The following is a 461,373-nucleotide window of genomic DNA, read 5'->3' on the forward strand; positions in this document are numbered from 1 at the left end:
TTAATTGAAAAACTTCCAAAGAACGTTCGTATTCATGAGTATGAACTTGCCTATGAACTATTATTAAACACTATTGGCGAATGTATTGGAGTTAAAACGAAAAATGAATCCGCTGAGAATGTATATTTTGCATCTTATGTCATTTTAGCTACTGGCGGTGCAGGTGCCATTTATTCTTGTACATCTAATTGTTCAGATAGTTATGGGGATGGAATAGCTCTAGCCTTTTTAGCAGGTGCAAAAATAGCAGATATGGAATTTATTCAATTCCACCCTAGTCTACTTTATATCGATGGCAAATCAAAGGGGCTTGTTTCAGAAGCAGTGCGCGGTGCTGGAGGTTATTTCGTAGATGAGAATGGCCGAAAAATTATGGAAGGTGTTCATCCTTTAGGTGATTTAGCACCAAGACATATTACAGCTTACGAAACGTATAAAGAACGAGCAAAAGGTAATGAAGTATACATCGACATATCACAAATTCGCGATTTTGCAAAAAAGTTCCCGACCATTACAAAATTATGTGAAGAAAACGGAATTTCAATCAATGATAATCGTATTCCTGTTGCACCTGGTAGCCACTTTTTAATGGGTGGTGTTGTAGCAGATCGCTTTGGACATACAAGTATTCCAAGACTATTAGCAGTTGGTGAAGTAGCATGTACTGGTGTTCATGGTGCAAATCGATTAGCAAGCAACTCCTTATTAGAAGGAATCACTTTCGGAAAATTAATGGCCGAAAACCTTTTGAAATATGGAAAGAAGCAAAAAAATTTCCAACAGTTTCAAGCAAGGAAAACTACAAACTATATAGAACTTTTACCAACTCATAAAGTTCAAAATGAAATGTTAGCACATGTAGGTATTTTACGAGATACAGAAGGTTTAAATAGATTAATTAATCTACTACCATCTTTTGAAGAGTATTTTTCAATTAATCTAAGTAGTTTATCCCGAGAAAAAATTGAACGACTCTTTATGCATATTAGTGCATCTCTAGTAGCGACCGCTGCTTTAACACGAAATGAATCCCGTGGAGCCCATATTCGAAAAGAATATCCAAATAAAGTAGACAATTGGCAGAATAAATGGGTCGTGTTTGAAAATGGAAAATTAAATGTGAAGGATGAGCTATATGAACAAAATCAAATTGCAATCGATGTTAAAGCAGTTTTTTAACGAAGATATTGGTGATGGAGATTTATCAAGTGAATTATTATTCTCACCTACAGAACAGGGATCCTTCACATTTTATGCAAAAGAAGAAGGTATTTTCTGTGGAGCCGAAATTATAGAAAATGGTTTTACTTTACTAGATTCATCATTAAAAACTACCATTCTAAAACAAGATGGTGAGAAATTAAATAAAGGTGATGAAATAGCAATTATTGAAGGGAACTTACGTAGTTTACTGACTGGTGAACGTGTCGTACTTAATTTAATCCAAAGAATGAGTGGAATTGCAACAAATGCTGCTAATGCTGTTTTATTAACAGAAGGAACAAACGCAAAAATTTGTGACACTCGTAAAACAATTCCTGGTCTTCGCATGCTTGATAAGTACGCAGTTCGATCTGGTGGTGCTTTCAATCATCGCAGTGGCCTATATGATTGCATAATGTTAAAAGATAACCATATTTCCTTTGCTGGTAGCATTACAAATGCAGTTAAAACTGCCAAAGCAAAAATTGGACATACCGTGAAAATAGAAGTAGAAATTGAAACGAAAGAACAACTATTAGAAGCCATTGAAGCCGGAGCAGATATTATTATGTTTGATAATCGCTCCCCTGAACAAATTGCTGAATGGTTGCCTCTCGTTCCATCCCATATTACAACGGAAGCGTCTGGTGGTATTACATTAGAGAACTTACGCAGTTATGCAGAGTCTGGTATTGAATGGATTTCTTTAGGAGCACTTACCCACTCCGTTAAAGCCTTAGATATTAGTGCATTAGTTAAATTGAAGGGGGCATTGTAAAGTGGCAATTGCAAATCTTTTAAACAATAAAGGAATGTTACCAGAAAAATATCGCACAATGGAACGTGCCGAAATGGAAAATCGTATTCGTGAAATAAAAGAGAAATTAGGAGAAAAGTTATTTATTCCTTGTCATCATTATCAAAAAGATGAAGTTGTACAATTTGCAGACAGTATTGGGGATTCCCTACAATTAGCACAAGTTGCAGCAGCTAACAAAAAAGCAGAACATATCGTTTTTTGCGGTGTTCACTTTATGGCAGAAACTGCAGATATGTTAACAACAGATGAGCAAGTGGTGTATTTACCCGATATGCGTGCAGGTTGTTCAATGGCGGATATGGCTGACATTTACCAAACAGAAGAAGCATGGGTTCAATTACAACAAATTTTTGGTGACACATTGATTCCACTAACTTATGTCAATTCAACTGCTGCGATTAAAGCATTCACAGGTCGAAACGGTGGCGCTTGTGTAACCTCTTCCAATGCTAAGAAAATGGTAAAATGGGCATTTACACAAAAAGAACGTTTATTTTTCTTACCAGATCAACATTTAGGACGAAACACAGCATTTGAACTAGGTATTCCATTAGAGCAAATGGCCGTGTGGAACCCAATTAGTGGCAAGCTTGAATTTGAAGGAAATGTGGAAGATATTAAAGTTGTTCTTTGGAAGGGCCATTGTTCTGTACACCAAGGTTTTACGGTAGAAAACGTGCGAGAAGTTCGTGAAAAATATCCTGAAATGACAATCATTGTTCATCCTGAGTGTTGTAGAGAAGTAGTCGAAGTTTCTGATATGAATGGTTCTACTAAATTTATTGTAGACACTATTAATGCTGCTCCTGCTGGATCAAGTTGGGCAATTGGTACCGAGATGAACTTAGTTAAACGAATCATTGCAGAACATCCAGATAAGAAGATTATTTCATTAAATGAAAACATGTGTCCGTGTTTAACAATGAATCGTATCGACTTACCACATCTTCTATGGGCTTTAGAAATTATTGAAAATGGTGAAGAAGGTAATGTCATTCAAGTTGATAAGGAAGTTACAAAAGAAGCCATTTTATCATTAGATAGAATGTTAACATTAGCTTAAGGTTTGAATTTGGAGGGAACTTTCCCTCCTTTTTATTTTGGCTTAATGTTATTGGGATTAAGTGTACCTTATTACGAAAAATTTCCATGCATCTCTATTAGAGTTTTTGGAGCTATACGAACGCGCTCCGCTTTTCTATGTTTTACTATGTATAGTTTCCTTTTATTACGGCACACTATTAAATGAGGAGGAGATTGTTATATGAACTTTCAAATTAGAGATGCAATAAAACAAAATGTCCAAGGTGATAGTGCTGCAGAATTTCGTGATACTGTGCAAGATGCAATTTCCCGTGGAGATGAACATTTACTTCCAGGATTGGGCGTATTTTTAGAGGCATGGTGGAAAGCTTCTTCTGAAGAAGAACATCAAGCCTTTACGGAAAAACTATCAAAAACTTTTATGAACTAAAATTCTGTACTGGCAATATGTCTGTCATATTGCCAGATATATTACATTCCCCATTCTTTCCCTAATAATTCTTTAAGTGTTTCGAATTGTTTTTCTCCAATATGATTAGAAATTTTCACTTCTAATTCTTTTTTTATGAAATTATATTTTTCTACACATCTTTCCCCTAGTTCTGTTAATTCAATACATTTATCTCGTTTATTATTTGCATTCAAAACATTGACTAATCCTTTTTCTTCAAGCTTCTTAATAAATTTATGAGTAGCTTGTCTTGTAATTTGGACAGATTTTGTAATAGACGATATGGTAGGTTGATTTTTATAAATTTTCGCCATAATATACCATTCTGAGTTCGATATGGAAACATCGCTCATTTCACTCCATCTTTCCCCAAGGACTTTTCGCACCATATTATGTCTTTCGCTAATTAGATCAAATAAATCTAAAGTACCGTATTCTAAACTCATAATTGTCACTCCAAGTTTTAAATGTGTCATCAAGTATACAAAAATCAGAATTATACGTCAACTAAGTTGACATTTTTAAGAATATAGGGTACTATTATAATAGTCAACTAAGTTGACAAATACAATTTGGGAGGCAAATAAATGTTCAAGATTGGTGATACGATTATTTATTCTTCACATGGTTTATGCCAGATTGATGATATAACAGAAAAAACCTTCTCAGGTGTTACAAAAACGTATTATGTCTTACATCCTGTCGACAATGTCCACTTACAAATCAATGCCCCGATAGATAATAAAACCATTTCCATGCTAGAAATAATGACAAAGGAACAAGCGGATGAAATCTTTACATTATTTACACTTCCTGGCATTGAATGGATTGAAAAAAACAATCAACGTACTCAAATTTATTCCTCAATTATAAAAAAAGGAAACCGCAAAGAAATTGCAAAACTCATTAATACACTAATGACAAAAAAATATGAGCTTGAGCAAGAAGGAAAAAAGTTCCCAGAATATGATCGAAAATTATTATTAGAAATTCAAAAGGTTTTATTTGCTGATTTAGCCATTTCTTTAAAAACTACTCCAAAAACCATTGAAAATAGAGTAGAAAAACTATTACAGATAAGTGATAAACAAACAACTTAAAAAAACAATAATAAAAAGCAACCTAGCGTCTCCCAGGTTGCTTTTCCTATGTAGCGATGAGTCTTTCCATCTTGAAATTGTCATCGCGTCGATCAATCCCAGCGAGTCCCCCGTTCATGATCTATATATTGTCTTGAGTCAAAGTACACGACCCGCATACTTTGCCAAGGTAAACACACAATCACTTCCCCTGAAGATTCCTGTGCATTTATTAATAAATTAAAATTTCCCTCTTCAATTAAGCCAGTAACGAAACTAATACTGCTTTATGTGCATGAAGTCTGTTTTCTGCTTGCACCTGCCGCTACGCTTTCGGTGCAGAGCATCTAGCGTCTAGCTCTCTCTTCTTACTAAGTAAGTAATGAAACTAGAACTGCTTTCTGAGCATGTAAACGATTTTCTGCTTGCACCTGTCGCGATGCTTTCGGTGCAGAGCATTTAGTTTTTGCTTCTTATTTATGCCAGTAACGAAACTAATACTGCTTTTTGTGCATGAAGTCTGTTTTCTGCTTGCACCTGTCGCGATGCTTTCGGTGCAGAGCATTTAGTTTTTGCTTCTTATTTATGCCAGTAACGAAACTAATACTGCTTTTTGTGCATGAAGTCTGTTTTCAGCTTGCACCTGCCGCTATGCTTTCGGTGCAGAGCATCTAGTCTTCATTTCTTACTAAGCAAGTAAAGAAACAAGTACCGCTTTTTGAGCATGTAGTCTATTCTCAGCTTGCTCAAAGATATAAGAATTTGGTCCATCGATAACAGATGATGATACTTCTTCTTCACGGTGAGCTGGTAAACAGTGTAAGAACATGTAATCAGATTTTGCATGTGCTACTAAGGCATCGTTAATTTGATATCCTTTGAAATCTTGAAGACGTTTAGCAGACTCTTCTTCTTGACCCATACTAGTCCATACATCTGCATAAACAACATCCGCATTTTTCACTGCCGCTACTGGATCAGTTGTCACTGTTACAATACTTCCGTTTGCTTTTGCAATCTCTTGTGCTTTTGCAATGATTTCTGGATCTGGTTCATACCCTTCAGGAGTTGCAACTGCAATGTCCATTCCCACATGAGCAGATGCTACAACTAATGAGTGAGCAACATTATTGCCATCACCAACGTAAGCTACTTTTAATCCTTTGAAATCGCCTTTATTTTCAGCAATTGTTTCAAGGTCAGCTAATGCTTGGCAAGGATGGTAAATATCCGTTAAACCATTAATCACAGGGATAGAAGCATGTTCAGCTAATTCTTTCACCATTTCATGAGAGTTTGCACGAATCATAATGGCATCTAAATAACCTGATAAAACGTGACCTGTATCTGAAATCGGTTCACCACGGCCAATTTGCATGTCTCGGGAATGCATATACATCGCTTTACCACCAAGTTGATTCATTCCAACTTCAAATGAAATACGTGTACGAGTCGAATTTTTTTCGAAAATCATACCTAAAGTTTTACCTTCTAGTAATTTTGGGCATCTACCGGCTTTTGTAATTGTTTTTAATTGTGTTGCTAATTTAATTAAGTCTTGAACTTCTTCACTTGTATAATCAAGTAGTGTCAGTAGATCTTTTCCTTTCAAACTTGACACTAGCTTTAACTGAACCTCTTCTAGTAATTTCATTAACTAACGCCCCTTATTTCGTTGATGATGAATTCATTATACATTTGTATATTTATTAAATCAAGTGCATTTTTATTATTTTATAAAACTTTCTCTAAACAAACAATATTCATTAAGTATCGAGCAAATTATGAAATCTACTCATAAATATTCGCATTTAAGATTAAAAATAAATCTTCATTAATACACCAATATTACTTATATGCAAGTTAGACTTAATTAGACATAAAAAAGGGAAGAAAATTTTTTCTCCCCCTCAAACTTTAAATATTAATCAAAAACAATTTTATTTACTGTCTCACGATCTAATCTTTTAATAACTTCTACAACTAATTTTACTGTATTTTCGTAGTCATCTCGATGAAGAATCGCTGCATGAGAATGAATATAACGTGTTGCGATTCCAATTGCCATTGCAGGAACACCATTTGCAGTTAAATGGATTGAGCCAGCGTCAGTTCCTCCACCTGGTGTAGAATCGAATTGATATGGGATATTATGTTCTTCAGCGATATCTACAACAAAGTCTCGAAGTCCTTTATGACCTACCATTGATGCATCATAGATAATAATTTGTGGCCCGTCCCCAAGTTTTGATGTGGATTCTTTTGCAGTAATCCCTGGAGTATCTCCAGCAACACCTACATCTAGCGCAAAACCAATATCCGGTTGAATTTTAAATGTAGATGTTTTGGCGCCACGTAAGCCAACTTCTTCTTGAACATTTCCTACGCCATAAACAATATTTGGATGATTGCTATCCTTTAATGCTTTGAATACATCAATTGCAATGGCACATCCAATACGATTATCCCATGCTTTTGCTAATAACATTTTTTCATTTTTCATCACATTAAATTCAAAATATGGAGTAATCATATCCCCCGGGCGAATTCCCCACTCTAGCGCTTCTTCTTTTGATGTTGCTCCGATATCAATGAATAATTCCTTCATATCAACAACTTTTTTACGCGCTTCCGCAGGTAAAATGTGAGGAGGTTTTGAGCCGATAACCCCAATAATTTCTTCACCTTTACGCGTTGTAATCGTAACGCGTTGGGATAGCATCACGTGACTCCACCATCCCCCAACTGTTTGAAACTTAATAAATCCTTTTTCATCAATTTTTGAAACCATAAATCCAACTTCATCAAGGTGTCCTGCAATCATAATCTTCGGACCATTTGGATCACCAATTTTTTTGGCAATCAAGCTACCGAGGTTATCGTATTCAATTTCGTCTGCCAATGGTTCGATATATTTTTTCATGACTTGTCTTGGTGCTCGTTCATTCCCTGGAATACCATTTGCATCTGTTAATTCTTTTAACATTTTTAACGTATCATCTAATTGAGCCATTTACTTGTCCTCCCAAATCCTAATAACCTGAACGCTGACGCTCATAGTTTTTTTCGTTCTTAGAAATATATGCTTCAATTATATCATCTAATGTGAACTTCAAATTATAAGCTAATACTCCATAACATTGCCAAACTTCACGGTAAGTATCCGCAGTTGGATGTTGAATAAATTGTAAAATGACTTCCTGTGTTTGTAAAAACCAATTTGTTAAATCTTCTTTCTTATTTATCTCTGGCCATGATTCCAACGATAATCCTTTTTCGTTTCCTAATGAAAGAAGAAAGTGAATTGAATCAACAAATTCCTCTAATATAACTTCCCTTTTTGAAGGTCCCTTTGTACTCCAAAATTTAAAACATCTTGTTTCATTAGCGAGTTCTGCCAGTTCAATCATTAATGCTAGTCCTTTTTCTTTAAACACATCTCGATCTATCTTTTGTGTTTGTTCAATAAAAGAATCTAGTTGTCGTTGCATTTCAAAAAGTTCTTTAAATTCCATAAAAAATTCCCTCAATTTCTTTATAAAAAATGAAACTTCATCCACTACTTAATCGTAAATGAAAGTATTACGTTTTTACAAGGGGGACTTTTATGGCTCTTCTAATTATTCGCTTTCTTATCATTGCACTTATCATTTATTTATTTTATAAAGGGGTACGTTTCTTAACTGACCCAAAACGAAAATTAGATGAAGCATATGAGAAGGGAGAATATTATTTTTACGATGATGTGAAAAACGTTCGCAAAAACTTTTTCATTTCCTACAAAGGTGCCTTATTTGAAGGTGAAAAGTATTTAGGAACAACAGAAAATGCTTTTGAAGTCGTTTCAATCTTCGTTTGGGTACACGATACAATGAAACTTCAAGGACTAACAAAAGAAGATTTTCTCTATTTAGAAAAGGAGATTCAATTGAACTACCCAAAAGCCAAAATTAATTGGAAAAATCCAATAGAACAATTAATGAAAAATGAGACTAGTAATGATTGAATACCCACATAAGGATTGTCTAACATTGCATGAACTATGCATGATAGACAATCCTTTTTAATTTATTAATATTTATATTTTTTCTTATAAAAATGGTTATTTGTACAAGGAACAATTAAAGGAAGTCATATAAATAGAGAGAAAGGAGGTGCTAATATGGGTTGTAGAAGAGACCGCGTTATGGGTGATTTTGATAGAAGACATCGCTCTTGTGGATGTAACCGTGTAATGGGTGACTATGATAGAAGACACCGTTCTTGTGGCTGTAATCGTGTTATGGGTGATTTCGATAGAGGCAGAAACAAAGGTCGTGATAGCGTAAGAAACATTAGAGATGACAAATGCCTAAAATGTACAATTGAAATTGTAAGTCCTGAGAGAAATCACGGGAAACATTGTAAGTGCTCGCGTTGTGGGAACAACAGAGGCTGGTAAAAATAATTTAGCTTAATTGCAATTTTGTTTATACAAACCTTCCTAATTTTAGGAACATGATGCGTGCCAATACAGCACGCATTTTTATTTTATACAATCGAAAATACTTTTACTATGAGAAAAATATGAACTGCTGCGAGTAATGGAAAACCAAATGCAAATGAATTATGTTTTGTTTTGTGTCGGAATAAATACATTCCTAACACACCACCACAAGCTCCACCTAAAATAGCTAATGTAAATAAGGATTTTTCTGATATACGCCACTCATGATTTTTGGCACGGGATTTGTCAATGTACATGAAAATACATAATATGATTGACATGACTGCTATATATGATATTAAAGCTAAATCCATAGTATCCCCCTATCTTTATCTCTATAATAGACAAAAAAGCTGATAGGTTCTCCTACCAGCTTTTTATTAAGTATTTATTATTTTGCACCTGTCGCTTTGCTTTCGGCGCAGAAATAATTTAATTTACTATGTAGATTAAATTATTTCGCTACAGCTTTTTTTGCTGCATCTGCTAATTGAGCAAATGCTTGTGCGTCAGTTACAGCTAAGTCAGCTAACATTTTACGGTTAACTTCGATACCAGCTACTTTTAAACCGTGCATTAAACGGCTGTAAGAAAGACCGTTGATGCGAGCAGCTGCGTTGATACGAGTGATCCATAATTTACGGAAATCACGTTTCTTTTGACGACGGTCACGGTATGCATATTGACCTGATTTCATTACTGCTTGGTTAGCAACTTTGTATAATGTATGTTTTGAACCAAAATAACCTTTTGCTAATTTTAATACTTTTTTACGACGCTTGCGCGTTACTGTTCCGCCTTTTACGCGTGGCATAACAATTACCTCCTGCAATTCTTTCGAATGTTTAATTTAATCACGTTCGTTCATCTATTACACAAAAATTATTTCATGTAAGTAAGTAAAGATCTGATGCGTTTGAAGTCACCTGAAGTAGCAACTTTTGCTTTACGTAAGTGACGTTTTTGTTTAGTAGATTTGTTAGCGAATAAGTGGCTACCGTATGCACGGTCAAATTTTAATTTTCCTTTGCCCGTTTTTTTGAAACGCTTCGCAGCGCCACGGTGAGTTTTCATTTTTGGCATTTCGAATTTCCTCCTAAATATTCGTCAATATTACTTTTTCTCGTTCTTCGGTTGAAGAACTAAGAACATACTTCTGCCTTCCATCTTCGGTTTTTGTTCAACCGTAGATACTTCAGCACAAGCTTCAGCAAAACGATCTAATACGCGTTGTCCAATTTCTTTATGTGTAATGGCACGTCCTTTAAAACGTAAAGAACATTTAACTTTATCGCCTTTTTCAAGGAATTTAATTGCATTACGTAATTTTGTTTGGAAATCATGTTCATCAATTGTTGGACTTAGACGAACTTCCTTCATGTTGATGACTTTTTGATTTTTGCGAATTTCACGATCTTTCTTTTGCTGTTCAAACTTAAACTTACCATAGTCCATAACACGAGCGACTGGTGGCTTAGCTTGAGGGGCCACAAGGACAAGATCCAAGTTTGCACGAGCGGCAAGTTCTAACGCTTCATTACGAGATTTAACTCCTAGCTGATCACCATTATGGTCGATTACACGAAGTTCACGTGCGCGAATGCCTTCGTTTACATACATGTCTTTGCTAATACGAATCCACCTCCAAGATTTGTCGCGAATACACGATTAAGGCTTAGCTAGCCCGGTTGAACGGTACACTTTCTAAGTATGTCCATAAAAAAAGGGACGGACATTATTCAGAAGATGTCCGCCCGCTATATATACATACGCGTCTAATCAGCGTAGTCAATTCAACGTGTCATACCTGTTAACTGCAAAATGCGTAATTCAGGTGAGAAGCGGGCAGCCTCTACTTCAACCACAAACTGTATTCATAACCTAAATAATCATAACACCACAAAGTTTTAATGTCAACTAACATTTATAAATTTCTTTTATTGAGTTAGTTAATTGCCTTTAGGGATATGTTATGTGCTATATATTATAACGAATTTGCCAAAATAGCAAAGTAAATTGCTTTACAACACTTATTTAGTTGCTTCGGCAGTAATTTTTTCAACAAATTCAGCAAGTGAAACTGTTTCTGAATCTTTAGATCCATAACGACGTACATTTACAGCTTCAGATTCTAATTCTTTATCACCTAATACAAGCATATAAGGAATTTTCTTCATTTGTGCTTCACGGATTTTGTAACCAAGTTTTTCTTCACGGTCATCCATTTCTACACGAATGCCTGCTGCACGAAGATCTGCTACAACTTTTTGTGCATATTCGTAATGTACTTCATTTGAAACAGGGATTACTTCTACTTGAACTGGTGCTAACCAAGTTGGGAAGGCACCTTTGTACTCTTCAATTAAGAAGGCAACGAAACGTTCCATTGTTGAAACGACACCACGGTGAATTACAACTGGACGATGTGGTTTACCATCTTCTCCAACATAAGTTAAGTCAAAACGTTCTGGTTGTAGGAAGTCAAGTTGAACTGTAGATAATGTTTCTTCTTTACCAATAGCAGTTTTCACTTGAACGTCTAATTTAGGACCATAGAATGCAGCTTCACCTTCTGCTTCAAAGTAATCAAGTCCCATATCATCCATCGCTTCTTTTAACATGCTTTGTGCTTTTTCCCACATTTCATCATCATCGAAATATTTTTCTTTATCAGCAGGGTCGCGATAAGATAAACGGAATTTATAATCTTTTAAATCGAAATCTTTATAAACATCTAAAATTAATTCCACAACATTTTTAAACTCTTGTTTAATTTGGTCTGGACGAACAAAAATATGAGAATCGTTTAAAGTCATTCCACGTACACGTTGTAAACCAGATAAACCGCCTGAACTTTCATAGCGGTGCATTGTACCAAGTTCAGCAATGCGAATTGGTAATTGACGATATGAGTGTAATGATGATTTATAAACCATCATATGGTGAGGACAGTTCATAGGACGTAAAACTAATGTTTCGTTATCCATTTCCATTGGTGGGAACATGTCTTCATGGTAATGACCCCAGTGACCTGAAGTTTCATATAATTTCTTAGAACCTAATACTGGTGTGTAAACATGTTGGTATCCAAGTTTTACTTCTTTATCTACAATGTAACGTTCGATAATACGGCGAATTGTCGCTCCATTTGGTAACCAAAGTGGTAAACCTTGACCAACAGTTTGTGATAAAGTGAATAATTCTAACTCTTTACCAATTTTACGATGATCACGTTCTTTTGCTTCTTCTAACATTTGAAGATGATGTTTTAATTCTTCTTTGTTAAAGAAGGCTGTACCGTAAATACGTTGAAGCATTTTGTTATCAGAGTTACCTCTCCAATATGCTCCCGCTAATGATAATAATTTAAATTCTTTTAATTTACCTGTTGATGGTACGTGAATTCCGCGGCAAAGGTCGAAAAATTCACCTTGATAATAAATTGATACTTGTTCGTCAGCTGGAATTGCTTCAAGTAATTCTAATTTATATTCATCACCGATTTCTTCGTAAATTTTTTGTGCTTCATCACGGCTTACATTTTTACGCTCGATTTCGATATTTTCGGCAATGATTTTTTTCATTTCTTTTTCAATTTTTGGTAAATCTTCTGCTGAGATTGGTGTTGGAGAATCGATATCGTAGTAGAATCCACCTTCGATTACAGGACCAATACCTAATTTCACACCTGGGAATAAACGTTTTACAGCTTGAGCTGTTAAGTGAGCTGTAGAGTGACGTAAAATTTCTAATGCTTCTTCAGATTTAGGTGTGATGATTTCAATTGCACCGTCTTCTTCGATTGGTGTTTTAAGGTCGATTTGTACACCATTTAATTTACCAGCTAATGCTTGTTTTTTAAGTCCTGGGCTAATAGAAGCTGCCACATCTTCTGTTGATGTCCCACGTGGAAACTCCTTCACAGCGCCATCTGGGAATGTAAGTTTAATTACTTCTGACATGATACTTTCTCCTTTTTCTTTGATTTAGTCGATGAAAACGCACATAAGTTCTCGAAACGCTCATAAACAGACAAATTTCGCTACTAGAGCAAAATAAAAAGCGCCATCCCTATGAAAGGGACGACGCGTATGCTCGTGGTTCCACCCTTCTTCCTTCCGAAACACAAAAGGTTTCAGACGAAGCTCTAGGTCGGTTAACGTACCGATAAACGTTAGCGGATTATCCCCGCTAAAGCTCAGAGGTAGTAAAGTTTGTGCCGGTACTAGGAAACTTACAGCCAAGGTTTCCCTCTCTAGAAGTCGTTTCACAAGCTTGTTGTCCTCATCAACGCAAGAGTATTTAAATTCTATCGATAGTATACGCTCGAATGAATTGAATTGCAACTAGCAACCAAAAATTTTATCCACGGCGATTTGTACCATCTAGTGGAACAGGGATAGTAAGGCTTTTAATTCGTTCCATCATCCGCGCTGCTTTAATTCTTTCATAATCCCCTTTTTGAGAATTAGCTAAATGATATTCCAATTCGTCATAGTTAAAATTCGATGAAATAAAAATCGGTTTTTTCTCTGACATTCGATAATTTAATATCGTGCTAAAAATCTCATCCCTTGCCCAACTTGTCATAGATTCAGCGCCAAAATCATCTAACATTAGAACAGGTGCTTTTTTAATATATTCAATTTTTTGTTTGATAGTAGAATCATCAATCGATTCTTTTAATTCTCTTAAAAATTCAGGTACATACATCAATACCGTTTGCACCTTCATTGCAGCTAACTCATTTGCAATAGCTCCAAGAATAAAAGATTTCCCTACACCAAACCCACCATGAATATATAATCCTTTTGATGGAATGGTTTGTTTTTCACGAATTTCATTAATAAAGTCCGCCACAAAGTCAGCAATTCTAATTCGACCTGGTGTGTTGATATCCATTGATTCGATATTTGCAGTAAGCGCATCTTTCGGCATATGGAAACTTCGAATCATCTTTTCGATTTCTCGTTGTTCTTCTTCAATTATTCTTTGAGAACATGGAATATAATCTACAACGATAATTTGATTGCCTAAACGTAATTTAGGAATGAAGCCATTTACATAGTTTGTACAAGTGGCTGTTCCACCACTTCCACAACATTTATGAGCTTGGTTCGTAAATTCTTGTAATGCTGGAAGACTGCGTTCAATAACATCCTCTGTTAATACATTTTCGTGGGTCTTTAGAAATTCTTGAACTTCTTGATTGGCTAAAATATTTCTTTTCACTTCTTCATAACGTTGTTGAAATGAAGGAACGTTGATTACTTTATTTAATGCATTTTTTATTGGTTCTATTGTTCTCACCTACTATTCTTTTCTGCCAAGCTTTTCAAGTATTCTTAACCGCTCTTTTTCAAAATCGATGGAATCCGTTTGCGGGTTATCATTTGTTGCCCCTTGATCATCGCGTTCTTTAAACCATTCTGGGATTTTTTCAACTCTTCCCCATTTACTTCTAGGGCGATTTTCTTGTTCCACTTGTCGTTTCGCATAATTTTCTTTTTCCATTGCGACATGTTCAGCAGCATCTTTAGCTGTTACGAAATTTTTACGACTCCAACTATCTGCAATCGTTTCAACATATGCTCTTGGTAATTTTCCATCTTTTATTTCTAATACATATTCTATTAATACATTCGCAACGCCTACTGGAAGCTTATAACGATGTACAAGCTTTTCAGCAAGTTGAATATTATTCGCATAAGGTTCTACACCATGGTTCATCTTTTTCAAGAATTCATATGGTGTTGTCATTTCATATTCTTTAAACTCTTCTTCAATCACTCGATTACCAATCATTTGTTGTATATCAATTTCGGATATAGTTGGAACATATCCAACATTGCGGAGCATTTCATTCGTTGTTTCTTTATTGTGTATTACAGCTTTAGCTTGTTGTACCGTTTGGATATTTTGATGCACCCAATTAGCTGCAATCGTTTCAACATACTTTTTAGGCAATTGACCTGATTTCAGATTGTATACATATTCAATCAAAACATTAGCGACACCAATCGATAAGCCACTATTTAAAACAAGGCTTTCTGCTAATTTCAAATTTGAAGCACTAGGTTCAAGTCCATTTGACAATTGTTTTAAAAATTCATAAGGAGTTTTAGAACTATAATGATCTACATCATTACCATTGCGTTGTATATGTTCCTGTGTTATTTGTGGAACATATCCGAGCTTGCTCTTCATCTCTAACTCTTCTTCTGTTTTTGATAAATATTCAAATGCTTCTTTTGCAGTCTGAATGCCAGCTTGTCTTAAAGTATTCGCAATTGTTTCCACATAACGCTTAGAAAACTTTCCATCCTGTCTAGATAGCACATACTCACTTAATACATTGACAACACCTAAAGGTAAATCATATTTATTAATCAGATCTTCTGCTATTTTAACATTTGTTGGGAAAGGTTCGCTGCCATTATTTAAATCTTTCATAAATTCGTAAGGTGGTGTAGATTCATAAAAATAATAAATACCATCCACTTCAGAAAAATCTTTTTTAATAGATTCTCTTGTGATAGATGGAATAAAACCGGTTGTCCTTAAGAATTCTTTATTTTTAATAGTTTTGTCAATTTGATTTAACGCTTCTTCCGCAGAATCAATTCCAATTTTCATCCAGTTACTTGCAATCGTTTCAACAAACCTTCGAGTAACTTTCCCCTCCGTTTGCTCAAAGGCATATTCCATTAATACATTCACGACACCAATTGGCATTGAATAGTTTTTAACTAGGCTTTCTGCTAATTCTATTGTATATGGGAAAGGCTCTCTACCATTATTTAATTGTTTTAAAAATTCATAAGGTATTGTTCGTTCATATTTTGCAAATCGATCATTAACAATAGGAACGTTTTGTTTTGCAAGTTCGGCTTCGCTTACTTGAGGAACATATTCTTTATTTTTCAATTTCTTAAATTTATCGTGTTCTGAGCGAGCGATTGCCATTGCTTCTTTGGCCGTTTTAATATTTTTACGATTCCAATGATCAGCAATTGTTTCAACAAAGTTTTTTGGAAGCTTTTTATCTGTTTGAAGCATAACATATTCAATTAATACGTTCACTACGCCAATATTCATTCCATGGTTAATAAACAGATTCGATACAAGATCCTTTGTATAATCTGTTGGTTCTTTTCCATTATTTAAATTACGTAAATGCTCAATTGGATTTGTTGATTCAAAATACTCGATCATCTCTTGTTCTTTTGATTTAACAGGATTCTCAACAATTCGATTTTCTTCAATCTCTGATGAAAAGAACTTTTGTAATTGAGGAGGTTCCTTTGAAATCGTTAATTTATAAACATCTGCTGCTGCTTTTTTTAATCGATCTCTCGTAAGATTCATTTGATCATCTAGTGCTAAAATGACAACCTTTTGCATTTCAATTGGGTTGAAACGATAAAGGTATGCTAATTTTGCAATAACCTCACGTATTTCTATCGTTAACGTTTTAGACGGCACTAACTGTTCGCTTAAACCACTTTTTAATAAATCAAAATCAAATTCTTCCATGTAAAATGGATAATCAGTTTTAACAGTTGGCTGATTATCCATTTGTTCCACATTAATTTTACTATGAACCGGTTTATAAACGTCCGTAAACGTTCTAGAAATATCCGTATAACCACTAGTAGAGATTGTGCTTACGAAACGTTTCCGTAATTTCCGATAGGCCTGTTCACCGATTTTTGAAAAAAGAAACATTGATAATAAAGGATCTTGGAAAAACGTATTGGCATCAAGAGGACGAATCAGTTCATAAATAAATGAGCGATTTTCTTCTTCCTGTTTGCGAAAGGTTCGAAGCAGTCCAATTGCTTCTAGGGCAATTCGTGCTTCAAAAATTTTTCCGATCGGCATGTTTAAAACACTCATTAAATAATAATGAGTCATACTATTAGTCAATGCATCTTCCGCTTCAGCCCATAATGTTAAATAAAGACTTATCGGTTCTGGCCCTGTTAATGGTTGGTAAAACAACGTTAAGAGTTGTCGCTCCTGCGTTGAAAGTGATTGAGGGAGACTGATTTCAAAATGATCCGCAGGCTGTAATTCCTTATATAAATGAACCATTTTTTACCCTCCTGAAATTTTATTTTTTTAAATCGGATTGACGGTGCAATAAATCTTTTAACTCCGATATAAAGACATTAATATCTTTAAACTGTCGATACACAGAAGCAAATCGAACATAGGCAACTTCATCTTCTTTTGCAAGTAAATCCATAACCATTTCTCCGATTTCCTCTGAACGCACCTCAGAGTTACCGATTCTTCTTAAGTTTTTTTCAATTGAAATTACAATGGATTCTAATGTTTCCAATGGTACAGGACGTTTTTCACATGCACGTATTAAACCACGCAAGACTTTTTCTCGGCTAAATTCTTCCCGAGATCCATCCTTTTTAACAACGATTAGTGGTGTTTCTTCAATTCGTTCAAAAGTTGTAAAACGATACCCGCAAGATTCACATTCTCTTCTTCTTCTAATTTCTTTATTATCGTCAACTGGTCTTGAATCAACTACCCGTGTACCATTATATTGACAAGCTGGACATCTCATATATATTCTCCGTTCAACTTAATTTCGTAATCATATTATAACAAATCTATTTGCGCTATAAAAATGCTCTATTTCTTTTTGCAAGTTAACATTTTAATACAATTTACAAAACATGAAAAGAGTACGAGATGTAGCAACAGTTTACAAAGAATATTAAAGGAGCACTAATACAAATTTGTACTTCCTAATTATTTCCTATACAAAGAAAAAAAGGCAGGAATGTATATCCTACCTTTGACTTAATTGATATTTATTTCACAAGGTTATGCAGTAACAGTTTCTAAAGCTTTAACAATTTTCTTCGTTAAATCTACAACACGTGCAGAATAACCCCACTCATTGTCATACCAAGCTAAAACTTTTACTTTTCTTGTACCCATTACCATTGTTAATAATCCATCAACAGTTGAAGAATAAGTTGTTGTATTGTAATCAGTTGATACTAATGGTTCTACTGAGAAGTTTAAGATTCCTTTTAATGGACCTTCTGCTGCAGCTTTAAACGCATTGTTTACTTCTTCAACAGTTACATCTTTTTGTAAGTCTACAACTAGGTCAACTAAAGATACGTTAGAAGTTGGAACACGTAAAGCCATACCATGTAGTTTACCTTGTAATTCTGGAAGTACTAATGCTAATGCTTTAGCAGCCCCAGTTGATGTTGGAATAATACTCTCCGCACATGCACGGGCACGGCGTAAATCTTTATGTGGATTATCAATATTTTTTTGGTCATTTGTATAGGCATGAACTGTAGTCATTAAACCATTTTCAATTCCAAATGTATCATTTAATACTTTTGCTACAGGAGCTAGACAGTTCGTTGTACATGATGCATTAGAAATAACATCGTGCTTAGAAATATCTAATAATTCATCATTTACACCCATAACAACTGTAACATCTTCGTTTTTACCAGGGGCAGTTAAAATTACTTTTTTAGCACCAGCTTCTAGGTGCATTGCTGCCTTACTACGTTCATTAAATTTACCAGTTGCTTCGATTACAATATCCACACCTAATTCTTTCCATGGTAATTGTAATGGATCACGTTCACTAATTAACTCTACTCGTTTACCGTTAACAATTAATGCGTTTTCAGCAGTTTCGACAGTACCCTCAAATCTACCGTGATTTGTGTCATACTTTATTAAATGAGCTAATGTTTCAGCTGGGTAGCTTGCATTAATAGCTACAATATTTAAATCTTCTTGTACAATTGCTTGGCGGAAAACCATGCGACCAATTCGGCCAAAACCATTTATTGCAATAGAAACTGTCATTATCTATAAAGCCTCCTGTAATATGCTCTTAATTATGTTATCTGTTCTCTCCAAATAGTATAGCACATTCGCAAAAAAGGTGAACATATTTCTTCAACAAAATAAAAATTCTTATATTCTGAATATAAAGAAAAGCGGAGGCGGGTCGCTCAGGCTCGACACGCACTGGAGACTCCGACAAGAAGGCGCTTTTTGCCTTTGTAGGAGGAGTCGAAGTGTCGCGAGAGCCTACCCGCCGCAGCTAGACAACTTAGAAATGTGGAAGCGCTCGCCCTGCTCTGACAACAACTGGAGGAATCGACAAAAGGGCGCTTTTTGCCCTTGAAGGCGATTCTGAAGTTGCCGAGGAGCTAACGCGCGGAGCTAGACAAATTAGAAAAGCGGAGAACGCTCGTTCAGCTCTTGAAGGCACTGGAGACTTCCGACAAGCGTGTTTACACGCGCCGGAGGAAGTTGAAGTGTCCGAAAGAGCTAGCGTTCGCAGCTAGACATCTTAGAAAAGCGGAGCGCGTTCGTTCAGCCTTGAAAGAAACTGGAGACTTCTGACAAGTGTGCTCGCACACGCAGGAAGAAGTCGAAGTTTCCGAACGGCTAACGCGCGGAGCTAGACATATCCGAAAAGCGGAGCGCGTTCGTTCAAGCGTAATACCCATAATAATACTTACTTTTAAATCCAATGATAATAAATCGAATTTCAAATCCATCAAAATAAAAAACCTCTACGCTTAGAGTAGAGGTTAAAGGATGTTATTATGCCTTGTAATTTCAAGGGGAATGTTATAACACATTCCATTTATTTAAAATATCTTCGAGTTGTTGTCTAGTTTCTTCAATCGACCCATTATTATTTATCACCGCATCTGCACCTTGTTCCTTGATTGAAAGAGGTAACTGTGAACTGATGCGTGCTTTTGCATCTTCTTCATTTAATCGATTGCGTTCAATCAATCGTTTCAATTGCGTCTCTTCATTTACTGAAACAACAAGTATTTTTTCAACGTAATGTTGCAGTTTACTTTCAAATAACAGAGGAATATCCATAATAACTGTTTTTGCCCCGTTTGCAACATGTTCATCCCGTTGACGCAACATTTCTGCTCTAATGGCTGGATGGATAATATCATTTAATACTTTACGTTTAGATTCGTCATGAAAAATGATGGAGCCGACTTTTGCTCGATCCATCGCTCCTTCAGGTGTTATTACTTCTGGACCAAAAACATCCGCTATTTTTTGTAATGTTTCACTTCCACGCTCTACTACTTGTCGAGCTACTAAATCCGCATCAACAATTGGAAAACCATATTCTTTTAACATATTAGCTACTGTACTTTTACCACTCGCAATACTACCAGTTAATCCAATAATCATTCCCAAATCCCACACCTTTTAATGTTGACATTGTGGGCAATAGACTGAAGTACGCCCACCAATGACCATCGATTTTGTATTTGATCCGCATTGAGGACAGATTTTCTTACCGTACATTTTAAGTCGGTGCTGCATTCCACCTGCTTCACCGTTAATGTTACGATAATCCGAAATTGTTGATCCGCCCATATCAATACTTTCTTGTAAAATGTTGCGGATAACTTCAAATAATTCAATCTTTCTCTGTTTACTTATACGGCTCGTTTTTCGACCAGGATGAATTCCCATCTTAAATAGTGATTCAGTTGCGTATATATTACCGCAACCGGAAATTACTTGTCCGTCCATAATGACTTCTTTAATCGGTTTATTTTGATATTTCGGTAACTCACTCTTTCTGAGGAAAAAATCACAAGCATCTTCTTCAAAAGGTTCTGGTGCCATTTGCAATAGCGGTGCATGTTCTTCTTCCTTCACAATAAAGCGCATTTCCCCAAATCGACGAATATCACTATAAACAAGCAGTTCCCCTGACGTTAAGTAAAAAACGCCATGGGTATGCTTCCTGAATTTTTCTTCTGTAATCTCATTTAAATCATTTACGACAAACCAAGCACCTGTCATACCTAAATGATTAACAAATAAATACTCATCATAATTTTTTTCTAAATGAAAATAGATATATTTGGAACGCCGTGTTATTTTCGAAAATGTCATTCCTTGCATTGCTTGTTCAAATAAGTTAGGTTCTATCGCTTTCACAATGCATTGCTTACCTTCTGCCCAAGAATTATAAATCGTTTGGGATAGTTCAACTTTTTCAATTGTCTTCCCTTCTACTTTAGGCACTAACGCCCGAACAACACCTTCTACTTCTGGTAATTCAGGCATCTCTACACTTCCTTACTTTGCATCGTACCAAGTACTACCATATGAGAAATCCACTTTTAAAGGAACTTTTAATTCTATAGCATTTTCCATTACTTCTGGTACAATTCGTTCTAAAATTTCAATTTCATCTCGTGGTGCTTCAAATATTAATTCATCATGCACCTGTAATAATAATTTCGATTTAAGCCCCTCTTCTTTTAATTTTGCATCCATATCAATCATTGCCTTTTTAATAATGTCAGCAGCACTTCCTTGAATTGGGGTGTTCATTGCAGTTCTTTCTGCAAAACTTCTTAAATTAAAGTTTCGATTTGTAATATCCGGTAAATATCGACGACGATTTAAAATCGTAGTGACATACCCTTTTAATTTAGCTTCCTGAACAATATTATCCATATACTCTTTTACACCAGGAAAACTTTGTAAATATTTATCAATAAACTCACCCGCTTCTTTACGAGTAATATCTAAATTCTGAGATAAACCGTAATCACTGATTCCATATACAATACCGAAGTTAACTGCTTTTGCAGCACGGCGCATGTTACTCGTTACTTCATCTTCTGAAACATGGAACACATCCATTGCAGTACGAGTATGAATATCCATTCCTTGATTAAAGGCATCTACTAAATTTTCGTCATTAGACATATGTGCAAGTACACGTAATTCAATTTGTGAATAATCCGCAGCAAACAAGACCCAATCTTCATTTGAAGGTACAAATGCTTGTCTTATTTTACGTCCTTCTTCTAAACGAATCGGGATATTTTGAAGATTTGGATCTGTAGAACTTAATCGACCCGTTGCTGTTAATGCTTGTTGGAAACGAGTATGCACTTTACTATCTTCACGGTGTACTTCCTTGATTAACCCTTCAATATACGTTGACTTCAATTTCGCCAACTGACGGTAATCTAAAATATATTTTACGATGGTATGTTCTGTTTGTAGTCTTTCTAACACATCAGCAGCAGTGGAATAACCTGTTTTCGTTTTCTTAATAACAGGTAAACCTAATTTTTCAAATAGAATCACACCAAGTTGTTTCGGTGAATTAATATTGAATGTTTCACCTGCTAATTCATAAATTTCTTTCTCTAAAGATGTGATTTTCTCTTCAAGTTCTACACCCATTTTTTCTAATGTTTCAATATTAACTTTAATCCCTTCACTTTCCATTTTGCCTAGGATGGTAGCTAAAGGTAGTTCAAGATCATAGTACAGATCAAATTGTTCATTTTCTCTTAATTTTTCTTCAAGCACTGGTTGTAATGTCCAAATAGCAAATGCCTTTCTTGCCACATGCTCAGCTAACACATTTTCATTAGGAACAGTCCATTTTGCACCTTTACCATATATCGTTTCATTCGCTTGAACATCACGATATCCGAATTCGGAGGCAAGTGTTGCAACATCATCACCAGAAATAGCTGGATTTACAATATAGGACGCAAGCAACATATCAAACTCTACTCCTCGCAAATCAATATTTATACGGTTTAAAATGGCTTGTGCAGCTTTGCTATCAGACATATATTTTTTCTTTGAATCATCTTCTAGCCAATTTTTTAGCGTTTCATTATTGCTTAAAGTATCAATGGAAACGAAAAAATTAGCTAGTCCATCTGAAAAACCAACACCTAAAATTTGGCAAGTGTGATAGTGTTCGTTTTCTATCTCTACATGGACAGCCATTGCGTCTTTTAACATATCAGGTGTCACTTCTTGAACAATTTCAAAATCTAATTCTGCCGTAACTTTCTCTTCAACTTGGAAATCACTTTTTTCAATTAACGATTTGAACGAAAGCTCCTGCCACACTTGTAAAACTTCTTCTTCATTTGGACCAGGGTAATCTAAATCTTCTAATGAAATGTCAATCGGTGCATCAGTAAAGATGGTTGCTAATTTTTTTGACATCTTCGCTTGTTCTTCGTTCGCTTCAAGCTTCTCTTTCATTTTCGATTTTTTCATACCATCAATTTGTTCGTATAGCGCTTCTACAGAACCATATTCCTTCAGCAGTTTTATCGCTGTTTTTTCACCTACGCCAGGTACCCCTGGAATATTATCGGATGGATCTCCCATTAACCCTTTCATATCAATAATTTGTTTAGGTGTTAAGCCATATTTTTCTTCAATATGACTAGGTGTGTATTTCTCAATATCTGTCATACCTTTTCGAGTAATATATACGCTCACTTGCTCTGTTGCTAGTTGAGTTAAATCTTTATCCCCCGAAACAATAATGACTTCCATATCTTTATTTTCAGCTTGTTTTGCTAAAGTACCAATTATATCATCTGCTTCATAGAGTTCTTTTTCGTATCGTTTAATTTGATACGCATCAATTAGTTTTCGTAAGTATGGAAATTGCTCCGACAATTCTGGTGGTGTTTTTTGACGTCCACCTTTATATTCATCAAAGGTTTCATGACGGAATGTAGTTTTTCCTGCATCAAAGGCTACTAGCATTTTTGTCGGTTTTTCTTCTTCTAAAATCTTTTGAAGCATCGTTGTAAATCCGTACACCGCATTTGTATGGATGCCACTTTCATTTGCAAGAAGCGGTAATGCAAAAAATGCTCGATAGGCCAAACTATTTCCGTCCAGTAATAATAATTTTTCTTTTGCCATCAAAATTCTCCTTTATTATGTAAATCAAAAACTTCACGAAGTATCTCTATTTAACTTTATCTTTATTAACGACTTTTTTCCATTATAAAACACGTATCCATCCATAAACGATCAATACGTGTTTTGTCATTAAATATTATTACCTTTTTAGCATACGTTTTTCTTTCGGATAAAAGATTTCTTCATAAATAACAGTGATTAAAAATGCATTTAAAAAGGAAATTACTAAATATAATGGCATTCCAGCTAATTTATAAGTCATAAATGAACGTGCAAAAACTTCAACAAAACCAACTTGTGCAAAATAAAAAATCATACCTACACCGACTTGCCAAATCGGGCGTTTGTCTTTACGCTTATCAAACTTGAAAACTTTTTTAAAACTATTTCGTACTTCTTCTGCAACAAATAATGTTAAAAAGAATATAGGAATAAATGTTATTGGTATATAGAAAATTTCAAATTTCGTCCAAGTATAAGGTGTCGGAGTAAATAAAGCTGTAATTGAACAAGTCATAATAAAAGCTAACAATACATTTTGAATCCATTTATTTAAGTTATTCAATCGCTTTACCTCTTTTCTATTAAAAAATTACTATTTTATTATAACAATAAATATACTAATATAAAGTAGTAAATTATGTGAATTGTATTTTGGAGATTTAAGAAGACGAAGAATATTCCATTTTGGAAGTATATGTCTAAAAAAGAAAGCGCGGCCTACCACTGTAAGCCGCGTACTATTTTAGAAATTTTAGTAGTAATGAAAAGACTGTGAGCGGACCTAACACAAGCACAAGGACAAGTCGTAAAGACAACTACAAGTTGGCTTTGCGGCTTGTGTGCTAAGTCCGCTCACATAACTTATATTTTTATTAGAATCTATATTCCGATGACTATCAAAAAACCACCTATCAGAATCGCTCTGATAGGTGGTGAAAAATTTTATTATTCTAGGTAGCCGGATAAAATTTTTGCATATGGTGAATCTGATGGTAGGATAATCATAGTATCATCATCAATTGTCTTTTTATACGATTCTAAAGTACGATACAATGAATAGAACTCTGGATCCTTAGAGAATTCTCTGTTATAAATTTTCGCAGCCTCTGATTCCCCTTCAGCTCGAATCAATGCAGCTTCTTTTTTAGCTGTTGCAATTAATTCTTGTACCTTTCGATCCGTTTGTGCCTCAATACGATTTTTCTCGGCGTCCCCTTCAGATAAATACTTTTGTGCAATAGATTCACGTTCAGAAATCATACGTGTATAAACGGATTGTTCATTTTCTTCTGGTAAGTCCGTACGACGAATACGAACATCCACTACTTCAATACCAAAATTCCCATCCGTTAATAATTCATTCACTCTTTCTGTCACTTTATCATTAATACTACCACGTGAAGAGTTTTCATCATTAATGATATCATCATAATTTAATTGTCCTAACTCAGTTCGAATAACCGAGTAAATATATTCTTCCATACGCGATTCTGCATTCACTAAGTTCCCCGCATTCGAAATCAATGCCTTTGGATCTGTAACGCGCCAAACTGCATAATTATCAATAATGATTCGCTTTTTATCTAACGTATTAATCTCTTCTTCTGTCATATCATACGTCATTAAATTTTTCGGTAATGTTGTCACACTTTGGATAAACGGCACTTTAAAATTAATACCCGGTTCATTTTCGTATTTTACAACTTCTCCAAATTGACGTACTACACGATATTCATTTTCTTTTACAATATAAATATTAGCAAGGATTATAACTATTACTGCAAACAAGGCTGTTAGAACGATAGCAGACTTGGCAAATTTACGACCATCAAAGGGCTTTTTATTCTTTTCTTTTATTACTTTTGCATCTTTAATATCAACAACGTTTTTATCCTTTTTATTTTTGCTAGCAAAAAGTGATTTAATGAATTTCTCTAAATCGCCATCAAAGTTGTTGTTACTCATTGTTTGTCGCCTCCTTCAGTAGATTCTTCAGTTTGTTTTGGAGAAGAACTAGCTGTCGGTTGAAGAGGTAAATATTTTAACGTTTCCCCTTCATCATTCATGATATAAATTTGAGCATTTGGAAGTACAGCCTCTAACGTTTCAACAATTAAACGTTGTCGGGTAATTTCTTTATTGCCCGCATATTGCTCATATAACTTTTTAAATACTGCAACTTCACCTTCTGCTTGTTGAATACGTGCAACTTTTTCACCTTCAGCACGGGAAATTATTGCATCTTTTTCCCCTTGAGCTTCACTTAGCTTTTGGTTTTCATATTTTTTTGCTTCGTTCGTTTTCGTATTTTTCGTTTCACGCGCATCCGTTACGGCTGTAAACGCTGCACGAACTTCAGCATTTGGTAATTCAACATCTTGTAGCTTAACCCCTAAAATACTAATTCCGATATCATATTTTTCAATTAAATTAACTAGTAAATCTCGGGTACTCGCTTCAATTTCAGCCTTTCCATCTGTTAAAGCTTCATCAATTGTTGAGCTACCAATGATAGAGCGAATCGCACTTGAAGTGGCATTATGTAGTATCTTTTTTGGATTTTCTGCATTGAATAAATATTTTTCAGGGTCTGTAATTTTCCATTGTACAATTAAATCGGTTAATACAATGTTTTCATCACCAGTAATCATCTTCGTTTCACTATCAAACGTTTCGACTACCCCTTCATCAGTCTGTTTATAGCCGAATTGTAAACTATATGTCTCTTTTGAAAGTACCTCAACCTTTTGGATTGGCCACGGTAACTTAAAGTGCAAACCTGAATCCGTAATGGTTTCATCTGCAGACCCAAATGTAATGACAACTGCTTGCTCTGATTCATCAACAGTGTACCAAGATGTAAAAACAGCTAATAATGCAATGATTGCTAGTACCGACATACCTGTGATGAGCAATGTTTTTTTTACACTCATTTTCATCCTCCTCGTTTTTTTGAATTACCTTATTTACGTAAAAATTTATAAAAAGTTTCATTAATTACAAAAATATTAACAATCAATAAATTGTTGCAAAAAGAAAATGCCTCACTTATGGTGAGACATTTACTTTATACTTTGCAATATTACTAAATCTGAAACAGGGGGTTTCTAGATTTAAGGTTAATCGATGAATATGAAGGGAACATAACAATAATGTAAAGAAATTGTTAATTCAAGTTTCTTTGCAAAGGAATTAATACTTTCATACAAGTCCCTTTCCCTACTGTACTTTCGACTTGAATTTTTCCTTGATGTGCTTCGATGATATGCTTAACAATGGCTAGACCAAGGCCCGTTCCACCTGAATTACGACTTCTTGCTTTATCTACCCGATAAAATCGTTCAAATATCCGGGCAATTTCATTTTTCGCAATGCCAATTCCTTGATCTTCTACTTCGATAATTCCGAATCTGTCGCTTTGTTTAATTCTTAAAGATATCGTTGTATTTTCCGGTGAATAGGTAATCGCATTTGTTATTAAATTCGTAAATACTTGTATTAAACGATTGAAATCACCAGCAATGATGACATCCTGTTCAGCGTCAATCTGAAACTGCATATTTTTTTCAACTAAACGCGGGATAGTTAGCTCCACTGCACGATTTAAAACATCTTGTAAACTTGTTGGCATAATTTTTACAGAAAAACCATGTTGCTCAATTCTAGATAATTCAAGTAAATCTTCTATCAACATTTGTAGTCGATTACTTTCCTGATAAATTATATCTAAAAATGAAATAAGCATTTGTTCATCTTTAAATGCACCATCCAACAAAGTTTCCGAAAATCCTTTAATGGACGTAATGGGTGTGCGCAATTCATGGGATACGTTCGCAACAAAATCTTTTCGAATTTGTTCGAGTCGAATTAGCTCTGAAATATCATGCATAACAATAACAACACCTAACCAACGCCCATGCTCTCCAACTACTGGGGCACCGTATACTTGTTTGTATTGAATTTCATGATTTACAACAATTTCAATTTGTTTACGATAAGGTAGCTCCGTTAAAAAAACATGATCAATAAACTTCTCTAATTTTTCTGGTAAACCTAAAGTTAAGAAATTTTTCCCTCGTACTTCATCTAACTGTAATTCAAAGCCATCTAAAAATTGACGATTAACTATCGAAACAGTAGCTTCGCGGTCAATCATAATTAGTGCGCTACCCATATTTTCAATTAACGTTTTCAATCGTTCATCTTCAATTTCTTTTAACTTTTCTATCTCTTGTAAGTTTCGAGCCAATAAATTTATCGAGTTTCTCAAGTCAACGATACTGGCAGGACCTGCAGCATATGCTCTCGCTCGATAATTTCCTTTTGTTAATTCCCTAGCTGTTTGTGTAATATTATCAATTGGGTCTAGTAAATTTCTTATTAACCTGCTCGTAACCAAACAGATAAAAATAAATGCAACAATTAAACATAAATTCATAACAAAGGCAAACTGTTTTTTGAAGTAATCCAATTGATAATCATCAATTTTTATATTGTTTTCGATAAAAAATTTTTCAATATAGAAAGGAAAAAGCTGGCCTAAGACAAAGCCAAGGACAGCTAAAATAGAGCCAGTTAATATGATGTAAAATAAAAAGAGTCTATTGCTATAAGCTTTCATACCATTTTCGGCTCCTCGAATTTATACCCGATTCCTCTAATCGTTTTAATGTATTTCGGTTTACGGCTATTCTCTTCAATTTTATCCCTTAAGTGACTGATATGAACATCTACAATTCGTGTATCACCTGCAAAATCATAGTTCCATACTGCACTCAACAATTGGTCACGTGTTAATACACGATTTTTATTTTCTAATAAATAAACAAGTAATTCAAATTCTTTCGGTGTAAAGTCTAATGGTTCCTCATTTAAGAAAGCTTCAAAACGTTCTGGATAAACTTGCAAGTTCCCAAATTGATAAAACGTTTTATCCATTTCTACCTCTTGTGATGGAGTCGTTGTGAATCGACGTAAAACTGCTTTTACCCTCGCCACTAATTCACGTGGACTAAATGGTTTTGTCATATAATCATCTGCACCAAGTTCTAGTCCAAGTACTTTATCAAACTCATCATCCCGCGCTGTTAACATAATAATTGGTATATTGAATTTTTGACTACGTATTTCCTTACAAACTTCCATACCATCCATCGTTGGTAACATTAAATCAAGAATAATTAAATCAGGTACATGAGTAATAGCAGTTTCTAGACCTGTTTTTCCATCATGAGCAAGCAAGACTTCATAACCCACTCGTTCTAAATTATATTTTAATAATGTTGCGATTGAAATTTCATCTTCTACAACTAAGATTGTTTTTGTCATCGTTAAACCTCCAATGTTGATTTGAAACCCCCATTTCAAATCATTTGCACGTCCTAATTGGGAGGTAATACTTTAATTATTCCTTCTATTACCTGTACATTCTTGTCTTTTATAGCACTTACATAGATATCAACTATATTTAAATTCAAATCAACTTGCTGTACTTCGAATAGTATTTCAATTGTTTCATAATGATAAACTGGTTCAAGGTATGTTAAATGTTGTTCACGAATATGAGAACCAGGTCCAGGCATATGTTTGGATATGGCAGAAGTAATAATGCCATTTAACATAATGACAGGAACGATTGGTTTTTTATATGATGTTTCAGCTGCATAATCATGCTGAATATATAGAGGGTTACTATCGTTCGTTAAACCTAAATAAAGTAATAAATCTTTATCCTCTATTTTTTCTGTTATTTGTAACCTTTCACCAACTACAAGCTCATTTATTTTTTTACCAATTTTCATACCCTTTCTCAACAGCAACTTCGCAACCCCTTTATATTTGAGATTACTCTCATAGTATCAACTTTTTCAGAAAATAACAATAATCTTAGAAGCTTAGATAAGTTACAGTAAAAAGAAAAAATCGAACAGGATACTTGCCCTGCTCGATTTACTCTAAAAACTATTCTAATACAGCCATTACATCACGTACTGCTTGTGCAGAAACGTCTAAAGCTGCTTTTTCACTATCTGTTAAGTCTAACTCAAAGATTTTTTCAACACCTTCTGCACCTAGAAGAGTTGGAACTCCAAGATAAATACCATCATATCCATATTCACCTTCTAAATATGCAATTGAAGGTAAAACGCGTTTTTGATCTTTGATAATTGCTTCAGCCATTTCGATAAGTGCTGCAGCAGGTGCATAATAAGCTGAACCGTTACCTAATAAGTTAACGATTTCGCCCCCACCAACACGAGTTCGTTGTACGATTTCTTCTAAACGTTCTGGTGAGATTAATTTTTCAAGTGGGATACCACCTGCATAAGAATAACGTGTAAGAGGAACCATTGTATCACCATGGCCACCAAGTACGAACCCTCTAATATCTTTTACTGAAATATTTAATTCTTCTGCGACAAAAGCACAGAAACGAGCTGTATCTAATACACCAGATTGACCAATGACACGATTTTTAGGGAAACCTGTTTCTTTATAAACCGTGTACGTCATAGCATCTACCGGATTTGTTAAAACAATAATTGTTGCATTTGGAGAGTATTTGGCTATTTGACCAGAAACAGATTTCATAACCTTTTGATTAATTTGAACTAAGTCATCACGGCTCATACCAGGCTTACGTGCAACACCAGCAGTAATAATCACTACATCAGAATCAGCAGTATCTTCATAATTTGAAGTACCTTTTACATATGAATCAAAACCTTGCACCGGAGCTGCTTCCCACATATCTAGCGCTTTTCCTTTAGTTGGGTTTTCTGCATCGGGAATATCTACTAATACAACATCACCAAGTTCTTTTTGAGCTGCTAAAAAGGCTGCAGTTGCACCAGTGAAGCCGGCACCAATTACTGAGATCTTTTTTCGTTTCAATGTCATTCAAATACGCTCCTTCAATATTTTATTATTTTACACAAAAAGGAGAGAATTCGAAAATCCTCTCCTTTTTTTGACAATATTATTTTGTCCTATTTCATTATTATTAGTCAACTAATAAGTAATGAATCAAAATAAATTATCTAAATTGATTAAATTTTAATATTAAAGGTTTTTAATTAATTCGTTAGCGAATTCAGAACATTTAACTTCAGTTGCACCTTCCATTAAACGAGCGAAGTCGTAAGTTACAACTTTAGAAGAAATTGTATTTTCTACAGATTTAGTAATTAAATCTGCAGCTTCTTGCCAACCTAAGTGTTCAAGCATTAACACACCAGAAAGTAATACTGATGATGGGTTAACTTTATCTTGACCAGCATATTTTGGAGCTGTACCGTGAGTAGCTTCGAAAATAGCATGTCCAGTTACATAGTTAATGTTAGCTCCTGGAGCGATACCAATACCACCAACTTGTGCAGCTAATGCATCAGAAATGTAGTCACCGTTTAAGTTCATAGTAGCTACTACATCGAACTCTTTTGGACGAGTTAAGATTTGTTGTAAGAAGATATCAGCGATTGAATCTTTTACGATGATTTTACCAGCAGCTTCAGCATCAGCTTGTGCTTTGTTAGCAGCTTCAACACCTTGTTCTGCTTTAATTCTGTCGTATTGATCCCAAGTGAATACTTTATCACCATATTCACGTTCAGCTAATGCATAACCCCAGTTTTTGAATCCACCTTCAGTGAATTTCATGATGTTACCTTTGTGAACTAATGTTACTGATGGACGGTTATGTTTAATAGCGTATTCGATTGCAGCACGTACTAAACGCTCAGTACCTTCAACTGATACTGGTTTAATACCGATACCTGAAGTTTCTGGGAAACGGATTTTGTTAACGCCCATTTCTTCTTTTAAGAAGTTGATTACTTTTTTAACTTCTTCAGTACCTTGAGCATACTCGATACCAGCATAAATATCTTCAGTGTTTTCACGGAAGATTACCATATCAACATCTTCTGGACGTTTTACTGGAGAAGGAACACCATCGAAGTGACGTACTGGACGTAAGCAAACATATAAGTCAAGTTCTTGACGTAATGCAACGTTTAGTGAACGGATACCGCCACCGATTGGAGTTGTAAGAGGACCTTTGATTGCGATTAAGTATTCGTTGATTTTATCTAAAGTTTCTTGTGGTAACCATTCACCAGTTTGGTTGAATGCTTTTTCACCAGCAAGTACTTCTAACCATTCAATTTTCTTTTCGCCGTTGTAAGCTTTTTCAACAGCTGCATCGATTACGCGTGATGCTGCAGCCCAAATATCAGGACCAATTCCGTCACCTTCGATAAATGGAATTGTTGGATTGTTTGGTACTTGAAGTACACCGTTTTCTACTACAATTTTACTCATTAAAGTTGCCTCCTAAAGTCATAAGTCTAGGACTGTGCCATTAATAAAACACAGTCCTTGACATTTTAACATAATTTTTAAAAATTATCGCTCGTTAATTGGAACATATTTTTGCATTCCAGGTCCCACATATTCTGCTCTAGGACGAATTAAGCGGTTATTAGCATATTGTTCTAGGATGTGTGCTACCCAACCTGATGTACGAGAAACAGCAAAGATTGGAGTAAATAAATCATGTTCAATTCCTAAAGAATCGTAAACAGACGCTGAGAAGAAGTCAACGTTTGCTGGAAGACCTTTTTGGCCTACGATCATATCATGAATTTTAACTGACATTTCAAATAATTCTGGTTTGCCAGTTAATTTAGTTAATTTTTCACTCATTGCACGTAAGTGTTTAGCACGTGGGTCGCCTTTACGATATACGCGGTGACCGAATCCCATGATTTTTTCTTTATTATCTAATTTACCTTGAATATAAGATTCAACGTTATCAATTGAACCAATTTCAGATAACATTTTCATTACTTGCTCGTTTGCTCCACCGTGTAGAGGACCTTTAAGAGCGCCAATTGCTGCAGTAACACCAGAGTATACATCAGAAAGTGTTGCTACACATACGCGAGCTGTAAATGTAGAAGCATTTAATTCATGGTCAGCATGTAAAACTAATGCTTTGTTGAATGCTTCAACTTCAATTGGTTGTGGCTCTTTACCATGTAACATATATAAGAAGTTTGCTGCATATCCTAATTCAGGTTTTGGTGCAACTGGTTCTAAACCTCTGCGGATACGAGAGAAACCAGTAACTACAGTAGCAATTTTAGCTTGTAAACGAATCGCTTTACGGTAGTTTGCTTCTGGAGACATGTCGTCAGCTTCTTCGTCATATACACCTAATAAAGATACAGCTGTACGTAGAGCTGCCATTGGGTGTACTGTGTCTAATGGGTATGTTTTAAATTGGTCAAAAATCGCTTGAGGTACACTAGCATTTTCTGCTAATTGTTTAGTTAACTCTGCTAATTCATCTTCTTTCGGTAGACGTGTATGCCAAAGTAAGTAAACTACCTCTTCGAATGTAGCGTTATCAGTTAGATCATCAATGTTATAACCTACATATGTAAGTGTGTCATCGATAATTGAACTGATTTTTGACTCTGCTGCTACGATACCTTCTAAACCGCGTGTTGCTGTCATAAAAAATCGCTCCCTCATAAATGAATTTAGATTGTAAGTGCTTTCTTTCTATCCCAAAAGAAGCACAAAGAAAGTGTTCTGCTCATATTGAACCTATAAGTAAATCGCTTACACAAGTTATTATAATAAATTTTGACGTCTTTGTGAATGAATTTAATAGAAATGAAGAAAAAATTGAATAGAATATAAAAAAAGAGTTTAAAAGAGAATAATTGGATATGAACGAGATTTGAATTACATAAAACAGAGGTGACAAATTTGCAATCAAACAAAATGAGTAATTTTCCTTCTAAAAAAGTTATTAAATACCTAATTTTAATGGTATATTTTATCATTTTGTGGCTTATTTTGCCAGTTTCCCTTGCTTTATTTGCTGCTTACTTTCTCTATCCCGTCATCAACTTTTGCCATAAAAGATTGAAGATACCCTATGTCATTAGTGCTATTCTTGTTTCAATCTGTATATTTTTAGCCACTTATTCATTATTCTATATTACCATACAAAGTATTATATCTATTTATCCCGAAGTTAAACTTCAAGTAGAGAAATTAAATATACTAAATTCTGGAGAGCATATCTTATTAGAAACAATTTTTAATAAATCATTATCTTTAATTGATACTGCTATTATGGGTTTAGCAAATTTTCTTCAAGATCTATTAGCATATGTTATTGAAGTGTTCATTTTCATCGTTGCATTCTTTTTCTCCATTTTTGAATCACGAAGAAATCGATATTGGTTCTTTATTTACGTTCCGAAGCAGTATCGTGATGAATGGAAAAGTTATTTCATGAAAGCAACAAATCTTTTTGGTTATTTTCTTTATGTTGAATTTCAATTGTTTATTATCACTTTTTTATTATTAAGTTGTGGACTTGCTTTATTAGGGTTTGAGCATCCAATTAATAAATCATTTTTAATTTCATTAGCAGATGCGCTCCCGTTTTTTGGAATCGGACTCTTTCTTATTCCATTAGCAATATATTTCTTTGCCATAGGTGAAAAGTTTTTATGCTTTGCAATCATACTCCTTTATATTTTTATCCAAATAACAAGGCAAATTGCAGAGAGTTTGTTATGGGCTTCCACCTTCCATTTACGAACAGTTCATACGTTCTTTATCAGCGCTGCTTCTATTTTATTATTTGGAGTTTACGGAATTTTATTAAGTCCATTTTTATTATTAATTGCTGTAAAACTAAAACATAATTCACTTTATAATAATTAAAAACTACAGGCAGTAGTTGGATGCTACTGCCTGTAGATATATACTTGACCATTTTTAAATTTTCTTCTTAACCAATTAAAAATTACAGGTTTAAACAATTTTCTTGTAAATGGAACAACCATTAAAAATCCAACAATATCCGTTAAAAATCCTGGAACCGCTAATAATAATCCTCCTAAGAAAATTAAAAATGTATCAATCATTGCAGGACCTGGTGGGATACCGTTTGAAAGACTTGATTGCATATTTTGAATGGAATCGATTCCTTGCTTTTTGGCAACTACAATCCCAACAATACTTGTTAGAACAATTAATAAAAGGGTATTAAATATTCCCATCGTTTTACCAACTAAAATAAATATCGCAATTTCTATTAACATAGTGGCGATGAGCCCTAGAAATATTTTTCTCAGTTCAGATCTCCCCCTCACATATTTCTCATAATTAAATACGGTTTTTCAAGTTAAAAGTTTCATTATGAAATAAAAAACGAGAACATTCTCATACAATGTGAGACGTTCCCGCGTTAAAACTAAAGTTTCTGATTAAAGTACACTTGCATGTCCTTTATAAATAACACCTGTTTCTGCATCCATCGTGATTTCTTGACCATGACGGATTAATGTTGTCGCCTCGTTTACTCCAACGATTACCGGAATTCCTAAGCTAAGGCCAACTACTGCAGCATGACTAGTTAGTCCGCCTTCCTCAGTAATAATTCCAGCACAATTCTCAATAATTGGCATCATTTCACGATCCGTGCTTACTGTAACTAAAATACATCCTTCTGTATCATATGCAGAAGCTTCCTCAGCATTTTTAGCTACAACCGCTTTTCCAACAACAGACAGTTTTCCAACACCTTGTCCTTTTGCTAGTAAATCACCAATTACATGTACTTTCATCAAGTTCGTTGTACCCGCTTCACCTACTGGAACACCCGCAGTGATAATTACTACATCACCATGGTCGACATATTGATGTTTTAATGCTTCATCAACAGATAGCTCTAAAATTTCATCCGTTGTCGTTACTTTTTGTGTAACAATTGGTATTACTCCCCAAACAAGGGTTAATTTTTGTGCAGTTGAATGCTCATTAGTAATGGCTATAATCGAAACGCCTGGGCGATATTTCGCAATCATTTTTGCAGTTGTTCCACTTGATGTAGGAGCAAGAACAGCTTTTACACCTAAATTAATTGATGTGTAAGCTACTGCTTGCGAAAGAGCTTCTGTCATTGTCGTTCCTTTTTCTCGACTTCGAATAGAAACAATTGAACGATAATCTAAAGAATTTTCCGTATGAACCGCAATCTTATTCATCGTTTGAACAGATTCTACAGGATAGTTACCTGCAGCAGTTTCGCCTGATAACATAATTGCATCTGTACCATCAATAATTGCATTCGCAACGTCTGATGCTTCTGCACGAGTTGGTCTAGGATTACGTTGCATAGAATCTAACATTTGTGTAGCCGTAATTACTGGTTTACCAACTTGATTACATTTTTTAATTAACGTTTTTTGTACAAGAGGTACTTCTTCTGCAGGAATTTCTACCCCTAGGTCACCACGGGCAACCATTAAACCATCAGATACTTGAATGATTTCATCAATATTATCTACGCCTTCTTGGTTTTCAATTTTTGGGATAATTTGTATATGACTACCGCCATTTTGTTCTAACAGTTCACGAATTTCTAATACATCTTTCGCTGTTCGAACAAATGATGCTGCAATGAAATCTACTCCTTGGTCAATACCAAATAAAATATCTTGAGCATCCTTTTCTGTAATTCCAGGTAATTTTACTGATACGCCTGGTACATTAACACCTTTTTTATTTTTTAATATTCCTGGATTTTCTACAATTGTAGTAATTAATCCTTTTTCTGTATCTTTTGCTAAAACACGAAGTTCAATTAAACCGTCATCAAGTAAGATTTTATCATTTTGATTCACATCATCGATTAGCTGGTCATACGTCACAGAAAAACAGCTTTCATTTCCAACGACTTCTGTCATCGAAATATCAATAACTTGTCCTTGAGAAAGATGTAATTCTCCATTTTCCATTGTGTGCGTACGAATTTCTGGACCTTTTGTATCTAATAAAATACCAACTGTTTTGTTTAACTTTTCTGCAACATCACGAATTGTTGCAATACGAACTGCGTGCTCTTCATGAGTTCCGTGGGAAAAGTTTAGTCGTGCAACATTCATTCCCGCGTTTATTAGTTTTTCTAACATTTCTGGCGATTCACTTGCCGGACCTATAGTACATACAATTTTTGTTTTTCTCATATTTTTCTCTCCGTAACTAAAGTTAAATTGAAAGTTCTTTTGATAATGTGTATAAGCTTAAATCTGCTTTATGTTTTTGCGTAAATGCTTCTTCTAAATCATAATCGATAACTTGGTGATTTTTTATTCCTACTGCACGGCCACCGCGACCTTCAAGTAAAACTTCAACTGCTTTTGCACCTAAACGTCCACCTAAAACGCGGTCACGTGCTGACGGTGAACCACCTCGTTGAATATGACCTAATACAGAAACTCGAGTAATAATATTCGCTTTCTCTTTTAGAATTTTTGCTAATTCACTACCAGACATAACACCCTCAGCGACAATGATAATACTATGTTTCTTACCGCGCGCTTCACCACGTCTAATGCGTGCAATAATTTCATCTATGTCATAAGCTTCTTCAGGAATTAAAACTGATTCAGCACCTGCTGCAAGTCCTGCCCATAATGCAATATCTCCAGCATCACGGCCCATTACCTCAACAATAAATGAATTTTCATGACTTGTTGCAGTATCACGGATTTTATCGATTGATTCAATCACTGTATTTAGTGCAGTATCAAATCCGATTGTATATTCAGTGCCTGGAATATCATTATCAATTGTTCCTGGAACACCAACACATGGAAAACCTTTTTTCGTTAATTCCAATGCGCCACGATATGATCCATCTCCACCGATAACGACAAGTCCTTCCACACCAGCAGCCTTCATTTTTTCAATACCTTGATATTGGTATTTATCTTCTTTAAATTGTGGACAACGCGAAGAAAATAATTTTGTACCCCCTCTTTGAATTATACCTCCAACAGAGCCTAAATCTAATAAGTCCATTCTACCTTCTATAAAGCCCTCGTATCCGTGATTTATCCCCATCACTTCAACACCATGAAAATTTGCTTTACGGACAACTGCTCGAATAGCAGCATTCATTCCAGGTGAATCTCCCCCACTTGTTAATACAGCTATTTTCTTCATCGTGTTTCCTCCTAAACTACCCTTACTATAAACATTAACATAAAATCCTAACAATGTAATAAATCCACTTTAAAACTAAACATTCTTTTACAAAAATAATATATATTCCATTTTATTAAAAAATAAATAATCGCGTTATTATTTTACCTTTAATAGAAAAAAACGACAAAGCTAAATTTAGAAGATAGGAAAATAAAAATTTTAAATACGTTATCTAACTATAATCCATACTTTCCTATACTCTAACAATTAATAAGTACCTTAAAAGAAATTCACCTCGGCAGATAAAAAAGCCGAGGTGTCTTTCATTTATAAATCTTCTAATTCTATATATTCACCAATTTTTCTAAATTTATCATAGCGATTTTCAATCAGTTCTCGCTCTGAAAGTGTTGATAATTCTTCTAGGGCTTTTTCAAGGAATGTTTTTAATGATTTAGATTGTACTTGAACATCTCGATGTGCACCACCAGCGACTTCAGGAATGATGTCATCGATAATGTCCATTAGTTTTAAATCACCTGCTGTAATTTTCATTGCCTCAGCTGCTTGTTTTGCAAGACTAGCATCTTTCCATAAAATAGATGCTGCGCCTTCTGGAGAGATAACGGAGTAAGTCGAATTTTCAAGCATATATAGCTTGTTCGCAACACCTAATGCTAACGCACCACCACTTCCACCTTCTCCAATAACAACGCTTATTACTGGTACTTTTAATCCAGCCATTTCAAACAAGTTTTTAGCGATAGCTTCGCTTTGACCGCGCTCTTCAGCTGCTTTACCAGGATAAGCTCCTTTTGTATCAATAAAGCAAATAATAGGTCGATTAAATTTTTCTGCTTGTTTCATTAAACGTAATGCTTTTCGATACCCTTCTGGATGAGGCATTCCAAAGTTACGGCGGATATTTTCTTTCGTAGTTTTCCCACGTTGATGACCAATGATTGTAATAGGTTGCCCTTCAAATAAAGCAATTCCCCCTACAATAGCCTCGTCATCACCGTAGTAACGATCACCATGAAGTTCTATAAAATCTGTAAATAATTCTTGAACATAATCTAATGTTGTCGGTCTATTTGGATGTCTTGCTACTTGCACTCGGTCCCAAGGCTCCATATTTGAATAAAGTTTCGATTCAAGTTGTTGTAATCTTGTTTCTAATGTTTCAATTTCATCAGACATATCAACATCTGCACTGCTCGCAATCTCTTTTAGCTCATCGATTTTTTCACGTAATTTTACAACTGGTTCTTCAAAGCCTAGTGTTTTAGACATGTACAACTCCTCCTTTACGGTGGATTTTCACGATTGCTGCAATTTTATCACGCATGTCTTTTCTGTGGAAAATTGCATCTAATTGACCGTGTGCCAGTAAAAATTCTGCAGTCTGGAAATCATCAGGTAATTTTTCACGTACAGTTTGTTCGATAACACGACGTCCTGCAAATCCAATTAAACTTTGTGGTTCTGCAATATTAATATCACCCAGCGATGCAAAACTAGCAGAAACACCACCTGTTGTAGGGTGAGTCATAATCGATATGAACAAAAGACCATGATCACTATGACGTTTAAGGGCTACACTTGTTTTTGCCATTTGCATTAATGAAATAACACCTTCTTGCATTCGTGCCCCGCCACTTGCTGTAAAAATAATAAATGGAAGTTCATATTCTGTTGCTCTTTCAATCGCTCTTGTTATCTTTTCACCTACAACAGAACCCATAGAACCCATGCGGAAGTGGGAGTCCATAATCGCAACGACTACCTGTTCACCTTTTAAGCTTCCCATACCTGTTAAAACCGCTTCATTTAAACCTGTCTTTTGAGAATCTACTTCAATTTTATCTAAGTAAGATGGGAATTTTAATGGATTTGAAGTTCGTAAATTTTCATCAAAGGATTCGAATGTACCCTCATCTAAGAAAATGTCTACTCGCTCCCAAGCAGTCATCTTATAATGATGGTCGCAATTCGGACATACTTTTAAATTACTTTCTAATTCTTTCGTTAAATATATTTTTTTACATTCAGGACATTTAGTCATTAAATCAGCCGGAAAGGAGTTTTCTTTATTACGATCTACAATGACACCTTTACTTTTCTTCTTGTTAATAGATAATAGATTTCTAATTGCCACTGTTTTTCCCCCTTTAATATTGGTCAAAAATCTGTGTTTTTTAAATACATCATCCATTTTTCATAGGCTTCGATTGTTTCAATTTCATTACCTTCTTGTAATGATGCTAATAGCTTTTGTATGATTATTTTCTCTTCTTCAGTAGTTAGCTTTTTCAATGATTTTGAACTATAAGCTGCTAATTGGAGCCAAATTTTTAGTGCCAGTCTATTCCCTGAAGCGATGAGTATTTCTCTTAAAATAAGGTCGCGTACAACTTCTTCATCATTTTCTAATCTAAAAATTAAGCTTTCCCAAACTGGGAGTCGTCTTAAAATCTCATTAGAACAAATTACTCGAAGTGCTTCCCTTTCATGCATTTTTCTTGTCGTATGAACATCTTCTATTGATTTATTTTCTTGTAAGATAAAAGAAGCTACTATTTCAACTAATTGATGGGATTGAAATGAGGCTAAGAAGGTACCTCCACCGTGTCTTGTTTCGATTAGTCCGAGCAATTCTAAACTACGTAATGCTTCCCGAACTGACGAGCGACCTACATTGAGCCTCTCTGATAAAACTCTTTCCGATGGGAGCTTATCTCCAGGTTGAATATTTTCATGCTTAATTAACTCTCTTAATTGTTGTACAATCTCTAAAAATATTTTTTTATTCTCCTGTTTTTTATCCATAAGCCCCCCTCAAATCAGAAATATCCCTTTACTTAATAATTTCTTCATCCAATCAGTTAATCCTTCATTCTATCGTGGTAAGAATTAGATATTTCGCTTCTAAAAAAATCAAATTGTCTCCAATATTGAATGTGTTCTCTTCAAACTCCAACTATGTCAAAAGTGGTCTGACCACTTTTATAAGCATACATAATGAATTTCTCTTTGTAAAGAAAAAACTGTGCATAAATGCACAGTTTTTTTTGATTAATTATTAACTTTTCTCGTTTACTAACTATTTCTCATTATTTTCACGATAATTTGCGGAGTTCCATTTCTTAATTCGAATATTCCTTCAATATAAACAATTCGGTCAACTTGAATCCATCCTAATACTTCGTTATATTGCTTAGGGAAAAGAGTAGTAGAAATCGATCCATACTCATCCTGAACTTGAATAAATGCCATGAGCTCCCCTTTTTTCGTCCGTATCTGGCGAATATCTTCTACCATTGCTACGAATTTAACATACGTGTTAGGTACACTATTTTTTATGGTTTTAATTGTAGAATGTATGTCTGTCCATTTCGTTCGTTCCAATGAAACTGGGTGTTCAGATAAGTAGAAGCCTAATACTTCTTTTTCAAATTGTAGCTTCATTTTATCTGGCATTGGGGAAGCTTCTATATATTTGGGTTTGCCAAATAAAAAACCTTCTGATGAAAATAAATCATTCTCTTCTGTAGGTCTGACAATTTCGGCATGTTTTTCAGCAGCTTCTAAAGTTGAAAGTAATGTTGCGCGATCCTTTTTAAAATCATCCAAAGCACCAGATTTAATTAATGGTTCCATTACCTTTCGATTAAAATGAATCGCACTTAAACTCACCGCCAAATCAAATAGATCCTCAAATGGTTGTGGCCTTGATTTTCGGATATCGATTATCTTTTGTAAAAAGGGCTGTGGCAATCTTCTAATAGCTGACAGGCTGAAACGAATGCCATCCTTTTCAACAGTAAAGACTCGATTGCTCTTAACGATAGAAGGTCTTAACACTTCAATTCCCTTATTTCTAGCTTCTAAAATAAGTTGGAACAGTTTTTCCTGATTTCCTATTGCATTCGTCATTAATGCTGCATAAAAGTTTGCTGGATAATTCGCCTTTAAATAAGCCATTTGATAAGAAATTAAACTATAAGCAACTGCATGACTTTTCGGGAAACCGTAGTCAGCAAATCGTACAATTAACGCGTACACTTCCTTTGCAACTTGTTCAGGAAAGCCTTTAGCAATTGCACCATTTACAAAAGCTAACTCTTGTTCCTCTAACACTTCTCTTTTCTTTTTACTAACTGCTCTCCTTAGTAAATCTGCTTGCCCAATTGTGAAACCTGCCATTACATTGGCAATTTGCATGATTTGTTCTTGATAAACAATAACACCATATGTTTCTTTCAAAATTGGTTCAAGGACAGGATGTGGCATAACAACTGGTTCTTTCTTCGCTTTTCGTTTCGCATAAACGGATATAAACTCCATTGGTCCTGGACGATAAAGAGCATTGACTGCTACGATATCTAAAAAATGTGTTGGGGCAATTTCTCTTAACGCATTTTTCATTCCGTCCGATTCTAATTGGAAAATACCATTCGTATCTCCTTGCCTTAAAAGTTCAAATGTTTTTTCATCATTCAACGGAATTTTATTAAAATCGATAACTTTTCGAGTAGTGTAATAAATGGATTTTCGAATATTTTCTAATATCGTTAAATTACGTAGACCGAGGAAATCCATCTTCAATAACCCTACTTGTTCCACCTCTTGCATAGACCATTGAGTTAAATAAATTCCGTCATGACCTTGTTCGATTGGAACAACTTCAACTAACGGTACAGGACTTAATACAACACCAGCAGCATGAGTAGAAGCGTTTTTAGGCAAACCTTCTAATTTTTTCGCTGCCATAAACCATTTCTTACGGATTTCTTCAGATTCAACCCATTTTCTAAATGGTTCTGATGTAATATAAGCTTCTTGCAATGTTATTCCGATTTTATTTGGTATTAACCTAGAAATCATGGATAGTGTTTCGCTTTCGAAGTTAAACATGCGAGCAACGTCACGAGCTACCGCTTTAGCAGACAAAGTTCCAAATGTAATAATTTGTGCTACATGTTGTTTACCATACTTTTCTGATACATATTGAATCACTTCTTGTCTTTTTGTATCAACAAAATCAATATCAATATCCGGCAGTGTAATACGATCCGGATTTAAAAACCGTTCAAACAGTAAACCATATTGTATTGGGTCAACTTGTGTAATATATAAACAGTAAGCAACAAGAGAACTTGCAGAAGATCCACGACCAGGTCCTGTTAGTATGTTTACCTTTCTAGCATAATTCATAAAGTCGGCTACAATTAAAAAATAGTCTGCATAGCCCATTGATTGAATAATATTTAACTCATACTTCAATCGATTTATATACACTTCACTTGGAGAATCGGTATTTAATCGTTCTTTTAAACCATGATAAGCAAGTTTCGCTAACTCTGTTTCTGCATTTTTATCATCTGGAAGCGGATATTTCGGCATGTAGTGGCCATGATTTGTGAGCTCTACTTGGCAGCTAAGCATGACCCTCTTACTTTCCTCAAGCAAATCAAGTTTATCTTGGAACCATGCTTCCCATTGATTTTTTGTAGGGGTAAAATGATTTTCTTGATAATTATGTATTCCTTCACTCAGTTTGACCCCTGTTTCAATGGCCCTCGCAACTTGATATGGAAAATACTCTTCAGGTTGTAAAAATAAACACTCTTGTATAGCCATACATTTAACATTGAAATGATCACTTAAATAAAAGACTTTATTTTCTTCCGGAGAAACCATTCCCCCACTACGAGATATACCAAAATAAACTTCTGCCTGAAATGCATCTTTAACTTGAGAAATGAACGGTACATTTTGTTCTCGTAACCAATTTCCGTTTTCCGAAATCACTGGAATAATAGCAATACACCCTTTAGAATATGCTGTGAGCCATCGCCAAGGGATTAATCGATCTTCACGGATTGAAATGCTACTACTTATTTTCAACAAATTTTTATATCCATCATTATTCTTTGCATAAATAATTAATGGCAAATTTAGTTCATTAGAAAATTGGACTCTTATATTTAATCCGATAACCGGATGAATGCCTGCTTGTTTTACACTATGCCAAAAAGGCAAAAGCCCGTACAATGTAGAATTTACCATTGCACAGCTTTTTGCCTCTTGTTTTTTTAGAAATGGAATGAGCTCTTCTATACGAATGGTACTTTTTAATAAATCCGCACTAGTTCGTATTTGTGGGTATACAACTGACAAAACTTCATCCCCAATCTTATTTATATTCTCGACAAAGTTCTATTAAATCTTCTATCGCACGATCTGCTTCTTCCCAAGAATAAACCGTTGCACCTGAAGCAAGTGGATGTCCGCCCCCATTATACTTTTTAGCTAGTTGATTAATAATTGGACCTTTCGAACGTAGTCTAACACGAATATGGTTTTCATCCTCAACAAAAATCAACCATGCTTTAACACCTTTAATATTACTTAAAGAACCAACTAGCAATGATGTATCAGTTGGTGTTACTTGAAATTTATTCAAGATTTCTTTCGTTAGCTTTATGTACACTGCCCCGTCTTTATCCATTTGGAAGTTCTCATAGATGTAACCTTGTAAATGTAGAAGATTAGGCTCTTTCTCATACATACTATTAAAAACTTCATTTCGGTCAAAATTGTAACGAATTAAATGACCCGCTATTTCAAATGTTTTTTCTGTAGTACTTGGATATAAAAATCTTCCAGTATCCCCTACAATACCTGCAAATAATGCACGAGCAGCTTCATCTGGTAAAACCCAACCTTTGTAACTTTTACCCTCTTCAAATAATTCATAAATCATTTCACTACAAGAACTTGCATCTGTATCTACCCATAACTTATCACCATATTGATCGTCATTTGGGTGATGATCAATTTTTATAAGAAATGAACCATTTGTGTATCTAGAATCATCAATTCTATCCGTATTAGCAGTATCTGTAACGACGACTAAAGCATTTGAATATGTTTCATCACTTACTGAATCTGGAGTAGCAATAAAAGTTAGATTGTGGTCATGGTCCCCAACTGCGTAAATGGATTTGTTTGGATAATTTGCTTCTAATATTTTTTTCAATCCAAACTGTGACCCATATGCATCAGGATCTGGACGTACGTGGCGATGAATAATGATTGTGTCATATTTTTCAATTGTGTCAATGATTTGTCGTTTCAAGTTGTTTTCCCCCTAAGGAATCTATTTTTTATTCTATCTGTTAGCATTTTTATATAAAAATCGTTACAATATTATCAGTGCTTTTTGGGAGGTCATAATAATGTTCAATATAATATTTGTCGCATTGATTATCTTATCTTTTGTTGCGTACTTTTATTTTAAAACAAAACAATTCCGTTCTGTTTTACCAATTCGAAAAAAATGGTATAAAGCCCAAGCTGGTGTAGCACTAGGTTGCTTTATCGTTTTCTTTGGTATCAATACATGCATTATCTATCCAACACTTGTAGGATTTTTAATAGGCGCTGTCTTTATACTTGTAGGATTATTGTATGCAAACGCTCAATATAAACGAGCTCGACACGAAGGACAATTTGTTAAAGAAGAATTTGAATTGAATAAATAATAATGATAAGGCTAGTCCAAAACATATTGGATTAGCCTTTTAGTTATTATCTCTCTAATAGCTGGAACGTCATCATTGCTTTCCCAACCAGAATCGATTCGTTGAAAATATCAAAGTCCATTTTTACGAATTTACGACTCATATCTAAAATATGTGGAACAACTGTTAAGACACTTTCCATTTGAATTGGCTTAATGAAGTAGATTGTCATGTTTTCAGCTACTGCATCTCCACGTTTTCTTCTTTTCAACGCAAATGCCCCAACCTCTGCTAGTAATGTCGTAAAAGCTCCATAGGAAATGGCACCATAATGGTTCGTCATCTGAGGAGTTACCTTAAATTCTACGACAACATCTTCTTCACCCATAACTTTCATTTCACTTTTTACTAAGTCATCGATTGTTTCACCGTGTTGCGGCTGTCTTTGTGCATGTTGTAAGGCTTTTAAAACATCTTGACGACTGATTACCCCTTTTAAGATACCATCATCATCAACAATTGGTAGTAAGTCAATCCCTTCCCAAATCATACGGTGCCCAGCAGATGCAACGCTCGTTTTCATCGTTCCAGAAATCGGATTTTTCGTCATTACTTTATCAATTGGCTCATTTTCCTCTTTACCGATTACGTCCTTTACTGTAATCATCCCTACTAATTTATTAGCTTTCGTAACAACTGGGAATGCTCCGTGTGAAGTTCGGATATTTAAGTTTTGGAAGTCAGCAATTGTATCTGTATTTTTTAATGTTGCAGTCTCTTCAATTGGAATATATATATCTTCAATTAATAAAATATCCTTTTTAATTAATTGGTCATAAATGGCACGATTAATCATCGTAGCTACAGTAAATGTATCATAGCTTGATGAGATAATTGGTAGTTCTAATTCATCAGCAAGCTGTTTATTTTCCTCTGTTGTATCAAATCCACCTGTAATTAATACTGCAGCACCTGCTGTTAAAGCATTCTGATGGGCTTTAACACGGTTCCCTACAATTAAGAGGCTTCCTGCATCTGTATAACGCATCATATCATCTAATTGCATGGCACCAATTACAAACTTCGTTAATGTTTTATGTAACCCGGCTTTTCCACCAAGAACTTGTCCATCGACAATGTTAACAATCTCAGCAAATGTTAAGCGTTCAATGTTTTCCTTTTTCTTTTTCTCTATTCGAATCGTACCAACTCGTTCGATGGAACTTACAAGTCTGCGATTTTCAGCTTCTTTAATTGCGCGATATGCAGTACCTTCACTAACTTGCATTTCTTTTGCAATTTGTCGAACTGAAATTTTATCGCCAACAGGTAATGATTCGATATACTGTAATATTTTCTCGTGCTTTGTTGACATGGCTATCACCTAATCCCATCTATCTTTCCTTGCCATTAGTGTAACATATTTCAATTATGTATAGATAATAAGCATATTTGCAATAAGAGAAAAAAATAAGAATGCTGTCTAAAAAGTCATTTTGAGTAGTTCCTTGTGACAAAGATGGTGGCATATTGATGCGACCATCAAAGGAGTTCTTGAGAGATATTTATCAAGTAAGAAAAGGGTGTCCAAAAAGGGTTTTCTTTTTGGACACCTCATTCTCTTGCTAATGTATTACAGACGAACTTTCTCACCAGCTTGTAAAATTTGTACTTCGCTATCCTTAACTAATTCAGCGAATACTGTAGGATCTTGCTTAATAATCGGGAAAGTATTGTAGTGTATTGGAACAACTACTTTTGGTTTTAATAATGAAACTGCATAGGCTGCATCTTCTGGTCCCATTGTGAAGTTATCTCCAATTGGTAGGAACGCGACATCAATATTATTTCTATCACCGATTAACTTCATATCTCCGAATAATGCTGTGTCACCAGCATGATAAATTGTTAAACCTTCAGCAGTGAATAAAATACCACCTGGGTTACCTGCATTAACCACTTCATCTTCTGTTTCATAAGTAGAACCGTGGAAAGCAAGTGTATATTTTACTTTACCAAATGGAAATTCGTATGCTCCACCAACTCCCATTGGATGTGCATTCACACCAACTTTTTGTAAATAAACTGCAAATTCATTAAGAGCAACAACAAAAGAATTATGCTTTTTCGCTAATTCAATTGTATCTCCAACATGGTCATTATGCCCGTGAGTTAATAAAATAACATCTGGCTTTTCTTCTTCTGCCTTTAAGTCTGTTGCAGGGTTACCAGTAATAAAAGGATCAATCAAAATTGTTTTTCCGTTTGTTACTATTTTTACTACTGAATGTCCGTGATATGATATTTCCATTTATTAATCCTCCTATAAACACACGTAATAATTTCTTAATTCTCTTTTTAAGGGTGTTTTTCCTTCTTTTTGCTATACTATTACAAGTACAAATCCATTTTTAATTTTCAGGAGGACTCTCTTATGACAGCAATTAATAAATTACAAAGCTATTTAAAAGCGAATGAAATTGATTTAGCTTTTATCACAACTCCAGATAATGTGTTCTATTTCTCAAATTTTAAAAGTAATCCGCATGAACGATTACTTGGGGTTGTCGTTTTTAAAGACCAAGATCCATTATTAATTTGTCCAAAGATGGAAGTTCCCGATGCGAAAGCTTCAGGTTGGAATTTTGAAACAATTGGACATTTAGATACTGATAATCCATGGCAAATTTTATCGAATGCAATTAATGCGCGAGGTGTAGCTTTATCAAACTTTGCAATTGAAAAAGCTCATTTAACTGTTGAGCGACTTGAAGCACTACAACAATTTTATCCTCAAGCAAATTTTGTCCGTCTCGATGATCAAATAAACAAGATGCGTGTAATTAAAGATGAAGTTGAATTAGAAAAAATGAGAGAAGCTGCAAAACTAGCAGATTATGCTGTAGAAGTTGGATGTAAAGAAATTGCTGAGGGCAAAACGGAAATGGAAATCTTAACTGCAATCGAAAATGCCGTTAAAGAAAAAGGTTACAATATGTCCTTTGAAACAATGGTGCTTTCCGGTCCAAAAACAGCTTCACCACATGGTACACCTGGTAATCGCAAAATCCAAAAGGGCGATATGATTTTATTTGATTTAGGTGTTATTTATGAAGGATATTGTTCAGACATTACTCGAACTGTTGCTTATGGAGAACCTACTGATGAGCAAAAATTAATTTATCAAACCGTTCTTGCGGCAAATGAAAATGCGATTAACACTGTTAAATCCGGTGTTCGTGCAATGGACTTAGATAAAATTGCAAGAGACACAATTGGAAATGCTGGTTATGGCGAATATTTTACACATAGACTTGGACATGGTTTAGGAATTTCAGTTCATGAATTCCCTTCGATTAACGGTTCAAATGAGATGGAGTTATTACCTGGTATGGTCTTTACAATTGAACCTGGTATTTATAAAGAGGGTGTGACAGGGGTTCGTATTGAGGATGATGTCGTTGTAACGGAAAACGGTGTAGAAGTACTAACTAAATTCCCTAAAGAATTAATGATTCTATAATATAAAAGCTGCTATTGGAAACAATCCAAAGCAGCTTTTTCTTTATTGTAATAACGTATCTACTGGAACATATTCACGGCCTTGATCTTCTGCCACTGCCTTATAAACAACATGCCCTTCTAAAGTATTGATACCTTTTTTCAATGCTTCATTTTCGATACAAGCTTGTTTATATCCTTTATTTGCAATTTGTAATGCATATGGAACTGTATTATTCGTTAATGCAATTGTAGAAGTACGTGGAACCGCACCTGGCATATTTGCAACAGCGTAATGAACAACACCATGTTTAATGTAAATTGGGTCATCATGAGTTGTAACTCGGTCTGTTGTTTCAAAGCTACCACCTTGGTCAATCGCAATGTCAACGATAACAGAACCAGGTCTCATTGATTTTACCATTTCTTCAGTTACAAGTTTTGGCGCCTTTGCACCAGGAATTAATACAGATCCGACTACTAAATCAGAATCTTTTACAGATTCCGCAATATTATAAGGGTTCGACATTAATGTTTGAACGGAATGACCAAAAATGTCATCGATTTGACGAAGACGTTCAGGACTTACATCTAAAATTGTTACATCCGCGCCCATGCCGATAGCAACACGAGCCGCATTTGTTCCTGCCATACCTCCACCAATAACCGTTACTTTTCCACGTTGAACACCTGATACTCCTCCTAAAAGGATACCCATACCGCCATTCATTTTTTCCAAATATTGTGCACCAATTTGCACGGACATTTTTCCTGCTACTTCACTCATTGGTGTTAAAAGTGGTAATGAACGATTAGGTAATTGAACCGTTTCATAGGCAATTCCTACAACTTTATTATCAAGTAATGCTTGTGTCAACTCAACTTCTGGAGCTAAATGCAAGTATGTGAATAAAATTAAACCTTCTTTAAAATATTTATATTCACTTTGAATTGGCTCTTTTACTTTCATAACCATTTCTTGATTCCATGCTTCACTTGCTGTTTCAACTATTTTTGCTCCAGCATTCAAATAGTCCTCATCCGTAAAAGAAGAACCTAATCCTGCACCAGTTTCAATAAAAACTTCATGGCCAGCACTTGTTAAAGTTACAACTCCCGCTGGTGTCATTGCTACACGGTATTCATTGTTTTTAATTTCCTTTGGTACTCCAATTTTCAACGTTGATCACTTTCCTTTGCTGTTTGTAGTTTTATTACCAAATTTTATACCATTATATCAATTAATGAGAAAATTGGAATCTATTATTTTTCACAAAACTAAAAATAAATTTTTTTAATTGGAAGGTTTTATCGAAATTTAAATAATTCACTTTTTCATCACTTTTGTAAGGAATTTTTGTGAACATTACATAATTTTGTAAATTATATATTTTCTTTATTTTGGTATTTGCTATAATGAAGGTATATTTTAAAGGGGGAATTTTAGATGACTCATTATAAAAGTATCGTAGTTGCAGTAGATGGTTCGAAAGAAGCTGAATACGCTTTCAAAAAATCTATTGAAGTAGCAAAAAGAAATCAAGATGCAAAATTAAACTTAGTAAATGTAATCGATACTAGATCATTCGCCGCTATTGAAGCTTACGATCGTTCTATCGCAGAACGTGCACAAAGTTTCTCTGAAGAATTATTAGCAGGCTATAAAAAACAAGCAGAAGAAGCTGGCGTAAAAGATGTAAACGTAATCATCGAATACGGTTCACCAAAAACGATCATTACAAAAGAACTTTCAAAACTTGTAGATGCAGATCTAATTGTCTGCGGTGCTACTGGTTTAAATGCTGTTGAACGTTTCCTAATCGGTTCTGTTTCTGAAGCAATTGTACGTTCTTCAAAATGTGACGTTCTTGTTGTTAGAACTCCTGATACTCCATAATTTAACAATGAATGTAATGCAAAAAGCCAAAGAATCCTCTTTGGTTTTTTTATTTTCTGTAAAATATATGATATCATGATAAATATTTTGTATAGAGATTCTTACTAAAATATGTTTTAGTTATAATGTGCGTTAGAAAAGAGACGATACAAAAATGAATAGAATTCCATATTTTGATAATGCTAGGGCAATATTAATTTACCTAGTCATCGTTGGGCATATTCTTTCAAAGTATATTGATGATAGTCATTTATTGGGCAGCATATATATGTTTATTTATACTTTTCATATGCCAGCATTTATTTTAATTTCCGGATTTTTTGCAAAAAAAATATACGAATCTGGCTATTTAACAAAGGTTATAAAAAAATTATTATTTCCCTATATACTTTTACAAATTTTCTATAGTGTTTACTATTATTATATTTTTGATGACTCAATTGAACTTAGTTTGTTTATTCCGAGATGGGCTTTATGGTTTTTACTAAGTTTAATATTATGGAACATATTATTATACTTTTTTGGAAAAATTAAGTATGGATTACCATTAGCTTTAGTTATTTCAATTCTTATTGGTTATGACGATTCGATTAATGAGGTATTAAGTCTTTCACGGACATTTTTCTTCTTTCCATTTTTCCTAGTAGGTTATTATTTAAAGACCGAACATTTATTAAAACTAAAATCACGCACGCATGTACTTAACGGAGTCCTACTAGCGATGATTGGTTTTATTACTATCTATTACTTTGTTCCAATCGAACAACATGTATGGTTATTAGGGAAACGTCCATATGATGAAATATCGACCGTTCCTATGCAATGGGCTTGGCTAGGTCGATTCGTTGCATATATCGTTATGTTTACTGCGACATATATGTTTTTAACTCTCGTATCAAATAAACGAAGATTTTATACATCCATCGGTTCAGTAACAATATCAATTTACTTATTACATATGGTTGTAATACGAATTTTTTACGATTCACCAATTAAAGAGTATATTCTAGAATCAAAACAATACTGGCTTATCTTTGTTTTTGCTGCTAGTATTTTATTTATTCTATCGAGAAAACCTGTTTACACTGTTGTTAACCAGATATGTACCCTCCCAACAAAGAAAAATATCCTAGGACATAAATGATTTTCTTTAAAGGTTGAGTATGATTCTGCATATAAAAAATCAACATTTCACATACGAAATGTTGATTTTTTGTTTTTAAAGTTTGTTTATTTATTTTGTTTCCAAATTTGAACTTTCTCAAAGAACATAGCAAGTGCTTGCTTGTTTGACATGTTTGGTACTTTTGCCAGCAGTACCTCACGTGGAGCTCTTTGCTCATCACTTTTCTTTTGTAAAATTAAAATGCTCTTCTCATGGGCTTTTGAAGCAAACAAGTTTTCAGGAAGTTGAATAACTGCTTGAATCCATGTGTGTTTCTTTAAATATTTATGTAGATCTTTAGCTTGTTCTGATTCAAAAAGATTAGCAGGAATTAAGAAAAATAAATATCCGCCATCTTTTGAATGATTTACGGATTGCTCAATTAATAAGTGATGAGCATAACTTAACCCTTCATGTGCACATAATTCATAATCAAGGGCAACATCTTCATTTGGATAATAACCAACAGGCAAATCACATACAACAGCATCAACTGGATCAACAAGCATTTTTTGTAAAGCATCTTGATGATAGAACATGACTGGTTGTTCAATTATTTCCGCTGTATCTGCTGCTAATCGTATTAACAATTCATCTACTTCAATACCTGTAGCAGAGCTTTTTCCATCAAGTAAATTCATTACAGTTAATAATAAATTTCCTGTTCCAACGGCTGGGTCTAAAATAGAAATTTGATTATTTTTAATATGTTCTTCAAAAAACTGCTCTACAAAATAACCAACAAGTAATCCAAGTGTATCTGGTGTCATTTGATGATTTGGTTGAGAAGTTTTTCTCATCCCTTTTAATATCGCAATTTGTATGGCTTTACGAATTTCTTCTTTTGATGCAGTACTACCTAACCATGAATCTTTTTCATCTAGGATATCTTCAAGAGCTTGTAAAACACCATCTAAAAATGTGATACTTTCTTTTTTCTCGTATTCTTCCGCTTTTTCATTAATATACGAAAATATTTGTTCAAACTTTTCCATCATAGACTCCTTTTGAAATGAACAACCCACTCAAAAATAGAGTGGGCGAACATTTAACGTATATTTTTCATCCTTGTTTATTCTATATTACAACAATTAAACAAGATACGAAAATAATTATTTCGCTAATGCTTCTTTCACAGCATTAATAGCAGCCTCATAATCTGGATGGCTTGTACCTTCTGAAACATACTCTACATAAGTAACAGTATCATTTCTATCAATTACAAACACCGCACGAGCAAGTAGACGGTTTTCTTTCATATATACCCCATAACTTTCTCCAAAAGAAAGATCACGATAATCTGATACAGTGTGAACACCATCAATACCTGCTGCTGCACACCAACGTTTTTGAGCAAAAGGTAAATCTACTGATACTGTGTAAAACGCAACATCTTCACCTAAACCTGCTACTTCCTCATTGAAACGACGCGTTTCTGCATCACATACCCCAGTATCTAATGACGGTACTGACGCAATTAAACGTACTTTTCCTGCTGAATCTTTTAATGTAACTGTTGACATATCATTTGCTAACACAGAAAAGTCAGGTGCTTTATCCCCTACTTTTACTTCATTACCTACTAATGTTACTGGTTTGTTAATAAATGTTACTTGTACCATAATCTCATCCTCCTTTTCTGAACTTATCTTACTAAAGGTAAAGTAAAATTTGCAAACAACTAAGCTTGAAAAATATAGCGTGAATCGTTACTGTGATCTTTAAGATTGAAGTGAAAAATAAAAACCATCTGTAAAACAATTACAGATGGTTCTCTTCCTAAGTTGCTGAGATTGATTGATCTGTTTCGTAATCTACTTTCTTTTGAACAATCACTTTATTTTTTGTATATACTTTTTCATGAACTACAATCGTATCGGCAATAACATCATTCAGCCCTTTATTTTTAGGCATAAAAGCAACAATAATATATAAAATTTTAATCGTATTATTAATAAATCGTCCTACAATCTCTCTGAATAAAACGGTCATCCAATCTAGCTTTTCCCCATTAACTCGTTTTACTTTTAATCCAAAAATCATTTTGCCGATTGTTTGATTCCAAATCTTCGTAGTTAAAACAAAGTAAGCATAATAAATTATCGCTGAAATAATCGTTATTGGTGCATACCAATTTGAGTCATTTAAACTCCAACCAAACAGACGAAAAACAGGATTTACTAAGATGCCAACAATTGCACTCACCAATAATGAATCAATGGCAAAAGCCCAAAATCTTACCCAAAAGCCCGCAGTTTTTTCTTCGTACTGTTCAATTTCTTCTACTGAATACTTATTAGGAGCAGGAACGATCTCATTGTTTGTATTAGACAAATTTGATTCGTTATTTCCAAATTCAGACATCTAATTCCCCTCCTTAAAATTCACCATATAAATACATCATACGTGGTGCATCATAACTAGACATAAGTTTTGTTAACATTCTCTCTTCAGGAGAAGGTCCAAAGAATGAGCTGATCTTCATACCAAGTAATGAAGTGAAATCACCAAAACCTGTTTCATATTCAAAAAGCTCTGCATCTTCTAAACCGTAGTCTGCTCGAAGTGAAGCAATTGCATCTTCTAGCCCGCCAAGCTCATCAACAAGACCTGCCTTCAATGCTTGTGAACCACCTAATACACGACCATCGGCAACTTTTTTCACTTGTGCTTCAGTCATTCCACGTCCTTGCTCAACTACATCTACAAATACCTCATAAGAATCGTTAATCATTTCTTGCAACATTGCTTTTTCTTCTTCTGTAGTTGGTCTTGTGCCACCGAACATATCTTTATGAGCACCAGACTTAATTGTTTCAAATTTAATACCAACTTTATCTGCTAGTTCCGAGAAATTATAACTTTGCATGATTACACCGATTGAACCAGTTAAAGTTTCACGATGTGCATAAATTTTATCTGCTGGTGCTGAAATATAATAACCACCAGAAGCAGCCATTGAGCCCATTGATACATAAATTGGAATTTCTCTTTTTTCTTTAATTTCTAATAATTTTTTGTGGATTTCAGCAGATTCAATGACACCACCACCTGGTGAATCAACAGCTAATACAACAGCTTGTACGCTATCGTCATTTAAAATTGCTTCTAGCTGTGCTAAAAAGTTTTGATGGTCATATTCTACTGTTGTCCAAGGTGTACTTGAACCCACATCTTGTATCGTCCCATCAACGGATAATAATGCAATGCGTTTATTAAAATCTCCTGGTTCCAATACAATTTCAGATACTTCTTGTTCAGTACTCATTAGACTATCAAAATTACTAAAGAAATCTGTTTTAAATAAAGCCATCACTGTGTTTAATCCAATAGAAAAAACTAATAATACTACTGCAGCTCCCAATGCGAGCCATCTTTTCATATTCATGTTATTGATTCCTCCTCACTCCATACATACGTATAAGATGTTCAATTGTTTCAAAAAATTTTGTTTCGCCTTTAAATTTACCAAAAAAAATGGAGATTCGAAATAAATACCATTTCAAATCTCCATAATGCGACACTATTCCCTAGGAAATAATATCTGCATTCCTATTTCACTGTTTGTTTATTCAGTTCTTTTTGACGTAATTCAATACGACGAATTTTTCCTGAAGATGTCTTCGGAAGTTCGTCGATAAATTCGATTGCACGAGGATATTTATATGGTGCTGTAATGTTCTTTACATGATCTTGAAGTTCTTTTATTAAATCTGGATTTGTTTTTAATTGTGGATCACGTAACACAACAAATGCTTTCACAATACTACCTCGAATTTCGTCAGGGCTTCCTACAACAGCACACTCTTTAACTGCTGGATGCTTAACTAGAGCATCCTCTACTTCGAATGGCCCTATAGTATAGCCAGAAGAAATGATAATGTCATCTCCTCGACCTTCGAACCAGAAGTAACCATCTTCATCCTTATATGCACGGTCACCAGTTAAGAACCATTCGCCTCGGAATTGCATTTGTGTTCTTTCTGGCTCTTTTAAATAACCTTTAAATAATGCTGGTGTTGATGAGTGAACTGCAATATCCCCTACTTCTCCAGGCTTTGTAGGTTCACCAAGATCATTAATAACATCTACAACATTTCCTGGAGTAGGTTTGCCCATCGAACCTGGTTTTGGTTGCATACCTAATAATGTTCCAACTAATAATGTATTCTCAGTTTGTCCATAACCGTCACGAACCTGTAGTGAAAATACGTCTAAGAATTTATTAATTACTTCACTATTTAACGGTTCTCCTGCAGAAACAGCACTTTTTACACTAGATAAATCATATTGTTCCAATTGATCTACTTTCGCCATTAAGCGATATTCAGTCGGAGTACAACATAAAACATTTATTTTATTATCTTGAAGAAGTTGTAAATATACTTTTGGATCAAATTGACCTTTGTGAACAAATGCAGTTGCTCCACTTCCTAGCACGGCTAAGAAGGGACTCCAAATCCATTTTTGCCAACCTGGAGCAGCAGTTGCCCAAACGATATCATTTTCTTTAACGCCTAGCCAATACTCTGCAGTTGTACGTAAGTGAGCATATCCCCAACCATGGGAATGAACAACACCTTTAGGGTTTCCTGTTGTACCACTTGTATAGGATAGAAATGCGATATCAGATTGTTTTGTTTTAATATCTTCAAAAGTATCTGATAAAACATCTAAGTTTTCATCAATCGAAATCCAGGATTCTGTTCCTTTACCATATACAAAAAGTTTTAATCCATCTAAATGTTTTACATCTTCAAATTGACTAATTTCATCTTCAAAAGCAATAATTGCTTTTGCTTGAGAGTGGGTAATGCGATAATCGATATCTTTTGCACGTAACATTTCAGAGCTTGGAATGATTGTTAGTCCTGCTTTTAATGCTCCGATGTATGTAGCATATGCTTCTACTGAGCGAGGGACCATAATGAGAACCACATCACCTTTGCCGAGTCCGTGATTAGCAAATAAATTAGCAACCTTATTTGCTTTTTTTATTAATTCTTTGTAAGAGACCTTTTCTAATTCCCCGTTTACATGATGAACGATTAAAGCTGTCTTTTCTTCATTTTGTGCATACTTTTCAATTTCATCAACAATGTTGTAATCTTCAGGAGCTAATAAATCTTCTCTTTTCATTTGTATCCCCCTTTTTTGCATCAAATGATACATTATACTAATTATAATAATACTCAATCGAAATTTCAAAATATTCCTCTATTTTGACTGAATTTAGGTAAAATCGTACTCTTATTATTTAAAAATCAATAATAATTTTCCGTTAAAACTAATAAATTTGGGATAAGATAATACAAATGAAAAAAGGCCAGTAGCATTTAGCTACCAGCCCTTTAATTTAATAATTATTGTTGGCCGCCACGTAATTGTGATTCAGCCATTTGCACAAGGCGTTTAGTAATTTCTCCTCCGACTGATCCGTTTGCACGAGAAGACGCTTCAGGTCCGAGTTGAACACCAAACTCTTGAGCGATTTCATATTTCATTTGGTCTAAAGCTTGTTCTGCACCAGGTACTACAAGCTTATTACGGTTACCGCTATTGTTGTTTGCCATGTCTCTCACCTCCTTGTGCATATAGAATGTGCGGTATCACATTTTTAATACACAAAAATTTAGAGGTAAGTATTTCCGGTTAATAGTTAAAAACTATAATAAATCAGCAAACTTATCTTTCGATTCATTTTTTTCAGGGAATCGATACACTTCACGATTTTTTACAGCACGTTCAATTAATTCATCAAACTCTGTGAAGCTTTCATAATATTTTATTTTATCAACTTTTGGTTTCGTTTTTGGATTAGCTGGCGTAAAGATTGTACAGCAATCCTCATATGGACGAATTGACGTTTCATAAGTACCAATTTGCTCAGCAATTTGTATAATCTCTAATTTGTCAAAAGCAATTAATGGTCTTAAAATCGGTGTATTCGTCACATCGTTAATAGCAGTTAAACTTTCTAACGTTTGACTAGCCACTTGTCCTAAACTTTCCCCCGTTACAATCCCAAGAGCACCAATTTCTTCTCGCACTTTATCTGCAATTCGCATCATTAATCTACGAGTAGTTGTCATCAATGTATTACTAGGAACACGATCACGAATTAATGTTTGAATTTCAGTAAAAGGAATAACATGTAAACGAATATTTGCACCAAATTTCGTTAATTCATTTGCTAAGTCTTTTACTTTTTGCAATGAATGATCACTTGTATATGGTGGGCTAAAGAAGTGAATTGCTTCTATACGTACACCGCGCTTCATTACTAAATATCCTGCTACAGGACTATCAATACCACCTGACAACATTAACAATGATTTTCCGTTTGAACCTACTGGCATGCCCCCAGCACCCGGTATTACTTGAGCCATCATATAAACTGCATCTTTTCGTATTTCAATGCGTAGTTCTACATCAGGTTTTCTTACTTGAACCGAAATATTTGGATTACTTCTTAATACATGACCACCGATTTCTCGTTGAATTTCATGGGATTCAAGTGGGAAAGTTTTATCGGAACGGCGAACTTCCACTTTAAATGTAATTTGTTGCTCCTTAAATTGTTCCATAATTAATAAAGAAAGGTTTTTCATTGATTCCATATCTTTCTCACAATAAGCAACTGGGCTGAATGATTGTATACCAAAAATCGTAGGCATTCTATCCATTAAGACTTCATATTGTTCTTCCGTTTCAATTTCAATGTGCATACGATCGCGTTCTGAGTGAATGTTTAATGGGGCAATATCATTAAAAGTATTTCTTATATTCGTACGTAATCGACTAATAAAATCCTTCTTATTTCGTCCTTTTGTAGACAGTTCACCGTAACGGATTAAAATTTCTTTCCAAATCATTTATTATTCTCCTTTTAATTCTTTCATCACTTCAGTGAAAGCTTTTTTAAATTGTTGAATATCTTCATCAGTAGTTAGCCCACCAAAACTTAGTCGGATTACACCATTTACAAAATTGGGTGGTGTTTTTAATGCTAAAACAACATGACTAGTCTTTTTCTGTTTTGAAGAACATGCACTAGATGTTGAAACAATAATTCCCCTTTTTTGTAATGCATTAATCAAAATTTCCCCTTTTAAATCTTTCACACTAAAGGACAAAATATGGGCCGCACCATTTGGAGTTGAAAGTATATGAATAACGCTACCAAAGCTTGTTAAAAATTCCATTAATTCATTATGCCATTTTCGGTATTTTTTCATAGACTGTTCTAGGTCTTCCACTGCCATTCTTGCAGCTTTCGCAAGGGCAACTGCTTGTGGAACAGCAACCGTACCACTACGCAATCCATATTCTTGTCCTCCACCTAAAAGAAGTGGAGCAATATTCATTTTTTTACGGAATGCGATTACGCCAGAACCTTTTAATCCATGAATTTTATGTCCTGAAATGGATATAATGTCTGGACCTGCATCATCTTTAAAGTAAATAGGCATCTTACCAAAACTTTGGACAGCATCTACATGAAAAGTTGCTCGACTGCTTTCATGAATAATTTTCGCAGCCTCTTCGATTGGTTGAATTGCTCCCATCTCATTATTAACATGCATAATACTTACTAAAACCGTATCTTTACGAAGTTTTTCTTGAAGTTCTTGTAGTGAAATAACGCCATTTGAATCTACTGATAAATAATCAATTTCATACCCATCTGCTTGCAGTACACGAATTGATTCTAAAACAGAAGCATGTTCAATTTCAGTAGTAATAATATGTTTTCCTTTATGTGTATTCGCTTTTGCGATACCGAAAATCGCAAAGTTATTTGACTCTGTTCCACCAGCTGTAAAAAGGACTTGGCGGTCATCTGTACCTAAAATTTTAGCCATTTGAGCTCTTGCACGATCGAGTAAAGTATTAGACTCAACACCTGCCTCATGAATTGAAGCTGGGTTTGCATAAAAAGATTCATTAACCTGAATAAATGTATTTAAAACCTCTTTATAAGGTTTAGTTGTAGCACTATTATCTAAATATATCATTTTATCCTACCTTCTTTTAAATGCTTTTCAATTTGCTAATGGCTGGATTATAGAAGACACTATAATATTTTAAAAATTTGCATAATGTCATATCCATAATAAAGGAATGTCTGAAAAGTCATTTTGAGACAGCCCTTTGCGACGAGGATGGTGTTAACCACCGCAGGAGCAATAATTCATAAGGGATATTTATCAAGAAAGAATAGAGGTGTCCAAAAAGATTTAACTTTTTGGACACCCTCTATTTCTTTATTTCATTATAACGCTTATGTCAATCCACGACTACCCATCTAATTTTTCGCATACATTTCTTCTTCTACAAGCTCTTCAATTCGTTTAATTGCACCAGGCTCAGCTAGTTCAACAGCTGCCGCTGCATCTTCTAATGCTTTTATGTACCGGTATTGCTTAAAGGCTTCTTCTGCCTCTAGTAAAAGTTGATGTACCTTTGGATTTGTCGCTCTATAACGATTGCCATATTGAATCATACGTTCAATTAACATTACATTTAAAATCATTTCATTTGCATGTTTATTTGCTTCTTGAATGCAATGGTTTGCATGTTGTAAATTGCTATGAACTTTTTGCATATTTAATGGAATCTCTTGAAGGCTTTGCATCACAATAAATAATTGTTCCTCCGCTTCTTCAAGGCGAGCATCCATTTCTTCTGGAATACCAGGGATATTAGCTTTATTCAACTGTCGATCTGTTTCTTGTAAAAGACGCTTTAATGATTCAAGTTGTGCTCGAGCTTTATTTTCATCAATTCGTAAATTTTTCAAACGATTTGAGAACTGTTCTTGTTCTTCTTTAATTCGTTCAATTTCATTACTGATATCGATTAGCTCTTCCTGTAAGCTTGAATAAGCTGACTTCTCCTCTTGAACACGAGTAACAAGTAATTCGTAACGCTTTTGAATGACTTCAAGCTGCTTCAATCCGATTTTCGGGATTTCTGCTTCTTTATCAGATAAATGATAACTACTTTGGACATAGATTGCTTCATTACCTACTTCTCTTGTTACAGTTAACACTTCATTTAATATACTGAAAGTTTTATCACAGTTTTTATCAACGTAATTTTTCGCAATAACTTCTTTTTCAAGTAGGTCATAATAGTTATCAATTGTATCGTTGATTTCTTCGATGCGTGGACCCACTATATCTATTTCTAGATTAGCAAGTTTTTCTTTTAAAGCATCGAGTTCGCCTTCAACACTTTCCAAATACTCCGTTAACTCTAGATGTCTTAAATAATAAGCTTGATCTTCCATTTCTCGTTGCCCGTTTTTTAAGTCATGGATAGCAGTTGGTATCTTTGTTTGAATTTCAGTTAGTAAACTTGGAACCTCATTTAACAACTTGAACAATTCTTGAGCCTCATTCGAAAGCTGAAGGACAATTTCTCTTGCTTGTAAATAATTCCCTTCTACTGTTAGCACATCGTATTCTTCAAATTTTGGTGTGAACTGCTCAACTCTTTTTTCAAGAGCTTGTAATGCTGGACCAAAAGAATATTGATGAGCTAAAAGCGTTTTACGAGCCGAACGATACTGTTCTTTTAATTGTTCAATCTCAATTCTATTTTTTTCTTCACTTCCAATTAACTCTTCTAATTCATTTAATATCTTTGTTTTATTTTCTTCGCACTTTGCGATATATTCTTCTATCTCACGTTCGATAATGGAAGCTTTTTTAAATTTAAACCGATCTATGTATTCTTCAGCATCAAAAAGCATAGAATCAATTTTAATGACATGGACATCTATTACTTCTGTCCACATGTTTCGCCAATGTTCAAACATTTCTTCTGTTTGACCATTCATGTTTAATGCTTTGACTTTTGTTAGCTCCTCAAATATTGGATAATGCTGAATTTGCATTTTTTCTTTTTCAAGTCGCTGTATAACAACATTATGTTTTCGCCTGATTAATAACCCAACGATAAATAATGCTAATAGTACGATGACGACAATGATGATATACTTCATCGTAAGCCCCCTATTCCAAAATCACTACGCCTGCTATTTTGTAACTATAATATACCATGTTTTTTGGGTTTTGTTTAAAAAAATAAAGGTTTTTGTTAAAGTAAACTTTAATAATGATATGGAGGTTCCGTTTATGAAGAAAGATGGTCACATACACTCACCATTTTGCCCCCACGGCACTAGTGATGCATTTGAATTATATATTGAAAAAGCAATAGAAAATCAATTTACACACATTACATTTACTGAACATGCACCACTGCCTACAAATTTCGTAGATCCAACACCAGATAAGGATTCTGGTATGAAGCCGAAAGATTTAACAACGTACATTGAAACTTTAAAAAAATTAAAAGAACATTATGCAAAAGATATAACTATTAATATAGGACTAGAAATTGATTATATAATTGGTTACGAAACTGAAACCCGTGCACTTCTTGACATTGTCGGTCCTTCATTAGATGACTCGATTTTATCGGTCCATTTTTTAAAATTCAATGATTCTTACACATGTATCGATTTTTCTGAAGAAGTTTATTTAGATTTCGCACAAAAAGTCGGTGGCATAAATGAAATGTACAACCTTTATTATGATACTGTAATAAAATCTATTGAAGCAAATTTAGGTAGATTTAAACCAAGAAGAATAGGTCATCCAACACTAATACATAAATTCCAACTAGCTCACGGTGAACAAATTGAAGATGGTGATCGCATTAAAGAAATTTTACAATTAATGAAGGATAAAAATTATGAATTAGATGTAAACAGTGCCGGTTTGAGTAAAACATTTTGTAAAGAACCTTATCCACCATTACCAATGATTGAATATGCACGTTCAATCGAGCTACCAATTGTGTTTGGTTCTGATGCGCATTGTGTAAAAGATTTACATCAACACTATCATTTACTTTTTAAGTAACAACATTTGGAGGTCTCTATGTTTTCAAAGATAAATTATGAAGGCTCTATTTCAGCACAGTATAATACTCTATCCCAACAGTTAAATGCACTTCTTGATGGAGAAAAGGATACTATTGCAAATTTAAGCAATGCATCTGCTTTATTAAATCAATTTTTGAATAATATAAATTGGGTTGGCTTCTATTTAATGAAAGAAGGGGAACTTGTATTAGGGCCATTCCAAGGTCTGCCAGCATGTGTAAGAATTGCAGTTGGTCGTGGTGTATGTGGTACGGCTGTTTCTAAAAAAGAAACAATCGTCGTTGAAGATGTCCATGCATTCCCCGGTCATATTGCCTGTGATGCTGCAACAAATTCAGAAATTGTAATACCATTAATTAAAAATAATGAAGTAATTGGTGTTTTAGATATTGATAGCCCAAATAAAGGTCGATTCAGCGATGAAGATCGTCAAGGCCTCGAGCAATTTGTTAACACCTTAATGAAGCATTTATAACCATCTGGAGGTGTCCAAAAAGTAATAATTTTTTGGACACCTCTTTTCTTTCTTGATAAATATCTCTTATGAATTATTGTTCCTGCGGTGGTTGTCACTATCCTCGTCGCAAAGCAGTTGTCTCAAAATGACTTTTCAGACAACTCCTTCTTACGATTAGTCAAGTATATTTAAGTTATTTCTTTTATTTTAATGAATTAGTTTTAGAAGGGAGGGGTACCCCTCCCTTCTAAAACTAATTTTTTCATGCCGAAAAAACCTAACGATTTTTATTTTTTTCGAAAGGTCTATATGATATAGTTGTATTACGTTTTATTACGATTTCTGAGCTGGTAGTGCGGACTCATAATCGTATAGGATTCCTCGTGTTAATAACTGAAAGGTCACTTTCAAAAATTTATTAACACAAGCTATCATCGCAACCTTATGAGGCTTTCTCTGAGGTTGCTTTTTTAATTTATAATAGTAATCCGCAAAATGATTGGGTTTTTCTTTTAACATAAGCATCCCTTGTATCATGAAATATAAAATTTTTCGCAAATGTTTATTCCCACGCTTATTGATTCGGTCCCGATATTGTGTGTTGCCAGATTGATAACGCATAATATCAATTCCTGCGTATGCATTTAATTGTTTCGCATTTTTAAAACGGCGAATATCACCGATTTCACCTATCAGACGACAAGCGGTTGAATCGCCCACACCAGGAATAGAACGTAATACAAGATATTCTTGACGTTCTTTTGATAACGTCTTCATCTGTTGGACAAGCGCTTCTTTTTTATCTTTCAATTCTGCAATCCGTATGGCGTAATCCTTTACTTGATCACATCGAACATCTGTCGGTTTAATGGCTGGATAACTATTTTGCGCTGCTTCGATTAGCTCAATTGCTTTTTTCTCTGCACGAGTAAGTGAAAGGTTCTTTTTTGTATTTGCCTTTAAATGATTTTTAATTACTGTTTTTGAATGGGCTAATACAAGTGCTGGATGTGGATACAGCTGCACGATATTTAAGAATAAAGCAGAACTTGGTGTAATGAGTTTTTCAAGCTCTGGGAAGCTCATATGCAAAATCGCATGCATCCGACTTTTAAGTAAAATTATTTCTTCATCCACTTCATCGTAATAACGTGTGAGAGCTCGCATCTGTTCATAATAATCCTCTTGAACGTATGTCGTTTCACGCTCCATTTTAAAGTGTGTTTTCGCTAATTCGTGTGCATCACTTACATCCGTCTTATGACGTCGCATTTTTGCCATTTGTAGGTTCGCTTCAAGCGGGTTCATCCGACTATATGTATAACCATGATTTTTTAAAAATGCTTCTACCGATTTCGAATAGACACCAGTTGCTTCAAAGACAATTTCAGGTGCTTGTCCATCAAACTTCGTTATTTCTTCAATACGATTATGTAATCGTTCAAAATCAACTCGGGTATGATTTAGTTCACCTTCATATTCACATTGTCGATATTGATTATACATAACTACCGAACTTTTCCCTTTACTCACATCTAACGCAATGACATGATTCATCATTCTATTCTCCTTTTTAGCCAATCATAGAAGTCCTCACATTGCCTTATCGATTCCACTTTCTTATACACGATCTCTTGGACCCAACATACTAAACTGATTCATATAAGGATGTGAAGTTAGCCGGTTTTTTTTACGGACTCTCATACGTCCCTGGAGCTGTTCGACTTTCCTTCACTTCTACTATAAAAAAATAGTAGCACAAACCATGGCCTTGGTTTGTACTACTAATGTTAGTATGTTTTTATAATACTTAATTCATATTTTTTCAAAACAAAAAAACTTACTATGTATGATGAGAATCACCTCATAAATCATAGTAAGTTTTTTATGATTGTAACAGCATTGAGTCATCATAAAGACAAACTTGATTTTTCCCATTATTTTTTGCAACATACAGTGCAGTATCTGCCTGTAAAAAGATTTTTTGATACTCAGCAGGTGCTTTCTTATTCCAAAATACTAATCCAGCAGAAATCGTTACAGATGGGTCTGTTGCTTTTGGAATTGAATCAACAATTTGCTGAGAAAGTTGGAGTGCTTCATTTTCATGGATGTTTGTTACATAAACAGCCATCTCTTCTCCACCCCATCTTGCACTTATTCCGCGATCGTCAATGATATTCATTAATAGTTCACCAATTTGAACTAATATCGTATCTCCAATTTGATGTCCATAAGTATCATTAATCCGTTTAAAATTGTCTATATCAATAAGTAAAAACATTCCGGAATCGTCATTCTGTAACGATTGCTCCACAAATTTATCTAAATAGTTTCTAGCATACAATTTTGTTAAATGATCATGATCCACCATTTCTTGCAATTGATTTCTTAAAATTGAGTTCGCAATGGCTAATGATGAATGATGTATTAAAGATTGCATTAACTTAAAGCTATCAAAGGAGAAGAAATAAGAATCACGATGTAATACAATACTAAAACCATTGATACGTTGTTCAACAATCATAGGAATTGCCATTACTGATTTATAACGAACATCTTTTGAAATTAGGCGACTAAAATCTGCAATAAACAATGGATCATGGCTTTTATTAAAATGATTACCTACATGATTAATATAGATAGCACCCTCATCCATTTGGAATAAGTCCGTTGAAGCTTCCGTTAGTTTATATTCATCATTCTCTTTTAAGACAAAACATAACTCCATCGGTTGAAACGATTTCATTAATTGCTTTTGTAAGAACATAAACATTTCATTTATATCTAATCTCATATTTAGACGATGTGAAGTTTCATTTATTAATTGTAAATCGCTAATTAGCCGATGCGATTGATGGTAAAGCTTTGCATTTTCCAGCGCATTACCAGATGCATGGGCGAGCATTCGAATAAACTCTTTTTGCGTTGATGTAAACAAATATGAGTATGGTGCACTAACTTGTAGTATCCCATAAATCGCTTGTCTTCCTTTAATTGGTGCGTTCAAAAGAGTACAGTTTAAATCATCTGCATCTTCAGTTATGATTTTACCAGACACAAACGCTTCAATAGCTGATGGTCTTTCAGATAAATAGTCAAATTGCTTTATAGGAATTTTTGTCTGGCGATCTTGGTCATTAGATAAAATTAATTCAACATTAAAGTTCGGGAAATTTTCTTGAATAGTAATTAGTACATTTTCCAAAATCAAATCAATATCCATCGTTGAGTGAAATAAATCAGACATTGTATATAACTTCCGATATTGTTTTTCATTATGGCGAACTACGACATTTTTACTAATCATCGATAATGTTTTTGAGACAACATCGACAAAATCTTCGAAATATTCTGATTGTGTAAAGGCAGACCATTTAGGCGTTGATTTTACTAATAAGACCCCATGTATATCGAAATGTCCAACTTTCAACAAAATCATATGTGTGAGCTGTTTAAACTCGCTTGTCATTAGTAAATCATCCGGTACTTCCACCCATTTTTGTTGTCCAAACCATGATTCAAAATTTTCCCAAGGAATTTCATTTATCTCATTGGTTGAATTTATGTTAAAAGGTTTTAATGTTTCCCCTTCATATAAAAGAAAAAAACATTGATCAATATCAAAATGTTGATGTAAGCATTTATGTAACAGTAAGGAATATTCATAATAACTGTCTTGTTTTTCAAGAGCACTGATACATATACTTAACAAATCTGACTTGATATTAATTAATGTCTGCCGATGCTCAATCATGAAATCACCTTTTCTTTTCCTTTACGAAATCAATTACTATTAGCTTATAATAAAGTATACACCTTTTATGTCTTATTGACTATAAAATTGTAGGATACATACAAGTCCTACTATAGCATAATGTCTTTGTAATATTAATAGCAATAAGTACTTTATTCCTTCTTTTACCAACTACTTTGAAACATTATTTCTTGACGTCATATAGCAGAATATTATACAATGTTTTTTGTGTAAAATGAACGCAGCAGTTATATATGCTTGCTTTGTATTTTATTCCTCTAATATAGACAAGTTTATTGTGAATTAGATGGTGTATTGCGTAACCCTAATCGGCTGCTAGGGCGAAGGTACATGAAAATAAAATGCAATCAGGTTCGGGTATAACTGGTTTTTGTTTTACAACAAAAAAACCAAATTAAAAGGAGGAGACAAAACTATGTCTCGTTATACAGGTCCATCTTGGAAAGTGTCTCGTCGCCTTGGTATTTCATTAAGCGGCACAGGTAAAGAATTAGAAAAACGCCCTTATGCTCCAGGTCAACACGGTCCAAACCAACGTAAAAAATTATCTGAATACGGTTTACAATTACAAGAAAAACAAAAACTTCGTCATATGTATGGTATGAGCGAACGTCAATTCAAAAACCTATTCGTTAAAGCTGGTAAAATGAGAGGGGTTCTTGGTGAAAACTTCATGATTTTACTTGAAACTCGCCTTGACAACTTAGTTTACCGCTTAGGTTTAGCTCGCACTCGTCGTGGAGCTCGTCAATTAGTTAACCACGGTCACATCTTAGTTGATGGTAAACGCGTTGACATTCCTTCTTACAGCGTAAAACCAGGTCAAACGATTTCTCTTCGTGAAAAATCTCAAAACCTTGCTGTAGTTCAAGAAGCTATTGAAGTAAACAACTTCGTACCTGAATACTTATCATTCGACGCTGACAAAAAAGAAGGTACATTTGTACGTCTTCCAGAGCGTTCTGAATTATCTGCTGAAATTAACGAATCATTAATCGTTGAGTTCTACTCTCGTTAATATTTGCTACTTTCAAATGATAAAAGCCTTAGAAATCTTGTTCTTACAAGGTTTCAAGGCTTTTTTATTTTGACACAAAATTATTACTGCTCCTAGAATGATTTAAAGAAAAAAGGCCAACCCAAGAAAACTTGGATTAGCCTGAAATATTATCAATTAAATAAATTTCACCATATGATATTTTTTCTTACCACGACGAATGATTGCAAAGGCATCTTCTAAACGATCTTTTGCATCCACTATATAATCAAGGTCTGTTACTTTTTCTCCGTTAATTGAGATAGCACCATTCGTTACATCTTCACGCGCTTGACGTTTTGATGAAGAAATTCCTGCTTCAACAATTAAATCTACAATGTTTTTATCTTCTTTTCCAATCTCAACAGAAGGCACACCTGCAAAGGCCACTTTCATTTCATCAACTGAAAGAGATTTTAAGTCACCAGAGAATAATGCAGCAGTAATACGTTCAGCTTGCTCTAGACCCTCTTCACCGTGAATAAGTTTTGTCATTTCAGCAGCTAATGTTTTTTGTGCTTTTCTTAAATGTGGCTCTTCTTGTACTGCAACTTCTAATGCTTCAATTTCTTCACGAGATAGGAAAGTAAAGATTTTTAAATATTTAACAACATCCGCATCCGCTGTGTTTATCCAGAATTGATAGAATTCGTAAGGTGATGTTTTCTCAGCATCTAACCAAACTGCCCCACCAGCAGTTTTACCAAATTTAGTACCATCTGCTTTCGTTACTAAAGGAATGGTGATACCAAAAGCTTTTGCTTCTTCGTCATGAGTTTTACGAATAATTTCTAGACCCGTTGTTATGTTCCCCCATTGGTCAGATCCTCCAACTTGGATACGAACATTATGATTGTCATATAGATGGTTAAAATCCAGACCTTGTAAAATTGTATAAGTAAATTCTGTAAAGGAAATACCTGTTTCAAGTCGAGAAGCAATTGTATCTTTAGCAAGTAAGTAGTTTACATTTACCAGCTTACCGTAATCACGTAAAAAATCGATTACGCTCATGCCTCCAACCCAATCATAGTTATTAACTAAGATTGCACCATTTTCACCTTCGCCAAAATCAAAAATACGTTCCATTTGTGCTTTTAAGCCAGCAACATTCTTTTCAATTTGTTCAGCTGTTAATAAATTACGTTCTGAAGATCTTCCAGAAGGATCTCCAATCATTCCAGTTGCACCACCAACTAAAAGTACTGGACGGTGCCCCGCTTGTTGGAATCGACGTAATGTTAATAAAGGAACAATGTGTCCAATATGCATTGAATCAGCAGTTGGGTCAACACCAACATAAAGTGAGACACTTTCCTCATTTAATAATTTTTCCATACCTTCAGCGTCTGTTTGTTGGTATAACAATCCACGCCATTGTAAATCTTCAATTAATTGGTTTGTCATGATGTTTTCCTCCTACTTTCATTATCTTTGGTTTACAAATCAATAGTTTATACATAGACTCTGTTGCAATAAAAAAAGCCCCTACACGCAATTTTTATTGCATGCAGGGACGTTAAATATAAGTTAACGCGGTACCACCCAGCTTGGAAAGTAACAACTTTCCCACTCGAGATCGTCTATCGTGACGCGGACGTTCAAGCTCCAAGAACGTAATTCATGTTCCCACTTTGTCTAGCTTCCACCAGCCGCTAGCTCTCTATACAGTGAATGAAAACACTACTTCAAACTCTTCAACACTTGAAAAACTATAATAAATATTTTACCTGTTCTTCTCTCAATGTCAATATTTATGTTCGAATAATATCGAATTATGCTATAATAAACAAGATTTAGGGAGGTGGATTTATGAAAGAGTGGTTACAACAGTTCAAACAACGTATCGAACAATTCAACGAAAAAATTGAAACAATAGAAACATCTCAACGTTATAAATTTATACGAATTACTGGGAGTGTATTATGGAATTTAACACTCATTTTTGTAATTAGTTTATTAATAGGCATTGTTTTTGTTGGGGCTATCGGTGCAGGTTACTTTGCATCACTTGTAAAGGATGACCCTCTCTACGCTGGCGAAGAAATGAGGGAACAAATATACAGTTATGAAGAAACAAGTGAAATTTACTTTGCCGATGAAATTTATATTGGGAAACTTCGAACTGATTTAGAACGTCGTGAAACAACATTAGATGCTGTATCACCACTTTTAATAAATGCAGTTTTAGCAACTGAGGATGAATATTTCTTAGAACATAATGGCATTGTTCCAAAAGCGGTATTACGCGGACTATTACAAGATTTTACAAATTCATCCACACAAACAGGTGGCTCGACATTAACACAGCAATTAATTAAAAACCAAATATTAACGAATGAAGTTTCGTATGAACGAAAAGCCAGAGAAATATTACTTGCTTTCCGACTAGAAAAATTTATGACGAAGGATGAAATATTAGAAGCTTACTTAAATATTATTCCTTATGGTCGAAATGCGTCTGGGAAAAATATTGCCGGCGTAGAAACTGCTGCACAAGGTATTTTCGGTATTTCAGCAGCTGACTTATCTTTACCTCAAGCTGCGTATATTGCAGGTATTCCTCAAGCTCCTTTTGCTCATACACCATTTACAAATAAAGGTGTCTTAAAGGATCCAGAAGGGTTACAACCAGGAATTGACCGAATGAAAATCGTACTAAGCAGAATGTTGGAAGTAGGTTACATAACAAAAGCGGAATACGAAGAAGCCATAAATTATGACATTACAAAAGATTTCCGCGAACCAGAAGCACAAGCTACAGATAATTATCCATGGCTTACTTATGAGCTAGAAAATCGTGCAAAAGAAATTATTGCAAATATTTTAGCTGAAAAGGACGGAATTGATCCGAAACGCCTAATTGAAGAAGAAAATTTAAAAGATAAATATTTAATTTTAGCCGATCGCAACGTACGTTCAGGTGGATATCGCATTTATTCTACAATTGATAAAGATATGTATGATGCAATGCAAAAAGCAGCTAACAATTTCCAATATTATGGACATACATTTACAACGACAATAACTGATCCTGAGACAAAAGAAGAAAAAACAGTTGAAATGCCAGTTCAAGTTGGAAGTATTGTCATTGAAAATAAAACAGGAAAAATCTTAAGCTTTGTTGGTGGACGAGATTTTGAAATCTCACAACTTAACCATGCTACACAAGCAAATCGACCTAATGGTTCTACAATGAAACCATTATTAGCTTATGGTCCCGCGATTGAATATGGTGTAATCGGAGCAGGTAGTCCTGTGGTCGATGTGAAATTTACACGCAGTTACGATGGTTATAGTCCTTCAAACTATATTGAAAGTGAAGAAAGAGGGTTAATGCCGGCTCGAGAAGCATTGGCTCATTCACAAAACTTAACAGCATTACGTTTATATGACTCAATATTAGATCGTCAACCAGCTACATTTTTAGAAAAAATGGGATTCTCTAGCTTATCTGAAGGAGATTATGTCAATCTAGCAACTGCTATTGGTGGACTTACAAATGGGACAACGGTTGAAGAAAATACAAATGCCTTTTCAACATTTGCAAACGATGGTCAATTTATCGATGCATATATGATCGAAAAAATAGTTGATTTAGACGGTAATGTAATTTATGAACACAAACCAGAACCTGTACAAGTCTTCTCAAAAGAAACATCTTATATGGTAACTGATATGCTTAGAGATGTATTAGATTACGGTACTGGAGCCCGCGCTAAGAGTATGTTAAAGTTCTCATCAGACTTTGCAGCAAAGACTGGTACTACGCAAGAATATAAAGATGTTTGGCTAGTTGGCTATAATCCAAACATTACATTAGGAGTTTGGATGGGTTATGATCAACCAAAAACACTTTATCAATTTAACAATACTTACTATCAACCAAGTACACGTGTCAACATGCTTTGGGCAAATTTGATGAATTCAATATATGATGCAGAACCAGAACTTGTTGGTACAAAAGAAAGATTTAAACAACCTGAAAATGTTGTATATGCTTCATTCTGTGGAATTTCTGGAATGGCTCCATCAACCGCTTGTTCAAATGCTGGGTATGTTCGTAGCGATTTATTTAATCGAAACGTATTTGTCCCTTCTCAAACTGATGATAGCCTAATTTCAGCATCTGGAGAAAGTGTGATAGTAAACGGAAAAGCCTATCAACCATTAAATTCTACACCAAGAGAATTTGTTGTTTCTGGTGGTGGTTTTGGCATTAATCCTGATTTTGCTAAAAGAATGCTAGGCAGATTAGGTGGAGACCCATCAAAATTACTACCTTCTGGTAAAGTGGTGTCAACTGCTACTTTCAACGCAGACAGTAGTGCGCCTCAAGCAGTCACTGCAACTTTACAAGGGAACACACTTACTTGGACAAGATCTGGATCCAATGATGTCGTAGGATATCGCGTTTATGATATAACAAATGGACGTACATTAATTAGTACCGTACGTGATGGAGAAGGACGTAGTGTTACAGTTCCAAACAATGGTACATTTACAGTAGTAGCTGTTGATATTACTGGTTTAGAGTCTGCAAATTCTAATCCTATCGCATCTAATGTAGAAATACCAACAATACCTGAAGTACCGATTGACGGTGTTCCACCAGAAGATGAAAACGGTGGTTCAAATGAACAACCACCAACTAACCCCGAACAAACAGTTCAGTAAAATACAAAAAACGCAAGGATGTTGGATAACAACATTCTCGCGTTTTTTATTTATGCTAATACTGTTGAAAGTAAAACTTCTTCTAATATTGCTACAGCTTGATCGATTTCCTCTTTTGAAACAGTTAGAGGTGGTAATAAACGTAGAACCTGTGGACCAGCAGCAACAAGTAATAATCCTTTTTCTTCTGCTTTTGCTACAAATGGTGCAACATCTTTACCGCAATCTATTCCAAGCATTAGACCTTTTCCACGGATTGTGAATTGATCACTTGGTAAAGTATTTTCTAACTTTTCAACGAAGTATGTTGATTTTTCAACAACTTCATCTAAGAATGATTGTTGGAATACAATATCAACTACTGTTTGGGCCACAGCTACACCAAGTGGATTTCCGCCAAATGTTGTTCCATGTGAACCTGGACCAAAAGTATCATATAACTCACTAGTAGCTAAAATACCTGCGATTGGGAATCCCCCACCTAGTCCTTTTGCCATTGAAACAATATTTGGTTTAAGTGAAGTTTGTTCAAAGGCAAATCGCGTACCAGTACGGCCTATACCTGTTTGTACTTCATCCACGATTAATAAAACGTTACGCTCTTGGCAAATTTTATTAATAGCATCTGCAAATTCTTCAGTGACTGAATTTACTCCACCTTCACCTTGAATGATTTCAAGCATGATTGCTCCAACAGAATCATCCACTGCATTATTTAATGCTTCCACATCGTTAAATGATAAATAAGTAAATTTATCAACTAATGGTCCAAATCCTTTATGAATTTTTTCTTGACCAGTAGCACTCATCGCACCAAATGTACGGCCGTGGAATGAATTTTCAAAAGTAATTATATGACTTTTACCAGTATGTTTACGGGCTAATTTAATAGCAGCTTCATTTGCTTCTGCACCACTGTTACAGAATAAAGCGTATGATAAGTGATTGTCTTTTACTAAACTAGCAGCTAAAGCTTCTTGACCTGGACTTTCAAAAAGATTACTAGTATGCCAAATTTTCTCACTTTGTTCTTTAATTGTGTTAACTAGTGCTGGATGACTATGTCCTAAACAACATACAGCAATACCACTAGTGAAATCTAAATAGCTTTTACCACTGCTATCTTTTACTACTGTTCCATTTCCTTCTACAATACTGATTGGTCTTCTTGCGTAGTTATTAAAAAGCGCACTCATTTGACTAGCTCCTTTGATAAAATTGTAGTTCCTATTAAACTATCATTTACGATTTGAACTGAAGGGATTCCTGCATTCAATACTTGAAGGGCACCTTGAACTTTTGGAATCATTCCACCATAAATATGACCCTCGTTAATCCATTGATTAATTAACCCTTCTGTTGCCTCTTGTTGATATTCCCCTTCAATACGAATCCCAGCAACATCCGTTACAAGAAGTAAACTTTCAGCACCAATCGCTAACGCAACTTCGCTAGCAACAGTATCTCCATTAATATTTAATGCTTGTCCATCTACTGTAGCACCAATACAAGAAATAACAGGAACTATATTTTGTTCAATTAATTGATTTAGTAAATCCGTATTTACTTTTTTAATTTTCCCAACAAAGCCATATGTTTCTTTGTTTAAAAATTCACTTTCTAGTAAATTTCCATCAAAACCATTTAATCCAATAGCATTTATACCAGCTTTGTTTAATTCATGAACTAAGCCAGGATTCACTTTTCCTACTAGTGTTGATTGCACAATTCCAATAGCATCTTCGCTTGTTACACGAATCCCGTTAATAGCTGTGGAAGTGACATTTTGCTTTTCTAATTCACGATTAATTGCAGGGCCACCACCATGGGTAATTACAATATCATAACCTTCTTGTTGTAATTTTTTGAAATTGGAAAAGAAGGCCTCATTTAAGCCTTCTAATGTGCTACCACCAAGTTTAATAACAATTTTCTTACGAGCGGTATGATGCGTTGATTTGAACGTAGTCATAAGTTAAATCACACCCCCATGCTAATCCTTTTCCTTCACCTTGGCCTAATGAAACATTTATTTTCACTTCATTTGCTTTTAAGATTTTAATCAGTTCTTCTTCAGAAAACTTAACTGGTTCTCCATTTTCAACCATTAAAGCATTTCCGATTTTAATCGTAATTTTTTCAGGATCTACTGTTGCACCACTATAACCTACCGCTGCAATAATACGACCCCAGTTAGCATCACAACCGAAAACAGCTGTTTTTACTAAAGGAGAACCTACTACAGTTTTTGCAATTTTACGAGCCTCTTCGTCAGAAACTGCACCTTCAACTTCTACTTCAATTAATTTCGTTGCGCCTTCGCCATCTCTTGCAATTGCTTTTGCTAAGTCTTCAGCAACTGCCTTTAATGTACTGTAGAAGTTAGCCCAATCAGGATGTGCTGGTGTTAATGGATCGTTTCCAGCAAGACCATTTGCCATTACAAGAACCGTATCGTTAGTAGATGTATCACCATCAACAGTAATTGAATTAAAAGTTAAATCAGTAATTTCAGAAAATGCTTTTTGTAATTCATCCGATTCAATATTTGCATCTGTTGTAATAAAACCAAGCATTGTTGCCATATTAGGTTCAATCATACCAGAGCCTTTTGCTGTACCTGAGATGATAACTTCTTTTCCATCAACAATTGTGCTGTAAGTCGTATTTTTCATAACTGTGTCAGTTGTTAAAATGGCTTGTGCAAAATCAATACCATCTTCTAGGTTATTTCCTAAATTTAACATTCCAACACCACTACGAATTGGTTCCATATTTAAAATTTCCCCAATTACACCTGTTGACGCAACACCAACTAAAGAAGGATCAATACCTAATTTATCTGCAGCTAATTTTTGCATTTCATATGCATCTGCAATACCTTGTTTACCAGTACATGCATTGGCATTTCCTGAGTTAACAATAATCGCTTGCATTTTCTTTGTGTTGTACACTACTTCTTTTGAAACTTTTAACGGAGCAGCTTGTACTGCATTTGTCGTAAATACACCTGCAACACTCGCAGGTACTTCACTTTTTAAAATCGCTAAATCTTTCTTTTTATGTTTAATACCACAATGGATTCCAGAAGCAGAAAATCCTTTTGGTGATACGATGTTTTTACTTGAAAGTTTTCTAACTTCATATATTAAGTTTGTCATAAAGTATGGTCTCCCCCTTAAATGAATAACGGTATTACGTCTAGTCCTGTTTTTTCTGGTAAATCGAATTGTACGTTCATGTTTTGAATCGCTTGTCCTGCTGCACCTTTTACTAAATTATCAATAACACCGACAATCGTTGCTCGATTTGTACGCTCATCTAGTTTTACGAATATATCACAGTAATTTGAGCCTTTTACTCGGTTTGTACCTAAAGAAGCTACATCAGTAACAACACGAACAAACGGATGATTTTTATATGTTTCTAGTAAACAATCAGTCAGTTGTTGATTCGTAACACCTGGTAAAACTGGTGCATATGTTGTGGCTAAAATTCCACGAGTCATGGGAATTAAATGTGTATTAAAGCTAATGCTAGTTTTAGCATCTGCAAACATCTCAATTGCTTGTTCAATTTCAGGAATATGTTGATGTTCATTTACTTTATAGATAGCAAAGTTTTCATTCATTTCACTATAGTGTGTTAATTGAGAAGGTTTATTCCCTGCTCCAGAAACTCCACTTTTAGCATCGATGATTAGATGCTGTGGATCGATTAACCGTTCTTTTATTAAAGGTAAAATCGAAAGTAGGACAGCTGTAGGATAACAACCTGGATTAGCGATTAGTTCCGCTGACTTAATATTCCCAGCATTCCATTCAGTTAAACCATAAACACTTAAATTTACAATTTCCTGAGGAGCTGGTGTCTTTTTATACCATTTTTCATATTCATTTAAATCTTTTAAACGATAATCGCCCGATAAATCGATTAATTTTGGTCCTACACCTACAAGTGGCGGGAGTAATGTACTTGTTACCCCTGAAGGAGTACTAGTGAACACCACATCAAATTTCGATAATGTCTCCGCTTCTATTTTCTTTAAAGCTTGATCATGAATTGTTAATAAATGACCATACTTCGATGAGAAAATAGCTCCTTCCTCCGAAGATGTAAACAATTCAATCTTTTCGACTTCTGGATGATTATGCAAAAAACGGATTAGTTCTAATCCGCCATACCCAGTTGCTCCTATAATTCCAACCTTCAATCCACTCACCCCTAAATTTAGATAAAGATAGTATAAGTCTGTATATTTATTTAGTCAACTGTATTTTTATATATTCCAAATTTATGAAAGAATATATATAAAAAAGGACACTTATTTACATATGCAAATAAATGCCCTTTTATGACAGGTGAATAAATATTTATTTTATATAGTTATTTATTTCTATATAAAAAGTAATTTATTAATCTTCCATAGTAGATAAGTCACCAGTTGGTAAGTTTAATTCCCAAGCTTTTAATACTCGACGCATAATTTTTCCGCTACGTGTTTTTGGAAGTTTTTCTTTAAACTCAATTTCACGTGGAGCAGCATGTGCAGCTAAGCCTGTTTTAACAAAGTTACGAATATCTTCTGCTAATTCATCAGACGGTTCAACACCTTCTCGCAATGCAATAAAGGCTTTAATAATTTCACCACGTACTGGATCTGGTTTTCCAATTACTCCTGCTTCAATTACATCTGGATGCTCAAGTAGTTTACTCTCAACTTCAAACGGACCTACTCGCTCTCCAGCAGTCATAATTACATCATCTACTCGACCTTGGAACCAGAAGTAACCATCATCGTCCATATATGCTGAGTCTCCTGATACATACCATTCACCTTTTAAGAAATAAGACTCGTAGCGAGCAGGGTTCCCCCATATTTGGCGCATCATTGAAGGCCAACCTTTTCGAATTGCTAAGTTCCCCATTGTAAACGGTGGTACTTCATTTCCTTCATCGTCTACGATTGTTGCATAAACACCTGGAACTGGTTTCCCCATTGAGCCTGGTTTAATTTCCATAGTTGGATAGTTACAAATCATATGACCACCAGTTTCTGTCATCCACCAAGTATCATGAATACGATGGCCAAGTTCATCCATTCCCCAACGGATTACTTCTGGATTTAGTGGTTCCCCAACTGAAAGTACATGGCGTAGAGAAGATAAATCGTATTGTTCTAAAATACTATTTCCTGCTCCCATTAACATACGGAATGCAGTAGGTGCACTGTACCAAACTGTAACACCATATTCTTGAATTGCCCCATACCAAGCTTGAGGACTAAAGCGCCCACCAATAATAAGATTTGTTACACCATTTAACCATGGTCCAAATATTCCATATGCAGTGCCCGTTACCCAACCAGGGTCAGCTGTACACCAATAGATATCATTTTCTTGTAAGTCAAGTACCCACTGAGCTGTTTGGTATTGTTGGATCATTGCATTATGAACATGCAACACTCCTTTTGGCGCACCAGTTGAACCTGATGTATAGTGTAAGAGCATTCCATCTTCACGGTCTACCCACTCTATTTCAAATTCAGTAGAAGCTTCTGATAATTTTTTATTGAAATCAATGATATGATTATTTTCATCAATCTCTTCTCCTACTAAAAATACTTTTTCTAATTTAGGTAATTTTTCAACTGGAACTCGACTTAACAAGCTAGGTGTTGTAACAATTACTTTTGCTTCACTATCAGAAAGTCGATCATACACTGCACCTTCCATAAATGCTTCAAACAATGGACCTACAATTACTCCCATCTTAATAGCACCTAATAGTGAAAAATAAAGTTCTGGTGATCGTGGCATAAAAATAAAGAGACGATCGCCTTTTTCTAATGTTGAGTACTGTTTGAACACATTAGCTGCCTTATTTGATAAATCTTTCATTTGACCAAATGTGTAAGATTCTTTTCGAGTGCCATCATTAAAATAAAGAGCTACTTGGTCCCGGCGATGTGATTCCGCATGACGGTCAATCGCTTCATACGCAGCATTTAGCTTCCCCGTTGTATACCAACTAAATGCTTTTTCTGTTTCTTTCCAATCAAATGTCGCAGCTGTTTCATCATAATTTTTTAAATGATGATCCCCATTAACAACTGCTAATCTCTCTGTAATTTTCATCCCCATAAAAATTACCCCTTTCAAATCAGATACGACTCGGCTTATTCGTATAGATGTAATCTGTTGTATAAAAATAGCACTAACTACGAAGATTCCCGAGACATTAACTATTAACTATTATACAACAGTTAATAATTAAACATAATTGTATTTTACAATACTAGCAACATTTTAAGCAAAATATTTTTAATTTTTCAAAAATTAAAGGAATCTTTGCGAAAAGTAGCTTTTTTTTACATAAAATATAATATAATCTATCTATATAAAATTCATTTGGAGCGAATGGGAATGAAACATATTAAAAATTTTAATAGTATAGAGATGGATACGAGGCAAGGGTTAGTAAAAGTGGAGGGTCCAGTCCCACCTGAGCAGCTAGAAAAATATGAATTTCACGAAGATTTAGTAGCATTTAGACCACCTGAGCAGCAGAAAAAAGCTTTGATAGAGATCGCAAAATTAGATGAAGGTCGTATTATCATTATCCGCAATCAACAAACTATCGTAGGCTATGTTACATATTTGTACCCAGATCCTCTTGAACGCTGGGCAGAAGATCGAATTGAAAATATGATTGAACTGGGTGCAATTGAGGTCATTCCTGCATACCGTGGTAGTGGTGTAGGTAAAAAGCTTTTAGAAGTATCTTTTATGGACGAAGAGATGGAAAATTATTTAGTCATTACAACAGAATATTACTGGCATTGGGATTTAAAAGGAACAGGTTTAAATGTTTGGGACTACCGAAAAATGATGGAGCGCATGATGCAAGTTGTTGGTTTTGAGTATTATGCAACAGACGACCCTGAGATTACCTCCCATCCCGCAAACTGTCTTATGGCTCGTATCGGTAAACATGTAAATAATGATACAATTGAACGGTTCGATCGGTTACGCTTTAGATATCGTTTCATGTACTAAATTAATTAGTTTTAAGGGGGGAAATAGATATGATCGTTGAAGAAATTATGAATAGAGAAGTTTATTCATTATTACCAACTAATACAGTAAACGATGCCGTACGACTCATGCGTGAGAAGAAAATACGTCATTTACCAATTGTTAATGAACAAGGCAAGGTCGTTGGAATAATTACAGAGCATGATGTAAAAAATGCCCTTCCATCTTGTTTAAAAGAAGAACCAAATTCGACAATATACCAAACACCTATTGCAGAAATTATGATTAAAAACCCTATCATCGGGCATCCTTTAGATTTTGTTGAAGAAGTTGCCGTTACCTTCTATGAAACGAAAATCAGTTGTTTACCAATTGTATCAGGAGGAGAACTGGTTGGAATCGTTACAACAACAGATTTACTTTACACATATATCGAATTAACCGGTGCACATAAACCTTCATCTAAAATTGACATTCGCGTTTCCGATAAACCTGGTACGTTATCAGACATCACTCAAATATTTAAAAAACATAAAGCCAATGTGCTGAGTGTACTTGTCTTCCCAGATTCTAAAAATGAGAATTGCCGAATTTTATCAGTCCGAGCACAAATTTTAAATCCTCTTAATATCATTAGTGAATTGCGAGAACAAGGTTTTGATGTACTTTGGCCAAATGTTCCGGGTGTACAACAATGAAAAATGCAGTTTTTATTTATTCACCAGAACAACTCGGCTATAAATTTTCAGATTCTCATCCTTTTAATCACAAACGTTTACTATTAACGATGGATTTATTAAAAAATATCGATGCACTATCAGATAATGCTATCGTTCCGGCAAGAGTAGCTACTGATGAAGAAATTGCCCTTGCCCACGATGAAAAATATATGGATATAGTCAAAAAAGCTGGTCATGGATTATTAACAGCACAAGAATGCGAAAATTACGGTATAGGGACTGAAGATACTCCTATTTTCCCTAATATGCATGAAGCAAGTAGTTTACTAGTAGGTGGAACTTTACAAGCGGTTGATTACGTGATGCAAGGAAAAAGTAGACATGCCCTTAACTTAGGTGGAGGGTTACATCATGGTTTCCATGGTAGAGCTTCAGGCTTTTGTATATACAACGATAGTAGTGTAGCCATCAAATATATACAAAAAAAATATAACGCTCGTGTTTTATATGTAGACACTGACGCTCATCATGGTGATGGTGTACAGTGGACTTTTTATGATGACCCTGATGTATGCACGCTTTCTATTCACGAAACTGGCCGTTACCTATTCCCGGGAACAGGGAATGTTACTGAACGTGGGAATGGACAAGGTTATGGAACATCTTTTAATTTTCCATTAGATGCCTTTACTGAGGACGAAAGCTTCTTGAAAGTATATGAAAGTGCAATGCGGGAAGTGTTTGAATTTTTCAAGCCTGATGTAGTATTTACACAAAATGGCGCAGACGCTCACTATTTTGACCCGTTAACACATTTATATGGAACGATGAATATCTATCGAGAAATTCCTAAACTTGCCCACCAGCTTGCCCACGAATATTGTGATGGTAGATGGATCGCAGTGGGTGGTGGTGGTTATGATATTTGGAGAGTAGTTCCTCGTGCTTGGTCCTTTATATGGACTGAAATGAATGACCTACCTTCCCCTAATGGAAATCTCCCTGTAAGTTGGCTTGATAAATGGCAACAAGAATCACCAGTACCGTTAATCCCTACTTGGGAAGATCCAAACCCTTTGTATGAGCCAATTCCAAGAAAGGCCGAAATCGAAGAAAAAAATGAACAAATGCTAACGAAAGCATTACATATCATTCGAAATGAAAGAAAATAATAAAAATGGCAATCATGATTGTAATAAATCACGATTGCCTTTAATTATTAGTTTTAAACTAAACTTTTAATCAGCTGTTTTTACAGAATCTCGAACTTCAATTCTATGTGGAATGATTACTTCTTGATTATCAATCTCTTCTTTGTTCATGATTTTCGTTAATAATCGCATCGCTACAGCACCAATGTCATAGAGTGGTAACACAACACTAGTCAGTTGTGGGCGTACCATTCTCGCCAATTTCGAGTTTTCAAAACTAATAACTTCGATATCTTCTGGCACTTTCAATCCTCTATCTTGAGCCCCATGAATAATACCAATAGCTAATTCATCGCTACCAGCAAAAAAAGCTGTAGGAGGTTGTTCTAAAGTAATAACCGTCTCCAATGCTTCAATACCACTATCATATGAACCTTCTTCTGGGAGAATTAATTGCTCATCAATTTCTAATCCTGCATCAATTAATGCTTTTTTATAAGCTTCTAATTTAAATTTAGAATTGATTGTGTTATGGAGAGGTCCCGATACAAATGCAATACGCTTATGCCCATTCGCAATTAACATTTGTACAGCTTCATATGATGCTTGGAAATAATCGATATTAACAGAGGCAAATTGATTGGATTCATCAACTGTACCAGCTAGAACAATAGGAACTGGAGAATGATCCATAGATTGATGAAGTTTCGGTGTCACAGCATCACTCATCATGACGATCCCATCCACCTGTTTTCCGTACATAGTATCAAGGAGAGAAAGCTCTTTTTCTTCATTTTGGTCAGAGTTTGCCAAAATAATATTATATCGGTACATTGTGGCGATATCCTCTATCCCACGTGCTGCTTCAGCATAAATATTATTCGAAATATCTGGGATAATCACTCCGACTGTTGTTGTTTTTTTACTTGCAAGACCTCGTGCAACTGCATTTGGTCGATACTCTAAACGTTCAATCACTTCTAATACTTTTTTTCTTGTAGCAGGTTTCACGTTTTGGTTTCCATTTACTACTCTGGATACTGTCGCCATTGAAACGTTTGCTTCGCGTGCAACATCATATATTGTTACAGTCAAAGGATACGCCTCCTCGTATTTTTATCTTGTAAACTCATCATACGACAATTCTCATTTCTTTTTCAATATAAAGTCTTTCTAAATACGAAGTAATAGAACGACATTTTTCGACTTTTCATCAAAGAAGTATCTAATAATTATTATTTTCCATACAATCTTAAAAAATGTAAAAACGCAAGAATGTTATCGATTTAACATCCTTGCGCTCCATAAGTATTCTTAAATTATGCTTTTAATTCATATTGCTTCATGAATTTTTGAATTTCATCGTAGAAAGCATTGAATTGTGGAATATCCATTTGTTGTTGAGAATCAGATAATGCAACAGATGGATCAGGATGTACCTCTGCCATTACTCCGTCTGCACCAATTGCAATTGCAGCTTTTGCACAAGGCAATAATAAATCACGACGACCAGTTGAATGCGTTACGTCAACAAATACTGGTAAGTGCGTTTCTTGTTTTAAAATAGGTACTGCAGAAATGTCTAAAGTATTACGTGTTGCTTTTTCGTAAGTACGGATACCACGTTCGCAAAGCATAATATTTTCGTTACCTTTTGACATAATATATTCAGCAGCATGGATGAATTCGTCGATTGTAGCAGCTAAACCACGTTTTAATAGAACAGGCTTGTTTGTTTCACCTACTGCTTTTAATAACTCAAAGTTTTGCATATTACGTGCACCAATTTGAATTACATCTACATAGTCAAGTGCCTCTTCAATATGAGCAGGAGTTACGATTTCAGTAACTACAGCTAAACCATATTCTTGAGAAATTTGTTTTAAAATTTTAAGACCTTCTAAACCTAAACCTTGGAAGTCGTAAGGAGATGTACGTGGTTTGTATGCTCCACCACGAATTAATTTTTGACCTTTCTCCTTAAGAGAAGCTGCAACTGCTGCAACTTGTTCATATGATTCAACAGAACAAGGACCAAATACGAATGTAGGAGCACCTGAACCAATTTGTTCTCCATTGATATTAATGACAGTATCTTCTGACTTTTTCTTACGTGATACAAGTAATTCTTTTTTCTTCTCAGCTTCTAATTGTTTTAAAGCTGTTTTAAAGATTTGTTTAAAAATATAATCAACCGTCATTTGATTTAACGGACCTTTGTTATTCTCTCTTAATAGGTTTAACATATGGCGTTCACGAAGAGGATCGTATCGGTTAACCCCTTGTTTTTCTTTAATTTTACCGATTTCGTTTACTACCTCTGCTCGTTCGTTAATTAAACGTAAAATTTCTAAATTTAATCCGTCAATTTGACTACGTAATGCTTCTAAGTTTTGCTCACTCATTCCCTTTTCTCCTCTCCCTGTACCGAACTCTTTCAGAACGCTGAAATGTGTGATACATTTTAAGATAATAACTCTATTATAATCAAGAAAGTTCAGAATGTCACGCTTTTAATTTAGCGCTTCAACTCGCTAAAGTATTTTCATATATTTTCAGAAAGGAAGCGGTTACAATGTGTTCGAAATTATTTGCTTTAGATATAGGCACTCGTTCCGTCGTAGGTATTATTCTTGAAGAGCAAAACGAGCATTTCCATGTATCAGATATTATTGTAAAAGAACATAAAGAACGTGCAATGGTTGATGGTCAAATACATAATGTTTTGTATGTTGCTGAATTAATAAAAGAAATTAAATCTGAACTGGAACAAAAACACGGCCCGTTAACAAAAGTAAGTGTTGCAGCTGCAGGTAGAGCATTAAAAACAGAACAAGCTAGTGTGACAATTAATATTCGCAATCGGCCAATCTTTACAGAAGAAGATATTAGTCGCTTAGAATTACAAGCAGTTCAACAAGCCCAAGCTAAACTACTTCAAAATAAAGAAGACGTAAAAATGAGTCACTATTATTGTGTTGGTTATTCTGTACTTTATTACAAATTAGATGGTGAAGAAATTGGTAATTTACTAGACCAACAAGGTGATGAAGCAACGGTTGAAGTCATTGCCACTTTTTTACCTCGAGTCGTTGTGGAATCATTACTCGCTGCTTTGAAACGTTCCGATTTAGAAATGGAAGCTTTAACACTCGAACCAATTGCTGCAATCAATGTGTTAATTCCACCTACGATGCGAAGACTAAACGTAGCGTTAGTTGACATTGGTGCAGGAACTTCCGATATTGCGATTACAAATCAAGGCACTATAGTTGCATATGGAATGGTACCTACTGCAGGAGATGAAATAACAGAAGCATTAAGTGACCAGTATTTATTAGACTTCCCTATAGCAGAAAAAGCTAAACGTCAACTTTCAACGGATGAAACAATTGTTATTCAAGACATCCTTGGATTTGATCAAGAAATACCGAAAGAGGAAGTAATAGAAGCCATTAAACCTGCCATTCGAAATTTAGCAGAATCTATTGGTAATGAAATTTTAAGATTAAATAATCAAGAAGCACCTAAAGCGATTATGTTAGTTGGTGGAGGAAGTTTAACACCAAATTTAACAACAGAACTTTGTAACATTTTAGCACTTCCTTCTAATCGTGTAGCAGTTCGAGGAATAGATGCAATTCAAAAATTAACAAAAGAAGAATTCATTCCAGCTACACCAGAGCTTGTTACACCAATCGGTATTGCAATTGCTGCGAAAAAGGCGCCAGTGCAATATATGACCGTTGTTGTAAACGAGCAAATAGTTCGTCTATTTGAAATGAAAGAAATGACCGTTGCAGATGCATTTTTAGCTGCCAACATCCGAGCGAAGCAACTTTATGGAAAACCTGGACAAGGTATTTCTATTACTGTAAACGGACAAGATATTTTTATTCCAGGCGAACATGGGCAACCTGCCACAATTCTCGTTAACGGTGAAACGGCTTCAACGAAAACACTCATCCATCATGGGGATAATATTTCATTGATTGAGGGTATTGATGGAGTTGATGCTAAAGCAACAGTTCGTGATATTGTCGATGGTGCTTCTGTAAAAACAGTGACGATTCAAGGAACAATGTATATCGTTGAGCCGAAAGTGAAAGTTAACGGTGAAAATGCCCCTCTTGAGTTGGAACTAAAAGACCGTGACCATGTTGAAATTGAAACGGTTGAAACTATTGATGAATTATTAAAAGCTATCAATCGATTAGATATACTTCATAAGCTGCAGTCATTTTTCATTCATGTCAACGGCCAACCGATGTTTTTACCGGAATTTACTGCTAAGTTATTTATTAATGGAAAACCTAGCAAATTACAGTATTCAATTCAAAGTGGTGATACATTAACAATTGAAGATTCACCTCTTCCCACTGTACAATCTATAGCAAATAAATTAGATACTTTACTTGAAGAAAAAATAATCGTAACCTTCCAAAATGAACAGCTAGAATTAACGAAAGTTTGTAGAGAAGTACTAGTAAATGGTGCTGTTGTACAACCGAATACTACGATTCAAAATGGAGCTACCATTCAAATTATAGAAAAAGATACGAAACCATGGATTTTCCAAGATGTTTTCCGCTATTCTAATTGGCAACTGCCAACTAATTTTAAAGGGCATTTTACAATTTTGAAAAATGGGATTGCATCTTCATTTGACGAGGAAATTTTCGGTGGCGATAAACTAGAAATTATACTATCTGAATATCCTGTAACAAACATGACCGTGTAAAGTTATTCTACAAAATAAAAAAACGCAAGAATGCTGGTTTTTCCAGTATACTTGCGTTTTTCTTATTTAAATGGAAGATGGACGAGCAATCTCTGCCATATCTACACCTTCGTATGTTTCCATTTCTAAAGGTTCTTCCCCTTCGTATGAAACTGTACCATCATCAAATACACGTGGTACTTTTGACGTTTTTGACTTCACTTTATCAACTAATTGAGTTGATTGCTCTTTTAATTGATTTGAAAGTTGTACTGTTTTTTCTTTAGCTGTAGAAGAAAGTACGACACTTTTATCTTTTAATTGGACAGCTTGGTATGCAACGTCACTTCTTAAATCTCTACCTGTTTTAGGTGCAAGTAGCATGCCAGCTGCTGCTCCAACAATTCCCCCTACTAATGCACCAATTACAAAGTCCTTCATATTTAAAGTTTCCTCCTCGTAGATATCAACATTATTTCCCGTATAAACTTGAGGTAAATTTGCTACAACTTCATTTTTTACTTCATTATAATTTGGCTTTTCCCCGTTCATTTTGCCATCCCCCATTCGCTTATTTACTACGTTTTGTTTTTGAAGATTCTTTAACTATTTTTTCTGCTGCTTTATCCACATCTTCTTGGTCAATGACTTTTCGCTGTTTCCACTTATCAGCAATTTCCATGGCTACATTGCTCCATTGAACCACTTGTGCAATCTTTTCTTCATTTTTACTAACTTCTTTTGTAATAGAAGATGTGATTTGATTAATAGAATTGTTTAAACCTGTAACTGAAGTACCAATATTTTTTACCGCATCAACAACAGAATTCAGTTTTTCTGATTTTTGAGTTATATCTTCTGCCAATGTATTTGTTTTAGCAAGAAGAGAGGTTGTCTCACGAGTAATTCCTTCCATTTGTCCTTCAATTCCTGCAACTGTCCCAGCAATACTATTTAACGTATTTTTAAGGGAAAATAATGTCATCCCTACGCTAATACATAGGACTAAAAAGCCAATTGCTGCTATCAATACTGCAACATATAAAATGATTTCCATGATGTCAAAACCTCCGAGACTCGTTTAGTGTTTTATTCGACAAAAAAATAATAAATCCTTTTTTACTTTGAAAAACACGTTCTTTTACAGGAAAAATCATTGAAATGATTTTAGAAAAAACAGCCTAAACATAATTGTTTAAGCTGTTTCTTCACCATTTTTCAAAACATTTTCAAATGCATCTTGATACTTATGAACATCACCTGCACCCATAAACAAGAACACAGCATTAGTATGCTTTTTTAGTATTTCAATATTTTCCAACTGCAGGACGCTACTACCTTCAATTAGATTTGCCAAATCAGAGATTGTTAATTCTCCTTGTTTTTCCCGGGCAGAACTAAAAATCTCGCATAAATAAATAGCATCAGCCTTTTTTAAACTATCCGCAAATTGTTGCAAGAAAGCTTGCGTACGACTAAATGTATGCGGTTGGAAGATAGCCACGATTTGTCTGTCAGGATATTTTTGTCGAGCTGATTGAATTGTTGCATTGATTTCAGTCGGATGATGTGCATAATCATCAACAAGAACATTATTACCAATTTTCGTCTCTGTAAAACGTCTTTTTACACCAGAATAAGTACTTAGACGCTCTTGAATTACATCAGCTGGTATTCCTTCATAATGACATAAAGAAATAACGGCTAATGAATTCAGAATCGCATGATCCCCATATAGAGGAATTGTAAATTTATCATAATATTCATTTCGCACATATACTTCAAATGTTGTACCATCCGTAGTTTTCTCAACGTTTCTAGCAGCAAAGTCATTGTTTGCCCCTAAGCCATAATATACAACTGGAACATTTGCTTGAATTTTTTGTAAATGTTCATCATCACCACACGCGATGATGGCTTTCTTAACTTGTAATGCCAGTTGTTGGAAAGCAGAATAAACATCATTTACGTCTTTATAATAATCTGGATGGTCAAAATCAATATTTGTCATTACTGCATAGTCTGGATGATATGCTAAAAAGTGACGACGATATTCACATGCTTCCATAACAAAATAAGAAGCATTTTCTTCACCTGAACCTGTGCCATCTCCAATTAGGAAGGAAGTTGGCATAAATCCTCCAATTACATGACTCATCAAACCAGTTGTTGAAGTTTTCCCATGAGCACCTGTAATGGCAATAGATGTATAATTTTTGATATAGTCTCCTAAAAATTTATGATAACGAATTACTTCCACGCCTAATTCTTTCGCTCGAACAATTTCAGGATGTTCGTCAGTAAATGCGTTTCCAGCAATTACTGTCATTCCTTTTTGAATATTATCTGCATTAAAAGGTAGGATTGTTATATTTCGATCTCTTAATGGTTGTTCAGTGAAGTAATATGTCTCAACATCAGACCCTTGAACTTGTTCCCCAGAATCAAATAAAATTTGAGCAAGTGAGCTCATACCTGAACCTTTAATTCCTGTAAAATGATAAACTGTCATATTAAAAAACCTCCCGGGATACCTAGGTCCCAATGAATAAAGTAAAACTACACAAATTTTATTAAAATTATTTAAAATTATATTTATAACTAGTTTGTGCCATTTAGTAAAAACTTACCCCATTATAGCACTATTTTTATTAAACATTAACTGTAGGAATGCACGAAATTTCCTAAATTTTTTCTGAAAAAAAATGAGAGGGAATTCCCCCTCATAATGTACCTTTTCACTTGAAAGAAAATTAATTAGTCAAACATATTAGAAATATCAGCATCTGTAATATAAACTTCTCTCGGTTTACTTCCCCTCTGCTCAGAAATAAATCCATGACTCTCTAACAAGTCAATTAGTCTAGCTGCTCGGTTATATCCAATGTGATATTTTCTTTGAATCGAGGAAGTAGAAGCTGTGCCTTGTTCATATACAAAGCGGCAAACTTCTTCAAACAATTCATCTTGTTCTTCAATCATTTCTGTTTTCTTTAATAATTCATCCTGTTCAAATATATAGTCTGGTTCCCCTTGTGAGCGTACATGATCGATTATTTCTTCAATCTCATCATCAGTAACAAATGTACCTTGTAAGCGAATTGGTGCACTCATCCCGTTTCCTAAGTACAGCATATCTCCTCTTCCAAGAAGACGTTCTGCACCTTGACTATCTAATATTGTACGTGAATCCACTTGTGAAGATACCGCAAATGCAATTCGCGTTGGGATGTTTGATTTGATTAGTCCTGTAATAACATCAACTGATGGGCGTTGTGTTGCTACAATTAAGTGAATACCACAAGCACGAGCTTTTTGTGCAATACGGCAAATTGCTTCTTCTACATCAGCTGGAGACATCATCATTAAATCCGCTAATTCATCGATAACGATTAAAATGTAAGGTAACTTAAGAGCATAATCACCATTTGACTCTGCTAATTTATTATATCGCGGTAAGTCACGAACACCTGCATGAGCAAATAATTGATAGCGTCTTTCCATTTCTTCCACAGCCCATTTTAATGCAGCAGTTGCTGCTTTTACATCCGTAATTACGGGACTCACTAAATGTGGAATATGATTAAATGGTGCAAGTTCTACCATTTTTGGGTCAATTAACATTAATTTTAACTCGTGAGGCGTCGCCTTATATAATAAACTAACTAAAATGGAATTAATACATACTGATTTACCCGAGCCTGTTGCACCTGCAATTAAACCATGGGGCATTTTTCGTAAATCAATCGTAACGGGCTTTCCTGTTAAATCAAGTCCTAACGCCGCTTCTAATGGCGACTCCGATTCAATAAAGCTTTCACTATTAGTAACTTCAGATAATCGAACAGCACGAGCAATACGATTCGGAATTTCAATACCTATTGAACTTTTCCCAGGTATCGGTGCTTGAATTCGAATATCTTTTGCAGCTAAAGCTAATTTTAAATCATCTGCTAAGTTCCGTATTTTACTAACTTTTGTTCCATGACCGACTGTAATTTCGAACTGGGTAACAGCTGGACCTTGCATAATAGACTCCACTTGTGCTGTTACTTGGAAGTGAGACAATGCCTCAACCAAAACATCCGCTTGAGATTCCATCCAATCACGGTCTTCTGTTTTTTCTTCAGGTGGTGATAAAAACTCAACAGATGGTTTAACATAAATTTTGCTTGTTTTTTTCTCAACAACATCTTGAATCGGTTCGTCAATCTTTTGTTGTTTTTCTTCTAATGTATCTTTTGGCAACTCATTTTCAACCACATCAATATTCGCTTCTATTTGTTTCTCTGTATGTTCCTCTTTATCTGATGTTATATCAGAATTCGGTAATTCAGAAGAGATAGGAGCAATCACTTCTTCAACTTTTTCTAATTGATTTTTATTTGTTTGTAATAAGCCATTTGTATGCCTAGATAATTCCTTAATTACATCATTATGTTGAGTAAGTTGTTTTTGTGCTAATTTTGCTGCGTATTTTTCTTTGTCAGATTTTAACATTATCACGTTAAATGGCAATGTACCGCGCTTTTTCTCTTTTACTTCTGTATCTTGTTCATCAATAATTTCTGTTTTTGAATCTTCAGTTGTGTCTTGATTTTGTTCAATCAAGTCTCTTTCATGAGTAGCATCAAGATTGGAAGAGTCATTTTCTTTTTGTATTTCTTCAGTACCCTTCTCTTTAATCTCTTCAACTAAGATTGGAATTTCTTCGACCTGATCATACAGTTCACTTTTCAGATCTATTACAGGTTCCTCTATGTCGTTTTCAATCACTTCTTCAATCTCAATTGAAATAGGCTGATGGAGAATTTCACTTTTTACAGACTCTATAACCTCATTATTTTGAACATGGTGTCCAGTTTCTTCTAGCTTCTCTACAACCATTTCATTCTGTTGATTATTTACCTCTTTTTGAACTGCAATAATTTCAATCATTTCCGATTGTTCTTCATCAATTTTTACCTTTTCAAATGGTACATGCTGATTGCTCTGGTCTTTAAGTTCTTCTAAAATTTCTCGTGCATCTAGTTGATCATCAGAATTTTTAGTTGTATGCGATTTATTGTTAATTATCGTTTGTTGTGTAGTTTTATTTTCAGGGTGTTCTACACTTGATAGCACCTGCTGAGTTTCTTTTGAAATCAATTTTTCATCTACAATTTGTGTTGCACTTGCAATCTCTTTTGAAGTTTGAAGAACCTCGTTATAAATTTTGGCTGCTTCTTTGTTCGGTGGTTTTAAAACCTGCTGATGATTTTCTTCATCTTCCTTTGATTGCTCATACTTTTGTTCGGATCCCTGTTTTTTCGTTAATAATTCATTAATGTTACTTGGTTTCCTAAATCCGTGAACCGGTGATGGCACATTCGTTGGTACAAATCTTCTATGAGCAACCGGTGGATTTGGACTTTCTTGTACGACTTTTGGTGTTGGATTTACTCTTTTAATTCTTGGACTAGTTTCTTCTTTTTTTTCTACTTTTCGAATGCTCGAACTATAGTTAACTCCAGATGTGTTTCCTTTAGAACGTTGACGTTTCTCTAGTAATTCCCGAATACCCGATACTTCCACATCATAGACTTTTGATATTGCATTTTTTTGATAATAGTCTGTTATGTTCCTACTATCTCTAAATTCATTTACTTCTTGATCGAAGTTTTTTGGTGTGGAAGAAACCTCTTTTTCATAGTCATCTATTAGAGGAAACCGAAAACTTGAACGTTTTTGTTGGTGTTGTTCAGTTGTTGTTTCTCTATAGTTAGAGTATTCTTGTTCATCGAATGGCTCTTCTTCGTAATATTCGTCATCATCATCTCTATCATTTAAAAACAATTTATTCAGTTGTTTTTTAAACCAATTCACTTTATATCACTCTCTTCTACAAACATAGCATTTTTATTCTAAAGTAATTATATGTATAAGTGCAGGATAATTTAACCATAAAGAGATATTTAATAGATTTTTTTCTATGTTAATATGTTTTAGATTAATATAAAATTTCTCATACATAATGATACAAATTGCAATATATATATCAAAATCATACCACATATTCATTGCAATATTATAACAATGATGCAACATTTAGTTAAAAGATAAAGGACGTCTAAAATTAATTTTTAGACGTCCCCCTATAATCTCTTGAAGTTTAAAATACAACTTTTAGAGAAAAGAGTTTTAATAAATTTTTTTGATACGAAAGAGGTTGTCCAACTTACTTCGACTTCCTAATTTAACGCATTAAAGAGTTGAAGGTATTTCAAATGGTGCCCCAACTTCTGCATCATAATTTAACACTAAAATTCCTTTTGCAGAAGGTGCATTTGGAATTGCTAATTCTTTTGCAGAGCAAAGCATACCACTTGAAGCCACACCGCGTAACTCAGATTGTTTAATTACTAAACCAGAAGGCATTACAGCACCAATTTTAGCAACTACTACTTTTTGTCCAGCTTCTACATTCGGTGCACCACAAACGATCTGTAATACTTCATCTCCCACATTTACTTTACAAATGCTTAGTTTATCAGCATTTGGATGTTTTTCTTTTTCTTCAACATAACCTACAACAAATTTTGGTGTAAAGTCTACATCAAGTGAAACATTTGCGCCATTCTCTTTTAAAGCAGCCTCTAATTTCCCAACGATTTCAGGTGTTACTTCAACATTTCCTTGAGCTTCAATTTGCATATATTTGCTTGCATTAAATAAATTAAATGCTTTAATTTCACCCGTTGCTTTTTCTTTTAAAATGGCAACATCGCCAACTTTTTCAACTTCTGTATTTACAATACTTTCTGTTGCTAATTGTACTAATAATACATCTCCAACATGTGGTTTGTTATAACTAATAATCATTTTTCATCTTTCTCCTTATTTACTTTATTTTTAGCCAATATAAATATCGGCTCTAATTCGCCTTTTTCATATACAAACGATAAAGAAGTGATCGGCACTGTGCCTACAGTAAAGAAATGCATCGTCATTTGTGCTAATACATCATACCCTACTTCATTACGAATATCACCAATAATTAATACATCTTGATGAGGAACAGATAACGTCATATCCCCTTCTACTTTTTCTTCCATCTCTTTTAAAAATGTTTCATTTAAAATTCGACTCGCATCGTAGCCATCATTATGATTTAGGAAATAGAATACATTTCCTGCCACTTCATCTTTCTTTGTGTTTGTCGGTAATTTTCGAACGGAAAAACGGGCAGCTTCACGAATTTGATTTGCTGATACTTGTAGCTTTTCCAACATTGATTCGTCAATTAGTCGATAGGTTGTCCCTAAATCAAGAGCGTAGAAAATACGAGTTTCAGCAGTGTGGTCTGTCGTAATAAAAGGATGTCCCTCATTAGATTTTAAAGGAAAAGAAGTGGACCTTACAACAGGGTACACAAGGGATAAATCATGGAACCCTTCTTTTTGTTCTTTTTCCATTGCATCAAAGGTTTGTACAATCGTATAAACTACTTCATCAATTGCCTTTTCCTTTATTGAATGATATTTAGCTAAAATATCAGATAAGGTAAGTTCCATACCTTTATTTAGTGATTTATGGTTTAAACGTAATGTTTCTTTTTCATCATCAAAAATATATTCGTATCGTTCAGTACCTAAACGCGACTTTATCTGTTCAACCAGTTGCTTTGATTTCATAGTTTTACGCCTCTTTTACACAATAGTTAAGGATAACAAGTAGAAATCCTATTTAAAAATAAACGGCTCACCAATTGTGAACCGTAATTAATAAAGTATTTATCTAGAGTATTGTACAAAAGTTTTATTAACTAGTCGATTAGTTTGTCCTATAGATTGTACTAGTATTATTCAATTAATTCTACTGATCTAGCAATCGACATCATATCTGTTAATTTTTCATCGATTTTTTTATTTTTAGTGATAGTAGAAATCTTTACACCGCCGCTACTTGTAATAAGTTCGTAATTTTCATCATCAATTTCAACAACAGCTGAAAATCCAAAGGCTCCATCTGATTCGTATGTACTTTCTTTAATCACCTTTTTTGAAGAGTCTTTCTTGAATAAATTGTAGTGAAGTTTGCTATCTTGCTGCTCATATTGATTAACAAAAAGTATATATTGGTCTTTGCCTTTTGTTAAAATTAAGTTATTTAAATCTTCACTCTCTTTAACACTATAGCCTGATGGAACAAATAGCTGTATTTCCCCAATTGTTTTATTTGGTTTGTTTGAGTTTTCCTTGAATACAGTTTCTGCACTTGCTAAGCCAAGTTCCACTTGCTCATCGATTGGTTTCCCACAACCAGTAAGCACAAATGCAACCATCATAAATACAACTACATGAACCCATTTCAATTTCATATGTATCCCCCGCTTTCTGAAAACGTATTGTCAAAACTTATATATATAAATCGCTAATAATCGTTGGTTTTATAGTCTTTTACGCAAAAAAACTTGCCACCCCCTGGATTTTGGTGTTAGTTGAGGTTACCACACACAAAACTACCCAAAAAGGAAGTGACAAGTTTGTACCCTCAATTATTAGCGTATTTAATTGAATTTATCAAGTACCAAGAAAAAATAATTAAAATATTAATGGTGATAATATTTGGTAAGGCTGTTGGAAGTGTGCGTCCTGAACAGCCAATTAATAAAGAATACCGCAAGTTACAAGTTGATAAGTTACCCATTCTGTATCAACCTGAAAAAGCATCCTTTCAGGATTTACTAATCGCCTACTTCCATGAACATGGCAAAGAATTAAAGCCTGTAAGACGACACGCCAAGTCCAAATCAAAAGTACCTGAAAACCTCTGTTGTCCTAAGTGTGGTGCACCTTCCTCGTATTTGTATGCGAATAATGGTGCAAAAGGACAATATCAATGTAAGGTATGTGATTGCTTATTTAATCAAAAAAGTCGCTATCAGAAAGAGGCTATTCTTCGTTGCCCCCACTGTATGAAGACCTTAGAGAAAATTAAAGAGCGAAAAGATTTTCACATTTGGAAGTGTAAAAGTAATCAGTGTTCCTATTATTTATCCAATATAGGTCGAATGAGTAAGGAAGAAAAGACCCGATTTAAACAAGATCCACAGGCGTTTAAAGTGCGTTATATTTATCGTGAATTTTTGTTTGATTATCAACCTTTATCTCCAGCATCACCAGTAAAACCACGTGTAGATTTATCACGGATTCATACGTCATCCCATACACTTGGATTGATTTTGACATACCATGTGAATTACGGTATTTCAGCACGGAAAACAGCAGCGATTATGCAAGACATACATAATGTTTCCATTTCACATCAAACGATATTAAATTACGTGAACAGTGTCTCCATCTTGATGAAGCCCTTCGTTGATGGTTATCCTTATGAACTGTCCGATCAATTTTGTGGCGACGAAACGTATATTCGGGTTAATGGGAAATGGCATTACTTATTCTTTTTCTTTGATGCGGCGAAAAAAGTTATTCTCTCTTACCGTGTTTCGCCTAATCGCGATACATTGTCTGCCATTAAAGCAATCGATGATGTTTTACAAAAGTTCAAGGAGATTCCCGAAAACCTGAATTTAATCGTGGATGGCAACCCCATTTACTTATTAGCACAACACTTTTTCGCACAACATGACATTTGGTTTGATGTGACACAAGTGATAGGCTTAACGAACGAAGATCCAGTGTCAGCCGAATATCGTTGGTTGAAACAAATTATCGAACGTCTAAACCGGACATTTAAAGGGCATTACCGTGCGACAACAGGCTTTGGTTCCGAAGCTGGCTCGGTATCGTTTGTGACGATGTTTGTGGCCTATTTTAATTTCCTTCGACCGCATGCAAAGCTGGAAAAGCGTGTGCCGGTCATGATTCCAGAGTTGGACCAGATGCCACATATGCCAGCACGTTGGACAAAACTGATTGAACTGGCCCAATTGGAGTTAACGAAATAACCGCAGCCTACTTTTTTTAGCAGAGCCCTCAAATAACTACATACGAATGACAATCGGCGTAGCGAACTCTTGACAAACCGAATGGAGAAAAGGTTAAAATTGGTATTTGGCGAGGGTTATTTGGTGTGCCTACTTTTTCCCCTTCGCCCTCAAAAATATGGGCGCAACCTTTTCGGAATGTTTGTCAAGAGCGATTGTCCCCTCGTTCGGAGAGTACTTATCGCCCAATACCTTGTGTTTTTCAATTTTTCATAGAAGTTTTGACACTACCTCTGAAAAAGGCGTATGCTATAAAATATTATCTTGATAACATAAATATTGTCCAATAAGAAGTTTGACAATGTGTTCGAACATTTCTGTACGGTTTATCAGTCCAGCTGTAAAAACGCCAATTGCTCCTGAGTGATGTCTAGTATCTTTTTCTTTTGTAAATTCATCCATTACTGGACCTAATTCCTTACCCGCTCGTAACTCTTTTGCAATGTCTTCAGGTAGTAAAAATTGAGCACCCGCGCAAGATAAAACCGTTCCATCTGGCAAGGCTACAGCACCCCAATTACAGCAATACATTAAGCCATCTAATTCATGCACTCCACCTTCTAGCCCAAAATTCAATTCAGCATTAGCAACTTTTAAAGTATTTAATGCCCGATTAATTGCTCCTTGGCGAGTTTCTTCATTAGAAAAGGGTTGTTCCGAAACATTGGACGCAACTGAAAATTGTTCAAATTGAACATCTTCAAAATATGTACGAACTACATTTTCAATAGCAGCTGTTTTTGCTTTATTTTTAGTTCCAATTGCAACTTTCATGGATTTCATCTCCGAAATGTTTAATTTACGTTTAATTAAGACGTTTGTATCAAAAAAAAGTGGCCGTCTGAAAGTACTTTGAGACGGCCACTTTGCGCCGAGGATGGTGGCATTTTAATGCGACCACCGCAGAAGTAATACTTCCTTTGAGTATTTTTTGAATAAGGAAGAAGGTGTCCAAAGAGTATTTTCTTTTTGGACACCTTCTTTTTACTAAATACAATTTTAAGCGTTGTTAATAATTGTTTCAACTGTTGTTCGGTCAAGTGTTCTAATAAGTTTAACAAGTAATTCTTTTGCAGCTGCATAATCATCAACATGGATAATCGAAGCAGCTGTATGAATATAACGCGAACAAATGCCAATTACTGTACTTGGAATCCCTTTTTGTAACGTATGAACTCTTCCTGCGTCTGTTCCACCTTGTGAAACAAAATATTGATATGGAATGTTGTTCGTTTCTGCAGTATCTAGAACAAATTCACGTAATCCATGGTGTGTTACCATTGTTGGATCATAAATACGTAAAAGTGTTCCTTTCCCTAACTGTCCAAACTGAGTTTTATCGCCTGTTGTATCATTTGCTGCCGAGGCATCTAGTGCAAAGAATAAATCAGGTTGAATCATATTTGCGGATACTTGAGCACCACGTAAACCAACCTCTTCCATTACATTGGCACCTGAATATAAATGATTGACAACTTTTTCATCTCTTAATTCTTTTAACAATTCAATGGCTAATCCACAACCATAACGATTATCCCATGCTTTCGCCATAATTTTTTTAGGATTCGCCATTACAGTAAATGGACAAATTGGAATAATTGATTGCCCTGGTCTAATCCCCATATCAAGAGCATCTTGTTTACTGTCAGCGCCTACATCAATAAGCATATCTTTGATTTCTGTAGGTTTATTTTTATCTGTACCTCTTAGTAAATGAGGAGGAATAGATGCAATAACACCTGGGATTTCTTGTTCCTTGGCATAGATAGTTACTCTTTGAGCTTGTAGTACTTGGTTTGACCAACCACCTAAAGTTTGAAAACGGATCATCCCATTTTCTGTAATATTCGTGACCATAAATGAAACTTCATCCATATGGCCAGCAACTAAAATTTTGGGAGCATTTTCTTGTTCGGATTTTCTTACTCCAAAGATGCCACCTAAATTGTCCTGAATAATTTCATCAGAATATTTTTCAAGTTCACTACGCATAAATTTACGGATATTTCGTTCATCACCAGGAGCACCCGGTAATTCCGTTAAAGTTTTAAATAATTGTAACGTCTCAGTATTCAACAAGAACACTCCCTGTTTATAGATTCATACGTCCTTTATTTTACCACATATTTCTTCTCTTTTTAGTTTGCACATTAAATTAAGCATGTTCTAAAATAATTTGATTATCCTTATAAGATAATTTATGAAGTGATGGATTTGTAAATGTGAGAATTTTAGTTATGGTATAAAATATCTGTTGGAATGGAGTGTGGCAGAGTGCAGCTAACTGCATTTGCTGGCAAAATTAATTGAGGCCAACCCTAGATGAGAGCTTCTAAATCAACTTTATCCAGATCAAAACTGAAACATTTTTACTATAAACAAAATTTGAAACAATCATATCGTTTTAAAGAATAACAAGACATACTTCTATATTTGATGTTAAAATAAGGGATAATTTAAAGGAGGATGGCATATGAAATTACGAGATTTTTTAATTGGCGTGGCAACAGGTTTAGCTGCAGCAGTAATTATTAAAGAAGCTTCTGACAGAATTTCACCATTTTTACCTGCCAATCAAGTACTGAATAATGTAAAGTTTGAATTTAAAAAAGAAACACCGATTGATGGTTCATGGATTTATATGCAAACAGAAGATTTTAATAATGGTATTTCTACAATTCCAGTTTATCGCGGAGGCATTACTAGAGTTGTGAATGGAGAATTAGAAACATTTGAATTCGCTGCAGATGCTCGTTCTGGTGTAATTGTAGAATTAGTAAAATCGTAATAAAAAGTGGGGAAAAGTTTCGAAAAACTTATATCCCCACTTCTTTTTAGGTCCTTTGTCAATTGTTGGGGTAAGAAATGAGAGGACAAGAAAACTTGGATATTTGATATACTATTCTGCCATCCATTTCTTCTGAAGCGTAGCGAAGAAGGAATGGATGGCAGAACGCGCGCGTTCATCCTACCCAACATACAACTCTATTTTTTTATATAGGTGACCTAATAGTATTTTCGCTTTAAAGTGCTCATATTTTCGGAATCCATAAGCATTTCGTTTGAGCACTTTTGATTTATTGTTAATTCCTTCTAAAAAGCCATTGGAATATCCAAATACAAAACTGTTTAATATTTCATTCTGCCAGTTTTTTAGTGTTTGTATACTTTTTAAAAAGCTTGGAATGCCTACTTCTTCTACCTTTCGGTAAAATGCTTCTAATCCACTTTTGACCTCCTGTATATTTTCTCTCCTTTTGGATTCTGTAAACCACTGTTTAAATGCTTCTTTTAATTCATAAGCCTGCTTTAACTCTGATGATAAAGCTAGATATCGATTTAAATACCAACGTTCTTCCTCTGATAGATTGTCGGAATTCTTATGTAAAACAAATCGCATTTTCTTCGATTTCTTACGATCATAGGCATGCATTTCTTTTTGAACTTTTCTTCGGACTTCATCTAAAGCCCAATGGATATAACGACAATAATGGAATCGGTCCGCCACAATGATTGGTTTTCCCAATGCTTGTTGAACCGCTGCTTTAAAACTTCCATTCATATCCATGACAACGATTTCCACTTCTTGACCATATTTTTGCAAATAAGTTTTGATCGTTTGAAGTCTGCGATTAGGCAAAACATCGATTGGTTCATGTGTTTCCGCATTCGCTATAATTAATTGATATTTTCCTGCATCCGTATCTCCCTTGTATTCATCAATGGCAATTGCTTTTGGTAATTGAACACCCTTTGGTAATACTGCTTTTGCTTGTTTTTTAAATCTTCTTATGATGGTTGAAATAGATGTACCGAGAATCATTGCCGCATCTTTAAATGTTTTCGATTTCGCGGATTGAATCGTCATCGCTTGATTCGCTTCTCTTGAATAACGTTGATATCGCTCGACAAATGAAGCCTTTTCTGCAAAACGCTTTCCACATTGACAGCGGTAACGACGACATTTATACATCAACTTAGTTAAACGTCCCCAAAAGGAAAGGTGGCCGATTTTTCGCATTCGATAATCATGTATTTTCTTTGTTTTTTCACCACACGCTGGACAAATATGTTCTTTTATAGGCATGGAAATATAGACTAGTACACGATTTTCTTGTTCAACCATTTCTTCAATATTTACACCTTTTAATCCTGGTAGTTCCATGTTAAAATTCATAATGCACAACTCACCTTTTTCTGCTTGTTTCTAGTCAACTCAAGTATAGAAAAATAGGTGATGTTGTGCATTTTGTTTTTCATAAATTGTAGGCAAACCCCAACAATTAATATAGAACCTCTTTTTATGAATTCATTTGAAATTTAATTTTCGCTTCTTTTGTTCGTTTTAGAGATGATACAACTTCTTTTCCATCTGCTGACCATTGAATCATACGATAATAGGCATCGTGATAGAAAATAAATTTATAATTATTTGCTAATGCTTCCTTCATAATTTTTTCTTTAGCAAATACACTTGTCATTGGATAATCATCATACGCCATCACCCACAATGGATTTTGATGTGCATGAGTAGCCATTATATCTGCCATATGAATCATTGTTTCCCCGTTTTGGGTTAATTTAATGATTGCATGTCCATCACTATGGCCACCTGTATGAATCATTTCAATTCCTGGCGCTATCGTAATAGAATCTGTAAATGTTTCCACTTGATGTTGAATCGGTTCCCAATTTTCTTTCCAGTACGTATTTCTAGAACGGATATTTGGATTACGCATTTCATTCCATTCTACTTCTGTAGTATAAATCTTTGCATTCGAGAAAGATGGTACAAGAGTATCCCCTTCCCAATATGTTAACCCACCAGCATGATCAAAATGCAAATGAGTCATTAAAACTACATCTATATCCGCAGGAGTTAAACCTAATTTCTTTAAACTTTCAAAAACAGTTGATTCTTCAGTAACCCCATAGTTTCGAAGCTGTTTCTCTGTTAGCTTATTAAAACCTACTCCGCTATCAATTAAGTAGTTCTTACCCTCATATTGTATTAGGATTGGTTCACATGCCAATTCAATTTGGTTTAATTCATTTGTAGGATATTTTCTTGACCAAAGTGGTTTTGGAACTACCCCAAACATTGCTCCGCCATCTAAAGAAGTGACTCCCCCATCGAGCCATGTTAATTGCATTTTGTGAAATTGAAGTTGATCCATCCATTTCTCCCCTTTTCCCTAAAAACTTTATATTGTAGCGACTTCCGTTTAGTTGCCGCATGAATATACTACTTTTTCGAAATAAACTGAGATTCTAATCTGTAGATTGGCTGACCCTTTGCGGAAAACTTCTCTTCGTATTCCGTCATAATGTTATCTTCTGGCTCATCTGCGTGTAAATCTAGAGAAACAAATTTTAATAACATACCATACTCTGACATACTAATTAGAGAATATTCAAATAAACCACGGTTGTCCGTTTTAAAGTGAATTTCCCCATTATCAATTAAAATTGATTCATACAATTTTAAAAATCCTTCATGAGTTAATCTGCGTTTTGCATGGCGTTTTTTTGGCCAAGGATCTGAAAAATTCAAATAAACACGACTAACATCATTTTTTGTAAAGTATTTATCTAAATCAGCTCCATTTACTTTTAACAAACGTAAATTCGGAGGAGTGTTTGCATCTATTACCTTCTCAAGTGCACTTACGATGACACTATCATATAATTCTATGCCAATATAATTAATATCTGGATTCGCCAAAGCCATTCCAGTTACAAATTGACCTTTACCTGTTCCTACTTCAATATGTAGTGGGTTATCATTTCCAAAAACTTCACGCCAGTTTCCTTTAAAGTTTTCTGGGTTTGGAATAATAATTTCTGGGTGACTATTGATAAACTCTTCTGCCCAAGGTTTGTTTCTTAATCTCACTTACATGTTCCTCTTTTCTTTGCTGTTCGTTTTATATGAGTTGAACTTATATCCTAACGTTCATGCCCATTAAATTTCTTATATTATAACTTAATTATCTACTAATTCCATAATATCGCTACTTTTCATTCACCAAATTCCAACTTTTTGGCTGAATATCAAATTCTATAGTCGATTCCTTAGTTAATGGTTTGATAATTTCTCCGTCAGTGTGACAAAGAATCTGTTCTTTAACACTGATTTTTACATTTTCAGCACTCGTTTGTACGACTGCCTTTAAACGAGTATGTGCTCCGAAAAATACCATTACGAATAATAATAATAACTTTATTCTCGGAAGATTATGTACTAGTGTTAGTTCTAGTATTCCATCATTTGGTTTAGATTTTGGGGATATTTTCATACCTCCCCCAAAATAAGGTTGATTGCTCAGTGTAACAAACCATACATTTTTATAGGATCTCTCAACACCGTCTATGCAAACTGTTAAATCAAATATCTTAAATTTAAATAATCCATACACTAAAAAATAAACATAACTCAATTTTCCTAAGCCAATTGAATTCAATCTTTTTTTAAGCTTAGATTGGTTTGCTAGATTCGCAACAAAGGCATCGAAGCCAATACCTGCATTATTGATAAAACTCTTCTGAGTAGTAGTATTTATTTTTAAAAGACCACTATCCATTTGTTCATATGTACACTCTTTTTTTAAGATTAATTGTTCAATTTCTTTGGCATTGTGAAATGAAAAATAGCCACGAGAAAAATCATTGCCTGAACCTGCTGCAATATTTCCAACGAAAACATTTCGAAAACCCTTTACCCCATTTAGCACTTCATGAATGGTACCATCTCCACCTACAACAATAATGAGTAATTTTTCCCCATTTGACAATGCTGTTTCACCTAGTTGTTGTGCAATCTCTTTTGCATGTTCTTTATATTGTGTTAAATGGAAAGTATAAGAGATATTCAGTTCTTTCCTAAATTGTTCCCAAATTTTCTTCCCTTTTCCATTCCCCGCAAATTCATTGATAATAAAATGTAGCATCATCTCTACTCCTTAAGATTTTCAACATTCCATATATCACGATTAAAGGAGGTGGTTTGAACATGGTTTAATATTGATTGTGCTGCTTGCATTTGCATTCGTTTCATTGGAGAGATTGAGCGCTTCAATTGCATTAACCATTTTGGGAATTCTCTTTTATCAATAAATTGAACATTATAAAGAGAACCAGGATAATCAAAATAACCGTTTCTTGAAAGCAATACTTTTCGAATTGGTAAGTCTACTCCTTGATTCGTGAAAATTTGCGAAATAACGGATTCCATTCGATTTAATTGGATGAGTGGGTTGAGTATTTTTTTATCTACTTTCCCTACTTTTTCTGTCCAAAATCGTTCGCTATTTCCAACATAAACAGCCATGTTATCGTTTTCCACCACTGTAATACAAATACATTCTGTTGGTGTTAAAATGATAACATCCAACTCAACTGGTGCTTTTTTGACTTTAATAATTGGATAATAGAAAATTAAATAACTATCTGGCAATTGTTGAAGTATATTTCTTAACAACGTATCTCGTAGAAACTTAGGATCTACATAGGATTTTTCTCGTAAAGTCGAACTAGCCCACTTTAATTGAAAATGGAAAAATTGATCTAGAAACATCACTTTTAATTCTTCTAGCGTTTGAGGATGATACACAATTTTTGGCTCAAAAAATAAGGTAGTTGTTTCATCTTCAGGAATAATCTCATCGTTATCAACTAACTCATTTTCAACATTGACTTCCTCTATATTTTCTTCTGTTTCATTTCTTCTAAATATCTTTTTAAAAAATGTAAAACGCTCTTTTGGCTCTTCGTTTTCCTCATCAGTCTCTATATGTTCCCAATTAGGAAGTTCTTCTCCAGACAACCATTGTGTTTTGACTCTATCCCACTGGTTTTGTTTCAATCGGACAAATTGAGTTGGATATCTCGTTAAGGCCGTTTCGTATCTCGAAATATAATCTTGAAGTTTTACTAATTGAGCCATATAAAACACTCCTATCTACTACAGTTACTTTAATTTTACATGAGGAAGGTAAAAAAAAATAGTGGATAGCCAATTAGCTAATCCACTATTTCAAATTATTTTATGTCAGTTACTTGAAAATTACTAGGAATTTTTGTTTCAAATTGTGCCTGCAGTTTACGTGTCCATTCACCAATTACACCATTATTAATTTTTGTACCATCAATTTCAGTCACTGGAGTAATTTCAGACGTTGTAGATGATACAAACACTTCATCCATTTGTAAAATTTCAGATTTTGTAAATGCTGACTCTTTAACTGGAAGATTCACTTCTTTCGCACAAGTTAAAACTACTCGACGCGTAATTCCATCGAGAATCAAGTTGTTGGTTGGATGTGTATATAATATGCCGTTTTTAATACCAAATACATTCGTAGACGAGCCTTCTGTAATAATATCTCCACGATGCAAGATCGCTTCATAACAACCTTTTTCATGGGCTTCTTGTTTTGCTAGGACAGCGCCTAGTAAATTTAACGATTTGATATCACAGCGTAACCATCGAATATCTTCCACAAAGGTTGCTTTTACACCTTTTTCTTTATTTTCTAAAGGTCTAGGTGATTCTTTCACATTACCAGTTAGCACAGGTAAAACTGTATCTCCAGGAAAATGGTGATTTCGAGAGGCTGTTCCTCTTGTAATTTGAAAATATAGATTCCCCGTATTTAATTCATTCTCTTCCACCAATTGATGTAGCAACATGTGTAATTTATCTTTCGTATAAGGTACTGTTATACGAATTTTTTCTGCACTTTTATAAAAACGATCAATATGTTCCTTTGCAGTAAACATTTCCCCGTTATACACTTTTATTACTTCATAAACTCCATCACCAAATTGATAACCGCGATCCTCTTTATCAATTACAATTTCTTCATCTTTAACAATTTTATCATTCCATAAAGAATATCCCATTCTAGCACTCCCCATTCATATTTACTTTGCCAACTCAACGATTGCCTCAGCATATATTGCTGCAGCTTTTATTAAGTTATCAATGACAACAAATTCGTCAGCTTGGTGGGCAACATCCGGTTCTCCTGGGAATAGCATGCCAAAAGCTACCCCTTTCTTCATTACCCGCGCGTACGTTCCTCCACCAGTTGATAATGGTTTTGAATGGTCGTTTGTATATTTTCTATATACTGACAACAACGTTTGAACGAGGTTGTCTTCTTCAGGAACATAATGTGGTGCTGAGTTTGATACAACATCAAGACTAAAACCATAAGAAGATGTTCGTTTAGTAGCCTCTGTAATTTTTTCTTCAAATGGATATGAAACCGAATAGCGCATACTAACTTGAATTCTTGCACCTTTTTCACGGTGGAATAAAATAACTCCAGGATTTAATGTTGTCTTGCCAGACATTTCATCTGAATGATTTAATGATATTTTCGTTCCATAATGGTCGCTATCGAATGCTTCCACAATAAATGAAACAAATTGTTTACTTGCTTTAGTTAATAAATAAGGCTTTAGGAATTTTGCTAAAAGAACCGCTGCATTAAGACCCTTTTCCGGCTCCATAGCATGAGCAGATTTTCCTTGAACTGTTACAATATATTTATCATTTTCTTGATTTATTGTACCTTGGATGTGATTTTTATTTATAAATTCCTGGAAATCTCCCATAATATCATCCTGTACATTTTGAACAATTGCCTTTGCAAAGTCAGGCACCATATTTGAACGTTGACCTGATTGGAAAGCAATTAATTGTTCATCACTTAACGTCTCTTTTAAGGTAAAGTCTAATAATGCAATTCCTTTTTCAGCATTGATAAGTGGAAAATCAGCATCAGGAGCAAATCCGATAGTTGGCATTTCTTCTTTACTAAAATAATGGTTCACACATCGGAAACCACTTTCTTCATCAGTTCCAATAATTATGCGAACTCGTTTATTTAATGGAATACCTGCATCTTTTATCATTTTCATTGCAAGCCAGGCTGCCATTGTTGGACCTTTATCATCGATTGCCCCACGGCCATATAGTTTGCCATCCGCAATTTCACCTTTAAATGGCGGATAATTCCAAGAATCGCCTGCTGGTACTACATCGACATGACATAAGATTCCGACTAAATCTTCTCCTTGTCCCATTTCTATATGTCCTGCAAAGTTATCTACATTTTTAGTAGTAAATCCTTGTTCTTCACCTTTATTTAGCATAAATTGTAATGCTTGCAATGGACCTTGGCCAAATGGTGCATCACTTGTCGCATTTGCTTCATCTAGCACACTCTCAATTTGTATTAATTGTTGTAACTCACCAATTAACTCTTCTTTTCTAGATTGTGCTAACTTTAACCAATCCATTAAGAACCACCTCACTAATTAATACGATTATTTTACTCTTTCTTTATAAAAGTACAAAGAAATAAGTTATATTCGGTTAATTTCTTTCATAAAATAAATATAGATGGCACGACTACCTATAAAATTTTCAGAATTTTTACAAATTATTTAAAACTAAATTTCAATGTAAAAATTATATTAATTGACTGAGAATTATGGAAAAGTTAATAGTTTATTGATATAATTGCGTTGTCAAGGTAATTATTTTGACACAAACTTTATAATAAAGGGGATGTCCGAGGCAACAATTTAATCAGCTTTTGAGAACACCTCTATATGTAGTCGTCCGCTAGTCTTTGCCATGAGAATTAAGATCGAAGGAGTGGTTCATTTATGAAACCAACTACTGACAGAATGCTTAATCGTATTAAAGACGTGTACATGTTTATCCTGGATAAGGGAACAGTGTCTACACAGGATTTAGTCGAAGAGTTCAACATCACTCCTCGCACCATTCAAAGAGATTTGAATGTGTTAGCCTTTAACGACTTGGTTGAAAGTCCAAGTCGAGGTAAATGGACAACGACGAAGAAAAAAGTTAAATTGACATCTTAGACTTTTCGAATTAATTTCGTATATAAAAAAAGAATGACCTTTCGTCGGGGTCATTCTTTTTTCTTATTGTTTTGTTGTAAAGAAGCTAATTCCTCTTCTGTTAATTCACGATATTCACCAAGTTCTAAATTCTCATCAAGTACTAAGCTACCCATTGATAATCTCTTTAAATAGGTTACTTTCTTGCCAACGGATTCAAACATCCGCTTCACTTGATGGAATTTACCCTCTTGAATAGTAAGCTCAATTTCTGATGTGCTTCCTGATTTTAAAATGACAAGTTCTCCTGGTTTTGTAACATAGCCATCATCTAATTCTACACCGAGTTTAAATGCTTCTATATCCTCTACAGTAACTTCCCCATCTATTAATGCATAATAAGTCTTAGGTACATGCTTTTTAGGAGATAGAAGATTATGTGCTAGTTGACCATCGTTTGTAATTAACAATAACCCTTCAGTATCTTTATCTAATCGCCCAACAGGAAATGGTTTAAAATGTTGTGCTAGCGGATCTAATAAATCAATTACTGTTTGATCATAATTGTCTTCCGTAGCAGAAATCACGCCAGGAGGTTTATTCATCATTAAATATATAAATTCAGTGTATTGAACAACTTCCCCATATACACTTACTTGTTGTACTTCAGGATTAACGTGTATGCTTGCATCCTTTACTACTTCACCATCTATTGTTACTGCTTTTTGCTTCAATAATTGTTTTACTTCTTTTCGAGAACCAAATCCCATGTTTGCTAATAATTTATCTAAACGCAACCTTAAACCCCCTACTTAAACCCAAACTTCCCGGCAATTTTTGAAATACGCTCACCTAATAGTTTTTGTGCTAGTCCTAATCGGAAAGACGCGTAGCCATAAATTCCTGCACCTACCCCAATACAGATTAATAAATAAACGAGCGCTAACAACTTACTTGTTGGTTCTGCAATTAGGTATAGTCCTTTATTAACCAGGATGACTGAAATTGCCATGACAATTGTTAAAATACAAATTAAAATAACTCTTCTGAATACTAATTTCGAACGATATTGAAGGACTTTATGAATAACAAGGATATTAATCACAATCGTCACAATATAACCAATAACCGTAGCTAAAATCGCTCCATCAACTTCAAATAATTTAATAAGCGGTTCATTTAGCATAAGTTTCACTAATAAACCTGTCAGTAAACTAAAGATAATCCATTTTTGATAATCGATTCCTTGTAAAATTGCAGCCGTTACAGAAAATAACGCAAATAGGATTGCTGCTGGTGCATAGTGAGCTAATACAAGCGCACCCATATCATCTTTTTCGTATAACACATGGTAAACATCGGGAGCTAAAATCATAATCCCAATACTAGCTGGTATCGTAATGAATAATAACACTTGATATGTTTTATTCATTGCACCTTTAAGACCATTAAAGTCACCCAGTGTATAATATTTTGTAATCGTTGGGATTAACGCCATTGAAAAACCTGTCGCTAACATAACCGGTATTATAACGATTTTATGAGTTAATAAATTTAACATCGATAAATACGTATCCGTCACTTTTGCTAAACCGATTTCATTCATTGCTCGATTAAAAGTTAGCATGTCCACTAATTGGAATAGTGGGTTTGAAAGTCCTACAAAAACAATTGGTATCGAATATTGTAAAATTTCTTTGTAAATATTTTTAGTTGATAATTCTCCAGTTGATACGGAGGTAGCTAACAATTGATTAAATTCTGGTTTTAGCTTTCTCCAATAATAATAAAGAACTACTAATCCACCAAGGGCACCTACAAATGCAGCAAATACTGCAAATTTAATCGCAGTTCCTGGAGTTCCTTTAAATAACACAACAACAATAAAGGATCCACCAAGTAACACAATAATACGAACAATTTGTTCGACTAATTGTGATACAGACGTTGGCATGTAATGATCATGCCCTTGGAAAAATCCTCTGACTAAACTCATAAATGGTACAACTAATAATGCAAAACTTACCCAACGAATCACCGATGCAATTTGTTCTACATTATAAATTTGTTCTTTATCATTAATAACAACGCTTGCAATTGGTGTAGCCATTAAATTTAATATCAAAAAGGCAATAAATCCAGTAACAATCATTACTAACACACCGGATTTAAATAATCGTCGTCCAGCTTCGTAATCACCAAGGGAATTATACTTCGATACAAACTTCGATACTGCTAATGGCAACCCCGAAATTGCCACTGAAAGCATAATATTGTATGGAATATAAGCATATTGGTATAATCCAATATTCTCTTTCCCTACAATTGAATAAAACGGGAAAAGATAAATTAAACCTAATACTTTAGAGAGAAACAATCCGATTGTTAATATCGCAGTTCCTTTCATCAATGAAGACATATAAACATTCCAATCTTTATGAAAATGTAGAGATAATTTATGTATTTAAAGAAAATAATAGCCGACTTATATAGTCGACGCCGTTTACTAACATCAAGTTCGAAAAACAATCTACATGTTAGTTTACCTCTGAAAGACAATTTACTCAAATAGTTTCTTCATATTTATGTATAATATGGTGTACATAGAAACATTTTATGAAATGATTGATAAAGAAAGTGAGATTAAATATGTTTGACGTTATCGTAATAGGTGGAGGTCCCTCTGGTTTAATGGCTGCAATTGCTGCTGCTGAACAAAAGAAAAAAGTGTTACTAATAGAAAAAAGTAATAAACTAGGCAAAAAATTAGCTATTTCTGGTGGCGGTCGTTGTAATGTCACAAATCGATTATCTGTAGATGAAATTATTAAACATATCCCAGGAAATGGTCGATTTTTATACAGTCCTTTTACAGTGTACAACAACGAAAATATCATCGAGTTTTTTGAAGGACTCGGTGTGAAATTAAAAGAAGAAGATCACGGACGTATGTTTCCAGTATCAAACCGCGCGCAAGATGTTGTTGATGCATTAGTAAAAGAATTAAAAAGACTACATGTTGAAATACGTTTACAAACATCCGTAGCAAAATTATTAATGGACGATGAAAAGGTATTAGGTGTGCGCCTTGATGATGGCACGGAATTGCTAGCGAAGGCTGTGATTGTTGCAGTTGGCGGTAAAGCGGTTCCTCAAACAGGTTCTACTGGGGATGGTTATCCTTGGGCAGAACGAGCAGGTCATACAGTTACAGAGCTTTATCCAACTGAAGTACCAGTAAAATCAAAAGAAACATTTATTGAATCCCGTGAATTGCAAGGCTTGGCTTTACGTGATGTTGCAGTTTCAGTTTTAAATAAAAAAGGTAAATCAATCGTTACACATCAAATGGACATGCTGTTTACCCATTTCGGTTTAAGTGGTCCAGCGATTTTACGTTGTAGTCAATTTATTGTAAAAGAACGTAAGAAAAATGGAGGAGCACCTGTTAAAATTCGAATTCATACGTTAACTGAGTTTAACGAAGAAACATGTCTCCAATATTTAAACAAATTAATTAAAGAAGATCCAAAAAAAGCAGTTAAAAATATTTGGAAAGGGATTGCGCCGGAACGTTGGCTATTATTTTTAATGGAACGTGCAAATATTAATCCATCACAAATCGCTGCTGAACTTTCTCAAGAAAAAATACGTTCATTTGCGCGTGAATTAGTGAGTTTTGAAATGGAAGTACACGGAACACTACCTTTAGAAAAAGCCTTTGTGACAGGTGGTGGCGTGTCCGTTAAAGAAATTGAACCGAAGACGATGGCCTCAAAAATGAAATACGGCTTGTACTTCTGTGGTGAAATTCTCGATATTCATGGTTACACAGGTGGCTATAATATCACAAGCGCGCTTGTTACCGGACGCATCGCTGGTATGAGTGCTGGATCTTTATAAATATCAACCGGGCTAACATATCATATGCCCGGTTTTTTTAATTAGACATGGTAGTGAAGATTCTATTGACCATGAAATTTTTATGTTATTTGCGTGATGAAGACAATTTTTACCTATTCCATTCACCTTTTTCGTATTCATCAGCCATATGAATACCATTTCGCTCTAATTTCCTCGCCATTTTCGTATTCATCAGCCTTTAGCAATTGAGCGACACCACCATTTACACACGAAAAGAGGTTGCAACGAATGCAACCTCTTAAAATACTTATACATTTACTTTATTATGATAATTGCGGCCGTCTGTTACAGCTTCTACGTAACCAGCGCGGATAACAAAATCACCGAAATATTCGCCATCTAAACGTTCTTTAGCGTAATGTTCGAAAATTGGTTTTAATGAAGCTAAAATTTCTTCTTCACCAATATTTTCTTTATAAATTTTATTTAGACGGTATCCAGCATGACTAGCACCAAGATACATATTGTATTTACCTGGACCTTTACCGATAAAGCCAATCTCACCCATAGCTGCACGTGAACATCCATTTGGACAACCAGACATACGAATTGTAATATCTTGTTCACGTAAACCATTTTCATCTAATAAAGTTTCGATTTTTTCGATTAAAGATGGTAAATATCTTTCTGATTCAGCCATTGCTAAACCACAAGTTGGTAATGCAACACAAGCGATTGAGTTTCTGCGTAACGCAGAGTAATTAGCGCTGTCTGTTAGCTGATACTTTTCAATAATCTCTTCAATTGCTTTTTTCCCACGTGCTCCAACGTTTGCAATTACAACATTTTGGTTACCTGTAAAACGGAATTCACCTTTATGGATTTGGGCAATTTCACGTAACGCTGTTTTTAATGGATAATTTTCAAAATCAGCTACACGACCATTTTGAATAAATAATGTGAAATGGTATTTTCCATCATCACCTTTGATCCAACCATAGCGATCTCCAGTGTGTTTGAATTCATATGGTTTAGCCTCTTCAAATTCATAGCCTAAACGTTTTTCGATTTCTTTTTTCACATTGTCTAATCCTAAACGGTCTACTGTATATTTGAAGCGAGCGTTTTTACGAACAGAACGATTACCGTAGTCACGTTGTACTGTCATAATTTTCTCACATACATCAACAATGTTTTCTTTTGGCGTATATCCAATTACGCGAGATAATTGTGGGTAAGTCGCAGTATCTCCATGAGTCATACCCATACCGCCACCGATTGCCACGTTAAATCCAACTAATTTATCATCTTCTAAAACAGCGATTAAACCGATATCTTGAGAGAATACGTCTACATCGTTTGCAGGTGGAATTGCAATACCGATTTTAAACTTACGAGGTAAATATAATTCACCGTAAATTGGTTCTTGCTCTTCTTGTGTATCCACCACTTTTTCTTTATCTAACCAAATTTCATAATATGCATTTGTTCGTGGTAATAAATGTTCACTAATTTTTGAAGATAATTCAAAAACTTCTTTGTGTAAAGTTGATTGGAATGGATTTGCGTTACACATTACGTTACGGTTTACGTCACCACAAGCTGCTATTGTATCAAATAATACACTATTTAATTCTTGCATATGTTTTTTCATATTCCATTTTAAAATGCCATGGAACTGAATTGTTTGACGAGTCGTAATTTTAAATGTACCGTTACCATATTTATCAGATAATTCATCAAGTTTTAGCCATTGTTTCGGATTTGCTACTCCACCAGGCATACGAACACGTACCATAAATTGATAAGCAGGTTCTAATTTTTTACGTTCGCGCTCTTGACGTTGGTCACGGTCGTCTTGTAAATAACTACCGTGGAACTTCATTAAACGGTTATCCCAATCGGAAATTCCAGCACTTAGTTCTTCTTCCATTGATTCTGCTAATGTACCGCGTAAGTAATTACTAGCAGCTTTTATTTCTTCCACATCACTAGGTTTACCTTCTTGAGGTGGTAATACAATTTTCTTTACCATGTTTACTTCCCCCTTAGTATACGTCTCGTTGATAACGTTTCTCTTTTTGTAAGTTTGCTAAATACTCTTCTGCTTGTTCTTTTGTTTGATTACCTTGCTCAGCAATAATGTTAATTAATGTTTCATGAACATCTTTCGCCATGTGGTCTTTATCGCCACATACATATACTACTGCGCCTTCTTGTAACCAACTATAAAGTTCCTTAGCATGTGCAAGCATTTTGTGTTGAACGTATACTTTTTCTTCTTGATCTCGTGAGAATGCAACATTTAATTTTGTTAACACACCATCTTTTACCCAACTTTGTAATTCCGTTTGGTAAAGGAAATCTGTTACAAAATGTTGATCTCCAAAGAATAACCACGATTTACCTTCTGCCCCACGCTCTTCACGCTCTTGAATAAACGAACGGAATGGTGCAATTCCTGTACCAGGGCCAATCATAATAATTGGTGTTTCATCAGATGGTAATTTGAAATTCGGACTATGTTGAACATACACACGAACTTTGTCGCCAACTTCTAATTGGTCCGCTACTTGAGTAGAGCATACGCCTAAACGTTCACGACCATCCACTTCATAACGTACCGCACCGATTGTTAGATGTACTTCATCTGGGTAGGCAGTTTGGCTACTAGAGATAGAATATTGACGAGCAGGGATTTTTCGTAATGTATCCACAAATTGTTGTGCATCCCAATTGAATGGACCAAATGTTTCAACTACATCAATTAAATCACGACCATAAGAATATTCTTTGAATTTTTCACGATCGCTTAATAACTGCTGGAATTCTTCGTTTGAAGTATATTGTGCGATTTTTTCTAAAACTGGTTTTGATAGAACTGTAATTTCAAGTAAGTTGATTAAAGCAGATTCAAGTGTAACTGTTTCATCTCCAACCTTTACTTGTTTTTGTGGATCAAAACCTAATGATGTAATTAAAGCTGAAACAAGCTTTTCATTATTTGTCGGGATAATTGCTAAACTATCACCTGGTTCGTATGTTAAGCCTGACTCTTCTAGAGAAAGCTCTAAATGAATTGTTTCTTTATTTGATCCTTGCCCATTTAGGTTGATTTTTTCCAAAATTTCAGCATGGAAAGGATTTTTACGTGAGTATTCAGTTGTTGGAACTGATAATACAGTAGAAGCAGCTTCTTTTTCAGATAAAGATTGAACTACTGCACCTTGTTGTAACTTTTCTTTTACTGATTCAAACCACTTTGATGCTGGTTCATCGAAATCTAGGTCACAATCAACGCGATCTACAATACGTTCAGCGCCAAGTTTTTCTAGGAAAACATCAAAATCTTTACCTGTTTGACAGAAGAATTCGTAAGAGCTATCGCCTAAAGACAATACAGCAAATTTAACATGATTTAGTTTCGGAGCACGTTTTCCTTGTAAGAAGCTATGGAAGCTAATTGCATTATCAGGTGGCTCCCCTTCACCATGCGTACTTGCGATTACAAGAAGATGGTCAAGTTTTTTCAGGTTATTCGTTTTATAATCACTCATTGAAGAGACATTTACTTCGAAACCTAATTCTTTTAGTTGTTCACCATATTTTTTAGCTAGCCCTTGTGCTGTTCCTGTTTGTGAAGCAAATAAGATTGTAATATTTTTTGGCTTTGTTGCTTCTTGAACAGGTAATGCTACAGGAGCACTAACATTTTGACCTGTTTGAACTGGAACTTGAATTGCTTCAAGTGCTGCAGTTGCACTTAAATAACCAGTTAACCAAATTTTTTGTTGGGATGTTAAACTAGCTAATACTTCATTCAGTTTTGTTACTTGTTCTTCATTAAAAGGGCTATTGTTGACTTCTAACTTCACTTGGTACACCTCTTTGGTAAATTATTTTAAGCGAATTTTTTCATTTTTTTCGATTTGAACAATGCGATTATCCTGGACTATGAGTGTAATTGATCCATAATTCATCGTACTAATCATTTGCTTTAAGCTTTCTATTGCTTTTTCAAAATTCTCTTGTTTCTTATCTTTATCCATATTTAAACACTCCTTTAAGAAACTAATGCTTCGTTTACTCGTTCAACCAACACTTCACGAACGTTGTGGTCATAGCCTAAACAATCACATAACACAATTTGCTCTTCTGAAAGCCCAAGCTTTTCAATTTTTTTCCGAATTCCAATTTTTAATAAACCCGTAAATAAAAGATATGGAACAATAAATACTTTCCTTTTACGCTCATTTATTTGCTGTAAAGCATCTTCAAATGACGGCCCATTACCATATAAGAAACATGTATCAACATTGGAAAATTGAAATTTTTGCTTTAGAAGGTTTGCAATACTTTGAAGATCGGTTTGTACTTGTTTGTCACTGCTACCTCGACCAATTAACAAAATATCAACATCTTTTTCACGCGTTGTGTTTTTCGCTATTACTCTATCATTTAAACTATTTATTAGTTTTTCATGAATGCCGAATGGTCTACCTAACGAAATCGAAACAGATGGATAAAGTTCTTGTGCCTTATGAATTTCTAATGGTATATCTTGTTTTGCATGATTAGCAGATAGTAATAAAATTGGGATAACTGATATGTTCGTTGCGCCTTTTGCAACACATGTAGCAATTCCATCTATAATTGAAGGCTCAGCTAATTCAAGGAAGCATAGTTCTTGAATATCAACTTGAATGAATGGCTTAACCGTCTCAATAAATTGAATTGCTTCATCAATACCTGCTTTTACACGAGTACCATGGGCAACAAATAGAACAGCTTTCATCATTTCTACCTACCTTCTCAAACAGGAACTTCCTGAAGTAAACTTTGTTGAACTTGGGTTTGTTCGAACCAAGCAATCTTTTCTCGCATATTCACAACATCCCCAACAATAATCATACTTGGATTTTTAATTTCTTCATTTTTTGCTATTTCTACTATCGTTTCCAAAGTACCGACAATTGTTTTTTGCTGTGCTGTTGTTCCCCAATGAATTAGCGCAATCGGTGTTTGTGGATTACGTTTATATTTCATTAGTTGTTCGGTTACATATTGTAAATTTCCAACCCCCATATAAATAGCGAGAGTGTCAACAGATTCTGCTAAGCCTTTCCAGTTAATCGAGTCATCTTTTCCTTCTCGCATATGCCCTGTCACTATGGCAAAACTTGAACCTAAATCACGATGTGTCACTGGAATTCCTGCATATGCAGGAGCAGCTATACCTGATGATATACCCGGAACAACTTCGAAAGGTATGTTTGCATTAGCAAGTACTTCTGCTTCTTCTCCCCCTCGACCAAATACAAAAGGATCTCCCCCTTTAAGTCGAGTGACAATTTTCCCTTCGTTTGCATAATGCACCAGTAAATGATGAATTCTTTCTTGAATAACACCATGTAATTTTGGTAATTTACCAACGAAAACTAATTCTGCGTTTGGTTTGGCATATTCAAGCAATTCCTTATTCACAAGTCGGTCGTATAAAATAACATCCGCTTGTTGAATACACTTAAGTCCTTTTACCGTTATTAAATCTACGTCTCCCGGGCCTGCGCCAACAATATATACTTTTCCCATGATGTCCTCCCAAGATTAACTTTTATTTTCTAACCGTTCTAAATATTAGTTCTATAATAAACTTTATTATTCTTACTGGTCAACTATGTTTTTAAAAAATATATTACTATTTGTAAAACTAATTATTTAATGACTCTAATCATTGTCTTGGAATACATCTAAATGATACGGCTACTAAGTATATGAAGACATCTTAATTCTTTTATAACGCCTAGTTAAAAAAGAGACTTATGTATAGTTTTAGTAAATAAGCCTCAATAAACTCCTGTTCCAACTACGTGCTGTTCCCACAATACGGACTTGGAAATATTCAAGTTTATTGAGGCCTCTAGTTATCTAGTCAGCTTCGTTAATTCTTAGTAATCTGCTATACATAATAATGTTTAAAGCCTTATAAGTCAATAGTTTTCATAATATTTATATAATAATAGAAAGTACAAAAACACATACAACTTAACGCAAAACAAGTGTATTTTTCTTTAAAAATAAAGGGATTTTTATAATCAATGAATTTTCCTTTACACCTTAATTAAGCGCATATAAAAATTGTAATAGGAATAATAAATTTCAAATTTATTTCTCACGTTGTATTTAGGAATTGATCCAAACATCCCTACTTAACAAAAAAACTGTCTCAAAAATATGGTTTACATATTTCCGAGACAGTACTATTTTTTATTATTTCACTACAATATTTACCAATTTCCCTGGTACAGCAATAATTTTTACGATTTGTTTACCTTCAATAAACTCCTTCACTTTTTCATCTTGTTGTGCAATTTGTTCTAGCTGTTCTTTTGATGCGTCTTTAGCGATTTTTACTTTAGAACGTAATTTACCGTTAACTTGAACAATTACTTCAATTTCGTCATCCACTAATTTTGACTCATCATATGTTGGCCATGCTTCGTAAGTAAGTGTTTCGTTATTACCTAAGATTTGCCATAACTCTTCAGACACGTGAGGAGCAATTGGTGCTAGTAATTTAACAAAGCCTTTTGCATACTCAGTTGGAATCACTTCAGCTTTATAGCAATCATTAATAAATACCATCATTTGTGAAATAGCTGTGTTGAAACGAAGATGTTCATAGTCTTCCGTTACTTTTTTCACTGTTTGGTGGTAAGACTTTTCAAGAGTTGTATCAGAACTATTTTGTACTTTTTCCGCTAATGTACCTTCATCTGTTGTAAATAAGCGCCATATACGATCTAAGAAACGACGTGCCCCATCAAGACCATTTGTAGACCATGCTACAGAAGCATCTAGTGGACCCATAAACATTTCGTATAGACGTAATGTATCGGCACCGTGACTTCTTACGATATCGTCTGGGTTTACAACATTCCCTTTTGATTTAGACATTTTTTCATTACCTTCACCTAAAATCATTCCTTGGTTGAATAATTTTTGGAATGGTTCTTTTGTATGAACAACACCTAAATCATAAAGTACTTTGTGCCAGAAGCGTGCGTATAGTAAGTGAAGTACCGCATGCTCTGCTCCACCAATATAAATATCAACTGGTAACCATTGTTTTAATAATTCTGGATCTGCTAACGCTTCTTTATTATTAGGGTCAATATAACGTAAGAAGTACCAACTTGAACCAGCCCATTGTGGCATTGTATTTGTTTCACGACGACCTTTTTTGCCTGTAACTGGATCAACAACATTTACCCATTCTTCGATATTTGCAAGTGGTGATTCACCTGTACCAGAAGGACGGATATTCGAAGTTTTTGGTAATACTAATGGAAGTTCTTCTTCAGGAACAGTTGTCATTGTGCCATCTTCCCAATGAATCACTGGGATAGGCTCACCCCAATAACGTTGACGAGAGAATAACCAGTCACGTAAGCGGTAAGAAATTTTCTTTTCACCTACACCGTTTTCCTCTAACCATTCAATTGCTTTAGAAATTGCTTCAGCTTTACCTAAACCATTTAAGAAATCAGAATTGATATGTGGTCCATCACCTGTGAATGCTTCATTCTCAATGTCGCCACCTTCAAGAACTGGTTTAATTTCTAATCCAAATTCCTTTGCAAATTCATAGTCACGTTCATCATGAGCAGGTACAGCCATAATTGCACCAGTACCGTAAGATGCTAGTACATAGTCTGCAATCCAAACTGGAATCTTTTCTCCGTTAATTGGATTTACTGCATAAGCACCAGTAAATACACCTGTTTTTTCTTTAGCTAAATCTGTACGTTCTAAGTCAGATTTTAATTTTACTTTTTCAAGGTATTCTTCTACAGCACCTTGTTGTTCAGCAGTCGTAATTTTTGCTACTAATTTATGCTCAGGTGCAAGAACACAGTATGTCGCACCAAATAAAGTATCTGGACGAGTAGTAAACACTTTGAAAGTTTCGTCTGTTCCATCTACTTTAAATGTTACTTCAGCACCTTCAGAACGACCAATCCAGTTACGTTGCATTTCTTTAATTGATTCTGGCCAATCAACCTCATCTAAATCATCAATTAAGCGATCTGCATAAGCAGTAATTTTTAACATCCATTGTTTCATTGGACGACGCTCTACTGGGTGACCACCACGTTCTGATTTCCCATCGATTACTTCTTCATTTGCTAATACAGTACCAAGCGCTGGACACCAGTTAACTGCTACTTCATCGATGTAAGCTAAACCTTTTTTATATAATTGAATGAAAATCCATTGTGTCCATTTGTAGTATTCAGGATCTGTTGTATTAATTTCACGATCCCAATCATAAGAAAAGCCTAATTCTTGAATTTGGCGTTTAAATGTCGCAATATTTTTTGCTGTAAATTCTGCAGGGTCATTTCCAGTATCTAATGCATACTGTTCAGCTGGTAGACCGAATGCATCCCAACCCATTGGATGTAACACGTCAAACCCTTGCATACGTTTAAAGCGTGATAAAATATCTGTAGCTGTATAACCTTCTGGGTGACCTACGTGTAATCCTGCACCTGATGGATATGGGAACATATCTAATGCATAAAATTTTGGCTTTGAAGTATCATTTAATGTTTTAAATGTTTTATTTTCTGCCCAATATTGTTGCCATTTCTTTTCAATTTGTTGATGATTAAAACTCATGGTAGTTCCTCCTTTTTTGGTAAGTCCGTGTAGTAGTGTTGCGACATGAAGGTTTTCACTATTTCGCCTTGCATTTTTGTCCAGATTTCTTACAAAGACTGTATTAATTTTTTCTATGTAATCTGCGACATCCGCCAGTTTCTTTAGGTAAGCTTACTAATAAGTAGAATATCCTATATTCGGAAAAATTAACAAAATATTTCAAAAATAAAAAAAACTCGCCCCATTCTAATAGAAGGGACGAGAGATATTTGCAAACTCCCGCGGTACCACCCAGATTAGTGACACATCACTCAGCTCAAACCTTAACGCGGCTCACGGTTTTAGTTACTTATTCACTAAAACTGACTCCAAGGCGAGTTCGATTTCTCTACTTACTAGCTTGCACCAAACGCTAGCTCTCTAAAAAGCTTCAAAATCTACTATTCCTTCTCATTGTCGTCCATATTCATTAATGCATTCATTTTAATGGAAATATTCGAAATATACAAGTCCCACATTAAAATATACCTATTATATAGAGTAAATGCACTATTTCTATATCATTAATGTTGAACTTTCTTAACTGGGCGATCGTAAAATAAACAAGGTATGATTGCTATGATTAACATCATGCACAAAGTTAGTATTAGAATGTTCATACTGTAAACATCAACTATTAGTCCTCCAAAAAGCGGGCCAATCATTCTTCCAATAGAACCAATACTGTTGACAATCCCTTGATACGACCCACCTTTACCTTCTGGAGCTAACATATTTGCAATAGTGGGTACAGCTGGCCATACGAATATTTCTCCAATCGTTAATATAATCATAGAGACTGCAAAGATTTTAAAACTATCTGCAAAAATGATTACGATAAAGGATAACATCATAATGGCGATACCAATGACTAGTTGTACTTTTATTTGTTTTTCATACTTTTGTACAATTGGGCTAATAATTGGTTGAAGTAAAATAATTAACAATCCATTTATCGTCCAGAGTAAACTATATTCTTTTAAGCCGATACCTTGCTGCTGGATGTGTGTAGATAAGGTGGATGGCCATTGAGAATAGGCTACCCATGTTAATAAAAAGCCCCCACTAATAATTAATAATGAATAAAAACTTGCCCGGTTAGCTGTATTATTAACTGCACTATCTTTCACTTTAGATTTTTCGACATTTGAAATCATATTACGATACGAAACAGTCGCTAAAATGAAAAAAATGATATACAAACCAAGGTTTGAAACAAATAAATAATCAAAACTTTTATCAGCAATCACGCCTCCAACTGCAGGACCAACTGCTACTCCTAAGTTTTGAGCAAGATAAATAGCATTAAAACCTTTCCTACCACCTTCTGGCCACACAGAACCAACAAATGCGAACATAACGGGAGTGACAACACCACTACCAAACCCCATTATCGTTAAGAACCATACGTAATGTGGCCAACCATGCCAAAACGTGATTCCCACTAACGAAAAAATGGTAATAAAGATTCCAAACATGATAGATTTATACCCACCAAATTTGTCAAATAAATAGCCACCAACCAAGTTACCTAGCATGGTTGCCCCTGCATTAATCATTAGGACAAGCCCAGCTATAGATAATGATTGGCCTAAATGCTCGTGCATGTAAATTGTATTTAAAGGCCAAATTAATGAACTTCCTGTAATATTAATTAACGTTCCAATCACTAATAGCCAGACATTTCTTGGCATACTCAATTCCTCCATCATCTTGATGCAACAAAGAAATATATTATTCTGTTTTTCGAAGTAATTCAAGAAAAACAATATAGTAGAATTGTCCATACATATAAAAATGCATAATACAAAATCCCGTGTTAAAATCATTTAGAGGAGTGAAACAAAAATGTCTAATCAACAATTTCCTTTCCCTTCTGATGGGAAACGTTACTATACATGGAATCGATATTTACGTGATGAGTTTGGTCAAAAGGTTTTTAAAGTAGCACTAGATGCAGGTTTTGATTGCCCAAACCGTGATGGTACAGTTGCTTTCGGTGGATGTACATTTTGTAGTGCGGCTGGTAGTGGTGACTTTGCAGGAGATCGTGTTGACCCAATTCCAGTTCAATTTGAGAAGATTAAAGAAAAAATGCAACATAAATGGAAAAATGGCTTAACAATGGCTTATTTCCAAGCGTACACAAATACCCACGCACCACTTGAAGTGTTAAAGGAAAAATTTGAAGCTGCCCTTGCATGTGAAGGGGTTATGGGATTAAGTATTGCTACACGTCCCGATTGCTTACCTGACGATGTAGTAGAATATTTAGCGGACTTGAATTCTAGAACTTATCTTTGGGTAGAACTTGGACTTCAAACGGTTCATGAAAAAACAGCGAACCTTATAAACCGCGCTCATGATTACGCTACATATGTAGAAGGTGTTGAAAAACTTCGTAAACATAACATTCGAGTTTGTACGCACATTATTAATGGTCTACCTCTTGAAGACTACGATATGATGATGGAAACAGCTCGTGAAGTAGCGAAATTAGATGTACAAGGTATTAAAATTCATCTACTTCATCTATTAAAAGGAACTCCCCTTGTTAAACAGTATGAAAAAGGGATGCTTGAATTTTTAGAGAAAGATCAATATATAAATCTTGTAGCGGATCAACTAGAAGTAATTCCTCCAGAAATGATTGTTCACCGCATTACTGGGGATGGACCAATTGATTTAATGATTGGGCCAATGTGGAGTGTTAATAAATGGGAAGTTTTAAATGGAATTGATGCAGAACTTGAGCGCCGAGGTAGTTGGCAAGGAAAAAAATACAAAGCGGAAGTGCCTAAATAATGAAACTTCAACGAGTATTACAATATGCACAACATTTACTAATATCATCCGTTACTAACGGAGATACAGTGATTGATGCAACAGCAGGAAACGGTCATGATACACTCTTTCTAGCCAATCTTGTTGGTGATCAAGGACAAGTATTTGCCTTCGATGTACAACAACAAGCAGTTGAAGCAACTACGAATCGCTTAACCGAGGCTAATTTAGGTCACCGTGCGACTGTTATTTTAGATGGACATGAAAATATCTCAAAATACATCTCAACTCCAGTAGCTGCGGCTATCTTTAATTTAGGTTATTTACCTGGCAGTGACCATGCAATCATTACAAAACCAAATACTACAATTCAAGCAATAGAAAGTATACTTGCGTTGTTAAAGGTTGAAGGAATCGTGGTACTAGTGATTTACCATGGTCATGAAGGTGGAAAAACGGAAAGAGATGAAGTCATAAACTATGTAAGTACCTTACCTCAAAAGTATTTCCATGTACTGCAATATCAATTTTTAAATCAAAAAAATGACCCACCTTTTGTTATTGCGATTGAAAAAGTGAAAGAAAAATAATTAGAAAAAGACAATGCCATCTCACTACTAATAAATGAGATGGCATTTTTTTACAGTTAAAGCCAATCCAATTTATTGGATTGGCCATATTTAATATTATTGTTTATTTCTCTTTTCCCAGAATTCTGCACCTTTAATTCCTAATTTAATAGGATCAAAAATCGGCTCTTTACCTTCTCTTCTTTGAGATTCATAGTCTTTAAGCGCAACAATTGCAGGTTTCATTATAATTAGAATTGCGATAACGTTTATCCAAACCATCAAACCTAATCCTACGTCACCCATTGCCCAAGCAAGCGTTGATGTACGTACTGTTCCATAGAATGCTGTTACGATGATAACGATTTTCGCTACCCAAATCCCTATTTTTTCAGCACTTCCAGAGAATAGATATGCTACGTTGGTTTCGGCTATATAGTAATAAGCCATTATTGTTGTGAATGCAAAGAAGAATAATGCAATCGCAACAAATGGAGCACCAAATCCTGGTAATGCAGAATCTACTGCATATTGTGTATAAGAAGCCCCTGCTTCAATACTTTTCGCAAACGTGATTTGTTCCTCTCCAGAAAGTTCAGATGCTTTGAATTCACCCACATGGATAAATGTATTATCTTCAGCAGCCTTTTCATCATGTACATTATACATACCTGTAAATAGAATCATAAACGCCGTAGCTGAACAAACTAGTAAAGTATCAATATATACAGAAGCCGCTTGAACTAAACCTTGTTTTACAGGGTGAGATACTTCAGCAGCAGCAGCTGGGTGAGCACCTGTCCCTTGCCCTGCTTCGTTTGAGTAAATTCCTCGTTTAACACCCCAAGCGATAGCAGAACCAATAATACCACCAAAGATTTCTTGAGCCCCAAATGCACTTGAGAAAATTAGTCCAATTACACTTGGTACTTCTGAAATATTTAAAATGATAATTAAAATTGCCATTAAAATATATGCTACAGCCATAAATGGTACGATTACCTGTGCTGCATTTGCAATAGATTTTACCCCACCGATAATGATGATACCTAATAAAACGGCAATAATAGCACCAGTGATCCATGGTTCAATTCCAAATGCATTATTTACTGCACCAGCAATCGCATTTGATTGAACACCAGGCATTAATATTAACATTGCAAGTAATGCTGCAATTGCAAATATAACCGCAAACCATTTTTGACCCATACCTTTTTCTATGTAAAAAGCAGGACCACCGCGATATTCTGTTTCTTTTTCCTCTTTGTAAATCTGAGCTAAAGTTGATTCAACGTAAGCTGTAGCTGCCCCAATAAAGGCGATTGCCCACATCCAAAATACTGCACCAGGTCCTCCAAATCCAATGGCAGTTGCTGTACCTGCAATATTACCAGTCCCAACTCGACCAGATAACGCAATACTCATAGCCTGGAATGAAGAAATACCTTTCTCGGATTTTTCCCCTTTGAACATTAAAACGAACATTTCTTTGATGTAACGCACTTGTAAGAATCTAGTAATCACTGAGAAAAATACCCCAACTAGTAGAATCCCATAGATAAACCAGGGACCCCAAAAGAAATTATTTAGTGCATTAACAATATTCTCCATAACACTTCTCCCCCTTGATGTATACTATTGTTATAAAATTCAATATATTACATCAATTCCATTAATACAATATTTTTCTAAAAAAAAACAAAAAAAACTCAGTTCATTCACTGAGTTTTTTTAAGATACTATTTTACAATATAACCTAGAGACCTTAAAACATTATTCATGAAGTCCTTCGTATACAGAAAAACTTCCTCTCTTTCGTTATCATGAAAAAGATTATGGTAGTTGTATGGCCATTCTTTATATTGTAATTCAGACGTGTTTTGAGAGAATAACCACTTTTTTGAAATAGATGGATCAGTAATTTTGTCTTGTTGGGCAGTTAATAATAAAATAGGCAAAGTTAATTTATTCTCTTGTTCTGTTGTTATATTTTTCATTAATTGTTGAACGTCCTTATACCATCCTCCTGTAACTTTAGAATGATATGGAACATCATCAATCATTTCCGTATACCCATCTAAATTTCGAGTTAACATTTTCTTGTCAAACTCTAATGAGATTTTTTTATTTGGTGCAAGGGTACCAATACCACTTGTTAAAGCGTTGGTAATTAAATTTGATGTTTTTCGTAAATGAAGCCATGGAGAGGATAAAATAAGCCCTGCACACTCTACTGTTTTTTTCTTTAAAAATTCAATTGCAAGTAAACCTCCGAAACCATGACCTATTACAAATACCGGAAGCTCATAGGAAAGAGCATTTTGCATTAACAGTTTGATGTAGGTGATGTACTCGTTAATCGCTTCGTCATGCACTCTTAAAAATTTTGATTCTTCACCATGACCGGGTAAATCCCCCATCACAATGTGATACCCATCAGTGCGTAATTTTTCAATTAACCAGGCATACCAACGATGATGTTCAAAAGCACTATGTATTATGACCACAACTGCTTTAGCATGTTCATCTGTTTCCCATTTCCACATAACTTCGCCTCCAACCCAAATAGCATACTTTTGGGCATACATACCTTTTATATTTTCTTTATTATTTTATTTTGTTACGATAAGCATATATATCATACTTAGAAACGAGGAGATTTACGATGATTTACCCTTTTAAAGATAAAAATCCTAAAATAGACCCATCTGTATTTATAGCTGATTATGTCACAATTACCGGCGATGTGACAATCGGTGAAGAAACATCTATCTGGTTTAATTCTGTCATCCGTGGTGATGTTGCACCAACGTACATAGGTAAACGTGTTAGTATTCAAGATTTGAGTTGTCTTCATCAAAGTCCAAATAATCCATTAATTATTGAAGATGAAGTGACTGTTGGACATCAAGTAACATTACATAGTTGCGTAATAAGAAAACGCGCATTAATTGGGATGGGTTCCATCATTCTAGACGGTGCAGAAATTGGTGAAGGAGCTTTTATTGGGGCTGGTAGTTTAGTTCCCCCAGGTAAAAAGATTCCACCGAATTCTTTAGCAATGGGAAGACCTGCAAAAGTTGTACGCGAAATCACGCCAGAAGATCGTGAAGATATGGACCGCATTATTCGTGAATATGTTGAAAAAGGTCAATATTATAAATCGCTTCAAAAGTAAACATATTATATAGTAAGAATGTAAAAGCAGGTGAAAAAACTCACCTGCTTTTTAACATATTATAATCCAGCTTTTTCTTTTAATTTCTCAGCAATATCTGTATTTTCCCAAGGAACATCTAAATCTGTACGACCGAAATGACCGTAAGCAGCTGTTTGCTTGTAAATTGGGCGACGTAAATCAAGCATTTTAATAATGCCTGCAGGACGTAAATCAAATAATTCACTTACCCATTCTACTAATTGACTCTCAGCTACTTTTCCAGTTCCAAATGTATCGATTGAAATTGACACTGGACGTGCTACACCAATCGCATATGCTAATTGCACTTCTGCTCGATCAGCAAGACCAGCAGCTACAATATTTTTCGCAACATAACGTGCAGCATAGGCTGCAGAACGGTCAACTTTTGTTGGATCTTTTCCTGAGAATGCACCGCCGCCATGACGTGCATAACCACCGTAAGTATCAACAATAATTTTACGACCAGTTAATCCAGCATCACCTTTTGGTCCACCGATTACAAATCGGCCAGTTGGATTAATGAAATATTTTGTATTATCGTCAATTAATTCACTCGGAACAACTTCACGAATTACTTTCTCTTTTAAATCTTCTTGAATTTGTTCTAATGTTACATCTTCATTGTGTTGAGTGGATATAACTATTGTATCGATGCGAACTGGATGATTGTTTTCATCGTATTCAACTGTCACTTGTGTTTTTCCATCGGGACGTAAATATGGAATTTCCTTAGATTTACGTACTTCGGCTAGTTTACGGGATAATTTATGAGCCAAACTAATTGGTAGTGGCATTAGTTCAGGTGTTTCGTTACATGCAAATCCAAACATTAAGCCTTGGTCACCTGCACCAATTGCTTCAATATCTTCATCGCTCATATATCCTTCACGTGCTTCAAGCGCTTGGTCAACACCTTGAGCAATATCTGGGGATTGTTCACCGATTGCAGTTAGTACTGATAAATTTTCAGCATCAAAGCCATATTTACCGCGAGTGTAACCAATTTTGGCTACTGTATCTCGAACAACTGATTGAATATCCACATAAGTAGAAGTTGTAATTTCACCTGCTACAAGTACTAAACCAGTTGAAACAGTTGTTTCACATGCTACACGTGCATTTGGATCTTCTGTTAAAATTGCATCTAATATTGCATCGGAAATTTGGTCACATATTTTATCCGGATGCCCTTCTGTTACACTTTCTGATGTAAACAGTCGACGGTTTGTCATTTGGTTTCCTCCTAAAATCTATACGAGATTAGTTCTCGATTTGATACGGTACTCATTACCCATGTTAAGTCCGCACATGAAGGTTGGACTCCAAGCCGTTACTGCTTATTAACACGAGGATATCGAAAGGCGAATAATAATTGTTACATTATTTTCATTTTGTACTCTTTTCAAAAAAAAATTCCTTTTACTCACATAAAACCCATGAGTAAAAGGAATTGTAAATACAGTACCTTTCACTCTTATCGTTCAAGGGATTTTCCCTTGCATCAGGTTGGCACCATCGCATTTATTATATATAATAAATGCAGGTTGCCGGGCTTCATAGGGCCTTGACCCTCCACCAGCTCGGGATAAGAGTATCCGTTCAAATCAACATATTACGGAAATCGACATCCAATGTCAATTTATAAATGTTGATTTCTTTAAAAGTTTAAAAATTAAAAAATAATTTATGAATAGTATAGATTATTTAATTCAATGTGTTATACTATTTTTGAAATTAAACAAACATCCCATGCAGTGGGAATTCTGAAAAAAGGATGGTATTTAATCGATGAATTCAGTAGAAATTGCGAATGAACTGAAGGAATTATTAAACGGCGAGAATATTAAAGTTCAACTATCAGTACCACAATTAGTGGAAAAAGCTACATCACGTGGAGAAGCAGCTCTAACTGTTGACGGTGCAATCGTTGCTGAAACAGGTAAATATACAGGACGTTCTCCGAAAGATAAATATTTCGTAGAAGAAGAGAGCACAAAAGACAAAATCGATTGGGGCAGTGTAAACCGCGCGATTTCTGCTGAAGTGTTCGATAACCTATATCTTAAAGTTGTAAATTACTTAAAAGAAAAAGATGAGCTTTATGTATTCAAAGGATTTGCTGGCGCTGATAAGGATTCACAACTTTCAATTCAAGTAGTGAACGAATATGCTTGGCACAATCTTTTCTGTCATCAATTATTCATCCGTCCAACAGAAGAAGAACTTGCTTCTCATGTTGCAGAATTTACTATTGTTGCAGCACCAACATTTAAAGCAGACCCAGCTGTAGATGGTACAGCTTCTGAAACATTTATTATTGTATCATTAGAAAAGAAAATAATCCTAATCGGTGGTACTGAATATGCTGGTGAGATGAAAAAATCTATCTTCACTATCATGAACTATTTACTACCTGAACGCAATATTTTCTCAATGCACTGTTCAGCAAACGTTGGCGAAGCTGGCGATGTTGCACTATTCTTCGGTTTATCAGGAACAGGTAAAACAACATTATCTGCAGACAAAAACCGTAAATTAATCGGTGACGATGAACACGGATGGTCAGATAACGGTGTATTCAATATTGAAGGTGGATGTTATGCAAAAACAATTAACCTTTCACCTGAAAAAGAACCTGAAATCTACAATGCAATTCGTTTCGGTTCTGTTTTAGAAAACGTTGTAGTAGATCCAGAAACTCGTATTCCAGATTATGATGATGGTTCATTAACTGAAAATACGCGTGTTGCTTACCCAATCGATTATATCGAAAACATTGTAACACCATCAGTTGCAGGTCATCCAAAAACGATCGTATTTTTAACTGCTGATGCATTTGGTGTATTACCTCCAATCAGTAAGTTAACAAAAGAGCAAGCGATGTATCACTTCTTAAGTGGTTTCACATCAAAATTAGCAGGTACAGAACGTGGAGTAACTTCTCCAGAACCAGTATTCTCTACATGCTTCGGTGCACCATTCTTACCATTACCAGCAACTCGTTATGCGGAAATGTTAGGTGAAAAAATTGACGAACATGGTTCACAAGTATTTTTAGTAAACACTGGTTGGACTGGTGGAGAATACGGCGTAGGAAGCCGTATGAAACTTTCATATACACGTGCAATGGTTCGTGCTGCAATTGACGGTAAACTTAACAATGTTGCTACAACTCAAGATGCAGTATTTGGATTACACATTCCAACTGAAATTGAAGGGGTTCCTAGCGAAGTATTAAATCCAAGAGATGCTTGGTCAGATAAAGCTGCATACGATGCAAAAGCTGCATACTTAGCAGACTTATTCAAAGAAAACTTCAAAAAGTTCTCTAATGTTTCAGAAGAAATTTTGAAAAATGGCGGACCTTTAGTATAATATAGTTAGACAAAAGTCGACATAACGTTTTATAAACTTTATATCATAAATAAAGAGCCATTTCCTTTTGAGGAAATGGCTCTTTCAATTTTATCTACTTCTCATCCACTCACATAATGCTTTTACTGTTTTACGATTGACATTAGGCGGATAATGATGTCCTAACCCAGAAGAGTACCATGTTTCTACTTGTTTATTTTCTTCGATTAACTTTTGCTCGAGGTCATAGGATTGATTAATACTTACATTCTCATCTTCTGTACCATGAATAAGGAGTACAGGTGCATTAATATCATTTACTTTAAATAACGGTGTTCTTTCATCAAACTTTTCTTGCTCTTTATTTGGAGAACCACCGATAATCCGTTTTAATGTTCTTCTCATGTCTACACGTTCCATATACATGCTTGTTACACTAGAAACCCCTGCCCATGTAACAACTGATTTAATATCATCTCGTAAAATGGCAGTCCATAATGCCATTAAACCACCTCTAGAAAAGCCAAAGAGATGAATCTCATTTTTATCAACAAATTTCTTCAACACCTCTGCTGCATACACGGCATCATATCGATCTTCACCTGCAATCTCATCTCTTCCCTCTCCTCCCCGATTTCCACGGTAATAAGGAGCAAAAACAACAAATCCTTGGCATGCAAATTGAGCAATACGCGAAGGACGCACCATGCCGATAGATTGTAACCCACCTCTTAGATAAAGTAATGCATCATAATTCCCTTCTAACTTCGGTTTTGCTAGTAATCCCTTTACCCTAAGTCCCTGCGACCAATACAAGATTTCAAACAACTCGACATTCGGATTAGGTGAAGGATAACTTCGAATAGTTTCAATACTACCATTGTCTTTCATGATTTTTCACTTCCTGTAGCATCTTTTTCATTCCTGCATCTTTCATATAAAAACTTAAATTTGGTTCATTCCATAATTCATCTATCGTAAGCCAAGTCATTCCTAATGTTTCATGCTCTTCAATGAATTCATCTATTCTTTCTACTTTCCCAGTAAACACGGCTTTACAAAATGGTTCTTTATCATATACAACATAGTAGGCAAACCATTTTAAATCTGTAATATGTACTGCTGTTTCTTCGTAAACTTCTCTTACTGCAGCTTCTTGTAATGTTTCACCCGGTTCAACTTTTCCACCGGGAAACTCTACCCCACGTTTTTTATTAATAGTACAAAGCCATTTACCATCTTTTTGCACTAACACTAAAACATGTTTTGGCTCTATTTCAAACGGTCCCTCATCGAATCGTAAATCTACTTTACAGCCTTGTTCATCAATAAAAGAAAACATCCCTTCGTTCAACTCCTACGTACGTTTAATAATAATGGTACAACCCACTAAAGATACTCATAGTCTATCGAAGGGATGTTTCATAATCAATGGAAATAAGGTAATTGTTCAACAAACTGTTTTGTATTTTCATCACCAAATTCATGAATGAGCGCATAAAGTTTTTTTAGTCTTGTATCAATTTCATCATTTTCTTCATCTAAATGATAGGGAATATACGGCAAATGAGCACGTACCAAATTATGAAACTCCAATGAATTTAACTGTAGAAATAAATGTTCAAATATTTTTGCCTTATCGCTATCCATCTTAAGTTTAAATTCACATGATTCTCCTAAAGGGACATAACTATATGTTTGATTTGCCACATTTACATAAATTGTAGTATCGATAGTAATCACTCCTTTTAGGTAAGTATGTTGCGAACGAATCGGAGCTATTCAACAAAGTAAAACACGGCCCATAAAATTGAGCCGTGTTTTGTAATTATTGGTTATTCCCTAAGAAAGCAGATAACATCCAAGTGTGTTTTTCAAGGCTTTGATATGTGGCATTTAACATATCCTCTGTACGATCATCGCCCTCTTCAGAAGCTTGTTCCATCGCTTCTTTTAAATAAGCCATAATTGTTTTAAAATCGGAAATTGTCGTTTGTACCATTTCCTCTGTAGATTCTGAACCTGTTGCTTCTTTAATATGAGACAATTCAAGATGTTCAACCATTGTCGCAACTGGTTTTCCACCTTTAGAAAGAATACGTTCTGCTACTTCGTCTAAATTTAATGTTACCTCATTATAAAGTTCTTCAAATTTTGCATGAAGTGTAAAGAATGATGGACCTGTTACATACCAATGATAATTGTGTAACTTTGTGTAAAGCACTGACCAAGTTGCTACTAAATCATTTAATTGTTCAATTAATGTTTTATTTGCCATGTAAATCACCTCATAATTATTATTTAATGAAAACTAATTTCAATTAAATTATAACCTGATAATATTTTGGATAAATTGTCTATAATTTGAAATTTTTATTTCCCTTCAAATCATATCACCTATACTATGTCCCAATTTTAAGTATTTAAACATGATGAAGAATATTGACATAAAGTTCATAAACCAAATGTTCGCGATAATAGAAATTATTTTATACTATAATAATAGAGGTGAAAGCATTGAATATTACATTAGCAATTATCGTTTTAGTCGGAGTTATATATTTTATTTTAATAATCGGTGCAATTATTTTTATTAAGAAAAAGAAAAAAGGATTTTTTACTCAAACAGTTGATCCAAAACCAGAACAAAGTCTGCAAACTCATGAGGAGTTAAAAGACAAATGAAATATTTTTTTATTTGGTTAATACAGTTTTACCGTAAATTTATTTCGCCTATGACGCCACCTTCTTGCCGTTTTTATCCTACATGTTCCCATTACGGTTTAGAAGCTTTTCAAAAACATGGTGCAATAAAGGGATTAATTCTAACGGTTACGCGCATTTTAAAATGTCATCCTTTGCATCCTGGTGGAGTTGATCCGGTTCCTGACAAATGGCCTTCGAAAAAAAAATAGATTCGAAGGCTTTTTTTTATTGTCTTTTTTTTCAACTTCCTGTATTATTGAGAATGTTAAAAATATAAATCGTAATAATTACTATTTAGAAAGGTGTGAAAATTATTGAAAAAGTTTTCAATTTTGTTGTTATTTTCACTATTATCACTTGTTTTAGTAGCATGCAATAACAGTACGACTACAGAAGAAAAAACGACAACAGCAGACGATTCTAATAAACTTAAAATATATACAACCGTTTATCCTTTAAGTTATTTTACACAAGAAATTGGTGGAGATTTTGTAGAGGTTTCTTCGATTTACCCACCTGGTACTAATGAACATACTTTTGAACCGACTCAAAAAGATATGATGCTTCTAGCAGATTCAGACCTTTTCTTTTATATTGGACTTGGATTAGAAGGGTTTGTTGAAAATGCTCAAAAGACTCTAGCTAAGGAAAATGTAAAACTAATCGCAACAGCTGATTCAATCGCTGAAGAACATTTACATACATCTGCTGTTGAAGAACATCATGAAGACCATGACCACCACGAGGGAGAACATGACGACCACGACCACGGAGATATTGATCCCCACGTTTGGTTATCACCAATCATTGCAAAAGATTTAGCACTATCAATTAAAAATGAACTTATTACCGCATTACCAGAACAAGAAGAATACTTTAACGACAACTATAATCAATTAATCTCGGAATTAGATTCATTAAATTCCGATTTTGAAAAAATGGCAGCTAGTGCATCAAACAAAACATTCTTTGTATCTCATGCTTCATTCGGTTATATCGCTGGTCAATATGGTTTAGAGCAAGTTGCCATTGCTGGTCTTAACTCTCAAAGCGAGCCTTCACAAAAAGAACTGATGGAAATTGTTGATTTAGCAAAAGAATTAAACATTAAATATGTTTTATTCGAACAAAATGTCTCTTCAAAACTATCAACAATCATTCAAAATGAAGTAGGAGCAAAAGCCCTTACTCTTCATAATTTGAGCGTTTTAACAGAAAGTGATATTAACAACAACGAAACTTATTTCACTTTAATGAAAAAGAATATTGAGACTTTACAAGAAGCGTTGAATTAATATTGAGGCTGGGACAAAAGTGATTTTCAAAAATATTAAGTAAATTATTAGTATTGAAAATCTACTTTTCAGAAAAAGTTGATTGAAATGGAGTGTGACTGAGTGTAGCTGACGGCATTCGCCTTTCGCTACAGAGCACAGCTTCCTGCGGGAACAGCACGAGCCGAAAATCCATTTTTGCCGGCGTTAGACGGCAAAAATTAGTTGAGGCCGTGCCCGCGGAAAGCGTTCACACGGAATGGAAATCAACTTTCTCTACATCAAAAAAACAACATTTTCACTTAAGAAAAATGTTGTTTTTTATGTTTTCCCCCAACCGCTAAATTAAATCTTTTAACTTTCTTCTTAATAATTTATTAGACCCATTCCGTGGTAATTCGGATACAATATAGAATTTCTTAGGAACCTTATACTTCGCTAATTTTTCAAAACAATATTTTTGAAGTTCTTCCTCACGAATATCAGATTTTAGAACAATAAACGCTATCGGTACTTGTCCCCAAACCTCATCTTCTATTCCACAAACACCCGCTTCACGAATAGCATCATGACCCATCAAAACATTTTCGACTTCAGCAGGATATATATTTTCACCACCAGAAATTATTAAATCTGAACGGCGGTCTACCACATATATATATCCTTCTTCATCCAAATAACCAATATCCCCAGTATGTAACCAACCATCAATTGTTGGACTTTTGTCAGTAAAACGGCCAATATAGCCTGGCGTTACATGAGGACCTCGAATAAGGATTTCTCCCTCTTTTCCTTGTTCCTTTGAATCAATTTTAATTTGATTAAAGAATAAAGGCTTACCCACTGATCCCAATTTTCTAAGTGCATCTTTATTAGTTAGTGTGGCTGTTTGAGAAGAAGTCTCCGTCATCCCATATGTTTGGCATAGGGAGATACCTAGGCTATGTGCACGTTCTAGATACTTCTTTGGTACAGGTCCACCTCCAGCGAGCATCACTTTAAACTTCGGTGAAGCTTTTAACTGATGTTCTTCTAAACCATGTAAGATTCTTTCTAACATTACCGCAACAACAGACATATGCGTGACTTTACCTTCTGCAATATCCTGCACGGCACCTTCCTTATCAAACTTTTCATATAGCTTCACTGCATTTCCATATAGTAATGAACGTACAAGGATAGAAAACCCACTAATGTGGAATAATGGAAGCGCACAAAGCCATACATCTTCTTCTGTTAGACCAATGTTTAAAACAGAAGATAATGCACTTGATTGGTGATTTCCAACCGTTTGACGTACGCCTTTTGGAAAACCAGTTGTGCCGGAAGTATACATAATTGTTATAGTTTGATCAACTGGCCAATCAGCTGCTATATCAATAGCTATAGCATTACTTTCTTCAACAGTAGAAAAGTTAAGTTTCTGAATATGTTCTGGTAGTAAGTCGATATCCGCTTCATCAACTAATACAACTTCTACTTCTGCATCTTGTATTTGATATTCAAGTTCTGATTTTGATAATTTTCGATTCAACATGACCATTTCACATTGAAGATGCATACAACCATACATCATAAATATTAGACGAGGTTGACTTGGGCCTAATACTGCAATTCGTTGTTTTTGTCGAATGCCATTTGCTACAAGTTGCCCTGCTCTGTTCAATGAAATCTGTTTTAATTGTTCAAATGTCCAACTATTACCGTTAAATATTAGACCAACCCGATTAGGAGTTAGAAAAGCTCTTTGTAAAATCCAATTCGGATACATATTAATCCCTCCACTAATATTTTAACACTATATAGAACAGTAAGTGCTGACTTTAACTCAAGATTGTGTTATGAAGAAAGTAAAAAGGTGTCCAAAAAAGTTTTACGTTTTGGACACCTCTCGATTCTTAAGAAAAATTAATATGGTATTTATTTTTCCCTTTTTCTTTCACGTTATATAAAGACTCATCAGCACGATTAACAAAATAAGATATATCCTTGAATTTTGTTGTACAAATGGTAGCACCAATGCTAGATGTAATTGTTATTTCTTTCTTATCCGTAACAATTGTCTCCATTGTCGCTTGTTGAATCTTGTAGATAAACTTTTTAACATCAACCTCTGACTTTACATGTTTTAAGATAACAATAAATTCATCGCCACCAAGTCTTGATGCTACCCCATCAGTTCCTACGATTGCTTGTACTCGTTTTGCAAACTCCTTTATTACTTGGTCACCCGTTTCATGGCCGCATCGATCGTTAATATATTTAAAATCATCGATATCAAAGAAAAGTAGTGAAAAATATTTGTCTTCCATATTTAACTTCTCAATCGCTTCTCTTAAACATTTTTCAAAATAACGTCGATTTGGTAAACCAGTTAAAGAATCATGGTAAGCTAAGTATGTTAATTTTTCTTCATTCTCTTTTTGCAATGTAATGTCTCTCGCTACTAAAACGATATGTTTAAATCTTTCATTATCAAAAACAGGAGTTCCTGAAAGTTGCGTCCATATCCATCCTCTTGTCATATGAAGAGCTTTTAAAGTAATACTAAAGGGTACACCATTTTCGATAGCATTATTGAAGCATTGGTCAAGTAATTCAAGGTAATCTGGATGGATGTTAAAAAAAGGTTCTTTATTAAAATAGTCCCTCTTTGGATCAAAATCGAACATTGTTTTACTGGAGGGAGAAATATATATATAGTTTTTTTGGTCGTCCATTAGAATAATGACATCTTGGACACTTTCTGCGATTATTTTAAAGTTTAGTTGGCTTTCACGATACATGCTAGATAAGTAATCAACAACTCGTACATCTTTTAATACTAGAAATAATCCATTTTCTATAGCAGTTTCTTCCATTGGAATAAATTTCACAACACAGGGAATATGCTCACCATTTTTGTGAATAAATACAAACTTACTTTCTTTTGAACTCCCTTTTATTGCAAGTTCAAAACATTCGATTACCTCTTGTTTATCTTCCTCAACAACATAGTCCCAAATACTTGTATGTATTACTTCTTGAAGTGTATAGCCACTTAATTTTTCTACTGCAATGTTTCCATCATAAATAATTCCATTAATATTTAGTGTTATGATAGCATCTGTATTTAACTTAAAAAGAGATTGATAATCTATTTTCGATGTTGCATTGATAAGTAATTGATCCATTTAATGCCGCTCCTACATTATTAAAAACACTTTTACACATTGCTACTAATTATTACTATAACACTAAATAAAAAAACCGTCTCAACAAATATGAAACGGTTTAGTAACTATTTTATGGGAATCTTGGGAATTGACCAAAGTCTGGTTTACGTTTTTCTTTAAACGCATCGCGACCTTCTTTAGCTTCATCAGTTGTGTAGTAAAGAAGTGTAGCGTCACCAGCAATTTGTTGTAAACCTGCTAATCCATCAGTATCAGCGTTCATAGCAGCTTTTAAGAAGCGAAGAGCAGTTGGTGACATTTCAAGCATTTCTTCACACCATTTAACTGTTTCATCTTCCAGTTGTTCGTAAGGTACTACAGTGTTTACTAAGCCCATTTCAAGTGCTTGTTGCGCATCATATTGACGGCATAAGTACCAAATTTCACGAGCTTTTTTATGACCAACGATACGTGCTAGATAGCCTGAACCGTAACCTGCATCAAATGAACCAACTTTTGGTCCAGTTTGACCGAAGATAGCATTGTCTGCAGCAATTGATAAGTCACATACTACATGTAATACATGACCTCCACCAATTGCATATCCTGCTACCATCGCTACAACTGGTTTTGGAATTACACGAATTAAACGTTGTAAATCTAATACGTTTAGACGAGGAATTTCGTCATCACCTACATATCCGCCATGGCCGCGAACTTTTTGGTCGCCACCTGAACAGAATGCTTTTTCACCTTCACCAGTTAAGATGATTGCGCCAATATTTTTATCATCTCTCGCTCGAGAAAATGCATCAATCATTTCCTCAACTGTTTTTGGGCGGAAAGCATTGCGTACTTCTGGACGATTAATCGTAATTTTAGCAATACCGTTATAGAACTCATACTTAATATCTTCGTAAGTATGTAAACTAGTCCATTCACGAGTCATTTAATTACCCCCTTTTTTCTTTAAGACATCCTTTACTATTGTAGCAAATAATGTCGGATTTTCCACATGAATTGCATGTCCAACATCACGAATCTCTATATGATTTGCATTTGATAATAATTTCACCATTTCCTGAGCGATTTTACAGAACTTCTCATCAATTGATCCTGTAATCAATGTAACTGGTAAGGTAATGTCGCTTAAACTTGTCCAAAGGGATTTTTGTGCCCCTGTACCCATTCCACGTAAACTATTCGCTAAGCCGATTTCCTTTTGAGATAACCGTTCTTCTCGGATTTTTTTCTGTACTTCTGTGGGAAGTTTTTTTTGAGACTCGAACAGAGGGATATTCTCCCACTTTTCTACAAAGGATTGTAAGCCATTTTGCAATATTTCATCGGCTAATTTCTCATCTGAAATACGGCGTGCCTCACGTTCTTGTTCTGTTTTCAATCCTGGTGAAGCACTTTCTAAAATGAGATGATTTACCTCATTTGGATAGTTGGCAACATATGATAATGCAACACGTCCACCTAACGAGTATCCAAGTAATGTGAAGTTCGATAAATGTAGCTCTTTAAATAGTTCATGGAGAACTTCTACTTGTTCTTCCATTGAGTACATTGTTACTTCGGTTGGTGCATCTGATAAGCCATGTCCTATTAAATCGACTGCTACAATTCGATAGTGATTCGGGATTAGTTGTGCAACCTTATTCCAAGTAGCAACACTTCCTGTAAAGCCGTGGAGCAAAACTATCGTATCTGTCGCCTCTTCATTCCAGCAATGAAAATTGATATTTATGCCTCTTACAATCATCGCTCTAACTCCTCAGAAATACGTTGCCATAAATTTCGATGAGCGGTTACATTTTGACCACGATCCGTAAAGATTTCAACTAATCGTAATGGCTTTTCTCTTTCACTATCCAAGAACTTCCCTAATTCATTGAAGTCTTTAATTTGGAGATATTCCATATCATACATTTTCGCAACTTCTTCAAATTGAAGAGCAGTTGGTGTGCCAAATAAGTCTTCATAATATTGTTCAACAGTTGATTGAGAAAGATACGAGAAAATTCCTCCCCCATCATTATTCAATACAATGACAGTAATACGACATTGCTGATAACGTGTGGCAATTAACGCATTCACATCATGTAAAAATGCTAAGTCTCCAATTAATAAAAACATCTCTCTATCATTTCTACCTTGGCTAAATCCAAGGGCAGTTGACATGACACCATCAATTCCGTTTGCTCCGCGATTTGCAAAGACTTGTAAATCTTTCTCAGTTGGAAGTAAGAATGTATCGATATCGCGAATTGGCATACTGCTACTAACAAATAAATCACTTTTATTCGGAAGGTTTTCAATGATATTACGAACAATTGCACCTTCATCTGTCTCAACTTCTGTATAGGATTGGATATGTTTTCGTGCAATTTCTTCAGCTTTTTGCCACTCAGCAAAATAACCAAATTCCATCGAATTTTCAATTTGTAAGTTTTCTAGCCAACTACCAATATTAGCATGGATAAAATGTGTGGACACTGCTGTTGAATCTCTAAACATCGGATCTTCATCGATGACTATATAATTCTTTGGCATCGATTCCGTTAAAAAGATCGATAAAAATTTCGAAACGGGTTGCGCACCAAAGCGAATAACCGTATCAGGTATCACCTTTTCCTTGAATGCTTTATTTTTTAATATTGCATCATATGTAGAGATGATATATTGTTCACAATCCTCAGGTACATTCCCGCGCATATTCGATAAGCTTTCAATTAAAACTGGCCATTTTAGTTTACGTATAAAGGACCACAATTGTTGTAAATCAGTACCTAATGCGAGTTCACCAATAATCACAAAACCTTTCATTGTTTCATTGATAGTAGCTGTGAACATGTCCGTAGCTTCTTTTGATGGTACTAATTGACCAGTAAAACTACTTTTAAAATTCCCTTCTACTAATTCCTCTTGGAAATCAATTAATAATGGCTCACGGAAAGGTACGTTAAAGTGAACAGGACCAAATGGACATGTTTTTGCTATCGTCACTCCACGTGCTATATGGCGTTCGATAAATGGTAATGTTTGTGGAGCTTCATCTGGTATTGGAAACTCCACTGACCATTTCACTTGCTCACCGTATAATCGGATTTGATTAATGGCTTGTGGCGCCCCTACTTCACGTAACTCATGTGGGCGATCTGCCGTTATCACAATTAAAGGGATACGTGCATATTTTGCCTCAACAATGGCAGGATAATAATTTGCTGCTGCGGTACCAGAAGTACATAATAATACAACAGGTTGTCCTTTTGCCTTCGCTATTCCAAGAGCAAAAAATGCTGCAGAACGTTCATCTACTTGACGATATGTTTTTATTTTTTTAGTAGATGCAAAAGCATAGGCAAGTGGTGTAGAACGTGATCCAGGACTAATAACTACATCTTTTACGCCATTTTGAATTAATGATGCAACCATTTTATAAACATATTGGGATAAAATTTCACGCTCACTCACTCAGTTGTCCTCCTAAAGCTCGAATCATTGGACGGAATTTAACTAAAGTCTCTTCATATTCGGAAACTGGCTCTGAGTCTGCTACAATACCGCCACCAGCATATAAATAAGCCTTATCCTTAATAAGTGCCGCTGAACGAATCGCAACAGCAAATTCACCATTTCCTTCTGCATCCAACCATCCAATAGGAGCTGCATATAAACCGCGATTCATCGTTTCATATTTTCGAATAATTGACAATGCACCTTCACGAGGAACGCCACCTAAAGCTGGTGTTGGATGTAAATCTTTCACAAGCTGTAATATTGTCGCATTTGGCTTCAATTTTCCTTCAACTGGTGTATATAAATGCTGGATATCACGAATTTTTAAAAGCTTCGGATGTTTCGGCACTTTGAATTCGGTACAATTTTTTTCGAATGTATCAGCAATCATTTCAACCACATAACGATGTTCCCCGAGATTTTTTGAATCATTTAATAAATTCTCCCCAAGCTGCTTATCTTCATCTGCTGTTTTTCCTCGTTTTATTGAACCCGCCACACAAGAAGAATAAGCATATCCATTCTTCACTTTAACCAGTCGTTCCGGTGATGCCCCAAAGAATAATAATTCATCTTGTTCTAATCCAAATAAATAACTTTCTGGTTGCTCATTGATCACATGTGATAATACTTGAGGTGATGATAAGGTCTCAGCAAAATCCATTTCTAATGACCTTGCAATAACAACCTTTTCAGCCTTTTTATCTTTAATTAAGGACGTTACTTTTTCAATAGATTGTAAATAATCCTGCTTTTTTAATTCCATATATTTTGTCATTACTGGCTTTTCATAAGTCTTCAATTCTTTCACTTGCGCAGCGTGAATTAAATGGTCTCGTTCCACACGCATTGCATCGAATTCTTGTAGGCTATTTGCTTTATCTGTTACTAAATGAATACTGATATATGCTTTGTCATTACGAATAACAAGCTGATATGTAGCAACGGCAAACAAACTTTGTGGGAAACCATCCCATTCACCAGTTTTTGTATTTTCCGGATCAAAGGTAAAGCCTCCAAATAAAATTGGTTGTGGCTCGCTTTCTTCTTTAATTATATTTTTCGTTAATTCTCGCCATTCTTCTTCAATTTGGTCAAATCGATTATCACCTGCATTATTTTTAATAACGTAAGCGTGGCCGAGTCCAACCAATGTTAATGTTTTTTCACGGTTTTGCCAAAAAAAGCGTTTTCCTTTATATTTCTGCTCACCAGCAGCAAAAAATGCTAATGCTGATAGTCGACTTACTTCTATTGTTTCAATGTAGAAGGTTTGCGCTCTATTTATATTTCCTACTTCTACTTCAGTGGATTGTAGCCACTTCTGATGCATGAAATTTCCCTCCGTTAAAAAGCAATAAAATACAACTCGACCCATTTGGACGAGTTGATGTTTTACTTATGGGGTTTAATATTCCCTTAAAGATAACAGAAATGCTTCATCTGCTTGTAATAAATAAACTAAAACTTTTCACTATCTATTCTATCACAACATCCAAGTCGCATATAGAATATTGCAATCATGACTTTGAGTATTTTGAGTGTAATTTTATCCATTAAAAAAATGCGCTAGGAAAAAACTCTAACGCATTCCAATTTCCGAGAGATATTTCAAAAATCCTTTACTTGCCATAGTCTCAATTTCACTTTGTGTAAAAGTTTTAGATAGTGCACTTGTGATATTTTGATATTCAGAAGCATTTGTTAATTGTTCAACAGTTAAATCAATACCATCAAAATCAGATCCAAACCCAATACGTTCTACACCTACGAGGGCTGCTATATGGGTAATATGCTTTATTAAATCATCTATCGTTGTAACCTCTTTACTCTTCTTAACAAAAGGCGGATAAAAAACTACATGGATTCGTCCCCCATGTTGAACTAGCTGTTTTATTTGATCATCGCTTAAATTCCTTGGATGGTCACATAGAGCTCTTGCATTACAATGACTAGCAATTAAATGTTTGGCTAATGGAAGTAAGTCATCAAAGCCTTGTTTATTTAAGTGAGCAACATCAATAATGACATCGTGTTCATTCAGCAATTCAATTACTTGTTTTGCAAATGGTTTTAGTCCTTTATCAGGAGATTCTGATGCACCATATCCAACAGCATTTTCATAATTCCAAGTTAAGCCTACTAATTTTACACCAGCATCTAATAACAATTTCAACTTATAGAGATCATCGCCAATACAATCACATCCCTCTAAGCTTAACACTGCTCCTATTTGCCCATCCTGTAGCTCGTTTAATTGCTTCCAATTTGTAATATGGACCATCTCTGGTTCATTTAATACTTTAGTTTGAAATGCTTCTACTTGTCTCAACGCTTCAGTAAATTTCTGTTCTTGTGGGATGTGTGGTTCAATAAAAATCGCAAATATTTGGACTTTCACGTTACCTCTTTGTAAATTTTCTAGGCTAGCATGTAATCGGGAATCGTTACGAAACTGCACATCCTCCAACCTAGAAAGTTTTTCTAAAACATCACAATGCAAATCAATTATTTCCATTTGTTCATCACCTCATTTAATAGTTATGAGCATTTTGATAATAATATTTTGTTCGCTTCTTCACCATAAATATAGATAAAATAGTTTAATTAAATCTTATAAAATAAAAAAACACACTCAAGTTGTTTAACAATCTTGAGTGTGTTTTGAATGACCCGTACGGGATTCGAACCCGTGTTACCGCCGTGAAAGGGCGGTGTCTTAACCACTTGACCAACGGGCCTAACTATGTATGGCGGAGAAGGAGGGATTTGAACCCTCGCGCCGGTTACCCGACCTACACCCTTAGCAGGGGCGCCTCTTCAGCCTCTTGAGTACTTCCCCTTATGGCTCCGAAGGTAGGACTCGAACCTACGACCAACCGGTTAACAGCCGGTTGCTCTACCACTGAGCTACTTCGGAATATTTACATGGTGGGCCTAAATGGACTTGAACCATCGACCTCACGCTTATCAGGCGTGCGCTCTAACCAGCTGAGCTATAGGCCCAAGTATATTGGAGCGGGTGATGGGAATCGAACCCACGACATCAGCTTGGAAGGCTGAGGTTTTACCATTAAACTACACCCGCATTAATGGTGGGTCGAGACGGAATCGAACCGCCGACACTTTGAGCTTCAGTCAAATGCTCTACCAACTGAGCTATCGACCCATTAATTAATGGCGGTCCCGACCGGGATCGAACCGGCGATCTCCTGCGTGACAGGCAGGCATGTTAACCGCTACACCACGGGACCTTGGTTGCGGGGACAGGATTTGAACCTGTGACCTTCGGGTTATGAGCCCGACGAGCTACCGAACTGCTCCACCCCGCGATAATGTTATTGTTAGAAATATAATAAAAACTTACGCATTAACTATTATCGAACCGTCACGATTTCGTTTAGTAAATTCAAGAAGCTTGCGAAATCGTTACGCTGAAGTTTTGCTACGAAGATTATTCGTTCGTGCTCCACCCCGCGATAATATTATTAATTTACTTACACTTCATTGTACCATATAAAGAATGGCGGAGGAAGAGGGATTCGAACCCCCGCGCGGTTTAACCCGCCTGTCGGTTTTCAAGACCGATCCCTTCAGCCGGACTTGGGTATTCCTCCGTGTTATGACGATTGGTGGACCTTGCAGGACTCGAACCTGCGACCGGACGGTTATGAGCCGTCTGCTCTAACCAACTGAGCTAAAGGTCCTAAAGATGGCGGCAGAGGGGATCGAACCCCCGACCTTACGGGTATGAACCGTACGCTCTAGCCAGCTGAGCTACGCCGCCAAATTATTAATTTATTTGGTGGAGCCTAGCGGGATCGAACCGCTGACCTCCTGCGTGCAAGGCAGGCGCTCTCCCAGCTGAGCTAAGGCCCCATTATATTAAATATTAATTCTTATAATTAAAAATAAATCTTCAAGTAAATTATTTTAATAAGATTGCTTTATCAAGATAATTTATGAAGAAAAGTTAGTTTTATATTGGTGGAGCCTAGCGGGATCGAACCGCTGACCTCCTGCGTGCAAGGCAGGCGCTCTCCCAGCTGAGCTAAGGCCCCAATTGAAATGGTCGAGAAGACAGGATTCGAACCTGCGACCCCTTGGTCCCAAACCAAGTGCTCTACCAAGCTGAGCTACTTCTCGTATATATATGGCGCGCCCGGCAGGAGTCGAACCCACAACCTTCTGATCCGTAGTCAGACGCTCTATCCAATTGAGCTACGGGCGCATATAAATGGTGCCGAGGACCGGAATCGAACCGGTACGGTAGTCACCTACCGCAGGATTTTAAGTCCTGTGCGTCTGCCAGTTCCGCCACCCCGGCACATTTGGAGCGGAAGACGGGGTTCGAACCCGCGACCCCCACCTTGGCAAGGTGGTGTTCTACCACTGAACTACTTCCGCATGTGCTTAAAAATTATAATTTAATTAAATGGTGCGGGTGAAGGGAGTCGAACCCCCACGCCTTGCGGCGCTAGATCCTAAGTCTAGTGCGTCTGCCAATTCCGCCACACCCGCATATAAAACTGGTGAGCCATGAAGGACTTGAACCTTCGACCCTCTGATTAAAAGTCAGATGCTCTACCACTGAGCTAATGGCTCGTACAAATGGTGCCGGCGAAAGGACTTGAACCCTCAACCTACTGATTACAAGTCAGTTGCTCTACCAATTGAGCTACACCGGCAAAATATGGTGGAGGATGACGGGCTCGAACCGCCGACCCCCTGCTTGTAAGGCAGGTGCTCTCCCAGCTGAGCTAATCCTCCTGGGTAATATGCCTAGCAACGTCCTACTCTCACAGGGGGAAGCCCCCAACTACCATCGGCGCTAAAGAGCTTAACTTCCGTGTTCGGTATGGGAACGGGTGTGACCTCTTTGCCATCATCACTAGACTATTATTTTTTTGGACAAGATTTATAATATCACATTTAAAGATATTTTCAAGTCCATTTTCCAAAAATATATTTTGAAAAATTTTATGACCCGTACGGGATTCGAACCCGTGTTACCGCCGTGAAAGGGCGGTGTCTTAACCACTTGACCAACGGGCCTAACTATGTATGGCGGAGAAGGAGGGATTTGAACCCTCGCGCCGGTTACCCGACCTACACCCTTAGCAGGGGCGCCTCTTCAGCCTCTTGAGTACTTCCCCTTATGGCTCCGAAGGTAGGACTCGAACCTACGACCAACCGGTTAACAGCCGGTTGCTCTACCACTGAGCTACTTCGGAATATTTACATGGTGGGCCTAAATGGACTTGAACCATCGACCTCACGCTTATCAGGCGTGCGCTCTAACCAGCTGAGCTATAGGCCCAAGTATATTGGAGCGGGTGATGGGAATCGAACCCACGACATCAGCTTGGAAGGCTGAGGTTTTACCATTAAACTACACCCGCATTAATGGTGGGTCGAGACGGAATCGAACCGCCGACACTTTGAGCTTCAGTCAAATGCTCTACCAACTGAGCTATCGACCCATTAATTAATGGCGGTCCCGACCGGGATCGAACCGGCGATCTCCTGCGTGACAGGCAGGCATGTTAACCGCTACACCACGGGACCTTGGTTGCGGGGACAGGATTTGAACCTGTGACCTTCGGGTTATGAGCCCGACGAGCTACCGAACTGCTCCACCCCGCGATAATGTTATTGTTAGAAATATAATAAAAACTTACGCATTAACTATTATCGAACCGTCACGATTTCGTTTAGTAAATTCAAGAAGCTTGCGAAATCGTTACGCTGAAGTTTTGCTACGAAGATTATTCGTTCGTGCTCCACCCCGCGATAATATTATTAATTTACTTACACTTCATTGTACCATATAAAGAATGGCGGAGGAAGAGGGATTCGAACCCCCGCGCGGTTTAACCCGCCTGTCGGTTTTCAAGACCGATCCCTTCAGCCGGACTTGGGTATTCCTCCGTGTTATGACGATTGGTGGACCTTGCAGGACTCGAACCTGCGACCGGACGGTTATGAGCCGTCTGCTCTAACCAACTGAGCTAAAGGTCCTAAAGATGGCGGCAGAGGGGATCGAACCCCCGACCTTACGGGTATGAACCGTACGCTCTAGCCAGCTGAGCTACGCCGCCAAATTATTAATTTATTTGGTGGAGCCTAGCGGGATCGAACCGCTGACCTCCTGCGTGCAAGGCAGGCGCTCTCCCAGCTGAGCTAAGGCCCCAAATAAAAATTTTATATTATGATTTGCAAAATGGTGCCGAGGACCGGAATCGAACCGGTACGGTAGTCACCTACCGCAGGATTTTAAGTCCTGTGCGTCTGCCAGTTCCGCCACCCCGGCACATTTGGAGCGGAAGACGGGGTTCGAACCCGCGACCCCCACCTTGGCAAGGTGGTGTTCTACCACTGAACTACTTCCGCATGTGCTTAAAATTATAATTTATTTAAATGGTGCGGGTGAAGGGAGTCGAACCCCCACGCCTTGCGGCGCTAGATCCTAAGTCTAGTGCGTCTGCCAATTCCGCCACACCCGCATATAAAACTGGTGAGCCATGAAGGACTTGAACCTTCGACCCTCTGATTAAAAGTCAGATGCTCTACCACTGAGCTAATGGCTCGTACAAATGGTGCCGGCGATAGGAGTCGAACCCACGACCTACTGATTACAAGTCAGTTGCTCTACCAACTGAGCTACACCGGCAATTTATGGTGGAGGATGACGGGCTCGAACCGCCGACCCCCTGCTTGTAAGGCAGGTGCTCTCCCAGCTGAGCTAATCCTCCTGGGTATATAAGCGAAGCAACGTCCTACTCTCACAGGGGGAAGCCCCCAACTACCATCGGCGCTAAAGAGCTTAACTTCCGTGTTCGGTATGGGAACGGGTGTGACCTCTTTGCCATCATCACTTCACTTATTTATTCACTTTTTCAAAAGCAACTCTTATATAATATCATTACTTTCGAAATTAGTCAATTACTTTTTATATCGTTATCGTTGAAAAACTTATCCTCAACTTAGAACTTTACTCTTAAAAGTTTTGTTTGTCGTTAAGGACAAGTAATAATATACATCAGATTAAATGCTTAATCAAGTACTTTTTTCAAAAAACCTTTTAAAATTTTCAAATCTATTATAAACAGCATAATACCTATTATAACTGTTACTCCACCTATAATTTGTGTAGTCATCAACTTTTCTGAAAAAATAAAATAAGCAAGGATAGAAGCACCGATAGGTTCAAATAACACAGCTACCGAAATAACATTAGTACTTACCCATTTAACTGCCCAATTGAAAAGAGTATGACCAAGAAGGTTCGGAATAATAGCTAAAAGCAAGAACCAAACCCAATCCATTGTCGGATATGGACCAAAAGATTCCCCTGTTATTAATACGTAAAAGAATAAACAAACCGTACTTATCGAATAAACAACCATTGTATAAGTAATGAGGGAAATACGTTTTCGTACATCTTGTCCAAATAGTAAATAACCTGTAATTAATGCACATGCAATTAAAGCGAGGATATCTCCATATAATGCACTACCACTTACTCTAAAATCTCCCCAGCTAATCAAGAAACTTCCTAAAACCGCAATCGATCCAGAAGCAATTGTTTTTATTGTAATTTTCTCTTTAAAAAATAGATATGTTCCAATAAAAGCAAATAAAGGTTGTAATGTTACGAGAACAGTTGAACTTGCTACTGATGTGTAATTTAGTGATTCAAACCATAGAATAAAATGAAATGCTAAAAAGATTCCTGCTACGGAAGAAAAGAGCCAATCTTTTTTTGAAAGTATTTTAATTTCATTTACATATTTCGAAAAAAATAAGGGACTCATAATTAGTATAGAAAATAACATTCTATAAAACGCAATAACACTACTATGCGCTTCCGTTAATTTAACAATAATTGCAGATAAAGAAATTGAGATAACACCAATAAGAATAGGTATATATGGGTGTATTTTAGGTTTTTCCATTTTTTTATAACCCCATTATATTATTTTTGCTATATTTATAAAATAGTATATATATTTCTATTTTGTCACAAATAGGCAGTGGAATTCAATCATTAAAAAGGGGGTACAACAACAATTGAATATTACTATACTTAATGAACCATTCTCATATGAAGTGGTTATTAAACTTGTGATTGCTGCTACTTTGAGCTTAATTATAGGGATTGAACGGGAACTGAAAAAGAAACCTGTTGGATTAAAAACTAGCTTAGTAATTGCGACATTCAGTTGTTTACTTACAATCATTTCAATTGAAGCAGCGTATAGTACTCCTCCTCGGGATGATATTAATATTACAATGGATCCACTACGTTTAGCAGCACAAATTGTCAGTGGTATTGGATTTTTAGGTGCTGGTGTCATATTACGAAAAGGAAACGATAGTATCACAGGCTTAACTACTGCCGCGATGATATGGGGTGCTGCAGGAATTGGAATCGCAGTCGGAGCTGGTTTTTATATCGAGGCTTTTGCAACAGTTGTGATTGTTGTAATCGGAATTGAATTGATTGCACCATTCTTGTCCAAAATAGGTCCAAAACGTTTACGCATGAAAGAACTATCGTTAAGGGCAAGATTGTCAAAGGAAGAAAATATTCAAAACCTCCTTACTTTTATGAAGCAAAATGAAATGTATATTGAACATATACGTATTAAAGATATACCCGTATCAACAGAACAGGTCTTATTTGAAGTCGATATTAAATTTTCCACATTATATAAAAAAGATACTATTTCAATTTACACTACTTTGCACACACTACCTTATGTACACAAAATTGAGATAGAAAACTTAGGCTAAAATTGGAGGAACAAACATGGGCGAAATATTTAAACTAATAAAGGGTGGAAATAAACCCTCTCTTATAGCAGCACTTGTTAACTTATTTTTAGGAATAATTAAAGGTGTTGCCTATTTTTTTACAGGTAACGTAGCAATGTTCGCAGAGATGATGCACTCCCTTGGTGATGCTGCAAACCAATTCTTCGTCTTTATTGGCTCGGCTTTATCGAAAAAAGCCCCTACTGCAAAATTCCCCAATGGTTTTGGGCGTGTTGTAAATCTTGTTTGTTTAGGTGCAGTTTTAATTGTAGCAATCCTGTCATATGAAACAATAAAAGAAGGATGGCATCATTTTATTCATCCAACTGAAGAGTCTGGAGGCGTACTGATCGCTCTTGGAGTGTTGTCAATAGGTATTATATTAGAAGGAACTGTATTGCATAAAGCGGCACAAGAAGTACTGCATGAAGTGGGAGTTGAGAATAAGGGTTTCTTAGCCGTACCAAAGTCTGTTGCGTATTTAAATCGAGCAAAGCCTGCTACGAAACTTGTTTGGATGGAAGACTTAGTAGCAACATCCGGTAACATCCTTGCCTTTCTAGCGATTGTCATTGCCTATTTTACAGGTTGGTCAGCATTAGAAGGTTTGGTTTCCATGATTATCGGAATAATGATGTTCTATGTAGTTGGTAGAGTATTTCTTGATAATGCTCGTGGTGTCATTGGGGAAACTGATGAAGAAATGCAAATTCATATAGGTAACTTAGTGATGGAAGATCCACACGTAACGGATATCCGTCGATTAGAAGTAATTAAAGAAGGAGAATTTCTTCATGTAACAGTTGTTGCAGAAACAGACCCTAATCTCTCCCTAGCCTTTTTAGATGATGTTCGAGATCATTTAGTCGAAATGATTATGAGTCAAAAAGGGGTTACGAAAGTTTCACTATTATTTGATGAAGAAGATGAAGTTACTAATTGGGAACATCATTTAGCAGAAAAGAAACAGGATTCTAATGAGTAAGGAAATTAATTATGAATAGCTGAACCAATAAAAAAGCAATCATGGTATAATACATGATTGCTTCAGACTGTAGACAAACTCGATAAATTTCGAGTTTGCCTACAGTCTTTTTTCTTTTAAAATATAATTAATAGTCTTAGGAATAGAGTCAGTTGATTTCCGTTTCGGTGGACGCTTTCCGCGGGCGTGGGCCAATCCTCCTCGTCACTCATTCTTCGCTCCTGCGGGGTATCGGCCGTCACGCTTTTCCCGCAGGAGTCGCCACCTGCACTACAATCAACTACTTGCTAAATAAACATTGAGGTGAATGGATATGATGACGAAAAATCAAGGAAACGAACGCGATCAAATTGAGATGATTACGATTGACCAACTTGTACCACAAAACCATCTTGTAAGAAAGCTCGAAGCGGCCATTGATTTTTCTTTCATCTATCCACTGGTAGAACCACTATATTCTACATTAGGTAGACCCAGTATTGACCCGGTCGTTTTAATTAAAATGACCTTTGTTCAATATGTATTTGGGATTCGTTCGATGCGTCAAACTATCAAAGAAATTGAGACAAATATGGCTTATCGTTGGTTTTTAGGATTTGGCTTCCATACAGAAGTACCTCACTTTTCAACCTTCGGGAAAAACTATGTCCGTCGTTTTCAAGACACAGATATCTTTGAACAGATTTTCTATCGAATCCTCAAAGAAATTACAGATAAAGGCTTGTTGAGTCCGGACCATGTTTTCGTTGATTCTACTCATGTGAAGGCGAGTGCGAATAAACGCAAATTCGAAAAGAAAATGGTCCGTAAAGAAACGCGTGCGTATGAGGCGAAGTTACAAGAAGAACTCAACCAAGACCGTGTGAATCATGGGAAAAAGCCGTTCCCTCCAGAAAAGTTTGAAAAAGAAGAAATGAAGGAAATCAAAGAAAGCACAACCGATCCAGAGAGTGGTTACTATGTGAAAGATGAACGAACAAAACAGTTTGCGTATTCTTTTCATGCTGCTGCGGATCGTTATGGATTTATACTTGGAACGCTTGTAACACCTGGTAATGTTCACGATAGTCATATGCTACAACCTCTTGTTGAAAAGATCATGGAAAAAGTGAAAAAACCACTTGCTGTTGCGGCTGATGCTGCGTACAAAACACCAGCTATTACGAAATTCTTATTTGAACAGGATATTCAACCAGCACTTCCTTATACACGACCAAAAACGAAAGACGGATTTTTGCGCAAACATGAGTATGTGTATGATGAGTACTATGATTGCTATCTTTGTCCGGAAGGGCAAATCTTAAACTATTCGACAACGACTAAAGATGGGAAACGTCAATATAAATCGAACCCTACTCAATGTGCAACGTGTCCTTTACTTACCCAATGTACGAGCAGTAAGGACCACCGAAAAGTTATAGAACGACATATTTGGGCTCATTATGTTGAGGAAGCGGACCATCTTCGTCATCAAAACCATATCAAACAAATCTATGCGAGACGTAAAGAAACGATTGAACGTGTCTTTGCGGATGCGAAAGAAAAGCATGGTATGCGATGGACAACCCTACGTGGGATTAAAAAATTGTCCATGCAGGCGATGCTTACTTTTGCTGCCATGAATTTAAAGAAGCTTGCCAATTGGACTTGGCAAGCTCCATAAATGGCATAAATGATAATACCCGAGGAATGTTTTTGCTTAAAATAAATCGATATAATATCCAAAAATCCAGAAAAATCACAAAAGGCTTTCAGAATGAGACCATTCTGAAAGCCTTTTGTCGACAATCTGAAGCAATCATGGTATAATACATGATTGCTTTTTCTTACTTGAGTTTATTCAGCTCTTATAAAGACATCTTTAAAATCGTACGAACATCCTCTGCTTGTAACTCTTTAAATCTTCCAAATGGTCCATTAACCATTGATTTTTCAACTAATGTTTCAAGTTGTGAATCATCAATATCATAATCACTTAGGCGACTTGGTGCACCAATTGATGTCCAAAATTCACTTAAACGGTCAATGCCTTCTAAAGCTACCTCTTCAACTGTTTTTCCTTCAGGATTAACATTAAACACACGTGTTGCCAGTCTTGCGAAACGCTCAGGATTAACAGAAACGTTATGGCGCATCCAATTCGGGAATAGGATAGCTAGTCCTCCCCCATGTGGAATATCATAAACCGCCGAAACGGAATGTTCGATATTATGAGTTGCCCAATCACCTCGAGAACCCATAGATAAGAAGCTATTTAATCCAATTGTTCCAGCAAGTAAAATTGTTTCACGCAGCTCGTAATTTTCGAGGTCTTCAATTAATTTTGGTGCTGTATTAATCACAGTTCGTAAAACACCTTCACACATTTCGTCCGTGATTGGTGTGTTCGTAGCATCGTGGAAATATTGTTCAAACACATGCGACATAATATCCACAATTCCGTATACTGTATGATCCTTTGGTACAGTAAAAGTATACGTTGGATCTAGTATTGAAAACTTTGGAAACACTGCTGGATGTCCCCAACCATATTTTTCTTTTGTTTCTTCGTTAGAAATAACTGAGCCCGAATTCATCTCTGAACCAGTTGCGGCTAGAGTTAATATTGTCCCTAAAGGTAACGCATCTATAACATTCGTTTTCTTTATTACAATGTTCCAAGCATCTTCATCTACTTTAGCACCTGCTGCAATTAATTTTGAGCAATCAATAACTGAGCCGCCACCGATAGCTAAGATAAAATCAATGGATTCCTTTTTACATATTTCGATACCTTTTCTAGCTGTTTCCACACGAGGATTTGGCTCAACGCCACTTAATTCAAAAACGTTCATATTTAATTTGTTGAGAATTGCCATGACATCATCATACAAACCATTCTTCTTAATACTTCCTCCACCATAAACAATTAAAATATTATGACCATATTGAGGTAATTCTACTTCAAGTTGACTAATTTGATCTTTCCCAAAATGTAAACGTACTGGGTTATAAAATGAAAATGTATTCACTATTGACTCCCCTTCTTGACTCAGTCTAGCCTAAAACACTATTTGGCCTCAATTTCATTTGTTATGAACTAACAAAAAAGCTATGTAAGGAGTATTCCCTTACATAGCTCATTTTATCTTAATTATACCCAACCACGGAAACGAGAAGCTTCGGCAGTACGACGAACACCCACCATATAAGCTGCTAGACGCATATTAATGTTGCGTGTTGTTGCTGTTGTATATACATTTTCGAAAGCAGCAACCATTTTTTTGTGTAATTTCTCTGCTACTTCTTCTGCAGTCCAGTAGTATCCTTGGTTGTTTTGTACCCACTCAAAGTAAGATACAGTTACACCACCAGCAGATGCTAATACGTCTGGAACAAGTAAAATGCCGCGCTCAGTTAAAATTTTTGTTGCTTCTGCAGTCGTTGGACCATTTGCTGCTTCCACCACAATATTTGCTTTAATATTATGTGCGTTTTCAGCAGTAATTTGGTTTTCAATTGCTGCAGGTACAAGAATATCACAATCTAGTTCTAGTAATTCTTGGTTTGTAATTGTATTTTCAAATAAAGTTGTTACTGTACCAAAACTATCACGACGATCTAATAAATAATCAATATCTAACCCATTTGGATCATGTAACGCACCGTAAGCATCTGAAATACCGATAACTTTTGCGCCTAGATCACTCATAAACTTCGCTAAGAAACTACCAGCGTTACCAAAACCTTGGATAACAACACGTGCTCCTTTAATATCGATGTTACGTTTTTTCGCTGCTTCTTGAATCACAATCGTAACACCTTCTGCAGTAGCACGGTCACGACCTTGAGAACCTCCAAGGACGATTGGTTTACCTGTAATGAATCCTGGTGAATTAAACTCATCCATACGGCTATATTCGTCCATCATCCAAGCCATGATTTGCGCGTTTGTAAATACGTCTGGAGCAGGAATATCTTTTGTTGGTCCAACGATTTGACTAATTGCTCGAACATAACCACGACTTAATCGTTCAAGCTCACCCATAGACATTTGACGTGGGTCACAAATGATACCACCTTTACCTCCGCCATATGGTAAATCGACAATACCGCATTTTAATGTCATCCACATGGAAAGCGCCTTTACTTCTTCCTCACTAACCATTGGGTGGAAACGTACTCCACCTTTTGTAGGACCAACCGCATCGCTATGTTGTGCACGATATCCTGTAAATACTTTTGTTGTACCATCATCCATCTTTACAGGAATACGTACATGTAACATACGAAGTGGTTCCTTTAATAATTCATACATTGCTTCATCGTAACCAAGTTTATTTAACGCATCTTTGATTACATCTTGTGTAGATGTAAATAGATTTAAATTTTCAGCCATCTATTTCGCCTCTTTAAATTTAATGGTAATTATTTATTTGCAAACATTGTATCATACTTTATAAAAGAAATGGTTAAATATGTGTGTGTCTCTATGATGTTTGGAAATTTTAAATTATTTATAAAAAATGAAATTATACTAAGAATATTTTTCCTGTATATTCTGTAAAAAAACAGACGCCGTCATTACGTCACGTCTGCTTTTGTTTTCAGTTCAGAATTTACAACAATTCTGATACTGATTTTGCCTGCATGTGTAGTGTTAAATAGTCTGGACCACCAGCTTTTGAATCTGTCCCCGACATGTTAAATCCACCAAATGGTTGATATCCAACTGTTGCACCAGTACATCCACGGTTTAAATATAAGTTTCCAACATGGAAATCTTCACGAGCTTTTTCTAAATGGAAACGATTATTAGATAATACCGCACCCGTTAAACCATATACAGTATTATTCGCAATATTAATTGCTTCATCAAAACTGTTGGCTTTCGTTAATGCCAATACAGGACCAAAAATCTCTTCTTGCATTATACGAGCATTTGAATCTACATCTGCGAATACAGTTGGTTGGATAAAGTAACCTTTTGAATCATCAGCAGTTCCACCTGTTATTAAGCGTCCTTCACCTTTACCAATTTCAATGTATTCCGTAATTTTCTTAAATGCCCCTTCATCATTAACAGGTCCCATATATGTTTCGATGTTGGATGGATCTCCAACAATAATTTCTTTTGTTAATTCTTCTACACGTTTTAATACAGTTTCGTATGCTTGATCGCCAACAATTACTGCACGTGAGCAAGCAGAACATTTTTGTCCACTAAATCCAAACGCACTCGTAACAATTGATTGGGCAGCTAATTCAAAGTCTGCATCATCATCGACAACGATTGTATCTTTACCACCCATTTCAGCAATTACACGTTTAATCCAGATTTGACCTTCATTTAATACGGATGCACGTTGATTAATACGTAAACCTACATCACGAGAACCTGTGAAGCTAATAAAACGTGTACGTGGATGATCTACTAAGTAATCTCCCACTTCCGAGCCAGATCCAGGGATATAGTTTACAACACCTGCTGGTAATCCTGCTTGTTCAAGAATCTCCATAAATTTATACGCAATTACAGGAGTTGTTGAAGCAGGTTTTAATAAAACGGTATTCCCCGTCACTACTGCTGCTACCGTTGTACCTACCATGATAGCAAACGGGAAGTTCCAAGGTGATATGACAACTCCAACCCCTAAAGGAATGTAAGAGTATTTGTTAATTTCACCCGGGTTTTGATTTAAAGGCTTCCCTTCAGCAAGTTCTAACATTTGGCGACCATAGTATTCTAAGAAATCAATACCTTCTGCAACGTCTGCATCAGCCTGAATCCACGGTTTCCCTGCTTCCTTAGTCATCCAAGCCGCTAACTCAAATTTTCGGCGACGTGTTATTGCCGCAGCCTTAAATAATACTTCTGCTCGTACAACAGGATTTACTTTTTTCCATTTGTTAAAAGTCGAATCTGCTACTTGCATTGCTTTTTCAGCTAAATCTTGACTCGCTTTAGATACATGCCCCACAACTTCTTTTTTATTAGATGGATTATATGAAGTAATTTTTTGTTCAGTAGTGATTCTTTCTCCACCTATTATTAAAGGGTATTCTTGTCCAAGTTCACTTTCAACTTTTTTAAGCGCTTCTAAATAAGCCTTTTGATTTGCTTCAATATTAAAGTTCGTTAATGGCTCAGATTTGTACGGAATCATGGATTAAAACCTCCTTCATCATTACGTTTAGATTGCGTTTTTTCTCCAAATATCATAAGTGCAAAAAATATTTGCAGTAAATACCCATTTCCATATATAATAATGCAAAATATTGTTGCGTAAATCAAGCGAATTTTTCTAAAAATGTTCGAAATTTTTGAGGTGAAGCAGTTGACAAAAGAAGATAATATATTAAAAAAGTTTTATGAATTTGCAATAGACCACGTATCTGTTGGTATACACGCCATTGACCGCAATGGATATACCATTTTGTACAATAATAAAATGAAAGAAATTGAAGGGTACAAAATTGAAGACATTTCAGACCGTTCTATACTGGATATTTTCACCTTCAATCAAAGTGAAAGTACATTATTAAGAGTTCTACAAACTGGACAAAAAGTGCTGAATGTAAAACAAACCTATTGGAATAAAGATGGTCACGAAATCACAACGATAAATGACACCTTTCCAATAATAGAAAATAATGAAATAAAAGGTGCCATCGAATTTGCCAGGGATATCACATCATTGGAAAAACTTATCTATCAACCTTTAAGACGTTATGGGGAGCCTTTAAACTTTGAAATGTTCTCTGTAGCATCTGAACAAATGAAGAATGTAATCAATAACGCAAAAAAGGCCGCAAAAGCTCGTATCCCTGTATTATTAATAGGTGAATCTGGAACAGGTAAGCATTTAGTTGCAGAAAGTATTCATAATGAACTAAATCCCATAAATGATGAATTTGTTACTCTTTTTAGTAGAAGAAATCCTCAAGCCACACTTGATAAATTACAAAATTATTTAAAGACAGAAAAAAGTTATACACTGTTCTTTGATCGGATTGAATATTTATCATTGCCTATTCAACAAAAGCTCATTGATATATTAAACAAGTTACCTGCCGGGAAACATTTGATTATCGGGAGTATTGGCGATGATCCAATTGATTTAATAAGTAATGGTAAATTATTAAAGGACCTATACTATTATTTTGCTTCCCTAACGATAACTATACCTCCATTGCGGGCTAGAAAAGATGATATTCAACCTTTTGTTACAGATTATTTTAGTCGTCTTCGAGAACGATTTGCTTCAAATATTGAAGGTATCTCTGATGAGGTAATGCAATATTTTTTACAATACGATTGGCCAGGGAATTTAAAAGAACTTGAGCTTTTATTAGATGAGATTACTTCTATGATGATGAATGAGAAAATTGTTACTCTTGAAATGTTGCCATTACATTTTCGTTTCAAAGTTCAACAAGCGAATGAACATATTCGAAATCCTGACTTTTTTATCGTTCAACCAAATCAAGAATTACTACCACTAGAAGACTATATGCGAGAGGCAGAAAATTATTATATCCAAAACGTGTTAAATATTTTTGAGGGGAATATAACAAAAACAGCTCAAGCTTTAGGTATGAGCAGACAAAATTTACAATACCGTCTTAGAAAACTAAAAAAAGATTCGTAAAATAAAAAATAAAAAGATGCATGGCTTTTTGCCATACATCTTTTTATTTTTAATGACCCGATTGTTCAATCCAATCTTGTAGTTTGTCCCTTAAGGATTTAAAACCATTTGCGTCATCTTCGTCTACGCGATCTTGTAATGTTTTTCTTGGTTGTTCTTTTTTCTTTTGAATTGGTGCTACTTGCAACGCACGAGTTGATAAACTTATTTTCTCATTATTCTCATCAACATCTAAAATCTTTACTAAAATTTCGTCCCCTACTTTTAAATAATCGGATACATCTTTTACAAAACCGTATGTGATTTCCGATATATGAACAAGCCCTTGTGTTTGGTCGTCCAAAGCAACAAAAGCCCCGTAAGGTTGAATTCCAGTTACTTTTCCGGTTACAACTTCACCTACTTCATATTTTTTTGCCATCAAGCATTTCCTACTTTCTATATCTACGTAAATGTCATGTTAAATTATAACATATGACAACTATCTGAACAAAGAATCACCCTCTAATTATAAAAACAAATAATTATCCGGTAATTGGAATAAAATACCTTTTTATCCTTTTCCATAAAATTTCATCATTTAGACAAAATAATCGCATTATTCAAACAAGATTAGTAATATAATATAAACAACAAGCAAAAAATGAAAGGAAGTGCTCAAATTTGAAAAATCGATTTCACGAACAATTAAAACTTTTAAGAGAAGAAAAAAATTGGTCACTTGAGGAATTGTCGAAAAAAACACAAATTGGTCTAGAAAAATTAAGCCTTTACGAAAAAGGTGAGCTCGTCCCTTCAATGCAAACGATTTTAAAACTATCTACAATATTAGAAGTACCAGCTTCGAACCTAATGGATGGTATTAAATAAAAGGTATTTCCTTATTATAAGGAAATACCTTTTTATTTCTTATATTATGCACTTCGCCTCAAATTTAATTGCTAGTAATTTATAGGAAATCTCAACACATTTTTCAAACGGAATCCACTGTTCAAAAGAATGCTCATAAACCGTTTGGATTACTTTAGCTAGTTTCGAAGGATCATTCTCACCTTGAAGTGCGGCTACAACATCTGCAGTTTCGGTATCATAGCTATCTTCACCTAATTGAAATGGATCCCACTTTTTTAAAAGCGCAATAGCTTTTTGATTCATTATAATATTTTCCAAAGTTTTCACCCTATTTTTACTATTTGCTATGATATTATATAATACATAATTAAAAAAAGAAATGAGTGATAGATTTGTTTAATTTTGATGAGCTACATAACCGAAAAAATACGAATAGCTTAAAATGGGATCTTTTTAAAGAACGCTATAAAGCACAGTATAAAGTAGAAAATGTAGAAGAAATATTACCAATGTGGGTTGCTGATATGGATTTTGCCATTCCACAAATTATTACAGATGCAATCAAAGAAAGACTTGACCACCCTATTTTTGGTTATTCCTATGTTAGCGATGCTTGTAAAGAAAGTATTGTAGGTTGGTTTGAACGACGTCATAATTGGACAATCGATCCGAAATCAATCCTTTTCCATCAAGGTGTAGTACCAGCTTTGGCTACTATTATTGAAACATTTACAGAACCAGGTGATAAAGTGGCAGTTTCTACTCCTATTTATCCACCATTCTTTAGCATTCCAAAAGCACAAAACCGTGAAGTAGTTGAATGTAAACTTGATACTTCAAACAACGATTATAACTATGATTTCGACGCCCTTGAAGAGCAATTTAAAACAGGTGTAAAAGTTTATATTCTATGTAGTCCGCATAACCCAGGTGGAAAAGTATGGCTACGAGAAGATTTAGAACAGCTTGTACAATTATGCATTAAATATGATGTTCTTTTAATCTCTGATGAAATCCATGCAGATATCGTATTTGACGGAGCAAAACACATTCCTACATTAACGGTAAAAGATGCAGACAAAGCAAAAATCATTACATGTATTGCACCAACTAAAACATTCAATATTGCTGGGATTCATGCTGCAATGATGGTAGTGCCAAATGTAGAACTTCGAAATAAATTAAACTTAAATAAAGCCGCGCATGGTCGAGACGATTTAAACATTCTAGCTGCGGCTGCTGTGAAAGCTGCCTATGATGAAGGCGATGAATGGGTAGATGCAATGATTCAATATGTATCAAACAATATGGATTATGTTGTTGAACATTTAAACAAAATCGAAGGAATTAAAGTAACGAAACCACAATCAACATATCTAATTTGGATCGATTACCGCGAAACTGGTTTAGATGAAAAAGAAATGATGCTTCGTTTACTAGAAAAAGGAAAATTAGCCCTTGAACCAGGTACGAAATATACTGAAGCAGGTAGAGGATTCTTACGTATGAATGTCGCTTGCCCTCTTGATACAGTAAAAGAAGGCGTAGAAGGTTTCAAAAAAGCATTATTATAAAATACTAATCTTAAAACCAAGTGTTATTTTAACACTTGGTTTTTCTAATTTATGAAACTTTTTTCTCAATTTCCCTTTACTAAATTTTGTATTATATAATATAGTCAATAATATCCAGAATTATTGGAAAAATAGTGACAATGGGGTGTATTTATTTTGTAATTTATTTTACAACTATCTATTATGGAAAAAGTATCCTTACAGTTTAAAATGTTTATATTTTCATTTATTCTCGTGTTTTTCTCTATTTTCACGAGTGGTGCAATGATGATACATAATATTGGAGGCGCTTTTGAAAAAGAATTTGGTTTAAGGGCAATTGCAATTGCGAGAACCGTTGCTCAAATGCATGATGTCCAAAACACCGTAGGAACGAAACAAGGATTTAAGACGATTCAACCAATAGCAGAAAGAATTCGTTTAGCAACGGATGTTGACTATATCGTTATTTATGACATGAATGGTGTACGTTACTCTCACCCTTCCGAGAGTAAGATAGGAACAGTTTCAGCGGACATGTTAAAAAATGTTGCTTCCTCACAACATGAGTACATTTCTAAAGCTTTAGGTGTTCAAGGTTTCTCAATCCGCGCCTTTGTTCCTATTATGAATAGTGATGCCACAAAACAGGTTGGCATAATTAATGTCGGTATCCTCTCACCAAAGTGGTATATATTGGTGGGAAGCTATAAATTAGATATTTTTTTATCATTATTATGGGGTGTTGGCATCGGATTAATCGGTTCTATTTTAATTGCCCGACATATTAAAAGACAAACCTTAAATCTAGAACCTTACCAAATCGCTCGGATTGTACACGAAAGATCTGCAATTATGCAAGCAATGGATGTTGGTATCCTCGCTACCGATGAAATTGGGAATATCACCTTTATCAATCGACTTGCAAGGCAGTATACGCATTATTTTAGTAACAATGGAACTTTAAAGAACATCTTTAAAAATACTTGGCTTGCAGAAGAGAAAATTGTAAACAACGATAATTATCGTCCTTTATTAATGCATGATCAAATGTATTTAGTTCGCACTTTTCCCATTCGAATTAATGATAAAAATGCCGGCTATCTCATTATGATTACAAATCGTCAGGAAGCCCATATACTTGCAGAACAATTAACAGGGGTTAAAGCTTTAGTAGATACATTACGTGCTCAACACCATGAATCTCTAAATCGATTACATAGTATTGCAGGGTTAATTCAACTGAATCGAAATGAAGATGCACTGAGTTTAATCATAGATGAAATTACTGATGAGGAAACGATTGTCCAAAATTTACGTGATAAAATCCATGATTATTCGATTCAAGGGTTGCTTTTAGGGAAACATTCTCGTGCAAAAGAACTAGGTATAGATTTGACCTTAGATGACGATTCATATTTACTTGATTTTATGACCGGTTTTTCAACTGGTGATATGATTACAATAATTGGTAACTTAATAGATAATGCAATGGAAGCTTGTTTAACTAAAGAAACCCGCGATGTTAATATTTTAGTTCAAGGAGACCAACATTTTTTGTTTATTGAAGTCCAAGATAGTGGAATTGGAATTGAAGGTAATCCAAATAAAATTTTTGACTATGGTTATAGCACAAAAAAACAAGACGGCCATGGAATTGGCTTAGCATTAATTAAGAAAATTGTTGAATTCAATAAAGGAAAAATTTCTGTAACATCAGAGGTCAACATCGGTACTACGATAACGGTCCAAGCAGGGGAGGAAATTTAATGCCAACAATGTCAGTATATATCGTAGAAGACGACCCAATGGTTTTAGAAGTAAATAAAAATTTCTTAAACAAACTTGTTAATTTCAAACTTATAGGCGAATCGCAAACGGGCGAACAAGCCTTCAAACAAATTACTATGTTAAAACCAGATTTAGTATTACTAGATATGTATTTACCTGATATATCAGGGATCGATTTGTTTTTAAAATTAAGGAATGAACGAATTCCATGTGATGTTATTATGATTACTGCTGCTCGTGATGCAAAAACGGTACAAGAAGCACTTCGTATGGGTGCAGTCGATTATTTGGTGAAACCATTTCGGTTTGAACGATTTGAAAAAGCTCTACAAAATTATTACCAAACTTCTAGAAAAATATCTTCTTCAAGTACACTAGCACAAGAAGAAATAGACCAACTACTAGGTAATGAAAATGAGCAAATTACCTCCCTACCAAAAGGGCTAAATGATATCACAATGAAACAAATATTAGACGGACTACTTGAGATAGATGATCCAATCACATCTGAACAACTTGCTCAAAATGTTGGTATGGCTCGTGTGACAGTAAGAAAATACTTAGATTTTTTAGCAAATAAAGGTAAGGTCCATATAGATTTAAGATACGGATCTGTTGGAAGACCAACGAAATATTATTCATTAAAATAACCTAATTATTGAATTCGATTACGTATGAAGAAAGGATATTTGGATAGAACAGGAGATGATGATGAATGAAACAATTTACTGGTATTTCAGCACTCTATTTCATATTTTTTCTTTCAGTAATATTCCTTACTTCTAGTCAATCTACTGAATATCCTGTTGATTATGAGCAATTAGGTAAAGAGGAACGCATAGTTATACGCTTCTCCCACGTGGTTGGTGAAGATACTCCAAAGGGAATGGCAGCTAGGAAATTTGCAGAACTAGTGAAAGAACGGAGTAACGGTCTAATAGAAGTTCAAGTATTTTCAAATGGTACTCTTTATAAAGATGGCGAAGAAATGAATGCTCTTTCCCGTGGAGACATTCAAATGATTGCACCTGCTATTTCTAAATTAACCGACATTGTTCCCGAAATTTCTGTTTTTGATTTACCCTTTGCATTTAATTCATTAGATGAAGTACACGAATATGCACTAAGTGATATAGGTGAGAAATTAACAAATAGATTAAAAAACCATAATCTTTTAGTTGCAGGTTTATGGGACAGTGGTTTTAAACAAATAAGTAATAGCATTCGCCCTATTGAACATTACTCTGACTTAGAAGGTTTACGTATCCGAATTATGCCAAGTGATATTTTAACTAAGCAATATGAAACATTAAACGCTGAAACTAAACGTACAGATTTTGTCACAGTATTTAATGTTCTACAAAATGGCAATGTCGACGGGCATGAAAACACGCTTACAAATATCACTAGCAAAAATTTATATTCTTTACAAAATTATATAACAATTAGTAACCACGGATATTTAGGCTACTTAATATTATTCAATTATGATTTTTGGAATAGTTTACCTGAAGATGTTCAACAACTTCTAACTAAGATATTACAAGAAGTCCAAGAATGGGAATGGCAACTAACAAAAGAAATGGATCAAGAAAAATTGCAAGAAATCCAACATTGCGCTATTCAACTTCATACCTTAAGTGAAGAGGATAAATTGGAATGGGAAGAAAAATTACAACCAGTATATGACTATTATCGAGAACACTATAGTGAGCGTTTCATTGACGCCCTTCCAAAATTTCAAAACTAGCTTTTGGAAATAAAGATTTTATATTAACAAAAAAAGGGAATGTGCAAAAAGTATATTTTTGCGCATCCCTTTCTAATACTTAAAAGTATTGCTCCTACGGTGGTCGCATCAAAATGCCACCATTATAGTCGCAAAGGGGACGTCTCAAATGACTTTCAGACGTCCCCTTCTTTATTGATTTTGTGCGTTTTGCTGTCTTTCACGTAAGATACGTTCTTCAAGCTCTTTGGTTTTCAGTTCTTGTTTTTTAGATAAACGTTTAATTGCCATTAAAGCAAGACCACAAAGTGCAACAACAATAATCAATTCGATAACCGCTGGAATATAAGTTGATTTATCTTCAGGGAAAGATAAAAAACTGAACAATAGTAACTTATCCATTATATGGTCACTTCTTTCGAAAATTATTCGATTACATTAATCGATTCTATTTTAACATCTTCAAGTGGTTTATCACGCATATCTTTCTCAACGTTCGCAATTTTGTCAACAACGTCCATACCCTCTACAACATGTCCAAATACTGTATGTTTGAAGTCTAACCATGGAGTACCACCAACACGTGCATATTCTTCAACGATATCTTTTGGATACCCAGCTTGTTCCATTTGTTGAATCATATTGCTTGGCGTATGTTGCATTTGAACGATAAAGAATTGAGAACCATTTGTGTTTGGACCAGCGTTTGCCATTGAAAGTGCACCGCGTAGGTTAAATAATTCTTCATTGAATTCATCTTCAAATGAATTACCCCAAATTGATTCTCCTCCCATACCTGTACCAGTTGGGTCTCCACCTTGAATCATGAAATCAGAAATGACACGGTGGAAGATAATACCGTTATAATAACCAGATTTCGCATGGCCTAAAAAGTTTTCTACTGTTTTTGGAGCATGTTTAGGGAACAATTTAATTTTAATTGACCCTAAAGTCGTATTCATTTCAACTAAAACTTCACCAGGATTTAATTCTTTTGTTAATTGTGGAAACATAAATTTTGTCTCTCCTTTTTTCATGTTTATTATGAGTATTGTTGTAAATACATCTATACCTCGTAACAGTTTACCATAGAAGCCTTAATAATTACTAATAAGGTGTCATCGCTTTTTGTATATATAATTTGGGGTATACTTGATAATAGAAATTCCAAAAGTCTAGGAAGAAAGTGATTTATTTTGTCGAACCGTAAACATAATTTTATCATTATTTTAATATCAAATTTTATTGTTGCAGGCTCTATGACAATGATTATGCCCTTTTTATCTCTATATATCGAAACATTGGGCAACTTCACAGAAAGTTATGTACAAAGGTGGGCTGGACTTATTTTCGGCGCAACATTTGTTTCAGCGTTTATAATGTCTCCGATATGGGGACGTGTTGCAGATAAGTACGGTTATAAACCCATTATGATTATAAACTGTTTCGGTATAGCCATCAGTATCTTTCTCATGGGACATGTGCAAAATGTAGTTCAATTTTTCTTACTTCGTTTATTTATGGGAATAGTGACTGGTTTCATTCCAACATCTATGGCATTTATTAGTAAACATACACCCAAAAATATTGCTGGTAAAACACTTGGTACACTCCAAATGGGTAGCGTAGGCGGTACACTTTTCGGTCCTGTATTAGGTGGTTTGTTAGCAGATGCTGTTGGATTTAGTTATACATTTATTCTTACTGCTTCTACCATTTCCATCGCAGCAATCATTATCATATTTGGCATTCATGAACCAAAAATTCAACGAAAAGCGAAAAATAGTATTTATTCTAGGAAAAATGTGATTTGGGCCATTTTCCATCATCCTTTAATGTTAAATATCATGTTTGTAACATCCTTAATTCAAATTGGCAACTTTAGTATACAACCTCTACTTTCCCTATATGTTTCTCACTTAACAACAAGCAATCAAGTCGCATTACTAGCAGGTATCACGTTTAGCGCTGCAGGAGTGGGTAATCTTTTAATTGGCCGATTTTTTGGAAAATTAGCAGATGAATTAGGCTATGAAAAAGTATTAACTATCCTTTTATTTATTAGTGTTCTTTGTATCATTCCACAAGCTTTTGTTACTTCTCTTTGGCAGTTGGTCGTATTAAGGTTTTTGTTTGGTATATTTTCAGGTGGTCTAAGTCCAATCATCACTGCTTTAATTCGTCGAGAAGCACCGATTGAAGTACAAGGTGAGATCATGGGTTACAATCAAAGTTTCAGATTTTTAGGAAATATCATTGGTCCGGTATTAGGTGGATTTATAAGTGCTCTTGCTTCAATATCATCCGTATTCTTTGCAACTGCTCTTTTATTTTTAATTGGTGCTTTAATTGTATTTATCATCCAAAAAAGACCAAGAAAGGATTTCGATGATGTATTAAAAGATCATGTGTAATTTTCCATCGTCCATAAATTTCCGTTTTTAATACTTCAGACATGCTCCAATCACTCAAATTCTATGCTATTCTTCTAAAAGGACCATGTTTGGAGGAAATAAAAATGAAACAAGTAGTAGGTTTTCTACTCATTTTGTGTTCTTTTCCCCTTTTATTTTTACTTGGGCGTGAAATATGGGATGAGGTTACTGTAGTAAAAGCTCATGAAGAACGAATACAAGAGCAAATACAACTTCCAACGTTGGAAAGTCAGTTACCTGTAACTATGGTTGATCGGAACGGTCAAATTTTTAGTGAAGAATATGTTGAATGGAGACAACCAATAAAATTAGATGACGTACCCGAGGTGGTAAAGCAAATCTTTTTACTTAGTGAAGACCAGGAGTTTTTTAACCATATTGGATTTAACTTAAGTGCCATTACCCGGGCAATCGTTGTCAACTCTTCTGAGCAATCCCTTGAACAAGGTGGTAGTACAATTACCCAACAACTTGTACGTATGCGCTATTTATCAGAAGAAAAAACATACGAACGAAAATTAACAGAGTTGTTTTATGCTTATGAGCTTGAACAATTGTATGACAAAAAAGAAATTCTTGAAATGTACTTAAACGAAATTTATTTTAACAATCAAGTATATGGGATTGGTGCAGCTGCAACCTATTATTTTCAAAAACCATTAGCCCAGCTAACAATACCACAAATGGCTTTCATCGCAGCAATACCAAATAATCCATCACTATATGATCCTGTAAATAATTTTGAAAATACAAAGGCGCGACAAGAAAGATTACTCGATATTTTAGCTGAACACGATGTGATATCTAAAGATGAAGCAGAAGCGTACAAACAAGAAAAAATATCTTTAAATCTAAAAAGGAAAATTCAAAAATATCCTACCTACAGTACATATGTTTTAGAAGAACTTAAATCCCTTGTTGCACAAAATGATGGTTTTAAAGAAAAGCTAGCCAATGCAAAAACAAAAGAAGAAAAACAGATTATTCAAAGTCAAATTGAACAAAAAATTAATGATCTATTAGAATCGGGAATAATGATTGAAACTGCTTTAGAGCCTGAGAAGCAAGAAAAGGACGAACAGAAAATTAATTCTATTTTAGGTGCCGGCTCGCTACAAGCAAGTGCTGTTGTTGTTGATAATACGACACGGGAGATTATTAGTTTATATGGTGGTAAAAACTATAAAAAGTATGATTTCCATCGTGCCTATCAAGGAGTTAGACAACCAGGTTCAGCATTTAAACCGTTAATTGTGTATGCCCCACTTTTCGAAACTACAAACTACTCACCAGACTCGAGCGTTAGTGGCGGACATTATTGCGTTGGTAATTTCTGTCCTCAAAATTATGGTGGTGGGGTTTATGGTACTGTCTCAATACGTACTGCATTTAAATATAGTTACAACACTTCGGCATTGCGTCTATTCCATCAAATCGGGGTTGATAAAGGATTTGAATATATTGAGAAATTCAATTTTAATTCAATCACTGATCAAGATAAAACCTATTCTGCATCTCTAGGTGGACTTACTTATGGCGTAACGACATTAGAAATGGCAGATGCCTATACAAGTTTCATCGATGGCACTTATAAACCCGTTCATAGTATTCGAAATGTGAAAGATAAACATGGAAATATACTTTACAGCTGGCCAGAAGAAAGTGAAACAATATGGTCTAATCAAACGGTAAAATATATTCGCTCACTTTTACATGATGTGATTACAAGCGGGACAGGTAGAGGTATCTGGGCAAATTCCTCCTATGTGGGGGCTAAAACCGGTACAACAAATGACTATCGAGACTTTTGGTTAGCGGGTTTAACCAATGAATATACTTCAGCTGTTTGGATTGGTTACGACAAACCCCGCTCCATGCAAGATTTAGAAGACGATAAAATACATTTTTCTATTTTTAATACTATTATGAATTGATATTTCACTTTTCTAATTAAAATATGGTAATAAAATGGTTCCTTTATGAATTCTAGGAAAACGTTGTTCTCCGTTCCGGCCGGCGCTTTCCGCGGGCACGACCTCAACTAATTTTTGCCAGCTAAAGCCGGCAAAAATGGATTTTCGGCTCGTGCTGTTCCCGCAGGAGTCGCGGCCTCCACTCCGAACAACTTAAATCTACTTCTAAACGAAAAGAGGCAAATTAGATAAAATTTAATCATAAAAAAGGAGTGTCTGAAAACTCATTTTGAGACAGCTCCTTTGTGACGAGGATGGTGACAACACCTCAGGAACAATAATTCATAAGAGATATTTATCAAGAAAGAAAAGAGGTGTCCAAAAAATTATTACCTCAAACTTCGCACATAAATAATTAGGTTCAATAGTTGATGCTATTTGGTTCTTCTCGATTTCAATAAGAACCTTGACATACTTTTTTTAGATACAAAAAACACCTCATTCTTTGGTATAGTGGATTTGTCGAGAATACACTACCAAACAGAAGAGGTGCTTCCATTATGATAGAGCATAATGACCAAAATAATCAACTACCAAAAGAATTAAAATCTGTGTTTCGTGAATTAGAGATCGTGAAACATCTTCGAAAAGCCGGTATTACTAAGAAGTTTGGCTTTACAACTTCCTATTTGTTTCAACTTGTTTTTTGTTTAATCTTTCATCATAAGAGTTGGTTCACCCTTTTAAATTCAAAGAAGGGAGACCGTTACCCTGCAAAGGACTCTGTTTATCGTTTCATGAATCATTCCAAGTTTGCATGGCGTCGCTTTTTAACGTATTTAAGTGTGCATGCCATTCAAAAGGTCGATCAACTGACGGATGTAACGCGTCCAAAAGTGTTGATCATTGACGATTCTATGTTTGATCGGAATCGGAGTAAAAAGGTAGAACTTCTTGCGCGTTGTATGGATCATTCATCTTTAACGAAACGCTTCTATAAAGGGTTTCGTATGCTTACTTTGGGTTGGTCGGATGGCTTTACATTTATGCCACTTGACTTCACGTTACTGAGTTCAAAAAATGCACAAATTAATGGGATTTCCGAGAATATTGACAAGCGTTCTTCCGGCTATAAACGACGTGTAGAAGCGTTGGAATCTGCTCCTACCGTTATTCCCAGTATGCTTGAAAGAGCATTACAAGCAGGTGTTTCCGCTGATTATGTGTTAATGGATACATGGTTTACGCAACAACCTCTTATTCAATCCATCGTTGAACTCGGTCTTGACGTCATTGGCATGGTGAAGGCAACGAATCAACGCTATTTGGTGAACGATCAAAGGCTATCTCTGAAAGAACTATACAAAGTTGCCACACCTGTTTCTGGCAAGAAAGGCATCATGCGATCGATTCAAACTACTATGGCAAATGGCATTCAAGTAAAGGTCGTGTTTATTCAAAACCGCAATAAAAAGAGCGAATGGCTTGCGATTCTCAGCACCGATTGTACGCTTTCTGAACAAGAAATCGTCCGTATCTATGGCATGCGTTGGGATATTGAAGTCTTTTTCAAGACGACAAAATCCCTATTACGCCTTCAGAAAGAATTTCAAGGCATATCGTATGATTTACTCATTAGCCACACAACGGTTGTGTTTTCCAGATACATCGTCTTGTCCTGGCAAAATCGTTGCCATAACGATCAACGAACATTAGGTGGCATTTTTTATGAATTATGTGATGAAGTCAACGAACTGGATTGGGCTGTCGCGTTACAGCAATTAATCGAGCTTCTTGAAGATGCCCTAAAAAAGACAAATAAAACAATCCAAAAATTAATCAAAAGTCAACTACAGCAGTGGATTAACGGTCTGCCTAACTATATCAAGGCTTATTTGTCGATTTTAGTCTGCGAAGTTTGAGTTATTACTTTTCGGACACCTCCTTTTTATTTTTCTAAGATTTTATCTAAAGCCCTTTTTGATTATATCCCAAACATAATTGTTAATTAGCAAACGGCAGACTTGCTAATACTCCGTTAAACAGTTTTAAAACAACATAAATGATCAGGGTAATAAAAATAGACCAAAACAGAACTTCATAAATTACTAGACCCACCGTTCCAGACATTGTTAAAAATTGGCTCATTTTATACATGTTATATACAAAATAAATGAGTACCGTTAAAACAAGAATAATCATTAATACAGTAAGTGATTGGATACCAAATGCAGATGCTAAAGAGCCGAAAAAGAGTATTACGTACCCACCCCGCGCTGCACTAATCGTTTCTCCTTCGTTATCCTTCGAGAATAAAAGCATCCCTACTTCATGAATGGTCTCCCCTATTAATTTCAATGCAGAAAAGAGCATAAAAAAACAAAGAGTAAATACAATTAATAACAAAACCCGTAATTCTAAATCTGTTAGAAATTCTCGCATTCCTGAATAAATTCCAATTGAAGTTAAAAAGTCTAATGAGATTCCAACCGTATAAATTCCAAAGGTCAAACTAAATAGTAAAATCGTAAATAATGGTAAATAGCCATATAAGTATGGATTTTTCATAACAACTTCCTCATTTTATTATTTCAACATATTTCTTAATCAAATTAGTAAACTTATGATTTACCTAAAAGGTCCTATGCAGTGAAAAACGCTATAGAAAATGATATAATATTGACTGTTGTATTTTTATATATCTAAATTTTTTGACAAAAGGAGGGGGAAATTTTGTTTCAAGTATTATGTATTTTTATTCCAATCCTAGCTGCGCTTTTTATGCCTTTCTTCTTTAAAAAAGTGCGCTCTATACATACTGGTTGGTTCGTATTGATTGTACCACTTTTTCTAGTAACCTTTTATGCTACATTTGTACCGTTGATTTCAAAAGGTGAAACCGTAATAGCTCAGTTAGATTGGATTCCATCGCTTGGAATATCCTTTGTGTCCTATCTGGATGGTTTAAGTTTATTATTCTCTTTACTTATCTCTGGAATAGGGGCACTTGTAGTACTATATTCGATTTATTATTTAGATCGAACAGTAGAGCAATTGCATAACTTTTACATTTACTTATTGATGTTTATGACTGCTATGCTTGGAGTTGTTCAATCAGATAATATGATAACACTCTATCTATTCTGGGAACTAACATCAATTTCCTCATTTTTACTAATTGGTTATTGGTTTAACCGTGATAAATCCCGTTTCGGTGCATTAAAGTCAACCATTATTACAGTTGGCGGCGGGATGTTGATGCTCGGTGGATTCGTTTTACTATCGATTATGGGGGAAACATTCTCCATTAGAGAATTAATTGAACAAGCACTTGAATTAGCAACTAACGATACATTTGTTATTGCACTAATATTAATTTTACTTGGGGCATTTACGAAATCTGCTCAGTTCCCGTTCTATATTTGGTTGCCAGATGCAATGGAAGCACCTACTCCTGTAAGTGCGTACTTACACTCTGCAACAATGGTTAAAGCCGGAATTTACTTAGTTGCCCGCTTTACGCCAATTTTCGCTTTATCAGAAGTTTGGGTGTGGTTAGTAGCTGGAATTGGATTATTGACATTATTCTGGGGTTCATTCTTTGCTGTGAAACAAACCGACCTAAAGGGAATTTTAGCCTTTTCAACAGTTAGTCAACTAGGTTTAATTATGTCGTTATTAGGTGTATCAGCAATTGCCTATCACGTAAATGGTGCACAAGATACTGTATTTAAATATGCAGCTTTTGCGGCAATTTTCCATTTAATAAACCATGCAACGTTTAAAGGTAGTCTGTTTATGATTGCTGGTATTGTCGATCATGAAACAGGTACCCGCGATATACGTAAACTCGGTGGATTAATGGGTCTAATGCCTATTAGTTTTACAGTAGCATTAATTGGTAGCTTCTCTATGGCTGGATTACCGCCATTTAACGGATTTTTAAGTAAAGAAATGTTTTTAACAGCAATGCTTTCTGTTGCCGAATTTGATTTATTCAACTTTACAACATGGGGCGTTCTATTCCCTGTAATCGCTTGGGTTGCAAGTGTATTTACCTTTATCTACAGTTTCTATTTTGTATTTAGAACGTTTACTGGAAAAATTAAGCTGGAGGCATTACCTAAAAAACCACATGAAGCTCCAGTTGGGATGTTAATTTCACCAGTGATTTTAGCCTCCTTAGTAATTGCCATATTCTTTATTCCAAATGTTATTGCAGACACATTTGTCAAACCTGCTGTTGTCGCAATACAACCTTTCTTATATACAAATCCAGAACAGGTTGATATTCACGTATCAGCTTGGCATGGATTTACGCCAGAACTATTCATGACTCTTGGCATTATTGTTGTTGGCCTTGTGTTATTTATGATTCTAGCGAAATGGCAAAAAATCTATGATGCATTTCCAGCTAAATTAACTTTAAATAATTTATATGATTTTATAGTCTATGAATTTAGTGATAAATGGATGAATCGCCTTTCTAAGACTTATATGACAGGTTCAATTCGAGGCTATCTATCTTATATGTTTACTGGTATTGCAATCATTGTCATAGGGACTTTATTTATTAAAGATGGTTTTAAAGTTTCCTTTTTAGGTGCATCACCAATACGTCCATCACAAGTTCTTTTAATATTAGTGTTAGTTATTGGTACGATTACTACTGTTTTTGCAAAATCCCGAATTACTTCGATTGTTGCATTAGGTGCAGTAGGATATACGGTGTCATTATTCTTCGTCATGTTTAATGCACCAGATTTAGCGTTAACTCAACTTGTTATTGAAACGATTTCGGTGGCGTTATTCCTTTTAGCCTTCTATCATTTACCGAAATTCCGAAAAGCAGAAGAACGTACTCGTTTCCGTTTTGGAAGAGCCTTTGTTTCAATTGCAGTAGGTGTAATGGTGACATTAGTTGCTCTATCTGCGCATTCACAAAAATATATTGAATCTATCGCACAATACTATAAAGATACTGTTTATACTCTTGCTGGCGGTGGAAATATTGTAAACGTTATCTTAGTAGACTATCGTGGCTTCGATACTCTATTTGAAATTACAGTACTTGCAATCGCAGGTATGGCAATTTACGGAATGATTAAACTTCGCATGAGCAAAAAGGGAGGGAAATTATGAAAACAAATGATGTCATCTTACAATTTACAGCTAAGATCGTGTTTTTCATGATTTTCTTCTATGCTGTTCATATTTTCTTTGCAGGACATTATACACCTGGTGGAGGATTTGTTGGTGGATTAGTAACTGCCAGTGCCATCGTGCTTTTAATTATCGCCTTTGATATTAAAACGGTTCAATCCATCATTCCAATCAATTATATTTACTTAGTGGCTGTAGGATTGATTATTGCTGGGGCAACGGCAGCTTTCTCAATGTTTATGGGTAAACCATTCTTTACTCATTACTTTGATTATTTTTATTTACCTTTACTTGGTAAAACATCACTTCATACGGCTGCACTGTTCGACTTAGGTGTTTATTTGGTTGTTGTTGGCGTTACGATGACCATTATTCAAACGATTGGGGAGGATGAATAATGGAAATACTGATGGCTTTTGTTTGTGGCTTCCTCTTTATGGCAGCTATCTATTTAATATTATCTCGTAGCCTTTTACGGATTATTATCGGAACAGGACTACTAAGTCATGGTGCACATTTACTTATCCTTACAATGGGAAGTTTTAAAGGAAGTGCCCCACCTGTTCTTTCTGAAGGGGTTACAGACTACGTGGACCCAGTTCCACAAGCATTAATATTAACTGCCATTGTAATTAGTTTCGGTGTAACCGCATTCTTTTTAGTATTGGCATACCGCGCATATCAAGAATTAAAAACAGACGATATGACATTAATGAAAGGAAGTGAAGATCATGAATAACTTCCTTTTACTACCGATCATCATCCCCTTCTTCTTTGGGATGTTCTTAATTTTTAATCAGAAAAGATTAGCCTATCAACGAATTATTACAATGCTAGGATTAATCTTAGCGATAATTTGTGCACTGTCATTAGTGTATAAAGTTTATTTGGATGGACCACAAACCGTTACTTTCGGTAGTTGGCCAGCACCATTCGGTATTACGATGGTTTCCGATATGGTTTCTGCATTACTCGTAACAACAACTCTAGTACTTGCTTTCTTCATTGTTTGGTATGGATTTGAATCAATTGGGAAAGAAAGAGAACGCTTCTTCTATTATCCTGGGGTTATGTTTATTATTACTGGGGTGAATGGAGCATTTACGACAGGGGATATTTTTAACCTTTTCGTATTCTTTGAAGTATTATTAATGGCTTCTTATTTACTTATCGTCCTTGGCGGTGAAAAAGCGCAACTACGTGAATCGATAAAATATATTTTAGTGAACGTATTATCTTCTGCCTTATTTGTTATTACAGTAGCGTTTCTTTATTCAGTAGTCGGTACATTAAGTATGGCAGATATTTCATTAAAGATTGCAGAAATTAAACAGCCTGGGATTATTACGGTAATTGCGGTTATGTTCTTAATGGTATTTGGGATGAAAGCGGCAATCTTCCCACTTTATTTCTGGTTACCAAGTGCATATTCGGCACCACCAATCCCTGTACTTGCATTATTTGGTGCTTTACTTACTAAAGTTGGTGTATATGCCATTATGCGTACATATACATTATTCTTTACTCATGATTTAGCATATACGCATGAACTATTATTAATTTTATCCATTATTACGATCATCGCAGGTTGTATCGGAGCGCTTGCTCATTTCGATGTTAAACAAATCATCATTTATAATATCGTCATTGCTGTAGGGGTTATTTTATTTGGTGTTGCTCAAATGAACCAAATAGGTTTAGAAGGAGCAATGTTCTATCTAGTTCATGACATGATAATTAAAGCAGCTCTCTTTATGTTAATTGGACTTGTCATCTACGTAACGGGTACGACAAATTTACGAAAAATGGGTGGCTTAATGAAAACGTATCCTGCATTAGGTTGGTTTTACTTAATCGCAGCTTTCGGTTTAGCTGGTGTCCCTCCATTAAGTGGGTTTGTAGGGAAACTACTAATTGTCCAAGGTGGATTCCAAGCAGGCAATATCTGGACGAGCCTATTATTACTAGCGTCAAGTTTAGTTGTTTTACTCTCTGTCATGCGCATCTTTATTTACGCTTTCTGGGGAGAACAAGGACAAGTATCAAATCAGGTGAATAAAAAAGTTTATAACCGTATGTTTTTCCCTACTATGTTATTAGTATTTATTTCAATCCTTTATGGAGTTGGTACAGAATGGTTAACTCCATTAATGGAGGATGCAGCAAAAATTTTAATTGAACCATCCATCTACACAGACGCAGTAATGAAAGGAGGAAATTAAATGTCCTTTCAAGTTCTACTAAATGTATTTTTAGCATTTTTATGGATGTTTTTATCCTCTAACTATTCATTATCCCGATTTATTATCGGGTACTTACTAGGTTTATTATGTATTATTGCAATGAGACGTTTCTTTAAATCTCGTCTTTATACTGATCGTGTTTGGGCAGCTATCAAACTTGCATTCCTTTTTATAAAAGAATTAATTTTGGCGAATGTATCAGTATTAATGCTTGTTATCAAACCAAAACTTGAACTTCAACCTGCTTTTTTTAAATATGAGACAGAGCTAACACAAGATTGGGAAATTACACTATTATCAAGTTTGATTACATTAACACCAGGAACAGTGGTAGTTCACGTTTCAGACGATTCAAAATCACTATTTATTCATGTAATCGATAGTGATGATATTGACTCTACAATTGATTCCATTAAAAATTCCTTTGAAAAGGCCATCATGGAGGTGAGCCGTACATGACATATTTTCTATGGGTTGCTGTATTAATTATTGTGCTTTCCATGATTGCACTACTGTATCGCCTTGTAAAAGGACCGAATCCTTCTGACCGTGTCGTAGCACTGGATGCAATTGGTGTTGCACTAATATCTTTAGTTGGTCTTTTGTCAATTGTAGTTGAAACGAGCTTCTTTTTAGAAATCATTCTTTTACTGGCGATTTTATCATTCATTGGAACAATTGCCTTCTCTAAATTTATAGAGAAAGGAGATATTATTACTCGTGACAATTCTCGCTAACATACTTATTGTATTTTTCATTTCATGTGGATTATTGTTCATTGTTGTCAGTGCAATCGGACTTTACCGGTTACCTGACCTTTACACTCGTACACATGCAGCTTCTAAAAGTGCTACTCTAGGGGTTATGTGTATTCTGCTAGGCGTATTTTTTCATTTTTGGCTAAAGGAAGATCATTTTAATCCAGGGATTCTGTTAGGGATTCTTTTCCTATTCATTACAGGTCCAGTTGGCGGTCATATTATGAGTCGCTCATCTTATTTGGCAGGAGTAAAACCATGGTCTGGCACAGTAAGAGATGATTTAAAAGAAGAAGTTGAAAGAATGAAAAAAGAACAAGGTCTTTAAACGTTAAAAGAAAGCGCGAAATTCATCGCGCTTTCTTTTTTAGTATCTTCTATAAGGTCCACGTCTGCGAGGATAATGATATCTTGGATAATAATATGGATAAGGTTGATAATAATACGGGTAACGATTTGGATAAAACGCGTTTCCTAAAAGTCCACCTAAAAATCCTCCAATAAATGGATACCCAAATGCACCAAAACCGCCATACCCACCATATCCTCCATAATAATTAACCATGTTTAACCTCCTTTTCTTATGTAACATATGAAAGAAAAGGAATGTTATCTAGGTAAAACGCCTAGAAATGTTATCACTAATATAGAAGTCCAATTATTGTACTGCTTCACCTAATCGTTCGACAAACGTAGCTAACGTTCTTACCATAACCCCAGTACCACCTTTTGGACCTAAATCATGGGCTTGATTTGCGTCGGATGTACCTGCAATGTCTAAATGGATCCAAGGAATATTCTCAATGAATTCACCGACAAATCCTCCACCAAAAATCATATGACCGTCCCTACCTGGGGAATTATTTAAGTCGGCAACATCTGATTTTCGGATACGCTTTTTATCATTTTCCGTTAAAGGCATGCCCCAAACAAATTCCCCTGTTTCAATACTTGCCTCAATGAAGGCATCGAAAAATGCTTCATTGTTTGTCAGTGCACCTGTTTTATCAAATCCTAGTGCTGTAATAACACCACCAGTTAAAGTTGCTACATCAATTAAAGAACTTGCCCCTTGTTGCTGAGCATACGTTACAGCATCAGCTAATACGAGACGACCTTCTGCATCTGTATTTAATACTTCAACGGTTTTACCACTATATGTTGTGATGACATCATCTGGTTTAAAGGCTTCACCTGAAATCATATTGTCTGTTGAACCGATTACAGCAACAACATTTTTGTTTGGTCGAATTTCACCAATAATTTTCATAGCCCCTAGAACTGCTGCGGCACCACCCATATCACCTTTCATGCCTACCATACCTGTTTTTGGTTTAATAGAGTAGCCACCCGTATCGTAAGTGACACCTTTCCCTACTAACCCTATGACACCTTCCCATTTTTCCGTTGCTTGATATTTTAATGTAATCAGACGTGGCTCTTCTTTCGATCCTTTATTAACACTTAAAATTCCGCCCATTCCCAGCTCTTCTAATTGGGCTTTATCTAATATTTCCACTTCAAAATCATATTGCTTTGCTAACTTTTCTGCATAATTGGCAAGTTCCGTAGCCGTTAATAGATTAGGTGGTAAGTTTACTAAATTACGTGCCTCATTTACAGCATCCGCATAAATTTTCCCAACTTCAAAACTTGCAGCAATTTCATCAATATCAGCTTCAGTTACAAAGTGTACTGCATCCATATACAAATCAATTTCATTAGATGTTGTTTTATAATTTGGTATTTGATAGAAACCTAAGCGCGCACCTTCTGCAAAGAGATATGCAATATCGTTCTCATCAATAGGGCTTGCAGTAAATGATTCAAGCCAAATTGTGAATTCACATGCTTTTAAATTTCTAAGTTCTTTTCCAACTAAGCCAAATGTTTCACGTAGCTGGTTTTCAGTTAACGTTTTTGTGTCTCCTAAACCGACAAATAGCACTCTTTTTAATTTCTTGTTCGAACCGATATAAGGAATTTTCGTCATCTTTTTACGGTCTGTATTAATATCACCTGAACGAATCCATTCTTCTAAACTTTCTCCATAGAATGAAACGAACTTACTCCATCCACTAATGTGATCACAATTTTTTTGGACACCTACAATTAATAATTCAGTGTTTACTTGTTCAAATGTTTTTGCTTCTTTTACGATTTTCAACGTAATCCCTCCAATATGAATATTATAGTCGAAAACATGAAAATTTCGTATTATTAACGCTGTATTCATTGATTTAGTCGTTATCGGTTATGCTATACTTGATATAGAAAAAGAAAGGTAGGGATGATTATTTTGGCACTTTTTCAAAATACACCACTAATTTTATCTATCTTCTCTATTTTATTTGCACAATTTGTTAAAGTCCCAATTCATTTTTTAGTTTCAAAAAAACTAGATTGGTCTTTATTAACCTCAACTGGAGGAATGCCAAGTTCTCACTCGGCAGCTGTAACAAGTTTAGCAACTGCAGTCGGATTTGAAACCGGACTGAATTCCCCTACCTTCGCAATTGCCGCTATGTTTGCTGGAATTGTTATGTACGATGCAAGCGGAGTGCGTTACCAAGCCGGCCAACACGCTGCCATCATAAACCGTATGCGAAACGAACTGGCTTTGTTTTTCCGTGAAGTAAAACATTGGCCAGAAAAAGATGAAAATGAAAAAATACAAGAACTAAAAACCCTACTCGGTCATAAACCAAGCGAAGTATTAACAGGTGCTTTAACGGGTATACTTATTTCTGTTATTTTTTATAGTGTGATTCTTTAATTGTAAAATAAAAAAGGAGACGTCTCAAAATGGACTTACCCCAGTCAAGTAGACAGCTTTAAAAGAGACTAAGCAGCCATCTGGTGTCGATATTCTATCGGTGCCAGGTGGTTGAGTCGTTTTTGGAAGCGTTGGTAGTTATAAAAGTAAATGTATTCCTCCACAGCCTGTCTCACTTCATCTGCTGAATGATCATGTAATAAATACAAACACTCACTTTTAAAGTGCGAGAAGAATGACTCGATACATGCGTTATCATGGCAGTTTCCCTTGCGAGAATGACTACCAATCATGCCAAGTTGTTCAACTGTCTGATGATATTTAATGGATGTGTATTGGAAGCCTTGATCTGAGTGAATAATGCTTCGATACACATTTCTTTTTGCCGTCAATTCCTGTAGCGTATCCATCACTAATTCTAAATCGTTACGTTCGCTAATCTTCCAAGCGACAATTTCGTTGTTATATAAATCTTGCACAGCCGATAAGTAGAGGAATCCACTTTTCGTTGGTAAATATGTGATATCAGTGACGAATACTTCATTTTCTGTTCGCTCGTTAAATTGGCGCTTTAGTACATTATCAAATACACGTGACATCTGATTTTTCCATACACGACGCTTTTTACGGATAATCGAGTGAATGCCGAGTTCACACATTAATCGATAAACTTTCTTATGATTCACATGGAATCCTTTCTCCCGTAAAGCAATTTTCATGCGTGGATAACCATACATTTTATATTTCTGATGAATCGATAAAATGTGTTCCTTTAACACGATATCAGCTTGTTTACGGGATGATGTCTTACCGTTTTTAATCCACTTATAATAGCCTGAACGTTCTACTTTTGCCATTTCAGTCAGCCACGTAATAGGATAGCGATCTTTCATTTCCTCTATAATTTGATAACGATCTGGATAAGTTGGCATTCCTCCATTTACAGATTTGGATACTGCTTTTTTAAATATTCAACCTGAGCTTTATAGTAATCACGTTCTTCTTCTACACTATTAAAGTGAACACGTTTTCCTTTTAAGGGATTCTTCACACCTTTTGCGCCAGATCCTGAAGAAGGTAGGCGGTTAAAAGCTTCAATCGAACCTACTTCTTTATATTTTTGAACCCATCTTTCCACCTGAGTTTTACTTCGGAGGTTAAACTTTTTCGCAGTTGTTACATAGCTATCTTCACTATTTAAGTAAGATAAAACAACTTGTAATTTGAAATCATTTGAATAAGTATTGTTTTTTCTGGACATAGAAAAATCCCCTCTAAATAGACTGTTAGCTACAGATTACCGTAGCCTTTTTTACATTGTCTACTTAAAGGGGATAATATCAAAATGACTTTTCAGACGCCTCCTTTATTAAAACATTCGATAGCCAGCTTTTCTTAAGTAGATCATGACAATACCAGCTACAATCGCTCCTGCAAAACCACCTGTTAAGATTGATATATCAACTACTTTTAGAGCAGCTAATTTATCTAGTAATGCAGGAAATGCTGTTCCAGCCTTAAAAAAATAATCTAAAAAGCTAACTTCATCAATAATAAATACCACAACAACCGGATAAATTATTGCCATTAACCATGTCATTCGAAGTAACATGTTTAGTAAGAAACCGATTCCAAAAAACATAACAAAGAAAAGAACGATTGATATGATTAATTGCACTAATGAAACTGATCCACCCATTTTATGTATAACCTCCATTTATCTCTCATTAGTTTACATGATATAGTAGGAGGTTTCAAATGACGGATTTAGGAATTCTCGACACTTATCGATGGAAGAAAAGTTTATAGGATGAATATTCAAAAACATCTCCTGGATTTATTCCCTCCACCTTACTTAGTTGATGAGAAATTAATTCTTGGCTAGCCATTTCTTTTAGCATGACGGAAACATTCATCTCATTCACAATCTCTTCCAGTGTAATCCACTTTGCATCAAACAATTCCTCTTCTTGTATAATAATCGGTTGATGTTCATCTTGTTGCTTACAACAAAAAATTGCCATATTATCACTGATTTCATTGCGAATAACACCTGTCCGTAAACCAATTAATCCAGTTACTTCAACATCAATCCCTGTTTCTTCTTTGATTTCACGAACAACTGCTTCATCTGCAGTCTCTCCTACATTGACAAAACCCGCTGGCAATGACCAAACTCCTTTTAATCCGCCATATGTCTTGTTTACTACAAGCCATTTTCCTTCACGATTAACAACTACGCCTGCAACCCCAAGCCACACTTTTCCTCTATCTTTATTCATTTCATACCTCCTAGTCTATGTCTTATTCTTCCATTTCAAAAATTAATTACATATGGATTATTTTACAGGAAATTATCCTCCATCCGTATTCCTTTTAGATTACGAGTGAAAATAATTGACAAAAAAAGTTATTTATGCTATATTTTACAATATTAAAATCAGAGTATATAATAAGATTCTCCTGGCCAGGGAATCTTTTTTTTGTTTTGGAGGACTTATACATTGGATCACAACCAATCTAGCATCACTTCTTTAATGACTGCTTTTGGTCGAGCATACCACTTTCTAAATGATACACCGAAAATATATGAAGATTCAGTAGCGATAGATTTAATTACAGACAAGGAATTTAGAGAAATTAGTGACAACCTGATAAAGGCTGTCCATTTACTAAATCCAGATATCGCATCTAAGTACGAGAGACAACCAGCCGAATTAATAAAATGGTTTACCCAAGTTCAACTATCACCAACGACCCTATCACGCTCTGCCTATTGTGATAATGTACTTTTACACGAACTGACACTTGGTGTAGAACAATATGTTATTTTAGGTGCAGGCTTAGACACTTTTGGTTTAAGACACCCAGAATTAAATAAGCATCTACAAATATTTGAGATCGATCATCCGGCAACGCAACAATTTAAACAGACTCGAATAGAAAATGCTAATTACACAGTCCCAGACAACCTACATTTTGTTTCGATGGATTTCACAAAACGCTTCGATACGCAAAGTTTACTAGACTGTGGATTTTTAACAGGGAAAAAACATTCTTTAGTTTACTAGGTGTATCCTATTATTTAACGAAAGATGAACTAGCCGAAATGTTGAAAGAATTATTTAGCATCGTTCCACCAGGTAGCTCAATTGTAATGGATTATGGAGATAATGAAATGTTTAAGATAAATGGATTATATAATCGTGTCCAGAGTATGGTCCAAATCGCAGCTATTAATGGAGAACCAATGAAATCCTGCTTTACTTATAAAGAAATAGAACAATTTCTTGAAGGCTGCGGACTACTTATTTACGAACATTTATCGCCATCCCTTATTCATGAACAATACTTTAAAAACCGTTTAGATTATTTGAGTGCATTTGAAACGATTCACTTTCTTCATGCTGTGAAAAAATATTGAAGTTCTTTGCGGTCTACGAATGTAGGCCGCTACTCTAATTTATTAATACATAATCTTATCACGCTATTCTAATAATAATTTTGAAGAAACGTTCTACAATAGAATTAATCTTGAGGAGTAAACATGGACAAATGGCCCTATATAATCGCAATCATCACATTCATTGGATTTTGTATATTATGGCTTACCTATGATACATCCGTGATAGAAGCATTCGATAAAAACGCTTCGAATTTATTATACGGACTTGACTTTATAACACTGTTTCATTATTTAGGCGAAACAAAAGTAATATTCTTTATTTCTTTGATTTTATTAATTTTCATTGGGGTCCGATTAAAAGATTTAAAATTAATGCTTTTTGTTTTTCTAACGGTTGGTTTAGGCTATGGATTATATCAATTTTTAAAACATTTAATCGAACGACCTCGTCCGGAGATTCCAGATCAATTTTCAACCTATAGCTTTCCCTCTGGCCATGCAGTACATGGATTGTTGTATTTATTAACAATAGCTTATGTCATTTCTAAAATGGTTATCTCGAAAAAAGCTTCCCAATTCATCTGGGGCATTGCTATTATTTTATTACTTTTAATTGGTACATCACGTATTACAGAAGGACGACATTATGCATCGGATGTTTTAGCAGGATGGATGCTTGGCTATAGCTGGTTTATGCTTTGTGTTTGGTGGTACGAAACAAGAAATCGTAAAAAAGTGAACAAGAAAACGCATTGAGTGCTTGATATTCTCAATGCGTTTTTTATATTTTGATAAAAATCTACCCTACTCACAAACTTCAGGCGTACCTTCTACTTTAGCCGTTCTAAAGGACGTTCCACAACCACATGATGCGATGGCGTTTGGATTGTCGATGGTGAAACCTCCGCCCATTAGTGATTGCTTATAGTCAATTTTTGTTCCCATTAAAATTGGTGCATCTTCACGGGAAACAAGAATTTTAATTCCATGCTGTTCATCAGAAAAATCATCTTCGTTTTGGTTACGATCAAAATTCATACCATAAGAAAGCCCACTACAGCCACCACCATGCACTGCAACACGTAAAAAAGCACCATCTTCTTCATTGTGTTGTTGCATTTCTTTTACACGAAAAGCAGCAGCTTCTGTTAATTCAATTACCTTTTTCTCACTTGTCATCCCATTCACCTTCCTTCTTCTTATTATATGATATCAAGCAGATTTCTAAAGGTAAAGTTTTCGGCTTGTATCGAGTCATTTAACTTTTTACGGTAATGATAACTTAAATTACATTTTTTCACAAAATACTGTTATAATCGGAGTAAACCAAATTACCTAGAGAGGTATGATACTATGGAAGTATCCCCATTTTATGAAAAGAAAATTGATTGTATTTATTGTAAAAAGACATTTCCAACGTTAAAAATTCGTACAAAAGCCATAAAAGTTGAACATACGGATACTGATTTTTGCCCAACGTATGCTGAGTCTGCTGTTAACGCATTATATTATAATGTTTTTGTCTGTGAACATTGCGGCTTTTCATTTACCGAAGACTTTACAAAATATTTTGCACCTGGCGTACGTGAAACAATCCAAGAAGAAATTACAAATAAGTGGATATCACGTAACTTCGGCGCTGAACGAACAATCTTTCAAGCCCTCGAAGCTTATAAATTGGCTTACATTTGCGGAGTATATAAGAAAGAAAAATCCGTTACAGTAGCTGGACTTGCACTGCGTATCGCTTGGTTATATCGTTCCTTGAAAAATGAAGGACAAGAACAACGATTTATGAAAATGGCAAGAGATCAATATTTAACTTCTTTTTCTACGGAAGATTATGCGAGTACCCAGATGTCCGGAGTTCGTGTTATGTATATGATTGCAGAACTTTCTCGAAGAATTAATGATTTGGATACTTCTACCCGTTTCTTCTCAAAAGTAATCGAAAGCCAACGTACTGGTGGAGAAGCAAAACTTGTTGATATGGCCAAAGAACAATGGCAAATTGTGAAAAAAGATCGTGAAATATCACGTGAAATTGCATCGAAGTAAAATGATTGTATTGAAAAGGCTGTGCAGAAAAATTTCTGCACAGCCTCCTTATTATTCTATAAATTAGAATACTTGTTCAACTTCAATAATACCTGGTACTTCTTCTAATAATGCACGCTCGATACCAGCTTTTAATGTAATTGTAGAACTTGGGCAGCTTCCACATGCACCTAATAGACGTAAGCGAACGATACCGTCTTCAACATCCACTAACTCACAGTCCCCACCATCGCGAAGTAGGAATGGGCGTAATTTATCTAAAACTTCTTGCACTTGTTGTTTTTGTTCTAATTCTGTCATTTCTCTCGACTCCTTTCATTAAAATTATTATAATGTGAAGAAACGAAAAAATCCATCATTCCGTTATGAAAGGTTGTTAATCTATGAATGAAAATAATACCATAATAGAAGTTTTTGGAGCGGATATCATTTGTGCAAGCTGTGTCAATGCACCATCATCAAAAGATACATACGAATGGTTACAAGCAGCTATTAGCCGTAAATATCCAAACCAACCATTCACAATTCGTTACGTGGATATCGAGCAACCATCCGAAAACGAACGAGACAAAGAATGGGCAGAACGAATTCAAAACGATGAATTTTTCTATCCTCTTGTACTAATTAATGATGAAGTGGTTGGTGAAGGGTATATTCAAATTCAACCGATCTTCTCCACATTAGAAAAATTAGGTTTTCAACCAAGTGAATAATAGTTAATCATTGAAAAAGCAGCATCATTTTTTAGATGCTGCTTTTTATATTTTGTTGCAAAAAACGTTCTTTATTACAGCCAATTAGTGTTCATTTTGGCGTTTATACATCCAAAGTAATCCTGATTTCATTAAACGTGCAATACGCCCTGTAACTGTTGTATCTGCTAAGTAAACAAAGCCTTGTTTTTTACCTAATGAACCCATAAAGCCTTTTAATTTAATTTCAGGCATTTTTTCTGGTAGTGGTTCATTATTCCAACGATGTCTTAATACTTTTACTACACGTTCTGCTTGTTCCTCGGCTAATTGTGCACTTGCTGGTAAGTCAGAAGATGCACAATCCCCAATCACATAAACATGTTCATCAGCAGTTAGTTGGAAATATTGATTCACAAGAGGACGTCCTCTTCTATCTTTTTCTGCATCCATTTCACGAACAATTTTTACAGGTTGAACACCTGCTGTCCAAACAATTGCATCTACATCAATTACTTCATCATGATTATAAAGTTGAGTTGCTTCAACTTTTGTAATATTTGAGTTTGCAATTACTTCAACATCATGTTTAATAAACCATTCTTTAACATAATTACTTAGTTTCTCAGGGAAATCACGTAAAATACGATTAGAGCGGTCAAACAATTTAATTTTTAAATCTTTACGACTTTCACGTAATTCACTTGCAAGTTCGATACCACTTAATCCAGCTCCAACAATCCCAACTGTTGATCCTGGTGGTAAACCACATAACTTTTCAAATGTTGTACGTGATTTTGCAATTGTTTGAATGCTATAAGTATTCTCTTCAGCACCTGGAACACCATGATAATTATCTTCACAGCCTAAACCAATTACTAAATCATCATAAGGTACAACTTGCCCGTCCTCTAAAATAACAGTTTTTTCTTTTAAATCAACTTTTGTAATTTCACCATAAACTGTTTTTAATCTTGGATGTTCTGGGAAACTTACTCTAATTTCTTTATCAGTAGATGTGCCCGCTGCTAATGCATAAAATTCTGTTTTTAAACTGTGGAAAGGCGTTCGATCCACTAATGTGATAACAGTGTCTTCTGGAAAGTTATTAGGCAATAAACGAAGTAATACTCGCATATTCCCATAACCGCCACCTAGTAATACTAGTTTTCTCATAAAATACTCCCCTACATTCTAATCAACTTTGCCTGTCGCAAAATCGTTCACAATTTATACATAAAGAGTATATCTTATTGTGATACTTTTCACAATATCTTTTCTTATTTTTTTGTGAATAATTTCACAAAAATATTCTATTCGTTGACGAATTAACAAAAAGCTAGTAGCATGTCATTTAGTGAGGTGACCAAGCGTGAATCCATTAGTTGAATTTTGCATTAGTAGTCTAGCGAATGGTGCACAAGAAACTTATGAAATCTTAGAAAAAGATCCAAACATTGATGTTTTAGAATATGGTTGCTTAAGTTACTGTACAACATGTGATCGCTCTTTATACGCTCTTGTAAATGGTGATGTTGTCGAAGCTGACACGCCAGAAGAGCTTACAAAAAAGATTTATCAATATATTGAGGATAACCCACTTTTCTAAAAAAAATCCGTGCACAATCAATTTTGTGCGCGGATTTTTAATATTAAATCATCTAAATTTTCAACACAATATGTAGGTTGAAGTTCCTTTTTTAAAACCTGGTCAGTACTCGTTACTCCAGTATTTACATGAATGGTGTCGCATCCAAAGCGAATACCACAAAGAATATCTGTGTCATAATTGTCACCAATCATCACCATTTCATCTTTACGATAACCATACTCGTCCTGAATAACTTGCAACATAACAGGTGATGGTTTCCCGATAAACACTGGTTCTACTGAAGCAACATTTGCAACTAGACGAACAAAAGAACCATTTCCCGGTAAGAATCCCATCTCAGAAGGAAATTTCATATCCTCATTAGTCCCAATTAATTGGGCTCCATTTTGTACAGCAACAGCAGCTTTCGATAATTTCATATAGTCAATTGTGCGATCGATTCCCATGACAACTACTTCAGGATTTAATTCTTCTACATTGATTTCAAATCCCTCTTCTTTCATTGCATGAAATAACCCATCGGAACCAATCACATGAATTTTCGCATCATGATAATGTTGTTTGACATACTTAGCTGTAGCTAATGCGCTTGAATAAATTCTTTCTTCTGGCACATCAAGACCAAATTTATCCAATGCCTTTTGCAACTGGCTAGGTGTTTTAGAAGAGTTATTTGTTACTAAAAAATAGTCTATATTGTTATGTTGTAGTTCCTGGATGAATCGAATGGCTGACTCGATTCCTTCAGTTCCTCGATATACCGTTCCATCTAAATCAAAACAGTATGCCCTATATTGATTCATTAGTCATTCTCCGGTAAAAAGGCAGATACTGGTCCTAACTCATTTTCTAAATAATTTCTTACAAGGTCTGGGAACTTTTTAATCGTAGGAAGACTATTTGTAAGTACTTGTAACACTTCTTCATTGTTTACTTGCACAAATTCTCGAACTAGCATTTTACGTAAACCAACTACATCTTTCATTGGTTTTTCCATTTCTGCTTCGATTACTTTTTCATCGATTAAGATATCTATAATATCATCATAACTACCTGGATCACGCATGATGAAACCGTCAATAATTAAATTCCCTACATCCATCATTGCTTCAATTACATTATGTCCAATGCGTTGTAAAGCTAAATTTGAAATTTCATCTGCTAACCAATTATGATCACCTTCAAAAATTGTTAGTAGTTCTTCTAAGTGTTTTAATGTAACCGTAATTTTATTTCGATCTACAAAGTACATGCTTAAGATCCTCCATTCAAATCTAAAAAGGTTGATAGTCGTTTCCTATCTATAGTAACATATTATGAGGAATTGGAAGGAGAACAAAACAAAATGGAACGTTTTTTCTTATACGATGATATAGAAGATACAAAAACGAGATTCGTAAGTTTTACTGGTAATCACTTGCGCTATGATTTAGCAATTATGCAATCAACACGTTTTTTTGGTAAAGTACTAGTCTTAGATATGCAATTTGGTCGCTTTGCGATTATTGGACCAGATGATTTAGAAGAACCTGGTTATTTAGAATATGTATTTAATAAAACAGAAGAAGAAGCAACAGATCTAAGAGAGTATTTAACTGAGTTGTTGGGGTAAGTTCACCGAATTATAGATAAGAAAAAAAACGAGCTGTTACAAACCAAAAAACCACCATTTCCATAATTGAATGGTGGTTTTTTGATACGAAGGACGTTGATTTCCATTCCGTGTGGACGCTTTCCGCGGGCATGGCCTCAACTAATTTTTGCCGACTTTGGCCGGCAAAAATGGATTTTCGGCTCATGCTATTCCCGCAGGAGTCTGCCACACTACATTCCAATCAACTTTTTTCTGAAAAGTAGATTTTCAACACTAATAATTTACTATATCTTTTGAAAACCACTTTTGTCCCAAGCTCATTTTACTTTAATTCTGCTCTACTTCTATTGTACTTTCCTCAACACTTGCTGTCGCTTCCACTTGTTTTGGAGCCTTCCCGATTTTCTTAACGATAAAATAAGCACAGCCAAAATTACAGTATTCAAACAAATAGTCTTCAAAAGTACTTATTTTCGTATCAAACGTTGCTTTTTGATTTCTATCGTCGAAAAACCCTTTTAAACGGAGCTGACCATAACCCCAATCCCCAACGATATAGTCATATTTCGTTAAAATATCGGAGAATCGTGCAATAAATGCTTCCTCTTGAAAACCATCTCGGACGTTTTCAACAATTTCGTATGCATACCCCTCCGCAATTATCATGGAAAAATTCCCCCAATCTACATCAAACCTATTCCATTATTTCATCTCTGCTTCAAGCTGTCTTGTTTTTGTTGCTTCATTTACTTGTTCATCCGCATGATAACTACTACGTACAAGTGGGCCAGCTTCACAATGTTTAAACCCTTTGCTCATTGCAATCTTACGTAGTTTGCCAAATTCTAAAGGAGAGTAATATTTTTTTACTGGTAAATGTTTCTTTGTTGGCTGTAAATATTGGCCTATTGTCATAATATCTACGTTGTTTGCACGCAAATCGTCCATTACTTCTAAGATTTCATCCCATTCCTCACCTAAGCCAATCATTAATGAAGATTTTGTAGGGATTTCTGGTTGCATTTCTTTTGCACGTCTTAAAAATTCTAATGAACGGTCATATTTTGCTCGAGCTCGAACTCTTGGTGTTAAGCGACGAACCGTTTCGATATTATGGTTTAAAATATCTGGTTTTGCATCCATTAACATTTTTAAATTTTCCTCTACTCCACCTAAATCCGATGGTAGTACTTCAATAGATGTTTGAGGAGATCGACGACGAATCGCTTTAACCGTTTCTGCTAATACTCCAGCTCCACCGTCTTTTAAATCATCACGTGCTACCATTGTAATAACAACGTGTTTTAAATTCATGATCTCAACAGATTCTGCTACTCGTTCTGGTTCAGCTAAATCTAATTCATTTGGCAAGCCTGTTTTTACTGCACAAAAACGACATGCGCGTGTACAAACTGCACCAAGAATCATCATTGTAGCAGTTCTTCTTTCGCCCCAACATTCATGAATATTTGGACATCTTGCTTCCTCACATACTGTATGCAAGTTTTTTTCACGCATTAATTTTTTTAAACCTTTATATTCATCGTTTGTATTTAATTTTATTTTTAACCATTCGGGTTTTCGTAAGATTTCTTTTTCATTTGTAGGTTTACTAGTCATACTCATTCAGCCCCAATCATTTATTCGAAAAACTCGTGATTAATATTTTCATAAGTAGTACAAAAATATAACTTTACTGATGTCAATGTAACATATTCCTACAAATGAAAACAACTAACTTTCTTTATTTGATTACTTATTCTAGTGGAACTGGTACCTCTATCGATGGCTGGGCTCCATCTCCACCGTTTGTATAAATATGCGGTACTTGACCTCGAACTAATCCGATTGCTACAGGAATCGTTTGTTCAACAGACGATTGCTTACTAGCAAAAGGAATTATTATTTGGACATTCACTTTAATATGGATATTTACTTCTACTAATGCATTATTAATTCCAAACTCTTTAAAGGATGTTGCTACATCACTTGCTACATTTCCAATAATATGAAAACGTATGGGCACTCTAGGACCTAAATTACCCAATAAAGGTAAATTCAAAGCTTGGGCAATGGGTACGAAAAATACAATCCCATCACCTTTTTGAATTTCACTTATATCATATTCTACATTTTCTAAATCTGGTAATTGCGTTAAATCCCCTTGTTCAGCAAGTTGTAAATGCTCTTTCACAAGAGTAACAGTTTCTGCCCGAACTTTATTAATAATTTCCGTATTGAAACGGGTTGTAAGCATATAATCAGACTCAGACGGTAAATCTTCAATAATTTCATTGACGTCTAAAACAGTAGACGTTCTAGCATTAATTGCTTTACTTACTACGTGTGATGCAATTTTAAATGTCTGTACTTCTGCATATTGTAAATATGTCGGCATTAAACGGGCATTTAATGTATATAAAAATATAATGACCGCCACGACGAAACTAATGATAAAAAGTGCAAACCGGTTGGCCTTTCTTCGCCGTTTTGTGTAATAAAACTTCATCCTTCTTCTTGGTTGACGAGAAAACAAAACATCTCCCCCTGCTCCACTTTATGAACAGGGGGAGATTTCTATTCGATATTCACAATATAATCTGTCTCTACTTTTTCTATGAAAACATTAGTCTCTACAGCTAAACTAATTAAATACGTTGATTTTAATAACTTATTATTCTCTTCAAAAATCCGCACATGTGGTAATGCAGAGTTTTCAGAGTTTTGTTTTGCCACAACGCCTCGTCTACCATCAGACAGTAATACAATCGTACCATTTGGGTAATGAACAATACACCGTTTTAATGCTTCTACCACCCGCGAATCAAACAATGTTCCATTTGCTGAATCAATTATTTTAATCCCTTGGTGTGGTAACATTTTCTTTCGATATACTCGATTTGATGTGACTGCATCGAATACATCCGCAACAGCGATAATTTTAGCATATGGATGTATTTCATCATTTACTAGTCCTCTAGGGTATCCACTTCCGTCTAGTCGCTCATGATGCTGAAACGCGCAATGGGCAACGAGTAAAGATACTGTATGTAAATTTCGTAAAATATCAAAACCGAATCGTGCGTGCTTTTTCATTGTTTCATATTCTTCATCAGTTAGTTTACTAGGCTTTAATAAAATTTCAGTTGGGATAGCCATTTTGCCAACATCATGTAACAATGCGCCCATCCCGATTGTTTTTAAATCCCCATAAGTATAGCCTAGTTCCTTGGCAATCGCTAAAGAATATAGCGTTACTTGAAAAGAATGTTGATAAATATATTCATCGTAAATAAGTGTATCTGTTAAGATTGTTAATAAGTCTTCATCTTTTGTTACACTATTTAATAAATCATCTACAAGGTTTCCAATAACTTTGGATTGCTGATCTAAAATTATTGATGCTGAATAACTATTGAGTCCTTTTACTTTATCGAATGATTCTGTAATTTGTTTTACAGCTTTCATTCTCTTTGCATGTGAGACAGTTTCCTCAATCTCTATTCCATTTGAAATTTCATCCTCAATGTATAAATATTGAATACCAAGTTGTTTTAGTCGTTCAATAATACTATCTGACACAACGACATTTTTCTGTAATAGAGGATGCCCTGCTTCATTCCAAATTGTTCTACCAATAACCATACCTGTTGTAAGCACATTGATGGATATAAGACGCATTGGCTTTTTCCCTCGTTTCTATCTCTATTAAGAGTAAAATTAAAGCAACGTTAAAATTTATTATTAATTTCATCAATTCATGACGATTACATCTTATTTTTAACAAATCCTACCAGTATATCCCGTAAAAACATTGGTAAATAGTAATGTTTTTTTGCATATTTAAAGTTCGGGAAAAAGTAACCAAATGTAAACATATCTAAAGTTGCAAGTTTATATTGCTGATTTAAATCGGCTATTTTACCATTTATCATCAATTCACGATTTTCATTCATTTTAAATTGATATGTGAGCATTTTTCCAAAAATTGTCCCTCTAAAGCCAAGCCCCTTTAACTCTAATAGTGGCCATTCCTCATTTTGTGCTTGTAAGTAGACTTCTTTTAGTTCATTTCCCGACAGCTCAATCACACACACATTAATTGGGTGAGGTAAAATTCTATGGATATCATAGTTCGTAATGGTCCCTTTTTTCAAATGGTCTAAAAAGATTCCCGCATTAAACATTGTACAATCTGCTTGTGTAAAATCTAACATCGCCTCTGCAAAAAGCTTCGATAGTGCTGAATAGTGGAACCATTCTTTATTATAAAATTTCGTCGTTTCAAAAACAGGTGTTTTTAATAATTGCTTACCTTGCTCAGCAAGCTTCGTGATAAGGTCTCCTTCTCCATTGACTTCAGGAAGCATCGCATTTTCTATAGCAATTTCTTTTTTTTGAATCACTTTCCGAGTGGTATGATCAAATTGTAATGATAAATGCCCTGTATATAAACCAAATTTTCCACAACCTGTTAATAATACATTATTAATGACTTTCCCTTGCTCGAATAAATGATGGGTATGCGCTCCAAAGATAACATCGATAGAAGGGCAAAGATTTGCTAATAGTTCATCTTCTGTGATGCCTAAATGGGACAAACAAAGGATTATATCTACTTCATCTTTTATTTCATTTACTACTTCAATAATTTTCTCTTTCGGATCAACCACATGCCAATTCAATGCTTTATAAAATGCTTCAAAAATAGCAGTTGCCCCAACAACCCCAATTTTTGTACCATACTTTGTTTGTAAAATCGTATATGGCTTTAACCATTTCGGTTGTTCTCCCTCAATTGGTTTTAAATTGGCCACGACTACATCAAAGTCAGCATCATTGTATAGGTTATATAAATCATCAAAAGACAAGGTAATCCCTTCATTATTACCGATTGTTACCACATCATATTGTGCTTCATTTAATAATTTTACATTGCCTTTTCCAACTGTAGCTTCTGTATAAATATTTGATCGATCTAGGTGATCACCAATATCAAAAAGGAAACTTGGTTCACCTAATTTTGCATACTGTACCCGTTGTTCTTTAATAAAGTGTTGCATACGAACCCAGTACTCAAAATGGCTATGTATATCATTTGTATGAAAAATATGGATGTTCTCAAGCATTTTCACACCATCTCTCACTTATTAAATAATCCTTCTAAAATAGATCTTACACCCATTAAAAACATAACAACTTGTAATAAAATAACAACTGTTTTTGAATTCAATCGTTTATTTAATGCAGCACCTAATTTTGCACCCACATAAGCACCAATGATCACTGGTATTGTATAACCCCATGGTACATTCCCTAAATAGATATGACTTGCAGAGTTAACGAGGGATGTTAAAAATACTAGGAACATCGATGTTGCCACCGCTACGTGAGGTGGGAATAAAAATAATAATACCATTGCTGGAACTATTAATGATCCTCCCCCAATGCCAAATACCCCTGAAATTATCCCAACAAAGAAGGTGAAGATAATTCCAAACCAAATTGGATAACCATATTCATGCTCAATACCATTTTTATCGATAAAATGTCTTTTCATCCCATGATTCACAAACCAATGAATCGGTTTTAATCGATCTCGTACAAGTAATAACGTTGATAAAACAATTAATAAAATACCAAAGTATAAATTAAAAGAAGGTAAATCCAAGTTTTTATTTAAATATGCACCTAACATTGCTCCTGGGATACTACCTATAAAAAAGATAAATCCACTTTTAAAATCAATTTGTTTAGTTTTTACATAAGAAAGCGTTGATGCTAATCCTGTAAAAATCATCATCACCACAGATAATCCCACAACTCTTTGAGGTGTAATATCCGGAAATAATCCTATTTCTAAACCAAAAAATAATGTTGCTGGTATTAATATTACGCCGCCTCCAAGGCCAACCAAAGCCCCAACGATCCCTGAACATAATGCAATAATTGCTAATAATAGTAGTTCCATTAAAATTCCCCTTCAAAAAAATCTAATTGCTTTGGAGAAAGGCCTTCAAAATCTAAATCCAAAATTTCTTGTAATCGTTTAGCGTTTTTGGCTGCGTGATGTCCTGAGTTGTTATTAAAAAGAACATACACTTCCTCACACTGTGTTTCCAATTCTTTAATATTTGCAGCTAATTCATAAAGTTCTTCATTGTTATAATCGTATAAAAAACGAACTTCTCTCCAATTTTCAGTCGATCCTGAATTTCTCCATCCAAATACATTTCTACCATGAATTCGTACAAGCGTCTTATTGGAGGTAGCAACAGGAACAAAAGGAATTGACCCAACACCTGCTTGTGGTTCATCACATACAGAATGAATAAAACCAAGTTCTTCTAAAAAAATCAAGGTTGCTTGTCTTCTATCCTTGCTATACCATGTCTGATTTCGAAACTCGATCGCAATGGGAAAATCATGTAATTGTTGTTTAATATATCGCAAATATTGAACATTTTTCACTGAACATTCAAACCAAGGTGGAAACTGAACTAAGACCATGGCTAACTTGTTTGCCTTCTGAAACGTTTGTGCACATTGTCGAAATGCTTCGAACATATCATTTCGTGTCTCATATGGATTCTCATCGCGTAAATGTCCTGTCATTCCTTGATAAGCCTTTACAATAAATTGAAATGTACTCGGTGTTTCATTTATCCATTTTTCTATACTTTTAACAGAAGGTATCGCATAAAAGGACGTATCCACCTCAACTATCGGAAAATGACCACTATAATCAAATAATCGATCCTGTTTGGCGGCATTTGGACGATAAATCAAAGGATGATCTCCCCATCCGGTAAGTCCAATTTTTATCATATTATTTCACCTATTTTACAATATTTCATTATTCTTCATCTTCATTTATTAATAGTATAAACGAAAAAATTAAAAAGTTCGTTTATGCATGTAACATAAATCGAACTTTTTTATTATTTTCATAACATCAATGAAATTTATTCAATTTAATTTTTGAAAAATGAACTGAATGTAGGGCATTTTTTTTATTTTTGAATACATTACAAGTGAGCGCGTTTGCTATCGATTACACATTTTTCCATTTGGTATTTTCTTGTTTAATCAATTAGCCATACGAGTTCAATAATGTTCAAAGGGTGATATTGTTTGTCTCAACCGAATGTACCGAATATTACACCGCAAATTTCCATTAATCGAGACGATGCGATTAATTTATTACTTGCATCCATTGCCATGGAGGAAATCGGGCTGGCTCATATTATTAATGCCGAAGGGGAAAAAATTCAATACGCGATTGGAACAATTCCAGGACTATCACCGGAAGCGACACTGGATCAAATTTTAGATGTCAATGACAGTGTTCAGGATATGCTTGCGATGGTCATCAAAAAAGAACTACTTTTAGACAATAAATTAAAACAGGTTATTGATTTAATTACAGGCTCTTAATTTTCACTTTGTTAAATTTAAGTTATAAAAAAACCTATTCTTTATTGAAGGGCTACGTTTTAGATAATGTATGACTTTATAACTCTATTAATGATTTATAGACCAACCTTCTTATTTACCTCAATTAAGCATCCAAAACCCTTGAACTAATACAAGTTTTATAGTTGAAAGATAATGTTGATTATCTCCACAGTTTATTATGGCTAGATTTTACACCCAATAATTTTGTAACCTCCGTATGTCTATAACGATCCTTTTTCCTTAAAATCCTTTGTTTTCATCAATGTTTTCGATCATTTTATGGTTTCTCTAAACCTTATAGGTACCGAAAATTTTCAACATTCGTTGAATTTTGGTACCTACATTATTTTTTAAAAGAAAATATTAAATTAATAGGCTACTATATATACTCTTTTTTTTAATCTGAATAACTTACTAAAGAACACGTAGCGGCTGTTTAGTTCTATAACTAATTCACTCTACTACATGAGTGTTTAGTTACGAGTTAAATAGAGGTACGCGTTTCTTATTTTTAAGAAAGGAGTAATGGAATGTCTCAACCCAATTTACCCAATATAACCCCGAACATTACTCTCAGTAGAAGTAGTGTCATCAATCTACTCTTAGCATCAATTGCTATGGAGGAGTTAGGGCTTGCTCACATTATTAATGCTGAGGGGGAAAAAATTCAGTATTCGCTAGGTACAATTCCTGGTCTGCCTAATCCAGCAACACTTGAAGAAATTTTAGCTGTTAATGATAGTGTTCAGGATACATTAGCAATGGCAATTAAAAAGGAATTACTCCTAGATAATAAATTAAAGCAAGTTGTTCAACTGACTGATAATGGGGTTACTGGACCTACTGGACCGACTGGACCTACTGGGCCGACTGGACCGACTGGACCGACTGGACCTACTGGGCCTACTGGACCGACTGGGCCGACTGGAGCAAGAGGACCGACTGGGCCGACTGGAGCAAGAGGACCGACTGGACCGACTGGACCGACTGGACCTACTGGAGTATTTGATCCAAATCAATTATTATTCTTCGTTAGTGGTCCCGCTGGTGACGTTGCAGAGATGCGCTTAGGCGATACTCTGACATTTAATTCCACAACTTTAGACATTACAGTTACAGATGGCTCTGCAATTGTAGATATTGAATTAACTAACGTTCCGACTGGACCGACAGGGCCTACTGGACCTACTGGACCTACAGGGCCTACTGGACCAACAGGGCCTACTGGACCGACAGGGCCTACTGGGCCTACTGGACCGACTGGACCTACTGGACCTACTGGGCCTACTGGACCTACTGGACCTACTGGGCCGACTGGACCTACTGGACCTACTGGACCTACAGGGCCTACTGGACCTACTGGACCTACTGGACCGACTGGACCGACAGGGCCTACTGGACCGACTGGAGTAACTGGACCTACTGGACCTACTGGACCTACTGGGCCTACTGGACCTACTGGACCTACAGGGCCTACTGGACCTACTGGACCTACTGGACCTACTGGACCTACTGGACCGACTGGACCGACTGGACCTACGGGGCCGACTGGACCTACTGGACCTACAGGGCCTACTGGACCTACTGGACCTACTGGACCTACAGGGCCTACTGGACCTACTGGACCTACTGGACCGACTGGACCTACGGGGCCGACTGGACCGACAGGGCCTACTGGACCTACAGGGCCTACTGGACCTACTGGAGTAACTGGACCTACTGGACCTACTGGGCCTACTGGACCTACTGGACCGACTGGACCTACTGGGCCTACTGGACCTACTGGACCGACTGGAGTAACTGGACCTACTGGACCTACTGGACCTACTGGGCCGACTGGACCGACTGGACCTACTGGGCCGACTGGACCTACTGGACTGACTGGACCTACTGGGCCTACTGGACCTACTGGACCGACTGGACCTACGGGACCTACTGGACCTACAGGGCCTACTGGACCTACGGGGCCTACTGGACCGACTGGACCGACTGGACCAACAGGGCCTACTGGACCGACAGGGCCTACTGGACCGACAGGGCCTACTGGACCTACTGGACCGACTGGGCCGACTGGACCTACTGGGCCGACTGGACCTACTGGACCGACTGGAGTAACTGGACCGACTGGACCTACTGGACCGACTGGACCTACTGGGCCTACTGGACCTACTGGGCCTACTGGACTGACTGGACCTACGGGGCCGACTGGACCTACTGGACCGACAGGGCCTACTGGACCTACTGGACCGACTGGACCTACTGGACCTACTGGACCGACTGGGCCGACTGGACCTACTGGGCCTACTGGACCTACGGGACCTACGGGGCCGACTGGACCTACTGGACCTACAGGGCCTACTGGACCTACTGGACCTACTGGACCTACAGGGCCTACTGGACCTACTGGACCGACTGGACCTACGGGGCCGACTGGACCGACAGGGCCTACTGGACCGACTGGGCCTACTGGACCTACTGGAGTAACTGGACCTACTGGACCTACTGGGCCTACTGGACCGACTGGGCCGACTGGACCTACTGGACCTACAGGGCCTACTGGACCTACAGGGCCTACTGGACCGACTGGACCTACTGGACCGACTGGACCTACTGGACCGACTGGGCCGACTGGACCTACTGGACTGACTGGACCTACTGGGCCGACTGGACCTACTGGACCTACTGGGCCGACTGGACCTACGGGACCTACTGGACCTACAGGGCCTACTGGACCTACGGGGCCTACTGGACCGACTGGACCTACTGGACCGACTGGACCGACTGGGCCTACTGGACCTACTGGACCGACTGGACCTACTGGACCAACAGGGCCTACTGGACCGACAGGGCCTACTGGACCGACAGGGCCTACTGGACCGACTGGAGTAACTGGACCGACTGGACCGACTGGGCCGACTGGACCTACTGGGCCGACTGGACCTACTGGACCGACTGGAGTAACTGGACCGACTGGACCTACTGGACCTACTGGGCCTACTGGACCTACTGGACTGACTGGACCAACAGGGCCTACTGGACCTACTGGACCTACTGGGCCGACTGGACCTACGGGACCTACTGGACCTACAGGGCCTACTGGACCTACTGGACCTACTGGGCCGACTGGACCTACTGGACCTACAGGGCCGACTGGACCTACAGGGCCTACTGGACCGACTGGACCTACTGGACCTACAGGGCCGACTGGACCTACTGGACCAACAGGGCCTACTGGACCTACTGGGCCGACTGGACCTACTGGGCCGACTGGACCTACTGGACCTACTGGACCTACTGGGCCGACTGGACCTACTGGACCTACTGGACCGACTGGACCGACTGGACCGACTGGGCCTACTGGACCTACTGGACCGACTGGGCCTACTGGACCGACTGGACCGACTGGACCGACTGGACCTACAGGGCCTACTGGACCGACTGGACCTACGGGGCCTACTGGACCTACGGGGCCTACTGGACCTACTGGACCTACTGGACCGAATTTAATGGAAGAAGGTTTCTCTGCAATTGCTAATGCTGTTTCTGTAAGTGCCAATGCACAAATTAGTAGCTGGTCTATTGCATCACCATACTTTAACAGCGGAAACTTTAACCCTGCAACTGGAGTATATACGGTTCCAGCTACAGGAAGATATGCAATATCTGCAACAATCTCCTACGAGACTTTAGTTGCATTAACTATTGGTATCAATGCGGCAACACCTGCATTCGTTGTTCGAAGAACTACGCCAACGACAGATGATTTAATTTTTGGATTATTCCCAGTATTAAATCTATCATTAGACCTTCTTGGTATCGGTTTAATCAATGTCAGAGGTATTCTTGGAAATGGAACTGTCACATTATCCGGAGTTGTAGAGTTAGATCAAAATGACGAAATTGGATTATTCTATGTAGCAGATGGATTAACAGTTAACATTGACTTAGGTGGACCATCAACTCCTATCCACTGGTCAATTTACCAAATTACAGAATAATCCTAAATTGACCTGTTTGCACTAACCTTCACTTCCAAGCGTGTAGATAAAGTTGCATTTATACTTTGTCTACACGCATTTTATTTTCCTAAAAAATTAGTGCAATAAAATTTATTTAATTGGAGCTTACTTTCACTTATAGATCCTTTAGTGAAACAAAATCTTTTAAAAAGGGAAATCGCAGCAGTGTGCTCAGATTTCATAGAAAACTTTTGCATTACATAACACAAATTTGTTCAAGCAGCTCTAGTTTTCCGATAAAAAAGAGTTTTCAAAAACTGATTTTATATCCACTCCAATTTCAAATAACTAGGCACCAATTACTCCATAACTCATATATTATAAAGAACGTCTTAGTCATTTATCATGGCAAAGGCCAAAATGGATTGGAGGATCTATATGTCATTACCTACTATTCCTAACATAACTCCAAAAATCTCACTAACCCGTTGTGAAACGATCAATTTATTACTTGCATCGATCGCATTAGAGGAGATTGGTTTATCCCATATTTTGAATGCAGAAGGGGAAAAAATACAACATTTCTTAAAAAAGGACCCTTGTAACGTTGAAGATTATATAAAGATAAATGCAAGCGTCAATAAGATGCTGCGATCAATTGTCAGTTCTCAAACATTACTTCAATTTAAGTTAGAAGAAGTTATTTCGATTGATGATGAGGCTTGTCATGAAAAGAGCGATTCAAAAGATAAAGACAAATGCTCTCAAAAATGCGAGAAAAAATGTGATAATCAAAAAAATAATAACTGTAAGGACACAAATGTAATCCCTTGTACTTGTTCGAAGTGTCAAAGTAAAGAGAAAGAGAAAGACAAAGAAAAAGAGAAAGATAAAAATAAAGAAAAGAATAATAAGTGTTAGAAGTAAGCGCCTGTACCGCTTTTGCAGATTAACATTGTATGAATCGTGAGGAAATGTTTAGGAGAGGAGTTGAATCATTGCACACAAATCATAGTTTCGATGAAAAGAAAGTCATGAAAACGGTGGAAAATCATTACCATTTTATACAGTCATTTATCCAATTTATAACAAAATACTTTTTTGTCTATTCTTATGCAATTCCCTCAGAAAAAAAAAGAAATTTAACTGAAAAACAGATTATACAATCTTTACTCTTAATTGAAAAACTGCATATGTATTTGTTTTATCGGCATTATCTCTATAATCAGGTAATATCTTTATCAGATGATATTTTTACTTACGATTCAATTGAAAGCAATAATACTTATTTATTAATAAAAAAGTTACAGCGCCTTATCCAGCAACATCATTTTGTCCATTTAGATAATCAACTGTTATGCAACAATATTATCTCTCAGATTCTGAACTATTACCCTGCTTCCTCTGTTAAAATCATTATTTTGAAAAAACCTTCTCCTCCTTGGAAACCACCGAATTATTAATTTTAACGGATGGGATGATTGAATGACAACGCAAACAATCTCACTCTGTATGATTGTTAAAAACGAGGAAGACTTAATTGAACAATGTTTACAAAGTGTTCAGAAGTTAGTTAATGAGATTATTATTGTGGATACGGGCTCAACGGATCAAACGATTAACATTTGTAAGAAATATAATGCTTCTGTCTTTTCTTATGAATGGAATGATCATTTTGCAGATGCCCGAAACTATGGATTATCAAAGGCTAATGGTGATTGGATATTATGGTTAGATGCTGATGAAAAATTGGAAGATAAAAAAACGAAATTAATACAAGAGGCAATACAACAAACAAATGAGTTAATGATTTTTATGCCTATTGTCAATTATTACGGTGATTCTCTACCCATACAAGAAGAAGATGCTTTTATCTATTACCAGCCACGACTATTTCGTAATCATGCAGGTATACAATTTACTAATCGAATTCACGAAACACCTCAACTACCGCAACCACTCGAACCATCAAATGATATAGTAAGCATTGATACTGAAATTTATCATTATGGTTATATCAAAAAAATTACAGACCAACGAAATAAATCTCAAAGGAATTTACAGGCCCTTTTTAAAGAATATCAAGACAGTTCTCATAGTCCATGGATTGAATATCATTTAGCAAGTGAATTTTATCGGTTAAAAGAATATCAAACAGCTTTTAACTATTTAAATAAATCAATTTTAGGATTTTTACGGCAAGGGTATACACCTCCTGCACTTTTATACCGTTTGAAATATGATATTTTATTTGAGACGGGTAGCTTTGAAGTTGCTAGTTCTAGTATTGAAAAAGCTCTTCTTCTTTACCCAGATTATGTAGATCTTCATTTTTTAAAGGGGCTTTTTTTATTTCAAATAAAAAATTATCCAGCTGCAATAGCTTCATTTGATAAATGTCTGGAGCTTGGGGAACATCATAAAGACTACCTTATTACAAAGGGTGCAGGTAGCTTTAAAGCAAAACATTATAAACAATTATGTTATATAGCAATGAAAGTTCCAGAAAGTGATTTGTAGTTGGATGTCTTCAAGGAGCAATGTTTGTGAAAAATGTACTTTATATCGGTTGGATCGGCTATAAAAATCTAGGGGATGAATTAATGTACGATTTGTTTAAAGAACAATTCGCTACATTGGGAGATTCCTTTAAACTAGATTGTGTTAATATCGAGCATAAATATTTAAAAAATGTACGGATAGATGATTTTGACCTGATCGTATTAGGTGGGGGCTCTATATTAAATGGAAAGAATAATATCGTTCACCCGTATATCATTGAGTATTTACATCAATGTCTACTATTAAATAAAAAAATTATGATGTGGGGCACTGGAATCGATTGGCTTCCCAAGTCTTATATTCAACAATTAGAAAACAATGAAAAAATTCCACTTGATAGTACGGATTTCTGGAAATCAAAAGTACAAAAGGTATTTCACGAAAGTGTTTGGGCTGGTGTAAGGGGCCCGCTGACATTTAAGATATTGGGGCAATACGGTGTAACGGATAAATTACACATCAGTGGAGACTCCGCATTCTTGTTAAATCATCAAGTCCCCCAAAAAATACTTCCTGAAATCCAGGGCAAAAAAACTATAGGAGTGAATTGGGGAACAAGTTTCAATAATATATATGGTCAAGATGAGCTAAAAGTAGAAGATCAGCTAGCCAATGCGCTAAATCAGCTTATTGAAAAAGACTATACAATCTATTTATATACGGTTTGGCAAAGTGACTATGAAGCAATGGATCGACTTTATTCAAAACTGAATAAAACAGAAAATGTAATCCTCGATAAAACCCTTTATTCCCACAATGAGTTGTTAGGAATATTAAAGAACTTTACTTTTACAATTAATTTCAAACTTCATCCCAACTACCTCTCATTAGCAGCCAATGTTCCATTCATCGCCTTAGGATACCGCTTCAAAGTATTTGATTTTATTAAATCCATTGATCTTGAAAAATATATTATCGCGACAGATGATGTCGATATTGATGAACAAATTTTACGTTTAGAGGAAGACATATCAGTCAATTCTTCTACCCTTAAAAATAAGATGAATGACGTGAGAGAGACTTATTACGCTCGTATAATTGAACCTTTTAAGAATAACCTGTTTCTAGAATAAAAAAAGAAGCGCAACCTTTATGGTTAGCGCTTCTTTTTCATTTGAAAGACTACTTTTCTGCAAAGTATTCTTTAAAGAATTCTTCATTTTTCAGTACACTTGGATCATTTGGTCGATATTCTTTTGCTTTTTTATTATATTCAACGGCCAACTCATGATTTCCAATATGCCAGTGACAAACACAAAGTTGCAAATATGGGTACCATGTAGAATAGCTTTCTTGTCTGAATCCTGGAATATCTTCAGGATTTACCTGGCAAGCGAGCTGATACCAAATGATTGCTTTTTCATAAAGTCTTCGCTCTTTATATAAATCACCCATTCGACATGAAACTTCAGGTCTAGGTACGTCATACATAATGGATTTAATCAGTGCTTCAATCTCATTTTCCGTATCACCTAACATGCGATAACAAGTTGCCATATTAATACAAGCACGGATTTGATCCTCTACCCAACCTTTTTTCGTATCAAGGAACTTATTATAGTATTCAATTGCTTTTTCATATTGGCCGTGATCTTTTAATTCATTACTATAATAAAATAAATCTCTTGGAGTAAACGTGTCTCCTCGTTCTAAACGTTTCTCATAGATTTTTAAATTTCGATCACTTGGAACTTGCCCTTTACGTTTATCCTTTTTACGGTGGGTAATCGCAACATCAGATGCCACAATATTGCCACCAACTTCTAAGTATTCATGAACCGCACCATGCCATTTAAAATTTTTCTCTCTACGGACTAGTCGGTTTCGTCTAAAGCTAAATGTTGGATTTTGATATTCATCAAAAGCAATATGATAAAGCATAGACACTGCATCAGCATTATCTGGCAATTCTTCTTTTAACTTTTTAAACTTTTCCTGATCCCCTTCTGATACAATATCGTCTGCATCCATCCAAAAAATATAATCCATTGAAGCTTTACTAAATGCAAAATTTCTTGCTGCTGAAAAATCATCAATCCATTCGAAATCGAAGACCTTATCTGTAAACTGGTAAGCAATTTCTTTCGTTTTATCCGTCGAACCAGTGTCTACAATTATAATTTCATCACAAATATCCTTCACACTACTTAAACATTGTTCCAGCACTTCTTCTTCATTTTTAACAATCATACACAAACTAATTGTCAGCATCTTTTCACCATCCAAAATAGAATCATATTAGTATATGCGAACCCATATAGGAGGGTGAAAGGAGCCGTCTGAAATGTTCTTTTATGACAGCAACCTGTGACTGACGCTACCGCTTTCTCTATGATCACCGCAGACAGAAAGGCTGTGTTAAAAAGTACTTTGACTTTTAACACAGCCCCTCAATTAACTCTTTTTCACTTCTTATTTAAGCCTGATTTTTTCATTTTTATCAATTTGCACAACATGTTGATCCTGAATAACCACCGTAATGGATCCATAACTTAAAGTAGAAATCATTTTTTCAATATTTTTTAAAGCTAATTCAATATTTTCTTGTTTCTTACTCATTGTACATTTTCCTTTCTATAAGTTATTTTGGTTAAGTCCTTTTCAGCTCCACGACGAAAACACCCATCTCCATTATTCACATAAAATTAGTATGATTTATGAATAAAAAAGAAGATTCAACCTATATACAGTATGATGCATGAGTATAATGGCTGAATCTCTAGTTTTCTAGTGAATTCATTTTTTAAATTTAATTTTCAGATTATTCCCTTAACTTTTAATAAATGGACGCTATCTCATTTTATTGAAATAGCGACCTTTAGAACCTCAATTATCAGGTTTTTAATCTTATATTTTATTGATAGATTTCATCAAATGTTCCACCATCAGCAAAGTGTGTTTTTTGTGCTTCTTGCCAGCCACCAAACTCATCAATTGTAATTAAGTTTAAATCTTGGAATTGATCTTTATATTTCGCTAAAATTTCTTCATTGCGAGGTCTGTAGTAATTTTTCGCTGCAATTTCTTGACCTTCATCAGAGTATAAATATTCTAAGTAAGCCTCGGCCACTTCGCGAGTACCTTTTTTATCTACCACTTTGTCAACAATTGCTACAGGTGGTTCTGCTAAAATACTTAATGAAGGAGTTACAATTTCAAATTTGTCTTCTCCTAATTCATTTAAAGAAAGGTAAGCTTCATTTTCCCAAGCGATTAATACATCACCGATTTCACGTTCAACAAATGTTGTTGTAGAGCCACGTGCACCAGAGTCTAATACTTCAACATTGCCATATAAATCTTTCATAAATTGTTTAATTTTTGCTTCATCACCGTTGAACTTTTCACCAGCATATGCCCAAGCAGCTAAGTAGTTCCAACGTGCACCACCACTTGTTTTAGGGTTTGGTGTAATAACAGATACCCCATCTTTCACTAAATCGTCCCAATCTTTAATGCCTTTTGGATTGCCTTTACGAACTAGAAATACAATAGTAGACGTGTAAGGTGAAGAATTATTTTCGAATTCTGTTTGCCAATCTTCGTTTAATAATTGACGAGATAATGCAATTTCATCAATATCGTAAGCTAGAGCTAGAGTAACAACATCTGCCTCTAAACCATCGATTACTGCACGTCCTTGTTTACCTGAACCACCGTGTGATTGTTGGAATGTTACATCTTGACCAGTTTCTTCTTTCCAATGACTTACAAACGCTTTGTTATATTCTTCGTATAACTCACGTGTAGGATCATAGGATACGTTTAATAATTCAACAGACTCTTTTGAATCTTTCGCATCTCCAGATGTTTCAGCTTTCTCTTCGCTTCCTCCACAAGCTGCTAATACCGATAATGATGTAGCGATTAAAAATGGTAATAATAATTTCTTAGATTTCTTCATTTGTCTTCTCTCCCTTAATTCTCATTTGACTTATTAATTTAGTAGGTTTTAAGAAACAATGGATGACATTGTTTTCTTTTCCTTTGGTAAAGCAGAAATTACATTTTGATTTGTGTGATACGAAAACACAAAAGGTCACTATATCAAATGTATGAATATAGCGACCTTTAGTTTTTCTAATCAGTCTTGTAATGCAAAATTTAATTCCTATTAAGTTGGTAAGATTACTATACCATAAAAAGGATGGATGTCAATAATTTTCTGAAAAATTTTTTATCTTAAAATATTAAATTGAAAAATCCTCTGGTATAAACACTTTCAATTGTTTTGGACGGATATATACTATATCCCCTTTTTTAATCCCTAACTGATTGAAGTGCTCTTTTGTTACTTCTGCTTCTAAATATTCATCAATATCATCGCGTTTTAACTCAATTTGAACAACAGGACCTAAAAGATGGATATGAACAATGGTAGCTGCAACTGTATCATTGCTCGTTTGCACTTTTTCAATATGAATATCATGAGGACGAACGTAGCCCACTGCCTCCTCATGAGAATCCAAATAAGTAGGTACATCAATTTCAAATTGACCTTGTGTTAATTTTCCGTTGTGTAATCTTCCTCTAAATAGATTCACATTCCCTAAAAAGTCATATACAAATGGACTTTTTGGATTTTCATATACTTCATCTGGTGTTCCAATTTGTTCAATTTTTCCGTTATTCATCACAATGATACGATTCGCTACATCCAATGCTTCCTCTTGGTCATGAGTAACAAAGATACTTGTTACATGGAACTCATTGTGGAGCTTACGTAACCAGCGACGTAATTCTTTACGTACCTTCGCATCTAACGCACCAAAAGGTTCATCAAGCAATAACACTTTTGGTTCTACTGCAAGGGCTCTAGCTAAAGCAACACGCTGACGTTGCCCCCCTGAAAGTTGTGATGGGTAACGATCCGCTAAATTATCTAATTTTACAAGTGATAATAATTCATTTACCTTTTTTGCTATCTCTGCTTTCGATGGACGTTCTTTTCGAGGGCGTACTTTTAAACCATATGCAACATTATCAAATACTGTCATATGACGGAATAAAGCATAATGTTGGAATACAAATCCTATTTTACGTTCTTTCGGACTTACACCTGTAATATTTTCACCATCAAATAAAATAGCGCCTTCGTCTAATCCTTCTAAACCTGCTAAGATGCGTAAAAGGGTAGTTTTTCCTGAACCTGATGGACCTAATAATGCGATTAATTCACCTGATTCGATATCAATAGAAATATCACTTAATGCTTGAAACGAACCAAATCTTTTTGAAACATTTTGAACTTGAATGCTCATTTATTTACCCCCTACACTTCTTTTGCTTTCCACTCGATAATATTTTTAATGATGATTGTAATAATTGCTAAAATTGACATTAAGGATGCTACTGCAAATGCCGCAGTAAATTGATATTCGTTATATAAAATTTCAATATGCAAAGGCATCGTATTAGTTAAGCCTCGAATATGTCCGGAAACAACTGAAACGGCACCGAATTCTCCAATTGTCCGCGCATTACATAAAATGATTCCGTACAATAATCCCCATTTGATATTGGGTAATGTGACTAACCAAAACGTTTTAAAACCGCTAGCACCCAAAGAAATAGATGCTTCTTCTTCTGTTACTCCTTGCATTTGCATTAACGGAATTAATTCACGTGCAACAAATGGAAACGTTACGAAGATTGTCGCTAAAAGAATACCCGGTAAAGCAAAGACAATTTTAATATCATTTGCGAATAACCAATCTCCAAATAATCCTTGTGCACCAAATAACAATATAAATATTAAACCAGCAATAACTGGAGAAACCGCAAATGGTAAATCAATTAGGGTAATTAATAAATTTTTCCCCTTAAAATTAAATTTTGTTATTACCCATGCTGCTGCCACACCAAAAATGGTATTTAGCGGAACAACGATTAATACAACAGTAAGAGTTAATTTTATTGCCGCTAAAGCATCTGGATGAGTAATCGATGCAACATAGGTATCCCAACCTTTTTCTAGAGCTGTTACAAAGATGGTGATGAGAGGTAAAATTAAAAATAAAGCTAAAAATAATAATGATATTGTTATTAGAGACCATTTAACAATGGCAGATTCCTGCAAAGCATAAGACTTTGTAGCTGTACGATTTATAACTATAGGGGCATCTTGTTTTACCTCTATTGGTTTCGTCATATCATCTTCTCCTCCTTAATGCTGATTGAATTTTCTATTCGTAACCCATTGGATGATGTTAATAATAAATAGAAACAGGAAAGATCCAATAAGCATTACTGTAGCAATAGCAGTCGCTCCAACATAATCGTACTGTTCCAATTTCGTCATTATTATTAATGGTGTAATCTCTGTTTTCATTGGAATATTCCCTGCAATGAATACGATAGAACCATATTCACCTAGAGAGCGGGCGAAAGCTAAAGAAAATCCTGTAATCATGGCTGGCAATAATTCTGGAAAAATAACTTTCGTAAACGTTTGAATACGATTTGCACCAAGACTCGCCGATGCTTCCTCAACCTCACTGCTTAAATTTTGCAAAACTGGTTGCACTGTTCGAACAACAAAAGGCAGACCAATAAATGTTAGTGCAATAATAATTCCTAGTGGTGAATAAGCAATTTTAAAATCAAAAAATTGGCCAACCCAACCATTCGGTGAATAGAGTGTTGCTAAAGCGATACCTGCAACTGCAGTCGGCAAAGCAAATGGTAGATCAACAAGACCATCAACAATTTTTTTTCCTGGAAACTCGTATCGAATTAATACCCAGGCGATAATTGTTCCAAATACTACATTTATTAAACCTGCTCCCAGACTTGTGCCTAGTGTTAACTTATAAGAAGCAACTGCCCGTGGATGTGAAATTGTTTCATAAAATTCGCTCCAGCTCATTGAGAAAGTATTAAAAAATATCATTGATAATGGCAAGATTACGATAATACTCAAATAAAGCATCGTATACCCAAGGGTTAATGAAAACCCAGGTATTATTGTCTTTTTATTACGTTTTTTTAATGTTAGTTCCATAAGTACCTCCCCTAAAAATCACTTTACAGTAATGATGCATTTCATATCAGCACATTTTCTCTTAATCTCATCTGTTTGGTTGGTTTTATAGACTTGTGCCGCCCTCCAAAATAATCTTAACTGCTCTTTCCTTTCTCCATTGCGCGGACAACAGTAAATAGTTCGGAAAATTCTGACCTTTACTGAAATAGGTAACTCAACCATTCACCCTTTTAATTAAGTGGATGCCATTAAATTTTTGTCTGATTCCTTTGTCTAACTCCCTTAAAAAAACAAAAGATTACATGCTTCTCCCTATGTATATAAGAAAAAAACTTGTAACCTTCAGTTTGTCTGATCAGTTAGATATGTAGTTTTTAATATTTCATGTTCGGAATATTATTTCTTAAAAACACATTAAACAAATATATCCGATAAGTCAACAAGGAATTGAAAAATAATCTGTTTTTTTATAAAATTCTAATTGCTTCTTATATAAATGGCTGTTTAAAATTATATTTGACTATTTCTAGTTATATAGTATACTTTAAATACAAAATAATAATAAAGTGAATTATAAGAATTTTTCATTTTAATATTTTAAATGCTGACTAGACAACTAGAGGTGTTTTAATGCGATATTATTGTACTTATTATGGCATTAAAGCGCCTTTTTCTATTAAAAGGGGGAATTTTATGCTTACTTATAGCACTTGGAATGATTCACAAGTCGATTTTGAAGTGGATGATACCTATAAAGGCGCTTTGAATGTATTAAACTGGGCTTACAACCATTATGGGGAAGAAGTAGTTTATGCATGCAGTTTTGGAATCGAAGGGATTGTACTTATTGATTTAATTTCAAAAGTAAAACCTGACGCAAAAATTGTATTCCTAGACACGGACGTTCATTTTAAAGAAACCTATGAAACAATTGAACGTGTAAAAGAAAACTATCCTTCATTAAATATCGTGCTTAAAAAGCCTGCCATTACTCTTGAAGAGCAAGCTGCACAATACGGTGATGAGTTATGGAAAACAAATCCGAACAAATGTTGCGATATCCGCAAATTAGTTCCATTAAGAGAAACACTTACTGGTGCAAAAGCATGGATTTCCGGATTACGCCGTGACCAATCCGAAACAAGAGCACATGTAAACTTTATAAACAAAGATAATAAATTCAAATCTGTTAAAATTTGTCCTCTTATTCACTGGACATGGAAAGACGTGTGGCGCTACGTAAGTAAACACAACTTAACGTATAACCCATTACATGACACAGGTTATCCAAGTATCGGTTGTCTACACTGTACAAAACCTGCCTTTACAATGGATGACTTACGTTCAGGAAGATGGTCAGGTTCTAATAAAACAGAATGTGGTTTACATGATTAGAAATGCGAAAGCGGCTCGCTTAGCTGCGAAAAAAACTGGAGACTTCTGCCAAGCATGCTTGCATGCGTAGAAGGAAGTTGAAGTTTTCGAGCAGCTAGCCGCTGTAGCTAGACAATTAGAAAAGCGGAGAACGCTCGCCCAGCTCTGACAACAACTGGAGGGGCTGACAAAAGGACGCTTTTTGTCCTTGCTGGCAGCACCAAAGTTGTCGAAGAGCTAGCGTTCGCAGCTAGACAATAAGAAAAGCGGCGTGGACTCACCCAATTCCGTTTCATCAAAATAAATCAACAACACAACTTAGGAGGAAATTTACAATGAGTATTCAACCCCATGGAGGCAAATTAGTTTATTCTTACAATCCGGATGCATCTTTAGAAAATATAGAAAAAGAAATTCAGCTTGATGCGATTGCATTAAGTGATCTTGAATTAATCGGTATTGGCGCATATAGCCCAATCGAAGGCTTTTTCTCTAAAGAAGATTACGAAAGTGTAGTCGAAAAAATGCGTCTTGCTTCAGGTATTGTTTGGAGTATTCCAATTGCATTACCAGTTACAGAAGATGTAGCAGCTACATTAACAATCGGAGAAAAAGCAAAATTAATATTCGATGGTGAAGTATATGGATTAATCGAAATCAGTGACATCTATTCACCTGATAAAAATGTAGAAGCTTTATTAGTTTATGGAACAAATGACATCAACCACCCTGGTGTTAAAAAATTATTTGATCGTCCAAATACGTATGTTGGTGGTAAAACAACGTTAATTAAAAAAGCACCAAAGCAATTCCCTGCTTTCACTTTCGAACCAAAAGAAACTAGAGCAATCTTTGAAGAAAAAGGATGGAACACAATTGTTGGGTTCCAAACAAGAAACCCGGTTCACCGTGCTCATGAATATATTCAAAAAATCGCTTTAGAAATCGTTGATGGTCTTTTCTTAAACCCACTTGTTGGTGAAACAAAATCAGATGATATTTCTGCTGAAATTCGTATGGAAAGCTATCAAGTATTACTAGACAAATACTATCCAAAAGAACGTGTTCAATTAGGTGTCTTCCTAGCTGCTATGCGTTATGCAGGTCCAAGAGAAGCAATTTTCCATGCACTTGTTCGTAAAAACTATGGATGTACACACTTCATCGTAGGTCGGGATCACGCTGGTGTTGGCGATTATTACGGTACGTATGATGCTCAAAAGATTTTCGAACAATTTGCTCCTGAAGAAATCGGCATCACACCATTAAAATTTGAACATAGCTTCTACTGCACAGCTTGTGAAGGTATGGCAACAACAAAAACTTGTCCACACGATGCATCTTCACGTGTAATTCTATCAGGTACAAAAGTACGTGAAATGTTAAGAAGCGGACAAATTCCACCAAGCACATTTAGCCGTAAAGAAGTAGTTGAAGTATTAATTAAAGGTTTACGTCAAGAAGTTCATTCATAATAAAGAGGTGTAGGATTTTGAGTACAAATATCGTCTGGCATGAAGCATCAATAAGCAAAGAACAAAGAAGAGAAAAAAATAAACATCATAGTTTTATCTTATGGTTTACTGGTTTATCTGCATCAGGTAAATCATCCATTGCGAATGCTGTTGCCCAAAAATTATTTGAACAAGGTAACCAATCTTTCGTTTTAGATGGCGATAATATCCGTCACGGTTTGAATAAAAATCTTGGGTTTGATGAAGAATCTCGTAAAGAAAACATCCGCCGAATCGGTGAAGTATCAAAACTTTTCGTTGAGAGTGGTCAAATCGTTTTAACGGCTTTCATTTCTCCATACAGAGAAGATCGAAATGTTGTAAGAGCACTTGTTGAAGAAAACGAATTTATCGAAGTATATGTACAATGTTCCGTTGAAGAATGTGAACGTAGAGACCCAAAAGGACTTTATAACAAAGCTCGTAAAGGTGAAATTCCAAACTTCACAGGCATTAGTGCACCATATGAAGCTCCAGCTAATCCTGAATTAGTCGTAGATAGTGAAAAATTCTCAATTGAAGAATGTGCTAACCAAATTATTGAATTTTTAGTAGATAAAGAATATATCTTAAAGAATTAATTTTAAAAATGCCATCCTTTTAAAAGCGGATGGCATTTTATTTTGTTTTGCTGCAAAATTACTGTTTCATCATACTTAAAAATGAAAAAATGATTCATACATATGTGGAACATGTTTAAAAGATTCTAAAAATTTCTTCAACATTCTAGTTCACCACCTAATCATTAAATCCATTCTTCTTATGATGGTCAATTTATCAATTATCATGCAGTTTTCACCAAGGTTATTTCTAGTATGATTCACTTTTCGCTGCACATAATAATCAAAAAACAAAGGAGTATTTCATATGAAGAAATTTATTTTGCTAACGGCATTTATTTTCTCACTTGGGCTCGCAGCATGTGGTGATACAACAGAAGAAAACCTTGGTGGTGAGGTAAAAGATAATACAGAGAGCACAGAAAACGATGCTACGAAAGAAACTGAAGAAGCTGCAACAAATGACGAAAAAGAATTAAACCAATTAATAGTAGATAATGATAATATAAAAGCAACTTTAGTGAAAATTGTTAAGAAGAATGATGACGTTTGGGGTAATACAGTTGAGGTTGTTTTTGACGTAACAAACAAACGGAAAGATAGTATTGAAGTGCAGGCAAATAGTGTATCGGTAGATGATATGATGGTTGATGAAACCCTATTATCGATGAGCCAAGAGGTTGCACCAGGCAAATCTGCTAAGGCTACCTTAACGATTAGTGAATTTGAAGGATATGACTTCCCTGCCTTCGAAAAGAACTTTGAAATGACTTTACATGTATTCTCATGGGACGATTATGATTACACAGAGGATCATCCTGTAAAAGTTGAATTTTAAAATGAAACAAACCAGATTCTCATCTGGTTTGTTTTTTATTATCAATAAAACTCCATATATGGTTTTTCTTCTTTGTAATAATCGATTCGATCTTGCAACGTACCTGTGTGAAACTCAAATTTATGGCCATCAGGATCTGTAAAGTAAATTGATTTTTTATCTCTTTCATCTCTGGTACGACTTGGAAGAATATTTACATCCATTTTCTTTAGCCTATCGTACACATTCTCATATTCTGAATCGTCTATGGTAAAAGCGATATGAGTATAAGATTGTTTAATTTCATTACGTGGTATATCTTCCTCTACATTTAGCGCAAGCCATAACCCACTTAAATCAAAATAAGCAGTTCGCTTTCCCTTCACTAATAATTTTGCATCGAATACATTTTGATAAAACTCAATTGATTCCTCTAGATTGGATACTGAGAATAAAAAGTGGTTAATACCTTTAACTACCATCGTATATCCTCCAATAAATATGCGTTTCTTCTATTACGACGGATATTATCAAAAAGTTCCAATCTCAATAAAAAAGGTTCTTAGTCAAATGTTGGGGTGATGTGTTCTTGCACGTCACCCTTGTTAACCTAAATGAACCCCGATTTCTTTATATAAATCATTTAATAAAATCTTTGCTTTAAAATGCTTAAAACTTCTAAAACCATAAGCATTTCGTTTCATTACCTTCGATTTATTATTAATGCCTTCTAGAAATCCATTTGAATACCTAAAACTAAAGCTATTCAAGATCTCTACTTGCCAATTCTTAAAAGTTTGAATCGCTTTTATGAATGCTGGAATCTTTGCTTCTTCTACCTTACGGTAAAAAGCTTCTAATCTCTTTTTAACTTCTGTTATATCATCAGTTGTTTTTGCCCAATCAAACCATTTACAATAGGCTTCCTTAAGTTCATAGGCTTTTCTCAATTCACTAGACATCCCTGTATAGCGTCTTAAATACCAGCGATTCTTCTCTGTTAACTTATCAAACCGTTTATATAAGACATGGCGCATTTTCTTACACTTTTTACGATCATAAGGATGCCATTCTTTCTGCACTTTACGACGTACTTCATCTAGTGCCCAATAAATATAACGAGAAAAATGGAATCGATCTGCTACGATAATGGGGCGATTTAATGCTTTTCTAACAGCTGCCTTAAAACTTGGATTCATATCCATTACCACTACTTCTACAGCTGCTCCATATTTCATTAAATAATCCTTAATCGTTTCTTTGCGTCGATTTGGTAAAATATCAATCGGTTCGTGTGTTTCAGCGTTCGCAATAATTAGTTGATAGGTCCCTGCATCGGTATCTCCCTTATATTCATCGATTGCAATACATTTCGGTAAATGTACTCCCTCTTTTAACTGTTCTTTTACAACATTTTTAAAGCGACGAATTACAGTTGAACTAGATGTTCCAAGGACTTCTGCAGTTTCCTTAAATGTCTTTGCTTTTACTGAACGAATTCCAACAACTTGGTTCCATTCTTTTGAGTAACGTTGATATTTATCCACGAAAGGGGATTTTTCTGAGAAGCGTTTTCCACATTCGCATACATAACGACGGCGTTTATAAAAAAGGATAGTTAATCTTTCAAACCATTTTAAATGCTTAATTTTTTGAACTCGATAATCATGAATTTTAGAGGTCATTCTCTTACAAACTGGACATTGATGTTCTTTCTTCGGAAGCGACACGTATAAAGCCACACGGTCTCCAATCTCCTCCATCTTATGAATTGTTACATCTTTTAATCCTGGTATATTCATGTTAAAATTCATATTGCACGTATCACCTTTCATAACTTGTTTCTCGTCAATTCAAGTATATCGAAATCGGTGGTTACGTGCTTTTTTATTGTCAAAAATTGTAGTAAAACCCCAACAAATATTATAGAACCATAAAAAAAGACCGAGCACAAAAGCACTCGATCTCTTTCCTATCTATCCTATTGAACCTTCCATCTCGAACTTAATCAGGCGGTTCATTTCTACTGCGTATTCCATTGGTAATTCTTTAGTGAATGGTTCAATGAATCCCATTACGATCATTTCTGTAGCTTCTTGCTCAGAAATACCGCGTGACATTAAGTAGAATAATTGCTCTTCAGATACTTTAGAAACTTTTGCTTCGTGTTCTAAAGAAACGTTGTCATTTAGGATTTCGTTGTATGGAATTGTATCAGATGTTGATTGGTTATCTAAAATTAATGTATCACATTCAATGTTTGAACGTGCACCTGTTGCTTTTTTACCAAAGCGAACAATACCACGGTAAGTTACTTTACCACCTTGTTTAGAGATGGATTTTGACACGATTGTAGAAGATGTATTTGGTGCTAAGTGAATCATTTTCGCACCAGCATCTTGGTGTTGACCTTTCCCTGCAATTGCAATTGAAAGTGTCATACCACGTGCACCTTCACCTTTAAGGATACATGCTGGGTATTTCATTGTTAATTTTGAACCGATGTTACCATCAATCCATTCCATAGTACCGTTTTCTTCAACAACCGTACGTTTTGTAACTAGGTTGTAAACGTTATTTGCCCAGTTTTGGATTGTTGTATAACGGCAATATGCATTTTTCTTAACAATGATTTCAACTACTGCTGAGTGAAGAGAGTTTGTTGTGTAAACAGGTGCTGTACATCCTTCAACATAGTGTACGTGTGCTCCTTCATCAACAATAATTAAAGTACGTTCGAATTGACCCATGTTTTCTGAGTTAATTCGGAAATACGCTTGTAATGGTGTTTCAACTTTTACACCTGGTGGTACGTAAATGAATGATCCACCTGACCATACAGCTGAGTTAAGAGCTGCGAATTTGTTATCAGAAGATGGGATTACTGTACCCCAATATTGTTTAAAGATATCTTCATTTTCACGTAAAGCAGAATCTGTATCTTTGAACACAATACCTAGTTCTTCTAAGTCTTTTTTCATATTGTGGTAAACAACTTCAGATTCGTATTGAGCTGATACACCAGCTAAATATTTTTGTTCTGCTTCTGGAATACCTAATTTATCAAATGTTGCTTTAATTTCATCAGGTACTTCATCCCAAGATTTTTGAGTTGCTTCAGATGGTTTTACATAATAAGTAATTTCATCGAAGTTTAAAGCAGAAAGATCTCCACCCCATTGTGGCATTGGTTTCGTATAGAAAATCTCTAACGCTTTTAGACGATAATCTAACATCCACTCAGGTTCATTTTTCATTTTTGAAATTTCACGAACGATTTCTTCAGTTAATCCACGTTTTGAACGGAAAACTGAAACGTCCTTATCATGGAAGCCGTATTTGTAATCGCCGATATCTGGCATTTGTTTGGCCATTATTTTCTCCTCCGTTCAGAACTATTTTGCTTCGTTTTTAACGCCCTTTTCCATTGCTTTCCAAGCGAGTGTTGCACATTTGATTCGAGCTGGGAACTTTGAAACACCTTGTAGTGCTTCCACATCCCCTAAATCATATTTATCTGAATAATCTTCACCAAGCATCATTTTCGAAAAAATATCAGCTAGTTCAAGTGCTTCATCTAATTTTTTTCCTTTAATGACCTCAGTCATCATAGACGCAGAAGACATAGAAATTGAACAACCTTCTCCGTCAAATTTCGCATCTTCTACAATACCATCATTTATTTTTAATGTTAAGTGGATACGGTCACCACATGTCGGGTTATTCATATCGATTGTTACACTATTTTCTTCTAAAGCACCTTTGTTACGAGGTTTTTTATAATGATCCATAATAACAGAACGATATAGTTGATCTAAATTATTAGTAGACATCGTTAAAATACTCCTTCGCTTGGCGTAATCCTTTCACAAGCGCATCGATATCCTCTTTGGAATTGTACATATAGAAGCTTGCACGTGCTGTTGCAGAAACTTTTAGCCATTTCATAAGCGGTTGAGCACAATGATGACCTGCACGAATGGCAATCCCATTCATATCTAATACTGTTGCTAAGTCGTGTGGATGTACACCTTCTAAATTAAATGTTATTAAACCACAACGTTTCATTGGATCTTTTGGACCGTAAATTGTTAGTCCTTCGATTTTTTCCATCTCAGTAATTGCATATGCTACTAATTCGTGTTCATGCTCTGCAATTTTTTCTAATCCAATTTCAGTTAAGAAGTCAATTGCAGCACCTAACCCAATAGCTCCAGCAATGTTTGGCGTACCACCTTCGAATTTCCACGGTAACTCTTTCCATGTAGAATCATATAAGTCTACAAAGTCAATCATTTCTCCGCCATATTCGATTGGTTCCATATTTTCTAAAAGTGCTTTTTTTCCATATAGAGCACCAATTCCAGTAGGTCCGCACATTTTATGTCCTGAGAATCCTAAGAAATCTACATCTAAATCTTGAACATCAATTGGCATATGTGGTGCAGCTTGAGCAGCATCCACTACGATAATTGCACCATGCTCGTGGGCAATTTGTGCAATTTCTTTAATTGGATTGATTGTTCCAAGTACGTTTGATGCCATTGTAATTGCAACGATTTTCGTTTTATCCGTAATTGTTGCACGAACTGTATCTAACGTAATCGTACCATCTTCTTCAAGATTGAAGTATTTTAATACGGCACCTTTTTCTTTTGCAAGTTGCTGCCATGGAATTAAATTCGAATGATGTTCCATGTACGAAATAACAATTTCATCGCCTTCTTGGACATTTTGTCTTCCGTAACCTGAAGCAACTGTATTTAGAGAAGTTGTCGTGCCTCGTGTATAGATAATTTCTTCTGTTGAAGTTGCATTAATAAACTTACGAATCTTTTCACGTGCACCTTCATAAGAATCTGTCGCGCGATTTCCTAAAGTATGTACACCACGATGTACGTTGGAATTATCTAAATCGTAATATTTTCTAACTACATCTAAAACTTGTTTCGGTTTTTGGGATGTTGCAGCACTATCAAGGTAAACGAGTGGATGCCCGTTTACCTCTTGATCTAGAATTGGAAATTGTTTTCGGATTTCATTCATTAGCGAACTTTCCCTTCAATCACCTTTGTCAATTGTGCTTGAACACTCTCAATTGGAATGTTGTTAACAACTGGCGCAAGGAAACCATGAATAATTAAACGCTCAGCTTCGGCTTTTGAGATACCGCGGCTCATTAAATAGTAAAGTTGAACTGGGTCAACGCGTCCTACTGAAGCTGCATGTCCTGCCATTACATCATCTTCATCGATTAATAGCATTGGGTTTGCATCACCACGAGCATTTTCAGATAACATTAATACACGTGATTCTTGTTCTGCATTTGCTTTTGTTGCTCCATGTTCGATTTTACCAATTCCATTGAAAATCGTTTGAGCAGCTTCTTTCATAACTCCATGCTTTAAGATAAAGCCTTCAGAGTTTTTACCCCAGTGACGAATTTCAGTTGTGAAGTTTTGTTTTTGTTCTCCACGACCAACAACTACAGTTTTCGAATTAGCTAAAGAGCCATCTCCAACTAAATGAGTAATGTTTTCTGAAATTGTATCTGAATCATTCATTAAACCTAATGCCCATTCAATTTTCGCATCACGTTTAAGGTGAGCACGGCGGTTAACATATGTTGTGAATCCTTTTGCTAATACATCCACTGCTCCAAATGTTACTTGGGCATTGTCTAATGCAACCACTTCTTCGATTAAGTTCGCTTGACCTTTAGATTGCTCAACAGTTGATACATAAGTTTCTACATATGTAACAGAAGAATTACTGTCAGCAACAACTAATACGTGGTTAAATAACGAAGCTTCTTCATTATCGTTAATGAATACAACTTGTAATGGTTTTTCCACTACAACATTTTTTGGTACGTAAACGAATACCCCACCATTAACAAGTGCTGCATGGTAAGCTGATAATTTATGTTCATCCACTTTAACTGCTTCTGTCATAAAGTATTTTTGAACTAAATCACCATGTTCACGAACAGCTGTTAAAATATCAGTGAAAATAACACCTTGTGATTGTAATTCTTCTGAAACTTTCAAGAAAGCAGGTGTGTTATTACGTTGAATATAAAGGTTTTCTTGACCTTCAATATCAATAATTTCTTTAATTTCTGCTGGAAGTTCATCTAATGAATTAAATGCTGCACTTTCAACAGTGTGTGCTGGAAATTCAATGAAGTTCCATTTTGTAATATTTGTTTTATCAGGTTTTGGCATTGGTAGTTCAGCCGCTTTTTCAATTGCAGTAGCACGTAAGTTAGCAAACCATGTTGGTTCATTATTGCTTTGTGAGAACGAGCTTACTTCCTCCGCTGATAACGCCAATTTTGTTTCAACCGTCATCTGTTTCGTCCTCCTCGATTATGCTTGTTCTACTGTTTCGTCTTCGATACCTAACTCTTTTTTAATCCAGTCGTAACCTTCAGCCTCTAAACGTTGTGCAAGTTCTGGACCACCAGATTTTACTACTTTACCTTGCATCATAACGTGTACATGGTCTGGAGTGATGTAGTTTAATAAACGTTGGTAGTGAGTGATCGCGATACATCCGAATCCTTCACCGCGCATTTCGTTAATACCTTTTGCAACAACTTTTAATGCATCGATATCTAAACCAGAGTCGATTTCATCTAGGATTGCAAATGTTGGTTTAATCATCATTAATTGTAGGATTTCGTTACGTTTCTTTTCCCCACCAGAGAAACCTTCGTTTAAGTAACGTTGAGCCATATCTTGGTCCATTTCAAGGAAATCCATTGTTTTGTCTAATTCACGGATGAATTTCATTAAAGAAATTTCATTACCTTCTTCGCGACGAGCATTAATTGCTGAGCGAATGAAATCTGCATTTGTAACACCTGAAATTTCTGATGGATATTGCATCGCTAAGAAAAGACCAGCTTTTGCACGCTCATCAACTTCCATTTCAAGCACGTTTTGACCATCTATTTCAATTGTACCTTGTGTAACTTCATATTTAGGATGACCCATGATCGCAGAAGCTAACGTGGATTTACCCGTACCGTTAGGACCCATGATTGCATGGATTTCATTAGTGTTAATTGTAAGGTTCAGACCTTTTAAAATCTCCTTATCTTCAATTGAAACATGAAGATCTTTGATAACTAAAGTTGACATTGTATAACCTCCGTAATTGTGCATTGAATGGTGGAACCATTTCTAATTTATTATCATTCTAATCTTAACCGAAAACATCATACCATGCAAAACATTTATCCCGCAAACAATATTTTTCAGTTGAAAGCGCTTAGATATTGAGATTTTGTATATTTTTATTATATATAAGAAAAATAATGCTACGATAGTTTTGTAAAATTCATTTTCAATAAATAAAATCTAATTGAGAAACTATTTCACTATGGTTATGATGTTAATTCATACCGTATCTCAAGAATCCTGTACTAATTTTCTTCTATTAAATAGAATCCTATACATAAAAACAAAAACGGTTTTCAAATTGAGAATTCAACTTGAAAACCGTTTATTATTAAACCGTTACGTTTGTTGATAAAAATTCATGAACACTTGCAGCAACTGCACGACCTTCTTTAATAGCCCATACAACTAAGCTTTGGCCACGACGCGCATCGCCTGCAGCAAATACACCTGGAACATTCGTTTCAAAATCTTTAATTGATGCTTGAATTCTATTGTTAGATAGTTTCACACCAAATTGTTCTGGTAGTGATTTTTCCACTCCTTCAAACCCGATTGCCACAAAAACAGCTTGAGCTGGCCAAACTTTTTCTGTGCCAGGTAGTTCTTTAAAGTAATGGAAACCATCATCACCTAATATTTTCTTCATTTGAATTGTATGCAGTTCTTTAACATTACCATCTTTGTCTGCTACAATTTTTTTCGTTTGGATACAATATTCTCTTGGGTCCTTACCTGTAATGGCTGCTGCTTCTTCATATGCATAATCTAATTTAAAGATATTTGGATCTTGTGGCCAAGGACGGTCATCTTCACGCACTTTTGGTAATTCAGGGTGTTTACCAAATTGATGAACTGATCGTGCTTGTTGACGAAGAGCTGTTGCTACACAGTCAGCACCAGTGTCACCACCACCAATTACGATTACATCTTTCCCTTTAACATCGATAGCTGTTTTATCTTCGAAATTTGAATCTAGTAAACTTTGTGTAACACCAGTTAAATAATCCATCGCTAAATGGATACCCTTTGATTCACTGCCTTCTAAATGAAGAACGCGTTGTTTTTGAGCACCGATACATAAAATAACTACATCGTATTGTGCCTTCAATTCTTCTGCAGTAATATCTTTACCAATCTCCGTATTTACGACAAAGTCAATTCCTTCTTGACGAAGTAAATTAATACGACGATCGATTACACTTTTTTCAAGCTTCATATTTGGAATACCATACATTAATAATCCACCAAGACGATCATGACGTTCGTAAACTGTTACACTATGACCTAATTGGTTTAATTGATCGGCAGCTGCTAAACCAGCAGGACCTGAACCAACAACTGCAATTTTTTTCCCAGTACGTGATTGAGGAACTCTTGGCGTAATCCAATCATTTTCAAACCCTTTATCGATAATTGAACGTTCGATTGATTTGATTGCCACAGCTGGTTCATTAATACCTAAAGTACAAGAACCTTCACAAGGCGCTGGACAAACACGCCCTGTGAATTCTGGGAAGTTATTCGTCATGTGAAGACGATCTAATGCTTCCTTCCAATGTCCTTTATAAACTAAATCGTTCCACTCAGGGATTACGTTTTGGATTGGACACCCTGCTGCTGCACCTCTGATTTCTACACCCATGTGACAGAATGGTGTGCCACAATCCATACAACGAGCACCTTGAGTTTGCAATGATTCATCAGATAATCTTGTTGCATATTCATTCCAAGATGAAATACGGTCTTTCGCCGGTAATTCTTTAACCTTTTCTCTTTTGTACTCCATAAATCCAGTTGGTTTTCCCACTACTTTTCCCCCCTATCTATTTGTAATGGCAAGTTCTTTACCACTCGTTTGGTCAACAAATGCTTGCATTGCTGCTTCGCTTTCTTCTAGACCTTGGAATTTATGATATTCAATCTTCTCTAACATTACTTTGTAATCTGTTGGAACCACTTTAATAAATTTCGGAACAAATGAATCCCATTTCGCTAAAATGTCTAATGCTAGTGAGCTTTCTGTATGTTCTAAATGCTTGATAATCATAGAACGAACAGCTTCAATTTCTGATTTATCGCTTAATTGCTCGAATTCAACCATTTCTGTATTACAGTTTTCTTTAAATGCATTTTCATCTGTTGGTAACACATACGCGATACCGCCACTCATACCTGCTGCAAAGTTTTTACCCGCATCACCAAGAATGACTACGCGTCCGCCTGTCATGTATTCACAACCGTGGTCTCCGATACCTTCAACCACAATGTTTGCACCACTGTTTCTTACAGCAAATCGGTCTCCAGCACGACCATTAATATAAGCAGTACCACTTGTCGCACCATATAGACAAACGTTCCCTGCAATTACGTTTTTCTCTTGTTCACCTTTAATTGGTGCAATGGCAACTAACTTACCACCTGATAAGCCTTTACCAAAGTAGTCATTCACATCACCCACACAAGATAGAGTTAATCCACGTGGAGCAAATGCACCGAAACTTTGTCCAGCATGACCTGTAAATTTCAACGTAATTGTTTCATCTGTTAGACCTTTTTCACCGTACTTTTTCGAAATTTCACTTCCGATAATTGTACCCATTACACGGTCTGTATTTTTAATTTCATATTCTAGTTCGATTCGCTCTTTATCTCGAATACTATTTTCCACTTTTGGTAGTAGTACACTTAAGTCAAACGTTTCTTCAATTTGTAGATCTTGAGAACGTTGTTTTGTACGAACCCCTTCTACTTGATAAAGTAATGACGAAAGATTCAATTGACTTGCTTTCCAGTGAGATTTCGCTCGGTCACTCACCTGAAGTACATCCGTACGTCCTACCATTTCATCAACAGTTCGGAATCCTAATTTCGCCATATATTCACGCATCTCTTCTGCAATAAAGCGCATGAAGTTTACGATATGATCTGCATTACCCATGAATTTTGCACGTAATTCTGGATTTTGAGTTGCTACTCCGACCGGACAAGTGTCTAAGTGACAAGCACGCATCATGATACAGCCAAGAACGATTAATGGGGCTGTTGCAAAACCAAATTCTTCAGCTCCTAGTAATGCAGCCATCACAACATCTTTCCCTGTCATAAGCTTTCCATCTGTCTCTAGAGTAACGCGCTCGCGAAGGCCGTTTAACATTAACGTTTGATGCGCCTCTGCTAATCCTAGCTCCCACGGTAAACCTGTATGTTTAATAGAAGTTTTTGGTGATGCACCAGTACCTCCATCATAACCAGAGATAACAATTACATCTGCTCCACCTTTTGCAACACCTGCTGCAATTGTTCCTACTCCAGCTTTTGCAACTAGTTTTACAGAGATTCTTGCATGACGGTTCGCATTTTTTAAGTCATAGATTAACTCTGCTAAGTCCTCAATTGAATAAATATCATGGTGTGGTGGTGGTGAAATTAATCCAACACCTGGCGTTGAACCACGAACTTCCGCTACCCATGGATATACTTTATTTCCAGGTAACTGACCACCTTCACCAGGTTTAGCACCTTGAGCCATTTTAATTTGAAGCTCTTGTGCATTTACTAGATAGTGAGATTTTACTCCGAAACGACCTGATGCAATTTGTTTAATTGCACTATTTCTGTTATCACCGTTTGCATCAACTTCATAACGAGATGAATGTTCTCCACCTTCACCAGAGTTTGAGCGTCCACCTAAGCGATTCATTGCGATAGCTAAAGTTTCATGAGCTTCTTTTGAAATTGAACCAAATGACATCGCACCTGTTTTGAAACGTTTCACAATGCTATCCACTGATTCAACTTCTTCTAAAGGAATTGAATTCGTTGTTTTAAATTCAAAGAGATTACGTAAGAAACCAATACGTTCTTCATTTGCCATTTCCGCATACATACGGTAAATTCCATAATCATTTTTACGTGTTGCTGTTTGTAATGTATGGATTGTTTTTGGGTTAAAGGCATGATGCTCGCCATTTGCACGCCATTGATGTTCACTACCAGATTCTAAATATTGAGAATTTTGAGTGAATGCTGCCTCATGTCTACGTTTTGCCTCTTCGCCAATCGTTTCTAAATTAATACCATCAATTTGTGAAGCAGTACCTGTGAAATATTGATCAATCACATCTTTACTAATACCCACTGCTTCAAAGATTTGAGCACCACGATAAGATTGAACCGTTGAAATACCCATTTTTGACATTACTTTTACTACGCCTTCAGCAATACCTTTACGATATTTCTTCACAGCATCTTGATAGCTAATTGTAATATGTCCTGACTCAATCGCTTCTTCCACTGATGCATACGCTAAGTAAGGATTAATTGCATCTGCTCCAAATCCAATTAATGAAGCAAAATGATGTACCTCACGAGCCTCACCACTATTTACGATAAGACTTACTTTAGTACGTTTACCTACACGAATTAAATGTTGATGTAAACCACTTACTGCAAGTAGAACTGGAATCGTTGGTGTTGAAATATCTTGTAATTCATCAGATAAAATAAGTAATGATACTCCTTGATCGATTGCCGCTTCTGCTTCTTTAAATAAGCGATCTAGTTCATCTTTTAATGACTGTTTGAACTCTAGTGTTAGAGTAGTAGATTTGAAATGATTATTTTTCAAAGTAACTAATTGTTGTAATTCATCGTTTGTTAAAATCGGTGTTTCTAAGAAAATTCGTCTTGCATTTTCTGCATTTGGATGTAGAAGATTACCTTCAGCTCCTAAAAGTGTCATTGTTGAGGTAACAATGTGTTCACGAATTGAATCAATTGGTGGGTTTGTTACTTGGGCAAATAATTGCTTAAAGTAATTAAATAATGATTGTGGTCGATCAGATAATACAGCTAATGGTGTATCCGTACCCATCGAACCAATTGGATCTTTCCCACTACTTGCAATTGGAACAATATATTTATGAAGGTCTTCATATGTGTAACCAAACGTTTTTTGACGTAAAGTCAGTTGGTCTAATTTTTTTGGTGCTTCTTCAGTTTCTTCTAACGTTACTAAATTTTCTTCTAACCATTCTGCATAAGGCTCTGCAGCTGCCATTGTACTTTTTAGCTCTTCATCGGAAATAATTTTCCCTTGTTCTAAATCGATTAATAACATTCGACCTGGACTTAATCGTTCTTTATAAAGTACTTCTTCTTCTTCAATATCCACAACGCCCACTTCAGAAGAAAAAACGATCATATCATCTTTTGTCACATAGTAACGGGCTGGTCGTAAGCCGTTTCGGTCTAAGATAGAACCAATTTGTTTACCATCTGTGAAACATACTGCAGTAGGACCATCCCAAGGCTCCATTAAACTTGCATGATAGGAGTAAAATGCCTTTTTCTCTTTTGAAATGTGTGGATTCTCTGTCCATGGTTCTGGGATTAACATCATTGCTGTATGCGCTGGTGTTCTACCTGCAAGAACAAAAAATTCAAAAGCATTATCTAACATAGATGAATCTGATCCTGAATGATCGATTATCGGCAATAATTTTTGTAAATCTTCACCGAAAGCTTCTGAAACAAATTGTTGTTCACGAGCAGTCATCCAGTTAATGTTTCCGCGCAATGTATTGATTTCTCCGTTATGAACAATGTAACGGTTTGGATGTGCTCTTTCCCAACTTGGGAATGTATTTGTCGAATATCGTGAGTGTACAATTGAAAAGGCAGAAATGAAGCTGTCATCTTGTAAATCAACGTAAAATTCACTAACTTCTTCCGGAGTTAATAAACCTTTAAATACCATTGTTTGACTAGACAAACTAGGACAATAGAATTTATAATTATTTTGTTTCGCCCAAAATTCTGCTTGTTTGCGGATTAAGTATAATTTTCGTTCAAAGTCTAAAGAATTTTCGATATTTTCATTCTTTTTAATAAAGACTTGACGAACTACTGGTGCAGTAGATTTTGCAATATCACTTAGAAGTTTTTTATTCGTAGGTGCTGTTCTCCAGCCAATTAAAACTTGACCTTCACTTTCAATCAATTCATTAATTCTTTGCTCAATGGCTTCTCTCTCTTCTACATTTTCAGAGAAAAAGAATTGACCTACTCCATAGTCCCCTTTTGCTGGTAGTTCTAGCTCCGGACATTTTAATCTGAAAAATGCATCTGGAATTTGAACCATCAAGCCGGCGCCATCACCTGTTTTACCATCGCCACCACGTCCAGCACGGTGTTCCAGGCGACATAACATTTCTAAACCATTTTTTACAATGTTATGTGAAGGGCGTCCCTTAATATTTGCGTAAAAACCAATTCCACAAGCATCATGTTCAAAACTTGGTGAATAAAGACCTTGTGCATCCGGTAGTTGGTGAAAACTCATGTAAATCCCTCCAAAACTTCTTATTTATCTTATTTACATTCTACGTCTTTTGAAATAATATAAACAATATATAGATTGGATGGAATTAATCTAATAAATAGATAAACGGGGTGAAAATGTTGGAACTACGCCAATTGAGGTACTTTGTTGAGGTCGCAGAACGTGAACACATTTCAGAAGCAGCCGAACATCTCCATGTAGCACAGTCAGCAGTCAGTCGACAAATCGCAAACCTAGAGGAAGAGCTTGGTACTCCACTTTTTGAGAGGATTGGACGTAATGTAAAATTAACACCTATAGGTAAGTTGTTTTTGGAACATTGTGTTACCGCACTGAAGGCAATTGATTTTGCAGCCAAACAAGTGGAAGAATATTTAGATCCTGCAAGAGGGACAATTAAAGTTGGTTTCCCTACAAGCTTAGCAAGTTACGTACTCCCAACCGTTATTTCAACCTTTAAAAAAGAATATCCAGACGTTTCATTTCATTTACGCCAAGGATCTTATCGATATTTAATTGATGCCGTAAAAAATCGCGATTTAAATTTAGCATTTTTAGGGCCTGTCCCGAATAAGGACGAGAGCATTAATACCATGATTCTCTTTAGCGAAAAGATTCATGCATTACTTCCTGCATCTCATCCGTTAACTGAAAAAGAAGTATTAAATTTAGCTGATTTACGGAAGGAAAATTTCGTGTTATTCCCTGAAGGTTATATTTTAAATAAAGTAGCAGTGGATGCATGTAAATCTGCAGGCTTTGTTCCGAACGTTACATCAGAAGGGGAAGATATGGATGCATTAAAAGGGCTAGTTGCAGCCGGAATTGGGATCACATTACTTCCGGAAAGTTCTTTATCTGATATTACACCACGTCTAACAGTGAAAATGAAAATTGAAAATCCGTCTATCACGCGTACAGTCGGAGTGATTTATCCAACAAATCGAGAATTAGGGCCATCTGAAAAAGTATTCTTAGATTTCGTCAGCACCTTCTTCTCTCGAATTAATCAATTTAATGGCTACTCGGTTTAAACCGGGTAGTTTTTTTATTGGGGTTAATTCAGAATATAACACCTATTAAAAAGAGGACTGTACAGATAGATTTTCTGTACAGCCCTCTACAGTATTGCTGAAAAGTATTGCTCCTGCGGTGATCACATCAAGATGTCATCATCCTCGTCGCAAAGGTGTCGTCTCAAAATGTCTTTTCAGACGCCACCTTTATTCATTTACAGGTACTACTGCGCCGCCCCACTCGTTAAGGATGAAGTTTTGGATTTCGTCAGTGCGTAATACTTCTACAAGACGTTTGATTGCTGCGTTGTCTTTATCTTCAGCACGAACAGCAATTACGTTTACGTATGGAGATTCAGATCCTTCGATAGCGATTGAATCTTCAACTGGGTTAATACCAGCGTCGATAGCGAAGTTAGAGTTAATAACTACTGCATCGCCTTCGCCTTCTTCATAATAAGTTACTAACATTTCAGGAGCAGAGTTAGCATCGATTTCTAAGTTTTTAGGATTTTCAACGATATCATCTACAGTTGCAGCTGTTTTATCGATACCGTCTTTTAATTTAATTAATCCTTGAGTTTCTAAAAGTGATAAAATACGACCTTGGTCAGAAACAGAGTTAGAAATAATGATTGTTGCACCATCTGGAAGTTCGTCTAAAGATTTATATTTTTGAGAATAGATACCGATTGGTTCGATATGAATTCCACCTGCATTTACAAAATCATAACCTTTTTGTGCAATTTCAGTTTCTAAGTAAGGAATGTGTTGGAAATAGTTTGCATCTAATTCACCAGAATCTAAATCTTGGTTTGGCATTACATAGTCTTGGTATGGTTCGATTTCTAATTCGATACCTTCTTCAGCTAAAATAGGTTTAGCTTGTTCTAAAATAATATCATGTAAACCGTTAGAAGCCCCTACTTTTAACGTAACTTTTTCTGAATTTGTAGTTGTTTCTTCTGTACCTTCATCTGTTGCTTTACTTTCTGTAGCTTTTTCGTCTTCTTTAGAGCCACAAGCTGCTAACGCTAATACGAATACTGCTAAGAATAAGAACGATAATAACTTCTTCATCTTGTATTTCTCCTTTTTAATTTTCTTTATGTCAACGGATTTTCCGTGAGCACCTAATTAACGCTTATCAGTTATCGAAGTAATCAAATCTCCAATAAACTGAATCACAAATACAATAATAAGAATGACAATTGTAGCCATAAGAGTTACATCATCACGGCTACGTTGGAAACCATCGATAAATGCTAAGTTCCCTAATCCCCCAGCTCCGATAATACCTGCCATCGCAGTATAACCTACTAATGTAACAGCTGTAACAGTAATCCCTGATAATAATGCAGGCATTGATTCTGGGATAAGTACTTTCCAAATGATAGTTGAAGTTTTTGCTCCCATTGATCGAGCAGCTTCAATTACACCTTTATCAATTTCACGTAAAGCAATTAAAACCATTCGTGCATAGAATGGCGCAGCACCGATAATTAATGCTGGTAATGCCGCATTTACTCCACGAATTGTCCCTAATAAAAATTTTGTGAACGGGATTAATAAAATAATCAATACAATAAATGGAATTGAACGGAAAATATTTACTAAAGAACCCGTAATAAAGTTCGCTATTTTATTCGCCCAAATTTGGTGAGGACTCGTTAAAAATAAAAGAATCCCAATAGCTAAACCTAAAACAAACGTAGCTCCTGTAGAGATGACTGTCATGTACAATGTGTCATATGTAGCTTCCCACAATTTGTCCCATCGTACATTCGGAAAGAATCCACTAAGCATGATCAATCACCTCCGTTTGTACTTCTTGCTGATCTAATAGCTCTAATGCTTGTTTCACTTTGGTAGGGTCTCCATCTATTTGAACTATTAATGTTCCATATGGGCCACCTGTCGTTTGTGAAATGTTTCCGTGAACAATATTTACTTCTACGCCAAACTCTTTAATGAGCTGTGAAATAATCGGCTGTTCAGTTTTATTTCCTATAAACGTTAATTTTACAATCTTCCCTGTAGGATAGTTTGCTAAAATTTGTTCAATTGATTCTTTCGATTCCTTTGTTCCAGAAACTTGCATTACGAAGTTCTTCGTTATTTCTGCTTGTGGGTTTTGGAACACTCGTAGAACGTCTCCTTGTTCAACTACTTGTCCAGCTTCCATTACTGCAACACGGTTACAAATTTTCCGAATTACGTGCATTTCGTGGGTAATGAGAACAATGGTTAAACCTAAACGTTTATTAATATCAAGCAATAGTTCTAAAATGGAATCAGTCGTTTCAGGATCTAGTGCACTTGTTGCTTCGTCACAAAGTAATACTTCAGGATTGTTCGCTAATGCGCGGGCAATGCCTACACGTTGCTTTTGACCACCAGATAACTGAGAAGGATAGGCATTTTCTCTTCCTGAAAGACCAACTAGATCAATCAGTTCCTTCACACGTTTACTTCGCTCAGTTTTTGATACACCTGCAATTTCTAGCGGGAATGCAATATTCTCCGCGACTGTACGAGACCAAAGTAAGTTAAAATGTTGGAATATCATACTAATTTTTTGGCGAGCATTTCGCAGTTCGTTTCCTGATATAGAGGAAATTTGCTTACCATTGACTGTAACTGTTCCGTTCGATGGTTTCTCAAGGCCATTAAGTAAGCGAATCATTGTACTTTTTCCAGCGCCACTATATCCGATAATTCCGAAAATTTCACCTTTATTAATTGATAAATTTACATTTTTGACAGCAGTGATCTCACCATTTTTTGATTTGTATATTTTCGAGATGTCTTTTAATTCGATCATAAAAATTCTCCTTTATTTCGCTGCCATAGACAATATGTAATTAGGTAATTATTACTAATAAAACCCCATCTACAAGATAAGTAGAAGGGGTTTCGCAATTTATTTAATATTTATACGAACCGTTCTCTCATCTTCCAAAGTATCCACTTCGCGTGACTTGGCACCTTTTCACTTTTGTGATGGTTGCCGGGCTTCATAGGGCACTTCCCTCCGCCGCTCTTTATAAGAGGTACGATATTCAATTAATGTAATACTTCTTGAGTAACTTTATCATGATAGATTTATAAAGTCAACTAGATTTTCAACTTTTCATATAGAAATGGTACGGATTGGAAAGCGTAAATTTTTTCAACAAGTTTTCCATCGCGGTGTATAAGCAAACAAGGGACACTTTCTATTTTATAATCCATTGCAAGTTGCTCCATAAAGTTAATATTCGCTTTACCAATTGGAGTGTTAGGCAATACTTCTTCAACAACCGATAACATCTTTGAAGCGACTGCACATGTCCCACACATAGGAGTGTACAAATAAAAGGCTACAATTTCGTTTTCAGTTAGTTTTTGTTCCCATTGTTGTATCGTCCATTCATCCATAAAATCAACTCAATTTCTAAATAATTTGTGACAAAATAAAATTGCGACTTTTGCTCATAGTATGGGAAAAGTCGCAAATTAATATTTCCTTTATTTTTAAGAAGATAGATATTGTTTATGAACAGAAAAACTCGCCTCATTTAACAACTGTGCCAATACTTTTTTCGGAGCATTCGCAACCTCGATATATGTTCTTGGAATGAAAAGATGAACAGCTTCAGAATAAATTCTTTTTGTAAGCTTTCTCAACTTTTCTCCTGATTTATCTGCATCAAACAAAGTATAAAATCTACATTCTTCAAAAGGTTCAAGTAAATCTAATAGCGCATCTTCACTAATTGTCCCATTCGTACATATAATTTGTACGTGTTCTGCAAAAATTGGCTCAATGTTTAATTTATCCGATCGACCCTCAACAATTATACACTTTTCAACAATCATTTGCTCACCCCACGATTTGTAAGTAAACTTGCTAAAAATGTGTGAAAAATATGCAAAGCATATCCAAAAAAGAAGGTGGTTATATTAGTATATTTTGTTGTAAAAAAAAACGCCAGTGCTAATCTGGCGTTTTTAATATATTATATTCTTATTCAGCTTCAATTAATTCCTCATATTGCTCAGCTGTTAGTAAACTTTCTACTTCAGAGATATCTGTTGGTTCAACAACAATCATCCAAGCTTTTTCATATGGAGATTCATTTACAAATTCTGGGCTATCTTCTAGGTCAGCGTTAACTTCTACTACTTTACCAGAAATTGGCGCATATAGTTCAGAAACTGTTTTTACAGATTCTACACTACCGAATGGTTCGTTTGTTTGGATTTCGTCACCAACTTGTGGTAACTCAACAAATACGATGTCACCTAATTCAGATTGTGCGAAATGTGTAATTCCAACGCGTACTTTTCCATCTTCTACTTTTACCCACTCATGTTCTTCTGAGTAACGTAATTCTTTTGGTGTGCTCACAAAAACCCCTCCAAAACATATGTAATATGATTATAAGTTTGACATATTTCTACAGTAAAAACAAGTTAATAACTATTTTTATTTCCACGTATTTGTGAAATCTTCTTCTTTAAAGCCAAGTGTTATTTTTCCCCCATCTGTAACGATTGGGCGTTTAATTAACATACCATCAGAAGCCAAAAGTTCTAACTGTTCATCCTCTGTCATCGTACTTAATTTGTCCTTTAACCCTAATGTTTTATACTTCATACCAGAAGTATTGAAAAATTTCTTTAATGGAAGACCACTTAATTCCCAAAACGATTTTAACTGTTCTTTTGTAGGTGTTTGTTCCACAATATGAATGTTTTCGTATTCAATTTGATGTTCATCTAACCATTTTGCTGCCTTTTTACAAGTTGTACAACGAGGGTACTGGAATAATTGAATTGTCATGAAGAGTGCTCCTTAAAAGTTAATATTTAAACTTATTTTAACAAATATTTCACTCTTCTGATAATAAAAAGAAGGAGGCATTTTTATTAAACACCTCCTCCCCTATTATTTAAACAACATATTTTTCAGCTTCAATTAGCTTTTGTGCAGCCTCACGTTTTTTCAAGATTAAATTATAAGGGTTATGACGTGTTAGTTTGCGAAGTGCTGATAGTGTCATTCTACCTGCATCGCCTTCAACAGAAGCAATAATTGTTTCTTTTGCTTCTTTTTCAATTTCTGCAAAGGCTTCTTGACAGAAAATCTCTGTGTATAGAATTTTTTGTTTCGATTTTTCTACACCGTCACGTTCAATCGCTTTTGCTGTACGAAGCACTGCCGATTCCATTGCGTATAATTGGTTTGCGATATTCGCAATGTTTACAAGTACTTCTTGCTCTGCTTCTAATTTTGTACCAAATCTTTGTGCTGCAACACCAGCTGCTAAAATGCCGATTTTCTTCGCATTTTTCACTAGATATTTCTCTTGTGCTAATGGCTCATCGCCAATTTCTTCTGGCATAAGCATTAACAATTCTTCTTGTAGTTTTTGTGCAGCTTGAAGAAGTGGTAATTCACCTTTTAATGCTTTTTTCATAAATGTACCTGGTACGATTAAACGGTTAATCTCGTTTGTACCTTCAAAAATACGATTAATACGAGAGTCACGGTAAATTCTTTCTACTTCATATTCCGCCATAAAGCCATAGCCACCATGTAACTGTACAGCTTCATCTGCAATATAATCTAATGTTTCAGAACCGAACACTTTAGCAATCGAACATTCAATTGCATATTCAGCAATCGCTGCGGCAACTGCTCTTCCGTCCTTTTGCTCCTCGTCTGTTAATTGACTTAAACGATCCTCAAAGTATCCTACAGTACGATAGTTTAACGATTCAGAAGCATATAGGTGAGATGCCATCGTTGCAAGTTTTTCTTTTGTTAAATTAAAGCTCGATAATGGCGTTTTGAATTGTTGACGTTGATTTGTATAAGCAGCAGCTAGCTCAAATGCACGCTTACTAGCACCAACTGTTCCAACCCCTAATTTATAACGACCAATGTTTAAAATGTTGAAGGCGATGACATGACCACGACCAACTTCACCTAATAAGTTTTCTACTGGAACTTCTGCATCTTGTAAAATTAATGTACGTGTTGAAGAAGATTTAATCCCCATTTTCTTCTCTTCTGCTCCAACTGAAACACCAGGGAATTTACGTTCAACGATAAATGCAGAGAATTTGTCACCATCAATTTTTGCATAAACAACAAACACATCTGCAAATCCAGCATTTGTAATCCATTGTTTTTCACCATTTAAAATATAATGCGTACCTGCTTCGTTTAATCTCGCAACCGTTTTTGCACCTAATGCATCTGAACCTGAACCTGGCTCTGTTAATGCATAGGCTGCTAATAACTCACCTGAAGCAAGTTTTGGTAAGTATTTTGATTTTTGTTCATGGTTACCGAATAATACGATTGGTAAAGAACCGATCCCAACATGCGCACCATGAGTAATCGAGAAGCCACCAGCTGGAGACATTTTTTCACCGATTAATGCTGATGAAACTTTATCTAAACCTAGACCTTCATATTCTTCAGGAATATCTGCCGCAAGAAGCCCCAGTTCACCAGCCTTTTTTAATAGGCGTACGGAATGTTCAAATTCATGATTTTCCAGGTTCTCAACTACCGGTTTTACTTCAGTTTCTACATAGTCTACAGTCGTTTGAGCAATCATTTTGTGCTCATCTGTAAAATCTTCTGGTGTAAATACGCGATTTACGTCCACATCTTCAATTAAGAAACTTCCACCTTTAATAATGTTCGTTGTTTGAACCATATTAATTCCTCCCAATTATTTATCATCGTATATGCAATTCCGCCAATTTCTCGGGGATATCCGCCAAACTACAATTTATAGCAGTTCAAATACGCCAGCTGCACCCATACCGCCACCGATACACATTGTGACAACTCCATATTTTTTACCTTGGCGTTTTAATTCGTGAATTAGTTTTAACGTAAGCATCGTACCTGTTGCTCCAAGTGGGTGACCAAAGGCAATGGCACCACCATTTACATTGACTTTATCCATATCAAGTCCTAAATGACGAACAACTTGTAACGATTGAGATGCGAAGGCTTCATTTAGCTCCCACAAGTCAATGTCGTCTTGAGATAAACCAGCTATTTTTAAAGCTTTTGGAATGGCTTCAACTGGTCCAATTCCCATTACTTCAGGTGGAACTCCTCCAACTGCAAAGCCTAAAAATTTAGCCATAGGTGTTAACCCTTGTGCTTCAGCTTCCTCACGATCCATCACTAACACAGCTGCTGCACCATCTGAAGTTTGTGATGAGTTGCCTGCTGTAACAGAACCCTTGATGTTAAAGGCTGGTCGAAGTTTTGCTAACACTTCCATTGATGTTTGAGGACGAATCCCTTCATCTGTATCAAAAATAAACGTCTTCTTTTGTAATTTGTTATTTTCATCTACATAATAGTTCACAACTTCAACCGGAACGATTTCATCTTTGAACTTGCCTTCTTGAATCGCTTTGGCAGCTAATTGATGAGAACGAACCGCAAAGGCATCTTGATCTTCCCTTGACACTTCATAACGTCTCGCTACCTCTTCCGCTGTATGCCCCATACTCATGTAATATTGAGGTGCTTCCTCTGCAAGTTTCGGATTTAATCGAACCGTATTACCCGGCATCGGAACTAAACTCATCGATTCAACGCCACCAGCAATAATCGCTTTGGAATGCCCTAGCATGATACGTTCTGCTGCATAGGCAATAGATTGCAAACCTGAAGAACAATATCGATTAATTGTAATCGCTGGTGTAGAATCAGGTAAACCTGCTAATGCACCAATATTACGTGCAACGTTTAAACCCTGTTCAGCTTCCGGTAATGCACATCCTATAATTAAATCATCAATAGGTCCTTCATAACCCGCTCTATTTAATGTTTCCTTTACTACAAGTCCACCTAGATCGTCTGGACGTACTGTTGCAAGAGAACCTTTTACTGCCTTTCCAATTGGTGTTCTTGCACCTGCCACAATTACGGCTTCACGCATATATCGTATCCCCCTTCTAAAAAGCTAGATCGTGATTAATTTCGTAATGGTTTGCCTTTAATCAACATGTGTTGCATTCTAGCTTGAGATTTCGGATCTGCAACAAGCTGAATAAATGCTTCTCGTTCAAGATTTAATAAATAATCTTCTGTCACTTCTGTTCCATAAGGTACTAAACCACCTGCAATAACGTAGGCAAGCTTTTTGGCAATCTTCAAATCGTGGTCACTAATGTAGCCTGATTGATACATGCCTTGAGCACCTAATAGTAATGTTGCGTATCCTGGTGCACCTACCACTTTAATTTTCTTTGGAACTGGTGGTTTATAACCCGCTTCATAAAGTGCTATTGCAGCTTGTTTTGCATCATAAATTAAATGGTCTGGATTTACAGATATACCATCCGCAAAGTTTAAGAAGTTATTTTCTCTAGCCTCAGCAGCTGAAGTAGATACTTTCGCCATAGCAATTGTCTCGAACACTTTATTCGCGATTGCTTGATAATCCACATCCACACCATTTGGTAAGCCTTTAATGAATTTTTCATAAAGGGCAAGATTACCGCCACCGCCTGGAATTAGTCCAACCCCTACTTCTACTAATCCCATGTAAGTTTCACTAGACGCTTGGATATGAGCAGCTGGTAAACAAACTTCTGCTCCTCCTCCTAGCGCCATGCCAAACGGAGCTGCCACTACAGGTTTTTTACTATATTTAATACGACGCATTGCTTTTTGGAAGGCACGAATCGTGAAATCTAACTCGAAAATGTTATCGTCCTGAGCTTCCATCAAAATCATTCCAAGGTTTGCCCCTACACAGAAGTTCTTACCTTGGTTTCCGATGACAAGCCCCTTATAATTCGCTTCCACTTCATCAATAGCAAAGTTAATCATTTGGATAATGTCCAAACCAATTGCATTTGATTTTGAATGGAACTCTAACAACGCAATTCCGTCACCTAAATCTATTAAACTAGCTCCAGAGTTCGACTTAATGACCCCATGCTTTTTCTTATAACGTTTTAAGTGGATTTCCTTTTCGTTAACTGGAACTTTTGAGTAGTCTGATCCATCAAAGTATGCAACTTCTCCATCTACTTCTTTATAGAAAGATTCATAGCCTTTTTCTAATAAGGATTTAACGAAAGCAGGAATTTCTCTACCTTCAGCTTCCATTTTTTCTACTGATTGTTTAACACCGATTGCATCCCACATTTCAAATGGTCCTTGTGTCCAGCCAAAGCCCCATTTCATTGCATTATCGATTTCTACAATGTTATCAGCAATGATGCCAGTTAGCTCTGCAGAATAAATCAGTGTCGGTGCAAAGATATTCCACAATAACTCACCAGTACGGTCTTTCGCATAAACTAATGTTTTTACTTTATTTGAAAGTCCCTTCGTTTGCTTTGCCATTTCAATAGAAGGTGTTTGTAGCTTTTTCACCGGCACATATTCCATTGTGGCTGGGTCGATTTCGTAAATGTCTTTTCCTTTTTTCACAAAGAACCCTTGCCCAGATTTAGCACCGAGACTACCTGCATCTACTAACTTTTTCATTAATTCAGGTACTTCGAATACTTTTTGCTCTTCACCTGTTGTTTGATCATATACAGTTTTTGCAACATGTAAGAATGTGTCTAATCCAACAACATCCAACGTTCTGAAAGTGGCTGATTTAGGTCGACCAATTAATGGACCCGTTACAGAATCCACTTCACCAACCGAATATCCTCTTTCTAACATTTCACGTAGCGTAATCAGTAATCCATAAGTTCCGATTCGATTTGCTACAAAGTTCGGTGTATCTTTTCCGATTACTACACCTTTACCTAGCACATCTTCTGCGAAAGTTTTCATATAAGATAAAACTTCATTCGATGTATGCTCAGTCGGAATAATTTCAAGCAATTTTAAATATCTTGGAGGATTGAAGAAGTGTGTTCCTAAGAAATGCTTTTGGAAATCCTCAGAACGACCTTCAATCATCGCATTTACGCTAATTCCAGAAGTATTCGATGTAACGATAGTGCCTGGTGTACGAACACTATCAATTCGTTCAAATAACTTTTGTTTTATTTCTAAATTTTCAACGACAACTTCAATGATCCAATCAACATCTTTTAATTTTTCGAAATCATCTTCTAAGTTACCGACTGTTAATAATGATAAGTTTTCCTTTGACGTAAGAGGAGCAGGCTTTTGTTTTAATAATTTTTGAACTGCACCTTGCACAAAACGATTTCGTACAGATGGATGTTCTAAAGTTAATCCTTTAGCTTCCTCTTCTTTTGTTAATTGATTTGGTACGATGTCTAAAAGTAATGTAGGAATTCCGATATTCACCAAGTGTGCTGCAATACCTGACCCCATAACCCCTGAGCCAAGTACGGCTGCTTTTTGAATTTTATAAGTCATAAGCATCCCCCTTTAACCATCCTCTTGAATGAATACTCATTCATTTTAAAAGTAAAAAAAATAAATATCCCTTAAATAAACTTAGTTAAACTACATTTCTGTTCTTAGTGTAGTTGATTTTGTCATTTTTAGCAATCTTTTTTATCCCAATTTTCAAAAAAATTAGTAGGTTTATATAATTAGTTTATGAGTGACCATTCATTTAAGTCAAAATACTTTGATATCTCTATTCTAATGTGTACACTAATCTGTAAGGAGAGTGAACAAAATGAAAGCTATTACTACACAAGAACAATTTAATGAAGTAATCGGATCCGAACAAGCAGTTATCGTAAAATTCTATGCAGGTTGGTGCCCAGATTGTACTCGCATGAACATGTTCATCGATCCAATTATTCAAGAGTATAGTCAATACGAATGGTACGAAATTAATCGTGATGATTTCCCAGAGATTGCTGAAAAATATCAAGTAATGGGTATCCCAAGCTTATTAATTTTCAAAAACGGAGAAAAATTAGCTCATCTACACAGCGCTAACGCAAAATCTCCAGAACAAGTAACTGAATTTTTAAATGCCCAAGCTTAAAAGCTGTAGCTATAAGCAAAGCCTGATGTGTGCTTTGCTTATAGCTTTTTTATTGGATTTGTTTTGGATGGATTGGGGATGAATGCTAGTTCTAACGTTTGTTTTTGCTGTTTTGGCTTTCATCCGGCTTATGAACACCATTTCTTTCGGTTTTTCTGCTCCGTTTGTCCTTCATCCTGCTTATGAACACCATTTCTTTCGGTTTTTCTGCTCCGTTTGTCCTTCATCCGGCTTATGAAGACCATTTCTAACGATTATCATGCTCTTTTTTGCTTTCATCCAACTTATGAATACCATTTCTAACGGTTTTCTCTCCCTTTTTTGCTTTCATCAGGCTTATGAATACCATTTCTAACGATTATCATGCTCTTTTTTGCTTTCATCGAGCTTATGAATACCATTCCAAGCGATTTTCCTGCTCGTTTTGTCCTTCATCCGGCTTATGAATACCATTTCTTACGATTTTCCGCCTCGGTTTGTCGTTCATTTGGCTCATGAAGACCATATTTAACGTTTTCCATCGCTTTTTAAGTTTTCATCACAAAAAAACCAGCCAAATTCACTTGGCTGGGCTATCTCATTTTTCAATATTTAATATTCTATAAAGCTCATCCAATTTCTTAATTTCATAAGTTGGGATTACCTTTGAATTATTTTGCTTACCTCTTATATTAATCCAGCAAGTATCAATTCCTGCATTATAGCCACCTGTCACATCGGCGGTTAAAGAATCCCCTACAATTAATGTACTTTCGCGATTAAACGGCTCGATTTTAGAAAATACATAATCAAAAAACTCTTTTGTCGGCTTTTGGTGACCCACTTCTTCCGAAATAAACACATCTTTAAAATAACGTTCTAAGCCAGAATCTTTTAAACGCTTATATTGTGTTTTAGATTCCCCGTTCGTTACTACGTATAAATCAAACTGCTCATAAATATCTTGCATCAATTCTACAGCACCTTCAATTAAATGATGCCCTTCTGATAGAAATGTGCGATATCTTCCTTCTAATGCAGCACCATCGACATGTAGACCATAATGTTCAAATAAAAGCGTAAAGCGTGAATTGACAACTTCTTCCCGCTCCATTTTTCCCAATTCAAACTCTTGCCATAAACGATCATTTAGTTTTTTATAGTAAGCTTTAATTTCTGGGGTAAGTTCGATATGTTGTTCTGCAAATAGCTTATGTAGTGCAGCGTTTTCTGTTGCTCCAAAATCAAGCAACGTGTCATCCAAGTCAAATAATAAAGTTTTATACTTCTTCAAAACCATTCCTCCATACAGGGTTATTTCCACAAAAATTATACCATTCATTTGGAAAGTTTGATGCAAATACCCTATTATAGATGTCAGAAGGGCAGATGTGGAAAAATGAAAGTACAACTTAATGTAAAAGGGATGTCACAATATAACGAAATTGTTAACTCAAAATATCAAAACTCCGCGTGTGGACCAACTACCGTTTACGTTATATTAAATTATTTACTTGGAAAATCAAAATATGATATAAACTCGCTTTATAAGATTCTCGGGAGCACTCCCATTGGCCTCTTTAAATGGCGCATCATTAAAAATCTCCAAAAGCTACTTGGCCCCGACTGGAATGTAGAAAATTGCACACTCTATGAAGCAATAAAAGAAATCGATGCTGGAAGACCTGTTGCGATGAAATTTGATCAATATTTTACATTTCAATGGAATAAAAAACACACTTTTAAATATCATTGGGTCCCTTTAATCGGCTATGAAATAAAAGACAACACACTTTATTTAATTGTCCATGATAATGGCTGGAAAAATCGAGATAGCCTTATTCGTGTTGTAAAATATGCTGATAATCACAAAGTATTAAGTTTCGTAAAAATAGAGCCGAAGTGAATGAACTCACCTCGGCTCTTAAAATTATACTAATGAATATAAAGACCGCGCATGTTTCGCAATCAATTTGAATCCTTTGTTTTCAAGGTTTTCAAAGATATCGTTTGCATAGTCGTTTAATTGTAATTCATCCAAACTCGCTTGAATTGGCATTTCTCTATGAATCGTTGCTAATTGCAGTGACAATTTCAACATCTCAACATTTTCACTAATTTTTGAACGCTGACCAGGTTTCAATTCTTGTAAGTTACTTAAAACCCCATCAATCGAACCGTATTTTTGAATTAATTGCAATGCCGTTTTTGGACCAATTCCTTTTACTCCAGGATAGCCATCACTAGAATCACCCATAAACGCTTTTACATCCGCAAATTTATTCGGTTCTATCGAGTATTCTTCCTTGAAACGTTCAATTGTATAAAGATCGTATTCAGTATATCCTTTTTTCGTAAAAGCAATTTTCGTTGAAGGATTCAGTAATTGGAGTAAATCTTTATCTCCACTAATAATGGTAATTTCCGCATCGTCTTTCCACTTTTCTACCATCGACCCAATTGTATCGTCAGCTTCCATTCCAACTTCCCCAAAGTTTTTCCAGCCAATCATTTCTGATACTTCCTTTGCCATATCAAACTGTGGCAGCATTTCCTCTGGTGGCGCTGGTCTGTTTGCTTTATATCCATCAAATAATTCGTTTCTAAATGTTTGTGCTCCCATATCCCAACAAACCGCTAAATGTGTTGGTTTCATTAAGGACTGGGCTGTTAGTACGTGGCGAGCAAACCCTTGCACTCCATTCGTTGGTGTTCCATCTGCCATTCTTATATATTGCCCCATTGCACTAGAGGCAAAAAAAGAACGGAATAGCAGCGCCATGCCATCGACTACTAAAAGATGTGGTTTATTCGTCATCATAACAATCCTCTCTAAATTCAGGTCCTATTATTATAGCAAATTACACGTACCTATGAAGCTACCAAATTTATCATCTATTATTCATTGCGCTTCATGTCGCGGATCGCTTGAATGGATAACCGTACGAGTAAAATGGCACATAAGAACAATCCTAAATAAGCAGCCGTATTTAAATAAATGGCATAGGCCGTATTAATAAATTGCGAAATGGCGAGTAATGCAACGGAAATAACCCCAAAAGTAATCCCTACCATTAATAAAACAAACTTCGAAAATAGTTGAGTTATAAATTTTGAGTTATTTTTATCTGAGAAAATATCATGATGTAAAATTACTTTTCCATCTTCTACCCGTTTAAATAACTGGTCTACTCGTCTAGGAATCTTTCTTAAGTTCGGTAATATCAATGCAAGTTCTTCCTCAAGTCGATCCTTTGTCGCGATTGGTTCTTTAAACGGCTTCTTAAATACTTGTTTTAAATATTGATTGGAGAATTTTTTCGCTTCTTCAAAAATATTAAAGGTTGGCTCAATAATGCGCAGCGTACCATCCAACGTCACGACAACACGTAACGCAACACTAACTGATGGGTAAAATTGAAGACCATAATCCCGAATGACAGTAAAAATTGAATACACTAATTCATCCGTTTGTATTCGATCAACATAAGAGATTTTTAAAATAATTTGGCTAATCGCTTGCTCTAGCTCATGGCGATCAACATCGTTTTTATTTTTTACCAATAAGGAAATTCCATCAAATAAAATTGATGCATCCCGTTGTTGAATACCGATAAAGAATAATTTTAACCCTTCCTGCTGTGTAGAGGGTAGTCGGCAAACAGCACCAAAATCAAGAAGCGTAATGATTTTTGTTTCTTCATCATAATAAATATTTCCCGGGTGTGGATCTGCATGAAAAATACCTGAAACTAAAGCTTGTTCTAAATATGAAAACAATAATGTTTCTGCTACTTCATTACAATTTGCATTATAAAATTGATAACGATTTGCCACACTTTGACCTTGTGCAAGTCCCATCACTAAAATATTTTCGTTACTATACTTTTCGTATACTTTAGGAATATTTACTTTTAAATTACTGTTTTCCATAACGTTTTTTATTTGAATCATATTGCGAGCTTCAATATTAAAGTCAATTTCCTCTCTCAAAGATGCTGCAAAGCCTTCAGCAATATCTCGGAAACCTAAATTTTCTGCCCACTGAGATTTAGAAGAAACCCAATTCGCAAATTCTATTAAAATACTTAAATCTTCCCGCATAATTTCTTTAACATCTGGACGTAAAAGCTTTACGACAACTTTTTCGTTTGTACTTTTTAATATCGCCCGATGTACTTGCCCAATGGAAGCTGCTGCAATTGGCTTCATACTAAAATCAGAAAAAACATCATGGATTTCACCTGGTAAGTTTTGTTTCAGAATATCCTTCACTTGTTGTTCTGAAAGTTGGGTAACATTTTGTTGGAGTTTCTCTAATTCTTCTATAAAGATAGGAGAAAACAGCTCTTTGCGAGTAGACAACACTTGGCCAAACTTAATGAAGATTCCACCGCATTGCTCGAGGGTATCTCGAAAGGCAACGGCCAATTCTCGGTCTGAATCACGATTTCTCGCATATTTCATAGTACGAGTAATACCATTAGTCACGGCAATTTTTAATACTGTTCTTAATCTTTTTTGATGTCTCCAATAGCCAATTAAACGCTTAATGAAAGACTTCTTCCCTACTACTCGTCCATTATTTTCATCAAGGGCAATTGGGTCAAATAACTCAAAAAATAAATAGATAAGCATGGAAATTAAAAGCATACTTCCAACCCAAAGTAAGGTTGCCACATTCACGACATTATTCATCGTAGAGAAAGAAAAAGTATAATCCGTTCCTCTTAAATACGTATACCAAAAGATGAAAGTTGTGAAGGAGACACTAATAATGACAGATAAAATTCTTTTAAAAATATTTACATTCGATCCGATTAACCGTCCACTAATAAAAAAGATTAATACGGATACAAAAAATATTTGAACGATTGGTAGAATAATATTCAATCTCCTCACTCACTTTCTTGATAGATAATTGTACAATTCACCACAACATTTACATTCCCTCTAATTGCTTTACTAATCATACAAGTTTGTTCTGCTTTAATTGCTAAACGATTTGCAAGTCGAATATGTTTCTCACTTTTTTCCTTTAATGCAATTTCAACATGATGAATGATTTCTTTATAAGTGAGAGTCGAGTTTTCCACTTCTACAATTCCTTCAGATTTCAATGTAAGATAAGCGGGCACTTTTGAAAGATCCAACATTGTTGCTAAAGAAATGAGATAACAAGTAGCTGCTGCACTTAATAACAATTCATCTGGATTTGTACCAATGCCTGGGCCATTCATTTCTTTTGGAATGGATACTTCCGTTTTCAAATTACCGCATGAAATATATCCAACTTCATTTCGTCCTCCATCCCAAGTAGTTTCATATTTAAAACAGTGCTGACCATTCGTTAACATGATCTCATTCCTTTCCTACCAGTATATAGAAATGAGGACTCTATATTGTAAGAGCCCTCATTCTAAAGTACCATTGAAGTTGTTTTTACATCATCACTTCTGGATGCTGAATATATAATGATTTCTTTTGTATTATTTGAAAAAACTAATCCGTGCAGTTGGCCTTTTTCATAAATCGCGCCGCCTCCATCAATCCCGATCTTTTTCTTGTCTGGAGAGACCCATACGTCGCTAGATTGATCTGTATTTAATAGTGGGGTTGGTGTGTGGCCAAATACAACGATTTCTTTTGCTAAATGGGGGTTCGAGAAAAATTCTTCACGAATCCAAAAATAGTCATCAAACTTTGTTTCTCTAAAGTTTTCTACGTTTGCATCAATTCCAGCATGAACAAATAAATACGGTTCCCACAAGTAAAAACTTCTTAACTTCTTAATAAATCTAATAATATCACTATTATTTTTACGAATGCTTTCAGTTAATTCTTTTACAGAAAAGTTATCCGATGCTATATTCAAGTCTGGAACATCAAGAAAACTTTGAACCGTCGCAATACCCCCAACTTTTTGATTAAAGTAAAACTGGGATACCTCTTCCGGCTTATCTAACCAGTTAAGGAAAATCTGTTCATGGTTCCCACATAACGTAACGATATCGTACTGATCGGATAGTTCAATAACTTTTTTTAAAACCTTTAAACTATCAGGCCCACGATCAATATAATCTCCTAAAAATACGAGCTGTTCCTCTTCGGGATTCCAATACGTTAAAAGTTTCTCTAACAAATCGAAACTACCATGTATATCTCCAATTACAAATACTTTCTCCATCCACACACACCCCATTAACAATGCACTTTTGAAAAAGCAAGCTTGAAATATGTATTCTTTATATTATTTTACCCTTCTTTTACAAATGCTCAACTATTTATACTAAACTATACCATATTTATTAAGGGTTGTTTAATTTATCCAAATAAATGTTGGGATTGTTACATTTGTATTTCCCCAAATATATTTTCTTCAAACAAGGGGCTGTCTGAAAGTCATTTGAGACAGCCCCTTTGCGACTGACGCTACCGCTTTCGTCACAGATAAATTGCGACTGACGCTACCGCTTTCGTCACAGATAAATTGCTCGAGGATGGTGCCTACCACCGCAGGAGCAATTTATCTGCGACGAGGATAGTGCCAACTACCGCAGGAGCAATAATTCATAAGTGATAATTATCAAGAAAGAAAAGGGGTGTCCAAAAAATTTTTACTTTTTGGACACCCCCTTACTTAAATCATATTCAGTTGATAAACTTTTTCTTTTGCCTCTTGCTGAATTTCTTCATACTTTTCAACTAATTCTTCATAGTTAATAGGCTTGCTAATTAAATATCCTTGAATAAAATCACAGTTTTTTCTTTGTAAATATTGTAACTGTTCAATAGTTTCAATTCCTTCTGCCACCACACTTAACTTTAAGTGCTGTGCCATTGAAATAATCATATCGACTAACGGTTCTCGGTCTTCGATATTAGTGACTTTCTGAACAAAACTTCTGTCTATCTTTAAGCAATCGATTGGAAGGTCCTTTAAATACGACAATGATGAATACCCAGTACCAAAATCGTCAATTGCAATTGTAAGACCAATTTCCTTTAAATCTTTCAGTATTGGCGTAATATAGTTTGTGTTCATCGTCATACTCTCTGTTATTTCAAGTTCCAATGATTGAGGAGAGATATTTGTATCTTTTATAACTTCTTTAATAATATCAACAAAATTATCCTGGAATAGTTGTCCCACAGATAAATTTACCGACACCTTAAAAGGCTTATTCAAAACTTTCTGTAGCTCCATCGTTTGACGACAAGCTGTTTCTAGCACCCATCTTCCAAAGGGAATAATAAGCCCGGACTCTTCCGCTATCGGTATAAAGTCCATTGGAGAAATCCACCCTTTTGTAGGATGATTCCATCTAACGAGCGCTTCCATAGATTTAATTTCCCCAGTTTGTAAGTCTAACTGAGGCTGATATTGTAAAAACAACTCATCATTTTCAAGAGCTTTATATAAATCGTTTTCTAATTCTACACGTTTTGTTCGTAAATTTAACATGGAAGATTGGTAGAATAAAATTCTTTCAGGTACTTTATCAGCTTCATACATTGCAAATTGAGCATATTTGATTAAATTTTCACTTGTAGTCGAGTCTTTAGGATAATGGGCAATACCGATATTTAAATTGCCAGTTAATGAAAAGTGTTGAATATGGAACGGTGCAGCCATTATATTTTGAAGATCTTTACATAGCTTCGTAATTTCTTCGTCTTCTTTATATTCATTTATATAAATCACAAATTGATCAATTCTTAATTTACTAATGAAATACTTTTCTCCAATTACATTACTAATTCTTTCTGCTGCCATTTTTAACATTTGCTCAGAATAAAACGAACCTAAGGATGATTTAATCGCAGTAATCCGGTCAAACTCCATCACAATCAACGTTTTTTGAGTTAACCCATGAATGGATTTATTTAACTTTTCTATTAAAAAACGTTCATTCGGTAATGTTGTTATGTCATCATAGTAAGCCATTTGATGCATTTCTTTTCTTGATTGTTCGAGATGTTTGTTTGCTTCAGACATACTTTTAAATGGATATTCCACTGTTGTAAAATAAACCGCTCTAAAAATTGCAACATATGCGAAGAATTGGAACACATGGCCTGTGAAATTAGAAATATCATAAACATCATTATATGTAATAAAAAATATATCACTAATAATTATGTATATAGATGCTGTGATAAATAGGAGACTTCTTCTTACTGCTCTTTTAACTTGTTTATTTAAATAAAGGATCAAAACAATTTGACCAGCTAGAGCAAGAAATTGAAGTACATTCTTTAATGTTGTAGTACCAACACCTTCTTCTACTAATGTTGGTAAAAGTCGATTCGGTTGATAAATGACAATAATAAATGCAAAGGTAAGTAAAATAGAAGTACCAAAGGCAATATTGCGAGCTGTTATTGTGCTTTTTTTATTTTTTGTCACCATAATTGCCAAAATACCAAAAGCTAATAATAATCGAGTAAACATATAAAACCATGTGGCTTGATATGGACTACTCTCCGTAATAAAAAATGGCATCCCTTTATAGGAGATCATATGGCATACTGTTAAAATTGCAATTGATAAAAATAAAGCTCCTAAGTAGATATCTTTATTAAATAAATTAAAACGTGTTGTTAACCATAGTTGAGCAGCAATTGACATTGTACCAATTGCACTTAATAATTCGATAAGTAAATGAACGGAAATATAATTTTCCTCTCCAAATATTCCATACAATTCATCACTAAAAAGGACAACAAGCGCAATTAATAGGATAGAACAAATCAGGTAAAGAGAAATATTTCTTATGTATTTACGATCAAATGTTTTTGTCATTAGGTGTCTCTCCGTATTTAATTAGTATTAATAACCTAACAAGAATCTTACATTTTTTCCTTTTTACATCATACCAATTTCCTAATTGAATTAAAATACTTCTCGATTAACTTTTAAAATAATGTAAAAAATCAATATTTTCTATAAATTAAGTAGGATATTTTGCTTTTTTTCATTTTTTACCATAAAATTTATTACTTTTATTCAAATTCCAAAATATTCTTTAAATTGATGAAAGAAAAAACTAGACATGGTTAAATTTTTCATGTATATTATAGAAAGTAATTATATCGCTTCTATCTAATGAATTCACATGTTACAAAAAGTAATCGTGATCGTTCGGTACTTTTTGTAATGTGTGAATTTTTTTTAGCATTAGAAGTAATTAATTATGGAATAAATTTTTGGAGGTCTATTTAAATGACACAAGGTACAGTAAAATGGTTTAACTCAGAAAAAGGTTTTGGATTTATCGAAGTTGAAGGTGGAAACGACGTATTCGTACACTTCTCTGCTATCCAAGGCGAAGGTTTCAAATCTTTAGAAGAAGGTCAAAAAGTTGAATTCTCAGTAGAAGAAGGAAACCGTGGACCACAAGCTTCTAACGTAGTAAAACTTTAATCCTAAAATAATCAAAGGACAATTTCAAAATTGAAATTGTCCTTTTTTTATTGTTCTTTCTCTTTATCAAACCACAGCTGTTCTTTATCATCCACATCACCATTATAATTAATTAAAATTTCTTCTCCCGCTTTGATATCTTTATAAGCGTAGAAATCAAATGTGTGGTTATCAAAGTTTATTTCATAGGTTGCATTTGGTTCATAGGAATGGTTAAACAACATTCCATAGCCAAGAAGGATGGCAGTATGATTGATACCATATTCAAAAGCATAGTCTGCAAGTAATGTCTTCTCAATATGTTCATGTTGCTCGTTTGGGTAAGCTATTACTGGCGCTTTATGTAGTAACTCTCCCTTTTTAATATCGCATGTTGCAAATACCCCTCTATTGAATTCTCCATCACTAAGGGGTGATGTTTTTACTTCTATCATGTTTTCTCTACCTACTTACTTTTAAAGTTCTTCTAACTATAACATTAATTTAACCATTAAGCTTTATATTAATATAAATTATTTGAACATTGATTCTTTCGCAGCATATAGTGCCTGATTTGCTTCACCAAAGCTTCATTTGGATTGCTTTTGAAAGCAGTACAGTAGAAACGCCAAAGCTAGAAGTTACCGAGATAATTTGATCTTCCATTTGAAATACACACTCCCTTTTCATTATGAAAGCTCTATCTCATCCCCAATTGATTCATAAGCCAATATAATTTTTTCCTTTAAATCATCTAAAAATCGACCTTGTTGATCTAATTTGATTGCTTCCTCACTTGTCCAAGTATATTTGATCACAAAACCTGGACAAATATTTAAACGGTCATAGTTTTTACTTAAGATTTTTTCTTGGATTCGATGATGATCCTCCGCTACAATCAGACCATCCTTTTCAAAGGATTGGAATAATTCGATAAAACCATCCCTTTTACATTGATGCAAGGTTGGTGCGTGTTCCTTCCAGTACTGAATGTATTGTTCAAAGGAAAGACTTCCGTCAAACCATAAAAGGTTACTAGAACGATAAGACACATGGAAATTGCTACCGAGGTTAAATCCTTTTTCCTTTAAATTCATTAACTTTTCTAAATCCGTGTTCTCAAAAGTTTTCTTCGCTGCATGCATTGTGTCACCTGCATATAGCCATAAATCGATTTGCCAATCATCACCCTTACCACTTGAATCAAGTGCAATTTGCTTAATCGTATTCTTCCCACTTTCCGCATAATATTTCCATCCACGATGATACTTCACATTAGCAGGTTCTCCGCCAATCATTAAATCTTCTAGTAATGCCACACATCGTTTGTTTAATAAGAACGGATTTCCTTTACAAACTGCAAACTGTGTATAAGGGTTTAAATAAGCAAATTCGTGATCGACATACTCAATGAAATCTTCTATCAACTGCTTTTCCAAACCTGAAACCATTTCATTAATGACAAGTATATTTAACTTTTCAATAACAGTACGCCATGACAGTGCACAAGGATGTTCAATAATATGAATATCAATTTCTTCCGAAAAAGCAGGATTTAATTGACGCGACCAAATATGTCCACGTAGCGGTTTATTCTCTACAATAAAAACCCAACCTGGATCTGCAAAAATAACTCCATCATAACGGGCACCACGGTCATCATTTTCTACTTTCGTTTCTTGTTCAAATTTATCATCAGAAATAATAATCGATACAACTTTACGACCTTCAATCTCACTTCCCTTAAAGACATCATTCATATGACTAAGCTGCGTACTAACAGATTCAATTTTTAAATCACCTAATCCAATGGAATCAATTTTCTCTTCTTCCTTCAAATCATATTTCATAAATTCCTGACGAACTAATTCAAAAAACATAATTTGTACGGATGGAATGTTCTTTAACAAAATTAAAAAGGTTCTCGTTAATTCATCTTCATGGTGATGGGGCTTATTTTTATAAGAATTAAAGACATTTAAATGATTCATAGTATAATACCTCCTAAAACTTCAAGTATTAATTATCTCAAATAAAATGAAAAGCCGCCATGACATCATGACGACTTCTACTAATTTATTCAACTACCTCTTTTAATTTTGCCTCTTTTATTTTTTCTTTTTCTTGTTCAATAGAAGTTTTAATGTAAGAATGTTTTTCACGAACAATGACTAATGCAATGGAAGCAAGGATTCCAGGAATAGCAAAAACGATAAAATTCATTTCAATCGGTAAAGAAATCGACAGTAGGAATCCTCCTAATATCGGTCCCATCATACCGCCCATACGTCCAATTCCCGATGCCATCCCTAATGCTGTTGAACGAATAAACGGTGGATAATATTGAGAAACATAGGCTTGTACAATATTTTGTGCACCAATCGTTGCAGCACCTGCAATAGCTACTAAAACATAGATATATAATGTATTTCCACCAAGACCAAGCAAAGTTAGAGCAATGGCACCTGATGCATACATCGGTACAAGCATCTTCTTCGATCCATATTTATCACATAGTCGACCGATAATAATTGTACCAACTATAGCTCCACCTTGAAGTGTAACGAGGAAGCCTAAGCTCGAATTTAATCCATAACCAGCTTCAATCATCAGTTTTGGTAACCATGTATTTAATCCATAAACCATTAGTAAGCAAGAGAAAAATGCAACCCAGAACATAATTGTACTAAGTGCTCTCTTTTCTTTAAATAACCCAACAACTGGAACCTTCGATATATCTTCTTGTATCGTGTCAATTTCCTCATTCCCATTAAAGGTAAAATTCGGATTCACTTTTTGTAAATTTTTAAATAACTCTTCTTTTCTGCCTTTTCTCGCTAGGAAAACTGCCGATTCAGGTAATTGCTTGTACATTAAAGGTAAGAATAATAGTGGGATACCTGCAAACCAGAAGATTGACTCCCAACCTAAACTAGGCATGATAACGATACCTAATATTGGTGCTAGCATTCCACCTACAGAATAACCACATAACACAATGGAAACTACCATACTTCTCATTTTTTTCGGCGAATAGTCGGTTAATAATGCAATTACATTTGGCATTATTCCTCCTAAACCAAGTCCGGCAATAAAACGGAAGATTGAAAACATCGTAGCATTTGATGCAAATCCACAAAGTAATGTAAATAAACTAAATAAAATTAAAGAGATAGCGGTTACATTTTTTCGTCCTAATCGATCGGCTAAAACGCCAAAAATCATCGCACCGAACATCATCCCAAATAATCCATAACTGCCTATTGCACCAGCTTGTACAGTATCTAAGCCCCATTCTTCCATCAACAGTGGCACAGCTGTACCGTAAACTACTAAATCATACCCATCAAATAGAATAATTAAAAAACACCAAGTTAATAAACCGAAATGAAAACGGTTAAATTTACTCTCAGCAATCACTTCTGCTACATTTATTTTTTTCATATTCTGCCCCCTTTGTATCCCCTCGTATTGTCAAAACTTATATATATAAATCGCTAATAATCGTTGGTTTTATAGTCTTTTACGCAAAAAAACTTGCCACCCCCTGGATTTTGGTGTTAGTTGAGGTTACCACACACAAAACTACCCAAAAAGGAAGTGACAAGTTTGTACCCTCAATTATTAGCGTATTTAATTGAATTTATCAAGTACCAAGAAAAAATAATTAAAATATTAATGGTGATAATATTTGGTAAGGCTGTTGGAAGTGTGCGTCCTGAACAGCCAATTAATAAAGAATACCGCAAGTTACAAGTTGATAAGTTACCCATTCTGTATCAACCTGAAAAAGCATCCTTTCAGGATTTACTAATCGCCTACTTCCATGAACATGGCAAAGAATTAAAGCCTGTAAGACGACACGCCAAGTCCAAATCAAAAGTACCTGAAAACCTCTGTTGTCCTAAGTGTGGTGCACCTTCCTCGTATTTGTATGCGAATAATGGTGCAAAAGGACAATATCAATGTAAGGTATGTGATTGCTTATTTAATCAAAAAAGTCGCTATCAGAAAGAGGCTATTCTTCGTTGCCCCCACTGTATGAAGACCTTAGAGAAAATTAAAGAGCGAAAAGATTTTCACATTTGGAAGTGTAAAAGTAATCAGTGTTCCTATTATTTATCCAATATAGGTCGAATGAGTAAGGAAGAAAAGACCCGATTTAAACAAGATCCACAGGCGTTTAAAGTGCGTTATATTTATCGTGAATTTTTGTTTGATTATCAACCTTTATCTCCAGCATCACCAGTAAAACCACGTGTAGATTTATCACGGATTCATACGTCATCCCATACACTTGGATTGATTTTGACATACCATGTGAATTACGGTATTTCAGCACGGAAAACAGCAGCGATTATGCAAGACATACATAATGTTTCCATTTCACATCAAACGATATTAAATTACGTGAACAGTGTCTCCATCTTGATGAAGCCCTTCGTTGATGGTTATCCTTATGAACTGTCCGATCAATTTTGTGGCGACGAAACGTATATTCGGGTTAATGGGAAATGGCATTACTTATTCTTTTTCTTTGATGCGGCGAAAAAAGTTATTCTCTCTTACCGTGTTTCGCCTAATCGCGATACATTGTCTGCCATTAAAGCAATCGATGATGTTTTACAAAAGTTCAAGGAGATTCCCGAAAACCTGAATTTAATCGTGGATGGCAACCCCATTTACTTATTAGCACAACACTTTTTCGCACAACATGACATTTGGTTTGATGTGACACAAGTGATAGGCTTAACGAACGAAGATCCAGTGTCAGCCGAATATCGTTGGTTGAAACAAATTATCGAACGTCTAAACCGGACATTTAAAGGGCATTACCGTGCGACAACAGGCTTTGGTTCCGAAGCTGGCTCGGTATCGTTTGTGACGATGTTTGTGGCCTATTTTAATTTCCTTCGACCGCATGCAAAGCTGGAAAAGCGTGTGCCGGTCATGATTCCAGAGTTGGACCAGATGCCACATATGCCAGCACGTTGGACAAAACTGATTGAACTGGCCCAATTGGAGTTAACGAAATAACCGCAGCCTACTTTTTTTAGCAGAGCCCTCAAATAACTACATACGAATGACAATCGGCGTAGCGAACTCTTGACAAACCGAATGGAGAAAAGGTTAAAATTGGTATTTGGCGAGGGTTATTTGGTGTGCCTACTTTTTCCCCTTCGCCCTCAAAAATATGGGCGCAACCTTTTCGGAATGTTTGTCAAGAGCGATTGTCCCCTCGTTCGGAGAGTACTTATCGCCCAATACCTTGTGTTTTTCAATTTTTCATAGAAGTTTTGACACTACCTATCCCCTATGATGAAAATTTCTCCAATAGCAAAATAATATTTTCTTAACATTGTTTAATAATATATTATTCTGAATTTCTACATAATTCAACATTATTTTCAAAAATAAATACCAAAATATTCAAATTAATATTTAAAAATTGATAATAACGAGATAAAAATATTATTAAGACAGTGAAAAACGGAAAATAGTAATTATAAAATTAGAGAAAATAATTCTCTAATAGAGAACTTAATTATTGTCGAAATATCAAAAATATATTAATCTTTTAATAATAGACAAATTAAAAGGATGATTTTATGTCTCAACATGATTACGTCAAACACACATTTAAAGATATAACGGCTAAATTAGAAGTGGCAGATGCTCAAACAATTCAAATTCAACTTCTACGGATCCTTAAACTAGAGAAAATGATGAATGAGTTAATTTCGAAGACAACAGTCAATTATGAAATTGAAGAATATGAAAAAACTAAAAATCTTTTATTTTCCCGTCATGGCGAACTGTACGCTCAACTTGCAACGCTATACGTACAAGACGAAAATTACGAAGCAGCGGAAATTTGTTTTTTAAATGCACTTTCTTATGAAGATCAATCACAATACAATTGGGATTTTATTTTATGCATCCTTGCCAAAAACAATCTATCACCAGCTACTGATGTTAGAGTAACTGTAAATTATATAACGGAGCGTAATGTAAAACGTATTTTTGAAGATATGAAGCGAATTGAAGAGTTAATATCGAATCCAAATCTACGAACGTATTACTTAGATGAATGCAAAAAATTGCAGAAATGGCTAACAGATTTACATAAAGAAATTTATATGCGTCCACATTTAAAGGAAGCATTGTTAAAGCCACTTCGCATAACAGAAGCGATGCCAATCGAAGAGGCACTGCAACAGCTTGATAAACTTACTGGATTAGAGGAAGTAAAGGAAAGAATAAGCCGTATTCATGATTGGATTCTTTACTGTGGAATGCGAAAAGAACAAGGCTTCAAAACTGAGCCAATGAATTTACATATGGTTTTTCACGGTAATCCAGGGACAGGTAAAACGACAGTTGCCCGCATATTAGCAACAATCTATAAATCGTTAGGGGTATTAAAAAGTGGGCATCTTGTAGAAGTGGATCGTTCCCATCTAGTTGCTGGTTATGTAGGTCAGACAGCTATTAAAACACGGGCAAAAATTGAAGCCGCGTTAGATGGAGTTTTATTTATTGATGAGGCATATTCACTCGTTCGAGGGTCTGATAATGATTTCGGGATGGAGGCAATCGATACGCTAGTAAAAGCAATGGAAGATTATCAACATCGTCTGGTTGTAATTTTAGCTGGATATCCCCAAGAAATGCATCGATTCTTGGAAAGTAACCCAGGCCTACAATCTCGTTTTAAATATCATATTCACTTCCCTGACTACTCGACAGATGCATTGCTGGATATTTTACAAACCATGTTGCTAGAACGCCAATACCGGTTAGATGACAAAGCAATTCCTTATGTTCAACAACTACTCAATGACGCCATTTCAAAACACCCGGAAAAACACGGAAATGGTCGACTTGTACGAAATTTGCTGGAGGAGCTAATCTTTACGAAAGCAACTCATGCTGTGCAAAAACGTGATGACACACCACTTGATTTACTTACTATAGATATTGTGAAACAAGTGTCGATTTAACTAAAAAATAAAGCTGAACTGTTAAATTCAAGTTCAGCTTTCTTCATATAATTACCCAAAATTCCCGTCCAAAAACAACAGCACATAACTTACGGCACATAGATAAATCGCTATTCGAGTGACTACATATATCACGGTTTCATAGAAAGTAAGTTTTCTTTCCCTCTTCGTCTTTTTAAAATGCCGATAATAATACATTGAACACAGCACTAAAACAATTGCCGATAGTTGAAATATGTTCTCCAAAATATAAACCAATACATCATCACTTCCTTATTTTATTTATATTTCGAACTTTTAACGTGTATGTGTGCTTCTTCAATACTTCTATCACCACATGTTTATAACCTTCCAAATAAAAAAAGACAAACCCAATAAATTTTGAGTCTGTCTACAATTAACCTATTTATCTAGAAACTACTACCCCTTTATTACGACGGAACCATGCAATTATCACTGCAATGATTAACGCAAATCCTAGGTACCCCATTGTTGAGTATACTTTACCTACTAATGTTGTGAAGCCAACTAAGCTTGCTACAAACCCTGCTAAGCCAACTACAACAATTGTCGGTTTAAATACTTTGTGATCTGGAGCTACAAAACGTACTGTAAAGGAATAGAACATCCCCACTGCTGTGTTGTACATCATTCCTAGTAATGCAATTGCCATCAATACACCAACAGCTGGGTGAATTTGTTTCGCTAACTCTAATGTAGGCATGTCCATACCTGATACAACATCCATTTTTACGAACATTGTTAAGTTGATTAAGATGATTAATGCCCCAAGCATTGCCCCACCAAAAATACCACCAAGACCAGCAACTTTACTATCTTTCTCTGTACCACCCATAACGATTAATAGCGCTGCACCAGCTGCAAGATTATAAGATACATATAGTAATGCACCCATGAACCAGTTAGAAGCAGCACTTGCTTGATTTTGAGCCATTTCATTCGCTTCTGAGAATGAAATATCCATCGTAAATAAAGAATAGATTAAAATAATAAAGATTACAATCATTAAATAAGGTGTAATAACAGCGATTAAGTTCATGATATTTTTTACATTTAGTAATAATGTTGCGATTGTTAATGCAACCATGATAATACTTCCTACCATAGGATCAATTCCGAACATTTGATTGAAAGTAGAACCTGCCCCTGCGAACATAACGACAGCTACTCCGAATAAGAAGAATGTAATCAGTATGTCTAATACTACCCCTACATAACGACCACCAATATGATAAATTACCCCTTTATGTGAAGTTGTTTGTAGTTTTGATCCAAGTTGTGCGAGTGTCATCCCTAAAAGTGCAAATGCAATTGTAGCAACAATTCCTCCAGCAATTCCCCATATCCCAAAACTCGTAAAATACTGCATAATTTCTTGTCCAGAGGCAAAGCCGGCACCAACGATTAATCCGACAAAGGCTCCTCCTATTTGTAAACTTTTCTTCATTACGATTCACCCGCTTTTAAATTATTTAAAGATTCTGAAAAATATATGTTCAATTTATCCTTAAGCATCGATTTTTGATGCTTAAGGATGTTGCGCTTATTTATATACCTTTTTATCTACTGTGTAGGATTCTACTGTTTCGATATTTACTTTGTAACCAATTCCAGCTGTTTGTGGAACTTGAATATATCCATCTACTGCAACGACTTCTGGCTCGATAATATCTTTTTCCCAGTAACGATTTGAGCTCGCTGTGTCCCCTGGTAAAATAAAGTTTGTTAATGTTGTTAAAGCAACATTGTGAGCACGACCAATCCCAGACTCAAGCATTCCTCCACACCACACTGGAATTTCTTTTGATTCACAGTAATCATGGATTTTCTTCGCTTCAGTTAAGCCGCCAACTCGTCCAATTTTGATATTGATAATTTTTGTTGCACCAAGCTCCACTGCTTTACGCGCATCTTCTAGGGAATGGATACTTTCATCTAAACAAATTGGCGTTTTCAATTGTTTTTGTAATGTCGCATGGTCGATAATATCATCCGATGCTAATGGTTGTTCAATCATCGTTAAGTTAAACTCATCTAATTGTTTTAATAGTTCTGCATCACTTAAACGATAAGCGGAGTTCGCATCAGCCATAATCGCTACATCCGGGAATTTTTCACGTAACGTGCGCATTACATCAACATCCCAACCTGGCTTAATTTTTACTTTAATGCGTTTGTATCCTTCTTTTACATACTCATCTACAAGTGCTACTAAATCATCAATGCTTTTTTGGATACCAATACTAATACCTACTTCAATTTTGTCTTTCTTACCACCAAGTGCAGATGCTAATGATTGATTTGTTTGTTGTGCATAAATGTCCCAAATCGCACCTTCAATTGTTGATTTCGCCATATTATTTTTACGAATTGGCTCGAAAATTTCACTTACTTCATCTGGATGGGAAATTTCTTTATTTAAAATAAGTGGAATTAAAAAATCTTCAAGCATATGCCAGTTCGTTTTTAACGTTTCTTCATTGTACCAAGGCGAATGGAATGCAACCGATTCTCCCCAGCCAATTGTTCCATCTTCATTTTTCGCTTCTAATAGTAAAAAATCTTTATTTGTGAATGTTCCAAAGCTTGTTGTAAACGGTGCTTTTAGCTTCATTTGTAAATGGCGAATTGTAATTTCAGTAATTTTCATATTAATATCCTCCAAGTTCTAACGTATCTTTTTTTACAAAAATATAGTTATTCCATTGCTCGCTCTTTTGAATTCGTACGGCACAGTAGCCTGCTTCAAACATTTGTTGAAATACTTTTCGTGTTTCCAATCGCCAATGCATTGCGTGTTCCTGACTCTGTGCTTTTATACTTTGAAAATCCCATGGAACAGGAAGTGAATAGACATCAGCTATGAAAGTATCAAATGGGAATGGATTTAACGTTGGTAATCCTGCTTCATCGAATAAGATTTCCCCAAGTGGCTCAGGGTTATCAATCTGTGGCTCCACTTGCTTTTCCACATAAGGACTTTTTAAATACCAATGAACTTCAAAACGATCTGATGGTAATCCTTTGTTAAAGCCATCCTGCATTTCACCATAACAATTTTCAATGTATGTATTACAAATACCATTCAACTTTGTTAGGTTTAAATAGCCGTTTCGAGTTTCAAGAGGATCATATGTCCAATGCATAATGTCGTACCCTTTTCTGATGGCAATCGTTCTTTGTGCATGTTTAAGTTTTTCTCCAATTTGTTGTGAGCGATAGTTTTCATCGATTCCTAACATATGTGAGCAAAGAGATACTTGTCCGTTTTTGAAACCAGCAAACCCGTAACTAAATCCAACCAGCTTATCCCCATCATAGGCACCTACCATAATGCCACCATTTTTAACGGCCGTTAATGTTTGGTGAGTAGGAATTGGCTCAATACCCCAAACTTGTTTTTCAAGTTGTTGTACTTGTTCCATTTCTTCTATAGTTGTTAATTCTTTCACTTGTATCATTATTAATCTCTTCTTTCTATTTGCTGTAATGCAATAAGGAGTGCCTTTGCAATAATACATGCTCCTACAGGTAGTTGCTGTTGATTAAACGTCATTTGTGGATGATGTAGACCCGGTGCAACACCACATCCAAGCCCAAGCATTGTTGTTTTCAAATGAGGTTTTGAGTATGAATAAAAATGAAAATCTTCTCCACCTGGTGTCACAACTTCTGGTGCGCAATGTTCTTCCCCGACCGTATCGATAATCGCCTGCTTCATAATTGCTTTTGCCTCATTATCCACTTGCGCAGCGACTATATGCGTAGCTACTTCCGTTGTAATGGTTGCACCAAACAAAGTACTAACAGCTTCCACTGCTTTTTCAAATCCGTTTGTTAAGGCGTCCATCGTTTCATTTGTTTGTGCACGGCAATCAATACTAAATGTTGCAGACCCTGGAATAATATTTGAAGAAGTTCCCCCCGCTTGAATCTGTGTCATTTTAATAGAACCAGATTCAGTAGGGCTAATCCAAATGCGTTTCATTGCATCCACTAAAGCAGAAGCTACTTCTATTGCATTGATTCCTTGTTCTGGTCGTGCTCCATGGGCTTCTACACCTGTAATTGTTCCTTTAATAAGTTTTGCTGCGCCATGATGTAATGCTGGAGAATGTGCCCCATCTGGAAGTTCAATAAGTGGTCTTACATGGACACCAAATAAATACTCCAATGGGTCGATAACACCTTTTTCAACGATTTTCTTTGCTCCCTCACCCTTTTCTTCAGCAGGTTGGAAAATCAATCGAATAGCTCCCGGTAAAGTTGCCTTCTGTTCATTTAGAAGAAGCGCCGTACCAAAGGCCATTGTCATATGTCCATCATGTCCACAGGAGTGATTTGCCCAAAACTCACCATCTACTTCCTGCCAAAGTGCATCGATATCTGTCCTAAATCCAACTTTTGGAATGCCTGGCCCAATATCAACATAAAATCCTGTCACATCGTCAAATGCTTTTGGCTCTAATCCTTCAGCTTTCAAAAGTTCTATTAAATAAGCCGTTGTATTTACTTCTTCCCAGCTAATTTCCGGGTTTGCATGCAAGTGTGCAAACACCTTTTGCATTCGTTCCGTTAATTGTTGGTCTGTCATATCATTCAACTCCATCGATTTGCAATAAAGCTATTTTGAAAATCATCATATTTAACACGTTGCTCATTATAGTACTCACGATCATGAGACATCATGCCGACTACTAAGGTATTTAAAAACGCAATGAGTGAAGGCATCATATCAATCGTTGATAGCTCTGGTTGTTGCAAAACAAATGCTTCGTTTACAAAAGAATGAATCGGTGCAACGTTTGAATCTGTGATGGCTACTGTATAAACACCGCGCTTTGCAAATTCCTCAGCAATTTGGATTGGTTCTTTAAAATAGCGATGCAGTGAAATGACAATCGCTAATTCTGATTCCTTCACTTCTTGTAATGTACGAATCAACATACCCGTTTCCGTATGTACGAGTTCTACATTCGGTCGAAGCATGTTTAATGTAAATTGAAACCATTGGGCTGCAAAACTAGATGCACCGGCTCCAATTAAATAGATACGTTTCGCTTCATGTAGTTTTTTCGTTGTTTCGTGGAATTGTTCCGGATTTATTTGTTCTGCAATTCTGACAATTTGATTGCTAGTTTGGCCCATTACTTTCTCACAAAGTTGTTGCTCTTTAAACAACTCTTCTTTTGAAGATACATAATTACCTAGAGTACTATTCGTATTGTTTACAAATAAATACATCGTTAATTCTTTTTGTAACTGGGCATAACCATTTAAACCAATCGTATAGCAAAATCGTATGACGGTTGTTTCACTTGTCCCTGCTTGCTTTCCTACTTCACTTGCAGAATGAACACCTACATACGTTGGATTATTTAATACAAAACTTGCAACCTTTTGTTGTGACTTCGATAGTGAATTAAATTGTTGTTCAATTCTTTCTTTAATCGTTAATTTATTCAAGAGGAAGTCTCCCCTTCATTTTTCATTTGATGAAGTTTACACTTCAAATATATTTAGTAATCTATCACGTAAAAATTAGATTAGCAACAATTATCTGAAATTTCTTAGTAATTTGTTTATTACATTTGAGCATGAAAGCTGTTTAAAACAAGAAAAAAATTAATAAGCTAGCGATTTATCAAATAAAAAAGAAGCAAGTTTACCAATAAAAAAACTGAGCACCTATCCATCTTTAACCATAGATAAGCGCTCAGTTTTTATTGAAATAGTACCGTGAATCCAATCCAGCCAACAAGGATAAAATTTATAGACACCAACACAATTGCCAACCATCTAATATTTTTTCTTAAGTAGTATGCTGCAGCAAGGTAAAACATTGGAAAAATCATTCCCCACCATTCAAATAGTGGTATAGCAGCTAAATACAGAGAAAATGGAATAAATAAGATAAAAGCAATAACGAGTAAAGATGCCTTATTTGAAGCAATCGCAATAACGGATAACACAATAGCCGCAATCATAAATGGCCAAAAGAAGATTCCCATAATAACCCCCTTACTGTTTCATTTCAAACCTTCTATATTTCAACATCGATAGAATCCCTAGTAATGGCCCAATTGCTAATATTGCAAAAACCCATTCCCAACCAATGATCTTCTGCAGTATAGGAATTAGATTGATAGAAAAAATTGTGAGTAAAAACCCGATACACATTTGAAAAGTAAGGGCTGTGCCGACATATTCAACTTCAGCTACTTCTGAAACGGCCGCTGAAAATTGTGCTGAATCAGAAATGACTGACATCCCCCAAACCATTGAAATGACTAGCGTTACCCAGATTGGTTGTCCAAATGTAAAACCTATTAATATCGAACAAATTGCACTGATGCACATAGAGATAATTGTTAAATTGGCTCTACCAATTCGGTCTGAAATAATCCCACCAACGACACAACCAATCCCTCCTGCTATCCCAATAGACAAAAATGAAGACAATGCCATAAACCAATACGGAATTTCTGGTGCATAGGCTGTGAAACTTGCGATTAAAAATACAGGAAGCCATGTCCACATCGCATACAACTCCCACATATGTCCGAAATAGCCATAGTTCGCAAGCATCACCGGTTTATTGCGTATAACTTTTTTGATTAGCTTCAATGAGAAAGGTAATTTGCTTAGTTTTACAGGTGCATCTTCCAATAACAATGTCACAATGGCAGCTGATAATAAAGCTAATAGTGAACTAATAAGAATAACAATCTTCCAATTAACTGAAGAGAAAAACATGATGACAAAGTGTGGTAAAGATGAGCCTAAAGTTAAGGCGGCAATTAAAATCCCAATTGCGATTCCCCGTTTCTTTGGAAACCATTGGGATAAAATCTTTACAGCAATTGGATAGATTCCTGCTAATGTGACGCCAGTTAAAATTCTTAAGGTTATTCCAAAAAAAGCGTAATCAACGAATACGAGTAACGCATTGAGTAGTGCACCAAGTAACGCTGAAAGGGCAAAGATTTTCCGAGGATTAAAACGGTCAGCCATTCCAAAGTACGAACTTACAAAGGCACCAATCACAAAACCAATGGGAACAGATGCAGAAAGCCATGCTTCTGTATTTGAGCTAAGATGCCAAATTTGAATCAGTTCCGGTGCAATCACAGATGCGCTAAACCACAGACTTAACGCACATAGCTCTGCTAAGCCAATCCATATTAACGCTCGCCAACTCCCTTGAATCATACCTTCCCCCCAAACTAGATTTAAGTAGTTTAATTATACAAAATATGTAAGGTGAAATGATTGTAATCAATAAAAAAGAAGCCAGAACAAAACAAAAAATCAACATTTCGGTGCTGCACCCCAAAAGTTAGAGTAAAAAACTAACTTTTGGGGTGTTTTTTATGGTTAAATATAATGATGATTTGAAATTAGCTGTGGTACTAGATTATCTAAATAATTCATTGAGTTATCAACAACTAGCTAAGAAATATGGAGTAGTTGATAGAACACAAATATCACGTTGGGTTCGTGCATTTAAAAAATATGGTATAGAGGGCTTAGCTAGGAAGAGTAAGAAGCAGTTTTATACTGTTCAATTTAAATTGGATGTATTAAACTTTATGAAACAAACAGGCGCTTCTTATCAAGATACAGCGTTTCAATTTATGATGAATAATCCAAGTTTAATCGTTAACTGGAACCGTAAATTTTTAGAACAAGGATTGGAAGGCCTGCAAGAAAAATCAAAGGGGCGGCCATCTATGTCTAAAAATAGAAATTCAAAGGCAAGTAAACAAGAAAAAGAAATGTCACGTGAGGAGCAGTTAGAACATGAAAATGAATTGCTTCGTTTGGAGGTGGCGTTTCTAAAAAAGTTGAAGGCTTTTCGAGAGAATCCGAACGCCTTCCTCGAAAAGTCCAAGCAGTCATCGCCTTTGAACTCAAACAAGAAGGATTTACATTAAAAGATATCTTGAAACGAGTAGATATTCCAGAGGCAACTTATCACTATCAAATTAAACAAATGAAAAAGGAAGACCCAGATCAAGGGTGGAAAGCTTTGATTTTAAAGACGTTTGAAAAACATGAAGGTCGATATGGTTACCGTCGTATTCATGCAGAATTGAAAGCACAAGGATACAAAATTAATCATAAAAAAGTGCAACGTATCATGCAGGAATTAAACCTAAAATGCGAAAAATTTGTACGCAAATCACGCTATAAATCTTATAAAGGGTCGGTAGGAAAAGTGGCAAAAAACCGTTTAAATCGCCGTTTCAACACACCGTACCCCCTTCAAAAACTAGTAACAGACGTAACAGAATTTAAATGTACAAATGATGAAAAACTGTATTTAAGTCCTATCATGGATTTATATAATGGTGAAATTATTGGATTTAGTATATCAAAACGTCCAACACTAGATTTTGTGATAGATTCATTGAAACAAGCATTACCTATTATTCATGAACGAGCAGAATATCGGACAACGATTCATTCTGATCAAGGTTGGCACTATCAACATAATACATGGGTAAAAACATTAAAGCAGAACAAAATTTTTCAAAGCATGTCTCGTAAAGCAACGTGTGCAGACAATGCGGCAATGGAAAACTTTTTTGGTTTACTTAAACAGGAAATGTATTATGGGGAAGAATTACTCTCTTATGAAGAATTAAAAAAGAAAATTGAACAGTACATCGATTACTATAATAATGATCGTATTAAACAAAAATTGGCAGGCATGAGTCCGGTGCAATACCGAATCCATACCAGCCAATTAGCTGTATAATAAAAACTCTAACTTTAAGGGGTCACTACCTTCACTTAAATGAAAATGTTGATTTTTTGATGTGTGGGAAGTTGATTTCCATTCCGTGTGGACGCTTTCCGCGGGCATGGCCTCAACTAATTTTTGCCGACTATGGTCGGCAAAAATTAGTTGAGGCTCAGTGCTCCTGTCGCTTACGCTTTTGTCGCAAATAAATTTGCTATTCCCGCAGGAAGCTTGCTCTGTAGCGAAAGGCGAATGCCGTCAGCTACACTCAGCCACACTCCATTCCAATCAACTTTTCAACACTAATAATTTACTAAATACTTAAAATAACTTTTGTCGTGCCTCTTTTAATAAAATTTATATTCCTAATGACTCTTTAACTTCATTAATCTGCAATATATGGCGTCTTTCGTGATAGCCCACAAAGGGAATCCATTGACTCAAACTCATTTGGCCAAATGCTGGATGGGGATAAGCTTTATTTTCCAAATCAATTTGATCTGCCTTTTCGACTACTGTTTTTAGCTCTTGACGAGACATCGCCAGTTTTTCTTTCAATTCTTCTAATGTAGCAAAATCATTAGTAGGAACTGAAAACTCAGGTGCTGATACCTTATACTTTCGATTAACCGTTGCTTCAATTGGCTTTGGTTTAGCCGTTTGTACTTCACCATTTTCTAATTGTTCTTTAATGATATTTGCAATGGCAATTTCCATTAAAAATAGATGTTCTAGTATTTGTTTAATAGACCACTGATCTGTAGAAGGTTTTTGATTCAACACTTCATCTGACAATGACTCTACTTCCTTCAATAATTCATCCCGTGCTAGTTCATTTATTTGCATACACCATTTCCCCTTATTCTAATTCTCTTTCGCAAAAAGTAGTTTATAAGTTTGAATAATAATTAATGGAACAAATGCCAATCCATAAATCGTCAAGATTTGAGTAGATTCTAATGTTGCCACTTCAAACCATCCGAAGATAAGAACTAAATTTAGTAGTACAAACCCAACTAAAAATGCAATCCACACAGTTAAATTTGAGAATAAGCCAATTTTAAATAGTGATTGGTCTGAGCGACAATTGAATCCATGGAACAAACGGGATAAACATAATGTCGCAAATGCCATTGTAGTACCTACTGCTGTGTCTCCAGTTGATAATCCAAGTTGAAATGCGATAATGGTTACTGCTCCAATGACAAGACCTTCTAACCCTACTTGTGTTGCGAACTTTCTATTTAATAGCGGTTCATTTATGTTACGTGGCTTTTCCTTCATCAATTTCTTATTGTGCGGTTCCAATCCAATGGCAATGGCAGGCAAGCTATCCGTTAATAAATTGATAAATAACAAATGTACTGGAAGGAATGGAACTGGTAATGCTAATAGCGTTGCATACAGAACAACAAATATCGCACCAGCATTTCCTGATAATAAAAACTTAATTGCATTTTTTATATTGGCATAAATACTTCGCCCATTTGAAATGGCTTTTACAATCGTTAAGAAATTATCGTCCGTTAAAATCATCGATGAAGCATCTTTTGCAACTTCTGTTCCTGTTACGCCCATTGCGACACCGATATCTGCTTGTTTTAACGCAGGGGCATCATTAACCCCATCTCCTGTCATGGCAACCACATGTCCCTTATCTTGCCACGCCTTCACAATTCGAATTTTATGTTCAGGTGATACCCGCGCATAAACAGAAAATTGTTCAACTTTATCTCGCAATTCTTTATCTGATAGTTTTTCAATTTCAATACCCTCAATTGCTTCAGATGGATCTTTTAAAATACCAATCTTCTTTGCAATCGCCGCAGCTGTAATTTTATGGTCACCTGTTATCATGATAGGCTTAATACCAGCTTGAATACAATCTGCCACTGCTGGAGCTGATTCTTCTCGAGGTGGATCCATGATAGCAATTAATCCTACAAACGTATAATCTTTTTCGTCTTCTACTCGAATTTGAGGTAAGGATACATCCCTATATGCAATTGCTAGGACCCTTAACCCCTCATTGGAAAGGTCAGTATTAGCTTGTCTCACCTTTTCAAAATGTTGCTTCGTAAAGACAGATACTCCATTAGCTGTTTCAATTCGCTTAATGCGCGGAAGAAGAACATCTAATGCACCTTTTGTAATCATAACGTAGTGATTACCCATTCGATGCACAGTACTCATTAATTTTCGAGTTGAATCAAATGGAATTTCCCCTACTCGCTGATGAAGTCCTCGTACAATATGTTCATTTAGCTGATATTCATGCCCCAAATTCACTAAAGCTAATTCTGTTGGGTCTCCAATTTGTTTGTCTTCCTGAGTAACGGAATCATTACATAATACAGCCATATCCACTAATTTTTTATGAAGCATATTTGTCATTTGTAATTGATCATGCTCAACAAATTGATGTCCAGTATAAACCTTTTGAACCGTCATTTTATTTTGAGTCAGTGTTCCTGTCTTATCTGAGCAGATGATTGAAACACTACCTAAACTTTCGACAGCAGGTAATTTACGGATAATCGCATTTTGTTTTGCCATGTTTTGTGTTCCTAATGCAAGTACAATCGTAACAATCGAACTTAATGCTTCAGGAATGGCTGCAACCGCTAATGATACGGCAAACATAAATGAATCAATTAACTCGCGACCACGCAAAATATCTAATCCAAAGATGATTAGACAAATGATGATAATACCAAGTGCAAGTCGTTTCCCAAATTGGTCAAGGCTTACTTGCAGTGGTGTTTTCTTTTCTTTCGCGCTATCTAGTAAACTAGCAATCTTACCAATTTCCGTATCCATTCCAATGGCTGTCACGATGGCTTGTCCTCGTCCATTTGTGACGAAACTTCCGGAAAACACCATATTTTTCTTATCGCCAAGTGATACGTCTGGTTCATTGATTTTTTGTGCTGTCTTATCGATTGCTAAGGATTCACCTGTTAAAGAACTCTCGTTTACTTGTAAACTATAACTTTCAATGACCCGACCATCTGCACTAATATAATCTCCAGCTTCCAAAATCAAAATATCTCCAACAATGACTTCTCTTGATGGGATTTCAATAACTTGTCCATCCCTTAACACTTTAGAAATAGGAGCTGCCATTGCTTTTAAACTATTTAGCGATTTCTCAGCTTTAATATGTTGAATTGTCCCAAGTATTGCATTTAACACAATCACCACAATAATGACACTGGAACTTTCAAAATCTCCTAAAAACATAGAAATAATCGCTGCGAAGATTAAAATGATGACCAAAAAATCTTGAAACTGCTCAAGGAATACTTGCAAAGCACTTTTCGGTTTACCTTCTTTTAGTTCGTTATATCCAAACCTCTTTTGCCTATATCGTACCTCAAAGTCTGTTAATCCGTGTTGTGGAACGTCCAATTCTTTCATTACCTCTTTTACAGACGCTTGGTAATATTCTGTCATAACTGCTATCCTCCCCATAGTTCTATCCAAATGACCTTGTGTAATAGAGTGAATTCTCTTTTGGTGTCCTATTAAAATGGATTATTAATATAAACAAATCTATGGTTGCAATTAGCAAAATATACTATTTTTGAAACTACTTTTTATGAAGTTTAAGTTAATTTTTATTTTAAATACAAACTACCTTTAAAATTTCGGATGCTATAAACAAATGCACTAAGGGGAAATATAAAAAATATCATGGAAATTCACAATCAAGGCTCTCTTTTTAGATTGATTAGGTAGGAAGGTATTTATAATGAAAAATATTTCAAACGTTTTTTGGATTTCAGTTATAGTTGTTTTCATTGCAGCAATATTTGGGGTTGCTGCACCTGAGAGTTTTGAAAAAACAACAGGAAACATACAAGAATTTTTAACTTCATCATTTGGCTGGTATTATTTAATACTCGTTACCGTCATTGCGCTCTTTTGTATTTTCCTTATTTTCAGCCCAGTTGGCGTAATCAGATTAGGTAAACAAGATGAAAAACCCGAGTTTTCAAGAGCTTCCTGGTTTGCAATGTTGTTTAGTGCTGGAATGGGAATTGGTCTTGTGTTTTGGGGAGCTGCGGAACCCCTCTCTCATTTCGTAGATCCTCCTCTAGCTGAACCAAGTACGGATGCAGCATATAAAGAGGCGATGCGTTATACATTTTTCCACTGGGGCATTCATGCATGGGGAATTTATGCAATCGTAGCATTAGTATTAGCGTACTTTAATTTTCGTAAGGGAGAACCTGGCCTCATCTCCGCAACATTGAAGCCTGTTTTAGGAAAGAAAGCAATGGATGGTATTCTTGGAACCATTGTGGATGTATTAGCAGTTGTGGCAACAGTTGTCGGTGTAGCAACTACTCTAGGTTTTGGTGCAACACAAATTAATGGCGGATTGTCATTTCTATTTGGCATACCAAGCAATTTTACAATTCAATTAATCATTGTAGCGATTGTTACGGTTTTGTTTATTATTTCTGCGGCATCTGGTTTAGGAAAAGGGATCCAAATCTTAAGTAACGCAAATATGTTTCTTGCTATTGCTTTACTAATTTTAATGTTTATTGTTGGACCTACAATTCTCATCTTAAATATGTTCACAGATTCTATTGGTGGCTATATACAAAATATCGTTCAAATGAGCTTCCGGATTGCACCACTAAATGACGAGCATCGTTCATGGATTAATAGTTGGACAATATTTTATTGGGCATGGTGGATTTCATGGGCGCCATTTGTAGGAATCTTTATCGCGCGAGTATCTAAAGGACGAACAATACGTGAGTTTGTTATAGGTGTTTTATTACTTCCAACATTGGTCAGCTTTATATGGTTTGCTGTATTCGGTACATCCGCAATTGAAATTCAAAAAGCTGTACCTACTGATATTTCTAGTTTAGCAACGGAAGAAGTACTTTTTGCTATTTTCAACGAGTTACCTTGGTCTACTATTTTGTCGATTGTTGCAATTGCACTTGTTAGTACATTTTTTATTACTTCAGCCGATTCAGCAACCTTTGTACTAGGAATGCAAACGACGAACGGTTCACTTACTCCCCCAAATGCAGTGAAAATCACTTGGGGTATCGCACAATCAATAGTAGCATTAGTTCTATTATTTAGCGGTGGATTACAAGCACTTCAAAATGCATTGATAATCGCAGCATTTCCATTTTCATTTATCATTATTTTAATGATGATATCCCTTTATCGTTCTTTAGCAAAAGATAAAAAAGAGCTTGGGCTATACCATAAACCAAAACGTAAGAAAGTGGAGAATACAAAAAGTTAGGGTGTCCAAAATTGGGCACCCCTTTTCTTATGTGAGAAAATAATAAATACTGTCCATAAAATAGACAGCATCGAAAATATTAACTAACTTTCATTCCATTATGATTCAAAACTTTTTTCATATGCAAAATAATCATTTCTCCCACTTCTTCAAGCCAAACATCGTCCATTATATTGAGGATTAATTGCATACCGCGGCCCCGTGACCCATAATTCAACTTGTCACTTTTTTCAAAATGAAACAGCTTACCCTTTTGTTTAATACAGATTTCTAATTCTTCCTCAGATGTATTCCACAAAATTTCTATCGAATTACCTTCTCCATATTCTAGGGCATTCACTAATGTTTCTTCCGTCACAAGACAAAGAAATAGCTGTTCTTTTTCTAAGTAGCCTAACTGTTGTGCCAAATCGCTTGTATAATCCATCGCTTTTAAAACATCATGTTCTGATACGATTTCCATTGAATTTACATTACCCGTTTCTAAATTCATTTTCGCTCCTTTGTTTATACTAGAGTTGTTTTGAACAGCTTTTATAGACTCTACAACTTTGCGATTAACATCGTAACATCATCATAAAATGAAGGAGTATTAAGATCCTTACATTGTTGCTCAATGACAAGGGACAACATTTTACTCAAGTCATTTGTTCGATGCTTTAACAAATTGCCTTTTAATTTATCAATATTTTTTCGAATTTGATTTTCTTCACTTTCGATGAGTCCATCTGTATAAAAAACCATCCATGTTTGCTCATTTTCATATGTATAAAACCCTGTTTCAACTTCTATTTCTGCTAACATCCCTAAAGGAACCGTACCATCAGCAAGCTCTCTAATAGAACCGTTAGCACATAGAAGTAAGGCAGGCGGATGACCAGCTGAAGCAAATTGAATCGTATGCGTATTAGTATCGATCATTGCATAGACACATGTTAGATAATAATTTTTCATTTGTAACGATTCTTTATCTTGAAATAAAGTATAGACATGTTTGTTTAATTCTTTTAAAACAATTTCAGGCTCTACACATTTATTTACGATTCCGCGCAATAACGAACGTACACTCATACAAACAAGGGCTGATGCTACACCATGTCCCATAACATCCAGCATAATCACACCATAACGATGGGAATCGATTTGATACCAAGCATATGTATCGCCACCTAAAATATCTGATGGGAGATAAATTCCCTCTATATGAAAGGAATCGTTTTGAATCGGATGAGAAAGTGCGCTTTTTTGCACTTCTTTCGCTAATAATAAATCATCTTTTAATCGTTGTTCCGCTTTTTTTCGTGCTGTAATGTCCGTAATAACAGCAGCATAATAAAGGGGTTGACCGTGATCATCATTTATTTTTGTAATGGTAGTCTGTTGGAGAAATAACTCCCCATCTTCTTTTTTATTCCAAATTTCACCCATCCATTTCCCATTTTGCTCGATGGATTCCCACATCTTTCGGTAAAATGCTTCATCATGTTTGCCAGATTGAAAAATGCCTGGTGTTTTTCCAATCACTTCTTCACCAAAACCTGTAATCATGGAAAATGCAGGGTTAATAAAGCGAATAATTCCCTTTGTATCAGTAATAAACACGCCTTCTAACATATTTTGAAAAAGGCGGTCTGCTACAAGAAGTCGGCCTTCTTTATTTCGTTCTGCTTCATCAGATGAAAAAAATTGATGTTCGATAATAATATCATCAAGTTCTTTAGTCATGAGCAATCGCCTGGAAATATTCAATTGCTTCTTCTTCGACTTCGAATAATTTCATAAAGCTAGAAAACTTCACAATTGAAAAGATTTCTTTAATCGAGTCTTCCATATTTGAAATGACTAATTCTTTATTATTGCGTTTTGATTGTACAACGCTTTCGGCAATAATGCCTAAACCCGCACTGTTAATGTAGGTTGTTTCGGCTAAATTTAAAATTAGGTTTTGAGAATCTTGGTTTAAAAGATTGTTCATATCTTGACGAAACAATTCTATATTTTTTAAAGTAATATTTTCCTTCCATTCAAGTACTTGAATGGCGTCATTTACTGTTTTTAACACTTCTAAACCTCCTTTATTGTAATAAATCATTTAGAGATGTCCCCTTTTTGAAACTCACACATAAGTAATAGATTTTTACTAAATTATATTATTGATTTCCGTTCCAGGTGGACGCTTTCCGCGGGCGTGGCTTGAGCCTCCTCGTCGTTCGTCCCTCACTCCTGCGGGGTCTCAAGTCTCACGCTTATCCCGCAGGAAGCTTTGCTCTGTAGCGAAAGGCGAATGCCGTCAGCTACACTCGCCACCTTCCACTACAATCAATATTCTAAAAAATTACTAGTAATTTATGTGAAGATTACTTATTAGACATCTCATAAATGATATTTTATTTATTTAATTTTAAATTGTGCTGTTAGTTGGTTTAATGCTTCGGCCATTTCAGCTAGTGTTTCGGCTGTTGCTGCTGTTTCTTCAAGGCCAGCACTAATTTCTTCAGTTACTGCGGCAATGCTCGTTACAGCTTGTTGAACTTCTTCTGCTTGAGCCGTTTGTTGTTCATTAGCTGCTGCAATTTCTGTCACTTTAGCAGAAGAATCTCCTACTAGTTGTAAGATATCATTAAATGTACTTTCGACTTTTTCTGCTTTTTCACTACCCACTTCAACCGTGTGCACAGATTCTTTTGTATTTTCTTGAATAATATTAACTAGCTCTGAAATTTCCTTTGTTGCTTTCGAGCTACGTTCTGCTAATTTGCGTACTTCATCTGCTACAACCGCAAATCCTTTTCCAGCTTCTCCAGCTCGTGCTGCTTCAATTGCAGCATTCAATGCAAGTAAATTTGTTTGTTCTGCAATATCGTCAATTACTTCAACAATTTCACCAATTTGCTCAGACTTATTCGATAACTCATAAATGCTATCACGAATTGCTCTCATACCTTGGATTGCGTCATTGATGACGATGCCACCTTGTTTCGCTTCAGTCATTGTATTTTCTGCTAATTCTGCAGCCTGTTCAGCATTTTGTGCCACATCTTCCACAACGTTTGTCATTTCTCTCATCATTGCAGCAGAAGCACCCGCATCATGAGATTGTTGTTGGCTACCAGAAGCAATTTCTTCTGTACTTGCAGAAATTTGTTGAGAACATGCTGCTAATTCATTCGCTGAGTGTATTACTTTTTCCATTGCAGTACGTGTTGCTTCAGTCAATTGGTTAAATGAAGAGACCATTTTTCCAATTTCATCATTCGACTCATAGTTGACACGAACCGTTAAGTCGCCTTTTTCTGCTTCTTTCATCACATCCACTACATCTTTTAGTGGGTTTACAATTGCTTTCGAGATTACTGTACTTAATACGATGAAAATAATACTAGCTAGCACCATAACAGTAATCATCACTGTTCTTGCAAAATTTTTCTCGCTAATTGTTAATTCTAATGTTTCATCTGCACGATCTGATAAATATTCTGCAACATCTTGTAACGTTGTATTTAAAGTTGCAAGAGGTGTTTCTAAATTAGCTTTGTAATAAGCAAAGGCATCTTCACTTGTCCCTGTTTCTACAATTTTGTATAACTGTTCACGTTTTGTACCGATTTCTGTAATAGCATCGCCAATCGTTCCAATACGTTCTTTTTCATAATCCGTTAACTTTACTTCTTTGTACATCGCAAAATATTCTTGGATATGTTGAGCACGTTCCTTCACTTGATTAATTAAGTTAGCTCTTTCCATTTCATCTTTTGTTAATATAATTTCTTTTACAAGCGCTTCGTTTGCACGGCTTTGTGCACGAATATCATTCAACCATTTGATTGGTAGTAATTCATTTTCATATATGTCAGTCGTTTGGTCAGACATTTTTTCCATATAGAACATGCCAAATATGCCTACAATTAATAGGAAAACGATGGTTAAACCACTTAACATTTTTAACTTATTGGAGATTTTTATATTATTGAGCCAAGTCATCTTACTGCCTCCTGTTCAGAATTGATTTTCTGATTTAATTGAAGTAACGTATCAATTTCAATGATTCGATTGATATTTAATAGAATCATCAGGCGATCATCGAAATGGTACATGCCTTGAATATATTCTTGTTCAACTAAACTTTCGTAATTTGGTGCTTCTTCCATCTTGTTCTCATCGACCTTTAATACTTGTGTTACTCGGTCAACTAATAATCCAAGTAACTCGTTATTAATTTCGACGATGATAATTCGCGACTTTCTTGTGAGTGGTTGTATTGGTAGCCCAAGTCGTTTTCGTAAGTCCATCACTGAAATAAGCTTTCCTCTAAAATTACTCATACCAATAATGGAATACGGCGAATTAATAATTGGTGAAATCGAAGGTACCGTAATGATATCTTTTACTTTGTCGATTTCAATGCCGTACTCTTCTTCACCTAAATAGAATGAAGTCACACCAATTACTTTTTCATGTTGATTCGTAGCTAGACTTTGATTGTACGGAATGGAATCTTTTACGCCTTCCTCAAGGACAATCGAAGCAACATCAAGTATTAAAGCTACTTTCCCATCGCCCATAATCGTTGCACCAGCAATATATTTTGGTGAGCCCATATATTTGCCAAGGGGTTTGATAACGATCTCTTGATTTCCAAGGGTTTGATCAATTACAAGTCCAATTCGTTTTTCTGCTAATCCGACAATTACTACTAAAAGTCGTTTGCTTTTATTGATTTGATCTTCTGAAGCATTAAAACGTTTATGTAATCGTACTAATGGAAGTACTTGATCTCGAACGATTCCTACTTCTTGGTTTTGAATTGTTTTAATTTCATGTTTTCCTAGTCTTATAATCTCTTGAACGTTTACAAGTGGAACGGCGAATTGTTTATCACCCAATTTCACAAGCAACGAACGGATAATGGCCAACGTTAACGGCAATTTAATGGTGAATGTTGTTCCTTCACCTTGTTTTGTTTCAATATCAATAAGCCCATTTAGCTTTTCGATATGGGTACGCACAATATCCATTCCCACACCACGACCAGAGATTTCAGTTACCTTTGCTGCTGTTGATACGCCCGATTTAAAAATAAGGAATAGAATATCCTTTTCAGACATTCGTTCCGCTTCAGCCGGTGTAATCTGTTGTTTTTTGATGGCGGATTGTTTTAACTTTTCCGTATCAATCCCATTACCATCATCGGAAATTGTAATGACAATATGATTTTCTTTATGAGCAGCTTTTAAAATCACGGTACCTTGTGGAGATTTCCCCTTCTTCTCACGTTCTGCAGGAGTTTCAATTCCATGGTCCAGTGCATTTCGTAAAAGATGAATGATTGGATCGCCAATCTCATCGATTAAGTTGCGATCTAATTCGGTTTCTTTACCTTCAATAATAAAATTAACTTCCTTCCCTGCTGTTTGAGCAAGGTCACGAACCATACGAGGGAAACGATTAAACAACTGTTCAATCGGCAACATTCTCGTTTTCATCATTCCTTCATGTAGTTCGCTGACAATTTGTCCTAGCTGATTGTCTACTTCATGGAAGTCTTCTATTATCGATTCATTTGGATAACGTTCTGATAAGCGATTTCCAACATCTTTTAGGCGGGTTTGACTAATCACTAATTCCCCTACAAGATTAAGTAAATATTCTAAACGCTCTACATCAACCCGTACTGTTTGTTGTACTTTTAGTTTTGCATCTTTTTTAGGTGCAGGTGGTGGAGCTTGAGGTGGCTTTTGCTCAACAATGCCTACCTTTTTCCCTTTTGTAAAACTCTCTAAGTTTTCAGGCTTGATTTCACTTAAGTGAACACTCTTAATATCTGAAATACTATTAATTGTGGACAGTACTTCGTGATTTTTGGAATCGGTTACAACTATGTATACTAAACTGCCTTCAAACTTTTCTTCATCCTCAATCACTTCTGTTGACGGGAACGATGCAAGGATTTCCCCAATTTCTTTTAAATTATTATTAATTAAAAAGGCACGGACAGATTTCAACATTGCATTTGGATTTAATGCGACATAAACCGCAATAACGTTCATCTTCATTTCAAATGCTTTTTCTACCATATCCTTTTGGTATTCATCAAAAATAACTTCCGGGAAAATAATCTCATCGGATGATTTCTTTTCTTCTTGTTTCACATCCGTTTTTGCTGTTGGCTCACCCACAGTGGCACTATTTTTACACGCTTCTAACTTTTCAATCAGCTGTGAAACATCTACAGAATCAACAGTGCCTTCTAAAATCGCTTCTTTAAATAATTTGATTGTATCGATTGAATCAAAAATAAGATTAATAATTTGGGTATTTACTTTTAATTGTTGATTTCGGATTGCATCAAACACATTTTCTACTTTATGGGTTAACTCTTTCATCGTAGTCATTCCCATTGCAGCAGAAGACCCTTTTAATGTGTGAGCAGCACGGAAGATTTTTTGGATTGTTTCTTGGTTTTCACCATCTTGCTCTAATACTAGGACTTCCTCTTCCAAGATTTGAAGCTGTTCATCTACTTCATCTAAAAAGGCACCTAGATAGACGGACATATCCATCTCCATGGTTTTATCCCTCCTTTACCTCCTCAGGATAGAGCACTTTTTGTAAATTCAATATGCCAACTAATTGGTCATTTACTTTTGCAAATCCTTTGAAGCAATCTTTTTCGATAGTGTTAAACATTTCTAATGGCGGTTCCAACTGTTCGTCTTCAATATGAGTGACCATTAATACTTCATCTACAATTAGACCTATGCCTTCATCCTCATTTCGAATAATGATAATACGTGTTTTTTTGTTGAATGGTACTATAGGTAATTTATAGCGCATACGCAACTGAACAACCGGTATAATACTACCTCTTAAATTAATCACACCATTAATGTAATCCCGATCGTTTACAACTTCTGTAATGGGCTGAATCCGAATAATTTCTACAACTTCCTTTATTGAAAGGGCACATAATTGTTTCTCTATCGCAAACACGACATATTGACCAAAGAGTTGGTCTTTATCGAACTCCTTCATACACATCCCCTCAACTAGTTAAACTTTAGTACTACTTATTACAAATACATAATATCGCACAAAAATTGGATAATAAATATACCTTTTATCATTTCTAAACTATTGTCACATTTCTTTCTTCCTGACACGAATATAAGTAAAAAGAACTATTAAATTTTTCTTGCAATCTATACATTTAAAGTAACAAATATCCAATTGTGAAAGATTTTTTGCAGTAAACATGGAAAGAATATAAATTTATATGATGGAGATTCATCGAGGATTTATTAAAAAAAACGCCTACAGTTCATGTAAGCGTCATTAATTTCGATTTTAATAATTGAGTTAGTTGTTCTTCTGCAGCGTAGAATCCAAAAAGATGTTTGCCCTTCTTGATTTCTTTTTCGACTTCACCTATTTTTTGCAACACTAACTTATCATTTCCTTCTAATTTAGCAAGTATCGCTTGGCTTCTTTTATAACTAAACGGATCAATTGGACTTAATTGTTGATGTAAATGATGGATTGTTGCTTTATCAAAATTTCCTCCTACAATAAGATCGACCTGTTTGATTTGATTAATAAATTGTAAAGCCATTTTATTTTCCTTCGTAACAGGTATTTGCTTAAAGGGTTCAAGTAATCTAGAAGCATTTTCATAGTCTTCTTGAATAAGTGTGTAGTAAAAAAGAATATAACATACCATCACATTATCCACAGTTGGTTGCATTGTTTTGGCTCGCTCTATTAAATCAATTGACCACTTTGTTGGATGAATTGGCGAGTTCATTTCTTTGAACAATAATAAAGAAATTAAAAACTCTTCCTGCTCTTTCCCCTTTTTCGATAACTCAAGTAACACTCGTCCATCCGATTTTAGCGTTCCTTTATAAGGCAAAATCGTTACGATAAAAATAAACAAATTAAATATTCCAAAATATGTAACCCAGTTTATATTCAATAAACTCCCTGCTATTAAACTAATGATTGCTGCAATAAAAGAAAAGATAGGTCCACCCGCAGCAAACCGTTTATGTTGTTTCGCAATCGTTGTTAAATCGTTGGATAAAGGGGAACAATTCGCTATCCCACCTACTAAAAACCAACTATTGTTAATTTTTAATCGTAAACGTTCCATCTTTTCGATTGTTATAGGACCAACTGTTAAGTAATTAAATCGATAGCCAGACCATATCCCAAATAACGCATGTCCTAGCTCATGAATGAACAATGTAAAAAATAAAAGGCAGAACGCCAATCCAAAATAATTTACCGTCTCTGCAAAGTTTGTAAAGTTAAATAATCCTATTAATAAAGCTATTAAAATCGTAATCCCCAAAGGAGATGTTAGTTTATTCATTAATTTATCCCCCAATTTAATCAATACAGCGAAGGGAAAAAGTAAAAGAGGTTGGGACAAAACTAAAAAGACACCATTTTTTCTAACTTGAAAAATGGCGTTTATTTTTGTTATGAAGGACGTTGATTTCCATTCCGTGTGGACGCTTTCCGCGGGCATGGCCTCAACTAATTTTCGCCGTCTATGGCCGGCAAAAATGGATTTTCGGCTCATGCGATTCCCGCAGGAGTCAGCCACACTCCATTTCAATCAACTTTTCTAAAAAGCAGATTTTCATCACTAATATTTCTAAATAAATATGAAAAACCATTTTTTGTTCCAAACTCTTTTCCTCAAGTTATTCCGTTATTCCCCAAGCTGGATTCCACACGACTTCCCACAGATGGCCGTCTGGGTCTTGGAAATAGCCTGAATATCCGCCCCAGAACGTCTCATGTCCGCGCACTGTAATCGTGGCACCAGCCTTCTCTGCCTGCTCTAATACGCTATCAACTTCTTCTTTACTTCCTACATTATGACCGATTGTAAATTCAGTAGGGCTTTTTGGTGTCACATACAGTCCCGTGTCATGTGCAATATCTGCCCGTTTCCAAAGGGCGAGTTTTACTCCTGATTGAAGATCAAAAAAGGCAACAGCACCATGCTCAAATTCCTGCCCGATGATTCCTTCTGTTTGTAGTCCAAGCCCATCTCGATAAAATGCTACCGACTTTTCTAAATCATCTACACCTAAAGTTAGTACGGAAATACGTGGTTTCATGTAAGAACCTCCAATAATTATCTCACAAATGTAATATAGTCAACATTCACTGGTTCAAATCCACTTATGCGAAGTCGAGTGTTAATTTGCCCTCGATGATACTGACCATGTAAAGCAACATGGGTTAAAACATCGCGTACTGAATTTTTGAACTCGATACCTTTACTATTTTTGTAGGAAATAATACTATCACGGTCTGCACTTTGAAGAAATTTCGTAATGGTTTTTTGATTTTCTTTTATTAATTCCGCGCAACTGTCTAAATCAATATCCGACCAAATCGGCAAATGTGAACTATCCAACCCTTGTAATCTAGTAAACCAAACTTTTTCAGCAAATAATATATGGGAAAACAAACGAATCGCTTCTTCATTTTCGCTACTTTTCAATGCTTCTAGAATACGTTCATTTGCCCAATGTAAATGGTCATACATCCTTTGAATTGTCTTCATTTGATCCACCCCAGTATTTATTTTTCTTTAATAATACTTTCTTCAATGGCTTTCGTTATTGCTGCTGAACGATTTTTCACATTCAACTTGGAATAAATATTAGAAATATAATTTTTAACAGTACCTAATGATAAAAACATTCTTTCTGAAATCGCCTTATTGGAGAGCCCTTGTGCTAAATATTTTAAAACCTTTAATTCTTGTTGACTAAGTTCATAAGGATTCGAACTAACCGTTGAATCCTGTTCTACCGGACTACTATGGATGGATTGGAACACCTCTTTCGCAAGCTCCTGTGGAATTAATGAACCGCCATGATACACCATCTTAATGCCATCCACTAAAAACTGCGGATCAACCGCTTTTAAAATATATCCTTCAGCCCCCGCATTTAATGCATTCATTACATAAGTAATATCTTGGAAAGTGGTTAAGATGATCACTTTGGTTTCTGGCATTTGGGTCTTAATGATTTCTGTAGCTTTTACTCCATCCATGACCGGCATTTGAATATCCATTAATACAATGTCTGGTTTTTCACGTTCACAAAGTTGAATCGCTTCTTCTCCATTTGAAGCCATTCCGATAATACGAATTTCCGACATGCTTTCCAAAACGATTTTCAAACTTTTTCTTATTAATTCTTGGTCTTCAACGATGATTGTCTTAATCATTCAACATGACTTCCTTTGCTAGAGGGATTGAACAGCGTAGTTCTGTACCTTCATTCGGTTTTGAATTAATGTTCACCATACCATTTAATGCAGTCATTCGGTCCTTCATTCCTTGTAAACCAAACCCTAGACTGATAGATTCAAAACCGATTCCATTATCTTTTATTTCCATTAATAGAGACTCTTCTTTAAAATATAACCTTACGTTGATTTGAGTTGCCCTCCCATGTTTAATGGCATTCGTTAACCCTTCTTGTAAACAGCGAGTATAGGCAAACTTAATTCTTTCTCCGATTTCTCTTTCATTACCTTCAATTTTAAAATCTACAGTTGTCCCCGTATGTTTCATAAACTCTGTTACTACTTCTTGGAAAGTTTGAGATAAGGGTAAGTGACTTTCGGTTGGTGAGATTTGATGAATTGTTTTTCGTACATCATTCAAACCATTTCTTGCAAGGTCGGCTATTTCTTTTATATGTTCCTCAGCTACTTGCTGGTTTGCTCTCATGACAAACGGCAAAGCATCTAAACTGGTGATAACGGAAGTGAAAATATGCCCCACTGTATCATGAAGGTCTTGTGACACCCGATTTCTTTCTTCCATAATCGTCAGCTCTTCTATTCTCCTAGAATATTGTTCTAACGCTTTATTTTTTTCTTGAATCGATTGTATTAACTCTTTATTTTTGTTGTTAATAACTGTAATTCGTCCTAGACTGAACCCAATCATATAAAAAAGTGCGGTATTGATAAATGCTGAAATAAAATGCTCGGTGAATTGATCGCCCAACGCTGTTCCAGTCAAAAAGACCATAACACTCGTAATCATCCCAATCCATAGATAGGGACGAACTTGGCAAACGTAGCCAATCATAATGAGAGGCAAATATAAGAAATCATAGACGCCCGCCATTTGAAATTGAATCATCATATAAAAAAACATACTCGCCGTAATAAGGGTTTCTGCTATGTAAAAGCTTATAAGTTTCATGTATTTTGGGCGATAAAATAGCAATGGAACTAAATAAATCGCCATAAACCAAAGAAAGATTAGCCATTTATTTTGATAATTGGCCGTGTTTTCGATTACATAACTGGCATTATAGTAAATCCATAACGTTCGCATGAAAAATAAAAACGTATCTAACCAATTCCAGTTTCTCTTATCTAAAGCAACCTGCATTCTTTCACTTCTTTCAAATAATCTATCTTCAATCTACACAAAAAAAGTCATATGTTAAAGTGACTTTTGGAAAAAAATACATAAAAATATGACTTCCCTTTATCCTGACGGCACTTATTACTCTGACTTTTCATCTTTAAACTGAGAACTAACAAATGGATAAAGGATGGATGAAAATGAAAGTTGGTTTAATGCGTATACTGAGCATTTGTGTCGTTAATTTTTTATTGAATTACTTGTTGCTTTTTCCCCTCGATTTATTTCAATATATTACAACCCCGGATTTAAAAATGTTTTCCTTAGTCGGCATCATCGTGAGCGGTACCACTGCACTTGCAACTGTACTATTTTATAAATTGGTAGATGGTAAACAAATTCGTTCACTTGGCTTCCAATTTAAAAGAAACGATTTGTTATTTTCAATTTGTTCGATTGTATGTACAGTATTCATTGTCTTTATCGTGAGCATGGTGGCATCTAATTTAGGGGTTGTATCAGCAAAGTGGAATATGGGAGTATTTATTGAACCGAGTTTTTATCTTTTATTGTTCATGGTATTTGCGTCTTGGTTTGTTGCTGCATTTTATGAGGAAGTATTGTTTCGAGGATATTTTGTGGCAAACTTAAAATTCCTTTCCAAGAAGAAGTTGTACTTCATGACGAGTTTTCTCTTTATGATTTTCCACATTTTCAAAGGGTTAGATCCAATTAGTATTGTGGTGCTAATGTTGATGAGTTGTGTATTTTTGAATGTTTATTTAAAAAGCGGTTCGTTGCTTCCGTGTATTTTCGCTCATTTAATTTATAACTTCTCGACATCCCACCTTGTCGGAAGTAGTGATATTGCAATTTTGAAATTTGACGGGGATATCGGTTTGTTGAATTTGATTGTGATTGGGTTATTTATGATTACGACTCTTGTTTTAACGAAGGTTTTCTATGGAAAAAAAGAGACGTCTATTATTGTGAATAGTGAGAGAGTATTATCGTAGCTTCCAATTTTCATTGGGAGCTTTTTTTCATAAATAAAATGCCCTCTTACTATGTAAGATTAAATACAAGTCTTTCCTAGAAAAGTTATTGGATATATATGTTAAGACTGAGATAATTCTTTAAATGATAAAATGATAGGCATAATAGATATCTTTGAAAGGAACGGTTAGATTTGATTAATTTAAATAGTAAATGGAAGGAAATTACCGAGAGAAAAATAAGGTATGATTCTAAAATTGTAGAATATAAATGTAGATTATTAAGTTCTCAAAATCACTGTATCGTTTTGTTCCATCTTATAAAAGAACCTTTTACAATGAAGGTTAACGATTTACATATAACAATTCCATTAGGGAGTTATACAATTGCTTATTATTGGTTAGATCGTCCATATAATTTATATTTTTGGAGAGATAAGGAGGGAAATTATTTAGCTTCGTATTTTAACATTGTAAAGAACACAAAATTTCTAGAGAGTATAGTCTCATTTGAAGATTTAATTATTGATGTACTAGTACTACCAAATGGAGAGTATTTTATTTTGGATGAAGACGAATTGCCTGTAGAATTAGAAGAGTTTGAAAATGGATTAGCTAAACGTGCATTAGAAACATTACTAAATTCAATTGATGATGTACTGTCACAAACTGTTGCAGAATCTCAAAGTATTTATAACCATAAAAGATTTATTCCACTTTTAGAAAAGGGATAAAAAGCCTTTTTATTTTAAGTTTAATGATATTCTAAAATTAGGCGCTATTCTTGAATAAGGATGCGCCCTTTATTTTCGGGCTCTTTTATTGAAAAAAATTAGCTTGACATGAAGGACGTTGATTTCCATTCCGTGTGGACGCTTTCCGCGGGCATGGCCTCAACTACACTCAGCCACACTCCATTCCAATCAACTTTTTTCTAAACAGCGTATAATCATTACTAATATTTCTAAATAAATTTGAAAAGCAACTTTTGTCCCGAACTTTTTAATTCGATAATAAAAAGTAAGATTTTCACCAATTTGTAAGGAAAAAGCAGTGAGAGTAGGTAGATGTACACTAGTGATTATTTCCCTATCAAACATTATGGAAATAATACTGTAAATCAAAAACCACATGATAATATACGAAGACACATAATTAAAAAATGGATTTTCCGATTACATTATTTTACAATCTATTATATGAATTAGTATTTACTGGTAGATACTATCGGAGGAATGCACATTGAGCTACAACTTTATACTTTCATCCATTTTAATTCTTTTTATTTTTTGCTATATGATATTACTTAATTATGCTTGGCAAAATAGAGAAACTCCTATTACGATTAGTTATGGCTTGGGTGTATTATCAGCTTTTTTTTACACATTTGGATATGCTTTTCAACTTTTAAGTACGACAATCGACCAAATGATGTTTTGGATACACATTCAGTATATTGGAATTCCTTTTGCGCCGATTATTTGGGTAATTATGACATTACAATTCACAGGTAACCAAAGATTTTTAACAAAAAGAACAATCGCTTTATTATCAATCGGTCCAATTTATACGTTAAGTGCCCATTTTACAAATGAATGGCACCATTTATTTTACAAAAGTACAGCTTTAGACTTTTCTCAAGGATTTCCACTCATTGTTTTAGATAGAGGCCCTCTGTTTTACTTACATATTGTCTACGTCTATAGTTACTATTTAATTGGTATAGGTTTATTAATCCACTTATATCTTAAATCAAATAGAGAGAGAAAAAAACAAGTAGCCCTCATGATGATTGGCTCTTTATTTGTATTTGGTTTTCCATTTATCCATTCAATAGGTGCTATAAAAGTACCGATTGATATATCTCCTTTTGGGCTTGTATTTTCATCTTTATTTTACTTATGGGGAATTTACCGATTTAATCTGCTAAAATTATCTCCTCTAGCTATGAAAAAAGTTTTTGAATCCATAAAGGATGCTGTAATTATTTTTGATATAGATAATAATTTAAAAATCTATAATAAGTCTGCCATAAAATTATTTGGATATTTACCTAATAAAAAGTTGATTGGCAACTCGGCAGCAGAAGTACTATCACATTTTCCACCGCTAGTACAATTTATTGAACGTACGTCAGAAATCAATAACTTAACAACTCAATCCATGCAATTAAGAGCAACGTATTATAATGTTCATTTTTCATTTGTAAATGGAAGTAATAATAAGCCAATTGGTAAAATGTTCATATTACATGACATTACAGAATCGATATAGTATGAAGAAAGTTTACTTCAACAATCTAAACAATATGAATATTTAGCACATCACGACGTACTGACAGGACTATATAATCGAACTTATTTTGAGGAAGTAGTAAAACAAAAGTTGGCACAGTCCCCCAAAAAAGATGCTGCATTAATGATTTGTGATTTAAACTTTTTTAAAGAAATCAATGATGAATACGGCCATCTAACAGGAGATAATGTACTAATATTCACAGCAAATTGTTGGCATAAAAATTTACCAAATCCAAACATAATAGCACGTTTAGGTGGCGATGAATTTATTATGTTTTTTGAGCAAATAGAATCAAAGGAAAAGTTTATAAAGAAAATCAATGAGGTGCGGAATGTATTTCAAAAGAACTTGTATAAGCGAGACGGCATAGAAATTAAAGTTATACCAAGTATCGGCATTGCTTTTGTTGAAGAGGATGGTATAAATTATGAGCATCTCTATCATACTTGCGATTCACGTATGTATGAGGATAAAAAAAATATAAAAGATCAGTATTTGAAGAATGAAGTATAGAGAACACCATAAAAAATAATCAATCTTTAACAATCAGGCGCTTTCCTTGAATAAGGATAGCGTTTTTTTCCGTTAAACACCCTTATTCAAAAGAACACTTGCCATAAGTGTTTGTAATCTTAAATTTTATCTTCGCAATCTTTATTTTATGTTTGACATACAACTTTCACAGTTCTATACTATTATAGTTATCAAATATAATTATCATTTATAACTATTAATAGGAAGAGGTTAACCATGAATCAACATCAACAAGTGTTTCATAATCTTGTTTTCACATTGCGTCCATTTGATACACAGCTAAGTGAAATTTTACGTAATCATGGCATTCAACGTTCGGAATGGTCAGTGCTGTATTCCGTTGTGCATGAGCCTGATATTACAGCAGCAGAGTTAGCTAAAAGGTTAACTTTTGAAAAACCAAATATGACACGCATCATTAAAGTTTTAACGAATGCAGGTTATATCGAAGTGGAAACTTCATCAGGAGACAAACGAAGAAAGAATTTACGCATAACACCTTTAGGAAAAGAAAAATATTTAGAGGCACGCGTTGAAATCGACGCTTTTGAAAAAGAAATTTTAGAGGGTATATCTGCGGAGGATCAAATACATTTGCTTCGTACCCTGGAGCAAATACACACAAATTTAAATAAGAAAGCTGGATTATATTAATGAGTAACACAAATGAAAAGCTATGGACGAAGGATTTCATCATGGTATCCATTACAAACTTCATCGTCCTACTAATATTCTATTTATTAATGGTGACAACCTCATCATTTGCAGTCAATGAATACCATGCAACAGCTAGTCAAGCAGGTTTAGCAACGGGTATTTATATTGTTGGGACATTAATCGGTCGTTTATTTACTGGCCGTTATATCAGCACATTTGGGGTTAAAAAAATCGTAGTTCTAGGGTTAATCGCCTTTACTTGTACGACTGGCCTTTATTTTGTACATGCAGGCATTACATTTTTGCTAATTAGCCGTTTAATAAACGGGATGGCTGCAGGGATCACTTCAACTGCAACGGGGACATTGGTTGCTCAAATCGTTCCAATGAGTCGTAAAGGTGAAGGGATTGGCTACTTCAGTATGAGTACAACACTAGGTACTGCCATTGGACCTTTCCTAGGTATTTTCTTAGCACGTTTTGTTTCTTACAATATGATTTTCTTTATTTGCGTTATTTTAGCAGCATTAGCTCTTATTATTAGCTTTACACTAAAACCATCAGCCGTAAAACCAGTGGCAAAAGGAAAAGAACAAACAAAACAATCATTCAGTTTTAAAAACTATATCGAACCAAATGCAATAGCAATCGCAATCGTAACCTTCTTTATGTCATTTGGCTATGCAGCATTATTATCATTCCTTACATTCTTTGCAGAGGAACGTCATTTAATTACAGCGGCAAGCTTCTTCTTTCTTGTATATGCCATTGCCGTTTTACTAACACGACCATTTAGTGGGCGTTTCATGGATACAAAAGGTTCAAACTTTGTCATGATTCCTTGCTTTATTTTATTTGCCCTTGGATTATTTTTAGTCAGTGCGGCACATACTGGCGGTCTCTTATTGGTTGCCGCTGCGATTGTCGGTGCTGGCTATGGTAACCTACAATCTGGTGCACAAGCAATTGCGATTAAGCTTACGCCACCTGAACGATCAGGCTTGGCCACTTCTACTTTCTTTATCGCATTAGACGCTGGTCTTGGCTTCGGTCCTTCGATTTTAGGTGCAATTGAGCCTGCAATTGGCTATGGTAACTTATTTATCACACTTGGCTTCATTACAATATTCTCACTAGCACTATACATTGTGTTGCACGGCCGAAAAGACAAAAAGCTTATTCAAATCTAATAATCTAAAAAGAGGATGCTAACGGGGTTTTAGTTGAATAATGGTCTTCAACAATTGAGCGCTTTTCTTGAATCAAAAGTAGGGCTTGTGAAAGAATTACTTGTTGTGTGGTATTTATGGTAGTTAATGTTGTAAATGAGGTCATATGTTGTACAAAAAGGATAGATGTAAGCAGGTATAACCTGTTTATCTATCCTTTCTTTTTACCCTTTAAATATTAAGGCACCTGTTTTAACCTATTATATTGCACCCATTCCACCGTCAATGCGGTATTGCACGCCGGTAATGAAGGCGCTATCATCACTCGCAAGGAAAACGACTAAATTCGCAATGTCATTTGGCTCGCCATATCGACCTAATGGAATACTTTGAGCCAATGCTTCTTGCGTAACGTTTAACCCTTCCTCTAAGGAACGCATCATTCTTGTATTCACTGGTGATGGATGGATTGAGTTCACGCGAATGTTTGAGTTTGCTACTTCTAGTGCTGCTGTCTTTGTTAGTCCAACTACCGCATGTTTAGAAGCAATATATGGAGAGACATTTGGTGAGCCACCTAAACCAGCGACAGAAGAAGTGTTAATGACACTACCAGATTTTTGTTTAATCATCACTGGAAGAACATGTTTTAAACCTAAAAATACTCCGCGAACATTTACGTTCATCACCATATCGAAGTCTTCCACCTTTTGTTCCACAATCGGCGCTACTTTTCCTTCGATACCTGCATTATTAAAGAACACATCAATTCTACCAAACTGCTCAACTGCTTTATTTACATAATTTTGTACATCCGATTCTTTTGTTACGTCAGCTTGAACTGTAATTACTTCACCCAACTCAGATAAATCCGCCTTTGCATGCTCAAGTGCCTCTTGGAACAAATCAACTAAAACTACTTTTGCTCCTTCTTTTAGGAATGTTTCTGCTGTTACTTTCCCTATTCCGCCTGTTCCACCTGTAATAACTGCAACTTTATTTAATAGTCGTCCCATAATTATCACCTCAGCTTCGTATTTAATTAAACTATATACTATTCAAGATTAAACAGAAACCCAAAATTTGTATAATATTGAAAATTCTAATATTTTAATAAAAAGTGACCTGAAATGAATTCTAGCCACTCACTTTTTTCTAAAGAATAAATAACCGTTGCAAATCACAATCAATAATAATAGTATTTCAAGGCTAATTAAACCAATGGCAAGGTCATAAGGATACCCGTAGAAACCAATTTGAGTTGGTCTTACGTTCAATAATAAAAACCCGACGAATACGAAAAGTAGTAAACATATGACACTATAGAAAATACGTAGCCAGCGATATTTGATGGCTCTTTTTTTCATGACAGTTCTTAGTGTTAATGCTGACACTATGATACTGCCTAATAGGATGAATAACATTACTAAACCTGCTACTTTAAATAAAGGTGGTGCAAACGCTTCTTCTACCGGTTCATTCCCCATTAAGATTTGAAGCATTCCCATGGCGATTGGCTTTTTCGGTTCTGAATTCGACTCACCCATTATCAAAACAACACCGATATTTTCTTCTGGAAGCATCATAATTGCACTAGACGACCCGATGCCATCTCCACCTTTATAAAGAAGTGTTCGATTTTCAAGTGTACCTACTTCAAATCCACCTAAACTATATTCCCAACCTTCTTCATCCGTTGAAACAACACCTTTGAAGGACATTTTTAAAGTGTCTTCACTTAGTAATGACGAATCACCTAACGTAGCTGCTACATATTTGGCAAGGTCTACACTATTTGTATAAATGCCACCTTCTGGATCCTGACTCGTTCCAAATGCTTCGTAATTTAATAATCTCGTATTACGAAAACCAAAAAACCAGCTATATTCTTTTGCGATGTCTTGAGAAGATTTTAGTTCATGCCCAAAACTCGTACTCTCCAAATCTAATGGTTGGAATACATTCGTTTTCATATAATCGTAATAAGTCATACCGGATACTTTCTCGATTATTAAGCCCAAGATGTTATAGCAAGTATTACAGTATTGACCTTTTTCACCGGGATTTGATGTCATTTCAACGGTACTTAACGCTCTAATGGAATCTTCTAATGAATTACGATACTTCTTCTCATCTTCAAAAATCACCCCATCTGCTTTGAAACGATCCACACCAGCAGAATGGGTTAATAAATGTTCGATTGTTACCTCTTTTGATTTCTCTTTATCCTTATATGTGAACCATGGTAAATACTTTTGTACAGGGTCTTGTAAACTCAATTTTCCTTCTTCTTGTAATTTTAAAATCGCTGTTGCCGTAAAGGATTTCGTGACAGATGCAATGGCATAAATTGTTTCAGCAGTTGCCTTTTTTTTGAGCTTTACTATCACTGTATCCTATCCCGCTCGCATCAATCACTTCACCGTTTGCAACAATTGCATAGGAACCACCAACAATTCCAGCCTGTTCAAATTGCTCTTCAACATATGTCTTTACATTTTTTAAATTCTCCTGAGAAATATTTGCCGACGCATTGCCCATAAATGAACTAACACAAACGATACTGATAAATAGAACCACAAACCACTTCCGCCACAACTGACGATTAGCAACAAATTCATTCATCTATTCTCCGCCTCATTTACAAAATTTCTTACTTATAAATTAATTGAAAAAAGTCATAGGAAGTAGTGACTTCAGGTTAATCAGAAGTCATTTTTAGAGATAACAAAACCGTACATTTGGGATACTCCCCCCTATGTACGGTTGTTTGTTATTTTGCAATTTTAAAATGTAAAATGACAGATTGTAGCTGTTCTGACAGATTTGCTAAGGATACACTTGCGGCTGTAATTTCTTCAATTGCGCTTAGTTGCATTTCCGAAGCTTCATTGCTAGACTTTGCATCTTTTAAAGTTTCATTGGCCAGTGTATGAACTTCTTGCGTATTTTGTAAAATACTATGGCTAATGCTTGCTATGGATTTAATGGACTCATTCAATGACTCTGCATTTGTAGTAACAGAACCTACCATCTCTTCAATTTCACTAAACACCATATTTACTTCATTGGATTTTATTAATCCCGTTTTTACACATTCAGATTCTGCATGGATTGATTCAATAACATCTTGAATGTCTTGTTGAATATCACTAATCATATTAAATATTTGATCTGCAGAAATACGAGATTGTTCGGCTAGTTTTCTTACTTCCTCTGCTACAACAGCAAAGCCTTTACCTGCATCTCCTGCACGAGCAGCTTCAATGGCTGCGTTTAATGCAAGTAAATTGGTTTGATCAGCAATTTGAGTAATCATGCTAATGATATTACCAATTTCTTGTGATTTATCATGTAAAGTATTAACAGCAGTTTCTGTCTCTTTAGAAGATGTTGAAATTGACTCAATTTGTTCATTGATGGCATTCACCACAAGTGAGCCATATTGAGTCTTTTCAAATGTTGAACGTGATAATGTGTCCATCTCCACACCATTTTGAGCAATTGATTGTACAGCTGAATCCATATCCGTTATAGATGTGGTAATTTGAGTTAATTTTTCAAGCTGTGTATTCGCACTATCCACATGCGAGTGTGAAATATTCGCAATGGAATCAGCGGCAGCCATGTTTTCTTCTGTTGTTGCAGATAGTTGTTCTGCACTAGCAGCCACTTGCTGACTTGTATCCCGCGCTTCTGATACGATGGCAATTAACGCATCTTGCATATGATTTAAGTTTTTAGCTAAGGTATTAATTTCATCTTTTCCTTTTGTTTCAATATGTGTCATCGATAAGTCGCCTTCAGCAATTACTTTTGCACGATTCGCAACAAGGGAAAGACGTTGGACAATTTGACGACTAAAGAAATAAGCAATGGCAATCGCGATAATGGTAGTAATAACAATTAAACTATTTGATACGAATAAAATTTCAGAATATACCTTTTCATTATTCTCAACGATGGTATGAATTTCTTTAATTTGGGCTGTTTCAAGGGCATCAAAAGCTTCCATCGCATCATTAAATAAAGTGCCACCAAGCTTTAATCCTTTTGCTGCTTCTTCCCATTCTCCAGCTTTCATTAATTGCTCATTTTTTCGAACACGTTCATCAAATAGTAGCCATTTCTCATTGAAATGGGCAATCGCCTTATCAACATCAGAGGATAAGATTATTTCGTTTAATTTTGAAACTTTCGTTTGTATCTCATCTAAGTTCTTTAATGCAGCAGCTGTCGCATCAATATTTTTGAACGTTAGTGCAGACAGCATTTGTACGCGTGTATTTTCAGTTAGATTCGCAATGTCTGTTAATTCAATAGAAGGCTCTACACCTTCAGAATTAAGGGTATCTCCGTTACTTTTCAATTTGCTCGATTGCGTAATGTTGTAAATATTCAAGGCTACAAACAACACTATCACAATGCCAAAAGAGACGAGCATCTTACCAAAAATCTTCACTTTACAATCTCCTTTATATTGAACTTTCAAATTCATAGAAAAATTTCCTATCCCAGTAATTTTAACAATAGGTATTTGGTTGTAAATGGATATTTGGTAAATTGTTAATACATTTACATAATTATGTATTTTATTGGAAATAAGTAGTTATTAATTTAAAACGTAAAAAACTACCGATTGAGGTCTCGGTAGCAATTCAAGGAGTAGTGGTTTTAATTCCTAGGTATGTATATGAAACAATGACTCGTTTTATTCTGTAATGTTCTCGAGGGCGATCAACCATTACATTAGTTACAAAATAAGCTATTAGAATAGCAAACAGACTTGTTTCATTCCTAGAAACTCCCCATATGATTAAATTGTTGAAGTCTTCAATCTCAACCATGTGATTCAATTGCTCTATCTCTTTTACATAAATCCCATCGCTTATTGTTATCGCTATGGGATTGAATCTCCTATCCTGCACATAGCTATTGGTCATGCTCAAACATTACTCGCATTTTTTAACTTGTTCAGCTAAAACGTATACTTAAAATTTCCTAGACATTGGCTACCTGCAAGTCTTGGTAAAAAGTAAGACACCCAGTGGTATTTATTTAACAAAAAAATGCTACAACAATTACAACTAACGATTACTTAGTAGAATTTGCACCCGGTCTTGGTGTGAAGACATGTTTAAAATACAGCGCTATCTCCACTACATTCAAAGACTAAACGGCAAACTAGACAATATCTTTTATATCAGTATTTAGTAATTCAGTATTTAGTTTAAAATCAGTATTTAGTAGCGCTTCTTTTTTTTGATTTATTGAAGGTGGATTTGAGTTACCTTCTTGGACGTTTTGTGCAAGTAAATTTTGGGGTACTTCATAGACAATTGTCTCCCATTTCACGATTTGATGATTTTCATAGACTGGGAATCGTTCAAGATAACCAAATTTTTTTAGCTCGTTAAATCCAGAACGGAATGATTTTTCCCCGTCTGCTCCATGTTTCATCAATTCCTCCACATAAAACACCCAATCATCCGGCATGGACAGCATATAGGCAAGAATTCCTTTTGCCTTCCAACTCAATCGAGCATCATTTAGTAAACCTCGATCTAACACCACGTAATTTTCATTTTTTTCAACACGAATAATTGCCATGTGCTCCACCTCTTTAATTTTTTATACTTTTTATTTTCTATATATCCTTTTTTTCAAAATTAAGAGACATGGAGATTTTATTATTTCAAAATAAAAAAGTTACGCTAGCTTAAGCGCAACTAAATTATATAAAAATATTGTTCATTTCTATTTAAAGATAATGGTCTTTCACCTTCATCTTCCAAAGTAAGAGGCTACCCATTAAGGAGCAGCCTCTTTTCATTATTTTAATTTTACAATGAGTATATCGACTTCAGTTATCGCTTTTAAGCTATGCTTTTCATTAGGGTCAAATAACAGAACATCCTCGGCTGTAAGAGACACGTCCTCACCTTCTACGTTGAAGACGACATCCCCTTTACGTACGATGATAATCGATGTATTGTTGATACTGTGAGCTGGAATTTCCTCTCCTGCACGTAGCTGTACGTTCAATAAATCAAATTGTTCATGTTCTAAAACTTTCCCCATCTTTTTAGCTTGTTCCGCTAAAACGCTCGCGATTTGTAGTTTTTGCATAATTAACAGCTCCTTTAGTTTGGATATGAATATTATAGAAAATAATTTTTATCATCTGCTGTGATTTGCGTCACAATCAAGTATTAAAATATGGGTTAATTTAATATCAACATTTATAGCATTTTTTTAGTCATTTCATTTTACTATATGGAGAAAGGAATCTTACTTACTTATTTAAATTTATATTCTTCCGAATGCTCTGCAATTAATAAGTTCTTAGTTTCTGCTCGCTCCTTATATACTTTTCTAAGTCGTGATTTAAAATATTTAGCTAATTCATTATCTGTACAGTACACATAGCAACCTTTCTGCCCTCTTGTCATCAAAGTACGATAAGTGTTCCGGATAATAGCATCTACAGCTTTTGTAGCTGCTACAGGATCTTCTTTCATCCACTTTTTAATACCTTTAATAGACTGGTCTGTTTTAGCACGTTTCGTATAATCGGTAACTACCTTACCATTCTCAAATCGTAAATCATCTCCAATTATTACACCAACAAAGTCGAATTCTAGACCTTGACAAGTATGAATACAACCAGCTTCGTCAACAGATTCCTCTGCTATTGCCCATATATCATTCCCTAAATTCCAGCTGATAGAAAAATCGTGTTCTTCAATATTAATATCATGTACATCACGATTATTTTTTCCTTCTGAAATCCATTCCCAACAATAACCTGCAACAATACGTGCCTTATTGTTAATAGCATTTTTTTCTTTAATTATTTTTCGTAGTTCATTTGGCGAATCAAAAATTCTAATATCGTATTCCATTCCTAAATCATTGTTATTTGCCGTTTCGCGAATTCCAAGTACATCATCTAACCAAGCAATATAACCATCTGAACCGTCACATCTAAATTGTGATGCTAGCTCTCCCTCGAATACATTCACATCTAATTCACTAGCATACTTTTTGATGAAATCAACACTACCAATATCCTTTAACGTTACTCGTTGTGCCTCATCAATGAAAAATACACTAAACTTTGCACTATTAATTAGCTCTTTTACTTGATTCTCACCAAGATTATTAAACAATCCAGACTTTTCGTTTAATCGGTGTGCCTCATCTACAATTAATACATCAAATTCATTTTTATCTGCAGCATGGAAGCTCCCTGAACCTTTAAATAAGTTATCGATGCTTTTTTTCTTCATCGTACCTTTAAGCTTTGTTGCATATACATCACGCGGTGCACTATTTTTCGTTACATACATCGCAAAATAATCATTCTGAATTAACTGGACTAACAAATTGATTGCGAGTACCGATTTGCCTGTACCAGGACCACCTTTTACAATGAAAACACCTTTTTTATTCTCTGAAATACAGCCTGTTACATAGTCTAGTATTCTTTCATACACAACCTTTTGATCATCTATCATAATAAACTCAGGATTGCCTTGTAGCATCGCAGCCATACTATCTTGAAGAGATTTAGATGGCTTAATACGGCCATTTTCAATTCTAGCGATAATATCATTTTTGTCGCCATATTTAATGTATTTTTTAATGAATTGACGAAGCTGTTCCATTTCACCTTTTCTAAAAATAGGTGCTTTTTCAATGTGCTCTGCATAATGTTCATCTAATATAGGATCGTTCTCTAAAATAAAGTAATTATGAAGATATGCACATGGGTGTAAATGAATCGGTGCAGTTCGAACTTCTTCATTGAAGTCTTCTATTAAAGATGCATAACTCCAAGCCTGATAGGAAGGATGGGTTGTCAGATGTTTTGTACCGCCTAAATAGGTCTCAACCACTACTGCATCCAAACGGTTATTTTTTTCAACAGTCTCCCATTGCTTCAATTCAACAATAACTGCATGATCCGTTTTACCATCATTCCCAGCAATAATAAAATCAACACGTTTTCCCGTATTAGGAATCTTAAACTCAATTGCCGCTTTTGCATCTTTTGGAATATCACGATCACGTAATACATTCGACATTCGTTGCAAGGAATGATCCCATGAACGAATTTCGCTCTTGGATGTGCGACCAATTTTTTCTTGGTATACATTATATAATCGATCAACAATTACCTCGTTCGAAACATCATCGAGAAATTCTGAAATTTGAGCTTCATAAATTATCATAAGTTCACTCATTTCTATAATAAATATACAAATGTATTTAATTTATATTTCCCTTATAAACATTCACTTTGATTAATTTTCTGTTTCAGTAGATCAACATACTCATTGTTAATAAAGTTAACAAAATACAAAATCTACCTATACATAAAAATGGGAATATTTTCATTTAAAATGATAATACAATAATTTCTTGTATTTAAAAAGAAAACATACTCAGCCAAAAGTTAAACCAAAAATTATACTCGTTCTTATTGTTTCCTCTCAGTTATTAAAATGAAGATTATTTTACAATAAAAAAACGCCAAAACCCTTATATATCAGGGATTTTGACGTTCAGTGAAATCATATGAATTTCAATTATGGAGACGGCGGGAGTCGAACCCGCGTCCAGAAACTCCAATACTTAAGCTTCTACGCGTGTAGTTTGCCTACTTACGATTCGCGTGGCATTATGCCGACAAACAGGCGTCCTGCACGCTAGCTTGGAAATCTCTTGACGGTGACTCAAGCGGCACCACCGACCGTATCCCACTAAAGTTGGGCCCCACGTTCTCTACATGGGCGATAGCTATTACATACGTTTATTTATATTAGTTAAGGTGTATTACATTTTTTCAGAAATTGGTTTAATTTACCTTCATTACTCACATTATACCATGAAGTTAAACAATAAAAAAAGAGAATCTTTTATAGATTCCCATTCAAATATTCCACTCAATCGTTTCTGGCGGCATAGATGTAATATCATACAGCACGCCGTTTACGTGTTTTACTTCGTTAACGATACGTACTGAGTTTTTTCTAGTACGTCCCAAGAGATACGTTTCTAAACAATATAACTTCGATCAAAACTGCTTACAATAATTAAACTATAGCTTTACGAAATTTCAATTATTTCACTATAGAATTCTTTGAAATTATCTTTATAATTATTAAAATAGTTATCTCTAAAAGCCTTTATTTCCATTGCAAGATTTAGATGCTTAATCACGTCAAATTCACATTGTAAATAGTCTTCCGGAACAATTATTTCTAATATTTTATTAAAGTAGTCATAAAACAATTTATCTAATTCAATTAACTTACTTTTCAATTCTTCAATTTTTTGTCCCCTTTTTACAAAGAGTTTGTATGTAATATTCTCATCACCCATTCTAACATCCATCATTGGATTAGAATATTGTATTCCTAAACCTTCAAAATGAATTGTTCCTTTGTGTTTCATATAATTGTATAAATTCCTTAATTCTAATACGAGTTCGTTTGTGCTAAAACTTTTTAATACATCTAATAGCTTATGGTCTTTTCTATATTTTAAAAGCCTTACTACATTATCATAATTACATGCATTACTATACTTATCATATTCTTTTTGATCACACAAAAAATAATATGAACTATCAATAGAATAGTAATATATAACTTGCCAAGATAAATCAATTGCAAAATAGTAAAAATTTAAGGCATTCATTAGAAAACCCGAATGAATGAAATTTAAATGTAACTGATCGTGTGTAGCTACCATATCTCCATAATTATTATTTTCTGTCATATATCCATTAAACCTAGCATTAGAAAACATGTAGTAAACATCGTCCACTTTGTTCAAGGCATATATTATATTTGGATCGAAATTTATATAATGTTTTTCTATCGGAAACAATCCATGCCAATTACTACAATCATGCGTTGTATATAGTGAGTTATAATCCAATACTATTCCACCTTTTAGTTTTATCTTATCTGGATTATACTTTTTTCAAGTTTACAATTATACAGATTTGATAAATGAATTAACTTAGTATAATCATCTTCATTACACTTCGGACCTACCGTTATTTTCATTTCTTTAAATACAGATTCATCTAGTTGAACAAATATCTCTGTTTGATTAACAGGATATCTTTTTAAATCCAGTATATCTCGAGTAAATGCATCATTAGGATAATTTACTTCTTCCATCAAACCTATTATTTTATATCTCCATTCGTTCTCAATATGCCAATACTTGTTTTTAAATAATCCTAAATCATACAGATTGACATGAATAAAATCACTTTCTTCATAAACAGCCTTACTAATCAACAACTCTCTATTATCAACATATGCAACCTTATTAGGACCAAATATACTTGATGTTCTCATCCCTAAAGAAAAGTCTTTTCTATCAATATCAATCATTTCAGCATATTTAAACATAGCACCACCTTTTTCATAAACTCTAATATTATCTCTACCCTTAAACATATCTATGGGTAACTCTATTCTAACTCCCTTAAAATTATCACCGTACATATTCCACATATGGATAGATTCATTTCTTTCATCGTCCCAACAAGATACAAAAACTAAAGTATTAGCATTTTCCAAATTAGCTGTTAAGGCTTCTTCAGGATCATTTACTTTATCTAATCTATTAAATCTTATTGACTTGTTAGTAATAATTTTTTCTAATGTATCGACCGATGTGTAGTGAAACAAACTATTCGGCAGTTCCCTAACACCTAGTTCTTCCCACATAAAATCGTCTGTATAAACTAATTTATCGAAGTTATACATTCAACTCCTCCTTTTTTACAGTAAATACCACATTTTGAATTATAGATTATTAAGTTGTACTTAAAAAGGTTTAAAAACCACCGTGTAATTTTTGCATCTACTAGACCATCTACTCCTACTTATCTCCCCCCTAATAATAATAATACATTTTCATTTTGAATTAGTTAAATCAACTATTAATAAATCTCCTTATTTTTCTAATATTGTTCTAACAAACTACTACAATAAGAAAATATATTCTCCCAAGCACCAGTAAATATTCTTTCCTCAAACACCTATATATGTAATGGTTCAATAATTTTGGACCATAGAAAAATAATAAGTAGGTGAAAAAACTGGAAAAAGGAATTTATAAAGTGCCCCTAGATTACCGTTTTATTAAACACATTCGGTTAATACGAAATAAGACTTTGGCAGAATTCAGTAATTACATGAATGTTGATATTGCCACCATTAGCAGATTAGAAAACAACAAGGTTACATTCACACCTTTTTACGAAAGTAAGCTGCGTGAGGCATTACGCAAATTAAAAGTTTCTAACGCGGAGTTATTAGCAATTAATAATGTAATAGAAATCAGATATAAAACAATAAACATTAAAGGAGAATAACAGCAATGGAGATTACTAACGGAGTGATTATAGAGGACATTTTCCCATATACAAAAGAGGTTTTAGCAAATTTCAAAGCGGAACAAATTGCATTACAGCATGAGTATGAAGAATTAGAAACGGAACTAGCTGCAATCCAAGAAAAAATTGCGGTTAATGTATTAGATCGCGAAACGGCTAATCTTTCTGACCGTATTTATTTAACTACCCAACATAAAGAACTAAATTATAATGTTGAAGTTATAAATCTAATGTTTGAGGAAAATCAGCAGAGGCAAACACAATTAAAATTACAGTACGCCATGCTATTACGTGAAGCAATCAGAAAAGAGACAACTATTCGAAGTAAGTACGATGTGAACAAGATTATTGACCGCTATAAGTCAATTATGTTAAACGAAATTGCTGGGTTGGGACGTGAAATGTTATCGCAATATCGAGAGATAGCACCTGAAGTGAATTATCTTTTTGATGATTCAGAAGTACATGAGATGTACCCACGTTTAAGCCAAGCATATACAACTGAATATTTCCGCCCAGGTTTTGAGAACAAGTACGGAAAATCAATTATTAGTCGTGATGAAATTGATAATGCACGCTATGGAAAAGGGGCTAACTAATGAACTTATTATACTTGCAGCGTAATAAAGAAAAAAACGTACTAGAGGAATTGCGAGAAGGTAATACCTACGTCTTGGAAGATATGAACGCTACAGAAAAATTAACATACGGTTTACAGCTACAACAAGAAGTAGGCATACCAAATGAAAGTCGACTGGATTTCGAAGCAGTGGGCGAGGCATATAAACAAAAATTACAACAAGAAAAGGACGATGCTGAACATTCAGAACGTATCCGCAAAGAACATATTGAAAAAGTTGCTAAACAAAAAGCTGAACAAATTGCTGCTTATCGCGGCTACTAAAAATACCAGGCTAGTTGCTTCATGCAGCTAGTCTTTTTTAATGCCAAAACAACTCTAGAAAAGAGGTTTTACCATGACTTACACAAGCCGTATCAAACTAACAGAAATGACCGAAGAACAGTTCAAAACACTTCTACAGAATAAATATAATGGCGAGGTAAAGATGGTTTCTCGCTACTACAATCACCAAAGCACATCAATCTTTCAATGCGATCGCTGTCACACTCGTTTTTATGGACGTCCCGATTATTTACTTGGGGCAAGGAACGGCCAAACTCACGAATGTTTTACTAACTATGGTGCTGCTGCAAGTACTTTTAGAGACAAGCCGTATAATTTAAAGAAAATAAAATTCTCAATGAAAACAAAAAAAGAGATAGTTAACTTATTCAATAAGGGAATGGATTTCTATGAGATAGGAGAACGTTTAAGATTACATTCCTATTCCGTCTACAAAGAACTATTTGAACAAGGTCTATTACTAAAATAGTAGTAGACCTCGTTTCTTCTCGTACATTTGCTATGACAATTTTTCAGTGTTTATAATTAAGTAAATTCTGTTTTAATTCATCCAACACCTTCTTCCTTATTTCATATTTCTCTCCTCCCTCCTCACCCCAAAAGTCAAGATCAGCACCATCCTCAATATATTCTATCGCCTTCCTTTTTACTTTATCCTGAAGACAATTCATCTCTAATTGTGTTGCTGCTAAACCGATATAAATTAAAGCTAAGTATCTTCTATTTAAAGTTATGACTAAGTCAAAGTACTTGCTATCCAAGTTAGTTATTGGTTCATCAATTCCTTTTAATAGTCGTTCTAATGTACTTTCCGAAGCTTCTTCTGGTGTTCTTCCCATTTTTAAATTTTTAATAAATTCATCCTGGGCATCACAAGTAATATCATCTTCAAATAACTTTATTCCCCAATAGCCCATTGGGTTTTCCCTCCTTTTTTAGTTGATAAGCTTTAAAGTTCAATAATATTATGTTTATCTATAACATTTGCTATACCTAATTTCCCGATAAATCTTCAATAATTTTCAGAGATTTATAGTGTCGTATAGTATTGTGTAGTGCAGTATCGTGAAGGACTGGTGTGTGTAGTGTCTTACAATATTTAACTCGAATTTACCCAAGCTTACAGTGATTTTATCTTGCATTACAATGTATTTTTACCAAGAATTATTGAAATTGCTGATAGCTGTTATACTGATGAAAGAATAAATAAAGGAGTAGATTTTAAATGTCTGAAGATATGGAAAAGAAGATGATTGAACTTATAGAGGATATGAGAACAGAAATGAACGATGGTTTTAGTAAATGCAGCGAGAGAATGGACGATATGATTAATGATTTAGGGGAAATTAAAGATATGCTATCAACATTAAAAAAGGGGGGAATTACATATGTCTGAAGAAGTGGCAAAATTGGAACTTGTCGAGAAAATGAGATCTGATTTAAAGAAAATGTGTACTGATATAAGAGATATTGAAGGCGACCGAAAACAAGCCCTATCCATTATAGATAGAATTAATGGCCGTTTAGATGGAATGATTGAGAATCAAACGGAGTTTCGCAAAGAGTTTAACGAGAGAATGGATAATATAGAAAAACTGTGTGAAGGCGTTATAGACCGTACCAAAAAGTGAAGTGCTATGTAGTGTCGAGTATTGTGCCGAGGTTTTCCGAAAACTGCCGAAAAAATTTTTTTAGTAAATGGCTGCTGCTAATTCTTAAAAAACTTGGCCCCCCCCATCTACAAAACGCATTGAGACGAATTGAGTAGGGTAGTTAAGCGTTTAATCATTTTTCGATTCGTCTCACGTCCCTCTGAAGCGTTGGTATTACTGAATTTGACCCCAAAAAGGTTTTAAAAACATCGTGTATATTTAGTAAGCACTTGATTTGGCATATAGCCATGCCCGGTCCCCGGTCCCTCCCTTTTAAAAAGCTAAGAAATCACTGAAAAATAGCCGGTTTGAAGGCATTTTTAGGGGGTTTTTGAGGGTTTTCAACATCGATTTCTCACCTTTTGGTTGTTATTCGGTCATTCCAGGCAGTTTCCAGGCGGTTTGCCGTACACTCCCCGTACTTTCCGTTGCCTTCCCCCGGTCCATTTGCCTCACTTCCCCGGGGCAGTTCGCGAGTGATTCCCTCAACTTCCACTGCTTGTAGCTGCTGTCCAGGGCATGTCTAGGCCGTGTGCTTGCGTGCTGCTGCTGTTATTCCACCTGGGCCGCTGCAAGTATCTATTCAATGTCTACACTATATAGACCGTTAGCATAGTGATTATGGTTACCAGGCACACAATTACGATGGATTCGAATGGTTTACGGCGTATGATCATTGCGACCGCTTTTACCTCTTTATCGAATATTTTAAGAAGTACCGCTATCCCAACAGCCATTAAAAAATTCATTCTGTTTCCCCCTTTTTATATCAATCCCATTTATATAAATTTTCAACCACGAAATTGAAATCCTCAAAGCTTTGGCTTACATATAATTATCAAAATCTACTCCTATGGTAAAACACAAAAAATAAAAGGTTCAGTACTTTTAAAGCTTTTTATAGAGAGATGAAAAATATTTTCTACAACCTTAAAACGACATTTTTTATTAAATCAGACACAAGTCTATAAAGGTACACCATTATGGACGTTTAATTTAGCAGTCTTAAAATGTCTATTTATTATTAAAAATAAACCTTTTTGTACGTCTAAAAACTATTTAACCTTTATAGAAAACATTGTATAATAAGTCTATAATATAATTAAGGCGGTATTAATTTATGGGGGCTATTTCATTCGGCTATATTCGTGTATCAACTAAAGAACAAAACTTAGATAGACAATATGAGGCTATTAAAGACTATGTAACAAGCGAAGAATACATATATAATGATAAGGCAAGCGGTAAAGACATGGAACGTGAGGGCTTTCAGAACATGTTAAAAGCTATGCGTAAAGGTGATACGCTTTATATTAAGTCTATTGATCGTCTAGGACGTAATAAAGAACTAATCAAACAGTATTTGCAGCTATTTAAAGAGAAAGGTATTCGCGTTAAGATTATTGACCTCCCCACTACTATGCAAGACGTACCACAGGGCCAGGAATGGGTAATTAACATGATAAACAATATTATCATTGAAGTTTATACCTCTATGGCAGAACAAGAACGTCACATGATTAAACAACGCCAATCCGAAGGGATCGCAACAGCAAAAGAAAAAGGTAAGCACTTAGGTAGACCAAAATTAGTACTCCCTAAAGAGTGGGATAGTCTTTATAAACGATGGAAAGACGGAGAAATAAAAGCAGTTGAATTTATGGTAGCAGTGAATATGAAAAAAGCGACTTTCTATAAGAAAGTAAAAGAATATGAGGCTACTCTATAAACTATATAAAAACTCTTAGAGGGCGATTTTAGGCCTTCTTTTTTTAATTCAATTAATTTGTATGTACGAATAAATATCATACGTATATCGATATTGTGCATCCATAGAATGACAAACTATGTATTCCTAAGAATAAAGTGTAGCCACTGATACTAACTAATCTCTGTTCTTCAAATTTTGCCTCCCCATTAAACATTGATATTTCAGTGTCTTCACGCACTCATTTTCACATTGGTCAAAAAAATATTTGAGACAACGATATGTATTAAAGGCAGCTGCGTGTTTTTTCCCTTCCTTCAGCTGTAACTAAAGAAAATATTACATTTCAGAAAAGCACACATATCCACAACAAAATAGCTACCTTAAAACGCTTCTAAATCTTCAAATTCTGTTCACTGTCGCAAACACAAAAACAGAGTTAATCCACAATTTGGGAAATTAACTCTGTTTGTCTATAATACGTAAACCGAATATTTAACTAAAGCCCCCATCAATTCTATAAGAAAGTAAGGGGTACAATAGTCTTTAGCAACTAATTTATCTTATTTTCCACTTTCACCGAAACTCTTAATTCTTTCACCAATTTCATCACGTACACGTTGGAAGAATGTCCATTTTTCCTCTTCTGTTCCTTCCGCTTTTGCCGGATCATCAAATCCCCAGTGTTCACGTTTAACATGTGGAGGTGTGACTGGACATTTATCCGCAGCATCCCCACATAATGTAACCACCAAATCGGCATTATTTAAGATTTCAGGATTAATGATATCTGATGTTTGATTGGAAATATCAATATCAGCTTCTTTCATAGCCTTTACAGCATTTGGATTTAATCCATGTGCTTCTATTCCAGCACTGTATATGTTCCATTTATCACTCAAATATTTCTTTGCCCAACCTTCTGCCATTTGGCTTCTGCAAGAATTTCCAGTGCATAAGAAATAGATCGTTTTTTTAGTCATGTTATAACTTCTCCTTAAAAAATTAATAATGTTAGGTACAAGCCTAGTAAAGTAATAAACAGAATTGGAATTGTTAAAATAATACCAGTTTTAAAGTAAGTTCCCCATGAGATTTTGACACCTTTTTGGGAAAGAACATGAAGCCACACTAATGTTGCAAGGGAACCAATTGGTGTAATTTTTGGACCTAAATCAGAACCAATGACGTTAGCGTAAATAAGTGACTCGCGTACAATTCCAGTTGTATTTGTTTCTGCAATAGCTAAAGCGTCAATCATCACTGTTGGCATATTGTTCATTACAGAAGATAAAATTGCAGCAATAAAGCCCATTGCCATCGTTGCAATAAATAGCCCTTCTTTAGCAAAGAATTCTATGATATCTGCTAAAGAATCTGTTAGCCACGCATTTCCTAGTCCATATACAACAACGTACATACCAATAGAGAAAAATACGATATTCCACGGTGCACCTTTAACAACTGCTTTTGTATTTACTACATTACTTCTTCTAGCCATCATTAAGAAAAAGATTGCGATTACTCCGGCCACTATTGAAACTGGTATATTAATAAATTCACTTGAAAAGTAACCAACTAATAATACTATCAGCACAACCCACGATAATCGAAACATCTGAAAGTCTTTAATTGCTTCTTTTGGCTTTTTCAATTTCGATAAATCATATGTGCTTGGAATATTTTTTCTAAAATAAATTAATAAAACAATGATCGTTGCGATTAAAGAAAAAATGTTCGGTAGAATCATTCTTATCGCATATTCTACAAACCCAATATTAAAGAAATCGGCAGAAACAATGTTAACCAAGTTACTTACGACAAACGGTAAAGAAGTTGTATCTGCAATAAAACCACTTGCCATAATGAATGGGAAAATCATTGCCTCTTTAAAATTAAGGTGACGAACCATTGCTAATACAATTGGTGTTAAGATTAAAGCTGCACCATCATTTGCGAATAATGCAGCAACAATTGCACCTAAAATACTTACAAAGACAAACATTTTAACCCCATTACCTTTTGCAGCTTTTGCCATATGTAAGGCAGCCCACTCAAATAAACCGATTTCATCCAAAATTAGTGAGATAAGAATAATTGCTACAAAAGATAAGGTTGCATTCCAAGTAATGCCGATTACTTCGTTCACATCGTTAAAATCAACTACCCCTACTAGTAAAGCTACAATGGCACCGCCACAAGCAGACCAACCGATATTCAACCCTTTTGGCTGCCAGATAACTAGAATAAGTGTTGCTAAAAAAATTATTGTTGCTAATATTGCTGTAATCACTAAATTTAACCTCCATCATTACACGGTGTACACACTTGCTTCCTGTTAACAGCAAGAATTGCTTGTATCTCCAGTCACACAACATGAAGCCGATTCTATCTTATGAACATCGCTGTCAGCTTTCGTAAAGAAAAACTCCCACTCATTTCCGTCTGGATCTGTCACCCAAAATTTATCTTGAACAGCATAACAACACGTTGTATCCATCTCATCACGTGCAAAAAAGCCTTCCTTTTCAAGTCTTTCCTTATGAGCAGTAATTTCTTCGCTTTTTTCAACTTGAAAACCAAAATGATTTACTTGATTCCCGTTCACTTCATCACGAACATTAAGTGTAAAGTTAAGCCCTGGTTGTTCTAATAAAAATTTGGCATAATCATCTTTTACCTTTACTGGCGAAACACCAAATACCTTTTGGTAAAACTCAATGGATTTCTCTAAATTCGTTACGTTAATTCCAACATGAACATACTTCATAATAAATTCCTCCTTAAGTTATAATTAATCAAAAAAAATTGATTTAATACCCCCAAAAATTAGCAGCAGCTTCCTTTTCCAGTTTTTCTAAAAATACAACATAGTTCCTCTGATAATAAATTGTTTACTTCTTCATCATTCAAATCATAATAACTCCAGGTACCTTTTGTCTCTTTTAAAATAAGACCTGCATCCAACAAAATTTTTAAATGGTAGGATAACTTAGATTGTGACATTTCAAATGTCTCTGTTAAATCACATACACACGTTTGCCCTCTTTGACAAAGTTCATACATGATTTCTAATCGCTTACTGTCAGCTAACGCTTTAAATTTCTTTTCGTATTGCTTGAACTGTTGTGTCATTGTATTCAATGTGTTTTCTCCCTTCATCAATTTTTTTTGATGTATTTATTATATGTACAATTTTATAATAAATGCAATATATAAATCAAAAAAATTTGATGTAGTCATTAAGGTTTCTTGTTGAATTAACCTACCTTGTTAGGGCCTTTTCATTAAAGTGATTCGTAAATTAACAAGATCCTAATTCATTAATCACATATGCCAGGTTCTTTAATTAAGTACGAACAACCTTAAAACCTTATAATACAGCTAATCAGTAACTTTCGAGATAAATTAATAATCACAATTACTAACTTCTGAAATCACACATGTATATGATTATTAGTTATTAATCCCTGAATAAGTGACTAATGATTGGCTGTTAGAAGAATTTTGAAATTAACACAGGTTATTCGGACAAAAAAATCAAATATGTCTAAACTGTCAAAAACGCTTTAATCCCTACAGCCACAAGGATTTAGAAGCTTTCTTATATTTCAAAACAAAATAACATTAAGTTTCTACCGATAATAAACACTATTGTGATGAACTATATACTGTAAATAAGAGATAATAAAAATATAGTGTGTTATTATTAATCCTCATAATTAAATAAAAAATTCCCTAACATAAATAATATTAACTCCTAGAAACAGTTAATCATTATAAATGTTAGGTTTTTTTCCTTAATTAGGTTTCTAAAGGCAGTTATTAATAAGCCTCTTTTAACCTACGTGCATTCCTACCATTTGCTAATGCTTTTTTATGTTCTTCACTAATAGCCCGTTTTTCCCTTAAAAAGGTATTGTTGAAAAGAGATCCTGGCACTTTAATTTCAATACTAGTAGGTTTACCCTCGAATTCAGTTAATACCTTATAATCTATATTCATAGCAATAGCTTTTTTAATATATTTGTTGATAAGAGTTGGCGTAGCAGAATAAATTGTCCAAATATCATCAATTGGATCTAAATTAACATATGTTTCTTGTTCCTCTTTAATAAACTTCATTTGCATAGGTTGATAGTTAGTTTTCATTTTTATGGTCTCCTCTGTTGTTTAGTTCTATTACATAGCGTAAAACTTCGCCTATTTCATTTGTCTCTGCAATAACATAATGCATGCCTTCTGGGCGGCTAACTCTACAACTATAGGGTTTAGTCTCGTCACCAATAATCAATGAATTGTCGTGGCTGTAAACAACGCCGACAATCTCGCTTCTTTCTTTTAATAAAAACATTACTGTTCCTCCAAATATATTTATTACTTAATAATTAATACTTCTTTTATTACTAGATATTAGCTTTATTATTTTTATTTATTAGTAGAGTAATATAAATCTGTATATATTAAGTCTGTATTAGTAAGTCTGTATAACCTTTAATTTTTGCAATCATTAGTTGTAATCTTTACATATCAAACTTGTAATTTTTAAAATCACTTATTTGTTAATCACATATGGTTGTTCTTATCCTCATTAACAAACGCCGCTAATCTTTGCTTATCTTGTTCTTCCTTTTCCAATAATTTCTCTTTACGGAGTAAAAATTTCTTTGCCTCAGTAGGATATAACTTATCAAGTTCTGTATTTGTAAATGGGGCGACAGTTTTATAACAGTTGTTGTTATGACCCCTTCTTTCCAAGATTTCTAGTAATCCATATTTCTGAAGCCGCTTATTCGACTCCACAATTGATTTCGTAGATTTATTTAGGAAAACACACAATTGATTAATTGTTGGAAAAGCATAACCAATTTCATTGTTATACAAACTCAGTAGCTTCATGTAGTGTAGATAATCGTTACCACTAATCAAACCCAATTCTACATAATGAAATAGATCTGATGGTGCTTTATCAAACCTTTCACGTATTGCTTCCTTTCCATATCCTTGATTTTTATTTTCCATTCTTTATTTCCCCCCTCCAGACATTTGTAATGTCCACTAATGTACTAGCAAAACGAACGAATTTTAGGACATGAATAATAACCTTGTATTCAATTCGCTTTATATAGGGGGTACTAGCAATTTGGTTATGTTTTAGGACATTTCTTTTTAAAAAGATTTTTATGTAATGTAGAAAAATAAAAAAAGCCGCCCAATAAGGACGACTTTGTTAGATTACTTATTAATAAATTCGCGTAGAAACGTATTTACTTCTTTACTTAACAGTTCTTTATCTAGTGATTGAACTGTCTCAACTAAATCTGTATCTATATTAATTTTAAGAAAGTTAATTTGATCTTCTATAAATTTATCTATCACAGTAATAATTGATATTCTCTCATTTTCATCTCTATTCTCTATTCCTAAGCGATTTAATATTTCATCTTTTTTAAGATAGGCTTCTTCTTCATCTTTAATAAAATTTAGTATATCTAATAACGCTTGTCGTTCCCAACTCGTATTTTCCATCTGCACTCACCTTTTCCTAAATACTTTCAAATCATCATTTCTAACGCAACGCTTAAGTTTTTTTTATTACTGATTTTACTTTACAATTTCAGTATATTACCCTACCATGAAGCCAGAATTGAGGACAACGGCTTGGTGCTAAAAATGTTTGCCTATGTTAGCAAATAGAAACTTCTATTCAACTAACACAGACAAGACATTTGCACTTATTTCATGAATCCGTCATTTGAGGTTTCCGTTATGTATGCCCTTGTTAAATGCGTTCTCTCGAACAATACACCTACTAATCCATATCTGCCCTGATAGCTGCTAAAGTTCGTACAGTTGCCTTACAACTGCCGTTAAATCATATTCTACTGTTTTGAGAAACTCTGAAACTTCTTTAACAAATGATGTATTCTGCGTGACCTTAATCACCAGACCTTCCACTCCTGACCTTTAATGGTTGTCAGCACCATTCAGATACTTGCACCAACAAGGAAGTGCTTTATTGTATCCTAGACGTTTGTTTGCAGTGGGAACGTCATAACCTTTCCAGTTTTATTTTGATTCGAGTTAGTGGGCAACCTCGAAAGAATTTCTCCTAAAAAAGACAATAGGAAACTAGACCTTTGCACTTTAGCTTTTTTTGGAGTAAAATGAAGGCATTGAAATTCGTATTTAGTTATCGCTGATTAATACGGTTGTACTAACGTGTCGCCAAACACTTAGTACGTGGGAGGGTGTTCGTCGCACTCTCCTTTTTATTTGTCTATAAATACTCCTTTAAGCTATTTGCAACTTCATCTACATTTAGGTCCAGGTATTGTGTTGTTACCGCTAAATCAGAATGACCAAGTGCTTTACTAATTAACGGCACACTAGCACCCTTATCCAACAAACTCTTCGCATATCCTCGTCTGATCGCATGAGGGTTAATATTTTCTATACCAAAACGCTTTGAATACTTATTAAGCTGCTTTGAAATCGCACAGTTTGATGACTTGGATGTACTCATTGATAAGCCGTTTTGAGTGATAAATACACTTTGATTATTGATTTTATAATGCTGACGTATCTTCTTATTTTGCTTTATTAGTAGTTGAAGCATTTCTGTTAATTCATCATCAAGCGGTAGCTTTAAAAACTTATGGTTTTTTAATGTAGATCCATCCAAATTTAGGTATTGATGTTCAAAATCAATATGCCTTTCCTTTAACTCACACAACGTATGAATACGTATACCGGTCCGATACATTAATAAAATTGCTGTAACATCTCTAAACCCAATGAAAGTTGACTTATCAATAAAATGAACCAATTTAAGAATGTCATTTTCTTTTGCCGCTGCTTTCACCTCTGTATCAACCTTAATTTGAATCTTTAGCCAAAATTTCTCCTTCAACCAATCATTAAAATAGAACTTACCCAATACTGCTTTAATTGTTTTTAAACGTATTTTCTTAGTCCTTTGAGAAACATCTAGATTCTCCAAATAGTAATAAATTGTATCTAATGTTATTTCCTCTACGAAATCAATTTTATTTACCTTGCAAAAGCTACGGAAAATATAATCATAGCTGTCGATAGTACGCGGTCTATTTCCAGCAATATTCATTTGTCTAAATACGACTTCCAAAGCATAATCAATAGGAATCCAATGTTCATTCTTTTTTGGATTTACTAAACGTGCGTTTCCCATTGAAAATACACCATGTTTTCTACTTTTATCCAAATAAAAAAACCTCCTATTCATCATCTGAATTAGAAGGTTTATAAACGAAGTCCATTATATAAATGTAATACCCTAATAACGAAAAAAGTTAGGGAGTCTAATTGAAAGTTTAACACCCTCAACAAGTTACCCTAACTTTTATAAACGTTGATTTAACGCCATTTCTAGCGATAAAACATATGTATGGAGACGGCGGGAGTCGAACCCGCGTCCAGAAACTCCAATACTCAAACTTCTACGCGTGTAGTTTGCCTACTTGCATTTCGTGTGTCATTATGCCGACAAACAGGCGTCCTGCACACTAGCTTGGAAATCTCTTATCAGTGACTCAAGCGGCACCACTGATCGTATCCCACTAAAGTTGAGCCCAACGTTGTCCACATGGGCGATGGACAGGTTGAGCGCTACGAGACTAAGCTGCGTAAGCTAAATTTTGTTGTTTGCCAGTTATTATATAACTTCCGTTGATGACGGAGCCGAGACCTCCGACGCGCAGTTCAAGCTTGAACCATCCCTGTCGAATCCGTAACGTCCCCCTATATAAGAAGGATGTGTAGTTAAACACATACGGAAAAGGTTGTTTAAGCCTTTACTACTCTGGCAACTTGTAAACTTATTATAGGACAAAATTAATCAAACTGCAACCTATCGCTTTATTCCTGTTTGACCGATTTTAACCAATCGTGAATTAGAATTGATTTTTCGCCTTAAACGCGCGTTCCATTTCTCTTTTAGCCTCTTTCTTCTTCAGATCATCACGTTTGTCGTAGTTTTTCTTCCCTTTACCTAAACCGATTAATAGCTTAGCGTAACCATCTTTAATGTACATTTTTAATGGGACAATTGTGTATCCCTCTTGTTTTGTTTTCCCAAGTAGTTCGCTAATTTGCTTTTTGTGCAATAGTAACTTACGAACTCGTAAAGGGTCATGGTTAAAACGATTTCCTTGATCATACGGGCTAATATGCATGTTGTAAATCCATGCTTCCCCATGGCGAATTTGTACATAAGAATCTTTCAATTGCACTTTTCCGGCACGAATAGATTTAATTTCAGTACCTTGTAAGACCATTCCTGCTTCATATGTTTCTTCAATAAAATAATCATGGCTTGCTTTTTTGTTTTGGGCTAATACTTTCCCTTGTCCTTTTGCCACAGCCAACACCTCACAATTCTAAAAAAGTAAGCAGCTTCACTCACTTTCAAACTCTCTATTAGAAAATAATACATTTAAACAAAGAAATTGCCAAGTGCGAGATACCACTCACACTCGGCTATATGTTAGCGTTTTTTCTTCTTCTTTTTCGATTTTTTCGCAATGCCTTCATAAAACTTTTGCTTTTGTTTTACTTTGCGACCGCCAGTACCTGAACTAGATCCTTTGCCACTGCCGCCACCTTTTTTACGATCACGGTCACGACCATTTTCGCGATCTCGACGTCTGCTACCGCCACCTTCACCTTTTCGTCCAGCATGAATAACTTTCGGAGCCGCTTTACGAGTTCTACCATAAGATTGAACCATACCAACGATTTCAAAATCAATCGAAGACTCTTCAATAACGACATTCGCCACACGAACTCGTACTTCATCCCCAATTCGGAATTGACGGTTCGTATGTTCACCAATCATAATCATTTGGCGTTCATCGAAGTTGTAGTAGTCATCCGTCATGTTCGTAATGTGAACAAGCCCTTCAACGGTATTCGGTAATTCCACGAAAATACCGAAGTTCGTAATCGAGGAAACAATCCCTTCAAACTCTTCACCGATTTTATCAGACATGTACTGTGCTTTTTTCAGTGCATCTGTATCACGTTCTGCATCTACTGCTCGGCGTTCACGCTCAGAAGTATGGTCTGCAATTTCATCCATCACTTGTCCCCATTTGAAGGTTGTTTCCTTCGATACATCCCCTTCAATTAAATACGTACGAATTAAACGGTGTACGATTAAGTCAGGGTAACGGCGGATTGGTGATGTGAAGTGTGTATAGTAATCCGTTGATAAACCGAAGTGACCAATGGATTCAGGATAGTATTTCGCTTGTTGCATCGAACGAAGTAACATCGTTGAAATAACCGGCTCTTCTGGCATCCCTTCAATTGCTTGAATAATTTCTTGTAATGCTTTTGGATGTACCGAGTTACCTGTTCCTTTTACGACTAATCCAAAGTTTGTAACAAATTCAAAGAAGCGTTGTAGTTTTTCTGGTTTTGGATCTTCGTGAATACGGTAAATGAACGGCACTTGCATCCAGTGGAAATGTTCTGCCACTGTTTCGTTGGCCACTAACATGAACTCTTCAATTAAACGCTCTGAAACCGTACGTTCACGAAGCACGATATCTGTTGGCCAGCCATCTTCATCTACAAGCACTTTCGATTCTTTGAAGTCAAAGTCAATAGCACCGCGCTCCATACGTTTTTTGCGTAAAATAGCAGCTAAATCCGCCATATCCTTAAACATTGGAACAAGTGGCTCATAACGCTTCATTAACTCTTCATCTTGTTCTTCCAAAATTTTATACACATCGCTATACGTCATACGCTCTGTTGTTTTAATGACACTTTGGAAGATTTCATGTTCAACGACTTGTCCGTTTTGGTCAATAGTCATTTCACAAGATAACGTTAAACGATCGACTTGAGGATTTAATGAACAGATTCCATTTGATAAACGGTGAGGTATCATTGGAATTACTCGGTCTGTTAAATACACACTCGTTGCACGTTCATATGCTTCTGTATCAATGATCGAGCCTTCCTTCACATAGTAACTAACGTCTGCAATGTGAACACCTAGTTTATATGTGCCATCCTCATTTTTTGTAACTGTTACCGCATCGTCCAAGTCTTTCGCATCGGCACCGTCAATTGTCACGATGACTTCATTTCGTAAATCACGACGACCGATTAAATCTTGCTCTGTAATTTCATCTGGTACTTCCGCAGCAGCTTGTACAACTTCTGGTGGAAACTCAGGTGGAATGTCGTATTTATAAAGGATTGATAAAATATCAACACCTGGGTCATTTTTGTGTCCAAGGATTTTTGTAATAACCCCTGTTGCCGATTTAATATCATCTGGCCAGTTCACAATTTCAACCACAACTTTATGACCGTCTACTGCACCTAATGAATCCTCTTTTGTTACGAAGATATCCATATTCATTTTTTTATCATCAGGTACAACAAATCCAAATCCTCTATTTGCTTGGTATGTACCAACAAAAGTAGACTTGCCACGTTCAATAATCTTGATTACCGTACCTTCTCGACGGTCACCGGATGTTTCTTTTAATACACGAATTAATACGATATCCCCATTTAGAGCACCGTTAATTTCATGTGGTGGAATGAAAATATCGTCCATTCCCTCTTCATCTGGTGTAACAAATCCAAATCCTTTCGGGTGACCAATAAATTTACCTCTCAGTAAATTCATGCGCTCTGGAAGACCATAACGATTCGCCCGAGAACGAACTACTAACCCTTGATCCTCCATGCGTACTAACGTTTTAATGAGCTCTTTAAACTCTTCTGCATCTTCAAGTTGTAATTCTTGTTCTATTTCATCAACTTTTAACGGTTTATATTCATCAAGTTTCATTAAGTTTAATAACCGTTGTTGTAAATCTTGAGACATACAATTTCCCTCCTTCTACTCCCAATCTAATGATTCTAAAAAGTTTAGAATCAATTCGTGAAGTTGTTGCTTTTCTTTATCTAGCGTAATAACATGGCTAGATTCTTCAAACCATTTAATTTCTTTTTGTAAGGATTCCACTTCTGTGTATATAGTATGAGCAGAATTGGGATCAATAATTTCATCATTTTTTGATTGCACGACTAGAATCGGCGCGTAAATCATATCCAGTTCACTGCGCACATCGACAATCAATTGTTGTAATTCCGGCAAAGAAGGCATTCCCTTTGCTCGAATCTCTTCTATTTCTTGTTCGATTTGATCCTCTTTTTTTCCTTCAAATCGTTTGTAATCATATGCATATTTAATAACGCCTTCGAACATTTTATCAGTAGTTCTCATCGTCATAGGTGAACACATCGTAACAATCCCTTTTAAAGGTTTATGTAGCGCCAGCTTTAATGCAAACACACCACCAAGGGATAATCCAGCAACGGCGATTTTCTCGTATCCTGCATTTTTTAATGTTTCATATCCTTGTAATACATCTTTCCACCAATCTTCTGGTGACGTCACAATTAAATTTTCTGGTGGTACACCATGACCTTTATAGTGTGGCGCATGACTTGTGTAGCCATTCTTTTCAAGGAAACGCCCAAGCATTCGAACATCTGATGAACTGCCAGTAAAGCCATGCAATAACAATACCGCGCGTTCTCCAGCTTCGAAAAAGAATGGTTTTAATTCTGCATTTCGCATAGTTCCCTCCATTATCTTTCGTTCATCTCATTGGCACATAATATGTTTTGATTCGTGAATATTTATGCTGACCATTAATTAGTTATACAAGAAAATTATGGTACTATAAGGTTAAAATAAAACACCTAACCTGTACTTGGTTAGGCGTTGGAATCTTGTTATGTTGTTAAAATTTAACGATTGCTAACGCTAAAAGAAAGAACAAAACTGCAAGAACAATAGTTATTCTATGTAAAACTAACTCCATACCTCTTGCTTTCTGTTTACCGAAAAGTTGTTCAGCTCCACCTGAGATGGCACCTGATAGACCCGCACTTTTACCTGATTGTAGTAAAACAACAACGATTAAACCGATGCTTACAATAATCAGTAATGTCAATAATACTGTATGCAATTACTCCACCTCCTGATTAGAAACTTCACAACAAAGTACAGTATATCAAATATAACCTGAAGTTACAATAATATGGTTGTATAGTTGTAATAAATATTTACCATATATTTTCATCTCTTTTACTTCTACTTCATAGTAACTTGTTACTCTCTAATTGTTACGAATAATCTAGTAGGAGGAACACGATGAAGAAGAAAAAATGGCTTTCATTAGCATTAGTTGGAGCAATTACAGCATCATCTATCGGTGTAGTTCAGGCAAAGGATAAAGAACTAAATCCCAAGAAGGTACAAGCAAAAAATGTCATTATGTTAGTTATGGATGGTAGTAGCGATAATGTGAGTACGATTGCTCGTTGGTACAAAGGTGAACCATTAGCACTAGATAACATTTTAACAGGTGCTGTTCGTACGTATTCAGCCGAGTCAGCAATTACAGATTCTGCCCCTGCAGCAACAGCCCTTGCAACTGGAAATAAATCGAATAGTGGCTATGTTGGCGTCTTGCCTTCTGTCGTAACAACACCTGGTGTAGCACCTGTTGCCGAGGAAGATGCATTCAAACCAGTGGCAAATGTATTAGAAGGAGCAAAACTTCAAGGGAAAGCGACAGGGATTGTATCCACTTCAGAAATACAACATGCAACTCCTGCTGGTTTCTCATCCCATGTAACGAGCCGTAAAAATTATGATGATATAGCAGAACAACAAGTCTATCAGAATATTGATGTTGTGCTTGGCGGTGGTTATGAAGCACTAAAAGAAACTCGCAAAGATGGCGAAGATTTAGTAAAGGTGATTGAGGAAAAGGGTTATGACTATGTAACAGATCGCAACGAATTGCTTTCATCTAAATCAGACAAGCTTTGGGGAAGTTTTGCTCCAAGTGCCCTAGCCTATGATTTTGATCGTTTAGTGACAAAGCCTGACGAACCAACATTAGCTGAAATGACAGAAAAAGCAATTGATACACTTAGTAAAGACAAAGATGGCTTCTTCTTAATGGTTGAAGGAAGTAAAATCGATTGGGCAGCCCATGCCAATGACCCAGTTGGTATGCTTTCTGATTTCTTAGCCTTCGATGATGCCGTGGCGGAAGCATTAGAATTTGCAGAAAAAGATGGCGAAACGTTAGTCATTGCCGTAACTGACCATGGCAATAGTGGAATTACAATTGGTAATGTAAGCACAACTTCTACTTATGATGCAACACCAGTTTCTGCATATATTAATCCATTAAAAGAAGCAAAAATGACCCTTGCAGGCGCTTTGAGCTTATTGAAAAAAGATAAATCGAATTTAGCTGAAGTTGCTGAAAGTTATGGTTTAACGAATATTACAAAAGAAGAATTAACTGCTTTAAAGGAAAGTGACAATCTAGGTAAAACATTAGTACAATTGCTTTCAAATCGTGCCAATATCGGCTTCACAACAGGTGGGCACACAGGTGACGATGTGTTCTTATATTCATTTGGTCCTGCAAAGCCTACTGGATTAGTCGATAACACGGATTTAGCCCATTCAATGGCAACTGCTATGGGATTCGATTTAACAGATTTAACAAATAAGCTATTCATAAATGCAACTGCAGAATTTGAAAAACTAGGCTACACAACGAAAATTGATTTATCGGATAAAAATAATCCAGTATTTGTGGCTGAAAATAAAAAATCAATCATCACAATTCCCGAAAATAAGAATATCATCCACATCCAAAATAAAAACAGCAAAAAAACAAAAACGCATACTCTGGATTCTGTAACAGTTTACAATGATAAAGATTTCTTTGTTTCGAAGGAAGTTATTAAATTAGCGAAATAAGTTATGGAAGCTGCTTCGTTGATATGAAGCAGTTTCTATTTGCTTTTAATTGTGATTTATTTGCTTATCGTAAGAATTTATTTGCTTTTTCTGATGCATTATTTGCCTATTGCCAAAAGTTATTTGCTCTCTGCAAAAATAAAAAAGAGTCCAAATCAGCAAATAGTTGATTTGGACTCTTTAAGCGCCTTTTTAAGCAATTCATTAAAATTTTAAGTTGTGCACCTTTCTTCGACTGCCGTACATAAGCGTTACTCTTGTCGCCAGCTCGGGTTAGGCTACCCCGCGGCACATGGGTGAAACCACTTAATGCTGCTTCCTTCCGGACCTGACATGGTTCATGGGTACCCATTGCGCAGGACCCAACCGTCAACGCTACGTGCAAGAGGCAGACCTTACATACGGACAGCCTCAGAAAGGGATTCAGTCTCGCTAGAGCGGATTGCGAGTTACAGGGCACCGCTACCTCCCCACCTAGCACTTATGTATATTACTATATAGTAATATAAGATGAATTTCAACGTTATGTTCTGGTAATTTAGGAATTTGTTTATTAGATACATAGCATCTAAGATAAACACAAAATTGGGCTCTCAAGTTTCCCTGAGAGCCCATTAATTATCTTATCGTAGGTTATAGAATGATTTTAAGCCTAAGTATTGGCTAGTAGCACCAAGTTGGTCTTCGATACGAAGAAGTTGGTTGTATTTCGCAACGCGGTCTGTACGAGATGGAGCACCTGTTTTAATTTGACCAGCGTTCGTTGCAACTGCGATGTCTGCGATTGTAGCGTCTTCTGATTCACCAGAACGGTGAGAGATGACAGCTGTATAACCAGCGCGTTTTGCCATTTCGATTGCATCAAATGTTTCAGTTAATGTACCGATTTGGTTAACTTTGATAAGGATTGCGTTACCTACACCTTGCTCGATACCTTGAGAAAGTTTAGATGTATTTGTAACGAATAAATCGTCACCTACTAATTGAACGCGGTTTCCGATACGTTCTGTAAGAAGTTTGTGACCTTCCCAGTCGTTTTCATCTAAACCGTCTTCGATTGAGATGATTGGGTATTTAGAAGTTAACTCTTCGTACCAGTCAACCATTTCAACAGAAGTTTTTTCTACACCTTCACCAGCTAATACGTATTTACCTTTTGCATCATCGTAAAGTTCAGAAGATGCTACGTCTAGAGCTAAGCGAACTTCTTCACCTGGTTTGTAACCAGCGCGTTCAATTGCTTCTAAGATAACTGTAATTGCTTCTTCGTTTGAACCTAAGTTTGGTGCGAAACCACCTTCGTCACCTACTGCAGTGTTGTATCCTTTTTCTTTTAATACAGCTTTTAATGTATGGAAGATTTCAGCACCGATGCGTAATGCATGACGGAAAGATTCTGCACCAACTGGCATTACCATGAATTCTTGGATGTCTACGTTGTTATCAGCGTGAGCACCACCGTTTAAGATGTTCATCATTGGTACTGGTAATTGTTTTGCGTTTACGCCACCAAGGTATTGGTATAAAGGAATATCTAAATAATCAGCTGCTGCATGAGCTACTGCTAAAGATACACCTAGGATTGCGTTAGCACCTAATTTACCTTTGTTTTCTGTACCATCAAGTTCGATTAATGCATTATCAATTACTACTTGGTCAAGAACTGAGTAGTTGCCTTCTAATTCTTCAGCGATAATTGTGTTTACGTTTTCTACAGCTTTTAAAACACCTTTACCTACGTAACGAGTTTTGTCTCCATCACGTAATTCAACTGCTTCATATTCACCAGTTGATGCACCAGATGGCACGATCGCGCGACCAAACGCACCTGATTCTGTGAATACTTCTACTTCTACTGTTGGGTTACCACGAGAGTCTAACACTTCGCGAGCATATACTTGAGTAATAAATGGCATAAATAATCTCCCCTAATCTATTTTTCAACCTTAAAATAATGGCTTACCTGTCATTTCTTCGGGTTGTTTTACATTTAGTAATTTTAACATAGTTGGCGCTAAATCTGCCAAAATTCCACCATCTCTGACAACAATATCATTTTTTGTCACAATTACCGGAACTGGATTTGTTGTATGGGCTGTCATTGGTTCACCTTCAATTGTGACAACCTCATCGGAATTTCCGTGATCGGCTGTAATAATTGCAGCCCCACCCTTAGCTAGTATAGCGTCTACAACTTTTCCTAAACATTCATCTACTGTTTCAATCGCTTTAATTGTCGGTTCAAGCATACCACTGTGACCAACCATATCTGGGTTAGCGAAATTTAAGATGATGGCGTCAAACTTATCTGCTTCAATTTCTTTTAGCAGTGCATCCGTTACCTCATATGCACTCATTTCAGGTTTTAAATCATATGTAGCTACTTTTGGTGAAGCGATTAAAATACGCTCTTCACCTGGGAATTTTGCTTCACGGCCACCACTCATAAAGAACGTTACATGAGGGTATTTTTCAGTTTCAGCAATTCGCAGTTGAGTTAAACCATTTCTTGCAATGACTTCACCAACAGTATTTACTAAATCTACATTTTCAAAAGCAACATCTGCATGAACATCTACACTATAGTGAGTAAATGATACAAATTTTAAGTTTTTAGGATGCTTTTCTGAAAGTTTAAAACCAATAAATTGGTCATTTGTAAATACCGTTGAAAGTTGAATTGCACGGTCTGGACGGAAGTTGAAGAAGATTACTGCATCATTCGTATCAATTGTAGCTACTGGTTTTCCTTCTTCTGTAATTACAAATGGTTTTACGAATTCATCATACACTTCATTTGCATATGAAGTTTCAACACCCATTTTCGCTGATGCTGCAGTATGTCCAATTCCATCCACTAACGCTTTATATGTTAATTCAACACGTTCCCAACGTTTGTCACGGTCCATTGCATAATAACGGCCATGAATCGATGCAAATTTCCCTACGCCGATTTCATTCATTTTCTTTTCTGTTTCTTCAATATAGCCAACTGCTGTTGATGGTCCAACATCACGGCCATCTAAGAAACCGTGTACGAATACATCGTCAAGGCCATTTTCTTTGGCTAATCGTAATAGGGCAAAAAGGTGCTCGTAATGACTATGAACACCACCGTCAGATAGTAACCCCATTAAGTGCAATTTAGAATTATTTGCTTTTACATGTTCAACCGCTTGTAAAAACTTATCGATTTTAAAGAATTCGCCATCACGAATGGATTTGTGAATTCGCGTTAAACTTTGGTACACAATTCGGCCAGCCCCAATGTTTAAGTGACCTACTTCAGAGTTACCCATTTGACCATCTGGAAGACCTACCGCTTCTCCACATGCAGTTAATGTAGAGTGAGGGTATTGCGCCCAGTAACGATCAAAGTTTGGCTTTTTACTTTGCGCTACTGCATTTCCGAATACTTCATCGCGAAATGCAAAGCCGTCTAAAATAATTAATGCAACAGGTTGTTTAGGCATTTTGACTTGCCGCCTCCAGTAATTTTAAATACGATGACACTTCTAAGCTTGCACCGCCTACAAGGGCACCATCGATATGTTCTTTCGATAACAATTCTTCAATATTTTCAGGTTTTACGCTACCACCATATTGTATACGGATTTCGTTTGCAGCATCATGTCCAAATAATTGACCGACTGTTTTACGGATAAATCCACAAACGTGATTTGCATCTTCTGCTGTAGCTGTTTTTCCTGTGCCAATCGCCCAAATTGGTTCATAGGCAATGACCATATGTTTTACTTCTTCAGATTTGAAACCTTCTAAAGCTTTTGTTACTTGGTATACAACTTTTGCTTCTGTTTTCCCCGCTTCTTTTTCTTCTAACGTTTCACCACAACAAATAATTGGAACGATTCCATGAGAAAGGGCTGCTCCTACTTTTTTGTTAATAGCTTCATCCGTTTCATTGAAATATTCACGGCGTTCAGAATGACCTAGTATGACATAATCCACATAAATGGAGGCTAATTGTGATGGGCTCACTTCTCCAGTAAAGGCGCCTTCATTTTCATAGTGCATGTTTTGTGCACCAATCGCTAAATCTGTTTCAGTAGCAATATCAACTAATGTTGGTAAATAAATAGCTGGAGCACAAATAACTGAATCTACTTTATCAGCAGAAGGAATTTTGTCGCGTACTTCTTCTGCAAACTCCACTGCCTCATCAAAATTTTTATACATTTTCCAGTTTCCTGCAATAATTGGTTTACGCATGAATTTGCCTCCTTATTTATCGTTTAACGCTACAATACCAGGAAGTTCTTTACCTTCCATAAGCTCTAGAGAAGCTCCTCCACCTGTTGAGATGTGGTCCATTTTATCTGCTACATCAAATTTTTCTACTGCTGCCGCTGAGTCGCCACCACCGATTACTGTGTAGCCTTCTGTTTCTGCCATGGCATTTGCAACAGTCTTCGTACCATTTGCAAATGGTTCCATTTCGAACACACCCATCGGACCATTCCAAATAATTAATTTGGATTGTTTAATGACATCTGCATATTTTTCAGCAGTTTTTGGACCAATGTCTAGACCCATCCACTCTTCTGGGATTTCATTAATATCTACAACTTTTGTTTCAGCATCTTTTGAAAATTCATTCGCTACAACCGCATCCACTGGCATATGTAATTGAACGCCTTTTTCTTTTGCTCTTTCAATAAAGCCGCGCGCTAATTCAATTTTATCTTCTTCTAATAAAGATTTTCCGATTGAATGTCCTTGCGCCTTTACAAATGTGAAGGAAAGGCCGCCGCCGATAATGAGATGATCTACTTTATCTAGCAAGCTTTCGATAACACCGATTTTATCTTTAACTTTTGCACCACCGATAATCGCTGTAAATGGACGTTCAGGATTTGATAAAGCTTTCCCTAATACATCTAGCTCTCTTTCCATTAAAAGACCAGAAACGGCTGGAACATATTTTGCAATACCTTCTGTTGTAGCATGTGCACGGTGAGCAGCACCAAATGCATCGTTTACATAGATATCTGCTAATTTCGCGAAAGCTTTTGCGAGTTCTTCGTCATTTTTTTCTTCGCCTTTATGGAAACGAACATTTTCTAATAATACGATGTCGCCATCTTTCATTTCGGCAACTGTTGCTTCAACTGTTTCACCAATTGATTCATCTAGCTTTGTAACTGGTTGTCCAATTAATTCACTTAAACGAACACCAACTGCCGTTAAACGCATTTCTTCTTTTACTTCGCCTTTTGGACGACCTAAATGGGAAGCTAAAATAACTTTCGCTCCTGCATTTACTAGTTCTTTAATTGTTGGAAGTGCAGCACGGATACGCGTATCGTCTGTAATCTCCCCGTTTTCCATTGGTACGTTGAAATCCACACGAACAAATACACGTTTACCTTTTACATCTACATCTTTCATCGTCTTCTTTAAAAACATTGAAGAAAACCCTCCTTCAAAATTTGCGAGTTTATATTATTTTCTCATTTATGCAATAGTTTATTGTAAGGTTAAAGCGTCTCCTTTATTCTTACAATAATTTAGAAAAGCGAAGCGCGTTCGTTCAGCTCCGAAAACAACTGGAAGAATCGGCAAAAGGGCGCTTTTTGCCCTTGCAGACGATTCTGAAGTTGTCGAGGAGCTAACGCGCGAAGCTAGACCATCGAAAAGCGAAGGTGGCTCGTTCAGGCTCGACACGCGCTGGAGACTCCGAACAAGAAGGCGCTTTTTGCCTTCGTAGGAGGAGTTGAAGCGACGCGAGAGCCTAGCCACCATAGCTGGACAATCGAAAAGCGAAGCGCGTTCGTTCAGCTCCTATAATAAAAAAGCCATCACGCTCGCACAATCTAGTTGATTAAAAAGAAAGAAGCGATGGGTATTTTTATCCCACGCTTCTTTTACCCTTAACCATTATAAATGGTAATAAATATAAAGGCTATACTTTTTATGCTAAATTAATGATTAATGTGGCATATTCTTAATAAGTATGTCACATTATTCTCTTATTTCGAACGTTGTGTAATATATAGAGCAAGATCCATTAATCGATTAGAATAACCGATTTCATTATCGTACCAAGCTAATACTTTTATCATGTTATTATCTAATACCATTGTTGATAAGCCATCTACTGTAGATGAATGTTTATCACCATTATAATCGATTGATACTAATGGTAATTCGTTATAACCAAGAATTCCTTCTAGAGAACCGTTTGCCGCTTCTTTTAAAGCATTGTTTACATCTTCTACTGTTACTGTTGTATTTAATTCCGCTACTAAGTCTACACATGATACGTTCGGTGTTGGAACACGCATAGAGAAGCCATCCAGTTTACCTTTTAAGTGTGGTAATACTTTCGCAACAGCAACGGCAGCCCCTGTTGTAGTAGGAATCATTGAAACTGCTCCTGCACGTGCACGTCTTGGGTCACTATGCGGGAAGTCTAAGATTCGTTGGTCATTTGTATAGGAATGGATTGTTGTCATTAATCCACGTTTAATACCGAACTTTTCATCAAGTACTTTCGCTACTGGTGCTAAACAGTTTGTGGTACAAGATGCATTTGAAATAACTGTTTCAGATGGATTGTATTCTGTATGGTTTACCCCCATTACGTATGTAGGCATCTCACCTTTAGCTGGTGCAGATAAAATCGCTTTTTTCGCACCTGCTTGAACATGTTTTGATACATCTTCCATCGATCTAAAACGACCAGTAGATTCGATCACTATATCAATATCAAGTTCTCCCCATGGTAAGTTTGCAGGGTCTTTTTCGGATAATACTTGAACGCGTTTACCATTTACGATAAATGCATTATCTTCTGATTGTACTTCCCCATCAAAAATACCGTGAATTGAATCGTATTTTAATAAATGAGCTAATTGATGTGCATCTGTTAAATCATTAACAGCCACAACTTCAAACTCACTGTGATTGATTGCCTCGCGAAATACAAGTCTTCCGATACGTCCAAATCCGTTAATTGCGATTTTAATAGCCATAGTTATTTCCTCCAATTTATATATTTAAGATTTCAAAAGACCACCCAATACAGTTTAGCCTGATGAAAACTTTATTAACCATTTAGAATTGCATTTGCAGCACCTTCATCTGTAATTAATACAGTATGTTTTGCTGCAATATTAAAGTAAGCTTGAATCGCTTTCGCTTTATTCACCCCACCAGCAACAGCAATGATGTTACGACTCTGCTTTACTTGCTCCAATTGAATGCCGATTGTATTAATGCGATGAATGATTTGACCTTTTTCATCAAAGTAGTATCCAAAAGCCTCTCCTACTGCTTTTTTATCACGCAATAGTGAAATAATTTCAGGATTTGATTGTCTTCTTTCAGCCATTTCTTTCGCATTCCCAATACCATGGATGACAATTCGAACTTCATCGTATAAGTCGATAATTTCCTTTATAATCGGTTCTTTCATCATCGTTTCATAGGCTGTTTGACTTAAATGTTCTGGCAAATAGAGCGTTTTACTGTTGGCATGACATTTTGATGCATATTGTGATACCAACGTATTTGCTTGAAAATCTAACTCATCCCCAATACTTCCTCGAGCTGCAATGAATGTTAAGCTGTCTAAAGACTTAACTGGCTCTAAAAAATGAGTTAATGCTGCAACGGTACTGCCACCTGTTATCGCAACATAATCATCTTTTTTTGCATGTTCTGTTAATAATGAGGCTGCTTCTTTTCCAATGAGGTGTTTAATATTTGCATCCTCATCTAAGTTGCCTGGTACAATCACAACTTTTTGAATCCCTAGAACGTTTGCTAATAATTTTTCCTTTTGTAATAACCCTGAAAGTTCTTGGAATACGTCTTTCAATTGATCTAACATTTCATTTCCAAGGGAAGTACAAATCATTCCCTTTTGAGTGATTTCAATCAATTGTTGATTTTTCAGATTTTCTATTTCGTTCCTGACAAATCTTTCAGTCATCTTTAATGAATCAACAATCGCCCTTCTTCCTATTGGACCTGACATTGAAATCATTTGCAAAACGCGATATCGAAGTTGAAATGTTGAAATCACTTCAGGAACTAATATTTCGAACGCCTTTTGGGAAAAATATTTGTTCAAATTTATTACCTTCTTTTCTTATCAGGACTTTTTTGCCCCGCATATATAAAAATGTCCCGGTAAGGGTAAAAAAATACCCGATACCAATATTATACAACTTCTATCTATATTATTGAAGTGATTCGAGTAATGTTACATAATCTAAATTTCCATATTGCACAATTTCTCCATCTTTTTCGACAACAGGGATCATGAGCATATATTTTTCATGGATTTCATCATCATCTTCAATATTAACCATTTCGATTTCAAATTCTACATCTTCTTGCACCAATTTTAACATCATTAAACCGTCAGTACATAATGGACAGTTCGGTCGACTATAAAATGTAACTTTCATCTTTAATTCCTCCTTTTTTAAGAATGACAAATTTCCATTGAATAATCAAATAAAATCTACACAAACTATATCCTGTACGTTTGTACGACTATTGAATTTGGAGGAATAAATAATGGAAAACCAATTTATGAATCAATCTCAGGGAATGCAAGGAAACATGCCAATGTCGATGAATCATGGTGCACATGAAGTGTTAGACGTTCATGAGGTACTAAGTGCAGCAATTGGCGCAATGAACACATTTATCTTTTTCCGTCCCCATGTTCAAGATCCAGAGCTTTTAAATATTTTGGATAGACAATACGCATTTATGCTAGATGAATACAATATTACGGCTGAGTGCTTCAAAACTGGTCAAGATCCAAGCCACCCAACTCGTTCTTATAAAATGCAAATGGGCAATGATTCAAAATACGGCTTATCACCAGGTCAACCAAAACAACCGATGCAATCAGCAAACGAAATTAACGACGGCATTATTTCAGGCTTCTTGTTAAGCTGCCACAAAATGGGTGCAGCAGGTAAAACGCAAGCAGCCCTTGAAGCAACAAACCCGGTAGTACGCCGTGTTTTACAAGATTCCATTCCAAACTGTATCGAAATGGCATACGAACTATCACTATGGCAAAACAAACAAGGCCTATACCAAATCCCTCAACTAGCTCCACAAGATATGCAAACTATGCTTAACATGTACGGCATGGCACAAAAAGCAAAAGATATGCCGAACTGATAAGAAAAGCGAAGAACGCTCATTCAGCTCTGAAGACAACTGGAGGAAACGACAAGAGGACGCTTTTTGTCCTCGAAGGAGTTTCTGAAGTTGTCGAAGAGCTAGCGTTCGTAGTTAGACAATGTTGAGAACAAAAACCGGGCAAATTTTTGCTCGGTTTTTACTGTTGTGTACATACATATACACACGAGTATTACTAAGTGCATTAAAGCTTATTTAAACGCACAAGTTGTATTGCTATACGCACAAAATCTAATTTAAACGCACAAGTTGTATTGCTATGCACACAAGATTTTCATGATTTCGTCTACATCCATTTTGTTTTCGTCTTGATAACACATCGTTTCGTCCATACATATTAGATTCGTCCGCTTAATCTAATGTTTCGTCCACATACACTTAGTTTTCGTTCAGATATCCCATCGTTTCGTCCAATCATATTAGATTCGTCCGCTTAATCTAATGTTTCGTCCACATACACTTAGTTTTCGTTCAGATATCCCATCGTTTCGTCCAATCATATTAGGTTCGTCCGCTTAATCCAATGTTTCGTCCACATACACTTAGTTTTCGTTCAGATATCCCATCGTTTCGTCCGTTCATTCTAGATTCGTCCACTTAATCTAATGTTTCGTCCACATATGCTTAGTTTTCGTCCGGATAACTTACCGTTTCGTCCGCATACACTTAATTTTCGTCCAGATAACATATCGTTTCGTCCATTCACCCCCAATCAGACCATTACAGAATAAAAAATCCATTCAACGGTTGTTATTCACAACCATCAAATGGATTCTACTTTTATAAAACTTTTCCTAAAAAGGCTTTTGTTCGTTCATTTTGTGGGTTTCCGAATAGTTGTTCAGGATCGCCTTGTTCAACGATGAATCCGCCATCCATGAATACCACGCGATCTGCAACTTCTCGTGCGAAGCCCATTTCGTGAGTTACGACAACCATTGTCATCCCTTCAAGTGCTAACTGTTTCATAACGTCCAATACTTCATTTACCATTTCAGGATCCAGTGCTGAAGTTGGTTCGTCAAACAGCATAACTTTTGGCTTCATTGCTAACGCACGTGCAATAGCTACACGTTGTTGTTGACCACCTGATAATTGCTGTGGATAATTATCAGCTTTTGCACGTAGCCCAACTTTATCTAATAATTCCAAAGCTAATTTCTCAGCTTCAGCTTTTGACAATTTACGAATCAGCATCGGTGCCATCGTAATATTATCTAATACGGTCATATGTGGGAATAAATTAAACTGTTGGAAAACCATTCCTACTTCTGTACGAATATCGTTAATATTTGTTTTCGGATCGTTTACCTTTACCCCATCAATATAAATAGCACCATTTGTGATTTCTTCTAAAAGATTAATACATCTTAAAAAAGTACTTTTACCTGAACCAGAGGGACCAATTACACAAACTACTTCTTTTTCTTTAATTTCGTAGTCTATGCCTTTTAATACTTCTAGCTTATCAAAATGTTTGTGTAAATTTTCTACTTTAATCATGATGCAACCCGCCCTTCTTTTTTCTTACGCGGATTGTAACTATTACTAAATCTTCGTTCGACATAAGCGACAACTTTAGTTACTAGGTACGTTAAGATTAAGTATAAAAGTGCAGCGACTAAATATGGTTCCCAGAAACGGTTATACGCCCCTGCTACAACCTTTGCTGCATATAAAATATCGTTTGCCGCAATAACTGTTACTAATGATGAATCTTTTAATAATGCAATAAATTCGTTTCCTAATGGTGGAATCATTCGACGGAAGGCTTGTGGTAAGATGATTTTTCGCATCGCTTGAGAATGAGTTAAACCAAGTGAGCGTGCAGCTTCCATTTGTCCTTTATCGATTGATTGAATACCAGCACGGATAATCTCTGCGTTATATGCTGCACAGTTTAAAATCAATGCTGTAATACCTGAAACCATAAATCCATACGATTGTCCAAAAATTGCTGGGATAAACGCTAAGTGAATAATTAAAATCTGTACCAACATTGGAGTTCCGCGAAACAGGTCTACGTACAACTTAGATGGCCAATAAATCCATTTTTTCTTTGAAGTTTCACCTAATCCGATTAAAACCCCAAGAATAATACCACCTACATAACCACTAATTGTAAGTAAAATTGTAATCCATATCCCACGTAAAAAAAGCTCACGGTAGTTCCAGATTATGTCCCAGCGCAACTCTAAGAAGTCCATCTGAAACACCTCCAAATTTTCTATTCTAATTCTTGACCAGTAATTTCTGCTAATTTACCATTTTCTTTAATTTTTTGTAGACCTTCATTTAATAGTTCTAACACTTCAGTATTTCCTTTTTTCACCATGAAACCATAGTATTCTTTAGCAAATGCATCGTCTTCGATCACTTTAAGTTTTGCATCTGGGTTATTTTTTAAGTACTCAAATACTACTGCGTTGTCACCAATAGCTGCTTCTGAAGTTCCGTTAATCACTTCTTGAATAGCGATTGGTAAATTTTCATATGCCATAATATCTGGGTTAGTTTCACCAAGTAAATCTTTGGCTGCGATGTGACCAGTAGAGTTAATTTGAACTGATACTTTTTTACCTTTTACATCTTCAGCAGAAGTAATTGGAGAATCTTCTTTTACAACTAGCACTTGTGTTGCTTCAAAATATGGTTCAGTAAAATCAAAAGTTTCTTTACGTTCATCAGTAATTGTAATACCTGATGCTCCTAAATCTAGTTCACCATTTTTTACTTGTTGGAATACTGGTTCCCAACCAACATTACGAATTTCATATTCAATACCTAGTTCTTCTGTCATTGCATCTAGTATATCTACATCAATTCCTACTACATTACCTTTATCATCCATATATTCAAATGGTGCAAAAGTAGCTTCTGTTCCTGCTACAAGTTTAGTAATTTTTTCACCTTCACCTGCACTACCAGTTGATGAGTCTGAGTCACTAGATCCACATGCAGCTAACATAAGTGAAGATGCAGTTAGAAGCATTCCTAATTTAAACATTCCTTTTTTCTTTAACATAGTTAGTCCCCCTAAAGTTGTTATAATGTTTGCAATATTCTTAGTTTCAAACCTAGTAATATATATAACAATTATATAAACATCGGAATTATTATACAACAAAAAATTTTCGAAATATATGTACTATTATTGAAAATAATTCCTACTTATACGATAAAAATTATACTTATTCGAGAAGAAAATATATATTTCGAAAAAATTTCATATATTCTACAAATAAAAAAATATTTGCATAAATAAAAAAACAACCGTATAAAAATACGGTTGTACTATGTAATAGTATTTATTTTTTTAAAAAATTAGGAAAAAAATGTTTAAATGAATGAAATAAGGATAAAATGAATTGGTACAGTAATACATTTTATCCTTTATCTTCATTCCCTTTTAAAATTTATTAGGCTGCTAAACTAATAAATTCATAAAAGGTTTGCTATTATAATATATATTTTGAAACAGTAAAATGGCGCCCTCGGAGGGAATCGAACCCCCAGCGGAAGAACCGGAATCTTCTGTGTTATCCATTACACCACGAGGACAATAATAAAATAAGTCTTACTCGTAACGCTAAGAAAAAACATGTACCCATACGAAGGTCAAAACCATAAAATTACGACTTTTCTATTATACAAGCACCTACACGACAATTCAACTATAAAGTTTATGGAATATACATTTAATTAGACTATTCAACTTTACGAACTCTTAATCATAAAACAAGTAAATTAAGTAGTTTATATTTGACCTTTATTGACTATTCTGTGTATGATTATGTTACAGCTGATACATTTCAGCACGTAGCAATTTTATAAAACACCTTTATTAAGGAGGATATAACAATGAATTTAATTCCTACAGTTATTGAACAAACAAACCGCGGTGAACGTGCATACGATATTTACTCTAGACTTTTAAAGGACCGCATCATTCTTTTAGGTAGTGCAATTGATGATAATGTAGCAAACTCAATTGTTGCCCAATTACTTTTCTTAGCAGCAGAAGATCCAGAGAAGGATATCTCATTATATATTAACTCACCAGGTGGTTCTATCACTGCAGGTATGGCGATCTACGATACAATGCAATATATTAAGCCACAAGTTTCTACAATTTGTATCGGTATGGCAGCATCGATGGGAGCATTCTTACTTGCTGCTGGTGAACCAGGTAAACGTTTTGCTTTACCAAACGCTGAAGTAATGATTCACCAACCTCTTGGTGGAGCTCAAGGTCAAGCTACAGAAATCGAAATCGCAGCTAAACGTATTTTATTCTTACGCGACAAGTTAAACGGAATTTTAGCTGAACGTACTGGTCAACCATTAGAAAAAATCGCTCAAGATACTGACCGCGATAACTTCATGACTGCACAAAACGCAAAAGAGTATGGTTTAATTGACCATATCATTGAACGCAGCTCTGATAAAAAAGAATAATATCCTATCAATTGGTGAAGAAATGAATTTTTCTTCACCAATTTTTTGTTTCGGCGCAGAAAAAGGTGGTGTCTCTTTCAGTGCAAGACATATCCCTTACGACTTTTTGCGCCTGTCGCTATGCTTTCGGCGCAGAAAAAGGAGGTGTCTATTATAGACACCTCCTTTTTTGCGAGCGTTTTCAAAATAAAATACATTATTCTTCTTTTTCGATTAGAGTTGCTAGGCCTTTAATGGCTTCTGACTCATCTTTGCCATCAGCAATTAAAGTGACAGCTGTGCCTCTAGCGATAGCTAAACTCATAATACCCATAATGGATTTTGCATTTACTTTTTTCTCTTCTTTTTGTAAATACACTTCTGATTTATAGCGATTTGCCTCTTGCACGAATAAGGCTGCTTGACGTGCCTGTAAACCAGTTTTTAATTTTACTTCCACTGTGGTCTCAACCATTTACGATACTCCCTTTCATACCGATCATCTGTATAATATAATCTTATCTAAAATGTATGAAAAGAACAATCTTAGATTCCTACAAATTTGAAATATATTATTTTATCATTTCTCCACGTCTTAATGCATCAGCAATTTCATCAATTTTTCGTAAGCGATGATTTACACCTGACTTACTTACTGTACCAGTCGACACCATCTCACCAAGTTCTTTTAATGTTACGTCCTGATATTCCACTCGTAATCTTGCAATTTCACGCAATTTTTCTGGGAGTTGGTCTAATCCAATAGCATTGTCAATAAAACGGATATTTTCAACTTGTCGTATTGCTGCACCTATTGTTTTGTTCAGGTTCGCTGTTTCACAGTTTACAATACGATTTACGCTGTTACGCATATCACGGACAATTCGAACATCTTCAAACTTTAACATTGCTGTTGTCGCACCAACAATCCCTAAGAAATCGGATATCTTTTCTGCTTCCTTTAAATAGGTCACAAATCCTTTTTTCCGCTCGATTGTCTTAGCATTAAGATTAAATTGATTCATTAAGTCAGCTAAGGCTTCACCATGTTCTTTATATAAAGAGTAGATTTCTAAATGATATGATGATGTTTCAGGGTTGTTAACAGAGCCACCTGCCAAAAATGCTCCACGCAAATAAGCACGTTTCTGGTTTTTATTCCCTAATATCGATTTTGATATTGTATGATTCAATTGAAAATCTATTGACAAGATATCTAAATCAGATAGGATTTCACGAGCACCTTCACGGATACGACAAATGTATACATTATTTTTCTTTAATCGCATCTTTTTACGAACCAATAGCTCGACATTATAAGGATATAACTTTTTTACGATTGTATATAAACGTCTTGCAATCGCAGCATTTTCCGTTTGAACGTCTAAACTCAGTTGTCGATTAGTAAATGATAATGTACCATTCATTCGAATGAGTGCAGAAACTTCAGATTTTAAACTGGAATCATCAGCTTCTATTTGAGTTAATTCTTTTTTTGTTTCGGAAGCAAATGACATCTCTTCCCCCCCTTTCAATATGTCGTATTGTCAAAACTTATATATATAAATCGCTAATAATCGTTGGTTTTATAGTCTTTTACGCAAAAAAACTTGCCACCCCCTGGATTTTGGTGTTAGTTGAGGTTACCACACACAAAACTACCCAAAAAGGAAGTGACAAGTTTGTACCCTCAATTATTAGCGTATTTAATTGAATTTATCAAGTACCAAGAAAAAATAATTAAAATATTAATGGTGATAATATTTGGTAAGGCTGTTGGAAGTGTGCGTCCTGAACAGCCAATTAATAAAGAATACCGCAAGTTACAAGTTGATAAGTTACCCATTCTGTATCAACCTGAAAAAGCATCCTTTCAGGATTTACTAATCGCCTACTTCCATGAACATGGCAAAGAATTAAAGCCTGTAAGACGACACGCCAAGTCCAAATCAAAAGTACCTGAAAACCTCTGTTGTCCTAAGTGTGGTGCACCTTCCTCGTATTTGTATGCGAATAATGGTGCAAAAGGACAATATCAATGTAAGGTATGTGATTGCTTATTTAATCAAAAAAGTCGCTATCAGAAAGAGGCTATTCTTCGTTGCCCCCACTGTATGAAGACCTTAGAGAAAATTAAAGAGCGAAAAGATTTTCACATTTGGAAGTGTAAAAGTAATCAGTGTTCCTATTATTTATCCAATATAGGTCGAATGAGTAAGGAAGAAAAGACCCGATTTAAACAAGATCCACAGGCGTTTAAAGTGCGTTATATTTATCGTGAATTTTTGTTTGATTATCAACCTTTATCTCCAGCATCACCAGTAAAACCACGTGTAGATTTATCACGGATTCATACGTCATCCCATACACTTGGATTGATTTTGACATACCATGTGAATTACGGTATTTCAGCACGGAAAACAGCAGCGATTATGCAAGACATACATAATGTTTCCATTTCACATCAAACGATATTAAATTACGTGAACAGTGTCTCCATCTTGATGAAGCCCTTCGTTGATGGTTATCCTTATGAACTGTCCGATCAATTTTGTGGCGACGAAACGTATATTCGGGTTAATGGGAAATGGCATTACTTATTCTTTTTCTTTGATGCGGCGAAAAAAGTTATTCTCTCTTACCGTGTTTCGCCTAATCGCGATACATTGTCTGCCATTAAAGCAATCGATGATGTTTTACAAAAGTTCAAGGAGATTCCCGAAAACCTGAATTTAATCGTGGATGGCAACCCCATTTACTTATTAGCACAACACTTTTTCGCACAACATGACATTTGGTTTGATGTGACACAAGTGATAGGCTTAACGAACGAAGATCCAGTGTCAGCCGAATATCGTTGGTTGAAACAAATTATCGAACGTCTAAACCGGACATTTAAAGGGCATTACCGTGCGACAACAGGCTTTGGTTCCGAAGCTGGCTCGGTATCGTTTGTGACGATGTTTGTGGCCTATTTTAATTTCCTTCGACCGCATGCAAAGCTGGAAAAGCGTGTGCCGGTCATGATTCCAGAGTTGGACCAGATGCCACATATGCCAGCACGTTGGACAAAACTGATTGAACTGGCCCAATTGGAGTTAACGAAATAACCGCAGCCTACTTTTTTTAGCAGAGCCCTCAAATAACTACATACGAATGACAATCGGCGTAGCGAACTCTTGACAAACCGAATGGAGAAAAGGTTAAAATTGGTATTTGGCGAGGGTTATTTGGTGTGCCTACTTTTTCCCCTTCGCCCTCAAAAATATGGGCGCAACCTTTTCGGAATGTTTGTCAAGAGCGATTGTCCCCTCGTTCGGAGAGTACTTATCGCCCAATACCTTGTGTTTTTCAATTTTTCATAGAAGTTTTGACACTACCCAATATGTATGCCGAATAATATCATATCAAAAATTAGTTCATAGATGTTTGTTAACTTTTAACATTATTGTTCGATGCATAATCGTATAACCATTGTGCAATTTTTCCTGCTTCATGTCTTACTGCACCTGTTTGGATTATTGCAATTTCCTTCTGAATGACTTCAAGCCCCATATTTTTTAATTTATCTATATCAAATTTAACCGGTTCTGCATTCTCTTCTTTATAGTTTTCTTTTATCGGAAGTGGTAGTTCTATATTATTCACTAAAATCGCATCTAAACATGGCATTCCAACATGATCATAGATTGCTTGCACATGATCCGTTGCACGGTAATGAATGGTTTCACCCTTTTGCGTCATTAAGTTACAAATATAGATTCTTCTTCCTTTAGCTTTTACCAATGCCTGACCAATTTCCTGTACTAATAAGTTTGGAATAATACTAGTATATAAACTACCAGGACCTACTAGAATAAAATCTGCATTTGCTATAGCACGAATTGCTTCAGGAAGCGGCTTTACATTGTTTGGTGTTAAATATACTCGCTTTATTGGTAAATGGGAATTCGGGATTTTCGATTCCCCTTCAATAATCGTTCCATCGATTAATTCTGCATGCAATGTCACTTTTTTATTGGCAGCTGGGATTACTTTTCCGTGAACTTTAAGTACTTTACTCATCTCTGCAATCGCATGACTAAAATCTCCAGTAATGTCTGTTAAAGCAGTAAGCATTAAATTGCCTAAGGAATGTCCACCTAAATCAACTGATTGGGAAAAACGATACTGAAACATTTGTTCAACAAGTGGTTCTGTATCGGATAATGCTGCAATCACATTTCGTATGTCCCCAGGTGGAGGAATATCGTAGTCATCCCGAAGACGTCCAGATGAACCGCCATCATCCGCAACGGTTACAATTGCTGTGATATTAAACGGATATGTTTTTAATCCGCGTAACATCGTTGATAGTCCTGTACCTCCCCCAATGACCACGACATTCGGTTTTCTTTTTTTCATTACTTCAATCCTTTCTACGATTGATGTCACGATGAGTAATAGCAGTTTGATAGTTACTACTTAATAGTTCACCAAAATATTCTGCTAATGTGACAGATCTGTGCTGTCCTCCCGTGCAGCCAAAAGCAATTACCAATTGTGATTTCCCTTCATTAATATATTGAGGAATCATAAATTTAAATAAGTCTGTTAGTTTAACAATGAGTTCTTGTGTTTCTTCAGATGCTAACACATATGAAGAGACCTCCATTTGCAAACCTGTTTTAGGACGCAATTCCTCCACATAGTAAGGGTTTGTTAAAAAACGCACATCAAAAACTAAGTCAGCATCAATCGGAATTCCGTTTTTATACCCGAAAGACATAACATTAATTGAAAATTTCGGACTACCGGAATTCGAGAACTCTTTTCCAATTCGTTCTCGTAATTCCCGCGGTTTCATGTTCGAAGTGTTGTACACAAATTTTGCTCGGCCTTTTAATTCCGCAAGCAGTTCTCGTTCTTTTTTAATCCCTTCCAGTGGTAATCCTGTTGGGGCTAGAGGATGTGATCTTCGAGTTTCTTTATATCTTCTTACTAATGTTTCATTGTCAGAATCTAAAAATAGAACACGAGTATGAACATAGGTTTCTTTCTCAAGTAAATCGAGTGCATCGATTAATGAATCAAAAAATTCACCACCACGCATATCCATCACTGCTGCGATACGAGTAATGTGTCTTTCCGATTCTTTCATTAAGGCTAAAAATGTTGTTAATAACGCAGGGGGTAAATTATCGATACAGTAATACCCTAAATCTTCAAAGCTTTGAACAGCAACTGTTTTCCCCGCCCCTGACATTCCTGTTATAATGACTACCTCATGTGTATAGTTTTTACTATTACCCATGATGATCATCTCCTCTATTTTAGTTCGTTTGAATTTTGTATTTTCTGTGCTAATAGTTCAAAATCCTTTGTATAAACAAATGTGCCGTATTGTGTGCCTTCATTTAGTGCTGCAAAAAGCAAGTTTACACGGTCACCTTCAGCCATTGGTAGTTTATGAATACTTTCGATAGGATGCCACTCGAGTACACCTTCTCTTGTTTGTTTAAAAGGTTCTCCTTCTATTCCATGAGCAACAAAGGTAAACAGCATCCACTCGTCCACTTGCTCTTCGCCATCCTTAATGACCATTGTATAGATACCCTTTAAATGAACATTTTTTGGCGTTACATTTGTTTCCTCAAAAAACTCTCGTGTCGCAGCTTCATAAATCGATTCACCGCTCTCCATCTTTCCACCCGGAGCAACATACCAACCTCTTCTTGGTTTCTTTAATAGTAATACTTTTCCGTCTTGAATTGCTAATAAATTTGCGATCCTTTGCATAATAACACCTCAAATCATTGGTTACTCCTATTATTACATTATACCTGTTCAAATAACTCCGTTACAAAATAATACGTTTTTAAATTATTAGACATGCCTAGAAAAGCGGGGATGGAGTTTAGCAACGTTTTGCGTTTTGCTTTTCTTATTGACAAAAGGGCGCTTTTTGCCCTTGAAGGCGATTCTTCCAGTTGCTTTCGGAGCTAAACTAACGCGCTTCGCTTTTCTTTTGTCCAGCTGCGGCGGCTAGGCTCTCGCGTCGCTTCAACTCCTCCTACGAAGGCAAAGAGCGCCTTCTTGTCGAAGTCTCCAGCGCGTGTCGAGCCTGGACGAGCCGCCTCCGCTTTTCTTATTGTCTAGCTGCGAACGCTAGCTCTTTCGGACACTTCAACTTCCTCCGACGCGTGTAAACACGCTAGTCGGAAGTCTCCGCAGTACACGGATGTACAAGTGCCGACAATGCCACGTGATGTGGCGTTTTTGTCGGCCAGTGCCGTCAAGAGCTGGACGAGCGTTCTCCGCTTTTCTATTGTCTAGCTACGCGCGTTAGCCGTTCGGAAACTTCGACTTCTTCCTGCGTGTGCGAGCACACTTGTCAGAAGTCTCCAGTTTCTGTCACGGCTAAACGAACGCGCTTCGCTTTTCTAAACAAAAAAAGGGTTGCTTCCAAAGAATGGAGGCAACCAAAATTCTATGTTAATAAAAGGGGGTTATGGTTTCATTTCCCTTATTATACTTGCACATTGTTGCAACGAAGTTACAGAATAATTAAAAGCATATTACTATTGACTAATTTTCTCTTTTAACTCTTCTACATATACTTGTGCTGATTGAGCAGCGATACTTCCATCGCCTGTTGCAGTCACGATTTGACGAAGCATTTTATCACGTACGTCCCCTGCTGCAAAGATACCCTTCACAGAAGTTTGCATCTTCTCATCAGTCACAACATAACCTTGTTCATTTAATATGCCTAAGTTTTTAAATGGTGCAGTTAATGGGTCCATTCCGATATATACGAAAACTCCGTCTGTTTGGAATTCTTGCTCACTGCCATCAACAGTGGATACAAGCGTCACACTACCTACCTTGCCATCTTTTTCGTTAATTTCTTTTATCGTATGATTCCAAATAAAATCAACTTTTTCATTTGCAAAGGCACGGTCTTGTAAAATTTTCTGTGCACGTAGTTTATCACGACGGTGAACAATTGTTACTTTGTTTGCGAAACGTGTTAAATAAACACCTTCCTCAACAGCAGAGTCTCCCCCACCAATAACAACAAGATTTTTGTTTTTAAAGAATGCTCCATCACATACTGCACAATAACTTACACCGCGTCCACCAAGTTCTTTTTCACCAGGTACACCGATTTTTTTGTATTCCGCACCAGTTGAGATAATGATAGAACGTGTTTTATATTCTTTTGAACCAGCTTTGATCACTTTATAGTCTTCGCCGTCAATGATTTCTGCTACATCACCATAAGCGTATTCTGCTCCGAATTTTTTCGCATGTTCAAACATTTTTGTAGATAATTCAGGGCCTAAGATTGTTTCAAAGCCTGGATAGTTTTCAACTTCTTCTGTATTTGCCATTTGTCCACCAGGGATACCGCGCTCGATCATTAATGTAGAAAGATTTGCGCGTGATGTATAAACCGCTGCTGTCATCCCTGCAGGACCTGCTCCGATAATAATTACGTCATAAATTTTTTCTTCTGCCATGAAAAAAGCCTCCCAATTTGAAGATATCCTACGTCTTTAACTACATTTACCACTTTAATCCTATGCCAATTAGTTTGTAACTTCAAATAGTTTGCCTAGCCTACTTAGAATCAAAAGGTAAAAATTGAACGAGTTCTTCAATATATTTCGATAAAGTTGAAACGGAAATACTATATTTTTCTGCATAATGTTTTTTAGTAATTTTTTCGCTATTTATCGTAGAGTAAAACATATACTCGACAGATGCAGCCAAAGCTTTAATATTTTTAAATTCATAGCCTTCTTTTAACGCTCTTTCACATAGCACAAACCACATTTGGAATAAATACTGTGATTCGATGGTAATCGATCCACTTTTGTTGTACAGATCTTCAGCAACTTCCATAGAACGAACAAAGTATTTTTCCAGCTCATTTTTTTGGTTAAATGAATGTTGTAGTGCATAGGCAAGACATAGTTTTTCGATGCCGCTGTATTTTGAAAGATCGATTAATTTAGGATGTGCAATGATTTCCTGTTTATGAGCTGATTTACTTAATAAAAAGAAGCCAAACATTCGATGAGCACTGTATTTACTATTAATTTTTTCAATGATGAATTCACGATTTTGCTCTAAAGAATCGATATTTACTTCTTCTGAAAGATTGCCCCATGGTTCTAACCCTTCCTTAGTAGGATCCATTTCCACAAGAATTCTCCATGCTGCTTTCCCTTCTTCTTCACGACCGCTGAAATAAGCAGATTGTGCTAACCAGAAATAGAAACCAGCATCCCCAGAAAAGCCACGTTTTTTCATACTTTGTAGCCATTTGTAAGCCAACTCATATTGACCGACAAGTGCAAGTGTAGCCCCTAATTTATAACGATTTTCCCAATCGTATGGATTGATTTTCTTTAAAATCTCTAGCAATGCTTGTAGTTCTTCTTCATTTTTTTCATAATACGCAACGACTGTTAAATTACAAAGAGCATGCAAATTGCCGTGATTTTCTCTCAAAACGTTATGTAATAGTGCTCTAGATTGCTCTGTTTCGCCAACATAAAAATTAGCCAAAGCTAAATTATTATAGGCTGGCCATAAATCGGGATACGTTTCTATTATTTGTTCTAACACTTCAATCGCTTCAGGAAAATTTCCATCTTCCATTAATCGTCGTGCTTTTTCTTGTGCAATCAATTTTTGCGATTCATCATCGTCTAAAAATTCTACTTCATTTTCTTCAAATTGAACGAATTCTAAAATATCTTCTGCTTCCTGCACATACATTCCATCTGGTTCCATTTGTAAGTACATTTCTGCATATTTTTGAGCGTCTCGCATTAATCCGATGCAACCTGAGATTTCAGCTAAAAAGAAAACATGTTCCGCTTCACTAGGTTCAAGGCTATAAGCAGTATGTATCAGTTCATATGCTTTTTCGAAATTTTGCGCTTCCATCTCTAATATGCCGAATTGCATTAACACATGGGCGTCATCTGGACTGAGCTCTGCAGCACGCTTCATATATTTATAAGCTTTATCCATTTGATCTTTATCAATGGCCTTTAATGCTTTATTAAAGTAATATTCGCCATTTGGAATAAATGTAACAACATTATTCGTTTTTTCTTTTTGACGCTTTTTCTCCAAGTTAAATCCTCCGAACATGAAAATAGGAACGTATCTTAGTACGTTCCTTTGACAATTGATTTTATTATAACACAATTATGTTAATAGTCATTATAATCATGTTCGGAATCATCTATTTTCAAACCTATTTTTTCGTACTTGCTCTTTTTTCTTCGTGACGAGTTTTAAGTACGCCAAGAACGTCATAAACATTGATTTTTTGTTCTTGTAATAATACTAATAAGTGATAGATTAAATCTGCAGCTTCCCATTTCACTTCTTCTGCATCACGATTTTTCGCACCAATGACAACCTCAGTTGCTTCTTCTCCAACTTTTTTACAAATCTTATCGATTCCTTTGTCAAATAAGTATGTAGTGTAAGCTCCTTCTGGCATATCAATTTCACGTTGACGAATAACGTTTACTAGTTCATCAATAATATCAAGTGATCCAACGCGTTCGTTTTCTACTACTGTTTCTGTGAAGCAAGAAGTTGTGCCATTGTGACATGCAGGTCCTGCAGGTAAAACCTCAACTACTAATGCATCTTTGTCACAATCTGTTTTAATTGAAACAACCTTTTGCGTATTGCCACTTGTTTCTCCTTTGTGCCATAGCTCGTTACGAGAACGAGAGAAGAACCAAGTTTCACCTGTTTCAATTGTTTTTTGTAAAGACTCTTCATTCATATAAGCTACAGTTAATACTTCTTTGCTTTGTGCATCTTGTACAACTGCAGTGATTAATCCTTTAACGTCAAACTTTAATCCTTCTATCATCTTACACATACTCCTTTTTCTCTAAGGTGTGCTTTCACTTCTGCAACACTTGTCTCTTTATAATGGAAGATTGAAGCTGCTAATGCTGCATCCGCATCCACGTCTTTTAAAACTTCTACAAAGTGTTCTGCATTCCCTGCACCACCACTTGCGATGATTGGTACAGTTACAGCGTCACGTACTGCTTTTGTTAATGCTAAATCAAAACCAGACTTTTCACCATCTTGGTTCATACTTGTTAATAAAATTTCACCCGCACCTAAACGAACAGCCTCTTTTGCCCATTCAACTGCTTGCCAATTCGTTTTGTTACGTCCACCATGCGTATAGACCATCCAAGTTCCATCTTCTTCACTGTAACGCGCATCGATAGCAACAACAATACATTGTGCACCAAAGAAGTCAGAACCTTCTTTAATGAGCTCTGGTCTTTCTAAAGCAGAAGTATTAACAGAAACTTTGTCTGCTCCAGCTCGTAGGATTCGTTTCATATCATCTAACGTACGAATACCTCCACCTACTGTAAAAGGAATGGCAAGGGTTGCAGCCGTTTGTCTTACAACATCGACCATCGTTTCACGGCCTTCGTGGGAAGCGGAAATATCTAAAAATACTAGTTCATCTGCACCTTGTTCATCGTAGAATTTTGCTAGTTCAACAGGGTCTCCCGCATCTCGTAGTTCTACAAATTGAATACCTTTTACAACTCGGCCTTCCTTTACATCAAGGCAAGGAATAATGCGTTTTGTTAACATGCTAGCACCTCCACACCATTTAGCCATTGTTCAAGTAAAAACACGCCGAATTCTCCTGACTTTTCAGGGTGGAACTGCATGCCACAAACAGAACCTGCTTGTACAACACCTGGAACTTCAACACCGAAGTAATCCGCACTCGCTACTAATTGTTCTCGATCGATATTTGCACCGTAGAAGGAATGTACAAAATAAACATATTTACTTTCAGGTAACGTTTTGTTTTCTAACCAAGTTGGTAATGATTGAAACTCTAACGTATTCCACCCCATATGTGGTACACGATATTTTCCAAACTCGCTTTCACCAGAGAATCTTGTAATTTTCCCTTTAAAGTAGCCAAAGCCTTTTGTTGGCGCCACTTCTTCACTTTCTTCAAACAATAATTGCATTCCTAAACAAATGCCAAGGAGTGGTTTTTTCGCATCTACTTGCTGGCGAATAAACTGATCTAAACCTGTTTCAGATAAACGTTTCATTGCATCTGGAAATGCTCCAACGCCTGGTAAAATTAAGGCATCTGTAGCAGCTAATGTGCTAGAATCTGCTGAAACAATCACTTCACAATTCAAACGTTTTAATGCTTGTTCAACACTGAATAAATTACCCATTCCATAATCAATTACACCAATTATCATGTTAAAAGTCCTTTCGTTGACGGTACACCTTTCACACGAGGGTCAATTTGCACCGCATCATCTATTGCACGAGCTAACGCTTTAAAAATCGCTTCTATAATATGATGTGTATTATGACCATAAGGAACAATCACATGGACATTCATACGAGCTTCAAGGGCAAATTTCCATAAAAATTCGTGTACTAGCTCTGTATCGAAAGTGCCAACTTTTTGCGTTAATGCTGGCTCTACGCGATATTCAAGATGTGGACGATTTGAACAATCGATTACCACTTGAGCTAATGCATCATCCATTGGCACAAAAGCATTCCCATAACGTTTAATGCCTTTTTTATCACCTAACGCTTCACGAATCGCTTGACCTAATACAATCCCAATATCTTCTGTTGTATGGTGGTCATCGATGTGTGTATCGCCATCTGCAATAATTTTACCGTTAAATAAACCGTGCTTTAAAAATAAATCAAGCATATGGTCCATAAACGGTACACCTGTATTTACTTCTGCTTGTCCATCACCATCTAAATCGATTTCGACAGCAATTTTTGTTTCGTTTGTTTTACGTTCAATTGTTGCAAATCTACGTTTAAATTCTGTCATTTTACTTATCTCCTTTAGTCCAGCCACGGGATTCAACTGCACGGGCATGTCCTTCTAATCCTTCCATTCGAGCAAGTCGTGCAATTTTCGGTGCACTTTCTTGCCATGTTTGTTCACTGTAATAAACAACATTGGAACGTTTAATAAAGTCATCTACATTTAACCCACTTGCAAAACGTGCTGTGCTATTTGTCGGTAAAACGTGATTCGTTCCTGCAAAATAGTCTCCTACTGGTTCAGAGCTATAACGACCTACAAAGATTGCTCCAGCATGGCGGATTTTTTCTGCATCGCTTTCTGCATTTTCTGTAACGACTTCTAAATGTTCAGGTGCTAATGAGTTTACTGCTTCAATCGCTTGTTCCATTGACTCGGCAATATAAATATGACCAAAGTTTTCAATCGATTTTCGTGCAATTGCTTCACGTGGTAGTTCGCATAATTGCTTTTCCACTTCTTCAGCAACTTCATTCGCTAGTTTCTCACTTGTTGTAATTAATACCGCACATGCTAATGCATCGTGCTCTGCTTGTGATAATAGGTCAGCTGCCACTTCATCTGCATATGCTGAATCATCTGCAAGAACGGCAATTTCACTTGGACCTGCAATCATATCAATGGCTACTTCCCCAAATACTTCACGTTTTGCTAACGCTACGTAAATATTTCCTGGGCCAGTAATTTTATCAACTGGTGCAATTGACTCTGTTCCGTAAGCTAGTGCAGCAATTGCTTGTGCACCACCCACTTTATAAATTTCATTTACTCCTAAAATGGATGCAGCCACTAATACTGCAGATGGTAGTTTGCCATCTTTTCCTGCTGGTGAAGTAATAACAATACGCTCTACTCCTGCCACTTGAGCTGGGATTACATTCATTAATACAGAGGATGGATATGCAGCAGAGCCACCAGGTACATATAATCCAACTGCATCTAATGGAATAATACGTTGCGCTAACCAAGATCCATTCGCTAAAGGTAATTTATAGCCATCTCTTTTTTGTGCTTCATGGTAATATCGGATGTTTGCTGCTGCTTCTTCTAAATCTTGTTTTAATTGTTCGTCGAAGTTTGCTACAGCTTCCTCAATTTCTTCTTGAGAAACGCGGAAGTCGTCAAGTTTAATGCCGTCCCACATTTCACTATATTTTCGAAGAGCTTCATCGCCATTTTCACGTACATCTTGAAGAACGTTGCGAACTGTTTTTAATTGTTCTTCATTTCCACCTTCAAGTTGTCTTTTTAAAGAAATGTTGTTTGTTAATTTTGTAATTTTCACAAGTCGTCCTTCTCTCTAATTAACAAATTTTTTTAAACGAGTTACTAATTCTTGAATCCGCGCACTTTTCATACGGTAGCTTACAGGATTAGCAATTAATCGAGATGAAACATCTGTAATATGTTCATATTCAACAAGGCCATTTTCTTTTAGTGTGCGTCCAGTTGAAACGATATCCACAATTCGATCGGCTAAACCAATCATTGGTGCTAATTCAATCGAACCATTTAGCTCAATGATCTCCACTTGTTCTCCAATTTCTTTATAATAGTTCATCGCAATATTTGGATATTTTGTCGCGATACGTGGAGCAATCTCGTTCATTTTTGTATTTGGTAATCCAGCCGATGCGATATAACATTGGCTAATTTTTAAATCTAGTAATTCATGAACATTTCTTTTTTGTTCTAATAGAGTGTCTTTCCCAGCAATTCCGATGTCTGCTACACCATGTTCTACGTATACTGGTACGTCTGTTGGTTTTGCCAAAATGAATCGAATTTTCTCTTCAGGGATTTCAATCATTAATTTACGAGACATCTCTACTTCTTCTGGTAAATTAAACCCTACATCGATTAACATTTGATATGCTTCTTCAAAAATTCGCCCTTTTGGCATTGCAATAGTTAATTCATCCATTATGCTAAATCCTCCTGGCTAACATAAACAACCTGATCGAATTGTTTCGTAAATGCTTCTTCATTAATTAATCCTTTTTTCGATTGCAACGTAACGCGTTTTCCTTCTTCACGTAAACGATTTGCAACTTGTAGAGCCTTCATATACTCTAAGTCATTGAAAATTACCGCAACTGTTACATCTTCAGCTTCTTGTGAAGGAAGAACCTCTAATAATCGATCAACACGGATACCGAATCCAGTTGCCCCTACTTCACTTCCAAAATGGTGAAGTAAACCGTCATAACGTCCACCGTTTCCTAATTCAAAACCGCTTCCGTCAGCAAACACTTCAAACAACATACCAGTGTAATAGTTCATATGGCTTGAAAGGGTAAAATCAAGTGCTACATATTCAGATAAATCTGCTGCATTAATTAACTCCACTAATTGTTGCATATATTCTAACGCATCATTTTTACGAACGTATTTTTCAATTTCTTCAATCGATGCAAAAGTCGTTGCTTCATTAATAAATTGTAGCAATGCATCTGATTTTGTTTTCGGTAAATGGAATGTCTCTACCGCTTCTTCAAATCCTACATAATTTCGATCCACTAGTAGTTTTCGTAATGTACTAGCTTGTTCATCGCTTTCTGTATAATCTTTTAAAATGCAGTTTAATACACCTGCATGACCAATCGTAATTTTAAATGATTCAATTCCGAATGCTTGAATTAAACGAATTGCAGTGATAATGACTTCTGCATCAGCAAAGACCGTACTATCACCAATAATTTCAATGCCCATTTGTCCAAACTCAGCTGGTCGGCCACCTTCAGTTTGTTGTGCACGGAACACGTTAGCAAAATATGCAAGACGTAAAGGAATTTTTTCTTTTAATAATTTAGATGTTGCAACACGCGCAATTGGTGTTGTCATATCTGGTCGAAGTACAAGTGTGTTACCTTGACTATCTACTAATTTAAAAAGAGATGCATCACTAATTGCAGATGCTTTACCAACTGTATCAAAATATTCTAAGCTTGGCGTTTCAATAAAGTCATATCCACGCGCTCGCAAAAATTCACGTCCAGTTTGTCGAACCGTTTCGATTTTTTCATATATTACTGGGAATGTATCACGCATCCCAAGTGGTTTTTCAAACATTTTTAACGAAGACATCAAAATCCACATCCTACCATTTTTACTTTAACGTACTAGAGTACTAGAGAATTAGTATATGAAAGTAATTTTAACCAATCCTCATCTATTCGTCAATGATTATGTACTTATTTACAATTGACGGTCTTACTTTATTCAAACTCAATTATACCTTTTATTGAAAGAAAAGATTCAAAATTCAAACAGTCTACAAAAATATTCCTAATAGACTGATATTTTTAATAGAATAATGAACATAATGAAGTCTCATTAAAATAAAAAAAGACTTAAGAACAATTGCTATGTCCTTAAGTCGATTCGTTATTTCTTATTTCTTTTTCGTTCTGCCATTTGTTCCGCAGTATAGATAATTTTCATCGGATTGCCTCCCACCATACTACCTGCAGGAACATCCCGATGAACGAGGGTTGCAGCAGAAACGATTGCCCCGTCCCCAATTTCTACACCTGGAAGAATGGTTGAATTTGCGCCAATCATTACTTCACTGCCAATTTTCACATCGCCCAAACGATACTCATCTATTAAATATTCGTGGGCAAGGATTGTGGTGTTATAGCCAATAATTGAATTGTTCCCTATCGAAATTCTTTCAGGAAACATAGAATCCGGCATCACCATTAACGCTAAAGAAGTTTTTTCACCAATTTTCATATGTAAAAACGTTCGATAAATCCAATTTTTTAAAGCCATAGATGGAGTAACTCGCCCTATTTGAATAAAAATGAAACATTTAACTACTTTCCAAAATGAAACAGTTTTATATACTTTCCATAATGAGTTTGCACCTTGTACTGGATATCGCTCCGTTTTCCTCATACATTTATAACTCCTTCACAACCGTTAATAAATCGGACATATTATTCAACATATAATCAGGGTTAAACTGTCTTAAGAATTCTTCACCTTTTAACGCCCATGCAACACCGGCTGTTTTCACACCCGCATTTTTTCCTGCTTCGATATCATGATAATTGTCACCAATCATAATGACATGTTCTTTATCTACCCCTAATTTTTCAATGGCTAATAAAACTGGTTCAGGGTGTGGTTTAACATGCTGTACATGGTCAATACCAATCCAAAATTCAAAGAAGTGTTTAGCACCCATAAGGTCTAATCCTTTTTCAATCGTATCGCTTCTTTTCGTTGAGACAATCGCCATCTTTATTCCAAGCTCTTTTAACTTTTCTAACGTTGGAAGTACACCATCAAATTCTTTTACAAGTTCATCATGGTGAGCTGCGTTCCATTGTCGATATTTCTCAATCATTTCAGTTACTTCGTTTGGTGTTATTTGTTCAAAAGTTTCTTTTAATGACGGTCCAATAAATTTCATGCAATCTTTTGGCGAATATTGCCCAGGAAATCTTTCCTCTAAAACATGCATAAAAGTTTGAATAATTAACTCATTTGTATCTAGTAATGTCCCATCGAAATCAAAAAGTAATGCCTTCATTGATGATCACTTCCCTATTTTTGTTTCTTTACCTTGTTCTTTTTTGTTTGCTCCTGATCAAGGTATCGAACAATCGGTCTTACTTTCCATCTTCTGTAAATAATAGCTGCTAAACCAATGATGATTGATAGTATTGATACGACTTGTGCCGAACGTAATTCACCAATTAAATATAAGCTATCTGTACGCATTCCTTCGATGAAAAAGCGTCCAATTGAATACCAAATCATGTACGTAAAGAATATTTCCCCTCGATGTAAGTTCACTTTTCGTAGGGAAATTAAAATAATTAATCCAATTACGTTCCATAATGATTCGTATAAAAAAGTTGGATGAACATATGTACCTAATTCTTCAATATACATTTGTTCAATAATCCAGTTTGGTAACATTAAGTTTTCTAAAAACTCTCGCGTAACAGGGCCTCCAAAAGCTTCCTGATTCATAAAGTTGCCCCAGCGACCAATAATTTGACCAATTAAAATACTTGGTGCAGCAATATCAGCTACTTTTAGGAAACTAACTCCTCGACTACGAGCAAAGAAGTAAGCTGTAATTACAGCCCCGATTAAAGCTCCATGTATGGCAATTCCACCATTCCAAATTTGAATGATTTTCCCCGGGTTCGCTGAATAATAATCCCATTTCATAATCACATAATAAGCGCGAGCAGATAGTATCGAAATAGGAATTGCCCAAATTAACATGTCGGCTAAAAAGTTTTCAGGTAGACCGCGTTTCACTGCCTCCCTTTGACCAACGAAATAGGCTAACACAATACCTGTCGCAATCAAAATTCCGTACCAACGTACTTGGATTGGTCCTAAAGAAAATGCAACGGGATCAATTGCAAGTAAAATATTCTCCATAATAACTCCTTCCAAAACCTATATTAGTAATCCTCTAACTCGTGAATGGAAATTACCTCATCCAATCTTCGTGAAAATTCCTGAGCTGCATTCACACCCATTTTTTTGAGTCGATAGTTCATTGCCGCAACCTCAATAATTACTGATACATTTCGACCTGGTTGCACCGGAATCGTTAATTTCGTGATTTCCGTATCAATAATTTTCATTTTCTCTTCATCGAGTCCAAGTCGATCATATGTTTTATCTGGATTCCAGTTTTCAAGTTCGATAATAAGGGTTACACGTTTATAAGGTCTTATTGCACTTGCTCCGAAAAGAGTCATAATATCAATAATGCCTATTCCTCGAATTTCTAGTAAATGCTCTAATAAAGGTGGTGGACTTCCAATTAATAAATTTTCCGCTTCTTGGCGGATTTCAACACAATCATCAGCGACTAATCGATGTCCTTTTTTGACTAATTCAAGAGCAGTCTCACTTTTACCTACTCCACTTTTTCCGATGATTAAAACACCAATACCATAAACGTCCACTAGTACACCATGAACAGCAGTAACGGGTGCAAGCTTACTTTCAAGGAAATTTGTCAATCTACTTGAAAATCTTGTTGTTTGCATTGTCGTTGTTAACACGGGTACATTATTTTCGTTTGAAGCAACAATTAATTCTTCTGGAACATCTAAATTTCGAGATACGACAATGGCAGGAGTATCTTGAGAACAAAGCTTAAACATACGCTCTTTTTTTAATTCCGTTGGGAGCATTTCAAAAAACGAAAGTTCAGTTTTGCCAATTAATTGAACGCGATTGGCTGGATAATGGGTAAAGTAGCCCGCCATTTCTAATCCCGGTCTTGATATATCACTTGTTGTAATATAACGGCCAACACCATCATGTCCACTAACTAACGTTAAATTAAATTTTTCGATTACGTCTTTTGTTGTGACTTGCATATATTTATACTCCCCTACCTTATTTTACATTTAGTAACTATTTTAACATGTTACCGTTCGAATGTATTAAAATGAGGTACTGTTTGTTTAAAAAATAAAACGAAGCCAGTAGTGTTTCTGGCTTCGTTACATTTACATTATTATTTTTGTTGTGCTAACCAAGCAGCTGCTGCTTCAGCATCTTCACCTTGAATTAAATTAGCTGGCATACCACCGCGACCGTTTAAGATAACGTTTAAAATTTCTTCTTCAGATAAACGGCTTCCAACGTCAGCTAATGAAGGAGTACTACCCATACCTTCTAAGTTTCCACCATGGCAAGTTGTACAATTGCTTTTTACAATATCTTCGCCTTTAGCAGAAGCTGTATCTGTTCCAGTGTCATTTCCTGTATCGGTAGTTTGTTCAGTTTCAGTATCATTTGTACCTGTGTTTGTGTCGTTTGTTGCTTCATCGTCACCGCCACCACACGCAGCTAAAAAGATTGCAGAGCCGAATACTAGTGCTAATAATGATTTTTTCAATGAGAACCCCTCCAGATTTCATTTGTGTGGATTACATTACCTATTATAACAAAATTATACTCGCTTGAAACCTTCACCAATGACTTCATAAGCGTCTGAAACGATAACAAACGCTGATGTATCAACGGATTTGATGATTTGTTTCAGCTTTGTGAATTCGGTTTGATAGACAACAACCATTAACATTGTACGTTCTTTTCCAGTATAACCTCCAAAGACCGGGAGCTTTGTAACTCCACGATCGATTTCCTTATAAATGGCATCTCGTAATTCAGTTTCTTTACTAGAGATGATATATACCATTTTGGATTGACTGAAACCTAATTGAACGATATCAATGGTTTTCGTTGTTACAAATAAACCAACTAAGGCATATAATCCTTTTTCTAAGTCAAATACTAAGGCAGCACTTATTGCAATGATTCCGTCTATTAAGAGTACACTTGTTCCTAATGTAAGACCGGTATATTTTGTAATGATTTGAGCTAGCAAATCGGTTCCGCCAGTAGAAGCGTTCCCTTTAAATACTAACCCAATACCTAATCCAACAATTATTCCTCCAAATAGTGCAGCCAATAACGGAGTATCTGTCCATGGATCTATATTTTCTGTTAACAGAACAAAAAACGGTAAAGCTAATGTACCGATAAAAGATTTAAGACCAAATTTTTTTCCTAATATTAGAACACCTGCAATAAATAACGGTATATTAAATGCGTATTGAACAATCCCTGCATTCCATCCAAAAAGACCATTTAGAATAGTACTTATTCCACTAACGCCTCCGGAAGCTACTTGGTTAGGAAAAAGGAATGCATTAAATCCAAACGCAATGACCGCTGCTCCAAGAAGTACATAAAAGTATTCCTGTATTGTATTCTTTGTAAAATCTAATACTTTATTCTCGTTTTTTTTACTCATATTTTTCCCCACATACCTATTTTTGTATAATATCTGTCGAAGATTATAACAAACCCCTATAAAAAAAGAAAAGACAAAAGGTTTTAACCCTTTGCCTTTACATTGATTTTTCTGTCCAAATAGCTGCTTCATTATAGATTGCTTCGGTTTTTTCATTGTCTACACCGAGTTGAGGTTTTAATCGTTCGATATTATCCCAATCCATTTTACTTAAAGCGATGCTAAGCTCCAAATAAGGTGTCATTTCTGTTTCAACACCACTAATGGTATCTGCTACTTCATCTGAAAATGGTAGCTTTTCTAAAATAACATCCATTGGTCTTTTCAATAGACTATCAATAAGTGAAAACAAGCCTACTAAAAAATATTCGGAATAATTTTCTTGTCTATTATTTTTCGCCAGTAGCTCACAAATTTTCGCTCTTAATAAAGAAGTCCTCACAAGCTCATTAAATACATCCGTATGATTTTTCAATTCCCCTTCACGCATTGCTAGTAGGTAGATTAATTTTCGTAATTCTGTTAAACCTACTAATAAAATTGCCTGCTTAATTGATCGAACTTTGGATTTTTGTCGCTTGTTTGTTTCATTAATTATTTGTAAAAGTTTATAAGATAAAGAAATATCTCTCTCAATATTTTCTGCAATTAAGTTTATATCAGGTTCTTCATCCTTCAATAAAGAAATCACTTGGAAATATTGTAGTGTATTTAATGGAATATCTGTTGATTTAATAATTTGTGGTTGTTCAAAAAAGTAGCCTTGAAATAATGAGTACCCTGAATGTTTCGCAACATCAAATTGATTTCTTGTTTCAACTTTTTCTGCTAATAATTGAATATGTGGATAAGATTGTTTAATTCGATTTTCAATTTCCATTCGTTCTAATAATGGAGTTGATAAAAAGTCAACTTTAATATAGTCAGTATGTTCAAATATTTCATCGTAATGTACTACATCTTTATTAAGAACAAAATCATCTAAAGCTATTTTAAAGCCTATTTCTTTTAATTCGATTACCCGATCTACCAGTTCTTTTGTAATTGGAACATTTTCTAAAATCTCAATAACAATTTTTGAAGGATTGATAAATTCTATTACATTACTCATTAATAGATTTTCTGTAAAGTTAATAAATCCAGGCTTCCCCTTTGTCACTTCTTTAATGCCCATGGATAAAAAGTAATTAACTAATACATCCACTGTTGCTGCATCAGGTGCTGTATTTGGAAAGGCGTTTATATTCTGGTTACGATATAAAAGCTCATATGCCACAACTTCTTCATCTATATTAAATATCGGTTGTCTTCCAATAAAAACATCCACTCGACATTCCCCGTTCATAGTTTATCTATAGTAATTATACTATGATTATATATCTCCTTCCCAAAAAACCAATAGTTTACTAGAAATTCCTTAATATTTTGTGAAGGCGTTTTCAACAATTTATTATTCTCTTTGATTTTCATAAATTATTTCAATGAAAAAGAGACTGCCCATTCGACAGTCTCTGTGTATGATTACGCGAAAATTGTTGACCATTCATTGCGTTTTTCTAACATTTCTTTTGCTAACTCTTTTGCACCTTCTAAGCTATGGTTTGCAGCCCAACCACATTGTACTTCATTACATGCAGGAACTTCTGTTGCTTCAAGCACATCTTGTAACGTTTTTTCTAAAATTGTTAGCACTTCTTCATAGTTGTCATGGTTTATCATTGTTAAATAAAAACCTGTTTGACAACCCATAGGACTCATATCAACAACATGGTCAGTATGGTTACGGATATTTTCTGCCATTAGATGTTCAATTGAATGTAGAGCGTCCATTTTCATATGTTCTTTGTTCGGCTGTTTAAAACGAACATCATATTTATGAACGACATCTCCATTTTTACCTTCTTTAATTCCTGCAAGTCTTACATATGGTGCTGCAACTTTTGTATGGTCTAAGTTGAAACTTTCAACATTCATTTTTGTCATTGTTATACCCTCACTCTCTAGGTGTTCACTATTTCATCCTTACCTATTTTACAGCTTACTTTCGTTTCTGTCACTTTGGAAAGGGGAAGAAGCAGGGATAAAACAATAAAGGAGTTGTCTGAAAAGTCATTTTGAGACAACTCCTTTGTGACGAGGATGGTGACAACCACCGCAAGAACAATATTTCATAAGTAATAATTATCAAGTAAGAAAGAGGTGTCCAAAAAATTTTTACTTTTTGGACACCCCTAAAACATTAATTAGTAATCGGCATTTCTTTTAAAGATCTGCGAAGTATTTTTCCTGTAGAGTTTTTCGGTAACTCGTCCAAGATTTCAATGACTTTTGGAACTTTATATTTTACGATATGTTGTGCACAATACTCTCGCAGGTCATCTGCTGAAATTGTATTATCCTTTAACACAACAAACGCACAAACCGCTTCTCCAAGGTTCGGATCTGGGAATCCAACAACCGCTGCTTCAATCACTTTTGGATGAGAGAATAATACTTCCTCTACTTCCCTTGGATAAACGTTAAATCCACCAACAATGATCATATCTTTTTTACGATCTACTATATAGAAATAGCCATCTTCATCTTGTTTCGCTAAATCCCCAGTATAAAGCCAGCCATCTCGAATAGCATTTTCTGTTTCTTCTGGCATTTTGTAATAGCCCTTCATCACGTTAGGCCCACGTACAATGAGTTCCCCTACTTCTCCGATAGGTACTTCATTTCCGTTTACATCCACTACTTTGTTTTCTACATTAACAATGGATGTGCCAATAGAGCCCGCTTTTCGTTCACGGTCTAATGGGTTAAAACAAGTAACCGGTGAAGCTTCCGATAAACCATACCCTTCTGAAACTCTAACATTAAATTTCTTCTCAAAATCATAAAGGACTTGTACAGGTAAAGGAGCCCCACCTGAAATGGCTAATCTTAAGCTCGAGAAGTTACTGATATCTCCTTCGTGTTGATAAAGGAAATTATACATTGTTGGAACCCCTGCAAAAACAGTAGCTTTTTGACTACCAGCAAGTTCATATATTTCTTGTGGGCTAAATCTTGGTGCAAGTAAAACAGTTGCTCCTTTTAATAAAGGCGCATTTACTACAACGGTTAATGCAAAAACATGGAATACAGGTAATGTCGCAATTACACGGTCGTCTGTATTTATTGTTAAATACTCACTAACATCCCGCGCATTTGAATATAAATTTCGATGAGTTAACATAGCGCCTTTTGGGTAACCAGTTGTCCCAGAAGTATATAAAATAATTGCTACATCCTCATCATTTAAAGGCATTGGATCCACTATTGTTGTTGTTGACGAAAGAAGTTTTGAAAATAGTTGTACTTTATCTTTTGCTGCATCGCTCAATGATGCTAATTTCTCTTTAATATCTGGCATTGTTTCACAAATAATATACTTATCTACCTGTGAGAAAGCCTTTACCCCTAATTCCACTAATGGTAGTAACATATCTAAAGCAATTACTAGTTTTACGTCACCATTTTGGATGATGTATGAAATCTCATCCGGAGTATACATTGGATTCACAGGTATCGCCGTTGCGCCAATTCTCATTGTTGCATAAAGCGAAATAAGAAAGTGCGGTGAATTACCAAGTAAAAACGCTACATGATCCCCTTTTTCTACCCCTAGATCTTGTAATGCAGATGCAAATAGACTGACTTGCTGTTCGAACTCACCATATGAAGTATCACGACCTAAAAAGTGATATGCAACTTTTCCTGGTTGTTCAATCGCAGTTTGACGAACTCTTTCAACTAAATTCAAAACACCCATCCCCTTTGCATGTTTTCAACATAACTAGCCCCAATAAGCTACTATGTAGTATGAAATGAATAAGTATTCATTTTCTAATCATTATAAATTAGATATATTAATAAAACAATGAATTTTTGTATTTTATTACACATTTTCCTAAGAAAATGAAATATTATTCTATTTCACATGCATTTTTCTTAATCTCGGACGTGGGCAATATATCGCCATCTTATCAAATAAAAATAGATAACTTGTATCAGTACTAGGAATAAAAGAGCAAAGATTAATTCTTTTACTATGGATATATTTGCAACATTCTTTAATACTTTTTGAATGGCGATAAATGCAAACAAACTGTGGCTTAACGCCACACCCCACGGTAAGAAAAACTGTGGGAATAGATGTTTTGTTACAAGACTTTTCAACTCATTGTCAGAGATACCCATTCGTTTTAACGCATCAAATTTACGTTTTTCATTTTCTAAGTTCGTATGTAGTTTAAAATAAATAAAACTACCTGCTGCAAGTAAAAAGACAGCCGCAACTAAAAGACCTACTAAAGTGAATAATGAGTATGTTGATAATATATAAGAATAATTTAGACCAGCATTTTCAAAATAATATGGTAATAAATACTCGTCTTTTAAATATTCAGCAGCAACGTTTTGTTGGATAGACAAACCAATATCTGTCGTTTCAATCCATTGAGGAATATCAAACGTAAATAGGTGATACCCCGGTTCTACATTTGGATAACCTTTATATGGATTTACCAACTTAGCAAAATCTTCATCACTAATAATGATCGAATTCAAACTAACAATTGAGCCAGGGAAAATAAGTTTCGGGTAAACTTGATCAATTTTTATTGGAATATTATTTTCCACTAATACTGTTTCAATCGTTCTCTTACTTAACTTCTTAATAGATTCCTCTGTATAAGGAATAAACATCCCTTCTCCTTCAGATAAACGCACCATCGGATAGCCATAAGAAAACAGCAAACTATTAATGTCCGACTCCCTAAACACTTCCACTTCATATTGCGTATAAGAGGATGTTTGTTTTTTTACCGTAAATCGAGTGAGATGATACGATAAACCTCTCTCTTCCAATTGTGAAACAAGTGTGGAAACATGAGTTCCTTCATAGGGATTATCTATATGCCCTTTATAAATTAACCCCAAAGGATTCAATTTATCGTATTGAGATGTATAAGAAGAAAGAGTAGATAGTAAACCGACTGATAAAAACGCAAGAGTCGAAACCATTGTTACAACAAAGAACATCTTCCCGTTATTTTTTAAAATAAAGGTTTGCTCTGCTAAAGGTAGCATTCTAGAATTTTTCCAATAGACGATTTTTTTCTTCTTTAAACTTTCAACAATATATTGCGTTGAGTCCGAGAAGAAATAAAACGTTCCAAAGGTAATTAATATCGGTATCAATATTGAGAAGGAGTAAAGACTTGTTCTCGTCATCACTATCGATAACCAGTAGCCTAACAAAATAAGGACAATCCCAAGTAGAGCCCTTGTTTTCGTGTAAGTAACAGTATAGTTTCCACCTTTTGGTCCTTGCATTAAATCAATAATTTTTCTCTGTGGAGAGAAATGGACACTAACCATTGAAATGACGATAAATGCGCTTAAATAAACAGCGAAAGTTAATACAAACGGTTCCCAGGAAAGGTAGAGTGGCAATTCATCTAGCATTAAAATTTCTCGAACAATCATAAAGAAAAATTTTGAAAATGAGTAACCAAATATGATTCCTAACACAATGGACATGACACCGATAATAATTGTTTCTAAAAACACAAGCTTACTAAGCTGTCTTCGTTCCATTCCTAAATGTAACAAAATACCGAACTCTTTTGACCTTGCTTCCAAAAAAGCTTTCATGGAGTAAAAGATGAAAAACCATGTAAATAAAACTAATATGATTTCTGCAACAACCATCCAAAGTATTGGAACATTGCCTAAAAAGCCACGGTCAATTTTTGGGTGAAACATGAGCATTGAATAAATAAAGAAAACAAAAACAGAAAAAAAGCTAGCCATAAAGAATGCCGCATAGATGCGAAGATTGCGAATGACGTTACGGTAAGCGAATTGATGAAAGGTCACCTACTTGTCCCCCTCCTAAAAGACTAAGTACATTTAGAATGCGTTGGAAGAATGTTTGGCGTCTGTCATCCCGATAAATTTCGTTAAAAAACTCACCGTCTTTAATAAATAACACACGGTCACAAAAACTGGCTGCTATCGGATCATGGGTTACCATTACAATCGTTGTTTTTCTTTCTTTATTAATTTTGCTTAACAATTCAAGTACTTCACGGGAATTATTTGAATCTAAATTTCCTGTTGGCTCATCTGCTAAAATAATAGTTGGTCGATGTATTAATGCACGAGCAATAGCTACTCTTTGTGCTTGTCCCCCTGATATCTCATTCGGTCTTTTATATAAAAATGATTTCAAACCTAAACTTTCTACTAATGTATTTAATCGCTCTTCCATTACTTCAACGGGTTGATTGTCCAAAGTTAGTGGCAAAACGATATTTTCCTCAACTGTTAACATCGGGAGTAAGTTGAAATCTTGAAAAATAAAACCTAATTCTCGTCTTCTAAAAAAGGCAAGTTCTGTTTTATTTAAATTCTGTGGTTTTATGTAATTAAATATGATTTCACCAGACGTTGGTTTATCAATTGTAGAGATTAAATTTAATAGCGTTGTTTTACCACTACCAGAAGGACCCATTACCGCAAGGAACTCACCCTTAGCAACTTCGAAACTAAGTTGATTGATTGCACGATTCGTTACTTTTCCTTCATATACTTTGGTTACATCTTTTACTTGTAGTATTGGCATATGTACTCCCTCTTCTAAAATGTAAGTGTAATCGTTGTCCCTACCCCAACTTCTGATTCAATCGTTAATTCATGTCCAAGCTTTTCACAAATTTCCTTCGCTAGGTACAACCCCATACCTGTTGATTCCCCAGTTTTCCGTCCATTTTCACCAGTAAAAAATGCTTTTGTTACTCTTGTTAAATCGGATTTTGGGATTCCAATTCCTTCGTCTTGAACAGTTAATTGGATATGGGAATCTGTATGTTTTGCTTCAACATAGATTTTTTTGTTCGGTTCAAACGTATACTTTACTGCGTTTGTAATAAATTGGCCTAATACAAATTTCAACCATTTTGAATCACTAGCGACAACAATACTTTGGTCAATATCAATTTGTGGAAACACACGATTTGTAATAAATAAACGTTTATTTTCATTTATTGTTGCGGTCACAATATCCTTTAATGATACCTGTTCCACTTGCATATCTTCTTCAAATTTTTCAAGACGCGCATTCATTAAAACAATTTCTAGACCTCTTTTAATTCGATCCACTTCTTCTTGTACACTTGTCGGATCAAGTGGTCCTTCTTCTTGTAATAACAATTCCAGTACGGCTACAGGTGTTTTCATTTGATGGATCCACTGATTTAGAAATTTATCTTGACGATTTTGAGTTGCATACAAAGCTTGTACTTCTTGTTGATATACTCGGTACAACTCATGTAAATAACGCTCCGTTTCAATATATTCAACGGTTTTTGCATTTTTTTGCAAAGCATCTTCCATTGATGTTGGTAATTGCGTAATCTTATTCAAATAACTTTGTCTTAAAAAATAGCGCACTCCTAAAAACGAAATTATCAGTATAAGACTAATGGATATAGTATAAATAGCTGTATCAATGTTTCTGAACCCATCTAAATAAAATAAGAGGAGAATAAATAGCACTAGGATAATTTCAAAAATAATAAATGATAGATGTTCCTTTATAAATATTTTCAATCCCATCTACATTTCCTCCGCGCTTAAAACAAATCGATATCCTGCACCGCGCACTGTCTCAATAACTGACTGCACGCCATAGTCTACTAATTTTTTTCGTACCCTCGTCATATTTACATTCAATGTATTTTCATCAACGAATGCTTGATCGTCCCAAAGCTCTTCCAACAGTTTTTCACGTGTTACAACTTTAGGTGCTTGTCCCATTAATAAATCCAAAATAATACACTCTTTCTTTTGGAGAGGAATTACCTCATCTTTTATGACCAATTCCATTCGTTCCAAATAAAGAGTAAGTTGCCCAAGCTTCACTGTTCGTTCTTCCTGCCTCGCTGAATATTCACCATAAGTACGTCTTAGATGGCTTTTAATTTTGGCTAGAACAATCTCATAGTTAAACGGCTTAGTAATAAAATCATCACCACCGTTTTCCAGCGCAAAAATCTGGTCCATTTCCCCGGAACGAGCAGAAATAAAAATAATCGGACATTTAGTATGCTGTCTTAACTGACGACACCAATAGTATCCGTCATAGGATGGTAAATTTATATCAAGCAACACAATATGAGGATTAAACGCTAAACACTCTTCAACAATCTCCTCAAAGTTTTGTACAATTTCCACATCATACTGGTACTTCCTCAACGTATCCGCTAAAAGTGAAGCTATCTTCACATCATCCTCAACAATAAAAATTCGATGCTTCTCCACAATACATCCCTCCTCCAACTTCCTATTCTTTAAGGGTTATGTTTTATTTAATTTAATATAATTTAATTGTACCAAAAAAGGCATCGTCTCACATGATTGAGGCGATGCCTTTTTCTGCGCAGTTAGCGTAAGCGGCAGGTGTAAAAAAACTTTATTAGTCCGATAGCGATTTCGAAAAACACAAAATAGCTATCACATTTGAGAGGGTTGTTTTTTCTCCACGAAAGCAAAGCAACAATTACAAAAATCTTTATGTACTTAAGTAGCTGCGCCGTGCTCTAAACCAATAAATATTAATATATCAACTGTAAGAAATCCTCTTTCGTAATTCCACCAAAGTAATGTGGAATGTCTACTTCCTCAATGGCTTTTGCAATTTCGCTTCGATCATATCTTACACCGATTAGAAGTTTTTCAATTTTTTCTACATCTCCAACACCAAAGAAATCTCCGAAAATCTTTGCTTCTTCAATAATGCCTTTATTTACTTCTAAGCGAATATCAATTCCACCAGATGGGAAGCGGTGTGTTTTTTGAATATTGAAGCGTGGTGATTTTCCGTAGTTCCATTCCCAAGTTTGGTAACGTTCCTTAGAAAGTGTATAGATTTTCTCCCAATCTTCTTCGGTTAATTCATAATATTGAATATTTTCCTCGCCACCGAAAATCGATTTTAAAATTTCCATACGAAACTCTTCTACAGTCATTGGTTCCTTTAAGAAATCTGAGATATTTCCAACACGAGAACGTACAGACTTAATTCCCTTTGATTCTATTTTATCCTTTTTCACTTTTAATGCAGAGGCAACCGCATCAATGTCAGTCTTGAACAATAATGTTCCGTGACTGAACATACGTCCTCTTGTTGCATATTGTGCATTTCCAGAAACTTTGCGTCCTTCTGCTAAAATATCATTTCTTCCTGACAATTCCGCATCCACACCAAGTTTTTTCAATGCATCTACTACAGGCTGTGTGAACTTTTTATAGTTATGAAAACTGTCCCCATCATCCTTTGTTAAAAAGCTAAAGTTTAAATTGTTCAAGTCATGATATACTGCTCCGCCACCAGATAAACGGCGCACGACAATGATTCCCTTATCTTCAACATAATCTGTGTTAATTTCTTCAATTGTATTTTGATTCTTTCCAATAATGATGGATGGCTGGTTGATATAGAACAGAAGGTAATCATCTTTTTCAATATCCATGTTTTTTAATACGTATTCTTCAATCGCTAGGTTAATGCGTGGGTCTGTAATTCCTTTATTATCAATAAAATACATGTTTTTCACTCCCTTAATTTTTCATTTTTTATTTTACATTATTTTTTGAAATTGGTGTTGACTAACGCAAACTGTTATAGTACAATTCTAAATAAGAAAACAGTAATATAACAGATTGTCCAAAAAGGAGGAGAATATTATGTTAGAAAACGTTGTTGAATTTTTCAAAAACTTACCAGATAAAGTTTGTGTACAGTGTGGTGAAAAAATCGAAGAACAAAGCGAATGCTACAGCAGCACTTGCGACAAATGTAATACTCTTTAATAAATCGCTTATATTAATGTAAATCCCTATTTGTTTTTGAACCTAAAAGTAAATCGCTTAAATAATTAACCCCCACAAGAATCGCTCACTTGTGGGGGTATTTTTTAATGATTGTGTTGTTCTTCTGTACTACTATGTTCTGTTTCACCATGTTCCTCTGTTGTATCATGGTCCATTTCCATTGAGTCACTGCTATTATCTTCTTTTACTTTACTCATATCAGGGTTTCCAACAATCAGTTGCTGTTTTGGCATCACGTGTAAACCTCTTGCTGTTGTATGTGCAAACATATAGTACACACCATCATGGTCAAAAGTAATCTCTGCTTTATAAACACCATCACCATCTAGTTTACCATCAATCATTTGACCATTATCTCGATATCCTGATTCCCATACTTCAAACTTAACAGATTCTGCATCATCCACATTTTCATTATTTTGTGTAACATGTGCAGCAAGTTCTACTGGTTCATTTACCGCTACTTCTTCAGGTGTTAAAATATGCACTTTTACCTCGAGCGCTTCTACGTCTACAGGTTCATCATTTGTATCGACTTCTTTGTCGTTTGATGAGCACCCCATTAATAATACAGGTACTGCAACCATACTAAATAACCATTTTTTCATGTTCTATTCCTCCATCAGTGGGATTGAAATTGATACAGTTGTACCTTTCCCTAATTCACTTTTTATTTTGATACTTCCTTGATGTTGCTTAACGAGCTGGTCAACAATTGATAAACCTAAACCACTTCCCCCATCAGAACTACTTCTCGCTTTATTTACTCGATAAAAACGTTCTGTTATATGAGGTAAATCTTTTTCAGGAATTCCAATGCCTCTATCAATAATTTCAATGATGGCATTGCCCTTCACTATTTTAGTCAAAATGGAAATTGTTGAATCATTATTAGAATAACGAATTGCATTTTCAATTGTATTAATAAAAATCTGTTTCAACTTTTCTTCATGACCTTCAACAATGATTTCTTCATCAAAGGAAGTAGTGATTTCAATATTTTTTTCTGCTGATTTTTGCTCTAACAAACTAATCGCATCACGTATTGTTTCAGCTAACACAATGGGGTACAATTCAAATTTTTGTTCGTTAGACGTTCTTGCTAATTCCAGTAATTCATTCGTTAGCCTTTCCATTCGATTGGCTTCCCGAGCTATTAATGAAATGGCTTCTTCTTTCTCTTTTCCATCAATGAAATTTTGGATAATCGCTTCACTATATCCTTTCATATAGCTAATGGGCGTTCGTAATTCATGGGATACGGTTGCTAAGAAGTTTTTTTGTGCTTCATCTTCCCGTTCAATGCTTGCCGCCATTTCATTAAATGCTTCAGAAAGTTTCCCAATTTCATCCTTTGAAGTAACGGTAACACGGGTTTCGTAATGACCATCAGACATTTTTTCCACAGCCTGTTGCAAATCATTCAAAGGTCGCATAATATGACGAATGCCTTCATAAACAAAAAATCCTAACAGTGCTGAAAAAATGATGGCACATCCAATTATCATAAACACATCTTTATTTGCTAGTTCACTAATTTTAGCTAATGGATAATACAGATAAATGATACCTTCTAATCGATTTTGATCGGTTAAAGGCATAATTACCGAAATGATTTGACGTTCAAATCGTTCTTCATATCCTATTTTGGTAACAGCATTACCAAGTAACAATTCTTTACGCTCATTCGGACCAATTAAGGCATCATAGTCGATTTCAAACGGAACACATGCACTTAATTCTCTCGGATTGCGAACTGCAAACACATCAAAATTGGAATATGTATTAAACTCTTCAACCTCTTCAATGAATTGATCTGTTACTTTACCACCTTTATATTTTGTAAGCAGCTTTTCACCAACTTCAATCATCGTTGTTTCAGTATCTTCAACATATAGTTGTTCGTATAAATATTCCGTTAATACATACATGAATGTAATGGTAACGAGCAGAAATAAAACGATTAAACCCCAAATTTTAGTAGAGAGCTTTTTCATTTGTTTTTCTCAAAGCGATATCCAATACCCCAAACAGTTTGGACATATTCGCTTGCTTCCTTCGAATGTTTCGCTAACTTTAACCTTAATGTTTTAATATGTGTATCTACAGTTCTTGTCCCACCTGCATAATCGATATCCCAAATACGCTCTAACAATTGTTCTCGGGAGTAAACGGTTTTGGGATTTAGCATAAATAAATGGAGCAATTCGTATTCTTTTAAAGTTAATGGCACGTTCTCGCTGCCAACATATACTTTTCTAGCAATTTCGTCTAATTTAATGAGTCCATATTGGATGTATTTATAATTTGTAGGTTCAATATGGTTTCCTGTTCTTCGTAATACTGCATGGATACGCGCAACTAACTCACTGGCTGTAAAAGGTTTAACCATATAGTCATCACCGCCAATTGTTAATCCTTTTACTTTATCTTCATTGGCATCTCGAGCTGTTAAAAAGATAATTGGAATAGAAGAAATTTCCCTAATTCTTTTGCATACTGTAAAACCATCTTCTCCTGGCATCATTACATCTAACAAAATGAGATCAATATCATATTGATTAATATACCGATAAGCCTCTTCACCATTAGAAACCGCGAATGTGTTAATGTTTGAATTTGATAACATGACTTCTATTAAATTGCGCATTTCTAATTCATCATCTACGATTAACACTGTAGTCACTTCACGACCTCCCTCACTAATAACTGAAATGGCCCTTGATTTGTCTCAATCGCCTTTTGAATTTTTTGATCTTCAATAAAATAAAGTTTGTGATCATCGTATCCCGCAACAACTTGGTAATTTTTATAAGTCGTCACAACAAAGGGATTTGCGCCTACTTCAATATTCCAAAGCCTGTCACCTTGGAGATTAAAAGCAAATAATTCATTCGATCCGTGATTTACAACAAAAATTGTATCACCATTTCGTGAAAAACCAACTGGCATTAAGGAAACGTTAATTTCACTTTGTAGTTCACCTGATTGTAAATTGTAAACATCTATTGCTTGATTTGATTTACTTCCTTCTCCATGTCCACCAACCCAAGCTACCCCCTCTTCTGGGATAATAATAATGCCATTAGAAGACTTTTCTATTTCCCACTCAGCTTCTACTACAAAGGTATCCATATCAATAACAGATAGGATAGTATCTTTGTAATTGACAATATATAATTTTCCATCATAAGAAGTCATGGACATCGGATAATTTTTTAATTTTAGCTCTTTCAACTTTTTCCCTTGATCGTCGTAGCTATATATGGAATTTGTTTTGCTATTTGTTAAATAGATTTTTTCCTGTTCTTCATCATAATAAGCGTTCGTGGTGCCAATACCAGTCTTTATGGTTTGAATTTTTCTTCCGGAAGACAATTCGTAAAGATCTGCCTCATCTAATTGATGACCGTATAGTAAGATTCGGTCCTTTTTTATGAGGGATGCACCAGTATATGCCTTATCAAATTCCCATTTAGCGATTTCCTCTGTTCCATCATAGAAGAGGATTGATGGTTCTAAAATATTGACTGACGCTACGAAGGATTGATGTGGATTAATCTTCGTAAAAGCTTGCTCATTACAACCTGCTAAAAAGAAAAGAAATAAAAGCATGAACGGGAGCCTTGCATCTTTCATCATGTCCATCACCTCTAGAAATATATTACTTTATATTTGTGAAGTTTGAATGAAATAAATTCGACAAGGGGGTGTCTGAAAAGTCATTTTGAGACACCCCCTTGCGACGAGGAAGTTTACATCAAGATGCGACCACCGCAGAAGCACTAATTCAAAAGAGTTATTTATCAAGAAAGAAAAGAGGTATCCTAAAAGTAAAAACTTTTTGGATACCTCCCTTGAAGCAGCTATATTATGTTAACTGAAGTTGAAACATTTCCTTTAGCATTTCAAGTGCAGCTTCTTTCCCTTGAGAAACACAATCAGGAACACTAATTCCTTCATATGAGCTACCTACTAACTTTACATTTGGAAATTCCATATGCAATTGCTCTTTTATCATTTCTATTCGCTTTTCATGCCCTACCGTATATTGTGGCATCGATTGTTTCCAACGTGTAACAACAGTAAATAATGGTTGTTCCGTTATACCTATTGCCGTTTTCAAATCCTGCAATACGGTTTTTTCAATATCACTATCAGACAACTCTACAATGGCCTCATCACCTACGCGACCGATATAAACACGTAACAAATCATAGCCTTCCGGTGCGACATTATTCCATTTGTGGTTAGTCCATGTGCAAGTAGTAATGGATAAATTGCTATTTCTCGAGACAAAGAAGTTCATTGCATCTTTATATTTCTTTAATTCATCCTGTTTAAATGCCATGTTAACTGTTGCAATTGTGGCATAGTTCATATTTGGTAAATCTTCTAGTAAACCATAAGTATTAAATATACTTTTCGTAACGTTAAAAGGTGTTGTCATTATGACAGCATCACATTTTAACGGTGGAATGTTATTGAAATAAATTTGAACCGTACCATCTTTTGATTTATCAATCGACTCCACCTTCACACCCTTTAATATGGATGTTGGTGATAAGCTAGACTCGATGGATTCTATTAGCGTTTCTAGACCATTTTTAAAGGTTTGATAGGATTCATTTTGTGAATTTGGCTGATGTGATGATTTCTTCATGCCAAGTATTAGACTTCGATGCTCTTTCTCCAATTGATAAAATTGAGGGAACATCGATTGAATACTTAAGTGGTCAATATCACCAGCAAAAGTACCTGCTAATAATGGTTCGACTAGGTTTTCTACAACTTCTTTACCAAACCTACGTCTAAAGAAATCCCCTATTGGTTCATCTTCATCATCCCGTGTTTTAGGCAATAATAAATCTCCTACTGCCCGCAATTTACCACTAAGAGAGAATAATCCAGAAGTGATAAATGAGGAGACTTTAAGTGATCCTTGGTATGTTAATAAGCTGGGAATAGGATTTAGTTCACTTCCTACTACAACATAAGTTTGCCCTTGATTGTTCGTAACCATCTCGTGCTCGATGCCTAGTTCTGCCGCTAATTCTCGCACGCTGTTGTTGTAATCTAAAAAAGATTCAGGGCCACGTTCGATAATAAATCCATCTTTTCTTAACGTATGGATTTTACCCCCTAAACGTAAAGATGATTCAATTAATACAACATCTATAGGCAAATTATTCTGTTGTGCTTCCTTTTGTAAATAGAATGCTGCAGTTAATCCAGTGATTCCACCACCAATAATTGCAACCTTTCGTCTACCTAAAGTCACCCTCATCACACTTCCTATATTATTTCGCTAATTTATTATAAATCGCATCAATCATTGCATCAATGAACAAAGGATGCGTATTAGGCATTGGCGGACGTCTATAAGTCGCACCAAGCTCTTCACATACTATCTTACATTCATAATCATTGTCATAAAGTACTTCTAAATGCTCTGTTACAAATCCAACTGGTGCATATACAAAAGAACGGAAACCTTTCTTTTCGTAAAGTTCACGCGTTAAATCTTGTACATCTGGCCCAAGCCAAGGTTCAGGTGTTTGTCCAGCAGATTGCCAACCCACCTCGACATTTTCAATACCCGTTGCTTCTTGAATTAAACGTGCAGTTTCTATTAATTGATCTTCGTACGGATCTCCTGCTTGTTTAATTTTCTCTGGTAATGAGTGATTCGAAACGATTAAACATGCCTTCTCACGTTCTTCTTCGCTCATTTTATCGAATTCAGCATTAATTGCTAGCTTCCAGTACTCAATAAATTTCGGTTCATTATACCATGACTCAACCGAAGTAATTTTCATATTGCTTCCTAGTTTTTCTGCAGCCTCTTTTACGCGACCATTGTATGATTTAATGGAAAATGTTGAGAAGTGAGGAGCAAGTACAATCGTAACCGCTTCTTCAATACCATCTTTCACCATTGCTTCAACTGCATCTTCAATAAATGGTTCAATATGTTTTAAACCAACGTAAAGTTTGTATTCCACTTCACTTTGAACTTCATTTAAACGCTTTTCAAGAGTTTCAGCTTGCTTTTGTGTCATTTTTGCTAAAGGAGAAATACCACCAATTGCTTTATATCGGCTTTTTAAATCTTCTAAATGTTCCTCAGAAGGTTTACGCCCATGACGAATATGTGTGTAATATCTTTCAATATCTTCTTCTTTGTATGGCGTTCCATATGCCATTACAAGTAGCCCACGTACAGGTTTCATTTTTTCACCTCAAAAGTTTTTCTACTGACGATTCTACTTACTATAGTTTAGTTACTTGTTCACGACTATACTCATGAATTAAAGTTGTTAATCGTTTTAATACATCTGGGTTTACTTCTGGGAAAACACCATGGCCCAAGTTAAAGATGTGACCTGGAACTTCTAATCCTTGATCGATAATATCTTTCGTACGTTGCTCAATAACAGACCAATCTGCAAGTAACAACGATGGATCTAGATTTCCTTGCACAGCTTTATTTACACCTAATTCGCGCGCTTTGCGAATCGGCATACGCCAATCAAGTCCAACAACATCAATCGGAAGGTCATTCCATTCGTTTACTAAATGACTTGCACCAACACCAAATTGAATAAGGGGAACATTTTCTTTACGAAGTTCTACAAAAATTCTTGTCATTACCGGTTTTATGAAGATACGGTAATCTTCTACATTTAAAGCGCCTACCCAAGAATCAAATACTTGAATTGCTTTTGCACCAGCTTCAATTTGTGCAGTAACGTCTGCAATAATCATATCCGCTAATTTATCCATTAATGCAAACCAAGCTTTTGGCTCTGATACCATAAATGATTTGGTTTTGTTGTAATTGCGTGATGGTCCACCTTCAATCATATAGCTAGCTAATGTGAAAGGTGCGCCCGCAAAACCGATTAGCGGAACATTTAATTGTTCTTCAGTTAAAATTTTGATTGTCTCTAAGACGAATGGTGTATGTTCTTTTGCGTTAAATTCACCTAATTTTTCTACATCTTCAACAGTTCGAATTGGGTTAGAAATAACAGGACCTACACCCGCTTTAATTTTTACATCAACGCCGATTCCAGGTAGAGGAGTGACAATATCTTTATATAAAATTGCAGCATCTACATCGTAGTTTTCGACAGGTAATCTTGTTACATATGCACATAATTCAGGTTGATGTGTAATTTCTTCTAATGAATATGTTTCTTTAATTTTACGATATTCCGGTTGAGATCGACCTGCTTGACGCATATACCATACAGGAGTATATTCTGTACGCTCCCCCCTCGCCGCGCGTAATAATGTATCATTAAAAGCTTTCATTATTATACCTTCCCCTCAATTTAGTAACTTGGTAAAATTGATAAAATATTACACCCAAGTTTGTTTAATTCAGTAAAAGAGTTTTATACTGAAATAAGTAAAATGATAATTTTCTCATTGATATCCGTTTTCCAATATATACTGTTACTATGACATTGTATAGTTTTCTACACCAAATGTCATAAAATTGTTCGTTAACTACCTTTTTTTATGATTATTTTTTGTATTTAAATAGCATTTTAATCTGTTTTAAATTAAAATCATTCTCATTTTGAAAGGGGATTTAAAATGTTCCTCTATTTGACATCTGGAACCCCAGATTTTATGGAAAAAGTTCGTAAAAAACATAAAAAAGAAGACATGGTTGTGTTACATGGTTCTGGCAATTCCCTTCTCCTACATGAAACAGAAGGAAAAACAAAATTTGCAACACCACGTAAGTTCGAAGTGATTGATGGAATTAATTCAATAGAACAAAGAGGGTATTTTGTGTTAAACAACATACCTGTTACAGACGAAGGTAGACCAATTTTTGAAAAACGCTTTTTGAACCGCTCCTCTGCTTTTACGGATGAACCAGGTTTTATTGCCTATCGTTTACTACGTCCAATAAAATCAGATATTTATATCGTGTTAACACAATGGACAGGGCCACACTCCTTTGAAGCATGGAAAAATTCAAAAAAATTTATTGAAGCTTACAGCAAACAGGAAGCGATACCTGGGGTGGATAAACAAAATATATTTAATGCCGCGAGTTACATTACGACTTACTCAGGGAAATTATCAGAGGAGAATTAAGTTGGTTTAGCTTCGGAGCGGGTCGGGTTATTTGCTTTTCGTCTCGAGTTATTTGCTTTTGATTAGGAGTTATTTGCTCTTTGACTAGATTTATTTGCTTTTCATCCAAACTTATTTGCTCTTACCGCGCACATAAACAAAAAAAGTGTTTTAAAAGCTCTATGTGGCTTTTAAAACACTTTTTTGATTGCGAGCGTTCTCCGCTTTTAATTTGTCTAGCTATGCGCGTTAGCCGTTCGGAAACTTCGACTTCCTCCAGCGTGTGCGAGCACACTTGTCAGAAGTCTCCAGTTTCTATCACGGCTGAACGAACGCGCTCCGCTTTTCTATTGTCTAGCTGCGAACGCTAGCTCCTCGACAACTTCAGAATCGTCTGCAAGGACAAAAAGCGTCCTTTTGTCGATTCTTCCAGTTGTTGTCGGAGCTGGGCGAGCGTTCTCCGCTTTTAATAAGAATAATCATGTTTTGAAGGATCTTTCGAGACTCTGAATGTAATTTCATTTAGGACTATTACAATAATCGCTGGTACGAAGAATAGTGGTTGTCCCACTGAACATAGTAATACGATGATTGCTTGAACGACCATAAATAGACGTAATACCTTTTGTACCGCTTCTTTTCTTTGTGATTCTTTAACAGGATACAGTCTGTCCATTCGGAAATCCTTTGATGATAGCAAGGCATATTTTAATTGTAATGTTGTTGCAAACGCCAATGCCCCAGCTACAATCCACGTTACGACAGGAATATTCACTACGAATGCAATAATTCCTGAAATCAAAGTTAAACGAACCCATAAGTAAAAATGGTCATCGGTACGGATAAACGTTCTATATACTAAATAGTTTTGTGTACTCTTTTTACCATATGGGACAATGCTATAGACAAAGTTTAACCAGCTACGTTGTTTGATAGATCCCTTTAAATGCGGGACATCTGTAAAGTAATTTGCAAAGCGATAAAAACCCATCATTCGATTTTGTTCTAACTTTACAAAATGCTCATAAGGAACCGGTTGTCTCAAAACTTTTTTCTTAAGAGCCATGTTATATACAATTAGTAAAACAACGAAGATGATTGCCATCGTATAATTCATTATCAGCGCAGTTTGAATTGTTATTATAGAAAGTAAAGCTCTTGTAATGCGGTCGATCACTATATTTTCTCCGCGATTTCCATAGCGGTAATTAAATTCAATTTGCACATTTAAAAACTTCAAAACAGCAATAAACAATACCCCAAGCCAAATTTGATTAGTTGATAATTCAGTAACAGCTTTTAATATTGGGATTGCCACGATATAAATGACTACAGCTAATCCTACTTGGGACCAAAACGTGTAATTTAATGCCTTCTTAAAATATAAAGCCATTTTAGATTCTAAAGGTAATAAATAAACTTGATCTGGTTCACGGAGCAAAGTTACCGGACGGCTTAATGCTAAAATAACTCCTACTATAATGGATACAATCCATTCTGCCGGAAACGTATCCGGAGCTACTTTTAACCACTCACTATATTGGTACCCCACTGCCCCAACAATGAATACTAAGACGATCGCCAAATGCCCAGTAAAAACAAAGCGCATATATTTTTGCACTTCATTTATATAATGGTTAAATCGCGTTGACCAAACTTCATTCAAACTATTCATGGTCTTGCTCCTTCGTCATTGCGATATATAGATCATCTAATGTTGCAGTTGGCATATTAAAGCTTTTTCGTAAATCATCCATTGTTCCTTGCGCACGAACTCGTCCTTCATGCAACAGAATAATGCGATCACAATGTTTTTCAGCAGTGGATAAAATGTGCGTAGACATTAAGATGGAAGCACCATCTTTTTTCTTTTCATCCATTTGATCAAGTAAAGACTGAATACCAAGTGGATCAAGTCCCACAAACGGCTCGTCAATAATATATAATTTTGGATTCACTAAAAACGCACACATAATCATTACTTTTTGACGCATCCCTTTTGAGAAGTGGGATGGAAACCAATTAAGGCGTTTTTCCATTCGAAATTCTTTTAATAATGCCTCAGAACGTGACTTTAATGTATGTTCATCTATCCCATACGCCATAGCCGTTAGCTCTAAATGTTCCTTTAAAGTTAATTCGTCATAGAGTACTGGTGTTTCTGGAATATAGGAAAAGGATGTACGGTACTGATCAATATCTTCACTTAGAGTGACACCATTTAAACGGATTTCTCCCTTTTGAGGTAAAAGAGTACCAATAATATGTTTAATGGTTGTACTTTTCCCCGCACCATTAAGACCAATTAAACCGACTAGCTCACCTTCACCAATTGAAAAATTCAGATCTTTAATTACGGGTTTTCTTGTATAACCACCTGTAACATCGCTTAGCTGTAACAATGTCATTTTTTAACTTCACTCCTATTCTTTCTACATTTTAGCAAAAATCGCGATTGGAATCAGTTGTCATATGTTAAAATAAATAGAAAACATATATTTGAAAGGATGCTAACAATGAACGATTGCATTTTTTGTAAAATTATTGATGGTACTATTCCAAGTGTGAAAATCTATGAAGATGAAAACGTCTATGCCTTTATGGATGTTGCACCATTAACAAAAGGACATACATTACTTGTACCAAAACAACACGTGAAAGACCTTTTTGAAATGCCTGAAGAAGTTGCAAAAAATTTATATGCAGTTGCTCCAAAAATTGCAAATGCAATTAAATCAGCATTTAATCCAGCTGGAATGAATACAATCAATAATAATGGTTCATTTGCAGGGCAAACTGTTTTCCATTATCACTTACACTTCATTCCACGCTACGATGAAACAGATGGATTAAAATTCAAATGGGAAACAAAACAAAACGAATTCACACCAGAAGTGTTGCAACAAGTTGCTTCACAAATTACAGATAGTTTAAATGCTTAAATAGATAACATAACGCAGCCACCTTCTTTGGTTGCGTTCTTTATATTTTAAGTACTCTAACAAACTATTAGAAAACTCATATCCCTTATATTCTATTGCGCCATATTGCAAATTATTAGTTTTGCCATTAATATTATATGTAAGTTTCGCTAACGGCAATGAGTGCACGTTAGGAGGCGATTAGCATAGAACTGTAGAGGAGAGTTAGCAAATGAATACGAAGAATCTTGTTTTAATGGCGCTTTTAGTCGGTGTAGGGGCAGCACTTTATTTAATTATCCCTGGTTATGGTGAAGGGATGAAACCAGACTTTATGCTTACGATGATGTTTATTGGAATTTTACTTTTCCCAACATTTAAAGAAACATTTTTATTAGCAATTACAACTGGTGTACTTTCTGGTTTATTCTCAACATTCCCAGGTGGTTTTGTGCCAAACATCATTGATAAACTTGTAACTGGAATAGTATTTTTTGTTATTGTTGTAGCTTTACGTCACTTATCTCAAAAAGTTGCGGTAGGTGCAGTGTTAGTAGGTTTAGGAACAATTCTTTCAGGATCTACTTTCTTAACAATGGCATTATTACTAGTAGGGTTACCTGGTGGTGCAGCGTTCAGTGCTTTATTTATTGCGGTAGTTTTACCAGCAGTTGCTCTTAATGCTGTAACATTTATTATCATCTACCCGATTATTACGAATCTATTAAAACGCTCTAAATTTAACACATCAGTATCACAAGCTTAAAATAAGGATAGACAAAGTCTCTATGGCTTTGTCTATCCTTATTTTTTTTGATTATATTTCTGTCATTACATTATATTTAATTTTGTCGATTCATGGTTTAATATGAATAACAATAGGAGAATCATAATAATAGTAACCATTTTTATTCATAAGGAGATGAACAGAATGCGAGCAAAAACATTTTTAATTGGCTTATCAACTGGCATTGTCGGAGGGATTGCGGCCGTTTTATTTACTACACCTCAAACAGGTGAGCAACTTCGTTCAAATATATTAGAAAATTCTAAAAAGGCAAAAGAAAATTTATTAGAGTTAAAAAAGCAAACCATTAATTTAAAAAACGCAACTTTCTCATTAAAAAATGAAGTCGAAAATAATATACCAAAAATAATTACTGACTTAAGGGATAGTGTCTCAAGTTTTAAGCAAGAAATTGAACCGGACGCAATGAAGTTAAAAGAAGAAATAGAAGGTTTACAGAAATCTATCACCGAAATCGAGAATAATTTATCAGAACTAAATAATAAGAAGTCTAATGAACAATAATTTTACTAGTCTATTTTACCTAAAAAACCGTAATTTTTATAGCGCTTTACCATTATTTTTTTCACATTTATAATATTTTTTAAGCACTTTTCAATTATTTAATTTTTCTAACTTTAAACTTTTTTCTTTTATTGCTATAATATTTTCATATTGTTAATGTTAAGGAAAGAAGAAGGTGATGGTGATGGCTTTGTCGGAAGAAAGTTACACGATGAAAGAAGCTATGCTCTATAGTCAAAGAATTGCACAATTATCCAAAGCACTTTGGAAAGCCGTAGAAAAAGATTGGCAACAGTGGATCAAACCTTATGACTTGAACATCAATGAGCATCATATTTTATGGATTGCCTACCATTTAAAAGGCGCATCAATCTCAGACGTAGCTAGATTCGGTGTTATGCATGTCTCTACAGCATTTAACTTCTCCAAAAAACTTGAGGAACGAGGATTTTTAAAGTTTTCTAAACGTGATGACGACAAACGAAACACGTATGTCGAACTTACGAAAGAAGGGGAAGAATTAATTTTGCTCATGTACGATCATTACTATGATACTGAGCATTCGATTCTTAATGGATCACTTGCATTAAAAGAACTTTATGGACGATTCCCTGAATTTCTAGACGTAATGGCAGTTATTCGAAATATTTACGGGGAAGATTTTATCCAAATTTTCGAGAAATCTTTTAATAACTTTAAAGAGACCCTTGTAGAACAAGATGATAAGCTCATTGTAAAAAGATAGTTTAATAGAATTGATTGAAAACTAATTTGAATGTTAACAATGGATTATGAGTGTAGAGATACACTCTTTTTCTTTTTTATTTTGAAAATTGCCCATTCTTCAAAACAAATGTAGCATTTTTATAATTTATCATTTAAACTATCTTCACTAAAGTTTTAAAGGGGTCTTAGTTGTGCATTGTTGGAAAACGATTAATTTGAAAAATGAATATGGCTCTACTTGGCTTACGATTGTATCCATCACAATATTCATCATTATCTTCTCCTTCACCTTTGTATTATTCGGCCAATTACACCCTTCATTTTACAAAGATGATTGGTTATGGATTTTCTTAATATGGGGTATTTTCCTTTACCCATTGCATAAGCTAACTCATTATTTTTCTTTATTTGGCTATCGAAAATCCGTTAAATTGCGAATTCGCAGGGATTTTTTAATTATTCCAGTACTTATTATGCGAATAAAAAAAGAGATCCCAAAAAATCGTTATATTTTTACTTTATTAGCACCTTTTATCTTTATTAACGGATTCGTTATTTCTCTTATTTTGTTATTCCCGCAATTCACTCATTTTTTATGTATCATACTATCGTATCATTGTAGTATTTGCTTAATAGACATATTATATGTAAAAGATTTAATTTCTGCTCCGAGGGACTCCGTAATAGAGGAAACACCTAAGGGCTATGAAATATTAGTACCTACTAAGTTTTGAGGTACTATTTACTTGTGTTTGATTAACATTTTTTGTTATTCTTATTGTTGTAAAGAGAGGGGAGGAATAGACTTGCTACTGTTAGTTGTAGTGCTATTCTCTGTATTTTATTTATTCCAAATAAATCGAATGACCTATGCACTTGTTACTCAAAAAGAAATTCCAGAAGAAAAACATGCAAAAATATTCCGCACAATAAATGTTTTAATCACAATTCTTTTAGTATCTTTCTATGTAGAAGTATCAGTTGCAATGTAGCTTAGAATCTGGGGGTATTCCAGATAGAGTAAAACTCAACGGTATAATATAGAAGAGCTAAAGGCATTACCTTTAGCTCTTCTTAGTCTTTTCATCTGTTTGTTTATATTAGTAGATATATGCTGCACCAACAATAATTAATAAGATGAACAGAACAACTAATAGCGCAAATCCATTTCCATATCCGCCACCGTAGCTATTACCCATCACGACACCCCCTTTCAAAATCTATATTATGCAGGTGCTACCCCTACATCTAGGCTGTTCAACCGAAACCATTTTGTTTTTCAAGCGTTTATGTTATAGTAACTATGGATTTTAATTGAAGTTAGGAGCGTAAATACCCAATGAAAAAAACTTTATTAGCAATAGCACTTTCTTCGTCAGTATTGCTAGCTGCATGTAACTCAGGAGATGAAGTTGTAGTGTCATCAACTTATGGTGATATTACAAAGGATCAATTCTATGATGAAATAAAAAATCTTGCAGGTAATGCACTATTAGAACAAGTAGTTATTGAGCAAATTTTAGAAAATAACTATGAAGTATCAGAGGATGAAGTAAAAGAGCAATTCGAATCTGTAAAATCACAATATGGTGATCAATTCGAAACTGTGCTAGCAGCAAACGGCTTATCAGAAGAAGCGTTTAAACAAAATATCCGTTTCTCTCTTCTACAAGAAAAAGCAACGAAAGATGTAGAAGTTACTGATGAAGAAATTAAAGCATATTATGATCAAGCGAAATACGAATTAAATGCGCGCCATATTTTAGTTGCAGATGAAGAAACAGCTCGTTCTGTTTATGAAAAACTAAAAGCTGGTGGCGACTTCGCAAAATTAGCTAAAGAATATTCAACTGATGGAACTGCTGAAAAAGGTGGAGACCTTGGTTGGTTTACTGTAGGTGCAATGGTACAAGAATTCAATGATGCAGCATACGCTCTTGAATTAAATGAAATCAGCGAACCAGTACAAACTGAGTTTGGTTACCATATCATCCAAGTAACGGACAAACGTGAAGTGAAAGATTACGGTACTTTAGAAGAGAAAAAAGACGAAATCAAAGAAACAATTGCTTCTACTAAAGGTGATTGGAATGCAAAAGTCGCTGAATTAATTAAAGATGCAAAAATCAAAATTAAAGATGAAGACTTAAAAGATGCATTAAAAAACTACCTTGATTCTGAAGAAGACTTAAAAGAAGCAAAAACTGACGATAAAAAAGAAGACAAATAATTTCACAAAAAAAGTGCTGTCTAGAAAGAAATCCTTTCTAAACAGCACTTTTTTCATATTAAATCTTTTTAACAAACTCAGATTTTAATTTCATTGCCCCAAAACCATCAATTTTACAATCTATATTGTGGTCACCTTCAACTAATCGGATATTTTTCACTTTTGTTCCGATTTTTAATGTAGATGAGCTGCCTTTTACTTTTAGGTCTTTAATGACAGACACAGTATCTCCATCTGCTAATAGGTTGCCATTTGCATCCCTTACTACTAATCCCTCTTCTTCATGTTGATCATTTTCTGACCACTCATGGGCACATTCAGGACAAATTAAAAGCTCTCCATCCTGGTACGTATATTCTGAATTACATTTTGGACAATTTGGTAAATTCACTCGTAATCTCCTCCATTTTCCATCATTAGGGCATGTCCTAGTATAGTAAACCTTATATTACTTTTCAATCATTTTCACCGATTCCACCATTTAAGTCAATTAAACACAGGAAACATGGCATTATGAATCATTACGAGTTAACTCTTCTATCCTCTTGACCATACCAAAAAGCTGCTCCTATCACTAACGCACCACCAATAATATTCCCTATGGATACTGGAATAAGATTTGCAAAAAATCCACCTATTGTTACAAGCTCACCATGTGGAATCATTAATGCAATGGATAACAAAGTCATATTCGCTACACTATGTTCAAAGCCTGATGTAATAAATGGAAAAATACAACAGAATATCATTCCGAGTTTTGCCGACTCATTTTTTAAGCGAAAAGAACACCAAACCGCTAAACAAACTAAAGTATTACAAAGAATCCCTCTAAACAGAAGTTCCATAAATGGAGCGTTCATTTTGGCGGCTGCTAATTTATCTACGTATGTTGCGATATTTCCTTCATGTAGACCTGTCATATAATACATAAATGCACATAGCACGGATCCAATTAGATTCCCAATAAAACTAGCAATCCAAATTGTCCATGTATTTGTCCAAGTCGTTCGCTTTTCTAACGTACTGATAGTCATGATAAGATGATTTCCTGTAAATAAATCCGCTCCACCCATTACGACAAAACTTAAGGCAACTCCAAAGGAAATCCCTTGAATAATCCGTATGTAAGGACTTCCTGCTGGATCTAATAAACCGCCAATCGTAATGAGTAATATAATTCCAAATCCTACAAAAATGCCACCTAACATCGTTAGCATTAAATAGCTTAATTTACTTTTATTTAACGTATTAACCTTTGCTAATCCGGCATTTACAATCGAATCAATCGTATCTCGCAAACTCGATCACTTCTCTTCTTTACTAGTCTTTTATAATTTCGATTATACCTACTAGACTTGGTAAATAATAGATTTTATATAAAATAAAGACACCCATAAATTGGGTGCCCTTTACAATTATTCAAAAGTTGGTTTATAGAACGAACGGTTATCAAGTGCGAAGATTCTCTCTGTATATTCTCCAGGTTTTGTTTTCGACAATGCTCTCGTTAGCATATTCATTTTCGCGTCAATATTGTCAATGTAATGAAGGATTTCAGCTTCTTGAATCATCGGTTTTTTCGGGCTACCCCATTCTTCTTTCCCGTGATGAGAAAGTACGATATGTTTTAAAACCATAACTTCTTCCCCATCAATCCCTAATTCCTTCGCTGCTTGACCAATTTCATCTACCATTATCGTAATATGCCCTAAAAGATTTCCTTCGACTGTATAAGACGTTGCGATTGGTCCTGTTAATTCCTTTACTTTCCCAATATCATGTAAAATAACGCCTGCATAAACTAAGTCACGGTTTAGTGTTGGATAAAGATCACAGATGGATTTGCCTAATCGAAGCATCGATACAACATGATCTAATAATCCTGAAGCATAATCATGATGATTTTTTGACGCAGCTGGGAAAACAGTTAATTCAGCTTGATACTTCTTCATTAAAAATCTAGTAATTCGAGAGATATTTGGATTTTTAATTTCAAAGAAAAACTGAGTTAACTCCTCATATAGTTGTTCTTTCGGTGTTGTTGAAGATGGTAGTAAATCATTTATTTGAATTCCCTCATCTGGGCGAGCAATGCGAATTTGCTTAATTCGTAATTGATTCTTTCCACGATAATCATGAATCTCACCGCCAATATGAACAATCACTTCTGGGCGATACATATTTTCATGCTCTTCGTTTGTATCCCAAAGTTTCGCTTCAATATCCCCACTCTTATCTTGTAAGATGAGTGTCATGAAAGGTTTTCCTACTGTTGTAACTCCTTTTATAGCTTGTTTGATTAATAAATATTGACTAACTGGTTCCCCCGCTTGGAGTTGTGTGATTCCTTTCAAATTGAAAACACTCCTTTGTATCATATTGCATTATCTTTATATAAACGATAATTTCATTGTACCACGGGAGTTACTATTTAACGATAAATCACAGTGCACTTTTTATGATAATTTGCTATTAATCTCTTATAATTGTATTATCTTTCTACATGGTAGTGTCAAAACTTCTATGAAAAATTGAAAAACACAAGGTATTGGGCGATAAGTACTCTCCGAACGAGGGGACAATCGCTCTTGACAAACATTCCGAAAAGGTTGCGCCCATATTTTTGAGGGCGAAGGGGAAAAAGTAGGCACACCAAATAACCCTCGCCAAATACCAATTTTAACCTTTTCTCCATTCGGTTTGTCAAGAGTTCGCTACGCCGATTGTCATTCGTATGTAGTTATTTGAGGACTCTGCTAAAAAAAGTAGGCTGCGGTTATTTCGTTAACTCCAATTGGGCCAGTTCAATCAGTTTTGTCCAACGTGCTGGCATATGTGGCATCTGGTCCAACTCTGGAATCATGACCGGCACACGCTTTTCCAGCTTTGCATGCGGTCGAAGGAAATTAAAATAGGCCACAAACATCGTCACAAACGATACCGAGCCAGCTTCGGAACCAAAGCCTGTTGTCGCACGGTAATGCCCTTTAAATGTCCGGTTTAGACGTTCGATAATTTGTTTCAACCAACGATATTCGGCTGACACTGGATCTTCGTTCGTTAAGCCTATCACTTGTGTCACATCAAACCAAATGTCATGTTGTGCGAAAAAGTGTTGTGCTAATAAGTAAATGGGGTTGCCATCCACGATTAAATTCAGGTTTTCGGGAATCTCCTTGAACTTTTGTAAAACATCATCGATTGCTTTAATGGCAGACAATGTATCGCGATTAGGCGAAACACGGTAAGAGAGAATAACTTTTTTCGCCGCATCAAAGAAAAAGAATAAGTAATGCCATTTCCCATTAACCCGAATATACGTTTCGTCGCCACAAAATTGATCGGACAGTTCATAAGGATAACCATCAACGAAGGGCTTCATCAAGATGGAGACACTGTTCACGTAATTTAATATCGTTTGATGTGAAATGGAAACATTATGTATGTCTTGCATAATCGCTGCTGTTTTCCGTGCTGAAATACCGTAATTCACATGGTATGTCAAAATCAATCCAAGTGTATGGGATGACGTATGAATCCGTGATAAATCTACACGTGGTTTTACTGGTGATGCTGGAGATAAAGGTTGATAATCAAACAAAAATTCACGATAAATATAACGCACTTTAAACGCCTGTGGATCTTGTTTAAATCGGGTCTTTTCTTCCTTACTCATTCGACCTATATTGGATAAATAATAGGAACACTGATTACTTTTACACTTCCAAATGTGAAAATCTTTTCGCTCTTTAATTTTCTCTAAGGTCTTCATACAGTGGGGGCAACGAAGAATAGCCTCTTTCTGATAGCGACTTTTTTGATTAAATAAGCAATCACATACCTTACATTGATATTGTCCTTTTGCACCATTATTCGCATACAAATACGAGGAAGGTGCACCACACTTAGGACAACAGAGGTTTTCAGGTACTTTTGATTTGGACTTGGCGTGTCGTCTTACAGGCTTTAATTCTTTGCCATGTTCATGGAAGTAGGCGATTAGTAAATCCTGAAAGGATGCTTTTTCAGGTTGATACAGAATGGGTAACTTATCAACTTGTAACTTGCGGTATTCTTTATTAATTGGCTGTTCAGGACGCACACTTCCAACAGCCTTACCAAATATTATCACCATTAATATTTTAATTATTTTTTCTTGGTACTTGATAAATTCAATTAAATACGCTAATAATTGAGGGTACAAACTTGTCACTTCCTTTTTGGGTAGTTTTGTGTGTGGTAACCTCAACTAACACCAAAATCCAGGGGGTGGCAAGTTTTTTTGCGTAAAAGACTATAAAACCAACGATTATTAGCGATTTATATATATAAGTTTTGACAATACGTTCTACATCAAGGGGGTTGTTGAAATGAGGAATTATCGTTTTACAGCTTTTGAAAAAACAGGGGAAGTTTTATTCGATGAAGTATGGAGTTTTAATGACGATGAAACAGCTAAAGTAGTGGGACAAAAGCAAATTGAAGAAAAAGGTGTTGCGGATAAAACGCATCGACTTGTTGATTCTTCTGGCAAATTAATCTTATTCCATGTTTAAATTTGGGAGACCGGGCATATTTGTCTGGTCTTTTTTGTGTTGAGATGAGTATTTTTTTGTGAATACGCTTTTTCAGTGATTTCTTTTGGATTTTGTACTCATCGGCATTATGAATACTGTTTCGTTCGATTTTCTTACCGATATTCGTTTTCATCGGCTTTATGAATACCGTTTTGTTCGAAGTCCTTACCGATTTCCGTCTTCATTAGCTTCATGAATACCGTTTTGTATTAATTTCTCATTAATTTTCGTCTTCATCGGCTTCATGAATACCGTTTTGTTCGAATTCCTTACCGATCTTCGTATTCATTGGCTTCATGAATACCGTTTTGTATTAATTTCTCATCAATTTTCGTCTTCATCGGCTCTATGAATACCGTTTTGTTCAAATTTCTCACTGATTTTCGTATTCATTGGTTTCATGAATACCGTTTTGTTCTATTTTTTCATCAAATTTTGTCTTCAGCGGCTTTATGAATACCGTTTTGTTCGAATTCCTTACCGATTTTCGTATTCATTGGCTTCATGAATACCGTTTTGTTCGATTTTCTCATCAATTTTCGTCTTCATCGTCTCTATGAATACCGTTTCGTTCGATTTTCTCACCGATTTTCGTCTTCATTGGCTTCATGAATACCGTTTTGTTCGAATTCCTTACCGATTTTCGTATTCATTAGCTTCATGAATACCGTTTTGTATTAATTTCTCATCAAATTTCGTCTTCATCGGCTTCATGAATACCGTTTTGTTCGATTTTCTCATCAATTTTTGTCTTCATCGGCTTTATAAAAACTATTTTCTTCAAATGACACTCTATATCTGTCTTCATCATCATCTCAAAATCCATAAAAAAAAGGTGGCATGCACCCACCACCTTCGACTACCACTATTTGCCTTTAAATTGTTGAGTACGTTTTTCAATAAATGCTTTAATTCCCTCTAGATGGTCTTCTGTTTTTCTCATTCGTTTTTGAGCCTCAGCTTCTAACTTCAACACATTTTGAAGTTCTGAAATCTTTTGCGAATGTAAAATCGCTTTTGTTTCTAATACAGCTAAAATTGGGGATGATAAAAACTTCCCAACTAGTTGATCAACCATGGCTTCCACTTCATTTTCTTCCGCAATATAATCGATTAATCCCGCTTCAAGAGCTTCTGATGGTTCCATAATGGAGCCTTGCCAAATCATTTGCTTAGCCTTTGGAACACCGACTCTTTCTTTCATAAAGAAATGTCCCCCACCATCTGGAACCAATCCGACACCGATAAAATTCATCGCCAATTTACTTTTTTCTTCTGCCACAATGACATCACAGCCAAGAGCGATACTAAAGCCCAATCCCGCAGCTGCTCCATGAATCTGGGCAATCGTAACCATTGAAAGTTGATAAAATGCCAACATCATACGACTTAAATAGCCCATGACAATTTCAAAATCTACTGGATCCGCTGATGTTAACATCATTTTTATATCGCCACCAGCTGAGAAAACTTTTCCTTCCCCTTTGATAACTAAAATTTGAACTTCAGGATTGTCCTTTAAAAACTCAAAACAATCCGCCAATTCTTGCATCATCAGTAAATTTAAAGTATTTGCTGATTCTGGTCTGTTTAAAGTTAAAGTTGCACGACGATCTGCAATTTCTACTTTAATTGTCTCATATGCCATCTATTCCACCCCTATCAATGAATGAGTATTCATTTATACTATTCAATAATTCCCATCATTTCACCTTTATTTTCTTATATCTTTCCCTACTATAAATGACACTATCAAAAGCAATTTCAAAATTTCTAATAATTCGCTTTATTCAAGTAAATCGTCAAATGATAAAAATATTATTTCTCATACATAATTAGTTTAAAATCGCAATAATATTCTGATTTTATAAGCTTTTTTCTTACTTTAAGAACCGTTTTTATCAAAAGAATCCACAATGAAAAAACCGAACATTAACTAAAATATATAAATAAAACGTTCGGTATTTCATGTCGAATTTAAGCGTTTTCATAGCTATAATTAATTTTTTTCTTAAATTCTGTTGACAAAACTGAACGATAAGGATTATGATGTTATCAATTAAATCAACGAAAAAATATTATGACGGAGACATGCTTTATCTCTAGAATCTTAAGAGAGCTGATGGTTGGTGAAAATCAGCGTTTCTACGATAATAGTTCCACTCCTGAATAGATTGGCTGAAATATTAGTATGCCAATCCGTGTTATGCACGTTACGCATACTTTCGAGGTTGTACGAAAAAGACGTTTTCTACAACGAAAAAGGGTGGTACCGCGTAAGATTGATAATAATGCCTTTCGCCCCTTACACAATGTAGGGAGGTGGAAGGCTTTTATATTCTATTTGCAAAAGGAGATTCTATTCACAGTCTCTTAAACAAATAAAAATCACTTATCAATTGGTCCACAAAAATAAATGAAATCAAAATATTCATAAAATAAGGAGAGTTTTTTATCATGGTAACAAAATTAGAAACTGCTACAAATGTAATTAACGTATTTATTGCTGACCCACTAAGCGAAGATGGTATTTTCCCATTACGTCAAGAAACAGAATTAAATTTAAACGTTATTGTTGATACTGGTTTAACTCCTGAACAATTAATCGCAAAAATTGAAGATGTAGATGTATTACTAGTTCGTAGCCAAACTAAAGTAACTCGTGAAATCATCCAAGCTGCAAAAAATTTAAAATTAATCGGACGCGCTGGTGTTGGTGTTGATAACATCGACTTAAATGCTGCAACTGAACACGGTATTATTGTAGTAAATGCTCCAGACGGTAACACAAACTCTGCTGCAGAACATACAATTGCCATGATGACTTCTCTTGCTCGTCATATTCCACAAGCTTATAACGCTTTAAAAAATGGTGTGTGGGATCGTAAAACTTATGTAGGTGTTGAACTTAAAAATAAAACTTTAGGTGTTGTTGGTTTCGGTCGTATCGGTGCTGAAGTTGCTTACCGCGCGAAAGGTCAACGTATGGAAGTAATGGCATATGACCCATTCTTAACTGAAGAACGTGCAAAAGAACTTGGCGTAACAAAAGCAACTGTTGAAGAAATTTGTGAAGCTGCTGACTTTATCACAGTTCATACTCCACTTTTACCAGAAACACGTAACCTATTTAACAAAGAAAAATTCGCAATTATGAAACCAGGCGTACGTATTATCAACTGTGCTCGTGGTGGAATCATTAACGAAGATGATTTATATGATGCAATCGTTGAAGGTAAAGTTGCAGGTGCAGCACTTGACGTATTCGTGGAAGAGCCAGCTACTGATAACAAATTATTAACATTACCACAAGTAATTGCAACTCCACACTTAGGTGCATCTACTATTGAAGCACAAGAATCTGTTGCAGTTGACGTTTCAAACGATATTATTAAATTCTATAAAACAGGTACTGTTACAAACCCAGTTAACATGCCATCTATTCCAAAAGAATTACTTGCACAAGTTGAGCCATTCTTTGATTTAGCTGAAAAACTAGGTGCATTCTTATCACAAGTTACAACTGAACCAGTTAAAGAAATCAACCTTTCTTATGCAGGTGAAGTTGCAAACTATGATGTTCGTCCATTAACTTCTAATGCTTTAAAAGGTTTATTAAAGAAAAACCATGGTGAACATGTAAATGACGTTAACGCTCGTTACTTATCTGAACGTATTGGTGTTAAAATCAATGAACATAAAACAACTACTGCAAAAGGCTTCACTAACTTAATTACTGTTGAAATTAAAACAGAAAATGAAGTACACACAGTTGCAGGTACTTTACTAAACGGTTTAGGTGCTCGTATCGTAAAAGTTGAAGGTTATGTAGTTGACGTTGTTCCACAAGGTCACTTACTATACATCAAAAACACTGACAAACCTGGTGCAATCGGCCGTGTAGCAACAAAACTTGCTGAAAAAGAAATCAACATCGCAACAATGCAAGTTGGTCGTGACCAAGTTGGTGGTACTGCAGTAATGATGCTTACAGTTGATAACGAAGTAACAGCTGAAGATTTAGCTTACGTTTCACAACTTGAAAACATCGATGAAGTAAAAGCTATTAACCTATAATTAAACAATTGGGCTGTGCTAATTTGCACAGCCTTTTTCTATACTTTGCTCATGTGGTGATCACATCAATATGTCATCATCTTCCTCACAATTAATGCGTCTCAAAATTACTTCTCATTTTTTAATTTATAATAACTTCCTTCAATTCGTTCATACTACTTTTAAGAAAGGGTGTGATCAACATTTTAACTGAACAACAAAAATCAAATTTAAAGAAGATGCTCCTGGTACAAAAAGAGTCACTAGTTCGAGATTCTGATTATAACGATGAATATTTAGAGCGCGGCAGTTTGCGTGATTCTGTCGATGAATTATCCACGGTTGATAATCATCCAGGCGATTTAGGAACAGAACTTTATGAACGTGAAAAAGATATGGCATTGAAAGTACATGATGAAGATGAACTAGCAAAAGTAAATGCCGCATTAGAAAGAATAGAAAACGGTACATATGGAGTTTGTGAAGTATGTCATGAAGATATTCCATATGAACGATTAGAAGCAATTCCTTATACATCTTTTTGTATTGAACATACCGATGCAAAAGATATTCCAAAAGGTCGTCCTGTTGAGGAACAAGTTATACTCCCGGCAGTAGATAATTCATTCTCAGGTCGGGACGATAAAGACGACATCCACGATTATGAAGATACATTCCAACTCGTAGCAAGATACGGTACGTCCGAAACGCCTTCTGACTTCGAAGGGGATCTTGATGACTTCGGGGATTTATACGATGATAATGAAGAAGTTGCAACAAATGATGAATTTGAGTCTTTCCATGTTTCTGAGAAAGATATGTTAACGCAACAAGTATCGCGAAGACAAGTTGAACATGCTCGGAAATTTGATTATTTAGAGTAAAGAAAAAGTGTTTGAGACAAAAGTGGTTTTTCAAATTTATTTAGAAATATTAGTGATAAAAATTTGCTGTTTAGAAAAGTTGATTGGAATGGAGCGTGGTAGACTCCTGCAGGAATAGCATGAGCCGAAAATCCATTTTTGCCGGCCATGTCGGCAAAAATTAGTTGAGGCCATGCCCGCGGAAAGCGTCCACACGGAATGGAAATCAACGTCCTTCATATCAAAAGACCACCATTTTTCTAAAGTGAAAAATGGTGGTTTTTTAGTTTTGTCTCATGCTCTTTTTTAATTATAACTGTTTCAGTAACTCTTTAAATTCCGTTAATGATTTTACTTCATATGTTGGTGTTACTTGTGATTCATTTTTGTTACCTTCTCGGTTAATCCACACGTTTTTCATGCCGATACGAGATGAACCTAAAATATCTGTATTTAAGTTGTCCCCTACCATAATTCCTTCTTCTGCAGTAATGCCTGCTTTCTCCATCATAAATTCAAACAAACTTGCATCTGGCTTCCCTTTACCAAAGTCCCCAGAGATAATAATATGATCAAAATATGGTGGGATTTCAGGTGTAATTTCTAATTTTAGATTTTGTAAACTTGGTGCACCATTTGTAAGTAATACTAATTTGTATTGACCTTTTAATTCATCAAGCACTTTATATGTGTCTTCATAAACGAATGGTGATTTTTTACGTTCTTCAACAAAACGCTCGCCTAATTCCGCACCAAATTGCACATCTTCAATACCAAGAGCTTTTAATCCATTTATCCAAGCATCTTTACGATATGTCGGTACAATTTCCTTCATTTTTTGGAAGGAATCAGTTGGATCATCAAATGTTCCCCAAAGTCCTTCAAATGGGTTAATCCCAATTAATACAGTATAATCGTATGTTTCATATCCTTCATAAAGTTTACGAGCTTCAACGCGTACTGCTTCTTCTAACTTTTCAGGGTCCACGTCATACTTTGTTGCTGCATATTCACATGTTTTTTCAAAAGCTGTTTTAATACTTTTTTTGTCCCATAATAATGTATCATCTAAATCGAAAATAATAGTATTAATTGACATATTTAATCTCCTATGTATTAGAATTAAAGCTATCTTTATTTTAACATATTTTCGAAAACTTAAGGGTGCCACTCTGAAAGTTTTAAAACTATTCTGGCATATTGTTGTATTCACATGAATTAAGGTTTATTGTTAAGCATATGTTACACTTATGAGGGACGACCATACATTCGAAGGAGAGGAACTTGCAAATGTTAAAGAAGTTTGCTTCAGATGCACTTGGCCTATCAGATATTGGAAAAGTTATAGATCCGCTTGATTATGATAAAACAGAGGCAGATGATTATGTTTTACATGAAAAAGGAGAGAGAATTTACTTTCTAATCAAAACAAAAGCGGATGAATATTGCTTTACAAATTTAGCACTCATCCATGTTGACGGAGATTCTGCTGTTAGTAAAAAGCGTACTTTGAAACGTTATGATTATAAATATAACCGTATTCGCCATGTATCCCTTGAAACAGCTGGGACAATTGATCTTGACGTGGAAATTAAATTTACAATTGGCGAAACTGCATTAAGCATCGATATCAATAAAAATTATGAGGACAAAATTCGCGATTTATATAAAAGCTTAATTACAATTGAGAAAACAATGAGGGAAAATGATAAGTATCGAAACTACATGTTAGAGAGTCTTGATTATGCTACAAGAACTTTATCTTCCTCAGGACATGGTCATACTTCACCTGCCGATTCGTTTAGAGCCATTACAGAATTTACAAACCAATGGCTAAAAGAGCATTCAAATGCCTATACAAAAGAAGACTTTAGTGATGTCTTTGAACTATTTTTAAAAAATTAATTTTAAGGAGGTGTCCAAAAAGTAATAATTTTTTGGACACCTCTTTTCTTTCTTGATAAATATCTCTTATGAATTATTGTTCCTGCGGTGGTTGTCACCATCCTCGTCGCAATTTATCTGTGACGAAAGCGGTAGCGTCAGTTACAAAGGAGCTGTCTCAAAATGACTTTTCAGACAACTCCTTTCTTACGATTAGTCAAGTATATTTAAGTTATTTCTTTTATTTTAATGAATTAGTTTTAGAAGGGAGGGGTACCCCTCCCTTCTAAAACTAATTTTTTCATGCCGAAAAAACCTAACGATTTTTATTTTTTTCGAAAGGTCTATATGATATAGTTGTATTACGTTTTATTACGATTTCTGAGCTGGTAGTGCGGACTCATAATCGTATAGGATTCCTCGTGTTAATAACTGAAAGGTCACTTTCAAAAATTTATTAACACAAGCTATCATCGCAACCTTATGAGGCTTTCTCTGAGGTTGCTTTTTTAATTTATAATAGTAATCCGCAAAATGATTGGGTTTTTCTTTTAACATAAGCATCCCTTGTATCATGAAATATAAAATTTTTCGCAAATGTTTATTCCCACGCTTATTGATTCGGTCCCGATATTGTGTGTTGCCAGATTGATAACGCATAATATCAATTCCTGCGTATGCATTTAATTGTTTCGCATTTTTAAAACGGCGAATATCACCGATTTCACCTATCAGACGACAAGCGGTTGAATCGCCCACACCAGGAATAGAACGTAATACAAGATATTCTTGACGTTCTTTTGATAACGTCTTCATCTGTTGGACAAGCGCTTCTTTTTTATCTTTCAATTCTGCAATCCGTATGGCGTAATCCTTTACTTGATCACATCGAACATCTGTCGGTTTAATGGCTGGATAACTATTTTGCGCTGCTTCGATTAGCTCAATTGCTTTTTTCTCTGCACGAGTAAGTGAAAGGTTCTTTTTTGTATTTGCCTTTAAATGATTTTTAATTACTGTTTTTGAATGGGCTAATACAAGTGCTGGATGTGGATACAGCTGCACGATATTTAAGAATAAAGCAGAACTTGGTGTAATGAGTTTTTCAAGCTCTGGGAAGCTCATATGCAAAATCGCATGCATCCGACTTTTAAGTAAAATTATTTCTTCATCCACTTCATCGTAATAACGTGTGAGAGCTCGCATCTGTTCATAATAATCCTCTTGAACGTATGTCGTTTCACGCTCCATTTTAAAGTGTGTTTTCGCTAATTCGTGTGCATCACTTACATCCGTCTTATGACGTCGCATTTTTGCCATTTGTAGGTTCGCTTCAAGCGGGTTCATCCGACTATATGTATAACCATGATTTTTTAAAAATGCTTCTACCGATTTCGAATAGACACCAGTTGCTTCAAAGACAATTTCAGGTGCTTGTCCATCAAACTTCGTTATTTCTTCAATACGATTATGTAATCGTTCAAAATCAACTCGGGTATGATTTAGTTCACCTTCATATTCACATTGTCGATATTGATTATACATAACTACCGAACTTTTCCCTTTACTCACATCTAACGCAATGACATGATTCATCATTCTATTCTCCTTTTTAGCCAATCATAGAAGTCCTCACATTGCCTTATCGATTCCACTTTCTTATACACGATCTCTTGGACCCAACATACTAAACTGATTCATATAAGGATGTGAAGTTAGCCGGTTTTTTTTACGGACTCTCATACGGTCCCTGGAGCTGTTCGACTTTCCTTCACTTCTACTATAAAAAAATAGTAGCACAAACCATGGCCTTGGTTTGTACTACTAATGTTAGTATGTTTTTTATTCAATCAGTTCATTTCTGAAGCTACTAAATGAATTTCATATTCTTCCCCCGTATCATGAATTTGTACAATATCGCCTTCTTTTATAGGTGTAAGGATTTCAGAGCGATGAATTAAAAGTTGATCTGTTTCTTCAGGGCGCTTTAGAAAAATAGCATAATCCAGTTCAAATCGATCTAACGTATATAAATTGGGCTCCATTAATAAAAACTCCTTTCAAACGGATTACCTGCATTAATCTGTATTTAATATAACCATTTCTCTTTATTGCATCCGAAATGGAAAAAGCCGCTACATCTATGCAGCGACTTTTTAATCAATTATATAACTCATTTAACATCTTTATTTTTTTCTCAATTGCTTCTTCAAAGGTCATAATATATGCAGCTGGATCTTTTGGGTTGTGGAATTGTGTAATCTTCCCTGTTTCTGGGTTTACAAATTTCGTTGAAGCGCCACACCCAATTCCTAGAATCGTTTGTACTTCTTCCATGATGACAATATTATAGATACTTTCTTCACCCGGTTTACAGTATCCCACGTTTTCTAAGTTTCCTAATATATTTTTTTGACGGTATAAATAATAAGGTACATAGCCATTTTCGCGAGTCCAACTACTTGCCATATCCATCATTTTCGTAACCGTTTCACGATCCGCCACTTTATACTTGTCCTTATTATGAGTCATTTCTGACGCACGTTTAAATGACAATGTATGAACTGTTAAGGATTCCGGTTGCATTTTTGCCGATTCATCCAAGGAATGTTGGAACTCTTCTATCCCTTCGTTCGGTAGACCAATAATTAAATCCATATTAATATTGTTCATACCGGAATTTCGAGAAAGCCAAAACTTATCGATTGTTTCCTGTACAGTGTGATGACGACCGATTGCTTTTAAAGTCTCATCTGTATAACTTTGAGGATTTACTGAAATGCGATCAATTCCCCATTTCTTAAGAACAGCAATTTTCTCTGGTGTTATCGTATCAGGTCGGCCTGCTTCTACTGTAATTTCTCGGATGTTTTCAGGATTTGGGAAGGATTCAAACATCGTTTTATATAAAGCGTCCATTTCCTCTGCTTCAATCGATGTCGGAGTACCCCCACCCCAATAAACAGATGTAATGTTTATATTATTGTCTTTCAACCATTTACCCATTGCGCGGATTTCAATGTGTAATCCGTCAATAAAGGATTCTACTCTACCAGACTTTCGGTTACTTTGGATGGCATAGGCTGGGAAAGTACAGTATGCACATTTTGTTGGACAAAACGGTACCCCTATGTAGACTGAAATCTCTTTACCTAGTTCATCTAAGTCTGGGATAGTCACTAATTGGCGTTCAACAATTTCTCGCATAAGGGCTATTTTCGAATCAGATATACGGAAGTCTTGTTTTAAAACTTCATAAATCTGTTCATCAGAAAACCCTTGTTTACGATACTTATGATATAGCTTAGTTGGTCGCACCCCTGTTAAGATTCCCCAAGTTTGTGTCATTCCTGTATATTGCTCAAGAACATCTAACATAACATGGGAAAGTGCTCGTTTCATTCGAATTGCCTGTTCTTTTTCCGTTCCAACTGAGTCATATTGAATTGAATAGTTACTGCTATATGATTGACCATCTGCAAGCATTTCACATGAAGTATTGATTGTATTAGTTTCATCTATTAAATGTTGAAAACGAAAAGATAGTTCAGCATCTGGAGCAGATACTACTATTTTCGAATCTTCAAAAAATAAATTTGCTATATGATTTAACACACGATTCCAATCTTCTTTAAATTCTTCATTTACTTCGATTATTTTCATCGTAGACTCACTTTCCTCTTTATTTCAATCATTTTATTATAAAGCATTTTAATATCGAAACAATAGTAAATCACTACCACAGAAAACAACTATTCACACTTAGTACTATGGTAATAGTAAATACTGTAATTAAAGCAATACAAATTTACTATAAGTTCTAGATATATTGAATCAACTCATATATAATATATAATTATTAAATTTTCAAAAAGTTAATAGAGGGGGTAACTACATGGTACTTTTCAAAAAAATCCCATACAAAAAATTAGAAAGTGTTAGCTTCACATCAATCCTTCAACAGCTAAGCATCGATTTTCACTCAATTCCTGAAGCTAAGTGTGATGAAAGGACACTGTATATAACGATTTCTCTCTCCTATTATAGTAAAAAGTCAATTTGTGACCTCATTTTCTTACTGGATAGACCAACTCTTGCTGGAGCAATTTCTCTAAATGAACATTATGATCCGATTCGAAGATTTTTTATGGAACATTTCGACTATACCCTTTGTTATGAAGACGAAATACTCATTGCAAATACCTTTATGAAAACCAATCGTTTCAAAGAGATCTATACGAATTACACTTCAAATATAAAAAGACCACACGAGAGTATCGTGCGGTCTACTTATTAAAGTCCGTCGTATAACGATTGAATTGGTTTAACTAAAATACGGTTAACTTCTTCAATAATTTTACTTAGAGCCATTTCAGCTTCTAACATAGCAATTATTTTTGGACTACCTTGAGCCAATTGTGCAGCTTTTTGTGCATACACTAACTCATCTTCTTGCAATTCCTCACCGTTCATTTGTTTTTGTTGCAATTTCATTTGGATATCACGGAAATTCGTAAAAAGTTTTGTCGCTTCTTCGTCAGCGCGAACTGCTTCAACAGCTTCCTTTAATGCAATAAACTCCGGAGTTTGACGTAGCGTTGCTTCTAACTTATTAATGTCATTGTAAATGTTAATCAAAAGGTTTACCCACTCTCATTTATTAATTTATTAAAAAAACAATCAACCCTTGAACAATTCCAATTACTCCACCTAAAACAGCACCAAGTATTGTAATCATTTGAAGTTCGCGGTTCGCAATACCAATAACAATCTCTTCTAATTTTTGCAATGGGAAAGAATTGACTTGCTCTCGAACAACTTCTTCTAGATTTAGACGAATTAACATTTGTTCTAGTTGTTTTTCTGCCTCAGCAAACCCTTTATCAACTAATTTAGGCAGCAACTCATTATTTGCATAGTCAATACCAGTCGGCCAATAATGATTAATTGTTTGATTTAGTCTACTTTCAATTGCAAGTTCTCTCTTAGCGTATGATTGTATGTTTGATAATATCGGTTCGAAATCAATATCTTTAAGAAAATTCATCGCAGGTTGTTGTTTAATTTTATCCCATTCATTAGAGAAAATGCTAATTAAAAGAATTTTTGTACCAGGAGCGTTAATGAATTTCACAAGTTCTCTCTGAAGTTTTGTTACTAGGGATGTTGAATCACCCAAGAACATTTGGACCATCCCACCAAATGACCCTTTTGAAACTAAAAAATCATCCATCATATTTTTAATGGTTGTTTCACCTTGGGGAGATAAAAAATATTCTTCCCCTCTTCGAAGTAAATAGTAAACAGCCTCTGGGATTTTCTTTTCAATTGCTTGATGTATTTCTTCAGGTAGAAGTTCATTAATTGTTTTTGAAGATAAAGTATTCTTTACATTTAAAAATTGGTTTTCTATTACTGTATCGATTTTAGTTTCAATTGTATTAGGCAAATGTCCAAATCCTGCAATTTGTAACCATTGTAATATCGTTTTATCATCAGTAAAAACAGTGCTTTGAACCTTTTTTTGTGCAAAATCCAACACAGAATTTCGCATTTCTTCAGTAAAGAGCTTTTTTTGAAAGACTTCCGGTGTTAATAAATATTTATTTACCGTTACCCCTATTTGTGTTGCAAGTTCTTCTCTTCTTTTTGGTACAAGTCCAGGTGTAAAGGGTAAACGCCAGTTTTTAATGTAGATTGCATTATGTGGTCGGAACAGCATTTTGATTGCTAAATAGTTTGTAAATCCACCAATAGCAGCTCCAACCAGTGCCATAATTATTATCGTGACTAGTGCATTTTCCATAAATAACCTCTCCGTCATTTAAACTTGTGTTTATTATATCAAAGTGTTGGAACTTAAAGATAATAATAGCCTTTCATACCTATTTTTAGTACGATTAACTAAAGCTATAGGTTTCAAAGGGGGATTTATGGATGATACAACATTTTCACTTCAAATCATTATTTGAAAATAGTCAGTTACCTGGATGGGTGATTACGTTTTACTACAAACAACAATATTATAAAGCAGAATATAATAAGGATGGGTCGATAAAATGGATTGGTATAAAACCATCCGAAGAAGAGTTAGTACCAGTTGAAAAAATGATTCATGAATTAATGCTCTTTCATGTTTATGATTAATAAATAGAATATCAGGGAATTTTTCCAAGGTAATATGTACTCTTTGATTAAAAATATTTTTTTAGTGAACAATAATAACTAAAAACAATTACTAACACTGTAGTAGTGCTACGGCTCAATTTCAATTTTTAAGCAGTGACAGTAATAGTACTTAACAGCTCTTTTTCCTATTAATTTATAGATACTAATATTCTCAAATATTCTAAATTTTCTCTTTTAAAATTTGTTTTCACAATTTGTATTTTTTCATAAAATATTTTATCATTGTATTATTACATTATTTTTATTTCACGGGAGGTGTACTCTTTGATCGCCCCCCTCATTTGGGCTTGCGACAAAGAACGTATTTGGACGTAGACATAGTAGAGTTAACCATTAAGTTGGCAGCATTTTTCTTGTTAATTGCTGCTACGGCATTTTTCGTTGCAACTGAGTTTGCAATCGTAAAGGTGAGATCAACACGAATTGATCAATTAGTTGCTGAAGGCAATAAAAAAGCAATAAAGGCTAAAAAAGTTATTTCAGATTTAGACGAATACCTATCTGCCTGTCAATTAGGGATTACAATTACAGCCCTTGGTTTAGGTTGGCTAGGTGAACCTACATTTGATATGATGTTACATCCTTTATTTGAAATGTGGAATTTTGATGCAAGAATTTCTTCACTTCTTTCTTTTGCTATTGCATTCTTACTTGTAACATATATACACGTTGTCGTAGGAGAATTAACACCAAAAACGTTTGCCATCGAAAAATCAGAAGAGCTTACTTTAAAACTTTCGGGGCCTTTAATTCTTTTCCATAACGTCATGTATCCGTTTATCAAACTTTTAAATGGATCTGCACGTGGTTTATCTGGATTATTTGGATATAAAATGGCTTCTGAATCTGAAGTTGCTCACTCTGAAGAAGAACTTCGTTTAATTTTAGCGGACAGTTATAAAGGTGGAGAAATTAACCACTCAGAATACGAATATGTAAACAGTATTTTCGAATTCTCTGACCGCACTGCGAAGGAAATTATGGTTCCTCGAACTGAGATTGTTAGTATCGAAAAAGATTTAACAGTTAAAGACGTGTTCGAAGTTATGGGTGTCGAACAATATACACGTTACCCTGTTATTGATGGAGACAAAGACCACGTAATAGGTTTAATTAACTTAAAGCATCTTTTAACTGCTTATATCCAAAATCCTGCAAACGGTAACAAACCCGTTGTAGACTATATGCAACCAATTATTCGAGTGTTTGAAACCGTGCCAATTAGTGATTTATTACTTAAGATTCAACAAGAACGAATTCACATGGCTATTCTAATGGACGAATACGGTGGTACATCAGGATTAGTTACAATAGAAGATATTATTGAAGAAATTGTCGGCGATATTCAAGACGAATTTGACGAAGACGAAATACCGGAAGTTCAAGAAATAAGCAACGGTCACTATATACTAGATGCAAAATTGTTAGTAGAAGAAGTAAACGATATGCTCGGTATTGAAATTACTGACGAAGACGTTGATACAATCGGTGGCTGGTTCTTAACGCAACGCTTCGATGCTGTCGAAGGTGATAGCTATGACTTCCAAGGATATGAATTTAAAATTAAAGAATCAGATGGTCACCATATCCTTTATCTTGAAGTAACCAAACTACCTGAAGAAGAAAAAACGTCAGAAGAAGACACTGAAGGTAACGAACAGAATTAAACATACTTAATACAAACGACTTTCCATTATATGGGGAGTCGTTTTATCATGGGTTAAAGTTTTGCTTGGAGGAAACAAAGTGGAGTTATATACAAATTTACGAGCAGGGGAAAAAGGTGCTTGGTTATCAATTGGAACCTATATCCTTCTCAGCAGTATCAAACTAGCAATTGGACATTTCGGATCTTCAGAAGCATTAAAAGCAGATGGTCTGAATAATACAACAGATATCATTGCATCTGTAGCTGTATTAATTGGCTTAAGAATTTCTCAACGACCACCTGATTTAAATCACCAATATGGGCACTTAAGAGCAGAAACGATTGCTTCAGTTATTGCATCCTTTATCATGATGGTTGTTGGTTTGCAAGTACTCCTAAACTCAATTAAGCATTTGTTGAATCCTATTAAAGAAACGCCCTCCATCTTAACAGCGGTTGTTGCAATGGGTAGTGCAGTTGTAATGTATGGAGTATATCGATATAATCTTTCCTTAGCCCAAAAAATTAATAGCACTGCCGTAAAAGCCGCTGCTTATGATAATCGTTCAGATGCTCTTGTAAGTATAGGTACTGCTATTGGTATTTTCGGTGCGATAATCGGATTCCCAATCGTCGATACTTTTACTGCTTTAATTGTCGGTATCATCATTATTAAAACGGCTATTGAAATTTTTTGGGAAGCTGTACATACGTTGACGGATGGATTTGATATTGAAGAAGCCGAAACTTTATCAGTTCTAATTCGTAATGTTGACGGGGTAATTAGTTTATTGGATTTTAAAGGTCGTACTCATGGCAATATGAGTTTTATAGATGTTACGGTCACTGTAAATCCCCATTTAAATGTTTGGGAAAGTCATCGAATTACAGAGAAAATCGAATCAACAATCAAACAATCCAATCCTTTTTGTAGGGTACATGTTCATATAGAACCCCACGAAACTCCTAAGCCAACTGAAGAAGATTACCATTTCTAAATAAAAGTGCCGATTCTAAAGAATCGGCACTTTTTATTTCCATACTCTCTTCAATTTAAATACCTCTTCAATATAACCATATAAGGAGATTGGAGATAAAATAAATTGGTATGTTAAAACATATAAAATAAATCCCATTTTATTTTTTCGTATGCGGAGATTTAAATGCTTAAATACATTTTTCTGATACTTATACAATATATAACTTTGTAGAAGAGCTAAAGGTAAAACTAGTAATGTCATTGGACCTGCTATCCATGTGATTCCGAAAAAGGCTAATATTAAACCTGGAATCCAAGCTAAAGAATAGACAATATCGATATACGGCATGAGTAAATTTAAAAATGTTGCATACCTTGGGAAACGATTCGGTTGTTGCCAAGGTTTAATTTGTTTTAATGCTTCAATCATTCCCCTAGCCCATCTGGAGCGTTGTCGCTGAAAATGTTTGAAAGTTTCTGGCACGTCCGTAAAAGCAACAGCTAACGGTTCAAAGTACACTTTATACCCTTTACCTAATAAAAGCCATGTTACAACAATATCTTCTCCAATTACATCTGGAAAACCACCGATATCAACTAGATTCTTTGTTCTAAAAATGGAAAATGCCCCTTGTGCTACTAATGTTCCTTGATACATCCCTTGCATTCTCTTAACAGAAGCAATTCCTAGGAAATATTCCCACTCTTGCAATTTCGTCCAAAAATTTTTACGACCATTTCGAACTAATATTGCTCCCGCCGTTGCAACGACATCGTCAGGTGCAGTTAGTTGTCTTGAAACAATATACCTTAACGATCCCGGCATTAAAATTGTATCTGCATCAAGGATAATGGTATAGGGCGTATCCACCAATTTTAAAGCACTGTTTAAAGCATGATGTTTTCCCTTTTTTGATTCATGGATGACACGGATATCCATCTTAAATTTTTTTGCAAACTGTTGAGCATATTCAGCTGTTCGGTCCGTAGAATCATTATCAATAACAATTACTTTAATCTCACCAAGATAAAATTGTTTATATATATATTGCAAAGTCGTTCTAATATTTTTTTCCTCGTTATAGCAAGCTATTAATATAGTAATCGGTACAGTAGGATTCGATACTTTAAATTTTGGTTGACGGTCTAATAGAAGACTAATCACATTAAAGGCATTGATGTACCCCGGGATATAAGCAATTCCTCCAATAATAAATAGCGCAACAGGTAATGTAACAATTAGCGATAGTTCGTGTACCCAATTTAATGAAAGATAAATGGATAACAATAACCAAATAAGCGCACCGGCATGGGCTATTTTCAACTTTTTTAGTAAAGGGATATATCCATCTGATTCCCTTTTAAACTTTCCCTTTAATTTATTTTTTGAGGAGGGTGCCTTTAAAATCAACCTAGTGTCCCCCTTTTTCAACTTTTACACTATGAGGATACTATTAAGTATGTAAAAAAACAATAAAGATGCAAAAAAACGGGTCCTTTGTCAAATGTTGGGGTAAGACATGAGAGAACAAGAAAATCTATTTGTACGGTAACTTTCCTGCCATCTATTTCTTCCGAAGCGTAGCGAGTAAGGAATAGATGGCAGGTCGCGGCTCGCTTCGCTCTCTTATCCAACATGCAACCCTATTTTTTTATACATGTGACCTAATAAAATTTTTGCTTTAAAGTGCTCATATTTGTGGAATCCATAAGCATTTCGCTTGAGCACTTTTGTTTTATTATTAATTCCTTCTAAAAAGCCATTTGAATAATCAAATACAAAACTGTTCAAGATTTCTATTTGCCAGTTTTTTAGTGTTTGGATACGTTTTTTAAATGAAGGGATACTTGCTTCTTCTACCTTGCGGTAAAATGCTTCTAACCCCTCTTTAATCTTCTGAATATTGTTTTCTTCTTTCGCTTGTGTAAACCACTGTTTATACGCTTCTTTTAATTCATATGCCTTTTTCAATTCAGGTGATAAACTTAGATAGCGATTTAAATACCAACGCTCATCATCTGATAGTTTGGCAGAATTTTTATGTAAAACAAATCGCATTCGCTTACACTTTTTACGATCATAGGCATGCATTTCTTTTTGAACTTTTCTTCGGACATCATCCAGAGCCCAATGAATATAACGACAATAATGGAATCGATCCGCTACAATAATTGGTTTGGCCAAGGCTTGATGGACCGCTGCTTTAAAGCTACCATTCATATCCATCACTACGATTTCCACATCTTGTCCGTATTTTTGGAGGTATGTTTTTATCGTTTGGAGTCGGCGATTTGGCAGAATATCAATGGGTTCATGTGTTTCCGCATTCGCTATAATAAGCTGATATTTTCCGGCATCTGTATCTGCCTTATATTCGTCAATGGCAATCGCCTTTGGTAAACGGAATCCTTCTGGTAACGCTGCTTTTGCTTGTTTGATAAATCTTCGAATGATTGTTGAAATAGATGTACCAAGTGTCATTGCCGCATCTTTAAAAGTTTTTGATTGAACAGATTGAATAATCATCGCTTGATTCACTTCTTTAGAAAAACGTTGATAACGCTCGACAAATGGAGCTTTTTCGGCAAAACGCTTCCCGCAAGTGCATCGATAACGGCGACATCTATACATCAATTTTGTTAAACGTCCCCAAAACGATAGATGCCCAATTTTCCGTGTTCGATAATCATGTACTTTTGACGTTTTTTCACCACATGTTGGACAACTATGTTCTTTTAGAGGCATCGAAACATAGACTAAAATACGATTTTCTTGTTCGATGATATCCTCAATATTTACACCTTTTAATCCTGGTAATTCCATGTTAAAATTCATACTGCACAACTCACTTTTTTCTACTTGTTTCTAGTCAATTCAAGTATAGAAAAATAGATGATGTTGTGCATTTTCTTTTTCAAAAATTGTAGGAAAACCCCAACAATTAATATAGAACCAAAAAACGCAAGAACCTTAAAAAATACTATTCTTGCGTAAAAATATGCTTTTATCTATCTGAACTTCCATCTGTTAAATTATGTTTTACTGCATAAAGTGCTGCTTGTGTCCGATCTTGGACTTCCAATTTTGTGAAGATATTTGAAATATGTGTTTTTACCGTTTTTTCAGTTACAAATAAAGAAGCTGCAATTTCACGGTTACTTTTCCCTTTTGTTAACTCTGCTAAAACGTCTTGTTCTCTTGGCGTTAAAGGATTTTTTACGTGAGGTAAATTTTCTTCTTCTCGAAGCGTTTCTTCTAACTTTGAATTAGCTACAGGATGTAATATATTCTCTCCATTAATAATTTGACGAATCGAACTCACTAAATCATCAGGTTCTATATCTTTTAATTGATAACCAGCTGCCCCCGCCTCTAAAGCAGGCAATACGTGGTCTTTATCTGCAAAACTAGTAAGCATTAAAATGGAGATATCCGGCCATTGTTCTTTAATTTTTTTCGTTGCTTGAATACCATCCATTTCAGGCATCACTAAGTCCATTAAAACGATATCTGGTTGCAACGTTTCAACAAGTTCAACAGCTTCTAATCCGTTTTTCGCTTCTCCTACTACTTCAATGTCTTTTTGTGTTTTTAAAAAAAACAATAAACCTCGTCGAACTACGTGATGATCATCTGCTATTAATACACGTATCATAATTTTCCCCCTAATAAGGTAAACGGATTAACAGTTCCGTCCCCTTACCTATTTCACTTACTATGTCCGCTGTTCCACCAACAGCATTGGCACGATCTTTTATGGATTGTAAACCGATTGAAGGAATGTTTAACTCGTTATCAATAATGAAACCTCTACCTTCGTCTTTAATTACAAGTAGAATATCAGTAGGTGTTACGTTCATATATAATGCCGCTTCCTGTACCCCAGCATGTTTTCGAACATTGTTTAATGCTTCTTGAGCGATACGGAATAATGTTTCTTCGATTCGAGATGGAAATTGAATTACACCAGAAACATGTACTGTTAAATTAATATTTAACATTTCAGCATAAGCTTTGATTGCTTCTATTAATCCACTTTCTAAACCTTTTGGACGCAATTGCCAGATAAGGGCACGCATCTCTGTCAGGGCTGATTGAGTAAGTTGTTGAATTTCCTTAAATGTTTCTTTAATTTCTTGTTGCTCGCTCATTTCAATTCCAGCTCTTGCAGTTAATGTAACCGAAAATAGTAATTGATTTACTGAATCATGTAAGTCTCGAGCAAGCCGATTTCGCTCCTGCACTAGTGCTATTTCTTGTTCCTGTTTCGTTAAATAAATTCGTTTGATAGCAGAACCCATTTGGAAAGCAACAGATTCAAGTAATTCTAATTCTTCATCAGAAAAACTAACTGTATTTGCCGAAGCGACATTCAATATTCCAAAACGTTCATCACCTGATTGTAAAGGAACTGTGGCATGATGGGTAATACCAGCAGGGTCCCCCACATTCGCTTCAAGAGCCGCTTCAATTCTTTGACATTCAATAATGTTAGAAGCTTTTTTCAATTCATTATTTCGATATCTTGAAACACACCAACAGCCACCAGTTTTCAAATGTTCACATTCATTATATTGAAGGGCTTCTGGTAAATTTTCATGGGCTACTAATTCAGCCTTACCTTTGTCATTTATAAAAAATATCCAACCAGTCTTAAAATTCGTACCATTTAAAAACTTACTTAAGGCACCATGTAACATAGGAATCATTTCGGTTTCTTCGTTTAATAGCTCAGCGATTTCTTTTAAAATTGTAATATTTGAGTTATCCTTCATAACCATTTACGTCACCTCGATTGCTAAGTCTATAATATCATTGAAATCTTACGCTTAAAAAGAAACACGCTTGGACAATACAATAGAAAATTTGCTATTAGTTTCATTCGAATTAATAAGTCTTCAAATCAAATTATTTTAGAATAATAATCCAATATCATTTACATCTATTTATGAACACTCTATAATCATAACTGCAAGAGTAAACTTTACTTAGGAGAAAGCATTATGAATAAAAAACTAGAGAATAGTTTGCTATTTATTTGGCTTACGTCATTTGTAGCAACATTAGGTTCTTTATATTTTTCCGAAGTACGTGGCTATGAACCCTGTGAATTATGTTGGTACCAACGTATTTTAATGTATCCAATATTTTTAATGACGACCGTTGCATACATTCAAAAAAATGCACGTATTGCTGTCACTACGGCAGTGTTTTCATGCATCGGTGGGTTGATTTCTCTATACCATTATGGAATACAAAAGCTAGATTTTTTATCTGAAAGTGCTCCAGCATGTGGTAGAGTGCCATGTACAGGTCAATACATCAATTATTTCGGTTTTATCACAATTCCATTTTTAGCTTTAGTTGCATTTATCTTAATTGCCATTACTAGTTTTTACATGATTAAAACCTTAAAGGAGGGTAAATAGCTTGAAAAAGTTAGGTATTATTGGAGCAGTTGTTGTTGTATTATTTATTGCTGTTATTTTATTAACGAACCTATCAAATAAGGATAAGTTGGCAAACAATCCGTACGACACAGATAATTTAAGACAGTCTACTATCGATTTATTAGATGACGAGAATTATCAAAACATCATTCTACCAGATGCATTAGAAGATAAAATTGCTTCTGGAGAACCTGTTGTAGCATACATGTTTAGTCCTGAATGTCCGCACTGTAAAAAAATGACACCATCATTAATGCCGATTGCAGATGAAGTTGGGGTTCAAATAGATCAGTTAAACATTTTAGAGTACGAACAAGGTTGGGATGACTACAACGTTGAAGCTACACCAACATTGATTTACTTTAATGAAGGAAAAGAAGTAAACCGTATTGTTGGAGACTACTCAAATGATACAAAAGTAATTTATGATTTCTTAGGACAAGTGGAAAAATAAAATTACTAGTACGATTAAGACAAGGTCGATGTTTCGACTTTGTCTTCTTTTTTAGCAATAATAATATCATTAATACAATTTGGAGGTAACATGTTTAAATATATAATTCCGCAAAGCAATTTAACCGTAGAACAATTGCTTCGAACAAAATGGCGCTTAGGAAAAAAGCTCGTTCATGAATTAAGAATGGCAAAAGCGGTTACTTATGAAGATGGCACAGTCGTGGTCTGGAATGATAAATTAGAAGCAGGAACGATCATTCAATTTACTTTTGAAATGCCAACATCCAACTATATTCCAACAGATATTTGTGAAGTGAAAATTTGCTATGAGGACGATCATTGTTTAATCGTCTCAAAACCTAAAGGAATGGCAACTCATCCTAATGATGAACACGATACAGATACTTGTATGAACCATGTGATGGCGCATATAAAAGCAAACGGTGGAGATTATGCAGAGCACGTTCATCGATTAGATCGCGGAACAAAAGGTTTGTTGCTGGTGGCAAAGCATCCGATTGCAAAATCCGTATTCGACCGAATGATTGAGGAAAAGTCGATTATACGTATGTACAGCGCAGAGGTTCAGGGGAATATTCGCCAAGAAAGTGGTACGATCAATGCACCGATTGGAAAAGACCGTCACCACGCAACGAGACGTGTCGTTTCCAAATCAGGACAACATGCCATCACTCATTTTGAAGTGGTAAAACGTTTTAAAAATACTTGTATTGTTCATTTAATTTTAGAAACAGGACGAACACACCAAATCCGTGTTCACATGGCACATATCGGTCATCCGATTGTTGGAGACACTATGTATAACGCTCGAAAGACTGCATCTGGCGACTATGAACTCCACGCCATCCAACTAGAATTCGAACATCCTTTCTTGAATGAGAAGATTATTGTGAAAGATGAATAGACATCATATCTAAATTAGAACCGGCACTCGTAATTGAGTGCCGGTTTGTTTTTTGTTCTGGACGAGCTGCTTGTCGCCGGTCTCCAGTTTTTTCGCAGCTGATCAAGCCGCCTCCGCTTTTCTTATTGTCCAGCTCCGCGCGTTAGCCATTCGGAAACTTCGACATCCTCCTGCGTGTGCGAGCACACTTCTCGGATGTCTCCAGTTTCTTTCACGGCTAATCGAACGCGCTCCGCTTTTCTACTGTCCAGCTGCGGCGGCTTGGCTCTCGCGTCGCTTCAACTTCTCCTACGAAGGCAAAGAGCGCCTTCTTGTCGAAGTCTCCAGCGCGTGTCGAGCCTGGTCGAGCCGCCTCCGATTTTCTTATTTGTCCAGCTCTGCGCGTTAGCTCCTCGGCAACTTCAGTATCGTCTTCAAGGGCAAAAAGCGCCCTTTTGCCGATTCTTCCAGTTGCTTTCAGAGCTGAACGAACACGCTCCGCTTTTCTTATTTGTCCAGCTACGCGCGTTAGCTCCTCGGCAACTTCAGTATCGTCTTCAAGGGCAAAAAGCGCCCTTTTGTCGATTCTTCCAGTTGCTTTCAGAGCTGAACGAACGCGCTCCGCTTTTCGTTTAAAAATCAAAGTGGAAGTTATCCGGATCTTTTCCTACGCGTTCGTTTTTATTAACGTTGTTGATGCGTGCGATTTGGTCGTCAGTTAGTTCAAAGTCAAAGATTGAGATGTTTTCTTCGATGCGACTGAGTGTTACTGATTTTGGGATGGTGATAATGTCATTTTGATAGTGCCAACGTAAAATTACTTGGGCTTCTGTTTTACCTACTTCGGAAGCAATTTTTGAAATTGTTTCGTCTTTCAAAACTACTCCACGGCCAAGTGGTGACCAGGCTGTTACGGCAATGTTGTGTTCTTTGCAAAATGCCCGTAATTCTTCTTGAGATAAATATGGATGCAGTTCAACTTGATTCACCATTGGCATTACATTTGCTTTTGCAAATACCTTTTCTAAATGATGTGCGTGATGGTTTGATACACCTGGTACACGAATTAATTTCTCTTCATAGAGTTTTTCAATCGCTCGGTATGTATCAACAAATTTCCCTTCCACCGGCCAATGTGTTAAATATAAGTCCACATACTCAAGACCAAGTTTTTTCAAGGATGTTTCAAAAGCTCGTAACGTTTCATCATAACCTTGGTCCGAGTTCCACACTTTTGTTGTTACAAAAATTTCTTCTCGTTTAATTCCTGAATTACGAATTGCTTCCCCTACTTCTGCTTCATTATAATAAAGTGCAGCTGTATCAATTGCGCGGTAGCCAATTTCAAGTGCCTTTAATATCGCTTGAAGGGTTTCTTCACGGTCTGTCATTTTATAAACACCTAGACCCACATACGGCATTTCTACTCCATTTGCTAATGTTTTTGATGGAATTCTTGTCACCATGCTCACTCCCCTAGTTTAATATCTTTATTATACGATGAATTAAATCGCTCTTAAACGAAAGCGACTTTCAAATTAATAGTTTATCTTTCTACTAAAATTCTCCTATTTTTCTCCTCTAAATGGTTCTATTTTATATTACTTTTTAATATATAAGTATGAAGGACTTTTGTCTCTTTGGATATTATTTGGAGGAGCTGATTGCTAATGATGGAAACACCTTTATTATTAACAAGTTTTTTAAAAAGAGCAGAAAAGTATTTTCCAGAAAAACTGATTATTTCTAGGACAAGTGCTGAAACAATTCATCGCATCCCTTACAAAGATTATGTTAAACGAACAAGGAAATTAGCCGATGCCTTAACAAAACTTGGTATGAAGCGTGGTACAAAGGTTGGCTCTTTTGCATGGAACCACCATCGTCATCTTGAGGCATATTTTGCAGTTCCTTGCACAGGTGCAATTCTCCATATGATCAATATTCGTTTATCTCCAGAACATATTATCTATGTAATTAATCATGCAGAAGATGAAATTTTACTGATTGATGGTGATTTATTCCCATTATTTGAAAAAGCCATCCCGTTTTTAAAAACGGTCAAACATATTATTGTCATGCAAGATAATAAAGAAGTTCCAAAATCTAGTTTCCCAAATGTATATTCTTATGAGCAACTTTTAGAAGAAGCGCGTGACGACTTTAAATTCCCTGATGATTTAGATGAAAACCTTCCTGCAGGTATGTGTTATACAAGTGCTACAACAGGTATGCCTAAAGGTGTTGTTTATTCCCACCGCGGTTTAGTGTTGCATAGTCTTGCCCTAGGGTTAGCAGATAGTATGGGGTTAAGAGAAAAAGATATCATTATGCCTGTCGTTCCAATGTTCCATGTGAATGCATGGGGAATGCCATTTGCAGCAGTTAATTATGGATCAACACAAGTTCTGCCTGGTCCTATGTTTAATGCTCCATTACTACTCGACTTAATAGAGCAAGAAAAAGTAACGGTAACAGCTGGTGTGCCAACGATTTGGCTGGGTGTTACACAAGAACAAGAGAAAAATCCACGAGACTTATCCTCATTACGTGCTGTAGTTTGTGGTGGATCTGCATCGCCAAAAGGATTAATAAAAACCTTTGAAGAGAAATTTAATGTTCCATTCATTGTTGGATATGGAATGACTGAGACAACGCCAATTGTTAGTTTATCTAACTACACTTCAGCAATTGAAGAATGGACTCCCGAGGAAAAGTTAGACATTCGCGCTACACAAGGTTTACCTGTTCCTCTTTTAAACACTGAAGTTGTCAATGAAAATGGTGAGGTTCCTTGGGATGGCAAAACAATGGGCGAACTACGTATTCAAGGCCCCTGGATTGCCGATGAATATTATAAAGATGAACGTACAGCAGAAGCATTCCGTGATGGATGGTTATACACAGGAGATATTGCCGTGGTAACACCAGAAGGATATATCAAAATTACTGACCGTACAAAAGACTTAATTAAAAGTGGTGGTGAATGGATTTCTTCTGTTGATTTAGAGAATGCATTGATGACCCATGAAGCAGTCTTTGAAGCAGCAGTTATTGCAATACCTCACGAAAAATGGCAAGAACGTCCATTAGCCTGTGTCGTTTTGAAAGAAGGAAAAGATGTAACGAAGGATGAACTACTAGCATTTTTAGAAGGACAATTTGCAAAATGGTGGCTTCCAGATGATGTAGTCTTCCTTAATGAAATCCCTAAAACATCAGTAGGAAAATTCTTAAAAGCTAAATTACGAGAAGACTTAAAAGATTATAAAGTAAACGTATAAAAATTTTATGGCTAGTCCGATTTAGCTTTCGGTCTAGCCTAATCATTAATTTTTTCTACTTAAACTTTGTTTTTCATCATTATCATTATCAAGTTCATCGAATTGAATTGGATCTGGAAAACGCAAATCATCTTCCAATTGCGACCCATCACGCATCCGTTCCATCTGCTTTCCAAGCCAAATTAAATCTCCCATATTATTTGTCATATGCCCGCTCGGTTCCATTTTTTCTCTCTCCATTTTCGTCAACCTCCTTCTTTTACTATTCCCAAATAATAAGATTTGAACCAACTTAGACACAAATTAATGTAGTAAAGTACTATTAATTGAGCTATACTGAAAAGAGAGTTTTATTACATGAGGAGGATTACTTCATGAATTTAATTTTAATTCTGGGTGTTGTTGTCGCTTTCGTTTGTGCAATTTTCACAGCAGGTTATGAAGGAAACTACAAATCAGAAAAATAATTTCACCCAAAAGGACTGATACATTGATATCAGTCCTTTTTAATTTACTTGACTTTATATTGATATACAAAATATACTTAGTTACATAAAGTAAGTATATTAATTAAGGAGGCTACCTATGCCGACACATTTTCATAAAAAGCCAAATATGTATGTTTCACACGTTCAAATAAAGGTTTCAAACTTAGACCGTTCTATCGAGTATTACAAAGATATCATAGGTTTTGATGTGCTAGTACAAGATGAAAAAACTGCAGTACTCACGTTTGACGGTAGAACAAGTATTTTATCTTTGGAACAAGTTGATAATGCTCAACCTCTAGCAGGTGGTCAAACTGGTCTTTATCACTTTGCAATTTTGCTTCCAACTCGAAAAGACTTAGGAAACTTCATTCAGCATATTGCACAAAAAAATGTACGAATTGGTGCGGGTGATCACCATGTTAGTGAAGCACTTTATCTATATGATCCAGATGGTAATGGAATTGAAGTTTATATCGACCGCCCAGAAGACGAATGGATTTGGTACGGAGATTCTACCGTTCATATGGTAACCGAACAATTAAATATTCAATCAATCATGGCAGACGGCGATGGTCAGTGGAACGGACTTCCTGAAGGTACTATCATGGGACATATCCATTTGTCCGTATCAGATTTAGCGAATACTGAAAAATTTTATACAGAAGCACTTGGTTTTGAAGTAGTATGCCGATTTGGTATGCAAGCATTATTTATTTCAACTGGTAAATACCATCATCACATCGGACTGAATACTTGGAATAGTGAAGGTGGCAAGAAAGCTCCTGCTAATAGTGTTGGCTTAAAATCCTTTACGTTAGTGTTAGATAATGCTGAACAAGCTGAACAGATTAAGAAAAACCTAACTGCTATGGGTGCGATTGTGGAACAATACGAAGGTGCACCTAAATTTGGTGGGGCTCAACTATTTTCAACGGAAGATCCATCAGGCATACGTATCATTTTCACATTAGAAGGTGAATAAAAAATTCATAGTAGACCTTCTAGCTATTGTGGTAAATAATTGAGGTACAAACAATCTTTAGGAGGTCACTATGAAAGCAATTCAAATGACAACATTTGGTGAACCAGATGTTTTAAAGTACAAAACAATAGAAGATCCAAAGCCAAGCAATAATGAAGTTTGCGTGAAATTATTTGCTGCCGGGGTAAACCCAAATGAAGCTTATGTACGAACAGGCACATATGCATTTCTAATCCCAGACCTCCCTTATACACCAGGGTTTGACGGAGCAGGGATAGTAGAGTCTGTTGGTGAAGACGTTACCCATGTAAAAGTTGGCGACCGTGTATTTGTTGCTGCATTACTAGCACAGAAAAACACTGGTACCTATGCTGAAAAAGTAGTATGTGATGCTAGTGCAGTTCACTTATTACCAGAGTCTTTTAGTTTTGAACAAGGTGCTGCTTTAGGAATTCCTGCAGTTACTGCTTATCGTGCTATTTTTCAGAGAGCTAATATTAAACCCGGAGAAACAGTGTTAATTCATGGAGCAAGCGGTGGCGTTGGACTACTTGCTGTTCAAATGGCGAGTAGCATCGGGGCAACAGTGATTGGTACAGCATCAAGTGAAGAAGGTAAAAATCTAGTACTTCAAAGTGGAGCTCAATATGTTTGCAACCATGTAACAGAAGATACTATCGAAGAAATTTTAGCGTTAACGAATAGTACTGGTCCTGATGTGATTATTGAATTCTTAGCCAATGCAAATTTAGAAACGGATTTAAAAGTTATCGCACCATATGGCAGAATTGTGGTTATCGGAAATCGAGGCTCTATCGAAATTAATCCGAGAAATGCAATGGCAAAAGAATGTGATATTTTAGGTACAGCTGTTTTTAATATTCCTAAGAAACAATATGAGGAATGCTTAATCGGGGTTTCAGCTTTATTAAAGTCGGGTGTTCTTAATCCTCAAGTAGGAAGTCGTTTGCCTTTAAGTGAAGCTAAACAAGCTCATATTGATATTATGTCTAAGAAAGCTAAAGGAAAAATAGTTTTAGTAATCGATTAATTTTAAAAGGAGGTGTCCAAAAAGTAATAATTTTTTGGACACCTCTTTTCTTTCTTGATAAATATCTCTTATGAATTATTGTTCCTGCGGTGGTTGTCACCATCCTCGTCGCAAAGGAGTTGTCTCAAAATGACTTTTCAGACAACTCCTTCATTTTATTTTAACCCTGGATAATTTTGTTGTCTTAATGCCTCATAGATAACAATTGCTGCTGTATTGGATAAGTTTAACGAACGGACTTTATCGCTTTGAGGAATTCGTAAACACATATCACGGCGTTCATAGGCAAAGCCCTTAGGTAATCCCGTAGTTTCTTTACCGAACATAAAATAAATATCCCGCTCTTGATCACTAAAATCATGGGTAGTAAACGGTTCATCACTATAGGTTTCGATTAAATAAACATCCCCATCCTTTGAATATTCAACGAAATCTTCAAGTGAATCGTGATAAACGACATTTACGTGCTCCCAATAATCAAGACCCGCACGCTTTAGCATTTTATCATCCGTCGAAAACCCGAGTGGACGAATTAAATGTAATGATGTATTCGTACCAGCACAAGTTCGGGCAATGTTCCCCGTATTTGCTGGAATTTCTGGTTGATATAAAACGATATGCAATGGCATATGGTGACACTTCCTTATTGAATTTTGTTCGTTTGTGTTTCCGTTTTGTGCGGATAGAATATTGTTTCGTTCGCATAAGCTGTTGATTGGTGCGGATACGCTTTTGTTTCGTTCGGATAAATTGGCTTTTCGTTCAGATAGCTTCAAGCTCGGTCAATGAAGGTCATTCGAATTAATTTTCTCTCCCGTTTTGTCCTTCATCACGGGTATGAAGGTCACTACATTCTATTTTCTCGTGCGATTTGTCCTTCATCAACGCTATGAAGGCCATTCGAATTAATTTTCTCTCCCGTTTTGTCCTTCATCAACGCTATGAAGGTCACTCGAATTAATTTTCACACGCGATTTGTCCTTCATCTCGGCTATGAAAGTCACTACATTCAATTTTCTCTCACGTTTTGATCTTCATCACGGCTATGAAGGTCATTCGAATTAATTTTCTCTCCCGTTTTGTCCTTCATCACGCCTATGAAGGTCACTCGAATTAATTTTCACACGCGATTTGTCCTTCATCACGGCTATGAAGGTCATTCGAATTAATTTTCTCTCCCGTTTTGTCCTTCATCACGGCTATGAAGGACACTCGAATTAATTTTCCCTCGCGTTTTGTCCTTCATCAACGCTATGAAAGTCACTCGAATCAATTTTCACACCCGGTTTTGTCCTTCATCCCAAGATAACTAAACCTCCAACAACAAAAGCCCCTTCTCAATCTCCGCCAAAACATCGGAGTCACTTTCCTTCTCACGCGCGGCAAGTAAGGCTTCTTCTGCTAATGGCCCACCAATTTTTCCGATTGCCCATGCAGCCGTTCCGCGCATGACAGGTCGTTCATCTTTTTTCAATATCTCAATTAAATCGGGTACCGCTGCTTCCTCTTTAAAATGCGCTAGAGCAATAATCGCATTTCGTTGAATCGGCTTTTTGCCACGCCATGAACCAGACATCGCACCGAATTTCGCCTTAAACTCTTTATTTGAAATATTTAGCAATGGCTGTAAAAGGGGCTTTGCCAATTCTGGATCTGGTTTAAATTCATCATGAATCCAATTGATTTTCCCTTTATTTTTCGGACAAACCGTTTGACATGTATCGCAACCGTAAATTCGATTACCGATTTTTGCACGAAATTCATCCGGTAAAAAATCTTTCGTTTGCGTTAAAAAGGCTACACACCTTTTTGAGTTTAGCTGGCCTGCTTCAACCAGTGCACCTGTTGGACAAACATCTAAACATAAGCGGCAATCACCGCACTCATTTTCGATTGGATTATCGGGTTGGAATGGAATATTCGTAATCATTTCACCTAAATAAACATACGAACCAAACTCAGGAGTAATAATCGAACAGTTTTTTCCGCTCCAGCCAATTCCAGCACGTTCAGCAACTGCGCGGTCTACCAACTCTCCTGTATCGACCATGGATTTTAGCGTAACATTTGGCACTCTTTCTCTTAACCATTCTTCAATTAATTGAAGTCGTTCGCGAACAGCTACATGATAGTCAATTCCCCATGATGCCCGTGCAAATATCCCGCGTCTTGCTCCTTTTTTCCCGGTAGGTGCCTCTTCCATTTTTGAAGGATAGGCTAAAGCTATCGCTATGATACTTTCCGCACCCTCTAAAAGACGATGGGGTTCCGTTCGCAATTCTATGTCGGACTCTTCAAAACCAGATTGATAGTTCAGCTCTTGTTGGCGTTTCAATCGGTTCTTTAATTCTTGAAAAGGAGAGGCATGGGTGAAACCAATTTTGTCGACACCAATTGACTTTGCATATTCAACTAAGTCTTTTTGCAATTGTGCAATCATTTCACTTTTCCACTCCTTGTCTGTTAAACTATATATTAACTATCGCTAAAAATAGCGCAACTTTGAATAGTAGGTGATTTTCAATGAATATTTCATTAAATGATTCACTTCTAGAAATAAATGACCAATTAAAAATCGGCATTATCCATTATACCAAAATTGTTGTATCAGAATCTCCTCAAATGATAAAAGGACGAACACAACTTTATCAGGAAAACCTTTATTTAGAACTTCAAGAAACTCCTGTAACAGAACGCCCTGGCATTAACGAATGGCGTAAAGTATGGAAAGCGTTTGGAGCAGATCCAAATCGGTACCGTCATTCCGCAGAAAGTTTAATGCGTCGAATTGGAAAACAAAATTATCTTACACCATTCCACTCAGCAGTTGATTTAAATAATTTCTTCTCCCTACAATACGAAATTCCTATTGGTATCTATGATGTAGCCAAATTACAAGGAGACATCGAAATCGCTTTAGGTGATGAAGAAACAGGCTATGAAGGATTAAATAGCCGATACAATTCATTAAAAAATATTTTATATAGTAAAGATGCAGAAGGTGCTTTCGGAAGTCCTTTTGTAGATTCTTTACGCACTGCTGTTACAGAATCTACAACAGAAGCCATTCAGATCTTCTATTTACGACCATCACTTGATGAAAACGAGTGTGAACAGCTACTTTCTACTGCTGGTAAAATGTTTACACAAATTAGTGGTGGCGATTATACTACATCAATTTTATCGAAAAATAAAACTGTTATTTCAATATAAGGGGATGTTGCAAAATGAAAAAGATTCCACTCGCTGAAGGGATTAAATTAAAAAGCATTCTATCAAAAAAGATACAAGAATTAATCAGTGAAATTCATTTAGTTGCTCATGCAGTTGTTGAAAAGGGAGAAAAGCCAAATCCATCCGGAAGATCCCTTGCTGAAGTGGAAAATGAACTTGCACAAGTCCGTAAAGATGCTAGACTCCTAGACAAGCTTATTTATCGTGCAAATATTGATAATACGATTAATTTCAAAGGTGAAGAACTTCCAATTGTAGAAGCGATTGAATTAGCCTCCCAATTACGTGCAGAGGCTAGTCTTGCGAAGGATTTAGGAAGATTTGAAAAAGAAAGACTTTATCATAGTACCGGAGAAAGCGTCATCTTCTATCAAGTGGCCATGTATGACCCTGCTGAATATCGTGCCCGTGCAAATGAACTAGAAAAAGAGGCTCATAGATTGTCCAACTTGATTAACGCGAAAAATTATCAAGTTGAAATTGAGTTTGATGATTCAAATTACTTCTAATTTAAAGATTCCTCGGGGCGGTGAGACTCCAAACCGAGGCATAACGTCTGTTATTGCCTGTCGTGCAATTTTTAATTCGTCAACCGATTACCATTTACCTGTTACTTTGTTACCGTTGACTAATAACCAACTATAGTAAAGGTACACAATAACTTTTTAAATAGTAATCTTGATCCAACAGACGTTATGTAAGAAGCCGCCTCTCAAGTAGAAGCGGCTTCTTTTTTACCTATTCAACTCCAGGTAGTATACGTAACAGTTTTGTATCCGCATCTAATATTGCATCGACCCCTAATGGTACTGCAATATTCGGTTCGCAATGGCCAATTTTAAATCCTGCTACTGCTGGTTTTCCTAGAGGTTTTAAATATTCTTCAAAGATTGCCCATACATCTTCAATTGAAGCGCCTTTTTCTAATTCTGCAAAATCTCCAATGACAAAGCCGGCCGCCTGATCTAACTTCCGCGCAAGACGTAGTTGATTTAACATACCATCGATTTTTTGTAATGGTTCACCGATATCTTCAAACAACAAGATTTTACCTCTTGCATCAAATTCAAATTTTGTTCCCATTGTGCTCATTAATCGATGAAGATTTCCGCCTGTTATTTCACCACGAATTGCTCCAGGTACGATGGTATGAAGTGGTGAAATTCTTTCATCATACTGTATTTCAAAGGGTGTAAATAGTTGGTGAAACATTCTTTTTGAGAAATCCGATAGTTTTTTCTGTACAACTGATGAAAGCATTGGTCCATGGAAAGTTACAATATTTGAATACTCCTGAAAGGCATTATGGAAATACGTTACATCCGAAAATCCCCAGAAAATTTTAGGGTTTTCCGATAGCAGTTGATAATCTATTTTGTCTGCAATTCTAGCTGCTCCATAACCACCTCGTAGGCAGAAAATTGCTTTAATTTCCTTATCTTCAATCATCTCATGTAAATCTTCTATTCGTTCATCATCTGTTCCTGATAAATATTTTCCCGTCAGACCAACCGTTTTTCCAATTTTCACTTTGAGTCCGAGTTCTTCTAAAAAATCAATCTTTTCAGGGAGTGTATCCATTGCAAGTGGACTGCATGGTGCAAGAACACCAACTGTATCCCCTGGTTGTAATCGTTTTGGACGAATTTTCATAAGTTGTTCCCTCCAATATCTATAAAGATTGTATCATATTTAGCTTCCAAAATCTGAATAGTGTGTTGAACTAGCAATTGCTATATAGCTATAATGGATACATTATGGAAAAATAAGCGCGTATTCTACACGCAAAATCATAAAGGAGTTTATTCATGAAATTCCCACCACATATACTATTAATTTTAGCAACATTACTTTGGGGAGGTAATTTTGTTATTGGACGGGCCGTTACTGGAGAAATTACGCCATTTACCCTCGCTTTTCTCAGATGGTGCGTAGCCTTTGTTATTTTCTTACCTATTGTATATAAGAAACTTAAAATTGACTGGCCAAAAATTAAGGCAAACTGGAAGATTGTTGTCATTCTTTCTTTAACAGGGGTAGCAGCATTTAATACGCTTGTTTATATAGGGGTATATTCAACTACTTCAATTAATGCTTCATTAATGAATTCGTTAACCCCTATTTTTATTTACATATTATCTTTTATTGTTTTAAAAATCCGCGTTACGAAACATCAAATGATTGGAACGATACTCTCCATTGTCGGCGTACTATTTATTTTATCAGGTGGTAAACTTTCTAATATTGTGAGTTTCACGTTCAATAAAGGCGATTTAATTATACTAGTAGCTGTGCTTTGCTGGAGCATTTACTCGTTACTTGTAAAACAATATTCTAATCAATTACCTGGATTCTCCACATTTTTAGTGACAATTGCTGTGGGGGCAATGATTCTTTTACCTTTCACTATTTATGAATTACTAACTTTAGAGAATCCAATTATTTGGTCTCCAAAAACAATTGGTGCTATTTTTTATGTTGGAATTTTTGCTTCTATTATTGCTTTCTTAAGTTGGAATACCGGTGTAGTGAAGATTGGAGCTAACCGCGCAAGTATTTTCTTAAATTTCATCCCAGTGTTTGCGACGATATTTGCTACTATCTTTTTAGGGGAACAACTTCAAATTGCTCAAGTAATTGGTGGATTAGCAGTCATTAGTGGGGTAATTCTTACAAATCGTTCTAAAATCTAAGGGACGTTTCAAAAACTTTGAAACGCCCCTTTTTTATATGATTAACAGTTGGTAGCCGTTAATAACTAAAATTAATAATTTGATTGTCGATACCTATCGCTAAATTCTTTAGTTGCTCAAATGAAATACCACTGGAGGCTAAAACAAATAGCATTTTGTTTCGTTGCCAAATAATATAGGTTTCTTCATTTATATTGTTTGAGCTTTGATAGCTATATACATCTGCAAGGATATTGTTAATTTTAATAGATTCTTTTTTTGTCCCTATAATAGTTGGTGTATTCACTGGGTTTGTTACAATCGATAAAAATGCTGCACCATTCTCAAACGGTGCAAAGGCTTTTATTAAAAATTCCTTTTCACCATACTTATTTACTCTAATATTATTTACAGTTGATCCTAGTTGAGGAACAGGAAAACCGACAAATTGATTTAGTTCTGCCGTATATCCTTCAAAAATTTTTAAGTCCTGCAATTCTTTATTAAATGGACCATCTTCATCATAAGCAATCGTTCCTAAATTTAATGTATATGGGACAAAGTGATTCCTCTGAACATCCTCATAAGTTCCTGTGTACATAAAACTTAGCCCTGGTATTTTTGTTATCATATTGGCCATTGTAGGGGAAGAAAAACTACATATACCAACACTTACGATGATTATCCCTAGGAGTGTAATCGAATGAAACCATCGCCAATTCCTTTTGTTCTTTAACCTTGAAGATCCCCCCTCCCCTTTTTCTAAAGAGGACAATCCATCTTTATCTTTTCTCATATTAATCCTTCCCTTTTCGAATATGTATAAGTGCTTCTACGTTTAATAGAAGCACTTATTTTATTATTGAGCCACGTTATGAACTCGCCAACCTTCCCCTGTAACAAAGTGTAGTTCAACTTTGTTTATTTCATATTCATCAAAATCAGCAATTGGAACTTTTACCTCAAATACTTTTGAAGTTGTAGTGCTTTTCACTATTTTAGCTGTAGCCTTTTCCCAGTTAAGAAGACTTCCACCGTCTGCATTTGGTTGAGCTAGTTTACCATTATGAGTAATGAAACCAAGGTCTTTAAATAGTTTTGCTGTTTGTTCTGGAGAATACCATTTTCCTAAGTAGTTTAATAGTTTTTCTTCAGAATCAAGCGTTTCACCCATATAGCGATATTCTAAATCACCAACCATGAAGTTTTCTAGATTTCTAGGACCTTCGCCACCAGAAACCACATACCAGTAAGCTTTATTTGCACCTGAGACAAGTTCTACTGCCTCTTTCGAAGTAACAATCGAATCATCTTCTTTTAAATGTGGCGTCTTCCCAATTGAAGTAATTTTGAAATCCATGTAGCCTTTTTTAGAAACTAAGAAATACAGCTTATTTTCCCCTTCTTTAAGGAAATCTTGCTCTACATCATTTAGTGATGCGTTTAATGTTACAGAAAACTCGGTAACGCCGTTTAATCTTGCAACTTCTTTAAGTTCAACTAATTCAATTTCCTTAATGGCCTTACTTAAATTAGAAAGGTCTATGTTACCTTTTAAGTCTAGTAAACTTGGTATACCTAGTGGATTTTTCGATACATAATCAAACAGTTTAATAACTGGATTTACATTCATTGGAATATTGTATTGGTTTGGTAAAAAGTCAGGGTTCAATGCACGAGCCATGAATACAGAAAATTGATCTCTTGTAACCTTTGCTTTTGGTTTAAAAGTACCATCTGCAGATCCAGTTGTAATATCATTTTCAGCTAAAATCGAAATCGCTTTGTAACTCTTAGACGTCTTAGGAACATCTTTAAATTCCTTTGTTCCTGCACCTTCTAATTTAAATGCATTCACAAGAACCTCTGCCATTAATTCTCTCGTCATAGGCTCATTTGGTTTAAATTCTTTACTTGATGGGAAAATTCCAGCTTCCACAACGGCTGCAATTTCTTTATATGAAGAATGAGTTTTTGGTACATCTTTAAATGTCACCTTAATGTTTTTTGTATTTAAATTTAGCGCTCTTACTAACATCACTGCTGCTTGTGCCTTTGTAATCGTTTTGCCAGGTAAGAAAGTGCCATCTGGATATCCTTTAATGATTTGCTGGTCAACTAAATATTCAATCTCATGCTGTGCCCAATAATCTTCTTTTAAATCCTTAAAAGACGCAGCAGAAGCGATGCTGCTTGTAAACAAAATACTTCCAGTAATTGCAGTTACAACTAACAATTTACTAAACTTCTTCAAATTAAAAATCCTCCTAATTTGTCAGTTAAATTCAAATCAACCATTAGACGGAGATAAAACGGAAAAGGTGACAAAAAATAAAAAGAAATTTTTAAAAAATTAGCAGACTTTTTTTCGTCTAGGAGCAAATAAGCCGGAACTGTTTTGTAAGTGACATCATGATGTAAAAGCATTATTATAGACAATCTATAACACTTCGAAATAAGAAATCTACTGTTCACAAATACTTCTAAGGAACTTATAATGAAGGAAATCATTGAAATGATGGAATTTTCAACTAGAATTACTTAACATTACTATGTAATATAGCAGAAATCATTTTTTTAAAGGAGCAGGAGAAATGGCAAAAATTAAAATAGGAATTGTAGGTTACGGTAATCTTGGAAAAGGGGCAATTGAAGCTATTAAAGTTTCACCTGATATGGAATTAGTTGCTGTTTTCACTAGACGTGATCCTCAATCCCTTCAAATTGACGGTGTAAAGACTTTACATATTGGTGATGCACCAAATTATCAAAATGAAATTGATGTTATGATTCTTTGTGGTGGTTCTGCAACAGATTTACCTGAGCAAGCCCCTATTTTTGCAGAAATGTTCAACACAGTAGATAGCTTCGATACACATGCTAAAATTCCAGAATTTTTCGAATTAGTGAATAGAGCAGCTGTATCAAGTAAGAAAACATCCATTATTTCTGTAGGTTGGGATCCAGGTCTATTTTCAATTAACCGTGTATTAGCTGACGCAATTTTACCAGTTGGTGAAAACTATACATTCTGGGGTAAAGGTTTAAGTCAAGGTCACTCAGATGCTATTCGCCGCGTAGAAGGTGTAAAACATGGTGTTCAATACACAATTCCTTCAGAAGATGCAATGGATAAAGTTCGTAGCGGCTTAAATCCAGAACTTTCAACTGCAGAAAAACATAGTCGAGTATGTTACGTTGTGGCTGAAGAAGGAGCAGATCTTGCAAGTATTGAAAATGAAATTAAAACAATGCCTAACTATTTCGCGGACTACAATACTGAAGTAAACTTCATCACAGAAGAAGAATTACAACGCGATCATTCAAAAGCTCCCCACGGTGGATTTGTAATTCGTGGTGGTAACACAGGTAATGGCAATAAACAAATTTATGAATTCTCATTAAAATTAGACAGCAACCCAGAATTTACCGCGAGTGTATTAGTCGCTTATGCCCGCGCCGCTTACAGATTAAATAAAGAAAATCAATACGGAGCAAAATCTGTATTTGATGTAGCACCAAGCTATATTTCTCCGCGCACTGCTGAGGAGTTACGCAAAGATTATTTATAAGAATTTGATTCGCGGCTTACAATGAGTAGGCCGCGATTTTTTACAAAATTAAAACCCGGAAATTAAATTCCGGGCTTGATTTCAACTTACATTAAATTCTCCATGACACACTGCCTCGCTTTTCGCAAAGATTTCATGAAGAAAACTTGCTATAGCTTATTCAGTTTTGATGGTTAATGAATCCCAGTCATCGGGTTAACCCTCCTAATCACAGAGATTGAAGTGAAATCATTTATAGTATAGGTTGTCTTTCATTTTCTATACATTGAAAATTTAAATTTCTATGGCACCACCATTAATCCTTTTAAATCCGCGCAATTTGCCAAGCTGTTCTACAAGTCTCAAAGCTGCTTGATCCTTTAATTTTGCTTCAATCATAATATCAGCAGATTTACCAAACGCTTTTAATGCATGAATAAATGGTAAAGCAAAATCGATATCCACGTAATCCGCATGGGCTCGTATTAATTTCTCTGACTTCGGTGAGGAAAGATGAAATTTTGGTACCTTCCCCGTTCTTTCCCATGTTGCAAAAATTCGTTCTAGTAATTCCTCAAAATTCTCATCTTGTCGATTTACCCAATAATGATGATAATCAAAAACCATTGGGACATTTTGTTGCTCACAAATTTGCAACGTTTCCGCTGCGGTATAGGTTTTATCATCATTTTCTAAGGTCGTTTGCATTCGGATTTCTTTGTCTAGTTTGACAAAATTCTTATGAAACCTCGTCATCGCTTCCAATTTATTACCGTACATCCCACCTACGTGAATGTTTATATTCGCATCCTTATGTAATCCCATTGCCTCTAACATATTATAATGATAGGTCATGTCTATTATCGCATTTGCTGTAATATGTTTTTGGGGACTAGTAAACAAAGTAAATTGGTTTGGATGAAAGCTCACACGTAAATTATGTTTTTGAACCAATGACCCGATTTCTTTAAACAACTCTTTAAAAGGGGTAATATAATCCCACTTTACATCCGGATGGGTGGCAAGGGGGACGAGGGATGAGGACATTCTGTAAAGTTCAATACCATGTGCAATATTGTAATGAAGGACACGTAATGTATTTTTTAAATTTTGCTCGGTAAGATATATAAGCTTATTGCTTCTTTCTTCTTCCTCTTGTTTATTCCAATTCGTAAAAGTGAGCGTTCTTGAAGGAGAAGCTTCCCATAATGCAAGGGCTGTCGAAACATAACCAAATCTTAGAATCATTCTTTACACCAACTTTTCATGATAGAATATAGCGCCCACAATAAGATTCATGAGCGCTTTACCTTGTTTATTTATCATGCTTATTTGCTATTTGCTTATTGATACCTCGATACATTTGAGTATACATAGTCCCTTGAACAACATGCTCCAAGAAAAAATCGCCGACTAACTTTAAATACTCATCATCGTCATACATCTTTCTATTTTGAATTTCCATTTCAGCCATTCCTTCATATGTCGCAAGAAGTGCATATGTGTAATCATGTCCAGTGATAGGAAGTAAAACTTCAACAGTATGATCGTAATTATCATTACGATATTTTTTCAGTTCTTGTAAGTTTTCTATCGCATCTTTAAATTTTTCTTGTTTTATTTCAAATGTTTGATAAACATAAACTGCCTTTTCAATAACTCCTTTAAGCGATTTTACTTAATAATTTGTCCTATTACTTTAAAGTCATGAATAGGATGTACAAACCATTTTTACTTACTAAAGGAGTTATTAAATGAGCGCTTTTTTTGGTTACGTATTTCTAGGGATTTCTCTTGCAGCTCCAATTGGCCCCGTTAATGCCGCCCAATTAACAAAAGGTATTTACGGAGGCTTTTGGCATGCATGGCTAGTAGGCTTAGGAGCGATGTTAGCTGATGCCTTTTTTATGCTAATTGTATATTTAGGTGTATTTCATTTTTTAGAAACTGAATATATGCAAACTTTATTATGGTCATTTGGTTGTTTTGTACTTATTTATACTGGTGTTGAAAGTATGATAAATGCTGGAAATAAGGTACAAATGAAAAATACAAAAGCCAATTCGTTAAAAAAATCATTTGGTTATGGTTTTTTATTATCCCTTTCAAATCCATTATCTATGTTATTTTGGCTTGGCATCTTCGGATCTGTTTTAGCCAAAACTGTATCAACTTATGATATTGATCATGTTATTTTATATAGTGCTGCTATTTTCGTTGGTTTGTTTATATGGGATATTACGATGGCTTTTACAGCAAGCAGTTTCAAAAAAATACTAACTTCTAAAATTCTAATCATTATTTCGATATTATCAGGATTATCATTAGTTGGTTTTGGCGTTTATTTTGGTGTACAAGCAGTTAAGTTACTCTTTTTCTAAAGACCTTTAGGATATTCGTTCTTTCCTTTCCCTCTTTTTTTGATACAAAAAATGACAATCAGAATGATCGCAATGAAAATGACACTTACCAACAGCCCCATACGATTATTCTTATCTAGCACGGTACCAAAAATTGCAAGAAGTATAAAAACCATTGCAAGATATCGCTTTATATGATCAATTTTTGTTACTTTCATAAGTTTTGGGAATGAAAGTAAAATAAACAACCAATTATAAATAAGCATTAGTCCAGCAGCGGTTGTAATATACTCATATACTCGATCAGGTACTAATCGAGCGATAATAATGGAAATGACTAAAACGGATATAGTTAAGGAAAGAGCAAATGGAGGTACTTTAAGTTTACCTTTCTTCGCAAATAGTTTCCAAAATCCAAAGGGGTACATTTGGAAACCAAAAACGGGTTAGGATAGAAAGTGCGGTTAATTGACTCCCGGAAATGAGCATTTCCGAAAACCAATATACCCAGCCACTACTAAAACCCGCCCAGCGTCCAAAAGCTTTTTTTGTATAAGAACGGAAGGATCCCTTTTGAGGATCTTGTACAAACATTTTCCCCAATGCTTCTGAAACAATCATTGCAGTAATTCCAGCAAGGATAAAAGAAATAACAATAGAAGGACCTGTTTTTGAAATTCCAATACCGGAACCAAGAAAGTAGCCTGTCCCAATGGTGCAACCTACACCGATTAGAGAAAGTTGCCACCATTTTAACTTACTATCTTTGTTATTGTCTTTCTTCCCCCCTACGCGTGCTGGTAACTCCATCAAAAACTCCCTCCCTTAATTCCTAGTTATTATGAGCCTTGGAAAGAAGTTTATGCCCAGTCCACCCTTCTACTAAAATCCTTTAAAATAGATAGGAAATTTATGTATTAAATGATATTATATTCCTATAATGATAAGGAGGAATAAATAATGAAGAAACTAATTACTGTAATGCTTCTTTTTGCTTTTATTTTCATTACTCCATCTATATTTTTGGATGAAGTACATATAGAAGCAGCAGGAAAGACAATGTATGTTAATGCAAAAGACAATATTATTTTGCGAGAAAAACCATCTCAAAATGCTAAGAAACTGGGCACAATTAAAAATTACTCAGCTATCACTGTACTATCATCATCAAAAGGTTGGTCTTATGTCGAAACAAATAAGACAAAAGGCTATGTTTATACAAGTGCATTATCAAGTAAAAAACCTACCCCAACCATTAGTGGAGGATTAATACCAAAGGCTGGAATGAAGCTTACTTATTCACCATCGTTTCTATCCACGAAAAAAGAAGAATTTATCGTTAGCAAAGACCCCTACTGTACATACTTAATAAATATTTCAAGTAACGGTTCTGACGTTTGTTATTCTGAAAAACAGTCAAAGCTATCTATGGGTGTATCTGGAACAGATTGGGGCTTTTTCAATCTCACATACCCGATGAAACAAGGTCAATATATTAAAGATACGTATTTTGATTATGATTTAATGAAAGAAAAATATAATAAAGTACTTGTTGAAAGTACTTCTAAACAAGTTAAGGTGAAAGCAGGAACCTTTGATAATGTTGTAATCCTTAAATACACAACAGGTGAAAGATATTATTTTGTAAAAGATATTGGGATAATAAAAGCAACGGACAAAAAAGGAAAAACTGTTACAGAATTATCATCAGTAAAAAATATCAAACTTACAACAACAGATGCTGTAAAATTGGTACAAAAATATACAGGTTTCACGAATGATTCTGACATGATTTTCGAATATGATCATAAAAATAATGAACAACATTATATTATCCATGTATTTAGATTTGTAGGTGAACCAGGTTACGAACATACCGCAACGTATGGTTGGTATGGAGTAGATCCATATACTGGTGAGATTTACGATGCACTTACAGACAATCGTATTTAATTAAAAATAGACCTTCAACATACTTACTGTTGAAGGTCGTTTGTTTACTTATTATTATTTTGATGGCGTGAAGTGGATGAAGCTTTTCCTCTTCGTTGCTCCGGTGGAATTTTTGGTTTTGCATCATTTGTTTTTTTCTTTGGTGCGTACGAGTCTTTTACCATGTGCTCTTCCTCCATATTCGTATTGGTGTCGTTTATAGAATAACCTTTATGTAGTGAATTATTTGCGAAAGATATTGGCATATTATTTAAGAACTTGCTTTACCGTTGATATAAAATTGTTTGTGCAACCCCGATAAAATACTCAGATTCCACAATAATATGGTTTAATACTACTTTTGCAGTTGGATTCGTACGAATAGGAACACTTTCTTCCATCATGGTGTGGAGAAAGTTAATAAATTGTTCACTCTGTCTTAAACAATATCTGATAAGCTGCATGATATCATTGTATAACGATTGAGAAATATAGCCATTTGAACGGTTGACTGTTTCAATATATCGAACTACGCGTTGATGTGTTTTGGCAAATTCCTTTTCCCAATCTTTTAATGCCTGTACATACTTTTGTTCAAGATTTCCTACAAGCTCACGAATGACAACTGTGTGCTCCTCTTCTTGATGTTTCCAAAATTCAGCTTCATCAAGTACACGTAACGGCATCATATCTCCATAATAGTATTGCAACTCTTCTTCCTCCTATCTATTTATGGTCTTCTTAATTTATATTCAAATGAAGAAAGGGGAAGAACAAATAATCTGTCATGCAATTAGTAAGAAAAAAAGACCATCAAAAGATGATCTCTCAATAAATATTATTCAAATATTTCTAATCTCTTTTTCATCACATCTGCCATTTGCTTTGAATTTGGATCTTCTTCTTTTTGCAAGTTTTCAATAATGCTCAGATAATCTGCTTCATTTCGATTTTGACTAAGTTTATATGCAGCCTGTATGTCTTCTATTTTTATTTTAATACCTACAATTCCCTTTAATTGGCTTTCTAAAAATTGTGGAGAAAGTTTATCCCATAAAATTGGATTTTCACGATGTTGTTCATACTTTTCTAACAACCTCGTTAAATCTTCTATTAACTCTTCTTTTTCTAAAAGACTCCCTTTCCCATACATATGTACCGACTGATAATTCCAGGTTGGAGCATTTTCATGAGAATACCACGAAGATGAGATATACGAATGTGGTCCTTGGAACATCACAAGTACATTCTCACATGCTTCAATCGTTTTCCATTGAGGATTACCATAAGCCAAATGACCCTTAACAAAGTAATTTTCGCCTTCTTTAATTAACGTCAAAGGTAAATGCGTAGCAATTGGTTTTTCTTGCACGGTTGTCACAATCGTAGCGAAAGAATTATTTTGAACAAAGTCCCAAATTTCATCAACATCTGTTACTTTATATAGTTTGGGGATAAACATACATCTCACTCCTAACTCAGCGTTTTTGTCATAATATAATCGAGCTGTTCTTCATCACCTAAATAAAATGAATGTGATCCAGTTTGGATAAAGCCCATTTTCTTATAGAAAGCAATGGCATTATCATTTTTTTCCCATACGCCTAGCCAAATTTTCTTCCGATTAAGTTGAAGTGCAATTTCAACTGCTTTATTTAATAGAAGTTTACCAAGCCCATGTTTTTGATAATTCGTTTTTAAATATATTCTCTCAATTTCAATACAATCCTGCCCTACTTCTGCTTCATTTGTATTAACCTTCAAATATCCAGCAACTTCATCATTCACATAAACAAAATAAAATTGCGAAGATGTAGTAGATAATTCCGTTTCTAATTGCTTTAAATTAAACGCCTTGTCTAAATAGGCATTCATATTTTCAGGTGAATTTTGATCCTTAAAGGCACTGTTAAACGTATCGATACTAATTTCTTGAAGTGTTTGTAAATCTTCAAGGGTACATTTTTTGATATAAGTAGTCATTGTTGCAAGTCGCTCCTTCTTACATTAATAGTTTCGCTTATTTCCCTTTTTAACGTATTCCCAATCTTTCTCCACATTTTTTCTAACTCTTTGAAGGAGATTAAAAATGGTTTCTACTTCATCATCAGAAAATCCCTGTAATGCAACTTGATTGGAATAATCATTTTCTCTTTTTATAAAAGGATAAATTTGCTGTCCTTTTTCGGTTGGAAAGAGTTTTTTTATTTTTTTGTTATGGGGATCATCCTTTTTTTCGATGAAACCGTTTAATTCAAGTTTTTTAATTGCGCGGGCAGCTGTTGTTCGATCTACTTTGATCATCTCTGCTAATTTTTCTTGAATAATACCAGGGTTTTCACAGATTCGAACAAGGTATAAATATTGTCCTTTTGTTAAGTCATATTCTTTAAATTCGATATTACTTATTGAATCTAGTGCCCTTGCAATCATTCCTATTTCTCGAAGAATTTCCTTCATGGTCAATCTCCTTTTTACGATTGTTGCAAATACAACAAAAATTTCTATAAAATAAATTTAACTTCATTTTGTTGTAAATGCAACAAAAAAATTTTCTAATTCAACCAACCAGTACAATATCACCAATTGATTTTGCTTTTAATAACATGATATATAGAAATGCAAGATTTTCACCCTAAATATCAATGTGCATGTTCTAACTACGAAAATGAGCTATACGTAAACAATCCTTTTATACCTAAGTGTGTTACATTAAATCATTAATTAGGAGTGACAATGTGGGGGCTATTAATGGAAAAGAGTACATTAATCGATTAAATCAGTTAAAAAACGAAATCTGGTTAGATGGAAAAAAAGTTGAAGGATTACTTTCTGAACACCCTGTCTTTAAAGGCCTCATTCAAGAAAAAGCTGCATTATATGATTTACAGCTAGATCCCCATTATATTGAGGCAATGACTTTTATTTCACCTGAATCAGGTGATCCAATTGGGCTATCCTACATGCAACCAAGAAGTATAGATGATTTAAAAAGAAGACGAAAAATGTTTGAGCAATGGGCAAAGAAAACCTATGGGATGATGGGGAGAAGTCCTGATTATTTGAATACTGCAATAATGGCTTTCGCCTCTTCCGCTAGCTTTTTAGAGGGAAAAGAAAATTGCTTTCCAGAAAATCTTGTACAATTTTATAAAATGGCAAGAGAAAAGGACTTAAATTTCACACATACATTTATTAGTCCACAAGTAAATCGTTCACAATTCTATTTTGAAGATAGTAAAGAACCCATAGCAGCAAAAATTGTTGACGTGACGGATGATGGACTTGTCATTAAAGGTGCTCGATTACTTGCAACCCAAGGCGGATTAACGGATGAAGTATTTGTAATTAGTATTGGTAAACTTTTTAATGAAGATGAGGTATTTGCGTTCTCAATACCATCCAATACAAAGGGACTTAAATTTATTTGTAGGGATACTTTTATCGGAGGAACATCTCACTTCGATCATCCATTAAGCTCAAGATATGAGGAAATGGATTCCATTGTCGTATTCGATAATGTATTAGTTCCTTGGGACAGAGTATTTTATTACAAGAATGGTGAAGTAGCAGAAAAATTTATTAATCAAAGTGCGTTTCATAATCTTGCTATACACCAAGTAATCACAAGGCAAATAGTCAAAACCGAATTTATTTTAGGGATTGCACAAGTATTAATTGAAACCATTAATATTGGAGAATATCAGCATATACATGAGAAAGTATCCGAAATCATTTGTGGATTGGAGACAATGAAAGCATTATTGGAAAAAGCAGAAAATGACGCCTCGATTGATGAATATGGAATCATGCGTCCTGATATTACCGCTTTAAGTGTAGCTAGTTTAACTTTTCCGAAATTGTATCCTCGATTCACTGAAATCATTCAAATAATGGGTGCTAGTGGCATCATTACATTACCTACTGAAAATGCCTTTCTATCAGAGATAAGAAATGATTTAGACCAATACCTACAAGGAGCAACAAAATCAGCTGAAGACAGAGTAAAGGTCTTTCGCTTAGCATGGGATTTAACGATGAGTTCTTTTGGAACAAGGGAAACACAATATGAACGTTACTTTTTTGGCGATCCGATTCGTTTAGTTAGTAGTGTTTATAAAAGCTATCCGAAAGAGCAATTTGTAAAGGATGTATGCAAATTTTTACAGATAGAAAATCTATAAAGATATCAAGCTCACAAACCTCGTTATTCAAAGTTTGTGAGCTGTTCTCCTTTAACTAAAAACGTCCACTAAATTATTGAACAGTAATGTTATCAAAAGGTGTTGATTTGCCATTTACAAGAACATCGATTGAATCGTGTTTAGCATCTGTTGTTAAATAAAATGTCTTTTGCTTAATAACAGTATCATCTAAATTTGTTTCATCAATCTTTATGATTAAATCCTTCCCTTTTGTTTCTAAATTCGTCTCAATATCTCCTTTTGAATAAAACACAATATAAAGACCTTTTCCTCCATCCGAGATTAATTGAAGTTTGAGATTGGAATCCACAATTTCTTGCACACTATTTGGTACGTTTTTAATTTCCTTTAAACTCAATGTTGACGAATCGCAACCAAAAACCATCAAGATTACCAAAAACACAATTAATCGTTTCTTCAATAAATCACCCACCTTTCTTTGTTTTATGTAAGGACAGGCTATTAGAAGGGGCTTCGAGCACTTATGTATGTATTCTTAAATATATAGCTAGCTAATAAAAAAGATGTTAAAATATATGTCATTCATCTTAGAAGGAGCATAAATATGGAACAAAAAATATCATTTTCTACCTATGCCATTATTGGCACGATGCTATTTGGAATGTTCTTTGGTGCAGGAAATTTAATCTTCCCAATCCAAATGGGACAACTTGCAGGCACGAATTTTTGGCCAGCATTAATTGGATTCCTTATCACGGCCATAGGACTTCCATTCATCGGAATTTTAGCGTTTGGTTTATCCGGAAGTAGTGGATTACGTCATTTAGCAAGCCGTGTTCATCCAATCTTTGGACTAGTCTTTTCAGTAGCACTTTACTTAACGATTGGACCATTCTTTGCGATACCTCGTACAGCAACGGTACCTTTCGTAGTTGGATTTGAACCTTATATTAATCAAGCACAGAGCAGCTTATATTTAGGAATCTTTAGCTTTATATTTTTTGCAATAGTCTATTATTTCTCTTTGAATCCAGCAAAGATTATCGACTATATTGGTAAATACTTAACACCTGCATTTTTAGTGTTTTTATTCATATTAATTATTACTACGATTGTAAAACCAATGGGACAGTTCGAAAATCCGACTGGTGATTATATCGATTTAGCCTTTATTACGGGCTTTAAAGAAGGATATAACACAATGGATGCCCTTGCCTCCCTTGCATTCGGTATTGTTGTTATTCAAGCCATCAAGAGTCAAGGTATTACTAATACAAAAGAGATTGCAAAAGCTACTTGGAAATCTGGAATCTTCGCTATGGCATTAATGATGCTAATTTACGGGCTCATTACTTACATGGGGGCATCTAGTATTTCAGCAATCGGCTCATTCGATAATGGTGGTTTAATTTTTGCTGCCGTGTCTCAACACTATTTCGGATCATTCGGGAATATCTTACTTGCCATTATTATCGTATTAGCTTGTTTAAAAACAAGTATCGGACTTATTACGTCTTGTAGTGAATTTTTTAATCAAGTCCTTCCAAAAGTAAGCTATAAATGGTTTGTTCTAATATTATGTCTTGTATCATTTTTCATTGCGAACTTTGGACTGACGAATATTATTCAATATGCTGTACCAGTTTTAATGCTTCTCTATCCTTTAGCTATTGTGCTAATCTTATTAACTCTTTGCTCACCTTTATTTGGCCATAAGCAAAGTGTTTATGCAGCAACAATGTTCTTTACGTTCTGTGTAAGCTTATTGGATGGTTATAGTGCATTAGTTGGTAGCTTGCCAGGAGCTGCTTTCTCGTTATTCGAAAAAATAAAAGTGTTCTACATGGATTATTTGCCACTTTACGATATTGGTCTTGGCTGGATTTTACCAGCTATCGTTGGTGTAGTGATCGGGGTATTATGGCCAAAGAACACTAAAAAAACAGCAGTTCAATAATGTATGTTCTGAACCAGCTTAGCTATTAAGCTGGTTCTTAAATTTATATATCTCCAACACGAAAACACCCGTAAATAGTTACGAGTGTTTAATAAAATTATTTTAAAGCTATACAAATATTTTTTGCTTCCGTGAAAAATTCCATACTGTGATGACCACCTTCACGTCCTACCCCACTTTTCTTAAAACCTCCAAATGGCGCACGAAGGTCTCGAACAAACCAACAATTCACCCAAATTGTCCCCGCTCTAACAGCGTGAGAAATTCGATGGGCACGTTGAAGATTTTCAGTCCATACAACCCCGTTTAATCCGTATTCTGTATCATTGGCGATACGAAGAGCTTCTTCTTCTGTATCAAATGGAATAATTGTAACGACTGGTCCGAAGATTTCTTCTTGGCATAAACGTGTTTTAGGATTTTCTTGGATATACACAGTTGGCTCTAAGTAATAGCCATTTTGTAAATATTCAGGTAACTCTGGGCGTTTTCCACCACAAATTAATGTCGCATTCTCATCTTTAGCAATTTCTAAATAACTTGTTACCTTTTTATAATGCTCTTCACTAACAAGAGGGCCCATTCTTGTTTCCGCATCTTGTGGATCTCCCACTTTAAGTTCCATCGCCGCTTTTTTAAATCGGTTAATAAACTCATCTAAAATTGTACGTTGCACTAAAATTCTTGATCCGGCAAGGCATACTTGCCCTGAATTCATGAACGCTGCTTGAATCGAAACAGGAATCGCTTTATCCAGATTCGCATCTTCAAATATGATATTTGCCGCTTTTCCACCCAACTCAAAGGAGAATTTCTTCAAAGAATCCGCGCCGTTTTTCATAATTCGTTTTCCAGTAGCCGTTGAACCAGTAAATGAAACTATATCTACTTCTGGATGCGTTGTTAAAGCAGTACCTACAACCGACCCTTTACCATGAACGATATTTACTACACCATCTGGAATCCCTGCTTCTTTCGCAATCTCTCCAAGAAGTGATACCGAAAGTGGAGTCATTTCAGCTGGTTTTATAATAGCTGTGTTACCTGCTGCAAGGCATGGGCCAAGTTTCCATGTAGTTAACATAAACGGAACATTCCATGGTGTAATAAGTGCCGCAACTCCAACTGGTTCGTATCGAGTATAATTGATATACTCTTCTTCCATTGGATAAACTTCACCGCCTTGATTCTCCATAAAATCGGCAAAAAATTTGATATTATTTGCTGCACGAGGTACTTCGTGTTGCACTGCAGAATGAAATGGTTTCCCTACATCAATTGCATCTAACCCCGCGATTTCCTCTTTCCGTTCAAGTATAATTTCAGCCATTCGGCGAAGTTTTGCACATCGCTCTGCAACTGTCATCGTTCTCCACGGACCATTTTCAAAAGCGTTTCGTGCTACACGACAAGCACGGTCTACATCTTCAATCGTCGCTTCACTAACTCTTGCAATTACTTCTTGTGTCGCAGGATTTTTCACCTCAAAAGTAGCATCGTCCATTGCTTTCGTATATTCTCCGTTTATATATAAACCGACTTCTCTTACCTTCGTTTGTATATTTGTCATTTTGTAACCTCATTTCTCTTCTTAACTGACTCTCCTGCAATTCCCCAATGTTCTGGCTCTAATTCATTAATCATAATACGAACATTTTGGACGGGAGCTTCTAAGACATTCGAAACGACATCCGTAACTTCACGTATCAATCGTTCTTTCTTTTCTGGTGATCTACCTTTAAGAATATTAATCTGAATAAATGGCATAACTATCTCCCCATTCAACTTATTCAATGAATCTAGCTTCCACCGTTCCAATACCGTCAAATTCTGCTGAGAAGTGGTCACCTGGTTCAATTTTAATGGCCGCAGATAAAGAACCACTTAAAACAATTTCACCAGGTTGTATACTTTGCCCGACTTTATATAATCGGTTAGCTAACCAGGTAATAGCTCTTGCTGGATGACCCATAACTGCTGCACCCGCACCTGTTGCAACCACTTCTCCATTTTGCTTAAATACCATGCCCATTAATTTCAAATCAAATTCTTTTGGTGAATAAAATCTTTCACCAATAATAAATCGAGAAGAAGAAGAGTTATCTGCTACCGCATCTTGTAACGTAAAACTGAAGCCATGGAATCTACTATCTATCAGTTCTACGGCAGGTGCTATATATTTCGTTGCATTCAGTACATCAGCCACCGTCACATGAGGACCTTTTAATTCTTTATCAAAAATAAAAGCAATTTCAGGTTCCAACTTGGGGTGGATGAATGGTGAAATTGATATTTTATCACCTTCGAACAGTTGCATACTTTCTAGTAACACACCATAAGAAGGTTCATGTACACCCATCATTTCTTGTTTCGCTTTACTCGTTAATCCTAGTTTTCTACCAATTCTTTTTGTATTTTCTTCTTTACATTTCATTTCAATTAGTCGTTCCTGTACTTCATAAGCTAATGCTTCGTCTAGTTCAGGATACTGGTCTACAAACTTACTAACTGCCTTTTTCCTTTTTTCCGCTCGTAGTAGTTCATAGGCAATTTGATCAATCATATTTGTTTTTATCATGTTATCACCTAGTTCCTTTACTATCATTTAAACGAAGCTGTAACTGAACCGATATGGGCAAATTCCGCTGTGAATGTATCATTTTTCTTTACTTCCACCGCACGGGTTAAAGCACCTGAAAGTATAATTTCACCTGCATTTAGAGAGACACCATATTTACTTAATGAATTGGCTAACCAAGCAACAGACCTCAATGGATTTCCTAATACGGCTGCCCCAGCTCCAGTATCAATCATTTCACCATTTTGATATGCTACCATGCCAATGCGTGTAAGATCGATTCCCTCTAGTTTTGTTGGTTTCCCACCGATAATTGCACTTGCAGAAGATCCGTTGTCAGCTACTGTGTCTTCAAATTTAATTTTCCAATCTTCAATTCTACTATCTATGACTTCAATGGCAGGGACAATATAATCCGTGGCATCGATTACATCTACAATCGAAACATTTGGTCCCTTTAAATCCTTTTTTAAAATAAAAGCTATCTCAAATTCAACTTTTGGTTGAATATAGTTTTCTAGAGAAATAGTCTCACCTTCGATAAACATCATATCTGCTAGTAGATGACCGTAGTCAGGCTGGTTAACACCAAACATATTTTGAATTGCTTTACTTGTTGCGCCTATTTTTTTCCCTACAATAATGCCACCATTTTCAACTTTTCGGCGAATAATCTCTAATTGTGTATGATATGCTTCATCAACTGTTATTCCTGGATAGGAAACGGTTAATGGCTCGATTACCTGTTTTGTTACTTCGGCTTCTATTAATCGAGTAGCGGCCTCTTGAACAATCGTCATAACTGTCCCCCCTTACCTTGGACTATACTTTTACTCCCTTTTTGTTCGCTAGTTCTACAGCCACATCGATAATCCAGTCTTCCTGTCCTGCGATGGTTTGCCTTTTACCTAGCTCTTCCATAATTTCACCTACACCAACACCAAACTTCTCTGCAGCATGTTTAACATGTAAAAGGAAGCTATTATAAACTCCAGCATAGCCACTTGATAAATTGTCACGATCGACAACAATAGGAGATTTCATAATTGGTGCTACCTTTTCTTCTGCTGCATCCATTAAAATAGCTAGATTGATGCCCGTATCTATATTCATCTTGTTTAAGACAGCAACAAGGACTTCAGTTTGTGCATTTCCTGCTCCCGCTCCTAGCCCTCTTAATGTTCCGTCAATTTGGTCTGCTCCACATTCAATGGCAGCCAAAGTATTTCCAATTGCTAATCCAAGGTTATTATGCGCATGGAATCCTACTTCAATGGACAATGCTTCTTTTAATGCAGAAACTCTTTCCCGAACGCCCGTTGGAACTAGAGCCCCAGCAGAGTCAACAACATAAACACAATCAGCACCATAGGATTCCATTAATTTTGCTTGCTCTACAAGTACTTTTGCCGGTTGAGTGTGTGACATCATGAGGAATCCAACTGCTTCAAGGCCTAACTCTTTAGCTAAACGGAAATACTGTTCTGTCACATCGGCTTCTGTACAATGAACTGCAATTCGTATTATTGAAATACCTAAGTCCGCTGCTTTTCTTAATTCTTCACTCGTACCTATCCCTGGAACAAATAAAGAAGCTATTTTAGCATTTTTGGCGGTTTGCACCGCCACTTTAATTAATTCTAATTCCGGATGTTTAGAAAACCCTTGCTGGATTGTTGAACCATTTAAACCAGATCCATGACTTACTTCGATCACAGGTACACCGGCTTCATCTAAATCTTTTACAATAGTTCGTACTTGTTCTGGTGTATAACTATGACTAATCGCATGATCACCATCTCGTAATGTTGTATCTGTCAGTCTAGGTATTTTCATCGTGCACCCTCCTTCACACTAAGTACATGTGCTGCATAAACATCGCCAACTTGATATGCTGATGCTGTCATAATATCCAGGTTTCCAGCATAAGTAGGGAAAAAGTCTCCTGCTCCAACTACCTCATTCATAATGACAACAGTTGGTAAACGACCCCAAGGAGTGTCACGATAATCGACAATTGGTGTTCCTTTTAATCGATAGCCAGGGACATACTTCGAAATCTCTTTTGCAATCGATTCAACAGATTGAATTACCGCGCGCTCATCAAATTCTTCTTTAATCACAGCGTAAACAGAATTTGTCATATTAATCGGTGGCTGTGCTGGATTAAATACAGGAATGGCTCTAGCAATTTTTGCTCCACCAATTTTTTGTACTGCACTAGCCGTTGTGCGAACAAATTCATCTACATTTTGTCTTGTTCCTGGTCCAATTGATACACTTGCAGCTGTTGCGATAACTTCTGCATAATGTACAGATACTACACGATTGACCGCATATACAAGAGGAGTTGTAGCCTGACCACCACAAGAAATCAAATTCACATTCATTTCTTCAAGATGTTCATTTAGATTTACTGTTGGAACCACAAAGGGCCCAACAGCTGCTGGCGTCATGTCTACGGCAAATTTCCCATGTTCTTTTAATTTAGGTGCATTTACTTGATGGGCTTTCGCGCTAGTTGCATCGAACACAATCTTAATTTCTGAGTCTTCTAGAATCTCATCAATTCCATAATGACTTGTCGCAATCCCCTTCTCCTTTGCTCTAGCAAGTCCCTCAGATTTTGGATCAATCCCTGCTACTAGGGCTAACTCCATATTCCCATCATTTTTTAATATTTTATACATTAGGTCTGTCCCGATATTTCCAGAACCTAGTATTGCTACTTTTACTTTTGCCAAGTCATCACCCCACTATTCTAGTAATCTATTATCATGATTTATAAAACTTCTTCTTTAACAGTCTCTTTTAATGTTAGTGGCGTTCCTTGTGTCCACCAAGATTCTGGGAAGTCTGTTCCAATCCATGTATCACCATTACCTGGAACATCTTTCATTTCCCAAATTACTGGTTTCCATGCTGGGTCTGTAATGATGTACCCTGCATCACCGAATAATTCAATGCGGTTTCCACCTGGCTCATGTACATACATACAAAATGCTTGGCTAATTCCATGCTTATTCGGTGGAACTTCAATCTTCACATCATGGTCTTTAAGTAAATCCGCCACATCATAAAGATTTTGTGGAATACCATACCAGAAGCATAAATGGTGCAGTTTTCCTTTAACTGCATTTGGTTCTTGCATATAGGCAATTTCATGTACCAGGTTCGATACACTAATCCAACTGCCTAACACATGGCCATTATCTTGAATTTGCTCTCTCAAACGGAAACCTAACGTATTAATCATGAATTCTGTGTCAGCTTTAGGATTGGATGTCATCAGATTAATATGATCTAAACGTCGTACCGGAACACCACGGTCAGGGCGTTTCGATGCTCTGTTTAATAGTTTTGAACGATCTTCTGGTTTTACATGATAATATTCAACGTCCCATAAAATTTCCATTAAGTGTCCATCTGGATCTGTAAATCGGTATGCTTTCCCATGTCCGATATCCCCGTCTATCCAACCGATTCCTAATCCTGTTTTTTCAATTTCTTCTACTCTACGATTTAAAGCTTCTGGAGAACTTGCACGCCATGCCACATGTCCAACACCTGCTTGATCCGATTCAGTAATAATCAACGTATTATGATAGAAATCTTCATATGCTCGAAGGTAAACAGATTTTTCAGAACGAGCAGTTACTTCCATTCCTAAAAATCTAGTAAAGAACTCTACGGATTCTTCTAGTTTTGGAGAAAGAAGCTCCACGTGTGCAAGTTGTGCCACATCAAAAATTTGTTCTTGGTTTAATGTCATATAAATTCCCCCATTTTATAAATTTTTATTTATTAATAAAACTCAATTCAGGTAATAAAGAGCGATATTTCCCTCTAAAGAACATTAGTGGATCTTTCTCTTCAACCTTAATGTCTAGCACCTTACCAATAAACAAAGTATGATCCCCTTCAACATGTTCGTTTACAACTTCGCAAGCCACTTGTGCGATTGCACCCGGTAAAACAGGAAGTCCAGCAAGCGTTTCAAAGTTAACTTTTCTCTCTTCTTTTATTTGACCAGCAAATAACATTGAATATTCTTGTTGGGTATCCGCTAAAATATTAACTGCAAACTTTTTACTTTTTTTGATTTTCTCTAGCATTTGAGCTTTTTCTCCAATGGAAATCACCACAAGCTTCGGATCAAGGGAGACGGACATGAAGGCATTTGCCGTCATGCCATGTTCTTGTCCATCAATTTCCGTTGTAATTACTGTGACACCCGTAGCGAAATTGCCCATCGCTTGGCGAAATTGACGATCATCCATGTTTTCCCCTCCTATGATTGTTTAAGATTTAATAACTGATTTTGATGCATCTGCCCATGTGCTATTTGTCCAACCATGAAGATCGTAATCGTCTAATGCAGAGTCAACGAATTTTATTTGCTGCTCAGCTGCACCTGTTGCTTCAAAATGGAATAATGCTTCCATATTGATGTTTTCATGGTTTCCAGCATAGTTCACTTCATATAATTCATGGCGTCCACCAAATTCAGTACCGATTGTATCCCAAACCATTTTCAGTAACTTCACACGTTCTTCGGCACCGATTCCTGTACCGCGATAATACGTATCTAAATATGGTCTTAAATCTTCATTTAAGAAATCTTTTGAACTAGATGGTAATTGAATTAATCCACCTGCTACCACTTGCTCGAAGATATTTTTCACTTTCACCCATGCTCCTGGAGCTAATGCGCGGTATGCAGCACTCGAATATGAATTTGGAATAACTAATCCATTTGGTCCTGGCTCAGGATCTGTTGCCATTGCAGTAGAAAGACCCCAGAACATATTTCGTAAAGCAACCACTTCACCAATCTTTGATTGAACGCCACGGAAATTTTTCGTGCCTGCTCCTTCAGTTGCTTTCAATAATAGTCCCGTCATAAAATCTAATTTCACTGCAAGTCGTGTACAACCATGGAAAGTAAAGCGTGGAACGAAACCACTTCCTGTTACAAAGTTATTGGAAACTTCAACATTGCGGTATGCCAACACATTTTCCCAAGGTATGAACACATTATCGAGCACAATCACCGCATCATTTTCATCAAAGCGACTAGATAATGGATAATCAAAAGGTGTACCATTTTGGTGTGCATTTAACTCATATGATTGACGGCTAATCATACTTACGCCTTCAGCATTCATCGGCACAAAGAAGATTAGTGCATGGCTATCATCGCCCCCACCTAAATCTTTCGGACCATAATTTGCTACGAAGTTATAATGAGTTAATGCAGAAGCTGTACCAACCATTTTGGCACCGCTTACAATAATGCCATCATCGCGCTCTTTCACTGCACGTACAAAAACATCTTTATTTTCATGTAATGGTTTTGAACGGTCTACTTGTGGATTAATAATTGTATGGTTAATGAATGGTAATTCTTTTGTTGCTTTTTTGTACCAAGCTTTTGCGTTGTCTTCAAATCCTTCGTAAAAATGACTAAACGCATTTAAGCTTCCTGTAAATGCTGCTTTATAATCTGGTGTGCGGCCCATGAATCCATAACTTAACTTAGCCCATTCCGCAATTGCATCTCTTGCCTCTAGTAAATCTTGTGCACTCGTAGGAGTTTTGAAGAACTTATGTGTTCGGTCACCAAATTCTGTAGTTGCCGTTAAAATATCACGTGTAGCTGGATCATGTAGAGCATCGTACATTCTTGCATAGGAACGAGCAGCATTTCTGTAGGCTGGATGGGTTGTAACATCCTTGATTCTTTCCCCATTTAAATAGACTACCCTTCCGTCATTTAAGCTTTCTAAATATTCTTTTCCTGTGTACATTCCCCTCAACTCCATTCAAATGATAGTTACTACTTTTTGGTGATTTTTACGTCAATCACTATGTTTATATTAATTTATCTGAAAATTCTTAACAATGACACCGAGTGTTAGATATATTTAAAAAAACTGCCATCTTATGTTAGTTAGTGGACATAAAAATACAACCTACTGGATAAATCCAATAGGTTGTACTAAATAGTAAATCAAAGCAATTTTAATCTATTTGAAGTTGTTTAATTTTATCATGTTCCACAATTTTGAATGCTTTTAGTGCTAACATTAACTGAAATTGTTTCTGAGGATTGCGCAAATCACAATCTAGAAGGCAAGTAATCTTGTTTAGTCGATAGCGCAACCCACTTTTTGAGAGTGCCAAATTATCCGCTGTTTGATCTAAATTACCGCCTTGTTCAAGAAAGTGATATAATGTTTCAATTAAATCCAGCTTATTGTCATCGATATTTTCATACAGTATCCCCAGTTGCTCTCGAATGATTTTTTTAATGGATTGCTCGTTTTCGTTATTGATTAAAATACCAAGCACGCCTAAATCACTAAATAGCGTAATTGGCTTATCCCTTGAAGATAGTCGTACTGCTGAACACGCTTCATCCAATGCGACCCTTGCATCTACAATATTACTATTTTTCGAACTAATTCCTGCTAAAAAATATGCATTTTTTATTTGCTTTTTTAAATTAGAGATTAATGCTTTAATTACTTTTTCGATATTATGTTGTACTTGTTTTTCTGTAATGAGGAGGATTAAACTTTCAGGTTGTTGGCCAATTAACACATTGATATTTTTTTCTTCCCGAAAATAAGTAGATACCATTTCAAGGATTTTTTTATAGAACGTGAATTGCGTTTCAGCATTTGAATTCATAAATTTGTAGGTTAAAGTCACAATATAAAAAGAATCGGAAAGATTTAATTGAATAAAATCTGCTTTTCTAGTTATCTCTTGCTTTGTATATTTTCCACTAATTATCTCTTCCAGGAAGTGTCCCTTCACCTGTTCCATTGAATCTATTTCTGTTTTTTCTTTTAAAAATAAAAGTGAGCAAATAGAAGCCAATCGATCAAGAATCATGGAATCGATTTCATAATTAGGGACTTTTTCATTTTCATAGATGAAGTAACAGTATCCTACAATTTGTCCTAAAAGATAAATAGGCGTTTTCAAACTGATTCCCTTTGGAAAAGTAAATATCTTAACCTTCGTGTGGCACTCATTAACGACTGAAAACTCTGAAAATTGATTGGATACTGTAATAAAATCCTCAAGTGTTATACCTTTAGAAGCAATAACATGTTGCCGACTATCCTCAATTACAATTGGTACAAGATTTTGTTTATATAAAATATTTAAGATAGAATTAATATCATTGCCTTTTATTAGCTCATTAGTTAAATCATTATACGTCTTGGACACAAAGGCTATATTATTTCTTTCTATAATAAGCTTTTCATTGGTTTGTTCTAGTTCCTTTAAAATCGGTAGTTCTTTACTGTAAGAAAAGAATTCTTCTGCCTCCTGCTTCCATTCAGACAGTAAACGTCCCTCCCAAACACAACAAGGGGCACCATCTCCTTGGCATTGCAATTCTTTAAAAAATACATCTTCTCCAATGACTTCTTTTACAAAACCTGTTGCATAGCCAGATAACGTATAACAAACAGGTCCTTGTCTATTTCCAAAATTTTTAAGATGCTGTTCTGCCTCATAGGAATTTTCCCAAACACCTTTAAAATACAAGGAAGTCACTTTGTTTCCTTCAACTTTTAGTTCGCTTTCTGTAATACGGGATTTCGTGTACCCCTTTAATGCATGGATAATCGGACCAAGTTCAATTTTCTCCATTAAGCTTAGCGTGGGGTTATTTTTCACGATATCTTGGGCATCTTCCATTCCCAATTGAAAACCATACTTAAAGAAAAAAGCCTTTAATCGATTAATCCCAATGTTCTCTATTAAATCCTTTTGCAGTGCTCCGAAAGCTCTCGTCGATACAAAGACAGATCGTTCATTGTTGATAAACCATAATTCATTTTCTTGGCGAATTGTTAATAAGTCATTTAATTTAATCCCTTTCATACATTGCTCCTTTATTTCTTTTTTAATGAAGAAAATAATATACAAATGCTATGAAAATTTGGTTTTGACTTATGCCTTTCTAGAAGATTGGTAGTTTTTATTATACTGAAGGTAGTATGGAATGAAAAGGTTTTCACAGTAAGAATGGGTAAAATGATGTAAGGGAAAATTCCTGAACCCTCACTAATGTGCACATTAAACTTTTGAAGATTCAGGATTTACTTTTGAATAGCCCACACCTAGTAGTACAACTAGGCAACCAGCCACTATGAAGACAATAATCAAAGTTGTAAAATGCTCCATATTAAACTGAGCACCAAATATTAAACCTAGTGAAACAGCCGACAGAATAGAGCCAAAATGTCTACATGTTTGATACAATCCTGTTGATACACCAACAATATGAGCCGGACTAGCTTCAAGCATAGCCGCCTGTAATGTAACATTTCCAAAACTACAGCCAGCTGCAATAAGAGAAATAATTAACAACATTACGATAATTGGTACATGATCAAAGAAGACCCAAAGTAATATAGCACCAATAACTGTTAACAAATTCCCTGTCATTATTGGAAAATTCACTCCTGATTTATCGACCCAACGACCAACTAACGGTGCTGTGATTATTCCCATTCCTGTTACTAAAAGCATTAACAAGCCACTATATGCAACACTTAAATGTAGACCATCTTGAAAATAACTTGGTAACCCAAAAAATAAACTATAGTAAATGAAATTTAGAACGATATATTGCAAAAACACTAAAGTTAATTTCCGATTGGAACGAAATAATCGAATATCAATAAATGGAATTTTAGTTTTTAGCTCATACCAGATAAAACAAATTAAAGAGAACGCTCCTAAAATCCCTGCTACATAATTGACCGTTTCTTTAAGGGATAATAAAAATAATAAAATACCGACCATTGCAATTGAAAAAAATAGGATACCTAATAGATCCATTCTTTGAATTAATTCATGAAAGCTTAATTTCTTATTCACTTCATCCTTTGGCAAGGCAAACCAACCTAGAATAAAGCATAGTAACAGAACAGGAATATTGATTAAGAAAATAGCTGGCCAATCTCCCCATTCAATAAGTAAGCCCCCAATTGTAGGTCCTAAAGCTGCCATTGCCGACATCGTTAAAGAAATAAATGCAAGAGCAGATCCCTGTCTTTCATGGATATGGTCTCGAAGCATTCCAATTCCTGCAGGATAAATGGAACCGCTTCCAACTGCTTGGAATAATCGCATGATAATTAAAATAGCAAAAAACGGAGCGAAAGGAGCACCCATAGCAGAAATAGCAACTAAGATAAGTCCACCTAAAAACATTTTCCTTCGTCCGATTAGGTCACCAAGCTTCCCAGCAACAGGCTGTGTCACTGCACTCGCTAAATAAAAAGAAGTAATTAACCAAGAAACCGTCAAATAAGACAAATTAAAATCCCTTTGAATATTTGGAATCGCCAGTGCAATCATAGAGGAATTCAGTGGATTCAGCATTGCACCTGTCGCCACTGATGATAAAAACAATCCTCGACTGTTACTCCAATCCTTCATCTCGTCACCTTCTTTTTTCATCACAAAATAATAACTTTAGATTCTTATACTATTAAATATCTTTTCCATATGAAAATACTATTTTTATATTACCATCTGCAAGATAAATATTCTAAAATTTCAGATATATATTCAGAAGAGAAAGATTTTAAGAAATTAAGATTTTGTTCTATAAATAGAAAAAGAGCTCTTAAATAATAAGAACTCTTAATTGTGATTCAAATTTTTAAGAAGTTAGTGTTAATACTGGATATACATATGGTTCAGATGGTTCTTCAATTGTTTTCCACTTGGTAATTTTTATTGTTGGAATTTGTACTCCATCATAAGTAGTGATATCTAGTTCCCCTTCAAGTTCAATCCAAGTGTCTTCAGACAACTCAAATGCTTCATCCATTTCAGTTAGTAAGCCTAAATTACTCACATCAGCTAAACAATGGGTAATCATTTTACATTTAATGTATTTCCTTATTCATCATAGTATTGAAAATTAAAAATATGCATTTAGTTGGAATTTAATGAAAGCTAATAATTTTTCTATCACTCTCCATATCTCAACCATCATTTGAATTTAATATATGAATATTAATCGTAATCATTACTATTTATGTTGACATTGGAAAAGGTTGTATATATAATCATTAATCGTAATGATTACTATTTAAAGGAGATGTAGGAATATGAAAAAAACAGCAATAAAATGGTTAGGTGTTCTCACAGTTAGCTCACTATTAATAGGTTGTCAGTCAGCTGAAACAAAAGTGGAGGAAAACACTGAGGTAAAGGCAAAACAAACAGTCAATAATCCATCAACTGAAAGCGAACACAAACACTCGGATGAACATGGGCATGATCATTCCCACGCACATGATGAAGAGGCAGAAAAAATTCACGCTGGTTATTTTGAAGATAGTCACGTACAAGAACGTACCCTTTCCGATTGGGAGGGCGATTGGCAATCTGTTTATCCATATTTACTTGATGGAACATTAGATGAAGTATTTGAACATAAGGCGGAGCATAAAGGTGATAAAACATTCGAGGAATATAAAGCGTATTATGAAGTGGGTTACAAAACAAATACAGAACGAATTGTAATCGATGGCAACAATGTAACATTTTACGAAAATGGAAAAGCCTATACAGGGGAATATCAAACAGATGGATACGAAATTCTCAATTATGAAGCAGGAAATCGTGGTGTACGGTATGTATTCAAATTAGTAGCACCTGCAGATAATGTTCCGCAATATATTCAATTCAGTGACCATAACATTTCACCAACAAAAGCCGAACATTATCACTTATATTGGGGAGACGATTGTGAATCATTATTAAATGAAGTGACAAATTGGCCTACATATTTCCCTTCCGAAATGGATGGACATACAATCGCACATGAAATGATTGCCCACTAAATCACGATAAAAGGGATCGAGTTATAACTCAATCCCTTCTTTCTACCTTATTTATTAACTAAATCTTGCCAGTTTCAATTTATCATGAAAAATAATTATTAAATCAGATGACTAATTACATTACTTATGAAATTGGTAGGGACAGAGAGATATAATTTACTAATTACCCGTTTTGCCTAAACTTGCTAACAAAAGTATACCAACCCACATAATTGTCGCTACAAAAAATAGAGATAAGTCCATGTCTTCTCCTTTGTAAAAATTTGATACTACTAGTATTACTCTTTATTTAGATTTAAATCATTTCATTACGAAATTATATAATCTGTTGCTTATTTATTTGTACTGTCATATTTCTATTTTAATTAAACAATAAGTGGATCATCGATTACATTATTATTAATGACTATATGGGCTTTATGTTAAGGTAAGTGTTGTTCTAGATAAAGTTTCGATGCAACATGGTATCTTTTTAAGAACATTTCTTCAGCTTTTTCGTAACTACCAAATGTATGTTGTTCTCTTTTAGCTCCTCTTTTTCGTGCAATGTCAAAGTCAGTTTCAACAAATATTCTAAAATCGAATAAGTTATATAAATCCTTTTTGAATAGAAAAGTTCCATCAACTATAAAAATCGAATCCTTATTTGCTATTTTTATATCTGGAAATACATATTCATCCGCTGCCAGATTGAAAGACTTTAGTTGATAGTGTAAGTTTCCCCCTGGTCCTATTGGTAATAAGAATTTATCTTTAAAGGAATCATAGTCGTGAGCATCTTCGTAATAACCAAGTGGAGACTCTTTTCCCTGCCTGTATCGAATTTTTTTGGGATTATGGAAATTGTCTATGCTTGTTCTAATCACCTCTATTTTTCTTTTTCGAAGTTCTTCAGCAAGTTCATTAGCAAGAGTTGTCTTACCAGATGAAGTAATTCCACTAACCCCTACTCGAATTGGATGACCCTTTTCTAAACATAGAATTCGATCCGCTATTTCTGAAAAAAGGTCAGTCCTTAACATTGAATTCCCACTTTCTAAGCATATTTACTTAATACACTTTACCTTAAGTAATTTGCTAAATGTAAAGAGACATTTTTATCTCCTTATTTTATTCAATAAAGGAACAAAGATAAAACTGTTACTGAAAAAGAATTTTTTATATAATGCTGATAACTAAAAAAAGCCTTGCTAATGTAGAATGTTCTACATTAACAAGGCTTCATTATTTCCTCAGTGGAATACGCTAGGTACTCCTCTATCAATTTCCTCTAATTGCTGTCCTATATATAACAATCCGTCCAATGCGATTTCAAGAACTGCCTTTGACTCATCAAGCTCTGCTGTAGGATGATTTGGGCTAGAAGCAATCAGCTTATTCCCCTTTTTAATTGCATACTGCCACACTGCCATATGTGTGTAAACTCCAATAAACTTAATTGCAATATCGTATTCTCCTATTTTATAAACTCCCATATAATAAGCCTCCTTGATTCTCTACTGTTCTTTGTTACTATCAAGGGTGGTCAAGATAAATAGATTTTAAACATTTATATCTATAACAATTTTATTTTAATCATAATATAGATATTTTCTCCTTTAATTAATATTAAGAAGAATTTGAGATACTGAACTATTTAACGATTGCTGATTGAATATTTTGTATTACGGATCATACAAGAAAATAACTAGCGATGATACTTATAAACGCTCTAAAAGCCTACATAATTGCGGAAATAATAATTATTTGTAGCAAATATAATTGAAAGATTTTGAATAAAGTGCAGTTAGAATGTGGGGCAATTTTATCGGTTCTTAGTCAAATGTTGGGGTGATGTGTTCTTGCACGTCACCCTTGTTAACCTAAATGAACCCCGATTTCTTTATATAAATCATTTAATAAAATCTTTGCTTTAAAATGCTTAAAACTTCTAAAACCATAAGCATTTCGTTTCATTACCTTCGATTTATTATTAATGCCTTCTAGAAATCCATTTGAATACCTAAAACTAAAGCTATTCAAGATCTCTACTTGCCAATTCTTAAAAGTTTGAATCGCTTTTATGAATGCTGGAATCTTTGCTTCTTCTACCTTACGGTAAAAAGCTTCTAATCTCTTTTTAACTTCTGTTATATCATCAGTTGTTTTTGCCCAATCAAACCATTTACAATAGGCTTCCTTAAGTTCATAGGCTTTTCTCAATTCACTAGACATCCCTGTATAGCGTCTTAAATACCAGCGATTCTTCTCTGTTAACTTATCAAACCGTTTATATAAGACATGGCGCATTTTCTTACACTTTTTACGATCATAAGGATGCCATTCTTTCTGCACTTTACGACGTACTTCATCTAGTGCCCAATAAATATAACGAGAAAAATGGAATCGATCTGCTACGATAATGGGGCGATTTAATGCTTTTCTAACAGCTGCCTTAAAACTTGGATTCATATCCATTACCACTACTTCTACAGCTGCTCCATATTTCATTAAATAATCCTTAATCGTTTCTTTGCGTCGATTTGGTAAAATATCAATCGGTTCGTGTGTTTCAGCGTTCGCAATAATTAGTTGATAGGTCCCTGCATCGGTATCTCCCTTATATTCATCGATTGCAATACATTTCGGTAAATGTACTCCCTCTTTTAACTGTTCTTTTACAACATTTTTAAAGCGACGAATTACAGTTGAACTAGATGTTCCAAGGACTTCTGCAGTTTCCTTAAATGTCTTTGCTTTTACTGAACGAATTCCAACAACTTGGTTCCATTCTTTTGAGTAACGTTGATATTTATCCACGAAAGGGGATTTTTCTGAGAAGCGTTTTCCACATTCGCATACATAACGACGGCGTTTATAAAAAAGGATAGTTAATCTTTCAAACCATTTTAAATGCTTAATTTTTTGAACTCGATAATCATGAATTTTAGAGGTCATTCTCTTACAAACTGGACATTGATGTTCTTTCTTCGGAAGCGACACGTATAAAGCCACACGGTCTCCAATCTCCTCCATCTTATGAATTGTTACATCTTTTAATCCTGGTATATTCATGTTAAAATTCATATTGCACGTATCACCTTTCATAACTTGTTTCTCGTCAATTCAAGTATATCGAAATCGGTGGTTACGTGCTTTTTTATTGTCAAAAATTGTAGTAAAACCCCAACAAATATTATAGAACCATTTTATCAATCATTTTTATTAAAAAAAGAGGTCCTTTGTCAATTGTTGGGGTAAGAAATGAGAGGACAAGAAAACTTGGATATTTGATATACTATTCTGCCATCCATTTCTTCTGAAGCGTAGCGAAGAAGGAATGGATGGCAGAACGCGCGCGTTCATCCTACCCAACATACAACTCTATTTTTTTATATAGGTGACCTAATAGTATTTTCGCTTTAAAGTGCTCATATTTTCGGAATCCATAAGCATTTCGTTTGAGCACTTTTGATTTATTGTTAATTCCTTCTAAAAAGCCATTGGAATATCCAAATACAAAACTGTTTAATATTTCATTCTGCCAGTTTTTTAGTGTTTGTATACTTTTTAAAAAGCTTGGAATGCCTACTTCTTCTACCTTTCGGTAAAATGCTTCTAATCCACTTTTGACCTCCTGTATATTTTCTCTCCTTTTGGATTCTGTAAACCACTGTTTAAATGCTTCTTTTAATTCATAAGCCTGCTTTAACTCTGATGATAAAGCTAGATATCGATTTAAATACCAACGTTCTTCCTCTGATAGATTGTCGGAATTCTTATGTAAAACAAATCGCATTTTCTTCGATTTCTTACGATCATAGGCATGCATTTCTTTTTGAACTTTTCTTCGGACTTCATCTAAAGCCCAATGGATATAACGACAATAATGGAATCGGTCCGCCACAATGATTGGTTTTCCCAATGCTTGTTGAACCGCTGCTTTAAAACTTCCATTCATATCCATGACAACGATTTCCACTTCTTGACCATATTTTTGCAAATAAGTTTTGATCGTTTGAAGTCTGCGATTAGGCAAAACATCGATTGGTTCATGTGTTTCCGCATTCGCTATAATTAATTGATATTTTCCTGCATCCGTATCTCCCTTGTATTCATCAATGGCAATTGCTTTTGGTAATTGAACACCCTTTGGTAATACTGCTTTTGCTTGTTTTTTAAATCTTCTTATGATGGTTGAAATAGATGTACCGAGAATCATTGCCGCATCTTTAAATGTTTTCGATTTCGCGGATTGAATCGTCATCGCTTGATTCGCTTCTCTTGAATAACGTTGATATCGCTCGACAAATGAAGCCTTTTCTGCAAAACGCTTTCCACATTGACAGCGGTAACGACGACATTTATACATCAACTTAGTTAAACGTCCCCAAAAGGAAAGGTGGCCGATTTTTCGCATTCGATAATCATGTATTTTCTTTGTTTTTTCACCACACGCTGGACAAATATGTTCTTTTATAGGCATGGAAATATAGACTAGTACACGATTTTCTTGTTCAACCATTTCTTCAATATTTACACCTTTTAATCCTGGTAGTTCCATGTTAAAATTCATAATGCACAACTCACCTTTTTCTGCTTGTTTCTAGTCAACTCAAGTATAGAAAAATAGGTGATGTTGTGCATTTTGTTTTTCATAAATTGTAGGCAAACCCCAACAATTAATATAGAACCAAAAAGAGTTCTAACTCAGTATTGAGCTAGAACTCTTGTCAGTTTAATGTTTAATTTAAAGATACCGGTGGTCGGGGTCGAACCGACACTCCAGAAGGAACACGATTTTGAGTCGTGCGCGTCTGCCAATTCCGCCACACCGGCAAAGTCAAATAATAAAAAAAACATCGGATAAACCGATTAATAAATAAAATGGAGGCGGCTACCGGATTCGAACCGGTGGTAAGGGTGTTGCAGACCCGTGCCTTACCACTTGGCTAAGCCGCCATTATAATATTGGAGCGGAAGACGGGGTTCGAACCCGCGACCCCCACCTTGGCAAGGTGGTGTTCTACCGCTGAACTACTTCCGCAAAATGGCTGGGGTACCAGGATTCGAACCTGGGCATGACGGAATCAAAATCCGTTGCCTTACCGCTTGGCTATACCCCAAAAATTTGATGAAGTTTTCATTAGTTTTAATGGGGCGACTGATGGGAATCGAACCCACGAATGCCGGAACCACAATCCGGTGCGTTAACCACTTCGCCACAATCGCCATAATTTTATATATTATTTCAACTAATTATTTTTGAGGATATATGGGGCGACTGATGGGAATCGAACCCACGAATGTCGGAACCACAATCCGATGCGTTAACCACTTCGCCACAATCGCCATTACTTTAGTTGAAATTGGTTATTGGCAGGGGCAGTAGGAATCGAACCCACACCAAAGGTTTTGGAGACCTCTATTCTACCGTTGAACTATGCCCCTATTTTAAATGGTGGAGGGGGACGGATTCGAACCGCCGAACCCGAAGGAGCGGATTTACAGTCCGCCGCGTTTAGCCACTTCGCTACCCCTCCATAGTATGGTGCCGGCGATAGGAGTCGAACCCACGACCTACTGATTACAAGTCAGTTGCTCTACCAACTGAGCTACACCGGCATTTAAATAATTTTTAATAAAGATGGGTCGAGACGGAATCGAACCGCCGACACTTTGAGCTTCAGTCAAATGCTCTACCAACTGAGCTATCGACCCATTTTATGGCGGTCCCGACCGGGATCGAACCGGCGATCTCCTGCGTGACAGGCAGGCATGTTAACCGCTACACCACGGGACCTTGGTTGCGGGGACAGGATTTGAACCTGTGACCTTCGGGTTATGAGCCCGACGAGCTACCGAACTGCTCCACCCCGCGATAATACTATTTTGTTTAAAATATGGTGGAGGATGACGGGCTCGAACCGCCGACCCCCTGCTTGTAAGGCAGGTGCTCTCCCAGCTGAGCTAATCCTCCATGCTGGCTATTTTATAAAATGGTGACCCGTACGGGATTCGAACCCGTGTTACCGCCGTGAAAGGGCGGTGTCTTAACCACTTGACCAACGGGCCAGATTATCTGGCTGTCTAAGATGGCGGAGAGTAAGGGATTTGAACCCTTGAGACAGTGTTACCCGCCTACACGATTTCCAATCGTGCTCCTTCGGCCTCTCGGACAACTCTCCAAGAAGATGGCTCCGAAGGTAGGACTCGAACCTACGACCAACCGGTTAACAGCCGGTTGCTCTACCACTGAGCTACTTCGGAATAATTGTATTTTAATTTATAATCTTCTTGCAAACAGCATTTAAACTATTATCGAAAGACAAGTATTATTATATCATAATCCACAAATATATCAAGTACTTTTTATACTTTTTTCGGATTAATTTACTTATTCTCTCAAAACTGGATAAAGACATTGACTAACGACCATTCAAGTTAGTGGTTAAGTCCTCGATCGATTAGTATTCGTCAGCTCCATGTGTCGCCACACTTCCACCTCGAACCTATCTACCTCATCGTCTTTGAGGGATCTTACTTACTTACGTAATGGGAAATCTCATCTTGAGGGGGGCTTCATGCTTAGATGCTTTCAGCACTTATCCCGTCCATACATAGCTACCCAGCGATGCCTTTGGCAAGACAACTGGTACACCAGCGGTATGTCCATCCCGGTCCTCTCGTACTAAGGACAGCTCCTCTCAAATTTCCTACGCCCACGACGGATAGGGACCGAACTGTCTCACGACGTTCTGAACCCAGCTCGCGTACCGCTTTAATGGGCGAACAGCCCAACCCTTGGGACCGACTACAGCCCCAGGATGCGATGAGCCGACATCGAGGTGCCAAACCTCCCCGTCGATGTGGACTCTTGGGGGAGATAAGCCTGTTATCCCCGGGGTAGCTTTTATCCGTTGAGCGATGGCCCTTCCATGCGGAACCACCGGATCACTAAGCCCGTCTTTCGACCCTGCTCGACTTGTAGGTCTCGCAGTCAAGCTCCCTTGTGCCTTTACACTCTACGAATGATTTCCAACCATTCTGAGGGAACCTTTGGGCGCCTCCGTTACCTTTTAGGAGGCGACCGCCCCAGTCAAACTGTCCACCTGACACTGTCTCCTACCCCGATAAGGGGTACGGGTTAGAATTTCAACACAACCAGGGTAGTATCCCACCGACGCCTCCCTCGAAGCTGGCGCTCCGAGTTCTCTGGCTCCTACCTATCCTGTACAAGTTGTGCCAAAATTCAATATCAGGCTACAGTAAAGCTCCACGGGGTCTTTCCGTCCTGTCGCGGGTAACCTGCATCTTCACAGGTACTATAATTTCACCGAGTCTCTCGTTGAGACAGTGCCCAGATCGTTACGCCTTTCGTGCGGGTCGGAACTTACCCGACAAGGAATTTCGCTACCTTAGGACCGTTATAGTTACGGCCGCCGTTTACTGGGGCTTCAATTCAGAGCTTCGCTTACGCTAACCCCTCCTCTTAACCTTCCAGCACCGGGCAGGCGTCAGCCCCTATACGTCACCTTACGGTTTTGCAGAGACCTGTGTTTTTGCTAAACAGTCGCCTGGGCCTATTCACTGCGGCTCTCTTTCGAGAGCACCCCTTCTCCCGAAGTTACGGGGTCATTTTGCCGAGTTCCTTAACGAGAGTTCTCTCGCACACCTTAGGATTCTCTCCTCGACTACCTGTGTCGGTTTGCGGTACGGGCACCTCCCGCCTCGCTAGAGGCTTTTCTTGGCAGTGTGAAATCAGGTACTTCGCTCTTAAAGAGCTCCCCATTACAGCTCAACGTTACAGGAAGCGGATTTGCCTACTTCCACGCCTTACTGCTTGGGCGTGCACAACCAATCGCACGCTTACCCTATCCTACTGCGTCCCCCCATTACTCAAACGGCGGGGAGGTGGTACAGGAATATCAACCTGTTGTCCATCGTCTACGCCTGTCGGCCTCGACTTAGGTCCCGACTAACCCTGAGCGGACGAGCCTTCCTCAGGAAACCTTAGTCATACGGTGGATGGGATTCTCACCCATCTTTCGCTACTCATACCGGCATTCTCACTTCTAAGCGCTCCACCAGTCCTTCCGGTCTGACTTCAACGCCCTTAGAACGCTCTCCTACCACGTGCATCTTAGATGCACATCCACAGCTTCGGTGAATCGTTTAGCCCCGATACATTTTCGGCGCAGCGTCACTCGACCAGTGAGCTATTACGCACTCTTTAAATGATGGCTGCTTCTAAGCCAACATCCTGGTTGTCTAAGCAACGCCACATCCTTTTCCACTTAACGATTACTTTGGGACCTTAGCTGGTGGTCTGGGCTGTTTCCCTTTTGACTACGGATCTTATCACTCGCAGTCTGACTCCCGTGTATAAATATCTGGCATTCGGAGTTTGTCTGAATTCGGTAAAGCGAGATGCCCCCCTAGTCCAAACAGTGCTCTACCTCCAGTATTCTCATCACGAGGCTAGCCCTAAAGCTATTTCGGAGAGAACCAGCTATCTCCAAGTTCGATTGGAATTTCTCCGCTACCCACACCTCATCCCCGCACTTTTCAACGTGCGTGGGTTCGGGCCTCCAGTGAGTGTTACCTCACCTTCACCCTGGACATGGGTAGATCACCTGGTTTCGGGTCTACGACCACGTACTCTTTCGCCCTATTCAGACTCGCTTTCGCTGCGGCTCCGTCTTCTCAACTTAACCTTGCACGTAATCGTAACTCGCCGGTTCATTCTACAAAAGGCACGCTATCACCCATTAACGGGCTCTAACTACTTGTAGGCACACGGTTTCAGGTTCTATTTCACTCCCCTCCCGGGGTGCTTTTCACCTTTCCCTCACGGTACTGGTTCACTATCGGTCACTAGGGAGTATTTAGCCTTGGGAGATGGTCCTCCCGGATTCCGACGGAATTTCACGTGTTCCGCCGTACTCAGGATACACTCAAGAGAGAATGGACTTTCGATTACAGGGCTTTTACCTTCTATGGCGGATCTTTCCAAATCGCTTCGCCTAATCCATTCTTTTGTAACTCCATATAGAGTGTCCTACAACCCCAAGAGGCAAGCCTCTTGGTTTGGGCTATTCCCGTTTCGCTCGCCGCTACTCAGGGAATCGAATATTTTCTTTCTCTTCCTCCAGGTACTTAGATGTTTCAGTTCCCTGGGTGTGCCATCATGACGCTATGAATTCACGTCAAGATACTGCTCCATTACGAGCAGTGGGTTCCCCCATTCGGAAATCTCCGGATCAAAGCTTACTTACAGCTCCCCGAAGCATATCGGTGTTAGTACCGTCCTTCATCGGCTCCTAGTGCCAAGGCATTCACCGTGCGCCCTTAATAACTTAACCTAAAAGTTAGTTACACTTCTCAAACAGAGAAGATTTTAAGAACTTACAATAAATTACTTGAATTTTGTTTGTTGCTATCAATGTCGTTTTATCCAGTTTTCAAAGAACGAGTTTGGTGGAGCCTAGCGGGATCGAACCGCTGACCTCCTGCGTGCAAGGCAGGCGCTCTCCCAGCTGAGCTAAGGCCCCAAAAGGGTATATATGGTGGGCCTAAATGGACTTGAACCATCGACCTCACGCTTATCAGGCGTGCGCTCTAACCAGCTGAGCTATAGGCCCCTTTTGAAGTTATATATGTCTAGCTCCAAACACCAGCTGACGCGTCTACTTCAGTCTTTCGTGCGAAATGCAAGCATTTCTACTCAAGACTTCCAGTATCCGGTTCAGCTAAGCGGTGTTTTCCGCTTTCCTAATGAACCTTCAAAACTGAACACAAAACGTTAATGGTATAAGCTCTAGGCTTATATTCCGTTAATATCCTTAGAAAGGAGGTGATCCAGCCGCACCTTCCGATACGGCTACCTTGTTACGACTTCACCCCAATCATCTGTCCCACCTTCGGCGGCTGGCTCCAAAAGGTTACCTCACCGACTTCGGGTGTTACAAACTCTCGTGGTGTGACGGGCGGTGTGTACAAGGCCCGGGAACGTATTCACCGCGGCATGCTGATCCGCGATTACTAGCGATTCCGGCTTCATGTAGGCGAGTTGCAGCCTACAATCCGAACTGAGAACGGTTTTATCGGATTAGCTCCCCCTCGCGGGTTGGCAACCGTTTGTACCGTCCATTGTAGCACGTGTGTAGCCCAGGTCATAAGGGGCATGATGATTTGACGTCATCCCCACCTTCCTCCGGTTTGTCACCGGCAGTCTCCTTAGAGTGCCCAACTAAATGATGGCAACTAAGAACAAGGGTTGCGCTCGTTGCGGGACTTAACCCAACATCTCACGACACGAGCTGACGACAACCATGCACCACCTGTCACCACTGTCCCCGAAGGGAAAGCTATGTCTCCATAGCGGTCAATGGGATGTCAAGACCTGGTAAGGTTCTTCGCGTTGCTTCGAATTAAACCACATGCTCCACCGCTTGTGCGGGCCCCCGTCAATTCCTTTGAGTTTCAGTCTTGCGACCGTACTCCCCAGGCGGAGTGCTTAATGCGTTAGCTGCAGCACTAAGGGGCGGAAACCCCCTAACACTTAGCACTCATCGTTTACGGCGTGGACTACCAGGGTATCTAATCCTGTTTGCTCCCCACGCTTTCGCGCCTCAGCGTCAGTTACAGACCAGAAAGTCGCCTTCGCCACTGGTGTTCCTCCAAATCTCTACGCATTTCACCGCTACACTTGGAATTCCACTTTCCTCTTCTGCACTCAAGTCCTCCAGTTTCCAATGACCCTCCACGGTTGAGCCGTGGGCTTTCACATCAGACTTAAAGGACCGCCTGCGCGCGCTTTACGCCCAATAATTCCGGACAACGCTTGCCACCTACGTATTACCGCGGCTGCTGGCACGTAGTTAGCCGTGGCTTTCTAATAAGGTACCGTCAAGGTACAGCCAGTTACTACTGTACTTGTTCTTCCCTTACAACAGAGTTTTACGATCCGAAAACCTTCTTCACTCACGCGGCGTTGCTCCATCAGACTTCCGTCCATTGTGGAAGATTCCCTACTGCTGCCTCCCGTAGGAGTCTGGGCCGTGTCTCAGTCCCAGTGTGGCCGATCACCCTCTCAGGTCGGCTACGCATCGTCGCCTTGGTGAGCCGTTACCTCACCAACTAGCTAATGCGCCGCGGGCCCATCCTATAGCGATAGCAGAACCATCTTTCATCATTTCAACATGTGATGAAATGAATTATTCGGTATTAGCCCCGGTTTCCCGGAGTTATCCCCAACTATAGGGCAGGTTGCCCACGTGTTACTCACCCGTCCGCCGCTAACCTTCAGAAGCAAGCTTCTAAAGGTCCGCTCGACTTGCATGTATTAGGCACGCCGCCAGCGTTCGTCCTGAGCCAGGATCAAACTCTCCATAAAAGAATTTGATAAAGCTCAAAAAATTGCTGGCATCAAAATTGATGTCCAAAATTTTGTTCCTCAATTTAATGAGAAACTATATTCATTAACGTTTTGTTGTTCAGTTTTCAAAGTTCATATCAGTCGCTTTTTTTACAACAACTCTTATATCATAACACTTTAACATTTGAGCTGTCAATAAGTTTTTAAAACTTATTTTAGCGACTTAAGCAGATTATCATTTCAAATAATCAATGTCAACAGCTTTCTATTTTATAAAGCTTGTCTATTTAATATCGCGTTAAAGCAGCGACGTTGATAATAATACACCATTAACAATTTTTATGTCAACACTAAAATGCAAAAAACTTTTTCGAGTTGAATCACTCTTCAACCCGAAAAAGGCTTTAAACTTCTATTTATCAATGCTTACGCTGTATTCCCGCTCTACAAACTCTTTATCTACAGAATAATGGCGATGGAAGACCATTTCACTTTTTGCGATAGTTGGATCAACAAGTATATACCCTTTATCAATTAAATATTCAACAAACACTTCTAAATCAATTGAGTAGTATGTTAGTTCTGGATGATTATGTAGTTCCTGTATTGTCCACGTTTCTTTTGAAAGCATTGTTTCTACAATATGCTGTGCTCCGTCATGAGTTCTTGAATTAATTAAAAATTCAATTGCTAAAAATAGTAGTTCTAATCTCTTTTCAAGACTTTCAGAGCTCATCACTAATTCTTCGTATAATTTATAGATGGCTGGTTCAATCTTTTTCACTTGCGACCAAACTGTTACTTCAGGATAAAGACCATTGTCAATTACTGATAATCTTGCTAGATGATGAAGTGAATCAACTACATGATTATATGAATCTAAATAATTTCCGTTATTAAAAAATTCTTTTCCTTCAAAATAACGGCGGATAAGTTTACAAAACTGGATGCCTGTTTTTATTTTGCGTCCAAAGAACGGGAACTCTTGAAGTTTTAATCTTAAATTATGTAAGTATTCATTTCGGTCAAATATTACTTTTCCATGGAAAATCCAATCTACTACACGTCTGTTTGAACCAATATAGAGCCATTTATTTAGAACAGTTTCTGTTATAACGTGCATGGCCATTTTTTGATTTTCATGTAAATAGTGTTTTGTAAAAATCGGTTGTTCAGCTTCTTTTACAACTATTAGTAGAACGGTATCAAATGTATCTGTAATACTTTTTGTTTCTTCACATTTCGTAACAAGGATAACACCTAATGTTTCGGCTTGACTTGCACGCTCTTGATAAATCGGTCGCAAAATGTGCTCCATAATAATCCTCCTAACTTACGATTCATAATTAATTTCGACACTACTAGAGATTCTCCTTCTCAGTCGTTTTACTTTTTTACTAAAATACTAGTCACTCTTTGTCTTAAATAATGTTACATTACTTTATACATTTTGTTTATACAATCTATCCGCAAATTAAAACTTTCTATGTTATAGTAGAGGGTAGATTGGGAGGCACAGACATGGCAAAGAAGAAATACTCAAATAAAATAAATAAAATTCGTTCATTTGCTCTTGCATTAATCTTTATTGGATTTGTAATTATGTATGGGGCAATCTTCTTCCGAGAAAGTCAATTATTGGTTTTAATCTTTATAACATTAGGGTTACTTTGTATTATTGGAAGTACCGTTGTATATGGATGGATTGGATTGCTTTCGACTCGAGCGGTTCAAGTTGTTTGTCCAAGTTGTGGTAAACATACAAAAGTTTTAGGACGAGTTGATATGTGCATGTATTGTAATGAGCCGTTAACACTTGATCCGAACCTTGAAGGTAAAGAGTTTGATGAAGCCTATAATCATCCAAAAAAATAAAACTTGTTGAAAAGGTCACTTCATAAAGAAGCTGACCTTTTTTGTATCCATAAATTTTACAAATAAAAAACCTAGCAGCTGAGCCACTAGGTCTTCCCTACTATAATACTTGTTTTCCAGCACTTTCAAGACATTCTTGGCATGTACCATATACTTCAAGACGATGTGAATGTACTTTGAAGCCTGTTACATGTGATGCAAATTGCTCCACTTCGTTTAAGCCTGGATAATGGAAATCAACAATCTTACCACAGCCTTGACAGATCATATGGTAATGATCATTCGTTACGAAATCAAATCTGCTTGCTGCATCACCATAAGTTAGTTCCTTTACAAGTCCAGCTTCACGGAATACACGTAAGTTATTGTAAACCGTAGCAACACTCATGTTTGGGAACTTTCCTTCCAATGCTTTATATATTTCATCAGCAGTTGGATGAGTCATTGATTCGATTAAATATTCCAAAATAGCATGACGCTGCGGAGTAATTCTTACACCTGTTGTCTTTAACGTGTCGAGCGCATCTTTTAAATGCAGTTCAGACATCGCCATGCACCTCTTTTCATAAGAATTCTTACTTTATAATAGTTATAAATAGTTTAGCGAATATATTTGTACTAGTCAACATTTCCTTACTTTACACTGATACTTTACGTTCATTTTCATCAAATATTCATAAGAAATTGATATTTTTTATAAATTTTCAATCAAGTATCCTTCTAAACTATTCTCAGTACCCTCTTAATATGTCCATTTTATTCTCTAAATCCGTTTCACCCTTCAACCATTTTTCCAAACTAGGGACAAAAATTTCAAAGCTGCGTTCTAAATATCTTGTAGAGTGACTCGAGCAATGAGGGGAAATCGTAATATTATCTAGGTCCCAAAGTTTACTATTTGATGGAAGTGGTTCTTCCTCGAAGACATCCAACACTGCATGACCTATTAACTTTTCCTCAAGAACACGAATTAATAAATCTGTTTCTACTAAGTCTCCGCGACCGAAGTTCATAAAAATTGCACTATCTTTCATTAATTGAAAATGCTCATATTGAAATAGGTGCTTTGTTTCTTTCGTACTTGGCAATATGGAAATCACAATGTCCGCTTTGGGTAAATAATTTTTTAGCTCAGCAATCTGATAGGTTTCATTCATATAAGGCGCAGATTGACCACTTCGATTAAATCCAATTGTATTGACTTGAAATGCTTGGAGGATACGCCCAAGTTCAGCCCCAATTGCCCCTGGACCGATAATAAATGCCGTACTACCATTTAGTTCACTTGGATTACCGCCTCTTTTATTCCAAATCCGATTTTTCTGATTCTGATAAATATAAGATAAAGATCTTTTTAAAGATAAAATATGCGCTAATACGGATTCTGCCATAGGTTTCTTATGAATGCCGCGCACATTTGAAACTAATATTTCACGCTCAGCGATTTTCTCATGGGGCATCATTTCTACACCAGCAGATGCAACAAATATCCATTTTAGATTTTGTGCAATATCAATATGGTCTTCTGTTAAATCTTCCCCATATGTAACGATTACATCCGCTTGAGCTAATACATTATTATCGATTTCGTTATGGAAAACGAAAGTTACTTGAGGAAACTGATCGAGTAGCTGTTGTTGTAAGTCTGGTCGCGAATCAAATGTAAAATAAACTAGCATTATTCATTTTCTCCTTCACGTAAATACGACAATACCTCTTCAATATGATTTTTCACTTTTACCTTACGCCACTCTTTTTCAACAATTCCCTCTTCATTAATTAAAAAAGTGGAACGTTCAATCCCCATAAATTCTTTCCCATACATTTTCTTTAAGACCCATACACCATATTTTTCTGCAACACTATGATCCTCATCCACCAATAAAGAAAATGGTAGTCCATATTTTTCAATAAACTTTGTATGTTTTGCCGCTGTATCTCCACTAATTCCTAGTATTACTGCATTTAATCCTGAGAATTCTTCATGTTTATCACGGAAATCACAAGCTTCCGTAGTACAACCAGGAGTCATATCTTTTGGATAAAAATAAAGCACAACTTTTTTCCCTCGATAGTTACTTAAACTTATTTGATTTTCCATTTCATTCAATAAAGTAAAGTCTGGAGCTTTTTGATTTTCTAACGTCATAGCAATTCCTCCCTTTTCAATATCCTACATAACAGAGAGTTTAGTTTCAAATTCTTTGGCGTTCATGGAAAAATAGGTCTACAATAGATGTGAATAAATTTAGGAGGATACAAATGAATCATTCAAAATCACAAGAAGTATATAACGAAGCATTAGAACATATCGTAGGTGGGGTGAATAGTCCATCACGTTCTTATAAAGCGGTTGGCGGCGGTGCTCCAGTTGTAATGGCAAAAGGAAAAGGACCTTATTTTTGTGATGTGGACGGAAATCGTTACATCGACTATTTAGCAGCATACGGACCAATTATCACTGGTTTTGGTCACCCACATATTGCAAAAGCGATTGCTCATGCTGCAGAAACAGGTGTCCTTTTTGGAACACCAACAGAACATGAAGTGAAATTTGCAAAAATGTTAAAAGAAGCAATTCCTTCATTAGATAAAGTACGTTTTACTAACTCTGGTACGGAAGCGGTTATGACAACTGTACGTGTAGCTCGTGCTTATACAGGTCGTACAAAAATTATTAAATTTGCTGGCTGTTACCACGGACACTTTGACCAAGTTTTAGTTGCAGCAGGTTCTGGCCCAGCAACACTTGGTTCTCCCGATTCAGCAGGGGTACCTGTCAATGTAGCAACTGAAGTTATTACAGTACCTTTCAATAATAAAGAACAATTCCAACTTGCTATTGATAAATGGGGAGATGAAGTGGCTGCCATCTTAATCGAGCCAATCGTAGGTAACTTCGGTATCGTACAACCAAACCCTGGCTTCCTTGAATATGTACACGAAGTAGCTAAAGAAAAAGGCGCACTTACAATTCATGATGAAGTTATCACAGCATTCCGTTTCCACTATGGTGCTGCACAAGACTTACTAGGTTTAACACCTGACTTAACTGCAATGGGTAAAATCATCGGCGGCGGTTTACCAATTGGTGCTTATGGTGGACGTAAAGAAATTATGGAAACAGTAGCTCCATTAGGCCCTGCATATCAAGCAGGAACAATGGCTGGTAACCCAGCTTCCATGTTAGCTGGTATTGCGTGCCTAGAAGTGTTAAAACAACCAGGTGTTTATGAAGAAATGGATCGCTTAGGTGGCATTTTAGAAAAAGGTATTTTAGAAGCTGCTGAAAAACATGGTGTAACGATTACTGTGAACCGTTTAAAAGGGGCGCTTACAGTTTACTTCACTAACGAAAAAGTAGAAAACTATGAGCAAGCTGAAAACTCAGATGGTGAAATGTTTGGTCGCTTCTTTAAATTAATGTTAGAAAAAGGTGTGAATTTAGCTCCTTCTAAATATGAAGCTTGGTTCTTAACAACAGAACATAAAGAAGAAGATATTGTGGAAACAATTGCTGCAGTTGATTATGCCTTTTCTCAATTAAAGAACTAGATGAAATGTTGACTAACTTGATAAAATTGGGTAAAGTTGTAATTTCTAATATTCGAATGTGAAAGAGAGGGCGAACTTTTTAATGCAAGTAGGTGCCCGCGTATTAAAAACAGGAGTCGCAATTGTTATTGCGCTTTTTCTGGCAGAATTTTTTAAATTACCTTCACCTGTATTCGCCGGTATTGCAGCAATTTTTGCCATTCAACCATCTATTTATAGATCTTACTTATCTATTGTAGAGCAAATACAAGGTAATTTTATTGGAGCTACAATTGCTGTTATATTCGGTTTATCGTTTGGTCATCACATTGTAGCAATTGGTATCGCAGCAATTATTGTAATTGCATTAATGCGTAAATTTAACTTGGATAATTCTATGTCCCTGGCTCTCGTTACGCTCGTTGCCATAATGGTATATGAAGGAAACGATTTTTTAGAGTTTGGTACTATCCGCTTTGTAACCGTAATGGTAGGTGTATTTGCAGCATTTATCGTGAATCTAGTGTTTATTCCGCCAAAATATGAGATTAAACTCTTTAAAATGATTGACTCTCTGCAAGACGATATCATTCGGTGGACTCGACTAGCTGCAAGACAAGCATCTGAACATACATCAACTAAAGTTGCACTATCTAAATTTGATAGTCGCCTTACGGATGTTCGGAATATGTATGACTTTTATAAAGAAGAACGTCACTATACAAAGAAAAAGCGTTATGCTCAAGCAAGAAAACTCGTAATTTATCGTCAAATGATAACAACAACTAAGAAAAGCTTGGAATTACTTCATCGCTTACACAAACATGAGAACGAGATCTCAAACTTACCACCTCAATTTAAAACAATGGTTCAAGAACGATTAGATTTTCTCCTAACATTCCATGAACAACTGTTATTAAAATTTACTGGTAAGCTTAAGCCTGAACATTCCAAGTGGGTAGTGGAAGAAGATAATAAGCATGCAGAAGTAATGGATCAATTAATCCACCAAATTGCTTATGAACAAGACCGCGAAGGCGAAGAGGAATTTTCAAGTTATCACTTGTTTTACATTTTCTCGAGGCTTCTAGATTATGAAGAAAACCTAGAACATTTAGATACGTTGATTGTTTCTTATCGTAGTTATCACGGAAATGAAAAAAATTCTGACCTTGAAGAAGGATACTACTAAAGAAAAAGAGGGCTTCCCAAAATCTAGGGGAGTCCTCTTTCCATTTTATACAGGCTGATCAATATGAAGTAATTGAATATTCCCTCGTTCATATTGGATTCTGCCTTCCTTTTTCCATTTGTTCAAGTACATTGTAATTTTTTGACGGCTACAGCCAAGCATAAACGAGATTTCCTCATGGGTTAGTGGAATATCCACGGTTAAAACACCATTTACGTCTTTTGCCAACTTTTTCAATAACCATCTCAATCTTTCTTCTACAGTCATTTTTGAATGCACAAAAATTAATTCATGGGCTTCTGATAATTGTTTTATTAGTGTAAGAACTAAACTTTGTTCGATAATCGAATTTCCGCTTTGTTGTAAAAGCACCTCGATTGGAATCGCAACTAATTTTGTATTCGTTAAAGCTACAGAATAACGACTATACTCTATTTCCCCATTAAATCTTTCGAGAAATCCAAATAAATTTCCGGGATAAAGTAGCGCTATCGTTACCGTTTGACCATCTTTTGCGTCATCAGCTAACTTTACTAAACCTTCCATTATGTAGTACACATTTTTCACTTCTTCTCCAGCCTGATAAATCCTCTGTCCTTTTGAAAAGTGAACTATTTTTCCATATTGTTCAATTGACGCTCTAAATTCCATTAACATCCCCCTTCATTAATTATTATACAAAAGTATTCGAAAATTGTAACAAAGGTGACAGAAAGTATATTTTCTAACGACTATTATAGTAATAGCATAAAAACATAGTAATTTAATAAGTTTTATAAGAAAGAAGGGAGTTCATTTGTCAGCTGATCATATTACCCTAAAAAATGTACATAAAAAGTTCGAGAGTAAAGAACACAATTCAACGATTGCATTAGATGATGTTACATTAACGATAAAAAAAGGTGAATTTGTTTCCTTATTAGGACCTTCAGGATGTGGGAAGTCAACACTTTTAAATATAATTGCAGGACTTGAAAAAGAAACTTCCGGTACTTTACTTGTTAACAATAAAGAAATTAAAGGTCCCGGAAATGATCGAATTGTTGTATTTCAGGAATCTGGTTTATTTCCTTGGATGACGGTTCTCGAAAATGTAATGTATGGACTGCTTATAAAAAAGGTACCAAAAGAAGAGGCAAAAAAACAAGCAATGTCTTGGTTACAGAAAGTACATCTTGGTAAATTTGCTCATTCCATGCCACACGAATTATCTGGTGGTATGAAACAACGTGTCGCAATTGCACGTGCACTTGTAATGGATCCAGAAATTCTTTTAATGGATGAACCATTTGCAGCATTAGATGAACAAACACGAATGGTATTACATAAGGAACTCGAAAAACTGTGGCATGAAACAGGTAAAACAATTATCTTCGTAACACATAACATTCGAGAAGCTGTTGTATTATCAGACCGTATTGTATTAATGAAAACTCGACCAGGTGGTATTAAAAATATCTTCCCTGTTCAAGCATCGAGACCTCGAAATTCGTCCGATAGCATTTTAATACATTTAGAGAATCGTATATTAACAGAACTTGAACAAGAAATGGAAAAAGTGCTGAAGGAGGAATTAGGTAGTGACTACGCTCTTGAGAAGGATCGCCTTCGTGATGATCCTCATAATAATTTGGGAAGCGATATCTAAATTCGAAGTATTCCCAGCTTTCATGTGGCCACCATTCATCATTCCAAATGACCCAGGTGGCGTTACTGTAATAAAAACACTAATAAATGGACTAATTAGTGGGCAATTATTAGAAGCAACTGGTTCATCCATTGTTCGATTGCTAGTAGGTTTTGTAATTGCAGTCATTATTGGATTGGTACTTGGCTTCTTAATATATAAATACAAAATTATTGACGATACAATAGGATTTTTCGTCACTACATTACAAGCCATTCCAAATATCGTTTGGATGCCACTAGCCATTCTTTGGTTTGGTCTTGGAGTTGGATCTGTAATCTTTATCGTTATTTTAGGGGCGGCTCTTTCCATTACCATAACGTCTAGTACCGCTTTTAAAAGTGTTAATCCCCTACTCATTCGTGTTGCAAAAACGATGGGGTCATCGGGGTTCCATCTTTTCCGTACTGTTATTTTCAAAGCAACAGTACCTCAGCTTATCGCAGGACTTCGTTTAGCATGGGCACTTGCTTGGCGTGCTGTGCTAGCAGGGGAATTACTAGGTGGTAGCGGTGGTCTTGGTACACTACTTGACTTAGGACGCTCCATCCAAGCGATGGATTTAATCTTTAGTATTATGATCATTATTGGAGTAATTGGCTCCTTAATTGATAACTTTATTTTTGTAAAACTTGAACGCTATGTATTTAGAAAATACGGCATTCAATCAAACCGTTAGGAGATGACAAAA

The 461,373-nt window shown here is 35.6% G+C and carries 428 protein-coding genes, 58 tRNA genes, 4 rRNA genes, 3 other RNA genes, 2 pseudogenes, 2 riboswitches and 3 other annotated features (2 of these 500 running past the window's edge); of the genes and pseudogenes, 130 read left to right on the forward strand and 365 right to left on the reverse strand.

Annotation, left to right across the window (positions count from 1 at the left end; translation table 11 throughout):
- The 4 genes from nadB to sspI all read left to right on the forward strand — a co-directional run.
- A protein-coding gene (nadB, locus tag NKR20_RS12335; protein WP_253426960.1) for an L-aspartate oxidase crosses the window boundary here: on the forward strand, nt 1–1,179 show its 3' portion. The gene continues 408 nt to the left of window position 1, outside the view; 1,179 of the gene's 1,587 nt are visible here — the last part of the coding sequence; its start codon lies off the left edge, out of view; the stop codon is at nt 1,177–1,179.
- Nucleotides 1,136–1,981, forward strand: coding sequence for a carboxylating nicotinate-nucleotide diphosphorylase (nadC, locus tag NKR20_RS12340; RefSeq protein ID WP_253426961.1), 846 nt, complete (start codon nt 1,136–1,138; stop codon nt 1,979–1,981). The genes nadB and nadC overlap by 44 nt, the downstream gene beginning before the upstream one ends.
- 1 nt (nt 1,982) lies before the next feature.
- Nucleotides 1,983–3,086 (forward strand): quinolinate synthase NadA, encoded by a 1,104-nt coding sequence (gene nadA / locus NKR20_RS12345; protein ID WP_366519728.1) that lies wholly within the window; start codon nt 1,983–1,985, stop codon nt 3,084–3,086.
- A 201-nt stretch (nt 3,087–3,287) separates the two neighbouring features.
- Nucleotides 3,288–3,497 (forward strand): small acid-soluble spore protein SspI, encoded by a 210-nt coding sequence (gene sspI, locus NKR20_RS12350; RefSeq protein ID WP_121212735.1) that lies wholly within the window; start codon nt 3,288–3,290, stop codon nt 3,495–3,497.
- A 41-nt stretch (nt 3,498–3,538) separates the two neighbouring features.
- Here the strand turns inward: sspI and NKR20_RS12355 are convergent, their stop codons facing one another.
- On the reverse strand, nt 3,539–3,964 hold the full coding sequence (locus NKR20_RS12355) for a MarR family winged helix-turn-helix transcriptional regulator (RefSeq protein WP_253426962.1): 426 nt from the start codon (nt 3,962–3,964) through the stop codon (nt 3,539–3,541).
- Nucleotides 3,965–4,105: 141 nt separating this feature from the next.
- Between NKR20_RS12355 and NKR20_RS12360 the strand changes: the two genes are divergently transcribed.
- Nucleotides 4,106–4,618, forward strand: coding sequence for a CarD family transcriptional regulator (locus NKR20_RS12360; protein WP_121212733.1), 513 nt, complete (start codon nt 4,106–4,108; stop codon nt 4,616–4,618).
- Nucleotides 4,619–5,285: 667 nt separating this feature from the next.
- Here NKR20_RS12360 and argF read toward each other — a convergent pair.
- The 3 genes from argF to NKR20_RS12375 all read right to left on the reverse strand — a co-directional run bounded on the left by argF (nt 5,286) and on the right by NKR20_RS12375 (nt 8,112).
- Nucleotides 5,286–6,251: an ornithine carbamoyltransferase gene (gene argF, locus NKR20_RS12365; RefSeq protein ID WP_253426963.1), complete on the reverse strand. Its 966-nt coding sequence runs from the start codon at nt 6,249–6,251 to the stop codon at nt 5,286–5,288.
- Nucleotides 6,252–6,521: 270 nt separating this feature from the next.
- Entirely contained in the window at nt 6,522–7,610 is a 1,089-nt protein-coding gene (locus tag NKR20_RS12370) for a M42 family metallopeptidase (protein WP_253426964.1), read from the reverse strand.
- Nucleotides 7,611–7,629: 19 nt separating this feature from the next.
- Nucleotides 7,630–8,112, reverse strand: coding sequence for a dUTP diphosphatase (locus NKR20_RS12375; protein WP_121212730.1), 483 nt, complete (start codon nt 8,110–8,112; stop codon nt 7,630–7,632).
- A 92-nt stretch (nt 8,113–8,204) separates the two neighbouring features.
- Between NKR20_RS12375 and NKR20_RS12380 the strand changes: the two genes are divergently transcribed.
- Complete coding sequence (locus tag NKR20_RS12380) at nt 8,205–8,603, forward strand: sigma-w pathway protein ysdB (protein ID WP_121212729.1); 399 nt, start codon at nt 8,205–8,207, stop codon at nt 8,601–8,603.
- Nucleotides 8,604–9,127: 524 nt separating this feature from the next.
- On the opposite strand, the gene NKR20_RS12385 is transcribed toward NKR20_RS12380, so the two are convergent.
- The 21 genes from NKR20_RS12385 to citZ form a co-directional block, all read right to left on the reverse strand.
- Nucleotides 9,128–9,397, reverse strand: a complete 270-nt coding sequence (locus NKR20_RS12385) for a DUF1294 domain-containing protein (protein ID WP_121212727.1) — start codon at nt 9,395–9,397, stop codon at nt 9,128–9,130.
- Nucleotides 9,398–9,537: 140 nt separating this feature from the next.
- A complete protein-coding gene (gene rplT, locus NKR20_RS12390) occupies nt 9,538–9,897 on the reverse strand; it encodes a 50S ribosomal protein L20 (RefSeq protein WP_097072855.1) in 360 nt (119 codons plus the stop codon).
- Between the two features lie 68 nt (nt 9,898–9,965).
- A complete protein-coding gene (gene rpmI, locus NKR20_RS12395; protein ID WP_097072856.1) occupies nt 9,966–10,166 on the reverse strand; it encodes a 50S ribosomal protein L35 in 201 nt (66 codons plus the stop codon).
- A 30-nt stretch (nt 10,167–10,196) separates the two neighbouring features.
- Nucleotides 10,197–10,703 (reverse strand): translation initiation factor IF-3, encoded by a 507-nt coding sequence (gene infC, locus NKR20_RS12400; protein ID WP_121212725.1) that lies wholly within the window; start codon nt 10,701–10,703, stop codon nt 10,197–10,199.
- A 410-nt stretch (nt 10,704–11,113) separates the two neighbouring features.
- Nucleotides 11,114–13,045, reverse strand: coding sequence for a threonine--tRNA ligase (thrS, locus tag NKR20_RS12405; RefSeq protein ID WP_253426965.1), 1,932 nt, complete (start codon nt 13,043–13,045; stop codon nt 11,114–11,116).
- A 400-nt stretch (nt 13,046–13,445) separates the two neighbouring features.
- Entirely contained in the window at nt 13,446–14,393 is a 948-nt protein-coding gene (gene dnaI / locus NKR20_RS12410) for a primosomal protein DnaI (protein WP_245987377.1), read from the reverse strand.
- A 3-nt stretch (nt 14,394–14,396) separates the two neighbouring features.
- Nucleotides 14,397–17,180, reverse strand: a complete 2,784-nt coding sequence (locus NKR20_RS12415) for a DnaD domain protein (RefSeq protein ID WP_253426966.1) — start codon at nt 17,178–17,180, stop codon at nt 14,397–14,399.
- Between the two features lie 19 nt (nt 17,181–17,199).
- A complete protein-coding gene (nrdR, locus tag NKR20_RS12420) occupies nt 17,200–17,670 on the reverse strand; it encodes a transcriptional regulator NrdR (protein ID WP_121212721.1) in 471 nt (156 codons plus the stop codon).
- Between the two features lie 263 nt (nt 17,671–17,933).
- Nucleotides 17,934–18,953 carry a glyceraldehyde-3-phosphate dehydrogenase gene (locus tag NKR20_RS12425; RefSeq protein ID WP_121212720.1) on the reverse strand — a complete coding sequence of 340 codons (1,020 nt, stop codon included), beginning with the start codon at nt 18,951–18,953 and terminating at the stop codon, nt 17,934–17,936.
- Between the two features lie 777 nt (nt 18,954–19,730).
- Nucleotides 19,731–20,324, reverse strand: a complete 594-nt coding sequence (gene coaE / locus NKR20_RS12430) for a dephospho-CoA kinase (RefSeq protein ID WP_301285929.1) — start codon at nt 20,322–20,324, stop codon at nt 19,731–19,733.
- Between the two features lie 18 nt (nt 20,325–20,342).
- A complete protein-coding gene (gene mutM, locus NKR20_RS12435; protein ID WP_253426968.1) occupies nt 20,343–21,215 on the reverse strand; it encodes a bifunctional DNA-formamidopyrimidine glycosylase/DNA-(apurinic or apyrimidinic site) lyase in 873 nt (290 codons plus the stop codon).
- A 12-nt stretch (nt 21,216–21,227) separates the two neighbouring features.
- The gene (gene polA, locus NKR20_RS12440; RefSeq protein WP_253426969.1) at nt 21,228–23,855 is read right to left on the reverse strand and encodes a DNA polymerase I; all 2,628 of its coding nucleotides are present in this window, start codon (nt 23,853–23,855) and stop codon (nt 21,228–21,230) included.
- Between the two features lie 139 nt (nt 23,856–23,994).
- On the reverse strand, nt 23,995–24,420 hold the full coding sequence (locus NKR20_RS12445) for a DNA polymerase I (protein ID WP_253426970.1): 426 nt from the start codon (nt 24,418–24,420) through the stop codon (nt 23,995–23,997).
- Nucleotides 24,421–24,803: 383 nt separating this feature from the next.
- The gene (gene hflC / locus NKR20_RS12450; protein WP_121212715.1) at nt 24,804–25,823 is read right to left on the reverse strand and encodes a protease modulator HflC; all 1,020 of its coding nucleotides are present in this window, start codon (nt 25,821–25,823) and stop codon (nt 24,804–24,806) included.
- On the reverse strand, nt 25,820–26,791 hold the full coding sequence (gene hflK / locus NKR20_RS12455) for an FtsH protease activity modulator HflK (RefSeq protein ID WP_121212714.1): 972 nt from the start codon (nt 26,789–26,791) through the stop codon (nt 25,820–25,822). Before hflK ends, hflC begins: the two co-directional genes overlap by 4 nt.
- A 233-nt stretch (nt 26,792–27,024) precedes the next feature.
- On the reverse strand, nt 27,025–28,479 hold the full coding sequence (pnpS, locus tag NKR20_RS12460; protein ID WP_121212713.1) for a two-component system histidine kinase PnpS: 1,455 nt from the start codon (nt 28,477–28,479) through the stop codon (nt 27,025–27,027).
- Nucleotides 28,476–29,186: a response regulator transcription factor gene (locus NKR20_RS12465; protein ID WP_121212712.1), complete on the reverse strand. Its 711-nt coding sequence runs from the start codon at nt 29,184–29,186 to the stop codon at nt 28,476–28,478. Before NKR20_RS12465 ends, pnpS begins: the two co-directional genes overlap by 4 nt.
- A gap of 53 nt (nt 29,187–29,239) precedes the next feature.
- Nucleotides 29,240–29,677, reverse strand: a complete 438-nt coding sequence (locus NKR20_RS12470) for a MaoC/PaaZ C-terminal domain-containing protein (RefSeq protein WP_121212711.1) — start codon at nt 29,675–29,677, stop codon at nt 29,240–29,242.
- 142 nt (nt 29,678–29,819) lie between these two features.
- Entirely contained in the window at nt 29,820–30,758 is a 939-nt protein-coding gene (mdh, locus tag NKR20_RS12475) for a malate dehydrogenase (RefSeq protein WP_121212710.1), read from the reverse strand.
- Between the two features lie 162 nt (nt 30,759–30,920).
- Nucleotides 30,921–32,180 carry an NADP-dependent isocitrate dehydrogenase gene (gene icd, locus NKR20_RS12480; protein ID WP_121212709.1) on the reverse strand — a complete coding sequence of 420 codons (1,260 nt, stop codon included), beginning with the start codon at nt 32,178–32,180 and terminating at the stop codon, nt 30,921–30,923.
- 84 nt (nt 32,181–32,264) lie between these two features.
- A complete protein-coding gene (citZ, locus tag NKR20_RS12485; protein WP_121212708.1) occupies nt 32,265–33,380 on the reverse strand; it encodes a citrate synthase in 1,116 nt (371 codons plus the stop codon).
- Nucleotides 33,381–33,653: 273 nt separating this feature from the next.
- Between citZ and NKR20_RS12490 the strand changes: the two genes are divergently transcribed.
- Nucleotides 33,654–34,610 (forward strand): AI-2E family transporter, encoded by a 957-nt coding sequence (locus NKR20_RS12490; protein WP_253426971.1) that lies wholly within the window; start codon nt 33,654–33,656, stop codon nt 34,608–34,610.
- Between the two features lie 23 nt (nt 34,611–34,633).
- Here NKR20_RS12490 and NKR20_RS12495 read toward each other — a convergent pair whose 3' ends face one another.
- The 8 genes from NKR20_RS12495 to NKR20_RS12530 all read right to left on the reverse strand — a co-directional run bounded on the left by NKR20_RS12495 (nt 34,634) and on the right by NKR20_RS12530 (nt 45,024).
- On the reverse strand, nt 34,634–35,041 hold the full coding sequence (locus tag NKR20_RS12495; protein ID WP_341967449.1) for an FxsA family protein: 408 nt from the start codon (nt 35,039–35,041) through the stop codon (nt 34,634–34,636).
- 114 nt (nt 35,042–35,155) lie between these two features.
- Nucleotides 35,156–36,916 (reverse strand): pyruvate kinase, encoded by a 1,761-nt coding sequence (gene pyk, locus NKR20_RS12500; protein ID WP_121212707.1) that lies wholly within the window; start codon nt 36,914–36,916, stop codon nt 35,156–35,158.
- A 22-nt stretch (nt 36,917–36,938) separates the two neighbouring features.
- On the reverse strand, nt 36,939–37,898 hold the full coding sequence (pfkA, locus tag NKR20_RS12505) for a 6-phosphofructokinase (protein WP_121212706.1): 960 nt from the start codon (nt 37,896–37,898) through the stop codon (nt 36,939–36,941).
- 309 nt (nt 37,899–38,207) lie between these two features.
- Nucleotides 38,208–39,173 carry an acetyl-CoA carboxylase carboxyl transferase subunit alpha gene (gene accA, locus NKR20_RS12510; RefSeq protein ID WP_121212705.1) on the reverse strand — a complete coding sequence of 322 codons (966 nt, stop codon included), beginning with the start codon at nt 39,171–39,173 and terminating at the stop codon, nt 38,208–38,210.
- A complete protein-coding gene (gene accD / locus NKR20_RS12515) occupies nt 39,166–40,038 on the reverse strand; it encodes an acetyl-CoA carboxylase, carboxyltransferase subunit beta (protein WP_121212704.1) in 873 nt (290 codons plus the stop codon). Before accD ends, accA begins: the two co-directional genes overlap by 8 nt.
- A 23-nt stretch (nt 40,039–40,061) precedes the next feature.
- Entirely contained in the window at nt 40,062–40,709 is a 648-nt protein-coding gene (locus tag NKR20_RS12520; protein WP_121212703.1) for a FadR/GntR family transcriptional regulator, read from the reverse strand.
- A gap of 270 nt (nt 40,710–40,979) precedes the next feature.
- A complete protein-coding gene (gene dnaE, locus NKR20_RS12525; protein WP_253426972.1) occupies nt 40,980–44,063 on the reverse strand; it encodes a DNA polymerase III subunit alpha in 3,084 nt (1,027 codons plus the stop codon).
- 16 nt (nt 44,064–44,079) lie between these two features.
- Nucleotides 44,080–45,024 (reverse strand): DHH family phosphoesterase, encoded by a 945-nt coding sequence (locus tag NKR20_RS12530; protein WP_121212701.1) that lies wholly within the window; start codon nt 45,022–45,024, stop codon nt 44,080–44,082.
- Between the two features lie 100 nt (nt 45,025–45,124).
- Between NKR20_RS12530 and NKR20_RS12535 the strand changes: the two genes are divergently transcribed.
- The gene (locus tag NKR20_RS12535) at nt 45,125–45,430 is read left to right on the forward strand and encodes a YtpI family protein (protein WP_121212700.1); all 306 of its coding nucleotides are present in this window, start codon (nt 45,125–45,127) and stop codon (nt 45,428–45,430) included.
- 46 nt (nt 45,431–45,476) lie between these two features.
- Here the strand turns inward: NKR20_RS12535 and NKR20_RS12540 are convergent, their stop codons facing one another.
- The gene (locus tag NKR20_RS12540; RefSeq protein ID WP_121212699.1) at nt 45,477–46,784 is read right to left on the reverse strand and encodes a DRTGG domain-containing protein; all 1,308 of its coding nucleotides are present in this window, start codon (nt 46,782–46,784) and stop codon (nt 45,477–45,479) included.
- Nucleotides 46,785–47,042: 258 nt separating this feature from the next.
- Nucleotides 47,043–47,720: a metal-dependent hydrolase gene (locus NKR20_RS12545; protein ID WP_121212698.1), complete on the reverse strand. Its 678-nt coding sequence runs from the start codon at nt 47,718–47,720 to the stop codon at nt 47,043–47,045.
- Between the two features lie 123 nt (nt 47,721–47,843).
- Here NKR20_RS12545 and NKR20_RS12550 point away from each other — a divergent pair, with 123 nt between their 5' ends.
- Nucleotides 47,844–48,932, forward strand: coding sequence for a M24 family metallopeptidase (locus tag NKR20_RS12550; protein ID WP_121212697.1), 1,089 nt, complete (start codon nt 47,844–47,846; stop codon nt 48,930–48,932).
- Nucleotides 48,933–48,974: 42 nt separating this feature from the next.
- On the opposite strand, the gene ald is transcribed toward NKR20_RS12550, so the two are convergent.
- The gene (gene ald / locus NKR20_RS12555) at nt 48,975–50,090 is read right to left on the reverse strand and encodes an alanine dehydrogenase (protein ID WP_121212696.1); all 1,116 of its coding nucleotides are present in this window, start codon (nt 50,088–50,090) and stop codon (nt 48,975–48,977) included.
- A gap of 267 nt (nt 50,091–50,357) precedes the next feature.
- Between ald and NKR20_RS12560 the strand changes: the two genes are divergently transcribed.
- Nucleotides 50,358–50,807: a universal stress protein gene (locus tag NKR20_RS12560; RefSeq protein ID WP_121212695.1), complete on the forward strand. Its 450-nt coding sequence runs from the start codon at nt 50,358–50,360 to the stop codon at nt 50,805–50,807.
- Nucleotides 50,808–50,961: 154 nt separating this feature from the next.
- Nucleotides 50,962–51,951 (forward strand): acyltransferase family protein, encoded by a 990-nt coding sequence (locus NKR20_RS12565; RefSeq protein ID WP_121212694.1) that lies wholly within the window; start codon nt 50,962–50,964, stop codon nt 51,949–51,951.
- 86 nt (nt 51,952–52,037) lie between these two features.
- On the opposite strand, the gene NKR20_RS12570 is transcribed toward NKR20_RS12565, so the two are convergent.
- The 9 genes from NKR20_RS12570 to ezrA form a co-directional block, all read right to left on the reverse strand.
- Nucleotides 52,038–52,967 (reverse strand): class I SAM-dependent methyltransferase, encoded by a 930-nt coding sequence (locus tag NKR20_RS12570; RefSeq protein ID WP_253426973.1) that lies wholly within the window; start codon nt 52,965–52,967, stop codon nt 52,038–52,040.
- A 117-nt stretch (nt 52,968–53,084) separates the two neighbouring features.
- The gene (gene tpx, locus NKR20_RS12575) at nt 53,085–53,594 is read right to left on the reverse strand and encodes a thiol peroxidase (protein WP_121212692.1); all 510 of its coding nucleotides are present in this window, start codon (nt 53,592–53,594) and stop codon (nt 53,085–53,087) included.
- A gap of 157 nt (nt 53,595–53,751) precedes the next feature.
- Nucleotides 53,752–54,336, reverse strand: coding sequence for an RDD family protein (locus tag NKR20_RS12580; RefSeq protein WP_121212691.1), 585 nt, complete (start codon nt 54,334–54,336; stop codon nt 53,752–53,754).
- Between the two features lie 13 nt (nt 54,337–54,349).
- Nucleotides 54,350–55,360 carry a signal peptide peptidase SppA gene (gene sppA, locus NKR20_RS12585; RefSeq protein WP_253426974.1) on the reverse strand — a complete coding sequence of 337 codons (1,011 nt, stop codon included), beginning with the start codon at nt 55,358–55,360 and terminating at the stop codon, nt 54,350–54,352.
- A 164-nt stretch (nt 55,361–55,524) separates the two neighbouring features.
- A complete protein-coding gene (mbcS, locus tag NKR20_RS12590; RefSeq protein WP_121212689.1) occupies nt 55,525–57,111 on the reverse strand; it encodes an acyl-CoA synthetase MbcS in 1,587 nt (528 codons plus the stop codon).
- A gap of 224 nt (nt 57,112–57,335) precedes the next feature.
- Nucleotides 57,336–57,545, reverse strand: coding sequence for an alpha/beta-type small acid-soluble spore protein (locus NKR20_RS12595; RefSeq protein WP_121212688.1), 210 nt, complete (start codon nt 57,543–57,545; stop codon nt 57,336–57,338).
- A 93-nt stretch (nt 57,546–57,638) separates the two neighbouring features.
- Nucleotides 57,639–58,847, reverse strand: coding sequence for a tRNA uracil 4-sulfurtransferase ThiI (thiI, locus tag NKR20_RS12600; RefSeq protein WP_253426975.1), 1,209 nt, complete (start codon nt 58,845–58,847; stop codon nt 57,639–57,641).
- A gap of 3 nt (nt 58,848–58,850) precedes the next feature.
- Nucleotides 58,851–59,990 (reverse strand): cysteine desulfurase family protein, encoded by a 1,140-nt coding sequence (locus tag NKR20_RS12605; RefSeq protein ID WP_121212686.1) that lies wholly within the window; start codon nt 59,988–59,990, stop codon nt 58,851–58,853.
- A gap of 290 nt (nt 59,991–60,280) precedes the next feature.
- Nucleotides 60,281–61,984, reverse strand: a complete 1,704-nt coding sequence (gene ezrA / locus NKR20_RS12610) for a septation ring formation regulator EzrA (protein WP_121212685.1) — start codon at nt 61,982–61,984, stop codon at nt 60,281–60,283.
- 133 nt (nt 61,985–62,117) lie between these two features.
- On the opposite strand from ezrA, the gene hisJ reads away from it, so the two are divergent.
- A complete protein-coding gene (gene hisJ, locus NKR20_RS12615) occupies nt 62,118–62,909 on the forward strand; it encodes a histidinol-phosphatase HisJ (protein WP_121212684.1) in 792 nt (263 codons plus the stop codon).
- Between the two features lie 18 nt (nt 62,910–62,927).
- A complete protein-coding gene (locus tag NKR20_RS12620) occupies nt 62,928–63,407 on the forward strand; it encodes a GAF domain-containing protein (RefSeq protein WP_121212683.1) in 480 nt (159 codons plus the stop codon).
- A 315-nt stretch (nt 63,408–63,722) separates the two neighbouring features.
- On the opposite strand, the gene NKR20_RS12625 is transcribed toward NKR20_RS12620, so the two are convergent.
- A complete protein-coding gene (locus NKR20_RS12625) occupies nt 63,723–64,946 on the reverse strand; it encodes an IS110 family RNA-guided transposase (protein WP_121216054.1) in 1,224 nt (407 codons plus the stop codon).
- 328 nt (nt 64,947–65,274) lie between these two features.
- Nucleotides 65,275–67,146 (reverse strand): sensor domain-containing diguanylate cyclase, encoded by a 1,872-nt coding sequence (locus NKR20_RS12630; protein ID WP_121212682.1) that lies wholly within the window; start codon nt 67,144–67,146, stop codon nt 65,275–65,277.
- A gap of 436 nt (nt 67,147–67,582) precedes the next feature.
- Here NKR20_RS12630 and rpsD point away from each other — a divergent pair, with 436 nt between their 5' ends.
- Nucleotides 67,583–68,185 (forward strand): 30S ribosomal protein S4, encoded by a 603-nt coding sequence (gene rpsD, locus NKR20_RS12635; protein ID WP_121212681.1) that lies wholly within the window; start codon nt 67,583–67,585, stop codon nt 68,183–68,185.
- A 156-nt stretch (nt 68,186–68,341) separates the two neighbouring features.
- Here the strand turns inward: rpsD and tyrS are convergent, their stop codons facing one another.
- Nucleotides 68,342–69,610 (reverse strand): tyrosine--tRNA ligase, encoded by a 1,269-nt coding sequence (gene tyrS, locus NKR20_RS12640; protein ID WP_253426976.1) that lies wholly within the window; start codon nt 69,608–69,610, stop codon nt 68,342–68,344.
- Between the two features lie 102 nt (nt 69,611–69,712).
- Nucleotides 69,713–69,913: a binding site (T-box leader), on the reverse strand.
- 102 nt (nt 69,914–70,015) lie between these two features.
- Between tyrS and NKR20_RS12645 the strand changes: the two genes are divergently transcribed.
- A complete protein-coding gene (locus NKR20_RS12645; RefSeq protein ID WP_253426977.1) occupies nt 70,016–72,880 on the forward strand; it encodes a transglycosylase domain-containing protein in 2,865 nt (954 codons plus the stop codon).
- A 50-nt stretch (nt 72,881–72,930) separates the two neighbouring features.
- Here the strand turns inward: NKR20_RS12645 and NKR20_RS12650 are convergent, their stop codons facing one another.
- The 5 genes from NKR20_RS12650 to acsA form a co-directional block, all read right to left on the reverse strand.
- Nucleotides 72,931–74,076 carry an acetylornithine transaminase gene (locus tag NKR20_RS12650; protein ID WP_253426978.1) on the reverse strand — a complete coding sequence of 382 codons (1,146 nt, stop codon included), beginning with the start codon at nt 74,074–74,076 and terminating at the stop codon, nt 72,931–72,933.
- Entirely contained in the window at nt 74,073–74,852 is a 780-nt protein-coding gene (argB, locus tag NKR20_RS12655) for an acetylglutamate kinase (RefSeq protein WP_253426979.1), read from the reverse strand. Before argB ends, NKR20_RS12650 begins: the two co-directional genes overlap by 4 nt.
- Entirely contained in the window at nt 74,815–76,041 is a 1,227-nt protein-coding gene (argJ, locus tag NKR20_RS12660) for a bifunctional ornithine acetyltransferase/N-acetylglutamate synthase (protein WP_253426980.1), read from the reverse strand. The genes argB and argJ overlap by 38 nt, the downstream gene beginning before the upstream one ends.
- A 17-nt stretch (nt 76,042–76,058) precedes the next feature.
- The gene (gene argC, locus NKR20_RS12665) at nt 76,059–77,093 is read right to left on the reverse strand and encodes an N-acetyl-gamma-glutamyl-phosphate reductase (protein WP_211330840.1); all 1,035 of its coding nucleotides are present in this window, start codon (nt 77,091–77,093) and stop codon (nt 76,059–76,061) included.
- 202 nt (nt 77,094–77,295) lie between these two features.
- Nucleotides 77,296–79,023: an acetate--CoA ligase gene (gene acsA, locus NKR20_RS12670; protein ID WP_414674138.1), complete on the reverse strand. Its 1,728-nt coding sequence runs from the start codon at nt 79,021–79,023 to the stop codon at nt 77,296–77,298.
- 282 nt (nt 79,024–79,305) lie between these two features.
- Between acsA and NKR20_RS12675 the strand changes: the two genes are divergently transcribed.
- Genes NKR20_RS12675 through NKR20_RS12685 form a run of 3 tightly spaced genes read left to right on the forward strand, consistent with a single transcriptional unit; the run spans nt 79,306 to nt 81,769 of the window.
- Entirely contained in the window at nt 79,306–79,938 is a 633-nt protein-coding gene (locus tag NKR20_RS12675) for a GNAT family N-acetyltransferase (RefSeq protein WP_121212674.1), read from the forward strand.
- A gap of 29 nt (nt 79,939–79,967) precedes the next feature.
- Nucleotides 79,968–80,615 carry an acetoin utilization AcuB family protein gene (locus NKR20_RS12680; protein WP_253426981.1) on the forward strand — a complete coding sequence of 216 codons (648 nt, stop codon included), beginning with the start codon at nt 79,968–79,970 and terminating at the stop codon, nt 80,613–80,615.
- Complete coding sequence (locus NKR20_RS12685) at nt 80,612–81,769, forward strand: acetoin utilization protein AcuC (RefSeq protein ID WP_121212672.1); 1,158 nt, start codon at nt 80,612–80,614, stop codon at nt 81,767–81,769. Before NKR20_RS12680 ends, NKR20_RS12685 begins: the two co-directional genes overlap by 4 nt.
- Before the next feature lie 66 nt (nt 81,770–81,835).
- Here NKR20_RS12685 and ccpA read toward each other — a convergent pair whose 3' ends face one another.
- Complete coding sequence (gene ccpA / locus NKR20_RS12690; RefSeq protein WP_121212671.1) at nt 81,836–82,843, reverse strand: catabolite control protein A; 1,008 nt, start codon at nt 82,841–82,843, stop codon at nt 81,836–81,838.
- 224 nt (nt 82,844–83,067) lie between these two features.
- Nucleotides 83,068–84,153: a bifunctional 3-deoxy-7-phosphoheptulonate synthase/chorismate mutase gene (locus tag NKR20_RS12695; protein ID WP_121212670.1), complete on the reverse strand. Its 1,086-nt coding sequence runs from the start codon at nt 84,151–84,153 to the stop codon at nt 83,068–83,070.
- A 170-nt stretch (nt 84,154–84,323) separates the two neighbouring features.
- On the opposite strand from NKR20_RS12695, the gene NKR20_RS12700 reads away from it, so the two are divergent.
- The gene (locus tag NKR20_RS12700; protein ID WP_253426982.1) at nt 84,324–86,489 is read left to right on the forward strand and encodes a cell division protein FtsA; all 2,166 of its coding nucleotides are present in this window, start codon (nt 84,324–84,326) and stop codon (nt 86,487–86,489) included.
- Nucleotides 86,490–86,555: 66 nt separating this feature from the next.
- On the opposite strand, the gene NKR20_RS12705 is transcribed toward NKR20_RS12700, so the two are convergent.
- The 7 genes from NKR20_RS12705 to NKR20_RS12735 all read right to left on the reverse strand — a co-directional run bounded on the left by NKR20_RS12705 (nt 86,556) and on the right by NKR20_RS12735 (nt 94,827).
- A complete protein-coding gene (locus tag NKR20_RS12705; RefSeq protein WP_121212668.1) occupies nt 86,556–87,020 on the reverse strand; it encodes a YtxH domain-containing protein in 465 nt (154 codons plus the stop codon).
- A 19-nt stretch (nt 87,021–87,039) separates the two neighbouring features.
- Entirely contained in the window at nt 87,040–87,525 is a 486-nt protein-coding gene (locus NKR20_RS12710; RefSeq protein WP_121212667.1) for a DUF948 domain-containing protein, read from the reverse strand.
- Nucleotides 87,526–87,663: 138 nt separating this feature from the next.
- Complete coding sequence (murC, locus tag NKR20_RS12715; RefSeq protein WP_121212666.1) at nt 87,664–88,980, reverse strand: UDP-N-acetylmuramate--L-alanine ligase; 1,317 nt, start codon at nt 88,978–88,980, stop codon at nt 87,664–87,666.
- 245 nt (nt 88,981–89,225) lie between these two features.
- Entirely contained in the window at nt 89,226–92,333 is a 3,108-nt protein-coding gene (locus NKR20_RS12720) for a DNA translocase FtsK (protein ID WP_253426983.1), read from the reverse strand.
- Nucleotides 92,334–92,711: 378 nt separating this feature from the next.
- Nucleotides 92,712–93,329, reverse strand: a complete 618-nt coding sequence (gene ytpR, locus NKR20_RS12725) for a YtpR family tRNA-binding protein (protein WP_121212664.1) — start codon at nt 93,327–93,329, stop codon at nt 92,712–92,714.
- Nucleotides 93,326–94,141: a DUF1444 domain-containing protein gene (locus NKR20_RS12730; protein WP_121212663.1), complete on the reverse strand. Its 816-nt coding sequence runs from the start codon at nt 94,139–94,141 to the stop codon at nt 93,326–93,328. The genes ytpR and NKR20_RS12730 overlap by 4 nt, the downstream gene beginning before the upstream one ends.
- 167 nt (nt 94,142–94,308) lie before the next feature.
- Nucleotides 94,309–94,827 carry a hypothetical protein gene (locus tag NKR20_RS12735; protein WP_121212662.1) on the reverse strand — a complete coding sequence of 173 codons (519 nt, stop codon included), beginning with the start codon at nt 94,825–94,827 and terminating at the stop codon, nt 94,309–94,311.
- A 165-nt stretch (nt 94,828–94,992) separates the two neighbouring features.
- On the opposite strand from NKR20_RS12735, the gene NKR20_RS12740 reads away from it, so the two are divergent.
- Complete coding sequence (locus NKR20_RS12740; RefSeq protein ID WP_253428046.1) at nt 94,993–96,420, forward strand: DDE-type integrase/transposase/recombinase; 1,428 nt, start codon at nt 94,993–94,995, stop codon at nt 96,418–96,420.
- A 288-nt stretch (nt 96,421–96,708) separates the two neighbouring features.
- Here the strand turns inward: NKR20_RS12740 and NKR20_RS12745 are convergent, their stop codons facing one another.
- Nucleotides 96,709–97,233 carry a DUF84 family protein gene (locus NKR20_RS12745; protein WP_121212661.1) on the reverse strand — a complete coding sequence of 175 codons (525 nt, stop codon included), beginning with the start codon at nt 97,231–97,233 and terminating at the stop codon, nt 96,709–96,711.
- A 225-nt stretch (nt 97,234–97,458) separates the two neighbouring features.
- Complete coding sequence (locus NKR20_RS12750; protein ID WP_253426984.1) at nt 97,459–98,535, reverse strand: M42 family metallopeptidase; 1,077 nt, start codon at nt 98,533–98,535, stop codon at nt 97,459–97,461.
- A 397-nt stretch (nt 98,536–98,932) separates the two neighbouring features.
- Here NKR20_RS12750 and NKR20_RS12755 point away from each other — a divergent pair, with 397 nt between their 5' ends.
- A complete protein-coding gene (locus NKR20_RS12755) occupies nt 98,933–99,247 on the forward strand; it encodes a hypothetical protein (RefSeq protein ID WP_121212659.1) in 315 nt (104 codons plus the stop codon).
- Between the two features lie 180 nt (nt 99,248–99,427).
- Here the strand turns inward: NKR20_RS12755 and NKR20_RS12760 are convergent, their stop codons facing one another.
- The 7 genes from NKR20_RS12760 to pepV all read right to left on the reverse strand — a co-directional run bounded on the left by NKR20_RS12760 (nt 99,428) and on the right by pepV (nt 106,770).
- On the reverse strand, nt 99,428–100,636 hold the full coding sequence (locus NKR20_RS12760; protein WP_253424673.1) for an ISL3 family transposase: 1,209 nt from the start codon (nt 100,634–100,636) through the stop codon (nt 99,428–99,430).
- Between the two features lie 124 nt (nt 100,637–100,760).
- Complete coding sequence (locus NKR20_RS12765) at nt 100,761–101,636, reverse strand: YtnP family quorum-quenching lactonase (RefSeq protein WP_253426985.1); 876 nt, start codon at nt 101,634–101,636, stop codon at nt 100,761–100,763.
- Nucleotides 101,637–101,704: 68 nt separating this feature from the next.
- Complete coding sequence (gene trmB / locus NKR20_RS12770; RefSeq protein ID WP_121212657.1) at nt 101,705–102,355, reverse strand: tRNA (guanosine(46)-N7)-methyltransferase TrmB; 651 nt, start codon at nt 102,353–102,355, stop codon at nt 101,705–101,707.
- A gap of 118 nt (nt 102,356–102,473) precedes the next feature.
- Entirely contained in the window at nt 102,474–103,409 is a 936-nt protein-coding gene (locus tag NKR20_RS12775; protein WP_253426986.1) for a diacylglycerol/lipid kinase family protein, read from the reverse strand.
- A gap of 5 nt (nt 103,410–103,414) precedes the next feature.
- Nucleotides 103,415–104,404 (reverse strand): nuclease-related domain-containing protein, encoded by a 990-nt coding sequence (locus NKR20_RS12780; RefSeq protein WP_121212655.1) that lies wholly within the window; start codon nt 104,402–104,404, stop codon nt 103,415–103,417.
- A 95-nt stretch (nt 104,405–104,499) separates the two neighbouring features.
- Nucleotides 104,500–105,363: a D-amino-acid transaminase gene (gene dat / locus NKR20_RS12785; RefSeq protein WP_253426987.1), complete on the reverse strand. Its 864-nt coding sequence runs from the start codon at nt 105,361–105,363 to the stop codon at nt 104,500–104,502.
- 21 nt (nt 105,364–105,384) lie between these two features.
- Nucleotides 105,385–106,770 carry a dipeptidase PepV gene (gene pepV / locus NKR20_RS12790; RefSeq protein ID WP_253426988.1) on the reverse strand — a complete coding sequence of 462 codons (1,386 nt, stop codon included), beginning with the start codon at nt 106,768–106,770 and terminating at the stop codon, nt 105,385–105,387.
- A gap of 372 nt (nt 106,771–107,142) precedes the next feature.
- Here pepV and NKR20_RS12795 point away from each other — a divergent pair, with 372 nt between their 5' ends.
- Nucleotides 107,143–107,364, forward strand: a complete 222-nt coding sequence (locus NKR20_RS12795; protein WP_121212652.1) for a DeoR family transcriptional regulator — start codon at nt 107,143–107,145, stop codon at nt 107,362–107,364.
- Between the two features lie 50 nt (nt 107,365–107,414).
- Here the strand turns inward: NKR20_RS12795 and NKR20_RS12800 are convergent, their stop codons facing one another.
- The gene (locus tag NKR20_RS12800) at nt 107,415–108,140 is read right to left on the reverse strand and encodes a pseudouridine synthase (RefSeq protein WP_253426989.1); all 726 of its coding nucleotides are present in this window, start codon (nt 108,138–108,140) and stop codon (nt 107,415–107,417) included.
- Nucleotides 108,141–108,151: 11 nt separating this feature from the next.
- Nucleotides 108,152–109,762, reverse strand: coding sequence for a putative polysaccharide biosynthesis protein (locus tag NKR20_RS12805; protein ID WP_253426990.1), 1,611 nt, complete (start codon nt 109,760–109,762; stop codon nt 108,152–108,154).
- Nucleotides 109,763–109,992: 230 nt separating this feature from the next.
- On the opposite strand from NKR20_RS12805, the gene NKR20_RS12810 reads away from it, so the two are divergent.
- Entirely contained in the window at nt 109,993–111,246 is a 1,254-nt protein-coding gene (locus NKR20_RS12810) for a BaiN/RdsA family NAD(P)/FAD-dependent oxidoreductase (RefSeq protein WP_253428135.1), read from the forward strand.
- 268 nt (nt 111,247–111,514) lie between these two features.
- Here NKR20_RS12810 and cysI read toward each other — a convergent pair whose 3' ends face one another.
- The 7 genes from cysI to NKR20_RS12845 form a co-directional block, all read right to left on the reverse strand.
- Nucleotides 111,515–113,242, reverse strand: a complete 1,728-nt coding sequence (gene cysI / locus NKR20_RS12815) for an assimilatory sulfite reductase (NADPH) hemoprotein subunit (RefSeq protein ID WP_121212648.1) — start codon at nt 113,240–113,242, stop codon at nt 111,515–111,517.
- Nucleotides 113,243–113,255: 13 nt separating this feature from the next.
- Nucleotides 113,256–115,082 carry an assimilatory sulfite reductase (NADPH) flavoprotein subunit gene (locus tag NKR20_RS12820; protein WP_253426991.1) on the reverse strand — a complete coding sequence of 609 codons (1,827 nt, stop codon included), beginning with the start codon at nt 115,080–115,082 and terminating at the stop codon, nt 113,256–113,258.
- A gap of 21 nt (nt 115,083–115,103) precedes the next feature.
- Entirely contained in the window at nt 115,104–115,256 is a 153-nt protein-coding gene (locus NKR20_RS12825) for a YezD family protein (protein WP_121212646.1), read from the reverse strand.
- Nucleotides 115,257–115,270: 14 nt separating this feature from the next.
- Nucleotides 115,271–116,005, reverse strand: a complete 735-nt coding sequence (locus NKR20_RS12830) for a sirohydrochlorin chelatase (protein ID WP_253426992.1) — start codon at nt 116,003–116,005, stop codon at nt 115,271–115,273.
- A gap of 14 nt (nt 116,006–116,019) precedes the next feature.
- Nucleotides 116,020–116,799 carry a uroporphyrinogen-III C-methyltransferase gene (gene cobA / locus NKR20_RS12835; protein WP_253426993.1) on the reverse strand — a complete coding sequence of 260 codons (780 nt, stop codon included), beginning with the start codon at nt 116,797–116,799 and terminating at the stop codon, nt 116,020–116,022.
- A 678-nt stretch (nt 116,800–117,477) separates the two neighbouring features.
- Nucleotides 117,478–119,892 (reverse strand): leucine--tRNA ligase, encoded by a 2,415-nt coding sequence (gene leuS, locus NKR20_RS12840; RefSeq protein ID WP_121212644.1) that lies wholly within the window; start codon nt 119,890–119,892, stop codon nt 117,478–117,480.
- 233 nt (nt 119,893–120,125) lie between these two features.
- Nucleotides 120,126–120,337, reverse strand: a binding site (T-box leader).
- Nucleotides 120,338–120,437: 100 nt separating this feature from the next.
- On the reverse strand, nt 120,438–121,742 hold the full coding sequence (locus NKR20_RS12845; RefSeq protein ID WP_366519732.1) for an MDR family MFS transporter: 1,305 nt from the start codon (nt 121,740–121,742) through the stop codon (nt 120,438–120,440).
- Between the two features lie 19 nt (nt 121,743–121,761).
- Between NKR20_RS12845 and mnmL the strand changes: the two genes are divergently transcribed.
- Complete coding sequence (gene mnmL, locus NKR20_RS12850; RefSeq protein WP_121212642.1) at nt 121,762–122,718, forward strand: tRNA modification radical SAM protein MnmL/YtqA; 957 nt, start codon at nt 121,762–121,764, stop codon at nt 122,716–122,718.
- Complete coding sequence (mnmM, locus tag NKR20_RS12855) at nt 122,718–123,287, forward strand: tRNA 5-(aminomethyl)-2-thiouridylate-methyltransferase MnmM (protein ID WP_121212641.1); 570 nt, start codon at nt 122,718–122,720, stop codon at nt 123,285–123,287. The genes mnmL and mnmM overlap by 1 nt, the downstream gene beginning before the upstream one ends.
- 96 nt (nt 123,288–123,383) lie before the next feature.
- Here mnmM and NKR20_RS12860 read toward each other — a convergent pair whose 3' ends face one another.
- Together NKR20_RS12860 and NKR20_RS12865 are read right to left on the reverse strand one after the other, a co-directional pair.
- Nucleotides 123,384–124,877 carry an alanine/glycine:cation symporter family protein gene (locus NKR20_RS12860; RefSeq protein ID WP_121212640.1) on the reverse strand — a complete coding sequence of 498 codons (1,494 nt, stop codon included), beginning with the start codon at nt 124,875–124,877 and terminating at the stop codon, nt 123,384–123,386.
- Between the two features lie 128 nt (nt 124,878–125,005).
- Nucleotides 125,006–125,812 (reverse strand): alpha/beta hydrolase, encoded by an 807-nt coding sequence (locus tag NKR20_RS12865; RefSeq protein ID WP_121212639.1) that lies wholly within the window; start codon nt 125,810–125,812, stop codon nt 125,006–125,008.
- Nucleotides 125,813–125,931: 119 nt separating this feature from the next.
- On the opposite strand from NKR20_RS12865, the gene NKR20_RS12870 reads away from it, so the two are divergent.
- Nucleotides 125,932–126,444 carry a gamma carbonic anhydrase gene (locus NKR20_RS12870; RefSeq protein WP_121212638.1) on the forward strand — a complete coding sequence of 171 codons (513 nt, stop codon included), beginning with the start codon at nt 125,932–125,934 and terminating at the stop codon, nt 126,442–126,444.
- A 59-nt stretch (nt 126,445–126,503) separates the two neighbouring features.
- On the opposite strand, the gene metK is transcribed toward NKR20_RS12870, so the two are convergent.
- On the reverse strand, nt 126,504–127,700 hold the full coding sequence (gene metK / locus NKR20_RS12875; protein ID WP_121212637.1) for a methionine adenosyltransferase: 1,197 nt from the start codon (nt 127,698–127,700) through the stop codon (nt 126,504–126,506).
- Between the two features lie 239 nt (nt 127,701–127,939).
- A riboswitch (SAM riboswitch) is annotated at nt 127,940–128,060 on the reverse strand.
- A gap of 196 nt (nt 128,061–128,256) precedes the next feature.
- On the opposite strand from metK, the gene pckA reads away from it, so the two are divergent.
- Nucleotides 128,257–129,843 carry a phosphoenolpyruvate carboxykinase (ATP) gene (gene pckA / locus NKR20_RS12880; RefSeq protein ID WP_121212636.1) on the forward strand — a complete coding sequence of 529 codons (1,587 nt, stop codon included), beginning with the start codon at nt 128,257–128,259 and terminating at the stop codon, nt 129,841–129,843.
- Between the two features lie 90 nt (nt 129,844–129,933).
- On the opposite strand, the gene NKR20_RS12885 is transcribed toward pckA, so the two are convergent.
- The 4 genes from NKR20_RS12885 to NKR20_RS12900 form a co-directional block, all read right to left on the reverse strand.
- Nucleotides 129,934–130,713 carry an alpha/beta hydrolase family protein gene (locus NKR20_RS12885; RefSeq protein WP_121212635.1) on the reverse strand — a complete coding sequence of 260 codons (780 nt, stop codon included), beginning with the start codon at nt 130,711–130,713 and terminating at the stop codon, nt 129,934–129,936.
- Nucleotides 130,697–131,164: an NUDIX domain-containing protein gene (locus NKR20_RS12890; RefSeq protein WP_121212634.1), complete on the reverse strand. Its 468-nt coding sequence runs from the start codon at nt 131,162–131,164 to the stop codon at nt 130,697–130,699. Before NKR20_RS12890 ends, NKR20_RS12885 begins: the two co-directional genes overlap by 17 nt.
- An 86-nt stretch (nt 131,165–131,250) precedes the next feature.
- Nucleotides 131,251–131,472: a transposase gene (locus NKR20_RS12895; protein ID WP_253426995.1), complete on the reverse strand. Its 222-nt coding sequence runs from the start codon at nt 131,470–131,472 to the stop codon at nt 131,251–131,253.
- Nucleotides 131,473–131,650: 178 nt separating this feature from the next.
- Complete coding sequence (locus tag NKR20_RS12900; RefSeq protein ID WP_121212632.1) at nt 131,651–132,100, reverse strand: Dps family protein; 450 nt, start codon at nt 132,098–132,100, stop codon at nt 131,651–131,653.
- 230 nt (nt 132,101–132,330) lie between these two features.
- Between NKR20_RS12900 and NKR20_RS12905 the strand changes: the two genes are divergently transcribed.
- The 3 genes from NKR20_RS12905 to NKR20_RS12915 all read left to right on the forward strand — a co-directional run bounded on the left by NKR20_RS12905 (nt 132,331) and on the right by NKR20_RS12915 (nt 133,823).
- Nucleotides 132,331–132,507: a hypothetical protein gene (locus NKR20_RS12905; RefSeq protein WP_253426996.1), complete on the forward strand. Its 177-nt coding sequence runs from the start codon at nt 132,331–132,333 to the stop codon at nt 132,505–132,507.
- The gene (gene yidD / locus NKR20_RS12910; RefSeq protein ID WP_253426997.1) at nt 132,504–132,737 is read left to right on the forward strand and encodes a membrane protein insertion efficiency factor YidD; all 234 of its coding nucleotides are present in this window, start codon (nt 132,504–132,506) and stop codon (nt 132,735–132,737) included. Before NKR20_RS12905 ends, yidD begins: the two co-directional genes overlap by 4 nt.
- A gap of 105 nt (nt 132,738–132,842) precedes the next feature.
- Nucleotides 132,843–133,823: a metal ABC transporter solute-binding protein, Zn/Mn family gene (locus tag NKR20_RS12915; protein ID WP_121212630.1), complete on the forward strand. Its 981-nt coding sequence runs from the start codon at nt 132,843–132,845 to the stop codon at nt 133,821–133,823.
- 319 nt (nt 133,824–134,142) lie between these two features.
- Here NKR20_RS12915 and NKR20_RS12920 read toward each other — a convergent pair whose 3' ends face one another.
- From NKR20_RS12920 to NKR20_RS13160, 49 genes are all read right to left on the reverse strand, one after another.
- Nucleotides 134,143–135,573 carry an o-succinylbenzoate--CoA ligase gene (locus NKR20_RS12920; RefSeq protein WP_121212629.1) on the reverse strand — a complete coding sequence of 477 codons (1,431 nt, stop codon included), beginning with the start codon at nt 135,571–135,573 and terminating at the stop codon, nt 134,143–134,145.
- Nucleotides 135,574–135,700: 127 nt separating this feature from the next.
- The gene (locus tag NKR20_RS12925; protein ID WP_121212628.1) at nt 135,701–136,975 is read right to left on the reverse strand and encodes a sensor domain-containing diguanylate cyclase; all 1,275 of its coding nucleotides are present in this window, start codon (nt 136,973–136,975) and stop codon (nt 135,701–135,703) included.
- Between the two features lie 112 nt (nt 136,976–137,087).
- The gene (menB, locus tag NKR20_RS12930; RefSeq protein WP_121212627.1) at nt 137,088–137,906 is read right to left on the reverse strand and encodes a 1,4-dihydroxy-2-naphthoyl-CoA synthase; all 819 of its coding nucleotides are present in this window, start codon (nt 137,904–137,906) and stop codon (nt 137,088–137,090) included.
- Nucleotides 137,907–138,725 (reverse strand): 2-succinyl-6-hydroxy-2,4-cyclohexadiene-1-carboxylate synthase, encoded by an 819-nt coding sequence (gene menH / locus NKR20_RS12935; RefSeq protein ID WP_253426998.1) that lies wholly within the window; start codon nt 138,723–138,725, stop codon nt 137,907–137,909.
- On the reverse strand, nt 138,722–140,437 hold the full coding sequence (gene menD / locus NKR20_RS12940) for a 2-succinyl-5-enolpyruvyl-6-hydroxy-3-cyclohexene-1-carboxylic-acid synthase (protein ID WP_253426999.1): 1,716 nt from the start codon (nt 140,435–140,437) through the stop codon (nt 138,722–138,724). Before menD ends, menH begins: the two co-directional genes overlap by 4 nt.
- Nucleotides 140,430–141,815 carry an isochorismate synthase gene (locus tag NKR20_RS12945; protein WP_253427000.1) on the reverse strand — a complete coding sequence of 462 codons (1,386 nt, stop codon included), beginning with the start codon at nt 141,813–141,815 and terminating at the stop codon, nt 140,430–140,432. The genes menD and NKR20_RS12945 overlap by 8 nt, the downstream gene beginning before the upstream one ends.
- 249 nt (nt 141,816–142,064) lie before the next feature.
- Complete coding sequence (locus NKR20_RS12950; RefSeq protein WP_253427001.1) at nt 142,065–143,000, reverse strand: dipeptidase; 936 nt, start codon at nt 142,998–143,000, stop codon at nt 142,065–142,067.
- 151 nt (nt 143,001–143,151) lie between these two features.
- A tRNA-Glu gene (locus tag NKR20_RS12955) sits at nt 143,152–143,223 on the reverse strand.
- Between the two features lie 10 nt (nt 143,224–143,233).
- A tRNA-Ser gene (locus NKR20_RS12960) sits at nt 143,234–143,324 on the reverse strand.
- A gap of 3 nt (nt 143,325–143,327) precedes the next feature.
- A tRNA-Asn gene (locus NKR20_RS12965) sits at nt 143,328–143,402 on the reverse strand.
- Nucleotides 143,403–143,411: 9 nt separating this feature from the next.
- Nucleotides 143,412–143,488 (reverse strand) — tRNA-Ile (locus NKR20_RS12970).
- A gap of 8 nt (nt 143,489–143,496) precedes the next feature.
- Nucleotides 143,497–143,570, reverse strand: a tRNA-Gly gene (locus NKR20_RS12975).
- A gap of 5 nt (nt 143,571–143,575) precedes the next feature.
- A tRNA-Phe gene (locus NKR20_RS12980) sits at nt 143,576–143,651 on the reverse strand.
- Nucleotides 143,652–143,660: 9 nt separating this feature from the next.
- Nucleotides 143,661–143,736: transfer RNA gene (locus tag NKR20_RS12985), tRNA-Asp, on the reverse strand.
- A 1-nt stretch (nt 143,737) separates the two neighbouring features.
- Nucleotides 143,738–143,814 (reverse strand) — tRNA-Met (locus NKR20_RS12990).
- A 192-nt stretch (nt 143,815–144,006) separates the two neighbouring features.
- Nucleotides 144,007–144,099: transfer RNA gene (locus tag NKR20_RS12995), tRNA-Ser, on the reverse strand.
- 13 nt (nt 144,100–144,112) lie between these two features.
- Nucleotides 144,113–144,189, reverse strand: a tRNA-Ile gene (locus NKR20_RS13000).
- 6 nt (nt 144,190–144,195) lie between these two features.
- Nucleotides 144,196–144,269 (reverse strand) — tRNA-Met (locus NKR20_RS13005).
- Nucleotides 144,270–144,285: 16 nt separating this feature from the next.
- Nucleotides 144,286–144,361 (reverse strand) — tRNA-Ala (locus NKR20_RS13010).
- Nucleotides 144,362–144,467: 106 nt separating this feature from the next.
- A tRNA-Ala gene (locus NKR20_RS13015) sits at nt 144,468–144,543 on the reverse strand.
- An 8-nt stretch (nt 144,544–144,551) separates the two neighbouring features.
- Nucleotides 144,552–144,628 (reverse strand) — tRNA-Pro (locus NKR20_RS13020).
- An 8-nt stretch (nt 144,629–144,636) separates the two neighbouring features.
- A tRNA-Arg gene (locus NKR20_RS13025) sits at nt 144,637–144,713 on the reverse strand.
- A 7-nt stretch (nt 144,714–144,720) separates the two neighbouring features.
- A tRNA-Leu gene (locus tag NKR20_RS13030) sits at nt 144,721–144,809 on the reverse strand.
- A gap of 5 nt (nt 144,810–144,814) precedes the next feature.
- A tRNA-Gly gene (locus NKR20_RS13035) sits at nt 144,815–144,889 on the reverse strand.
- A 29-nt stretch (nt 144,890–144,918) separates the two neighbouring features.
- Nucleotides 144,919–145,003, reverse strand: a tRNA-Leu gene (locus tag NKR20_RS13040).
- A 9-nt stretch (nt 145,004–145,012) separates the two neighbouring features.
- A tRNA-Lys gene (locus tag NKR20_RS13045) sits at nt 145,013–145,087 on the reverse strand.
- Between the two features lie 7 nt (nt 145,088–145,094).
- Nucleotides 145,095–145,170: transfer RNA gene (locus NKR20_RS13050), tRNA-Thr, on the reverse strand.
- Between the two features lie 6 nt (nt 145,171–145,176).
- Nucleotides 145,177–145,252: transfer RNA gene (locus NKR20_RS13055), tRNA-Val, on the reverse strand.
- A 10-nt stretch (nt 145,253–145,262) separates the two neighbouring features.
- A 5S ribosomal RNA gene (gene rrf / locus NKR20_RS13060) occupies nt 145,263–145,378 on the reverse strand.
- An 87-nt stretch (nt 145,379–145,465) separates the two neighbouring features.
- Nucleotides 145,466–145,537: transfer RNA gene (locus NKR20_RS13065), tRNA-Glu, on the reverse strand.
- Between the two features lie 10 nt (nt 145,538–145,547).
- Nucleotides 145,548–145,638, reverse strand: a tRNA-Ser gene (locus tag NKR20_RS13070).
- Between the two features lie 3 nt (nt 145,639–145,641).
- Nucleotides 145,642–145,716, reverse strand: a tRNA-Asn gene (locus NKR20_RS13075).
- A 9-nt stretch (nt 145,717–145,725) separates the two neighbouring features.
- Nucleotides 145,726–145,802, reverse strand: a tRNA-Ile gene (locus NKR20_RS13080).
- Nucleotides 145,803–145,810: 8 nt separating this feature from the next.
- A tRNA-Gly gene (locus NKR20_RS13085) sits at nt 145,811–145,884 on the reverse strand.
- 5 nt (nt 145,885–145,889) lie between these two features.
- Nucleotides 145,890–145,965: transfer RNA gene (locus NKR20_RS13090), tRNA-Phe, on the reverse strand.
- A 9-nt stretch (nt 145,966–145,974) separates the two neighbouring features.
- Nucleotides 145,975–146,050 (reverse strand) — tRNA-Asp (locus NKR20_RS13095).
- A gap of 1 nt (nt 146,051) precedes the next feature.
- A tRNA-Met gene (locus NKR20_RS13100) sits at nt 146,052–146,128 on the reverse strand.
- Nucleotides 146,129–146,320: 192 nt separating this feature from the next.
- Nucleotides 146,321–146,413, reverse strand: a tRNA-Ser gene (locus tag NKR20_RS13105).
- A 13-nt stretch (nt 146,414–146,426) separates the two neighbouring features.
- Nucleotides 146,427–146,503, reverse strand: a tRNA-Ile gene (locus NKR20_RS13110).
- Between the two features lie 6 nt (nt 146,504–146,509).
- Nucleotides 146,510–146,583: transfer RNA gene (locus NKR20_RS13115), tRNA-Met, on the reverse strand.
- A 16-nt stretch (nt 146,584–146,599) separates the two neighbouring features.
- A tRNA-Ala gene (locus tag NKR20_RS13120) sits at nt 146,600–146,675 on the reverse strand.
- A 31-nt stretch (nt 146,676–146,706) separates the two neighbouring features.
- Nucleotides 146,707–146,795: transfer RNA gene (locus tag NKR20_RS13125), tRNA-Leu, on the reverse strand.
- A gap of 5 nt (nt 146,796–146,800) precedes the next feature.
- Nucleotides 146,801–146,875 (reverse strand) — tRNA-Gly (locus tag NKR20_RS13130).
- Between the two features lie 28 nt (nt 146,876–146,903).
- Nucleotides 146,904–146,988, reverse strand: a tRNA-Leu gene (locus tag NKR20_RS13135).
- Nucleotides 146,989–146,997: 9 nt separating this feature from the next.
- Nucleotides 146,998–147,072 (reverse strand) — tRNA-Lys (locus NKR20_RS13140).
- 7 nt (nt 147,073–147,079) lie between these two features.
- Nucleotides 147,080–147,155 (reverse strand) — tRNA-Thr (locus NKR20_RS13145).
- Nucleotides 147,156–147,161: 6 nt separating this feature from the next.
- Nucleotides 147,162–147,237 (reverse strand) — tRNA-Val (locus NKR20_RS13150).
- Nucleotides 147,238–147,248: 11 nt separating this feature from the next.
- Nucleotides 147,249–147,364, reverse strand: a 5S ribosomal RNA gene (gene rrf, locus NKR20_RS13155).
- 173 nt (nt 147,365–147,537) lie between these two features.
- Nucleotides 147,538–148,440, reverse strand: a complete 903-nt coding sequence (locus NKR20_RS13160; RefSeq protein WP_253427002.1) for a DMT family transporter — start codon at nt 148,438–148,440, stop codon at nt 147,538–147,540.
- 121 nt (nt 148,441–148,561) lie between these two features.
- Here NKR20_RS13160 and NKR20_RS13165 point away from each other — a divergent pair, with 121 nt between their 5' ends.
- The 3 genes from NKR20_RS13165 to NKR20_RS13175 all read left to right on the forward strand — a co-directional run bounded on the left by NKR20_RS13165 (nt 148,562) and on the right by NKR20_RS13175 (nt 151,950).
- On the forward strand, nt 148,562–149,281 hold the full coding sequence (locus tag NKR20_RS13165) for an MgtC/SapB family protein (RefSeq protein WP_121215999.1): 720 nt from the start codon (nt 148,562–148,564) through the stop codon (nt 149,279–149,281).
- 16 nt (nt 149,282–149,297) lie between these two features.
- Entirely contained in the window at nt 149,298–150,287 is a 990-nt protein-coding gene (locus NKR20_RS13170) for a cation diffusion facilitator family transporter (RefSeq protein WP_253427003.1), read from the forward strand.
- Between the two features lie 313 nt (nt 150,288–150,600).
- The gene (locus NKR20_RS13175; protein ID WP_253427004.1) at nt 150,601–151,950 is read left to right on the forward strand and encodes an IS1182 family transposase; all 1,350 of its coding nucleotides are present in this window, start codon (nt 150,601–150,603) and stop codon (nt 151,948–151,950) included.
- Nucleotides 151,951–152,134: 184 nt separating this feature from the next.
- Here the strand turns inward: NKR20_RS13175 and NKR20_RS13180 are convergent, their stop codons facing one another.
- The 3 genes from NKR20_RS13180 to pruA form a co-directional block, all read right to left on the reverse strand.
- Nucleotides 152,135–153,298 carry an iron-containing alcohol dehydrogenase gene (locus NKR20_RS13180; protein ID WP_253427005.1) on the reverse strand — a complete coding sequence of 388 codons (1,164 nt, stop codon included), beginning with the start codon at nt 153,296–153,298 and terminating at the stop codon, nt 152,135–152,137.
- Nucleotides 153,299–153,420: 122 nt separating this feature from the next.
- Nucleotides 153,421–154,665: a Glu/Leu/Phe/Val family dehydrogenase gene (locus NKR20_RS13185; RefSeq protein WP_121215795.1), complete on the reverse strand. Its 1,245-nt coding sequence runs from the start codon at nt 154,663–154,665 to the stop codon at nt 153,421–153,423.
- A gap of 220 nt (nt 154,666–154,885) precedes the next feature.
- The gene (gene pruA / locus NKR20_RS13190; protein ID WP_253427006.1) at nt 154,886–156,433 is read right to left on the reverse strand and encodes an L-glutamate gamma-semialdehyde dehydrogenase; all 1,548 of its coding nucleotides are present in this window, start codon (nt 156,431–156,433) and stop codon (nt 154,886–154,888) included.
- Nucleotides 156,434–156,604: 171 nt separating this feature from the next.
- Here pruA and NKR20_RS13195 point away from each other — a divergent pair, with 171 nt between their 5' ends.
- Complete coding sequence (locus NKR20_RS13195) at nt 156,605–157,918, forward strand: AAA-type ATPase lid domain-containing protein (protein WP_253427007.1); 1,314 nt, start codon at nt 156,605–156,607, stop codon at nt 157,916–157,918.
- Nucleotides 157,919–157,967: 49 nt separating this feature from the next.
- Here the strand turns inward: NKR20_RS13195 and yugI are convergent, their stop codons facing one another.
- Nucleotides 157,968–158,339: a S1 domain-containing post-transcriptional regulator GSP13 gene (gene yugI, locus NKR20_RS13200; protein ID WP_121215798.1), complete on the reverse strand. Its 372-nt coding sequence runs from the start codon at nt 158,337–158,339 to the stop codon at nt 157,968–157,970.
- Between the two features lie 242 nt (nt 158,340–158,581).
- Between yugI and NKR20_RS13205 the strand changes: the two genes are divergently transcribed.
- Complete coding sequence (locus tag NKR20_RS13205; RefSeq protein ID WP_121215799.1) at nt 158,582–158,788, forward strand: helix-turn-helix domain-containing protein; 207 nt, start codon at nt 158,582–158,584, stop codon at nt 158,786–158,788.
- Between the two features lie 39 nt (nt 158,789–158,827).
- Here NKR20_RS13205 and NKR20_RS13210 read toward each other — a convergent pair whose 3' ends face one another.
- Nucleotides 158,828–159,088, reverse strand: coding sequence for a DUF1871 family protein (locus tag NKR20_RS13210; RefSeq protein WP_211330986.1), 261 nt, complete (start codon nt 159,086–159,088; stop codon nt 158,828–158,830).
- Nucleotides 159,089–159,153: 65 nt separating this feature from the next.
- Between NKR20_RS13210 and NKR20_RS13215 the strand changes: the two genes are divergently transcribed.
- The 4 genes from NKR20_RS13215 to NKR20_RS13230 all read left to right on the forward strand — a co-directional run bounded on the left by NKR20_RS13215 (nt 159,154) and on the right by NKR20_RS13230 (nt 163,864).
- Entirely contained in the window at nt 159,154–160,344 is a 1,191-nt protein-coding gene (locus NKR20_RS13215; protein WP_419095288.1) for a MalY/PatB family protein, read from the forward strand.
- Nucleotides 160,345–160,608: 264 nt separating this feature from the next.
- A complete protein-coding gene (locus NKR20_RS13220; RefSeq protein ID WP_341943933.1) occupies nt 160,609–162,093 on the forward strand; it encodes a sensor histidine kinase in 1,485 nt (494 codons plus the stop codon).
- Entirely contained in the window at nt 162,093–162,764 is a 672-nt protein-coding gene (locus tag NKR20_RS13225; RefSeq protein ID WP_121215803.1) for a response regulator, read from the forward strand. The genes NKR20_RS13220 and NKR20_RS13225 overlap by 1 nt, the downstream gene beginning before the upstream one ends.
- Before the next feature lie 65 nt (nt 162,765–162,829).
- A complete protein-coding gene (locus NKR20_RS13230) occupies nt 162,830–163,864 on the forward strand; it encodes a DctP family TRAP transporter solute-binding subunit (protein WP_253427009.1) in 1,035 nt (344 codons plus the stop codon).
- A gap of 171 nt (nt 163,865–164,035) precedes the next feature.
- On the opposite strand, the gene NKR20_RS13235 is transcribed toward NKR20_RS13230, so the two are convergent.
- On the reverse strand, nt 164,036–164,245 hold the full coding sequence (locus NKR20_RS13235; RefSeq protein WP_121215805.1) for a hypothetical protein: 210 nt from the start codon (nt 164,243–164,245) through the stop codon (nt 164,036–164,038).
- 23 nt (nt 164,246–164,268) lie between these two features.
- On the reverse strand, nt 164,269–164,856 hold the full coding sequence (locus NKR20_RS13240) for a peptidylprolyl isomerase (protein WP_121215806.1): 588 nt from the start codon (nt 164,854–164,856) through the stop codon (nt 164,269–164,271).
- A 183-nt stretch (nt 164,857–165,039) separates the two neighbouring features.
- On the opposite strand from NKR20_RS13240, the gene NKR20_RS13245 reads away from it, so the two are divergent.
- From NKR20_RS13245 to NKR20_RS13255, 3 genes are all read left to right on the forward strand, one after another.
- Nucleotides 165,040–166,257 (forward strand): MFS transporter, encoded by a 1,218-nt coding sequence (locus NKR20_RS13245; RefSeq protein WP_253427010.1) that lies wholly within the window; start codon nt 165,040–165,042, stop codon nt 166,255–166,257.
- A 104-nt stretch (nt 166,258–166,361) separates the two neighbouring features.
- Nucleotides 166,362–168,212: a transglycosylase domain-containing protein gene (locus tag NKR20_RS13250; RefSeq protein WP_253427011.1), complete on the forward strand. Its 1,851-nt coding sequence runs from the start codon at nt 166,362–166,364 to the stop codon at nt 168,210–168,212.
- A gap of 539 nt (nt 168,213–168,751) precedes the next feature.
- The gene (locus NKR20_RS13255; RefSeq protein ID WP_121215386.1) at nt 168,752–170,113 is read left to right on the forward strand and encodes an IS4 family transposase; all 1,362 of its coding nucleotides are present in this window, start codon (nt 168,752–168,754) and stop codon (nt 170,111–170,113) included.
- Between the two features lie 82 nt (nt 170,114–170,195).
- Here the strand turns inward: NKR20_RS13255 and NKR20_RS13260 are convergent, their stop codons facing one another.
- Complete coding sequence (locus NKR20_RS13260) at nt 170,196–170,759, reverse strand: DUF5366 family protein (RefSeq protein WP_253427012.1); 564 nt, start codon at nt 170,757–170,759, stop codon at nt 170,196–170,198.
- Between the two features lie 213 nt (nt 170,760–170,972).
- Between NKR20_RS13260 and NKR20_RS13265 the strand changes: the two genes are divergently transcribed.
- From NKR20_RS13265 to mnhG, 7 genes are read left to right on the forward strand one after another with little or no spacing between them, the layout of a single operon-like run.
- Nucleotides 170,973–173,333 (forward strand): Na+/H+ antiporter subunit A, encoded by a 2,361-nt coding sequence (locus NKR20_RS13265; RefSeq protein ID WP_253428139.1) that lies wholly within the window; start codon nt 170,973–170,975, stop codon nt 173,331–173,333.
- Entirely contained in the window at nt 173,330–173,752 is a 423-nt protein-coding gene (locus NKR20_RS13270) for a Na(+)/H(+) antiporter subunit B (protein ID WP_121215913.1), read from the forward strand. Before NKR20_RS13265 ends, NKR20_RS13270 begins: the two co-directional genes overlap by 4 nt.
- Nucleotides 173,752–174,093, forward strand: a complete 342-nt coding sequence (locus tag NKR20_RS13275; protein WP_121215912.1) for a Na(+)/H(+) antiporter subunit C — start codon at nt 173,752–173,754, stop codon at nt 174,091–174,093. Before NKR20_RS13270 ends, NKR20_RS13275 begins: the two co-directional genes overlap by 1 nt.
- On the forward strand, nt 174,086–175,576 hold the full coding sequence (locus NKR20_RS13280) for a Na+/H+ antiporter subunit D (RefSeq protein ID WP_121215911.1): 1,491 nt from the start codon (nt 174,086–174,088) through the stop codon (nt 175,574–175,576). The genes NKR20_RS13275 and NKR20_RS13280 overlap by 8 nt, the downstream gene beginning before the upstream one ends.
- Entirely contained in the window at nt 175,577–176,056 is a 480-nt protein-coding gene (locus NKR20_RS13285; RefSeq protein WP_121215910.1) for a Na+/H+ antiporter subunit E, read from the forward strand. It begins immediately after the preceding gene.
- Entirely contained in the window at nt 176,053–176,334 is a 282-nt protein-coding gene (locus tag NKR20_RS13290) for a Na(+)/H(+) antiporter subunit F1 (protein WP_121215909.1), read from the forward strand. The genes NKR20_RS13285 and NKR20_RS13290 overlap by 4 nt, the downstream gene beginning before the upstream one ends.
- Entirely contained in the window at nt 176,318–176,683 is a 366-nt protein-coding gene (mnhG, locus tag NKR20_RS13295) for a monovalent cation/H(+) antiporter subunit G (protein WP_121215908.1), read from the forward strand. The genes NKR20_RS13290 and mnhG overlap by 17 nt, the downstream gene beginning before the upstream one ends.
- A 39-nt stretch (nt 176,684–176,722) precedes the next feature.
- On the opposite strand, the gene NKR20_RS13300 is transcribed toward mnhG, so the two are convergent.
- A complete protein-coding gene (locus NKR20_RS13300; protein WP_121215907.1) occupies nt 176,723–176,920 on the reverse strand; it encodes a hypothetical protein in 198 nt (65 codons plus the stop codon).
- A gap of 93 nt (nt 176,921–177,013) precedes the next feature.
- Nucleotides 177,014–178,522, reverse strand: coding sequence for a leucyl aminopeptidase (locus NKR20_RS13305; RefSeq protein ID WP_121215906.1), 1,509 nt, complete (start codon nt 178,520–178,522; stop codon nt 177,014–177,016).
- A 132-nt stretch (nt 178,523–178,654) separates the two neighbouring features.
- On the opposite strand from NKR20_RS13305, the gene NKR20_RS13310 reads away from it, so the two are divergent.
- Nucleotides 178,655–179,131, forward strand: a complete 477-nt coding sequence (locus NKR20_RS13310) for a divergent PAP2 family protein (RefSeq protein ID WP_211330995.1) — start codon at nt 178,655–178,657, stop codon at nt 179,129–179,131.
- A 68-nt stretch (nt 179,132–179,199) separates the two neighbouring features.
- Here NKR20_RS13310 and NKR20_RS13315 read toward each other — a convergent pair whose 3' ends face one another.
- The 4 genes from NKR20_RS13315 to NKR20_RS13330 all read right to left on the reverse strand — a co-directional run bounded on the left by NKR20_RS13315 (nt 179,200) and on the right by NKR20_RS13330 (nt 181,413).
- Nucleotides 179,200–180,063, reverse strand: coding sequence for an IS3 family transposase (locus NKR20_RS13315; RefSeq protein ID WP_121216063.1), 864 nt, complete (start codon nt 180,061–180,063; stop codon nt 179,200–179,202).
- An 8-nt stretch (nt 180,064–180,071) separates the two neighbouring features.
- Complete coding sequence (locus NKR20_RS13320; RefSeq protein ID WP_121216062.1) at nt 180,072–180,392, reverse strand: helix-turn-helix domain-containing protein; 321 nt, start codon at nt 180,390–180,392, stop codon at nt 180,072–180,074.
- Nucleotides 180,393–180,500: 108 nt separating this feature from the next.
- Entirely contained in the window at nt 180,501–180,830 is a 330-nt protein-coding gene (locus NKR20_RS13325) for a YuiB family protein (protein WP_121214224.1), read from the reverse strand.
- Nucleotides 180,831–180,915: 85 nt separating this feature from the next.
- On the reverse strand, nt 180,916–181,413 hold the full coding sequence (locus NKR20_RS13330; protein ID WP_121214225.1) for an NUDIX domain-containing protein: 498 nt from the start codon (nt 181,411–181,413) through the stop codon (nt 180,916–180,918).
- Between the two features lie 222 nt (nt 181,414–181,635).
- On the opposite strand from NKR20_RS13330, the pseudogene NKR20_RS13335 reads away from it, so the two are divergent.
- Together NKR20_RS13335 and NKR20_RS13340 are read left to right on the forward strand one after the other, a co-directional pair.
- Nucleotides 181,636–182,555 (forward strand): annotated as a pseudogene (locus tag NKR20_RS13335) (class I SAM-dependent methyltransferase).
- 123 nt (nt 182,556–182,678) lie between these two features.
- The gene (locus NKR20_RS13340; RefSeq protein ID WP_121214226.1) at nt 182,679–183,293 is read left to right on the forward strand and encodes a phosphatase PAP2 family protein; all 615 of its coding nucleotides are present in this window, start codon (nt 182,679–182,681) and stop codon (nt 183,291–183,293) included.
- A 48-nt stretch (nt 183,294–183,341) separates the two neighbouring features.
- Here NKR20_RS13340 and NKR20_RS13345 read toward each other — a convergent pair whose 3' ends face one another.
- Nucleotides 183,342–183,716 (reverse strand): HesB/IscA family protein, encoded by a 375-nt coding sequence (locus tag NKR20_RS13345; RefSeq protein WP_121214227.1) that lies wholly within the window; start codon nt 183,714–183,716, stop codon nt 183,342–183,344.
- A gap of 174 nt (nt 183,717–183,890) precedes the next feature.
- On the opposite strand from NKR20_RS13345, the gene NKR20_RS13350 reads away from it, so the two are divergent.
- A complete protein-coding gene (locus NKR20_RS13350; RefSeq protein WP_121214228.1) occupies nt 183,891–184,595 on the forward strand; it encodes a DUF2225 domain-containing protein in 705 nt (234 codons plus the stop codon).
- A 63-nt stretch (nt 184,596–184,658) separates the two neighbouring features.
- On the opposite strand, the gene NKR20_RS13355 is transcribed toward NKR20_RS13350, so the two are convergent.
- A complete protein-coding gene (locus NKR20_RS13355; protein WP_036186915.1) occupies nt 184,659–184,895 on the reverse strand; it encodes a NifU family protein in 237 nt (78 codons plus the stop codon).
- 83 nt (nt 184,896–184,978) lie between these two features.
- Between NKR20_RS13355 and NKR20_RS13360 the strand changes: the two genes are divergently transcribed.
- Nucleotides 184,979–185,308, forward strand: coding sequence for a YuzD family protein (locus NKR20_RS13360; protein ID WP_121214229.1), 330 nt, complete (start codon nt 184,979–184,981; stop codon nt 185,306–185,308).
- Nucleotides 185,309–185,392: 84 nt separating this feature from the next.
- Here NKR20_RS13360 and NKR20_RS13365 read toward each other — a convergent pair whose 3' ends face one another.
- The gene (locus NKR20_RS13365; RefSeq protein ID WP_121214230.1) at nt 185,393–186,463 is read right to left on the reverse strand and encodes an NAD(P)/FAD-dependent oxidoreductase; all 1,071 of its coding nucleotides are present in this window, start codon (nt 186,461–186,463) and stop codon (nt 185,393–185,395) included.
- Between the two features lie 196 nt (nt 186,464–186,659).
- On the opposite strand from NKR20_RS13365, the gene NKR20_RS13370 reads away from it, so the two are divergent.
- The gene (locus tag NKR20_RS13370; RefSeq protein WP_121214231.1) at nt 186,660–186,896 is read left to right on the forward strand and encodes a YuzB family protein; all 237 of its coding nucleotides are present in this window, start codon (nt 186,660–186,662) and stop codon (nt 186,894–186,896) included.
- Between the two features lie 17 nt (nt 186,897–186,913).
- Here NKR20_RS13370 and NKR20_RS13375 read toward each other — a convergent pair whose 3' ends face one another.
- Nucleotides 186,914–187,702 carry a TIGR01457 family HAD-type hydrolase gene (locus NKR20_RS13375; RefSeq protein ID WP_121214232.1) on the reverse strand — a complete coding sequence of 263 codons (789 nt, stop codon included), beginning with the start codon at nt 187,700–187,702 and terminating at the stop codon, nt 186,914–186,916.
- Nucleotides 187,702–188,151 carry a DUF86 domain-containing protein gene (locus NKR20_RS13380; RefSeq protein WP_121214233.1) on the reverse strand — a complete coding sequence of 150 codons (450 nt, stop codon included), beginning with the start codon at nt 188,149–188,151 and terminating at the stop codon, nt 187,702–187,704. Before NKR20_RS13380 ends, NKR20_RS13375 begins: the two co-directional genes overlap by 1 nt.
- A 93-nt stretch (nt 188,152–188,244) precedes the next feature.
- On the opposite strand from NKR20_RS13380, the gene NKR20_RS13385 reads away from it, so the two are divergent.
- Entirely contained in the window at nt 188,245–188,511 is a 267-nt protein-coding gene (locus NKR20_RS13385) for a DUF3055 domain-containing protein (RefSeq protein ID WP_121214234.1), read from the forward strand.
- 309 nt (nt 188,512–188,820) lie between these two features.
- On the opposite strand, the gene NKR20_RS13390 is transcribed toward NKR20_RS13385, so the two are convergent.
- The 7 genes from NKR20_RS13390 to NKR20_RS13420 form a co-directional block, all read right to left on the reverse strand.
- Nucleotides 188,821–189,159, reverse strand: coding sequence for a YutD family protein (locus NKR20_RS13390; protein ID WP_121214235.1), 339 nt, complete (start codon nt 189,157–189,159; stop codon nt 188,821–188,823).
- A 36-nt stretch (nt 189,160–189,195) separates the two neighbouring features.
- A complete protein-coding gene (lipA, locus tag NKR20_RS13395) occupies nt 189,196–190,113 on the reverse strand; it encodes a lipoyl synthase (protein ID WP_121214236.1) in 918 nt (305 codons plus the stop codon).
- A gap of 136 nt (nt 190,114–190,249) precedes the next feature.
- Entirely contained in the window at nt 190,250–191,002 is a 753-nt protein-coding gene (gene yunB, locus NKR20_RS13400; protein ID WP_121214284.1) for a sporulation protein YunB, read from the reverse strand.
- 68 nt (nt 191,003–191,070) lie between these two features.
- The gene (locus NKR20_RS13405) at nt 191,071–192,174 is read right to left on the reverse strand and encodes an HD-GYP domain-containing protein (protein ID WP_121214237.1); all 1,104 of its coding nucleotides are present in this window, start codon (nt 192,172–192,174) and stop codon (nt 191,071–191,073) included.
- A gap of 86 nt (nt 192,175–192,260) precedes the next feature.
- Nucleotides 192,261–193,622 (reverse strand): bifunctional metallophosphatase/5'-nucleotidase, encoded by a 1,362-nt coding sequence (locus NKR20_RS13410; RefSeq protein WP_121214285.1) that lies wholly within the window; start codon nt 193,620–193,622, stop codon nt 192,261–192,263.
- A 14-nt stretch (nt 193,623–193,636) separates the two neighbouring features.
- Nucleotides 193,637–194,464, reverse strand: coding sequence for a sulfite exporter TauE/SafE family protein (locus tag NKR20_RS13415; protein ID WP_121214238.1), 828 nt, complete (start codon nt 194,462–194,464; stop codon nt 193,637–193,639).
- Nucleotides 194,464–195,321: a DUF72 domain-containing protein gene (locus NKR20_RS13420; protein ID WP_121214239.1), complete on the reverse strand. Its 858-nt coding sequence runs from the start codon at nt 195,319–195,321 to the stop codon at nt 194,464–194,466. The genes NKR20_RS13415 and NKR20_RS13420 overlap by 1 nt, the downstream gene beginning before the upstream one ends.
- 306 nt (nt 195,322–195,627) lie before the next feature.
- Between NKR20_RS13420 and NKR20_RS13425 the strand changes: the two genes are divergently transcribed.
- The 6 genes from NKR20_RS13425 (at nt 195,628) to NKR20_RS13450 (ending at nt 203,545) form a co-directional block, all read left to right on the forward strand.
- Nucleotides 195,628–195,930 (forward strand): alpha-helical endospore appendage domain-containing protein, encoded by a 303-nt coding sequence (locus NKR20_RS13425; RefSeq protein ID WP_121214240.1) that lies wholly within the window; start codon nt 195,628–195,630, stop codon nt 195,928–195,930.
- A gap of 551 nt (nt 195,931–196,481) precedes the next feature.
- Nucleotides 196,482–199,949: an alpha-helical endospore appendage domain-containing protein gene (locus NKR20_RS13430; protein ID WP_253428141.1), complete on the forward strand. Its 3,468-nt coding sequence runs from the start codon at nt 196,482–196,484 to the stop codon at nt 199,947–199,949.
- Nucleotides 199,950–200,348: 399 nt separating this feature from the next.
- A complete protein-coding gene (locus tag NKR20_RS13435) occupies nt 200,349–200,831 on the forward strand; it encodes an alpha-helical endospore appendage domain-containing protein (protein ID WP_253427013.1) in 483 nt (160 codons plus the stop codon).
- Between the two features lie 38 nt (nt 200,832–200,869).
- The gene (locus NKR20_RS13440) at nt 200,870–201,373 is read left to right on the forward strand and encodes a hypothetical protein (protein WP_253427014.1); all 504 of its coding nucleotides are present in this window, start codon (nt 200,870–200,872) and stop codon (nt 201,371–201,373) included.
- A gap of 22 nt (nt 201,374–201,395) precedes the next feature.
- Nucleotides 201,396–202,430, forward strand: a complete 1,035-nt coding sequence (locus NKR20_RS13445; RefSeq protein ID WP_245987508.1) for a glycosyltransferase family 2 protein — start codon at nt 201,396–201,398, stop codon at nt 202,428–202,430.
- Between the two features lie 26 nt (nt 202,431–202,456).
- On the forward strand, nt 202,457–203,545 hold the full coding sequence (locus NKR20_RS13450) for a polysaccharide pyruvyl transferase family protein (RefSeq protein WP_253427015.1): 1,089 nt from the start codon (nt 202,457–202,459) through the stop codon (nt 203,543–203,545).
- A 49-nt stretch (nt 203,546–203,594) separates the two neighbouring features.
- Here the strand turns inward: NKR20_RS13450 and NKR20_RS13455 are convergent, their stop codons facing one another.
- The 6 genes from NKR20_RS13455 to cysT form a co-directional block, all read right to left on the reverse strand.
- On the reverse strand, nt 203,595–204,683 hold the full coding sequence (locus NKR20_RS13455; protein ID WP_253427016.1) for a glycosyltransferase: 1,089 nt from the start codon (nt 204,681–204,683) through the stop codon (nt 203,595–203,597).
- A gap of 201 nt (nt 204,684–204,884) precedes the next feature.
- Nucleotides 204,885–205,031 carry a YezD family protein gene (locus NKR20_RS13460; RefSeq protein ID WP_121214246.1) on the reverse strand — a complete coding sequence of 49 codons (147 nt, stop codon included), beginning with the start codon at nt 205,029–205,031 and terminating at the stop codon, nt 204,885–204,887.
- A gap of 295 nt (nt 205,032–205,326) precedes the next feature.
- On the reverse strand, nt 205,327–206,376 hold the full coding sequence (locus NKR20_RS13465; RefSeq protein ID WP_253427017.1) for a sulfate ABC transporter substrate-binding protein: 1,050 nt from the start codon (nt 206,374–206,376) through the stop codon (nt 205,327–205,329).
- Nucleotides 206,377–206,662: 286 nt separating this feature from the next.
- Complete coding sequence (locus NKR20_RS13470; protein WP_121214248.1) at nt 206,663–207,733, reverse strand: sulfate/molybdate ABC transporter ATP-binding protein; 1,071 nt, start codon at nt 207,731–207,733, stop codon at nt 206,663–206,665.
- 11 nt (nt 207,734–207,744) lie between these two features.
- Entirely contained in the window at nt 207,745–208,623 is an 879-nt protein-coding gene (cysW, locus tag NKR20_RS13475; protein WP_121214249.1) for a sulfate ABC transporter permease subunit CysW, read from the reverse strand.
- A gap of 15 nt (nt 208,624–208,638) precedes the next feature.
- Entirely contained in the window at nt 208,639–209,475 is an 837-nt protein-coding gene (cysT, locus tag NKR20_RS13480; RefSeq protein ID WP_121214250.1) for a sulfate ABC transporter permease subunit CysT, read from the reverse strand.
- 675 nt (nt 209,476–210,150) lie between these two features.
- Between cysT and NKR20_RS13485 the strand changes: the two genes are divergently transcribed.
- The 4 genes from NKR20_RS13485 (at nt 210,151) to NKR20_RS13500 (ending at nt 213,743) form a co-directional block, all read left to right on the forward strand.
- Nucleotides 210,151–210,852: a phosphoadenylyl-sulfate reductase gene (locus tag NKR20_RS13485; protein ID WP_253427018.1), complete on the forward strand. Its 702-nt coding sequence runs from the start codon at nt 210,151–210,153 to the stop codon at nt 210,850–210,852.
- 314 nt (nt 210,853–211,166) lie between these two features.
- The gene (gene sat, locus NKR20_RS13490) at nt 211,167–212,306 is read left to right on the forward strand and encodes a sulfate adenylyltransferase (protein WP_253427019.1); all 1,140 of its coding nucleotides are present in this window, start codon (nt 211,167–211,169) and stop codon (nt 212,304–212,306) included.
- Between the two features lie 17 nt (nt 212,307–212,323).
- A complete protein-coding gene (gene cysC / locus NKR20_RS13495; RefSeq protein WP_253427020.1) occupies nt 212,324–212,926 on the forward strand; it encodes an adenylyl-sulfate kinase in 603 nt (200 codons plus the stop codon).
- 286 nt (nt 212,927–213,212) lie between these two features.
- The gene (locus NKR20_RS13500) at nt 213,213–213,743 is read left to right on the forward strand and encodes a hypothetical protein (RefSeq protein WP_253427021.1); all 531 of its coding nucleotides are present in this window, start codon (nt 213,213–213,215) and stop codon (nt 213,741–213,743) included.
- Nucleotides 213,744–213,784: 41 nt separating this feature from the next.
- Here NKR20_RS13500 and fosM read toward each other — a convergent pair whose 3' ends face one another.
- The 9 genes from fosM to gltB form a co-directional block, all read right to left on the reverse strand.
- A complete protein-coding gene (gene fosM, locus NKR20_RS13505) occupies nt 213,785–214,204 on the reverse strand; it encodes a FosM family fosfomycin resistance protein (RefSeq protein ID WP_121214255.1) in 420 nt (139 codons plus the stop codon).
- 123 nt (nt 214,205–214,327) lie between these two features.
- Nucleotides 214,328–215,536, reverse strand: a complete 1,209-nt coding sequence (locus NKR20_RS13510) for an ISL3 family transposase (protein ID WP_253422723.1) — start codon at nt 215,534–215,536, stop codon at nt 214,328–214,330.
- Between the two features lie 162 nt (nt 215,537–215,698).
- Entirely contained in the window at nt 215,699–217,096 is a 1,398-nt protein-coding gene (sufB, locus tag NKR20_RS13515; RefSeq protein WP_121214256.1) for a Fe-S cluster assembly protein SufB, read from the reverse strand.
- A 21-nt stretch (nt 217,097–217,117) separates the two neighbouring features.
- Nucleotides 217,118–217,555 (reverse strand): Fe-S cluster assembly sulfur transfer protein SufU, encoded by a 438-nt coding sequence (gene sufU / locus NKR20_RS13520; protein WP_121214257.1) that lies wholly within the window; start codon nt 217,553–217,555, stop codon nt 217,118–217,120.
- The gene (locus NKR20_RS13525) at nt 217,545–218,768 is read right to left on the reverse strand and encodes a cysteine desulfurase (RefSeq protein WP_253427022.1); all 1,224 of its coding nucleotides are present in this window, start codon (nt 218,766–218,768) and stop codon (nt 217,545–217,547) included. Before NKR20_RS13525 ends, sufU begins: the two co-directional genes overlap by 11 nt.
- The gene (gene sufD, locus NKR20_RS13530; protein WP_253427023.1) at nt 218,768–220,075 is read right to left on the reverse strand and encodes a Fe-S cluster assembly protein SufD; all 1,308 of its coding nucleotides are present in this window, start codon (nt 220,073–220,075) and stop codon (nt 218,768–218,770) included. The genes NKR20_RS13525 and sufD overlap by 1 nt, the downstream gene beginning before the upstream one ends.
- 18 nt (nt 220,076–220,093) lie before the next feature.
- Nucleotides 220,094–220,870, reverse strand: a complete 777-nt coding sequence (gene sufC / locus NKR20_RS13535; protein WP_121214260.1) for a Fe-S cluster assembly ATPase SufC — start codon at nt 220,868–220,870, stop codon at nt 220,094–220,096.
- Between the two features lie 370 nt (nt 220,871–221,240).
- Nucleotides 221,241–222,719 carry a glutamate synthase subunit beta gene (locus NKR20_RS13540; RefSeq protein WP_253427024.1) on the reverse strand — a complete coding sequence of 493 codons (1,479 nt, stop codon included), beginning with the start codon at nt 222,717–222,719 and terminating at the stop codon, nt 221,241–221,243.
- Nucleotides 222,720–222,731: 12 nt separating this feature from the next.
- Nucleotides 222,732–227,255, reverse strand: coding sequence for a glutamate synthase large subunit (gltB, locus tag NKR20_RS13545; RefSeq protein WP_253427025.1), 4,524 nt, complete (start codon nt 227,253–227,255; stop codon nt 222,732–222,734).
- A gap of 119 nt (nt 227,256–227,374) precedes the next feature.
- On the opposite strand from gltB, the gene NKR20_RS13550 reads away from it, so the two are divergent.
- The gene (locus NKR20_RS13550; RefSeq protein WP_121214287.1) at nt 227,375–228,289 is read left to right on the forward strand and encodes a glutamate biosynthesis transcriptional regulator GltC; all 915 of its coding nucleotides are present in this window, start codon (nt 227,375–227,377) and stop codon (nt 228,287–228,289) included.
- Nucleotides 228,290–228,478: 189 nt separating this feature from the next.
- Here NKR20_RS13550 and NKR20_RS13555 read toward each other — a convergent pair whose 3' ends face one another.
- From NKR20_RS13555 to NKR20_RS13600, 10 genes are all read right to left on the reverse strand, one after another.
- The gene (locus NKR20_RS13555) at nt 228,479–229,351 is read right to left on the reverse strand and encodes a MetQ/NlpA family ABC transporter substrate-binding protein (protein ID WP_121214263.1); all 873 of its coding nucleotides are present in this window, start codon (nt 229,349–229,351) and stop codon (nt 228,479–228,481) included.
- Nucleotides 229,352–229,408: 57 nt separating this feature from the next.
- Nucleotides 229,409–230,077: a methionine ABC transporter permease gene (locus NKR20_RS13560; RefSeq protein WP_121214264.1), complete on the reverse strand. Its 669-nt coding sequence runs from the start codon at nt 230,075–230,077 to the stop codon at nt 229,409–229,411.
- A complete protein-coding gene (locus tag NKR20_RS13565; RefSeq protein WP_253427026.1) occupies nt 230,070–231,095 on the reverse strand; it encodes a methionine ABC transporter ATP-binding protein in 1,026 nt (341 codons plus the stop codon). The genes NKR20_RS13560 and NKR20_RS13565 overlap by 8 nt, the downstream gene beginning before the upstream one ends.
- Before the next feature lie 124 nt (nt 231,096–231,219).
- A riboswitch (SAM riboswitch) is annotated at nt 231,220–231,324 on the reverse strand.
- Nucleotides 231,325–231,388: 64 nt separating this feature from the next.
- Nucleotides 231,389–231,691: a thioredoxin family protein gene (locus tag NKR20_RS13570; protein WP_121214266.1), complete on the reverse strand. Its 303-nt coding sequence runs from the start codon at nt 231,689–231,691 to the stop codon at nt 231,389–231,391.
- Between the two features lie 96 nt (nt 231,692–231,787).
- The gene (locus tag NKR20_RS13575; protein WP_121214267.1) at nt 231,788–232,132 is read right to left on the reverse strand and encodes a toprim domain-containing protein; all 345 of its coding nucleotides are present in this window, start codon (nt 232,130–232,132) and stop codon (nt 231,788–231,790) included.
- Nucleotides 232,133–232,280: 148 nt separating this feature from the next.
- Nucleotides 232,281–232,664 carry a glycine cleavage system protein GcvH gene (gene gcvH, locus NKR20_RS13580; protein WP_121214268.1) on the reverse strand — a complete coding sequence of 128 codons (384 nt, stop codon included), beginning with the start codon at nt 232,662–232,664 and terminating at the stop codon, nt 232,281–232,283.
- Nucleotides 232,665–232,742: 78 nt separating this feature from the next.
- Nucleotides 232,743–233,099 (reverse strand): arsenate reductase family protein, encoded by a 357-nt coding sequence (locus NKR20_RS13585; protein WP_253427027.1) that lies wholly within the window; start codon nt 233,097–233,099, stop codon nt 232,743–232,745.
- A gap of 109 nt (nt 233,100–233,208) precedes the next feature.
- Entirely contained in the window at nt 233,209–234,990 is a 1,782-nt protein-coding gene (locus tag NKR20_RS13590) for an acyl-CoA dehydrogenase family protein (RefSeq protein WP_253427028.1), read from the reverse strand.
- Between the two features lie 75 nt (nt 234,991–235,065).
- Nucleotides 235,066–236,238: an acetyl-CoA C-acetyltransferase gene (locus NKR20_RS13595; protein ID WP_121214271.1), complete on the reverse strand. Its 1,173-nt coding sequence runs from the start codon at nt 236,236–236,238 to the stop codon at nt 235,066–235,068.
- 35 nt (nt 236,239–236,273) lie between these two features.
- Nucleotides 236,274–238,658, reverse strand: coding sequence for a 3-hydroxyacyl-CoA dehydrogenase/enoyl-CoA hydratase family protein (locus tag NKR20_RS13600; RefSeq protein WP_253427029.1), 2,385 nt, complete (start codon nt 238,656–238,658; stop codon nt 236,274–236,276).
- A gap of 268 nt (nt 238,659–238,926) precedes the next feature.
- Between NKR20_RS13600 and NKR20_RS13605 the strand changes: the two genes are divergently transcribed.
- A complete protein-coding gene (locus tag NKR20_RS13605; RefSeq protein ID WP_121214273.1) occupies nt 238,927–239,244 on the forward strand; it encodes a thioredoxin family protein in 318 nt (105 codons plus the stop codon).
- Between the two features lie 577 nt (nt 239,245–239,821).
- Here the strand turns inward: NKR20_RS13605 and NKR20_RS13610 are convergent.
- Entirely contained in the window at nt 239,822–240,517 is a 696-nt protein-coding gene (locus NKR20_RS13610; protein WP_253427030.1) for a YjjG family noncanonical pyrimidine nucleotidase, read from the reverse strand.
- Nucleotides 240,518–240,622: 105 nt separating this feature from the next.
- On the opposite strand from NKR20_RS13610, the gene NKR20_RS13615 reads away from it, so the two are divergent.
- Nucleotides 240,623–241,129: a C39 family peptidase gene (locus NKR20_RS13615; protein WP_253427031.1), complete on the forward strand. Its 507-nt coding sequence runs from the start codon at nt 240,623–240,625 to the stop codon at nt 241,127–241,129.
- 24 nt (nt 241,130–241,153) lie between these two features.
- Here NKR20_RS13615 and NKR20_RS13620 read toward each other — a convergent pair whose 3' ends face one another.
- The 5 genes from NKR20_RS13620 to NKR20_RS13640 form a co-directional block, all read right to left on the reverse strand.
- Nucleotides 241,154–242,041 (reverse strand): 5'-3' exonuclease, encoded by an 888-nt coding sequence (locus NKR20_RS13620; RefSeq protein ID WP_253428143.1) that lies wholly within the window; start codon nt 242,039–242,041, stop codon nt 241,154–241,156.
- Nucleotides 242,042–242,121: 80 nt separating this feature from the next.
- Entirely contained in the window at nt 242,122–244,116 is a 1,995-nt protein-coding gene (locus NKR20_RS13625) for an ABC1 kinase family protein (protein WP_253427032.1), read from the reverse strand.
- 5 nt (nt 244,117–244,121) lie between these two features.
- Nucleotides 244,122–244,580, reverse strand: coding sequence for an SACOL1771 family peroxiredoxin (locus NKR20_RS13630; RefSeq protein ID WP_253427033.1), 459 nt, complete (start codon nt 244,578–244,580; stop codon nt 244,122–244,124).
- Between the two features lie 62 nt (nt 244,581–244,642).
- On the reverse strand, nt 244,643–245,410 hold the full coding sequence (locus NKR20_RS13635; protein WP_253427034.1) for a metallophosphoesterase family protein: 768 nt from the start codon (nt 245,408–245,410) through the stop codon (nt 244,643–244,645).
- Between the two features lie 453 nt (nt 245,411–245,863).
- Entirely contained in the window at nt 245,864–248,029 is a 2,166-nt protein-coding gene (locus NKR20_RS13640; RefSeq protein ID WP_253427035.1) for a bifunctional diguanylate cyclase/phosphodiesterase, read from the reverse strand.
- 420 nt (nt 248,030–248,449) lie between these two features.
- Between NKR20_RS13640 and NKR20_RS13645 the strand changes: the two genes are divergently transcribed.
- Nucleotides 248,450–248,650 (forward strand): cold-shock protein, encoded by a 201-nt coding sequence (locus NKR20_RS13645; protein WP_097073876.1) that lies wholly within the window; start codon nt 248,450–248,452, stop codon nt 248,648–248,650.
- A 47-nt stretch (nt 248,651–248,697) separates the two neighbouring features.
- Here the strand turns inward: NKR20_RS13645 and NKR20_RS13650 are convergent, their stop codons facing one another.
- From NKR20_RS13650 to NKR20_RS13660, 3 genes are all read right to left on the reverse strand, one after another.
- A complete protein-coding gene (locus NKR20_RS13650) occupies nt 248,698–249,084 on the reverse strand; it encodes an SET domain-containing protein (RefSeq protein WP_121214281.1) in 387 nt (128 codons plus the stop codon).
- 234 nt (nt 249,085–249,318) lie between these two features.
- On the reverse strand, nt 249,319–250,620 hold the full coding sequence (locus NKR20_RS13655; RefSeq protein ID WP_253427036.1) for a hypothetical protein: 1,302 nt from the start codon (nt 250,618–250,620) through the stop codon (nt 249,319–249,321).
- An 85-nt stretch (nt 250,621–250,705) separates the two neighbouring features.
- Nucleotides 250,706–252,073, reverse strand: coding sequence for an MFS transporter (locus NKR20_RS13660; RefSeq protein ID WP_253427037.1), 1,368 nt, complete (start codon nt 252,071–252,073; stop codon nt 250,706–250,708).
- Between the two features lie 165 nt (nt 252,074–252,238).
- Here NKR20_RS13660 and NKR20_RS13665 point away from each other — a divergent pair, with 165 nt between their 5' ends.
- Nucleotides 252,239–253,666, forward strand: coding sequence for a DDE-type integrase/transposase/recombinase (locus NKR20_RS13665; RefSeq protein ID WP_253428046.1), 1,428 nt, complete (start codon nt 252,239–252,241; stop codon nt 253,664–253,666).
- 572 nt (nt 253,667–254,238) lie between these two features.
- On the forward strand, nt 254,239–255,633 hold the full coding sequence (locus tag NKR20_RS13670; RefSeq protein ID WP_253427038.1) for an AAA family ATPase: 1,395 nt from the start codon (nt 254,239–254,241) through the stop codon (nt 255,631–255,633).
- A gap of 406 nt (nt 255,634–256,039) precedes the next feature.
- Here the strand turns inward: NKR20_RS13670 and NKR20_RS13675 are convergent, their stop codons facing one another.
- The 7 genes from NKR20_RS13675 to NKR20_RS13705 form a co-directional block, all read right to left on the reverse strand.
- Nucleotides 256,040–257,101 carry a YkvI family membrane protein gene (locus NKR20_RS13675; RefSeq protein ID WP_253427039.1) on the reverse strand — a complete coding sequence of 354 codons (1,062 nt, stop codon included), beginning with the start codon at nt 257,099–257,101 and terminating at the stop codon, nt 256,040–256,042.
- Between the two features lie 96 nt (nt 257,102–257,197).
- The gene (gene menC / locus NKR20_RS13680) at nt 257,198–258,304 is read right to left on the reverse strand and encodes an o-succinylbenzoate synthase (protein ID WP_253427040.1); all 1,107 of its coding nucleotides are present in this window, start codon (nt 258,302–258,304) and stop codon (nt 257,198–257,200) included.
- A 1-nt stretch (nt 258,305) separates the two neighbouring features.
- Nucleotides 258,306–259,115 (reverse strand): GNAT family N-acetyltransferase, encoded by an 810-nt coding sequence (locus NKR20_RS13685; protein WP_253427041.1) that lies wholly within the window; start codon nt 259,113–259,115, stop codon nt 258,306–258,308.
- 2 nt (nt 259,116–259,117) lie between these two features.
- Nucleotides 259,118–260,248, reverse strand: a complete 1,131-nt coding sequence (locus NKR20_RS13690; RefSeq protein WP_253427042.1) for an amidohydrolase — start codon at nt 260,246–260,248, stop codon at nt 259,118–259,120.
- Nucleotides 260,249–260,253: 5 nt separating this feature from the next.
- On the reverse strand, nt 260,254–261,120 hold the full coding sequence (locus NKR20_RS13695; protein ID WP_253427043.1) for a MurR/RpiR family transcriptional regulator: 867 nt from the start codon (nt 261,118–261,120) through the stop codon (nt 260,254–260,256).
- 257 nt (nt 261,121–261,377) lie between these two features.
- Entirely contained in the window at nt 261,378–261,665 is a 288-nt protein-coding gene (locus NKR20_RS13700) for a hypothetical protein (RefSeq protein ID WP_253427044.1), read from the reverse strand.
- Between the two features lie 10 nt (nt 261,666–261,675).
- Nucleotides 261,676–262,866 carry an MFS transporter gene (locus NKR20_RS13705; protein ID WP_253427045.1) on the reverse strand — a complete coding sequence of 397 codons (1,191 nt, stop codon included), beginning with the start codon at nt 262,864–262,866 and terminating at the stop codon, nt 261,676–261,678.
- Nucleotides 262,867–263,027: 161 nt separating this feature from the next.
- Between NKR20_RS13705 and NKR20_RS13710 the strand changes: the two genes are divergently transcribed.
- Nucleotides 263,028–263,591: a helix-turn-helix domain-containing protein gene (locus tag NKR20_RS13710; protein ID WP_253427046.1), complete on the forward strand. Its 564-nt coding sequence runs from the start codon at nt 263,028–263,030 to the stop codon at nt 263,589–263,591.
- Nucleotides 263,555–264,418 (forward strand): IS3 family transposase, encoded by an 864-nt coding sequence (locus NKR20_RS13715; RefSeq protein WP_253428122.1) that lies wholly within the window; start codon nt 263,555–263,557, stop codon nt 264,416–264,418. The genes NKR20_RS13710 and NKR20_RS13715 overlap by 37 nt, the downstream gene beginning before the upstream one ends.
- A 342-nt stretch (nt 264,419–264,760) precedes the next feature.
- On the opposite strand, the gene NKR20_RS13720 is transcribed toward NKR20_RS13715, so the two are convergent.
- Entirely contained in the window at nt 264,761–265,249 is a 489-nt protein-coding gene (locus NKR20_RS13720; RefSeq protein ID WP_253427047.1) for a DinB family protein, read from the reverse strand.
- An 18-nt stretch (nt 265,250–265,267) separates the two neighbouring features.
- Nucleotides 265,268–267,859 carry a cation-translocating P-type ATPase gene (locus tag NKR20_RS13725; RefSeq protein ID WP_253427048.1) on the reverse strand — a complete coding sequence of 864 codons (2,592 nt, stop codon included), beginning with the start codon at nt 267,857–267,859 and terminating at the stop codon, nt 265,268–265,270.
- Nucleotides 267,860–268,157: 298 nt separating this feature from the next.
- Here NKR20_RS13725 and NKR20_RS13730 point away from each other — a divergent pair, with 298 nt between their 5' ends.
- Nucleotides 268,158–269,687 carry a glycine betaine uptake BCCT transporter gene (locus NKR20_RS13730; protein ID WP_253427049.1) on the forward strand — a complete coding sequence of 510 codons (1,530 nt, stop codon included), beginning with the start codon at nt 268,158–268,160 and terminating at the stop codon, nt 269,685–269,687.
- A 79-nt stretch (nt 269,688–269,766) separates the two neighbouring features.
- On the opposite strand, the gene NKR20_RS13735 is transcribed toward NKR20_RS13730, so the two are convergent.
- The 11 genes from NKR20_RS13735 to NKR20_RS13785 form a co-directional block, all read right to left on the reverse strand.
- Nucleotides 269,767–270,180, reverse strand: a complete 414-nt coding sequence (locus NKR20_RS13735; RefSeq protein ID WP_121214458.1) for an ATP-binding protein — start codon at nt 270,178–270,180, stop codon at nt 269,767–269,769.
- Nucleotides 270,181–270,230: 50 nt separating this feature from the next.
- The gene (locus tag NKR20_RS13740; protein ID WP_253427050.1) at nt 270,231–271,412 is read right to left on the reverse strand and encodes a SpoIIE family protein phosphatase; all 1,182 of its coding nucleotides are present in this window, start codon (nt 271,410–271,412) and stop codon (nt 270,231–270,233) included.
- Entirely contained in the window at nt 271,405–271,749 is a 345-nt protein-coding gene (locus tag NKR20_RS13745; RefSeq protein ID WP_253427051.1) for an STAS domain-containing protein, read from the reverse strand. The genes NKR20_RS13740 and NKR20_RS13745 overlap by 8 nt, the downstream gene beginning before the upstream one ends.
- A gap of 329 nt (nt 271,750–272,078) precedes the next feature.
- Nucleotides 272,079–273,668: a methyl-accepting chemotaxis protein gene (locus NKR20_RS13750; RefSeq protein WP_121214456.1), complete on the reverse strand. Its 1,590-nt coding sequence runs from the start codon at nt 273,666–273,668 to the stop codon at nt 272,079–272,081.
- Nucleotides 273,665–276,253, reverse strand: a complete 2,589-nt coding sequence (locus tag NKR20_RS13755; RefSeq protein ID WP_253427052.1) for a chemotaxis protein CheA — start codon at nt 276,251–276,253, stop codon at nt 273,665–273,667. The genes NKR20_RS13750 and NKR20_RS13755 overlap by 4 nt, the downstream gene beginning before the upstream one ends.
- A gap of 4 nt (nt 276,254–276,257) precedes the next feature.
- The gene (locus tag NKR20_RS13760; RefSeq protein WP_121214454.1) at nt 276,258–276,719 is read right to left on the reverse strand and encodes a chemotaxis protein CheW; all 462 of its coding nucleotides are present in this window, start codon (nt 276,717–276,719) and stop codon (nt 276,258–276,260) included.
- A gap of 286 nt (nt 276,720–277,005) precedes the next feature.
- Nucleotides 277,006–278,058, reverse strand: a complete 1,053-nt coding sequence (locus NKR20_RS13765) for a site-2 protease family protein (RefSeq protein WP_253427053.1) — start codon at nt 278,056–278,058, stop codon at nt 277,006–277,008.
- 337 nt (nt 278,059–278,395) lie between these two features.
- Nucleotides 278,396–278,818 carry a VOC family protein gene (locus tag NKR20_RS13770; RefSeq protein WP_253427054.1) on the reverse strand — a complete coding sequence of 141 codons (423 nt, stop codon included), beginning with the start codon at nt 278,816–278,818 and terminating at the stop codon, nt 278,396–278,398.
- A 17-nt stretch (nt 278,819–278,835) separates the two neighbouring features.
- Nucleotides 278,836–279,270, reverse strand: a complete 435-nt coding sequence (locus tag NKR20_RS13775; protein ID WP_121214451.1) for a DinB family protein — start codon at nt 279,268–279,270, stop codon at nt 278,836–278,838.
- Between the two features lie 17 nt (nt 279,271–279,287).
- Nucleotides 279,288–279,944 carry a response regulator transcription factor gene (locus NKR20_RS13780; protein ID WP_121214450.1) on the reverse strand — a complete coding sequence of 219 codons (657 nt, stop codon included), beginning with the start codon at nt 279,942–279,944 and terminating at the stop codon, nt 279,288–279,290.
- Nucleotides 279,937–281,127 carry a sensor histidine kinase gene (locus NKR20_RS13785; protein ID WP_253427055.1) on the reverse strand — a complete coding sequence of 397 codons (1,191 nt, stop codon included), beginning with the start codon at nt 281,125–281,127 and terminating at the stop codon, nt 279,937–279,939. Before NKR20_RS13785 ends, NKR20_RS13780 begins: the two co-directional genes overlap by 8 nt.
- Before the next feature lie 176 nt (nt 281,128–281,303).
- On the opposite strand from NKR20_RS13785, the gene NKR20_RS13790 reads away from it, so the two are divergent.
- The 6 genes and pseudogenes from NKR20_RS13790 (at nt 281,304) to NKR20_RS13815 (ending at nt 286,777) form a co-directional block, all read left to right on the forward strand.
- Nucleotides 281,304–282,119, forward strand: coding sequence for a CPBP family intramembrane glutamic endopeptidase (locus NKR20_RS13790; protein ID WP_253427056.1), 816 nt, complete (start codon nt 281,304–281,306; stop codon nt 282,117–282,119).
- Nucleotides 282,120–282,292: 173 nt separating this feature from the next.
- On the forward strand, nt 282,293–282,832 hold the full coding sequence (locus tag NKR20_RS13795; RefSeq protein WP_253427057.1) for a ribonuclease FAU-1 family protein: 540 nt from the start codon (nt 282,293–282,295) through the stop codon (nt 282,830–282,832).
- Between the two features lie 508 nt (nt 282,833–283,340).
- Nucleotides 283,341–284,372 (forward strand): histidine kinase N-terminal 7TM domain-containing protein, encoded by a 1,032-nt coding sequence (locus tag NKR20_RS13800; RefSeq protein WP_253427058.1) that lies wholly within the window; start codon nt 283,341–283,343, stop codon nt 284,370–284,372.
- A 48-nt stretch (nt 284,373–284,420) separates the two neighbouring features.
- A pseudogene (locus NKR20_RS13805) lies at nt 284,421–284,909 on the forward strand (GGDEF domain-containing protein); the annotation flags it as partial.
- Between the two features lie 237 nt (nt 284,910–285,146).
- Nucleotides 285,147–285,584 (forward strand): MarR family winged helix-turn-helix transcriptional regulator, encoded by a 438-nt coding sequence (locus NKR20_RS13810; RefSeq protein WP_253427059.1) that lies wholly within the window; start codon nt 285,147–285,149, stop codon nt 285,582–285,584.
- Nucleotides 285,584–286,777 (forward strand): MFS transporter, encoded by a 1,194-nt coding sequence (locus NKR20_RS13815; RefSeq protein WP_253427060.1) that lies wholly within the window; start codon nt 285,584–285,586, stop codon nt 286,775–286,777. The genes NKR20_RS13810 and NKR20_RS13815 overlap by 1 nt, the downstream gene beginning before the upstream one ends.
- Before the next feature lie 239 nt (nt 286,778–287,016).
- Here NKR20_RS13815 and NKR20_RS13820 read toward each other — a convergent pair whose 3' ends face one another.
- From NKR20_RS13820 to NKR20_RS13865, 10 genes are all read right to left on the reverse strand, one after another.
- Nucleotides 287,017–287,772: an SDR family NAD(P)-dependent oxidoreductase gene (locus tag NKR20_RS13820; protein WP_253427061.1), complete on the reverse strand. Its 756-nt coding sequence runs from the start codon at nt 287,770–287,772 to the stop codon at nt 287,017–287,019.
- 129 nt (nt 287,773–287,901) lie between these two features.
- Entirely contained in the window at nt 287,902–289,146 is a 1,245-nt protein-coding gene (locus NKR20_RS13825) for a serine hydrolase domain-containing protein (RefSeq protein ID WP_253427062.1), read from the reverse strand.
- Nucleotides 289,112–289,381, reverse strand: coding sequence for a hypothetical protein (locus NKR20_RS13830; RefSeq protein WP_253427063.1), 270 nt, complete (start codon nt 289,379–289,381; stop codon nt 289,112–289,114). Before NKR20_RS13830 ends, NKR20_RS13825 begins: the two co-directional genes overlap by 35 nt.
- Before the next feature lie 148 nt (nt 289,382–289,529).
- Complete coding sequence (locus NKR20_RS13835) at nt 289,530–291,254, reverse strand: methyl-accepting chemotaxis protein (RefSeq protein ID WP_253427064.1); 1,725 nt, start codon at nt 291,252–291,254, stop codon at nt 289,530–289,532.
- Between the two features lie 686 nt (nt 291,255–291,940).
- Nucleotides 291,941–292,366, reverse strand: a complete 426-nt coding sequence (locus tag NKR20_RS13840; RefSeq protein ID WP_253427065.1) for a helix-turn-helix domain-containing protein — start codon at nt 292,364–292,366, stop codon at nt 291,941–291,943.
- A 222-nt stretch (nt 292,367–292,588) separates the two neighbouring features.
- Nucleotides 292,589–292,885, reverse strand: a complete 297-nt coding sequence (locus NKR20_RS13845; protein WP_253427066.1) for a cupin domain-containing protein — start codon at nt 292,883–292,885, stop codon at nt 292,589–292,591.
- Between the two features lie 170 nt (nt 292,886–293,055).
- Nucleotides 293,056–294,993 carry a DUF2075 domain-containing protein gene (locus tag NKR20_RS13850; protein WP_253427067.1) on the reverse strand — a complete coding sequence of 646 codons (1,938 nt, stop codon included), beginning with the start codon at nt 294,991–294,993 and terminating at the stop codon, nt 293,056–293,058.
- Nucleotides 294,994–295,350: 357 nt separating this feature from the next.
- Nucleotides 295,351–295,806: a transfer-messenger RNA gene (gene ssrA / locus NKR20_RS13855) on the reverse strand.
- A 64-nt stretch (nt 295,807–295,870) separates the two neighbouring features.
- Entirely contained in the window at nt 295,871–296,707 is an 837-nt protein-coding gene (locus tag NKR20_RS13860; RefSeq protein ID WP_253427068.1) for a hypothetical protein, read from the reverse strand.
- Nucleotides 296,708–296,727: 20 nt separating this feature from the next.
- Nucleotides 296,728–297,552: a DUF2971 domain-containing protein gene (locus tag NKR20_RS13865; RefSeq protein WP_253427069.1), complete on the reverse strand. Its 825-nt coding sequence runs from the start codon at nt 297,550–297,552 to the stop codon at nt 296,728–296,730.
- A gap of 326 nt (nt 297,553–297,878) precedes the next feature.
- Here NKR20_RS13865 and NKR20_RS13870 point away from each other — a divergent pair, with 326 nt between their 5' ends.
- The 4 genes from NKR20_RS13870 to NKR20_RS13885 all read left to right on the forward strand — a co-directional run bounded on the left by NKR20_RS13870 (nt 297,879) and on the right by NKR20_RS13885 (nt 299,578).
- Nucleotides 297,879–298,163 (forward strand): helix-turn-helix domain-containing protein, encoded by a 285-nt coding sequence (locus NKR20_RS13870; protein ID WP_253427070.1) that lies wholly within the window; start codon nt 297,879–297,881, stop codon nt 298,161–298,163.
- A 5-nt stretch (nt 298,164–298,168) separates the two neighbouring features.
- Entirely contained in the window at nt 298,169–298,783 is a 615-nt protein-coding gene (locus NKR20_RS13875) for a hypothetical protein (RefSeq protein WP_253427071.1), read from the forward strand.
- Complete coding sequence (locus NKR20_RS13880) at nt 298,783–299,088, forward strand: hypothetical protein (protein ID WP_253427072.1); 306 nt, start codon at nt 298,783–298,785, stop codon at nt 299,086–299,088. Before NKR20_RS13875 ends, NKR20_RS13880 begins: the two co-directional genes overlap by 1 nt.
- A 73-nt stretch (nt 299,089–299,161) precedes the next feature.
- Nucleotides 299,162–299,578: a hypothetical protein gene (locus NKR20_RS13885; protein ID WP_253427073.1), complete on the forward strand. Its 417-nt coding sequence runs from the start codon at nt 299,162–299,164 to the stop codon at nt 299,576–299,578.
- A gap of 43 nt (nt 299,579–299,621) precedes the next feature.
- Here the strand turns inward: NKR20_RS13885 and NKR20_RS13890 are convergent, their stop codons facing one another.
- Nucleotides 299,622–300,026, reverse strand: a complete 405-nt coding sequence (locus NKR20_RS13890) for a MarR family transcriptional regulator (protein WP_253427074.1) — start codon at nt 300,024–300,026, stop codon at nt 299,622–299,624.
- 308 nt (nt 300,027–300,334) lie between these two features.
- Between NKR20_RS13890 and NKR20_RS13895 the strand changes: the two genes are divergently transcribed.
- The 3 genes from NKR20_RS13895 (at nt 300,335) to NKR20_RS13905 (ending at nt 302,490) form a co-directional block, all read left to right on the forward strand.
- Nucleotides 300,335–300,505: a hypothetical protein gene (locus NKR20_RS13895; protein ID WP_253427075.1), complete on the forward strand. Its 171-nt coding sequence runs from the start codon at nt 300,335–300,337 to the stop codon at nt 300,503–300,505.
- Nucleotides 300,498–300,740 (forward strand): hypothetical protein, encoded by a 243-nt coding sequence (locus NKR20_RS13900; RefSeq protein ID WP_253427076.1) that lies wholly within the window; start codon nt 300,498–300,500, stop codon nt 300,738–300,740. The genes NKR20_RS13895 and NKR20_RS13900 overlap by 8 nt, the downstream gene beginning before the upstream one ends.
- 1,141 nt (nt 300,741–301,881) lie before the next feature.
- Nucleotides 301,882–302,490, forward strand: coding sequence for a recombinase family protein (locus tag NKR20_RS13905; protein ID WP_253427077.1), 609 nt, complete (start codon nt 301,882–301,884; stop codon nt 302,488–302,490).
- A gap of 542 nt (nt 302,491–303,032) precedes the next feature.
- Here the strand turns inward: NKR20_RS13905 and arsC are convergent.
- From arsC to secG, 14 genes are all read right to left on the reverse strand, one after another.
- On the reverse strand, nt 303,033–303,452 hold the full coding sequence (arsC, locus tag NKR20_RS13910) for an arsenate reductase (thioredoxin) (RefSeq protein WP_253427078.1): 420 nt from the start codon (nt 303,450–303,452) through the stop codon (nt 303,033–303,035).
- 14 nt (nt 303,453–303,466) lie between these two features.
- Entirely contained in the window at nt 303,467–304,762 is a 1,296-nt protein-coding gene (locus NKR20_RS13915; RefSeq protein ID WP_253427079.1) for an arsenic transporter, read from the reverse strand.
- Between the two features lie 45 nt (nt 304,763–304,807).
- Nucleotides 304,808–305,239 carry an ArsI/CadI family heavy metal resistance metalloenzyme gene (locus tag NKR20_RS13920; protein WP_253427080.1) on the reverse strand — a complete coding sequence of 144 codons (432 nt, stop codon included), beginning with the start codon at nt 305,237–305,239 and terminating at the stop codon, nt 304,808–304,810.
- Between the two features lie 59 nt (nt 305,240–305,298).
- A complete protein-coding gene (gene arsR, locus NKR20_RS13925; protein ID WP_253428147.1) occupies nt 305,299–305,604 on the reverse strand; it encodes an arsenical resistance operon transcriptional regulator ArsR in 306 nt (101 codons plus the stop codon).
- Nucleotides 305,605–306,294: 690 nt separating this feature from the next.
- Nucleotides 306,295–306,621 carry a hypothetical protein gene (locus tag NKR20_RS13930; RefSeq protein ID WP_253427081.1) on the reverse strand — a complete coding sequence of 109 codons (327 nt, stop codon included), beginning with the start codon at nt 306,619–306,621 and terminating at the stop codon, nt 306,295–306,297.
- Nucleotides 306,611–306,823 carry a hypothetical protein gene (locus tag NKR20_RS13935; protein ID WP_253427082.1) on the reverse strand — a complete coding sequence of 71 codons (213 nt, stop codon included), beginning with the start codon at nt 306,821–306,823 and terminating at the stop codon, nt 306,611–306,613. Before NKR20_RS13935 ends, NKR20_RS13930 begins: the two co-directional genes overlap by 11 nt.
- Nucleotides 306,824–307,035: 212 nt before the next feature.
- Nucleotides 307,036–307,491, reverse strand: a complete 456-nt coding sequence (locus tag NKR20_RS13940) for a helix-turn-helix domain-containing protein (RefSeq protein ID WP_253427083.1) — start codon at nt 307,489–307,491, stop codon at nt 307,036–307,038.
- Between the two features lie 213 nt (nt 307,492–307,704).
- Entirely contained in the window at nt 307,705–307,998 is a 294-nt protein-coding gene (locus NKR20_RS13945) for a hypothetical protein (protein ID WP_253427084.1), read from the reverse strand.
- A 751-nt stretch (nt 307,999–308,749) separates the two neighbouring features.
- Nucleotides 308,750–309,712 carry a tyrosine-type recombinase/integrase gene (locus NKR20_RS13950; RefSeq protein WP_253427085.1) on the reverse strand — a complete coding sequence of 321 codons (963 nt, stop codon included), beginning with the start codon at nt 309,710–309,712 and terminating at the stop codon, nt 308,750–308,752.
- 181 nt (nt 309,713–309,893) lie between these two features.
- Nucleotides 309,894–310,248: a transfer-messenger RNA gene (gene ssrA, locus NKR20_RS13955) on the reverse strand.
- Nucleotides 310,249–310,400: 152 nt separating this feature from the next.
- The gene (gene smpB, locus NKR20_RS13960; RefSeq protein ID WP_253427086.1) at nt 310,401–310,868 is read right to left on the reverse strand and encodes an SsrA-binding protein SmpB; all 468 of its coding nucleotides are present in this window, start codon (nt 310,866–310,868) and stop codon (nt 310,401–310,403) included.
- Nucleotides 310,869–310,993: 125 nt separating this feature from the next.
- Nucleotides 310,994–313,360 (reverse strand): ribonuclease R, encoded by a 2,367-nt coding sequence (gene rnr, locus NKR20_RS13965; RefSeq protein ID WP_121214430.1) that lies wholly within the window; start codon nt 313,358–313,360, stop codon nt 310,994–310,996.
- A 15-nt stretch (nt 313,361–313,375) separates the two neighbouring features.
- Nucleotides 313,376–314,119, reverse strand: coding sequence for an alpha/beta hydrolase (locus NKR20_RS13970; RefSeq protein WP_253427087.1), 744 nt, complete (start codon nt 314,117–314,119; stop codon nt 313,376–313,378).
- Nucleotides 314,120–314,285: 166 nt separating this feature from the next.
- Entirely contained in the window at nt 314,286–314,513 is a 228-nt protein-coding gene (secG, locus tag NKR20_RS13975; protein ID WP_121214428.1) for a preprotein translocase subunit SecG, read from the reverse strand.
- Nucleotides 314,514–314,698: 185 nt separating this feature from the next.
- Between secG and NKR20_RS13980 the strand changes: the two genes are divergently transcribed.
- A complete protein-coding gene (locus NKR20_RS13980) occupies nt 314,699–316,333 on the forward strand; it encodes an alkaline phosphatase (RefSeq protein WP_253427088.1) in 1,635 nt (544 codons plus the stop codon).
- Between the two features lie 217 nt (nt 316,334–316,550).
- On the opposite strand, the gene ffs is transcribed toward NKR20_RS13980, so the two are convergent.
- The 8 genes from ffs to NKR20_RS14020 form a co-directional block, all read right to left on the reverse strand.
- An RNA gene (gene ffs / locus NKR20_RS13985) (signal recognition particle sRNA large type) lies at nt 316,551–316,816 on the reverse strand.
- Between the two features lie 140 nt (nt 316,817–316,956).
- Nucleotides 316,957–318,249 (reverse strand): phosphopyruvate hydratase, encoded by a 1,293-nt coding sequence (gene eno / locus NKR20_RS13990; RefSeq protein WP_253427089.1) that lies wholly within the window; start codon nt 318,247–318,249, stop codon nt 316,957–316,959.
- Nucleotides 318,250–318,279: 30 nt separating this feature from the next.
- Nucleotides 318,280–319,806 (reverse strand): 2,3-bisphosphoglycerate-independent phosphoglycerate mutase, encoded by a 1,527-nt coding sequence (gpmI, locus tag NKR20_RS13995; protein WP_121214425.1) that lies wholly within the window; start codon nt 319,804–319,806, stop codon nt 318,280–318,282.
- Nucleotides 319,799–320,563, reverse strand: a complete 765-nt coding sequence (gene tpiA / locus NKR20_RS14000) for a triose-phosphate isomerase (protein WP_121214424.1) — start codon at nt 320,561–320,563, stop codon at nt 319,799–319,801. Before tpiA ends, gpmI begins: the two co-directional genes overlap by 8 nt.
- 12 nt (nt 320,564–320,575) lie before the next feature.
- Nucleotides 320,576–321,760 carry a phosphoglycerate kinase gene (locus NKR20_RS14005; RefSeq protein WP_253427090.1) on the reverse strand — a complete coding sequence of 395 codons (1,185 nt, stop codon included), beginning with the start codon at nt 321,758–321,760 and terminating at the stop codon, nt 320,576–320,578.
- A 563-nt stretch (nt 321,761–322,323) separates the two neighbouring features.
- A complete protein-coding gene (gene gap / locus NKR20_RS14010; RefSeq protein ID WP_253427091.1) occupies nt 322,324–323,328 on the reverse strand; it encodes a type I glyceraldehyde-3-phosphate dehydrogenase in 1,005 nt (334 codons plus the stop codon).
- A gap of 74 nt (nt 323,329–323,402) precedes the next feature.
- On the reverse strand, nt 323,403–324,431 hold the full coding sequence (locus NKR20_RS14015; protein ID WP_253427092.1) for a sugar-binding transcriptional regulator: 1,029 nt from the start codon (nt 324,429–324,431) through the stop codon (nt 323,403–323,405).
- 109 nt (nt 324,432–324,540) lie between these two features.
- Entirely contained in the window at nt 324,541–324,771 is a 231-nt protein-coding gene (locus NKR20_RS14020) for a glutaredoxin family protein (RefSeq protein ID WP_121214421.1), read from the reverse strand.
- A gap of 112 nt (nt 324,772–324,883) precedes the next feature.
- Here NKR20_RS14020 and NKR20_RS14025 point away from each other — a divergent pair, with 112 nt between their 5' ends.
- Nucleotides 324,884–325,504, forward strand: a complete 621-nt coding sequence (locus NKR20_RS14025) for a spore coat protein (RefSeq protein WP_121214420.1) — start codon at nt 324,884–324,886, stop codon at nt 325,502–325,504.
- An 801-nt stretch (nt 325,505–326,305) separates the two neighbouring features.
- Here the strand turns inward: NKR20_RS14025 and NKR20_RS14030 are convergent.
- The 4 genes from NKR20_RS14030 to NKR20_RS14045 all read right to left on the reverse strand — a co-directional run bounded on the left by NKR20_RS14030 (nt 326,306) and on the right by NKR20_RS14045 (nt 329,086).
- Complete coding sequence (locus NKR20_RS14030; RefSeq protein WP_253427093.1) at nt 326,306–327,028, reverse strand: amino acid ABC transporter ATP-binding protein; 723 nt, start codon at nt 327,026–327,028, stop codon at nt 326,306–326,308.
- Nucleotides 327,025–327,732, reverse strand: coding sequence for an amino acid ABC transporter permease (locus tag NKR20_RS14035; RefSeq protein ID WP_121214418.1), 708 nt, complete (start codon nt 327,730–327,732; stop codon nt 327,025–327,027). The genes NKR20_RS14030 and NKR20_RS14035 overlap by 4 nt, the downstream gene beginning before the upstream one ends.
- 20 nt (nt 327,733–327,752) lie before the next feature.
- Nucleotides 327,753–328,550 (reverse strand): basic amino acid ABC transporter substrate-binding protein, encoded by a 798-nt coding sequence (locus NKR20_RS14040; protein ID WP_253427094.1) that lies wholly within the window; start codon nt 328,548–328,550, stop codon nt 327,753–327,755.
- A gap of 461 nt (nt 328,551–329,011) precedes the next feature.
- Nucleotides 329,012–329,086, reverse strand: a tRNA-Arg gene (locus NKR20_RS14045).
- Between the two features lie 300 nt (nt 329,087–329,386).
- Between NKR20_RS14045 and clpP the strand changes: the two genes are divergently transcribed.
- On the forward strand, nt 329,387–329,983 hold the full coding sequence (gene clpP, locus NKR20_RS14050; RefSeq protein ID WP_121214416.1) for an ATP-dependent Clp endopeptidase proteolytic subunit ClpP: 597 nt from the start codon (nt 329,387–329,389) through the stop codon (nt 329,981–329,983).
- Nucleotides 329,984–330,179: 196 nt separating this feature from the next.
- Here the strand turns inward: clpP and NKR20_RS14055 are convergent, their stop codons facing one another.
- Together NKR20_RS14055 and whiA are read right to left on the reverse strand one after the other, a co-directional pair.
- Nucleotides 330,180–330,437 carry an HPr family phosphocarrier protein gene (locus NKR20_RS14055; protein WP_121214415.1) on the reverse strand — a complete coding sequence of 86 codons (258 nt, stop codon included), beginning with the start codon at nt 330,435–330,437 and terminating at the stop codon, nt 330,180–330,182.
- 97 nt (nt 330,438–330,534) lie between these two features.
- Complete coding sequence (gene whiA, locus NKR20_RS14060; protein ID WP_121214414.1) at nt 330,535–331,479, reverse strand: DNA-binding protein WhiA; 945 nt, start codon at nt 331,477–331,479, stop codon at nt 330,535–330,537.
- Nucleotides 331,480–331,644: 165 nt separating this feature from the next.
- On the opposite strand from whiA, the gene NKR20_RS14065 reads away from it, so the two are divergent.
- On the forward strand, nt 331,645–333,072 hold the full coding sequence (locus tag NKR20_RS14065; protein WP_253428046.1) for a DDE-type integrase/transposase/recombinase: 1,428 nt from the start codon (nt 331,645–331,647) through the stop codon (nt 333,070–333,072).
- Between the two features lie 322 nt (nt 333,073–333,394).
- On the opposite strand, the gene NKR20_RS14070 is transcribed toward NKR20_RS14065, so the two are convergent.
- The 26 genes from NKR20_RS14070 to NKR20_RS14195 form a co-directional block, all read right to left on the reverse strand.
- Complete coding sequence (locus tag NKR20_RS14070) at nt 333,395–334,366, reverse strand: gluconeogenesis factor YvcK family protein (protein WP_121214705.1); 972 nt, start codon at nt 334,364–334,366, stop codon at nt 333,395–333,397.
- A gap of 4 nt (nt 334,367–334,370) precedes the next feature.
- Nucleotides 334,371–335,255 carry an RNase adapter RapZ gene (gene rapZ, locus NKR20_RS14075; RefSeq protein WP_121214704.1) on the reverse strand — a complete coding sequence of 295 codons (885 nt, stop codon included), beginning with the start codon at nt 335,253–335,255 and terminating at the stop codon, nt 334,371–334,373.
- Nucleotides 335,256–335,269: 14 nt separating this feature from the next.
- Nucleotides 335,270–335,740 (reverse strand): 8-oxo-dGTP diphosphatase, encoded by a 471-nt coding sequence (locus tag NKR20_RS14080; RefSeq protein WP_253427095.1) that lies wholly within the window; start codon nt 335,738–335,740, stop codon nt 335,270–335,272.
- A 782-nt stretch (nt 335,741–336,522) separates the two neighbouring features.
- Nucleotides 336,523–337,467, reverse strand: a complete 945-nt coding sequence (trxB, locus tag NKR20_RS14085; RefSeq protein WP_121214702.1) for a thioredoxin-disulfide reductase — start codon at nt 337,465–337,467, stop codon at nt 336,523–336,525.
- Nucleotides 337,468–337,567: 100 nt separating this feature from the next.
- Nucleotides 337,568–339,097, reverse strand: a complete 1,530-nt coding sequence (locus NKR20_RS14090; protein ID WP_253427096.1) for a tetratricopeptide repeat protein — start codon at nt 339,095–339,097, stop codon at nt 337,568–337,570.
- Nucleotides 339,098–339,221: 124 nt separating this feature from the next.
- Nucleotides 339,222–339,857, reverse strand: coding sequence for a bifunctional phosphoribosyl-AMP cyclohydrolase/phosphoribosyl-ATP diphosphatase HisIE (gene hisIE / locus NKR20_RS14095; RefSeq protein WP_253427097.1), 636 nt, complete (start codon nt 339,855–339,857; stop codon nt 339,222–339,224).
- Nucleotides 339,854–340,612, reverse strand: a complete 759-nt coding sequence (gene hisF / locus NKR20_RS14100; protein ID WP_253427098.1) for an imidazole glycerol phosphate synthase subunit HisF — start codon at nt 340,610–340,612, stop codon at nt 339,854–339,856. Before hisF ends, hisIE begins: the two co-directional genes overlap by 4 nt.
- The gene (gene hisH / locus NKR20_RS14105) at nt 340,606–341,250 is read right to left on the reverse strand and encodes an imidazole glycerol phosphate synthase subunit HisH (RefSeq protein WP_253427099.1); all 645 of its coding nucleotides are present in this window, start codon (nt 341,248–341,250) and stop codon (nt 340,606–340,608) included. The genes hisF and hisH overlap by 7 nt, the downstream gene beginning before the upstream one ends.
- Nucleotides 341,247–341,852, reverse strand: a complete 606-nt coding sequence (gene hisB, locus NKR20_RS14110) for an imidazoleglycerol-phosphate dehydratase HisB (RefSeq protein WP_253427100.1) — start codon at nt 341,850–341,852, stop codon at nt 341,247–341,249. The genes hisH and hisB overlap by 4 nt, the downstream gene beginning before the upstream one ends.
- A gap of 1 nt (nt 341,853) precedes the next feature.
- Nucleotides 341,854–343,134, reverse strand: coding sequence for a histidinol dehydrogenase (hisD, locus tag NKR20_RS14115; protein ID WP_253427101.1), 1,281 nt, complete (start codon nt 343,132–343,134; stop codon nt 341,854–341,856).
- A 15-nt stretch (nt 343,135–343,149) separates the two neighbouring features.
- On the reverse strand, nt 343,150–343,773 hold the full coding sequence (hisG, locus tag NKR20_RS14120; RefSeq protein WP_121214695.1) for an ATP phosphoribosyltransferase: 624 nt from the start codon (nt 343,771–343,773) through the stop codon (nt 343,150–343,152).
- The gene (locus tag NKR20_RS14125; protein WP_121214694.1) at nt 343,773–344,936 is read right to left on the reverse strand and encodes an ATP phosphoribosyltransferase regulatory subunit; all 1,164 of its coding nucleotides are present in this window, start codon (nt 344,934–344,936) and stop codon (nt 343,773–343,775) included. Before NKR20_RS14125 ends, hisG begins: the two co-directional genes overlap by 1 nt.
- A 300-nt stretch (nt 344,937–345,236) precedes the next feature.
- Nucleotides 345,237–345,752: an acyltransferase gene (locus NKR20_RS14130; RefSeq protein WP_121214693.1), complete on the reverse strand. Its 516-nt coding sequence runs from the start codon at nt 345,750–345,752 to the stop codon at nt 345,237–345,239.
- Nucleotides 345,753–345,756: 4 nt separating this feature from the next.
- On the reverse strand, nt 345,757–346,392 hold the full coding sequence (gene ppaX, locus NKR20_RS14135) for a pyrophosphatase PpaX (protein WP_253427102.1): 636 nt from the start codon (nt 346,390–346,392) through the stop codon (nt 345,757–345,759).
- Between the two features lie 14 nt (nt 346,393–346,406).
- Nucleotides 346,407–347,261, reverse strand: a complete 855-nt coding sequence (lgt, locus tag NKR20_RS14140; RefSeq protein ID WP_253427103.1) for a prolipoprotein diacylglyceryl transferase — start codon at nt 347,259–347,261, stop codon at nt 346,407–346,409.
- A gap of 23 nt (nt 347,262–347,284) precedes the next feature.
- On the reverse strand, nt 347,285–348,217 hold the full coding sequence (gene hprK / locus NKR20_RS14145; protein WP_121214690.1) for an HPr(Ser) kinase/phosphatase: 933 nt from the start codon (nt 348,215–348,217) through the stop codon (nt 347,285–347,287).
- 140 nt (nt 348,218–348,357) lie between these two features.
- Nucleotides 348,358–348,741 (reverse strand): cytochrome c551, encoded by a 384-nt coding sequence (gene cccB, locus NKR20_RS14150; RefSeq protein ID WP_121214689.1) that lies wholly within the window; start codon nt 348,739–348,741, stop codon nt 348,358–348,360.
- Between the two features lie 54 nt (nt 348,742–348,795).
- Entirely contained in the window at nt 348,796–349,662 is an 867-nt protein-coding gene (locus tag NKR20_RS14155; RefSeq protein WP_121214688.1) for a YitT family protein, read from the reverse strand.
- A 97-nt stretch (nt 349,663–349,759) separates the two neighbouring features.
- The gene (locus NKR20_RS14160; protein ID WP_253427104.1) at nt 349,760–350,989 is read right to left on the reverse strand and encodes an EAL and HDOD domain-containing protein; all 1,230 of its coding nucleotides are present in this window, start codon (nt 350,987–350,989) and stop codon (nt 349,760–349,762) included.
- Nucleotides 350,990–351,183: 194 nt separating this feature from the next.
- The gene (locus tag NKR20_RS14165; RefSeq protein ID WP_121214687.1) at nt 351,184–351,645 is read right to left on the reverse strand and encodes an S-ribosylhomocysteine lyase; all 462 of its coding nucleotides are present in this window, start codon (nt 351,643–351,645) and stop codon (nt 351,184–351,186) included.
- 256 nt (nt 351,646–351,901) lie between these two features.
- The gene (locus tag NKR20_RS14170; protein ID WP_253427105.1) at nt 351,902–353,452 is read right to left on the reverse strand and encodes a fatty acid--CoA ligase family protein; all 1,551 of its coding nucleotides are present in this window, start codon (nt 353,450–353,452) and stop codon (nt 351,902–351,904) included.
- 188 nt (nt 353,453–353,640) lie between these two features.
- Nucleotides 353,641–355,572: an ABC transporter permease gene (locus tag NKR20_RS14175; RefSeq protein WP_253427106.1), complete on the reverse strand. Its 1,932-nt coding sequence runs from the start codon at nt 355,570–355,572 to the stop codon at nt 353,641–353,643.
- Entirely contained in the window at nt 355,544–356,320 is a 777-nt protein-coding gene (locus tag NKR20_RS14180) for an ABC transporter ATP-binding protein (RefSeq protein WP_253427107.1), read from the reverse strand. Before NKR20_RS14180 ends, NKR20_RS14175 begins: the two co-directional genes overlap by 29 nt.
- A 14-nt stretch (nt 356,321–356,334) precedes the next feature.
- Nucleotides 356,335–357,312 carry a sensor histidine kinase gene (locus NKR20_RS14185; protein WP_253427108.1) on the reverse strand — a complete coding sequence of 326 codons (978 nt, stop codon included), beginning with the start codon at nt 357,310–357,312 and terminating at the stop codon, nt 356,335–356,337.
- Nucleotides 357,313–358,017, reverse strand: coding sequence for a response regulator transcription factor (locus tag NKR20_RS14190; protein WP_121214682.1), 705 nt, complete (start codon nt 358,015–358,017; stop codon nt 357,313–357,315).
- Nucleotides 358,018–358,310: 293 nt separating this feature from the next.
- The gene (locus NKR20_RS14195; RefSeq protein ID WP_253427109.1) at nt 358,311–359,303 is read right to left on the reverse strand and encodes a lipoate--protein ligase; all 993 of its coding nucleotides are present in this window, start codon (nt 359,301–359,303) and stop codon (nt 358,311–358,313) included.
- A 139-nt stretch (nt 359,304–359,442) separates the two neighbouring features.
- Here NKR20_RS14195 and yhfH point away from each other — a divergent pair, with 139 nt between their 5' ends.
- The gene (gene yhfH, locus NKR20_RS14200) at nt 359,443–359,568 is read left to right on the forward strand and encodes a protein YhfH (RefSeq protein WP_097074188.1); all 126 of its coding nucleotides are present in this window, start codon (nt 359,443–359,445) and stop codon (nt 359,566–359,568) included.
- A 104-nt stretch (nt 359,569–359,672) separates the two neighbouring features.
- On the opposite strand, the gene NKR20_RS14205 is transcribed toward yhfH, so the two are convergent.
- The 7 genes from NKR20_RS14205 to hemE all read right to left on the reverse strand — a co-directional run bounded on the left by NKR20_RS14205 (nt 359,673) and on the right by hemE (nt 366,909).
- A complete protein-coding gene (locus tag NKR20_RS14205) occupies nt 359,673–360,197 on the reverse strand; it encodes a FixH family protein (RefSeq protein WP_253427110.1) in 525 nt (174 codons plus the stop codon).
- 3 nt (nt 360,198–360,200) lie between these two features.
- Nucleotides 360,201–361,586: a sensor histidine kinase gene (locus NKR20_RS14210; RefSeq protein ID WP_253427111.1), complete on the reverse strand. Its 1,386-nt coding sequence runs from the start codon at nt 361,584–361,586 to the stop codon at nt 360,201–360,203.
- Nucleotides 361,583–362,275: a response regulator transcription factor gene (locus NKR20_RS14215; RefSeq protein ID WP_253427112.1), complete on the reverse strand. Its 693-nt coding sequence runs from the start codon at nt 362,273–362,275 to the stop codon at nt 361,583–361,585. Before NKR20_RS14215 ends, NKR20_RS14210 begins: the two co-directional genes overlap by 4 nt.
- The gene (locus NKR20_RS14220) at nt 362,272–363,231 is read right to left on the reverse strand and encodes a YncE family protein (RefSeq protein WP_253427113.1); all 960 of its coding nucleotides are present in this window, start codon (nt 363,229–363,231) and stop codon (nt 362,272–362,274) included. The genes NKR20_RS14215 and NKR20_RS14220 overlap by 4 nt, the downstream gene beginning before the upstream one ends.
- Before the next feature lie 229 nt (nt 363,232–363,460).
- Complete coding sequence (gene hemY / locus NKR20_RS14225; RefSeq protein ID WP_253428149.1) at nt 363,461–364,876, reverse strand: protoporphyrinogen oxidase; 1,416 nt, start codon at nt 364,874–364,876, stop codon at nt 363,461–363,463.
- Between the two features lie 13 nt (nt 364,877–364,889).
- Nucleotides 364,890–365,822, reverse strand: coding sequence for a ferrochelatase (hemH, locus tag NKR20_RS14230; protein ID WP_121214675.1), 933 nt, complete (start codon nt 365,820–365,822; stop codon nt 364,890–364,892).
- Nucleotides 365,823–365,862: 40 nt separating this feature from the next.
- Entirely contained in the window at nt 365,863–366,909 is a 1,047-nt protein-coding gene (gene hemE / locus NKR20_RS14235) for a uroporphyrinogen decarboxylase (RefSeq protein ID WP_253427114.1), read from the reverse strand.
- A gap of 288 nt (nt 366,910–367,197) precedes the next feature.
- Between hemE and NKR20_RS14240 the strand changes: the two genes are divergently transcribed.
- On the forward strand, nt 367,198–367,710 hold the full coding sequence (locus NKR20_RS14240; RefSeq protein ID WP_253427115.1) for an antibiotic biosynthesis monooxygenase family protein: 513 nt from the start codon (nt 367,198–367,200) through the stop codon (nt 367,708–367,710).
- Between the two features lie 445 nt (nt 367,711–368,155).
- Here NKR20_RS14240 and NKR20_RS14245 read toward each other — a convergent pair whose 3' ends face one another.
- Together NKR20_RS14245 and NKR20_RS14250 are read right to left on the reverse strand one after the other, a co-directional pair.
- On the reverse strand, nt 368,156–369,364 hold the full coding sequence (locus NKR20_RS14245) for an ABC transporter permease (RefSeq protein WP_253427116.1): 1,209 nt from the start codon (nt 369,362–369,364) through the stop codon (nt 368,156–368,158).
- Nucleotides 369,357–370,097: an ABC transporter ATP-binding protein gene (locus NKR20_RS14250; protein ID WP_121214671.1), complete on the reverse strand. Its 741-nt coding sequence runs from the start codon at nt 370,095–370,097 to the stop codon at nt 369,357–369,359. Before NKR20_RS14250 ends, NKR20_RS14245 begins: the two co-directional genes overlap by 8 nt.
- Nucleotides 370,098–370,205: 108 nt before the next feature.
- On the opposite strand from NKR20_RS14250, the gene NKR20_RS14255 reads away from it, so the two are divergent.
- From NKR20_RS14255 to NKR20_RS14280, 6 genes are all read left to right on the forward strand, one after another.
- Nucleotides 370,206–370,631: an HIT family protein gene (locus NKR20_RS14255; RefSeq protein WP_121214670.1), complete on the forward strand. Its 426-nt coding sequence runs from the start codon at nt 370,206–370,208 to the stop codon at nt 370,629–370,631.
- Nucleotides 370,632–370,842: 211 nt separating this feature from the next.
- Complete coding sequence (locus NKR20_RS14260; RefSeq protein WP_253427117.1) at nt 370,843–371,376, forward strand: tryptophan transporter; 534 nt, start codon at nt 370,843–370,845, stop codon at nt 371,374–371,376.
- Nucleotides 371,377–371,541: 165 nt separating this feature from the next.
- Nucleotides 371,542–371,922, forward strand: coding sequence for a YtxH domain-containing protein (locus NKR20_RS14265; protein ID WP_253427118.1), 381 nt, complete (start codon nt 371,542–371,544; stop codon nt 371,920–371,922).
- Nucleotides 371,923–372,106: 184 nt separating this feature from the next.
- Nucleotides 372,107–372,667: an HTH-type transcriptional regulator Hpr gene (locus tag NKR20_RS14270; RefSeq protein ID WP_121214667.1), complete on the forward strand. Its 561-nt coding sequence runs from the start codon at nt 372,107–372,109 to the stop codon at nt 372,665–372,667.
- 172 nt (nt 372,668–372,839) lie between these two features.
- Nucleotides 372,840–373,382: a DUF3267 domain-containing protein gene (locus NKR20_RS14275; RefSeq protein ID WP_121214666.1), complete on the forward strand. Its 543-nt coding sequence runs from the start codon at nt 372,840–372,842 to the stop codon at nt 373,380–373,382.
- A gap of 72 nt (nt 373,383–373,454) precedes the next feature.
- Nucleotides 373,455–373,640, forward strand: coding sequence for a hypothetical protein (locus NKR20_RS14280; RefSeq protein WP_121214665.1), 186 nt, complete (start codon nt 373,455–373,457; stop codon nt 373,638–373,640).
- A 108-nt stretch (nt 373,641–373,748) separates the two neighbouring features.
- Here NKR20_RS14280 and NKR20_RS14285 read toward each other — a convergent pair whose 3' ends face one another.
- The gene (locus NKR20_RS14285; RefSeq protein ID WP_036200292.1) at nt 373,749–373,847 is read right to left on the reverse strand and encodes a YjcZ family sporulation protein; all 99 of its coding nucleotides are present in this window, start codon (nt 373,845–373,847) and stop codon (nt 373,749–373,751) included.
- A gap of 140 nt (nt 373,848–373,987) precedes the next feature.
- Here NKR20_RS14285 and NKR20_RS14290 point away from each other — a divergent pair, with 140 nt between their 5' ends.
- Nucleotides 373,988–374,878, forward strand: coding sequence for a peptidylprolyl isomerase (locus NKR20_RS14290; protein WP_253427119.1), 891 nt, complete (start codon nt 373,988–373,990; stop codon nt 374,876–374,878).
- A gap of 58 nt (nt 374,879–374,936) precedes the next feature.
- On the opposite strand, the gene NKR20_RS14295 is transcribed toward NKR20_RS14290, so the two are convergent.
- From NKR20_RS14295 to NKR20_RS14310, 4 genes are all read right to left on the reverse strand, one after another.
- Complete coding sequence (locus tag NKR20_RS14295; protein WP_253427120.1) at nt 374,937–375,269, reverse strand: zinc ribbon domain-containing protein YjdM; 333 nt, start codon at nt 375,267–375,269, stop codon at nt 374,937–374,939.
- A gap of 130 nt (nt 375,270–375,399) precedes the next feature.
- Entirely contained in the window at nt 375,400–376,176 is a 777-nt protein-coding gene (locus tag NKR20_RS14300; protein WP_253427122.1) for a formate/nitrite transporter family protein, read from the reverse strand.
- A gap of 117 nt (nt 376,177–376,293) precedes the next feature.
- Nucleotides 376,294–377,232 carry a 3'-5' exoribonuclease YhaM gene (gene yhaM, locus NKR20_RS14305; protein WP_253427124.1) on the reverse strand — a complete coding sequence of 313 codons (939 nt, stop codon included), beginning with the start codon at nt 377,230–377,232 and terminating at the stop codon, nt 376,294–376,296.
- Nucleotides 377,233–377,654: 422 nt separating this feature from the next.
- Nucleotides 377,655–379,082, reverse strand: a complete 1,428-nt coding sequence (locus NKR20_RS14310; protein WP_253428046.1) for a DDE-type integrase/transposase/recombinase — start codon at nt 379,080–379,082, stop codon at nt 377,655–377,657.
- A gap of 166 nt (nt 379,083–379,248) precedes the next feature.
- Between NKR20_RS14310 and NKR20_RS14315 the strand changes: the two genes are divergently transcribed.
- Nucleotides 379,249–379,434 (forward strand): YhzD family protein, encoded by a 186-nt coding sequence (locus NKR20_RS14315; RefSeq protein WP_253427126.1) that lies wholly within the window; start codon nt 379,249–379,251, stop codon nt 379,432–379,434.
- 709 nt (nt 379,435–380,143) lie between these two features.
- Here the strand turns inward: NKR20_RS14315 and NKR20_RS19465 are convergent.
- Together NKR20_RS19465 and NKR20_RS14320 are read right to left on the reverse strand one after the other, a co-directional pair.
- On the reverse strand, nt 380,144–380,269 hold the full coding sequence (locus NKR20_RS19465; RefSeq protein WP_301285936.1) for a hypothetical protein: 126 nt from the start codon (nt 380,267–380,269) through the stop codon (nt 380,144–380,146).
- A gap of 51 nt (nt 380,270–380,320) precedes the next feature.
- Entirely contained in the window at nt 380,321–381,103 is a 783-nt protein-coding gene (locus NKR20_RS14320) for an enoyl-CoA hydratase (protein ID WP_253427128.1), read from the reverse strand.
- Between the two features lie 423 nt (nt 381,104–381,526).
- Nucleotides 381,527–381,764, forward strand: a binding site (T-box leader).
- 148 nt (nt 381,765–381,912) lie between these two features.
- Here NKR20_RS14320 and serA point away from each other — a divergent pair.
- Both serA and NKR20_RS14330 read left to right on the forward strand, forming a co-directional pair.
- Nucleotides 381,913–383,532, forward strand: coding sequence for a phosphoglycerate dehydrogenase (gene serA / locus NKR20_RS14325; protein WP_253427130.1), 1,620 nt, complete (start codon nt 381,913–381,915; stop codon nt 383,530–383,532).
- A gap of 173 nt (nt 383,533–383,705) precedes the next feature.
- Nucleotides 383,706–384,395 (forward strand): TraR/DksA C4-type zinc finger protein, encoded by a 690-nt coding sequence (locus tag NKR20_RS14330; RefSeq protein WP_366519743.1) that lies wholly within the window; start codon nt 383,706–383,708, stop codon nt 384,393–384,395.
- 289 nt (nt 384,396–384,684) lie between these two features.
- Here NKR20_RS14330 and NKR20_RS14335 read toward each other — a convergent pair whose 3' ends face one another.
- Nucleotides 384,685–385,473, reverse strand: coding sequence for an HAD family hydrolase (locus tag NKR20_RS14335; RefSeq protein WP_253427132.1), 789 nt, complete (start codon nt 385,471–385,473; stop codon nt 384,685–384,687).
- A 191-nt stretch (nt 385,474–385,664) separates the two neighbouring features.
- On the opposite strand from NKR20_RS14335, the gene NKR20_RS14340 reads away from it, so the two are divergent.
- Nucleotides 385,665–386,279 (forward strand): PH domain-containing protein, encoded by a 615-nt coding sequence (locus tag NKR20_RS14340; RefSeq protein WP_121214656.1) that lies wholly within the window; start codon nt 385,665–385,667, stop codon nt 386,277–386,279.
- A gap of 351 nt (nt 386,280–386,630) precedes the next feature.
- On the opposite strand, the gene NKR20_RS14345 is transcribed toward NKR20_RS14340, so the two are convergent.
- From NKR20_RS14345 to NKR20_RS14355, 3 genes are all read right to left on the reverse strand, one after another.
- The gene (locus tag NKR20_RS14345) at nt 386,631–387,854 is read right to left on the reverse strand and encodes an IS110 family RNA-guided transposase (RefSeq protein ID WP_121216054.1); all 1,224 of its coding nucleotides are present in this window, start codon (nt 387,852–387,854) and stop codon (nt 386,631–386,633) included.
- A gap of 254 nt (nt 387,855–388,108) precedes the next feature.
- Nucleotides 388,109–388,303, reverse strand: a complete 195-nt coding sequence (locus tag NKR20_RS14350) for a DUF3006 family protein (RefSeq protein ID WP_253427134.1) — start codon at nt 388,301–388,303, stop codon at nt 388,109–388,111.
- Nucleotides 388,304–388,418: 115 nt separating this feature from the next.
- Nucleotides 388,419–389,921 (reverse strand): coproporphyrinogen III oxidase, encoded by a 1,503-nt coding sequence (locus NKR20_RS14355; RefSeq protein WP_253427136.1) that lies wholly within the window; start codon nt 389,919–389,921, stop codon nt 388,419–388,421.
- Between the two features lie 232 nt (nt 389,922–390,153).
- Between NKR20_RS14355 and NKR20_RS14360 the strand changes: the two genes are divergently transcribed.
- Nucleotides 390,154–390,555, forward strand: coding sequence for a hypothetical protein (locus NKR20_RS14360; RefSeq protein WP_253427138.1), 402 nt, complete (start codon nt 390,154–390,156; stop codon nt 390,553–390,555).
- On the opposite strand, the gene NKR20_RS14365 is transcribed toward NKR20_RS14360, so the two are convergent.
- A complete protein-coding gene (locus NKR20_RS14365; protein WP_121214948.1) occupies nt 390,552–390,896 on the reverse strand; it encodes a YlbF/YmcA family competence regulator in 345 nt (114 codons plus the stop codon). The genes NKR20_RS14360 and NKR20_RS14365 overlap by 4 nt on opposite strands.
- Nucleotides 390,897–390,918: 22 nt before the next feature.
- Nucleotides 390,919–392,064: a DUF445 domain-containing protein gene (locus tag NKR20_RS14370; RefSeq protein WP_253427140.1), complete on the reverse strand. Its 1,146-nt coding sequence runs from the start codon at nt 392,062–392,064 to the stop codon at nt 390,919–390,921.
- 131 nt (nt 392,065–392,195) lie between these two features.
- On the opposite strand from NKR20_RS14370, the gene NKR20_RS14375 reads away from it, so the two are divergent.
- From NKR20_RS14375 to NKR20_RS14385, 3 genes are all read left to right on the forward strand, one after another.
- Entirely contained in the window at nt 392,196–392,405 is a 210-nt protein-coding gene (locus NKR20_RS14375) for a YheE family protein (RefSeq protein ID WP_253427142.1), read from the forward strand.
- Nucleotides 392,406–392,785: 380 nt separating this feature from the next.
- Nucleotides 392,786–394,114 (forward strand): hemolysin family protein, encoded by a 1,329-nt coding sequence (locus NKR20_RS14380; protein ID WP_211330911.1) that lies wholly within the window; start codon nt 392,786–392,788, stop codon nt 394,112–394,114.
- Between the two features lie 79 nt (nt 394,115–394,193).
- Complete coding sequence (locus NKR20_RS14385; RefSeq protein WP_253427144.1) at nt 394,194–395,093, forward strand: cation diffusion facilitator family transporter; 900 nt, start codon at nt 394,194–394,196, stop codon at nt 395,091–395,093.
- Nucleotides 395,094–395,126: 33 nt separating this feature from the next.
- On the opposite strand, the gene NKR20_RS14390 is transcribed toward NKR20_RS14385, so the two are convergent.
- From NKR20_RS14390 to NKR20_RS14405, 4 genes are all read right to left on the reverse strand, one after another.
- Nucleotides 395,127–396,416 (reverse strand): glycosyltransferase family 2 protein, encoded by a 1,290-nt coding sequence (locus tag NKR20_RS14390; RefSeq protein ID WP_419095298.1) that lies wholly within the window; start codon nt 396,414–396,416, stop codon nt 395,127–395,129.
- A gap of 285 nt (nt 396,417–396,701) precedes the next feature.
- Nucleotides 396,702–397,910 carry an ISL3 family transposase gene (locus tag NKR20_RS14395; RefSeq protein ID WP_121215853.1) on the reverse strand — a complete coding sequence of 403 codons (1,209 nt, stop codon included), beginning with the start codon at nt 397,908–397,910 and terminating at the stop codon, nt 396,702–396,704.
- 169 nt (nt 397,911–398,079) lie between these two features.
- Entirely contained in the window at nt 398,080–398,730 is a 651-nt protein-coding gene (locus tag NKR20_RS14400) for a response regulator (protein WP_253427146.1), read from the reverse strand.
- A gap of 10 nt (nt 398,731–398,740) precedes the next feature.
- Complete coding sequence (locus tag NKR20_RS14405; protein WP_414674159.1) at nt 398,741–399,850, reverse strand: GAF domain-containing sensor histidine kinase; 1,110 nt, start codon at nt 399,848–399,850, stop codon at nt 398,741–398,743.
- 228 nt (nt 399,851–400,078) lie between these two features.
- On the opposite strand from NKR20_RS14405, the gene NKR20_RS14410 reads away from it, so the two are divergent.
- From NKR20_RS14410 to NKR20_RS14420, 3 genes are all read left to right on the forward strand, one after another.
- Nucleotides 400,079–400,504 (forward strand): disulfide oxidoreductase, encoded by a 426-nt coding sequence (locus NKR20_RS14410; RefSeq protein ID WP_121214942.1) that lies wholly within the window; start codon nt 400,079–400,081, stop codon nt 400,502–400,504.
- 1 nt (nt 400,505) lies between these two features.
- Nucleotides 400,506–400,979, forward strand: coding sequence for a thioredoxin family protein (locus NKR20_RS14415; protein ID WP_253427147.1), 474 nt, complete (start codon nt 400,506–400,508; stop codon nt 400,977–400,979).
- A 90-nt stretch (nt 400,980–401,069) separates the two neighbouring features.
- A complete protein-coding gene (locus tag NKR20_RS14420; RefSeq protein WP_253427149.1) occupies nt 401,070–401,906 on the forward strand; it encodes an RluA family pseudouridine synthase in 837 nt (278 codons plus the stop codon).
- A 217-nt stretch (nt 401,907–402,123) separates the two neighbouring features.
- Here NKR20_RS14420 and NKR20_RS14425 read toward each other — a convergent pair whose 3' ends face one another.
- Together NKR20_RS14425 and NKR20_RS14430 are read right to left on the reverse strand one after the other, a co-directional pair.
- Nucleotides 402,124–402,528: a hypothetical protein gene (locus NKR20_RS14425; protein ID WP_253427151.1), complete on the reverse strand. Its 405-nt coding sequence runs from the start codon at nt 402,526–402,528 to the stop codon at nt 402,124–402,126.
- Nucleotides 402,518–403,351 carry an aldo/keto reductase gene (locus NKR20_RS14430; protein ID WP_253427153.1) on the reverse strand — a complete coding sequence of 278 codons (834 nt, stop codon included), beginning with the start codon at nt 403,349–403,351 and terminating at the stop codon, nt 402,518–402,520. The genes NKR20_RS14425 and NKR20_RS14430 overlap by 11 nt, the downstream gene beginning before the upstream one ends.
- Before the next feature lie 204 nt (nt 403,352–403,555).
- Here NKR20_RS14430 and NKR20_RS14435 point away from each other — a divergent pair, with 204 nt between their 5' ends.
- Nucleotides 403,556–405,169, forward strand: coding sequence for a long-chain fatty acid--CoA ligase (locus NKR20_RS14435; RefSeq protein ID WP_253427155.1), 1,614 nt, complete (start codon nt 403,556–403,558; stop codon nt 405,167–405,169).
- A 45-nt stretch (nt 405,170–405,214) separates the two neighbouring features.
- On the opposite strand, the gene NKR20_RS14440 is transcribed toward NKR20_RS14435, so the two are convergent.
- The gene (locus tag NKR20_RS14440) at nt 405,215–405,409 is read right to left on the reverse strand and encodes a multidrug ABC transporter ATPase (RefSeq protein ID WP_253427157.1); all 195 of its coding nucleotides are present in this window, start codon (nt 405,407–405,409) and stop codon (nt 405,215–405,217) included.
- Nucleotides 405,410–405,754: 345 nt separating this feature from the next.
- On the opposite strand from NKR20_RS14440, the gene NKR20_RS14445 reads away from it, so the two are divergent.
- Nucleotides 405,755–406,642, forward strand: coding sequence for a VOC family protein (locus NKR20_RS14445; protein ID WP_253427159.1), 888 nt, complete (start codon nt 405,755–405,757; stop codon nt 406,640–406,642).
- Between the two features lie 70 nt (nt 406,643–406,712).
- Nucleotides 406,713–407,693: an NADPH:quinone reductase gene (locus NKR20_RS14450; protein WP_253427162.1), complete on the forward strand. Its 981-nt coding sequence runs from the start codon at nt 406,713–406,715 to the stop codon at nt 407,691–407,693.
- A 155-nt stretch (nt 407,694–407,848) separates the two neighbouring features.
- Here NKR20_RS14450 and trmL read toward each other — a convergent pair whose 3' ends face one another.
- Together trmL and queG are read right to left on the reverse strand one after the other, a co-directional pair.
- Nucleotides 407,849–408,322, reverse strand: a complete 474-nt coding sequence (trmL, locus tag NKR20_RS14455) for a tRNA (uridine(34)/cytosine(34)/5-carboxymethylaminomethyluridine(34)-2'-O)-methyltransferase TrmL (RefSeq protein WP_253427172.1) — start codon at nt 408,320–408,322, stop codon at nt 407,849–407,851.
- A 680-nt stretch (nt 408,323–409,002) separates the two neighbouring features.
- Complete coding sequence (gene queG, locus NKR20_RS14460) at nt 409,003–410,133, reverse strand: tRNA epoxyqueuosine(34) reductase QueG (protein WP_253427174.1); 1,131 nt, start codon at nt 410,131–410,133, stop codon at nt 409,003–409,005.
- Between the two features lie 83 nt (nt 410,134–410,216).
- Here queG and NKR20_RS14465 point away from each other — a divergent pair, with 83 nt between their 5' ends.
- Nucleotides 410,217–410,906, forward strand: coding sequence for a B3/B4 domain-containing protein (locus tag NKR20_RS14465; RefSeq protein WP_253427176.1), 690 nt, complete (start codon nt 410,217–410,219; stop codon nt 410,904–410,906).
- Nucleotides 410,907–410,920: 14 nt separating this feature from the next.
- Nucleotides 410,921–411,436 (forward strand): DIP1984 family protein, encoded by a 516-nt coding sequence (locus NKR20_RS14470; RefSeq protein ID WP_253427178.1) that lies wholly within the window; start codon nt 410,921–410,923, stop codon nt 411,434–411,436.
- A gap of 229 nt (nt 411,437–411,665) precedes the next feature.
- Here NKR20_RS14470 and NKR20_RS14475 read toward each other — a convergent pair whose 3' ends face one another.
- The gene (locus NKR20_RS14475) at nt 411,666–412,580 is read right to left on the reverse strand and encodes a S66 peptidase family protein (protein ID WP_253427180.1); all 915 of its coding nucleotides are present in this window, start codon (nt 412,578–412,580) and stop codon (nt 411,666–411,668) included.
- A gap of 155 nt (nt 412,581–412,735) precedes the next feature.
- Here NKR20_RS14475 and NKR20_RS14480 point away from each other — a divergent pair, with 155 nt between their 5' ends.
- The gene (locus tag NKR20_RS14480; protein ID WP_253427182.1) at nt 412,736–413,620 is read left to right on the forward strand and encodes a DMT family transporter; all 885 of its coding nucleotides are present in this window, start codon (nt 412,736–412,738) and stop codon (nt 413,618–413,620) included.
- A 58-nt stretch (nt 413,621–413,678) separates the two neighbouring features.
- Here NKR20_RS14480 and NKR20_RS14485 read toward each other — a convergent pair whose 3' ends face one another.
- Complete coding sequence (locus NKR20_RS14485; RefSeq protein WP_253427183.1) at nt 413,679–414,395, reverse strand: hypothetical protein; 717 nt, start codon at nt 414,393–414,395, stop codon at nt 413,679–413,681.
- 63 nt (nt 414,396–414,458) lie between these two features.
- Nucleotides 414,459–415,853 (reverse strand): S-layer homology domain-containing protein, encoded by a 1,395-nt coding sequence (locus NKR20_RS14490; protein ID WP_253427185.1) that lies wholly within the window; start codon nt 415,851–415,853, stop codon nt 414,459–414,461.
- Between the two features lie 340 nt (nt 415,854–416,193).
- Here NKR20_RS14490 and NKR20_RS14495 point away from each other — a divergent pair, with 340 nt between their 5' ends.
- Nucleotides 416,194–417,171, forward strand: a complete 978-nt coding sequence (locus tag NKR20_RS14495; protein WP_253427187.1) for a diaminopimelate dehydrogenase — start codon at nt 416,194–416,196, stop codon at nt 417,169–417,171.
- A gap of 273 nt (nt 417,172–417,444) precedes the next feature.
- Here NKR20_RS14495 and uvsE read toward each other — a convergent pair whose 3' ends face one another.
- Complete coding sequence (gene uvsE, locus NKR20_RS14500) at nt 417,445–418,398, reverse strand: UV DNA damage repair endonuclease UvsE (RefSeq protein WP_253427194.1); 954 nt, start codon at nt 418,396–418,398, stop codon at nt 417,445–417,447.
- A 67-nt stretch (nt 418,399–418,465) separates the two neighbouring features.
- Nucleotides 418,466–418,624: a hypothetical protein gene (locus tag NKR20_RS14505; protein ID WP_253427196.1), complete on the reverse strand. Its 159-nt coding sequence runs from the start codon at nt 418,622–418,624 to the stop codon at nt 418,466–418,468.
- 280 nt (nt 418,625–418,904) lie between these two features.
- Here NKR20_RS14505 and NKR20_RS14510 point away from each other — a divergent pair, with 280 nt between their 5' ends.
- A complete protein-coding gene (locus tag NKR20_RS14510) occupies nt 418,905–419,531 on the forward strand; it encodes a LysE family transporter (protein ID WP_253427198.1) in 627 nt (208 codons plus the stop codon).
- On the opposite strand, the gene NKR20_RS19600 is transcribed toward NKR20_RS14510, so the two are convergent.
- Both NKR20_RS19600 and NKR20_RS19605 read right to left on the reverse strand, forming a co-directional pair.
- Complete coding sequence (locus NKR20_RS19600; RefSeq protein WP_419095289.1) at nt 419,528–419,938, reverse strand: hypothetical protein; 411 nt, start codon at nt 419,936–419,938, stop codon at nt 419,528–419,530. The two genes, NKR20_RS14510 and NKR20_RS19600, sit on opposite strands and share 4 nt — an antisense overlap.
- Nucleotides 419,895–420,320 (reverse strand): amino acid permease, encoded by a 426-nt coding sequence (locus tag NKR20_RS19605; protein ID WP_419095290.1) that lies wholly within the window; start codon nt 420,318–420,320, stop codon nt 419,895–419,897. The genes NKR20_RS19600 and NKR20_RS19605 overlap by 44 nt, the downstream gene beginning before the upstream one ends.
- 150 nt (nt 420,321–420,470) lie before the next feature.
- Between NKR20_RS19605 and NKR20_RS14520 the strand changes: the two genes are divergently transcribed.
- Nucleotides 420,471–421,463, forward strand: coding sequence for an SH3 domain-containing protein (locus NKR20_RS14520; protein ID WP_253427200.1), 993 nt, complete (start codon nt 420,471–420,473; stop codon nt 421,461–421,463).
- 263 nt (nt 421,464–421,726) lie between these two features.
- On the opposite strand, the gene NKR20_RS14525 is transcribed toward NKR20_RS14520, so the two are convergent.
- The 4 genes from NKR20_RS14525 to NKR20_RS14540 form a co-directional block, all read right to left on the reverse strand.
- On the reverse strand, nt 421,727–422,152 hold the full coding sequence (locus NKR20_RS14525; protein WP_121214918.1) for a DUF2935 domain-containing protein: 426 nt from the start codon (nt 422,150–422,152) through the stop codon (nt 421,727–421,729).
- A 128-nt stretch (nt 422,153–422,280) separates the two neighbouring features.
- The gene (locus NKR20_RS14530) at nt 422,281–422,904 is read right to left on the reverse strand and encodes an FMN-binding negative transcriptional regulator (RefSeq protein WP_121214917.1); all 624 of its coding nucleotides are present in this window, start codon (nt 422,902–422,904) and stop codon (nt 422,281–422,283) included.
- 11 nt (nt 422,905–422,915) lie between these two features.
- A complete protein-coding gene (gene paiA / locus NKR20_RS14535; protein WP_253427202.1) occupies nt 422,916–423,425 on the reverse strand; it encodes a spermidine/spermine N(1)-acetyltransferase in 510 nt (169 codons plus the stop codon).
- A gap of 24 nt (nt 423,426–423,449) precedes the next feature.
- On the reverse strand, nt 423,450–423,902 hold the full coding sequence (locus NKR20_RS14540) for a MarR family winged helix-turn-helix transcriptional regulator (protein ID WP_253427204.1): 453 nt from the start codon (nt 423,900–423,902) through the stop codon (nt 423,450–423,452).
- Nucleotides 423,903–424,180: 278 nt separating this feature from the next.
- On the opposite strand from NKR20_RS14540, the gene hpaB reads away from it, so the two are divergent.
- The gene (gene hpaB, locus NKR20_RS14545; RefSeq protein WP_253427206.1) at nt 424,181–425,626 is read left to right on the forward strand and encodes a 4-hydroxyphenylacetate 3-monooxygenase, oxygenase component; all 1,446 of its coding nucleotides are present in this window, start codon (nt 424,181–424,183) and stop codon (nt 425,624–425,626) included.
- Between the two features lie 73 nt (nt 425,627–425,699).
- On the opposite strand, the gene NKR20_RS14550 is transcribed toward hpaB, so the two are convergent.
- Complete coding sequence (locus NKR20_RS14550) at nt 425,700–426,068, reverse strand: peptidylprolyl isomerase (RefSeq protein WP_253427208.1); 369 nt, start codon at nt 426,066–426,068, stop codon at nt 425,700–425,702.
- Between the two features lie 144 nt (nt 426,069–426,212).
- On the opposite strand from NKR20_RS14550, the gene brnQ reads away from it, so the two are divergent.
- Entirely contained in the window at nt 426,213–427,565 is a 1,353-nt protein-coding gene (brnQ, locus tag NKR20_RS14555; protein WP_253427210.1) for a branched-chain amino acid transport system II carrier protein, read from the forward strand.
- A gap of 97 nt (nt 427,566–427,662) precedes the next feature.
- Here brnQ and NKR20_RS14560 read toward each other — a convergent pair whose 3' ends face one another.
- From NKR20_RS14560 to NKR20_RS14615, 12 genes are all read right to left on the reverse strand, one after another.
- Complete coding sequence (locus tag NKR20_RS14560) at nt 427,663–429,135, reverse strand: aldehyde dehydrogenase (RefSeq protein ID WP_253427211.1); 1,473 nt, start codon at nt 429,133–429,135, stop codon at nt 427,663–427,665.
- Nucleotides 429,132–429,332, reverse strand: a complete 201-nt coding sequence (locus tag NKR20_RS14565) for a 2-hydroxymuconate tautomerase (protein ID WP_121214952.1) — start codon at nt 429,330–429,332, stop codon at nt 429,132–429,134. The genes NKR20_RS14560 and NKR20_RS14565 overlap by 4 nt, the downstream gene beginning before the upstream one ends.
- A gap of 19 nt (nt 429,333–429,351) precedes the next feature.
- Nucleotides 429,352–430,143 carry a 2-keto-4-pentenoate hydratase gene (locus tag NKR20_RS14570; RefSeq protein ID WP_253427213.1) on the reverse strand — a complete coding sequence of 264 codons (792 nt, stop codon included), beginning with the start codon at nt 430,141–430,143 and terminating at the stop codon, nt 429,352–429,354.
- 23 nt (nt 430,144–430,166) lie between these two features.
- Nucleotides 430,167–430,943: a 2-keto-4-pentenoate hydratase gene (locus tag NKR20_RS14575; protein WP_121214909.1), complete on the reverse strand. Its 777-nt coding sequence runs from the start codon at nt 430,941–430,943 to the stop codon at nt 430,167–430,169.
- 22 nt (nt 430,944–430,965) lie between these two features.
- On the reverse strand, nt 430,966–431,979 hold the full coding sequence (dmpG, locus tag NKR20_RS14580) for a 4-hydroxy-2-oxovalerate aldolase (protein WP_121214908.1): 1,014 nt from the start codon (nt 431,977–431,979) through the stop codon (nt 430,966–430,968).
- Nucleotides 431,976–432,887, reverse strand: coding sequence for an acetaldehyde dehydrogenase (acetylating) (locus tag NKR20_RS14585; protein WP_253427222.1), 912 nt, complete (start codon nt 432,885–432,887; stop codon nt 431,976–431,978). The genes dmpG and NKR20_RS14585 overlap by 4 nt, the downstream gene beginning before the upstream one ends.
- A gap of 38 nt (nt 432,888–432,925) precedes the next feature.
- A complete protein-coding gene (locus NKR20_RS14590) occupies nt 432,926–433,915 on the reverse strand; it encodes a catechol 2,3-dioxygenase (protein WP_253427224.1) in 990 nt (329 codons plus the stop codon).
- A 25-nt stretch (nt 433,916–433,940) separates the two neighbouring features.
- Entirely contained in the window at nt 433,941–434,423 is a 483-nt protein-coding gene (locus tag NKR20_RS14595) for a flavin reductase family protein (RefSeq protein ID WP_121214905.1), read from the reverse strand.
- A gap of 21 nt (nt 434,424–434,444) precedes the next feature.
- A complete protein-coding gene (locus tag NKR20_RS14600) occupies nt 434,445–435,953 on the reverse strand; it encodes a 4-hydroxyphenylacetate 3-hydroxylase family protein (protein ID WP_121215966.1) in 1,509 nt (502 codons plus the stop codon).
- 214 nt (nt 435,954–436,167) lie between these two features.
- Entirely contained in the window at nt 436,168–438,051 is a 1,884-nt protein-coding gene (locus tag NKR20_RS14605; protein ID WP_253427225.1) for a XylR N-terminal domain-containing protein, read from the reverse strand.
- Nucleotides 438,052–438,246: 195 nt separating this feature from the next.
- Entirely contained in the window at nt 438,247–439,617 is a 1,371-nt protein-coding gene (locus NKR20_RS14610; protein ID WP_121215964.1) for an MFS transporter, read from the reverse strand.
- A gap of 226 nt (nt 439,618–439,843) precedes the next feature.
- A complete protein-coding gene (locus tag NKR20_RS14615) occupies nt 439,844–440,065 on the reverse strand; it encodes a TIGR03943 family putative permease subunit (RefSeq protein WP_121215963.1) in 222 nt (73 codons plus the stop codon).
- Between the two features lie 232 nt (nt 440,066–440,297).
- Here NKR20_RS14615 and NKR20_RS14620 point away from each other — a divergent pair, with 232 nt between their 5' ends.
- The gene (locus NKR20_RS14620) at nt 440,298–441,035 is read left to right on the forward strand and encodes a ZinT family metal-binding protein (RefSeq protein ID WP_253427227.1); all 738 of its coding nucleotides are present in this window, start codon (nt 440,298–440,300) and stop codon (nt 441,033–441,035) included.
- 422 nt (nt 441,036–441,457) lie between these two features.
- On the opposite strand, the gene NKR20_RS14625 is transcribed toward NKR20_RS14620, so the two are convergent.
- The 25 genes from NKR20_RS14625 to NKR20_RS14745 form a co-directional block, all read right to left on the reverse strand.
- A complete protein-coding gene (locus tag NKR20_RS14625; RefSeq protein ID WP_253427229.1) occupies nt 441,458–442,057 on the reverse strand; it encodes a nucleoside/nucleotide kinase family protein in 600 nt (199 codons plus the stop codon).
- Between the two features lie 210 nt (nt 442,058–442,267).
- Nucleotides 442,268–442,510 (reverse strand): hypothetical protein, encoded by a 243-nt coding sequence (locus NKR20_RS14630; protein ID WP_121216017.1) that lies wholly within the window; start codon nt 442,508–442,510, stop codon nt 442,268–442,270.
- 382 nt (nt 442,511–442,892) lie between these two features.
- Nucleotides 442,893–444,101: an ISL3 family transposase gene (locus NKR20_RS14635; RefSeq protein ID WP_253422723.1), complete on the reverse strand. Its 1,209-nt coding sequence runs from the start codon at nt 444,099–444,101 to the stop codon at nt 442,893–442,895.
- Between the two features lie 280 nt (nt 444,102–444,381).
- Nucleotides 444,382–445,590 carry an ISL3 family transposase gene (locus NKR20_RS14640; protein ID WP_253424673.1) on the reverse strand — a complete coding sequence of 403 codons (1,209 nt, stop codon included), beginning with the start codon at nt 445,588–445,590 and terminating at the stop codon, nt 444,382–444,384.
- Nucleotides 445,591–445,771: 181 nt separating this feature from the next.
- Nucleotides 445,772–445,853, reverse strand: a tRNA-Leu gene (locus tag NKR20_RS14645).
- A 49-nt stretch (nt 445,854–445,902) separates the two neighbouring features.
- A tRNA-Cys gene (locus tag NKR20_RS14650) sits at nt 445,903–445,976 on the reverse strand.
- Between the two features lie 10 nt (nt 445,977–445,986).
- Nucleotides 445,987–446,061 (reverse strand) — tRNA-Gly (locus NKR20_RS14655).
- A gap of 4 nt (nt 446,062–446,065) precedes the next feature.
- Nucleotides 446,066–446,140 (reverse strand) — tRNA-Gln (locus tag NKR20_RS14660).
- 30 nt (nt 446,141–446,170) lie between these two features.
- Nucleotides 446,171–446,246: transfer RNA gene (locus tag NKR20_RS14665), tRNA-His, on the reverse strand.
- Between the two features lie 44 nt (nt 446,247–446,290).
- Nucleotides 446,291–446,366, reverse strand: a tRNA-His gene (locus NKR20_RS14670).
- Between the two features lie 25 nt (nt 446,367–446,391).
- Nucleotides 446,392–446,465 (reverse strand) — tRNA-Trp (locus tag NKR20_RS14675).
- A gap of 8 nt (nt 446,466–446,473) precedes the next feature.
- Nucleotides 446,474–446,557 (reverse strand) — tRNA-Tyr (locus NKR20_RS14680).
- Nucleotides 446,558–446,563: 6 nt separating this feature from the next.
- Nucleotides 446,564–446,639 (reverse strand) — tRNA-Thr (locus NKR20_RS14685).
- Between the two features lie 23 nt (nt 446,640–446,662).
- Nucleotides 446,663–446,735, reverse strand: a tRNA-Phe gene (locus tag NKR20_RS14690).
- Nucleotides 446,736–446,741: 6 nt separating this feature from the next.
- Nucleotides 446,742–446,817 (reverse strand) — tRNA-Asp (locus tag NKR20_RS14695).
- 1 nt (nt 446,818) lies between these two features.
- Nucleotides 446,819–446,895, reverse strand: a tRNA-Met gene (locus NKR20_RS14700).
- Nucleotides 446,896–446,918: 23 nt separating this feature from the next.
- A tRNA-Val gene (locus tag NKR20_RS14705) sits at nt 446,919–446,994 on the reverse strand.
- Nucleotides 446,995–447,014: 20 nt separating this feature from the next.
- A tRNA-Glu gene (locus NKR20_RS14710) sits at nt 447,015–447,089 on the reverse strand.
- Between the two features lie 21 nt (nt 447,090–447,110).
- A tRNA-Ser gene (locus tag NKR20_RS14715) sits at nt 447,111–447,202 on the reverse strand.
- Between the two features lie 7 nt (nt 447,203–447,209).
- Nucleotides 447,210–447,284 (reverse strand) — tRNA-Asn (locus tag NKR20_RS14720).
- A 177-nt stretch (nt 447,285–447,461) separates the two neighbouring features.
- Nucleotides 447,462–450,379 (reverse strand): 23S ribosomal RNA (locus NKR20_RS14725).
- A 113-nt stretch (nt 450,380–450,492) separates the two neighbouring features.
- A tRNA-Ala gene (locus NKR20_RS14730) sits at nt 450,493–450,568 on the reverse strand.
- A 13-nt stretch (nt 450,569–450,581) separates the two neighbouring features.
- Nucleotides 450,582–450,658: transfer RNA gene (locus tag NKR20_RS14735), tRNA-Ile, on the reverse strand.
- Nucleotides 450,659–450,863: 205 nt separating this feature from the next.
- Nucleotides 450,864–452,412: ribosomal RNA gene (locus NKR20_RS14740) — 16S ribosomal RNA — on the reverse strand.
- The 16S and 23S rRNA genes sit together here with 18 tRNA genes alongside, the layout of an rRNA operon.
- A gap of 394 nt (nt 452,413–452,806) precedes the next feature.
- Nucleotides 452,807–453,712 carry a nucleotidyltransferase-like protein gene (locus NKR20_RS14745; protein ID WP_121215730.1) on the reverse strand — a complete coding sequence of 302 codons (906 nt, stop codon included), beginning with the start codon at nt 453,710–453,712 and terminating at the stop codon, nt 452,807–452,809.
- 203 nt (nt 453,713–453,915) lie between these two features.
- Between NKR20_RS14745 and NKR20_RS14750 the strand changes: the two genes are divergently transcribed.
- Nucleotides 453,916–454,269 carry a YgzB family protein gene (locus NKR20_RS14750; RefSeq protein WP_121215731.1) on the forward strand — a complete coding sequence of 118 codons (354 nt, stop codon included), beginning with the start codon at nt 453,916–453,918 and terminating at the stop codon, nt 454,267–454,269.
- A gap of 100 nt (nt 454,270–454,369) precedes the next feature.
- On the opposite strand, the gene perR is transcribed toward NKR20_RS14750, so the two are convergent.
- From perR to bcp, 3 genes are all read right to left on the reverse strand, one after another.
- Nucleotides 454,370–454,816 carry a peroxide-responsive transcriptional repressor PerR gene (gene perR, locus NKR20_RS14755; protein ID WP_097072680.1) on the reverse strand — a complete coding sequence of 149 codons (447 nt, stop codon included), beginning with the start codon at nt 454,814–454,816 and terminating at the stop codon, nt 454,370–454,372.
- Nucleotides 454,817–455,000: 184 nt separating this feature from the next.
- Nucleotides 455,001–455,948 carry a D-2-hydroxyacid dehydrogenase gene (locus NKR20_RS14760; RefSeq protein ID WP_253427231.1) on the reverse strand — a complete coding sequence of 316 codons (948 nt, stop codon included), beginning with the start codon at nt 455,946–455,948 and terminating at the stop codon, nt 455,001–455,003.
- Nucleotides 455,948–456,418, reverse strand: coding sequence for a thioredoxin-dependent thiol peroxidase (gene bcp / locus NKR20_RS14765; RefSeq protein ID WP_253427233.1), 471 nt, complete (start codon nt 456,416–456,418; stop codon nt 455,948–455,950). The genes NKR20_RS14760 and bcp overlap by 1 nt, the downstream gene beginning before the upstream one ends.
- Nucleotides 456,419–456,531: 113 nt before the next feature.
- On the opposite strand from bcp, the gene NKR20_RS14770 reads away from it, so the two are divergent.
- Together NKR20_RS14770 and NKR20_RS14775 are read left to right on the forward strand one after the other, a co-directional pair.
- The gene (locus NKR20_RS14770) at nt 456,532–457,824 is read left to right on the forward strand and encodes a glutamate-1-semialdehyde 2,1-aminomutase (RefSeq protein ID WP_301285938.1); all 1,293 of its coding nucleotides are present in this window, start codon (nt 456,532–456,534) and stop codon (nt 457,822–457,824) included.
- Between the two features lie 82 nt (nt 457,825–457,906).
- Nucleotides 457,907–458,995: an FUSC family protein gene (locus NKR20_RS14775; protein ID WP_121215735.1), complete on the forward strand. Its 1,089-nt coding sequence runs from the start codon at nt 457,907–457,909 to the stop codon at nt 458,993–458,995.
- 45 nt (nt 458,996–459,040) lie between these two features.
- Here NKR20_RS14775 and NKR20_RS14780 read toward each other — a convergent pair whose 3' ends face one another.
- A complete protein-coding gene (locus NKR20_RS14780) occupies nt 459,041–459,646 on the reverse strand; it encodes a Crp/Fnr family transcriptional regulator (protein WP_170148470.1) in 606 nt (201 codons plus the stop codon).
- Between the two features lie 145 nt (nt 459,647–459,791).
- Here NKR20_RS14780 and NKR20_RS14785 point away from each other — a divergent pair, with 145 nt between their 5' ends.
- The 3 genes in view from NKR20_RS14785 to NKR20_RS14795 are tightly spaced (at most 11 nt apart) and all read left to right on the forward strand, a layout consistent with a single transcriptional unit that may run on beyond the window.
- On the forward strand, nt 459,792–460,643 hold the full coding sequence (locus NKR20_RS14785; RefSeq protein WP_253427235.1) for an ABC transporter ATP-binding protein: 852 nt from the start codon (nt 459,792–459,794) through the stop codon (nt 460,641–460,643).
- Complete coding sequence (locus NKR20_RS14790) at nt 460,609–461,361, forward strand: ABC transporter permease (RefSeq protein WP_211330984.1); 753 nt, start codon at nt 460,609–460,611, stop codon at nt 461,359–461,361. The genes NKR20_RS14785 and NKR20_RS14790 overlap by 35 nt, the downstream gene beginning before the upstream one ends.
- 11 nt (nt 461,362–461,372) lie before the next feature.
- Nucleotide 461,373 carries a 1-nt sliver of an aliphatic sulfonate ABC transporter substrate-binding protein gene (locus tag NKR20_RS14795; RefSeq protein WP_253427237.1) on the forward strand. 1,022 nt of this gene lie beyond the right edge of the window, so only 1 of the gene's 1,023 nt is visible here; only part of the start codon is in view: it crosses the right edge, with 1 base visible at nt 461,373; the stop codon falls past the right edge of the window.

The sequence above is a fragment of the Ureibacillus endophyticus genome, from assembly GCF_024159215.1.
GTDB classification, from domain to species: Bacteria; Bacillota; Bacilli; order Bacillales_A; family Planococcaceae; genus Ureibacillus; species Ureibacillus endophyticus.

Coding starts and splice junctions, on each gene's coding strand:
- nadC (WP_253426961.1), top strand. CDS start 1,136: ATGAACAAAATCAAATTGCAATCGATGTTAAAGCAGTTTTTTAACGAA.
- sspI (WP_121212735.1), top strand. CDS start 3,288: ATGAACTTTCAAATTAGAGATGCAATAAAACAAAATGTCCAAGGTGAT.
- NKR20_RS12355 (WP_253426962.1), bottom strand. CDS start 3,964: ATGAGTTTAGAATACGGTACTTTAGATTTATTTGATCTAATTAGCGAA.
- NKR20_RS12360 (WP_121212733.1), top strand. CDS start 4,106: ATGTTCAAGATTGGTGATACGATTATTTATTCTTCACATGGTTTATGC.
- argF (WP_253426963.1), bottom strand. CDS start 6,251: ATGAAATTACTAGAAGAGGTTCAGTTAAAGCTAGTGTCAAGTTTGAAA.
- NKR20_RS12370 (WP_253426964.1), bottom strand. CDS start 7,610: ATGGCTCAATTAGATGATACGTTAAAAATGTTAAAAGAATTAACAGAT.
- NKR20_RS12375 (WP_121212730.1), bottom strand. CDS start 8,112: ATGGAATTTAAAGAACTTTTTGAAATGCAACGACAACTAGATTCTTTT.
- NKR20_RS12380 (WP_121212729.1), top strand. CDS start 8,205: ATGGCTCTTCTAATTATTCGCTTTCTTATCATTGCACTTATCATTTAT.
- NKR20_RS12385 (WP_121212727.1), bottom strand. CDS start 9,397: ATGGATTTAGCTTTAATATCATATATAGCAGTCATGTCAATCATATTA.
- rplT (WP_097072855.1), bottom strand. CDS start 9,897: ATGCCACGCGTAAAAGGCGGAACAGTAACGCGCAAGCGTCGTAAAAAA.
- rpmI (WP_097072856.1), bottom strand. CDS start 10,166: ATGCCAAAAATGAAAACTCACCGTGGCGCTGCGAAGCGTTTCAAAAAA.
- infC (WP_121212725.1), bottom strand. CDS start 10,703: ATGTATGTAAACGAAGGCATTCGCGCACGTGAACTTCGTGTAATCGAC.
- thrS (WP_253426965.1), bottom strand. CDS start 13,045: ATGTCAGAAGTAATTAAACTTACATTCCCAGATGGCGCTGTGAAGGAG.
- NKR20_RS12415 (WP_253426966.1), bottom strand. CDS start 17,180: ATGGTTCATTTATATAAGGAATTACAGCCTGCGGATCATTTTGAAATC.
- nrdR (WP_121212721.1), bottom strand. CDS start 17,670: ATGAGATGTCCAGCTTGTCAATATAATGGTACACGGGTAGTTGATTCA.
- NKR20_RS12425 (WP_121212720.1), bottom strand. CDS start 18,953: ATGACAGTTTCTATTGCAATAAATGGTTTTGGCCGAATTGGTCGCATG.
- coaE (WP_301285929.1), bottom strand. CDS start 20,324: ATGATTATTGGATTAACTGGTAGTATTGCGAGTGGTAAAAGTACAGTA.
- mutM (WP_253426968.1), bottom strand. CDS start 21,215: ATGCCTGAATTACCAGAAGTAGAAGGTGTTGTTCGGGCGTTAGTGCCT.
- polA (WP_253426969.1), bottom strand. CDS start 23,855: ATGGCAAAAGAAAAATTATTATTACTGGACGGAAATAGTTTGGCCTAT.
- hflC (WP_121212715.1), bottom strand. CDS start 25,823: ATGAGTAACAACAACTTTGATGGCGATTTAGAGAAATTCATTAAATCA.
- hflK (WP_121212714.1), bottom strand. CDS start 26,791: ATGAGTGTAAAAAAAACATTGCTCATCACAGGTATGTCGGTACTAGCA.
- pnpS (WP_121212713.1), bottom strand. CDS start 28,479: ATGAAAGCTTATAGCAATAGACTCTTTTTATTTTACATCATATTAACT.
- NKR20_RS12465 (WP_121212712.1), bottom strand. CDS start 29,186: ATGACAAAAACAATCTTAGTTGTAGAAGATGAAATTTCAATCGCAACA.
- mdh (WP_121212710.1), bottom strand. CDS start 30,758: ATGACATTGAAACGAAAAAAGATCTCAGTAATTGGTGCCGGCTTCACT.
- icd (WP_121212709.1), bottom strand. CDS start 32,180: ATGAGTAAAATTGTAGTAGAAAACGGTGTACTTCAAGTACCAAACAAT.
- citZ (WP_121212708.1), bottom strand. CDS start 33,380: ATGACAGCAACACGCGGTTTAGAAGGTATCGTAGCAGCAGAGTCAAAA.
- NKR20_RS12490 (WP_253426971.1), top strand. CDS start 33,654: ATGAGTAATTTTCCTTCTAAAAAAGTTATTAAATACCTAATTTTAATG.
- pyk (WP_121212707.1), bottom strand. CDS start 36,916: ATGAGAAAAACAAAAATTGTATGTACTATAGGTCCGGCAAGTGAATCG.
- pfkA (WP_121212706.1), bottom strand. CDS start 37,898: ATGAAGAAAATAGCTGTATTAACAAGTGGGGGAGATTCACCTGGAATG.
- accA (WP_121212705.1), bottom strand. CDS start 39,173: ATGTCTAAAACACTAGGCTTTGAAGAACCAGTTGTAAAATTACGTGAA.
- NKR20_RS12520 (WP_121212703.1), bottom strand. CDS start 40,709: ATGGATAAAAAACAGGAGAATAAAAAAATATTTTTAGAGATTGTACAA.
- NKR20_RS12535 (WP_121212700.1), top strand. CDS start 45,125: ATGTTCAATATAATATTTGTCGCATTGATTATCTTATCTTTTGTTGCG.
- NKR20_RS12540 (WP_121212699.1), bottom strand. CDS start 46,784: ATGTCAACAAAGCACGAGAAAATATTACAGTATATCGAATCATTACCT.
- NKR20_RS12545 (WP_121212698.1), bottom strand. CDS start 47,720: ATGGAAATATCATATCACGGACATTCAGTAGTAAAAATAGTAACAAAC.
- NKR20_RS12550 (WP_121212697.1), top strand. CDS start 47,844: ATGACAGCAATTAATAAATTACAAAGCTATTTAAAAGCGAATGAAATT.
- NKR20_RS12560 (WP_121212695.1), top strand. CDS start 50,358: ATGACTCATTATAAAAGTATCGTAGTTGCAGTAGATGGTTCGAAAGAA.
- NKR20_RS12565 (WP_121212694.1), top strand. CDS start 50,962: ATGAATAGAATTCCATATTTTGATAATGCTAGGGCAATATTAATTTAC.
- NKR20_RS12570 (WP_253426973.1), bottom strand. CDS start 52,967: ATGGAAAAGTTTGAACAAATATTTTCGTATATTAATGAAAAAGCGGAA.
- tpx (WP_121212692.1), bottom strand. CDS start 53,594: ATGGTACAAGTAACATTTATTAACAAACCAGTAACATTAGTAGGTAAT.
- NKR20_RS12580 (WP_121212691.1), bottom strand. CDS start 54,336: ATGTCTGAATTTGGAAATAACGAATCAAATTTGTCTAATACAAACAAT.
- sppA (WP_253426974.1), bottom strand. CDS start 55,360: ATGAATATGAAAAGATGGCTCGCATTGGGAGCTGCAGTAGTATTATTA.
- mbcS (WP_121212689.1), bottom strand. CDS start 57,111: ATGAAAAGAGAAGATTTATTAGCTCCTGAAGATTACAACATTGTTGAT.
- NKR20_RS12595 (WP_121212688.1), bottom strand. CDS start 57,545: ATGGCAAACAACAATAGCGGTAACCGTAATAAGCTTGTAGTACCTGGT.
- thiI (WP_253426975.1), bottom strand. CDS start 58,847: ATGATTTGGAAAGAAATTTTAATCCGTTACGGTGAACTGTCTACAAAA.
- NKR20_RS12605 (WP_121212686.1), bottom strand. CDS start 59,990: ATGATATATTTAGATAATAGTGCTACAACTAAACCTTATAAAGAGGTT.
- ezrA (WP_121212685.1), bottom strand. CDS start 61,984: ATGAAGTATATCATCATTGTCGTCATCGTACTATTAGCATTATTTATC.
- hisJ (WP_121212684.1), top strand. CDS start 62,118: ATGAAGAAAGATGGTCACATACACTCACCATTTTGCCCCCACGGCACT.
- NKR20_RS12620 (WP_121212683.1), top strand. CDS start 62,928: ATGTTTTCAAAGATAAATTATGAAGGCTCTATTTCAGCACAGTATAAT.
- NKR20_RS12625 (WP_121216054.1), bottom strand. CDS start 64,946: ATGAATCATGTCATTGCGTTAGATGTGAGTAAAGGGAAAAGTTCGGTA.
- NKR20_RS12630 (WP_121212682.1), bottom strand. CDS start 67,146: ATGATTGAGCATCGGCAGACATTAATTAATATCAAGTCAGATTTGTTA.
- rpsD (WP_121212681.1), top strand. CDS start 67,583: ATGTCTCGTTATACAGGTCCATCTTGGAAAGTGTCTCGTCGCCTTGGT.
- tyrS (WP_253426976.1), bottom strand. CDS start 69,610: ATGACAAACCAATTAATTGAAGATTTACAATGGCGTGGATTGTTATAC.
- NKR20_RS12645 (WP_253426977.1), top strand. CDS start 70,016: ATGAAAGAGTGGTTACAACAGTTCAAACAACGTATCGAACAATTCAAC.
- NKR20_RS12650 (WP_253426978.1), bottom strand. CDS start 74,076: ATGAGTGCGCTTTTTAATAACTACGCAAGAAGACCAATCAGTATTGTA.
- argB (WP_253426979.1), bottom strand. CDS start 74,852: ATGACTACGTTCAAATCAACGCATCATACCGCTCGTAAGAAAATTGTT.
- argJ (WP_253426980.1), bottom strand. CDS start 76,041: ATGACAAACTTAATATATGAAGTTAGAAAACTTTCAAGTAAAAACATC.
- acsA (WP_414674138.1), bottom strand. CDS start 79,023: ATGGGGATGAAAATTACAGAGAGATTAGCAGTTGTTAATGGGGATCAT.
- NKR20_RS12675 (WP_121212674.1), top strand. CDS start 79,306: ATGAAACATATTAAAAATTTTAATAGTATAGAGATGGATACGAGGCAA.
- NKR20_RS12680 (WP_253426981.1), top strand. CDS start 79,968: ATGATCGTTGAAGAAATTATGAATAGAGAAGTTTATTCATTATTACCA.
- NKR20_RS12685 (WP_121212672.1), top strand. CDS start 80,612: ATGAAAAATGCAGTTTTTATTTATTCACCAGAACAACTCGGCTATAAA.
- NKR20_RS12695 (WP_121212670.1), bottom strand. CDS start 84,153: ATGAGTGAGCAAAACTTAGAAGCATTACGTAGTCAAATTGACGGATTA.
- NKR20_RS12700 (WP_253426982.1), top strand. CDS start 84,324: ATGTGTTCGAAATTATTTGCTTTAGATATAGGCACTCGTTCCGTCGTA.
- NKR20_RS12705 (WP_121212668.1), bottom strand. CDS start 87,020: ATGAACGGGGAAAAGCCAAATTATAATGAAGTAAAAAATGAAGTTGTA.
- NKR20_RS12710 (WP_121212667.1), bottom strand. CDS start 87,525: ATGGAAATCATTTTATATGTTGCAGTATTGATAGCAGCAATTGGCTTT.
- murC (WP_121212666.1), bottom strand. CDS start 88,980: ATGACAGTTTATCATTTTACAGGAATTAAAGGTTCAGGTATGAGCTCA.
- ytpR (WP_121212664.1), bottom strand. CDS start 93,329: ATGATTATTAGTTATAACAAACCACATGTTGGAGATGTATTATTAGTA.
- NKR20_RS12730 (WP_121212663.1), bottom strand. CDS start 94,141: ATGAAATCAAAGCAACTGGTTGAACAGATAAAGTCGCGTTTAGGTACT.
- NKR20_RS12735 (WP_121212662.1), bottom strand. CDS start 94,827: ATGAAATTGAAATGGGTTCATGTAGTTGTATTTATGATGGTTGCATTT.
- NKR20_RS12745 (WP_121212661.1), bottom strand. CDS start 97,233: ATGAAAGTTGCAATTGGAACTAAAAATAAAGCAAAAACAGCTGCTATT.
- NKR20_RS12755 (WP_121212659.1), top strand. CDS start 98,933: ATGAAATTACGAGATTTTTTAATTGGCGTGGCAACAGGTTTAGCTGCA.
- NKR20_RS12760 (WP_253424673.1), bottom strand. CDS start 100,636: ATGAATTTTAACATGGAACTACCAGGATTAAAAGGTGTAAATATTGAA.
- NKR20_RS12765 (WP_253426985.1), bottom strand. CDS start 101,636: ATGGATCAACTTCAATTTCACAAAATGCAATTAACATGGCTCGATGGG.
- NKR20_RS12775 (WP_253426986.1), bottom strand. CDS start 103,409: ATGCTACATTTTATTATCAATGAATTTGCGGGGAATGGAAAAGGGAAG.
- NKR20_RS12780 (WP_121212655.1), bottom strand. CDS start 104,404: ATGGCTCAATTAGTAAAACTTCAAGATTATATTTCGAGATACGAAACG.
- dat (WP_253426987.1), bottom strand. CDS start 105,363: ATGGGATATTCTTTATGGAATGATAAAATTGTTAAAGATGAAGAAATT.
- pepV (WP_253426988.1), bottom strand. CDS start 106,770: ATGGATTGGTTAAAGTTAGCACAATCTAGAAAAGAAGAGTTAATTGGT.
- NKR20_RS12795 (WP_121212652.1), top strand. CDS start 107,143: ATGAAACCAACTACTGACAGAATGCTTAATCGTATTAAAGACGTGTAC.
- NKR20_RS12805 (WP_253426990.1), bottom strand. CDS start 109,762: ATGTCTTCATTGATGAAAGGAACTGCGATATTAACAATCGGATTGTTT.
- NKR20_RS12810 (WP_253428135.1), top strand. CDS start 109,993: ATGTTTGACGTTATCGTAATAGGTGGAGGTCCCTCTGGTTTAATGGCT.
- cysI (WP_121212648.1), bottom strand. CDS start 113,242: ATGGTAAAGAAAATTGTATTACCACCTCAAGAAGGTAAACCTAGTGAT.
- NKR20_RS12825 (WP_121212646.1), bottom strand. CDS start 115,256: ATGGATAAAGATAAGAAACAAGAGAATTTTGAAAAAGCAATAGAAAGC.
- NKR20_RS12830 (WP_253426992.1), bottom strand. CDS start 116,005: ATGATGAAAGCTGTTCTATTTGTTGCCCATGGTACTCGTGTAAAAGCA.
- cobA (WP_253426993.1), bottom strand. CDS start 116,799: ATGGGAAAAGTATATATTGTTGGCGCAGGCCCGGGAGACGTAGATTTA.
- leuS (WP_121212644.1), bottom strand. CDS start 119,892: ATGAGTTTTAATCATCAACAAATTGAAAAGAAATGGCAACAATATTGG.
- NKR20_RS12845 (WP_366519732.1), bottom strand. CDS start 121,742: ATGATTTTAACACGGGATTTTGTATTATGCATTTTTATATGTATGGAC.
- mnmL (WP_121212642.1), top strand. CDS start 121,762: ATGTCTAATCAACAATTTCCTTTCCCTTCTGATGGGAAACGTTACTAT.
- mnmM (WP_121212641.1), top strand. CDS start 122,718: ATGAAACTTCAACGAGTATTACAATATGCACAACATTTACTAATATCA.
- NKR20_RS12860 (WP_121212640.1), bottom strand. CDS start 124,877: ATGGAGAATATTGTTAATGCACTAAATAATTTCTTTTGGGGTCCCTGG.
- NKR20_RS12865 (WP_121212639.1), bottom strand. CDS start 125,812: ATGTGGAAATGGGAAACAGATGAACATGCTAAAGCAGTTGTGGTCATA.
- NKR20_RS12870 (WP_121212638.1), top strand. CDS start 125,932: ATGATTTACCCTTTTAAAGATAAAAATCCTAAAATAGACCCATCTGTA.
- metK (WP_121212637.1), bottom strand. CDS start 127,700: ATGACAAACCGTCGACTGTTTACATCAGAAAGTGTAACAGAAGGGCAT.
- pckA (WP_121212636.1), top strand. CDS start 128,257: ATGAATTCAGTAGAAATTGCGAATGAACTGAAGGAATTATTAAACGGC.
- NKR20_RS12885 (WP_121212635.1), bottom strand. CDS start 130,713: ATGAAAGACAATGGTAGTATTGAAACTATTCGAAGTTATCCTTCACCT.
- NKR20_RS12890 (WP_121212634.1), bottom strand. CDS start 131,164: ATGTTTTCTTTTATTGATGAACAAGGCTGTAAAGTAGATTTACGATTC.
- NKR20_RS12895 (WP_253426995.1), bottom strand. CDS start 131,472: ATGGATAGCGATAAGGCAAAAATATTTGAACATTTATTTCTACAGTTA.
- NKR20_RS12900 (WP_121212632.1), bottom strand. CDS start 132,100: ATGGCAAATAAAACATTAATTGAACAATTAAATGATTTAGTAGCAACT.
- yidD (WP_253426997.1), top strand. CDS start 132,504: ATGAAATATTTTTTTATTTGGTTAATACAGTTTTACCGTAAATTTATT.
- NKR20_RS12920 (WP_121212629.1), bottom strand. CDS start 135,573: ATGTATCCGAATTGGATTTTACAAAGAGCTTTTCTAACTCCTAATCGG.
- NKR20_RS12925 (WP_121212628.1), bottom strand. CDS start 136,975: ATGGATCAATTACTTATCAATGCAACATCGAAAATAGATTATCAATCT.
- menB (WP_121212627.1), bottom strand. CDS start 137,906: ATGACTCGTGAATGGACTAGTTTACATACTTACGAAGATATTAAGTAT.
- menH (WP_253426998.1), bottom strand. CDS start 138,725: ATGATTGTAAGAGGCATAAATATCAATTTTCATTGCTGGAATGAAGAG.
- NKR20_RS12945 (WP_253427000.1), bottom strand. CDS start 141,815: ATGCATCAGAAGTGGCTACAATCCACTGAAGTAGAAGTAGGAAATATA.
- NKR20_RS12950 (WP_253427001.1), bottom strand. CDS start 143,000: ATGGAAATAATTGATTTGCATTGTGATGTTTTAGAAAAACTTTCTAGG.
- NKR20_RS13160 (WP_253427002.1), bottom strand. CDS start 148,440: ATGGAAAAACCTAAAATACACCCATATATACCTATTCTTATTGGTGTT.
- NKR20_RS13170 (WP_253427003.1), top strand. CDS start 149,298: ATGGGCGAAATATTTAAACTAATAAAGGGTGGAAATAAACCCTCTCTT.
- NKR20_RS13175 (WP_253427004.1), top strand. CDS start 150,601: ATGATGACGAAAAATCAAGGAAACGAACGCGATCAAATTGAGATGATT.
- NKR20_RS13185 (WP_121215795.1), bottom strand. CDS start 154,665: ATGGCTGAAAATTTAAATCTATTTACATCTACACAAGATGTAATCAAA.
- pruA (WP_253427006.1), bottom strand. CDS start 156,433: ATGATTCCGTACAAATCTGAGCCATTAACGAACTTTAATATTGAAGCA.
- yugI (WP_121215798.1), bottom strand. CDS start 158,339: ATGGCAAAAAAATATGAAGTAGGTGAAGTTGTAACCGGAAAAGTAACT.
- NKR20_RS13220 (WP_341943933.1), top strand. CDS start 160,609: ATGATGATACATAATATTGGAGGCGCTTTTGAAAAAGAATTTGGTTTA.
- NKR20_RS13225 (WP_121215803.1), top strand. CDS start 162,093: ATGCCAACAATGTCAGTATATATCGTAGAAGACGACCCAATGGTTTTA.
- NKR20_RS13230 (WP_253427009.1), top strand. CDS start 162,830: ATGAAACAATTTACTGGTATTTCAGCACTCTATTTCATATTTTTTCTT.
- NKR20_RS13235 (WP_121215805.1), bottom strand. CDS start 164,245: ATGGATAAGTTACTATTGTTCAGTTTTTTATCTTTCCCTGAAGATAAA.
- NKR20_RS13240 (WP_121215806.1), bottom strand. CDS start 164,856: ATGTTTCCACAATTAACAAAAGAATTAAATCCTGGTGAAGTTTTAGTT.
- NKR20_RS13250 (WP_253427011.1), top strand. CDS start 166,362: ATGAAACAAGTAGTAGGTTTTCTACTCATTTTGTGTTCTTTTCCCCTT.
- NKR20_RS13255 (WP_121215386.1), top strand. CDS start 168,752: ATGATAGAGCATAATGACCAAAATAATCAACTACCAAAAGAATTAAAA.
- NKR20_RS13260 (WP_253427012.1), bottom strand. CDS start 170,759: ATGAAAAATCCATACTTATATGGCTATTTACCATTATTTACGATTTTA.
- NKR20_RS13265 (WP_253428139.1), top strand. CDS start 170,973: ATGCCTTTCTTCTTTAAAAAAGTGCGCTCTATACATACTGGTTGGTTC.
- NKR20_RS13270 (WP_121215913.1), top strand. CDS start 173,330: ATGAAAACAAATGATGTCATCTTACAATTTACAGCTAAGATCGTGTTT.
- NKR20_RS13275 (WP_121215912.1), top strand. CDS start 173,752: ATGGAAATACTGATGGCTTTTGTTTGTGGCTTCCTCTTTATGGCAGCT.
- NKR20_RS13280 (WP_121215911.1), top strand. CDS start 174,086: ATGAATAACTTCCTTTTACTACCGATCATCATCCCCTTCTTCTTTGGG.
- NKR20_RS13285 (WP_121215910.1), top strand. CDS start 175,577: ATGTCCTTTCAAGTTCTACTAAATGTATTTTTAGCATTTTTATGGATG.
- NKR20_RS13290 (WP_121215909.1), top strand. CDS start 176,053: ATGACATATTTTCTATGGGTTGCTGTATTAATTATTGTGCTTTCCATG.
- NKR20_RS13300 (WP_121215907.1), bottom strand. CDS start 176,920: ATGGTTAATTATTATGGAGGATATGGTGGGTATGGCGGTTTTGGTGCA.
- NKR20_RS13315 (WP_121216063.1), bottom strand. CDS start 180,063: ATGCCAACTTATCCAGATCGTTATCAAATTATAGAGGAAATGAAAGAT.
- NKR20_RS13320 (WP_121216062.1), bottom strand. CDS start 180,392: ATGTCCAGAAAAAACAATACTTATTCAAATGATTTCAAATTACAAGTT.
- NKR20_RS13325 (WP_121214224.1), bottom strand. CDS start 180,830: ATGGGTGGATCAGTTTCATTAGTGCAATTAATCATATCAATCGTTCTT.
- NKR20_RS13330 (WP_121214225.1), bottom strand. CDS start 181,413: ATGAATAAAGATAGAGGAAAAGTGTGGCTTGGGGTTGCAGGCGTAGTT.
- NKR20_RS13340 (WP_121214226.1), top strand. CDS start 182,679: ATGGACAAATGGCCCTATATAATCGCAATCATCACATTCATTGGATTT.
- NKR20_RS13345 (WP_121214227.1), bottom strand. CDS start 183,716: ATGACAAGTGAGAAAAAGGTAATTGAATTAACAGAAGCTGCTGCTTTT.
- NKR20_RS13350 (WP_121214228.1), top strand. CDS start 183,891: ATGGAAGTATCCCCATTTTATGAAAAGAAAATTGATTGTATTTATTGT.
- NKR20_RS13355 (WP_036186915.1), bottom strand. CDS start 184,895: ATGACAGAATTAGAACAAAAACAACAAGTGCAAGAAGTTTTAGATAAA.
- NKR20_RS13360 (WP_121214229.1), top strand. CDS start 184,979: ATGAATGAAAATAATACCATAATAGAAGTTTTTGGAGCGGATATCATT.
- NKR20_RS13365 (WP_121214230.1), bottom strand. CDS start 186,463: ATGAGAAAACTAGTATTACTAGGTGGCGGTTATGGGAATATGCGAGTA.
- NKR20_RS13375 (WP_121214232.1), bottom strand. CDS start 187,702: ATGAATCAATATAGGGCATACTGTTTTGATTTAGATGGAACGGTATAT.
- NKR20_RS13380 (WP_121214233.1), bottom strand. CDS start 188,151: ATGTACTTTGTAGATCGAAATAAAATTACGGTTACATTAAAACACTTA.
- NKR20_RS13385 (WP_121214234.1), top strand. CDS start 188,245: ATGGAACGTTTTTTCTTATACGATGATATAGAAGATACAAAAACGAGA.
- NKR20_RS13390 (WP_121214235.1), bottom strand. CDS start 189,159: ATGATAATTGCGGAGGGGTATGCATACGAAATTGTTGAAAACGTCCGA.
- lipA (WP_121214236.1), bottom strand. CDS start 190,113: ATGACTAGTAAACCTACAAATGAAAAAGAAATCTTACGAAAACCCGAA.
- yunB (WP_121214284.1), bottom strand. CDS start 191,002: ATGAAGTTTTATTACACAAAACGGCGAAGAAAGGCCAACCGGTTTGCA.
- NKR20_RS13405 (WP_121214237.1), bottom strand. CDS start 192,174: ATGCGTCTTATATCCATCAATGTGCTTACAACAGGTATGGTTATTGGT.
- NKR20_RS13410 (WP_121214285.1), bottom strand. CDS start 193,622: ATGCTTGAGAACATCCATATTTTTCATACAAATGATATACATAGCCAT.
- NKR20_RS13415 (WP_121214238.1), bottom strand. CDS start 194,464: ATGGAACTACTATTATTAGCAATTATTGCATTATGTTCAGGGATCGTT.
- NKR20_RS13420 (WP_121214239.1), bottom strand. CDS start 195,321: ATGATAAAAATTGGACTTACCGGATGGGGAGATCATCCTTTGATTTAT.
- NKR20_RS13430 (WP_253428141.1), top strand. CDS start 196,482: ATGTCTCAACCCAATTTACCCAATATAACCCCGAACATTACTCTCAGT.
- NKR20_RS13435 (WP_253427013.1), top strand. CDS start 200,349: ATGTCATTACCTACTATTCCTAACATAACTCCAAAAATCTCACTAACC.
- NKR20_RS13440 (WP_253427014.1), top strand. CDS start 200,870: ATGAATCGTGAGGAAATGTTTAGGAGAGGAGTTGAATCATTGCACACA.
- NKR20_RS13445 (WP_245987508.1), top strand. CDS start 201,396: ATGACAACGCAAACAATCTCACTCTGTATGATTGTTAAAAACGAGGAA.
- NKR20_RS13455 (WP_253427016.1), bottom strand. CDS start 204,683: ATGCTGACAATTAGTTTGTGTATGATTGTTAAAAATGAAGAAGAAGTG.
- NKR20_RS13460 (WP_121214246.1), bottom strand. CDS start 205,031: ATGAGTAAGAAACAAGAAAATATTGAATTAGCTTTAAAAAATATTGAA.
- NKR20_RS13465 (WP_253427017.1), bottom strand. CDS start 206,376: ATGAAGAAATCTAAGAAATTATTATTACCATTTTTAATCGCTACATCA.
- NKR20_RS13470 (WP_121214248.1), bottom strand. CDS start 207,733: ATGAGCATTCAAGTTCAAAATGTTTCAAAAAGATTTGGTTCGTTTCAA.
- cysW (WP_121214249.1), bottom strand. CDS start 208,623: ATGACGAAACCAATAGAGGTAAAACAAGATGCCCCTATAGTTATAAAT.
- cysT (WP_121214250.1), bottom strand. CDS start 209,475: ATGGAACTAACATTAAAAAAACGTAATAAAAAGACAATAATACCTGGG.
- NKR20_RS13485 (WP_253427018.1), top strand. CDS start 210,151: ATGCTTACTTATAGCACTTGGAATGATTCACAAGTCGATTTTGAAGTG.
- sat (WP_253427019.1), top strand. CDS start 211,167: ATGAGTATTCAACCCCATGGAGGCAAATTAGTTTATTCTTACAATCCG.
- NKR20_RS13500 (WP_253427021.1), top strand. CDS start 213,213: ATGAAGAAATTTATTTTGCTAACGGCATTTATTTTCTCACTTGGGCTC.
- fosM (WP_121214255.1), bottom strand. CDS start 214,204: ATGGTAGTTAAAGGTATTAACCACTTTTTATTCTCAGTATCCAATCTA.
- NKR20_RS13510 (WP_253422723.1), bottom strand. CDS start 215,536: ATGAATTTTAACATGAATATACCAGGATTAAAAGATGTAACAATTCAT.
- sufB (WP_121214256.1), bottom strand. CDS start 217,096: ATGGCCAAACAAATGCCAGATATCGGCGATTACAAATACGGCTTCCAT.
- sufU (WP_121214257.1), bottom strand. CDS start 217,555: ATGTCTACTAATAATTTAGATCAACTATATCGTTCTGTTATTATGGAT.
- NKR20_RS13525 (WP_253427022.1), bottom strand. CDS start 218,768: ATGAATGAAATCCGAAAACAATTTCCAATTCTAGATCAAGAGGTAAAC.
- sufD (WP_253427023.1), bottom strand. CDS start 220,075: ATGACGGTTGAAACAAAATTGGCGTTATCAGCGGAGGAAGTAAGCTCG.
- sufC (WP_121214260.1), bottom strand. CDS start 220,870: ATGTCAACTTTAGTTATCAAAGATCTTCATGTTTCAATTGAAGATAAG.
- gltB (WP_253427025.1), bottom strand. CDS start 227,255: ATGAGTTTTCACCAACTACCGGATGCACAAGGTCTTTATTCACCAAGT.
- NKR20_RS13555 (WP_121214263.1), bottom strand. CDS start 229,351: ATGAAGAAGTTATTATCGTTCTTATTCTTAGCAGTATTCGTATTAGCG.
- NKR20_RS13560 (WP_121214264.1), bottom strand. CDS start 230,077: ATGCTTAGTGGATTCTTTCCGAATGTACGATGGGACAAATTGTGGGAA.
- NKR20_RS13565 (WP_253427026.1), bottom strand. CDS start 231,095: ATGATCGAATTAAAAGACATCTCGAAAATATACAAATCAAAAAATGGT.
- NKR20_RS13570 (WP_121214266.1), bottom strand. CDS start 231,691: ATGGATGAATGGACGATACAACAATGGGAACAAAAACTAACTGAAAAC.
- NKR20_RS13575 (WP_121214267.1), bottom strand. CDS start 232,132: ATGATTGTTGAAAAGTGTATAATTGTTGAGGGTCGATCGGATAAATTA.
- NKR20_RS13585 (WP_253427027.1), bottom strand. CDS start 233,099: ATGACAATTCAATTATTCCAGTACCCTCGTTGTACAACTTGTAAAAAG.
- NKR20_RS13590 (WP_253427028.1), bottom strand. CDS start 234,990: ATGGTTCAAACAACGAACATTATTAAAGGTGGAAGTTTCTTAATTGAA.
- NKR20_RS13595 (WP_121214271.1), bottom strand. CDS start 236,238: ATGCGTGAAGCCGTAATTGTGGCAGGTGCAAGAACACCAATTGGAAAG.
- NKR20_RS13600 (WP_253427029.1), bottom strand. CDS start 238,658: ATGACTTATAAAATTCAAAAAGCAGCCGTACTTGGCTCAGGGGTTATG.
- NKR20_RS13605 (WP_121214273.1), top strand. CDS start 238,927: ATGAAAGCTATTACTACACAAGAACAATTTAATGAAGTAATCGGATCC.
- NKR20_RS13615 (WP_253427031.1), top strand. CDS start 240,623: ATGAAAGTACAACTTAATGTAAAAGGGATGTCACAATATAACGAAATT.
- NKR20_RS13620 (WP_253428143.1), bottom strand. CDS start 242,041: ATGACGAATAAACCACATCTTTTAGTAGTCGATGGCATGGCGCTGCTA.
- NKR20_RS13630 (WP_253427033.1), bottom strand. CDS start 244,580: ATGTTAACGAATGGTCAGCACTGTTTTAAATATGAAACTACTTGGGAT.
- NKR20_RS13635 (WP_253427034.1), bottom strand. CDS start 245,410: ATGGAGAAAGTATTTGTAATTGGAGATATACATGGTAGTTTCGATTTG.
- NKR20_RS13640 (WP_253427035.1), bottom strand. CDS start 248,029: ATGACAAAAACATTTGATCGTAAATACATAAGAAATATTTCTCTTTAC.
- NKR20_RS13645 (WP_097073876.1), top strand. CDS start 248,450: ATGACACAAGGTACAGTAAAATGGTTTAACTCAGAAAAAGGTTTTGGA.
- NKR20_RS13650 (WP_121214281.1), bottom strand. CDS start 249,084: ATGATAGAAGTAAAAACATCACCCCTTAGTGATGGAGAATTCAATAGA.
- NKR20_RS13655 (WP_253427036.1), bottom strand. CDS start 250,620: ATGAATCATTTAAATGTCTTTAATTCTTATAAAAATAAGCCCCATCAC.
- NKR20_RS13660 (WP_253427037.1), bottom strand. CDS start 252,073: ATGAAAAAAATAAATGTAGCAGAAGTGATTGCTGAGAGTAAATTTAAC.
- NKR20_RS13670 (WP_253427038.1), top strand. CDS start 254,239: ATGTCTCAACATGATTACGTCAAACACACATTTAAAGATATAACGGCT.
- NKR20_RS13675 (WP_253427039.1), bottom strand. CDS start 257,101: ATGAAGAAAAGTTTACAAATAGGAGGAGCCTTTGTCGGATTAATCGTT.
- menC (WP_253427040.1), bottom strand. CDS start 258,304: ATGAAAATTACTGAAATTACAATTCGCCATTTACAAATGAAGCTAAAA.
- NKR20_RS13685 (WP_253427041.1), bottom strand. CDS start 259,115: ATGATACAAGTGAAAGAATTAACAACTATAGAAGAAATGGAACAAGTA.
- NKR20_RS13690 (WP_253427042.1), bottom strand. CDS start 260,248: ATGACAGACCAACAATTAACGGAACGAATGCAAAAGGTGTTTGCACAC.
- NKR20_RS13700 (WP_253427044.1), bottom strand. CDS start 261,665: ATGGGAATCTTCTTTTGGCCATTTATGATTGCGGCTATTGTGTTATCC.
- NKR20_RS13705 (WP_253427045.1), bottom strand. CDS start 262,866: ATGATTCAAGGGAGTTGGCGAGCGTTAATATGGATTGGCTTAGCAGAG.
- NKR20_RS13710 (WP_253427046.1), top strand. CDS start 263,028: ATGGTTAAATATAATGATGATTTGAAATTAGCTGTGGTACTAGATTAT.
- NKR20_RS13720 (WP_253427047.1), bottom strand. CDS start 265,249: ATGCAAATAAATGAACTAGCACGGGATGAATTATTGAAGGAAGTAGAG.
- NKR20_RS13725 (WP_253427048.1), bottom strand. CDS start 267,859: ATGACAGAATATTACCAAGCGTCTGTAAAAGAGGTAATGAAAGAATTG.
- NKR20_RS13730 (WP_253427049.1), top strand. CDS start 268,158: ATGAAAAATATTTCAAACGTTTTTTGGATTTCAGTTATAGTTGTTTTC.
- NKR20_RS13735 (WP_121214458.1), bottom strand. CDS start 270,180: ATGAATTTAGAAACGGGTAATGTAAATTCAATGGAAATCGTATCAGAA.
- NKR20_RS13740 (WP_253427050.1), bottom strand. CDS start 271,412: ATGACTAAAGAACTTGATGATATTATTATCGAACATCAATTTTTTTCA.
- NKR20_RS13750 (WP_121214456.1), bottom strand. CDS start 273,668: ATGACTTGGCTCAATAATATAAAAATCTCCAATAAGTTAAAAATGTTA.
- NKR20_RS13755 (WP_253427052.1), bottom strand. CDS start 276,253: ATGGAGATGGATATGTCCGTCTATCTAGGTGCCTTTTTAGATGAAGTA.
- NKR20_RS13760 (WP_121214454.1), bottom strand. CDS start 276,719: ATGAAGGAGTTCGATAAAGACCAACTCTTTGGTCAATATGTCGTGTTT.
- NKR20_RS13765 (WP_253427053.1), bottom strand. CDS start 278,058: ATGAATAAACTAACATCTCCTTTGGGGATTACGATTTTAATAGCTTTA.
- NKR20_RS13770 (WP_253427054.1), bottom strand. CDS start 278,818: ATGAAACCACGTATTTCCGTACTAACTTTAGGTGTAGATGATTTAGAA.
- NKR20_RS13775 (WP_121214451.1), bottom strand. CDS start 279,270: ATGAAGACAATTCAAAGGATGTATGACCATTTACATTGGGCAAATGAA.
- NKR20_RS13780 (WP_121214450.1), bottom strand. CDS start 279,944: ATGATTAAGACAATCATCGTTGAAGACCAAGAATTAATAAGAAAAAGT.
- NKR20_RS13785 (WP_253427055.1), bottom strand. CDS start 281,127: ATGCAGGTTGCTTTAGATAAGAGAAACTGGAATTGGTTAGATACGTTT.
- NKR20_RS13790 (WP_253427056.1), top strand. CDS start 281,304: ATGAAAGTTGGTTTAATGCGTATACTGAGCATTTGTGTCGTTAATTTT.
- NKR20_RS13810 (WP_253427059.1), top strand. CDS start 285,147: ATGAATCAACATCAACAAGTGTTTCATAATCTTGTTTTCACATTGCGT.
- NKR20_RS13815 (WP_253427060.1), top strand. CDS start 285,584: ATGAGTAACACAAATGAAAAGCTATGGACGAAGGATTTCATCATGGTA.
- NKR20_RS13820 (WP_253427061.1), bottom strand. CDS start 287,772: ATGGGACGACTATTAAATAAAGTTGCAGTTATTACAGGTGGAACAGGC.
- NKR20_RS13830 (WP_253427063.1), bottom strand. CDS start 289,381: ATGAATGAATTTGTTGCTAATCGTCAGTTGTGGCGGAAGTGGTTTGTG.
- NKR20_RS13835 (WP_253427064.1), bottom strand. CDS start 291,254: ATGAATTTGAAAGTTCAATATAAAGGAGATTGTAAAGTGAAGATTTTT.
- NKR20_RS13840 (WP_253427065.1), bottom strand. CDS start 292,366: ATGGCAATTATTCGTGTTGAAAAAAATGAAAATTACGTGGTGTTAGAT.
- NKR20_RS13845 (WP_253427066.1), bottom strand. CDS start 292,885: ATGCAAAAACTACAAATCGCGAGCGTTTTAGCGGAACAAGCTAAAAAG.
- NKR20_RS13850 (WP_253427067.1), bottom strand. CDS start 294,993: ATGATAATTTATGAAGCTCAAATTTCAGAATTTCTCGATGATGTTTCG.
- NKR20_RS13865 (WP_253427069.1), bottom strand. CDS start 297,552: ATGTATAACTTCGATAAATTAGTTTATACAGACGATTTTATGTGGGAA.
- NKR20_RS13875 (WP_253427071.1), top strand. CDS start 298,169: ATGGAGATTACTAACGGAGTGATTATAGAGGACATTTTCCCATATACA.
- NKR20_RS13880 (WP_253427072.1), top strand. CDS start 298,783: ATGAACTTATTATACTTGCAGCGTAATAAAGAAAAAAACGTACTAGAG.
- NKR20_RS13885 (WP_253427073.1), top strand. CDS start 299,162: ATGACTTACACAAGCCGTATCAAACTAACAGAAATGACCGAAGAACAG.
- NKR20_RS13890 (WP_253427074.1), bottom strand. CDS start 300,026: ATGGGCTATTGGGGAATAAAGTTATTTGAAGATGATATTACTTGTGAT.
- NKR20_RS13895 (WP_253427075.1), top strand. CDS start 300,335: ATGTCTGAAGATATGGAAAAGAAGATGATTGAACTTATAGAGGATATG.
- NKR20_RS13900 (WP_253427076.1), top strand. CDS start 300,498: ATGTCTGAAGAAGTGGCAAAATTGGAACTTGTCGAGAAAATGAGATCT.
- NKR20_RS13905 (WP_253427077.1), top strand. CDS start 301,882: ATGGGGGCTATTTCATTCGGCTATATTCGTGTATCAACTAAAGAACAA.
- arsC (WP_253427078.1), bottom strand. CDS start 303,452: ATGACTAAAAAAACGATCTATTTCTTATGCACTGGAAATTCTTGCAGA.
- NKR20_RS13920 (WP_253427080.1), bottom strand. CDS start 305,239: ATGAAGTATGTTCATGTTGGAATTAACGTAACGAATTTAGAGAAATCC.
- arsR (WP_253428147.1), bottom strand. CDS start 305,604: ATGACACAACAGTTCAAGCAATACGAAAAGAAATTTAAAGCGTTAGCT.
- NKR20_RS13930 (WP_253427081.1), bottom strand. CDS start 306,621: ATGAAAACTAACTATCAACCTATGCAAATGAAGTTTATTAAAGAGGAA.
- NKR20_RS13935 (WP_253427082.1), bottom strand. CDS start 306,823: ATGTTTTTATTAAAAGAAAGAAGCGAGATTGTCGGCGTTGTTTACAGC.
- NKR20_RS13940 (WP_253427083.1), bottom strand. CDS start 307,491: ATGGAAAATAAAAATCAAGGATATGGAAAGGAAGCAATACGTGAAAGG.
- NKR20_RS13945 (WP_253427084.1), bottom strand. CDS start 307,998: ATGGAAAATACGAGTTGGGAACGACAAGCGTTATTAGATATACTAAAT.
- rnr (WP_121214430.1), bottom strand. CDS start 313,360: ATGTCTCAAGATTTACAACAACGGTTATTAAACTTAATGAAACTTGAT.
- NKR20_RS13970 (WP_253427087.1), bottom strand. CDS start 314,119: ATGCGAAATGCAGAATTAAAACCATTCTTTTTCGAAGCTGGAGAACGC.
- NKR20_RS13980 (WP_253427088.1), top strand. CDS start 314,699: ATGAAGAAGAAAAAATGGCTTTCATTAGCATTAGTTGGAGCAATTACA.
- eno (WP_253427089.1), bottom strand. CDS start 318,249: ATGCCATTTATTACTCAAGTATATGCTCGCGAAGTGTTAGACTCTCGT.
- gpmI (WP_121214425.1), bottom strand. CDS start 319,806: ATGCCTAAACAACCTGTTGCATTAATTATTTTAGACGGCTTTGCATTT.
- tpiA (WP_121214424.1), bottom strand. CDS start 320,563: ATGCGTAAACCAATTATTGCAGGAAACTGGAAAATGTATAAAAATTTT.
- NKR20_RS14005 (WP_253427090.1), bottom strand. CDS start 321,760: ATGTTTTTAAAGAAGACGATGAAAGATGTAGATGTAAAAGGTAAACGT.
- gap (WP_253427091.1), bottom strand. CDS start 323,328: ATGGCTATTAAAATCGCAATTAACGGATTTGGACGTATCGGAAGACTT.
- NKR20_RS14020 (WP_121214421.1), bottom strand. CDS start 324,771: ATGAAAGTTACATTTTATAGTCGACCGAACTGTCCATTATGTACTGAC.
- NKR20_RS14025 (WP_121214420.1), top strand. CDS start 324,884: ATGGAAAACCAATTTATGAATCAATCTCAGGGAATGCAAGGAAACATG.
- NKR20_RS14030 (WP_253427093.1), bottom strand. CDS start 327,028: ATGATTAAAGTAGAAAATTTACACAAACATTTTGATAAGCTAGAAGTA.
- NKR20_RS14035 (WP_121214418.1), bottom strand. CDS start 327,732: ATGGACTTCTTAGAGTTGCGCTGGGACATAATCTGGAACTACCGTGAG.
- NKR20_RS14040 (WP_253427094.1), bottom strand. CDS start 328,550: ATGTTAAAGAAAAAAGGAATGTTTAAATTAGGAATGCTTCTAACTGCA.
- clpP (WP_121214416.1), top strand. CDS start 329,387: ATGAATTTAATTCCTACAGTTATTGAACAAACAAACCGCGGTGAACGT.
- NKR20_RS14055 (WP_121214415.1), bottom strand. CDS start 330,437: ATGGTTGAGACCACAGTGGAAGTAAAATTAAAAACTGGTTTACAGGCA.
- whiA (WP_121214414.1), bottom strand. CDS start 331,479: ATGTCATTTGCTTCCGAAACAAAAAAAGAATTAACTCAAATAGAAGCT.
- NKR20_RS14070 (WP_121214705.1), bottom strand. CDS start 334,366: ATGAAAAAAAGAAAACCGAATGTCGTGGTCATTGGGGGAGGTACAGGA.
- rapZ (WP_121214704.1), bottom strand. CDS start 335,255: ATGGGTAATAGTAAAAACTATACACATGAGGTAGTCATTATAACAGGA.
- NKR20_RS14080 (WP_253427095.1), bottom strand. CDS start 335,740: ATGCAAAGGATCGCAAATTTATTAGCAATTCAAGACGGAAAAGTATTA.
- trxB (WP_121214702.1), bottom strand. CDS start 337,467: ATGGCAGAAGAAAAAATTTATGACGTAATTATTATCGGAGCAGGTCCT.
- hisIE (WP_253427097.1), bottom strand. CDS start 339,857: ATGATAGAAGGATTAAAGTTTGACGTTAAAGGATTAATCACTGCAGTT.
- hisF (WP_253427098.1), bottom strand. CDS start 340,612: ATGTTAACAAAACGCATTATTCCTTGCCTTGATGTAAAGGAAGGCCGA.
- hisH (WP_253427099.1), bottom strand. CDS start 341,250: ATGATAATTGGTGTAATTGATTATGGAATGGGTAATTTATTCAGTGTT.
- hisB (WP_253427100.1), bottom strand. CDS start 341,852: ATGACAGAATTTAAACGTAGATTTGCAACAATTGAACGTAAAACAAAC.
- hisG (WP_121214695.1), bottom strand. CDS start 343,773: ATGGATGAATTAACTATTGCAATGCCAAAAGGGCGAATTTTTGAAGAA.
- NKR20_RS14125 (WP_121214694.1), bottom strand. CDS start 344,936: ATGTCTTCGTTAAAAATGTTTGAAAAACCACTTGGGATGCGTGATACA.
- NKR20_RS14130 (WP_121214693.1), bottom strand. CDS start 345,752: ATGAGGAAAACGGAGCGATATCCAGTACAAGGTGCAAACTCATTATGG.
- ppaX (WP_253427102.1), bottom strand. CDS start 346,392: ATGAAGGCATTACTTTTTGATTTCGATGGGACATTACTAGATACAAAT.
- lgt (WP_253427103.1), bottom strand. CDS start 347,261: ATGGAGAATATTTTACTTGCAATTGATCCCGTTGCATTTTCTTTAGGA.
- hprK (WP_121214690.1), bottom strand. CDS start 348,217: ATGCAAGTCACAACAAAAGACGTAATCGAAAAATTTAATTTAACGTTA.
- NKR20_RS14155 (WP_121214688.1), bottom strand. CDS start 349,662: ATGAGTAAAAAAAACGAGAATAAAGTATTAGATTTTACAAAGAATACA.
- NKR20_RS14165 (WP_121214687.1), bottom strand. CDS start 351,645: ATGACAAAAATGAATGTTGAAAGTTTCAACTTAGACCATACAAAAGTT.
- NKR20_RS14180 (WP_253427107.1), bottom strand. CDS start 356,320: ATGCCAATACTACAAGTAAAAGATGTAACCAAAGTATATGAAGGAAAA.
- NKR20_RS14185 (WP_253427108.1), bottom strand. CDS start 357,312: ATGGGATTGAAAATATTTATAAAGGAACATCTATCATTTATTATTTTT.
- NKR20_RS14195 (WP_253427109.1), bottom strand. CDS start 359,303: ATGTATTTTATTGATAATAAAGGAATTACAGACCCACGCATTAACCTA.
- yhfH (WP_097074188.1), top strand. CDS start 359,443: ATGTTAGAAAACGTTGTTGAATTTTTCAAAAACTTACCAGATAAAGTT.
- NKR20_RS14205 (WP_253427110.1), bottom strand. CDS start 360,197: ATGAAAAAATGGTTATTTAGTATGGTTGCAGTACCTGTATTATTAATG.
- NKR20_RS14210 (WP_253427111.1), bottom strand. CDS start 361,586: ATGAAAAAGCTCTCTACTAAAATTTGGGGTTTAATCGTTTTATTTCTG.
- NKR20_RS14220 (WP_253427113.1), bottom strand. CDS start 363,231: ATGATGAAAGATGCAAGGCTCCCGTTCATGCTTTTATTTCTTTTCTTT.
- hemY (WP_253428149.1), bottom strand. CDS start 364,876: ATGAGGGTGACTTTAGGTAGACGAAAGGTTGCAATTATTGGTGGTGGA.
- hemH (WP_121214675.1), bottom strand. CDS start 365,822: ATGAAACCTGTACGTGGGCTACTTGTAATGGCATATGGAACGCCATAC.
- hemE (WP_253427114.1), bottom strand. CDS start 366,909: ATGAAAGCTTTTAATGATACATTATTACGCGCGGCGAGGGGGGAGCGT.
- NKR20_RS14240 (WP_253427115.1), top strand. CDS start 367,198: ATGTTCCTCTATTTGACATCTGGAACCCCAGATTTTATGGAAAAAGTT.
- NKR20_RS14245 (WP_253427116.1), bottom strand. CDS start 369,364: ATGAATAGTTTGAATGAAGTTTGGTCAACGCGATTTAACCATTATATA.
- NKR20_RS14250 (WP_121214671.1), bottom strand. CDS start 370,097: ATGACATTGTTACAGCTAAGCGATGTTACAGGTGGTTATACAAGAAAA.
- NKR20_RS14255 (WP_121214670.1), top strand. CDS start 370,206: ATGAACGATTGCATTTTTTGTAAAATTATTGATGGTACTATTCCAAGT.
- NKR20_RS14260 (WP_253427117.1), top strand. CDS start 370,843: ATGAATACGAAGAATCTTGTTTTAATGGCGCTTTTAGTCGGTGTAGGG.
- NKR20_RS14265 (WP_253427118.1), top strand. CDS start 371,542: ATGCGAGCAAAAACATTTTTAATTGGCTTATCAACTGGCATTGTCGGA.
- NKR20_RS14270 (WP_121214667.1), top strand. CDS start 372,107: ATGGCTTTGTCGGAAGAAAGTTACACGATGAAAGAAGCTATGCTCTAT.
- NKR20_RS14285 (WP_036200292.1), bottom strand. CDS start 373,847: ATGGGTAATAGCTACGGTGGCGGATATGGAAATGGATTTGCGCTATTA.
- NKR20_RS14290 (WP_253427119.1), top strand. CDS start 373,988: ATGAAAAAAACTTTATTAGCAATAGCACTTTCTTCGTCAGTATTGCTA.
- NKR20_RS14315 (WP_253427126.1), top strand. CDS start 379,249: ATGAGGAATTATCGTTTTACAGCTTTTGAAAAAACAGGGGAAGTTTTA.
- NKR20_RS19465 (WP_301285936.1), bottom strand. CDS start 380,269: ATGATGATGAAGACAGATATAGAGTGTCATTTGAAGAAAATAGTTTTT.
- NKR20_RS14320 (WP_253427128.1), bottom strand. CDS start 381,103: ATGGCATATGAGACAATTAAAGTAGAAATTGCAGATCGTCGTGCAACT.
- serA (WP_253427130.1), top strand. CDS start 381,913: ATGGTAACAAAATTAGAAACTGCTACAAATGTAATTAACGTATTTATT.
- NKR20_RS14335 (WP_253427132.1), bottom strand. CDS start 385,473: ATGTCAATTAATACTATTATTTTCGATTTAGATGATACATTATTATGG.
- NKR20_RS14340 (WP_121214656.1), top strand. CDS start 385,665: ATGTTAAAGAAGTTTGCTTCAGATGCACTTGGCCTATCAGATATTGGA.
- NKR20_RS14345 (WP_121216054.1), bottom strand. CDS start 387,854: ATGAATCATGTCATTGCGTTAGATGTGAGTAAAGGGAAAAGTTCGGTA.
- NKR20_RS14350 (WP_253427134.1), bottom strand. CDS start 388,303: ATGGAGCCCAATTTATATACGTTAGATCGATTTGAACTGGATTATGCT.
- NKR20_RS14355 (WP_253427136.1), bottom strand. CDS start 389,921: ATGAAAATAATCGAAGTAAATGAAGAATTTAAAGAAGATTGGAATCGT.
- NKR20_RS14360 (WP_253427138.1), top strand. CDS start 390,154: ATGGTACTTTTCAAAAAAATCCCATACAAAAAATTAGAAAGTGTTAGC.
- NKR20_RS14370 (WP_253427140.1), bottom strand. CDS start 392,064: ATGGAAAATGCACTAGTCACGATAATAATTATGGCACTGGTTGGAGCT.
- NKR20_RS14375 (WP_253427142.1), top strand. CDS start 392,196: ATGATACAACATTTTCACTTCAAATCATTATTTGAAAATAGTCAGTTA.
- NKR20_RS14395 (WP_121215853.1), bottom strand. CDS start 397,910: ATGAATTTTAACATGGAATTACCAGGATTAAAAGGTGTAAATATTGAG.
- NKR20_RS14400 (WP_253427146.1), bottom strand. CDS start 398,730: ATGATACGTGTATTAATAGCAGATGATCATCACGTAGTTCGACGAGGT.
- NKR20_RS14405 (WP_414674159.1), bottom strand. CDS start 399,850: ATGAAGGATAACTCAAATATTACAATTTTAAAAGAAATCGCTGAGCTA.
- NKR20_RS14410 (WP_121214942.1), top strand. CDS start 400,079: ATGAATAAAAAACTAGAGAATAGTTTGCTATTTATTTGGCTTACGTCA.
- NKR20_RS14420 (WP_253427149.1), top strand. CDS start 401,070: ATGTTTAAATATATAATTCCGCAAAGCAATTTAACCGTAGAACAATTG.
- NKR20_RS14430 (WP_253427153.1), bottom strand. CDS start 403,351: ATGGTGACAAGAATTCCATCAAAAACATTAGCAAATGGAGTAGAAATG.
- NKR20_RS14435 (WP_253427155.1), top strand. CDS start 403,556: ATGATGGAAACACCTTTATTATTAACAAGTTTTTTAAAAAGAGCAGAA.
- NKR20_RS14440 (WP_253427157.1), bottom strand. CDS start 405,409: ATGGAGAGAGAAAAAATGGAACCGAGCGGGCATATGACAAATAATATG.
- NKR20_RS14445 (WP_253427159.1), top strand. CDS start 405,755: ATGCCGACACATTTTCATAAAAAGCCAAATATGTATGTTTCACACGTT.
- NKR20_RS14450 (WP_253427162.1), top strand. CDS start 406,713: ATGAAAGCAATTCAAATGACAACATTTGGTGAACCAGATGTTTTAAAG.
- trmL (WP_253427172.1), bottom strand. CDS start 408,322: ATGCCATTGCATATCGTTTTATATCAACCAGAAATTCCAGCAAATACG.
- queG (WP_253427174.1), bottom strand. CDS start 410,133: ATGATTGCACAATTGCAAAAAGACTTAGTTGAATATGCAAAGTCAATT.
- NKR20_RS14465 (WP_253427176.1), top strand. CDS start 410,217: ATGAATATTTCATTAAATGATTCACTTCTAGAAATAAATGACCAATTA.
- NKR20_RS14470 (WP_253427178.1), top strand. CDS start 410,921: ATGAAAAAGATTCCACTCGCTGAAGGGATTAAATTAAAAAGCATTCTA.
- NKR20_RS14475 (WP_253427180.1), bottom strand. CDS start 412,580: ATGAAAATTCGTCCAAAACGATTACAACCAGGGGATACAGTTGGTGTT.
- NKR20_RS14480 (WP_253427182.1), top strand. CDS start 412,736: ATGAAATTCCCACCACATATACTATTAATTTTAGCAACATTACTTTGG.
- NKR20_RS14485 (WP_253427183.1), bottom strand. CDS start 414,395: ATGAGAAAAGATAAAGATGGATTGTCCTCTTTAGAAAAAGGGGAGGGG.
- NKR20_RS14495 (WP_253427187.1), top strand. CDS start 416,194: ATGGCAAAAATTAAAATAGGAATTGTAGGTTACGGTAATCTTGGAAAA.
- uvsE (WP_253427194.1), bottom strand. CDS start 418,398: ATGATTCTAAGATTTGGTTATGTTTCGACAGCCCTTGCATTATGGGAA.
- NKR20_RS14505 (WP_253427196.1), bottom strand. CDS start 418,624: ATGGCTGAAATGGAAATTCAAAATAGAAAGATGTATGACGATGATGAG.
- NKR20_RS14510 (WP_253427198.1), top strand. CDS start 418,905: ATGAGCGCTTTTTTTGGTTACGTATTTCTAGGGATTTCTCTTGCAGCT.
- NKR20_RS19600 (WP_419095289.1), bottom strand. CDS start 419,938: ATGTACCCCTTTGGATTTTGGAAACTATTTGCGAAGAAAGGTAAACTT.
- NKR20_RS19605 (WP_419095290.1), bottom strand. CDS start 420,320: ATGGAGTTACCAGCACGCGTAGGGGGGAAGAAAGACAATAACAAAGAT.
- NKR20_RS14520 (WP_253427200.1), top strand. CDS start 420,471: ATGAAGAAACTAATTACTGTAATGCTTCTTTTTGCTTTTATTTTCATT.
- NKR20_RS14530 (WP_121214917.1), bottom strand. CDS start 422,904: ATGTTTATCCCCAAACTATATAAAGTAACAGATGTTGATGAAATTTGG.
- paiA (WP_253427202.1), bottom strand. CDS start 423,425: ATGACTACTTATATCAAAAAATGTACCCTTGAAGATTTACAAACACTT.
- NKR20_RS14540 (WP_253427204.1), bottom strand. CDS start 423,902: ATGAAGGAAATTCTTCGAGAAATAGGAATGATTGCAAGGGCACTAGAT.
- brnQ (WP_253427210.1), top strand. CDS start 426,213: ATGGAACAAAAAATATCATTTTCTACCTATGCCATTATTGGCACGATG.
- NKR20_RS14560 (WP_253427211.1), bottom strand. CDS start 429,135: ATGACAAATATACAAACGAAGGTAAGAGAAGTCGGTTTATATATAAAC.
- NKR20_RS14565 (WP_121214952.1), bottom strand. CDS start 429,332: ATGCCATTTATTCAGATTAATATTCTTAAAGGTAGATCACCAGAAAAG.
- NKR20_RS14570 (WP_253427213.1), bottom strand. CDS start 430,143: ATGATAAAAACAAATATGATTGATCAAATTGCCTATGAACTACTACGA.
- NKR20_RS14575 (WP_121214909.1), bottom strand. CDS start 430,943: ATGACGATTGTTCAAGAGGCCGCTACTCGATTAATAGAAGCCGAAGTA.
- dmpG (WP_121214908.1), bottom strand. CDS start 431,979: ATGAAAATACCTAGACTGACAGATACAACATTACGAGATGGTGATCAT.
- NKR20_RS14590 (WP_253427224.1), bottom strand. CDS start 433,915: ATGACATTAAACCAAGAACAAATTTTTGATGTGGCACAACTTGCACAC.
- NKR20_RS14595 (WP_121214905.1), bottom strand. CDS start 434,423: ATGGATGATCGTCAATTTCGCCAAGCGATGGGCAATTTCGCTACGGGT.
- NKR20_RS14600 (WP_121215966.1), bottom strand. CDS start 435,953: ATGTACACAGGAAAAGAATATTTAGAAAGCTTAAATGACGGAAGGGTA.
- NKR20_RS14605 (WP_253427225.1), bottom strand. CDS start 438,051: ATGAAAGGGATTAAATTAAATGACTTATTAACAATTCGCCAAGAAAAT.
- NKR20_RS14610 (WP_121215964.1), bottom strand. CDS start 439,617: ATGAAGGATTGGAGTAACAGTCGAGGATTGTTTTTATCATCAGTGGCG.
- NKR20_RS14615 (WP_121215963.1), bottom strand. CDS start 440,065: ATGATTACCCATTGTTTAGCTGATGTGAGTAATTTAGGCTTACTAACT.
- NKR20_RS14620 (WP_253427227.1), top strand. CDS start 440,298: ATGAAAAAAACAGCAATAAAATGGTTAGGTGTTCTCACAGTTAGCTCA.
- NKR20_RS14625 (WP_253427229.1), bottom strand. CDS start 442,057: ATGTTAAGGACTGACCTTTTTTCAGAAATAGCGGATCGAATTCTATGT.
- NKR20_RS14630 (WP_121216017.1), bottom strand. CDS start 442,510: ATGGGAGTTTATAAAATAGGAGAATACGATATTGCAATTAAGTTTATT.
- NKR20_RS14635 (WP_253422723.1), bottom strand. CDS start 444,101: ATGAATTTTAACATGAATATACCAGGATTAAAAGATGTAACAATTCAT.
- NKR20_RS14640 (WP_253424673.1), bottom strand. CDS start 445,590: ATGAATTTTAACATGGAACTACCAGGATTAAAAGGTGTAAATATTGAA.
- NKR20_RS14745 (WP_121215730.1), bottom strand. CDS start 453,712: ATGGAGCACATTTTGCGACCGATTTATCAAGAGCGTGCAAGTCAAGCC.
- NKR20_RS14750 (WP_121215731.1), top strand. CDS start 453,916: ATGGCAAAGAAGAAATACTCAAATAAAATAAATAAAATTCGTTCATTT.
- perR (WP_097072680.1), bottom strand. CDS start 454,816: ATGTCTGAACTGCATTTAAAAGATGCGCTCGACACGTTAAAGACAACA.
- NKR20_RS14760 (WP_253427231.1), bottom strand. CDS start 455,948: ATGCTAGTTTATTTTACATTTGATTCGCGACCAGACTTACAACAACAG.
- bcp (WP_253427233.1), bottom strand. CDS start 456,418: ATGACGTTAGAAAATCAAAAAGCTCCAGACTTTACTTTATTGAATGAA.
- NKR20_RS14770 (WP_301285938.1), top strand. CDS start 456,532: ATGAATCATTCAAAATCACAAGAAGTATATAACGAAGCATTAGAACAT.
- NKR20_RS14775 (WP_121215735.1), top strand. CDS start 457,907: ATGCAAGTAGGTGCCCGCGTATTAAAAACAGGAGTCGCAATTGTTATT.
- NKR20_RS14780 (WP_170148470.1), bottom strand. CDS start 459,646: ATGGAATTTAGAGCGTCAATTGAACAATATGGAAAAATAGTTCACTTT.
- NKR20_RS14790 (WP_211330984.1), top strand. CDS start 460,609: ATGATCCTCATAATAATTTGGGAAGCGATATCTAAATTCGAAGTATTC.